A 461,373-nucleotide genomic window follows, 5' to 3' on the forward strand; every position below is an offset into this window, starting at 1 on the left:
TGACGTTGAAAAGTGATTTCATCGAGATCAAATTCATGACAAAGCACCCCTTCGCTGACACGGTCAGCCTGCTCAACAATCGCGCCACTTTGATCGCAGATAAAAGAACAACCAAAAAATGTAATGCTCACATCACGCGTTGTCGCACTCTCCATACCAATACGATTGGAAGCAATAATAGGGGTTTGATTAGCGGCGGCATGACCTTGCATCACTCGCGTCCAATGCGGTTGCGAATCCATTGTAGGTTGGCTTGGCTCGCTACCAATTGCCGTTGGATAGAAGAGGATTTCCGCTCCCTGCAAAGCCATGCAACGCGCTGTTTCAGGAAACCATTGGTCCCAACAAATACCAACGCCAATTTTTGCATAGCGTGTATTCCACACTTTAAAACCCGTATCACCAGGGCTAAAATAGTATTTTTCTAGGTAGCCATCACTGTCTGGAATATGTGTCTTACGATAAGTTCCCAATAAAGAACCATCCGCATCAATCATCGCCATGCTGTTAAAGCGCACATTGCCTGATTTTTCAAACCAGCTAAAAGGCAAAACCACTTGCAGTTCTTTGGCTAATTTAGTGAGTAATTGAAAAGCCGGATTTTCTTCTAAGGTGGTCGCTAATGCATGGTATTTTTCATTAATTTCAATGCAAAAATAGGGCGTTTCAAATAACTCTTGTAAAAGAATAATCTGCGCACCTTCACTGGCAGCTTGACGAACTAAACGCTCAGCTTTAACAAGATTTTCCTGCACATCCCATGAACAAGACATTTGTGTTGCAGCAACTTTCACTTTTCTCATTGTGTTTACATCCTCATATTTTTAAATTAACAGTAGATTTTTAATGGTGATACTTTATCCTCGCTTAAGTTATAATGAAAATGCGATATTTTGATTTTAATATGAAGGAAAGTAATAACCTATGGATATAGATATTAATCAACTGCGCTTGTTGGTTCTTTTAGATCATGAAAGAAACCTCTCTCGCACTGCACAGCGGCTTTTTATGAGTCAGTCTGCGGCAAGCCACATTCTTTCTAAATTACGTAATCGTTTTGATGATCCATTATTTATAAAAACCAAGGTAGGAATGGAACCAACCCCCTTTATCGCCAATTTATTACCGGGAATTAAAAAGGGATTAAACACCATTGAAATGGCGCTCGATAAGGCAAAGCCCTTTGAACCGAGCATCGCTGCGAAAACCTTCTATATTGGTGCGATTGATTACTTTGAATTTTATGGCTTACCTAAATTAGCAGCCAAAATAGAAAAAAAAGCGCCGAATGTACGTATCGGCATTGATATCTTGTCGGAAAATTTACAGCTAGAAAGGATTGAAGATGGGCGCATTGATATCTTACTTGCTGTTGATAATTTGCAGGAAATGCCACGTTATTATCATCGCTATCATTGGTTGTCAGACCATTATGTTGGCATAGTGGCAGAGAAAAACAGATTGCCTAGCAGCTTAACACTAAAGCAGTTTTTACGCACCTCACAGGTTCATCTACCGCTAATCAACAGTGGGGCAGATCTCATTGATCGCTGGCTACATAGCCAACATCAGTCCCGCCACATATCTATGATAGTGCAAAGTTATGCGGTTGGTGGCATGGTTATCGCCAAAAGTAATTATTTAATGTGCGTCCCTTATAATATAGCCAAACAGCTCGTGGAGATGCTGCCGTTAAGGATGGTTAATCTGCCAGCTGGCATCCCCGAATTATCTTTAAGCATGTTTACCCATCAACTTTATGATAGCCAAGATAGCGTACAATGGCTGATCAAGCAGATTCAATCCTGTACCTAAGAATGGCAATCAGTCATATCGCTCACCATTTTTGATCAAGGTCGTCTAGCTGTATTCTCGGCGCTCGAGCGGCATTAATCGCACAACAGAAAGCGAGTACTGCGGCGAGTAAAAATGCAGTTTGAAACGCATCAATAATATGCGTTTGCGGGCTAGCCAACAAAAACTTAATGTTGGCATTGCGGTCAAAGTTAGGAATTAATGCATAGATAAGAGCACCAAATAATGCCGTCCCCATCGATGCCCCCAATGAACGCGACAATGATGCCATTGCAGTAATACGTCCGAGATTCTCTTTACCGCCAACGGTTTGAATAAGCAGTTGTGTAGACGGCATGACAGTGCCTAATCCCAGACCGCAGCAAAGCCCTAATCCAGAGATGATGGTTGGCTGTGGAGGTAGCAAACCTAATAATAAAAACGCCACCGTGGTGATACTCATCCCCACCACAGGTATCCATTTCGGAACGCCCGTCTTAGCGATTATCTTACCGGTAATATACGATCCTGTTATTAACCCCGTGGTTAGTGGCAATAATAATAAACCTGAAGTCGATGCATTAGCACCAAAACCAAGCTGTAAATAGATTGGCAAAAAAAAGATTAATGCAAACAAACACGCAGCAAACAAAAACGTTGACGTTAACGGAATATAAACCTCCTTTTTAATCAATAAATGCAGCGGTAGAAATGAGTGCGCAGTTTTTTGTTGTTGCATCAACATCACTATCGCCAACAGGATAGCCATACCAATGTACATCGCACTCTCTAAGGAAAACCATGGGAATCTATACCCCCCCCGAAGTTAACCAAAAAATAAAGGTCGTCATAATGATGGGGAACAGGATTAACCCAACCCAATCTACTGACCGTTTAACTAATGAGGACGGGCTGGCCGCCAAAGCCAGTAAGCGATAGCCAGCAAAGATCGCCAGCGGGATATTGATCCAAAATAACCACTTCCATGAAAAGTACGTCACAACAACCCCTCCGATCACAGGCCCACCGATACTGGCAACGGCGAATAGAGAGGCAAAATAGCCTTGAAAGCGAGCACGTTGTCGAGGTGGTATCAGCTCACCAATCAATGCCTGCGATAAACTCATCAACCCCCCGCCACCTAAACCTTGTATCACTCGCCCAATAATCAACATCGGCATGGAATGCGCCAACGCAGAGGTCAACGAGCCAATAGAAAAGATCACTAACGCCACAATCAACATATTACGGCGATTATAACGGTCTCCCAACCACCCATAAATGGGAACGGACGCCGCCGTCGCAAGCAGATAACCAATCATGATCCAAGAGGCGGATTGGATCCCACCCAACTCCTTAGCAATGGCAGGTGTCGCCGTGGAAAGTAAGGTTTGGTCTATCGCTGCTAATAACATCGGTAAAAAGACAATTGAAAAAATACCCAAAAAGTGACTTTTTGAGACCATTTTTGAAGATGTTTGTGAAGAAGCGTTATTCATAAAAAGCAGCCACAAAGAGAACAGAGCCATATCATAAGTCTATTTGCAGTGATCTTCATATTATTATTACGAAACGGGCAAATTTAAGCCGTTATGATTAAATAAAGATGGATACTCTCTACACACAGTAGCAAATGGCGGGCTAAAGCCCGCACCCCATTTAATAATAGCCACAATGTGTCATGCATAGCGCTAATGTCGGGACTAAACTCTTACATAGGTGCGGTTCTGGTAACGCTTCAATAGGATATAAAAACTATGTGCAACGAGAGCGAAACCGCCCCCAATCGCCCAAGGCGTGATATAAAATGCAAATAAAAAAAGTGAACAAGCTAAAAGTATAAAGGGTTTAAATTCATAAATTGCTTCAGGTAGAAGCGTCCCGCGTCGATAAAAATTTGCTTTTGCAGGATGCCTATAATGAAATCGCATCATCCACACTAAAGCCCCTAATCCATAAAGAGCTATACCCGAGAAAAGCCCCAGTATGCTATCGATAGAGATGGCACTCACACCACCTATACTCAAATAGGCATAAGGAATAAGTTCATAAACTGGCTTCGACAACATTATTTCCCCTCCCGATTAGTTAAAAAACGCTTCAACTGAGAAATGAGTGATACCTCAAGTCATCGTATTGATAACAGTTATTATTTAATCTTTAATCAGTATAGGAAGAGTCACAGAGAATTAGCAAATATTAACTAAAAATATTTTCCTGAGAGGCTTAGCCAATACTGTACGGGCTTAGCCTCAGACACTAACTAGTATGTAAAATCAGATAGTTAACCTTACACCGTGCTAAATATCCTTAACTGCGCATTAATTTGTTCAACACGCGAGACCATTTCACCGCTGTAGTTCAATCCATCTGTAGACATTTTCGCCGATAAGCCAGCTAATTGTTCGGTATTATTAATATTTTTCTTTACTCCACTGACCACTTCCATTTGAAATTGGGACCGTTCACTAATCGTATTCGTTTGCACGGCAATTTTATCGAAAATATGGGTGATCTGTAACAGTAGTTGACTTGCTGCTTCCGCTTTTAAAACTGCGTTATCACTCGCTTTTTCTCCCTCACACATCAACTGATAACAGATTTTTGTATTTTTTTGAATACTGGCAATGATAGCTTGAATATCTTTAATGGAATGGGTCGTTTTAGTGGCTAACTGGCGCACTTCATCAGCAACAACGGCAAAGCCTCGCCCATGCTCTCCAGCCCTAGCGGCTTCAATCGCTGCATTTAAGGCCAACAAGTTAGTTTGCTCAGCAATAGATTGAATCACCTCGGTGACTTTGCCAATTTGCTTACTGCTAGTAAGTAAATGTGTCATATTGTCACTATTATCCTTCACCAATAGTGCCACATCCATAATAGCGGCGACCGTCTCTTTGACCGTTTGATTACAATCATGCGCCTTACCATTGGCATCGATCACAGCACCATTAGTAACCTGTAAGTCATCTAATGAAGCAAACTTGCTTCATTCAAACTATCGACACTGCTAATTGTCGATTGCAACTCTACCTGCTGGGCAAGTAACTGCGCTTCATTGCTACGATTAATAGCAACCAATTGCTGTGATTCCGTCGCTAAATGGGCGGAGTTTTCTTGTATACTTTCGATAATAACGGCAAAGGAGCGGATCATACGATCAAAACGCCTACCGATATCCCCAAATTCGTCTCCTTGCGGCATATCTAGCTGCAGTGATAAATTGTTACTCGATTCAATCTGCGTAATAATATTGAGCATCTTATCGAGGCGACGATTCACACCCCAAACGAGCCACCAGCCCAACATTAGAGCAACAAGAGCAACACTAATAGCAATAATACCAAGCCACTGTTTAATAGTGGCACTATATTGCTGAGCCTCTTGCAGTGTCTCATCTGCTATGATTTTCTGCTGCTTAATCAACGCTTTTAAGAGTGTTGTGATTGGCTCAATACCACTATAAAGCTCAAGATCGACAAAATCACTCATTGCATAACTCGATTGTGCTTCAATAAAACCTTGCAACTTGAGAATCGTATTTTGTGCCGATTCAAAAGCGCCCTGATTGCCTTCTATCAATATTTTTTCTTGCTCTGATAATTCACTACTTAAATATTGTTGCCAACTTATTTGCAATGTTTTTTGGGCACTTTTTATTTGCTCATCAGCTTCGCTCCAGAGCAACATTTGTGCACGCGTCTTATGCGCCAAATCGACAATATTGGTCGAGTAAAGCGTCACTATTTCGTTTAATTGAATAATAGGCAGTAAGCGTTTAGATATCACATCCTCTGTATTTTTAATCAATACATTAGAAGAGTGAAACATAATCGTGATAAAAAAAATCGTAATGAAAATGGGAATACAAGTTAGTAGGATTAATTTATGTTTAACTTTTAACTTCATTATTTTATTCACCTTAATCAAAAATGTACTTTAATAACCAACTGAATTATTTAAAGTAATTGTTTTTTATTAAGAAAAGATAAATAAATAATTAAATTTTCACGGAAATGAATAAATTCTTATACGAAAAGAATTAAGGGAATAACCCATAAAATGACATTAATCAAACCATGTTCAAATAGAGAAGCAAATTGATTGCGATACCAGCAATTGTCATAAAAACGTCACAAACAAACCTTATCTTAAACGCTTTACAGGGATATCACTTATCGATTTAACACTTTATTTACAATACCTTATAACCTTTAAAGGTTAGCTAAAGAGAGCCAAATAAAATGAGTAAAAATCTCGAATCTAACCTATTTAATGAAGACTAAATATGCAAAATTTAACGACGATTTCACTGGACTCTATCATTCAAAATAAAAATCTTAGCGTTGTTTTTCAACCCATTATTGAAAATGCGGAACGTAGTATTTTTGGATATGAGGCCTTAATACGGGGGCCGTTAGGAGGTACATTGCATTCACCAGTGGCGCTATTTGCAGAGGCCAAACAACAAGGCAGATTAGTCGAATTGGAGTTTTTATGTCGCGAGTTATCAATTCTGCAATTCAAAAAACTTGACCTCCCCGGGAAGCTATTTCTTAATGCGAGCCCAGAAACGCTCTTCCAACCTAACTTCAAATCAGGCCAAACATTAAAATTACTGGAAAAAATAGGCTTCCCGCCTTCCCGTGTCGTCATTGAATTAACTGAACACAGTCCCTTAGAGAATTATGAACTAGTTCGAGATGCATTAAAGCATTATAAGGAGATGGGCTTTGAAATTGCCATGGATGATTTAGGCTCGGGTTACTCTGGACTTCGTATGTGGTATGAGTTGCGCCCCGATTTTGTTAAAATTGATCGCCACTTTATGTGTGATATTGATAACGATAAAGTAAAACAGCAATTTGTACGCTCGATAAAAAATATTGCTCAAGAGCTAGATTGTAAGGTGATTGCCGAGGGTATTGAAACAGTCGATGAATTTCAATTTATAGAAAAAATTGGCTTACCATTTTGCCAAGGTTATTATTTTAGTCACCCAGAGCCGCTCCCCATCCAAAAGGTAGAGAACCATTTTTTCAGTGATAGGCGAGTCACCAAAAGAAGTAAAAACAGGCTTATTTCATCAAAAAAAGTCGGTGATTTATTGCAATATATCGATGCAATTAACGTTTCAACAAGTGTAGAAACGTGTGCGGATTTGTTTAAGCAAGCACCAGACTTAGATAGCATTCCAGTGCTTGATAATAATATACCGATTGGCTTAATTCGCCGTAACAGCCTAACAAATTTATTTTTTTCAAAATACGGGCGAGAATTATCAGGCAAAAACAAAATAACATCGCTCGTTGATCGGCATGTTCTGATATTAGAGAATAATTTACCGATTGAACAAGCCAGTATGTTAATTAGCGATCAAGTTAGAAGTAAAAAAGCACTGGAATTTATTATTGTAAGTAATGGAGAATACCAAGGCGTTGGCTCCATTATTGACCTTCTTAAGGAGATCACTAATCTACAAATCGATAATGCGCGCTATGCCAATCCACTCACTTTGTTACCTGGTAATGTCCCCATCAGTAAAAGATTAGATCTACGGATTAAAGAGCAAATACCCGTTGCGGTCTGTTACATCGATCTAGACCATTTCAAGCCATACAATGACTATTATGGTTATGAAAAAGGTGACCAAATAATCCTTGGCGTTGCAGATATTTTAAGAGAGGTTATTACTGATCGTGATGACTTTATTGGCCACATTGGTGGAGATGATTTTATTTTAATTCTATCCTCTGATTCTTGGCAAAAAAAATGCCAGAAAATACTCAACAAGTTCGCTAACTGGGTTCGCGATCGCTACCAACCAGAAGATCTACTAAAGGGCGGAATATTAGGTGAAGATCGCGAAGGTAATAAACAATTCCACCCGCTTTTGAGTTTATCCATAGGTTGCGTAAGTTTACCACCGCCCATTTGTAAAACGCATCACGATGTTGCCGTATTAACCACATACGCGAAATCAATGGCTAAAAAAATGAAAGGTAATTCTCTATTTGTCTACAACGACATAGCAACAGACAATCAACGACGAGATAAAGCGAGCTAGTTTTTTAAATATGGAACATTATTATTCAGTTGTTACTTTATCTGCATCTTGATTTTTATCTAGGTCTTCATCTTTCGGCAAAGGCTGCCCCGTATAGGCATGCAAAAATGCTTCACAAAGCAATTCGCTATTGGTTGCATGGCGCAGGTTGTTTACTTGACGACGCGTTCGCTCATCGGTCAGTATTTTCAAAACTTTGGTGGGAATTGAGACGGTTACCTTTTTAACTTGCTCACTTTTTTTACCGTGTTCAGCATAAGGGCTGATGTATTCACCGTTCCATTTTGTAGACATGTTTAAGACCCCATAGTTTTTATGGGGCATTTTAACGTGTGTTGTGATTTTTGGCAATCCGCACATCAAGATGGCTAGATGTCCGCCATGTGGTTCAACAGCAGAGAATGAGAAATTTTCCCCATTAATTTACCTGTAACTCAAGCAGGGTATGCCCCAAACCGATATCATCACTACGTTTCACCACAACAAATCCTGCGGCCTCAACTATCTCCAAGAAATCTTCACTGCGATAAAAGCGACTATTCCCATTAGCAAGACAGGTAAAATATAATGACGTTGCATTTAAGCTTAATGTTGCCGCTTCATATTTCTGAGCATCACAGAACAGCTCTAAAATATACAATTTAGCCTGTTTACTCATGGCATTACGTACTCGTTGTAAAATACTAAGTATCTCCATAGGAGAAAAACAATCTAGAAATTGACTCATCCACCAAATATCAGCGCCCGTTGGTAAAGCGAGGTGTTTATCGAGCATATTCATGGGGTAACCTTTTATGCGATCTGCAAAACCTTGTGCTTTTACGTTTTTCATCGCCATTTCAATCTGCTGTGGCAAATCAATAATCGTCATTTCGACATCACTATCATAATTAACGCATTGTAAAGACCATCTCCCGGTGTTGCCGCCAATATCAAAGATACGCTTAGGTTTATCTTTAAATATGGTTTGCAAAAGAATAGGGAAAGCTCTATCTGAGTAGAAATGGTCGAATTCAAACCAGCTTTTTTCGCTTTCCCAGGCAAAATGGATAAACCTTCATAAATGTTTGCCCAATTACCCAGCTCCTTTAAACCCGCAGGAACGCCCTTTTGTATCGATTCGGTTAAATGCATCATCGCGGCATAACAAACATCCGCCGTGAAATCTAAGTTAATACGCGTCATTTTGTCGTGTAATAGGAAATACCCTAGGTTAGCAATAACGTAATTGGGTTTCTCCCATGTAACGATATGGGCACTTAATGCCATTTCTAATAACACTTTTACGCCATATTCAGAAACATTCGTTTGCCGACTTATTTCTGTCGCACTTAACCCTTGTGACTGAGCGTTATCTAATACCGTTAAAATGCCGAGATCTCGTAACGTGCGAGCAGCATGAAAAACAATTGGGGAAAAGGCCAATTTTTGTGCTTCATTTTTTGCTTGTAATGCCGTTAATGGATCCTTAGAAAAATCAATCATGACGCCCCTATTATTTAATCTATTAATTTGTCTGTTATTTCGTTAATGAATCGTAATTCAACTGCTACGAGTAGGGTTATTGTATGTTTTTATTGGCAAAGTAACAGTATCAGCAGCAATTAATCTTTTTTTGATCATATCGCGAGTAGCAATGCATGATTGATGGTAGATTTACTACCTTGCTATGCTACAGCTTGTAACTCGTCATTAAAACAAAGAATAAGATTTATGGATGATATCGAATTTAATATAAAAGCTTGGCTCGCATTAGCTCCAGGAGTAAATAACAGGAAAGATTGGCAAACATGGCTAGATAAAAACAAACGCTGGCCAACGACAACCGAGAGCGTTGCAGATAATTTAATTCCGCCGATGATGCGTCGACGCATGAGTCGTTTAAGTAAAATAGCGGTACAAACTGCCCTACAACTCTCTCAAGAAGCGCAGATCGACTATATTGTTTTCTCTAGCCGCCATGCAGAACTCTCTCGGACAGTCGCTTTACTTGAAGATATCATTAAAGGCGAAGATGCTTCACCGATGGCTTTTTCGCAATCGGTACATAATACCGCGGCGGGTTTATTCACCATCGCTAGCCATTGCACCGCGCCTGTGACATCAATAACCGCGTCAGATAATAGCCTCACAAGTGCCATTATTGAGGCCTACTGTTACCTTGCGGAAAACCCACAACATACGGTCTTACTCGTTGATTTTGATGAAATGTTACCCGCGTTATATCAACAATATGAGACTCAGCAATACCCAAGCTATGCGTTCGCCATGTTGTTACAATCTGGGCGGGACGTTTCGATCAGTTATCAACAAAATCAACAAAATCAGCGAGAAGAATACCCACAGGCGTTTAATGTCATAGATTTTCTTTTAACAATGCGCAACATGGAAATTAAAAGTAATCATAAAAAATGGATTTGGACGAAACAATTGTGACACTCTACCAACGTATTAATAAATTATGGCGTATTTTCGCGACGGCTTTCTGTTTTAGCTTATTTGGTTTGGGCGGACTGACGCTTACCTTTATTATCTTTCCTCTATTAACCTTTTCCATCAAAGAAGTCAGTCAACGAGAGTTACAAGTACAAAAAATAATTCAGCGCGCATTTTCGCTTTTCTGTGACACCATGCGCTTTCTCGGTGCGCTTGATTACCGTATTGAAGGTGCTGAAAAGTTACAATTAGATAAAAATTGTTTGCTTATAGCGAATCACCCTAGCTTAATTGATTACGTACTGATCGCCTCCCGCCTAAAGCAATGCGACTGTTTAGTGAAAGCTGCAATTTGGCATAACCCCTTTATGAAAGGCGTAGTTAAATCAGCGGGATATATTCCCAACAACGGCGCACAAGAGTTAATCGAACATTGCGCTAAACGCTTAAATGATGGCAATGTGCTTTTAATTTTTCCTGAAGGAACACGCACCACGCCCGGTAAACATTCGGTTTTACAACGAGGGGCTGCACAAATTGCTATCAAAACAGCGACAGATATACGGATGATACATATTCATGTATCCCCCCCTTTTTTAACCAAAGAGACAAAATGGTATCAAGTTCCTGACATAAAGCCCTTTTTCCACGTGCAAGTAAAAGATAAACTAAGCATACAGCCTTTTATTGATAGTCACCTTCCTCCTTCGGTAGCGGTCAGAAATTTAAATAGGCACCTTAGCGATCTTTTTCCACCCGATCACACTTAAAAATCAGTAAGTAGGACTTAATGAACGAATTACATACGGAAATAAAACAACTCATCATTGATGCGCTATTTCTCGAAGATATCAGCGTGGCAGATATTGAAACCGATGCTGAGCTATTTGGCGGCGGCCTCGGCTTAGACTCAATTGATGCGCTTGAATTAGGGTTAGCCATTAAAAAGCGTTACAACGTCATCATTGATGCTGATGATCCTAACGTCCGCAACCATTTTGCATCGGTCGGTAATTTATCTAAATATATTTTTGAAAGTAAGGAATAACCATGCCTGAATTAAATCGTGAAGATATTTTTCAACAAATTCAAGGCGCACTGATTGAGCTTTTTGAAGTTGACGAAGCAGATATTCATCTTGAAACCAACCTTTATAGCGAGTTAGATCTCGATAGTTTAGATGCCGTTGATTTAGTCGTACATTTACAAAAACTAACGGGTAAAAAAATCAAACCGGAAGAGTTTAAAATGGTGCGTACCGTTGCAGATATCGTTGATGCAGTTGAAAATCTCTTAAAGAGCGCATAATGAAACTACTGACACTACTGTCAGTGCTGGTTTTATTGGCTTATCCCCTTGCTGTCTATTATGGTTTAAGCCACTGGGGGATCGGCGCCATTAGCGCCTTATTAGTCATGATGTTTGTTTTACGCATCATCGGGGGAAATCAAACCCGCCTGCGAGAGCTTAAATATATTACTTGGCTAAGTGGTTGTGCTGGCATTGCGCTATCTCTGCTCGCTTACCTCTTTAAAAATAGCAGTTGGTTTACCTATTATCCGATTATTGTCAATTTATTGATGCTGACTGTATTTATGGCAAGCCTATGGCAAAAAGAGACGCTTTGTGAACGTTTTGCGCGATTACAAGAACCACAATTACCTGACTATGCGATTTTATATACACGCCAAGTCACTAAAGTATGGTGCGTTTTTTTTATTATTAACGCGACCATCTCCCTCACCACTGGTTTTATGAGTATGGAGATTTGGACTTTATATAATGGCCTGATCAGTTATTTATTAGCGGGTACTCTATTTGCGTGTGAATATGTGATGCGCTTATATGTAAAAAGAAAGAATAATGAATTTTAGTCCTCTAGATAAGTTATTAATTGCCGATCGCAAGTTCAATCAACGGGTCGCTTTTTCTAATCAAAGCAATAAAAATTGGCATCACTTTATTACTGATATAGCGGATTTATCCGCTCACTTGCGCCAACAAACTGCGCTGAGATGGGCTATTTGTTGCCAAGATAGTTATCTATTTTCAGTTGCTTTTTTTGCTGCTGCCTACGCTGACAAACAATTAATATTACCAGGTAACCATCAACCCGAGATGCTTGCCCTATTAGCGCAACAATTTGATGGGTTACTAACGGATGAGGATTTACTAACAACAATAAAAAGTAAGCACTGTTTATTGCCTTTTGCGGCCGATAAAAAAGCAGAGCCGATTAAACAAATATTGGATATCAATAACGTCTCCCTGCTTTTATATACCTCTGGCTCAAACGGTTTCCCGAAGGCGATTCATAAGACGCTGGCCTTATTAGATACTGAAATTCACTCCTTACAAGAGGTTTGGGGGAAATTATTAACAGAAACAGAGATTGTCAGTAGCGTATCGCATCAACATATTTATGGTTTGCTATTTCGCATACTATGGCCTCTTTGTGCAGGTCGGGCGATAAATAGTGTCGATCTCATTTATCCTGAGCAGGTAATAAAGGCAGCGAAGACAAATCGCACCCTCATTGCGAGCCCTGCGTTGCTCAAACGGCTAAGCGATACCTGTGAAGGTGCTGGCTATCGCGCTATTTTCTCCTCTGGAGGCGCGCTTAATTACGAAACCGCCCGACATAATGAAGCCTGTTTAAAACAGTTGCCGATCGAAGTCTTTGGCAGCACCGAAACCGGTGGTATTGCCTATCGCCAACAGCAATCCGCGCAAACACCTTGGACTTTATTTTCCCCCTTACGCGCCCAATGTAATGAGCAAGGCTGTTTACTGATCAAATCGCCTTGGATAGATAATGCCGAATTTTACCAAACAAGCGACCAATGTGAATTACTCAACGAACGGCAATTTTTACTAAAAGGCCGCATCGACCGAATCGTTAAAATTGAAGAAAAACGGATCGCTTTAACGGAAGTAGAACTGCGTATTAATGAGCTACCTTGGATTGCCGAAAGCGCCGTTATTCTACTAAATTCACAGACGAGGTTATGTTTAGGCGCGGTCATCAAACTGACTGAGCAAGGTGTGCAAGCCCTGAAAAAGCAGGGTAAAGGACAATTTTGCCTATTACTTCGCCAACAACTACGGCTCTGGATTGAACCCATTGCTATTCCTCGATATTTTCGTATAGTGGATGAAATCCCGGTTAACAGACAGGGCAAACAGTTACATAATGAGTTGTCTGCATTATTTAATGATCACAGTAGAGAAACAGATGCCACTCAATAAAGCGCCCATCGTTGCACAAAAAATAGCAGATAATGAGCTGCAACTACTGCTATTTATGGAACCGTCATTAGCCTATTTTCAAGGGCATTTCCCTGACTTCCCGATTCTGCCGGGCGTGGCGCAAATTGACTGGGCGATTTATTATGGACAAACTTTATTAAATTGCCCCAACAAATTTGCCGGGATGGAAGTCATTAAATTTCAAGAGGCTATCTTACCAAATCAGACGGTATCATTGACTCTAAAGTGGCAGAGTGACAAGGGAATGCTCTATTTTAGTTTTAACAGTCACGGTGTTCAGCCAGTAAAAACACACTCATCGGGACGTATTAAATTGGTCAACGCGGCATGAACCATTTCGCCCCCTGTTTCATCATTCCCTGTTATAACCATGGACGAATGTTACCTGCTGTCGTCGCAACACTCTGTGAACGCTATAACCACCCTATTATTATTATTGATGACGGGAGTGATATACAGACCAAAAATGCACTATTGCCTTTGCTAGCCAATCATACCGTCATAACCCTCGCCACTAATCAAGGGAAAGGGGCCGCTGTCATTGCCGGCATTAAGCGGGCAGCACAACTTGGTTACAGCCATGCCATTCAAATTGATGCTGATGGCCAACATGATCTGGACGCTTTATCTGCACTATTAAGCGAAGCCGAAAAACACCCACAAGCGTTAATATCTGGGTGTCCCGTTTATGACCAATCCATTCCCAAAGCTCGCCTATATGGTCGTTACATTACCCATTTCTGGGTTTGGGTAGAAACCTTATCCTTTTCCATTAAAGACAGCATGTGTGGTTTCCGCGCTTACCCAATAGCCGCAACCATCGCACTCATTAATCACTGTCAATTGGGATTGCGCATGGACTTTGATACGGAGATCATGGTCAGACTATATTGGGCTGATTGCGATGTCCGTTTTATCAATACCAAGGTTATTTACCCTGAAGATGGTATTTCTCATTTTCATGCTTTTAAAGATAATGTGCAGATCAGTAAAATGCACAGCAAGTTGTTTTTTGCCATGTTAACGCGTATTCCTAAACTGTTAACACGCCATAAACGCCTCAACCAACAACGGCAGCAACACTGGTCGAAACAAAGTGAACGCGGCACTTATTATGGTATCAAACTGCTATTAGCGGCTTACTCCCTATTTGGTCGAAATGTTTTTAAAATGTTTTTAGCCCCCGTACTTTTTTATTATTCATTGACTGCCAAGGAAACTAAACACGCGTCATCGGCATTCTTGCAGCAAATAAAAATTGTCGCTAAGAAATCGCAACTCAACGTGCCGCAACATTTAACCTTTTATCGCCATATCAACTCCTTTGCCCTGACGATATTGGACAAACTCGCTGCGTGGAAGGGGGACTTTTGTCTCGATAACTTAACCATACACGGCAAGCAGCAGATCGACGCCATTATCGCATCGGGAAAAGGGGCTGTTATTTTAGGTTCGCATTTAGGTAATTTAGAGTTATGTCGAGCATTAAGTCAGCACCACCAGCAACTTAAAATCAATGCGCTCGTTTTTACCGCCAATGCCACACGCTTTAATACGGTGATGAAAGCCGTTAACCCTAAATCCGAGCTAAATATCATCCAAGTGGATAAACTAGGTCCAGAGACGGCCATTTTACTCGCACAAAAAATTGAAGCGGGCGAATGGGTGGTGATTGTCGGAGACCGAACATCAACTCGTGTTGAACATCGTGCTGTCTGGGCCGATTTTTTAGATAAACCCGCGCCCTTTCCACAGGGGCCCTTTATCTTAGCCGCGCTATTGAAAGCGCCCGTTTATCTCCTGTTTGCATTACGCAATGAAAGTAAAAAAGAGGCGCATTTTGACCTCTATTTTGAACATTTTAGCGACGCCATTGACCTCCCTAGAGGTAAACGAGAACAAGCCTTACAAAATGTGGTACAACGCTATGCCACACGATTACAATTTTATGCCATGAAAGCTCCGCTGCAATGGTACAACTTTTTTGATTTTTGGCACTTAAGTGGAAAGAGAGATGACAAATAAACAGCAAAGCATCACCTTTGGTGAAGGCCGTTTACGTATTGAAGATATTGTAGCTATCGCCAATGGTGCGGGTGCGGCAATGAGTAACAGCAGTGAATTCAATAGTAAGATAGACAAAGGTGTGGCATTTCTTGAATCATTATTGCGAGAAGAGGGGGTTATTTATGGTGTCACAACAGGTTATGGTGACTCCTGTACCATTGCCATTCCACCTGAGTTGGTTGATCAATTACCCCTACATCTGACCCGATTTCATGGTTGTGGTTTAGGTAATAATCTCACGGAGCAACAATCAAAAGCGGTACTAGCAACGCGCTTATGTTCCTTATCACAGGCTATGTCAGGGGTAACTCATGACCTACTTAAACAGATTGTTACCCTAATCAATCACGATATTTCTCCGCGTATCCCTGAAGAGGGTTCGGTGGGGGCAAGTGGCGATTTAACACCACTTTCATACTTAGCCGCAGTATTAATCGGTGAGCGTGACGTTATTTACCAAGGACAAATTCGCGCAACGGCAGAGGTCTTTGCGGAATTGGGCATAACACCGATCAAGCTAAAACCCAAAGAAGGATTAGCGTTAATGAACGGCACGGCGGTGATGACAGCATTAGCTTGTTTAGCCTTTAAGCGTGCAGAATACCTCGCTCAATTAGCGACCAAAATAACCGCCATGGTTTCCGTTGCCCTACACGGCAATGACTTTCATTTTGATGCGGCACTGTTCGCCGTCAAACCACATCCTGGTCAGCAACAGATAGCGGCTTGGTTGCGCGCGGATTTACAAGCAGAGCGCCCACCTCGCAATAGTGACCGTTTACAGGATCGTTACTCATTACGCTGCGCGCCTCATGTGATCGGTGTTTTACAGGATAGCTTACCTTTCTTTCGCAGCATGATTGAAAATGAATTAAACAGTGCCAATGACAACCCCATTATTGATGGTGACAATCAACGCGTATTACACGGTGGGCATTTTTACGGTGGCCATATCGCGATGGCAATGGATAGCTTAAAAACCGTTGTCGCAAACATTGCCGACCTGCTAGATAGGCAAATGGCTCAATTGATGGATTATAAATTTAATAATGGCCTACCATATAACCTAACCGGCGCAGAAGGGCCTCGAAAAGCAATTAATCATGGTTTTAAAGCAGTACAAATCGGCGTTTCCGCTTGGACCGCTGAAGCATTAAAACTGACTATGCCCGCGAGCGTTTTTTCACGTTCAACGGAATGCCATAATCAAGATAAAGTCAGCATGGGGACCATTGCTGCGCGCGATTGTTTACGCGTATTACAGCTTAGCGAACAAGTTACCGCAGCCTCATTGTTAGCCGCCACACAGGCGTTGGTATTACGCAAACGGCATAATGAATTAGATGAAAACCACTTTAGTGAAGGTTTACAAAGCATGATGAATGCGGTGTTATCTGAGTTTGTTCCCGTCGATGAAGATCGCCCGTTAGAGGCTGATTTGCGTAAATTTATGGCGCTGATTGAGGCACAACATTGGCAGCTTTACTAATGGAAATATAATGATAGAACGTAAGATTGATCTAACCGCAGAAGTTACTTTGGTAACCGCTTTTCAAGATGCCGATCCAATGGGGGTGATTTATCACGGTAACTATTTTCGCTTTTTTGAAGAAGCGCGACGGATTTTGATGGAAAAAATAAATTATTGCTATCACGATATGCAAGCATCAGGGTACGCTTGGCCGATCATAGATAGCTACGTAAAATACGTCAAAGCGATCCCCTTTCATCATCAAATTCGCATTACCGCGAGCTTAACGGAATGGGAGCACCACCTGCGTGTTGACTATGTTATCTATGATGCCATTAGCGGAGTACGAATGACCAAAGGTTATACTCGGCAGGTAGCGGTCGGACTCAAAAACGCAGAGATGTGCTTTGCATCACCGCAAGTATTCTTAGATAAACTGGAACCCTATTTTGTTAATTAAAAAATTCTGTTTAATTTGGTTACTGTTTGCAAGTTTTAGTGCTGTTATTCACGCCACCACTATCACGCAATTACAGGAAAAATTGAGTGCGCATCAAATCGTGCGAGGACAATATACACAAATCAAAAACATGCAGTTGTTTAAACAGCCTCTATTATCGAGTGGCGAATTTCTTATCGAACAACAACAGGGTCTACTCTGGTCACAAACAAAACCCTTTCTCATCACCTTAGCCTTGAATAAAGATAAATTAAGCCAACGCATTGCCGATCAACCTGCGCAAATAATGCAAGCATCGGATAACCCTATGGTGTTTTATTTTAGCCACCTTTTTTTATCCCTATTTAAAGGTGATACCGAGGGGTTAAGTGAGCAGTTTGTGATGGAATTACAGAGTAAAGGCGAGCGTTGGTCATTACTATTAACCCCAAAAAGTTCACCATTGGACAAAATCTTTCAACAGATAACTATTTCTGGTGCAACGTATATCGAAACACTGCAATTAAACGAATTACAGGGTGACAGTACGAAGATTAATTTTATAAATCAACACAGCTACCCACCCCATTTAAGCAAAGATGAACGTTCTTCTTTACAGTTCTAAGTTAGCCCTCTGTTGGCTAATTATTATTATCGGTAGCGCACTGTTATTGCTACAGCAGACACTTGGGCAAAATAAACTTCCCATAGAGACCAATATCCTCGCGCTGTTACCCGAAAATGAGCAAGATACTTTTGCGCAACAAGCCTTTCAACAGGTAGCGGATAAGTTAGGTAATCAACTCCTGTTTTTGATTGCGAGCAAAGATAAACAACAAGCTTTACAAGCCGCACCCTATTTTGAACAGCAATTAGCGTCACTGGGCCTCTTCGCCTCAGTTTCTGGCAAGATTAATGAGCAGGAACAACAAGCGTGGGCAGATTTATATTTCCCCTACCGAGCACAATTATTATCACCAACACAACAGTTGCGTTTATCAGCATCCCCGAATCAACAAACCGAGCGGGTAATCCAACAAATATACAACCCTTTTTCAGGTGTGACAGGGCAAGAGATCGCAAGCGATCCGTTTTTATTATTCCGTGAATATATGGCTGACAAAGGCGAGTCAATCAATAAATTCACCTTACAACAGGGCTACTTAAGCCGACAATGGCAGGACACTTTTTATATTATGGTGCATGCACAACTTGCAAATAGCCCATATAATTTAAAAACACAGGCACTGTTACCCAAACTGCTCGCCCTAGAGACCTCGCTACAAACACAATTTGATGTGCAACTGATACATACCGGAACACTGTTTTACGCATCCCACGGTACACAAAGCGCCATTAATGAAATTAACCTCATTGGTGTCGGCTCATTAATCGGGATCGTCATGCTTTTGCTGTTGCTATATCGCAGCCTATTACCATTAACGCTCGCCCTACTCTCTATCGGTTGCGGTTTGCTTGTTGCCTTTGTGGTAACCGTATTGGTGTTTAAAAAAGTACATCTGTTTAGCTTAATATTTGGTGCCAGTTTAATTGGCGTCTCCATCGATTATGCGTTTCACTTTTTAACAGAGCGTTTACTCAACAACAAAAATTGGCATTCACAACGGGCGTTAAAGGGTATTTTTAATGCTATAACATTAGGGTTAGTAACTAGTTTAATTGGTTATTTAGGGCTATTGGTTGCCCCTTTCCCTGGCCTACAACAACTCTCTTTATTCTCCGTGGTCGGGCTATTAGCCGCCTATTTGACCGTCATCTGCTGGTATCCATTATTAGCAAGATCTGCAAGTACAAGCAAAGCCCCTAACTTAAGCCCGCTAATGCGTTACTTAGCTTTATGGGATCGTCCAAAAATAAGGTTGTTAACCCCACTTGGGGTATTCGCTATCTCCTGTATTGCATTAACACAGGTACACTTTGATGACGATATTCGCCAGCTACAAACGCAACCTGAACATTTAAAAGCACAGGAACGGCTGATCAAAGAGATCACCGCGATGGGCCAAAATCAGCACATGCTACTGGTCAAAGCGGATACTCAGCAAGCGTTACTAATGCGTCTCGAAGAGGTACAAAAAGAGCTACAACAGTGGCAACAACAAGGTTTATTGAAAAACTATCAAACGATTAGCCAATTTCTTCCGTCAATATCCACACAACAATACAACTACCATTTAGTCGTTCAACTATACCAATCGCAGGCAGAAAATTTACGCGAAAAATTAGCCCTCACGGCGCCTATTACGACCATCGCACCTTTCCAACCATTAAGTTTTGATAGATATCTACAGTCACCCGTCTCTCAGGCTGTCTCTTTTCTATGGTTAGATGAAATTAACGGAATTAGCTCATCCATCATTTTAATCAATGAACTAGAGGATGTTGCTCAGCTAAAAAACTATAGCCAATCCTTTTCTGATTTAACTTATCTCAATAAAGTCGATGAAGTCTCTTCGATTTTTAAGGAGTATCGCCAACATATTAGTGAATTATTAGCCGCCGCCTACTTACTGATCACAATATTTTTGTTGTTACGCTACCCTATAGGGAAAACGGTATTGGTGATCACCCCCCATTCATTGCTGCTTGCGCCGGACTGGCGATAACAAGCATCATGGGCATACCGATCACTATTTTCAATCTATTAGCATTAATGCTGATTTTAGGTATCGGTATTGATTACACACTTTTTTTGCCGAACAAAAACGGCATAATCACAATGCAAATACGTTATTAGCCATCACACTTTCCGCTATCACCACTCTGTTATCCTTTGGTTTATTAGCGTTCAGTGAAACACAGGCAATACATGGTTTTGGGATCACCTTGCTAAGTGGTATTACGGTGGCTTGGTTATTGGCACCGTTAGCAATGCAAAGGAAAATTAATGCGCCTGATTAGCTCTCTATTAGCCATGTTCATACTTTCCGCCTGTTCAATGCAGCCATTACAGAACAGAGCGGATCCGCTACAAGTCGAGGTCGCAAAAAACACCTTTGTCACCTTACCTACTCCTGCACAGCTACAGCGAACGCTAGATATTAGTCAGTTAATTAGCGCGCAATGGGGAGAGCAACAACAACAACTGATGGTGCAGTTGCAAGTCGATTCACAACAGTTGGTATTAGCGGCTTTCTCAGCTTGGGGAGCACCACTATTGAGTGTTAAGTATACAGAGCAAAAAATAGAAACCTCTACTATACCGGGGCTCGCAGCGAATTTACCAAAACCTGAGCAAGTGTTGTTTAATGTGATGCTGTCAATTTGGCCAGCACAGGCTTGGCAAACACCTTTTGCAAATATCGGTTGGTCATTAATGGCAACAGAGAAACAACGTTTATTAATGGATGGCAATGGTGATTTGATTATGCAAATAGATTATCAAACAACCCCTCACCTGCAGGGATTGATCACCATCAAACACTTACAACTAAATTATATTATTAACATTGAAACGTATAATGGGCAGTAATGGATAAACAAAACACGATTTTTCCCGTGTATATTAATAGCTGGGCAATGAACTCCGCGCTAGGAAATACCTTAAATATAGCGAAGCAACGTTTAGCAGAGGGCTTCTCTGAAGATATGTGCCCTGGAACGCTTGGCTAAATGATGGTAAGTCGACCGTTGTCGGCAAAATCAAAAGCCCCCTACCTGAGATTAAAGGACAGTTTAATACACGCAACAATCAAATCGCATTATCCGCCTTGCTTACAATAGAAAAGGATGTACGTGCCGCGATCACTGAATATGGTAGCGATCGTGTTGCCATTATCATGGCCACCAGCACTTCAGGGATCAGTGATGGCGAACAGGCTTTAGCGATTAAAAATACAATGGGTGAGTTTCCTGACGATTACCATTATCGACAACAAGAGCTGGGTAATTTAGGTGAATTTATTGCTCAATACCTACAAGTGACGGGGGTTTACACCATTTCCACGGCTTGCTCTTCTAGTGGTCGGGTTTTTATTTCCGCCAAACGTTTATTAAAAGCAGGATTAGTCGATGCCGTATTGGTTGGGGGTGCAGATTCATTGTGCAAACTGACACTCAATGGTTTCCATGCCTTAGAGGCGTTATCTAGCTCACTCTGTAACCCTTTTAGTACCAATCGTAATGGTATAAATATTGGTGAAGGCGCTGCCTTTATGTTGCTCTCGACAAAACAAAGCAGTAATAACATCGCCTTATTAGGTGTCGGAGATAGCTCGGATGCACATCATATTTCAGCACCGCACCCGCAAGGACTCGGCGCAATAAGCGCAATGCAAAAAGCATTGCATGATGCACAATTAAACGCCCATGACATTGGCTATATCAATGCCCATGGTACAGCGACGCCACTTAATGATGCGATGGAATCGAAGGCAATCTATCGTTTATTCCAAGACGCCGTCCCCGTTAGTTCAACGAAACCTTTAACGGGCCACACGCTAGGTACAGCAAGCATTCTCGAAGCGAGTATCTGCTGCCTGCTGCTACAGGAAAAGCTAGATCTCCCCATACAAATTAACGATGGAATTTTTGATACAAACATGGCGCCGATTAAATTAGTCACGACAAAACAGCCGTTACAAAAAAAGGCTTTGTTAAGCAACTCCTTTGCCTTCGGTGGGAATAATGTATCGTTAATATTTGGATACTATCATGGCTAAATTTGCAGATATCAGTGTACTACTTCCGCATAAAATGCCGATGATCTTAATTGATAACGTCATCGATGTGACTGCGTTAACCATCCACTGCCAAGTAACCATTAATGAATTCGGACTGTTTTTTGATAAACAGCTTAACGCCACTCCAGCATGGGTGGGCATTGAATTTATGGCACAAACCGTAGCTGCTTGGTCGGGTTACCATGCGAATCAGCAAGGAGAGCCCTCCCCAATCGGTTTTTTATTAGGTAGTCGTCGTTATCATAGTGAATGCAGCGAGTTTAAGTTAGGGGAAACCTTAGATATTTATGCCGAACAATTACTGGAAAATGAAGGCATGGCTGCATTTGCCTGTCGCATTGAATGTAATAGCAGAGTATTAGCAAGCTGCCAGTTAAATGCCTTTGTTCCACCACAAGATAAGTTACAACTTAGCAGTAAGAAATAGGAAATATAAATGACAAAATCGGTGTTAGTGACTGGCGCAAGTAAAGGCATTGGCCGTGCGATCGCGACGCAACTAAGTAAAGATGGTTTCATCATTGTTATACATTATATGAGCGACCAAGCTGGTGCATTACAAACCCTCGCAACCATTAATGAAGCAGGTGGTAAAGGTCGAATTTTACAATTTGATATTCGCGATAGAGAACAATGCAGAGAGGTCTTAGAAGCTGATATTGAAGCCAATGGTGCCTATTATGGTGTTATTAGTAATGCAGGTATCACGAATGACACGGTATTTCCTGCCATGACGGGTGAAGAGTGGGATAGCGTGGTACACACTAACCTAGATGCTTTTTATAATGTCCTTCACCCTTGTATCATGCCCATGGTACAACTGCGTCAAGGTGGGCGCATTGTCACGCTGGCATCCGTTTCGGGTATCATAGGCAATCGAGGGCAAACTAACTATAGCGCAGCCAAAGCGGGTATTATTGGTGCAACAAAAGCATTAGCCTTAGAGGTTGCTAAACGTAAAATCACGGTAAACTGTGTTGCCCCAGGTTTAGTCGATACGGGAATGGTCACGGAGGAAGTTAAAGAACACGCCCTACCTCTGGTACCCTTACGCAGAATGGGGCAGCCTGAAGAGGTTGCAGGTCTGGTCAGTTATTTAATGTCTGACATTGCCGCATACGTGACTCGTCAAGTCATTTCGATTAATGGAGGTTTAGCGTGAGCAATGAGCGCAGAGTCGTGGTTACAGGTATGTCTGGTGTTACCGCATTGGGTAATGATTGGGAAACGGTATTAACAAGGCTAAAAGCCTGTGAAAATGCAACACAATATATGCCAAGCTATGAGCAATATGAAGGTTTAAACACCAAGTTAGCCGCGCCAATCGATGGCTTTGAATTACCAAAACATTACACCCGCAAAATGGTCCGTGGAATGGGCCGTGTTGCTAAATTAGCCACCTTAGCCTCGGAAAATGCATTAATACAAAGTGGGTTGCTAGGACATGAGGTACTAAGCAATGGGCAAACGGGAATAGCCTATGGCTCGTCGGCAGGCAGTACCGATGCAGTGAGGGCTTTTGGGGTGATGCTGACGGACAAAACGACCAGTGCGATTACCGCAACCACCTATGTACAAATGATGCCACATACCTGCGCGGTGAACGTTGGCCTGTTTTTTGGCTTAAAGGGTCGTATTATTCCGACTAGCAGCGCGTGCACTTCGGGCAGTCAAGCAATAGGTTACGCCTATGAAGCCATTAAGTATGGCAAACAAACCGTTATGCTCGCAGGTGGTGCAGAAGAGTTATGCCCAACGGAATCAGCCGTATTTGATACGTTGTTTGCCACTAGTCTAAAAAATGACAATCCCAAATCATCACCGAGCCCCTACGATAAAGATCGGGATGGCTTAGTGATTGGCGAAGGGGCTGGTACATTAATCTTAGAAGAGTATGAACATGCGCAAGCACGTGGTGCAAAAATATATGCGGAGTTAGTTGGTTTTGCGACTAATTGTGATGCGAAACATGTCACCCAACCCGAGCAAAGCACCATGCAAATCTGTATGCAAATGGCACTACAGGATGCGGCTATCAGTGCGGATAAAATTGGCTATATTTCTGCCCATGGCACGGCTACCGAACGGGGTGATATTGCAGAAAGCAATGCCACTGCAAATGTGCTCGGAAAAAACACACCAATTAGCTCATTAAAAAGTTATTTTGGTCATACGTTAGGAGCTTGTGGTGCGATTGAAGCGTGGATTGCGATTGAGATGATGAATACGGGTTGGTTTAATCCAACACTGAACCTAAACAATATTGATCCAGCCTGTGGGCAATTAGATTACATTACAGGTAGTGGTCGTGACATAGAGTGTGAATATATTATGAGTAATAACTTCGCCTTTGGTGGAATTAACACCTCCTTGATTTTTAAACGCTTTCAACACCCCCTCGGGCAATAATAAGCTGCTAGAAACATAAAAAACAGACACCGAAGCCGATCAATGTAAAAGGCTTCGGTTGATCAGCAATGCGTTATGCAGAGTAACGTTTATCACCGAACATCAGTTTATACATCAGCCAGATGCACAACAGCAATGTGATGGTAATCGATATAAAATTAGAACCAAGCTCCGGGTAGTGTGCAGCAATTAACGCTCTATAGGAGAATATCCCAATAAACAATGCCACCCAAGCTGGGCCAACATTGGCTTCATAATTTCCCTCTTTAATATATATTCCGTAAAATTTATTGACCGTAAAAAATAACGTCAAAAAAGGAAAGATAGAAAAGGAGACTTGTGACACAGTGAGTATCGAAAAACAGGCGCTAATAGAAAGACCAATTAAAAATGTGTAAATAAGCCATTTGTACGAAATGGTGGGGTGACTCATGAGCAGTTCCTTAATAATGACCATTTGATGTTAAGCTTCTAAAAATAACATGATACTGGTAATTTTTCCTGTTTTTATTTTCACAACTTGCAACAATATCGTAGCAATAATGTCCAGATTTGTTGTAAGTTTGTGTGACAAAATAATGTAACTTGTTAATATGAAGCACATTGTCTATTTATCGTGAAGGATCACCATGTCAAAACTCAAAGATATAAATATAGCAAGCTATGATTACGATGCAATTGTCATTGGCAGCGGTCCGGGCGGTGAAGGGGCAACGATGAAGCTGGCTAAGGCGGGCTTACGTGTTGCTGTCGTTGAAAAATATGAACGAATTGGTGGAGGCTGTACACATTGGGGCACCATTCCATCAAAGGCACTGCGCCACAGTGTTAGCCAACTCATTGAGCTGAAAAATAATATTCTTTTTGATGATAATTATTTTCAAAAAAAATCATTCACCTTTGCTGACGCACTACGCCACAGCGAACAAGTGATTAATAAACAAGTTTCCATGCGCAGTAATTTTTATAAGCGCAATGGCTGTGATATACATTTTGGCAGCGCCTCCTTCGTCGATAACCATACCTTAACCATTACAAAACATGATGGCTCATCGGAGCTAATCAGCGCAAAAAATATCATTATCGCAACGGGCTCTCGCCCCTACCGACCTGATGATATCGACTTTACCGCCAACAACATCTACGACAGCGATACCATCTTATCGCTAAATTATCAGCCTAAAAACATCGCCATTTATGGTGCGGGTGTGATCGGTTGTGAGTATGCCTCTATATTCAGAGGGCTCGGTGTCAAAACAGATCTCATTAATACCCGTGACAGGCTGTTATCTTTTTTAGATACCGAAATGTCGGACGCTATCTCCTACCACTTTAGAAATTCTGGCATCATTCTGCGCCACGATGAAGAGTATGAAAGTGTCACATCGACGCAAAATGGCGTGGTGATCAGCTTTAAGTCAGGTAAGAAAATGAAAGCAGATTGCCTACTTTTTGCTAATGGTAGAACGGGCAACACGGATAATATGAATTTACAGGAAATTGGTTTGCAGCCCGATGGACGGGGTCAACTAGCTATCAATGAGCATTACCAAACCAGCGTCGATAATATCTACGCCATTGGCGACGTAATCGGTTACCCCAGCCTTGCGAGTGCGGCCTATGATCAAGGGCGCATTGCTGCACGCGTTATTTTAACGCGCGCAGGGCAGAAAAAATTAATCAAAGATATTCCAACGGGGATCTATACCATTCCTGAAATGAGCTCCGTAGGCAAAACTGAACAGATGTTAACCCAGCAGAAAGTCCCCTATGAAGTTGGTCGCGCCCAGTTTAAGGATTTAGCACGCTCGCAAATACTCGGCTCAGATGTTGGTAGTTTGAAAATTCTTTTCCATCGTGAGACGAAAGAGATCTTAGGCATACACTGCTTTGGTGAACGAGCCGCGGAAATTATCCATATCGGGCAGGCAATCATGGAGCAACAGGGGGAAGCAAACACGATTGAATATTTTGTTAACACCACCTTTAACTATCCCACCATGGCTGAGGCTTATCGGGTAGCCGCACTCAATGGATTAAACCGTCTATTTTAATCCCTATCAGGGAGAGTGCTACTCTCCCTAACTTTCTTCCTGTAACTTTTTCAATGTTAACAACAGTGCGCTAATACTGCGTGCCTCTTGAAAATCATCGCGCATTAATAACTCTTCCACCTTATTTAATGGCCACTTTATCACTTCAAGCGGTTCAGGCTCATCGCCCGCTAATTTTTCAGGATAAAATCCGTTGCCATAAACAACGTCATCTCACTGCTAAAATAACTCGGTGCCATGGATACTTTTTTTAATTTGGTGAGAGAGCGAGTAGCGAAACCGACCTCTTCTTTTAATTCTCGATTAGCAGCAATTTCAGCCGTTTCACCTTGGTCAATCAACCCCTTGGGAAAACCAAGTTGGTATGAATGGGTGCCAGCAGCATATTCACGAATCAATAACAGTGTCTCTTTATCGAAAAAAGGGACAATTAACACCGCCCCTTGGTGCTGCCCTTGCATCCGTTCAAACTCACGTTGCACACCATTACTGAATTTTAGCTGTAGAGATTCAATTTTAAAAAATCGGCTGCTGGCCACCAATGTACATTTCAAAATTTCAGGTAATGACTGTTTCATGAAGCTTCCTTTATAATTCTCTACACAAATATCGGCAACTAAGGCATGAAGATATTCGCTGATTTGCATAAAATAACGTTTTACAGATAGATCATATGACGGTTAGTATTTTATTTCTATTACAGATGCTAATTGAAGTTATCTTTGGTAGCATCAATAAATTACGTTTTTAATGAGATAAAATCAAATGAGTGGCAAAATAATTCGTATCGCAACTCGCCATAGCCCATTGGCTATGTGGCAAGCTAACTTTGTCAAAGCGGAACTACAAAAATTCCATCCCGATTTAACGGTCGAACTGTTAGCGATGAAAACAAAAGGCGATAAAATTCTCGATACCCCTCTCGCCAAGGTTGGCGGTAAAGGGCTTTTTGTCAAAGAGTTAGAAGTTGCGATCTTAGAGGGGCGTGCCGATATCGCAGTCCATTCGATGAAAGATGTACCCGTTGATTTTCCCGAAGGTTTAGGGTTAACGGTGATCTGTAAACGAGAAGATCCTCGCGATGCCTTTGTCTCTAACAACTACACATGTTTAGAGGAACTCCCACAGGGTGCCATTGTCGGCACATCCAGTTTACGACGCCAATGCCAGTTACGTGCACAGCGTCCAGATCTGCAGATTAAAGATTTACGCGGCAATGTAAATACTCGTTTAGCGAAGCTTGATAACGGTGAGTACGATGCCATTATCTTAGCGGCAGCAGGGTTAATTCGTCTGCAAATGCAAGCGCGTATTGCCAGCGTTATTGAACCAGAGCAAAGTCTTCCCGCCGTTGGTCAGGGTGCCGTTGGTATCGAGTGCCGCCTTGATGACGCACAAACCATCGCACTGCTACAACCACTTGAAGACACGGTTACACGTTTACGTGTCTCTGCCGAGCGAGCCATGAATCTTGCGCTTCAAGGAGGATGCCAAGTCCCCATCGGTAGTTATGCCATTTTACAGGGTGAACAGCTATTTTTACGTGGGCTAGTGGGCAGTGTTGATGGCAAGGAGATTATCCGTAAAGAGATCACGGGCCACCAAGATGATGCTGAACAGTTAGGTCTAACATTGGCACAGCAATTACTCGATAGCGGCGCGAAACAGATATTAGCCGATGTTTATCAGCAAGAGATGTAATTCCCATGTCAACGCCACGCCTATTGGTGACTCGTTTGAACCGCATGCTACACGTTTAGCAAACATACTCAAAGAGCATGGCATCTTTGCCCATGCTCAACCCTTATTAACAATGGCTGAAAGCACTGCCGATATTGATACCGTGGTGGCTAATAATCATGACCTGATTATCGCCGTCAGTGGCAATGCCGTAGATTATACGGATCTAGCATTAGCAGGCAAACCTTGGCCAATCGCAACTTATTTAGCCGTCGGCAACGGCACAAAAACCAAGCTAGAACAGGCCTGCAAACAAAACGTCATCGTGCCAGTACAAGGGTTTGATAGTGAAGGTCTGTTGGCTCTGCCCTGCCTGCAAAATGTAACATACCAGAAGGTGCTAATTTTACGCGGTGTCGGTGGACGAGAGTTACTTGCGGAACGCTTAATGGAGCGCGGCGCGTTTGTTAACTACTTTGAATCATATCAACGTATTGCGTTGCAATTAGACGCATTATCTTTAGTTAAACAATGGCAACAGGAAAATCTTAACGGTGCTATTATTAGTAGCGTTGAACTATTACAACGGCTATATGATATTGTGCCGGAAGCGGCTCGGCCTTGGTTAAAAACACTAACCATTTATGCACCTAGCGAACGTATTTTAAAGTATGCTATGTCAATGGGTTGGAGCTCTCGGAAATTACTTCCTAGCTTAGTTGATGAAGATATTCTCGCTTACTTTACTCAAGATAACTAAATTTTCTTACTGCTTTTTTAGACATGAGGGTCATTATGACTGTTAATAAAGACAATATAACCGATGGCGAAGCTCAACAGCAAACGACAACCATTGCGACCGCAAACTCCGACATGGCAAGTGGGCCGACAAAAAATCGCCTCGCTTTAGCCCTTGCCGGAGGCGCGCTGTTTTTAATGCTTATAATGATCCTCGCAGCGGGCTATTTCTATCAACAAAATCAAACAACAGTCAAACAGCTGCAAATACAACAAAGTAAATTTAACGAACAGTTATCACAACAACAAAGCGAAGAAGAACAAGCGCTAAAGTCCATTCAAGCTAACTTTTCTACGAAAGTAGAAAATATACAGGCGCAATTACAACAAACCAAAAATGAAAATAAAATATATAAGAGCGATATTCAGGCACTACAACGCAGTTTGTCAGAAAAAAATGTACGTCATCCCAACGATTGGGTTTTAGCGGAAGTTGAATACCTCGTCTCTTTAGCCGGTAGAAAAATCTGGTTAGAGCATGATATTGCTACGGCAATCGCCTTGCTATTAGCGGCAGACCAACGTGTTGTAGAGATGAATGATGCCAGCTTGAGTGGTTTACGTGCGGCATTGCTTGAAGATATTAATACCTTAGAAGCTCTGCCTAAACGCGATTTAGATGGGCTGGTACTTACCTTATCAAATTTAGAGCGACGCATTAATAAATTAGTGATCACCTCCATCTCTCTGCCCGATGCAACCAATAATGAAGATACTGTGTTATCGACTGATATTAATGATTGGCAAGAAAACATTAGCAAGTCTTGGACGACCTTTGTGGAAAACTTTATTGTCGTTAATAAAAGAGACAGTAAAATAGAAGCGTTACTTTCACCACAGCAAAGTTGGTATTTACGCGAAAGTCTTCGTAACAACCTATCTAAAGCAGAGTTTTCTGTCTATCGAGAACAGCAAAATATTTACGATATTGCGCTTAACAATGCCAATAAATTATTGAAAAACTATTTTGATTTAACTGACCATGCGACCAATCAATTTTATAACGCGGTTCAAGAATTAACAGCCAATAAGATTGCCATCTCCTACCCTGACCAGTTAAAAAGCACTGCGCTGCTCGCTAACATCATCCAACAACGCGCTAAAAAATCATTAGCAAGCAGCCGTATTACTGAGGGGGGTTAATTATGTTACGTCTATTTATCCTCATTTTAGTTTTGCTTGGAGGCTTACTCATTGGCCCCGATCTCAGCGATAATAAGGGCTACATTCTTATTTCTATTGATTCCTATACAACCTATGAAACAACGCTAATTAATGCCGCCATGATGGCTATTATTTTCTATTTTTTACTATTGTTCGCAGAATGGATATTACGAAAAGTATTATCAATGAGCTCAATTACACGTGGTTGGTTGCTGAAAGGAAAACAATCAAAGCACAAAAAAATAGCTTATTGGGTATGCTCACGCTCTTTGAAGGCGATTCCCAAAAGGCGCAGAAACTATTAGCAGGATCAGCCGCGCATAGTGGTACCCCTGTCTTGACCTATATTGCCGCGGCGAAAGCTGCACAGCAGCAGAAAAAATATGATTTACGCGATGAGTATCTGCAACAAGCCAATGACGCAGAACAAACGAGCCAGCTCGCGGTAGGGCTCGTCTGGGCTAAATTACAAATAGAAGCGCAACAATTCCACCAAGCAGAAGAGACGCTGCAAGAGTTATCTCTTAAATACCCTAAAAATGGACGTATTCATGAACTCTATGCACAGCTCTACCCCGCACTGCATGAGTGGCAAAAATATATCGATTTAATCAACAACAAACGTAATGGTCTAACCTTTACTGATAGTGAATTTAGCGCAAGACAACTTGATGCTTACCAACAACTATTTAAACAGTTGGCAGCAGAAAATGCACAACAACTAAAAGAGTATTGGGATAACAATGCACCGCGCTGGATGCGTAAGGAATTGGACTATCAAAAGGCGGTCTTAGATGCTTTTCTTGAGGCAGGAGAAGATAAATTCGCCGAGCAATTCTTAATAATGAAACTCAATAAACAATTCTCATTACCACTACTTAGTTACTTAACAAAATTGGAAATTAATGATTATTACCCACTGATATTATTACTCGAGAAAAAACTTAAAAAAGAGCCGCACGCAGCTTTAATTCATAGCACCTTGGCAAGGTTAATGTTAAAAGAGAACAAAATTGGCGCAGCGATAGAACATTTAAAACAGAGTGTTGAGAGTGAGGCAAATATCGAGGAATTTGCGTTGCTAGCTAACTTACTAGAAGAGGATGGCCGTAATAGCGAAGCACAACAATATTATCGTCGTGGACTATCTATTGTCTTGTCATCTTAATGACATTTTTATATTATAAAATCCCATAAAAACAGGAGCTTAACTCCTGTTTTTTATATCACTTATGAGGTACAGAATATGACATCAATTCACCCATGTTTTCCTCTTCCGATTGAAAATAGCGCGGCAGAGCTACTACTCATGCCTTGCCCCGGAACAAAAGGAGTTCCATTACAGGAAACCCTAAAACAGTTAAAAACAAAAGAGAAGGTCGATGCGCTAATCACCTTAATGACCTCTGAAGAGCTATTAAAGAATCAATTGGTAGAGTTAGGCGGGTCGGTAAAAGAGCTAGGCATATCTTGGTTCCATCTGCCAATTACCGATGACCACGCACCTAGCGACGATTTTTTAACACTTTGGGAAACGGCAGGCCCGGCTATACACCGTTTACTAGAACAGGGTAAACGAGTTGCCATTCATTGCAAGGGCGGGACAGGGCGAACGGGACTCGTTGCTGCACAAATCCTAGTAGAGCGCGGCGAAAATTTGGAAAAAGTAATGACACGTATTAAAAAAAGACGACCGAACGCTTTTACACTCACTTGCCATCAAGACTATTTAAAATCGTTAGCCGAAAAATTACAATAAAATTTATTTGCAGGAAATTCACATATGACAATTAAAGTTGGTATCAATGGATTTGGCCGGATTGGCCGTTTAGTATTACGCGCCGCCTATGGATGGCCTGACGTTGAATTTATACAAATTAATGATTGTGCTGGCGATACCGCGACGCTTGCTCATCTGCTTGAATTTGACTCCATTCAAGGACGTTGGCACGAACAAGTAACCGTTGATCAAAACAATATATTAATTGGTGACCATAAAATAGCCTGTACACAGGAAAAACTTATCGCTGCCGTCGATTGGTCCGCCTGTGATGTTGTTATTGAAGCAACGGGTGTGCATCGTGATGCCGATCTTCTGCAAGTTTATTTAGACCAAGGTGTAAAACGTGTTGTTGTTTCTGCGCCAGTCAAAGCGGACTCTATTGCGAACATCGTTGTGGGTGTCAATGATGCGATTTATGATGCCAGTAAGCATCAAATTGTTACTGCGGCATCCTGCACAACCAATTGCCTTGCACCTGTTATTAAAGTGATTAATGAAAAACTTGGCATTGAACAGGTCTGTTTTACCACGATTCACGATTTAACCAATACGCAAACCATCTTAGATGCACCGCACAAAGATCTACGTCGAGCACGAGCCTGTGGAATGAGCCTCATTCCAACCACAACAGGTTCGGCGAAGGCCATTGTTGAAATTTTTCCAGAGCTTAAAGACCGTATTAATGGTCATGCCGTTCGCGTACCCTTAGCCAATGCCTCATTAACCGACATTGTTATCGACGTAAGCCGTGATACCGACGTCGCAGAGGTCAATGCTTTACTGAAAAGTGCAGCAGAGAATGAGCTGAAAGGTATCCTTGGTTATGAAGAAAAGCCATTAGTATCTATCGATTACCGTGGCGATCAACGATCAACTATCGTCGATGCCTTATCCACCATGGTAGTGGGTTCACGGATGGTGAAAATTTATGCTTGGTATGACAATGAAATGGGGTATGCAACGCGCACCGCTGAGTTAATGCGTATCGTTGGGTTGTCAGATAAATAATGCTAAATAAACTCTCTGTTGAATTAAAACAATACTTAATTATCACCACTAACTATTGGGCGTTTACCTTAACGGACGGCGCCCTGAGAATGTTGGTCGTTTTGTATTTTCATCAGTTGGGTTATAGCGCCTTAGAAGTCGCCTTTCTGTTTCTGTTTTACGAGTTTTTTGGTGTCGTCACCAACTTGTTAGGCGGATGGTTAGGCGCACGCTTAGGTTTAAATAAAACCATGAATATTGGCCTGTTAATGCAGGTCATTGCGCTGTTGATGCTCGCCCTACCCAATGATTGGTTAATCATTCCTTGGGTTATGTTAGCTCAAGCCCTCTCTGGTATTGCCAAAGACCTTAACAAAATGAGCGCCAAAAGTGCCATAAAACTTCTGGTTAAAGATGAACAACAGGGTACGCTTTATAAGTGGGTAGCCATTTTAACGGGCTCAAAAAACACTCTAAAAGGGGTGGGATTTTTTCTTGGTGGTTTATTACTGACTTTAGTTGGTTTTCAAAGTGCCATGCTATTAATGGCGGCCATGATCTTTATTGTCTATAGCGCAAGTATGCTGTTACTTAAAAAAGAGCTAGGCAAAGCAAGTCGAAAAATAAAATTCACCGAGCTATTTTCCAAAAGTCGTCCTATTAATATTCTCTCAGCGGCAAGGCTGTTTTTATTTGCCTCTCGTGATGTTTGGTTTGTTGTCGCACTACCTGTTTACCTGAGTGAGACGCTAGACTGGACACCGTGGAGTGTGGGTGGCTTAATGGCACTGTGGGTTATCATCTATGGCGGCATTCAATCAATTGCACCTTATTTTACTGGTAAACGTTCGGGCAAAGTCCCAGCGGGAAAAACAGCCGTTATCTGGGCAACTACACTAGCAATGACCCCACTATTAGTTATCGCCTCTTTACAAGGGGGTAGTGATTGGTTTATTGCCGGGCTATTTTTATTTGGTGCGTTATTTGCTATTAACTCATCATTACATAGTTATTTAATCGTCAGTTATGCGCAACGTGATGCCGTATCACTGGATATAGGCTTTTATTATATGGCTAATGCACTCGGACGATTAATTGGTACACTTCTCTCTGGGTGGGTCTTTGTTAGTTTTGGCTTATCAGCTTGTCTGCTGGTATCGGCACTTTTTATTGTCACTGCTGCCTTGATCTCTTTGTTACTACCGCAGCAGGCGCAGCCATCTTAATATTGCATAATGATGGTTAATGGGTATATATTGTGCGCCCGCAAATAATTCCTTTTATTGAGATTTTTTATGTTGTTGCTGATCAGCCTATTCGCACTATTTCTTGGCCCAATTACTTACCGCATATTACAGCGTCAATCGGGTTGGATAGACCTGGTTGATGCATTTATATTTGTGACCATCTCCGGTTTAGTCTTATTCCACATTCTTCCAGAGTTATTACACAGTGGTGGTTTAATTGTATTAGTATTAATGGCTTTGGGCATATTAGCACCGAGTTGGATAGAAAAATATTTTCATAAAGCCGCGCATCAAGCACATCAAACAACATTATTTCTGGGTATTTTAGGGCTAATATTGCACGCTAGCATTGATGGTTCAGTGCTTATTTTTGATCCGGATAATCACACCAGTTGGTTACTTGCCCTTGGAGTATTACTACATAGATTTCCCGTTGGCTTAACAATTTGGTGGTTATTACGCCCGCAATATGGCCGTGCACTGCCAATTTTCATTTTAACATGTATGTCCATTGCCACCTTGATTGGTGCCTATTATGCCGATTACTCTTTAGCACAACTAGACGGACAATGGCTAGCTTGGTTACAAGCTTTTGTCATGGGCTCGATTATGCATGTGGTCTTACATCGCCCCTATTTTCATGGGCATGGTCAAGAGACACCCCCATCCGAAAATAAATATGCAGCGGGAATTGGCAGCCTGATAGGTTTGTTAGTGTTAGGCTCCGTTTTATTACCACACTGGCTTGGCTATATTGAACATCATCACGACCATGGTGCTATTGCTACTACCGAAGCACATCATTACGACCATCAACATATCGAAGCAAGCAACGAAGCGCTGCATGATGATCACGACCATCAACATATCGCAACAAGCAACGAAGCGCTACATGATGATCACGACCATCAACATATCGCAACAAGCAACGAAGCGCTGCATGATGATCACGACCATCAACATATCGCAACAAGCAACGAAGCGCTGCATGATGATCACGACCATCAACATATCGCAACAAGCAACGAAGCGCTGCATGATGATCACGACCATCAACATATCGCAACAAGCAATGAAGCGTTGCATGATGATCATGACCATCAACATATCGCAGCAAGCAACGAAACGCTGCATGATGATCACGACCATCAACATATCGCAGTAAGCAACGAAACGCTGCATGATGATCAAGGCAACAAAATAGCAAATAGTGGTGATACCGATGAGCATCGTCAACATAATACAGCACTGACACTAATTAACTTCACCAATATCGCTATGCATAGTGCGCCAATGCTATTGTTGGCATATTTCCTCAGTGCCTTAATGCATTATTTTAAACCTAAGTTTTCGATATTACCGGTTCAAGACAGCCAAACATTCTTTGCTGACTCATTAAAGGGGGTTGCCTACGGTTTACCCCTGCCCATATGTTCTCCTAGTGCAACTAAAATGCACCAACACCTACTTTCCATGGGGGCTAATCAAACCTTTGCCACTGCCTTTTTAATTGCCGCCCCCATTGTAGGATTTGATGCGCTGTTAATTTCGTGGCCATTACTAGGCGAGCAGTTATTACTCTTACGCATCGTTTTAGCCGCACTCTTTGCATTGCTAATTGCATGGGTCATAGGCCGTCATTTTAAATTACAACACACTACATCGGCAGCAAACACGAACCAATGTGAGCACTCAAGCTCACGATTTGTAAATGCTGTGAAGCAAGGTTATCAACACCAGTTAGATCATACAGCCCCATGGGTTTTATTAGGCTGGATGCTGGCAGCAACCCTCTCTGCAGCCTCTGTTTGGGACTTTTTTGGACAAGCTCTTTGGTTACAAGTAATAGTAATGATTGCCGTTGCATTTCCCTTTGCACTCTGTGCCACGGGCATCACACCTGTCATTGCAATGCTATTATTGGCAGGCTTATCACCGGGAGCTGCCATCGCCTTCTTTTTAATTGCACCAACAATCAGTATTGAGCTATTAAAAATGATTCGCCAGCAACAGGGGGTTTTTGCTGCAATGAGTTTAGCGATGCTAATGGTGGGAGGAGCATTTATTATCGGCCTAGGAATCAATCAATATATTGATACGATTTCGTTATCCTGGCTGCAACAGCAGGGCAATTACAGTTGGTGGCAAATTATCAGTTTATGCATTATCTTAACACTCTACTTAAGCTCATTACTGCGCCGTGGAGCACGTAGCTTTATTGCCGAATTAGTTCCTAAAAGCTTTATGAAGATACGTCATAAACACCATTAATCGGCTTAACACTTTTCGAGAGTATTAGAAATGATAAAGCCCCAATATTGGGGCTTTATTTCATTATTTCAGAAGCTAAATTTATGCGTTGTTATTTTTACGACGCAAACCGAATCCGATTAATCCGATACCAAATATAGCTAATGCAGAGGGAGCAGGTACTGCGGCTGCAATACTCTCTTTTGACATCACATCCCAATTTTGGCCATCATTTGTAAATCTCACTGTACTTGGTCCATTACAGCAGCTTTCCGCCCAGTATATTTCCAATAAATGGCTACCAACTGAGATATCAATATCATGTGCTTTCATAACATCGCTATTAGCCCAGTCTGTACTCCACCATAAATCATCGCTTCTATTTGTTAGTAAAAGCCCATCAAGATATAACGCAGCACCATAGTGTGCATCTAATCCAGCTTCAACACCCCAAGTCCCAGTCGCACCTATAGTAAAATCAACTGAAAAATGATTAATGGTATTATTTCCAGTTTTATAAAGCTCAAATGCATCGATAGCGTTCGTTGTAACCGTTGAACTTTGGCTATTCCAAGAGCTAATGAAATCACTGCTATCAATCATAGCTGCATTATCAATCGTTCTTGTTGCAACAGTCATTAGTGACGCAGAAGCATTAGCTGAAATTACCATCGTGGTGGCGAATATTGCGGTAGAGAATACTTTAGAGATATTCATTTATCTTCCTTGAGTTAATTATTTTAAACGTAACGAAGCCTTAAATTGCAAATATCAAGCCAATAAATAAAAACACTTAAATATCAACACAATATAGGCGAACATTAGAATTCAAAAACCATTAGTGTAATTTTTTTCGACATACATGTTGTTTTTTCGGTATTTATTTTACACTTATAATCTATTCTTTATAAAAATCAACAAGCTCCTACGATAATCATTTATTGTTACCCGAAAAGAAAAGCGTGCATATCTTTAACCTTCAGCGTAATAACGTTTTAAAACCGCCATCGCTTCATTCAAAGCTTGCGCTGTTGCAACAGCACCTCCTTTATCGGGGTGATGCCTAGCTAAAAGCTGCCGATATCGTTTTTTAACCATCGCCAAATCACAGGGTTCATTTAACTCAAATAGTGCTAAAGCACTCTGCTTTTCACTATCATCGCTCATTTTCAACCAAAAACTAGCCAGTAAATTATCAACCTCTTCGCCGCTAGTATTATGCAAATTATTTATGTCTAGATAATATGCACGCAACGGATCTCTATTAACTAAACTGGTTGGCTGTTGTGCAATAACACTTTGCGGCAACCATTGAATGTTCAGTGCCTCAATAACAATATAACCTGCTTGTTCAGATCGCAACTGATCTGAAAGCTTATAAAGTGCATGAAATAAAAGAAAATGTTGCTGGAATAAAGCCAAGTTATCAAACGGTAGGTGTTGCTGCTGTTGAAGTTGTTGCTCCTGTAACAGCTTTAATAAATCATACTCTTTGATCCCTTCGGGGTGACTTTTAACAAGTTTTAGCAAAATGCTATTTTGATAATTTATCACTGATTATAGTCATCCCAAGCGCAGGTGGATTGATTAGCTCGCGTTTAATGGAAGAGTTACATCATCAACACTTTGTGAATACTTTAAAACGTTGATGATGATACCAATTCCGGTAAGTATGTGATCTAAATTTTGCGCAGGAAAAACAGCTTAATTCAAGGCGTAATTTGACGTAAATGGTTATTCCCTTTGCGAAAATTACAACGCAGCAGTAAGTTGTTTTAACCAGTAAAATAATTAGCTATTTATCGGAATTGGTATGAGAATATGGCTATTTAAACTGTTCGTGAAAAAAAGCCCATTGCGCTTTAAAAAATTGCGTCGGTTTTTGTTTGAATTGGCTACGAACAAATTGACTCATACGTCCTTCTGCATAGGCAAGTAGCATATTAGCTGCAATAGCCTCATCAACCCCTAACTTACCGCCATCAAGAATTGGTTTCTCTCTTAACACCTGTTTAATTTGCGATTCTAATTTGGAAAATAAATGCTCGATACGTGATTGTAATCGCTCATGTTCACCCAACAATGCATCACCCGTTAAGATACGCGTGATGCCCGGATTTTGTTCTGCGAAACCAAGCAAAAAATACAAGATATGTTCAATACGAATTAACGTTTGCTTTTGCTGATCTTTAATAAGGTTAATTTGTGTAAATATGGTCGTCTCAATAAAATCAATTAACCCTTCAAACATTCTCGCCTTACTCGGGAAATGACGATACAACGCCGCCTCAGAGACACCCACTTCAGCAGCAAGTTTTGCCGTAGTGATACGTTGCCCAGGCTTCCCCTCTAACATAATGGCTAACGCGCGTAAGATATCATCTTTACGGTTTACCTTTTTCTTTTCTGTTTTTGTCACCATTGTTAACAACATCCTTTGTTATTTAATTTGTCCCTGAGTGCCCAAAACCACCTTCCCCACGCGCACTACCATCAAAGCTATCAACCACTTCGAATGTTGCTTGTACCACAGGCAAGAAAACCAATTGCGCTAAACGTTCACCTGGCTGCAAAGTAAAAGCGGTTGCACTGCGATTCCAACAAGAAACCATTAATGGCCCCTGATAATCAGAATCAATAAGGCCGACTAAATTTCCTAATACGATACCGTGCTTATGACCTAAGCCTGAGCGAGGCAATATCGTTGCAGCTAACGTTGGATCTGCAATATGAATCGCGATGCCTGTTGGTATAAGCTGCGTTTCACCCGGAGCTATGCTTATTGGGCTATCAATACAAGCGCGTAAATCCATACCTGCCGAGCCTATTGTGGCATATTCAGGCAATGGAAACTCTTTACCAATACGGGGATCAAGAATTTTTAGTTCAATTTGTTTCATTATATTTCCTATTTTCTTAATCGTTATTCGTCGTAGAATATTGTTGATGAATAACTTCAAGCAATTGCTGGGCAACCTTTTTTTTATCAGCAAGTGTTATATCAAATCGCTGCTTGGCAGCAAACACCGTTAATGCATTTTTTTCACTATTAAAGCCTTGATCAGCTTTAGCTACATCATTAGCTGCAATCAAATCTAAATTTTTACGTTGCAGTTTATCGAGAGCATAAGCTTCTACATTTTCAGTTTCCGCAGCAAAACCGACACAAAATGGGCGATCTAAATGATTTGCGACATCGGCAATAATATCTGGGTTCTTCACTAAATGAAGCGTTAAATTCTCAACTCCAGATTGCTTTTTCATTTTTTCCTGGGCAATCACTTCGGGGCGATAATCGGCGACCGCAGCACAGGCAATAAAAATATCGCAATGGTCAAGAGTCTGCAAACTTGCAGCATGCATATCTAATGCACTTTTAATATCAATTCGATTAATATTAGCCGCACAGGTTAACGCGACGGGACCTGTAATAAGGGTAACATTTGCCCCCATTTTTTGCGCTACCTCTGCCAATGCAAAACCCATTTTTCCCGAACTATGGTTACTGATATAACGAACAGGATCCAACGCTTCTTGTGTCGGACCTGCTGTAATCGTAATATTTACATTTTTAAAAATAGCTTTTTGTGGTGCAAAAAAATCAACCACGAGATCAACTAATTGATGCGCTTCGAGCATTCGACCAGGACCAATATCACCACAGGCTTGTGGCCCTTCTCCCGGCCCCCAAATATGCATGCCGCGCTGAGCCAAAACAGCAATATTCTCCTGTGTAGCAGAGGCGAGATACATCTCCATATTCATCGCAGGAGAAACCGCTATCGGTGCAGGGCTTGCTAAACAAAGCGTGGTTAATAATTCATCGGCAAATCCTGCGCGTAAACGAGCAATAAGGTTCGCCGTTGCCGGAGCAAGTAAAATAAGATCTGCCCATTTCGCAAGCTCAATATGTCCCATACCCGATTGTGCATTAGGATCCAGTAGATCATCAGCCACGGCATGGCCAGAAACAGCTTGCATTGTGAGGGGGGTGATAAAAGATTTTGCAGATGTCGTCATAACCACGCGTACATCCGCACCAAACTCCGTTAATCGACGAGTTAGTTCAACACATTTATAAGCAGCAATGCCACCAGCAATACCTAATAAAATCTTTTTTCCCGCTAAGGGTGAAGAAACAGACATAACGACCACTCTAATCACTATCCCCTAGTTATTTAGGGGTAATTAAAAAGAGCAATAGGATACCACAAACTTTTCCTGCACGATGTGAAAATATCGACTAGATTTAATATCACCATTATGTAACAAAAAAGTCTTGCATGAGTAAATTAAAAGATTGGCCACAACAAGAAAGACCACGAGAAAAACTACTCGCACAGGGCACTGACGCGCTTTCTGATGCAGAATTGCTCGCTATTTTTCTAAGAACAGGCTGCAAAGGAACGGACGTGGTGACGCTTGCTCGCCACTTAATTAGTGAATTTGGCTCGCTACATGCCCTTTTTGGCGCATCGGAATCTCACTTCTGCGCTAAAAAGGGGCTAGGAAAAGCCAAATATGTGCAATTGCAAGCCGTATTAGAAATGTCTCGCCGTTACTTACAGGAGCCGCTACAAAATGGCCAGCCATTAACGAGTGCCGCACAAACCAAATCATTTTTACAAGCTAAGATGCACCATTTACCCTACGAAGTGTTTGCTGCGCTATTGCTCGATAGTCAACATCGCATTATCCGTTTCCATGAGTTTTTCTTTGGTTCCATTGATAGTGCAACGGTTCATACTCGTGTTATCGCACAAAAAGTATTAGCAGATAATGCCGCCGCCATTATTTTGGTACATAACCATCCATCGGGAGATCCAACAGCCAGTATTGCCGATAGAAAAATCACTGAAAAAATCATATCTGCAATGCAACTGATCGATGTGCGCGTTTTAGATCATTTCATTATTGGGTATAAAAAATGTACCTCTTTTGCTGAAAATGGATGGATTTAACGCTTAAATTCACACTTTTGTTGATCTTTCATACGTATTCATGTATAAAATGCGCCCTCGACGCCTTTGGCGACGGCTAAAAAGGTGTTCGACTATTTTGCTCGAGTAAAATTTATTATTTTGGAGAATTACGACATGTCTAGAGTATGTCAAGTTACAGGCAAGCGTCCAGCTGTTGGTAACAATGTATCACACGCAAAGAACCACACACGACGTCGTTTTTTACCTAACCTACAAACACACCGTTTTTGGGTTGAGAGTGAAAACCGTTTTGTTAAATTACGCCTAACCACTAAAGGTATGCGTATCATCGATAAAAAAGGTATTGATGCAGTATTAGCTGATATCCGTGCCAATGGTGAAAAAGTTTAAGGAGCTTTAAAATGCGTGATAAAATTCGTTTAAATTCAAGTGCTGGTACTGGCCATTTTTATACTACTGATAAAAATAAAAAGACGATGCCTGAAAAGTTTGAAATCAAAAAATTTGACCCTGTTGTACGTAAGCACGTTATGTACAAAGAAGGCAAAATCAAGTAATTTTGATTTTATCTAATAAAAACCCAGTTTATACTGGGTTTTTTTATGCCTGCTAAAAATGAAAAAGGATAAATAATATGCGTTTATCACGTAAAGGTTGGAACAATGTACTTATCTTTGCCGTTTTCACTATTATTTTTATCTTCAATTTTGGCCATAAATTAACCGCGAATAAAAAACCAGTCGCGTTATCCATCATCGACAAAAATCTTACCCTTGTCGAAATCAAAACCCCGGATTTTAGAGTAACCCGTGTCGGACGCAGTTGGCAGAGTCAGCCTAATTTAGGGTTATCGGCAAAGCAACTGGCAACATTAGTGAACAATTGGCAACAGTTAACGCTCAATCCACATGAGCCAATCCCCCTCGGCTCACACCCATACACCATCTTGATTTATAGTGCAGATAGAGAGGAACCTATTACGGTTAATCTGATCCAACAGGGTGATGATTACGTATTACAAACTGAGTCAAATCATGCGCTATTTTTAAATGCACAGCAGCTGCCTTTATTACTTGGTCGTTAACCCCGACAGCTAGCCTAAACAGAGTATTTATATGCCCGAATTACCAGAAGTTGAAACCAGCCGTCGAGGTATCAGCCCGCATCTTATTAATAAAGAGATAAAAGGGCTTACTCTGCGACATACACAGTTGCGCTGGAAGATCCCCGAAGACCTGTTAAGCCATATTAATAGAGAGCGGCTAATCAGCATTGACCGCCGAGCTAAGTATCTATTACTTAATTTTGCTACTGGTACTGTATTAATTCACCTAGGCATGTCAGGCAGTTTGCGAATTTGCCCTTTAAATAGCCACGCACAAAAACACGACCATGTTGATTTCATCTTTTCTGATTGCCTCTTACGCTACACCGATCCTCGTCGATTTGGAGCAATACTGTGGTTAGGTAAAACGCCACAAGACTCTCCACTACTTAATCAACTAGGTCCAGAGCCACTTGATGATGATTTCAATGCAAGCTACCTATATCGCAACGCAGAGAAGCGTAAACTGCCCGTTAAGCAATTTATTATGGATCAGAAGGTGGTAACGGGTGTAGGAAACATATACGCCTCAGAGGCGCTATTTAGAGCCGCTATTAATCCAGCTCGTAGTGCAGGTAATATATCGCAAAAACGCTATGCACTACTGGTCGAGGCAATTAAGGATATTTTACACAAAGCGATTCAACAGGGTGGAACAACCCTAAAAGATTTTGTCGGTGGGGATGGTAAGCCCGGCTATTTCCAGCAAACATTACAAGTTTATGGCAAAAGTGGAGAACAATGCCCACATTGTAAAACGCCACTTAAAAGCATTAAACTTGCGGCAAGAAATAGTGTTTATTGCCCTAAATGCCAGCGCTAAATCCACAAGCATTTAGCGATAGAAACCATTACATATTGGCTTCATTTGGCTGGGCAAGCCAACGTTTTGCTGCAACCATATTGTCAAACATTTGAATTTTGACACCCGCTTCCCGATATAGCTTCTCGAGTTGCTTAGAAATAAGCAAGGAACCAATCGGGTTAATCAGCACGATAGCAGAACGATCTAGCCCTTTGGTTTTTTTCCAAAGATTTACCTCCGTTAATTTTTGTGCTGCATCGGGCGTAAACAAACTTTCTTCGTGAAGAATAATAATCTGATCCCACACCCCGACGTTCACAGCCAGCCACTCGACAGAATTGCATAGATCAGCATGGTAATGGGTTATCAATTCAAGATTAAAGGGACCTTTGGCATCAATAATCAAAGTATTGCTATCAATATCAATGTTATATGTTCCGTGCTCTCTATATTTATCCATTTCAAGAGATACTCATATTATTTATACATTAGACCTCATAAACGTTAGCACAATTTAAGTAACATGCCCTGCTTCGCCGCAATTTCGATCGATATACTCCCCTCTTGTAACCGCCATTGCGCATCGCTTAGTTGATCCTCTAATACGCCAGACTCAATATCCAATTGCCACAGTGGCAGATCAATTAACAGCTCATGATCGCCATTATTAATTAAGCAGATATAACATTGTTTCTGGGTAAATCGAGCGAAAGCAAAGGAGCGCCCCTGAACATTTAACCAATGAAAGTTACCGGATTGCAACGCTGTTGCCGATTTTCTTATTGCAATAAGCTTCTGTACAAATAAAAATGTTTGTAGCTTGCCGTCAGACTCAACTCTATCCCATGGAAAACAACGCCTATTATCGGGATCTCGACCGCCCTGTAAGGCAACTTCAGTACCATAATAAATACAGGGGGTTCCCACATAGGCAAACAGCATCAACAAGGCTAAATGCAGTGTTTCGATATCCTCATTTAGCATCGTTAAAAAACGCATCGTGTCATGGCTATCGAGCTGGTTAAATTGAGAAAGTTGATTTAACCAGGGTATTTTCCCGCGCGCTTCATTGAGCCATTCAACTAACTCTTGAGCATCAATTTGACAAGGTTGATAAGCAATATCTTGTTGTGCAAAAAAAGCGCGAATAGGGTGAGCAAAGCCATAATAGTTCATTGCGCCATCTTCTTGATCGCCCTGTAACCATTGTGATGCTTCGCTAAAATGTTCTCCCAACACGTAACAATTTTGATTGACCGATTTAGCGGCGTTACGAAATTCACGAACATAGTGAGCATTATTAAATGCTCCCTCACCTTCCCCTAGCATGTGGATAACATCAAAGCGCCAAGCGTCAATATTATAGGGAGGACGTAACCAATGCTTAATAACCGCATCATCACCAGCATAGATATAATCACGAACATGAGGATTGGAGAAATTCAATTTAGGTAAGGTTGCGATACCATTCCAGCCAACGTACTGCGTTGTGTCACCTTCAAACTGATAATAGTCACGATAAGGCGATGCTGGATTTGCATAAGCCCCCTCCTCATGCGTAAGCGAATTGCGTTTGTACATATCAAACCAAGGATGATCAACAGAAGTATGGTTGAATACTGCATCTAGCATGATCTTCATATCACGCCCATGCAGATCCTCCACCATTGTAGCGAATAACTTATTTGTTCCTAAATGAGAGTCTACATTGAGGTAATCGACCGTGTCATACTTATGATTACTAGGCGCACTAAAAATGGGATTTAAATAGAGTGCAGTGACACCTAGCTCTTGGAGGTAATCCAGTTTGTTATAAATCCCCTGCAGATCGCCACCAAAAAACTCACAAGCACCGTTTTTGCCATGCTCAGAAACAGCATCGCCCCACGCTTTTTTTATCGTCGGGCGTAATCGCCACGTAAACAATATTCACCAGATTGTACGCTAATACTACTATCACCGATGGCAAAACGATCGGGAAAAATTTGATAAAAAACCTGCTCTTTAACCCATCCCGGGGGCTGATCTGTTCGATTATACTTAAAATGCCGTTCTCTACCCGATATACGCGATGTAATACCGCAGCCGTCTAACCACCATTGACGATTATTCTGTAACATTTTAAAAGCATAAAAAGTTGTTTCTTTATCCTTATTAATAGGCAACTTAGCTGACCAATATTGCAACTTTTTAGTGCACCGAACAGGTTTCATCGGAATCAGTTTTTCTTCATTATCAGGTTCACAACGGATAAATAACTGAGAGATATCGATATCATTTGCAACGGCAACGGTCACCTTCAATACGTCACCCGATTGTACTAACCAAGCACTGTCTTGACCATGATAAATAAAAGGTATGTTCATTAATAGAATTCTCTTTATGCTCAACTTATATCAATTAATTTAGCACTAAACAAAGAAAGTAAGGAAGTACTTTTACTCGATAGCAATGCGCAACTCACAACATAAACTCTCCGAAGTCACTCATAATAAGTAAAAGAGGAAAGTAGCACGATCATCTATATAGCCCATCATTGCGAGGCAAAGTTAATTGTTTTGATGCTTTAAAAGTGCTTCTTTAACACATTGCGGAGCAAGTTCATCAATATTACCGCCATGCTTATAGACTTCTTTGACAACGGTTGAAGAGATAAACCCCGTGTGACAATTGGCAGCCAAGAGGATAGTTTCTAATTGAGGGTTTAAGGTGCGGTTCACCTGTGAAAGTTGAATTTCATAATCGGCATCACTCGCTCCACGAATACCTCGGATTAAAGCCTCTGCATTATGCTCATTGGCAAATTCAGCAAGCAATCCAGAAAAGGGAATGACATCGATTCCCTTGATATCAGCGGTTGCCAGCGCGACTAACTCGCACCGTTCAGTTAAACTCAACAGCGGTTTTTTACTGGTATTGATAGCTACGGCAATGATCACTCGATCCGCTAAACGACTCGCTCGGCAAATAAGATCAAGGTGACCATTGGTTATAGGATCAAAGGAACCGGGAAAAATGACCGTTTTCACTGTTATTTTACCACCGCATCATTGATTGCTTTTAAATCATCACGCGCTGATTCAGCATTCCAATACAGGGTATACCAAGGCTCAGGGTGATCCGCGGAGCGTAAGCTTTGCTTCGGAAATTCAATGGATAAGTAGTTATCATCAAAGGAATAAACGGAAGCACCAATTTTAACATCGCTAGCAATCCAAAATATAATTAGGGCAACAAGCGGGTAAACAAATAATATCTTAAACATAAATAACCTATTAATTTAAATATAAAAAATATTAGCTAAAGCTAACCGTCTCTTTTGACTGCTTAAAAATAGCCGCAGATAAAAAACTCAAAAACTCTTCACCGCTGCGATCATCAATCCATTGACCATCAATATAGTTGTAATGATGGCCATTTTCTAATGTAGCTAACCAAACCTGATGCAATGGCTGCTGACGATTAATAATCAGCTTAGATCTATTTTCAAACTCCAGCGTTAATAGACCACCATTTTGGTCATAATCAATATCGGCACCAGACTCTTCGATCTTATCTTCAATTTTTCGGTAAAGCTGATCTGCAATTTCTTGAAATTCGCTATCATTCATATACTGCCCTTTGCTTTTATACAATGAAATGAGATTATACCTGTAAAGAAGTGAGATAATAATGGAAAATGTACAATTTGGCACCCTCAAATAGCTTGCCTACCGTACAATAAAAACAATAAACTAGGATAAGAGATGAAAAACGCTAAATTATTAATAATGATGTCTATTCTTTCTTTTTCAATCGCTGCCTGTGGAATGAAGGGGCCACTTTATCAAGCCCCTGCTAGTGACACAAAAGAAGCAGCAAAAGAAACACAATTACCACGACAAGAAAACACAGATATCGACAATGAAGCGAATAACAGCTAGAGATAAATCACACAAGCGATAGCATTAATAACGATGACATTTGCCTATCACGACGTTTAATAACATTTAGAATGACAAAGGAGTTGAAATTGGATCACTTTAATTATCAAGATGATGGTCGCCTTTTTGCTGAAGGAATTGCTGTTGAAGAAATTGTAAAAAAATCGGGCACACCGGTTTACGTCTATTCACGAGCCACCATTGAACGTCATTGGAATGCATTTAGTCAAGCGGCTGGTGATTATCCTCATCTTATCTGTTACGCGGTTAAAGCTAACTCGAATTTAGGCGTGCTAAACTTAATGGCACGTTTAGGTTCGGGATTTGACATTGTCTCGGTAGGTGAGTTATTACGCGTGATCCAAGCCGGTGGTGACCCCACTAAAGTTGTTTTTTCAGGTGTAGGTAAAACCGAAGTTGAAATAGCCACGGCATTACAAGCGAATATTCACTGTTTTAATATTGAATCGATTTCTGAACTGTATCGTATCAACGCCGTAGCCGAAAGTTTACAGAAGAAAGCCCCGATCTCAATTCGTATTAATCCCAACATTGATGCAGGCACACATCCCTACATATCAACGGGCCTTAAAGAGAACAAATTTGGCATTGATATCGAACAGGCTAGTACTGTCTATCATTTAGCTAATGAACTTGAGTTTATTGAGGTCAAAGGGGTCGATTGTCATATCGGTTCACAATTAACCGAGATAGAACCTTTTCTTGAAGCTTTAGATAAACTGCTTATTTTGATTGATGAATTAGCGGAACAAGGAATTACGATTGCACACCTTGATCTAGGCGGTGGCTTAGGCGTACCTTACGATAAAGAAACACCTCCCGAACCAAGTCAATACATGAAAGCCATTGTTGCGAAAATGGGCTCACGTAAATTGAAGCTTATTTTTGAACCCGGTCGTGCAATCATGGCAAATGCGGGGATGTTGATAACTAAAGTTGAATTCTTAAAAATCAATAGCCATAAAAGCTTTGCCATTGTCGATGCGGCGATGAATGACCTGATCCGTCCAGCATTATATAGCGCCTGGCAAAATATTATTCCACTGAATAACACCTTTGTAGATTCAGAATTACGCCCATCACGTCGCTATGATGTCGTTGGCCCAATTTGTGAAACGGGCGACTTTTTAGGTAAAGATCGTCAGCTAGCAATCGCCGAAGGTGATTATCTGGCGGTACGCAGTGCCGGAGCCTATGGTTCAACAATGAGCTCAAACTACAACTCTCGCTGCCGCCCAGCCGAAGTGATTATTGATGGGGAAAAAGCTTTTGTCGTACGTGAACGTGAAGAGCATCGAGATCTGTGGCGTGGTGAGCATGTATTACCCAAATAACCATTAACGTAGCCGTCTTTTATTTTACATGCTTTACATTTAACAACGAGAAATGATGAATATTCAATTTTCAAAAATGCACGGATTAGGCAATGACTTCATGGTCATTGATAACGTCACACAAAATGTTTTTATCTCAAAAGAGGCGATCAAGCGACTAGCTGATCGTCATTTTGGCATTGGTTTTGACCAATTATTAATGATTGAACCGCCCTACGATCCTGAAATGGACTTCCATTACCGCATCTTTAATGCTGACGGTAGTGAGGTAGAACAGTGCGGGAATGGGGCGCGATGCTTTGCGCGTTTTGTGAAAATGAAGGGGTTAACTCATAAGCGTGTGATCAATGTCAGTACGGCAAATGGTAAAATTCAACTCAAAATAGAGCAGGATGGCAATATTACCGTCGATATGGGCAAGCCCATTCTTGAGCCAGCTAAAATCCCCTTTATCGCTAAAAAAGAGGAGAAAACCTATATCTTACGCGTCGAAGACCATACGGTAATGTGCGGTGCAGTCTCTATGGGCAATCCACATTGTGTCGTGTTAGTCGATGATATCGATACGGCGCCCGTTGATACTTTAGGGCCATTACTAGAAAATCATGAACGTTTTCCAAATAGGGTAAATGTTGGCTTTTTAGAAATAAAGCGTCGAGATTATGCCCGTTTACGCGTTTGGGAACGCGGTGTGGGCGAAACAATGGCATGTGGAACGGGGGCTTGTGCGGCTGCGGTAATTGGGCAACTACAAAATAAACTCGATACCCATTGCACCATTTCCTTACCCGGTGGTGAACTACGCTTTTTTTGGCAACCAGGACAATCAGTGAGAATGACAGGCCCTGCTGAATTTGTTTATGATGGACAAATTAATATTTAAAGCGACTTTTAACGTGTTGCTTTGCAACACGTTTTATACCAATCGGATTAAGTGTGTAATCTAAATTTTGCGCAGGAAAAATTGATTAATTTGAGGCGTAAGTTGACACAAATGGTTGTTCCCTTTGCGAAACTTACAACAAAAAAGTAAGTTATTTTAACCAGTAAAATAGATCTGCTATTTATTCTGATTGGTATTATTTTACAAATTGTATTGAGCAAAGCTATGAGTCCTTTATATGTACAAATTGAAGAATATTTAAATCATCTCGCCAGTCAACGTGGACTCAGCCCAGTCACCATCCTCAACTATCGTCGAAATCTAGCTCAATTTATTGAATTATTAGAAAAAAAACAGATCACAAGTTGGCCAGAATTAGACAGTCAGCAAGTCCGCATGATGACCAAAGCGCTACACCAAACTGGTATCAAAGCGCGCTCTATTGCCACAAAATTATCTGCCCTACGCTCCTTTTTGCACTATTTAGTACAACAGAATCAATTAACTCACAATCCTGCGAAGGGCGTATCAGCCCCCAAATTAGATAAACCTTTACCAAAAAATATCTCGGTAGATGAGATGTTTCAACTGCTCGATATTGATGAACAGGATCCTCTCAGTGTTCGCGACCAATGTATGATGGAGTTAATGTATTCATCGGGGTTAAGGCTGAGTGAATTAGTTGGTATTAATCTCACGGATATTAAACTCGCAGCCAAAGAGGTCATGGTAACAGGTAAAGGCAGTAAACAACGCTTGTTACCGATTACAACAAGTGCCGCTAATGCGATTAAAGCGTGGTTGAAAATACGCCCTGAATTTTGCATTACAGGCGAGAAGGCGCTGTTCGTTTCCAAACAAAAAAAACGTATATCAACGCGCAGTGTGCAGGCCAGAATGGAAAAATGGGGATTGACACAAGCACTGCCAAGTCATATCAACCCACATAAACTGCGCCACTCATTTGCCACCCATATGCTAGAATCAAGTGGCAATCTTCGTGCTGTGCAAAGCCTATTAGGCCATGCCGATTTAGCCACTACACAAATATATACCCACCTCGATTTTCAGCACCTATCGCAGGTGTACGATCAAGCGCATCCACGTGCAAAGCGGAAAAAGTAGGAATTTAAAATATGAAATATTACCGCCCACTAAAACCTTTTAAAGCGATCAGCTTTGACCTTGATGACACCCTCTACGATAACCACCCGATCATAGAGCAAGCAGAAGAATCCTTTATCACCCATCTCAACCAATGCTATCCAGACCTTGAACTATTCACGCGGCACCAATGGTTGCTTTATAAAGATCAAATGGCCAATGAAAACCCACAATTACGCGATGATGTTTCACTATGGCGTTTACAAACATTGACGCGCGTGATGATTATCCATGGGATGCCGGAATATGAAGCGATTAAACAGTCCCAGATTGCTTTTGCACACTTTTTAACTCTGCGCAGTGATTTTGTGGTGCCCGAGGAAAGCATGCAACTGTTAGCTAACTTAGCACAACACTATCCGGTCGTCGCTATCACCAATGGTAATGTCGATGCACAAAAAATCGCATTAGAGGATAAATTTCAATTTATCCTAAAAGCTGGCGATGGCTTAAAAGCGAAGCCTCAGGGCGATCTCTTTGTCGAAGCGGCGAGACGTTTACAGATTGAGGTAAGCGATATTCTCCACGTCGGTGATCACCTCATTACCGATGTCTATGGTGCACAAAATAATGGGGCGCAAGCGGTTTGGTATAATCCCAATAAACAATCATTAAATGGCGCACTTTTGTTACCTACGGTTGAAATCAGCCATTTAGATCAGCTCTACAAGTTGCTATAATCACCCACTGATTAAATAAACAGGTTTATTGTGATGGATGTTTCTTACTTAATTGATGGCTTAAATGACCACCAGCGTGCAGCAGTTTCGGCTCCCGAGCAAAATATGCTCGTATTAGCAGGAGCAGGCAGTGGTAAAACACGAGTGCTAACCCATAGAATCGCGTGGTTAATGCAAGTCAATAATATCCCAACCTATGGTATTCTCGCAGTGACTTTTACCAATAAAGCCGCTAAAGAGATGCGCAGCCGTATTGCCGATATCTGCCCGATGCAAATAGGTTCTATGTGGATTGGTACTTTCCATGGAATAGCCCACCGTTTATTACGCTTACATTATCAGCAAGCCGATCTCCCTGAGCAGTTTCAAATCATTGATAGCGACGATCAACAAAAAATGGTCAAGCGCATTATTAAAAGCTTGAATCTTGATGAAAAATACTACCCAGCCAAAGAATTACAGTGGTATATCAACGATAAGAAAGATGAAGGTTTACGCGCAAGCCATATTGAAGCAGGATACAGCCTACAGGATAAACAACGCTTACAGGTTTATCGTGCCTATGAGCAAGCCTGTCAATTAGCAGGACTGGTTGATTTTGCAGAACTATTGTTACGCGCACACGAATTATTGCTCAATAACCCATCTCTGTTAGCGCATTATCAAACGCGTTTTCGCCATGTGTTAGTCGACGAATTTCAAGATACCAATAAACTGCAATATGCGTGGCTAAATTTACTCACAGACAGCGATAACTACTTAACTATCGTTGGCGATGATGACCAATCAATTTACGGTTGGCGTGGTGCAGATATTGAAAATATCCAACGTTTTTTAAAAGAAAAAAACAACCCTGTGACCGTACGCCTAGAGCAAAACTATCGCTCTACAGGGCACATTCTTAATGCGTCTAACGCATTGATTAAAAATAACAGCGACCGATTAGGCAAAGAACTCTGGACCAGTGGTGAGGAAGGGGCGGCGATTTCCATTTACAGCGCATTTAATGATTACGATGAAGTGCGTTACGTTACCTCACAACTGCAAAATTATAAGTCTGCAGGCAACAAATTAGCAGAATGCGCCATTTTATATCGCAGCAATGCGCAATCGCGACTCTTCGAAGAGCAGTTAATGGCACAACAAATACCCTACCATATTTATGGTGGGCAACGCTTCTTCGACCGCTTAGAGATCAAAGACAGCGTCGCTTATTTGCGCCTCATGAATAACCATCAAGATGATGCTGCGTTTGAGCGGATCATCAACAAACCCAAACGTAAAATCGGTAATACCACACTTGACAAAATTCGTCTTTGCGCCCGCGAGCAAGGCTATACCATGTGGCAAGCAAGCCTCTATTTAATTGAAAATAAACAATTGAGTGCGGGAGCTAAAAGATCATTACAGGGGTTTATTGAGTTAATTAATCGCTTTAAAAATGAAACCTCTGAATTGCCACTATTTCAAATCGTTGACCATATCACGCAACATTCTGGGTTATATGCCATGTTTGAAGAAGAAAAGGGTGAAAAATCTCGTAGCCGCATTGAAAACTTACAGGAGCTTGTTTCAGCCACCAAAGCCTTTGTCATCCCAGAAGAAGAGCAGGATATGGATGAGCTGACAGCATTTTTAGCCTACGCCGCTTTAGAATCTGGTGATAATCAAGCCGATGAATTTGAAGATGCCGTACAACTGATGACCATGCATGCAGCCAAGGGGCTCGAATTTCCACAGGTATTTATTGTCGGAGCCGAAGAAGGCATGTTCCCAGGACAACAATCCGCAGATGATCCAACACGCTTAGCAGAAGAACGCCGTCTGTGCTACGTTGGCATGACGCGCGCCATGAAAAAATTAACCATTTGCCATGCCGAAAGTCGCCGTTTATATGGCCAAGAAAAGTTCCATTCGCCTTCACGTTTCATCAACGAATTACCCGAACACGACATCGAGTATGTGCGCCTTAAGACACAGGTTAAACGGATGCAACCAGCTCCACTTGCCCGGCCAAGCTTTGCCACAGAGAGCCAAGATATACAAGGTTTTAGGCTAGGGCAACAGGTCAAACACCCCAAGTTTGGCGAAGGCACGATCACCGGGCAAGAAGGGAGTGGCGAAAATAGCCGTTTACAAGTCCATTTTATGGGCGTTGGCAGTAAATGGTTGATGACCGCCTACGCTCGCCTAGAGGCCGTTTAGCCTTTTAAAACAGTTAAGCCCTGTTGCGCAGTAAGTTGTGATCTTTAAGAATTAAACTAACCTTTAAAAAGGTTTGAGTTTTTAACGCGCAGCAATGTTCTAGTTAGGAGGGCTTACGATGCACTTTAAACTTATTAAAGAGTTTCTTACCTATGTAGAAGATTGCCATATCGCATTGGCAGAACTTTATCAACGACTTAGTCTTGAAAGCAAAAACGATAAAGTGAAATTATTACTCGAATTCATGTACTATAAAGAGCAGCTTTCCTATTTACAGTTGCATGAATATGCCCAACAAGCACCGAGCAGTTTATTAGAAACTTGGTTAGAAAATATTTTTGATCAAAGTATCCCCATGAAATGCCAACAGATGCAATTACAAGCGGATTTAGATATCGAAGATGTTCTGGCTCTTGCATTGAAACTTGATACACAACTCATTGAATTAATGCAAACGGTAGCCTATAACTCACCAACGCCCGAAGCTGAACTCGCTTTGGTCAGTCTAACGCATCAAGAGCAGGAAAATTTACACCGCGTTGTCATGGCTAGCAATGAATTTAATTATATGTAATTGCAATAACAGCCTATTGAATAAACCTTCTTACTTTTTATCACCTGATTTTACTTATCCCCCCCTAGTGTTCACCTCAGATAAACGGTAGAATCCTTGCCTATTTACTACTCTTTAGCCATTGGTGATTTATCTATGAAAGCACATATCCAGCAACTACTTGAACAAGCTGTTATTTCTTTACAAACAGAGCAAATAATTCCTGCCGATATTGCACTACGTATAAACATTGACCGCACAAAAGATAAATCACATGGCGATTTTGCAAATAACTTAGCCTTGATGTTAGCTAAACCGACGAAACAAAATCCTCGTGCATTAGCACAACTAATCATTGATAACATGCCTGCATCGGATTTAATCCTAAAAATGGAGATTGCAGGCCCTGGTTTCATTAACTTTTTCATTGCCCCTAACATCTTAGAAAAACAGATAGATGAAGCCTTCCTTGATGCGCGCTTAAATGTACCGAAAACGGATAAAGCACAAACGATTGTTATCGATTACTCTTCACCTAATCTTGCTAAAGAGATGCACGTCGGCCACTTACGTTCTTCAATTATCGGCGATGCCGTTGCGCGCACACTTGAGTTTCAAGGACATAATATTATTCGTCAAAATCACGTTGGCGACTGGGGAACACAATTTGGTATGTTGCTCGCCTACATGGAAGAGCTACGCGCTAAAAATGAACCCATTGAAAATAACCTATCTAACCTTGAACAGTTTTATCGTGCCGCAAAAGGCCGTTTCGATGAGTCAGAAGCCTTTGCGACACGTGCTCGTGATTTAGTCGTAGCATTACAAGGCGGTGATGAAGCTTGCCTAAAATTATGGACAGAATTTAATCAAATAAGTCTATCTCATTGCCAAGAAACCTATGACCGCTTAGGAGTAGGCCTTACCCTTGACGATGTACGTGGTGAAAGTGCCTATAATGATGACTTAGCCAATGTCGTCACCGATTTAGATACAAAGGGCTTATTAAAAGAGAGCCAAGGGGCTAAGTGTGTCTTTTTAGATAGTTTTAAAAATAAAGATGGTGAACCACTACCCGTTATTATCCAGAAAAAAGATGGCGGTTACCTCTATGCAACATCGGACTTGGCAGCAATGCGCTATCGCCAAAATGAATTACATGCGGATCGTATCCTCTATTTTGTTGATGCACGTCAGGGCTTGCATTTCCAACAGGTTTTTGAAGTTGCTCGTTTAGCTGGCTTTGTCAAACAAGAAACCGCACTTGAACATATGCCCTTCGGAACCGTGATGGGTGAAGATGGTAAGCCATTTAAAACACGCGCAGGTTCAACACCGAAGCTTGCGGATCTATTAACAGAAGCACAAGAGCGCGCTTACGATTTAGTAAAAGAAAAAAATCAAGATATGGATGAACAACAACTTCGTCATATCGCATCAATTGTTGGTATCTCTTCCGTTAAATATGCTGACCTTTCAAAAAGTCGCACCAGTGATTACACCTTTAGCTTTGATAGCATGCTGAGTTTTGAAGGCAATACAGCACCTTACTTACTTTATGCCTACACGCGCGTTATCAGTATTTTTAATAAAGCAGAAATTGAACTCGATAACATCACCAGCCCAGTTACTCTAAGCCAAGAGAAAGAGGTTGATTTAGCGAATAAATTAACCCAGTTCAATGAAATAGTTAACAATGTTGCTAAACAAGGCATGCCACACTTTTTATGTTCATACCTCTTTGAGCTAGCAGGCCTGTTTTCAAGTTTTTACGAAGCATGCCCGATTTTATCAGCAAGCAATGAAACCGAAAAACAGAGTCGCTTGAAGCTAGCAGCATTAACCGCTAAAACCCTGAAACAGGGATTGTCTCTACTGGGAATCAACACATTGGAACGTATGTAATGCCCCCTGTTAACCGACGAAAACCCAGTACTCGCGCGAAAACGGGACAACGTCCCCGCTCTAGCGCGGCCAGTAAAAAAAATAAATCTAATAACGGATTTCCATTATTAGCAATCTTACTTGCAACGCTATTAATGGCTTTTATCGGTTACTTTATCTTCGCTGTAGATAAACCAGACCCCGCCCCCGCGGTTAAAGCTCCGGTAACAAAAAAAGAAGAACTGTTACCGGAAAAACCACAACCTAAGTGGGAGTATGAAAAGGCGCTTAAAGAAAAAGAAATCGTCGTTGATCTGCCCGTTGCAAAAAAATCGACCAATAAATATCAAATGCAATGTGGCTCATTTCGTAAAAATGATGATGCACAAGCATTAAAAGCAAGCATTGCCTTCCAAGGTTTAAATAGCCAAGTAAAACTAACAGGCAGCTGGTACCGTGTTATTTTAGGCCCCTACGAACGCAAACGTCTAGCAGAAAAAGATCGTCACAAACTGCAACGCGCCAGAATCAACGGTTGCCAAATCTGGCTATGGCGATAAAACCTTAAAAGAGAAAACAATAAACGAATAAATTATTGTTTTCTCTTTTTACCCTTGAAAATATAATAACCCCCCTCATATATAAGAATTAGCAGCTATTAGATCCTGCTTGTTGCTCCTCTTTTTTCAGTTTTAAAGGTATTAATATGACTACTATTGTTTCAGTACGTCGCGGTAACCAAGTCGTGGTTGGCGGAGACGGTCAAGTTTCTCTCGGTAATACCGTCATGAAAGGCAATGCACGTAAAGTACATCGATTATATAACAACAAGGTAATTGCAGGTTTTGCTGGCGGCACGGCTGATGCGTTTACCCTTTTAGAGCGATTTGAAGCAAAATTGCAAGCACACCAAGGTAACTTAGAGCGTGCAGCCGTTGAACTGGCTAAAGATTGGCGCACCGACAGAATGCTACGTAAACTTGAAGCATTGTTAGCCGTTGCAGATGCAAAACATTCATACATTATTACCGGTAATGGGGATGTTGTTCGTCCTGAAAATGACTTGATCGCGATTGGTTCAGGTGGCAACTATGCTCAGTCTGCAGCTATCGCCTTATTAGAAAATACGGATTTAGATGCAAAAACAATTGTTGAAAAAGCATTAACTATTGCTGGTGACATTTGTGTCTTCACTAATACCTTCCAAACTATTGAATGCATTGAGTTTGATAACGATAATGCAACAAGTAACAAATAGGAATATATCGCCATGTCCAATATGACTCCTAAAGAGATTGCACACGAGCTTGATCGCCATATCATTGGTCAAAACAGAGCCAAACGCGCGGTCGCAATCGCCCTTCGTAATCGCTGGCGCCGTATGCAACTTGATGAAGAAATTCGCCAAGAAGTGACTCCTAAAAATATTTTAATGATCGGCCCTACTGGGGTCGGTAAAACAGAAATTGCACGACGTTTAGCAAAGTTAGCGAAAGCCCCCTTTATTAAAGTTGAAGCAACAAAATTTACTGAAGTCGGTTATGTCGGTAAAGAAGTAGAAAGTATTATCCGCGACCTAGTTGATGTATCCATCAAACTAACACGCGAAGAAGAAATGGAAAAAGTAACCCATCGAGCAGCAGACTTAGCCGAAGATCGCATTCTAGATATATTGATCCCTCCTGCAAAAACCGATAATGAGTGGGACAAGAGCAAAGTTGAAGATGGTGCTGCACGCCAATCGTTCCGTAAAAAGTTACGTGAAGGGCAACTTGATGAAAAAGAGATAGAGTTAGATGTTCCCGCACCACAAATAGGCGTGGAGATAATGGCACCTCCGGGCATGGAAGAGATGACCAATCAGCTACAAGGTCTATTCCAAAATATGTCAGGTAAAAGCGAAACTAAAAAACGCAAATTGAAAATAAAAGATGCGTTAAAAGTCTTAACAGAATCTGAAGCATCAAAATTAATCAATCAAGAAGATCTGAAAGAGAAAGCGATATTTGCCGCTGAAAATAACGGTATTATCTTCATTGATGAAATAGATAAAATATGCAAACGCGGGGACACTTCAGGTCCTGACGTCTCTAGAGAAGGGGTGCAACGCGACCTGCTACCTTTAATTGAAGGTTCAACCGTCAGTACTAAGCATGGCATGGTAAAAACCGATCATATGTTATTTATCGCATCGGGTGCTTTCCAAATTGCCAAACCTTCCGATCTGATTCCTGAACTACAGGGGCGATTACCTATTCGTGTTGAATTAGAAGCGTTAAAAGAGCAAGATCTTGCACGTATATTAACTGAACCTAAAGCATCGCTGAGTGAACAATACCAAGCATTATTGGCAACTGAAGGGGTAACCATCTCATTTACCCAATGTGGTATTGATAAAATTGCAAAATCAGCATGGCATGTCAATGAAACAACAGAAAATATAGGCGCACGTCGTTTACATACTCTCATGGAGCGCATTATGGACGAATTATCCTATGATGCCTCCGACAGAGGGGGTGAGTCAATTATCATCGATGCAAACTATGTTGCTAATGCGTTAGATGAACTAATCGAAAACGAAGATCTAAGTCGATTCATTCTCTAGCTCTACAATTAAACCTATCAAAGCCACTATTTTTATAGTGGCTTTTTCAATATATCAATAAGCGTTTTTGTCTGAAAATCCCTTAATAATGGTCATAAAAATAATTTTTATATCCAATAATATTGACCAAGACCTTATGTACTCTAAATCAAACTCAATGCGTTTTTTCATCTTATCTAGGGTATCGGTTTCTCCACGCCACCCATTAACTTGCGCCCACCCCGTAATCCCCGGCTTTACTTTATGGCGCAACATATAAAAGTCGACTAATTCACGGTAGGTTTCATTATGTACGACTGCATGTGGTCTAGGACCAACAATGGACATTTGCCCAAATAATACATTGATAAACTGCGGTAACTCATCGAGGGAAGTTCGCCTTAAAAAAGCCCCTAATTTTGTTACCCGAGCATCTCCCTTAGTAGCTTGTTTAACAGCAGTACCATTTTCGCTAACGGTCATTGATCTGAACTTTAAAACATCAATAGATTTCCCATCAAGCCCATAACGCTTTTGCTTGAAAAAAACAGGACCACGGGAGTCAAGCTTGATGAGCAAAGCAATCGCTAACATCGGCAACATAATGATCGGCAGGATAATTAAGGAGCCAATGATATCTTCAACCCGTTTTGCAACGGAAGATAAACCACTCATAGGAGACTCATAAACACTGATTGTTTGCACGTTGCCCATATAAGACAAACGAGAATTCAATAAATTGAAGGTAAAAAAATCGGAAACAATATGTACATCAACGGTCGTATCACCTAGATATCGCAAGATAGATTCAATACGATTTTGAGCGTTAAAAGGCAACGCAATATAAACTAAATCGAATTCACCATCCTTAGCTCTTTTTACCCCCGAATCGATACTCCCACCTAAAAAGTCAATGTATTTGGTAGATAATCGCTCAACTTCTCTATCATCAAAGAAAGCCGTTAGCGTGCAACCTATTTCCATTCGCTCAGTAAGCTCATCGGCCAAACGAATCCCCGAATCAGTCAACCCAATAATGGCCACTTTACGAAGATTAAAACCAAGACTACGGTATTTACATAAATATAAATGTAAAAAATAGCGCCAACCAATCAAACCAAATGAGGTTAAAACTAACCACAAACCAATAACCACTCGAGAAATATCGGTCCCCGTTTTAGTAAAAAACAAATATGTTGTCACCGCAAAAATAGCAAACAACCAACAAAGAAAAGTATTTAACGTTAAACGAGAATAAAAGCGAGTTTGACCTGAATGGTAAAGCTGATTATTTTCAGCCAGGAGAAGGTAAACAATAGAAGCGATTAATGAGACTAAAGAGTAGTGTTCGTTAAAATTCGAGTCATAACTATAAATAGAAAGCAGCAAAACGCATTGAATCACCACTAAATCGGCAAGTCTATATACAAAAGAATTCCTATTAATACTATCTCTTACGTAATCTTGCGTCATTATTACATCCTTGACTTGTTTTTCCCAAAATCAGATATTCCTTTTGAAAGGGGTTAATTAGATTAATTATAGTACGATTGTGAATGATTCAGAAGCAATATTAAGTCAAAGTGGGATAATACTCTCCGAAGTAAACACATTACCCACTAAAATAAAATGGTTAATTGAAACAAATAGATACGTGATAGACGCATGCCTTCCCTCATAAATAATGTCCCCCAATATGCGATTTAGAGCTTTACCCTATATTAATTTACGCTTCGAAGAAAGCGCTTTAACCGATCTAAAATTTTAATTCACATACTTAACTCAATGGTCAGTAATCCCCCTCTATTTTTGGCAAAAAACAAAAAAATGCCAGTCAGTTTCGAACTGGCTGGCATGATCCAAGTGAAATAATATTTCAATAACGCTTATTGTGGATTAAGACCTAATTTTTCTAGTACTAGCATAAAGTTATCACGGCGTTCTTTTATGTTATGAACCGCACCGCTCTCTGGACAAGTACTGTCAGGACAACCTCGGTTAACGATACCTGATACCGCATCAATAAATGCTGTTCCCGTCATGCCACCATCGACATACTTTTTAATTTCATTGTAGTAGTTCCAATCTTGGTATAAACCGCCTTCGTCATTGTAGGCTTGTACTGAGGTTACCCAGAAAAACAGACCCGCAATCCATTTGATTTCTCTATTCTCTTCAGAACTACAAATTAACCCTGGGTTTGAACAGAAGTCTAAGTCGGCATACAACGGACTCGCAGGTGGAGCTTCAACTGTCGTACCATCAATCGTTTTACCGATAGTCTCAGGATCGACATGTGAACGGCCCATGAAGTGATTCAGTGTACCGAAATTTTGACGACCAGTAGTTTGTATAACACCACGTCCCCACCAGCCACAACCTTCAACGGTCTCCTGGCTACTACCATCCCAAATGAACTTCCCAGCTTTTTGACCAATATAAACTTCACACTCGTTACGTTCCCATACTTGCTTTGAAGTATCAACAGCAGTCGGTACAGTATTACAGTGCCCACTGTTCGTCCAACGACCAACGTGACCATTAACCAATAGGCCTTGCTCTGCAAGTACAGAATTTGGAGCGGCAAAAATTGGCGCCGGTGCACCGTACCATTGGGCGTGAGTTTGCGCTGTTACTTCCATTTTATTATCACGAGGACAAGAATATGGATGGTCTTTACCGGTTACCGGATTCATTCCATAATCTGCATATTTTTGACCTAACTGACCACAACTTGCTGTCATCGGGTAGTCTGCTGGTGCGCCGTATTTAATTTCAGCCCAATTGTTTTCATCACAAGCATTGTAGCGAATCGTCTCTTGCATACTTTGCGCTAAGAAAGCTGCGATAGCGACCTTAGCGTACTTAGCATTTGTTTCATCATCTGCATTTTCATCGACTAACCAGAAAGTATTGCCAGCAACACCAATATTATGCATTGAATTTAAGCCATTTAAGAAATCCGCCCACTTATACACAGTCGATGGAATCCATTTTGATTGAGGGGTTTCGTATAGAAAGGCTTCATTATTCATCACCGTTTCAGCATTCTCTAAATCACGATTAAGTGATGGGATAACCGTTAATGGTCCTTCTAGAACATCATCACCAACATAATATAGTGGCACTTTAGCACCTTGGTAACGTTCAATTTTTGCCGTTAAATCAGCACTATCAGCGTCGAATAAAATGGCGAATATATTACTATGAGCCGCTTTACGAATTTTACTTTCTTCAGGGGTCGTCCCCATAAAATAAGCAGCAGCTTGAGCCGTTGGCAGGGTCGATAGTAATGCAGGAGCCTGTACAAAGTCTGTGACTTGTTTTACATACTCCAAAGCGTTGTGCCATTGATCGCTTGATAAGGGGGCAGATGAGCTTGACTTAGAAAAAGCAATAAAGTCAGCAGCATTACCTGATTCAGCTTTATACAGCTTGAATTTATCCAGTAAGTCTGCCGTTGCTTTAGATGCCGCATTCCATACCGCTCTTCTACCTGAATAAGTTTCGTAAGCAAAATCTCCAATGCTTAAAGACCAACCAAAAGTTGCTTCAGGAGCCATTGTAGACAACACTAAATTTTGCGCTTGAGCCCAGCCTTTAACATCATTGCTTAGTGCATTAATATCATCGATATCAATTCGACTACCCGTGTAATCAAGCGCTTCCGTTAACGCTTTTTTGACTGCAATAGTCCTTACCGCTTGGCCATCATTGATAAGTGCATCAAGCACATCACTTCTAATGATAATTGCTGAAGAACCAGCCTGTTTAGCGACCTCAATCAATGCAATAAAAGCATTCGTTAGTTTTGCGTAATCAGATAAATCGTCGGCGTTGATCGTATTAACATTCACCACAGTCGGCGCATCTAATGAGGGGCTAGCGACAACAAAATCACTCGGCCACCCCTTAACCTTCAAACTCACAGGATCCATTGGGTTTGGTAAAGAAAGTAGAGGTGCAGTACCCGGTTCGGTGCCATCACAATTTAAGTGATGTTGCCAAGAATCATCGCCACCTGGAATTGACTGTGTCCAATATTTAGCAGAATAAGCAATATTGTTATAAACCATGATATCACCTTGACCGGCATATCCATTTTGGGTCCAATCAGGGTAGACATTAAACTCGACACACAACTCATCAACAGGATCTACTGGGGGTACTTCTGGTTGTCCTGGCTCAAGTGGATACTCGGGATCGGCCGGAATAATGGGGGTACCAGTATTAGGCTCTTCAGGTGCAACAATTGGTGAACCAGGCTCACCAGGAACAACAACCGGTATACCAGGCTCAAGTGGATACTCGGGATCGGCCGGAATAATGGGGGTACCATTATTAGGCTCTTCCGGTGCAACAATTGGCGAGCCAGGCTCACCCGGAACAACAACTGGTATACCTGGCTCAAGTGGATATTCGGGATCAGCTGGAATAATGGGGTTGCCATTATTAGGCTCTTCAGGTGCAACAATTGGCGAACCAGGCTCACCCGGTGCAATGATTGGCGCCCCCTCGCTAGGGCACTCAGTTAAAGTCCAAAACCATGATGATGCACTTGGAGTTTCCCATACTCCGGGATTATTTTTAGCAATAAAACACTGATCTTTATAAGAAACTATAGCACCATTACTAACACGTGTCTCACCTGGAATAAATGCCACAAGATCACCTGGTACCGGCTCTGGGATCGGTTCTGCATTACCAATTAGTTTCCATGGAGAGTCCCACACGTTCGCATAATCATTTGTAGGGCTTTGTCCAGGATTAGCATACCACTTGGCTTCATACAATTTACCGTTAGCTGTTACCTGAGAACGGCCAGGATACGCCTTTGTAACGTCATAGAGTTCAGCAGCATACAAGTGACCAGTTAAGAGAATACCAGCTAGCGCAGCTGTTATTTTATTGATTTTGCGCATAAATTTCCTTTTACATTAATGCATTATATTTTTAGCTATTCCATTTTAATTTGAAATTGGAGAGATCTTAGCTACGTTTCTCCCGTCTACAAGAAAGCCTATCTGCAATGTGGATAGTAATAACAGCTTTGCCGCCTATGTATATTTCCAAATCATTTGGCATATTTAGATGCAAGGGTAGATTTCCGTAAATATCATCAGATATTTTTCACTCGTTGCCGAACACTGCAACGATGACAATACAGATGTAGATATAAAGCCCCCTTTAAATTTGCTTAAATTCTATCAAAAAATTGAAACATTCATTTTGTAAGTTTTTTCCTACTTTTATTGGCCTTTTGCAAATATAAACAATATTTTGTGCAATCCTATGAAGTGTTGCCTTAAAGAAATAAACACCGTAACATTTCCTTTTAGCAAAAGGATTAAAGCGCTTAACTTGACGGCATTCCTTTGCGAAACTTAAAATTTAATCAAACAGAGAACATTAACACGATGAATAACGATGCAGACACCATCACCAACCTCGACCAATTAAAAGCATTTTTAATCACTGTTGAAAACGGTGGTTTAGGTCTAAGCAATATAGGCGGAATAGCTATGGCAACCAGCAAAAAAGATGGACGCCGATTTGTCGCGGTGTTGGATGACAAGCACCAACTATTATTATCTAGATGGATCACAGAAGAGGTGTTTCAAACAGGCCAAGACTTAGTACGTAACGGCACCAAGACTACGAAACACTAAATAGTTATCCCATTTAACGATGGGATCTCAATTATGCGGTATTTTATGCGAATTGTTGCATACCCAGTCAAATTATCTATCACTTACATATCCTACAAGTCAAAAATTTTACAGCCTACTAAGATAGTTGACCCTCACACAATAATGAAGTTGGCTAGCACCCTGTCAAAGTTATGCAACGACTATTGAGTATATGACAATATTTATAATCCCCACGGCGTATTCAGCATAGAAACGTATTCCTGAAAAGATAATACCAACTCCGGTAAGTATGTGATCTAAATTTCGCGTAGGAAAAACAGCTTAATTCAAGGCGTAATTTGACGTAAATGGCTATTCCCTTTGCGAAAATTACAACGCAGCAGTAAGTTGTTTTAACCAGTAAAATAGATCAGCTATTTATCGGAATTGGTATAAATCGGCAAATAATAACAATGAAGAAACGAGGAGCTATTCACACAAACAATATATCGAAATAACATTACTAAATTTCGAATAGAAATGCGTGATGACAAAACACAAAATTCACAATAAATTAATTACAATAAACTTTCAGGGTGGTATTTAACCGACACAGACAGAGGGGTGGCACTCTCTTATTTTTAACTTCTCATTACAAAGGTAATTAATGATGCTTTTAAATAAAAAACTCCCAGCTTTACTTATATGTTCAACTCTCACAGGTAGTTTATTATTTGGCTGTAGTACCACCTCAGACAATGTAGATACTCTAATGAAAGGTGAGTTGCTACGTAATGGTCAATTTACTAATGGCTTCGATGGTTGGTGGGCTACAGGTGCAGAATTAAATGTAAAAGATACTGAAGGTTGTATCAACATTACCACCGCAGGTAGCAAACCTTGGGATGTGATTTTAGGCCAAGGAGGCTTTGGGCTAATAAAAGGAATGAGTTACACATTAGAATTTACCGCTCGCGCTAATGTAGATACTAAGTTCAATGCCGTAATTCAACATGAAGGCGCACCTTATACCAACTATTTTAGCAAAGAGATATCTGTAAGCAGTAAGTCAGCACCGTTTACTTTAACCTTCACTCATCAGGAAAGTAGTGACCCTAAAACAGATTTCCAACTACAATTCGGCGCTCAAAAAATAGCGAACGTCTGTGTTCGTAACCTATCTCTAAAAAGCAATTAATATCAATTAACCTACTTTGCTCCTATGCCACGCTTTGCCAGTGGCTTTTCTTGCTAAGTTGTAACACAACAAAGGATTATAAGACAAAATGGAAAAACAAGAAGCGATTGCTTTACTGCAATTAAAAGGCAAAGCGTTAACCGAAAAAAACATCAAACAAGCATACAATGCAATAGCTGAGCCTATTCAAATGGAGGCCATTAATGCATCAACAGCTGAGTTAGTTAAAAAGCATATGGCAACACTTGATAGCCTTAACCAAGCGCAAACAGCTTTATTAGATAGTATTGATGAGCCCAATACGTTAGATAATATAGCTGAACCTTCTCTCCATACGAATATCAATAGCATCAAAGAATCGATTGTTGCGAGACAAAGTAATACCCAAATACCGATAATAGATACTTCAAAGAAGGGCGTTCAACATCATACTTTTCATGAGCTCCCAAAAGAGAGCAAAGATAAATGTATACCTCAAGCGAATAGGCAAGCGGAAATTAATAACACTAACCGTAGCACAAACAAATTAGTACTTATCTTCCTCACCGCTATATTACTAGGTGGTGGAGCTATCGCCTATCAACAGGGTTGGTTAAACCATTTTATAGGAAACCTTAACTCAGTTGAGAAAGAGTTCTTTTTACAGCAACGAATGGAGGGGACACAATTATTAGAAGAGATCAATACTCAGGTTCAACGTTTAGATAAAGGGCAACGTGATTTATCTGCAGAGCTAGAAATTGCTGAGAGTGATCCTGTTAAGATAGACAACCTTGAAGCGTTACACTTCAGGCAGCAACTTATCCAAGAGTATCTTGCGGAAGGAGCCCTCCTATCAGAGTTAGCAGGGCAAACTACTCAAGCACAAAATATTTTGAATAATCAACAATCTAAACCTGAAGATAACTTACAAGCGCTGCAGTTACTTCATGATGCCAATCAAGCATACCAAAATATATGGCAGCAGTTTAATGCTAGTCAGCACTTATATACCATTCAGCAAGACGCGCTACAAGCACAAGCAAAACTAATGCGAGCCTTGGAAACCTATCAGCTAATTGCATCGAGTGAAATCGCGCAAGCTAACCTGTTGATGGATACCGCAAATGCAACCAAGCAAGCTTGGCAATATACCAAGGCGATAAAATACTATCAGGAAGCATCTACGACATTTATTGCATTACTTGCACACATAGCAAATTTACAAGAATCAAAAAAAGAGGCGTTTACAGCTAAAGATAAAGTAGATCAAATAGTTAAAGAACACAATTTAAAATCTCCAGATATACAACAAGCTTCTGATTTAATGGAAAAAGCAGAAAAAAGTAGCCGTGGAGGTTATATCGAAATTGCAATTTCGACGTACCAACAAGCTGAACAACATTGGTACAAAATATTCGGCGATTTAGCAAGACAAGTTGAAGCGATACAAAAGAATAAAGCTTCAAAAGAAGCTGAAATAGCATTAGAAGCTAAAATAGCAGCAGAAGCTAAAATGGCGTTAGAAGCTAAAATAGCAGCAGAAGCCCAAATAGCATTAGAAGCCAAAATAGCAGAAGAAGCCAAAATAGCAGCAGAAGCCAAACAAGTATTAGAAAAAACAAGAGCTGAAAAACAAGCGCAAATGCTAAATAAATATGTTGGCCCTTTAGTTTTAATAAAAGATGGTAAGTTTCAAATGGGCTCAAACGATGGTGAAAAGAGCGAAAGCCCCGTTCATAGTGTGAGTGTTAAGCCATTTAAGATGATGGCTCATGAAGTAACTTTCGAACAATGGCAGGCATGTGTAAACCAAGGCGCCTGTACTTATTTACCGTCAGATAAAGGCTGGGGAAAAGGTACCCGTCCAGTTATATCGGTCAGTTTCAATGATATTGTCGATGAATATATTCCTTGGTTGAATAAAGTAACAGGGATGGAGTTTAGTTTACCGAGTGAATCACAGTGGGAATATGCTGCACGTGCAGGTAGCACAACTCTATACAGTTGGGGAGATGAGATTGGAGACAACCTTACCAACTGTGACTCTTGTAGTCGTTTGAAGCATCAACGGACTGTACACGTACAGAGTTTTGATGCTAACCCATGGGGATTATATGATATGCATGGTAACGTGGCTGAATGGACACAAGATTGTTGGAATGAAAACTACAATGGGGCTTTGGATAACGATGCCGCGCGGTTAGATGGAAATTGTGATATGGCGGTGTTACGTGGTGGTTCTTGGAATTCGCCCCCAACTCAGTTGCGTTCAGCTAATCGTGAACATAGGGCAGTGAGTAATCGAGACTCTGGTAATGGTTTCCGTTTAGTTCAAAAGTAATATTTCTATTATTCAATTCTCACTAAACTGGACATTACAATTTTGAATGAAACTATACGCTATCGCAGTTAATGTTTTCAAAAGGCTCATGCTTACTTTGCTCTAGCCGGAGACACATATTCAGATCATATAGCTATATTACCAATTCCAGTAAATAGCTGAATCTATTTTACTAGTTACAACGCAAAGAATTAAGATTTCATTTGTTTAAACGAGTTAGAGAAAGAAACTAAGATAAAGGAATAGCTGATGTCACAATCTAATCAAACAGATAATCCAAGTGGTAAATATCAATCCGCTAATAACAAAGCCGTTGTTGACATCACTAAATATCAAAATCTAGAAGATAAAATAAGTTCAGAAAGAGCTGCATTTGACCAAGTAATGTCACAAATGAATATTGCTGATCGGCATACTTTTGAAGTGCAATATGAAAGAGCTTGGCAACAAGCAAGTGATAAAAGAGAACTACTTTCTCTACTCATTTGTGAAATAGACTTCTTCAAAGCATATTTCGATAAGTATGGCTATCAAGGTTCAGCTTTCATGCTGCTAGTTATTAGTCTTGCACTAAAAAATACTTGTGAGAAATTTGATTGTTACCTAGCCCACTATCAGGGTGGTGAGTTTGCCGTCATAATTAAAGGGGGCGATGTAGAAACAGCAGAGGAGGTTGCTGAAGCGCTAAGGCTTGCTGTCGAAGAATCTCATACAGAACATAAGTTCTCGGAAGTCAGCGATGTTGTGACACTTAGCATTGGTATCTCTAGTATTTATCCAACAACGATGGATACGTTGTTCCAAAAATCAACGCATGCATTGCAGAGTGCTAAAAAAACAGGACATAATCGTTTTTTTAGCAATGTTGAATTAAAGATTAAACAAAATGGCTTTGCAGATAACACTTCAGAGCTTAAAGATTCTCAAGAAAGCGGCTTTGAGCGTTCAATATCGCAAATACATATATATAATCGCCGCGAATTTAATCATTACTTTGTCAATGCTTGGCAAGAAAGCACAACAAACAAAGAATTATTATCAATGGTGATTGGAGAAGTTGACTTCTTTAATGACTATGAACAACACTATGGTCAGGAAAACAGCGAAGAAATTCTTTTGCTAGTTGCTTGTACATTAAAAAGTAAATGCGAAGAGTTTGGCTGTTTTATTGCACACCTTGAAGAGCAAAAGTTCGTTATATTAATTAAAGGGGGTAATGCTACAAAAGGTTTAAAAATAGCCAAAACACTTCATGAGTCTATTAAAGATCTTGCCATGGTGCATGCTTACTCTCCCATTCAAAATCGCTTAACAATGAGTTTCGGTTTGTCTAATATATTACCAACTGATGAAAACACAATGAAATCTTTGATGTTAAAAGTTGATAATGCCTTAAGAGATGCCAAATCTTCAGGATATGACCAAATTAAAGTCTGTTAAAGCTAATAGAACAGGTTTAAAGGTGGATGAGCCAACCCCATTCAGCTAACCTAAGCTGTAGTAGCTCAGACTTAATCGACCCTGTAAATAATTCTGTGTAACTGCAGTTTTTAAATGTAATCTTTAAGACGGTCTTCAAATGCTATCATAAAGCGATTTAAGGCCGTTTTCCAATTCCTAATTGGCATTGTCCATTTCTTTGATGCATCCATCACAGCAAGATAGACTACTTTTTTAGCGGAATCATCCGTTGGGAATACCTTGCGATTTTTAATGGCCTTTTGCTTCATCGGTCTAAGTGCTGTAATAACGTGAGGGGCTGTAATTGAAGTGATTGGCTGTTTGCCGATAATTGGGAAAATATGATTTATCAGGGTATTTAGCAAAACTTAAATTGGCTCGCTTTGGTGTGATTGGTCGATAATAATTAAACAGCCACAATTTTAAGTCTGTAGGCTTAATTCTTAACGCAACCCATTGCCATCATTGATGGTTGTATTCTTTCTTATGTGGTTTTGCTTTCTTGATTTGAGTATCTGTTAAGGGGGCAATTTTAATCGCCTTAGTAACATTTTGCCAGTGTTACCTAAAACGTAGGATTATGCAAGACGTTAAAAAAACACTACTGGACTACGCATTGCGTTAATAGCTTGTATTTACGTTGTTTTTAATTAGTTTATGGAGTTTAAAGACTTTAAAAACAGGGGGGATGGTGCTGATAGGCGGATTCGAACCGCCGACCTCACCCTTACCAAGGGTGTGCTCTACCAACTGAGCCATATCAGCAAAAGGGAATCTGATAATGACCTACTCTCACATGGGGAGGCCCCACACTACCATCGGCGCAGCTGCATTTCACTTCTGAGTTCGGAATGGGATCAGGTGGGACTACAGCGCTATTATTATCAGAAAAAATTTACTATAAAAGCCCCAATCACAGGATTGGGGCTTTTATAAGGAATTAGGCGCTTGGCGATGACCTACTCTCACATGGGGAGACCCCACACTACCATCGGCGCAGCTGCGTTTCACTTCTGAGTTCGGAATGGGATCAGGTGGGACCACAGCGCTATGTTCGCCAAGCTAAAAAGTTAATTAGAAAAGCTGTCTATTATTCTTTAATCTTGCAAGTTGTAAAATATATTGTCGCAAACGTACTTTTTCTTGGTTACATCAACACGTCTTAGGTGTTGTATGGTTAAGCCTCACGGGTAATTAGTACAAGTTAGCTCAATACGTTACCGCACTTACACACCTTGCCTATCAACGTTGTAGTCTCCAACGGCCCTTTAGGGGACTTAAAGTCCCAGTGAGAACTCATCTTGAGGCTCGCTTCCCGCTTAGATGCTTTCAGCGGTTATCGATTCCGAACGTAGCTACTGGGCAATGCCATTGGCATGACAACCCAAACACCAGCGGTTCGTCCACTCCGGTCCTCTCGTACTAGGAGCAGCTCCTCTCAATTCTCAAACGCCCACGGCAGATAGGGACCGAACTGTCTCACGACGTTCTAAACCCAGCTCGCGTACCACTTTAAATGGCGAACAGCCATACCCTTGGGACCGACTTCAGCCCCAGGATGTGATGAGCCGACATCGAGGTGCCAAACACCGCCGTCGATATGAACTCTTGGGCGGTATCAGCCTGTTATCCCCGGAGTACCTTTTATCCGTTGAGCGATGGCCCTTCCATTCAGAACCACCGGATCACTATGACCTACTTTCGTACCTGCTCGACGTGTCTGTCTCGCAGTTAAGCTGGCTTATACCATTGTACTAACCTCACGATGTCCGACCGTGATTAGCCAACCTTCGTACTCCTCCGTTACTCTTTGGGAGGAGACCGCCCCAGTCAAACTACCCACCAAACAATGTCCCAAACCCCGATTCAGGGGCCATGGTTAGAACTCAAAACATACAAGGGTGGTATTTCAAGGTCGGCTCCACGTCATCTGGCGACAACGCTTCATAGCCTCCCACCTATCCTACACATGTAGGCTCTAAGTTCACTGCTAAGCTGTAGTAAAGGTTCACGGGGTCTTTCCGTCTAGCCGCGGGTACACTGCATCTTCACAGCGATTTCAACTTCACTGAGTCTCGGGTGGAGACAGCATGGCCATCATTACGCCATTCGTGCAGGTCGGAACTTACCCGACAAGGAATTTCGCTACCTTAGGACCGTTATAGTTACGGCCGCCGTTTACCGGGGCTTCGATCAAGAGCTTCGACCTAAGTCTAACCCCATCAATTAACCTTCCGGCACCGGGCAGGCGTCACACCGTATACGTCATCTTGCGATTTAGCACAGTGCTGTGTTTTTAATAAACAGTTGCAGCCATCTGGTATCTTCGGCCGCCAATAGCTCCATCCGCAAGGGACTTCACCGTCAGCGGCGTACCTTCTCCCGAAGTTACGGTACCATTTTGCCTAGTTCCTTCACCCGAGTTCTCTCAAGCGCCTTGGTATTCTCTACCTGACCACCTGTGTCGGTTTGGGGTACAATCCTTATATTTCTGAAGCTTAGAGACTTTTCCTGGAAGCATGGCATCAATGACTTCATCACCTTAGTGACTCGACATCGTATCTCAGTGTTAAGAAAACCCGGATTTACCTAAGTCTTCCACCTACATACTTGAACCTGGACAACCATCGCCAGGCCCACCTAGCCTTCTCCGTCCTCCCATCGCAAAATATAAGGGTACGGGAATATTAACCCGTTTCCCATCGACTACGCCTTTCGGCCTCGCCTTAGGGGTCGACTCACCCTGCCCCGATTAACGTTGGACAGGAACCCTTGGTCTTCCGGCGGGGAGGTTTTTCACCCCCCTTATCGTTACTCATGTCAACATTCGCACTTCTGATACCTCCAGGATGCCTTACAGCTTTCCCTTCGACGGCTTACAGAACGCTCCTCTACCATGCCTATAAATAAGCATCCGCAGCTTCGGTGATATGTTTAGCCCCGTTAAATCTTCCGCGCAGGCCGACTCGACTAGTGAGCTATTACGCTTTCTTTAAAAGATGGCTGCTTCTAAGCCAACTTCCTAGCTGTCTAAGCCTTCCCACATCGTTTCCCACTTAACATATACTTTGGGACCTTAGCTGGCGGTCTGGGTTGTTTCCCTTTCCACGACGGACGTTAGCACCCGCCGTGTGTCTCCCGTGATTGCACTTGTTGGTATTCGGAGTTTGCATGGGGTTGGTAAGTCGGGATGACCCCCTAGCCCAAACAGTGCTCTACCCCCAACAGTGATACACGAGGCGCTACCTAAATAGCTTTCGAGGAGAACCAGCTATCTCTTGGTTTGATTGGCCTTTCACCCCCAGCCACAAGTCATCCCCTAATTTTTCAACATTAGTGGGTTCGGTCCTCCAGTTGATGTTACTCAACCTTCAACCTGCTCATGGCTAGATCACCAAGTTTCGGGTCTAATCCCAGCAACTATTCGCCCAGTTAAGACTCGGTTTCCCTACGGCTCCCCTATACGGTTAACCTTGCTACTGAAATTAAGTCGTTGACCCATTATACAAAAGGTACGCAGTCACCGAACTAAGTCGGCTCCTACTGCTTGTACGTACACGGTTTCAGGTTCTATTTCACTCCCCTCACAGGGGTTCTTTTCGCCTTTCCCTCACGGTACTGGTTCACTATCGGTCAATTAGGAGTATTTAGCCTTGGAGGATGGTCCCCCCATATTCAAACAGGATTTCTCGTGTCCCGTCTTACTCGTTTTCACTGTAAAGAAGTTGTCATATACGGGACTATCACCCTGTATCGTCGGACTTTCCAGACCATTCTACTAACTTCTAAACAGCTTAAGGGCTGTTCCAATTTCGCTCGCCGCTACTTTCGGAATCTCGGTTGATTTCTTTTCCTAAGGGTACTTAGATGTTTCAGTTCCCCTCGTTCGCTTCGTTAAGCTATGTATTCACTTAACGATGACACTAAGTGCCGGGTTGCCCCATTCGGAAATTCCAGGATATAACGCTTGTTATCAACTCCCCTGGACTTATCGCAGATTACCACGTCCTTCATCGCCTCTAATTGCCTAGGCATCCACCGTGCACGCTTATTCACTTAACCATACAACACCTAAAAAGTGTCACGCAGTGACGCGTTTTAGGTATTGTTCCCAACAAGAGATTGACGTCTTTTTGTCAATGTCTGAGTGGGCAACACCATTTGGCATCACTACTTAATACTGATTTTTGTTTTGTATGTCGTTTCCAAGACGCTTGCGATTTCTCATATTTTACAATACAAAAAACAACATTCGTTTTTCGTGCACCTATCAATCATATGATTGAGTAGATACGTACTGTTCACATTTCACTACGTGAAAAATGAACTTTTTATTTTTGCTTGATTACAATGATTAATAAATTAATCATTGAGAACAATTTCGTTTCGTTTAAACATATTGATATCTATATCGATACGTTCAAACAGAACTTTATCAGCTTTCCTAATTGTTAAAGAGCAAACTTTTTCGTAAAAAAAAGCTTAAGATAAATTATCTAACTTATCTTAAGCCTCTCCCTCTAAAAGAGGTTCATGTTGGTACACTTACTAATGTAAGTGGTGGAGCTAAGCGGGATTGAACCGCTGACCTCCTGCGTGCAAGGCAGGCGCTCTCCCAGCTGAGCTATAGCCCCAACATGGTTTGTATAAACAGATTGTTCACAATTTCAAGTAAACTTACAAGAAATTGGTGGGTCTGGGCAGATTTGAACTGCCGACCTCACCCTTATCAGGGGTGCGCTCTAACCAACTGAGCTACAGACCCAATAACGGCCTGTCATACGTCTTTATCATTCTAATCAAACAATCTGTGTGAACACTCATTATTGTGAATTTCTTTACGTAAGGAGGTGATCCAGCCCCAGGTTCCCCTAGGGCTACCTTGTTACGACTTCACCCCAGTCATGAACCACACCGTGGTCATCGCCATCCCGAAGGTTAAGCTAATGACTTCTGGTGCAGCCCACTCCCATGGTGTGACGGGCGGTGTGTACAAGGCCCGGGAACGTATTCACCGTGGCATTCTGATCCACGATTACTAGCGATTCCAACTTCACGGAGTCGAGTTGCAGACTCCGATCCGGACTACGACAAACTTTATGAGATTCGCATACCCTCGCAGGTTAGCAACCCTTTGTATTTGCCATTGTAGCACGTGTGTAGCCCATCCCGTAAGGGCCATGATGACTTGACGTCGTCCCCACCTTCCTCCGGTTTATCACCGGCAGTCTCCCTAGAGTTCCCGGCTTGACCCGCTGGCAAATAAGGATAGGGGTTGCGCTCGTTGCGGGACTTAACCCAACATTTCACAACACGAGCTGACGACAGCCATGCAGCACCTGTCTCAGAGCTCCCGAAGGCACTCATCAATCTCTTGGTGATTCTCTGGATGTCAAGGGATGGTAAGGTTCTTCGCGTTGCATCGAATTAAACCACATGCTCCACCGCTTGTGCGGGCCCCCGTCAATTCATTTGAGTTTTAACCTTGCGGCCGTACTCCCCAGGCGGTCTATTTAATGCGTTAGCTTTGAAACCCACGGCATATAGCCACAAACTTCTAATAGACATCGTTTACTGCGTGGACTACCGGGGTATCTAATCCCGTTTGCTCCCCACGCCTTCGCGCCTCAGTGTCAGTCTCTGTCCAGGTGGCCGCCTTCGCCACTGGTATTCCTTCAGATCTACGCATTTCACCGCTACACCTGAAATTCTACCACCCTCTACAAAACTCTAGTTAACCAGTTTCAAATGCAGTTCCAAGGTTGAGCCCTGGGCTTTCACATCTGACTTAATTAACCACCTACGCGCGCTTTACGCCCAGTAATTCCGATTAACGCTCGCACCCTCCGTATTACCGCGGCTGCTGGCACGGAGTTAGCCGGTGCTTCTTCTGCGAGTAACGTCACAGATACAGGGTATTAACCTGCACCCTTTCCTCCTCGCTGAAAGTGCTTTACAACCCGAAAGCCTTCTTCACACACGCGGCATGGCTGCATCAGGGTTTCCCCCATTGTGCAATATTCCCCACTGCTGCCTCCCGTAGGAGTCTGGACCGTGTCTCAGTTCCAGTGTGGCTGGTCATCCTCTAAGACCAGCTAGGGATCGTCGCCTTGGTAGGCCTTTACCCTACCAACTAGCTAATCCCACTTGGGCTCATCTTGTCGCGATAGCTTATAAATAGAGGCCACCTTTGGTCAAAAGACATTATGCGGTATTAGCAGTCGTTTCCAACTGTTGTCCCCCACAACAAGGTAAATTCCCAAGCATTACTCACCCGTCCGCCACTCGTCAGCAAAATAGCAAGCTATTCTCTGTTACCGTTCGACTTGCATGTGTTAAGCCTGCCGCCAGCGTTCAATCTGAGCCATGATCAAACTCTTCAATTTAAAGTTTAATTAGGTTATTTTCTACGATGTAGAATTTAACCAAGCTCAATATTACTGACTAAAACTAAAGAACTTACGTTCTTTTTGTTATTCTGAATTAACCACCAAATATAAATATTTGGCCTGTTAATCATTGAAAGATAAATCTTTCAATGTAAATGAATTAATTCGTGTGTCACTTCTATTGATGTTACCTAAACAAGTTAGGTGTAACTTTCTGCAAGCAGAAGCGTTACTTTTTGATTATTTGAAATCACATCAACAATAAGTGCCCACACAGATTGTTTGATTAAATTGTTAAAGAGCTAGCCTTGCGGCGAGGTGCGTATATTACGCGCCTTTCGAACAATGTCAACGTCTTATTTTACATTTCTTACGAAGCGATAAATGCGTTTCTTTTATTCTCAAACTGGTTGCTAACTTGCGTTACGCCCCGTGTCTGTGGATGCGCATTATAGGGATTCAGATCACATTGGCAAGCGTTTTTTCTATAAAAATCGGTTATTTTTGAAATTATTTTTTATACCTGACTCGCAAACAACTTACCCACAAAAACAACGATGTTATCCACAAAGTTATCCTTTAAAGTTGTTTTGCTATCGCAGCCAAATCATCGTAGATAGCTGTCGCAATACTTTTACCTTCTTCGGTAATCTCTTTACCTGTACGCACCAGATAATTGCTTTTTATACCCGCAGCTATGCCAGCTTGTAGATCAGAGACTTTATCACCCACTAAAATGGATTCATTAACATCTATATTAAGATCTTCAATCGCATTCAATATCATCCCCGGTTTTGGTTTGCGGCAATCACAATCGACTTTATATTCACCTAACCCTTTTTCTGCATGGTGAGGGCAATAATAGATGCCATCTAAATCAACACCTCTATCAGCTAATGACCAATCCATCCACTCTGTTAATGAATGAAACTGTTCTTCACTAAAATAGCCTCGTGCAATACCGGATTGGTTAGTGATGACAACGAGTAGATAACCTTTCTTTTGCAGATCTTTACAGGCATCTATTGCACCATCTATAAAATGAAAATCATCAACCTTTGACACATAGCCATTATCAACATTGAGAACACCATCGCGATCAAGAAAAATGGCCCGATTTCGATTTGCTATTGTCATAATGTTTCCTATCACTGTTACTAGATTAATTAAAGATGCTATTATGCCATTCAACTTTAATAACGACTAATATTAAGAAGCGATTATGTTACGATCCACCCTTTGCATCTGTGCTCTTATTTTCACTACTGCTTGCAGTAATTATGATTTTACATCCAACTTAGACAAAGAAAATTTCACGGACTATTTCAAACCATCTGAAGTAACCATTTATTCAAAAGAACAATTACCCAAATTAGATTACACCTTTATCGCGACTGTAGAAGGTAGCAGCTGCCAAGAAGAGGCGAATGACCGCCCCGCAGATATAAAAGAAGCAAGAACGAAAGCGCGTATTCAAGCTGCTGACCTCAATGCTAATGGGATTGTTATTCAAAGCTGTTTAAGTTTTGAAGCTGATGAAACCTGCTTATCAAATATCATCTGCTATGCTCAGGCGATTCATGTAAATTTGCCAGAAGAAACAAAATAACAATGCCCCATTTATTTCACCATATTGGCTTGATCCACTCACCTTATAAAGAGAAGTTCGCCGTACCTAGACAACCTGGTTTAGTTACTTGCGCAAAAGGCGAGCTGGAAATATTAGCACCGTATAATGATCTAAATGCCTTTAATGGGCTAGAAGCATTTAGCCACTTATGGCTGATTTTTGTTTTTCACAAAAATAATAACATAGCTAAAAGCAATGGTTGGAGCCCAACGGTACGCCCACCTAGATTAGGTGGAAATGAGCGTATGGGTGTTTTCGCAACTCGTTCACCATTCCGTCCGAATCCCATCGGTTTATCACAAGTTCGCTATCACGGCTTAAGGCAAGCAGACGGTAAAATTTTTCTACAACTGAGTGAAATTGATTTGGTAGACGGGACACCTATCATTGATATTAAACCTTATATTCCCTATGCCGACTCGAATCCAGCGGCATTAGCTGGTTTTGCTCAAGAGAAACCTGAAGGTATCATGGATGTGCATTTTTCTAGTTTAGCATTACAAAAAGTACAGCAGGTAAACACTCGCTATCCTGAATTACAGCAATTAATAAAGGAAGTGTTGCAACAGGATCCTCGTCCTGCTTACAAAAAGAAGAAAGTAGATGATAAAATATACGCGGTGAATTTATCAGACTTTAATATTTCCTGGCGTAACGATGACTCAACCGTCACCGTGTTAGATATAGAATCTATCGCTTAGCTAAAACATAACCCGTTACTCCGCCAACCAACGCGCCCATCGCATGACTTTCAAAGGAAACGCCTAACTCTCCAGGGAAAAGACCAAAAAATAAGCCACCATAAAATAGTAACGTGATCAGTGAAATTAAAATGTACGTTATTTGTCGACGTATAAAACCATAAACTACCAGGTATCCCCATAGCGCATAAATAACCCCACTCATACCGATATGAACACTATTACCTCGTGCAAAAAGCCAGACCAATAATCCTGTGGTAATAATAAAAAAGGGTAAAAGAACGAAATATCGTTTAATGCTATGTATGCCGATTAAAGTCGACAGCACAACAAAGGGCAGAAAGTTACTCGCTAAATGAGCAAAGTCCCCATGTAGAAATGGCGCAAAAAATATACCGATTAGATGAGGGCTAGAACGAGGCACAATGCCATAGCCATTTAAATTAAGCGCTAAAACATTATTTATAATTAAAAGAATTAAACAAATTAACATGATTGTAATGCTATATTTGGCGATAGTAAGGTAACGTTTCATAGTAAACTCTTGCAAAGTGACGGCTTAACGACAATAAAATAGCTGAAACTAGCCTGAATACTCAAATATATTTTATAAATAGAGTAACAAACCTTTAGTAGTAACTGATCCGCTGCTAAAATCCCCCCTATTTTGTACTGATGTGATCAATTAAGGATTTCTATGCGCACCTCCAACTATTTACTTTCAACTCAAAAAGAAGCACCAAGTGATGCTGTTATTGCAAGTCACCAACTAATGTTACGTGCAGGCATGATCCGTAAACTAGCATCAGGCCTATATACATGGCTACCAACGGGTTTACGTGTTTTACGTAAAGTTGAAAATATCGTCCGTGAAGAGATGGAAAGAGCTGGGGTAATTGAAGTATTAATGCCCGTCGTTCAGCCTGCCGATTTATGGCATGAAACAGGTCGTTGGGACAAATTTGGTGGGGAATTATTGCGTATCAAAGACCGTCATACACGTGATTTTGTTTTAGGCCCGACACATGAAGAAGTTATTACTGAGTTAGTACGCAAAGAAGTGAGTAGTTACAAACAGCTTCCTCTAAATCTATTCCAAATCCAAACTAAGTTCCGCGATGAGACGCGCCCTCGTTTTGGTGTCATGCGTGCGCGTGAATTTACCATGAAAGATGCTTACTCTTTCCATCTTGAACATGAGTGCTTAAAAAAACTTATCAAGATATGTTTAACGCCTATTGCCGTATCTTTGAGCGTCTCGGTCTAGAATACCGTCCTGTAATCGCCGATACTGGTAGTATTGGCGGCAGTGCCTCTCATGAATTTCATGTACTTGCACAAAGTGGTGAAGATGCAATCGTTTTCTCTAGCGAGAGTGATTACGCTGCGAATATTGAAAAAGCCGAAGCGCTTGCCCCTGACTTTGATCGTCCAGCTGCTAGCGCTGAAGTTCAAATCGTTGATACACCCAATACGCACACGATTGAAGAAGTTTGCACATTCTTAAATATTCCCGCAACACAAGTTATCAAAACATTATTAGTTGAAGGTGAAGTTGAAGAAGGAAAAGAAGTCCCCGTTATCGCACTCGTATTACGTGGCGACCACAACTTAAATGAAATTAAAGTTGAACATATTGCAGGAATAGCTAGCCCATTACGCTTTGCTAATGAACAACAGATTAAAGATGCAGCAAATTGCGATGCAGGATCTATCGGACCTAAAGGATTGTCGATCCGCATTATCGTTGATAGAGCAGCTGAAAAACTCGCTGACTTCGTCTGTGGTGCAAATACAACGGGCAAACACTTAACGGGTGTTAATTGGGATCGCGATATTAGCAATTATGAAGTCGCTGATCTACGCGATGTGGTTGAAGGCGATCCAAGCCCATGCGGTAAAGGAACGTTATCCATTGCTCGCGGTATTGAGGTAGGCCATATATTCCAACTAGGCGATACCTACGCAAAAGCAATGAACGCCAGCGTATTAAACCAGCAAGGTAAAAACCAAATAATGACCATGGGTTGTTATGGTATTGGTATTTCCCGTATCGTTGCTGCCGCAATTGAGCAAAACAATGATCAAAATGGCATTATATGGAATAACGCATTAGCTCCTTTTTCAGTGGTTATCGTACCGATGAACATGAAAAAATCACATCGTGTTGCTGAGCTCGCTGAAAAATACTATGCCGAACTACAACAGGCAGGCATTGAAGTATTATTCGATGATCGTAACGAGCGCCCTGGTATCATGTTTGCCGATGCCGAGTTGATCGGTATTCCACATACATTAGTGATTGGTGAGCGAAGCATTGATAAGGGTGTTATTGAATATAAAGATAGGCAATCAGGTGAAAAACATGAGATTGCTATTGATCAAGTCGTTACCTTTATTAAAGACAAACTCATGTAATTGTTCTATTTTTAATGACAATCAGTGCGATTTTTTGCACTAATTGTCATTAATCCCTCCCCTAAATAAGAGTGAATCTGGAAACAGCCAATGAAATTAAAACGATTAGTATTCATATTCACCTTATTACACTTACTATACAGCGCTATTTCACATGCCTCCCAAAACATGACAACTTTCAAATTCAGCAATGAAAATCAACTTAATAAAAATTTTAGTAACGACATAAATACCTTTTGGGACAAAAAAGCAGAGTCGCATTACTTTTATGGTGTCGATAATAAAAAGATACACACTGTTAGTATCAAATCAGCAAACAACAAAGTGATTGTCATTAGCCAAGGACGTAATGAAAGTGTCCTGAAATATAAAGAGGTTGCCTTTGATTTATACCAACAAGGCTATGATCTATTTTTAATCGACCATCGCGGACAAGGTTTTTCAGAAAGATTAGGCGGTGACCAATTCCGTGGTCATGTACAAAATTTCCAAGATTATGTCACCGACCTCAACCAATTTATTCACTCATTAGATCTACAAAAACATTATCAATACAGATATTTGCTCGCCCATTCAATGGGAGGGACAATCAGTGCGCTATACCTTGAACAATATCCTCACCCATTTCAAGCGGCGAGTTTATTTAGCCCAATGTTATCAATAAATATCGGCGGGATACCAAATAGCATTGCCAAAATACTCACCTATAGCAGCGCTGAAATTTGCAGCTGGTTTAACGATAAAGCCTGTTATATTTTTGCCGGGGGACCACATAAAATAAAAAGCTTTCAAGGTAATGACCTCACCTCCAGTGAAGTAAGATTCCGCGCCTCTCAAAACACCTTTTTACAAGCCCCAACCACACAACTTGGCTCGGCCACCATGCGTTGGGTCGCTGAAAGTATTAGCGCCAGCGAAGCAGCCGTTGCCAGCGCTAATAACATCAAGATTCCCGTATTAGTCATTCAAGCAGGAGATGACTCTGTTGTTAGCGCTTCAGGGCAAAATGATTTTTTTGCTAATATGAAAAATTGCAAGGATAAGCAACTAATGACCATTGATGGTGCACAACATGAAATATTATTAGAAAGCGACCCATATCGCTCTAATGCACTCAATGCAACACTGCAATTCTTTAGCAAATCACAACAAGGCGCACAAACATGTATAAAATAGCAATATCAGATCTTGATGGAACACTCCTCGGCCCAGATCACCGAATATCCGCACAAACCAATGCCACAATAAAACGTTGGCTCGATAGTGACCGTAAATTTGTTATTGCCACCGGGCGACACTATATCGAAGCAAATCACCTACAGGCATCAATCGACACACCGCTTTATTTGATCACCTGCAATGGTGCACGGGTACATAATCACAAAGGGGAGATCATCCATAAACAAAATTTAAACAGTGAGATTGCCGAAGAAATTTGTGCTCAAACATTCGCAGATGAAGTACAAATTAATCTTTTTACCGATCAAAACTGGTTTGCCAATTACCGTATTCCTGCACTGGATGAAATGGGTCTAGATGCAGGATTTGATTGTATCGCCACAGATCTTGCCAAACTTGATAAAGGTAATACTATCAAGATTTTTTCTGGGCTGAGCCCGAATTTTTACAACCCATTTATGAGCACCTTAACGCCCGTTACGGCAAACGTATTAATTTAACATTTTCATTAGCAAAATGTTTAGAAGTAATGCATGCAACAACCAACAAAGGGGAAGCCGTTAAAGCAGTATTAGCAGACAAAGGATTACGCGTTGATGATGCTGTTGCGTTTGGAGATGGAATGAATGACCTCGAAATGCTTGAAGTGGTGGGTAAGCCGGTACTGATGGGTAATGCACAAAAAGCGTTGCGAGACGCAATACCCAATGCCGAATTCACCCTCACTTCAAAAGAAGATGGCGTCGCATTTTATATGGATAAACTATTAGCAAAATACAATAATAACTAACCTTAATACCTTGTCTTTTTACTGACAAGGCCCCCCCTCCACCAGCATGACATCTCTCTTAAATAATATCCCCCATGTTGCCTCAAGATGCTTTATCAGACACAAATTAATAAGCAGATTTTACTTATCCATAGAGAAATAAATACAAGCGCTGTTATACTCTATTGAACACACATATAATTTACCGATTCAAATCACTGCACTAAGGTTTTTTATGCGCAATTCACACTTATTACTCAGCATTCCTGCACTGTTTATGGCTGCCTGTAGCTCACCACTTCCACCCAAAGAGGAAGTGCAAATAGCCCCTACCATTATCAAAGAAGATTTCGCACAAATTTTAGAGGCAAACTTTAGAGGAAAATTAGCATCAACTAATGGTGAGCTGATTTTTACCGAGTGTGATTCTAAGCAAACATTTTCCATTAGAGACAATGAACGGTTAATGGATACTTATAGGCAAGTTAGCAAGACAGACTTAGCGCCTGTATATATTGAATTTACAGGTGAAATCGTCTTTTCAAACCCTAAAACTGACGAATCAGAACCATTAATTCGCCTTGACCGCATCCATCATATGGCATTGGCAAAAAACTCCTTACAATGTGCTAAACCAGTAGATAACTTTAGATTTAAAGCAAAGGGTGATGATCCCTATTGGCGCATAAATATCAATAACCAAAACATATTTTTTGCGGTCAAAGCGAGCAATCAAGTCTATCAAGTACAATCTGGAAACTTCCGCACAACACAAATAAATCATATAAAAGCGCTCAGTGATAACGGCCAACGTCTTGATCTAACGATTCAAAAACCGGGGCACTGTTATGACCAAAAAAATGGTTCCTATTGGGGGTATATTGCCAAAGTCGATTCGGTTTGGGGAAAATATGACGGTTGTGGAGAGCCTGGTTGGACGACTATAGAAGAAAAATTTACCGGCTATTACCTCAATCAAGATGATACAAAAACAACGGATTTAACCATTAATGATAATTACAGCGTAGAATATAAAGAAAAAATAGGTTCCAACACGATTGTTAGTAACGGTTTTTGGAAAAGTAATTCACCAGATACCATCGTAGTAATGCTCACCAAGCAAGATGATAAAAACATTCGCAAAGAACTTATTTTTAATCGCAAGGGGTTAGCATTAACAACACAAAAAATAAATACAAATAATATTATCACCCCATTGCCAGCACCGGGCCTTGTGTTTGAAAAAATGAGCAGCGCTGTAGAGGCGCCCCAACAAGTCTATACCATTGAGCGAGAGTTTATAGCGCAACGCATCGCACCAAAGAGTGAAATCGACACAGAGGTACAACAAGCATTAATAAAATACTTTAAAGACCATCGCACCGATCCCAAAAACAGTAAATTCAGCTTGGTTAAATACGATTTAAATGGAGATGGCATGGATGAAGCCATTGTCCTATTAGATTGGTGCTCAAAAAGCGGCTGTGAAATGCTCATTTTTAACAATACAAAGAATGGCTATCAATTTTCGAGCCGCGTTTCACGTATTGAAACACCTATTGTGATCGCAAGAATGCAACATTATCGATGGCAAAGTCTGATGGTCGAAAAAAATGGGCTATGGCAAATTCTCGACTTTGATGGTATCAGCTACCCAACTGACGCACGCAAATTAAATAACCCAGGAGATAGAGCAACACAAGGCACCGATGTTATTTTATTTGCCAATGGCAAACCAACCGTTTGGTTCCCGATAAAAGAATAAGCAATATTGATGGGCTAGCAAAAGAGTGTGGTGTTTTGAAAAAGTATTTTCGCACCACATTGTGAGTACGGAATTACGCTATCTAGCAAGCAGTTAAGCAACGATACACCCCCACCGAGAACTGTCGAAATTCATTACACACCACACAGAAAACTCAACACAAAAAACTAAAACCTCAAAAGAAACAACACCTTGAAATAATGGCGTATTTTTTGCTTAAAGCGATTCACCAATAAAACCTTTATCAAGGATGACCGATATTTATGAAAAAAATTATATTTTTATCTACATGTATATTTGCCAGTGCAGCAAATGCTGTCTTAATTACAAACTCCTCCAACTCAGCATTATCTGGTGCGACTGTAATCGACTTTGAATCACAGACTATAGGCTCATCTTCTAGCTATTCGATTGGTGATGTTACATTTTCAAATGCAGGAACAGGTACCTTACAGATTACAGATTATAGCGATGGAGGTGTTTTTGGTACTTCTGGTCTTGAACTTTCAACGAAATCTGTACAAGGATCATTCAATGTTAATTTCTCTACTCCAGTTTCAGCTTTTGGTATGAGATGGGGCGCTGCCGACGGGTATTGGAATATGAATATTTTTGATTATTCAAACGACTTACTCACAAGTATGTTTATTCCAGCACAAACTTCGCCCTACGTTGGTTTTATCGGTGCTGATATAACTAATATTTCTCGTGTAGAGTTTATGGGGCAGTATTCCGATTGGGTCAAAATTGATGACTTTAGCTATGTCACCCAAAGCAGTGTGCCCGAGCCAGCCTCAATCGCTTTACTTGGCTTATCTTTAGCTGGGTTAGGCTTTACTCGCAGAAAAAAGAAAGTCTAACAAACAAGAATAGGTGTCGTACTGTCGACACCTTATTCAGGTGTTGAATAAGCAACACGACAAGACAAGATAGCTAAAACCTTTTATGAGCAAACTACAAATTGCCCTGCAACAGTCTTTCTAAAAAGGCTTTCAGAAAAATAAGGTTTGCGGGTTCTCGATGGCTCTGTTTGGGATCATCCTGGGATGCTTCAGGTTCACTATAACCATTTATTATTACGACAAAAAGCTTATCGCCCTGCGCGGTCTGTATCACGCCGAGTATATTAGTCACCCCCTTCATCGACCCCGTTTTGGCTATCACCTTTTCGCGTAAAAGCTTACCATTAACCGCGCGATTATATTTTAATGTGCCATCTACCCCAGCAATGGAAAGTGTCGGTAATAAATGTAAACGTTGTTCATTGTGATAAATATAACTGAGCAGCGACATAAACAACTCTGCGCTCATTAAATTATGGCGAGAAAGACCAGAACCATCAGCGATATAACCATTCTTTAAATCAATATTTTCAGCTAACAAGATGGCTTTCACCGCTGCCGCACCATTACTAAAGTTACCCGCACGATTAAAGTAATTGGCCCCTAATGTTTTAAATAAACTGTCGGCTATTAAATTATCAGACTCCTTCATCATCTCTTTTAATAGCTCATTCAATAGTGGGGAGTGATGAACAACCAGTAACTCCGTGGTATCAATTGGATTTTTCGCGTCATCAAGGTGAATATCCCCCATTAACTTAATACCCACTTTTTGTAACTCTGATTGAATTATTTTTCGCGCATAATCAAAGGGGTCATTCACTGAAAGTGACAACGGCAATGGCGAGTTGCGACTCTGCAAACATCCCCACAAATGGTAGCTATTGCCACTTTTTCGGGTGATATTTAAATCGCAAAAAGTCTCCTTGCGCTGCGCTTCGCTAACGACATCAACATCACTACTAATTGTAATCGGCTCATAGTTGGGAATAAATAATTTTGCCTTATGGCCGATTTTTGTCGTTAAACTTAAATTACCCAATACACAATTTTTATTAACAATAATAGCGCTTGTTGGCGAGGTATAGCAGACGCCTAAATCATTCCAAGCTTGCCCATTACTCCATTGATAACCATCAAATTGTGATTGATTAATAAAAAAATCCCCCGCTATTTCCCTGATTCCTTGTTTTTTCAACTCCCGTAACATGCGACTAATATCACTGCGTAGCAACGTCGGATCGCCAACAAAACGCAAGGTTAGACTTCCCTGATAACGACCGTTTTTTATTTTTGCACGCGCTCCTTCAATGCTTGTCTGATAACGAAACTGCTCACCCAAATAGAGTTTAGCGGCGGTTGCGGTTAATAATTTTTGCATGCTCGCAGGCGTACGTAAAACCCTTGCCTGCCACTCACTTTCCACTTGTTTTTTCTCTGGATCGATGATCAAATAAGAGAGCTGTGCACCATTGGGCAACAACTCATGTAAATCCTCCCATTGCGAAGCCAATGAAGAGATCGGTATAAAAAATAGAAACAGAAAAAGCAGATGTGTAGGCATAAAATGATATCCAAAAATAAATCAAGAATAAACTATGCTCATTTTCTGTTTTGAAAACAAGATTAGCAATCACGAATCTATTTAAATTTGCAGAATTGATCCTAGAGCAATGCTATAATTTACCCCACGTCGCCGCTTAACTATGAGCTAATAACAATGAACAACCCTCTCTATAAAAAAAACATAATCTCCATTGCAGACCTTTCTCGTGAAGAATTAGAACTCATTTTACAAACAGCACACTCATTAAAGCTGACTCCACAACCTGAGCTATTAAAAAATAAAGTTGTTGCTAGCTGCTTCTTTGAGGCTTCAACACGTACTCGTTTATCCTTTGAAACCGCGGTACAGCGTTTAGGTGGCAGTGTTATTGGTTTTGATAGTGGAGGCAACACCTCTCTAGCACAAAAAGGAGAAACCTTAGCGGACTCCGTCACCGTCATCTCTTCCTACGCCGATGCCTTTTTTATGCGACACCCACAGGAAGGAGCTGCACGTTTAGCGTCTGAGTTTTCTGCTATTCCAGTTATTAATGGGGGGGATGGCTCAAATCAGCATCCGACACAAACTTTATTAGATCTGTTCACTATTTATGAAACACAAATCGCCTAGATAATCTCAATATCGCCTTTGTTGGCGATTTAAAATATGGGCGAACGGTGCACTCTCTCACCCAGGCATTAAGCCTATTTAATTGTAATTTTTATTTTATCTCTCCCGATGCATTGGCGATGCCAGACTACTTGCTTGAAGAGCTAGACACGCTAGGTATCAACTACTCATTGCACAGCAGTATAGAAGAGGTGATTGATTCTCTTGATATTTTATATATGACTCGCGTTCAAAAGGAGCGTTTTGATGAAACGGAATATCAGCATATTAAGTCTGCATTTTTATTAAATGCACAAATGCTCGAAAATGTACGTGAAAACCTAAAGGTGTTGCATCCACTCCCACGTATTGATGAAATTGATATAAACGTTGATAAAACACCCTATGCCTATTATTTTCAACAAGCAGAAAATGGTGTGTATGCTCGACAAGCGCTACTGGCTTTATTACTAACCCAACAATTTCAGCTACAAGGTTAATAGCAAATGACTTCTAAAAAATTACAGGTTGAAGCAATTCAGAATGGCTCGGTGATTGACCATATTCCAATACAACAAGCCGTTAAAATTCTCAATTTTTTCAAGTTGACACAAACCAATGAAAAAATAACAATCGGCCTTAACTTGCCAACACATAGCGGTAAAGGAAAAGATCTCATTAAGGTTGAAAATACCTTTATCAGCGATGAGCAAGCTAACCAATTAGCGCTGTTTGCCCCTAATGCAACCATTAATCAGATTAAAGATTTCAAAGTTGTGAATAAGTTTAAAGTACAACTTCCAGACTCTTTTATAGGCGTTCTTTCTTGCCCTAATACGAATTGCATTAGCCACAAAGAGGTAAACACCCGCTTCTATGTTAAAAAAATAGATAATTTAGCGCTAAAATGCCATTACTGTGAAAAAACATTTAATTCATCACTCTTCCATGAATTAGATTAGATAACCAATAGCACTCTCTAGCATAATGATACTTCGGGCATCTCAGTACATTGTGGGTTACTGATTTTGCCTCTTAAAGTAACGTGGATATAATAGACACTTGATTTTTATCATCCAATCTTGAATCTAACGGTTTTGTTAGCAAAACTAGATTGTAAATGAATACGTTACGTTTATACTTAATATAACTTTTGTAATCATAGGCGGTTCAAATATGCACTATAATACCTCTCTTCTTTGTGATGTTTATGCTGATACAGTGGATGTCGTAGAACCACTGCTAACCAATTTCGGTGGGCGAAACTCATTTGCTGGTGAAGTGGTCACAGTTAAATGCTTTGAATCTGTTGGCCTTATCTATAAAACGCTGGCGCAAAATGGTGCTGGGAAAGTATTATTAATTGATGGCGGTGGTTCATTACGCCGCGCTTTGGTTAATGCCGATATTGCTGAACTTGCCGTTGAAAACAACTGGGAAGGTATTGTTGTCAATGGGTGTGTGCGTGAAGTTGATTTTCTTGAAGAGTTAGAAATCGGCATTCAAGCAATTACGGCGATCCCCGTTGGCGGAACAGATAACGAAATAGGTGAAGTCAATGTACCAGTCAATTTTGCTGGCGTGAGGCTTTCTTACCTGAAGATATTCTTTATGCCGATAGCACTGGGATTATCATCTCTCCCGAACCGTTAGACCTTGATGAAATCGATGAGATGGATATTGAGCCATTATAAAAAATAAGAGCTAGGTTAACAATTAACCTAGCTCTTATCCCCATGCTCTTGAGGATGCAAAATCAGCAAGAAAAAGCATGGATATATTTTTTCGTTACAACTCTCAGCAGATATGTTGGAGTTAAAGCGTTTCTTCTGCCTGTTCTATTTTTCCTACTAAAGCACTTAGGCGTGATTGCCATTGTTGGTGCTCTTCAATTAACTGGGCATTCTCTGCTTGCAGCTGATTCTGTTTTTCTAATAAAGAGTGTTTATCTTCTTTTAGCTCTTCAACTTCCATCTGCAGCAATGAAATAGTATCAACTGCATTTTGAATTTTACTTTCTAATTTTTCTAATAGTTCTAATGTCATTAACTCGCCCTTTAAAGAATAAGTTTATACTATGTCGCATAGCCTGTTAGTGAGTAGTAACCATCAATTTTGATACGTTTTTTGACTCATCGCTTATGCTATGCAATAAAACGAAATAGTATTGATTACAAGGAAATGAGGATAAGCATTCCCGTTAGCTTATTCAACCTTTGTTTTGCTTTATTGTTCAATAATCGTTAAATAATACCAATATCAATAAATAGCCTAACTATATTACTGGTTAAAAGGATAGAAAAATGAAAAAAAATATAAGAATGGGGCAATATCGCCACTATAAAGGCAATTTATATTCAGTGGAAGGTCTTGCCACGCACAGTGAAACCGAAGAGGCAATGGTCATATACCGCCCTCTTTACGGTGAACAATTATTATGGGTTAGGCCACTAAGCATGTTCATTGAAGAGATCGACGTTGATGGTAAAAAGCAACCTCGATTTAAGTTTGTATCCCAATGATACTTCAAGATACAAACTCAGCAAAAAAGTATGCAGGGGTGCGAGGCATAACATTGCACTCTAGTTATCCTACTTAGAGAGATCCTGCTCCATCGATAGCGATGGCATATCGCATAGCGGTTTACCAACCACCTTTGCTGGCACGCCAGCAACGGTTGTATGAGCAGGAACAGCTTCTAACACCACGCTGCCTGCCCCTATTTTAGCACCGACACCGATTTCGATATTACCCAACACTTTTGCACCGGCACCAATCATCACCCCTTGGCGAATTTTAGGGTGGCGATCGCCCGTTTCTTTACCCGTCCCCCCCAATGTCACACCTTGTAATAATGATACGTTATCTTCAATAACGGCTGTTTCACCTACCACAACGCCCGTTGCGTGATCGAACATGATGCCTTTACCAATGGTCGAAGCCGGATGCACATCTACCCCAAATAATTCGGAACTGCGATTTTGTAAATAATGAGCCAAGGGAATACGTTTTTCTTTCCATAGCCAGTTGGCAATACGGTAAACTTGAATAGCATGAAACCCCTTTAAGTATAATAAGGGTGTGGAATAATCAACAACCGCGGGATCGCGCTCCTGTACCGCAATAATATCGGCCATAGCAGCCTCAAGAATCGAGGGATCTTTACTAAATGCCTCCTCAATCACCTCCCAACCAAAATGGCAGGCATGGTGTGATTATCTAAACGATTAGCTAATTGATAACTCAGTGCAGATTTTAAATCTTTATGATTTAAGATAGTTGAATAGAAAAAACTCGCTAAAATAGGCTCATCCTTCGAATAATGCCACGCCTCATCACGAATTTTATCCCATAATTTCTGCTGTATCGCTTCCATTACACATCTTCCTTACTGTCATCAATTAATTCCGTTTCAAAAATCAATTTGTTGTTTTTCTTTTCAATCGGCACCACGGAAAGAGGATCTAAGTGAATTAAAATATCGGAGCCTGGAAACAATTCCTCTAAGACATCCTCTAATTTATCCGCTTTAGCATGGGCTGCAAGTAACGTTTGCTTATCATCAAGCTCTAAATGTAGTTGGATAAATTTGGTATTACCCGATTGACGAGTACGTAAATCATGAACACCATGGACGCCATCAATATGATAAGCTGCTTTGATTATTTGTTCCTCTTCGGATTTAGGTAATTGCTTATCCATCAAGCCATTAACCGATTGCATGCCAATTTCCCAAGCACCATGGAAAATATACAAACTGACAACAATAGCAAAAACACCATCAGCCCAGTGCCAACCAAATCCAGCTAAAATAAGCGCCAACAGTACCGCACTATTTAATGCAATATCGGTGCGATAATGTAATGAATCAGCTCTAATTGCCATACTGCCCGTTCTTTTGACAACATAACTTTGAAAAGAAACCAATAGTAACGTAACAACAACTGAAAATATCATCACCCCAATACCGATATTGGATGCGTTAATTGTTTGCCCATTAATTAATGCAGAGATACTATTAAACATTAAAAAGACAGAGGAGCCTGCAATAAAGGCTGCTTGCGCTAATCCGGCGAGGTTTTCTGCTTTACCGTGACCGAAACGATGTTGGTCATCGGCAGGTTGCAGTGCAATTCTTATCGCTAACAGGTTAATAATTGACGTAGTGACATCCATTAGCGAGTCCGTCAAGGCTGCTAAAATACTACTAGAACCGGTCATAAACCAAGCAACTAACTTTACGATAATCAATATAGAAGCAGCTACAACAGCTGCTCGACCTGCTAAGTTAACTAAGCGTCCATATTCTTCTTTACTAATGTTGGTTTGCAAAAAAACACCTACAAATAAGTTAATTTTAAGAGGATGTTATTATAACTTGTTTGCCCATTTTAACCAAATACGATGGGAACCAATCCCCTTTGTTATCAATAGTAAATAGCATTACATCCCCATGCTACCTGAAGAGGTTTTGTCATGCGCGAGCTCGAATACCAGAGCAAGACGTAACATGAGGTTATTCTATTCATTTTTCGAATTGACAATACAGGGCTGGTATCTGACTTGGCGCGCCGTAGGACAAGGAGATATTTGAGGGGCACCACCAGACCTGTACCATCACAACAGGTCTGACATGCGTTTTGTCTAATAATTATTCGTCAGCCATATTTCCTTTTTTACCATTTTGTCCTTTACCTTTACCTTGCATATCATTGTTTTTACCTTGCTTACACTTTTTACCTTTATGGCTATGTTTGCCTTTTTTATTGGCTAATAGTTTATCCATTTTTGTTTGTTGCTGCGGTGTTAATAGATGATAAACATCAAACATCATTTCCATACGCTGCATTTTTCTCGCCTTTTTCGCAGCATCTTTCGAATCAATTAAAGCTTCTGCTTGTGCAGCATCAAACTTAGGAGCTTTCATAATACTCATTTGAGCATCATGAAAAGCGCCCTTTTGTTGCTGCTTATCGCTTTTATGCTTTTGCATGATGGTTTTAACATCCGCTTTTTGCGCATCCGTTAAATCAAGTTTTGCAAGCATTGACTGCATAGGCATTGCATCACAAGCACCACCTCGACCTTCTTGTTTAGCAAAAGCAGTAGAGAATGTAAGCGGTAGAACAATGGTTGCAACTAACATGTTTTTTAATAACGCATTCATAATAAAAATCCTTTATAATGTAAGTGACTAAATATTTATTGTTTGGTTCGGAATTAAGTATAAGGCAATACGAGCAAAGCAACGTATGGTCGAGGTAATGTTGTGTAAAGAAGTGTAAATTACAGTGCTATTAATAAAATATAGTGTTTAATTATCCACATCAAAAAAACATACATTACGCTACGCTTAACAACATACTCTTTAACTACGAATGGATTTGAATTAGAGATGATTATTATTTTACATTAGTCTCCCCGTAAGTTACTGATAACTTATGCTGAGACTTTATTAAAGGTTACAGCATGAAAAATATACTCTTAATTGATGACGATAAAGAACTTGTTTCTTTACTTGCCGAATTTCTATCCTTAGAAAATTTTAACATTGATATAGCCCACGACGGTGAAAGTGGGTTAGAGAAAGCGCTTAGTGGTATTTACGATTTAATTCTTCTCGATGTTATGATGCCACGAATGAATGGCTTTGAAATGCTAAAGTTATTGCGCCAAAAAAGTGAAATGCCCGTACTGATGCTGACGGCAAAGGGCGATGAAATAGACAAAGTGCTCGGTTTAGAAATGGGTGCCGATGATTACCTTGCTAAACCATTTAGCGAACGCGAATTGCTTGCTCGTATCCGAGCAATCATCCGCAGAACACAGCATAAAAACCCGCAAATACAGAGTAAAATAAGCCATTTAGATATTGATCTTTACCCTACTCAGCAACAGGCTATTTGTCAGAATTTTACCGTGGAACTGACGGGTACTGAGCTATTGTTACTCGAAAAATTTCTTCAGCATCCAGGTAAGCTTTTTTCTAAAGAAGAACTCAGCGAAGAAGTGCTAGGTAAAAAGTTACAACCTTTTGACCGAAGTATCGATATGCATTTGAGTAATTTACGCCGTAAACTACCCTCTCGCTTAGATGGTCAAACACGCGTGAAAAACTTCCGTGGAAGAGGGTATATGTGGTTAGAAGGTGGTGATTCGTTAAAGGAAGCTAGCTAGATACCGATAGGATGGCTTATTTTTTTAGGTGGGCCAGTAATACCAAATCATATAATTAAAAGAATTAATGGTTTAACTTATTCGGTATCGACTAAGTATTCAATTAGGCAAAAGGGATTAAACAGTGCGATGGAATTCATTTAACTCATTATTTACCAAAATATTTGTTGGTTTTTGGTTATTAATTCTATTGTTAGCAACCGTTCTCGTTTTACTCCCTAAGCTTGATGGTCGACAACTGCAAGATTTAAGCAGTAGTGATTTAGCGCTTTTACAGCGTCAACAACAACATATTCAGGCATTTCTGGCAAAGCGACCGCTTCAACAAATAAATGTTTTTTTTAAAATGCCTCCCCATAATCGCTTTAAAAAAATTTACGTCACAGACTCATCGGGTCAACTGCTGAACAACCATGCCCCAAAAAATGTTCGCCAATTTATTCTTGATAGCTCATCCATTGATACCCCAAAAAAGAGAATATTCAAGCACAACACTTTCTTTGGACCAATCTTAATTCAACACAAACAGCAAGATTTTCTTTTCTACTTTTCTCATCCAAATGATAAAGAGTCTTTACAATTCGTTGAATGGTTGATTGATAATCCACTATTGCTTTTACTGACCGCGCTACTTATCAGCACCCCCTTATGTGCTTATTTGTCTTGGCATGTAACACAACCATTGAGACAATTACAAAATGTAGCCAATAAAGTCGCACTCGGTGATATTAAAACTGATTTCCCAATCATTAAAAACAGCGACGAAATCAACCAACTAGCCAAGTCAATGCAAAAAATGTTGTTATCTGTCCAAGATATGCTTAACAACCAACAGCGATTATTAAGTGATATCTCACATGAATTACGATCCCCTCTGACGCGTCTCAATCTTGCATTAGCCATTAGTAGAAAACATCTTGGTGATAGTAAAGAGCTACAACGTATATCGATAGAAGCTGAACGAATAGAGTTAATGATCGCTGAAATGCTTAATTTGTCACGCATGCAATTAAATCCACACATTAAAGAAGAAGTGGCCTTCAATGAGCTTTTAGAAGAAATCTTTTTAGATGCACAATTTGAAGCAAAGGAAAATGGAAAAATATTTATATCACCTGAAATAGAAGAAATATATATTAACATCTACCCCGAGTTAGCTTATCGGGCGATAGAAAATGTAATTAGAAATGCCATAAAATATGCAAAAATTAACATTGTTGTCGAAATCACGGTGACAACAACCTATATTCTACTTTCCATTAAAAATGATGGTCCATTAATTCCTGAAAATGCATTACAGGATATTTTCCGTCCTTTTTATCGCCTAAATGATGCGCGAGACCGAGAATCTGGAGGGGTTGGATTAGGATTAAGCATTACTGAAAATGCGATGTCGATGCATGGCGGGAAAATATGGGCAGAAAATATTGATAAACAGGTCTGTATGCATTTACAATTCCCACGTTTTCCTTAACCCAACATAAGATGAGAGCCCATGATTGAAGTTGCACTGTTTGAACCTGAGATTCCACAAAATACGGGCGCGATTATCCGCTTATGTGCCAATACTGGCTGCGTTTTGCATTTAATTGAACCCTTGGGGTTTGATTTAGATGAGAAAAAAGTGCGCAGAGCTGGTCTTGATTATCATGAATTAATCCACGTTTACCGCCACAAAAACTATCAAGCCTTCTTAGAAGTTGTTGCAGGTAAGCGAATTTTTGCTTGTACAACAAAAACAACCACATTTCATAGTAATGCAAAATTTCAAGATAATGATGTTTTACTCTTTGGGCCAGAAACGCGAGGCTTGCCGAGTGAAATTCTAGATAGTTTAACAACAGAACAAAAACTACGTATTCCGATGCGCGCAGAAAGTCGCTCGATGAATTTATCAAATGCTGTTTCTGTGTTTGTTTACGAAGCATGGCGACAACTTGATTTTTCCGGAGCTGTATAACCCGCTTTAATCAAAAGGCTGCTTCGGCAGCCTTAAGAAGCAACTTGCAGCAACTCCACCAACAACTGCACTGTTTTCTCTCCTCTAAACTCATTAACATCTAATCGATAAGCACAATACACTTTTTTTATCATCGCATTAGGCCAAACATCTAAATCAACATTAAAAGCAATGGCATCAATAGCGTGACCATCAAGCTCTAACACCATTTTCAAGTGCTTACCTGCTACTAGGCGTTGTTGTTGTAATTTAAAATGGCCATCGAATAATGGTGCTGGAAAGCCTTGCCCCCAAGGGCCTGCATCACGAAGTTCAATCGCTTGTTGTAAATTAAATTGCGCAGCACTTAATTGACCATCAGAAAGTAATACATTATTTAAGAGATCGGCGTCAATATGATCTTCAATAACCTTGTTGATGGTTTGTGAAAACAAGGTGAAATCAGCTTCCTGATCGATAACCCAGCCGCCATCGCATGCCCGCCAAACTTTAACAACAGATTCGGAATCGCTTTATCAACGAGATCAAGCATATCGCGAATATGCACGCCCGGAATAGAACGAGCAGATGCTTTAATTTCTCCTTCCCCCGCTTTAGCAAAAGCAAAGGTTGGTCGGTAATAACGCTCCTTAATACGTGATGCAACTAACCCTATCACCCCCTGATGCCAGTCAGCTTCAAAGAGGCAAATAGCAAAAGGAATATTATTCTCATTGACAGTTAAATGCGCTAATGTTTTTAATGCTTCATCCTGCATACCCTGCTCGATCTCTCGACGGGACTGGTTAAGGGCATCAACTTCATTGGCAAGCATATTCGCTTGCTCACCGCGATGACACAGTAACAACTCAACGCCATGGCTCATTTCATCTAAGCGTCCAGCGGCATTTAGGCGAGGTCCCAAGGAAAAACCAAGGTCACTAGCAACTAATTGCCCTTGATTACGTTTTGCCACACCAATCAACGCACTAATTCCAACTCGACATACGCCAGCTCGAATACGCGCTAATCCCTGTTGCACCAATATTCGGTTATTCGCATCAAGTTTAACCACATCCGCCACCGTCCCTAAGGCAACAATATCTAATAACGATGCTAGGTTAGGCGGCTTTTTGTCGGCAAAATAGTGCTTATTCGATAGGTAAGCGCGTAGTCCAAGCATCACATAAAATGCAACGCCCACACCGGCTAAATGTTTACTTGGGAAATCACATCCCGCTTGGTTAGGATTGACGATAGCATCGGCATTGGGTATTTGCTCGCCAGGTAGATGGTGATCCGTTACCAATACCCGTAAACCTTTTTCTTTAGCATAGGCGACACCAGATGCTGGCTATACCATTATCCACCGTCATCAACAATTGCGCGCCTTTAGCAATGGCTAAATCGACAATATCAGGGCTTAGCCCATAACCATAATCGAAGCGATTCGGAATAAGATAATCAACATTGCTAAAACCTAATTCTCTTAAAGCCAATATCGATAGTGCAGTGCTCGTTGCACCATCGGCATCAAAATCACCAACGACGATGATGCGCTGTGATTCAATCAACGCTTGATAAAGCAGCTGACAGGCAGATTCCATCCCCTTGAGTTGTGTATAAGGCAGTAAACGTTTAGTACTTGTATCAAGCTCATTGTCGAAAAGAATACCACGGCTAGCATAGATTTTTTTCAGTAATGGGGAGCAATTAAGGGTAAGAAGAGGGGATTCCACTAAGGTACGATTTTTGATTGTAATAGCAGGCATATTATCTCATTATCTTGCATGGCGTATTTATCAGAGGAGCATCTTATTGTTCTACCTATTTACCGATAAGAAGCTGCATTGAGGGATAATGCAGCTTCTACTATATGGCGTTATTTTTGCTCAAGCAGTTGAATTAAGCAATCTGCAGGCACATAACCAGGTTGCATTGATCCATCTTCTAAAATTAATGCAGGAGTGCCATTAATACCAAAAGATAAGCCTAAATCATATTGCTCTTTGACGGTATTAGCACAGGTTTTAGAATCAATATTACGACGTTTTTTAGCGCTATCCATGGCCGCTTTAGGATCATCGGCACACCAAATAGAAACCATCGTATTATAGGCAGAGGAGTTCACTCCACCTCGTGGAAACGCTAAATAACGAACCGTAATGCCTAACTTGTTATAATCGGCCATCTCCGCGTGAAGTTTTTGACAATAACCACAACTTGTATCGGTAAATACCGTAATAACGTGCTTCTCTTCTGCTGCCTTATAGACAATCATATCTTTCTCAAAAGCCTTAAGTTGCGCTTTACGCAATTCAATTAAGCTTTTCTCTGAAATATTTTCCATCTTATTATCTAGGTCATAAATATTACCGTGCAGTAAATATTGTCCATTTTTACTGACGTAAAAAATACCTTGATTGGTCGTTACTTCATATAAGCCTTCAACAACAGCAGGTTTTACTGAATTTACTTGCATCTGTAATGAACGCATTTTAGTGCCAATAGTATCAACTATCGCCTTATCGACTACCGGATCAGCAAAAGAAATACTACTAAAAACAACCAGCGCCATTGTGCTAACAATACGTTTTTTAAATAGGCTCGATAACATGAAAAATCCTTAATATAAAATGAGTAAACTGAGTATGCCTAATTATACCTTTTTTGTGAACGTTAGATTGCGTAATTTACATAGAGGTAATCATTTTGACTGCATACTCAAGATCTAGGATGGTGCTCTTGATGTAGGGCTTTTAAACGATCCTGGGCAACATGCGTATAAATCTGAGTCGTAGAAAGATCACTATGCCCCAACAACATTTGCACAACGCGTAGATCTGCGCCGTAATTTAGCAGGTGCGTTGCAAAAGCATGACGTAAAACATGGGGCGACAGCGCCTCTTTATCAATTCCACACACTTGCGCATAATATTTTACACGATGCCAAAAAGTTTGCCTAACCATCATGTTACCTCTTCGACTGGGAAATAAAACATCACTACTTTGCCCGTTTAATAATTCAGCACGCACCTCCTCTATATACCTTTCAAGCCAATATAATGCTTCTTCGCCAAAGGGTACCAAACGCGTTTTACCTCCCTTCCCGGTTATACGAAGTACACCTTGTTGTAAATTGATCTCCTCCATGGTCAATTCAACCAATTCTGAAACTCGCACCCCTGTAGCGTAAAGCAGCTCTAACATTGCCTTGTCCCTAAACTGAACAGCATCACTTAAATCTGGCGCTGATAAAAGTCCATCGACTTCAGATTCAGACAATGATTTGGGCAGTGGTTTTATTGTCTTCGGGCTTTGTAATTTTGCACTGGGGTCATCGTCACGTATTTTCTCTCGACATAAATATTGATAATAACGACGTATCGCACTCATTAATCTCGCAGTTGAGCTATTTTGGTAATCTATTTCACTGTGTAAACGAAAACTGAAATAATCATTCAAGTCAAGCGAACTCGCTTCTGCCAAATGGCAATGTCGAGTCTCTAAAAAAACATCAACAAGCTGTAAATCATGGCGATAAGCTTCAAGTGTATTTTTTGATAACCCCCTTTCTAGCCATAAAGCATCTAAAAATTGGTCAATACTAACTAGTTCCATTAAACTCTCCTAACTCTTTATTGAACTAAGGCTACTATATGAAAATCGGTTTATTTTATGGCTCTAGCACTTGCTACACCGAAATTGCAGCAGAAAAAATACAGGCCTGTATCGGCGCAGATATCGTCGACCTATTTAACATAAAAACAGAGTCACTTAGCAAGACAAATGATTACGATATTCTTATTTTAGGCATATCGACATGGGATTACGGTGAATTGCAAGAGGATTGGGGAACACTTTGGCAAGAACTTGACGACTTACATCTTAACAATAAAATTATTGCGCTTTTTGGCTTAGGTGACCAACAGGGATACGGTGAATGGTTTATTGATGCGGTAGGATTATTACACCAAGCATTGCAACCACACTCACCTCAATTTATCGGCTATTGGCCAACACAAGGTTATCAATTTAGCGCCTCCAAAGCACTCAGCGAAAATCCTAATTTTTTCGTCGGACTGGCACTAGATGAAGATTCTCAATATGAACTAAGTGATCAACGCATTGAAACATGGTGCTTACAAATATTACAAGAGATAGAGCAAATACTATAAATAAGCCCTTAATAAAAGTAATGAATTGTAAACGTACCCAATAATTGTATAAATTGTGACGATGGCGATTAAAGAACACTCAAAACAGCCAACCAAGCCGCAAAAAACACGACGTAGATCACACTTCACGCACGGATTTTTAGTTATTTAATTTCTGTATCGTTACTATTCTGATCCAGATCAATCTGCTTTTTAACTCTTTAGTTAAGCTACGCCACTTATTTAATAGTACTAATGAATGACCTATATATTCATTAGTACTATATAATTTTTTTCTTTTTAACTCAGCTCATTAAAGCAAGGGAGTACAAGGTACCATGTCGGACGAAAATAAAAACGCGAGTTATCGCGAGCTACATAAACCAGCTAGCGAGTTTGCAACTCGTTCTGACTATCTGGATCATGAGCTACAAATAATGCAACCTCGTCGTTATGCATTAAACTTACCGGGACGCGATTTCCGCTTTGAATGGGAAGATCTAGTACCTGCGATTGCCGGTACCATTGGTATTATCGCGATGTACTCAGCTGTAATGTCGGCATGGGCTGCTGGCCTATCTGAAAAATGGGGCGTTAATCTAGGCACTGAATTTGCGATTGAAGTAGCTCGAGTTGAGATGCTTATCCCTGCATTGCTATTTTGTGTGTTTGCATCAGGCTTTATCAACCCTCGCGCAAACTTAGCGGGTAACCACGGCCCAATGATCCCATTAATTGGTAGTATCGCTTTAGCAGGAGCTCATCCGTTAGCTCTGGCTATTTTATTAGGTATTTTTGGTCTACTACTAAGTTACTTCAAAGGTGGCTCAAAGTTAGTTAACTTAACCAGTGACGGTGTCGCAGGGGGGTTATTGGTCTTCCTTGGTTTTGGTGGTACTTTCTCAATGATTACAGATATGCAATCATGGGGTAAAGGGCTTGAATCTGTTGAACACGGAATTGCAGCTGGTAGCATGGGTTATCTCGGGTTAGTCGTACTAGCTGTAACCGTTGTGCTATATGCATTCCTAGCCAAAATCAATAAAAGATGGTTAGCGATTCCTGCCTGTGCAATTACAGGACTTGTTGTTGCTCTTCTTTTTGGAGCTGGTTTTGACATCACTTTCCAAACTGAAATGGGATTACCTAATTTGAACCCGGTTTATTGGTGGGGATCAACGGATCAAGGTTGGATGCTAGGTCTACCAAATCTACAACATTTCATCGCCTCATTACCATTTGCTATATTAGCAGTTGCGATGTGGTCACCAGACTTCTTAGGTCACCGAATTTTCCAAGAGTTAAACTATCCAAAAGGGACTGATAAAGTACTAATGGATGTTGATGATACAATGACCATGTGTTCTATTCGTCAAATGGTAGGTACAGCTGTGGGTGGTGGTAACATTACATCGAGCTGGGGAACTTATATGATTCCAGCAGCGATTGCAAAACGCCCCATCCCAGGTGGTTCTATCATCCTTGGTTCGTTGGTTATTATTATTGCTATCTTAGGTTTCCCAATGGATGTGGCTGTATGGCCTCCAGTAATGAAAATCGCATTATTAGTAGGTGTATTTTTACCCCTATTAGAAGCAGGCATGCAAATGATCAAAAATACTAAAGACTCTCAGTCTGCTGGTATTTGTATTTTTGCCGCAGCGGTTACCAACCCAGTATTAGCATGGGCACTAACGATGCTCTTGGATAACAATGGGTTAATCGGCGATAAAGAACGTGCTCAAAGACTACCTGTTTTAGATAAATTAATTATCCCAGGTACTGTATTTGTAATCTGTCTAGTCGCAATGCTTGCAGTAGGTATGCTTGAAGGTAAATATGGTATTCCAGCTCTGCTTTAAGCATTATAATTAAAATAGAGACACAAAAAAGGCGGCAATCTGTAAGATTGCCGCCTTTTTATTATGTAATTCCAAATTATTTAATAAAATAAATTGCTATTACTCGTTGATGTCAATTTTCAAATCGCTTGCAATATTTTGCAAAGCCCCAACAAGCTGCGCTTTATCTAATTCATCTGGTATCACAATTGCGAATTGGCTGGTAAATAAAACACCACTTAATAAGCCTAATCGATGACACTCCATGTGCTCAACTTTAACACCATAGTCACTTAACGTTTTAGAAATATCATGAACCAAACCATAGCGATCATTGGCATCAATAGTTAATTTAACATGCTTTGCAGGCTCATGAATTTCAGGACTTAACACTGTCGCGGTGGCTGTAATACCAAGCGATCTAAAATGTTCTGCCAATTTTTCTACATTATCAGTATCAATTTCAACCTTGATCAATCCAGCAAAATAGTCATCAATATGACTTATTTTACTATTTAGCCATTTACCATTTAAAGCGTGTGTTTTTTCCGATAAGACTTTTACTAAATCAACGTAATTAGACCCGTTGATAGTCATCATTACTTGTACATTCATAATTGACTCCATATTTTAATAATGTTGTTAAAATAAGTATAATCCATTGTAAACAAAACAAACTTATATTTTGAGGTAATTTATTGTAAATAAAAGAAAGTTATACTCTGAGTGTAGAACTAAAAAAGTGAAAAAGAAAAACGACATAGCATAGCGGCCACAAGACAATCCATATAAGCCATTCCTCCCTGTAACAACACCTAATACAAATGAAACAATCATCGTTTTTAGAAAATAAATAACGAAAAACCATGTTTAATATAATGATAATAGATTAAAAATAGCCCAAAAAAGGATTTCACCTCCATTTTATGTAATTAAATTACAGATCACATTAAACATTGATTTAGATCAATTTTGTTCTATAGTCCATTTGTTAAACTCAAAAAATTAAAGTAAGTCGGGAAAAAACTTATATATGTGGGCAGAGAATAAAATTGATGAGTTACTTCCTCATCAAATAACGGAAAAGGCTGATAATATAGCCTATACCAAAGCGACAAAAGCTTTTTTATCTGCATTTTATCTCGCCGTTACAGCCGGTATGTTTATTGGCTTAGCGTTTGTTTTTTATGTTACAGTAACAACTGGAACAGAAAGTCTTCCATGGGGCATTAGAAACCTAATTGGTGGTTTAGCATTTAGCCTTGGGCTATTATTAGTCGTTGTTGTCGGCGGTGAACTTTTCACGAGCAGTACCCTTACCCTGATAGCAAAAGCGAGCCACAGAATTACAACTGCACAAATGCTTAAAAATTGGGCTAACGTTTACTTCGGTAACTTCGTTGGTGCCACTTTTCTTGTGTTCCTTATCTTTTTTTCTGGACTCTATAATGCGGACCACGGACAGTGGGGATTAAACGTATTAACCATTGCAGAACATAAATTACATCATTCATATGTTGAGGCAATTTCACTCGGCATATTATGTAATGTGATGGTATGCCTCGCTATTTGGATGGCTTTTGGCGCACGTTCGGTAACAGATAAAATGTTTGCAGTTTTACTGCCAGTTGCTATGTTTGTATCCTCGGGGTTTGAGCACTGTATTGCCAACATGTTTATGGTGCCAATGGGGATTCTTATTCAACATTATGCTCCACCTGAATTTTGGCTTTCTATCGGTCGCGATGCCAGTGAGTTTGCAGACCTTACAATTGCTAAATTTGTAATACACAATTTAATTCCTGTCACCATAGGTAACATTGTTGGTGGCGGTGTGATCGTTGGCTTGATGCATTGGATGATCTATCTTCGTCCAGTCAAAAAAATCAAATAATTTTTTAATTTCTAACTACAAGGTAAATCGTTATGACTAAATTAAACGAAGACTTTACATCTGCCTGGGATGGCTTTGCTGGTGATACATGGAAAACCGAAGTTAATGTTCGTGACTTTATCCAACAAAACTATACGCCATTTGATGGTGATGAAAGCTTTTTAGCGGGTGCAACCGAAGCAACTAATGTGCTTTGGGAAAAAGTAATGGAAGGCATCAAGCTAGAAAATGCGACTCACGCACCAGTTGATTTCGATACAGATGTTGTTTCGACTATCACTGCACACGATGCAGGTTATATCAACAAAGACCTAGAAACGATTGTAGGCCTACAAACTGAAAAACCATTGAAACGTGCGATTATCCCTAATGGTGGTATTCGTATGATTGATGGTTCTTGTAAAGTTTACGGTAAAGAATTAGATGCAGGTATTCGTAAAACTTATTCTGAATACCGCAAAACACACAACCAAGGTGTATTCGATGTTTACACAGGTGACATTCTTAAATGTCGTAAATCAGGTGTATTAACAGGTTTACCAGATGCGTATGGCCGTGGTCGTATCATTGGTGATTACCGTCGTGTTGCTCTATACGGTATCGATTTCTTAATGGCTGAAAAAGCGAAACAGCATAAGAGCCTAGAAGCAGAATTAGTGGCAGGTACGTCATTAGAAGACACCATGAAATTGCGTGAAGAGATCTTCGAGCAATACCGTGCTCTAGCTCAAATGAAAGAAATGGCTGCTAAATATGGCTCTGATATATCAGGCCCAGCAACAAACGCAAAAGAAGCTATTCAGTGGACTTATTTTGGTTACCTAGCGGCAATCAAATCTCAGAATGGTGCAGCGATGTCATTTGGTCGTACTGCAACATTCTTAGATATCTTCATCGAAAAAGATTTACAAGCTGGTAAATTAACTGAAGAAGGCGCACAAGAGCTTATTGACCACTTAGTAATGAAGCTACGTATGGTTCGCTTCCTTCGCACACCAGAATATGATGATCTATTCTCTGGTGACCCTATCTGGGCAACTGAGTCTATCGGTGGTATGGGTGTTGACGGTCGTACACTAGTTACTAAAAACTGTTTCCGTTTCTTACACACGCAATACACAATGGGCCCATCTCCAGAGCCTAACATCACTGTTTTATGGTCTGAAAGCTTACCTACAAACTTCAAAAAATACTGTGCAAAAGTATCTATCGATACTTCTTCTATCCAGTACGAAAATGATGACTTAATGCGTACTGACTTTGGTAACGATGATTACGCTATCGCATGTTGTGTGTCACCAATGATTGTTGGTAAACAGATGCAATTCTTTGGTGCTCGTGCCAACCTTGCTAAAACATTGCTATACGCAATCAATGGCGGCGTAGATGAGAAATCTAAAGCACAAGTTGGGCCAAAAACACTACCTGCTATCACAGGTGAAGTTCTTAACTATGACGAAGTTTATTCTAACTTAGATCACTTCATGGATTGGTTAGCAGAGCAATATGTCACTGCGTTAAACTGTATCCATTACATGCACGATAAATACAGCTATGAAGCAGCGCTAATGGCGCTTCATGACCGCGATGTTTCTCGTACAATGGCATGTGGTATTGCGGGACTTTCAATTGCTGCGGATTCTTTAGCTGCAATTAAATATGCAACCGTTAAACCGATTCGTGATGAAGATGGTGTTGCTATCGATTTCGAAATTGAAGGTGATTACCCTAAATTTGGTAATAACGACCCACGTGTTGATGATATCGCTTGTGAGCTTGTTGAAAGCTTCATGAAAAAAATCAAATCACGCCCTATGTACCGCAATGCACGTGCAACACAATCAATTCTTACTATTACATCTAACGTTGTATACGGTAAGAAAACAGGTAATACACCTGATGGTCGTCGCGCTGGAATGCCTTTTGCTCCAGGTGCAAACCCTATGCATGGTCGTGATGAAAAAGGTGCTGTTGCATCATTAACATCTGTATCTAAACTACCGTTTGCCTACGCTCAAGATGGTATCTCATATACCTTCTCTATCGTACCAAACGCTTTGGGTAAAACAGACGATTCACAAAAAGCTAACTTAGCAGGTCTAATGGACGGTTACTTTAAGCACACTCCTAACATTGAGGGTGGTCAACACTTAAACGTAAACGTTATGAACCGTGAAATGTTATTAGATGCTATGGAAAATCCTGATAAATACCCTCAGTTGACTATCCGTGTATCTGGCTACGCTGTACGTTTTAACTCTTTAACTAAAGAGCAACAAAACGATGTAATCAGCCGTACATTCACAGCTACGCTATAAAAATAAAATTATTAAGGTAAACTTTTATGTTTGCCTGTTATAATTACAGAGGTTTCATCTTCACGGATGAAACCTCTCTTTTTATCTGCGAATAGCTAATTATTTTTTATTTCTTGGTAAGAGATAAAAAATAATTAGCTTTTAAGGGGTTATTATTAATGTCGGTAATTGGACGAGTTCATTCTATTGAAACCTGTGGCACTGTTGATGGGCCAGGAATACGCTTTATTATATTTTTACAGGGCTGTTTAATGCGCTGTAAATATTGTCATAATCGCGATACTTGGGATCTCGAGGGTGGCAAAGAGATGACCGTTGATGAGCTAATGGCTGAATTATTACAATATCGCCATTTTATGAACGCATCGGGCGGAGGCATAACTATTTCTGGCGGGGAAGCAATGCTACAGCCCGAATTTGTCCGCGCTATGTTTGAAGCTTGCCGTTTAGAAGGAATACATACCTGTTTAGACACCAATGGTTTTGTTCGTCGTATCGATGAGACAACAAAAAGTGTTCTCAATGTCGCAGATCTAGTTCTACTCGATATTAAGCAAATGGATAATAAAAAGCATATTGATTTAACTCATGTGAGTAATAAATACACGCTAGAGTTTGCACAATATCTTAGTGATAATAATCAAGCGGTTTATTTACGCTATGTTATTGTCCCCGGCATCACTGATTGTGTTGAAGATGCACACCAACTCGGTAAATTTATTCAGCCGATGAAAAATATAGAGAAAATAGAACTACTTCCTTACCATGAATTGGGTAAGCATAAATGGACTGCAATGGGTGAAATTTATCCTCTTGATGGCGTTCACCCACCATCTAAAGAGACGATGGAAGAAATTAAAAGCATTCTTTTACAGTATCACCCCTCTGTTATTTATTAATAAAAAATGAAAGGCTTAATCGCCTTTCATTTGTTTTTGAGCCCTTTATGAGTAATTTTATTTGCCCCCTTTGCCAAACACCATTACAGCAAAAGCATCACGGTCAAGTTTGCATTAACAACCATCATTTTGACATGGCTAAAGAGGGGTATATTAACCTACTCCCAATCAATGCCAAAAAATCTAAAAATCCGGGTGATAATAAAGAGATGATGTCTGCTCGGCGAGCTTTCTTAAATACAGATAGCTACCTCCCCCTAGCCGAAAAAGTCGCTTTATTAGCCCAACATTATTTACAGGGTCGAGAACAGGCGCAATTGCTTGACCTTGGTTGCGGTGAAGGCTATTACACAAATATATTACAAAAAACGATGCCTAGCACACATGTGATTAATGCCTTGGATATTTCTAAAATAGCAATTCGTTATGCAGCGAAACGTTATAAGGGAATTAATTTTTGCGTGGCGAGTGCCTATGATGTGCCATTACCCGATAATAGTATAGATGCCCTGTTCCGTATCTATGCACCTTCACTGGAAAGTGAATTATTACGCATAATTAAACCACTTGGCTATTTAATAACAGTCACCCCTGCACCACGTCATTTATTTCAACTTAGAGAAAAAATATATGAACAGGTCAACAGTCATCCTCAAGAGAACAAATCGCCATTAGGGTTTAACAAAATAGAACAGATCAATATCCATTATCTTTTGTCAATTGAACAACCCGATACCTTGCAGAATTTAATTAATATGACGCCCTTTGCATGGAAATTTAATGATAAAAGCATGGCAGCTCTCTTAGCTGAAAAACAGTGGCAAATAGAGTGCGATTTTAATATTGAAATTTATCAAAAAATATAATTTGAGGTTAAATTAGTTCATTCTGCTGCAAAAAATTATCCCCACCCAACTTAAATGCTTTACTTAATAGTAAAGCTAAATCCATATAACGTGGCTGATGCCCAGAAGTACTCTCGGTATGTCTACGCCCCTGTAATTTACTCTGGATCTCGGCATACCACGAAAGCAACTGTGGTGGTAAGAATAGTTGTGACCGTTTGCCTAACCAATATAAACCTTGTATCGGCAACCCTAAAATGAAGAAAAGATAAGTCATCAACATTGGCCAATTAAAAAAGTTAGGGTAGATAACAGCTAACAATAGAGCTAATACCAGAAAAGCGGGCATAATTGCCATAGATAGTCGAGTATAATAAGCTACTTTACTGTCAATGAATAAACAATTAAGCACCCTTTGTTTTGGCCAATTTTGTAAATAATTATCGCCTTGTCTAACTATATCAAAAAACAATTCAAAAATTCTCCCGGTTCATGAAAAAATACCAGTAAAAGCCACACCAATACATTTAACCTATTGTAATACAAAAATTGATTTATGTTAATTTATAAGTAAATTGCGGTTTTTTTATTATTTGTATGAGCGTAGACTGCACTATACATTATGTGAGATAAATCACCTCGTTTCAGCTTAGTTTTACGGTGGTTAATGCATTGTTAACGTTTTCAGCATAGCAATTAATTGCTGACCTTTGATTTTTACATTACATTTACTGGAAATTTTCATGATTAATAAACTTGTACTTGTTCTTAACTGCGGTAGTTCATCCCTTAAATTTGCTGTAATAAATGCCGGAAATGGTGATGAAATCATCAGCGGCATTGCAGAATGCTTTTATCTCCCAGATGCACGCATCAAATGGAAAATTGATGGTAAAAAAGAAGCCGCTAGTCTGTCAGCAAATAGCGCTCATTCAGCAGCAATATCTTATATTGTTGAAGAAATCATTAACAAAGAAGCGGGACTCGCAGAAAAATTTGTCGCCATTGGACACCGAATCGTTCATGGTGGAGAGAAGTTTACCCAATCAGTGATCATTGATGATTGTGTTCTTGAAGGTATCGAAAAATGTGCCTCTCTTGCTCCATTACATAATCCTGCGCATATTTTAGGTATCAAAGCAGCACAGCGTGCTTTTCCAACGCTTCCACAGGTGGCTGTTTTTGACACCGCTTTTCACCAAACAATGCCTAATAAAGCCTTTATGTATGCCCTACCTTATAACCTCTATAAAGAAAAAGGTATCCGTCGTTATGGGATGCATGGTACAAGCCATTTATTTGTCAGCCAAGAAGCCGCAAAACTACTTAACAAACCAATTAACGAACTTAACGTAATTTCAGCTCATTTAGGTAATGGCGCGTCAGTTACCGCAATCAAAAATGGTAAAAGTGTAGACACAAGCATGGGAATGACACCCCTTGAAGGATTAGTAATGGGGACGCGCTGTGGTGATATTGATCCAAGCATTATTGAACATTTAGTCACCCGCGAAGGATATAGCTTAACTGGTGTTATGGATATGCTTCAAAAACAGAGTGGCTTATTAGGTATTTCAGGTTTATCAAGCGATTTTAGAGATATAACAGAGCACAGTGAAGAAGGCCACTCTGGCGCCATTCTAGCCTTAGAGATGTTTTGTTACCGATTAGCAAAATACATTGCTTCATTTGCAGTCCCGTTAGGTCGTATTGATGCTATTATATTCACCGGTGGCATTGGTGAAAATGCATCGATCGTACGTACAAAAGTGCTAGAACAACTTGCTATTTTCGGTTACCAAATTGATACTGAAAAAAATAAAGAAACAATCTTAGGCAAACAAGGAATTATTACACAAGAAGGCTCTCCTCTTGTGCTAGTTATCCCAACCAATGAAGAGTGGGTGATTGCACAAGATTCAGCTAGACTTGTCTCTATTTAACTATTTTTAATAATAAACAGGGCCGCCCCTGCTTAATAATTAACTTATCGACTAAGGATTTATCATGTCTCGTACAATAATGCTCATTCCCATTGGCTCAGGTGTTGGTGTCACATCTGTAAGTCTTGGAATGGTTCGCGCTATGGAGCGCCAAGGCGTTGCCGTTAATTTTTATAAACCTATTGCTCAGCCTCGACCTGGAGACAGTGGACCAGAACGTTCGACTGCAACATTACGCAATGGTTCATCAATCAACCCTCCAGAGCCTTTTGCCATTAAATATGCTGAAAACTTGATTTCATCAGGGCGAACATCTGAATTGTTAGAAAATATCGTTGAACGTTTTCGCCAAGGCACAAAAGAGAGTGACGTTACTATCGTAGAAGGGTTAGTACCTACGGATAAACATCAATTCGCTAATGAAATAAACTATAGCATTGCCAAAGCATTAAGTGCTGATATGGTCTTTGTAACTCACCCGAGTAATGACACATCGCAACAACTTAAAGAACGCATGGAAATTGCAATATCCTCTTTTGGCGGCAAAAAAAATAAGCGTATCGCTGGGTGTATCATTAATAAAGTTGGTGCTCCCGTTGATGAAAATGAAAAAATGCGCCCCGATCTAACTGAAATGTTTGATATTCCTGATAGTGTTGCTAATAACAACCTAGAAGTTCTACAAATGTTCAGCAAAAGTCCATTGCCTATTCTGGGCTGCATTCCTTGGAGTGCTGAACTTATCGCACCACGAGTAAAAGATCTTGCCACACACCTTGAAGCAAAAGTACTCAACAAAGGTGATATTGAAAATCGCCGTTTGCACAATGTTATCTTTTGTGCACGTTCTATTCCCAATATGGTTGAGCATTTCAAAGCAGGTTCAATGCTAGTGACCTCGGGCGACCGAAGCGATGTGATCATTGCTGCTTGTTTAGCTGTAATGAACGGCATGAAAATTGGTTGTTTATTGTTGACGGGAGATTATCATCCAGAAGAAGAGGTGCTTAAACTCTGTAAGCAAGCAATGCTATCTGGCTTACCTATATTATTAATAAAAAGTAATACATGGCAAACCGCGCAACGCCTTCAAAACTTTAATATGGAAATTCCCATTGATGATATGGAACGTATTGAAAAAGTACAAGAATATATCGCTAGCCATATCGATAAGCACTGGCTCAATACACTAACAAAAGATTCATCATTGGCACGTCGTTTATCACCACCAGCCTTCCGTTACCACTTAACGGAGCTTGCTCGTCGAGCAAACCAACGCATCGTATTACCTGAAGGTGAAGAACCTCGTACAATTCAAGCGGCGCTTATCTGTGCTCAACGCGGTATTGCAAAACCTGTTTTATTAGGTGATCCAGAAGAGATTCAGCGCGTAGCAACACAGCAAGGTATCGTTTTAACCGATGAAGTAGAAATCATCAATCCTGTTCATGTAATTGAACGTTATATCGCACCAATGGTCGAACTACGTAAATCTAAAGGCTTGACAGAAGTGGTTGCACGTGAACAATTGCAAGATACTGTTGTCCTTGGCACTATGATGTTAGCTGAGAATGAAGTAGCAGGCTTGGTTTCTGGTGCGATTCACACGACTGCCAACACCATTCGCCCACCACTACAGCTAATAAAAACAGCGCCAGGTGCAAGCATCGTTTCTTCTATCTTCTTTATGTTACTACCAGACCAAGTATTGGTTTATGGTGATTGTGCTATTAACCCAGATCCTACCGCTGAACAACTTGCTGATATTGCCATTCAATCTGCCGATTCTGCCATTGCTTTTGGTATTGACCCTAAAGTTGCAATGATAAGCTACTCAACAGGCACCTCTGGGGCAGGTAGCGATGTTGACAAAGTACGTGAAGCAACAAAAATTGCACAACAACGTCGCCCAGACCTACTTATTGATGGCCCACTACAATACGATGCAGCGGTCATGGAAAATGTAGCGAAAAGCAAAGCACCGAACTCTAAGGTGGCAGGACAAGCAACTGTATTTATATTCCCTGACTTAAATACGGGTAATACAACATACAAAGCTGTACAGCGAAGCGCAGACTTAATCAGTATTGGTCCAATGCTACAGGGGATGCGCAAGCCAGTAAACGATCTGTCGCGTGGCGCATTAGTCGACGATATTGTTTATACTATTGCATTAACCGCTATCCAAGCGACACAAGCTCAAGAAAAAAATGGGTTACAAGAAAAGCCTGTTAAAAAATAGAAAACTTTATAAATAAAAAAGCCGCTCATTCATGTTACTACATAAATGAGCGGCTTTTTTATTGAAGTGAAACTACGTTTCACTCTTGTTATTGATTTTTGCAATTAGAATAAGCAATTACTGCAATTGATAAATTTAGGATGTAAATTATAAAGGTGATTTAGAGATAGCCTTGTTGAATCGAAACAATCTCTATGCATCACAAATATTAACGCTGTTTTGGTTATCCCCCTTATTTTCCAATCTAGACTTTAAGTTTTTTATCTTGCCCAACCAAAGCATGTTCTATTTCTTCAAGACTTTTATTCTTGGTTTCGGGCAACAGTGGCCATAAGAGTATTAGCCCTATTAACCCAAACATTGAATAAATTAAGAAAGTATTAGCTGCACCAAAAGTAGCAAGCTGCCATGGGAAAAATTGCTGAATCAAATAGCTAGCAATACTCGTAACCAACGCGAAAAGAGGGATCGCCACACTTCGTACCGAGTTAGGAAATATCTCTGAGAATAAAACCCACATAATAGGACCAATTGATATATGAAACGCCGCTATAAAAGCCAGAATACCAATAAGTACCAAAATAGGGTTAACATTGATAGATGCTTCAATAATATGCCCTTCATTTAAACGCAAAGCATTAGCATCATAATTATTCGCTAACATTGCTTTAAAACTAACATCTGTATCGAAGTGCTTACCTAGTTGCGCAGTAAGTGGAGCGGTATCAATCACATTTTCAAGTTTTTCAATGGTTTGTTCGTTAACACTATAGGTAGCATTATTAAAGCCGTACCAACAGGTTGCATGGCTTATTACAACAACCGATAGACCTAATATCAACAATGGTTTACGCCCCACTTTATCGATAAAAAATATGGCGAGCACAGTAAATACAACGCTAGTTACGCCAATGTAGATTGCTTGCTGAAATGATGCATTAACACCAAAGCCAATTTGTTCAAATACTGTTGGGGCATAAAACAAAATAGCATTCATGCCAGTTACACCCTGCACTACCGCCATAATAAAACCGATGGCAAATACCGTTTTCATTGGTGAAGAAAATAGTAATTTTAATTGCTGGGTAATGTTTTCTGTTTCTTTGTGTTCATTTAGGTTCTGCTGGATTTCAGATTGTACTTGAGCGGCCTGCTGTTCAGGTAATATTTTATTGAGCACGACTAGTGCTTCTTCATGTTTACCTTTCATTGATAGCCAGCGTGGAGATTCAGGTACTCTAATTAATAGTAAAACCCAAGCTACAGCAGGAATAAGCTCTGAAGCGAGCATGGTACGCCAGATATTACTCGAAGAAAATAACAGTGAACTTTCGTTCACATGTATGACTAAGTAATAGTTAATAAAATATGCGGCTAACAAACCTATTACAATATTGAATTGGTTAGCCGAAACTAATCTGCCTCGCTGTTTAGCGGGCGCTATTTCACCAATATACATAGATGCCAAGGATAAAGAACTAAAGGCTAATCCTCCAATAAATCTAGCACTCACTAGCATCATGAAGCTTGTCGCCAAAGCCGATATTAGAGCGGAAAATAAATACAATATAGCAACAATAATGAGTGTTTTCTTTCGCCCTAAAGCATCTGCTGCTTTACCAGCAAAAAGTAAAGCTATAACCGCACCAAGGCTAGGTGCACTCACAACAACACCAATTTCAATATTACTAAGAGAAAACTCAGCGGCGATGTAACGCACCGTACCAGAAATAATAGCGGCATCCAAGCCAAAGACAAAACCTCCAATTGCAACGATTAACGCATACTTATAAGCGTTATATGTTTTTATATTCATTTTTTATCCTCAAGGGGTGATATCAAATGTTATTTAAACACTTTTGGACAACCAATTTAGTGAGATAGATCGTAATTGGTTGATCTTCAGTAAAAATTGGTTAGCAAAAAATAATCATTAAAGGATAAAAGTTAGAAACAATGGAAAATAAATTGAGATTGATTAATAGGGAGAGAGATGAAAAGTAAATGGAGTTATAGCAATTGAAATTCTATTTTACTGGTAAAAATATCTTCGTTTCTCGTAGCAAGTTTCACAGGAGAGCACGATAGACATCACCTTAATTATCTAATTGAGCGCTTTCCTCCATCAATTTAAATGAACCTTAATTAATTTGATGTAAATTAAGAGTTAAAAAAGCAAGAGTAGACTATAGATGGCCCATTACCCCATATGTTTGTTGAGCAAGGAATGATTAATTAACACTATTCAATTTATACGCAAGGAGGAGAGTTCCATCATGCTGTTTATCTGCAATTTTTTAAATATTCTATATTTATATGTGCTGACCGTTTTTTGATCAATATTAAGTTTATTAGCGACCATCTTGTTATTTAAACCGCTCATTAACGCATTTAAAACTTCAAGTTCTCGTTTTGATAGGCTATCGAATGCAGAGGATCTTTTTTTTCATGGTCTACGCCGATAGCCGCTTGTCCACTTAAATAAAAAACACGCTCGACAAGTGCATTTAAATCCATACTTTTATCAATAAACCCGGCTGCCCCAATACCACTTGCAAGCTGCTGGTATATTGGATTTTTTATACCGGACATCATTATCACGTTACCACAAAAACCTTTACTTCTTAATAAGGTAACTAAGTCAAATCCATCTTCATTGTTTAGATTAATATCAGCAATGACAAGATTACAAGCATTGTCTCTTACGTAATCCAGTGCCATTCTTGATTCTAAAACGTAATTTACCGTCGAAAAGCGTGGATCTTGGCTAAGATTAAATTTTAATGATGCACCGACTATAGGCTGATCATCGATGATCAAACAATCAATTAAATTCGAATCAGAAATTATCGATGATGCACTAATTGTTTCTTTTAATTGATTAATAGGCATCGGTCTACCCGTATAATAGCCTTGGCATGCTACGGCGCCCATATTGCGGATATAATTCCACGACTCTTCATCTTCAACCCCCTCAACAATCGATATCATCCCTAACGCTTTTGCTGCATTAATAGCCAATTTAACAATGGCTGCGTGTTGATAGTTATGCTTAATATCATGACTAAAAACTTTACTTATTTTTAAAATATCAAAAGGAATTTGAGTTATTTTTTGTAAAGATGAAGAGCCAACACCAAAATCTTTAATGGCCAATGAAATACCTAGCAATTTTAACCGAGCAATATTCACGAATGCATTAATATCAACTTCATAAATATCTGTTTCAACTAACTCGAGAGTGAGGTTTTGGTAATTAAACCCCTCATCGCAACAAATTTTTTTAACTTCTTGGTAAATATCGACCCACTGTAAATCTTTTTGGTTAAGATTAACTGACAATTTAATTTGCGGCTCAATACCTTTTATCGCTCGAATTGACTTAATTAACACAGCTTTAAATAAGACGTTATAAGTCTCTTTTGCATGAATGAGTGGTAAAAATTGTTCGGCATCAAGCACACCTAAAAAAGGGTGCTCCCACCGAGCAAAGGCCTCAACACCAATGATAGCATTGCTTTTAAAGTCGACTTGAGATTGGTAATAATTAAAAATTTCACCATTTTCAATGGCTGCAAATATCTCAGTTTCAGTAAAGTAATGTTCGCTTATCACCCTATGATTGATGGCGCCACAATGGTTAACTCTCGCCGCGAATATCTGCTTAATATCGCCAGAGACTAATGATTTTTTTAAACGAGAAACAGAAGGAAAATGTAATGCATCTGCAGTAGTTTGAGTTAATTTCACAATATTACTCGCACAATCACTGACAATAACGACATGGGGCAGGCAATGGTTATCAGCCAGTTGACTTAATAGATAAACAATATCGCCACCTGGCAACTCGATATCAGAAAAAATATAATCAAAACGCTGTTTTTTGCATAATGACAGCGCGCTATGACAATCAAATGCTTGTAACACATTATCCATAACATCAGTGACACACTCATTCAGCATCAACTTAAGCGACATTGAAAAACGATGATCGCCTTGTACAATAAGTATATTCATCCCGTTATTATAATCCGTTCATCATTAACCAACGCTCTGCTTGCTTAATAGCTAATTGAAGCTCTTGCTGCAAAAATTTTATCAGCATGGATAGTTTGTCTGGCGCATTTAGATATTTTCCAATTTCATCAACTACCGCTAGAATATCATTGAGTTGCAACATTAAAGCTGCACCTTTTATACGGTGGGTGATACGGCCAACATTTGCATCATTTTCATCATTTGCATTTAATGATTGAATATTAGAATTAAATTCAACAATAAGTATGTTTAATAAATAGATTCGATTACTACTAGGAATGTTTTCTATCCAAGATTGCGACTTACCAACGGCATCACTACCAGATCCGTTTGCAGCTCTATTATTTTGCATTAACTAACCATTCTTACTTTTTCTCTACGAGCATCGTTACATTGAACAATAAAACGAGGGATACGCTACCGGTATTAACAACAAGGCCAAGTCGGCATGTTACAAAACGATTAAAATCGTTTTTAAACCATGATCTTCATTGATATTGGTAAACTCTGAAGGTGGCGCTATTTTAGTGATGATTTTCGCATTGGGAAGCTCAGCTTCAATAATTTCTAATAAAAAATTGACACCTAAGTCAGGAGAATTTAAACATAACAACGCTTTCCCGCCTTCACTTAATAACTCTGGTAAACGACGAATGATTTTAGGATAATCATTTTTAATGTTAACACTACCTTTTTGTAATGAAGGTGGATCAACAATAATCAAATCAAACGGCCCATAACGCCTCACCTTTCCCCATGATTTAAACAAATCATGCCCTAAATATTTTACACGACTTAAATCATGGCCATTCAAGCGATGATTATCACGCCCCACCGCTAATGCTGCTTTGCTCATATCTAAATTAACGACCTCTTGCGCGCCACCAGCGATCGCGACATTAGAAAAAGCACAGGTATAAGAAAATAGGTTTAATACGCGTTTATTGCGACTGTTAGCTTGCACCCACTGACGACCATTTTTCATATCTAAAAAAATACCGTAATTTTGTTTGCTACCTAAATTTATTTTATATTTAAGACTATCTTCGGTAGCAATAAAATCGGTCAGAGCTTCTCCATAAAGCACCTCTGTTGGTGCAAAATCCCGACAGCGATACTGTACTTGAATACTTTTAACCACAAACCCCAGTTCCGTCATTTTAACTAATAATTGTTGACTAAGTTCATCTATCCAGCTCGTCTCAACCTCTTTATATAAAATAATTAAAACAACAGGCGATAACCAGTCGATATTAACATGGGTATAATCTGGAAAACGAAAACCACGCCCATGCAACAAACGCTGCAGTTCTGATTCTGGCAACTCAGCCACTTTGCACCAATTAATATGGTTTAATATGTTCATAGTTAACTATCTTCTTTATTCACTTGTAACGCTTTGACTTCTTCATCGGAGCTTAACAAGATGGCAAACCACCTTCCCTCACTACTATTCAACAAAGCTATTTTTAAAATCATGGTTAATGGAACAGAGAGTAACATTCCCACCATGCCTAATAACCACCCCCAGAAAATTAATGATAAAAAAACCACGAGTGTGGATAAACCTAAGCTTCGCCCCATAAATTTTGGCTCAACAATGTTCCCCATAATCATATTAACACTGACAAACAATCCAATGACAATCGCGGCTGAACCAAAACCAAGTTGTAAAAAGGTTAATATTACAGCAGGGACTGCGGCGATAATAGAGCCGATGTTAGGAATGTAATTAAGTAAAAAAGCAAGAACCGCCCATAAAACAAAAAAATCAACCCCTAGCAGCCATAATGAAAAACCTATAATTGCCCCTGTTAACAGACTAATGACCGTCTTTATGGCCATGTATTGATTAACCATATCGATAAAATGATCCAAACGTCTCGTTGTAAGGGCAGAGTCATCAAAGGCAATGTGCAGCTTTGTTGTAAAGCTTTTTCCCTCTGTAAGCATAAATATCACAGTCAGCAACAATAAGAATGCATTTCCTAGCACACTACTGAAACCACTTAGCGTTGTGGTCACCAGCGTCATGACTTTAGCCGGATCAAAATAATTGCGCACCTCACTCATCGACAAGGAAATATTGTATTTTCCCATCCAATTAATTAACCAAGTAAGCTCTCCTGACAATTGCGCTTCATATTGAGGAATTGCTTGACGAAACTCATTAACAGAAGCGCCGACAATGCCACCCAATAATATAAATGAAAAAAAGATCGCCAAAATAATTAAACTAATCGCAATACCATGTGGAATTTTTTTATTGGTTAAAAAGGTGACGGCTGGATTACAAATAATGGCCACAAATAACGATAGTAAGAATGGCACGACAATCGGAGCCGCTACTTTTATTCCAGCTAAAGAGATAACAAAAGTTGAAAAAAACAAAAGGCTACGAGTAAGTGCGGAAATATTGGGCATAAATAACTCTCATTTGTATAACAATTTTTAAGCTTATTACTGCTCATGTTAATCTGCAAAGAGTTTCGTATAGAACAAAGCTAATTATTAAGTAAAATCACTTTTTTATGTTAAAAAAATTTGCCTCCATACTGTAATAAAATTACAATACGCACAATGTAAAAAAAAAAGCAGGCGAATATCTACTAAATTTTGATAATGATATCGCAATTTTTTCTATGCTATTGTATTACCAAAAAAAAGAATCGTTATTTATCTTTCTTTTTTGTAAGTTACTTACATATAATCTCAATCAATACAGAATAAATACTTATTTTTATAATCAATATCAAAGTTTTTTACTAATATTAGTTGGTCATTGCAAAACGCGTTTTATTAAAACACTTTTAAATTTATAAACCTTTGGAGAAATATATGACGGTAAGTAACGTTGCTGAATTAGATGCTATGGTTGCTCGTGTAAAAGCGGCACAACAAGAATATGCAACTTTTTCACAAGAGCAAGTAGATAAAATATTCCGCGCAGCTTCTTTGGCGGCTTCTACAGCTCGCATCGAACTAGCAAAAATGGCAGCAGAAGAGTCTGGCATGGGTATAATGGAAGATAAAGTAATTAAAAACCACTTTGCTTCAGAATTTATCTACAACAAATATAAAGACGAATTGACTTGTGGTGTTATTGCTCGCAATGAAGAAGGCGGCACGATAACAATCGCAGAACCTGTAGGTATCGTTTGTGCTATCGTACCAACAACAAACCCAACTTCTACAGCAATTTTTAAAGCGCTTATCTGTTTAAAAACACGTAATGGCTGTATCTTTTCTCCACACCCACGCGCTAAAAATGCAACTAACTATGCAGCTAAATTAGTATTAGATGCAGCGATTAAAGCGGGTGCTCCAAAAGATATTATTGGTTGGATTGATGTACCATCTGTTGATCTTTCTAACAAGCTAATGAAACATGACGACATCAACCTTATCCTAGCGACTGGTGGTCCAGGTATGGTTAAAGCTGCATACTCTTCAGGTAAGCCAGCTATCGGTGTTGGTGCTGGTAACACACCAGTAGTAATCGATGAAACTGCAGATATTAAACGTGCTGTTTCTTCAATCTTAATGTCTAAAACTTTCGATAACGGTGTAATCTGTGCTTCTGAGCAAGCGGCAATCGTTGTTGAATCTGTTTACGATGCAGTTAAAGCGCGCTTCATGAAATATGGCGCAGCTGTACTAAGCAACGCAGACGCAGACAAAGTACGTAAAGTACTAATGATCGATGGTGCGTTAAACGCAAAAATTGTTGGTCAACCAGCATACAAAATTGCTGCACTAGCAGGCGTTAAAGTACCAACATCAACTAAAATCTTAATTGGTGAAGGTCTTGAAGCTTCATGGGATGACGAGTTTGCACATGAAAAACTTTCTCCAACTTTAGGTCTATTCAAAGCGAAAAACTACGAAGATGCAGTGCGTCAAGCTGGTATCGTGTTAGATATAGGTGGTGTTGGTCATACTTCAGTACTTTATACAGACCAAGATGCAAACAAAGATCGTATTGCTTACTTTGGCGATAAAATGAAAACCGCGCGTATTCTTATCAATACTCCATCTTCACACGGTGGTATCGGTGACCTTTACAACTTCGAACTAGCACCATCTCTAACATTAGGTTGTGGTTCATGGGGCGGTAACGCGATTTCTGAAAACGTAGGTCCAAAACACCTTATCAATAAGAAAACTGTTGCATTGAGAGCTGAAAATATGTTGTGGCATAAACTACCAAAATCAATCTACTTCCGTCGTGGCTGTCTACCTGTTGCAATGACAGACCTTGAAGGCAAAAAACGTGCTCTAATCGTGACAGACCGTTTCCTATTCAACAATGGTTATATTGATGACCTACGTGCTATCTTAAAAGATAAAGGCATGGAAGTTGAAGTATTCCACGAAGTAGAAGCGGATCCAACATTAAGTGTTGTTAAAGCAGGTGCTGCTGCATGTGCTAGCTACCAACCAGATGTTATTTTAGCTGTTGGTGGTGGTTCACCGATGGATGCTGCAAAAATCATGTGGGTTATGTATGAACACCCAGAAACAGATTTTGAAGATCTATCTATGCGCTTTATGGATATCCGTAAACGTATTTACAAATTCCCTAAAATGGGTGCAAAAGCTGAACTAGTATGTATCACTACAACATCTGGTACAGGTTCTGAAGTAACACCGTTTGCGGTTGTAACTGATGACGCTACTGGTCAAAAATACCCATTAGCAGATTACGAATTAACTCCAAACATGGCGGTTGTTGATGCTAACCTTGTAATGGATATGCCTAAATCACTATGTGCATTTGGTGGTTACGATGCAGTGACTCACGCAATGGAAGCTTATGTTTCTGTATTAGCAAATGAATATTCTGACGGTCATGCGTTACAAGCTCTTAAATTACTTAAAGAATACCTACCAAGCTCTTACGCTAACGGTAAAAAAGATCCGATTGCTCGTGAAAAAGTTCACAATGCAGCAACAATCGCAGGTATGTCTTTTGCTAATGCATTCTTGGGTGTATGTCACTCAATGGCGCATAAACTAGGTGCTGAATTCCATATTCCACACGGTTTAGCAAACGCATTATTAATTGCAAACACAGTTCGTTACAATGCAACTAATAACCCAACTAAACAAACTGCATTCTCTCAATACGACCGTCCTAAAGCACGCGCTCGTTATGCTGAAGTTGCTGCACATTTAGGTTTCACTAAAGGTAACACTGAAGATAAACTTAATGCGCTATTAAACTGGTTAGAAGAGTTAAAAGTGGCTCTTGATATTCCACTTTCAATTCAAGCAGCTGGCGTTAATGAAGCTGACTTCTTAGCAAAAGTTGACGAATTAGCACTACATGCATTTGATGACCAATGTACTGGTGCAAATCCACGTTACCCATTAGTTTCTGAGCTAAAAGAAGTGTTAATTGCTTCTTACTACGGTCGTGCTTATGTAGACGTGGTTGACGCTCCAGAAGTTGAAGTTAAAGAAGAAAAGAAAGCTAAATAATCTTTATTTCTTAACTTAATATCGAATAAAGCCTGCTTAATAGCAGGCTTTTTTTTACCGTAAAATTAGATTTTCACTATTATTTTCTCATTTTTCAAACAAACAACACGACAGCACTTAATAACAGATCCTATAAAGGGGGGGGGAGTATGGAAGCTTTTTGGTCTGGTTTATTGTTAGGCTTATCCTTGATATTGGCAATTGGTGCACAAAACGCCTTCGTATTAAAGCAGGGATTGCAAAAAAAACATGTTTTTTGGGTCTGTTTGATTTGTGCTTTTTCGGATGCAATACTAATTTATTTGGGGATATTTGGATTAAGCAACATGATTAATCAGCTACCGTTATTGGAGAGTATTGCACGTTACGCTGGCTTTGCTTTTTTAGCTGTTTATGGGGTACAAAGTTTATTTTCTGCATGGACAAAAGAACATACCTTACAAGCAGCAGCAGAGATACAAAGTTCGCCATGGAAAACATGCCTTACATGCTTAGCCTTTACTTGGTTAAACCCTCATGTTTACTTAGATACGGTTTTTTTATTAGGTACTATATCTAGCCAATATGAAGGGCATAAATCCTATTTTGCAGCAGGTGCTATTTCAGCCTCTTTTGTATTCTTTTTTAGTTTAGGTTATGGAGCTAGAGTACTAACGCCATTCTTTTCTAAAGCAAGCTCATGGAAGATATTAGAAACAGTTGTCGGCATTATTATGTTAACGATTGCCTTCAATTTACTTTTTTAAAAGAGCTATTTTAGCTAAACGTTAGTTTTATAATAAAGGACTAAAAAGATACAGTGTGCCTTCTAATAATTTTTTAAAGTAACTACGCTTTTTCCACTCTAATAATGAGATTTGCTTCGAAGCCAACAGATATTGCTTTTGTAACGTTAACAACTCACTAGAAAAATCCCCATCATCGATTAACATTGTCATTTCAAAATTAAGCCAAAAACTACGCCTGTCTAAGTTAACAGTCCCTAATAAAGCTATTTTTTCATCGATAACAATACTTTTCGTATGCAGCAAGCCACCATAAAACTTATAAACTTGTGCTCCTGCAGTTAACAATTCATCAAAAAAAGCACGAGAAGCATACTTCACCATAAATGAGTCATTTTTAGCTGGAATAATAATTTTAACATCAACACCACGTAACGCAGCGACCTGCAAAGCCGCTAATAAGCTTTCATCGGGGACAAAATATGGCGTAGTAAGAACAAGGCTGTGCTTAGCCTCATAGATAGCGGTCAGAAAAACCTGATGGATACTCGCCTCGCCAAATTCAGGGCCCGATGGAATGAGTTGTGATTTTTGTTTACCTACTGAGGGAAATCGCCCCTTTTCAGACAAGGGTAAAGGGATTTTGTTATCCGTTTCTAAGAACCAGTCCCAAACAAAAAGCCCTTGCATTAATTGTACGATAGGACCTTCACAACGTACCATGATATCAACCCACTCACCAAAACCTTGCTTCGTTTTAAAAAAAACGGGATCGACTAAGTTCATACTGCCTGTATATGCAACATGATCATCAATACAAACAAGTTTACGGTGCATCCTTAAATCCTGTCGTTGAAATAGCAAACGAAACCAACCAACCGGTAAGGCTTCAACCACTTCGACGCCAGCTTTACGTAATTTTTTCGGCATTTTACTATTAAAAAAATCATGGCTACCTACCGAATCAAGCAATAACTTACACTTAACCCCTCGCTGAGCTGCATTCATTAAAGCCTCTAAGAGCGGATCAATTAATCCGCCCTCTTTACATAAATAAAAAAGAAGATAGCAGGTTGACTGTGACCTGTTTATTTCTTCAGTTATTTCAATCAAGATTTTTTTCGTTGTAGGCAACAGAATATGATTATTACCCTTTAACATAGGCATGCCAGTATAGGATTCAACAAAAGCTTGCATTGATCTGGCTAGGTATGAGGCATCGTTTAAGCTTTGCCTATTACTGGTGGGTTCATTACGTAGCCAATCTTTAAACTGTGTACCAATTTGCTGACGACGTTCCTCTCTTTTTTTACCTAGGTGTAACTCACCTAAAATAAAATAACTAATCATGCCAAATAATGGTAATACGAAGATTAAAAACAACCAGGCCAAAGTGATCCCACTGGCTCTGCGTTTGAGAATAATGCGCAAGGTAGTTAATATTAATAATGAAAAATAAAGAAAGGCATATAGCGCCACATATAAGCTGTTATCTTGCCAATTTAAAGTCCAAGATAAATTATCCATTATGTACGGCCTTCAAAATATAAGATTTGAGAAACACTATTTACGTTTATTACAGCGCAAATAGAATGTTGCTTCATTTGCCTTCATAGGTTTAACTTGCAAGTTACCTTGTACTGTATCGATTAATGGCTCAGATGAAAAACAGGCTTGCTGCACATCATCAAGCCCCTCACTAACCAAATCAATCCCAAGACAATGAGATAGTGTCATAATAGACTTAATCATCGCTTCTGCAACGATTCCTCCGGGCATCGTTTTTGTGTAATCCTTGGATATTTTTAATTTTTCAATCTGCAGCTTTTCAATGAGTGGTATTAGCGAAATATCAGCACCGAAATTATCCACCGTTAGTGCAAAACCTAACTTACTAATATTAATTAAATTTTCATGCACAACATAGTTGTCACTATTAAATATTTTTTCGTTTATCTCAAATTCTAGGCAACGACTAGTACATTTGCTTTCCTTTAAAATAACTTGTAAATCAGAGATAAAAGAGATCTGCTCTAATTGAATTCGTGACAAGTTAATAGTGATACGCCCAAAATTAATATTTTGTTTTTGCCAAATAACCGCCTGGTCAGCAGCTGTTCTTATCATTTTCAAGCCGATAGGTACTAACATTCCCCGTTCTTCAGCAAGCATTAAAAAACGCTCAGGAAGCAACACGCCGTGTTTAGGGTGATTCCAACGTAATAAACTTTCTAAAGCAACGACCTGACGTTTATTAAGGTCATATTGTGGCTGGTAATAGAGTTCAAACTGATCAAGAAGTAACCCCTGTTGTAATTCTCCTTCAAAGTCGAGTTGCTGCTTAGAATATTTCGTTAGGGTTTCTGTATAGAAATGATAAGCATGGGTTCTATCTTTTCTTCCTCTTAACATCGCTTTTTCTGCACTAATTAAAAGTGCATCCGCATCATATCCATCATCAGGATAAATACTAATCCCTATCATGGCAGACAAACTAACCTCAACATTATCAATTAGATATGGCGATTTAAAACATTCAGCAATTTCATGGGCAAGGAAAGCAACATCTTGTTCATTCTCTAACTCATCAACAATAACGACCAATTCATCTCCCCATAATCGTGCCAAAGTGTATTTTTCACCCACGCAAAGCTTTAACCGTTTGGCACTCTCTTTTAAAATAGAATCTCCTTCATTATGACCATACTGTTCATTAATTATCTTAACGCTAGTTATCTTAATAAGCATAACTGCAACCGCGGATTCATTATAGTTAGCACGAGCAATAACATCCTCAATGCGCCTAAATAAAGCAATACGGTTCAGTAACCCCGTGAGAGGATCATGTTTAGATAAGTACTTAATTTTTTCTTCTGCAGATTTGTTTTGAGTTAAATCAGTAAAGGAGTAGACATGGTTTACCATGTTTTCTTGCTCATGCCTTACTACATGAACCTCAAGCCATGCATAATAAATATTTCCATTTTTGGTTTGGTAAGTAATATCGCCCAACCAACACCTTTGCGTTTTTAAGGCTTGCGCTATTTCGGCATAAAACGTTTTATTGTGTAAATGAGACGAGAGCAGGTGAATATGCTGCGATAGTAATTCATTTCTAGCGTATCCAGAAATACGCATGGAACTTTGATTGGCAGATAATATTATTCCATTCGCATCTGTTACAAAAATACTATCATTACTATTTTCAAATACTACATTTGCAATTTTTAGTTGTTTTTCCAATAGATGATGCGCAGTTATATCTCGACCAATACCAATTAACCCTTGAACATGACCGAATTTATCAAGTAACGGTTCTTTTTTCATGGCGATGAAGTGGCGCACTCCATCATTATAAGTAAGATACTCTTCGCCATGGTAAATCTCTTTAGTAGACATAACATGGCGATCTTGTTTAACACACATTAAAGCCTGCTCGATAGCAAAAAGTTGCTCATCGGTTTTTCCAATGATAGCTTCCTCTGAAGCCCCAACAAATTTCTCAAATTGTTTATTGCAGCCTAAAAAGCGACTTTGTAAATCTTTAAAGAATATTAAGTCATTGGATGAATCGGCGCTTGCGCGCAGCATGATCTGTTCTTGCTCTAATAATTTCTTAGTTTTAATATTGTCAGAAATATCAAAAACGATGCCTATTTGTACTTCTCCATCACCAACAACCTCTTTACGAAAACAGACATTAAGCGGCTTACCGGAAGTATCATCAAATGTATATTCGTAAAAATGTACACCTCTTTCTGTAAATATTTTTTTATCTATTTCTTCAACATGATGCAGTAAATTTTTAGGAAGAATATCGCCTGCTTTTTTACCAATGACCTGTTTTGCTGTAAGCCCCAACAGGTTGGCATAAGATTGATTGCAAGCTAAATAATCTCCTTCCCTGCTTTTTAAATATATAGGAATAGTTAATGCGTCTAAGGTGATTTTTATTTCATCTGTTAATACCCTATCTATGAAGGGTAAAGTTACACCATGGCTAGCGCTATCTATTCTATTTAGGTAAATACAATTTAATCGAGGAAAAGAATCCGCTATATGGAGACGCAACTTATTATCTATATTTAATTCACAAATAAAGTGAGTGTAAATATTTGAGGAGAGTGTGCTATAGATATCCGCGACATTAGTTAAATGGTCAATATCCAAAAAGCCACTATTACTGAGGCTAAACATTGTTTTAGCTAGTTCGATATTATGCCCAACATAGAGCACCATTTTCACATTATCAGACACAATTATTTTCCATTTCAATAGTTAAAACTACCGAGTAAAATCAATCAAGAAGAATAACATGAGACAAAAAAAAGGGGATCTTATATCCCCCTTTTTTGCTAGCTATATCAACCTATCTGCTTACGCACATTTCTAAACATGCGCATCCAAGGACTATCTTCACGCCACTCGTCAGGATGCCATGAGTTAGCAACCGTTCTAAATACACGTTCTGGATGAGGCATCATAATAGTAACTCGCCCGTCCTTAGAAGTTAACCCCGTTATACCATTAGGTGAACCATTGGGATTGGCTGGATATTGCTCCGTTTGTTTACCGTAATTATCGATAAAACGCAGTGCAATATTACCACTCGCTTCAATGGCAGCTAAATGGTTTGCATCTTTCACCTCGACACGACCTTCACCATGTGAAACCGCAATTGGCATATAAGAGCCGGCCATATCATTTAAAAACAATGAGTTGTTTTTCTGTACTTCCACTAAACTAAATCGCGCCTCAAAACGCTCTGAATTATTGCGCACAAAACGAGGCCATAAATCAGCACCTGGAATCAACTCGTTTAAATTAGATAACATCTGACAACCATTACAAACACCTAAAGCAAAGCTATTTTGACGCTCAAAAAATGTTTGGAATTGATCGCGAGCTTGTGGGTTAAATAGTATTGATTTAGCCCAACCTTCACCCGCGCCTAATACGTCACCGTAAGAAAAACCGCCACAAGCAACGAGGCCTGCAAAATCAGATAATTGCACCTCACCAGATAAGATATCACTCATATGAACATCAACGGCAGAGAAGCCAGCACGATTAAAGGCAGCAGCCATCTCTTGTTGTGAATTAACGCCCTGTTCACGTAAAATTGCCATACGCGGCAAAACGCCAGTTGCAATATAAGGAGCGGCAACATCTTCATTAATATCAAAGGTTAAATTTACACTTAAACCGGGGTCTTGATCGTCACATTTGAGTTCAAACTCTTGTTGAGCACAACTTGGATTATCTCGTAACGCTTGCATTTTCAACGTGGTCTCAGCCCAAATAGCACGGAACTCACTACGAGATGCAACCAAAACATCATCACCGTCACGGGTAAATATAATTTGATCTGTGTCATTTAGTGAGCCGATAACTAAAGAGTTAGATGCTAACCCATGCCCTGCAAGTACGTTTAATACTGCTTCTTTATCTTCCGCACGCACTTGAATAACAGCGCCGAGCTCTTCGTTATATAGCGAAGCAAAATCATCAGTACCTAACTGGTCTAATTTAACCGACACACCACAATGCCCCGCAAAAGCCATTTCAGAGATAGTAGTAAATAAACCACCATCACTACGGTCATGATAAGCGAGTAATTTTTTATCCGCGACTAAGGTTTGCATCGCATTAAAGAAACCTTGCAATTGAGCAGGATTATCAACATCAGGTGTAACATCTCCCAATTGCTTGTAAACTTGTGCTAAAGAAGATCCCCCTAAACGGTTTTTACCACAACCTAAGTCTACAAGAATTAAATCAGTATCACCTTGATCACTACGCAATTGAGGCGTTACCGTGTTGCGAACATCTCTAACAGCCCCAAACGCGGTAATAATAAGTGAAAGAGGGGAAATAACCTCTTTATCTTGACCTTCTTGCTGCCACTTCGTTTTCATGGACATGGAATCTTTTCCAACAGGAATAGTAAGATCCAATTCAGGACATAACTCTTCCCCAACTGCTTTTACAGCTGCATATAAACCAGCATCTTCACCTGGATGACCTGCTGCAGACATCCAGTTAGCAGAGAGTTTAATACGTTTGAAATCGCCAATATCAGAACAGGCGATGTTAGTGATAGATTCACCCACAGCAAGACGTGCAGATGCCGCAAAATTAAGTAACGCGACAGGAGTGCGCTCACCTAATGACATTGACTCACCAAAGTAGGTGTCATAACTAGCGGCTGTAACAGCACAGTTTGCAACTGGTATTTGCCAAGGACCAACCATTTGATCACGAGCAACAAGTCCGGTAACCGTTCTATCCCCAATAGTAATTAGGAATGTTTTTTCAGCAATAGAAGGTAACCGTAGTAAACGCTCCGCGGCATCTTTAATACTTGCCCCTGAAAGGTCTAATGCTTTACCTTGAGCGGTTTGTGATTTCACATCACGATGCATTTTCGGCGCTTTACCTAATAGCACTTCCAAAGGCATATCAATGGGTTTATTATCGAACTGAGGATCATTAAGTGTTAAATGTTTCTCTTCTGTCGCTTCACCAATCACGGCATACATTGCACGTTCACGCTTACAGATTGCTTCAAATACCGCTAAATTTTCAGGTTTGACCGCTAAAACATAACGCTCTTGAGACTCATTACACCAAATTTCATGTGGTGCCATACTTTGCTCATCATTTGGAATGGCACGAAGATCAAAAATACCACCGCGACCACCATCATTAACCAATTCAGGCATTGCGTTAGAAAGACCACCAGCACCAACATCATGAATGAATTGGATTGGGTTATCATCACCCATCTGCCAACAACGATCGATAACTTCCTGACAACGACGTTCCATTTCTGGATTCTCACGTTGTACAGAAGCAAAGTCTAAATCTTCTGAAGAAGCACCTGAATCCATAGAAGAAGCTGCCCCCCCCCCTAAACCGATGTTCATTGCTGGGCCGCCGAGTACAATTAACTTAGCGCCGACCGGAATATCTTTTTTCTCTACATGGCTACGGCGAATATTACCTAATCCACCAGCAAGCATAATAGGTTTATGGTAACCACGAATTTCTAACCCATTATGGCTATCGACTTGCTCTTCGTAAGTTCGGAAATAACCAAGAATATTAGGGCGGCCAAATTCATTATTAAATGCAGCACCACCTAATGGCGCTTCAAGCATAATATCCAAAGCAGAAACAATACGATCGGGTTTACCGAAATCAGTTTCCCAAGGCTGCTCAAAGGTAGGAATACGCAAATTACTTACGCTAAAACCAACCAAACCTGCTTTCGGTTTTGAACCAATTCCCGTTGCACCTTCATCACGAATTTCACCACCAGATCCCGTTGCAGAACCGGGGAATGGAGAAATAGCTGTCGGGTGATTATGTGTTTCCACTTTCATCAGAATATCGATATATTCATGATGGTAACCATATTCACGCTCATCAACACTTGGGAAAAAGCGTCCCGCCTTTTCGCCCATCATAACAGCAGCATTATCTTTGTAAGCAGACAAAACAAATTCACCCATTTTTTCATGGGTATTGCGGATCATTTTAAATAATGATTTAGGCTGCTTAACACCGTCAATCGTCCAATCAGCATTAAAAATTTTGTGACGGCAATGTTCTGAGTTTGCTTGAGCAAACATCATTAATTCGATATCGTTAGGGTTACGACCTAACTTAATAAAATTATCAACCAAATAATCAATTTCATCTTCAGCGAGTGCCAAACCTAAATTAACGTTGGCTATTTCTAGGGCGCTACGCCCATTACCGATAATATCAACGCTACTCATCTGGGCAGGTTCACCGTGAGCAAAAAGTTTTTGTGCATCATCTAGTGAACTAAAAACGACCTCCATCATACGATCATATAGCAAACTTGTCAGAGTGTTATATTGCTCAGCAGAAAGAGAGCAGCTTGTTTCCACATAGTAAGCAATACCACGTTCTAAACGTTTTACTTTAGTTAATCCGCAGTTATGCGCGATGTCGGTTGCTTTTGAAGACCATGGTGAAATGGTACCTGGACGGGGCGTAACAAAGAGTAACGTACCAACTGGATCATGCTCAGCGATTTGTGGTCCGTACTTTAATAGTTTTTGTAATACAACTAACTCTTGGTCATTTAAAGCATCTGCTAACTCTGCAACATGCATATACTCAGCGTATATTTGTGTTACAGGTAAGTTTAATGCCTCACAGTTTTTTAATAACTGATTAACACGAAATGTCGATAAGGCTGGAGCCCCTCGCAAAATTTCCATAAATTATTTCTCTCGTTGGATAAATAAATGAACTTGGGTTACGCCAATCACATAAAAAAAGATATGCCTAATATTCGCAGAGCTATTCCTAAGCAAAACGAACATGAAGTATTTAGCTAATTGATATAATTGGTATTGGGTCGCTATTATAAGCAAAAAGCATTTTTTATTAAATAAAAACCCTCTATAGTCGGGATAATTTAATATAAAACTGAAATATAATCATTTTTTATAGTTTATTCCTTGTATTTTATATGGTCATTACTATGTGTTTAACAAAATTATCAACAGCCAAAAAATACTTAGCAATTAGCGCCTTATTGTTAATGCTATGTGCTTGTAATCCATTATCACCAAAGACTAGTTTACAAAAAGTACAAGCACGCGGCGATATTATAATGGGCACGATGAATGGCTCATTAACCTATAGTTTTGATGGTCAAAACCACAGTGGCTTTGATTATGAATTAGCCAAACAGTTTGCTGAATATCTAAATGTTAGGTTAACAATAAAAGAATACGATACGCTTAATGAGCTGTTTAATGCCTTAGATAATAATAAAATAGATTTTATTGGCTCAAGCTTAACCCTTACCCCTAAACGAGCAAAAAAATACAGGAGTTCTCCGCCCTATTATTATGTTTCTCAAAAACTTGTTTATCGTAATGGCAGTTATCGCCCTCGAGAAGTTGCCGATATAAATGCCCCTGTCGGCGTACTCAAAGATAGCAGTCACGAAGAGACATTAAAGGCACTCATTAAAAAAGGGTATGAGTTACAAATTAATATTTTTGAACATGAAGATCAAGAGACTCTATTAAGGGAAATAGCCAACAAAAAAATCCCCTTTGCCATTGTGGATAGCTATACCTTAGCTCAAAAACAACGTTTCTATCCCGTTCTGACGGAAGCATTTACTATTGCAAAAAAGCAGCCCGTTGCTTGGCTAATTAATCGTAATCAAGATGATACTATTTACTCTGCGATGATTGAGTTTATGGGAAATAAATATAGCGATCAAACCATCGCTAGACTGGAAGAAAAATATTTTGGTCACATCGAAAATTTTGACTTTGTTGATATGCGAACCTTCATTAAACGGATAAAAACAACCCTACCCAAATATGAAGATTTATTTAAAAAATATGCAACATCAGAAGTTGATTGGTTATTACTTGCCGCAGTTAGCTATCAAGAATCACACTGGGATCCAAAGTCAATTTCGCCAACGGGAGTTCGTGGTTTAATGATGCTAACACTGGATACTGCTAACTATGTCGGCATTGATAATAGACTTAATCCAGAACAGAGCATTAAAGGAGGTGCTAAATATTTATCACAACAAATAAATCGTTTGCCAGATAGTATTCCTGAAGATGAAAAAGTGTGGTTTGCTTTAGCTAGTTATAATATTGGCTATGGGCATTTAATGGATGCAAGACGTATTACAAGTATAAAAAAACAGAATCCAAATTCCTGGACTGACGTAAAAGAAAACCTTCCTCTATTACATCAAAAGAAATGGTATACACAAACCCGCTATGGTTATGCTCGTGGTAAAGAAGCACAAAGCTATGTTGATAATATTCGTCAATATCAAAAAACGATAACATGGTATATGGCAGATAAAGAGAAAAAACGCATACAAGCTGAAGCATTAAAAACTGCCCAAGAGCAAGAATTAGCAGAGAAAAAAGCAATTGAAGATGCACAACAAAAAAACTTCGCAGAACAACAAAATTGGCAAACACCATTAAACAAGAAGCAAATATTACTGTATGCCAAACAAGTTAATGAAGAGAGTCAAAAAACCTTACAACAAACTAAAGAAAATAGATTAGCTACCGAGCAAGCATTACAGCTCGCAGAGCAAAATACAGTAACACAACAAGAATATTTAAAAGCGGCACAACAAAAGTTACAGGAAATAAAAAATGCAATACAGCAGACGAATGAAAAAGCATTAGCAGAACAAACAGCTTTACAAGAAGCACAAGAAAAAGCCCTAGCTGATGAACAAAAATTACAATTAGCTAAACAAGAGCTTGAAAACAAACAGCAGCAATTAATAGAAGTAATTGATATCGCTATTGCAGAACAACAACAGCTAAAACAGGCGCAAGAAGCGGCATTAGCTGAAGAATTAAAAGCACAACAGGCGCAACAAGAAACAGCGGCCGAATTAGAAAAAATCCAACAAATGCAGTATGAAGAAAGTGTTAAAACCAATAATAATGATCAGGATATATGATTAGAGTTTAGAAGCAGCCTGTTAATCGCCATTAACTTGCTGTTTCTTTAGTGCTTTTTTTTCTTTTCTGCGGCGCTTAAAAAAAGCACTAAGTTTAGCACCGCAAGCATCAGCAAAAACCCCAGAGGTCACATCAATCTGATGATTTAATTGGTTGTTTTGTACTAAATTAAAAACGGTGCCAGCTGCGCCTGTTTTATAATCCCCAGCACCATAAACAAGACGTTTAATGCGAGCATGAACAAGTGCACCCGCACACATAGGACAAGGTTCTAACGTCACATATAGAGTACAATCAATAAGTCGGTAATTTTCTAGTTTTTTTCCTGCTGCACGTAACGTTAATATCTCAGCATGCGCACAGGCATCGTGTTCATTAATGGATAAATTCCACCCCTCTGCAATGATTGAATTATCTTTAACCAATACAGCCCCGACTGGAATTTCATCAACAAGTTCCGCTTTATCAGCTAAAGATAAAGCATATTGCATCCATTGTTCATCAATAACACGTTGATTATCTTCTTCTGGCTTGGTTTGCTTTAACATTATAAAACCAGTGAATAATATAAATGCGTTAAACTATCGCCATAGACAAGATAAACCCAACCAGCTATGGCAAGGTAAGGACCAAAGGGCATTGGGCGGCTTTGTTTGTCTTTAGAGGCAACAATAGCAGCAATTCCAATCACCGCACGGCACAGGAGGATAATAAAATAATCAATGGCAACGCCTGCCATCCAAACCAAGCCCCCAATGCAGCTAACAATTTAAAATCACCATAACCCATTCCTTCTTTACCGGTTAATAGTTTAAACACCCAATATATAGACCATAAACTTAAATAACCAAAGGCAGCACCAAGTACCGCATCGCTTAAGCTAGCAAAGGTGCCATTTATATTGATTAACAGGGCAAACCATAATAATGGCAGTGTTAATTGATCTGGCAATAACATGGTATCAAAATCAATAAAGGTTAATGCAATCAAGACCCAAGTAAATAACAGAGCAAAAAGTAATGGCCAACCAAAAGGGATCACATAGGCAACACAAAGAGATAAAATGCCCGTTAACAACTCAATACTTGGGTATCTTTTGCTTATTTTACAGGCACAATGTTTACAACGCCCCTTTTGCCACAACCAACTTAATAAAGGAATATTCTCTGCCGAGCCAATTAAATGGTCACATTGTGGACAACGGGAACGAGGAACAACTAAATTAAATGTTTCAGCTTCGACTTTTAAATTGGCATCAGGAAAAAATTCAGCACAATCTCTTTTCCACTCTCTTTCCATCATCACAGGTAAGCGATAAATCACTACATTCAAAAATGAACCAACTAAGACCCCTAGTATGGTGACAAAAGCGTATAGCAGACTCGGCTGTTGCTGCATTAAATTAAGTAATTCTGACATGTTAATTCCTAGCGGGTAAAAAATAATAAATCAAACAACAACGGGAGGACATATCTCATCATCAGAAAAAAAGTAAGCTATTTCACGAGCAGCTGAGGTTGGACTATCAAATCCATGTACAGCATTAAAGCGAGTAGACTCAGCATAATCTGCACGAATAGTGCCTGGTTCTGCCTCTTCTGGATTAGTTTTACCAATCAAGTCTCGATATGCTGTAATGGCATTTTCAGCCTGTAAAACTTGCACCAAAATAGGTCCGGATGTCATAAATTCAACTAAAGGGGCAAAAAACTCCTTTCCTTTATGTTCTGCATAAAATCCTTCTGCTTGCTCTTTGGTCATATGTATCATTTTAACAGCGACAAGTGTTAAATCTGCTTTTTCAAAACGAGATAAAATAATACCAACAAGTTTCTTGCTAACAGCATCGGGTTTAATAATGGATAGGGTTCTTTCTAATGGCATAATACAAACTTAAAATAATGAATTGAACCTATAATATAACCACATCACAGCAACCCATCAATAAGAATATAAACAGATGAAATCTAATATCACATTAAAAAAAACTGCCAAACCTTATCTATGGATTGTTATATTCGTTATATCTCTTATTATGATTTTTAAATTATTACCAAAACCTGCCAGTAGCTTAACTATTTTTAATAATAATAGCGAAATTGAGGCAAGTCAGTGTCCCACATTAACTCCTATTGAATCGAATAAGAAAGCATCTGAATATAAGTTAAAATCCCCCTTTACACTGCTCAACTGGAATATATATAAACAACAGAAATATCAATGGCAGCAAGCATTACAGGAATTAACAATTAAGGCTGACTTTATAACACTACAAGAAGCCAAATCATCACCAACATTACAACAATTCAGCAAAGAGATGAGAATGTTTACTTTGCATAATGCTGCATTTACTTACGGTGGAGAAAGTTTTGGGGTTAATACGCTAAGTAAATACCCAACGACAAGCATCTGTGGCAGTCTCGCAACAGAGCCTTGGATTAAAATACCTAAATCAGGGATAGCCTCCGTTTATCCCATAAATCAAGACTCAGGCTCTCTTTTACTAATCAACTTACATGCTGTTAATTTTACAATCGGTATTTCCAACTTAAAAGAGCAGTTAAAACCATATATTCTAATCATCAAACAACATCAAGGACCAATTATATTTAGTGGTGATTTCAATACATGGAATGATCAACGGTTAACACTTGTTACAAATATATTTGTTGAATTAGGCTTCAAAGAGGTTCTTTTTAGTGAGGATAATCGCAGTACGGTTTTTGGTTATCCTTTAGATCATATCTACTTTCGTGGTTTAAAGGTCATTAATGAAGAGGTTATTAATAGCAATGCATCTGATCACAACCCTATGCGAGTTACTTTTGCTTTTGAATAATAATATAATTTAATCAGGGGAATAAAATTACTGTTTAGATTGGAGCGGTACACGAGACTCGAACTCGTGACCCCGACCTTGGCAAGGTCGTGCTCTACCAACTGAGCTAGTACCGCATCACTACTTTAAGCATTTTACTAATAAATTTGGAGCGGTACACGAGACTCGAACTCGTGACCCCGACCTTGGCAAGGTCGTGCTCTACCAACTGAGCTAGTACCGCATCACTGCTTTAAGCATTTTACTAGTAAATTTGGAGCGGTACACGAGACTCGAACTCGTGACCCCGACCTTGGCAAGGTCGTGCTCTACCAACTGAGCTAGTACCGCATCACATTTACTATCATAAGATATTTACGGGTTGTTGATAACACCTGTTTCTTATGAGCTGCGAATTATAGATATGGAATAAATGAATGCAAGCTTTTTTTACTAAAAGGGCATTCACCATAACACAACCGAACAAATTTTAAGCATATTTATCTTCGTATAAATAATTACATTAATAACTAAAAAAATATTTTTGATAGTGCTGCAGTTCTGAAATGGATTCTTTAATATCTTGTAATGCTAAATGTGTCCCGGTTTTCTTATGTTTAGCCACCATTTCAGGTGCCCAACGACGACCTAACTCTTTAATGGTACTCACATCTATATTGCGATAATGAAAATAAGCTTCTAACTTAGGCATATACGCAACTAAAAAACGACAATCTTGGCCAATACTATTTCCACACAAAGGTGAAGCCCCTTCAGGAACCCACTCTTTTAGAAATGCTAAGGTTGCCTGTTCTGCTTGCTCACAGCTAATTTTGCTTGCCTTAACTCTATCTGTTAACCCCGATTTACCATGATGTTCGGTACACCATTCATCCATTGCATCAAGTACTTGGTCACTTTGATGAATAACTATTTGCGGGCCTTCAGCAAGAATATTTAAATTACTATCAGTGACAATGGTCGCTATTTCGATTACTTTATCTGTCTCAGGATTTAATCCGGTCATTTCCAGATCAATCCATACTAAGTTATCTTTATTCATGCTTATTGTGATCCTTTTCTCTACAAGAGAGCCCTTTTACTTATTTATATGAAAATATAGTATGATATAGCATTAATACAATTAACGATAGTTAAGGGAAACTGTGGCCAAAAAAAAACGACTTAGTCATAATCAAGTCCGCCGAGTACAAAGTAATCAAAATAAACGTTTGAAAAAAGATATCGTTGAACAATGGGATGATTCTCAATTAGGCCCGCAATTACAGGGTGTCGTTATCAGTCGTTTTGGTCAACATGCAGATATTGAAGATGAAAAAGGTAATATTGAACGTTGTAATTTACGCAGAGGTGTAAAATCATTGGTCACTGGTGATCGTGTAGTTTGGCGTGCTGGTAATGAAAGCTTTCATGGTATTAGTGGTGTCGTTGAAGCGGTTCACCCTCGTAAAACTGTTTTAACACGTCCAGATTATTACGATGGCATCAAACCCATTGCCGCTAATATAGACCATATTATTATTGTTAGCTCTGTCGCTCCTGAGTTTTCTCGTAATATTATCGATCGCTATCTCGTTGCCTGTGAAGATATAGGCATCACCCCTATTATCGTTTTAAACAAAAGCGACCTACTCGATCCCGAATCAGCAAAAATAATTGATAAAGAACTGCAAAGTTATCGTGATATAGGCTATCGCGTTATTTATAGTTCAATGCTGGGAGATGGCCTTAGTGAATTAAAAGGAGCAATGAAAGATAAAGTTAATATTTTTGTCGGTCAATCGGGCGTTGGTAAAACATCGTTACTTAATATGCTACTACCAGAAGTGCAAGCATTAACCGGTGAAATATCTGAAAATTCAGGTTTAGGTAAGCATACAACGACTACCGCTCGTTTATATCATTTTGCTGATGGTGGCGATCTAATCGACAGCCCGGGCATTCGAGAATTTTCTTTATGGCACCTCGAACCCGAACGTATTACATCCGGATTTATTGAATTTAGAGAGTACATTGGGACATGTCGCTTTAGAGACTGTAAACATAAAACAGATCCCGGCTGCGCATTGGTTAATGCTGTCGCAGAAGGTAAAATTAATGACGCGCGTTATCAAAGCTTTATACGAATTTTAGAGACTATGGATGATGCTAAAAATGCACGCCATAGAGATCCAAATACCCATCAATAACAAGGCGAGTTAAGCCTAATTTAGTTAGTACATAAAAGAGAATATTATGATTGATCAGCTCAAAATTATTGGCCAATATTTTTTACCAAAACACCTATTATCACGTTTAGTCGGTTTGCTCGCAGCAGCTAAAGCTGGACAGTTAACCACTTTTTTAATAAAGCAATTTATCAAAAAATTTAACATAGATATGAGTGAAGCAAAATACCCCGATCCAGAGTCTTATAAAACCTTTAACGATTTTTTTACCCGCGAATTACGCGAAGGTGTTCGTACCATTAGCGAAGGGGATAATAACTTAATACTCCCTGTTGATGGCTGCGTTAGCCAATTAGGGGATATTAAACTCGGGCGTATATTTCAAGCAAAAGGACATGATTTTAGCTTACGCGAATTATTAGGTGGAAAAGATGAAGTAGCAAAGCCCTTTGATGATGGGTTGTTTTCTACTATTTACTTAGCACCAAAAGACTACCACCGTATTCACATGCCTATTGCTGGTAAATTAGAGCAAATGATTTTTATTCCCGGTGACCTTTTTTCCGTTAATCCTCTTACGGCTGAAAATGTACCTAATTTATTTGCGCGTAATGAACGAGCCGTCGCTATATTTTCAACGGCAATAGGTCCAATGGCCATGGTATTAGTTGGAGCAACCATAGTCGCAAGTATTGAAACCGTTTGGGCAGGAACCTTAAAGTCCAATAGAAAAAAAGAAATTCAATATTGGGATTATCAAGACCAAAACATTCAACTTGATAAGGGTGCTGAATTAGGCCGCTTTAAACTTGGCAGTACCATCGTTGCACTCTTCCCTAAAAATAGTATCTCTTTTGCAGAAGAATTACAGGCCGGTTCAGTCACAAGACTCGGTAACATATTTGCCACTGTAAATGAATCTAAGTAGGTTTTTGCAAATATGACAGACTTGACAGCTGCGCAATATTTAAAAAAAATATTATTAGCCCCCGTTTATGAGGCTGCTATTGAAACGCCTTTGCAACCACTTAAAAAGTTATCTCTCCGTTTTAATAATCAAATATTATTAAAACGTGAGGATTTACAACCAGTACACTCTTTTAAATTGCGCGGAGCCTACAATAAATTAGCTAGTTTGACGGAACAACAAAAGCAATGCGGCGTTATCGCCGCTTCAGCGGGCAACCATGCGCAAGGTGTTGCCCTCTCAGCACAAAAAATGGGACTAAAAGCAACCATTGTAATGCCGAGTACGACACCAGATATCAAAGTTAATTCGGTACGTGCATTAGGGGCAACGGCTGTTTTATTTGGAGATAGTTTTGATGCAGCTAGCGACCATTGTAAAATGCTCGCTAAATTACATAATTATACCCTAATTCATCCCTTTGATGATCCAGATGTTATTGCCGGGCAGGGGACAATAGCGAAAGAGCTACTACAGCAAAATGCCCATTTAGATTATATTTTTGTTCCTGTTGGGGGCGGTGGGCTCGTTGCAGGTATTGCCGTTTATATCAAACAACTATTACCCGATATAAAAATTATTGCCGTTGAACCTGAAGATGCCGCCTGTTTAAAAGTCGCACTAGATCATGGCGGCCCCATCACCCTGAGTCGAGTTGGACTATTCGCAGATGGCGTGGCTGTAAAAACAATTGGCAGTGAAACATTTCGCCTATGCGAGCAATATGTAGATCAAGTGATTACCGTCAATAGTGATGAAATATGTGCCGCTGTAAAAGATATTTTTGAAGATACTCGCGCTATTTCCGAACCCGCAGGCGCTTTATCACTAGCCGGATTAAAAAAATACAGTCAAGTGCATGGCTTAAAAGATCAACGACTAAGTGCAATTTTAAGTGGTGCAAATGTTAATTTTCATGGTTTACGATATGTCTCTGAACGCTGTGAATTAGGCGAACAAAAAGAGAGTATTCTTGCGGTCACCATTCCTGAAAAAAAAGGCGCATTTTTAGCTTTTTGTAATGAACTTGATGGGCGTGCTATTACAGAATTTAACTATCGTTTTAATTCTCGCAAAGAAGCAAATATTTTTGTCGGCATAAGAACACCTTCCGGAAATGATGAGTTGACCATATTGATAAAAAATCTAGCTAATTCTGGATATTCAGTTGCTGATTTAAGTCATGATGAAATGGCTAAACTACATGTTCGCTATATGGTCGGTGGCGCGCCAATTAGTGATTTAAAAGAACGTTTATATAGCTTTGAATTCCCTGAACATCCTAATGCGTTAGTAAAATTCCTTAATATGCTAGGCACTCATGCCAATATCACACTCTTTCATTATCGCAATCATGGTGCTGCCTACGGGCAAGTATTAGCGGGTTTTGAGCTGGACGAAGGGGTTAATACATTTAAAAAACATTTAGATGCACTGGGTTACAATTATAAAGACGAAACGAACAACCAGGCATATCGCTACTTTTTATCACAGCAAGATGTCATTTGAGGTCGAGTTTGATATTTTTTCCTTATAAATTAAAGAATATTTTATTTAGAGTGACCCGACAATTAACTTGGCCGGTTATGCTGCAATTAGTATTAGCACAAGCGGCAATCACATATTTTTTGTTATATATGGCAAAAGAACAGGATTTAATATCCCCTCCATTGCAATTTTTTTATTACAACATGGTCACCATATCGACCGTTGGTTACGGAGATTTTAGTCCGATCACCCCGCTAGGGAAATTTATTGTCTCTGCCTTTCAAATTCCATCAGGGCTAATAATATTTGCAACTTTTATCGGTAAAGTGACTGAGTTATTTATCAATATAGCGAGATCAAACATGAATGGTAATAATGATTTTTATCACCTGAATGAACATATCCTATTATTATCCTGGGATAGCCACTCCACGGAACAAGTTGTTGAACTTATTCTCGGTGATAAAAAAAGAATAAAGCGGCCTATTTTGCTTTGTGTGACCGATGATATGAGTAATCCGTTTCCAGATAGGGATGACATCTTATTTGCTAAACTACGGACTTTTTCTGATAAAACAGAGCTCAATAGAATTGCAATAAGTAAGGCAAAAAAAATTATTATAGATGGTAAAAGCGATGATGAAACATTATCTATCGCGCTTAGCGTTTCACCATATATCAATAAAGAGGTAAATATAACAGCCCATTTTTTTGATAAAAACAAAGCCGAGTTGCTCAAACTACATTGCCCAAATATAGAATGTAGTATCGACAATAGCGCACAAATAATGGTAAGAAGTATGCAAGATCCAGGCTCGAGTAGAGTTGCAGAGCAGCTACTTTCAACATTACAAGGGGCAACCCTGTTTAGCTTCCAAGTACCTAACATTAGAGAATCTATTACTTTTGGGGAACTATTTAATCAATTTAAAAATAAATATGAGATGATACTGATAGCTACAAGTCCATTTAAAAATGGTGATAATCTTGACCTAAATCCTGATAAAAACACCCTTATAAAGAGTGGCAGTTATTTATTTTACATTGCCAATGAGAGAATCAATCAAGAGCAAATTGACTGGGATTAATGTATTTCATATATAAAAGGGGTTATTTGATTACAAATAACCCCTATTCTATTTACTGTTAATCTTCGACTCTAACACCCCATACATCATGCTCATCAGCGTGAATGATTTGCACCCAAATTTGATCTCCTGGCTGTACATTAAATTCATCAGTTAAATAAACTTTACCATCAACTTCAGGAGCATCCATATAGGAGCGACCAACCGCACCTTCACTATTAACTTCATCAATTAAAACCAAATATTCTTGGCCGATACGAGCTTGTAATTTCTGCGCACTAATATCTGCTTGTAGCGCCATAAAACGTTGTAAACGATCTTCCATTACGTCATCAGGCACATGATCAGGTAACTCGTTGGCTGTAGCACCTTCAACGGGAGAATATTTAAAGCAGCCAACACGATCCAATTGAGCTTCTTCTAAGAATGCTAACAATTCCTCGAATTCTTCTTCAGTTTCGCCAGGAAAACCTACGATAAAAGTAGAACGAATCACTAGCTCAGGACAAATTGCACGCCACTTAGCAATACGCTCGAGGACGCGATCAGAGCTACCAGGACGCTTCATCAATTTCAAAATACGTTTATTTGCATGCTGAAAAGGAATGTCTAGGTAAGGCAAAATTCTACCGTCAGCCATTAATGGTATAATGTCATCAACATGTGGGTAAGGGTAAACATAGTGCAAACGGATCCAAACCCCCTGTTTTGCTAATTCCTCGCACAGCTGTTGCATAGCAGTTTTAACAGGTACACCATCCCAAAAAGCCGTTTTATGTTTAACATCTACACCATAAGCAGATGTGTCTTGAGAAATAACTAAAACTTCCTTAACGCCCGCTTTAACTAAACGTTGCGCTTCACCTAACACATCACCAACAGGTCGAGATTCTAAGTCACCACGCATCGATGGGATAATACAGAAAGTACAACGATGGTTACATCCCTCAGATATTTTTAAGTAGGCATAGTGTTTAGGTGTCAACTTCACCCCCTGAGGTGGTACCAAATCAATAAAGGGGTTATGCGAGGGTTTAGCTAAATGTTTATGAACTTGCGTTAACACTTCATCATAGGCATGTGGTCCCGTTACGGCTAAAACATTTGGATGAAGCTCTATAATTTCATCTTTTTTAGCCCCTAAACAGCCCGTAACCAACACTTTACCATTTTCCGCTAACGCTTCACCAATAGTATCTAAAGACTCTTGTACAGCGCTGTCAATAAAACCACAGGTATTAACAATAACCATATCTGCATCAGCATAAGTAGGCACAACATCATAACCTTCAATACGCAATTGTGTAAGAATGCGTTCGGAATCTACCAAGTTTTTCGGGCAACCAAGACTAACAAAGCCGATACGTGACCCTGAAGATGGCGTCATCACACTCTGTTCTTTAAGTATCTTCGCAGGAGTTGCCAAAGTAGTCGTTTGTTGGGATCGAACTGTTCAACGCTCATATGTGCCTTTATTTTTTATGCTGTTAAGTATATTAATTGTACGCATTATATAGAAAAGTTTAATAGGGGGGAAATATCAATATTGCTATATTACTTAAATGAAAAAAGCCCACCCTACTATGCAGAATGGGGTTTATTGTAATTATGCGCTTGGCGATGGAAAGGGCTCGCAGCGCTCACCCGCTCGTGACACATCGCTGTCGCGATACTCGCCCTACTCTCGAGCAGGTCATCCTCGTCAGTACCCTAAAAAGAAAAAATCCCTGCTGACATCGTCAACAGGGATTTTTCGTTTATTAGGCGCTTGGCGATGACCTACTCTCACATGGGGAGACCCCACACTACCATCGGCGCAGCTGCGTTTCACTTCTGAGTTCGGAATGGGATCAGGTGGGACCACAGCGCTATGTTCGCCAAGCTAAAAAGTTAATTAGAAAAGCTGTCTATTATTCTTTAATCTTGCAAGTTGTAAAATATGTTGTCGCAAACGTACTTTTTCTTGGTTACATCAACACGTCTTAGGTGTTGTATGGTTAAGCCTCACGGGTAATTAGTACAAGTTAGCTCAATACGTTACCGCACTTACACACCTTGCCTATCAACGTTGTAGTCTCCAACGGCCCTTCAGGGGACTTAAAGTCCCAGTGAGAACTCATCTTGAGGCTCGCTTCCCGCTTAGATGCTTTCAGCGGTTATCGATTCCGAACGTAGCTACTGGGCAATGCCATTGGCATGACAACCCAAACACCAGCGGTTCGTCCACTCCGGTCCTCTCGTACTAGGAGCAGCTCCTCTCAATTCTCAAACGCCCACGGCAGATAGGGACCGAACTGTCTCACGACGTTCTAAACCCAGCTCGCGTACCACTTTAAATGGCGAACAGCCATACCCTTGGGACCGACTTCAGCCCCAGGATGTGATGAGCCGACATCGAGGTGCCAAACACCGCCGTCGATATGAACTCTTGGGCGGTATCAGCCTGTTATCCCCGGAGTACCTTTTATCCGTTGAGCGATGGCCCTTCCATTCAGAACCACCGGATCACTATGACCTACTTTCGTACCTGCTCGACGTGTCTGTCTCGCAGTTAAGCTGGCTTATACCATTGTACTAACCTCACGATGTCCGACCGTGATTAGCCAACCTTCGTACTCCTCCGTTACTCTTTGGGAGGAGACCGCCCCAGTCAAACTACCCACCAAACAATGTCCCAAACCCCGATTCAGGGGCCATGGTTAGAACTCAAAACATACAAGGGTGGTATTTCAAGGTCGGCTCCACGTCATCTGGCGACAACGCTTCATAGCCTCCCACCTATCCTACACATGTAGGCTCTAAGTTCACTGCTAAGCTGTAGTAAAGGTTCACGGGGTCTTTCCGTCTAGCCGCGGGTACACTGCATCTTCACAGCGATTTCAACTTCACTGAGTCTCGGGTGGAGACAGCATGGCCATCATTACGCCATTCGTGCAGGTCGGAACTTACCCGACAAGGAATTTCGCTACCTTAGGACCGTTATAGTTACGGCCGCCGTTTACCGGGGCTTCGATCAAGAGCTTCGACCTAAGTCTAACCCCATCAATTAACCTTCCGGCACCGGGCAGGCGTCACACCGTATACGTCATCTTGCGATTTAGCACAGTGCTGTGTTTTTAATAAACAGTTGCAGCCATCTGGTATCTTCGGCCGCCAATAGCTCCATCCGCAAGGGACTTCACCGTCAGCGGCGTACCTTCTCCCGAAGTTACGGTACCATTTTGCCTAGTTCCTTCACCCGAGTTCTCTCAAGCGCCTTGGTATTCTCTACCTGACCACCTGTGTCGGTTTGGGGTACAATCCTTATATTTCTGAAGCTTAGAGACTTTTCCTGGAAGCATGGCATCAATGACTTCATCACCTTAGTGACTCGACATCGTATCTCAGTGTTAAGAAAACCCGGATTTACCTAAGTCTTCCACCTACATACTTAAACCTGGACAACCATCGCCAGGCCCACCTAGCCTTCTCCGTCCTCCCATCGCAAAATATAAGGGTACGGGAATATTAACCCGTTTCCCATCGACTACGCCTTTCGGCCTCGCCTTAGGGGTCGACTCACCCTGCCCCGATTAACGTTGGACAGGAACCCTTGGTCTTCCGGCGGGGAGGTTTTTCACCCCCCTTATCGTTACTCATGTCAACATTCGCACTTCTGATACCTCCAGGATGCCTTACAGCTTTCCCTTCGACGGCTTACAGAACGCTCCTCTACCATGCCTATAAATAAGCATCCGCAGCTTCGGTGATATGTTTAGCCCCGTTAAATCTTCCGCGCAGGCCGACTCGACTAGTGAGCTATTACGCTTTCTTTAAAAGATGGCTGCTTCTAAGCCAACTTCCTAGCTGTCTAAGCCTTCCCACATCGTTTCCCACTTAACATATACTTTGGGACCTTAGCTGGCGGTCTGGGTTGTTTCCCTTTCCACGACGGACGTTAGCACCCGCCGTGTGTCTCCCGTGATTGCACTTGTTGGTATTCGGAGTTTGCATGGGGTTGGTAAGTCGGGATGACCCCCTAGCCCAAACAGTGCTCTACCCCCAACAGTGATACACGAGGCGCTACCTAAATAGCTTTCGAGGAGAACCAGCTATCTCTTGGTTTGATTGGCCTTTCACCCCCAGCCACAAGTCATCCCCTAATTTTTCAACATTAGTGGGTTCGGTCCTCCAGTTGATGTTACTCAACCTTCAACCTGCTCATGGCTAAATCACCAAGTTTCGGGTCTAATCCCAGCAACTATTCGCCCAGTTAAGACTCGGTTTCCCTACGGCTCCCCTATACGGTTAACCTTGCTACTGAAATTAAGTCGTTGACCCATTATACAAAAGGTACGCAGTCACCGAACTAAGTCGGCTCCTACTGCTTGTACGTACACGGTTTCAGGTTCTATTTCACTCCCCTCACAGGGGTTCTTTTCGCCTTTCCCTCACGGTACTGGTTCACTATCGGTCAATTAGGAGTATTTAGCCTTGGAGGATGGTCCCCCCATATTCAAACAGGATTTCTCGTGTCCCGTCTTACTCGTTTTCACTGCAAAGAAGTTGTCATATACGGGACTATCACCCTGTATCGTCGGACTTTCCAGACCATTCTACTAACTTCTAAACAGCTTAAGGGCTGTTCCAATTTCGCTCGCCGCTACTTTCGGAATCTCGGTTGATTTCTTTTCCTAAGGGTACTTAGATGTTTCAGTTCCCCTCGTTCGCTTCGTTAAGCTATGTATTCACTTAACGATGACACTAAGTGCCGGGTTGCCCCATTCGGAAATTCCAGGATATAACGCTTGTTATCAACTCCCCTGGACTTATCGCAGATTACCACGTCCTTCATCGCCTCTAATTGCCTAGGCATCCACCGTGCACGCTTATTCACTTAACCATACAACACCTAAAAAGTGTCACGCAGTGACGCGTTTTAGGTATTGTTCCCAACAAGAGATTGACGTCTTTTTGTCAATGTCTGAGTGGGCAACACCATTTGGCATCACTACTTAATACTGATTTTTGTTTTGTATGTCGTTTCCAAGACGCTTGCGATTTCTCATATTTTACAATACAAAAAACAACATTCGTTTTTCGTGCACCTATCAATCATATGATTGAGTAGATACGTACTGTTCACATTTCACTACGTGAAAAATGAACTTTTTATTTTTGCTTGATTACAATGATTAATAAATTAATCATTGAGAACAATTTCGTTTCGTTTAAACATATTGATATCTATATCGATACGTTCAAACAGAACTTTATCAGCTTTCCTAATTGTTAAAGAGCAAACTTTTTCGTAAAAAAAAGCTTAAGATAAATTATCTAACTTATCTTAAGCCTCTCCCTTAAAAGAGGTTCATGTTGGTACACTTACTAATGTAAGTGGTGGAAAGCGGGAATGAACCGCTGACCTCCTGCGTGCAAGGCAGGCGCTCTCCCAGCTGAGCTATAGCCCCAACATGGTTTGTATAAACAGATTGTTCACAATTTCAAGTAAACTTACAAGAAATTGGTGGGTCTGGGCAGATTTGAACTGTTACCTCACCCTTATCAGGGGTGCGCTCTAACCAACTGAGCTACAGACCCAATAACGGCCTGTCATACGTCTTTATCATTCTAATCAAACAATCTGTGTGAACACTCATTATTGTGAATTTCTTTACGTAAGGAGGTGATCCAGCCCCAGGTTCCCCTAGGGCTACCTTGTTACGACTTCACCCCAGTCATGAACCACACCGTGGTCATCGCCATCCCGAAGGTTAAGCTAATGACTTCTGGTGCAGCCCACTCCCATGGTGTGACGGGCGGTGTGTACAAGGCCCGGGAACGTATTCACCGTGGCATTCTGATCCACGATTACTAGCGATTCCAACTTCACGGAGTCGAGTTGCAGACTCCGATCCGGACTACGACAAACTTTATGAGATTCGCATACCCTCGCAGGTTAGCAACCCTTTGTATTTGCCATTGTAGCACGTGTGTAGCCCATCCCGTAAGGGCCATGATGACTTGACGTCGTCCCCACCTTCCTCCGGTTTATCACCGGCAGTCTCCCTAGAGTTCCCGGCATGACCCGCTGGCAAATAAGGATAGGGGTTGCGCTCGTTGCGGGACTTAACCCAACATTTCACAACACGAGCTGACGACAGCCATGCAGCACCTGTCTCAGAGCTCCCGAAGGCACTCATCAATCTCTTGGTGATTCTCTGGATGTCAAGGGATGGTAAGGTTCTTCGCGTTGCATCGAATTAAACCACATGCTCCACCGCTTGTGCGGGCCCCCGTCAATTCATTTGAGTTTTAACCTTGCGGCCGTACTCCCCAGGCGGTCTATTTAATGCGTTAGCTTTGAAACCCACGGCATATAGCCACAAACTTCTAATAGACATCGTTTACTGCGTGGACTACCGGGGTATCTAATCCCGTTTGCTCCCCACGCCTTCGCGCCTCAGTGTCAGTCTCTGTCCAGGTGGCCGCCTTCGCCACTGGTATTCCTTCAGATCTCTACGCATTTCACCGCTACACCTGAAATTCTACCACCCTCTACAAAACTCTAGTTAACCAGTTTCAAATGCAGTTCCAAGGTTGAGCCCTGGGCTTTCACATCTGACTTAATTAACCACCTACGCGCGCTTTACGCCCAGTAATTCCGATTAACGCTCGCACCCTCCGTATTACCGCGGCTGCTGGCACGGAGTTAGCCGCTTCTTCTGCGAGTAACGTCACAGATACAGGGTATTAGCCTGCACCCTTTCCTCCTCGCTGAAAGTGCTTTACAACCCGAAAGCCTTCTTCACACACGCGGCATGGCTGCATCAGGGTTTCCCCCATTGTGCAATATTCCCCACTGCTGCCTCCCGTAGGAGTCTGGACCGTGTCTCAGTTCCAGTGTGGCTGGTCATCCTCTAAGACCAGCTAGGGATCGTCGCCTTGGTAGGCCTTTACCCTACCAACTAGCTAATCCCACTTGGGCTCATCTTGTCGCGATAGCTTATAAATAGAGGCCACCTTTGGTCAAAAGACATTATGCGGTATTAGCAGTCGTTTCCAACTGTTGTCCCCCACAACAAGGTAAATTCCCAAGCATTACTCACCCGTCCGCCACTCGTCAGCAAAATAGCAAGCTATTCTCTGTTACCGTTCGACTTGCATGTGTTAAGCCTGCCGCCAGCGTTCAATCTGAGCCATGATCAAACTCTTCAATTTAAAGTTTAATTTGTATCTTTCGATACGACTCAATATTACTGACTAAAACTAAAGAACTTACGTTCTTTTTGTTATTCTGAATTAACCACCAAATATAAATATTTGGCCTGTTAATCATTGAAAGATAAATCTTTCAATGTAAATGAATTAATTCGTGTGTCACTTCTATTGATGTTACCTAAACAAGTTAGGTGTAACTTTCTGCAAGCAGAAGCGTTACTTTTTGATTATTTGAAATCACATCAACAATAAGTGCCCACACAGATTGTTTGATTAAATTGTTAAAGAGCGCGCCTTGCGGCGAGGTGCGTATATTACGCGCCTTTCGAACAATGTCAACGTCTTATTTTACATTTCTTACGAAGCGATAAATGCGTTTCTTTTATTCTCAAACCAGCGGCTAACTTGCGTTACGCCCCGTGTCTGTGGATGCGCATTATAGGGATTAGATCACATTGGCAAGCGTTTATTAAAAGATTATTCAAAACAAACAATCGTTTGTAGAATTACTAATCAAAATGCTGGTTTGTTCGCCATTTTTATTCATCCATAGCTCTTGTTTGCTAATTTTGTCGATTTGTTTTATCTATATCCATACGACATCATTATGCAAACTCTGCAATAAAAGCATATTGAGGTAATATGGGGATAGTTTACATCACAAATATTAATGGACATATATAATGAAGAATATACAAATTTTGGTTGGTAGTACTTTAGGTGGTACTGAATATGTTGCAGAAGCAACTCAACCACTACTTGAAGAAGCAGGCTTTGATAGTGAAATTCAGTTTGATCCAGATTTAAATACCCTATCTTTATCTGAAGATGAAGTTTGGTTAATTTGCTTATCTACCCATGGTGCAGGAGACTATCCCGAAAACTTCAAGGCATTTGTAGAACAACTACAAAGTGTCAATTCTGCATTAACAGACGTATGCTACGGTATTATCGGTGTTGGTGATTCTAATTATGATACTTTTTGTGAAGCCGCAAAAAACTTAGATTATATACTTGAAGAAATGGGCGCAACGCGTATAGGCGATCGTCTAGAAATTGATGTTGTTACACACCCTATTCCAGAAGATCGCGCAGTTGAATGGATCCCAAGTTGGATTGAAGATCTTAATTATTCACAATTATGATCATATTTAACTTACCCACAGGTAGCTGTGCATAGTTCATTTATAACTTATGAATTATTCTTGTTTAATTTATGCATAAATATGTGGACTATTTTAAGTGTGTATAAAGACCATTTTTATCCCTGATATAGACTCAGAAAGATCTCTTTTTACACACATTTAAAGATCCACTGTAAGATCCTGATCTTTATAATTTAAACGACTTTTTACACAGAAATTCATTTACTTAATAAGTGTAATAATAAAGATCTTTAAAGATCTATATATACTACTAATACTATTGTTTTGATCTTATCTGTTTTCCTTTAGTCGATAAAAGAGTAAAATCCTGTTTAGCTTTTTAACTAATCTGTTTTGGAAAATAAATGAATTACCACGAATATTTTGATGTCATTGTTGTAGGCGGTGGTCATGCCGGTACAGAAGCAGCTTCTGCTGCCGCTCGTATGGGTATGAACACGTTATTATTAACCCACAATATTGAAACATTAGGTCAAATGTCATGTAATCCTGCTATTGGTGGTATTGGCAAAGGTCATTTAGTTAAAGAAATTGATGCTTTAGGTGGTTTAATGGCTACGGCTGCAGATCTTGGCGGCATTCAGTTTAGAACGCTTAATTCAAGTAAAGGACCTGCAGTTCAGCTACCCGTGCTCAAGCCGATCGACTTCTATACAAAGCGGCTATAAGGGAAAAACTTGAAAACCAAGAAAACTTAAAAATATTCCAACAAGAAGTGGAAGATCTAACTGTTGAAAATGATCGCGTAACAGGGGTGATCACTAAAATGGGGGTGATTTTTTCTGCTAAAACGGTTGTTTTAACTGTTGGTACATTTTTAAATGGTTTAATTCATATAGGGCAAAAAAATTATAGCGGTGGTAGAGCTGGAGATCCTGCTTCAATCGGTCTTGCTCAACGCTTAAAATCATTACCTTTACGTATGGGAAGATTAAAAACGGGTACGCCAGCACGTATTGATGCTCGTAGTATTGATTTCTCAGTATTAGAAACACAGCATGGGGACGACATTACTCCGGTATTTTCTTTTTTAGGTAATCGCGCCCAACATCCAAGACAAATACCTTGCTATATAACCCATACCAATGAAAAAACGCATGATATTATTCGTAAAAATATACATCGTAGTGCTATGTACTCTGGTGTAATAGAAGGCATTGGACCTCGTTATTGTCCCTCTATCGAAGATAAAATAAGTCGTTTTTCGGATAAAAATTCACATCAAATCTTTGTTGAACCAGAAGGGTTAACCACCCATGAAATATACCCTAATGGTATATCAACAAGTTTACCCTTTGATGTGCAAATTGAATTTATCCGTTCAATGAAAGGTTTTGAAAATGCGTTTGTAACTCGTCCTGGTTATGCGATTGAATATGATTATTTTGATCCTCGTGATCTTAAATCAACATTAGAAAACAAATATATTGCAGGTTTATTTTTTGCTGGGCAAATCAACGGCACAACGGGTTATGAAGAAGCTGGCGCTCAAGGTTTATTAGCCGGTATGAATGCAGGTTTATTCGTACAAGAAAAAGAAGGATGGTGTCCACGTAGAGATCAAGCTTATTTAGGTGTATTAGTTGACGATCTTTCTACATTAGGTACAAAAGAACCGTATCGCATGTTTACGAGTCGTGCTGAATACCGTTTATTATTACGTGAAGATAATGCCGATGCCCGTTTAACAGAAAAAGGTCGTGAAATTGGATTGGTTGATGATATCCGTTGGCAAGCTTTTAGTGAAAAACAAGAAGCAATAGAAATTGAGTTACAACGTTTAAGAAATCAGTGGATTAACCCTACATCTAGTAATGCCAATGAAATTAATGCACTGCTGAAAACACCAATGCAGCGTGAAAGTACTTTGGAAGCGATGATTCGCCGACCAGAAGTTAGTTATGAAGGTTTGATGTCTATTGAAGGATTAGGCCCTGCTATCGAAAATCCACAGGCTGCAGAGCAAGTTGAAATTAAAATAAAATATCAGGGATACATCGATCGTCAATTAGAAGAGATTGAAAAACTCAAACGTCATGAAAATACATTATTACCACAGGATTTAGATTATTCAGCAATAAAAGGGTTATCTAATGAAGTCCTGACCAAGTTAATGGATATTAAACCTGAAAATATAGGTCAAGCATCTCGTATTTCTGGTATAACACCTGCAGCCATTTCTATTTTACTTATTTATCTGAAAAAAAATGGTTTAAGACAGAAGGCGATATAAAATGAATTTGCTCGATGAATTACAGCTGATGCTTGAAAAAACCTCTTTGCAAGTAACTGAAATACAAAAAGATAAGTTAATAAAACTTGTTGAGTTACTTAGTAAATGGAATAAGGCTTACAATCTCACTTCTGTTCGAGATCCTAAGCAAATGCTTGTTAAGCATATTATGGATAGTATCGTCGTTTCACCATATATCCAAGGTAAACGATTAATTGATGTTGGTACAGGCCCTGGTTTGCCTGGTTTACCTTTAGCAATATTAAATCCAGATAAAGAATTTGTATTATTAGATAGCTTAGGAAAACGGATTCGTTTTATCCGTCAAGCAATACTTGAACTTGGATTAAAAAATGTTACAACGGTACAAAGTCGAGTTGAAGAATATCAACCAGAAGAAAAATTTGATGTAGTATTGAGTCGTGCATTTGCTTCTCTACACGATATGCTTTTTTGGTGTAAACATTTACCCAATGAAAAAGGTCACTTTTTAGCTTTAAAAGGACAATTTCCAGAGATTGAAATTGCACAATTAAACGAGTCATTTGAATTTATAGAGTCAATTTCCTTACAAGTACCAAATCTTGAAGGTGAACGTTGCTTAGTAAAAATAAAAGGCATCTAATTTTAGTCTTAATTATTAACATATATAGAGTATATTTTTGTGGGCAAAATAATTGCAATAGCAAACCAAAAAGGTGGTGTGGGGAAAACAACAACCTGTGTGAATCTTGCGGCTTCTATGGCGGCAACGAAACGCAAAGTATTGGTGATTGATTTATATCCACAAGGAAATGCGACAATGGGGAGCGGTATTGATAAATATGAAGTTGCCCATAGTGCTTATGATTTATTGATTGATCAATTACCTCTTGATCAAGTCATTGAAAGTAACACATCTGGTGGTTATGACTTGGTTGCTTCTAATAGTGATGTCACTGCTGCAGAAGTTAAATTAATGGAGTTTTTTGCTCGAGAAACGCGTTTACGCACTGCCTTGGAAAAATATAAAAATAAATATGATTATATTTTTATAGATTGTCCGCCATCATTAAATATGCTTACCGTTAATGCCATGACAGCTTCTGATTCTGTTTTAGTTCCTATGCAATGTGAATATTTTGCACTAGAAGGTTTAACAGCTCTTATTGATACAATCAGCAAATTGGCCTCTGTTGTGAACTCAGAGCTTAAAATAGAAGGCATTCTACGTACAATGTATGATCCTCGTAATCGTTTATCATCGGATGTATCGGATCAATTAAAAAAACATTTTGGCGATAAAGTTTATCGAACCATTATTCCACGTAATATTCGTCTTGCTGAAGCGCCAAGTTTTGGTACGCCAGTGATGTATTATGATAAATCATCGAATGGTGCTCGTGCATATTTAGCACTAGCCGGTGAAATATTAAGACGAGAAGAGCAATTTGCAAACCAAAATGTAGAAACAGCCTAAATAGGAATGAACATGTTGGCGAAAAAACGAGGTCTAGGAAAAGGACTCGACTCATTATTAAGTAGTAGTACGGTTAACCGTAATAAACAGGTTTCTCATGATTTTAATGCAGAGAAAACACAGCAGCTTGTCGATGATGTAAAAGGTAGCTTAATTGATATAGAGGTTAATTTTTTACAGCCTGGGAAGTATCAACCTCGTCGAGATATGTCTAGCGAAGCATTAGATGAGTTGGCTAATTCTATTCGTGCTCAAGGCATCATACAACCATTGGTAATTAGGGAAACCGGTCATCAAAAATATGAGATAATTGCTGGTGAGCGCCGTTGGCGAGCTGCAAAATTAGTTGGCTTAGAATATGTCCCTTGCTTAATTAAAAATGTAGAAGATAACGCAGCGATAGCCATTGCACTTATTGAAAATATTCAGCGTGAAAATCTTAATGCGATGGAAGAAGCTATTGCATTAAAGCGACTTCTTGAGGAGTTTGAGCTTACCCATAATGAGGTTGCAAAAGCAGTCGGTAAATCATGAATAACGGTCAGTAACTTGTTACGTTTAAATAATTTGGATGAAAACGTAAAAGTATTACTCGAACACGGTGATATTGAAATGGGGCATGCACGAGCATTACTTAGCTGCAATCATGATTTACAGTCGGATTTCTATCTAAGATTGTCGTTGCTAAATCACTTAATGTGCGTGAAACAGAACGCTTAGTTAAAAATTCATTAACCCCAAAAATAATTAAAAACGCCCCTCCTCCTTGCGAAAAAACAGAGCAAATTATTGAAAAATTTCAAAAAATATTTGGTTTAAATGTAACTGCTAAAATAGGAGCTAAGGGAGCTGGAAAATTAGTGATAGATTATTCATCTGTCCATGATTTAGATATATTAATAAATAATATTGAAATAAAAAAGAGTAATAATTGATGTTATTCTGTGACAAAGAGTCTATTTTGTAATGATTTTATTTAAAATGTTAAATGTAGCAGGTTGCTTGTTATATTTGCAGGCTCTCTCAATATTGCATTGAACAATTTTGTCGGTATACTTTGATTTATGTCATTAAAACAATCACTAATTGCTTTTATTGATATATTTTAAGTGGTAAAAGGGAATCATAATGGTTGCTAAAATCGTAAAGAAAAATCAGCGAGCTGGTTTTCGTTTACTTGCTTTTCAATTATTAATTATGCTTTTTTTAGCATTGATTTTAACAGTGTTTTCTTCAGTTAAATCTGGTTATTCAGCATTAGCTGGGGGAATAACTTTTACACTTCCTAATATTATTTTTGTTTTAATGGCTTTTGCACATGCAGGGGCGAGCAAAACAAAGCTAATTATTAGGGGGTTTTATGGCGGAGAGGCTATTAAAATCGTATTAACTGTTATTTTATTTAGTATTTTTTTGGGTTATTTTAAGCTGTCTTTATTAGCTTTTTATAGCGCTTTTTTTTGCTTATTAATATCACAGTGGTTCGCGCCTTTCTTTTTTCACAATAATAACGGGATGAAAAATGACAGCTAAAGATGAAGTATTAACTTCTTCAGCGTATATCCAACATCACCTGACCAATGCACAAATGTGTACTGTTGATGGTGGCATAGCATTTAATCATGCGTGTGCGGATGCTGGTTTTTGGACTTGGCATATTGACTCACTCCTGTTTTCAGTTGGCTTAGGTGTTCTGTTCTTGTTTATTTTTTACAAGGTTGGACAAAAAGCAACAACTGGTGTCCCTGGCAAATTTCAATGTTTTGTAGAACTACTCGTTGAATTTGTTAATAACTCGGTAAAAGACTCTTTTCATGGTCGTAGCCCGGTTATTGCACCATTAGCTCTGACTATTTTCGTCTGGATTTTCCTGATGAACTTAATGGATCTAATCCCTGTTGACTTTGTACCTGAAGCCGCCAAGCAGTTGCTAGGTGTTCCTTATCTTAAAATAGTACCAACAACCGATTTAAATACCACTTTTGGCCTTTCGCTAAGTGTATTTGCATTGATGGTTTACTATACAATTAAGATCAAAGGCGCTGGTGGGTTTGTAAAAGAGCTAACCTTGCAACCTTTTAATCATTGGGCATTTATTCCTGTTAATTTAGTACTGGAAACAATCTCTTTGATAGCGAAGCCAATTTCATTGTCACTTCGTTTGTTTGGTAACCTGTACGCAGGTGAGTTGATCTTTATTCTGATTGCATTAATGCCTTGGTGGACGCAAGCAGCACTCTCAGTGCCATGGGCGATATTCCACATTTTGGTTATTGTGCTACAGGCCTTTATTTTTATGATGCTGACAATTGTATACCTCAGCATGGCGCATGAAGATCACTAATATTAACGACTTAATTTTATATAATTTTTAAATATTCTTGGAGAAAAAAATGGAAACTATTATCAGCTCTACGGCTATTGCTGTTGCACTTATGATTGGTCTAGCGGCATTTGGTACAGCGGTAGGTTTTGCTCTATTAGGTGGTAAATTCTTAGAAGCAACTGCACGCCAGCCAGAGCTTGGTCCTGCATTACAAACTAAAATGTTTATCGTAGCTGGTCTATTAGATGCTATCTCTATGATCGCAGTTGGTGTTGCATTATTCTTTGTATTTGCAAACCCATTCCTAGCTCAACTACCAGCTTAGTAACGGATCCTCTAATTTACATAATTATTAAGGAGCTGTTATGAATATAAACGCAACCCTTTTAGGCCAAGCTATTGCATTTGCATTTTTTGTTTGGTTCTGTATGAAGTTTGTGTGGCCTCCATTAATTGCGGCAATCGAAGCTCGCCAAAAGTTAATTTCGGATGGCTTAACGCAGGCTGAACGTGCAGCTAAAAATCTTGAATTAGCAAAAGTTAAAGCATCGGAAAGTTTAAAAGAGGCTAAATCGCAAGCAGTTGTTATTATTGAACAAGCTAACAAGCGACGTACGCAAATTGTTGAAGAAGCTAAAGCTGAAGGTGAAATCGAGCGTCAAAAAATTATTACGCAAGGTCAAGCCGAAGTAGAAGCTGAACGTAATCGTGCTCGTGAAGAGTTACGCCAACAAGTTTCTACTCTTGCTATTGCAGGTGCAGAGAAAATTATTAAGCGTACTATTGATAAAGAAGCGAACAGCGACATTATTGATAAATTGGTTGCTAAACTATAAGGAATGAGCTTATGTCTGAATTGACTACTGTAGCTCGTCCTTATGCAAGAGCTGCTTTTGAATTTGCTGTTGAAAATAACACAATTGATGCTTGGACTGACATGTTGTCATTTGCTGCTGAAGTTGTAAAAAATCCAGTTATAGCTGAATTTGTAAAAAGTGATAAAGCGGTACAAGAGCTAGCCAATTTATTTCTTAATGTTTGTGGCGATCAACTCGATGAGAATGGTCAAAACTTGATTAAGGTAATGGCTGAAAATGGACGTTTGAGTGTTTTGCCTCGCGTAGCACAACTCTATGCTGAATTAGAAAATGAGTATAAAAAAGAGGTCGATGTATTAGTCGTCTCTGCATATGCTTTAACTAAAAAGCAAAAAGATGAGTTGAGTGAATCGTTAGAAAAACGTCTCGCACGAAAAGTAAACCTAAATTGTAGTATTGATAAATCGCTTATTGCCGGCATGGTAATTACAGCGGGAGACTTAGTCATTGATAGCTCAGCGAGCAGTCAATTAAGTCGATTATCTAAAACTTTACAATCTTAATGGGAAATTAGCATGCAACTGAATTCCACAGAAATTAGCGATATTATCAAGCAACGAATTTCTAAATTTGAAGCGGTAAGTGAAGCTCGTAATGAAGGAACAATTGTTTCCGTAAGCGATGGTATTATTCGTATTAACGGCCTTGCTGACTGTATGCAAGGTGAGATGATTGAATTACCAAATGGTAGTTTTGCTATGGCACTAAACCTTGAGCGAGACTCAGTCGGTGCGGTAGTAATGGGGCCTTATTTAGATCTTAAAGAAGGGCAAAAAGTTAAATCAACGGGTCGTATTCTAGAAGTACCAGTTGGTAAAGGTTTATTAGGTCGTGTTGTAAACACCTTAGGTGAGCCTATTGATGGAAAAGGACCGATTATAAATGACGGTTTTTCTCCAGTAGAGGTTATTGCACCGGGTGTTATCGACCGTAAATCAGTTGACCAAGCGGTACAAACTGGTTGGAAAGCGATTGATTCAATGGTTCCAATTGGTCGTGGTCAACGTGAATTAATTATCGGTGACCGCCAGGTAGGTAAAACAGCTATTGCGATTGATGCTATTATCAATCAAAAATCAGTTGGCCTATATTCAATATATGTTGCTATCGGCCAAAAAGCGTCAACAATTGCAAACGTAGTACGTAAACTTGAAGAGCATGGCGCGCTTGAAAATACCATCGTTGTTGTTGCATCTGCTTCTGAAGCTGCTGCTCTGCAATATTTAGCGCCTTACTCTGGCTGTTCAATGGGTGAGTATTTCCGTGACCGTGGTGAAGACGCACTGATTGTATATGATGACCTTTCTAAACAAGCTGTTGCTTATCGCCAAATTTCATTACTGCTAAAACGTCCACCGGGTCGTGAAGCTTACCCTGGTGATGTTTTTTATCTACATTCACGCCTACTAGAGCGAGCTTCTCGTGTTAGTGAGCATTATGTTGAAAAATTCACTAAAGGTGCTGTGAAAGGTAAAACAGGTTCTTTAACTGCATTACCTATCATTGAAACGCAAGCAGGTGACGTATCGGCATTCGTACCAACGAACGTTATATCTATTACCGATGGTCAAATATTCTTAACGACAGAGTTATTTAATAATGGTACTCGTCCAGCGGTTGATCCAGGTATATCTGTATCGCGTGTTGGTGGTGCTGCACAGTGTAAAGTTATTAAAAAACTAGCTGGTGGTATCCGTACCGCACTTGCTCAATATCGTGAGTTAGCGGCTTTTGCTCAGTTTGCTTCTGATTTAGATGATGCTACGCGTAAGCAGCTTGACCACGGTAAGAAAGTAACAGAGTTGATGAAGCAGAAGCAATATTCTCCAATGTCAATTATGGAGCAAGCATTATCACTATTTGCAGCAGAGAAAGGTTATCTTATTGATGTTGAAGTTGAAAAAATATTAGACTTTGAAGCATCCCTTCTTTCTTACGCTAAAAATGAGCATGCTGATTTCTATGCCCAAATTAATGAAACTGGTGATTATAGCAACGAAATTGAAGAGAAATTCAAGGCTATCTTGGAGTCTTTCAAAGCGACGCAAACCTGGTAATTAGTTTAACTACTTAGGTAGTTAACTAATCATTAATTAGGAGTAGGAAATGGCAGGCGATAAAGAAATTAGAAATAAGATCGCGAGTATTAAAAACACTCAAAAGATCACTGGTGCCATGCAAATGGTCGCAGCATCAAAAATGCGACGCGCACAGGAGCGAATGGCTAGTTCGCTTTCATATGCGAATACTATGCGCAAAGTGATCGGTCATATCGCACTTGGTAAATTGGAATATCACCACCCTTATCTTGAAGAAAGAGAAATTAAGCGTGTTGGTTATATTGTCATTTCAAGTGATCGTGGTTTATGTGGTGGTTTAAATATTAATTTATTTAAACCAGTTATTGCACAAATGCAGCAATATTCTGAAACTGGAGTAGAAGTTGATTTAGTTGCTATAGGCTCTAAAGCAGCCTCATTTTTCAATAACTTAGGCGCAAATGTTGTTGCTCAAGTTTCTAATTTGAGTGATCAACCTGCAGTTAGTGATTTAATCGGTTCGGTTAAAGTTATGCTAGATGCCTACGATCAAAATAAACTCGATCGCTTATATATAGTGAACAATAAATTCATTAATACCATGGTACAAGAACCATCAGTAAATCAATTATTACCTTTACCAAAAGCGGAAGGTGATAAAGAGGTGGCTAATGATCTCTGGGATTATATATACGAAGGTGAAGCTAAGGATATTTTAGATTCATTGTTAATTCGTTATGTTGAATCCCAGGTGTATCAAGGCGTTGTCGAGAACTTAGCTTGTGAACAAGTTGCTCGTATGGTTGCGATGAAAGCTGCAACGGATAACGCTAGTGACATCATTGATGAATTACAACTTGTTGCCAATAAAGCACGTCAATCCGCAATTACTCAGGAAATTTCTGAGATTTGTGCTGGTGCTGCTGCGGTATAAGCAAATTAACATACTTAAGATTTTAGAGGATCAGAGATGAGTACAGGTAAAATCGTTCAGATTATCGGTGCTGTTGTGGATGTAGAATTTCCACAAGATGCTGTACCGAATATATACAGCGCATTGATCGTGACTGCAAAGAATCTAACCATGGAAGTACAACAGCAAATTGGTGGCGGTGTTGTTCGCTGTATCGCCATGGGTGCTTCAGATGGTTTAAGTCGTGGTTTAGAAGTAACAGATACAAAAGAAGCAATTTCAGTACCTGTAGGTTTGGCTACATTAGGCCGTATCGTGAATGTATTGGGTGAGCCTATCGATGAATGTGGGCCTATTGCTTCGGAAGAAAAATATGCTATTCACCGAGAGCCACCTTCATATGAAGAACAATCTAGTGCAACAACATTACTAGAAACCGGTGTTAAAGTTATCGACCTTGTTTGCCCATTTGCAAAAGGTGGTAAAATAGGTCTATTTGGTGGTGCGGGTGTTGGTAAAACCGTCAATATGATGGAGCTTATCAATAATATTGCATTGAAACATTCAGGTTTATCAGTATTTGCAGGTGTGGGTGAGCGTACTCGTGAAGGTAATGATTTTTACTTTGAGATGCAAGAAGCTGGCGTTGTAAATATAGAAAAACCAGAGTTATCAAAAGTAGCGATGGTTTACGGTCAAATGAATGAGCCACCAGGTAACCGTTTACGCGTTGCGTTAACAGGTTTAACTATGGCTGAACGTTTCCGTGATGAAGGTAAAGACGTATTATTATTTATCGATAATATATACCGTTACACGCTAGCAGGAACAGAAGTATCTGCACTATTAGGCCGTATGCCTTCAGCCGTTGGTTACCAACCAACTCTAGCTGAAGAGATGGGGGTTCTACAAGAGCGTATTACTTCAACTAAAACGGGTTCTATTACGTCTATCCAAGCGGTATACGTACCTGCGGATGATTTAACAGATCCATCACCAGCAACTACTTTTGCTCACTTAGATGCAACGGTTGTATTGTCACGTAACATCGCATCGCTGGGTCTTTACCCTGCAATCGATCCTCTTGACTCAACTTCACGTCAACTTGATCCCTTAGTAGTTGGTCCAGAGCACTATAATGTTGCTCGTGGTGTACAAGGCATTTTACAACGTTATAAAGAGCTCAAAGATATTATTGCTATTTTGGGTATGGATGAGTTATCAGAAGAAGATAAACTCGTTGTTGCTCGAGCTCGTAAGATTGAGAAATTCCTTACTCAACCTTATCATGTTGCTGAAGTCTTTACTGGTCAGCCTGGCATATATGTATCACTTAAAGATACATTAGCTGGCTTTAAAGGGTTAATTGCTGGTGATTTCGATGATATTCCTGAACAGGCTTTTCTATATGTAGGAACTATTGACGAAGCGGTTGAAAAAGCAAAAGGCTTGTAATAACCGGAGGTTACTATGACTACTAAGGCTATGACCACACATTTAGATGTAGTAAGCGCTGAAAAATCTATTTTTTCAGGGCGAGTTTCACATGTACAAGTGTCTGGTCAGGAAGGTGAATTAGGCATCATGCCTGGTCACACACCTCTGTTAACACCAATTAAACCAGGAATGGTGCAATTGGTAAAACAACACGGTGAAGAAGAAGTTATTTATATATCAGGCGGCTTTATTGAAGTTCAACCTGGTGGTGTAACTGTATTGGCTGATACAGCTATTCGTGGCGTCGATTTAGATAAAGCGAAGGCTGAAGAAGCTAAACGTTCTGCAGAACAGCAGATTGCTCATCCTTCTAAGGATATTGACTACGCGCTTGTAACAGCACAGTTAGCACAAGCAGTAGCACAATTGCGAGCAATTAAGTTAACACGCAAGAAGTAAATTAACTTTATACAAAAAAGGCGATCATTGGATCGCCTTTTTTATTTTAATTACTGTTTTTTTGTATAGCTAACCAATATATTAACTCTTCTTTTCCTGTTTTAGATAAACCATAAACACCTCTTTGTATTTTATCAAACCAACCATAATAGTTTTGATATAAGATACTGTTAGCTTGCTTTTCAATGATATTTTTATGGATTTCAGCGCCTGTTGCTTGGTGATATTCATTTAGGTATTGAGCAACCCTGATAGTGCGTTGTCTATAAGCCGTTAATCCCCCTTTTTTCCGAGTCGCGCCTCCTTCTTGGGTATCGCCTATGCGTGTCGAAAATTCCTTTAGTAACGCTTTCTGTTTGGGTTTGTTTTTTCTTGGTTGATAATCCTTTGGATTGCAAACAACTTCTACATAACTCTGTGATTTTTGAATATCAACAATAATCAACCCGATACCTAACCGTGCTATTAATTTTTTAACTTGTTTGCTTTTTTTCTTATAAATTGGGATGTTTTTAGGTATTGCAATATAGACATCATCACTAAGTGTAAAACGTTCTACTGCTTGCATTAATAGGGTAATATTAAGCTTTAATTTTAACTCTATAATTAAAATTTGCTCATCTCCGCCACTATTTTTTACAGCAACAATATCGCAATCTTTAATTTCGCCTTTTACTCTATAGTCGCGAGTTTCAAGGAACTGTTTTATTGGTAAATAGAGATCGGTTTCTTGTCTTGGAATCGTCATATATATGATACTTATTAGCTAAATGATAACTGTTTTATAAAATGAATGGTTGTTTATCATCAAGGCAAATATTCTATTATGTCTATGCCAAAAAAACTGTTCTTGGTATTGTTTTTGTCGGCCTAGTATATAATCCGTACCAAATTAATGGACCTTGATACGTTCACTTGTTGATTAACATTGCTATCATTAGCATCTAATAGGTATAATAACCACCATTTATCTATCAACTCAAAGCCGAAATCATGCAAAAATTCGATACTAAAACATTTCAAGGGCTGATTCTTGCGTTGCAAGATTTTTGGGCTCGTAATGGTTGTGCTATTGTCCAGCCTCTCGACATGGAAGTAGGAGCGGGTACCTTTCACCCTCAAACTTTCTTACGTTCAATAGGCCCTGAGCCGATGAGCAGTGCCTATGTACAACCGTGTCGTCGTCCAACTGATGGTCGTTATGGTGAAAACCCTAATAGACTACAGCATTATTACCAATTTCAAGTCGTATTAAAGCCATCTCCAAAAAATATTCAAGAACTTTATTTGCAGTCACTTGAGGAGATAGGCATAGATACTTCTATCCATGATATTCGTTTTGTGGAAGATAATTGGGAATCACCAACATTAGGTGCTTGGGGACTTGGTTGGGAAATATGGCTAAATGGTATGGAAGTCACTCAATTTACTTATTTCCAACAAGTTGGTGGCCTTGAATGTGCACCAGTTACTGGTGAAATAACCTATGGCCTTGAGCGTCTTGCTATGTATATTCAAGGGGTTGATAGCATTTATGATTTACTCTGGACTGATGGCCCATTAGGACGCGTAACCTATGGTGATATATTCCATCAAAATGAGGTAGAGCAATCTACCTATAATTTTGAACATGCAGATGTAGAAGCGTTATTCGCACAGTTTGATCAATGTGAACAAGACAGCCAAAAATTAATTGCAGCGGGTTTACCTTTGCCGGTTATGAGCAAGTAATGAAAGCTTCACATGCCTTTAACTTATTAGATGCTCGTCACGCAATATCTGTGACGGACGTCAACGTTATATTTTACGTGTACGTACTTTATCGAAAGCAGTTGCTGAAGCTTATTATAGCGCCCGTGAAGCGTTAGGTTTCCCACTTTGTAAAGCACAAGACAAATAGAGGCGAGTCACATGTCACAAGAAAATTTATTAATTGAACTAGGTACGGAAGAGTTACCTCCTAAGTCTTTACGTAAGCTTGCCGAAGCATTTGCAAATAATTTCCAAGCTGAATTAGAAAAATCCGAACTCGCTTTTGAAAATGTTCGGTGGTTAGCTTCTCCTCGTCGATTAGCGCTTATTGTAAAAGGGTTAGCTTCTACTCAACCTGATAAGGTTATTGATAAACGTGGTCCAGCTGTTAATGTTGCTTTTAATGAAGCGGGTGAAGCAAGTCAGGCTGCATTGGGCTGGGCTCGTTCTAATGGCATAACAATTGAAGAGGCTGACCGTTTAGTCACAGATAAAGGCGAGTGGTTGTTATTCAAATCGGAAGTGAAGGGCTTACCTGTTGAGCAACTTATTCCAAGTATTGCGGCATCTGCATTATCTAAATTACCGATACCTAAACCGATGCGCTGGGGCTCTGCTAGTACTCAATTTATTCGTCCAATTCACACTGTCTGTATGCTGTTTGGTAGCCAATTAATAGCAGGTGAATTATTAGGGATAGAATCTGCGCGTATTATCCGCGGTCATCGTTTTTTAGGTGAAGCTGAACTTACGCTTGATCACGCTAATAATTATGAAAAAATATTAGATGATAGCGGTAAAGTTATTGTCGATTATGAACGCCGTAAAGCCATCATTCGCGATCAAGTCGAAGCGGTTGCTGCCCATGAAAATGGTATCGCAGCGATAGATGAAGACCTCCTTGAAGAAGTGACATCATTAGTTGAATGGCCAGTTACCTTGGTTGGCTCTTTTGAGGAAAAATTCTTAGCGGTTCCTTCAGAAGCACTGATTTATACAATGAAAGATAACCAGAAATATTTTCCTGTTTTAGATAAGTCTGGAAATTTATTACCGCGTTTTATTTTCGTTTCAAATATTGTTAGTCGTGACCCTTCTCAAGTCATTAGTGGTAATGAAAAAGTTGTTCGTCCCCGTTTAGCTGATGCTGAATTCTTCTTTGAAACCGATAAAAAGAAATCATTAGCGAGTCGTTTAGAGTCCTTATCAAGCGTCTTATTCCAACAACAATTAGGCACTTTAAAAGAAAAATCAGAACGTATCGCTAACATCGCTGAAGATATTGCCGTGCAAATAAAAGCGGACACTAAACATGCGCAACGCGCGGGGTTATTATCTAAAACCGATTTAATGACTGAAATGGTGATGGAATTCCCCGATGTCCAAGGCGTGATGGGAATGTATTATGCCCGACATGATTGTGAAGACGATGAAGTTGCTATTGCTTTAAATGAACAATATTTACCACGTTTTTCTGGTGATGAATTACCAACCTCTTTAGTTGCTTGCGCAGTATCTTTGGCTGATAAGCTCGATACGCTAGTAGGTATATTCGGCATTGGCCAAGCACCTAAGGGTGATAAAGACCCATTTGCACTTCGTCGCGCAGCTATCGGATTATTACGTATCATTACGGATAAAAATTTAGATTTGGATATGGTTGAATTGGTTGAAATTGCCAAAGCACAATATGGCTCAAAACTCACAAACAATAATGTTTCTAATGATGTTGTTGATTTCTTATTTGCACGCCTCCCTTCTATTTATCAAGCAAGTGGTTATTCACTTGAGTTGATTCAATCAGTATTGGATCGTCGTCCGACTAAGCCTGTTGATTTTGAAAAACGTATTCAAGCAGTTGCTAAATTCCAAGAGCTACCTGAAGCATCTCCTATCGCAGCCGCCAATAAACGTATTGGTAATATTTTAGCGAAAGTGACTGGTGTTATCAGTAGTGATATTGATAAGTCTTTGCTTGAAGCTGATGCAGAAAAAGCGTTGTACGCGATTTTAACCGCCCTAGAAAGCAAATTAAGCCCTCTTTTTGCATCAGGAGACTACGAGTCAGCATTGTTTGAACTTGCATCTCTACAAGCGCCTGTAGACCTGTTCTTCGACAATGTCATGGTGATGGATGAAAATGAGTCAGTTAAACAAAATCGTTTAGCGCTATTAGCCCGTTTACGTCAATTATTTTTAAATGTAGCTGATGTCTCTGTTTTATAGAGATGATTAACTAACAATATTATTTGTATTGCTAATTTCAAAGCTCAGTAATTACTGAGCTTTTTTGTTTCACGTGAAACATATAAATTTATAGAGGAAAAAATGCCCTATTCTATTTTTGGAAATAAATTTACTCGTCATTCTGGTATTACAGAATTAATGGATGATCTTAACCAAGGTGTTCAAGGTGGTGATGACTTGTTAATGTTGGGAGGAGGAAACCCAGCCACTATTCCTGAAATAGAAATAACAATACAAGGTCTATTACAAAAATTACTTGATCAAGGTAAGTTGTTAAAAACACTGGCAAATTATGATGGACCACAGGGGAAAAATAGTTTTATTGATGCCCTCGTTGAACTTTTCAATGAGCTGTATGATTGGGGCTTAACCGCAGACAATATTATGTTGACGAATGGGAGTCAAAGTGCATTTTTCTACCTGTTTAATTTATTAGCTGGTGATTTTAAAGCAGGAAAAAAACGTAAAATTTTATTTCCACTTGCACCAGAATATATAGGCTATGCAGATGCCTGTGTCAGTGAAGATGTTTTTGTTGCTGTTAAACCGAAAATATCAGAACTTGAAAATAGACACTTTAAATACCATGTTGATTTTGATGCATTAAAAATTGACGATGATATCGCTGCCATTTGTGTTTCTCGCCCCACTAATCCAACGGGAACGTTTTAACGGATGATGAAATTGAAAAATTAGATAAATTAGCGCATGAAAATAATATTCCCCTGATTATTGATAATGCCTATGGTGTGCCATTTCCTAATATGATTTTTGCGGATGTAACCCCTTTTTGGAATGAAAACACAATCATTTGTTTGAGTTTATCTAAATTTGGTTTACCTGGTGCTCGTTGTGGTATTGTTATCGCAAACCCTAAAATAGTTAAGGCAATGTCTAACTTGTCGGGAATAATGGCTTTATCACCCGGTTCTATTGGGCCTGAGATTGCATTGCCATTAGTTAAAAGCAGAGATATTTTAAAATTAAGTGATCAGGTCATTAAACCCTTTTATCAAAATAAATCGCAACGCGCCATACAACTATTACAAGATAAAATTAAAAGCCCTAATTTTAGAATCCATGAAGCAGAAGGTGCACTCTTCTTGTGGTTATGGTTTAAAGATTTGCCAATCAGCTCTGATTCATTATATAAAATACTCAAAAAGAAAGGCGTCATCGTTGTCTCTGGTCATTATTTTTTTCCTGGTTTATCTCAACAATGGCCGCATACGAATGAATGTATTCGTTTAAACTATGCACAATCTGAAACGGTATTAGTGCGAGCTATTGATATTATTGCTGATACAATTAATGCTTTGTATGAAACTGGGAGCGTTTAATCTGTTCCACGTGAAACAAATTAAATGATATTAATGAATAAATCACTCCTATTAGAAGCGTTAAAAAACACATTCCCCGTATTGTGTGGTTATATTCCGATGGGCATGGCATTTGGTATACTCTTTAATGAACTTGGCTTTCATTGGATATATGCCACATTGATGGCGACTATTATTTACGCTGGTGCAGCACAATTTATTGCTGTTGGTTTGTTAGCAAATCATGCTAATTTGATTGAAGTCGCTATTGCTACATTGCTTTTAAATTCCCGCCATATGTTTTATGGTATCACACTACTTAATAAATTTAAGACCAGTTGGCTACGAAAAATGTATCTAATTTTTGGACTTACCGATGAGACCTATTCTTTGTTAACGGGTACGCGTCCTGTGGAAGAACAAGGGAAAACTAATTTATACCTATTAATTACGTTTCTGAATCATAGTTATTGGATAATCGGTTGTACTTTTGGTGCTATTATCGGCGCGAATATCAATGTAAATACTTCCGGATTAGAGTTTACCCTTCCTGCATTATTTATGGTATTAGTGATCGAGCAATATAAATCGATTCGAGAGCCATGGCCATTTTTGATGGCTGCAGTTATCGCATTTATATCAATCTGGCTTTTTAGCCGCGATAATATGTTACTAATGTCTATTTTAGTTTCCATTATAGCCTTGCTAATTTCACAGCGAAAACAAATCGCAAATGATGAGATCGAGCAGAGGAACCTATAAATGCAAGATAGCTATTACCTTTTATTATTTGTTAGCGTTATGGCTATTGTTACTTTTATTACCCGTGCATTACCGTTTGTTGTACTTTATAAAGTAAGTGAACACCCTGTATTGATTTATTTAGGGCGTTACTTACCACCGGTTGTGATGGTTTTATTATTGATTTATTGTTTTCGCGATCTACGTTTTAATGAATTTACAGATGGTCCAGCAGAAATATTAGCACTACTTTTAGTTATCACTCTGCATTTATGGCGTGGTAATGCTCTGTTTAGCATTATGGGAGGTACTGCTCTTTATATGTATATCTGTCAGAATTCAATACTATTTAGTTAACAAAATCAGTTCGAATAAAATGAAAAAATCAGTTTAGTTTCACGTGGAACATGTGGTGTTAAATTGTTATTTTAGATAGTCGGTTCTTTGTTAGGGTATTATTACTAAATAGTTAGTAGCGGCAACAGCTTTCTATATTTTCATAGCATTCAATTATGCATATTTCCTAAAAGATAATAAAAAAGCCAGCTTGAGAAGCTGGCTTTTTATTAGTATAAACTTACTTTAAAGTTATTAAATATCTAAATTTTCTACACGTAGTGCATTTTCTTCGATAAATTGACGACGCGGCTCTACATTATCACCCATTAGAGTCGAGAATAGTTGATCTGCACCCACAGCATCTTCTATTGTCACTTGTAACATATGGCGTGTATTTGGATCCATCGTTGTATCACATAGCTGGTCTGGATTCATTTCACCTAGTCCTTTATATCGTTGGATGTATAAACCACGCTTAGACTCATTCATGAGCCAGTTAACAGCATCAATAAAATTACTAACTTCTTTTGTACGCTCGCCACGCTTGATATAAGCGCCCTCTTCAAGAACATCTGTTATTTCATTCCCGATAGAGACTAAAGAGCTATAACCGTCTGAGCCAAAATATTCTTCATCAAAGGTAAATTTAGTATCTACACCATGTTTACGTACAGTGATGATCACTTTATTTGTTAATTCATCTTCAGAAAGAACAACATCAGCACTATAAATAGTCCCTTGTAAATCTTCACTATTTAACGTTTCAATTAAGTCATTAGCCCAATTAGTTGTATGGGTCTTATCGGAAAGATTATCTACCGTTAATTCTGGTTTATAGATAAGTTTATCTAGAATTTGTACCGGGAAACGACGTTTTAAACGTTCAATCGTATCTTGTACCGCACGGTAACGTTGTATTAAACCTTCAAGTGCGATCCCTGATATTCCTGGTGCTTCAGCATTTACGTGTAAAGAAGAGTTTTCCATTGCTAATGTGGTTAAATATTTTTGTAACTCAAATTCATCTTTAACGTAAGTTTCTTGCTTACCTCTTTTGACTTTATAGAGAGGCGGTTGTGCAATATAGATATAACCATGTTCGATAAGTTCTGGCATTTGACGATAAAAGAAAGTCAGTAGCAATGTACGAATATGCGAACCATCAACATCGGCATCGGTCATAATTATTATGCGATGGTAACGTGTTTTTTCTGGATTATATTCGTCACGGCCAATTCCACAACCTAGCGCAGTAATTAGCGTTGCAACTTCCTGTGAAGATAGCATCTTATCAAAGCGCGCTTTTTCTACATTTAGAATTTTACCTTTAAGCGGTAAAATAGCTTGGTTTTTACGATTTCTTCCCTGCTTAGCGCTGCCGCCAGCAGAATCCCCTTCCACTATGTATAGTTCAGAAAGCGCTGGATCTTTTCCTGACAATCTGCTAGTTTACCTGGTAAACCAGCTAAATCGAGAGCACCTTTACGACGTGTCATATCACGCGCTTTACGAGCGGCTTCTCGTGCTCTAGCTGCATCAATAATTTTAGCTGTAATTATTTTTGCTTCAGCAGGATTTTCTAGTAAGAATTCTTGTAATTTCTCACTCATTGTACTTTCAACTATCGGACGTACTTCCGATGAAACTAAGCGATCTTTCGTTTGTGATGAGAATTTTGGGTCGGGCACTTTAACAGATATTACTGCTGTTAGGCCTTCGCGTGAGTCACCGCCTTCCGTTGATGTTTTGTTTTTGTTGTTTTTTACTTTAGCAAACTCATTTTCCATGTAATTATTTAGAGTACGAGTTAAGCCTCCACGGAAACCTGTTAAATGAGAACCACCATCACGCTGGGGAATATTATTAGTAAAGCAGTAGATGTTTTCTTGGAAACCATCATTCCACTGCATTGCTACTTCAACGCTTATATTGTCTTCACCTTCAACGGCAAAGTGAAATATTTTTTGGTGAACAGGGGTTTTATTTTTATTTAAAAATTCGATGAAAGATTTAATACCACCTTCGTAACAAAAGTGATCCGATTTATCTTCTTCGCGTTTATCAATTAATTTAATTGAAACTCCCGAGTTTAAAAAAGAGAGTTCGCGCAATTTTTTAGCTAGAATATCATAGTGAAAAAGAACATCTGAAAAAGTCTCTTTACTTGGCCAAAAACGAATTTCAGTCCCCGTTTGTTCAGAGTCACCAATGATGGCCAATGGTGCTTCTGGTACGCCATTGTTATATGTTTGTTGATGTATTTTGCCACTTCGTTTTACTGTCAAACGTAGTTTGCTAGAAAGTGCGTTTACAACAGAGACACCAACACCATGTAAACCACCCGATACTTTATAAGAATTATCGTCAAACTTACCGCCAGCATGCAATACCGTCATGATCACTTCGGCTGCAGAAACCCCCTCTTCTTTATGGATATCTACTGGTATTCCACGACCATTATCACGCACAGAAACACTGCCGTCAGTATGGATAGTTGTAATGATGTCACTACAATGGCCAGCTAACGCTTCATCTATAGAGTTATCCAGTATTTCAAATACCATGTGGTGTAAACCAGTACCATCATCAGTATCGCCAATATACATACCAGGACGCTTTCGTACCGCATCTAACCCTTTTAGTACTTTTATATTTGACGAATCATAACTATTTTCAGCCATAATACTTTCACCTATTTTACTGTAATCTTGCCATGTTCCACGTGAAACATGGTGCGTTGATGTCCAAACAAAGTCTCAATGTTATCTTTTTCTATAACAGAAACAAAGAGTTGAGCATCGGAATTGCTAATGTGTTTTGCTAATATAGATTGTTTGGCCTAATTTAACTCAGAACTAAAATCATCGATTAAAAAAACACACTGTTTATTATTCATTGAGTTTAAAAATAATCCTTGTGCAAGGCGCAAGGCGTAAACAAATAGTTTTAGCTGCCCTCTTGATAAAACATCACTAACGGGTAGCTTATTTATTTTAAATCTTAAATCAGCCTTTTGCGGACCAGCTGTTGTATAGCCAAGCTGTTTGTCGCGCATAAAATTATCTGCTAAATAATTTTGCAGTGACTTATTGTTTTTATCCCACCCACAAAAGAATTGGCTGCTAATAGTAAAGTCAGGCAAAAAGTCTTTAAGGGTTGTTTCCACTAGTGGCATCAACAGATTAAAATAAGCTTCTCTCTGTACTGTCAGCAGCTCACTTAAATGACAAAGCTCATTATCCCATACTTGTAGCTCTTTGTAAGTCTTACATTGCTTTAAAGCGGCATTACGCTGCTTTAATAGTCGCTTTATGCGAGCCCAGTTATGGTAAAAGTGCTGATCATGATAAAAAACGCCCCAGTCTAAGTAAGCTCGTCTATTTTTGGGACTTCCCGATAACAAAGTATGACTTTCTGGTGTGATTAATTGTATGGGTAAATATTGCGTTAACATGGCTAAATTCTTAGCATATATACCATTTATTTTAACGATACTATCGCCATTATGTGATTTTTTTAGCCCTATCGGGGTTAATATATTTTGTTGCTGATTAATTTCACCATATAGGGTAAATTCAGTGGACTCATAATTAATAACACGGTTATTAAGATGAGTGCGAAAAGAACGCCCAAGGCCAAGAAAGTAGATTGCTTCAAGTAGTGATGTTTTACCACTACCATTAGCACCAACAATAATATTAATTTTGTGATTAAAAGTCAGGTTAGCTGAGTGAATATTACGAAACTGATTTATTATCAATTTGTCTAAAGGCATTAACCAAGACTCTTAATTAGTAAATAATATAGGATATTAATAGACTATAAACGCATTGGCATTAGAACATAGAGAGAGTCTTCACTATCAATAGATTCAATTAATGCGCTATGATCAGATGAGCTAAAAGTTATTTTTACCTGATCACTTTTAATTGTATTTAAAACATCCAATACATAACTTACATTAAAGCCAATTTCTAGTTCTGCAGAGTGGTAATTCACATCAATATACTCTTCAGCTTCTTCGCGCTCTGGATTATTTGCGGTTATCTGTAAAAGATTTTCTGAGAGTGTTAAGCGCACGCCTCTAAACTTTTCATTGGACAAAATAGCAGCGCGTGAAAAAGCTTGTTTAAGTGTTTCTCTGCTCGAAATTAACTCTTTATCACCGTTGCGTGGAATAACGCGACGATAATCAGGAAAGCGACCATCTACTAATTTAGTCGTAAAAATAAAGCCATCAATAATTGCACGTAGGTTATTGTGACCAATTTGAATGGTCACATTTGCTTGTTCATCATCCAGCAGCTTAACTAATTCAATCACCCCTTTTCTAGGTACTATTACCGATTGCTCACTAATGGCTTCAGAGAGTGAAATTGAACACGAGGCGAGTCGATGTCCATCCGTTGCAACACTACGTAAAGCTTGACCAGAAGCCTCAAAATACATGCCATTTAGGTAATAACGAACATCTTGGCTAGCCATGGCAAATTGGGTTAGTTCTATCAGTTTTTTAAATTCCGCCTGTGCAACGGTAAACTCTAGCAAACTTTGCCATGATTCTATATTTGGAAAATCGGCTGCAGGTAATGATGATAGTAAGTAACGACTACGTCCAGAGCGTATGGTTACTTTGTTTTCTTTTACTTCAAACGTTATTTCACAAGGGCCTGATAATCCTCTGCAAATATCTAACAATTTACGTGCAGGGACAGTTATTTCACCTTCTTTAGATGGGTGCTCTAGGGGGATTTGTGTAATTAGCTCTACTTCAAGGTCAGTACCCGTAAGACTTAATATATTGTCTTTTACAACAATAAGTATATTACCCATTATAGGTAAAGCCGGACGCCCTCCTGCAACTGAACTAACGACTAACTGTAATGGGCGGAGAAATGCGTCTCTAGAAATGGTAAACAGCATAATATAAATAACCTTGTAGCAATTACATTGAAAGTGTACGGATCAGGATTTTATAATCTTCTTGAATATCATTATTTTCACGGCGTAATTCAGCTACCTTACGACAAGCATGTAAAACCGTAGTGTGATCACGTCCACCAAATGCTTCGCCAATTTCAGGCAAGCTATGTTGGGTTAATTCTTTAGCTAAAGCCATCGCTATTTGTCTAGGACGAGCAACGGTTCGAGTGCGTCTTTTTGATGACATATCTGAGGTTTTTATGCGGTAATGTTCTGCGACGACCTTTTGAATATTATCAATAGTTGTCTGTTTGGTGTGTACCGCTAACATATCACGCAGCGCATCCTGTACTAAAGATATCGTAATATCTTGTCCTGTAAATTGTGCTTTTGCTGAAATATTTGCAATCGCCCCTTCTAATACGCGAACATCGGTAATGGTTAGACGTTTGGCAATAAAGAAAGCAACATCATCGGGTAATTTTAAGCCGCGCTCTTCTGCTTTAGTTATTAATATCGCAACACGGGTTTCTAATTCCGGTGGATCGATGGGGATAGATAATCCCCAACCAAAACGAGTACGCAGTCGTTCATCAATGCCTTCAATCTCTTTTGGAAAACGGTCACTGGTTAATATAACTTGCTGATGTGCATCGAGCATCGAATTGAAAGTTTGAAATAGTACTTCTTGAGAACGATCTTTACCGGCAAAAAAATGAATATCATCAATTAATAGTGCATCAAGTGATGCGTAGTATTCTTTGAACTGTTCGATAGTATTGTTGCGGATTGCATTGATCATATCCTGCACAAAACGTTCTGAGCGAATATAGACCACTTTGCTTTCTGGATTTTCTGCCAGAATCGCATTACCTACAGCATGTAAAAGATGGGTTTTCCCTAATCCTGGATGGGCATATAAGAACAGAGGATTGTAAACATCACCGGGATTTTCTGCTATTTGCTTTGTTGTTGCGAGGGCAAAGTTATTCGATTTACCCTCAACAAAATTTTCAAAAGTATATTTTTTAATTAAATTACTTTTGTGCGCGACACTGTTCGCTTTACTTTCACCTTCCCACGGCTGGTTGTCATTATTGACAACGGCGCTACTTTTTTGTGGTTCATCTGCATTTGCTGTACCGACCAGTAAGCGAATTTTAATTGTTTGCTTTGGATTTTCTTGATGAGCAAGTTGTTGAACTTTGCTTTCAATAATATCCATGTATTTATTACGTACCCATTCACTTGTGTATTTGTTGGGAGAGTAGAGAGAAAGCGTTGAATCTTTGAAATTTGCTTGTAACGGTCGCAACCAAGTACTGAAGTCACCCATTGACAGTTCGTCTTTTAATTGTGCTAAGCACTCTTGCCAAATTTCGAGGGACATCGTTCACTCCAGTAATTTATTTTCGGGCGCATAATTCTACCGATAAGATCGCTTTTTCGCCACAAGATCTAGTAATAAATAAATAAAAAAGATCCTTGTATTTATACTCGTTAGGTGCAACTAAATTCAATTTAGCAATATTAAGCCTAGATGAGAGAAGGATATAGGTATTAAGTCGTTCATGATCCCAGGCACAATAAATAAAATAAGCAAAGATCATTGATAGATCCTTGCTTATTAATCACGCTTCTATATAATCCCCACACCCTGACTTTTGAGTCTGGATCACAGTTTAAATTAATCGATATTAAGCTAACGCTTTTATGGAAAACGATTTAATCTGCTTGAAAGAAGCATCTCTGATTGACTTTTGGTCAATCAATACATAGAATTCGCTCTCTTTTTAATCGGCTAACTCTTTTTCTTTATTATTTATGATTTGCTCATTGAGCGATTTACCAATAATAAGCTAAAAATAGTGGCTACTGTACAGTACTTAACTAATAAGTGGAAAAGAGCATGAAACGTACTTTTCAACCTAGCAACATTAAGCGTAAGCGTTCACACGGCTTCAGAACTCGTATGGCGACTAAAAATGGTCGTAACGTACTAGCTCGTCGTCGTGCTAAAGGCCGCGCAAGCTTAAGCGCATAATCTACCAGACGTGGTAAATTATTCGTTTTCTCGGGAGTTACGTCTGTTAACTCCCGATGATTTTCAACCTGTATTTAAAAATGCTATCCCAGCAGTTTCACCGCACCTCACTCTTCTTGCCCGAAAAAATACATTAGATCACCCTCGTATAGGAATGGCTATTCCTAAAAAGCATATTAAACGTGCTGTAGGCCGTAATCGTATTCGTCGCATTATAAGAGAACAATTCCGTCATCAACAACAGCAACTGCCTGCAATTGATATTGTGGTTATTGCTAAAGCGGGTATTGCTGATTTATCAAATCAAGAAATTAATAAAATTTTGGATAAATTATGGCGAAAATTAGTACAGCGTTGCAGTGGATAATTATTAAATTTATTCGATTTTATCAAATAGCAATCAGTCCGATGATTGGGCCCCGTTGCCGTTTTACGCCAAGTTGCTCTCATTATGCGATCGAAGCGATAAAATTGCATGGAATAATAAAAGGATGTTGGCTAGCTGCTTCGCGTCTTATAAAATGTCAGCCTTTAAGTGAAGGTGGTTACGATCCTGTGCCTACTTGTTGTGTTAATAAAAATAAACCTAAATAAAAGAGATTAATAAACGTTATGGAATCCCAACGCAATTTACTTTTACTCGCTTTGCTATTCGTGAGCTTTTTGCTTTATCAGGCATGGGAAATTGAAAAGAACCCACCTGTTGCACAAACTCAAACAGTAGAACAGGCAAATAATAACGCCTCTTCAGTGCCATCAAGTAATAATTTTAGCGCAGATGTTCCAGCATCGGCTCAATTATCAACTGATAGCGAAGTGCCTAGCGAAGATATGAGCAGCCAAACGGTCGTTATCGAAAATGATACGTTACGTTTAGATATCTCTCTACGTGGGGGGGATATTACCTCTGCAGATTTGTTAGATTATAATGCACAACTTCATTCGATTGAGCCGTTTCGTTTACTTGAAGATAGCAATGATTTCACCTACATTGCACAAAGTGGGTTGATTGGGCAAGGTCCCGATGCAAGCAAAAAAGGGCGACCAGTTTATCGAGCTGAAAAGCCTCAAGCTACCCTTGCTGATGGTGCGGATAGCGTATCGACAGCATTAAGCTTTGTCGATGAAAATGGTAACAAGTTTACTAAAATATTCACGCTAAAACGTGGCGAATATGTGGTTAATGTTACCTACAAAATAGAAAACAATACTGCTGAGCCATTAAATGTTCAATTATATGGACAATTAAAAGAGAGCCTTCACGATTCAGGTACCAATTTAATGATGCCTGTGTACCGAGGTGGCGCTTATTCGACAGCAGAAACACGTTATAAAAAATATAGTTTTGATGACATGAAAGACGTCGCGCTTAGTCAAACTACACAAGGTGGTTGGGTTGGCATGTTACAACACTATTTTGTAGCGGCTTGGATCCCCTCTCCGACAGATAGCAACCAACTATACAGTGCCATTATTCAGAATAAAGATGCAGCAATCGGTTTTAAAGCGCCACTGAAAACGATTGATGCAAATAGTGTTGCTGAGATTAAAGCAAACCTATGGGTTGGTCCAAAATTACAAAAAGAGATGGCTAAAACAGCAGAAAATCTTGATTTAAGTGTTGATTATGGTTGGTTATGGTTTATTGCCCAACCGTTATTTAAACTGCTACTTTTCTTCCAAAGCATTGTTGGTAACTGGGGTATTGCCATTATATTAATTACCTTTACGGTAAAAGGCGCACTTTATCCACTAACTAAAGCGCAATATACTTCAATGGCTAAAATGCGTCTTTTACAACCAAAGATTCAAGCCTTACGTGATCGCTATGGAGAAGACCGCCAGAAAGTATCTAAAGCGATGATGGAACTTTATAAGGAAGAGAAGGTTAACCCGCTTGGTGGTTGTTTCCCTATCCTATTACAGATGCCTATTTTCATCGCGTTATACTGGTCATTAATGGAGTCTGTAGAGCTTCGTCATGCACCATTTATGTTGTGGATTCAGGATTTATCAGTACAAGACCCATACTATGTATTACCTATTTTAATGGGAGTTAGTATGTTCTTTATCCAGAAAATGTCACCGAACAGCGTGCAAGATCCTATGCAGCAGAAGATTATGAGATATATGCCTCTGGTATTTACCTTCTTCTTCCTTTGGTTCCCAGCAGGTTTGGTACTTTACTGGTTAGTGAGCAATATTGTCACCTTGATTCAACAAACAATTATCTATCGCAGCTTTGAGAAAAAAGGGCTTAACGAGAAGAAATAGCTTTGTTAATGAGCTAAGGCTAAAATAAAAGGCGACTATTAGAGTCGCCTTTTTTATCTTTATTTTTTGAGGAAAAATCATGATCCAAAATAGTGATACTATTGTTGCTCAAGCGACCGCACCCGGTCGAGGAGGCGTTGGCATTATTCGTATTTCAGGGCCTGATGTCGAAGTGGTTGCTGAAGCTATTTTGGGCAAAATCCCCCGCATTCGATATGCAGAGTATCTTCCTTTTAAAAATCAAAATAATGAGGTTTTGGATGAAGGGATTGCTTTGTTGTTTAAAGCGCCTAACTCATTTACTGGCGAAGATGTTTTAGAGTTACAGGGGCATGGTGGTCCAGTTGTGATGGATATGCTAATCAAGGCTATTTTAACCATCGAAAACATTCGCAGTGCCAAGCCTGGAGAGTTTTCCGAACGAGCCTTCATGAACGATAAGCTCGATTTAGCGCAAGCTGAAGCTATTGCTGACCTGATTGAAGCCACTTCTGAGCAGGCTGCTAAAAGCGCCCTACACTCTCTACAGGGAGAGTTTTCCGAAAAAATTCATCACTTAGTAGAAAGCCTGATTCATCTGCGTATTTATGTTGAAGCCTCCATTGATTTCCCTGAGGAAGAGGTTGATTTTTTAAGCGATGGTAAAATTGCTGCAGATTTACAACAAATAATGGCGAATTTAGATGCTGTACAAGCGCAAGCGAAACAAGGAGCCATTTTACGCGAAGGGATGAAAGTGGTTATTGCTGGGCGACCTAACGCAGGTAAATCAAGCTTACTGAATAATCTAGTGGGCAAAGAGAGCGCAATCGTAACAGATATAGCGGGTACGACTCGTGATGTGATGCGTGAACATATTCATATCGATGGTATGCCATTGCATATTATTGATACGGCAGGTTTGCGTGAAGGTGTGGATGAAGTTGAAAAAATTGGTATTGAACGCGCATGGGATGAGATAAAGAGTGCTGATAGAGTCTTATTTATGCTTGATGCAACGACCACCGATGCCGAAGATCCCCATGAAATATGGCCTGATTTTATTGATAAACTGCCTAAAAATATCGGCTTAACCGTTGTTCGTAATAAAGCCGATTTAACTGGTGAGAGCTTATCTGTAACAGAACATCAGCATCATCCTGTTTATCGAATATCAGCGAAAACCGGCCTTGGCGTTACAGAGCTAAAGGAGCATCTTAAAGAGATTATGGGTTATCAAAGTAATACCGAAGGTGGTTTTATGGCAAGACGCCGTCATTTAGAAGCGATTGATAATGCACAATCCCACTTGCTTGAAGGCAAAGTTCAACTAGAAGAGTATAAAGCCGGTGAGTTATTAGCTGAAGAGCTGCGTTTAGCGCAACAATATTTGAGTGAAATAACCGGCGAATTTACCTCTGATGACTTACTCGGGCGCATCTTTTCAAGCTTTTGTATCGGCAAATAACCACTCTACTTATTGTTATTAGTGCCACTGCTTGTGGTTAAAACTGTATGCATCGTATATTGGCACTTTTTTTCGGATTTTGTATCTTGAAATAGCATGGGTATGGCTGTGAGATATCGACTATAGGCCAATGCGGATATCGTGCTTTTTAACAAGAGATTTAAGATAGAAAGTGGCGAGAAAAAACAATTAACAAATTGAAAATAAAAGGATATTTTGTTTTTATTTGTTTGTTGTCACGAATGATTGTTATTTTTTCCAATTATTTTATTGGAAAAAGGCATATTATTTATTCCGAAGCAGAGATAAAGTTTACGGGATGTAAATAAGTTATCTCAATGCTAAGGATAGTAACAGGATGTTATAACGGATAAATAGGGATTATTTATCTAATCAGGAAGATATAAGGATCAACTACAGGATGTAGTTAGGGAGCACCTTCTAGGATTGAAGGTTGATAATAACTGGATTGTTATTATTAGTCAGGATGACAAAGGACACCTCCTTGGATTGGAGATGTAGGGTAAACAGGATTGTTTATCGCATGGATGTATACGGATATCGGCCAAAGGATGGGAAGTGGACGCCTAGATGGGCATAGTCAAAAGGATGTAATGCAAGGAGCATCTACTATCAAGGATTAGATAGGGAGACTAAACTAGGGCAGCTTAGGCTGCCCTTCCTCTTTTTATAAAATAAAAATTTTCACTTTATTATTCATTATACCCATCTTATCTGAGCATGTTTGCCAGCTGCTTACTCGGTACAAATAGCCGAAATTTTTGCTTTTTAAAATCAATTATTTATTCGTTATAAATTTCGTGAAGCGAATAGACCTTTGCATTTCTAATTTTCTCTGTGCCATTTTTTAATCCCCTTTATTCGTGTAAGAGATTGACCATTGCTATTTGCAGATATAGTAAGAATAAAAGAGGTTTAAATGCTAATAAAAACACGAGAATAAAAATAACATATTGATTTTTAATGTTTTTTGTTTTTATTTATTCTTTTAATAGAAATAATCTTATTTTCATTGCAGATACCCTTGCATAATAACGTATTATTTATCCCGCAGCAGAGATAAGGTTTACAGGATGTAAATAATTCATCTCTACAGCAAGGATAATAACGGGATGTTATTCATGATAAATAGGGATTATTTGTCTAGTCAGGAAGACGTAATGGATCAGCTACAGGATGTAGTTAGGGAACACCTTCTAAGGATTGAAGGTCAATAATAACGGGATTGTTGTTATTGAGTCAGGATGACAAAAAAGGATACCTCCTAGGATTGGAGTATAGAAGACAAACAGGATTGTTTGTCTGGTCAGGAAGACGCAATGGAGCTGCTACAGGATGTAGTTAGGGAACACCTTCTAAGGATTGAAGGTCGATAATAACGGGATTGTTATTATTGAGTCAGGATGACAAAAAAGGATAGCTCCTAGGATTGGAGATAGATGACAAACAGGATTGTTTGTCTGGTCAGGAATAGACAAAGGATCAGCTACAGGATGTAGTTAGGGACCCCCTTCTTGGATTGAAGGTCGATAATAACGGGATTGTTATTGTTGAGTCAGGATGACAAAAAAGGATGTCTCCTAGGATTGGGAGAGGGATGCCTAGTTTGGCGCAATTAAATGGATGTTCTGCAAGGAGCACTTACTATCAAGGATTTGATGGCAAGATTAAATTAGGGCAGCTTAGGCTGCCCTTCCTCTTTTTATAACTCTGCATTTTCTCTATTTTATTCCCATTAATTGACTTCCACCAATCACAGCTAGTTATCCTTGTAAGAGATCGATTATTGCTATTTACAGATATCCATACTATTTTAATCTATGTATTTGATACCATAAAATTAAGTTATTGAATAATAAACTTTTTTTGAAGTATATTATTATTTGTTTACATTGTTAATTGGGCGCGAGAAACCTTTAATATTCATTTTGCAGCAAAGATTAGGCTTACAGGATGTAAACAATTCATCGCTACAGCAATAATAATCACAGGATGTTATTAAGGATAAATAAAGGTTTATTTATCTAGTCAGGAACACCCTCTTGGTTGAAAGATCTGATCACAAAGAGGGTGATAAATTCAATTTTTATCCCGAGTAGATGTGATTAAAACCTGTACAATACACCGACGGAAAACAGATCAACGTCTTCATCGATATCATACCACTCCCACTCACCGACAATACTGAACTGGTCAGTGAACATGTATTCAGCGCCGAGGCCATACAAAAGGTCGCTGCCATCGTCGTCAATACCAGAAGCAGCATCGCCTCCATCTGCATCCCACATGATCATGCCGAACTTGCCGAACAGGGCAAACTGCTCGCTGAGCGGCAGCGTGCCCTTCGCTGCGACTGTCCACCCGTCTATTTCGGCGCTGACTTTCGAACCGTCTATGTAACCATCGATCTCACCAAAATCCACCCTGGAGGCCTCAAAGGCGAGGTACGAATTCACCCCCCAACCGCCGAAGATCTTCCAGCCGATGTCCTCGTCATCGCAACTGGTGAGACCGCTGCACGCATCGATGGTAGATTGCCCGATGCTCGCACCTGCATAGAAGCCATTCTCTGCGAGGGCATTACCCGTTATGCCCAAAGTCAACAATATTGCGCTTATAAGTTTCGATTGTTTCATTACCTTTTCCTTATGGTGTATAGAAAGCATAAATTTTATCCCCAAGTACATTTGTCCTTACCTGGCCAGTTGCAATACCAATCGGAATAAATAGCTGATATATTTTACTGGTTAAAATAACTTACTTTTTTGTTGTAAGTTTCGCAAAGGGAACAACCATTTGCGTCAACTTACGCCTCAAATTAAGCCATTTTTCCTGCGCAAAATTTAGATCACATACTTAATCCGATTGGTATAACATGCCCATTACTTTGTAAAATTGTTTTCCTATAAATGCTTGTCTCATTAGTAATTAGTGATTAATTGTAATAGGGCACTTTTAATAGCTTAGTCGCGATTTTTTACGATTCAAATAAGTTTTAAAGCGAACAGGCAAGTCGTTAAAATACAATTTCGTACTATTGTGAATATAAACAACGACATTATCGTTTATTTTAATCAGCAATATTGATCAGATATTTATGTGGATTGGTATAATCACGATTGAGGTTAAATATAATCGATATTGACTAGTTTATCCTTGTAAGAGATTGACCATTGTTGTTTGCAGATATCTACACAAATTGCAGTCGTATATGAGATTAAAAAAAGCAAAAAAACAGTTAAAACCTTGAATTTTAAGTTAATTTGTTTTTTGTGTTCATTTCCATGTTGATTATTGTTATTTGTTTCTTCCTATTTTATTAAATAAAGCTTTATTATTCCTTCCGCAGTAGAGACAAGGTTTACAGGATGTAAATAATTCATCACTACCGCAAGGACAATAACAGGATGTTATTAAAGATAAATAAGGATTATTTATCTAATCAGGAAGATTTAAAGGATTGGCTACAGGATGTAGTTAAGGAACACCTTCTAAGGATTGAAGGTTCGATAATAACGGGATAGTTATTATTGAGTCAGGATGACAAAATGGACAACTCCTAGGATTGGAGATGAATGATAGACAGGATTGTTTATCTAAATGGATGTAAAGGGATGAGCCCAAAGGATTGGGGAGTGGATGCCTAGATGGGCAATAGTCAATGGATGCGTCGCTTGGAGCACGGTCTATCACGGAATAGATAGAATGGCTAAATTGGGCAGCTTAGGCTGCCCACCTCTTTTGTCATATATATCTGTAAAATTTACCCGCCTAATTGTGCTTTTAAACTCTCTTCTAATTTTTCATATTTAAACTTAAATCCAGCTTCGATTAATTTTTTAGGTACGACATTGGTGCTTGAAAGTAGTAATTCTTTGCCCATTTCTGCAAACAGTAATCGAACCATAAAGCTAGGTAGTGGGAAACAGTTGGGACGTTTTAATTGTTTTGCTAGCAGATGACTAAATATACTATTGCTAATCGGGTTTGGTGAAACAAAATTAACGGGTCCGTTTAGTGATTCATTATCTATTGTGAATGATATCGCCCTAACCATGTCATGAATATCAATCCAGCTCATTATTTGTTGGCCATTGCCTATTTTCCCACCTAATCCAAATTTAAATACAGGCAGCATTTTCGCTAATGCCCCACCATCTTTACTTATCACTAAACCTGTGCGTAAATTAATGAGACGTGTACCGACACGCTTAATCGCATTGCTACTTTCCTCCCATTGTTGTGCTAATTGGCTAACAAAGTCACCACCCACTGGACTCTCTTCATCTAGCTCTTGCTCTCCTCTGTTGCCATAAAAGCCTATTGCAGAGGCATTAATCCATAACTTAGGGGCAGGTGAACTAATCATGAAATGTTTGACAAGTTTCTCGGTGGTTATAATTCTGCTATCTAATAGTTGTTGTTTTCTTTTTTCTGACCAACGCCCATTGGCAATATTCTCACCCGCTAAGTTAATCACGATATCGGGATGGTTAAATTCATTTAAGCAAAAAGTATCACTTTCTCTATCCCAGTATGGGTGTTTGTTCTGAGCGTGTCGCATCAAACGTCCGACGTTAATCCCCTGCGCTTGTAAAAACGGGACTAAGGCTGAACCAATTAAACCAGATGATCCAGCGATAAGTATTTTCTTGGTAGACATATATCACCTATAAAAAAAAATTAGTTTAGGTAGACATCGGGTGTTAAAACAATCCCTTTGTGTTCTAGCTAAATTAGAGCATAGCACTTTGCCTTGAACTCCATAAAATTAGTTATACCAATCAGAATAAATAGCTGATCTATTTTACGGGTTAAAATGACTTACTTTTTTGTTGTAAGTTTCGCAAAGGGAACAACCATTTGCGTTAACTTACACCTCAACTTACGCCTCAAATTAAGCGATTATTTCTGCGCAAAATTTAGATCACATACTTAATTCGATTGGTATTACACAGCATGCTGTGAAACTTGAATTTTGCAACATTAACATTTTTTACGCTTTCATTATCACTAATGAGTTTATATATATGTAAACGATACAAGGGATGATAACGATCACTGTTGAGAGTCATTTATGCGGTAATTGGTATTATAAATCTAGTGTTATTGAGGGGAGGGTGTCTGCTGGGCGAGCACAGCAAAGTAAAACTTGCCCCTCTTCTGGTATATAGCCGAGTGTTTTTGTATAGCTCACTTTACCTTTTTCGATATGACAACGACAAGCCCCGCAGTTACCGGTTCGGCAACTATACATCGGTTTTATCCCTTGTTTTTCAGCAAATTCTAAAAGTGAGCCTTCTTCGGGTGTCCAGATAGCGGTTATATTGCTGCTAGAGAAGTGAATTTCAGACTTTTTTGCTATTGGTAAAGTGGGGGTATTATTCTCTTCTATTGAGCCTTCTCCAAAAAACTCATAAAAAATGTTGGATTTATTGACGCCTGTGATCCTTAAGCCTGTATAAAGAGAACGCATAAATGACTCTGAACCACATAGGTAAAAATCAAACAGGTCAAATGGCAGAATTCTTTTTAGTAGCTCGATGTTTATTCGGCCAGTAGTCGAGTCATTACCAGCTGCTGCATCAGTGCTTTTGGGTTGAGAATACACGCTATGAATATGCAACCAGTGATGCTGTTTAGTGAGTGTTGTTAATTCATTAGTAAAAGCATGAGTTTCAGGGTTTTTAGTGCCGTGTATAAACCAGACGCTGCGTGGTGTAGCTCCATTTTTAATATCGCGAATGAGCCCTTGTAGCATGGCTATCATTGGCGTAATGCCGACACCCATTGAGAGTAAGACGATAGGATTATCATTGGCGTTTAGGGTAAACTTCCCTGCAGGTTGACCAGCATAAATTATGTCTCCCGTATTGAGCTGATCGTGCAATATCCTTGAAACTAGTCCGTTTGATTCACGTTTAACAGAAATTCTATAGGTGTCATTAGCTGGGGCTCTTGATAAAGTATAACTGCGAAAAATGGGGGCGTTAGCGTCATTTGGTTTAATACTAATGGGTAAGAATTGACCTGGTTGATATGCTTTTAATACAGAGTTATCAACGGGAGTGAGGTAAAAGGAGGTTATGTCGAGGCTTTCTTTTATTTTTTGCGTAATTATAAATGCTTTTTGATCGAGGCATACATCTCGGTTTTCTTGCCAGATACCGGTGTGAAATAAAGATGGAGACAATTCTTTTAACACACCCTGTATTGGCAAAAAGTTGTCAAGGTAAATACTATTGCGAATTTTGACTGAAACAATCCGCTCAGCACCTTCAAATTCGATTGCCGCACTTTCATCCCAAATGATTGTGGCTTCACCGGTAAGGAATACAGTTTCACCAGTTGAATAGTTAGGAATAAATAGGCCAACGCGGCCATCGGATTCTATATTACCCAGTGTGTTAAAGAAGCGATTCCCGCTAAAATCAGGAAAGTATAGTGTGTCGCCCTCTACTTTTATAAAACCAGGTTTGCCCCCACGATGGGACGCGTCGATGCCATCTCTTTTATCGGTTGAAAAAAAACGAGTGCGCGAGGCAATAAAAAACGTATCGGCAGATTCAAGCAATGCAAGGGAAGTGGGGGATAGTGTTTTTTCAAGTGTTAGGGTAGAGATATTTAAATGCCGTAAATGGCTTTTAGTCCAACTTAATTCTCGCTTTTGAATGTATTGAGGGCAGTTACCAAAGCTTTGTTCTACTACAATTGAAAAGCCCGTTGGGTTAATGTTTTTAATTACCCCATTCATGCGGTTACGGCGGCGAGTATGCGAGTCTATACCCACAAGGCCTATTTTCTGATTGTTTGTAAAATTAAGTTTAAAAAGATCCGTAAGCGCAGGGAGTGTTGCTATATTAAGTGTTTTTTTATCTGGTGATTGGATAAAACCAGGTTTATCGAATAATGGCATAGCCCATGGATAACCATCATGATCTACGAGTCCAATGATCACCATCGGTAAGTTAGTAAAAAACTCTCTGTGTTGATCTGGCATAGCTGCACGTATAAAACCCTCACTAGATCGAGAAACCATTTCGGCAATGCCCAGCTTCTCTTGGATTGCAATTTCAGCGTCGTGAAACTGAGATTTTTTTGTGCTAGGCATAGTTGGCTCCATTTTTTATACGGGTATCTTGAGTAAGTTTATGCTTTTGGAAGCGCTGAGCGAGCCATGGCGACAAAACGTGGATGCGCTTCAACACGTTCAAGCCATGCTTGAATTGCATGGTAGGGAGCCAGTGAGACGCCCCCCTCTGGGACGTGTGAAATATAGCTGTAACACGCAACATCAGCCAAAGTGATCGCTTCACCAGCTAGATAATTGCGAGTTTTCAATATAGCTTCAATTACTGAAAAAAGTCCCCCCGTAATTTCTTTGGCTTTGTTGTAATCTAAATCCGCTGCGAAGACTTTAACTAAACGAACAGCACAAGGCCCGTAAGCTATTTCACCGGCTGCTACAGACAACCAGCGCTGTACTTCCGCTGCTTTAATCGGCTCTTCTGGATACCATTCATAACCCTCATTATATTTTTTATATAAGTAAATCATTATTGCATTTGAATCAGATAGTGTGACACCGTTGTCATCAATAGCGGGTACTTGTCCAAAAGGGCTTATTTTTAAATACTCGGGTGTTTTGTGTGCACCGTTAGCCATATCTAGATCAATCGTTTCGTATGGAATATCCAACAGTGCTAGCATTAATTCTGCGCGGTGACAGTGACCGGAAATAGGGTTACGATACAATTTTATTGGGCTACTATTTGTAGGGAATTTTATGTTCATAATATTAACCTCTCGCTAAGTTATTAAAATATAATGTTTTCTAAAGTTCAGTGGTTATAATCCCAAGTCGCTTAGGCTTTGGTGGTTATTAGGTCGATGTTCGGTTTCCCAGTGAAGTAAGCGTTCACTGTTTGCGATAGGGTGTTCATTAATGCTGGCGATGCGACGGTGCATTAAGCCATCCTCTGCAAATTCCCAGTTTTCATTGCCATACGCTCTAAACCATTGTCCGGAATCATCATGGAATTCATAAGCAAATCGCACGGCAATACGATTTTCAGTAAATGCCCAAAGTTCTTTTATTAAGCGGTAATCAAGTTCTCGAGTCCATTTTCGGGTTAGCAAAGCCTCTATTTCTTCACGTCCCTGAATAAATTCGGCGCGATTACGCCAAAGACAATCTTCGGTATAGGCTAATGCGACCTTTTTAGGATCACGGCTATTCCAGCCATCTTCTGCTAATCGAATTTTCTGAGTGGCAGTTTCTAGGTTAAAAGGTGGAATTGGTGGTCTTGACATTGTGTATTCCTCTTTTTTCAATGTTTGGGTGGTAATGCATGGTCATTGATATACGAGATATAAATATTTACTATTTCGTAATTCTACATAGGAATTTTAGTTTGTTATCAAAGAGAAATAATTACATAAAATAGGAAAACACTATTTCATTTTATGGAATAAAAATAAGAGTGTTATTTGGGATAGCAAAATATTCCGATATCTTTTCAGGGGCACGGACAAAATAAAATTATGTTCGATAGTTTTTCGATTCATGCGCAGTAGCGGCTTACTTAGCGGTGCGATAGGAGTATATTAGGCAACAATTAGCTTGCATTTATTTTGCTATTAGAAGAGTTAGTCACTGTAATCAATGGCTTTTAATATTCTATTTTCCTAAAAAAGGATAAAGACTATGTCCATGTTACTTCAACATACAAAGTTAGGAGGGCATCTTGAGGTAACATGGGTATATATTATGCGTTATCTAATGCGCTAATTGCTGCTAAAGGTTCTGCTCGATGGGTGTAGTCTGCATTTATATCAGCAAATACGACTTTACCCGTTTTTTCGATAACGTAAGTTGCCGCGAGTGGTAGTTCAAACACACCATTGCCGTTGTGTGCTTCCAGATCAATACCAAAACTTTTGTAAATTGGTCTTAGTGATTCAGGTAAAGTAAATACCAAATCCAGTGTTTTAGCAAAAGCCGATTTAGGATCGGATAATACGGAAAATTTCAGTGAGTTTTTTTCTATTGTTGTAAGTGATGCATCGGGTAGTTCAGGGGTAATGGCCAATAGATTGGCTCCTCGTGCTTTTATTTCATCCAATATTTGTTGGTATGCTCGTAGCTCTAAGTTGCAGTAGGGGCACCAGCCACCTCGATAAAAGGTTAGCACTACAGCCCCTTGAGATAATTTATCAGACAAACTTACCGCATTACCGAGTTGATCTGTTAGTGTGAAGTTAGGAAATTGATCGCCAACTTTTGGGGCGTATTGTGCTACTGATGAAGCCTTCAATTTTTCTGTTTCTGCTAACATAATATGCAGCTTTTCAGTCGGAATATTTTTAGCATATGCTGTGCGTATTTCGTTTAGTTGTTTTTCCAAGCTCATAGTAACTCCTTAGTGGTATCAAGTTATTAATGTTTTTGAACGATCATTCAAAATACTAATGGCTTGAAATGCATGAGTCAATAGTTAATTTTGAATAGTTGTTCAAAATAGTATTAAATAGCACTAAATTACTCAGAGGTTTAACGTAATGGCGAATAAAAAATTTGATGCAGATATTGTACTAGAACAGGCTCTAGCTACTTTTTGGCGATATGGTTTTTATGGCACGACTATACCTCAATTGGTTAAAGCGACGACTCTGCGTCCAGGGAGCCTTTATCGTGAGTTTGGAAATAAAGAGGCTCTGTATAAGCGAGCTTTGAGTCGATATACCGAAAAGACGATTGATAATATCAACCAAGTTATCAGTGAAAGTAGTGATGTACTTGAGGGGGTGTTGAAAATTTTAAAGGGGTTGCAAACGAGTGCTAACTCTGACTCCTATTGCGGATGTTTTTTAATTAAAAGCCAACTTGAATTATCAGCGCACAATCCGAAAGTTTCTGCTTATGTATCAACTGAGTTAGCGCGCATAGAAGAAAATTATAAGTGTCAGCTGATGCATTTTTTCACTTCAGCGCAAAGTAAGCTGTATGCCAAGCAATTGATGATCGTAATCTTTGGATTAAGGGTTGATGGCTATCAAAAAAATCAATTGGAAAATAGTGAGGAGTTATTGCTGGGATTATTACCTTGGCTGGGTAATGAATATCAATGCTATTAATACCAACTCCTATAATTATCTATCCATTAATATTTGTTAATTAGCATAAATAGTTACTCCACTTGATACCTTGCTATTATCCATTTTTTCTCTGCCTAAATAGATAATATAATTACAGGTTTTCCTATAAGTTGCGTGGGGGATAAGGTTGTATTTTATGGCCTTTAGTATGGTCATCATAATGCGATTATTAAGTATTTCATATTTTTAAACGGATAAGGGTTGTGAAGTAAATGGATAAATTACAATCAATAAAGGTCTTTATAGAAGTCGCTAAATGCCAGAGTTTTTCTGAGGCGGCATTAACTTTAAATATGTCTGCGCCCGCAGTAACAAGGGCGGTAGCTGCCTTGGAAGATAGGTTACGTGTTAAGCTTCTGAATCGCACCACAAGACTTGTTAGGTTAACCGCGCCAGGTCTGCGTTTTTTACATGATGCAGAAAATATATTAGAATCCCTTAATGAGGCAGAGTGTGCTGCATCTGGCGTTTACTCAAAACCAGCGGGAACATTAACGGTTACTGCACCGGTGTTGTTTGGCCAAAAATATATAATGCCAATAATACAAGAGTACTTGGATACTTACCCCGATGTACGAGTAAAGGCCGTTTTTTTTGACCGTGTTACCAGTTTATTAGAAGAGGAGTTGGATGTTGCAATCCGCATTGGTTATCTAAAAGATTCAAGTCTTTATGCTACACAAGTGGGGCAGGTAAGGAGAGTTGTTTGTGCATCGCCTAGATATTTTATACATAAAGGTGTTCCCATGCACCCAAGTGATCTTGCTGACCATGATATTATTTATCCAGAGACTTATGAAAGCAGGCCAGAGTGGAAATTTCAACATCAAGGTGTGATCGAGACGGTTAAGTTAGAGCCTCGTCTATCTTGCAATCAAAATGCGGCTGCATTAAAGGCTGCGTTAGATGGTTATGGTATAACTCGGTTAATGTCTTATCAAGTTGCACAAGAGCTGGCAAACGGCACTTTACAAGATGTACTAACAAGCTATGAAGGTGAGCCTCTTCCCGTAAGCATTTTACACATAGAAGGTCGTCGAACGAATGCAAAGATAAGAACTTTCATTGATTTAGCTGCTGCGCGTTTGAAAAAGTCGTTAATATTTTAAACTTACCCACTTTAAATAGGTCGCTTTCATATACTGAATATAAAAATTTTATTTGTAGAATGCGGGTATGGTAACCATCACTGTGATAAAATTTACAATTAAAACAATGAGGTAATGCCTGTATGCTACTTATGATTGATAATTACGATTCATTTACATATAACTTGGTGCAATACTTTGGTGAATTACAACAAGAAGTTATTGTTAAAAGAAATGATCAAATTAGTATCCAAGAAATTGCCGATTTAAACCCCGACCACATTGTCATCTCCCCGGGCCCTTGCACCCCTAATGAAGCGGGTATTTCTTTGCCTGTTATAGAACGTTTTGCTGGGAAAATTCCTTTACTAGGCGTCTGTTTAGGGCATCAAAGTATTGCTCAAGTGTTTGGTGCGCAAGTCGTGCGTGCGCAGAAGGTTATGCATGGTAAAAATTCATTAATTAACCACGATGGAAAGGGGGTCTTTACTGGATTAAGTTCACCCTTAAATATAACGCGTTATCATAGTTTAATTGTTGAACCTAGTACCTTACCAAGCTGTTTTGATGTTTCAGCGCATGTTATTGGTAGCAATGAAATAATGGCTATTCGTCATAAATATTTAGCTCTTGAGGGGGTGCAATTTCACCCTGAAAGCATCATGTCTGAACAAGGTTTACAGTTACTGAATAATTTTATTAAACAGGGTATTGGTTTCAAAAAATAAGTGCGTATATTATACGCCTATAAACAGTTGATTATTTATCTTTCATCCCTATACAGTTAAAAGGCTCCATTATGTCAAACACAGAAACCACTCGTGCACTTTTCGATCAAGTAATGGTGCCCAATTATGCGCCTTTGAATATGATCCCTGTACGAGGTGAAGGCTCTCGAGTTTGGGATCAAGAGGATAAAGAATACTTAGATTTAACCAGCGGTATCGCGGTAAATGCGCTCGGACATGCTCACCCTGAATTGGTTAGTGCATTAACTGAACAAGCGAAAAAAATATGGCATGTGAGTAATATTTATACCAATGAACCTGCATTATCATTGGCACAAAATTTAGTCGAAAATACCTTTGCTGAAAAAGTGTTTTTCGCAAATTCAGGCGCAGAAGCGAATGAGGCTGCATTAAAACTGGCACGTCGCTTTGCTTGTGATAACTATTGCGCGGATAAAACAGAAATTATTGCTTTCTATCAAGGCTTTCATGGGCGAACTTTTTTCACCGTCACTGTTGGTGGACAAGCCAGTTATTCCGACGGTTTTGGCCCCAAACCAGCTGATATAACACATTTACAATATAATGATTTAGCAGCTTTAGAAAAGGCTATTTCAGATAAAACCTGTGCGGTTATTTTAGAACCCTTACAAGGGGAAGGTGGGGTTTTACCCATCGACAAGAAATTTGCGCAAGGGGTACGTGATTTATGCGATAAATACCATGCCTTAATGATTTTTGATGAAGTGCAGACGGGGATGGGGCGTACGGGTGAGTTATTTGCCTATATGGGCTTGGGGGTAACGCCAGATATATTAACCTCGGCAAAATCATTAGGTTCAGGCTTTCCTATCTCTGCAATGTTGACCTTAACGAAGTATGCGCAGAGCTTAACACCGGGTACTCATGGCACCACCTTTGGTGGTAACCCATTGGCCTGTGCGGTAGCAAACAAAGCCTTTGAATTAATTAATACGCCACAAATGTTACAAGGCGTAAAAGAGAAAGGGGTGTTAATACGCCAACTATTAGCTGAAATTAATGATGAATTTTCCGTTTTTCAGGAAATTCGTGGTGCGGGATTATTAATAGGTGCGGTATTGAATGAATCCTATCAAGGGCGTGCTAAGGAATTTTTAACCGTGAGTGCCGAAAATGGGTTGTTGGTGCTGATTGCGGGTGCGAATGTGATCCGTTTTGCTCCTGCATTGAATATAAGTAATGATGAAATTAAAGAAGCGCTGCTTAAATTCAAGCAAGCGGTAAAAGCGGTTGTTGTAAATAAATAAAAAAAGCAATGTTACAGCATAGGCTTTATACTCTTAGGGTAGAGTAAGAAAAGAATAATTCACCCCTTTAATAATGCTAAAATAACTCTTATTAAAGACTGGTGGTGATAATAAATAAGTGCAGGTCATTAGCGCCTGACTTAAATACAGTATTATGAATTGGGAGCTCAAAAATGAGACGCGAATTAGCAATTGAATTTTCTCGAGTAACAGAGGCAGCAGCCTTAGCGGCTTATAAATGGTTAGGAAGAGGCGATAAAAATACAGCAGATGGCGCAGCGGTAGAAGCTATGCGTTTAATATTCAATCAAATTGATATTGATGGTGAAATCGTTATTGGTGAAGGTGAGATAGATGAAGCGCCAATGCTTTATATTGGCGAACATGTTGGAACGGGTAAAGGGGATGCTGTTGATATAGCAGTAGATCCTATTGAAGGCACTCGTATGACGGCGATGGGACAATCGAATGCCTTAGCTGTATTAGCTGTTGGTGAAAAGGGTAGCTTTTTACGTGCTCCCGATATGTATATGGAAAAACTCATTGTTGGGCCAAATGCAAAAGAAGCGATTAACTTGGAGTTATCTTTAGAGCAAAATTTAAAATCAATCGCATTTGCTTTGGGTAAATCGCTAACTGAGTTAACCGTTGCTACCTTAGCAAAACCTCGCCATGATCGTATTATTAAAGATATGCAAGGATTAGGTGTACGCGTATTTGCTATTCCCGATGGCGATGTCGCTATCTCTGTTTTAGCCTGTATGCCAGATAATCAGGTTGATGTATTGTATTGTATTGGTGGCGCTCCTGAAGGCGTTATTTCTGCTGCGGTAGTGCGTGCCTTAGATGGTAATATGCAAGCGCGTTTAATCCCAAGACCGATGGTTAAGGGGCCTACAGAAGAAAATATTCGTATTGGTAAAGAAGAGGTTGAGCGCTGCAAAGCAGTGGGTATTGAAGTTAATAAGGTATTGAAATTAGAAGATTTAGTTAAAAATGATAATGTTATCTTTTCGGCAACGGGGATCACTAAAGGCGATTTAGTTGAGGGAGTTGAAAAAATGGGTCGTTTAGCGACGACTGAGACACTATTAGTTCGCGGTAAATCTCGAACCGTTCGCCGTATTCGCTCAACCCATTATTTAGACCGTAAAGATCCTAAATTAAAAGAGATAATTCTTTAAGCTAATGGCACATGATCAAAAAAGGCACTTTTAAGTGCCTTTTTTATTTACGTAGTTTGACGCTTTCAACTTGATGATCGGCTCCTTTGGTGAGTATCAAGTTCGCTCTATCACGTGTTGGACGAATGTTTTTATCAAGATTAATACCATTGATTTCATCCCATATTTTGCTCGCAATCCCTATCGCTTCTTGTTCCGACATTTGTGAATAACTATGGAAATAAGCTTTTGGGTCGGTAAAAGCACCTTCTCTTAACTTTAAGAACCGCTGGATATACCATTGTTTAAGTAGATTGCTGTCAGCATCAACAAAAATTGAAAAATCGACAAAGTCAGAGACAAAAACGCGATGTGAATGTTCGGGGTAGTTAATTGCACTTTGTAATACGTTTAACCCCTCTAAAATAACAATATCGGGTTTTTCAATACAGACCTTTTTATTGGGTAATATATCGTAACTCAAATGTGAGTAAATCGGGGCTGTAATTGAATCCTGACCAGACTTTATTGCTGCAACAAATTCAATCAAGGCCTTAATGTCAAAGCTTTCTGGGAAGCCTTTTTTATGCATAATATTACGTGTAACGAGATACTTATTCGGACGTAAAAAGCCATCTGTGGTGACTAATGCTACTTTGGGGTGTTCAGGCCAACGTGATAATAGTGCTTGTAATATACGTGCCGTTGTACTTTTCCCAACCGCAACACTCCCCGCTATACCGATAATATAAGGAACACTATCATAGCCAGCATTTAAAAATTTATCGCGCACCGTATGACGATATTGTTGCGCTTCGACATAAAGATTGAGTAAACGAGAAAGGGGCAGGTAAATATCGATGACTTCTTGCATCGATAAGGATTCATTAATCCCTTGTAACTGTAATATTTCTTCCGCTGAGAGGGGGAGCTCGACGTTATCGCGTAAGTTTGCCCATTGTGAACGTTGAAAATGCAGATAGGCACTGTGATTGTCGAGTTGGTCTAGCGACTTAGCTGAGCTCATTCGTCGATTTCTCTGCTTCTTGTTCTATGTAAATTGAATCTGCATTGCCTTTCGGATCATCACTGTAAATATGATATTGGCTCGCAGGTTTTATCAATTGTTCGAAAAGATTGACTAATGCTTCTTGGGATTCTTCTATATTGGCTTGATTTACTAACCGAGTGAAGGCTGCATCAAAGTCACTTTCCACCCAACAGGTATAATCATAGAGTTCTAAATAAGCTTCCTGTAGAAGGTAAACGCCTTCAATAAGGACAATTTCAATATCAGTAAAATCATACTCAACGGTGCGAGGATGGTTCACATCGTCAAGCGTTACAGATGTTGTTACGCTAGAGAATAGCTTTAATGGCAAAATCAGTTGTTCAATCATCTCATCATAACGATAGGCGTTGAGATAATATTCTTCTGGGCTGTTCATTACATTAAAACGTATGTTTTCAGCGGCTTCCCAATCATCACCATGGACGATGGCAACATTAATACCTTCAAGGCGCAGAGCTTGTGCTATTTTTTCTGTTAATGCGCGCTTGCCGCCGCCTTCAATACCACTAATCGCGATAATTTGCGCTTTGCTTGAGGCTTTTTTGTTGTGTAGATCGCGTAAAACAGATTTTATTTGTGCTGCGTTATTAAACACGGTTTTCAAGGGGCAGACTCCTTATGTAATAGGCTGCCATTATGCCACAAAACTAAGGTTGTACAAAAAGGCCACCACTGTGGCCTAGGGGATAAACAACATTAATCTGTTTTTTTAGTTAAGAAGCTAACTAAAGCAATAAATTCCTCATTGCTTCTAACAGAACCAGTATTGACTTTGTATTTACCATTAACAATAACGGTTGGTACGCCTCGGATTTGAAACTCTTCCGTATTGCGTTTCATTTGTGATGCGAGTCCACTAACCGGGAAGCTTGCTAATGCCGCTTTTGCTTCTTCTTTAGAAACACCCGCTTTTTCAAAGGCACTTAGTACATCATTTTCGCCATTGATCGCTTTACGTTGCGTATGAAGTTGATCAAAGAATATTTCTGCTACTTTATCTTCGACCTGAAGCATTTCTGCGGCTGCATAGGCACGAGTTAGTAGTGGCCCCATCTCTTTACCAAGGAAATCAACATGGTTCTTTTTAACTTCGACGTTAGCGGGCAAATCTTTTTTAAGCATCGTTATTAATGGTTCAAATTGAAAACAGTGTGGGCAATAAAAAGAGAAAAATTCCATCACTTCAGGCTTTTCTGTCGTCGTTTGTTTAATGACTTCGTAGTGAGTGCCTTCTTTGAACTCCGCTGCCTGTGCTGTCAGCGGTAGTAAAATTAAAGCGAGAAAAAATGCAAAAATATGTTTCATTATTTATTCCTTTAGTAATTATCTGGATACGATATACATTATATTCACTTATTATACCAATCGGATTAAGTATGTGATCTAAATTTTGCGCAGGAAAAATGGCTTAATTTGAGGCGTAAGTTGACGCAAATGGTTGTTCCATTTGCGAAACTTACAACAAAAAAGTAAGTTATTTTAACCAGTAAAATAGATCAGCTATTTATTCTGATTGGTATTAATAGTCAGGCTGCAGAGAAAGAGGCTCCTGTGCAAGCAATGAAATTTGTTGTTGTAGTGATTGTAACAACTCTTTCCAATATTGTTCAGTTATAAACCATGGAAAACTAACTGGAAAGGCTGGGTCTGTCCAGCGTTTATTGATCCAACACAGATAATTTATAATACGCATACCGCGTAAGGATTCGATCAACCGCAGCTCTTTAGGATCAAAATCGAACTCTTCTTGGTAACCTTCTAGCAGCATTGATAGCTGTAATTGCTGCTCTTGTCTATCGCCATGTAATAACATCCAGATATCTTGAATAGCTGGGCCCATTTTACAATCATCAAAATCGACCAAATAAGGTTGCTCATTGTTCATTAGAATATTACTGGGGTGGCAATCCCCGTGTAATCGAATCTGCTTAGCTTGATAGCTTGATAGGGATGTTTTGATTCGCTCTGCGAGTAAATCTAATGCAGTGAATAAAGGTTGCCGTAAATATTTCGGGATCAGCTCACTCGTTCGCAATTCAAGTAACGGGGTTGATACCATGTTTTCTATAGTAAGAGTCTGGCGATAGATAAAATCCTTTTGCGCACCGATACGATGGACTTTTCCTAATGTGCGGCCAACCTCATAGAGCTGATCAATATTTTCAATATCCAGACTCCGTGCCGATAGGCTTTTGAATAGCGCAAAATAGTAGTGCTTAAATTGAAAGACTGTTTGTTGGTTAATGGCCACTGGTGCTGCAATATTACACCCTTGTTGCTGTAGTTCCTGACAAAATTGATGTTCTTCGAGCAACTGTTGGTCAGACCAACGCTGTGGTCGATAGAATTTTACTACATAACGAATCTTATTCTCATCGGTAAATAAAGAGACCCTATTTTCGTAGGAGTTGAGTGCGACTAACCCCGTTTCGGGGTAAATGCCGATACTCGCTAACGCATCAAGTTGTATTTCTGGTGTTAAAGATTGATAACTAAATAGCTTGCTTGTCATGGCTAACCTTAAGAAAAGGTGCACTAATGGCACCTTGAATTGAGTCGATCTGTTATGTTAACGGAGCCCCAAAAAGAATGGGCTATCCTGTTGAATTGTTTCGCCACTATCACTGGTTAATATGAGACTAACCATCAATTTTTTCGCTTTTATACCATAGGGATCAACGGCAATGGCTATTGGTTGGGTGAGGATTTCACCCGATTGTATATGAATTTCCGTTGGCCCGAGCAATTTAGCATTTTCTAACCCTGAAAAAGTTAAGCGGTAGGTTTGTGCTTGCATGGTTTTATTGACGATTTTCAGGGTATAGGTGTTTTCGATTAATCCTTCGCTATTTTCTCGAGATAGTGCCGTTCTATCTCGTACAACTTCTAGCTCAAAACTACTTAAGTTAGCAATATTGATGATGAAGACAGCAATCATAATAAGTAAAACAGAGCCGTAGGCTATAATTTTAGGCCGTAATACATGCTCTTTTTTACCCTCAAGAATTTGCTCAGAAGTATAGGAGATTAAACCGCGTGGATAACCCATTTTATCCATGGTTTGATCGCAGGCATCGACGCAAGCACCACAGTTAATGCATTCGTACTGAAGCCCTTCGCGAATATCAATGCCTGTTGGGCATACTTGCACACAAAGGTCGCAATCGACACAATCACCAAGCCCTAGTGCTTGCGGGTTGTCTTTACGGCGGCGCGGGCCTCGTTGCTCACCACGTTTGCTATCGTAGCCAACGATGTAGGTGTTTTTATCAAACATTGCCGATTGAAAACGGGCGTAAGGGCACATATGTGTGCACACAATTGATCGCATCCACCCGGCATTAACATAGGTGATCAAGGTAAAAAATAGGATAGTACCGACGGTTGCTGCACTCGCGTTAAGGGTAAAGAAATCATAGTAAAGTGTATTTACAGGCAGAAAGTAGGAAGCAAATGCAAGCGCGGTGAATAGTGAGACGATAATCCATCCGGTGTGCTTTGCTGTTTTACGCCATATTTTATTAAAATCCCAAGGCGTTTGATCTAAACGCTTACGTTTATTGGCAGATCCTTCAAAGCGTTCTTCAAACCAAATAAAAATAAAGGTCCAAACGGTCTGTGGACAGGTATAGCCACACCAAACGCGGCCTAAATAGGTAGTAAAAAAGAACAGCGCAAAGGCGGCGATAATAAAAATCCAAGCGAGAATGGTTAAATCCTGTGGAAAAAGCGTTAAGCCAAAAATATGAAACTGCTGTTTAGTTACATCGAGTAAAACGGCTTGATTACCATTCCAACGCATAATGGGTAATGCGAGAAAGAGTAGTATTAATCCCCAACCAGTATAACGACGTAGGCGTTGAAAAAATCCATAAGTGGCGCGAACATAAATGCGTTTACTCGGATTAAAGCGATCCACACTGGTTGTTTGCGAACTTTTGATTTCTTTAATTTTAATAGGTTGTGTCATTTATCATTACCTATAATGAATTTTAATTATAAAAAGAGAATTCACTAAACATTATTGCATTGCAACTTAATTAATTAAAAGTTGTGAATATTATGCATGTTACAGTCTTAGTAGATGGTGATCCCATGCAGATGGCTCTCTATTAATATTGCGCTTTTATTTTGATAACTTTTTTTACTCATTGTGTTTAAGTTTGTGCTACACCAATCTGTTAATACTGGGAAGGTGGCTGGATTTTCTAAATTATCGAAGAATGTAGAAAAATCACTGTTGGGTAGTATGTTCTGTGCAACGAAAAGTGCTCTAGGTTGAGTTATTTCATCAGCAATTCGATTACGGACTCCCCAAGCAATCAGATAATCAGCACAAGTTAAGTTAGCTCCTTCGGGTTTTACAACAAAGGCACTATCCATATCTATGTCGAATATTTTTTTCAACATGGTTGCTTGAAATAACATCGCGACATCTTCTGCTTTAGTAGAATAAGCATAAAGATGATTTGCCCCTTCTTGCTGCATTAATTCGCCGAGATACTCAGCACTATCCTGCTGCTGTTGTTCGTTGGGCTTATTACCTCTATACATAATTTTTGCGTGGGCGTTAAGTTCTTCATTTTGTAGAGGATAGGCATTAGCTAATAATATGTTTACTCGTTGAGAAGCAAGGTTATTAATTACTGTATTAGTGGTTTGCTTAATATCAATGTAAGGGAGTAAATTTTGTGGCATGTAATCATTAGCATGCGCTAATTCATGAAATAGTAAACTGGCCATCGGAAAGATGATATCGTCAATTGTGCGCTCACTTGGGCTGTCTAAAGGAATGGTCGTGTAGGCGTATTGATTGTCTTTGATGAAGCGATGAAAAAAATAATAGGATAAGTTTTCACCGTAGTTACTGCGATAATCTCCTTGTTGTGAAATGGTCTTTTTTTCTTCATTACTTAGCCATAAATCATAGGGGTCGATATAGATTGCTGCGCTACCAGTCCAATAAAAAGAAGGACGGATATTGTCTGCTATGACAATCGCGGTGACGGAACCCAATAAGGTGATTATTTCTGGTGGTAATTGTGTCAATAAAGTTTCAAATCGCGCCCCCATCCAATCGTGGGATACAACTACGCGTGACATAATATCGTTAATAGTTGGAGTGGGATAACTCAGCGCAATAAATGGAAGTTCAGCAATGGTGCAGGTACGTGAATAGTTCACACAGGAAGCGGGATCGACTTGTTCGTCAGGCAGCGGTTGTTGATAAGTATAAATATGGTCTAAATTATCGGCATTGTTATTAGGCTTTGATGAACTATTACAGCTTACTAATAATGTGCTGATAGCGAGGTAATAAAAGGGCCGCGCCAGCGTTAACAAATCCATGAGTATTCCTTTATATTACAAGCCATTAACTTTAAATTTATAATTGCACGATCGGTACTGATAGTTGCAATATAAAAATATTATAGGTTAAGATAATGGCATTATTACGCTAATAATCGTCCTTTTATAGGAGCCCTCTTGCCTTTAATAGTGCGGTTTGAAAATCGTCTTCACAATCTTTCGCGATACCTGGGATCATTTCATCTTTAGCTGTTTGATCCATTTTCAAATGATATATGATCACCTCATCCGTTAATTCCGTTAATGGCTTATCAAATCCAGATTGTTTGGATATTAAGGCTAATATCTCTAGTAGGCTTAATTCTTTGTTTTTTAACCAGTATGGTTTTAATAATTCTAATATTTCATTAATTCTATGGTTATCCATTATTGCATCCTCAACGATCTTTAGTTTGATAAATTATGACGTAATTCATTTAATACTTGTTTGGCGCCAGGTTTTATTGCTCGCCACATTGCAAAACTTTCTGCCGCCTGACCGACTAACATACCGAGCCCATCAATCACTAACCGAGCACCATTCTGTTTTGCCCAATTATTAAAAGGGGTTAATTGTGCGCTATACATCATATCGTAAAAAACAGTTTCTGGGCGGACTAAATTCGCTGATATAGGGACAATTTGTCCCTGTAAACTGGCTGATGTTGAATTGATTATTAAGTCAAAATCACCACTTAATTCACTAAATTCACTGGCTGTAATATTGCCGAAGGAGGTGAATATTTGTGACAACAGTTGTGCTTTAGAAAGGGTGCGATTGGCTATGACTAATTGCTGTGGTTGTTCAGCTAATAAAGGGCCACAAACACCACGAGCCGCACCACCTGCACCGAGTAATAAAATACGTGCGCCTTTTAGGGGGACATGGTTATTCTTAAGGTCTAAGACCAATCCAGCGCCATCGGTATTATCCCCAATAATAATACCGTCATCGGTCAATTTTAGAGTATTAACGGCACCCGCTAAAGTTGCGCGAGGGGTCAGTTGTTGTGCGTAAGCGAACGCTTGCTCTTTAAATGGTGCAGTTATATTACAGCCCTTGCCATTGCTAGAGAAAAAATTATCTAAGGTTGTTTTAAAATTATCAAGTGCAGGCTCAATCGCATTGTATTGCATTTGTTGTGCGGTTTGATGTGCAAAAAGAGTGTGTATAAAGGGCGATTTACTTTGTTGATCGGGTTGCCAAAAACAGCGTATTGATCCATGAAAACTCCAACGTTGAAACAACTTATATATAGAAGTAATTTATCATTTATATGTGCTTAGGGGAAATATCGATTGTTAACTGGTTTTTAACGAAATTGTTTACCCGTTAATGCATCAAATATTTTTGATGGTGAGGATAACCCTGAGACTGGCGCATCAATTACAGCAGAAAGAAGTGGCGCATTACTAAACATCAATTTGACCTGTTCACTATCAATACAAGGCTCACATCCTGATAAGTTCGCGCTGGTGGATATTATAGGTTTGCTGAATTGTAAGCACAAATCTTGTACGACAGGGTGTGCACTCACTCGCACTGCAACACTATCAAAATCACCTGTTATTAGCTTAGAAAGCGATTTTTGTGCAGGGACGACCCAAGTTACAGGGCCTGGCCAACTCGCTTTGATCTGTTGTAGTTGTTGTTCGTTTAATGCGGAAAAATCTGCATATTTAGTAAGTTGGTCGATGTTTGCTGCGATTAATATCAACCCCTTATGTGCTGGTCGATCCTTTAAAGTGAGTATTTTTTCAATTGCAGCATCACTATCAGGATCGCAACCGAGCCCAAAGACAGCTTCCGTCGGATAAGCAATAATGCCCTCTGTTTTTAAAACATGGAGGGCATTAGATAATTGAAGATCTATCATTATTAGTGAAGGCTTACATTTCTGCTAGTTTAAGTTGCAATGCGGCATCTTTAGCGATAACTGCTTTGGCATTTTCTGCACGATCTTCTTTAACGCGTAGTGCTAATTCATCATCAGCAACAGCAAGAATCTGTGCCGCAAGGTATGCTGCATTTTTAGCACCAGCACTACCAATAGCGACGGTAGCAACAGGCACACCCGCTGGCATCATCACTGTTGAAAGCAAGGCATCGTGACCTTGTAGAGGGCCGCAATCTACTGGTACGCCTATAATAGGGCGGGTAGTGATGCCTGCCACTGCACCGGCTAAGTGAGCTGCAAGTCCTGCTGCACAGATAAACACTTTACAACCACGCGCTTCAGCATCCGTAACGTAAGCATGGGTCGCCGCTGGGGTACGGTGGGCTGAAGTAACTTTGACTTCATAACCAATAGAGAATGATTTTAGGATGTTAATTGTATTTTGCATAACAGGCAGATCTGAATCAGATCCCATTAAAATAGCAACAAATGGTTTAGACATATGTATTCCTTACAAAGTATTTAAGCAAATTGATTGCGTATCGACAAGAGAGGTAATTATATAGGCTTACTGCGGTAACCACACCCTTTTTTTGGACATATTATGCGGAACGTACTGGCCGTTTTGCGCTCAACGAGTATTGGCCAGTGGCAATCAGGACAGAACTCATTAACGGGTTTGTCATTTAGCGCATATTTGCAAGCAGGATAATTATCACAGGCGTAAAAGGTTTTTCCATAACGTGAATGACGTTGGATTAAATGACCTTTTTTACATGAAGGACAGGTAACATTGTTTTCTGTTTCTGCTTTTTCATTACTTTCTGATAATTGTGTTGTATATAAGCACTCAGGGTAAGAGCTACAGCCGATAAATAGGCCATAGCGCCCTTGTTTTAGGACTAACTCTTGATTGCACAAGGGGCAGCGTGTGCCACTAAGCACTTTTTTTATCTCACTCTTTTCGTGCAATGGGCGTAGATATGAACATTTCGGATAGCTTGAACAGCCAAAAAATGGGCCTTGTTTTCCATTACGAATTTGCAATGGCTCGCCACATTGCGGGCACTTTTCTGCAATATGTTGGTGGTGAGTTGGCAAGACGCTTGGATTATCACTCATTTAATGGATTAATCCATCTTCAAAATCAATGAGCATTGATTCAAGTTGCAAAAAAGCATCTTCATTATTGGGGTCATTATATAACACCATTAAGGTTAACCATTTTAGGTCATCCAGTTGTAATGTGTTGATATCTAATGACATGGCACAATCTATAACAACTTCACGCGTATGTGTATTTAATATATCTGCTTGCTCAAGGTAAGAGATGTAGCCCTGAACCTCATGTGATAATTTCTGCTGTTCAATAGCACTATAGACTCGATGCGATGTCTCTTTGGCTAGTTGAGTTTTACTTTGTGGATTTTTTTCATGTAAATGGGTGAGGTTGTCTAACCAAGCTAAAGCTTTAACGATGTCATTTTTTTGAAAGCCTTCTTCCAATAATTCATCGGTGATCTCTTGGGCGTTGATCTCAATGCTTTGATCAATTTGTATATAACTTTCAAAAAGATAAACTATAATTTCAAACATAATTCGCCTTAAAATTTAATAATTCTATATTATTTCAGCTTTGTAACTTGATGTAGCCTTCTGCTGTAACGGTAATACTACCAGTTATCTCAAGTTCTATTAACTGATTTTGTAAGCTAATTATATCTAATCCACTTCGATGCATGATTTGTTCGAGTGGCGTGATATGGAAATCAATATGTTTTAATAATGGATGTGCTGCTTTCTGAGATGTCGTGGAGGAGTTGGAAGAAGAGGGGATCAGCGTTAAACATTCTTTGTATTCATTACAGATATCTTCACAATTAATCACTAATTTTGCCCCCTGCTGAATTAGGTGATGGCAACCAGACGCTTCTGGATTGTCTATTGAACCCGGTAGAGCATAAACATCTCTATTTTGTTCTAGCGCATAACGAGCGGTAATAAGCGATCCGCTACGCAGCGAAGCTTCAATGACAAATGTGCCAAGGCTTAATCCTGAGATGATTCGGTTACGCCGTGGAAAATTACTTGGAAAAGCGGCGGCCGTTGGCCAAAATTCCGAAACAAGTAATCCTTTATCAATGATTTCTTTGGCAAGTTTTATATGTCGTTTGGGATAAATGTTATCTAATCCCGTTCCCAATACTGCAATGGTTTTACCCTGTTGACTCAATGCACCTTGGTGTGCAAAACCATCGACGCCGAGTGCCAACCCACTGGTTATTGTAAAGCCGCAACGGCTTAAATCTGCACCAAATTGGTAAGCTTTTTGTTGCCCATAGGGGGTGCATTTACGACTGCCAACCAGTGCGATTTGTGGTTCTTTTAGGAGTGTAATATCGCCTTGTAAATAGAGTAATAATGGGGGATTGTTAATCTCTTTTAATTGCTCAGGATAGTCATTGCTATTAAGGCTGATAATGTGTCTATCTGAGTTGTTGCTTAGCCAGTGTAAACTCTCATCAATGCGTTTCATGTCTGGATTTAATAAGGCGTTGATCTCTGTATCTTGTAGTTTATAGCTCTGTAATGTCGCGCGATTAAGTTGTAATAGTTCACCGATGGAGTGTCGTGAAAGTAATTTTAAGAGGGTGCGTTTAGGGAGGCCTGGTACTGCATCTAAAATCAGCCAGCGTGTTATTTCTTGTTCATTATCTAAGGTATTATCGGTTTTATGAAATAAGTCGATGGCCATCTCCACAGTTTAAGCAAATGAGCCAGTCATTAACTGGCTCATGGTTAAATTAAAACTCTAGCCCTTGTATTTTATATTTTGCGCCCATGATGTCAGTACTGCGCATGATTAAAGCAATACTCACTTTTTCATATACTTTAAACACCATCAGTTCGCCAACGCGTTCAGCAGGGATAACCAAATCTGGTGCACCCATTTGCCCAAAGGCGTTAGCGTCTTCTTGATACTCAATCGCTTTTTTATCGACTAAAACATTGGGCCCGGATTGCAAAATAGAGAACATCGAGCCAATTTTTATATTTTCTCGCTTGCCTTTATTAATGACGACAACATCCCATTTGCCAATGGCACTTGAATTATTAAGAGCAGCAAGTATTTGCCCTTTCAGTGTCATTGGAACAGGCTTAGGTTGAAAGTAAGCAGGTAAGCTATCATGCTCTGGAATGGGTAAAATAAGATCCCCTTGGCGAGCTTCACGAGAGCTTTTTAAGAAATCCAGTGGCGTCATTTCGTTCGTGGAGGTTACATTTGGATTTTTAGATGACTGAGAAAGCCCAATGTAATTGAGTTCTGTCCCTAGAAATTCCTCGGTTTCAGGGTCGATATAATCCTCACCCATACGGTACACACCGTATAGTTTATATTTGTCATACTGACCCTGTGCATAGAAAACATCACCTTCAAAAAAACGTGGCGTGGCAATGGCATCGCCGAGTAAACGAGGAGCTGATTTTATTAAATCAGGATTTATCACATGATCTCTTGATAAAAATGCAGAGATAGAGGCAAGAGGTATGGTTGGAATTGCGGCTCTTTTCTCTTCTATGCGAGTAGTCGGTGATAATTTTTTCAATTGTTTACGTGTGATTTGTGGTTCACCATTTACCCAAATGAGTGTTAACACATCACCCGGATAGATTAAATGAGGGTTATCTATTTGGTTATTGGCTTGCCATAATCGCGGCCATAACCAGGGGGAATTTAAAAAATGTGCGGAGATATCCCATAATGTGTCACCCTTTTCAACGGTGTAAGTTTCTGGGTGTCCTTCCTTTAGCGTTAACACGTCAGCGAAAGCTGACATCGAAAACACAGCACCTATTAAGAGTGAGCTAATTAGCTTTAATTTCATAACAATCCCTGTTTGGTAATTAATAAAACTGTTTTTTGCCTTAGGAAATGACTAGAATTACTATTAATAAATATAAATTTAAACATTAACCTATAGAGCATTATAATATCATGGCTTTACTAGACGTATTACATTTTCCTGATAAACGATTAAGAACTGTGGCAAAAGCTGTAGCTCAGATCACACCTGAGCATAAAAAAATAGCTACAGATATGCTTGAAACGATGTATGAAGAGAACGGAGTCGGTCTTGCGGCCACACAAGTTAACATACATCAATGCATTGTTGTTATTGACGTTTCTGAAACACGTGACACACCAATGGTGTTAATCAACCCGATTATTATTGATAAATCCGGTGAAGAAGGTTCACAGGAAGGGTGCCTTTCTGTTCCTGATATCAACGCAGAAGTTAAACGAGCTGAGTTTGTGACGGTTGAGTACTTAAATCTTGACGGCGAAATGCAAACATTACAAGCCGATGGTCTATTAGCTATTTGTATTCAACATGAGCTGGATCACCTTAGCGGTAAATTGTTTATTGATTATCTGTCGCCCTTTAAGCAAAAGCGAATCAAAACAAAACTTGAAAAGTTAAAACATCAAAATGAAAAATTTGCATAAATTTTAACACCTCAATTTATTATATCGATAAGGTTAACCGTGGATAAATTAAAGATCGTTTTTGCTGGCACGCCTGATTTTGCTGCAAAGCATTTGCATGCATTACTACTTGAGTCAGAGTTTGATGTTGTTGCGGTTTATACGCAACCAGATCGTCCTGCTGGGCGAGGTAAAAAATTAACCGCCAGTGCAGTCAAAGAGCTTGCTGTGGCGAACAATATTACCGTCTATCAACCTGATAATTTTAAAGAGGCTGCAAGCGTTGAACAACTACGCGCTTTAAATGCGGATATCATGGTCGTCGTTGCTTATGGTCTGATTCTGCCAAAGGTTGTTTTAGAAACGCCGCGTTTAGGCTGCCTTAATGTGCATGGTTCATTGCTGCCTCGCTGGCGTGGCGCAGCACCTATACAGCGTGCGATTTGGGCTGGTGATGCTGAAACGGGCGTCACTATCATGCAGATGAATGAGGGGCTCGATACGGGGGATATGCTCAGTAAAGTGAGTTGCACTATCGGTGCGGTTGAAACGAGTGCGTCTCTTTATGAGAAGCTCGCTGAACAGGCGCCTTTACTCTTAGTTGATACGATCAAGCAATTAGTTCAGGGGCAGCTAACAGCACAAGTGCAAGATGAGCAGTTTGCCAACTATGCAAAAAAATTATCTAAGGATGAAGCGCTAATCGATTGGTCCTGTGATGGTGCTTTTATTGAACGCTCTATTCGTGCCTTTAATCCTTGGCCAATGAGTTATTTTATGCTTTCAGGGCAAGCCATTAAAGTGCATCGAGCGAGTTGCATTAATCAGCTTAGTGATAAGGCTGTTGGGACAATCATTGCTGCTGATAAAAAGGGTATCCAAGTTGTGACGGGGAAGGGAGTCTTGAACCTAGAGGTTATTCAGCTTGCTGGTAAAAAAGCGATGCCAGTACAAGATATTTTAAATTCTCGCCGTGAGTTATTTGCGTTGGGTACGAATTTACATCAACAGCAGGATTAAGTTAAATGAATATTAGAGCGCTTGCTGCCAAAGTGTTAAACCAAGTCGTTGAACAGGGCGTCTCATTATCTCAAGCATTACCTGCCGTGCAACAGGATCTCTCTGCTAAGGATAAAGCCCTGCTGCAAATGATCTGTTATGGGGTTTTGCGCACTTTACCTCGACTAGACTTCTTCTGTCGTTCATTAATGAATAAGAGCTTAAAAGGTAAGCAGCGTCCACTGCATTTTTTGATTCTCGTTGGTCTTTATCAGCTCCTTTATACACGCATTCCAAGCCATGCAGCGGTTGGTGAAACGGTTAATGGTGCTAAAGCACTAAAACAACCCGCATTAAAAGGGGTGGTAAATGGTGTTTTACGCAGTTTTTTACGCGAACAAGCTGATTTAATTGCCAAAGCAGATCAACAAGAAGCACTCATTTATTGTCATCCAAGTTGGTTGGTGAAGCGGTTGCAAAATGCTTATGGCAATGAAGTTGCCGCCGACATAATGAATAATAACAATCAGCAAGCGCCGATGTGGTTACGTGTTAATGGTCGCCACCATACGCGAGAAGCGTACCAAATATTATTGAATGAGGCTGAATTAGAAAACAGTCCTGCCGAGGATGCGGAAAATAACAATGCATTACGTTTAATTAAAGCGACCGACGTATATAAGCTTCCTGGATTTGAAAATGGTTGGGTCTCTGTACAAGATGGTGCTGCACAATTGGCGGCACACTATTTGGATGCTCAAGCGGGAGATTTGATCCTCGATGCCTGCGCCGCACCAGGTGGTAAAACGGTACATATGCTAGAATTGCAAGCTGGTATTAAACAAATGGTTGCCGTTGATGCCGATGAAAAACGTTTATTAAGGGTAGATGAAAACCTACAACGTCTTAATTTATCTGCAACGGTTATTCATGGTGATGCCTCGCAACCCGATAATTGGTGGAAAGGTGAGTTATTTGATCGCATTCTTTGTGATGCTCCCTGTAGTGCAACAGGGGTGATTCGTCGCCATCCAGATATTCGTTGGCTACGTCGAGATAGTGATATCGCTGAATTGGTTTCATTACAAAGGCAAATATTACATGCGCTGTGGGAAAAATTGAAACCGGGTGGTATTTTACTTTATGCAACCTGCTCTATTTTACCCGATGAAAATGCGTTACAAATTAAAGAATTTTTAGAAAGTCGCAGTGATGCAACAGCAATTGCGCTTTCGCAGCAATATAATAACGGACAAACTGAGCGTCAATTATTGCCAAATGAAGCAGGTATGGATGGCTTTTATTATGCTAAATTACAAAAATCGTTATAACGATTAGTTGTACAATCACATAGGAATAGTGGTGATAGATGAAAATTATTATTTTAGGTGCAGGTCAAGTCGGTGCATCACTGGCAGAAAATCTCGTTGGTGAAAATAACGATATAACCGTGATTGATGAATCGTCCGAACGCTTACAGGATTTACAGGATCGTTTTGATCTTCGCGTCGTGCAAGGTAGTGCATCTAGCCCCACTATTTTAAGTGAAGCTGGTGCCGATGATGCAGATATGTTAATTGCGGTCACCAATTCCGATGAAGTTAATATGGTTGCTTGTCAAATAGCGTTTACGCTCTTTAATGTACCTAAAAAAATAGCCCGCATTCGCTCACAGAGTGTTGTCATGCACGAAAAGGAGCTGTTTAATAGCGATGCTTTTCCGATTGACCATATTATCGCCCCAGAAAAGTTAGTAAGTGACTACATTATGCAGTTGATTGAGCATCCTGGCGCATTGCAGGTTGCTAATTTTGCCGATGGTAAAGTCGGGTTGGTGGCTATTAAAGCGTACTATGGTGGATCTTTGGTGGGTAATGCAATATCCACCCTGAAAGAGCACATGCCCAATATAGAGGCGCGAGTTGCTGCCATTTTCAGACGTGGAACTGCAATTAGACCACAGGGGACGACGATCATTGAGGCTGATGACGAGGTGTTCTTTATCACCGCTAGCCAGCATATTCGTGCCATCATGAGTGAAATGCAAAAGTTAGAGCAGCCCTATAAACGTATTATGATTATGGGTGGTGGTTATATTGGCGAAAGATTGGCTATACGCCTTGAAAAAGAAAACTCAGTTAAGTTAATTGAGAAAAATTTAAAACGTGCAGAATACCTATCTGAAACACTCTCTAATACGATCGTTTTTTGTGGCGATTCTTCAGACCAAGAGTTACTCGCCGAAGAGCATATTGAGCAGATCGACCTTTTCATTAGTGTTTCTAATGACGATGAGGCTAATATTATGTCTGCAATGTTGGCAAAACGTATGGGGGCACGAAAAGCAATGGTATTAATTCAGCGTGCTGCCTATGTTGAATTAGTACAAGGTGGTGTGCTTGATATTGCAATATCGCCACAGCAAGCAACTCTTTCTGCACTATTAACTCATGTCAGAAAAGCGGATTTAAAACATGTTTACTCTTTAAAAGAGGGGCAGGCTGAGGCGATTGAGATTGTTGCCCGAGGAGATAACATGACATCTAAAGTAGTTGGTAAAGCGCTGTCACAACTTAAACTACCACGGGGAACGACGATTGGTGCCATTGTTAGAGATAATAACGTTCTGATTGCACATAACAAAACCATAGTCGAAAGCGATGATCATGTAATCCTTTTTTTAGCTAATAAAAAATACATTAGTGACATCGAAAAACTATTCCAACCTAGTCCGTTTTTCCTCTAAATAGGGCCTAATAAGATGGTATTTCGACCACTCTTTTTCATCACTGGTTTAGTGTTATCTAAAATGGCTTTTTTCATGTATTTTCCGATGATTTTGGCTTTTTATTACGGCAGCCTTGGTGGGATGGAATTCTTAATGGCAATTGTACTAACCCACTTTGCCTCTTTCCTATTCCTCTATGTGGGTAAAGAGAAAGAAAGTTCTCGTTTAGGTGTGCGAGAGATGTTTTTGTTAACCACAAGTGTTTGGGTCTTAGCGAGTCTATTTGCCGCATTACCCTTTGTTTTTATTGAGCATATTAGCTATAGCGATGCTTTTTCGAAACCATGTCGGGCATAACAACAACGGGGAGTACTGTATTACATGACTTAGATACTATGCATCATAGTGTCTTATTGTGGCGCTCGATACTACAATGGCTTGGTGGTGTCGGCTTTATTGTCATGGGGGTGGCCATTTTACCCTTTCTGAATGTTGGTGGTATGCGCCTTTTCCAAACCGAATCCTCCGATTGGTCCGATAAAAGTTCGGCTAAAACACGCACGGTTGCGTTAGATATTCTGGTTGTTTACCTGATTTTAACCGTGTTATGTATTCTAGGCTATTATTTTGCTGGCATGAGTGGTTTTGAGGCGGTTAATCATGCCATGACAACGATCTCAACGGGGGGGTATTCTACATCCGATAGTTCAATGGGGCATTTTTCTATTCTCGCTCAATGGAATGCGATTATTTTTATGTTCTTGGGTGGCTTGCCTTTTCTGCTTTTTGTTCGTGCCGTTAAAAACAGTAACGTATTTAATCTTTTTCATGATGCGCAAGTCGTGGGTTTTTTAAAGCTTATTATTTTTTCCTCTGTTAGTTTGACCATTTACCTTGTTTACACGGGGCAATTTTTCGGTGAAGAGGCACTTCGATTAAGTCTATTTAATGTTGTCTCTGTACTTACTACAACTGGGTTTGGTTTGGATGATTTCCTTACTTGGGGGGATTTCAGTGTGATGATTTTCTTTGCCTTATTATTTTGTGGAGCCTGTTCAGGATCAACAACGGGAGGGATTAAGATATTTCGTTTTCAAATTGCCTTAACACTATTTAAACGTCAGCTTATGTTATTAATGCACCCGCATGCAATTCTTCCACAGAAATACAATAATCGCCCAGTTAGTGATGATATTTTACGCTCCTTAATTGCTTTTGTTTTGGCATATTTAGGAACGATTATCATTGCAGCACTGTTATTAACATTGCTAGGTTCATCGGCAATGGAAGCAATAAGTGCATCGATCACCGCTGTTTCTAATGTTGGTCCGGGGCTAACCGCTGAAATTGGCCCGTCGGGTAACTTTGCTCATTTTTCTGATTTAGCTAAATGGATATTATCGCTTTGTATGTTACTTGGACGGTTAGAAATATTAACCGTAGCGGTATTGTTTACAACTCATTTTTGGCATCGTTAATACTCACTACACGTTGCGCCCTTTCAACTAGCCTTTCTGGTAAAGGCTGTTTGATTGGTACCCCCATATCTCTAAGCGCCTCTGTTTGTGAGATGACATTTCCACGCCCTTCACTTAACTGCTTTAGGGCGTGGTCATAGCTGCTTTGTGCTTTACCCAATTGCGCACCTAAATCCAACATGTTTTGACTAAATAGGCGCAATTTGTCATAGAGTTTGCCCGCTTGATTTGCAATTAAGCGACCATTTTTCTCTTGTTGATCAAAACGCCATAGGTTTTCAATGGTGCGTAAAGCGATCATTAAATTAGTTGGGCTTGCCAGTAATATATTATTATCTAAGGCTAATTTAACTAATTCTGGGTCGTGCTCAATGGCGCTAATAAAAGCGGGTTCAACGGCAACAAAAAGTAGTACATAGTCTAGGCTGTTGGTCGATATTAACTTTTGATAATCTTTTTTACCTAAGCCTTTGATATGCTGGCGCATAGAGATAATATGTGCCTGTAATGCTTGTTTTTGTTGATCGCTATTTTCGGCATTAAAGAAGCGCTCGTAGGCGACCAAGGAGACTTTAGAGTCAATAATAATAGTTCTATCGCCAGGCAAATTGACGATAACATCGGGCTGTAGGCGTTGTCCATGCTCATTTTTAAGGCTGACTTGGGTGTGATATTCATGTCCTTCCCTTAGCCCTGATGATTGTAAAATCCGCTGCAAAACCACTTCCCCCCAATTACCCTGCTGTTTATTATCCCCCTTTAAGGCATTGGTTAGGTTGATCGTTTCCTGTTGCATTTTTTCATTTAAAGTTGCTAGTTTAGAAACCTCATTTTGTAACTGATAGCGTTCTTTGCTTTCTGACAAATAACAATCGCTAACCTGTTTTTTAAACTCATCTAATTGTGTTTTAAAGGGATTTAATAACTGATTGAGGCTCTCTTGATTGATGGCTTTAAACTGTGCAGATTTATCATTAAAAATACGCTGTGACAGGAGTTCAAATTGTTGACTTAACTTTTCTTCACTAAATTGATGGTCGCGCAGTCTTTGCTCGCCACTTTGTAGGCGAATTTCCGTTTCTCTTAATCTTGTGGTGAGTTTATTGGTTTGCAATTGTAGTGAATCAATAAAAAGCTGCTTCTCTTGTAGCTGTTCTGTTTGTTGCTGGTTAAGTTCACTTTGAAATTGTAACGCTTGATTGCTTAATTCTAATTTAACATTAAGTGCGTTATTGGCTTTTTTTAAAGATGAAATAAACCACAGTAAGCAAAGCAGTGAGCAGCCAAGGGTGATCGATAGGATAATAACAACGGAATCTGCAGAAAAATTTAGCATTATGAGTACTCAAAACGTTGCAGGTAGTTAATGATCTTTTTATTGCTGATTTTCCAAAATAAAAGGTAGATAAGATAAATCGCAAAAACTAACCATTTATGTTTGTTTTGCCCTTGATCAAGTTGCTCAAAGCTAAATGGGCCAAAGTAAGTATTCATTACATAAACATACAATAAGATGATAATTGGAATAATGAACACCGATGATAGCTTCCAAAGTAGCAGTAGTAATTGACCTAGACGAGCTCGTAGCATGAGAGGTTCCTAGTGAGCGAACAGATAAAAAATAATCACGATAACTTTAAACAGTTACAACTAAGAAGTGAATATTTAATTATTACAAATCTGCTCTGTTCGTAAATTTTTAATTTATTTCGCTAAGTGAAACAATTAACTTACACTTTGTTGCTGTTTTGTTTTGTTGTGCTATATTTGTGTTTTGATCGAAACTTAAGTGAAACTTAATGGTTAAGCGCAACAGTAAACAACGGCGTCATATTATTCTCCGCTTATTGGCCGAGCAGGGGGAAGTGAGCGTTGAACATTTGGCATCCCATTTCGCCACCTCTGAAGTGACTATTCGTAAAGACCTCTCTGCATTAGAAAAAAATGGTTTACTACTGCGCCGTTATGGCGGTGCTATAACCGTACCTGAAGAGCTAATACAATCAACCATGGAGCATTCATCTCCAAATAAGCAAAGAATGGCGCAAGCTGCTGCCAACCTGATTCGAGACAATAACCGTATCATTATCGATAGTGGTAGTACAACGTCCGCGCTCATTGAAAAATTGAATGACAAACGCGGTTTGTTGGTGATGACTAACTCATTGTCCTTAGCCAATGCGATTCATGAGCTTGAGCATGAACCGACATTACTCATGACCGGTGGAATTGGGATCCCCACTCCGAATCCTTTCAAGGGCAAGTCGCGGAGCAGGTGTTACGCTTATATGATTTTGATCAGTTATTTATCGGTGCCGATGGGATTGACCTTGCGCGTGGCACAACAACCTTTAATGAATTGACTGGATTGAGCAAGGTGATGGCAGAGGTTTCTCGCGAGGTTATTGTGATGGTTGAGGCCGATAAATTTGGTCGTCGCATTCCTAATTTAGAGCTTCCTTGGCAACAAATTTCAATACTAATTAGCGATGATAGATTACCTGCATCGGATTTACAAAAAATAACAGAGCAAGGGGTGCAGGTGATACTGACCCCTTATAGTAATTAATTAAACTCTAAAGGCAATATTATGTGTGGAATAGTGGGCGCGGTAGCGCAAAGGGATGTAGCGGATATTTTACTTGAAGGATTAAAACGTCTTGAATACCGAGGTTATGATTCAGCGGGATTGGCTATCATTTCTGAAACAGGGGAATTACAACGTTTACGTCGTGTAGGTAAGGTGAAATCATTGGCTGATGCAGTGGCCGATCACCCTGTTTCTGGTGGGACGGGGATAGCACATACCCGTTGGGCAACGCACGGTGAACCAAATGAAGCTAATGCGCATCCACATACCTCTAATGACAGAATTGCAGTTGTGCATAATGGTATCATTGAAAACCACGCAACATTACGTGACCAGTTACAACAGCAGGGTTACCAATTTACCTCCGATACCGATACCGAAGTAATTACTCACCTCGTTCATCTACACCTACAAACTGAGTCGTCACTACTCAAAGCGGTGCAAAAAACCGTCAAACAGTTGGAAGGAGCCTATGGCACCGTAGTGATCGATAAAAATGATCCGCAACGTATAATCGTTGCTCGCTCTGGCAGCCCATTAGTCGTTGGTTATGGGCTTGGCGAGCACTTTGTTGCCTCCGATCAATTGGCATTGCTACCTGTAACTCGTCGTTTTTCCTTTTTAGAAGAGGGAGATGTTGCTGAAATTACCCGTAAAAGCGTCAATATCTATGATTTAGATGGAAATAGTGTTGAAAGAGAGGTAACAGAGTCAGCCGTTAGCCATGATGCGGGTGACAAAGGGCAGTATAAACATTACATGCTTAAAGAGATTTATGAGCAACCCGTCGCGCTACAACGTACTATTGAAGGGCGAATTAGCAATGGGAAAGTCGTTGATAATACCTTTGGTGAAGGGGCTGAAAAGTTACTCAAAGATGTTAAGCATGTACAAATTATCGCCTGTGGTACAAGTTATCATTCAGCTATGACTGCGCGTTACTGGTTTGAAGCTATTGCCGGCGTTTCCTGTAATGTTGAAATTGCCTCCGAATTTCGTTATCGCAAATCGATGGTCATGCCTAACAGCCTGTTGGTTACGATTTCCCAATCGGGTGAAACGGCTGATACCTTAGCGGCATTGCGTCTTGCTAAAGAAATTGGTTATATGACTAGTTTAACCATTTGTAACGTTCCCGGTTCATCGCTGGTACGCGAATCGGATATGGCTTATATGATGAAAGCGGGTGCGGAGATTGGCGTGGCATCAACCAAGGCATTTACCGTACAACTGGCTGGATTAATGATGTTAGTCGCAGCAATCGGTCGCCATAATGCGTTAACTGTACAAGGGGAAGCGGATATCGTCGCTGCGCTACAAAGCTTACCCGCAAAAATCGAGCAGGCATTAGGGATGGATAAAGCGATTCAGGAATTGGCCGAAGATTTTGCCGATAAACACCATAGCCTATTTTTAGGGCGTGGCGATCAATACCCAATCGCGATGGAAGGAGCGCTTAAACTTAAAGAGATCTCCTATATTCACGCCGAAGCCTATGCCGCTGGTGAATTAAAACATGGTCCTTTGGCATTGGTGGATGCTGATATGCCAGTTATCGTCGTTGCGCCAAATAATGAGCTCGTTGAAAAATTAAAATCAAATGTCGAAGAGGTACGTGCCCGTGGCGGTTTGATGTATGTTTTTGCCGATAAAAATGCCCATTTTAAAAGCGATAAAACAATGAAGGTATTAGAAGTACCAACCTGTGATCCTTTACTGGCACCGATCATCTACACCATTCCCTTACAACTGTTGAGTTATTATGTGGCACTCATAAAAGGTACGGATGTTGACCAACCAAGAAATTTAGCCAAAAGCGTGACAGTGGAATAATTATTTATCGCTTTTACTATACAATTGTAGGTCGACAATAAAGTTTGGTCACTTGAAACCTTCGATGAGATTTAATCTATCGAAGGTTTTTTTATGTCTGATATAAATACCTATTTCATAATATTCTAAAAGTAGTTGATTTGATGTAGAGTTATTTGTGATGCGTTTGTTGTTATTGAAATTATTAAAGAGCAAAGTCATACATTAACAATGACTTAGGTTTGAGGTGGTGGTAAAATACCAGGTTAAAACAACAAAAAAAAATCACAAGTTGGTTTCGGAGAAGCGTTATGGGATAGCGCCAATAAGTTACGTGGCAGTGTTGAATCCTCGGAATACAAGCACATTGTCTTATGCCTTATTTTCCTTAAATTTATCGTTACCATCTTGCAGGGAAGAAACAAAATGACTATTGGAAAGCACGGGTTTATTTTGCGGTTAGTTGTAGTTTATTAATTAAATATGGATTTAAACCCATAGGAAAAACAGTAGATGAAAAGTGGCTTGTTTCAATCAACAAAGGTACAAGATTAATTGATTATAATTTTGACGAAGGCTAGCAATATTTTGTGCTTGCAAATGGTAAAATCTGGTATGTCGATGAATTTCTAGAGCCCCCAGAAAAATATTTAAGTGGTGTTGATCCTGAAATAGATAATTTTGGATATATATCTGTACTAGAAATGTGGCTACATTTTAAAGACTTTATGAAAATAGGTGACGAAAACTCATTTAATAAAGCACAAGTGGCATTTAAAAATAAATTAAAAGAACTCGTATAATGAGATGTAAAAATCGAAAGTTATACATCATAAAGTAATTTGAAAAAGGAAAGGTTTAGAACGACATGAATCGCACATCAGAGCCTACTCAGGCAAAATCCCAATTGGAATTAATTCAGCAGTGGCGCAGTACTTTAGAATGTTTAAAAGGTGATGTCGGTTTTCCTGCATGTATGGCTAATGTGACAGGTGAAGAAAAAAGCAAACTTGATTCTGTTATAGAAGCCTTTAGTTATTTAGAGCAAAAAAATACTTTGTTAGATGAAAATGAAGACTTTTTATTCTCAGAATCTGGGTTTATTAAGTACAAGGCTCTGCATATGCTTGTGTTTGATTATTTATCCAAGTTAACAAAGACGACAAACTCAGATGAAAAATCGACGTTTTACTTTGTTTCTAGGAAAAAACATATCGCACAGCAAAAAAGGAGTAGTAATGGGACTCATTCTTTAATTCACTTTTTGCTTACCCTTGTTGCTCTCTTTATATTAGGTAGTGCTAGTTTGATGATGGTGGTGAAAACACAAAATAATTTGATTGTTATTCTGATTTTATTTTGGTTGTGTTTTTTGCACTTTAAAACGGCTCTTAGGCTAGTAAAACCATTTAAAAAATCACCAATTAGTCCATTCAAGTTCCGAGTTAGTCTCTTAGGAATACACTCGTTAAATACACTATTGAAAGTGAGTTTGTTATGTCTTGTACCCATTGCTTTAACAGCTAATTTTAAACCCTATTGGGTTGATGATGTGATTATTATCAGCTTGTCTATTCTATGTTTATTTCATTATAAGGCGAATAATCTTGTTGATGAAACCCCTATCACTTCAGCAGCAAAAGAGTCAGCTAATGTTTAAATGGGTTTCGATATTAATAAGTATTTTATTTAGTGCAAGCACGGTTGCATCTATAAATTTAAATCTTGCTTGTAAAGAAAAGAAAGAGCAGCAAATGTCTCTATTAACAGAAATGTCTACCTCTGTCAGTGAGGCTCACTTAGCAGGACAATGTACAGGATATTGGTCTTTTGAAATAGTTCCTATAAAAGAATCATGTTCAGAATTTGTAGAACAAAAAAATGCACTTTTACCCGCTTTCAGCACATCTGTTTCAGAAGCGCATTATGCAGGTATTTGTGTTGGGGTTATTTATCGAATTGCACAGAACTGTGGCACCCATGTGCGTCAGAATGAATATTTAAGAATTGCTGAAAATGCGAGTTCTTTAGAGGCAATTAGAGAGAGACTTTCTTGTTATGGCGGGTAAAAACACAAGTATTGCCGCCATTGCCTGCGAAGCATTAGGTATTCAAAGAAATCTTTTACCAGAGCGTTTAAGAGGTCGTCTGAATTATTACGTTAAAGATAAAAAGCTTAAAGCTAAATTGCTTGATCAGAAAGATGCCAATTCAGAATCTGTTGATTATGTGCCTAAACCTATTAAGCCGGGCAATCATACTTTTATCCGTAATCTTGTTATTTTAGATACTTTATTTGAAGATAAAAAATTAGTGATTAACTGGTTGAGTGGCGAAGCAATGGAGGCCGCTAGTTTTGACCAATTTGCCAATGAGTGGAGGGCAAAGAAAATATTATTTCAGGCGCTTGATAAACGTGTGACTGATTTGCGCGCTTTTTTATTAAGTGGTGAAAAAGATTGGTCGCAGGATGAAATCCCTTATCCTTTTAATGAAGGCAAATATAGTTCGATGGAGATGATTGCTGCTTCAATTGAATTTGATGAAAACTCAAGCGCATACGATTTAGCGTTAAAAGCGGTTATTCAAGGTCAGTTTGGTGTGCTTGGTAAGCTAATAGAAAACAATCCTCAGGCTTTTATTAGCGAACATGGTGAATGGTTGGTACAGCTTTATCATAGTAAAGAAGCTGAATATGAAGAGTACAGCCAATTACTTAATAAGTATTAAATAACTGCTTATTTTCCCTTTTTTGTGAATTTCACAGTTTGATACTTGCTCCTGAAGTCACCGCACAGTGCGGTGATATAAGGATAAAGAAAAATGAATAAATTTATTGTTTTTGAAGGTCTTGATGCTTGTGGAAAAACAACGCTGAGCTCACTTTATGCAAAACAGAGAAATTCCGTTGTTTATTCCGCAGTGGTGGAAGAATCACAGGAACTGAGAAAAGTTATTGACTGTTATCAGTCAAAGGAAAGCGCTTTGTTATTTTTTTTGTTGAATAACTTTTTAAAGAGTCATGAGGTCTCTGGTGCTTTACAGTCGGGGGATGTCATACTAGACAGATACATATTTTCAACCTTGGCATACCAGAGCATTATGCTTGGAGAAAATACAGTTAGGAGCCTCTTTGATACCCTTAATATTGCTGAAAGACTTATTCTTCCTGACGTCATCGTTTTTGTTAAGGCTGATGCGGAAACGATAAAGAGCAGGATAAAAGCCAGAGTTGGTAATGGCCAATGGTACGGTGATGAAATAACACAAAATAACTGTGTAGAGAGTCCCTACAAAAAGATTTTTAAGTGGTTTGATATTCCCATTGTAGAGATTGATACATCAGAAAAGCATGGTCGCTCGATAGCTGAAAATTATCAGCTGATGCAAGAAAAGATTGATCGTGTTCTTTCTGCTGGAAAAAATTAATACAAAATAGGAAACGTTTTTGGTTATCCGATCCAAATGGTTATAAAGCCCATTATCAGTTCTCTGGTAATGGGCTTTTATGTCACTGAAAGATGATAAGCATGATAAACCTGCACAACTAATCCCAATTGAGTTAGATGTAGAAGACCGCTATGAAGAGTATAAATAACTGCAAAATAAATATTGAATAATTTTTATTTTCTCTTTTTTGTGAATTTAACAGTTTGATACTTGCTCCTGAAGTCACCGCATAGTGTGGTGATATTAGGAGTACAATATGTATCATTTAATTCTTTTTTCGTTACTCAATACGACTGATCAACTTTCCCCATCTGACACTGTTATTAAAACAGACCTTCTTGCACTTGTACTAGGAGGTTCTCATGAGTAATTCATTTGACGAATTAGTAATTAATTATCACGTTACAGAGATCTGTAATTATTCATGTAAGTTTTGTTATGCAAAGTGGGATCGTCCAAACGAAATTCATACTCAAGGTTACAACGCCGAATTGATGCTAGAAAAGCTTGCTCGCTATTTTTTCAATGAAGCTGGTAATAAAGTTAAATCGGTCTTTCCTTATAAAAGTGTTCGCATTAATTTTGCAGGTGGTGAGCCACTAATCCTTAAAAACCGTTTTTCACAACTCATTATAAAAGCTAAGGAGCTTGGTTTTAACTTATCGCTTATAACTAATGGGCATTATCTAACCAAAGAGTTTGTCGATAATTATGGTGCTTTATTCTCGATGATTGGTATTAGTTTTGATAGTCAATCTGCTGATGTGAGGAAAAATATTGGAAGAATAGATTGTAAGGGTAATTCATTTGATGAAGTTGATTTAATTAATACCGTTGAACGCCTTCGCAAGATCAATCCATCTATTTCGATAAAGGTAAATACGGTTGTTAATAGTTTAAATTATCAAGAGTCATTTGTAGGGTTAATTACACAGTTGCAGCCTGATAAATGGAAGGTCTTTCAGGTTCTTCCTGTATTAAATAATCATCTGCTAGTGACTGATAAACAGTTTACTGAGTTTGGTGAACATCATGCTCAATTAGAGGGTGTGATGGTCATTGAGGATAACGATGCGATGACTAATTCATATTTAATGATCAATCCCCAAGGTCGATTTTATCAGAATAGTTCAACACAAGTAGGTTATCAATATGGCGAATTGATTCTGGATGTTAGCGTTGATCAAGCATTAAGTGTCTGCGAGATTAATTGGGAAACATTCACTAGTCGTTATCAGAAGCCTTCTACTGATAACGCAATTAAGCTTATTAGTAACAATGAATATATATTCAAACAAAACGAACAGTTAGCCTCTTTAAGTCAAGGAGAATAGCATGAATACCACTTCTGATGACAAACAATTTGTGGCTCTGAATCGACACTATTTTACTAGGCACTTTCTAGCCTTTCTTGATAGCGCTTTTCATAGTCTACTGGCGACAATAAATTATTGGAACCATGTTTGCGTTTGTTGTTATAAAAAATTTCAATATAATCGAATATTTCGCTTCGCGCATCTTCCCTTGTAGAGTATATTTTCTTCTTAATACGCTCTCGTTTTAATAATTGAAAAAAGCTTAAGCCCAAACCTCATCGGAGATAAGCAAGCACAGGATAAATTTAAAAGCGTTATACCAGCTAAGATGATTAAAAAAGTAAATAGAGGGCGTTCAAATTTTTGTGTATGGGTAATGCATTAGGTATCCTGCATGAGGTCTAAGCGCCCTTCAAAAAAGCGACTATTACATTATAAAAAATGAGAATAAAAATGAATAAATTTATTGTTTTTGAAGGACTGGATGCCTGCGGAAAAACAACGTTAAGCTCACTTTATGCAAAAGATAGAAGCTCAGTTGTTCATTCTGCTGTAGTGAAAGAAGCAAAGGCATTACGAAAGGTCATTGACTCCTACCAGTCAAAGGAGAGCGCTTTACTGTTTTTTTTGTTGAACAACTTATTAAAGAGTCATGAAGTCTCGGGTGCATTAGAATCTGGAGATGTGGTACTGGACAGGTATATCTTTTCAACCTTGGCATACCAGACAATTATACTTGAAGAAGATATAGTCAAGCAGATCTTTGATACGCTTAAAATTACCCAAAATATTCTTCTTCCTGAAGTAATTGTCTTTGTTAAGGCTGATGCTGAAACTATAAACAGTAGGATAGAGACCAGAGGAGGCACACTTCAGTGGTACGGCGATGCTATAACGCAAAATAATTGTGTAGAAACAGCCTACAAAAAAATATTTCAGTGGTTTGATATTCCCATTGTAGAGATTGACACATCAGAAAAACATGGTCGGTCTGTGGAAGAAAATTATCAGCTAATGAAAGACCAGATTGATCTCGTTCTCTCTGGAGGGAGTAATTAAAACTAGGTTCAGTTCAGTATTTATAATGGGCATGCTTAAACATTATTGTTGTGGCTTTAGAATTCAGACATACAGATCATGGCCCATATTAGCTCCTTGTTAATAAGTTATTAGATGTTAGGCGTCAACTAGCTTGGCCGTTATGGTCTTGGGCGGGGATTTGCTGCTTACATTTGTAAGCAGGCTAAGTGCCTTTACTCTGCTACTCTTAACTCTGAGCTTGTATCACTATAAATCGATTTAATCTTATCAATGCATTCAAAAAAGGCGCTGACTAATTGTGGGTCAAACATTGTGCCGCTGCCTTTGCCAATAAAGTCTATCGCATCCTCTAATGGCCAACCCTGTTTATAGGGCCTTGTGGTGGTTAGGGCATCAAACACATCGGCAATGGAAACAATTCGAGCTGATAAGGGAATTTCCTCGCCTGCTAACTTATAGGGGTAACCAGTGCCATCCCAACGCTCATGGTGGCTTAATGCAATTTCATGTGCCATTACCAACAAGGGAGAATCATCTCCACTTAAAATTTCACCGCCAAAAATAGGGTGTTGCTCTATGACTAAGCGCTCATCGGGAGTGAGTCGCCCTGGTTTTAGTAGCACGGCATCAGGCACGCCGATTTTACCTATATCATGCATGGGGGCTGCATCCACTAATAATTTGCACCATGGTTTAGTCATGCCGATATGTTCAGCTAATGTTTTGCTGTAGTGGCTGACGCGTACCAAATGAAAACTTGTTTCGTTATCGCGAAATTCTGCGGCTTTGCCAAGTCGATAGATAAGGTTGCAACGACTTTGCTCTAGCTCCTGCGTGCGTTTTTTCACCATTTCTTCGAGGTGGCGTTCGCGATTTGCCAATTTAAGTTGGGTTTCAACGCGTAATTTAAGGACGATTGGACTAATAGGTTTGGAGATATAATCCACTGCACCGAGTGTAAAACCTTTCGTTTCATCTACTGTTTCTGTTTTGGCAGTGACAAACATAATTGGAATGTTTGAGGTTATGGTGTTCATTTTGAGCTGTTTGCAGGTTTCAAAGCCATCCATTTCTGGCATCATCACATCAAGTAAAATCAAATCCGGTAGGGGGTGCTTCTCGGCAAGTTGCAGTGCTCTTTTACCTGATGTCGCGGCACGAATGGTATAATCTTTTGATAATGTATTATGGATAAGTTGGATGTTTTCAGGGACATCATCAACGACCAAAATAGTTATGTTCTGTTGCTTTGATTCCATTTTCTTGCCTTGGGGATATATTAAGTAAAAAACCCTCTGTAATATGTTAATACAAAGTAAAGTGAGTTAGATAAATAATTGCAAATTGTTGATGCAAAGTAAATGGACATGAAGTGTTATAATAACGGATTACTTCTCATTATTCCATATCCATCCCTTAAGGGTAGTCGATATCTCTTTTAAATGTCATTGTGGGCCAAAAGTGAAAGAAACAATTCAAAATAATAACCTTAAGATAAAAAATCTGTTTTCTGGCTGTTTTATTGCCGCAAAGAGACTCTTTTTGTTAGTTGTCATCTGTTTTTGCGTCATAAAACCAACTTTTGCAGACCATGCCGATGTAAAAAACATAAGCCAGATTCAACCTTTTAGCCAATATTTAAAGCGTCCTAAAGTAACCATGATTTTAGATACAAAGCGCAGCTATTGGCAGCAAGTTGCTAAGTTTTCCAATATTGCAGCGGAGGACCTAAATATTGAATTGAATATCGTTTATGGTGATGGAACGGTTAATACCCTGCTTGATTTAGGTAAGCAAGCGATTAAAGAGCAAGTTCAAGGGCTTATTTTTGTGCCTATTTTAGGCCAAGGGGATGAGTTGCTCGATGCGGCTAATCAGCATGATATTCCTGTGATCACCTTACAATCAGACTTTAGGCAATCATCAACTTTATTAAGGGGGCTTTTCTCGAATTGGATAGGGCGTGTTCATGGCGACGACTTCGTGACGGGCAGAAAAATTATTCAGCAATTGTTACCTCCGAGCAATATTGAGGATGATGAAACGCTGCTGATTATTGCCGGGTTGGAGAGTAGTGAGGAGGTGCAGAAGCGTATAAAGGGGATTGAAAAATATGTTAAAGAGCGTAATCCCAACACACAGCTCACTGTTGCTTATACTGATTGGAGTGCCGAGCAAGCCTTAGCTGCTTATCAAAATGCAGGGCCACAACAAAGCGTTATTGTGATGAATGCGGAAATGGCTTTAGCCGTTGCGGAGGCGGCAAAAAACGACCCAAGTGATGTAAAGCCTAAAATTGCGGCGATGAATTGGTTGCCTGGGATTGCTGATGCAATACAGGATAAAAGTATATATGCCGCCGTTGCAAATACCGAGTTTTATGGTGCCTTCGCCGTGGTGCTCATGTTTGATTATTTTCATGGTAAGGAAGCACAGCTACAAAACTTTGATTTTTCTATTTCGCCTTTGCTTGTGGCACAAAATAGTTATATGGAATATCAAAAGCTATTAAGTTTTGATGATTTGCGGCCTGATTTTTTTCAGGTTTCACGGGCTTTAAATGATGATTTACTGGTGGCTGATTTTCGCGTTGAAAGCTTACTCCCTAACTCTCAAACGCAGTTATTTATAGCGACCTTATCACCACAGGAAAAAGCGTTTATTTTAAATCACCGTCTTATTCGGGTGGGGGTCGACCCAAAGGGGGGGCCATTAGATTTTATTGATGGTAACTCACATCATCAAGGGGTAATGGCCGATCTTATCAGAGAGGTTGTCCCCATCTTGCCGCTTAAATTTATCTTTGAAAATAAAGGATCCTGGAAAAATGCGCGGCAGGGGGTATTAAATGGACAGTTAGAGATGCTCTCTATTGTTGCCAATCACCCCTTGCGTCAAGAGGATATGTTACTGACTAATGAGTTATATCGAGTACCTCCGGCTATTATTACCCTCGATAGTACATACGGGATAGATAGCCTTAGCGATTTAAGCGGTAAACGGGTGAGTGTGGTTGATGGCAATATTACTCAATTGCAGCTGTTGGAGGATTATCCTGATATTCAATTGGTGCCATTTAAAAGTGTCGAGCTAGCCTTGCAGGCCGTGGTCGATAAAAAAACCACAGCGGCATTTGTGATTGCTCCCTCGGCAACGCCATTTCTTAACGCGGTTAAGTTTAATAATTTGCAAATTGTTGCCTTTTCCGATTATCGTTTTGGTCTCTCCATTGGAGTCCGTAATGACTTGCCCGAGCTTCAGAGTATATTAAATAAAGCTTTTTTAACGCTTCCTGAGAATAGAATTAAAGAAATTGAAAGTCGCTGGATACGTGACCAATACACTGTTGGTTTTAATAAACAGCAGGTGTGGGAGTGGGTGCAGCAGGCTGCATTTTCGGTTGTATTGATTCTTGTTTTTTTTAGTATATGGGCAAGTCGCTTAAAGCAAGAGGTTTCTCACCGAAAATTGACCGAAGCGCAATTAATAGCCAGTGCCAAAAAGTTCCAAGTGTTGTTTGAATCGGCGATTGAGCCTTGCGTTATATTGGATGAAAAAGAGAATATTTTTCAAATAAACTCATCATTTGCTGAGTTGTTCGGGCTAACAGAAGTTAAGGCGATAGAAGGGAAAAGTCTTGCAGCTATTCACGCTGGCAACCCTAAGGTAAATGATATACATGAGCAATTTGCTCATGCCTTTAAGTTTGGCAGCTGTGCATTTGAAGTTGAAATGACAATATTAAATGGTGCGACTATTCCGATAGAAGTGCGTTTAAAGAAAATAGAGCTGGATGGGGAATTCTATATTCTCGCTTCTTTTCAAGATTTGAGCGAGCGGCGTCTGGTTAGTCAATTAATAGAAAGTGAGCGAGATACCTTAAAGCAAGTGTTGGGTAATAGCCCCGTTGGGGTGTGGATGTGTCGCGATAAAACATGCCTGTATGTTAATCGCACTATGCTGAAAATGACAGGATTAAGGGTGGGTAATTCTTTATTAGATATTTTTGCTAATCACGAAGACTATATGAAAAATATCCATAGTATTGATTCTACATCAACGGATGTTGTCTTCGAAACGATCATATTAGATGTCGATGGTAATAAACGTAATATGCTGATCACCACTTATCATGCTCAATATGATAATGGGTATGCTAATCTCTGCTGGGCGCAGGACATTACCGAAAGTAAGCAAGCTCAATTAGAGCTCGCTACCGCTAAAGAGGGGGCTGAAGCAGCGAATGAAGCTAAGTCAAACTTCTTAGCCAATATGTCCCATGAAATACGCACCCCGATGAATGCGATTTTGGGTATGTCTTACTTGGCTCTACAAACAGACCTTTCTAGTAAGCAGCGTGATTATGTCTCGAAAGTGCATCAAGCCGCTTCTTCGTTGCTCGGTATCGTTAATGATATTTTAGATTTTTCAAAAATTGAAGCACATAAATTAGATATTGATAATATTGACTTCGACTTGTCCGATTTATTGAGTAATCTGCTCAATGTTTTAAGCCATAAACTCGATGAAAAGCAGATTGAATTTATTATCAATTTATCCAAAGATACGCCGCGTTATTTACACGGTGATCCACTTCGCTTAAATCAAATTTTGATTAATTTTTGTAATAATGCCATTAAATTTTCACCAAATAATAGCGATGTATTGTTGAGTTGCACCGTCAATAGCATAGGAAAAAATGCCGAACTGACTTTTTGCGTGGAAGATTTCGGAATTGGTATCTCGGAAAATCAGCAACGTCGATTATTCCGCTCCTTTGAGCAAGGAGATGCTTCGACATCTCGTAAGTTTGGTGGTACTGGGCTAGGGTTGGCTATCAGTAAGCGGTTGGCGGAGTTATTAGGGGGAGAAGTTTGGTGTGAAAGTGAATTAGGTCAAGGTAGCCGTTTTTATGTCAAGGTTCGCCTTGCCGTTGTTTCACATTTTGAATCAGAGGTTATATTTCAAGCGCTCGCGCAGCAGACGCTTATTTTAGCAGGCCTACCAGCGCGGGTAAGTTATATGCTGGCATCCTATGCGAAAATGGTCAATATGGATGCGATTGCATGTGACCATGAAAATTTAAAGGCAACCCTTGCGCAGGCAACTGATCGCGCTGTTGTTATGTGTGAAATTAGCGCTGTTAATGAATCGTTACTACAGACTTTATCCTTATACCCGGAGACCAAACTACTGACCATTGGGCGTGTTAGTGAAGAGGAACTCGTCGATGATATTATTGCGCGTTATCCACAGACTCGTTTTCAAAGTAAACCTTTAACTCCGGTTGCCGTTGGCAACACGTTAATTGCCCTGTTAACTGATGACTCCGCTTTGACCAAACCCAAGGAGGACCATTCATTAGGCGCACTGAAAAAGAAGCTTGCAGGTGCGAATGTCTTACTGGTTGAGGACAATTTACTTAACCAACAGTTGGCAAAAGAGTACCTTGAACAAGCGAATATAAACGTCACCATCGCCAATAACGGGCAGGAGGCGGTAAATCTAACGACACAACATCACTACGATTGCGTGTTAATGGACGGGCAAATGCCGGTGATGGATGGTTATCAGGCGACAAAAAAAATCCGCGAGCGCTACTCGGCAGATCAATTACCCATTATCGCGATGACAGCTAATGCACTGAATGAAGATGTTGATCGCGCACTCAATTGTGGGATGAACAGCCAAATAAACAAACCGGTGCATATAAAAAATCTCTATCTTGAAATGGCGAAGTGGATCACAGTAACCGAAGTTAAGCCTTTGTTGCTGTTGGATAGCAAAGAAAATCGGTCATCGGAGGCGTTGACGTTACCGAAGATTGCGGGACTTAATTGTGAACATTTAAAAATGATGGTTAATGATGACATCCCTTTTGCGATCAAATTACTGGAGTTATTTGTCAGCTCTACGCGAAAATTATCTGCAGAAATTGAAGAGAGTATTCAGCAACGAGATGTAACTTGGCTGCTACGTTCTTTACATACATTAAAAGGTATCTCTGCAAATATCGGTGCAGAGCAGCTTAGTAAGATTGCTTTACGGCATGAAAATGAGTTAAAAGCACAACAGGAAATTGATTTTAGCGACTGCTCTGAAAAGCTATTAAATCTACAATTAGAGCTGAATCAGCTAGTTGATGGCCTTGCACTATGGTTGTCAAGTAGACAGCAGCACGTTCAGCTAATAGAGATGGATGATCTGCAACTGAGACAATTACTTAATGACCTTCAACAGAGTTTAGAAGAAAGCAGTACAGACGCTTTAGATTGGACCGAACAATTATCACAGGTGCCACAGTTACAATCGTATCGAAAAACATTAAATCAATTAAAAAAAGATGTAGAACAGTTTAATTTTGATCAAGCGTTGAATAAATTAAGTGAGTTACGCACGAAAATGAATAGTTAATTCCCTAAAGAAAGCCGCTACTATCGCTAGCGGCATTTCTATAGGGCATTAAATTATAGCCAACGTTTTTTCTTGAAAAATATCACCAAGCCTAATGCGATGATTGCCATTATGCCAAGTAGGTAGAAATAGCCATATTGCGCTTTTAGTTCTGGCATATACGAAAAATTCATTCCGTATATACCTGCCAAAAAACTTAACGGTACGAAGATAGCAGTGATCACCGTTAATGCCTGCATAGTCTCATTGAGTTGATGCGATGTTATTGATATATAAGCATTAATGATGTCACCGCAGATGTCATAATACATCTGAGACAAACTCAGGAGGCGCTGTAACCGTTCTTGCATATCGGTGAGATAATGAGATTCAGCCTTACCGATGATCGTCGTGCCATCTCCGATCAGCGATTTAAGCTCAGAACCAATATTAAGGTGGTAGTTAAAGGTGCGTTTTAGCTTAGTTAAACGCGAGCTATATAGAGTGAGTTTCTGCATCATTTGGTCTGAACCCTGAATTTGAAAGGCATCTTCAATCGCTTCTAAGGTATCTTCAAATTGTAATAACGCTTCAATATAGGCACCACTACTGTAATGAAAAATGCGTAAAGCGAGGGTCATCGGACTCGTTTTTAATAGTTTCTCCCCTTCGTTATTAAAAAGATTATTGATTGTCTCTGATTTTTTATCATGGCGTGTAATTAAAATTCGTTTTCCAACAAATAGGCCTATCGGTAATAATTCAAATTCAAGCTGCGACTTGGTGGAAAATATCTCTCGATAAATCATAAAAATATAGTTATCGAATAATTCAATTTTTGGAGGGTGGCGGTTATCCCTGACTGCATCTTCTATCGCTAATGGATGGCAACCGAGTTGCTCTAATATCAGGTGTTCTTGATCGCTATCGTGTTCATTAATATCAAGCCAGAGCAAGCCATTATCATCTTTTTGCCATTCTTTGATGAGCTCACTTCCACCGTATTTGGCATCTAAATTTTTGGCGATAAATATACATTGAATCATAACGTTAACCTTTGCCCATAGCAGTAATGAGGGTGATAGTGTTAAATCGTAAATATATACCCATGTTACCTCAAGATGCCAGACAAAGTATCTTGAGGTAACTTGGATATAAAGTGTTTAGACTAACGATTAATAATAATTAAGCAAGGTGATCATGGTTTGATTTGCGAGCTGCGCCCTGCCGGGCAAGGAAGTTGCCCTTAGCATTTCGGCGGGCTTTCCAAAATAGCTTATGCGCTGTAACTAAGAGAGTAATCTGCAACGAGTTGTTGAATGTCTGGCAGGCAACTACCGCAACCCGTCCCCGCTCCTGTGCAGTCGCTGATGGCTTGCACTGTTTTTAATTGTTTGTCTTTAATTGCCGACTTAATCGTATTTTCCCCCACCTGTTTACAGGCGCAGATAATTTTTCCTGCGGCTAATTTTCCTTTAACAACACCGGATACGAACGATAGCTCAACGTCGTGATCTGCGCGAATATCTAGTAAATTTTGCATCCACTCTAACGGCTGATTTTGCAAATTGTTGGACGCGATATAGGCACCGAGAATTTGTTTGTTATGTATATGAGCATAGCGATAAAGGGGAGTGTTATGGTCATCTGAGCGGCTATAATTTAAGGTTTTTCCACTTTTTTTGGCTAATAAATTATGTAATTTTACGCACAGTTGTTGTGCCGGTAGTTGTGCAGCAATACGGTATAAGTAACCGTTACTGACCTTTTGTTTAATCCAATAAGCAAAGGCATCGACATTTAACGGTTCGTCGCTTAACAGTAAGGCTTCACTCTGATATGGCCATTTTTGAATAGCAACAGGGGTTGTTTTAAATTCTGGTTGTCCCGAATAGCTATCTTTGTGGGCTGGTATTAAGGCGCAGACACTACTTAGTTTTGCGTTACTTTGATTCCAATGTATCGGCATGAACAATTGTTGTGGTTGTATTCGAGTGGATATTACTACGCGTGCTAAGGCCTTACCATAGTGATTACTTAGCATGGCGATATCACCATTGTTGAGTTGCTGTTGTTGTGCATCAGAAGGATGGATATTGACAAATGGTTCTGCAATATGTGCACTCAAACGACTCGATAAACCTGTTCGTGTCATGGTATGCCATTGGTCACGGATACGTCCACTATTGAGTAGGAAGGGGTGGTTGTTATCGCAAACCCCCTTGGGTTTTTGATGTGTCACCGCGATAAATTGCGCTTTTTTGGAGGGAGTAAAAAAAACATTATCACTAAACATGCGTTGGTGAATGATTCTTTTTTTGCAACTTGGTGACGGGCCACTGTTGTGGTGTCAGTTGGCTATATCCTTGCGCATCTAAGTGTGTTAAACCGATTAGGTTTAGGTCTCTATTTTTACCATTTTCATTACCAAGGGTCGTCATGCGTGCATATTCATTAAATATCTCTCCTTCATGAAGGTAGCTAAAATGTCGAGAAAATCCCATCCGTTTGGCGACTTCACTAATGATCCACCAATCAGGCTTACCTTCCCCTGGTGTTGGTAAAAGGCGTCGCTGCCTTGAAATACGACGTTCGGAATTGGTCACCGTACCTGATTTTTCACTCCATCCCTGGGCGGGAAGTAATACGCTGGCATATTTGCTGGTGGCCGTCTCTTTAATGCAATCGGAGACAACAACGAGTGGGCATTTTTGTAATGCGGCAATAATTTTATTGCTATTGGGTAGACTCACCACGGGATTGGTTGCCATGATCCACACCGCTTTAATCTTGCCATCATACATGGCATCGAAAAGATCAATGGCCTGTAACCCAGGGGCTTTTGCTACTGTATTGCTTTGCCAAAAGTCACTAATTAAACGATGCTCTTCTGGGTTGTTGAACTCCATGTGTGCAGCCAGTGTATTCGCTAATCCACCCACTTCACGTCCGCCCATTGCATTAGGTTGCCCCGTCACTGAAAATGGTCCCATGCCTGCTTTACCAATGCGGCCAGTTGCTAAGTGGCAGTTTAAAATGCTATTGACCTTATCACTGCCCTGTGAAGATTGGTTAACTCCTTGAGAATAGATGGTGATGACCTTTTCGGTATTTGCAAATTGCTTATAGAAGCGGGTTAGTAATGTTTTGGAAATCGTTAATCTATCAAGAAAGTCACGTTCATCTTGGCAATCTTGTTGTGCATTTTTTAGGGCGTCTTGAAAGCCTTCGCAGTAGCTATCAATGTAATTTGGGTTGATTTTTTGCTCGGCGACTAAATGACAAAGCAGACCATTAAATAAAGCGACATCGCTGCCTGGTTGTATTGCGAGATGTAGGTCTGCAATTGCACTGCTATCCGTTTTACGGGGGTCAATAACGACAATAAATAGCTCAGGTCGTAGCTTTTTTGCTGCTTTTAAGCGTTGAAATAGAACAGGATGACACCAAGCTAAATTTGAACCGGTGATCACGACCATATCGGCATGATCAAGGTCTTCGTAGCATATTGGGACGGTATCACTTCCAAAAGCGCGTTTATGTCCAACGACGGAAGATGACATGCACAGGCGCGAGTTTGTATCTATATTGGCGCTACCAATAAATCCTTTCATTAATTTATTAGCGACATAATAATCTTCTGTTAAGAGTTGTCCTGAAACATAAAAGGCTACAGCATCAGGGCCGTGCTCGGCAATGATATCGGAAAATTGTTGTGCGACATGATCTAGCGCAGTTGACCAATTTGTCTCTTGACCCTCTAGGCTTGGGTGTAATAAGCGTCCTTCATGACTAACCGTTTCACCTAGTGCCAATCCTTTTGAGCATAGTTTTCCATAATTAGCAGGGTGTGCAATATCTCCACGTATATCTACTCCACCCTGTGCATTACTTTTTGCTTCGATACCACAGCCAACACCACAATATGCGCAGGTTGTTTTTGTCCAGCTGTTATTTTCCATGGCCATAGAATCCCTATCTATTGATATAAATTAAATGATATAGAGCAAAGAGCAGACCAAGTCGTCTTTTTTTTATCTATTCGCCTACCTAAAACTTATTTCTTCTTTATTATCAATAACTAAAAACCCTAAAATGAACTGTCTTTAAATGGACATGTTGTTAATTAAATGTAAATGAATTGTTTTCGCTATATCTTGGTGCAGCCTCCATTTTAAAAACACCATGATTGAACATTGTCTCAGTTAAAGGGATGTGTTGAGCAATTTTAAAACTTTTGTTAGTTATGTAATTAATTGAATAATATATCTTTGTTTGTTTTTTTAGGTTTTTTTTTTAGGTTGGCACTTAGCTTGCTGTTAATGAATAAATGGATGTTAATTATTTGTTAAATAACAAGGGGCGGTGATGAGCAGTTTAAATGATAGTAATGATGTTATTCCATTGTCACCAAGTAAAAGAGTTAGCTCGCTTAAACTTACTCAGAAAGCGCAGTGGGGCACCGTTTCATTAGTGGGTGCAGGTCCTGGTGATCCTGATTTACTGACCATCAAAGCATTGCGAGTAATTGAAAGGGCTGATGTGATTGTATATGACAATCTCGTTAGCGATTAAATACGGGCGCTTTTTCCATCTGCGACAGAAAAATTATATGTGGGAAAAAAGAAAGGTCAGCACAGTTTTACACAAATACAAATTAATCAACTGCTAATCGATAAAGCACAGCAAGGTTTGAATATTTGTCGTTTGAAGGGAGGAGATGCCTTTGTTTTTGGTCGTGGCGGTGAAGAGATGTTGCAATTGAAAGCAATGGATATAGCCGTTGACCTCGTACCTGGTATTACCGCTGCTGCAGGTTGTAGCAGTTATGCCGGCATTCCGCTTACTCATCGTGGGCTTGCTCAAGGGTGTACTTTTATCACAGCGCATGCGGAAAAAGAGTTGGCAGTACAATGGTCTGCTCTAACAGGCTTACAGCATACATTAGTTTTTTATATGGGCTTAAGTAAGGCTGCTCTTATTGAATGTGAACTATTAAAAGCGGGGATGCCGAGCAGTACACCTGTTGCCTTTATAGAAAATGGTTGCTGCCCTGAGCAGCGTGTTATTACCAGCACCTTAGATCAATTAGCAAGCTTAGTTAGTCTGCATCAAATTCAATCCCCTGCACTTATTGTGGTTGGCAAAGTTGTCGCTCTTGCAGAACAGTTGCAGTGGGTTGGTCAGCAAAGCAGTATCGATAGCGTAATAAATCAATTATCAGCTTAATAAAGAACAAGACAAAGGAAATGACGATTATGAGTAAAGCAAAAATTGTAGTGGTAGGAAACGGAATGGTTGGCCACAAATTTATTGATTCAATTATCACTGACGCGAGCGCAGACTATGAAGTGATCACTTTTTCTGAAGAGTCGCGGCTAGCTTACGATCGCGTGCAACTCAGTTATTTTTTTTCGGGTAAAAGTGCCGCTGACTTAGCGTTAACTGACGCTAATTATTATCATGAAAACGGCATTAACTTTGTTCTTAATGATAAAGTCGTTGAGTTAGATTTCGCCAATAAAGAGGTCATTACAGCAAGCGGTCGGGTTGAAGGTTATGACAAGTTAGTGGTCGCGACAGGCTCATATCCCTTTGTTCCTCCTATTCCTGGTAATGACCAAGAACATTGCCACGTGTATCGTACCATCGATGATTTAGAAGCGATTTTACGTTCAGGTAAAAGTAGTAAAGTAGGCGTGGTGGTTGGCGGTGGATTATTGGGTCTTGAAGCGGGTAATGCCTTGGTGAATTTGGGATTAGAAACTCATATTGTGGAATTTGCGCCACGCTTAATGGCCGTGCAACTAGATGAAGGTGGCGGAGCTTTATTGCGTCGCAAGATAGAAGATTTAGGGGTGCAAGTACACACCGAAAAAGCGACAACGGAGATTGTCGCTGGTGATACCTGCCGTTATCGCATGAACTTTGCTGATGGTAGCTTTTTAGAGACAGATACTATTATATTCTCGGCAGGTATTCGCCCTCAGGATGAATTGGCGCGTTCAGCCGGTCTTGAAATTGGTGAGCGTGGCGGCATTGTGATTGATAATAATTGCCAAACTAGTGTGCAAGATGTTTACGCCATTGGTGAATGTGCACTGTGGAATAATTTTATTTTTGGCTTGGTTGCACCGGGTTACCAGATGGCCAAAGTGGCGGCAGCACATATAAAAGGAGATAGCGAACAACAGTTTAACGGTGCAGATATGAGTACCAAGCTAAAATTACTGGGCGTGGATGTGGCAAGTATTGGTGAAGTACACGGTAAAACGGTCGGCGCTCAGTCATACACTTACAATGATGAAATTGAGCAGATCTATAAGCGCTTAATTGTTTCTGCCGATGGTAAAAAAATTGTTGGTGCGGTATTAGTCGGTGATGTTGATGCCTATGGTTCATTATTGCAGTTAAAGCTTAATAATATGGATTTACCTGAGAATCCAGCGGTATTGATTTTACCAAGTGCAGGCGAAGGTCAGTCCGCAGGTTTAGGTGTTGATGCATTACCCGATAGTGCCGTTATCTGCTCCTGTTTTGATGTCACTAAAGCTTCCATTAAAGAGGCGGTGGCTGCAGGATGCACCTCTATGTCGGCATTGAAAGAGTCAACCAAAGCCTCTACGGGATGTGGAGGCTGTTCAGCACTCGCTAAACAGGTGTTGGATTCAGAGCTGGCGCTGTTAGGTTTTGAAGTTAAAAATGATATTTGTGAACATTTTGCTTATTCACGCCAAGAGCTGGTGGATATTATTCGCATTAAGAAAATCAAAACCTTTGATCAGGTACTGGAAACCTGTGGAAAAGGGCTCGGTTGCGAGGTCTGTAAACCTGCCGTGGGATCTATTTTGGCCTCCTATTGGAATGATTATGTTCTCAAAGATGAGTTAATTGAGTTGCAAGATACCAATGATATTTATCTTGGTAATATGCAAAAAGATGGGACTTATTCCGTTGTGCCTCGTGTGGCCGGTGGTGAAATCACCCCCGAAAAATTAATTGTGCTTGGTGAAGTCGCGAAAGAGTTCGATCTTTATACCAAATTAACGGGCGGGCAACGAATCGACCTATTTGGTGCGCAATTACATGAATTACCTCTTATCTGGAGAAAGCTGATCGATGCTGGATTTGAAACTGGGCACGCTTACGGTAAGTCATTGCGTACCGTTAAATCTTGTATTGGCAGTACTTGGTGTCGTTTTGGCGTGGGCGATAGTGTTGGCTTCGCGATTAAATTAGAAAATCGCTACAAAGGCGTGCGTTCCCCTCATAAAATTAAGTTTGGTGTCTCTGGCTGTACCCGTGAATGTGCCGAAGCACAAAGCAAAGACGTCGGCATTATCGCAACGGATAAAGGTTGGAATATGTATGTTTGTGGTAATGGTGGGATGCGTCCACGTCATGCAGACCTGCTGGCCTCCGATCTCAGTGAAGATGAATTACAGCGATATACAGACCGTTTCTTAATGTTTTATATTCGTACGGCAGATCGTCTACAACGTACCTCGGTGTGGTTAGAAAATATGGAGGGGGGGATAGATTATCTTAAGGAGGTGATTATTAATGACAAGCTTAATATTGCCGATGAGCTTGAAACTGAAATGGCTAATAACATCAAGAACTATCAGTGTGAGTGGAAAACGACCATTGAAGATGCTGAAAAAGTGAAACGTTTCAAACATTTCGTTAATAGTAGTGATGTTGATAATCGACTTTCATATATCAAGGAGCGCGCACAACGTTTCCCTGCACCGCGTGCACAGGCAGAAGAGATTAACATTGTCGAACTAACACAATAGGAGCAAGGTATCATGCAAACACAATTACATAATCAATGGACAACCATTTGTAAAAAAGAGGATTTAACTGCCAATGCGGGTATTTGTGCGCAGTTTAATGATGAGCAAGTCGCTATCTTTTTCGATAAACGTAATAACGCCCTTTATGCGTTAGCTAACTTTGACCCATTTGGTCAGGCAAATGTTATCTCTCGGGGTATTATTGGCTCAACAGAAGATATTGTTTATGTTGCTTCTCCCCTCTATAAACAACGATTTAACCTTCAGACTGGTGAATGTTTAGAGTCACCAGTACACGCATTAAAAATATATCCTATTAGATTTGAAAATGATGAGGTGCAATTAAAAAGAGCCAGTTAGTAAGAAAATCAAGTTGGCGTGTCTGTTTTATCTATTTGAGCTCCCAAGTGGGAGCTTTTATTTTTATTTTGTTAGACTGGTATAAATCATAGTTGAAAAGGTCTAACAATGAATTATCTTGCCCATTTACATATAGCTGACCATACGAACAGCAGTTTACTGGGCAATTTTTTAGGGGATTTTGTAAAAGGTTCACCAGAGGGTAAATATAGCGTTCCGGTTGTACAAGGCATTCGTTTACATCGCTTTGTTGATAGTTTCACGGATCAGCACGCAATCGTTAAGTCATTAAAACAATATTTTCCAACTGAGTTGCGTCGTTTCGCGCCAATCACCTTGGATATGTTTTGGGATCATTGTTTGGCAAAAAATTGGCCTGTTTACCATCAAAGTGCTTTAATGGATTTTTGTCAGCAGGCTGAAAGGCAAATCGCAATAGAAATGCAGCAGGAGAATTATTCGTTACCCGAACGATTTTTAAGCACATCTGAGGCAATGTGGCAAGGAAGGTGGTTAGAGCATTATGCCGATATCGATAACATCATTTTTAGTTTGCAGCGCATTGCCCGTCGGGGGAAAAGGATGGCACCTTTAGCATCAACGGGGGATACACTGCTCAATCACTATGACATTTTTGCTGAGCAGTTTTTGCAACTGTATCCTGAATTATTGCAGCAAGCCCAAATACTCAGTTAAAAAAGCTCTTCATGTTTCGATGTTGCAGTGCCTTTTGTGCCGCCCTGTTTAAATAGTTCCTCTTCACTATTACGCGACTTATCGACATAATTTTTCGGAACGGTTCCATTTTTGAAATATTCAAAGCGTGTAGTGTAATCCGTTGCATAGGATAATAAACCGCTACTAAGGTCAATACGTGCCGTTGATATACCCTTAGGAATCGGTGCTGTAAATACCGGGGTTGATGATGCCGTCTCCTGCATGAATTCAATCCATGCGGGAAGTGCTGTTCTTGCACCAAATTCCCCTCCATAAATCTGTTCTTTATCTAAATTGTTATTATAGGATGCTTTACCTAGGTCGCGACTGAAATTATCAAACCCAACCCAAGAGGTTGCCACTGTTTTACCAACGAACCCGGAAAACCAAGCATCTTTAGAATCATTTGTTGTCCCAGTTTTTCCACCGATATCTCGACGTTGTAAAGCTTGGGCTGCGCGCCATCCTGTGCCATTCCAACCAGTTTTATGCTGCCAACTACCCCCCCCAAAAACCGCGCTATTCAATAATTCGCGAGTTAAAAAAGCAGTCTCTTCACTAATCACGGAAGGGGCTATTTGCGCCTCACTGATATAGGCAATTTCGCAGGTTTTGCTGATATCTCCCTTTTCTGCGAGTACTTTAGTTAGATACTCTGGAGAGCGTTGTTTTTCATATAGTTCGTTACACTCTTGGCAGACTGTATGTGGTGCGGCTTGATATAAGACATTACCGTAACCATCTTCTATCCGTTCAATAATATAGGGATCAACCTTATATCCACCATTAGCGATAATCGCATAGCCAGTGGCTAGCTCTAATGGGCTAATTGATGCAGAACCTAATGCTAGCGTTAGGTTTCGGGGTAGTTCTTCACCGTTAAAGCCAAATTTTTCGAGTTGATTGATGATTGTTGGTAAGCCGAGGTCTTCAACTAAACGTACAGAGACCACATTTTTAGATTGACCTAACGCACGACGTAAACGAATTGGACCCTCATAGACTTCGGGGGAGTTTCTTGGGCGCCATGCGCTGCTACCTGTCCATTGATTAATCGGCGCATCGTTAACCAGAGTAGCTAATGTATAACCATTATCTAAGGCTGCTGAATATATAAATGGTTTAATATTCGAACCGACCTGACGTTTTGCTTGTGTTGCACGATTAAATTTACTCTGCACAAAACTAAAACCACCCACTAATGAGGTAATTGCCCCATTCATTGGGTTAAGTGACACAAAGGCTGCACTTGCATCAGGGTATTGTGCTAGCTCTAAGCCTTGCGCGCTTTGACGGACCCAAATCTGTTCACCAACGGCAACGATATCCGATGCTTTTTGTGGTGCCTTTCCTTGCGCGGTATCGCTGATATAACGCCTCGCCCATTTTAATCCATGCCAATTTATAGATGATGTTTCCGCACCTTTGTCTTTGCTTAAGACTTTTACATCATTATCGCCTACTTCAATAACAACGGCGGGTTGCAAACCGCTAAAGTCAGGCTCTGATTTTAGTTTTGCTATAATTTTTTCATGCGGCCAAGGTGTTGCTGTGGCGTCCCATAGGACATTCACCGCACCGCGGTAACCGTGGCGTTTATCGTAATCGAGCAGGTTATTTATCAAGGCGTTATTTGCCGCTTCTTGGGATGTTTTATCGATTGTCGTGTAAACATTTAAGCCATTGTTGTAACTCTGCTCTGCACCATACATCTCGATAAGTTTATTGTGCGCCATCTCGGCCACGTAATGTGCCGATAAGGTGATTTCAGCGCCGTGAAGCTTTCCGGTTATTGGGCTATTGACTGCTTCATTATATTCGAATTGAGTGATATATGATTCTTCTAACATCCGTTTTAATACGATATTACGGCGTTGGCGGGCATTTTCTGGTGAATAAATGGGATTTAAACGCGATGGTGCTTTGGGTAATCCTGCTAACACCGCCATTTCCGGTAATGTTAACTCTGCGACGTTTTTTCCGTAATAGACTTGTGCTGCTGCACCCACACCATAGGAACGGTGACCTAATGAAATTTTATTGAGGTAGAGCATTAAAATTTCGTCTTTAGTTAATATTTGTTCAATTTGGATTGCAATAAAAATTTCTTTAATTTTACGGATAAAGGTTTTTTCTCGTGTCAAAAAGAAATTTCGTGCTACTTGTTGAGTGATTGTGCTAGCGCCTTGTTTTGCTGAACCACTTGTAGCATAAACGATGGCTGCTCTTAATATTCCGATCGGATCAATGCCAAAATGTTGATAATAGCGATTATCTTCAGTGGCGAGAAATGCATTAATTAATTGCGCTGGTACTTCATCACGGGTCAGTGGGATGCGGCGCTTTTCACCAAATTGAGAAAGCAGCTCACCATCAATGCTAAACACTTTCATCGGAACTTGTAATTGAATATCTTGAATGGTAGCGACATCAGGTAAATCTGCTTTAACCATATAATAAATGGTCGTAATCGTACCAATAGCAGCTAGGATGCTAAAAATAATAAGCCAGAGAAGTCGTTTAACCCATCTATTCATTTTTATTTACCTTGAAAATGTTACAAAATGTTTTCATATTAGTTAGTTTTTTGGGATTAGTTGCACAGTATATAGTGATATTGTGCGAGTTACAGCGTAAATATCACTTTACATTATTGAACTTGCTGATTTTAGATATATTATGGGCAATGGTAGATATCAAATATGTATAATCAAATAATATGGCAAGGATGTTATGTTTGAAGCAATGAAAAGGGTAAAGTCAAATGCACTAATAGGCATCGATTTTGGATCCAACTCCATCAAAGCGATTGCGTTGTCTAAAGTGGGGGGGACATTTCAAGTTGATGCTGTCGCAGAAGCGCCGCTTGCTAAAGGGTTAATTGTTGATAATCGCTTTGAAGATTTAACTAAAATTACGCAAATTATTGATCAACTGCGTAAAAACTTCCCCAGTTCATATAAAAATGCAGCGATTGCTGTCACGGGTACTGATGTAATTACAAAAGTGGTTACGATGAATGCGAACATGAACGAACTCGAGTTAGAAACTCAGGTAGAGCTTGAAGCTGAAAATAGTATTCCCTTTCCTATTGATGAAGTCTTTTTAGATTTTGAGGTGTTATCGGAAAATGTCGATAATAGCGAATTTAATGATGTTTTATTAAGTGCCGCTCGTAAAGAAACGGTTTTATCTCAAGTTGATTGTGTTGAAGCGGCTCATTTAACTGTAAAAGTTGTCGATGTGGCCAGCCATGCTCTAGCTCGTGCCTGTGAGCTTTTATTTTCTCGTGATGATCATGACAAAGGAATTGCTATTGTTGATATCGGTGCAGCACAGATGACGCTTAATATAATGCATAAAGGCCGAATGGTGTTCTCTCGTTCTAAAAATCACGGTGGGGCCATTTGCACACAAATGATGATGGAACATTATGGTTATAAATTTGAAGAAGCTGAAAAAATAAAAGTTAGCCATGAATGGAATGCGGACTGTGAACTCGATATTGTCGCCCCTTTTATTAACATGACTATCAATCATTTACGTTATGATTTGCGTATGTTTACCAATGCCCCCAATAATATTCAATTAGAAAAAGTGATATTAACGGGAGGTTGTCAGTTACTGCCTGAGTTAGTGACGCAACTTGCTGAGCAGCTTGAGTTAAATGTTGAAGTGGCAAATCCTTTCCTTGGTTTTGAATATAAAAACGCCGCAGATAAAGCTTTGCTTAGAGACGTTGGTGTTAAATATATGACAGCGTTAGGGCTAGCTTTAAGGGGGGTGCAATAATGTCAAATATTAACCTGCTGCCATGGCGTGCAGAATATAAAAAGAAAAAGAAAAAAGATTTTTTTGGTGTGTTAGTGCTTTTTGCTATTGTTGTGTTAGGAATTTCTTATAGCGGAAAAATGTATGTTGATACATTGATATCAGCCCAACAGCAGCGCAACACTTTTCTACAAAATGAAACGCTTATTTTAGATCGCCGCATTGCTGAAGTCCGCAAAATAAAGGCAGAAAAAGCAGAGCTTGAGCGTCGTATAAATCTAATAAAAGAGTTAGAGAAAAAACGTAATTACACGATTCAGTTATTAAATATGCTGGTGGATGTCGTTCCTGGCGGTATCTATCTTGATCGTGTTAATTTTGTTAATGAGCAAGTTGATGTTATTGGGATGAGTGAATCAAATAATCGTCTTGCTAAAATGATGCGTAATATTGATAGTTCTGGCTGGCTTGGGGACTCCTACCTGAGCTCAATTGTTGCAGGTCCTACTAAACCGATAAAACTGAGCAAATTCGTAATGAAATTTAGTGTCGTTCCTGAAACGAAAGGGGAGCAAAAATGAATTTAAATGAATTAGAGCTTGAAAATGTCGGTAGTTGGCCTGCTCTTTATCGAGCGGTATTTATTGGGATTGTTTGTGTCCTGCTTAGTGGTGCCTTTTTTTACTATGTCATTACTCCACAGTTAGAGCAGCTTGAAAGAGTCAAACAAGAAGAGATCACACTTAAAGATCAATTTAAAACCAAGGCCGCATTATCTGCTAACTTGGAAGCGTATCGTGAGCAAATGAAAGAGATTAAAGTGATTTTTGAGGGATTATTACAAAAACTACCCAGTACCTCTGAAATAGCCAGTCTACTCGATGATATTACTTTCATTGGGTCTAATAATGGCTTGCAGTTTAGAAGTATTAATTGGGGGGTCGTTAAGGATGAAGAGCTCTCAGTAGAGGTGCCTATTAGTATACGGGTTGTTGGAAGTTATAAGGCAATAGGTAATTTTGCCGCCGACATCGCAGCATTACCACGTATTGTTATTTTGGATGACGCGAAATTAGCAAAGGAGAAGGGTGATGAGTTACTAATGCTAACCGTTGTTGCCAAAACCTACCGTTATAAGGAGGTTAAAAAATGAGATTGTTGATCGTTTTATTAATCCCCGTTGCTTTATTCGGTTGTGTCGAAGCAAATGTTGAAGATTTAAATGATTTTGTGGTCAAGACTAAAGCACAAATTTACCCTATTAATGATAAAGTGCCTGCGTTAGAAAAAATTGATGCAGTACCTTTTACTCAAAATGAAGGGCGTAACCCTTTTTCTGAGCCAAAACCAGAAGTGGTTGCACCTGTACAAGATGCACCTAAAAGTTGTCCTCAGCCAAACTTTGAGCGTAAAAAACAGCCTCTTGAGATGTATTCTCTTGATAATATTTATATGCGCGGTACATTGTTGTTTGATGATGAGCTGTGGGCGCTTATACAGATTTCTAGTGGCGAATTATATAGGGTAAAACCAGGTAATTATATTGGTTTAAATCACGGGAAAATATTAAAAATAACAAAAGAGATGGTAGAAATACTGGAATTGGCTTCAGATAAAGATGGATGTTGGCAAGAGCGTATAACTCAAATAACGCTAAAGTCTGAATAATATTAAAGCAGGGATGGAATAAACTTCATGAAAATTATAAAGCTAAAGCAACTGGTAAGTTATTTGTACGTACTGGGGGTAATGTTTTCATCAGCGGTGTTAGCCGAATCACAGCTTCTCAAATTAAATGTTAATCCACTCGTGGATAGTAAGTCTGAATTAACATTTGAATTTAGTGAAGCGGTCGGCGAATACAGTGATAAGCTTCATTATCGCCCCAATAAACTGGTTATAGACCTTGATAATGCTAGTTCAGTATTAGAACTCAACCCGATGACTATTAATGCAAATGGTGTAGAGACTGTAGAAACTGAGCGTACTTCGGATGGTTTGCGTATAACCCTTGCTTTGAAAACATTGATGCCATATCGAATTGTGCGTGAAGATAAACTACTTTTTGTACGTTTCGGTGAAATTACCCCGGAAGCGGCGGAGGTCGATCCAACGGAAGTTGCATTGGCAGCTGCGTTAAAGCAGGATGGTAACGAAACAATGTCTGTCGCTGCTGCGTTAAACAATGATAAGGCACCTAGCACACAAACTCCGCCACCTAAAGGCTATGTTAATAGTGTCAAATCGATTGACTTTAAACGTGGCTCAGAAGGTCAGGGAAAACTGCTTGTTTACTTAGATAACTCAAGTGTTGCTGTTGATATTCGCCGTCGTGATCAACAGTTAATTGCAGAGTTTCAAAGTACATTTATCCCCGATGACTTTTTATACATCATGGATGTTTTTGACTTTGCAACGGTTGTTGAAAAAGTTGAAACCTTTAAAGAAGATGGTAAAGCTCGTTTTGTCTTCAATATAAGCGATGAATATAACTACCGTTATGATCAACTTGATACCTTGTTTATGATTGAAGTATCAGAAAAACCGAAGGATCAAAAAACCAGTGTTTATCAAGGGAAAGCTATTTCGTTAAATTTCCAAGATATTCCTGTCCGTACTGTATTGCAATTAATCGCTGATTTTAATGCTTTCAATTTGGTTATTACCGACTCTGTGAGTGGCAATATTACCTTGCGTTTAGATGATGTGCCATGGGAGCAAGCTCTGGATATTATCCTTAAAGTAAAAGGGCTTGGTAAACGCATGGATGGCAATGTATTAATGATTGCACCTGCGGCAGAATTGGCAGCAAAAGAGCGTGAACAATTACAAACTGAAAAAGAGGTTGCAGAGTTGGCACCACTTTACAGTGAGTTCATTCAAATTAATTATGCTAAAGCATCAGATATTGCGACTTTGTTATCAACGGGTACTACGAGCTTATTATCTGAACGCGGTTCAGTTAGTACCGATGTTAGAACGAATACCTTGTTATTAAAAGATACTGCTGCTGTTATTGATGCCGTTAAAGAGATGGTTGAAATTCTCGATATCCCTGTGCGTCAAGTTGTGATTGAAGCACGTATGGTTACCGTAAATGAAAGTGTTGGTGAAGAGCTGGGTATTCGCTGGGGTGTTACAGGTGTAGGTGGTGATACTGGAACATCGGGTACCATCGAGGGTGTAACAGATGCCAATAATGGTACGGTGCCAAGCATTGAAGATCGACTAAATGTTAATTTACCCGTCGCTGGTGCTGCAGGTACAATTGCTTTCCAAGTTGCTAAATTGGCAAATGGTGAGATATTGGATTTAGAATTATCAGCATTGGAGAAAGAGAACAAGGCTGAAATCATAGCTAGCCCGCGTATTACAACGGCAAATCAACAAACAGCTTATATCGAACAGGGTACGGAGATCCCCTATACTGAATCGGCTTCTTCAGGTGCAACTTCGGTCAGCTTTAAAAAAGCGGTATTGAGCTTGCAGGTAACGCCGCAAATTACACCCGATGATAAAGTTATTTTAGACTTGGTTATTACGCAAGACTCGAAGGGTGAAGTTATTCCAACAGGGTTAGGTCAAGCTGTTTCGATTAATACGCAAGAAATTGGTACGCAGGTACTCGTTGAAAATGGTGAAACACTGGTTCTGGGTGGTATTTATCAACAACGTATAACTAATTCTGTATCTAAAGTACCGGTATTAGGGGATATTCCTTACTTAGGTTATTTATTTAGAACAACCGTTGAAGAGAATGCCAAATCAGAGTTATTAATCTTTGTAACCCCGCGCATTGTGATGCAAACGAAGTACTAGTTTGCACAATTCAATAGCGTAATAGCGATAAGCCTGAATAATATTCAGGCTTATTTGTTTCTGGGCTTGCAATAAGTTATTAACAATTGCGATAATGTAGCGCACATTTATTTATAAAGGTTTTCCTGTAATTAATCACTTGAGTAATAATTTAACATGGCTGAACAACGTAATATTTTCTTAATCGGTCCAATGGGTGCAGGTAAAAGCACGATTGGTCGCCATTTAGCACAAATGCTCCACCTTAATTTTCATGACTCAGATGCTGAGATAGAGAAAAAGACTGGTGCGGATATCGCATGGGTTTTTGATGTTGAAGGCGAACAAGGTTTCCGTACTCGTGAGCACGACATGATTGACCAATTAACACAAAAACATGGCATTGTTTTAGCGACGGGAGGGGGGGCTGTTATTGACCCTGAGAACCGAACTCATTTATCTGCTCGAGGTATCGTTGTCTATTTAAAGACCAGCGTTAATAAACAACTGGCTCGAACCCTAAAAGATAAACGTCGTCCACTATTGCAGTCTGGCGACCCTCGTGCAGTACTTGAGGAGTTAGCGGAAAAGCGTAACGCTTTATACGATGAAATTGCTGATTACACTATTGAGACGGATGATCAAAGTGCTAAAGTTGTGGCAAGTCAAATTGCGGTATTATTGGATTTTTAATGGATAAATTAATCGTTGAGTTAGGTGACCGTAGCTATCCCATTTCAATTGGTGAAGAGTTACTTAGTCAAGCTGCGCTTTTTAGCGGTGCGATCGCCGGTAAAAATGTCATGATTGTTACTAATGATGTTGTTGCCCCCCTCTATTTGCAAGCATGTAAAGAGACCTTATGTGAATATAAAGTTGATGAGGTTATTTTACCGGATGGTGAAAAATATAAAACGCTAGCGACATTTGAGACTATTTTAGCGGCATTGCTAGCAAAAAAACATGCACGAGATACGACCATCGTAGCGTTAGGTGGCGGTGTTATTGGCGATATGGCAGGCTTTGCTGCGGCCTGTTATCAACGAGGAATTGCGTTTATACAGGTGCCGACGACATTACTTTCTCAAGTAGACTCTTCAGTCGGTGGAAAACGGCGGTTAATCATGCACTCGGTAAGAATATGATTGGTGCTTTTTACCAGCCTCAGGCCGTTATAATTGATATTAATTGTCTTAAAACATTACCAGCCCGCGAATTTGCCGCTGGAATGGCTGAAGTGATTAAATACGGTATTATTTATGATAATGGCTTTTTTACTTGGTTAGAGAATAACGTTGATAAGATAAAGTCTCTACAAGCATCGGCAATAACTTACATGATAAAACGTTGTTGCGAGATTAAAGCTGAAGTTGTTTCATTAGATGAAAAAGAGAGTGGTATTCGTGCGTTGCTGAATTTGGGGCACACCTTTGGGCATGCGATTGAAGCTGAACAGGGTTATGGTAATTGGCTACACGGTGAAGCTGTCGCTGTCGGTATGGTGTTAGCAGCGCAAACGTCGTTACATTTATCGCTTCTTAAGCAACCACAAGTAGAAAAAATAATGGCTTTAATTGAACGCTTCGATTTGCCCGTTGTATCACCTCAGGATATGGGCTACGACCAATATGCGGAGCATATGCAATTAGATAAGAAAGTATTAAATGGCAAGTTACGTTTAGTTTTGCCGACCGCAATTGGTCATTGTGAATTATTTGATAATGTTAGCGAAGCAACATTGCGTCGCGTTATTGAACAGTAATTCATATGGTTGAAAGAGTGTTAATAGCGCTTCCATCCCAGTTGCAGTTGATTCATTGGCTGCAGCATCTCATTTATCTCTCCTCTTCACTTATTTTTATTGCAGGAAGAAATGGCTCGGGTAAAACGGCATTGATGGAGCAACTTTCCAATCAATTGCCTTCTAATGTTCAAGAAGCGTTTATTAACCTTAATGAGACAGTGCCAGATGAGCAGATTCGTCAACAAATTATAACCCAGTTATTCGAACATCCCTTATTTGATGCAAATGACACTTTATTCACCACTTTTGTGCAGTTGCAAGAAAAATTTAATGTCGATATTCCTCAGGTTATTATCATCGACAACAGCGACTATTTATCCAATCAGTTACTCTCAGAATTAGCCCAGTTAATGACCTTAAAAACGCAGGTGAGTGAGAGTGAAATTAACGTTTTGTTGCTAGGTAATGATGAAATTATCAACAAGCAACTTGCATATATTAGCGACTCAATGCCGAAGCACGATCCTAATTGCACTTGCTTGGAATTTAAAATTGAGCCGTTAAATGGTGAAGAAACAAGCGCACTTTTAGACCATATGTTTAGTCAAAATGGCTATCAATCAGAGGTTCAGCATCAAGATGCGCTTAGTCAAAAATTGAATGGTTGTGCGGGTAACCCTAAAAAAATAATCGTATTAGCAGAAGAAATTATTGCAGGTAAATTAGAAAATACCGAAGTCTCTAAATTTCGAGCCCGTCTACCGGCATTTTTATTTATGTGTTTGCTATTATTGATTGTGATTGTCATTGCAATTCAGCTTAAGGATAAGTTTTTTGAGGAACCACAAAGCGAACAAGTAACTGAGACGCTTTTAGTGCCACAACCATTTGCTATAGAAGAGATTGCAGCGACTAATTTAGTGGCGGATAGTCAAATTTCTCAGGGTGAGCCTACATTTGCAGGTGAAGCATTGGCAGGAAACTGGAAAGATCAACACCATGATCAGATTGCTGAGAATAAATTAATGGTTGGTATCAGTGATGATAGTGTTACGCGTGTTGTTATTTCTGAACAGGAAATCGCTAATAGCATAGGCGGTAGTGAGCTCGCTATTGTTGAGCTTGAAATGCAAGTTTCTCCTTCTGAAACTGAGTTAAAAGAGCAATTTGAATCACCTAGTGGTGCTCTGCAAACAACGCCTTTAGCGGTGCTAATAGAAGATGAGAAAATAGAGGTGATAGAAGAGCCTGACGCTAGCTTTGATAAAGTCTCCGATGCAGAGGGGCTAACTCAGGTTGAAGTGCTGGTCAAGGAAGTCCAAGAAAGTGTACGTAAGAACAGTGCCGATCCTATTTTTACAGCAAGGGAAAAGTTATTAGCAATCAATCCTGACCACTATACCCTACAACTATTGGCGATGGACTCTAAGGATTCATTGCAACGATTTATTCGTGTGCATAATTTACCGCAAAAGAATGTTTTTGTATATCAAACCAAACATAATAATAAACCCCGTTATATGGTAATTTTTGGCGATTATGCGACGCGCAAATTAGCCCAGCAAGGCGCTAAAAAGTTGCCGGGTTCACTAGCTAAAATGGATGGATGGATTAAAAAATACAGGTTAGTTCATCAGGATTTACAACAAAATAATGATTAAAAAAAATAGAGCATTCCTGAAATGGGCAGGTGGTAAATACACTCTTACTGAACAAATTAATCAACGTTTACCGAAGGGGCGGAGATTAATTGAGCCCTTTGTTGGTGCTGGTTCAGTGTTTTTAAATAGTGACTTTGATGAATACCTACTCAATGATATTAACCCTGATTTAATTGAGATGTATAAAATTATTAAGCGCAAACCGAAGCAGTTTGTGATTGATGCGAAACATTATTTTCAAGATAAATTTAATAATGAAACTGTTTATTATCAACTGCGCAATGAGTTCAATTGTAGTAGTGATAGTTATCAGCGTTCATTACTTTTTCTTTATATGAATCGCCATGGTTATAATGGGCTTTGTCGTTATAATCAAAGTGGTGGTTTTAATGTCCCCTTTGGGCGTTATAAAAAGCCCTATTTCCCTGAAAAAGAGATCCTTTTTTTTGCTAAAAAAGCAAAAAAAGCGACCTTTACCTGTAAGCCATATCACAAGCTATTCCAGTATTTACGCGATGATGATGTGCTCTACTGCGATCCACCCTATGTGCCATTGAGTAAAAGTGCATCATTTACCTGTTATGCAAGTGATGGCTTTAATTTAGATGATCAAGCAAATTTAGCTAAGTTAGCCAGAGAATCGAAGTGCAGCGTCTTGCTGAGTAACCACGATACAACGTTAACACAAGAGCTTTATCGTGATGCGATATGCGATAAGGTGCAAGTGGCGCGAACCATCAGCAGTAAGTCATCAACACGTCTGCCTGTTGGTGAGCTTTTTGCTCTGTTTGCAGGTTGTAAAACCTCACAATAGATGCAATAAAAAATGGTCTGTTGCGCTTTGCTTCGGTAGAATAAGCGCTCAATTTAACACTGGAAGCTGACCATGACCGACTATTTAATTGCCCCTTCAATCCTTTCTGCTGATTTTGCCCGTTTAGGTGAAGACGTTGAAAAAGTGCTTAACGATGGTGCCGATGTAGTACATTTTGATGTAATGGATAACCATTATGTACCCAACCTAACGATTGGGCCGATGGTCTGTAAAGCACTGCGTGACTATGGCATCACTGCGCCGATTGATGTCCATTTAATGGTCAAACCTGTCGATACGATGATTGTTGAGTTTGCTAAAGCGGGGGCATCCATTATTACTTTTCATCCAGAAGCCTCCGACCATGTGGATCGCTCTCTACAATTAATTAAAGATCATGGTTGTAAAGCGGGATTAGTTTTAAATCCGGCAACCTCTTTAGAGGTGTTAACCCATGTCATGGATAAGTTAGATGTTATTTTATTAATGTCTGTTAATCCCGGATTTGGTGGGCAATCCTTTATTCCTCATACCTTAGAAAAGTTACGTCAAGTGCGTGCGTTAATTACAGCCAGTGGTCGAGATATTCGCTTACAGGTTGATGGGGGAGTGAAAGTTGATAACATCAAAGAGATTGCTGAAGCGGGGGCAGATATGTTTGTTGCAGGCTCGGCCATTTTTAATGAACCTGATTATAAAGCTGTGATTGATCAGATGCGTGCAGAATTAGCAGCTGTTCAAGGGTAGACGCCATGGCAAAAATAGCGAATATTAAACTCATCTGTTTTGATTTAGATGGCACGCTGGTCAATAGCGTGCCTGATTTGCGTTTAGCACTTAATGCAATGATGGATGATTTACAGCTTCCCCATTGCCATGATCAAGATATTAGAAACTGGGTGGGCAATGGTATTCCTAAAATGGTTGAACGCGCATTAATTCATGTCGGTAAAAATGATATTGATAGCGCTTTTTTTGACCATGCAGTCAGTTTATTTGAAAAGTATTATGCGCAGTTTATAAATAGCGCTTCTGGATTATACGATGGGGTTGCGCAAACCTTATGCGACTTAAAAAGTCGTGGCTATCAAATCGCTTTGATCACCAATAAAGGAGAAAAATTTTTACCACCTTTACTGAGTCACTTTGCGATATTGGATTACTTTGATTTGCTATTGGGGGGCGATAGCCTTAGTAAAAATAAACCTGATCCAATGCAAGTTGATTTTGCCCGTGAGAAATTACAAGCTACAAAACAACAAACCGTGATGGTCGGTGACTCGCGTAACGATATTCTGGCGGGACAAAATGCAGATGTGCAGACAATCGCATTAACATATGGGTATAACTATGGTGAACCCGTTGACCGATTGAATCCCGATTATATTATTGATCAATTTAATGAATTATTAGATCTGCTCTAAGCAGTGCAAGGAAAGAAGATGACTAAACCAATTGTACTAAGTGGCTGCCAACCCTCTGGCGCATTAACTATAGGTAATTACATGGGGGCGCTGCGTCAATGGGTAGCGATGCAAGAGAGCCATGATTGCCTTTTCTGTTTGGTTGATCTTCATGCGATTACAGTACGTCAAGATCCCTCTGCTCTGCGCCGTGCAATTTATGATGGTTTAGCGATGTATCAAGCGGTTGGTATTGATGCCAATAAAAGCACCATGTTCATTCAATCACAAGTGCCTGAGCATGCCGAGCTAGCATGGATTTTAAATTGTCATACACAAATGGGTGAATTAAATCGTATGACTCAATTTAAAGATAAATCGCAAAAAAACGTGACTAATATTAATGCCGGGTTATTTAGCTATCCCGTATTGATGGCAGCAGATATTTTGCTTTATAACCCGATTAGTATTCCCGTTGGTAGCGATCAAAAACAGCATTTAGAATTAGCCCGCGATATCGCGATCCGTTTTAATAACGCCTATGGTGATACCTTTGTGGTGCCAGAGCCAGCGATTCCAAAGTTTGGTGCGCGCATTATGAGTTTGCAAGAACCGACCAAGAAAATGTCTAAATCCGATGATAATGTGAAAAACATTATCCAATTATTAGAAGATCCAAAGCAGATAGCGAAAAAAATAAAAAGTGCGGCAACCGATTCTGATGAACAAGCACGCATCTACTTTGACACAGAAGAAAAAGCTGGTGTATCGAATTTATTAACCCTATTGTCATGCTCTACGGGTAAATCGATTGAACAGCTTGTTCCTGAATATGAAGATAAAATGTATGGTCACCTTAAAAAGGATACCGCAGAGGCGGTTGTTGAGTTATTAACTCCGATACAAGCGCGTTTTAAAGAGTTAAGAGCCGATGAACAAGCGCTACAGTCAATTGCTCGGATTGGGGCTGAAAAAGCACGTGAGCGTGCCGCAGAGACGTTAGCTAAGGTATATGACCGGGTTGGTTTCTTACCAAAATAAAATAGAAAATCTTTATCTGAAAAAGCAAAAAGCCTAACATTGAACTCGTTAGGCTTTTTGCTTTGTGGGCTAGGCTTCTTTACTTATAGCCATTGTTAAAGAAATTGCTATAAACCTAGCCCCTTACCCGCATCTTTTTTATTAATTAGTTCGATCATATAGCCATCGGGATCTTTGACAAAGGCAATGACGGTTGTGCCGCCTTTAACCGGGCCCCGGTTGCGGGTAACTTGCCCGCCCATTGCTTTGATTTTTTCGCAGGTTGCATAGATATCATCGCTTTCTATGGCAATGTGTCCATAGGCATTGCCCAGGTCATACTCTGTTGTGCCCCAGTTATAGGTTAACTCAAGTACCGTGTTATCAGTTTCATCGCCATAACCTAAAAAGGCGAGGGTGTATTTGTATTCATTGTTTTCAGATTGACGTAGTAATTTCATTTCTAAAATAGTGGTATAAAAGTCGATCGACTTTTGTAAATCACCGACACGTAACATGGTGTGTAATAAACGCATAATGACCTCATAGATTGTTGAAAAAAAGGATATAAAAAAACCACCTATCGGTGGTTTTGTAAATCGTCACAGATATTGTTAGATCATTACAGACCTTTGGTTAAGAATGCAACCGCTGAGGCCATTTCTTGATCGCTACAATTAGCACATGTGCCCCTTGGTGGCATGGCATTTAAGCCATTTATTGCATGTTTTAGTAATGTCTCTTGACCCTGTGCTATACGTGGACTCCATGCTTTTGCATCGCCTGTAATTGGGGCGCCTGCCGCTCCTGTGGCATGACAGGCGACACAATAGGTATTATAGATTTTTTCGCCGGAGCGCGGTTCTGCTGGCTCACTTGACGCTGTACTTTGTTCAGCTGTTGCTATATCACCCTGTAAATAAACATCGCCGACAGGTGCTATTCGCGCGGCTATTTCACCTTCAGATTGATTTTGTGCCAAACTTGAGAGGCTAACCAAGCTAATTGCTACAGTTAGTAGTAATGGGATGCGTCTAATTAGCTGCACAGTAAACTCCAGATTAATGTATATGTTGTAAAAATGTTAATTATAACGAGCTTACCAATAACAACCAATGTCTTTATCCACATTATTGCCTCCAGTTCACTATTTTTTTCTCTTTACCCTGTAATAAGCGTTTTATATTTCCACTATGGCGCAGAATAATTAATATTGAGAGCATGATAACCGGGATGGTGTATTCTGGTTTTATTTGCGAAACGAAAATCGGTGCTGCAATGACGGTGATGATAGCAGCTAATGAAGCATATCCTGTCACGGCAACAGATAGTAACCAAGTTAATAGTACTAAACCTGTCATATCCATACCTAAAGGTAACAAAGTACCAAGGCCGGTGGCCACCGCTTTACCCCCTTTAAATTGGAAGAAAGGAGGGAAAATGTGTCCGAGGCAAGCTGCGATGCCAATAAAGCCTATTAGTACAGGGGGGTAACCTAAAAAATAAGCAAGATAAACGGGGATGCAGCCCTTTATTAGGTCGAATAACAGCACACTAATTGCAGCTTGCGGATGGTGTAGTCGCAACATGTTGGTTGCACCTGGATTTTTTGACCCCTGTGAGCGAGGGTCGGCCCAGCCTTTAAGGCGGCAAAGTAATATTGCGCCGTTCAATCCACCTAAGAGGTAGGAGCAAAACATAAAAAATGCGGTTGTCAGGATAATCATTTGTATTTATTTCTTCTTGATCAGGTAAAATACTTAGTATCCAATACTAATTAGTGACTAATAGTACGTGGATTTTTTGATCAGCGATAGCATTTTAAAGGGTGTAAATGGATATTATTTTTATTAAACAGTTAGAGGTTATTACAACAATCGGTGTGTATGACTGGAAAAAGAGGTTCAGCAAAAGCTCTATTTTGATCTCGAAATGGCTTTTGATAATAAACCCGCCGCGGCTAGTGATGATATTAATTTAGCCCTTAATTATTTTAGTGTTTCCGAAAAGGTCAATCAGTTTGCACAAATTCACCGATTTGAATTATTAGAAACCATGGCCGAACGTGTGGCAGCACTTATCATGGCCGATTTTTCCGTGCCTTGGATTAAGTTGACTCTGCATAAACCCGGCGCTTTGCCAAAAGCACAAAGTTTAGGTGTACAAATCGAGCGTGGTATACGTTAGTGGCTGAGGTTTTTGTTGGTATTGGTTCAAGTATTAATCGAAGTGAAAATGTTCAGTTAGGCGTTGCTGCGTTACAGGCTTTATTTTCAGATGTACAGATATCTCCGGTCTATGAAAGTGAAGCCGTCGGATTTAGCGGTGCTAATTTTTATAACTTAGTCGCAAAATTTACCACTAACCTAGCTATCGTAGATGTTATAAAGCAGTTAAAAAAGATTGAATTAGCAAATGGTCGCCCTGAGTTTGCGATTAAATTTGCACCAAGAACAATAGATTTAGATTTGCTTTTATATGATCAAGAAATAGCGCCGGAATTTGATTTGCCTCGCGCAGAAATTACAAAAAATGCCTTTGTATTAAAGCCATTAGCAGATTTGGCTCCACGTCTAACAGACCCTCTCTCAGGTGAAACATACCAAAATTTATGGGCTAAGTACCCTAAAGAAAAACAAAACTTATGGAAGATTGAAGCTGGGCTTTAACTTCATTTTTTAATTTATATGGACTATCAATACTATGTCGTTACTTGAAATTGTTGTGTTGGCTTTGATTCAGGGATTAACTGAATTTTTACCTATTTCTAGCTCTGCACATCTTATCTTGCCATCACAACTGTTAGGTTGGCAAGATTAAGGGTTAGCTTTTGATTTGATCTTAAATATAGGTACCTTAGCCGCTGTTTTTATCTACTTCCGCAGTGAAGTGGTGAACATGAGTCGCGCTTGGGTTGGTTCATTGCGTGGGCAACCCAAAACCGCAGATAGTCGCCTTGCTTGGTGGATTATTTATGCCACTATTCCTGCTGCATTGGTTGGCTTTTTCGGTAAATCCTTGGTAGAAACATACCTACGCAGTGGCTATGTGATTGCTATAACGACCATCGTTTTTGGCCTGTTGCTATGGTGGGCGGACTCCCATGCTAAGCAACTTAAAGACGAGTATCAAACCGGGCTAAAGGGGGCGATTATATTTGGTCTCGCTCAAACGCTTGCTTTAATCCCGGGTACTTCTCGTTCCGGTATTACGATTACGGCGGGATTAATGCTGGGGTTAACGCGCAATGGGGCAGCCCGTTTTTCATTCTTAATGTCAATTCCCATTATCTCTATGGCTTCAGGCTATGACTTACTAAAATTTATATTATCCGATGAATATGTAGATTGGGGGGCGTTATTTTTAGGCGCCGGTATCTCTTTTATGAGTGCTATTTTATGTATTCATGCCTTTCTTATACTGCTCAATAAAGTTGGCATGCTGCCCTTTGTTATTTATCGTTTGTTACTTGGTGTGGCACTTTTTTATGTGTTATCTATGGGCTAGATATTACTCGCCTTTGTAAGAGCAGGAAGCAGGCTGATGCCATTCCTGCCGAGGCGAAAATCATACACATCACCATTATTTGGTATCTTGCAGCGATGAAAGGTGAGATACCCGATAAAATTTGCCCGGTCATCATGCCTGGTAATGACACCACTCCCACGGCAAAAAGCGCATTTACATTGGGGATAATCGACGCTTGAAAGGCCATTTTCCGTGCCTTTAAATAATCATTATCGCGTTCAAATTCAGCATAAAAGCGTTCACCGCAGAGGCTGACACTGTTCATACAGTTCGCAAAAATCATTCCGCCGAGTGGGATAATCGTTTGCGCATGATACCAAGGTTGTACCTCTAACACGCCCTGTGTGATAAGCCATAGGGTGAAACTACCCGGTAATGCAATCGATATGATGGTTGATTTTAATAGTGGTAAGCGGCGATCTTTAATGTTGCTTAATGCAATCCAACTAGAAAAAAAGACCATCATGAGTAGAATCGAAACAATCATTAAACTGTTGTTATCTGCAAAAATATAATTGAGCACATAGCCAATTAAAAGTAGCTGAACGAGCATCCGTACTAGTGCATGTATCGCTCGGCGGATATCTAATGACCATTTAAAGAGAATAAATAACACTACCGCCACGGGAATAAATGCAAAGGCAAGATTGCTCAGTGAAATAGTCTGTATTGGCTGTGTAATCATAGTGATTCGCTATGTTGTTGCTTATACTCGCTAACTGCATCAATGCGTGCTTGTCGCAATGCATTTTTGATTTCGCCACCACTTATACCCTGTTGAATGATCGCTTGCACATCGACTTTTGCTGCAACTAAAAAAGCTTGCCAAATATAGTCTGCACTTGGATAGGGTTTATCTTCGAATCCTGTTCTGCCCTTAGAGTCGGCTACGCAGCACTGTAGCATTTGTTGAAAACGATCAGCTTTACGCCACGCATCGCATTGATCCATTAGCTTGACTAAAGTTGCTGAGCGAAGCTCAAAAGCGCTATGTACTAGCGTGTGGTGTTCACTCACTAATAGCGCTAAATCACGACACTCATTGGGAACTTTTAGGCGTAAACAGAGTGCTTTTATCGTTTTCAGGCCTAGAGTGCCATGCCCTTTGTGACTCGGCCAAAGTGCTTTTGGAGTTAATGCCTTGCCAAGATCATGAACCAGGCAAGCAAAGCGAAATGGGAGGGAGTCAGATAGTTTGGCTGCTTGTTCAACGACCATTAAGGTGTGGATTCCGGTATCTATTTCAGGATGCCAACGTTTAGGGCCGGGAATACCAAATAGGCGGTCTATTTCAGGAAACAAAATTGCTAGCGCACCGCATTCACGCAGAACGTGAAAATAAATATGTGGGCTATCTGTTTGCAAAGCTTGTGCTGTCTCTAACCATACCCGTTCTGCGGTTAAGTGGCTTAATTCACCACTTTCACTGAGCTGTTGCATCAATATTAATGTTTCTTGAGCAATGCCAAAACCCAGTTTGTGAAAGCGAGCTGCAAAACGGGCAACGCGTAACACGCGCAGGGGATCTTCAGAAAATGCGGGAGATATATGGCGTAAGAGTTTATTTTTTATATCCTCGCGGCCATGGTAGGGGTCAATATATTGGCCTTGTTCAGAGAGTGCAATCGCATTAATGGTTAAATCGCGGCGTAATAAATCCTCTTCTAAGGTGACATCTTTACCCGCATAGCATTCAAATCCATTGTAACCACTTGCTACTTTGCGTTCGCGACGTGCTAAGGCGTACTCTTCTTTGCTCTTGGGGTCTAAAAAAACGGGAAAATCTTTACCTACCTGCTGATATCCTAACTGTAAAAGTTGTTCAGGGGTGCTGCCAACGACGACATAGTCACGATCTTTGATTTTAAGTTGTAATAGTTGATTCTAACGGCTCCACCGACTAAATATACCTGCATTGTTTTTCCTCTTTACCTTTTATTTAGTTATTATACGCTCTACTACTAAAAATGGTTAATCTCCGTAGGGCAAGAAAAATAGCACCAATCTGCTTTGTTATAAAATATCGATGTAGAATCACTATACTTCTATTTTATGGCTCGCATCTCGGTACTCTTTTTCTTGCTGACTTTGCGTATATAAGCTTAATTATATTGTTTGGATTGTCTCATGTATCAAGATTTTTTTTCTTTAAACAAACAGCCTTTCTCTATCTCTCCAGATCCTGATTTCATTTTTTTAAGTGAACGTCATAAAGAGGCATTGGCGCATTTAACCTACGGGTTACAGGATAACGGTGGTTTTGTTTTACTAACGGGGGAAGTGGGGACGGGGAAAACCACGGTATGTCGAGCATTACTGCAGGATATTTCTGAAGAGACCGATATTGCCTATATTTTAAATCCTGCCTTATCGGAAATTGAACTCCTAGCGACCATTTGTGATGAATTTAAGATTGCCTATGAACTAAATCTAAAATCGTTATTTGATGCCATCAAAGCCTGGATGATGGATAATTTACGTGCAGGCCGCAGTGCCATTGTCTTAATTGATGAAGCGCAACATTTAAGTTTTTCATCCTTAGAGCAGCTACGCTTATTGACCAATATCGAGTCGAATAATAAAAAACCATTACAGGTAATTTTAATTGGACAAACTGAATTACAACAAAAATTAAAACAGACTGAATTTCGTCAATTAGCACAGAGGATAACGGCTCGTTACCACTTATTGCCACTGAATCGCCTAGAAAGTGAATATTATATTCAGCATCGTTTACATGTAGCAGGCGCACGCTCTCCTCTTTTTGATCGCAATACCATCGCTTTAATTTTTAAAATAAGCCAAGGTATCCCACGTATCATTAATTTATTATGTGATAGAAGTTTACTCTGTGCTTATAGTGAGCATGCCGCTAAGGTAACACCGAAAATGGTACGCCTTGCCGCTCATGAGATTGGGGTTGATGGGCGTCATAAATCATCATCGTTCCTATCGCAATGGGGGCGGTTTGCATTATTAACAATATTTGTCGTCATTATAATGATTCAGGGGGCCAAGCTTTATAGTGATAACCTATTTGTAGAAACTAAAAAAGTGACAATCGAGCCACTATTAGCCACTCAAGCAATTCAAGTTATAGAGGTAAGTGAGCCGCCTGCGCAAAAAACAAGCGAAGCAAAGGAGGACAGGCATGTTGCAGAGGACGGAAACTGGTTTGATAATTATCCAACACTGGACTTAACAGACAATGAATTCGCCGATGCATTAGTGACACTCTATGCTCTGTGGGGGTATCAAACCGAAGCGCAAACGGTAAATTGTGAGCTCGGGGGAAGTATCCTATTAAGCTGTTTTAGTGAATATATGTCCCTTGAACAGGTTAAACAAGCCAATTACCCAGCGATTATTAAATTAGAAAATGAAGATCAATATGCTTACGTTGTCCTCTATAAAGTTAACGACAATTACCAACTATTAATTGCAGATCAAGTCATTAACGTTTCTGCCTCTTGGTTAAGTAAATATTGGCAAGGCGAGGTGACATTGCTTTGGCAAGCGCCCTTTATACTAGAAAGTGCCTTACAGTTTGGGCAAAAAAACGCGAAGGTTGCTTGGTTGTCCTCCCAGTTAAATAGCATTGCGGGATTACCCACCCAGAATAAAGATCGCTTTGATTTATCATTGTTACAACAAGTTGTTGATTTTCAGAGGGAGCAGGGTCTCGAAGATGACGGTATCGTCGGCTCGAACACTGATGGCATTAATGCGATTAAATCATCCCGATTTACCTAATTTAGTAGAAGAGCGAAATTAATGTCCACTATTTCACGAGCATTACAAAAGAGCAGAGCACATCAACTACCCTATGGTACTGAATTATATAATAAAGATAATAGGCATACGAAATTAAAAAGAGCGCTTGTTGTCTCCCTACTCGTTGTACTTTGTTTACTCATCACGGTCCTTTTTTTATTAATTAAGCCACGGGATGCAAGAGTTGATGCTATACAAATTAGCCCTGAAATAGTTATTGAAAAAACAGAATCTCAGCCAGAAGTAGCAAAGAGTGTGCCGCCAAAAGATCGCAATCGAGTCGAAAAAATTACCTTTTCAGTGAAGCCGTTACCGGTAATAAAGAAAGAGCCGGAGGTGAAAGTGGTTACGGCACCATTACTGCCAGCGGTGACAGCGCCAGTCGCAGCAGCAGAGAAGGGAAGTGATCTGTTAGCTGATGATACAACACAAGAAATTGATTATGGAGATACCCCTTCAGATTTGCAGAAGCGCTTTCAAACAGCGCTGCTTATGGTCGATGAGTTGGGTAAAGTCGAGTCCAGTAACACTCCGCCTATTAATAATGATGGTAGAGATATTCACCAAATGGATAGCGAATTGCAAAGGAAAATACCACCTTTACAGTACGATTCTCATATGTATTCATCAAAGCAGCAAGATCGCTGGGTGCGTATTAATGGGGAAGATTTAAAAGAGGGGCAATTTAGCCATTCAACCAATATAGAGGTTGTGGAGATCCAACCCAATCGTACTATCTTTCGTTTTGGGCCGCGTAGTTTTAGCCTTGAATCTTTAGAAAACTGGGATGGTTTTTGAACATAGGGTTGATCTATTTTAGCGTGACCGCTGTGTTACGCTAAACAGCAGATTGTTCGATTTAAATAATACATCGCCATGTGTAAACTCATCATGCGCCATATTTTTCCTCAACAAGCTATGACCATAATATTTCAGAGCTATACTGAAAATGGTTGAATTTAACAGTTGTATCTTTTTATTTAAACAGGGGGAGTTTATGAGTAATACCGTGGTTATTTATTATTCTGGATATGGTCATACACGTCGAGTTGCAGAATATGTCGCTAAAGGTGCACAAGCACATTGCATTGAAGTTGATGCGACGGGGGAAATTACAGAGAGTGATTGGGATACTCTGAGTGATGCTGATGCCATCATCTTTGGGGCGCCTACCTATATGGGGTCGGTGCCTTGGCAATTTAAAAAATTTGCCGATAGTACATCGAAAGTATGGTTTACTCAGGGGTGGAAGGACAAAGTATTTGGTGGATTTACCAATAGTGCGAGCTTGAATGGTGATAAGCAAATTAGCTTAATTTACTTACAAACGCTCGCTTCTCAACATGGTGGTATTTGGGTGAGTTTAGGGTTGCTTCCAAGCAACAAACTAGCATCAACACGTAATGATATCAATGCGATGGGAGGATCTGCGGGGGTGTTAGTACAATCGCCATCAGACGCTGCTGAAGATGCGATACCAGAAGGCGATTTAGAGACGGCTCGTTTGTATGGTGAGCGAGTTGCAAAGGTCGCTGTAATGCTTAAAGGCAAGTAGTCTGGTGAATTCGGGTGTTTGATAAGTAATACCAATTCCGGTAAGTATGTGATTTAGATTTTGCGCAGGAAAAACAGCTTAATTCAAGGCGTAATTTGACGTAAATGGTTATTCCCTTTGCGAAAATTACAACGCAGCAGTAAGTTGTTTTAACCAGTAAAATAGATCAGCTATTTATCGGAATTGGTATAATTATTATATTACGGCAGGCGCTGTTAATTAGACAACGCCTGACGCCATTATTACCAATTATTGTTGCGTTTTTTACGACGAGGTAAAAACGGAATAATTAAGCCGATTAATAAGCCGAAAAAGAGTACGCTGCCACCATACATCATCCACTCCATCTTAATGCGCTCATCTTTAGTGTCTTGTAGTAAATCAAGTTCTAAGTTACGCGCTTTTAACTCATCGATAGTTTGTAAGAGAGTTTGTTTCTCATCCATTAAGTTAGCAATTAATTCCTCTTTTTCGTTAAGAGATTGCACCGTATTTTGCATTTCTTGCTCATTTTCTTGCGCGATATTGGCTAATTTCTGCTGCGCTTGTTGTAGCTCAAGTTGCACTTTAGGCAATAAAACCTTTGCTGGTTGTGTTTCTTGTAACTCTCGATTTTGTACCCAAGAGGTCTTGCCATTTGCCTTTTTTATCTGCATAAATTTGGTTTTTTCATCATACTGCAGCGTTTCAACGGGGGTGCCAACATTAAGCGTGCCAATAATGCGATATTGTAAACTAGGGCCTGAGTGCTCGTAGATAGAAACATCGTCACTAACATAGCGGGTTGCCGCAAATAGGTTCATGGATAGGGAGAGCGGGAGTATTACAGTGAGATATTTAAATATTTTCAAGGCGGTACCTATTAGCTAAATGAGCAGAAACCTTATTCTAAAAGTAATTGTGTCCGAGGAGAAGCCTTAGATGTAAAAAAGAGAGCGAATGCTCTCTTTTATTTTTATGTAACGTGATTTTTAGTTAAAAATCGCTTTTCTCATCTCGCCGAGTTAGGTGATTTTTAGTTAAAAATCGCCTGTATCATATAGAAGAATACAATAGATAAAGCCGCCCCAATAGGTAGGGTAACAATCCATGAGATAACGATATTACGTACGACACCTAGATTAAGTGCAGCAATACCACGAGCCATACCTACGCCTAATACCGCTCCAACCAAGGTTTGCGTGGTGGAAATTGGTAGTCCTGTACCAGAGGCAATAACAACGGTTGATGCAGCAGCAAGCTCAGCAGCAAAACCACGGCTTGGTGTAAGGTGGGTGATACCTTGACCAATGGTTGCCATTACGCGTTTACCGAAGATTGCTAAGCCTAACACGATACCGATACCGCCTAATGGTAGGATCCATGGTGCTAAGACAGCCTTACCCACGATTATGCCATCCTGTTGAACAATGCTTGCTACTGCCGCTAGAGGACCTATTGCATTGGCCACGTCATTAGAACCATGTGCAAATGCCATTGCACAGGCTGTTACTATCATTAATACAGCAAAGATTTTTTCAACATTTGCAAAGTGCATGTCTTTATCTGCATTGGGATCTATTTTTACACGATTAACAAAGTATTTTCCGATCACAGCCACTGCGCATCCCATGCCTAATGCCAGTAGGAAGCCTTGGCCATTTGAAAGGTGTAAGCCAACATGCTTAAGTCCTTTCATGATAGTAACTAATGAAAGGATGAACCCTGCTAAAAACATATAAAGCGGTACATAACGTTTAGCATTTTTAATAGGATCACTGGTATCAAAGATCAATCGTTGTGAGCTCATAAAAATAAAGTAGGCAATAAGCCCAGATATTAAAGGGGTAATAATCCAGCTACCGACAATACCTGTTACTTTACTCCAAGTCACACTATCAACACCTACACCAACGGCTGAGAAGCCGATGATAGCACCGATGATAGAATGTGTTGTTGAGACAGGCCAACCAAAGTAAGAGGCGATAACTAGCCATAAGCCAGGCCGCTAATAAGGCTGCGATCATACCAAAGACTAATAGTTCAGGGCTGTCGGTATAGAAGCCTGCATCAATGATACCATTACGGATCGTTGATGTTACTTCTCCTCCCGCCAAATAGGCGCCAGCAAATTCAAAAATCATTGCAATAATGATTGCTTGTTTAATAGTTAATGCTTTTGAACCAACAGAAGTTCCCATTGCATTAGCGACATCATTGGCGCCAATGCCCCAGGCCATCAAAAAACCAACAACTGCTGCAAATATAACCAGTATGCTGCCGTAAGACGATATAATTTCCATGGTGAATCCTTAAATTTTCTAGCGAATCAGGATAAGTTCAAGTTGTGTGCCAATTAATTCTGAATGATCTGCTAGTTGTCCTACCCATTCTAGAATTTGATAAAGAAACATAATATCAACGGCATTGTGGTGCTGCTCTACGACTAATAACCCTTTACGAAGTTTTATTTGTAAGGTATCAGTATCATCTTCAATTGCTGCTAGCTCAGAGATCATTTTTGTTACTACATCAACTTCGCGTCCTCTGAAACCTGTTTCCAGCAATTCATCGAGTTCATTGATGGCTTTATTGGCTTGTAGGACGGCATCGATACAGCGTTGTACATAGGCGATAAAGTCTACTTTTATTTCAGCCGGCAATTGTAATTGACGACCAACGACTCGGCCTGCAATATCTTTTGCTGTATTGGCTATTTTATCTTGGCGATTAACAAGCTCAATAAAATCAGCACGCGAGATAGGCATAAATAAGCCCTTCGGTAGTGTTAAACGTAACTCACGTTTTAGCACATCTGCTTCTTTTTCCAACTTGGAAATTTCTTTTCTAATTTTTTCAGCTTCAACCCAATCTTGTTGATGGCTGGCTTTAAAGAAAGGAATTAGCAACTGGCTACATTCTGCTACTTTATCGATATGCAGCTGAATAGGCTTGATTGGAGATTTTGCAAATACCCCAAATATAGAGTTAACTGGCATAATTGATCCTATTTTTAAGTTTGACGATCATTTTTATAAATACATAGCATAGTAAATATCCGGCGCATGTTAACGTTCTTTTCCATACAATTGAACTTGAATTTTGTATAATTGCTAATTTTTTACGATATTATTACTATATTCAGTATCCCGCATCTTCGATTAAAAGGTAATTTGGTAAATATTATGGAAACAGAAATAGAGATAAAATTTCTTTTTAGTGCTGATTTTGAACAGGAATTGTTTAATACCATCAAATCACAGCAGGTTATCTCCACAAAAGAGCAGCTTTTGCATAATGTTTATTTTGATACAAGTGATCGTTCTTTGAGAAAGATGGATATGGGGTTGCGTGTACGGAGTTGTGATAATCGCTCAGTACAAACTATCAAAACCTCTGGGCGTGTTATTGGCGGGCTACATCAACGGCCAGAATATAATGAGCCAATTGAAGGTGGACGCCCTGAATTGGCGCGCTTTAATAGTAAGATATGGCCAGATGAGTGCGACATTAAAGCACTTGAAAATGAGTTGGTGCCTATTTTCAGCACGGACTTTACACGACAAACATGGTTACTCGAGATGAGTGAAGCGACCTTAATCGAAGTGGCCTATGATCGTGGTTTTATCGAAGCGAAACAAGATAAAAAAGATATTTGTGAAATAGAACTTGAACTTATCAAGGGCGATGAAAAACAACTATTTATACTCGCAGAGCAAATTGCACTATTGCCACAGGTACGTTTAAGTAACGTTAGCAAGGCGCAGCGTGGCTATATGCTTGGTGATCAAACGGAATTTGTTGTAAAACCGTTGCTTGAGTCTCCGCTTTTACCATCAATGTCTATCGCACAAGCGTTGATGACGAACATACAACATGGCCTACGACACATCCAATACCATGAAAATTGCTACTTAGAATCATACCAAGATGCGGCATTAAATGAATTGGTCGTGGGGATTAAATTTGTGCATCAAAATTTATCTTTATTCAAAGACCATTCGCCAATGCTTTTAAAAGCGCCATGGATTGAAGGATTACATTGGCTAGCGCGTTCATTCTCTTGGCTAGAACTCCACTCTGACAATCAAAATTTATTAAATAATAAAGGATACTATTTACGTAAAATAACCAAGTATAAAAAATTACTTAAGCAGATAGAGCAGCAGGATAACAGCTTGCCAAGTCAAGAGAGTATTTGTGCACTGTTGCACTCTTCTCGTTACTGCCAGTTTGTTTTATCGCTCACCCAATGGCTTATACAGCTCGAGAAAAATACCTTTGCGAGCGAAAAAAGCCACGAAATAAAGGAGTTTGCCTGTCAGCGGTTAAGTGAAGTATGGCAATCATTTCGAGAAGTTTTGCAGAATCATGGAGATAACCAATTGCTTGCCTATCAAGGCTTGCTTGAAGGTAATCTATTAATGGGATTAAGTGTCGCTAATTTGTTTTCTCACGATGACTATTTTAATTTTTATGCGCCGTGGTTAGATATTAAACAAGGGTTAAAAGAGTTATCCATGATTAAAATTGTCGATGATTTTGCCGAGATAGAAACAGATAAAGCACGTCAGCTAGACTATTTTAGGTGGATAAAACGCAAGCAAGAGTCATTATCCCACGCGCTTGAGCAATCAAAACAACAAGCCTTATTAAAAGAGAGTTTTTGGAATGAAAAACTGAGTGATTAAAATAATTAGTATCTTTATTTTATCAATACAGAGAAAGCTTTCATTTTTAGATCACAGTTTGTTATTAATTATCTGTGTATAGCAGTAGCTGAGTCGTTATACTCGATGGTTACTGTTAGCCTATTTATTACTTCAGGTGCAAAGTTAGCAAGAAAAAGAGTGCTGAAATGCTAGGCATAAAATAGAAGTATAGATAATTGAACTCCCCCTACTTAACTAACGCCAGGCAACATAGCTTGAGATAAGATGGGGATCTCCTATGGTCTTAATGGTGAAAATATCCGGTCCCTCTTATAATATAGGTAGCTACATGTCGCGATTAAAATGCAATAAATTCGATGAAAAATTAGTTAGTTTATCAATGAATAAAAAATGGGCGTTTATCGCTGGCATAGGCCTTTTGTTATTTCTTGCTAAGCTAGTTATCGTCAACCTTTTTTCATCTGATATCGCATCAGCGCAAAGTAATCAATACTATTTATTTGCAGACTTCATCTCTGTCGCACTTTTTTTGGCTTTCATCTATTGGTTTATGTTAGCCACGAAAAAAAACATACTGTCTGTCAGGGATGGTCTTGAGCAAGCTTTTGTGCAGGGTGATGTTGTTGAATATTGCGCATCGACCAGAAAAGACGAGTTAGGGCTGTTGCTTAATGTGGTTGGAGACAAAGCGGGCAATATGCAGAAACACGCGCACTCACAAAAGAAAAGCACCCAAGAATTGATCGCGATTACGGAAAGTTTGTCGACTTGTATGGAAATTATTACCGATTCAATGGACGAGGAATTTGCTCAAATTGCGCAGTTGGCAACCGCCATGAATGAAATGACCGCGACAGTCACTGAAGTGGCGAATAATACCGATAGCGCATCCTCATCGACAGCAGAGGCTTCCGAAGTGGCCCAAGAGGGAAGCCAGTTTGTTGATGCGACAATTGCGACGATCAATTCCTTATCAAATAATATTGGTGCATCAGCGGATGCCGTTAACAATGTTGAGCTAAAAGTCGATGGCATTGGTAGTGTCGTAGACACTATCCGCAGTATTTCTGAGCAAACTAATTTACTTGCTTTAAATGCGGCAATCGAGGCTGCTCGCGCAGGGGAAGCTGGACGTGGTTTTGCCGTTGTTGCCGATGAAGTGAGAAATCTGGCAAAACGTACTCAAGATGCAACGGTGCAAATTCAAGGGATGATCGAACAGCTACAAAATAGTGCTCAAGATGCCGTTGGGCTGATGGGTAAAAGTGTTCATGAAGCGGATGTCGGTGTTGATCAAGTGACTAAAGCGGGTCAGAAATTGGCCGGGATTGTTGAAAAAATTGCCCATATTTCTGATATGAATTATCAAATATCATCGGCAGCAGCTGAACAAACCGTCGTTGCGGGCGATATCAATAAAAATCTAGATGAAGTTAAAGAGATTGTTGAAGGCTCTGTGACTGTGCTAAAAGAGGTCTCTGAATTAGCGGAGATGATCGGTAAAAATATCGTTGATTTAAATGCTAACCAGTAGATAGTTAATTTATTATTCCCGTCACCAAGCATGATAAAACTTGAGTGGTGACGGTTTTTTCAATTAACCTTTATGTAAATTGCTGCTTAAGGCAAATTGTGTTAATTCATCAATAACATGTTTTTTTATTTCTAATTGTTGATCGGCTGCAATGTTATAACGTTCGCCAAGCTGTTGATAATCTTCATTACTCAGGCTAACGGTTAAACGTGGGCGTTTAGGCTTTGTATGAGTCGGCAAATCTAACAAGTAACGTATCTGTTCCGATGGGCTAATGCCTTTATCAAGCGCACTGCGTCGTATGCTGTATTGGAGCTTTGCATCCATATCAAAGGCTATCTGTACCGCTTTAACTACTTTTGCAGATTGTTGCCACTTTTTCGGTAATTCTTTTTTATTCATTGAATTACTCTCCTTTTATCCATAATTCAGCAATGTCATTTGCTGGCCTTAAAAACGATAGATAAACATCGGTATCGCCATTTTCAAAGATATATATCTCGACCATGCGTTTCCCATGTGCGCCTTCTAATGAATAGTACTCAAATTCGCGCCCATGCTCCTCTTCGTTATGCTGAGGTGGTTTTTGACCGCGGTAATCTTTTCTATGCTTGTAGCCAGTGATCATAAAGTTTTGTTGGATATAGTTATCTGCAACCATATCGGCATAGTGATGATCATTTGTTAGTGGCATCAGGTTGACATTGCCAGGCTCTTCAAATATCTCAGCAAAGGTTTCGAGATCGAATAAGTTTTGGACTTCGTCACGGGTGAGTAATAAGCTTACTTTTATTAATTTTTGCGGATTATCAGGAAAAGCTGACATAGACCAACTCTTCAGCACTGCCTTGCGCTATTATCTGTGCATAATGATCATATTTAAACTCGATGGTATGACAGTCGATAACTTGAAATTGTTGTTTGCGCATTATTTGTGGGAGTGCGAAGCTGTCACCAAAGGTAAATATATCATGGGTTTGCAGTTCATTCGGGACTGTTAACGTGCGTGTTGGTAGCGGCTGTTTTTTGGCGAATAAAGATTTAAAAAAACTCATTATTATTCCCTATTTATAAAAAATGAAAACACGGTAGAAAAGTAATTCTACCGTGTTTTTGTTATGCAACTATCATTTTTTATTTCGCTTTTAGGCGATTTAGAATCGATTGTGCATTCGATTGTTGTGCACCGATACCGGCTTCTTTTAATTTATTTTGTAGTGATGTATCGGTGTTTTCACTAGCAAGTTGCTCTGCCGCTTTTAATTTATCATCATAAAGCGCTTGTTTTTCTTTAATGCGCTCTAAGGAATCCTTTGCACTGAGCAGTTTCGAGTTGCTCGCTGTAAAGTTATCGGTAATGGCTGATGTTGCTTTTTGAACGCTCTCAGTGGTTTTAACCATGCTCAGTTGGCGTTTATAATCCGCTAGTTGGCGCTCACTTTTTCTAATTAACTCTTTTAATCTATCTGCATTTTTAAGATAACTTTCATTGGCCTGATGCTGTTCAGCGACACGATTTTCGAGTTCGGCAATTTTTTCGGCTACTTCAATGGCTAACGCTTCATTGCCTTTATTAAGTGCTTGTACTGCATAGCCTTCATGCTCTTTAACGCTTGCTTCTAACTGAGTTAGTTCACGTGCTGCTTGCATCTGTTTAGCCATTACTTCAGTTAAATCACGTTTAGCAATGGTGATATGTTTTTCAGAATCACGGATCTCTTGTTCAAAAATACGTGTTGAGTTGGCATCAATAATTGCTTCGCCCGCTTCACGTGCTCCACCACGTACGGCGGTGATGATTTTTTTAAATATACTCATAATAAACTCCAATATTAAACTAAGTAATTACCCATTTCGGCAATGACTTCAAGGCTGTTATCACTTAACGTGATTATCTCTAACTCAATATCTTCTATGCTTGAGTTTATTGATAGGGCACCAAATACCACATATTTATCTTCGACCTTGGCAAATGCTGAAAGTGGCATAGGAATGTTCATTTCTAACATCGTTTCCATCATTTCGGCCTTAAGGCCTTGCTTGACCTCTTCTTCGCCCCATAGGTAAGCGATGCAGAGGATCTGGTTATCACTGATGGAGATAAAAATTGGGATCTCTTCACGACCTACGATTTCAACTTGTAGTACATCAATTTCACCATTTATCGGTGTGCAATCAAAACAGAAACCTGTTTCAGTATTACCTTCTAGTTGATTCAAGTAGGTAGCTATTTTGTGAATATTCATAATACTCCTTAATTGCAATAGACATTTAATGTCATCGTCTTAGTTAATTTAGTTGTCTTGTCATTATATGTCAAGGTTTATTGTGTTTATTTTTTATCCATATTTTACTATTCGTAATATTGTAGATAAGGCTCTACTATTCAAGCAATAAATTCCAATTTTAGATGACCATTTTTCGTACAACTGATAAATTATTTCTTTTATCTTAATAATCAATAGGTAACTCTATATGTCTTTGTTAAATGATCATGCTTTACGACAGTTTGAAAACCTCCAACAACAGGTTGATTTATCATTTATCACGGCATCACAAAAGAGTGAATTAATAGCTGTATTGGGTTTAAGTGATTTTATTAGTGATGCTTTATGTAAGCAGCCCTTGCTAATCTCATCGCTATTTTCTAGTGATATATTGCAATCATCTCAGCGTACTCAAATAATCCTTCAGGATCTACAGCAACAGTTATTAAGCGTTACCGATGAAATGGAATTACATCGTGTATTACGTCTATTTCGCCGTAAACATATGCTTATTATTGCTTGGCGAGAGTTGCTTGGTAAAGCGAGTTTAGAGGAAAGTTTTGAGCATCTATCGTTTTTGGCTGATCAATTGATTCTGCAAACGATGCAGTGGTTATACGTAAAGCAGTGTAATGAGTTGGGCACACCGAAGAGTAAAGCGGGTGTTTCTCAACCGTTATATATTTTCGCAATGGGTAAATTAGGCGGCCAGGAGTTAAATTTTTCTTCCGATATAGACCTGATTTTTGCTTATCCTGAGCGTGGTCAAACAGAGGGGGGGCGTCGACATATTGATAACCAAACCTTCTTTATCAAATTATCACAGCGCATTATTGCCGCTTTGCATCAAATTACCGTGGATGGCTTTGTCTATCGCGTTGATATGCGTTTACGTCCGTTTGGTGACTCTGGCCCGATAGTGAGCCACTTTGCTGCACTTGAAGATTATTACCAAAGCCATGGACGTGAATGGGAGCGTTATGCAATGGTTAAAGCTCGTATTTTGGGGGAGTCTGGGCATTATAAAGATGAGTTAGAAGCGATGCTGAAACCTTTTGTTTATCGCCGATATATCGATTTTAGTGCGATTGAATCTCTGCGTAAAATGAAAGCGATGATTAGCGCAGAAGTTCGGCGCAAAGGGTTAAAGGATAATATTAAGTTAGGCATGGGGGGGATCCGAGAGGTAGAGTTTGTTGCACAGGCTTTTCAGCTAATCCGAGGTGGAAGAGTGCTGCAATTACAGTGCAAAGGGTTACAGCAAACGCTAATTACTTTATCTGCAATTGGTGAGCTGCCTAAACAGAGGGCGCAAAATTTATTAGTGTCATACCAATTTTTACGACGTGTGGAAAATATATTACAGCAGATTGCGGATAAGCAGACGCAAACATTGCCCGATAATGCGTTGGATAAATTACGCTTAATGTCGGTGTTAGGCTTTGCTAGTTGGGATGATTTTAAGCTGCATTTGCAACGTATGATGGACAATGTTCACGAGGAGTTCAATTGGATCATTGGTGACAACGAAAAGAAAGAGAGCGATGACCATGGCGCTGCGCTGTGGGATCTTACTTTTAGCTTACAAGATACCCTTAATTTATTACAAGAAAAAGGGTTGCAAGCCCCATTACTTGGTGATTATGCACTGCAATTGATGAGCTTTAAAGAGGAGATACATAAGCGACCAATTGGCACTCGCGGTCAAGAAACCTTAGAGAAACTGCTGCCTAAAATAGTGGACAAAGTGGCCACATTTGCCGACCCCGTTGCGTTAATTGAGCGTCTGCGTGTACTACTTTTGCAAATCATGCGTCGTACAGCCTATTTGGAGCTCTTAAATGAGAATGAAGGGGCGTTGAATCAATTACTTAAATTATGCAGTGCCAGCCCGCTTTTGAGTGAGCAGTTGGCACGTTACCCTATCTTATTAGATGAGTTATTAGATCCTGCTGAGCTTTATAACCCAACACCGCTGACTGATTATAAACGTGATTTACAGCAATTTATGCTACGTATTCCTGAGGAGGATATGGAGCAACAGATGGAGGCGCTGCGTCAGTTTAAACAGATCCAGCTACTGTATATCACCGCTGCTGATATAGTCGGTGCCATTGAATTACCTCAAGTTAGCGACCATCTTACCTATTTAAGCGAGGCCTTGTTAGATCATGTCGTCCGCTTAGCGTGGACGCAGTTGGTGGAAAAATATGGTCTACCAAGTAATGTGCAAGGGTCTCAGAGAAGGGGATTTGCCGTTATCGGCTATGGCAAGATGGGCGGATATGAATTGGGGTATGGCTCTGATTTAGATCTGATTTTTTTACATGAAAATAATATTGCAGGCCACACAATGGGGCCACGTTGTATTGATAACCAACTATTTTATTTACGTTTCGGACAGCGCATTATTCATTTATTCAGCACCCGTACTAACTCGGGTATTTTATATGAAATAGATATGCGCTTACGCCCGTCAGGTGAATCTGGGCCATTAGTGGTCAGCATCGATGCTTACAAAAAATATTTAGAAAATGATGCTTGGACATGGGAGCATCAAGCGTTAGTTCGCTCACGGGCTGTTTTTGGTGATGACGATATTGTGCAAGAGTTTAAGCTGATCCGAGAAGCGATATTAATATTGCCGCGGCAAAGTCAACAGTTGGCAAATGATATCACTGAGATGCGTGATAAAATGCGTAATCACTTACATCGCGCAAAGCAAGGGGAGTTTGATCTTAAACAGTCCCTTGGCGGGATGGTCGATATTGAATTTATTGCCCAATATTTAGTGTTGGTTAATGCCTACGCCCATCCGCAAGCCCTCTGTCAGTGGTCTGATAACTTACGAATTTTCGCTAGCTGTAAAGCGCTTGGGTTATTAAGCGCCGCAGATGAAAAGGCATTGATCACAGCCTACTGTGACATCCGTGATAGTGCTCATCGACTGACACTGAATAAACAAAGTCGTATCGTTAGTGATACGCTGTTTAAAGAGGATAGGCAGGCGGTTCAGCGAATCTGGAATAATTTATTTGATTAATATATCCATGTCACCTCAATATGCTTTGTCAGGCGCTAGCTTGGATACCAGAGCAAGGCGTAACATGAGGTAATTGTTATTCACTTTTTGAGTGTTACAAAGCAGGGCTGGTTTTCGAGCTAGCGCCCCGTAGGGCAAGAAAAATAGCACCTATCTGCTTTGTTATAAAATATCGATGTAGAATCACTATACTTCTATTTTATGCCTCGCATCTCGGTGCTCTTTTTCTTGCTGACTTTGCATCTTGAAGTATCATGGGTATAAAGAGGGTTCACCCTCTGGACGCGTTTTAAAACGGCGATGCATCCACATATATTGTTCATCGGCTTCACCAATCATCATCTCTATTTGTTGATTGGTTGTTTTGGCATCGGCCTGTAAATCTTTGCTTGGAAAGTTTTCAAGTGCAGGATAAAAAACCAACTCATAGCCAGCGACTTTCCGGTAAACGTCTTAAAAAAGCAGGAATAACACAGCTGTTTTTTACCCGAGCAAGGGTGCTTGTTCCGGCAACCGTGTTAGCGTTTTCTACGTTAAAAAAGGGTGCAAAAACACTGCTTTTATGGCGACCATAATCATGGTCTGGGGCATACCAGAGAGATTCACCTTCTTTAAGTATGCGTATCATTCCTTTTAAATCCTTGCGATCTACCATGCCTTTTTGATTGCGCATTCTCCCCCAATGAAAATAGTAATCTAAAACGGGGTTTGAGTGCTTACGATATACGGCAAAGGTAGGATTGGTTAGCCCTAAGCCACGCCCACCCATCTCTAAGGTTAAAAAATGTGCACCTAAAAATATAATGCCTTTGCCATTTTGTTTGGCTTGTTGTAGATGTTCTAGTCCGCGTACTTTGAGGATGCTGCGGATACGCCAGCTTGGCCAAAACCATGCCATTGCCATTTCAAATAGCGCAATGCCTGCATTTTCAAAGTTATGCATCACTTTCTGTTCAACTTCTAAGGTGGAAAAATCAGGAAAGCATAATTCGATGTTGCGATGGGCAATTCGGCGTCGGCTCTTGGCAATATAATAGCCACAACGACCCAGTAGCTTGCCCATCAGTAGTAAGAGAGAAAAAGGCAGTAACGAGCTTAAAAATAGTGCCAAAATACCCATCCAAGTTAACCAGTAACGAGGGTGGCAGTAGCGTATTTTTAGTTTATTTGCATTCATAATCACTTTATCTTTTCTATAAGAGTCAAATATTCTAACTAATTATAACTTAAATGCCTATTTTCTTTACTATGGTTCTTGCGTCGTGATGACCGTTTGCTGTGCAATTTGTTGTAACTGCTGATACGATATTTTCAAACCGCTCTGTTCTGGCATCGGAAAATAATATAGCGGGCGTTTGTAACGGCTTAATTTAGGCGTTAAATAATCGTTTAATTGTTGATGTGACGGAAGCCTTTGTGCAGCGATGAAGGCGACTGGTTGTTGTCCGAAACTGGGATGTTCAAGGCTTACGACATGGGCCTGATTGATAGCGGGATGCTCAATTAACAGACGTTCAATTTCTTCGGGTTGGATATTTTCACCCGCGCAGATAAATTGGCGATCTTTGCGCCCGACTATTTGTAATAAACCATTATCTAATCTCCCTAAGTCTTTTGTTGCAAACCAACTTTCTGCTGCGATCAGAGGGGCATCGACGGCGTTGTTAAAATAGCCCATAAAGCGTGTTTTGCCACGTAGATAAATTTCACCTTCGACAATTTTTATCTGCGCATATTTAAGTATTTGTAACTCACTTGTATTGGTTGATGTTGCCACTTGCGAGCTCATCTCGGTTAAGCCATAGCTTAAGTGGTAGCAAAAACCGCGTTCAGCAGTTTGCTGTAGTAAGGCCTGTGAAAAAGCGCTACCACCGAGTAGCAAATGTTTAATCGCTAACGCTTGGTGTTGAAATTGGTCATGTTGTAATAGCTCATATAACTGTTTCGCGACCAGAGAAAGGTGAGTTATTTGCTTTTCTTTTAATAAATTAACCGATAATTTTTGCGTGTCGATTAAAAGGGTTGCACCCGCCATAATGGTGCGTATAACGGTGGCATACCCACTAATATGAAATAATGGTAAGGAGAGTAAATTGATATCGCCACGATTTAGCGATATCCGCTCCTGTGAGGCGATGGCACTATAAAAGTGATTACTAAAGCAGTGCATGGCCGCTTTAGGTGTTCCGCTACTACCGGAAGTAAAGATAATATTAACAGCTTTGCTGGCATCTAGCAGGTAGGGGAAAGGCCGCTTACTGGTTCGCATCGACGGCTGAAATCTAAAGGCAAACTAGGATAACCAAGTGCAGAGTCGGTTTGTTGATGCCAGATAAATTCGCTAGCTAATAGATTGATGCGCGTCTCTATCTCCTGTCTGCTGAAGTGTGGGTTAATTGGGCTGAAAATAATGGCATGACGCAGGCAAGTGAGTTGTAATAAGAGTAACTGCAGCGAGTTGGTCGCGATACAAATTAAGCGATCTCCCGAGGTTAACCCTAGTTTGAATAACTGTTCTGATAAGTCGCAGATTTGTTGATCAAGTTGTGCGAATGTTAACTGCTGCTTGTCGCTAGTAATCGCTATCGCATCCGGCTGCATTATCGCTTGCATACGCACGGGACAATCGTTCATCGACTGGTCCATAGACACTCCAATGTTTCTATATCTGTCACTATTTGATTGCTCTTGGTTAACTGCTGCGCTTGAAAATATTTTAATGTATCTAGACCAAGGTTGATATCGACTCCCCGATAACGGTCGGCAAGGTGCGTTATTTGGCTCAAACCAAGCACCGACTCAAAGCTTGAGCTGAAGCTTACTTGTAAATGATGTTGTTTGGCAATCGCGATAAAATAGTCAATTCTCTGCCGTGTGCCAATTAACATCGGTTTTAACACGAACGCCTTAATCGCCGGGTGGTGTTGATAGACAAAATCTTTATCTTGTAAACTTTCATCAAGTGCTAAGAAAAACCGATGGCGCTGCGCGAGTCTAATATTATGTAGGTGCGAGGCCGTAGGCTCTTCAATATAATCTAATTGTTCAATCTCTATTTGACTAAAAAAATCATCGGCTTGTTGAAAATCCCATGCCTGATTGGCATCGCAACGTATTTTTAAATGACGATTTAAACGGGCTAATTGATTAAAGAGTTGTACCTCGTCGCTAACCCTGTGGCGAGCGACCTTAAGTTTGATAAGGTTGGGTTTCTGTAATGCTAAATAGTGTTCGATCACTTGATCCGCACTACCCTGTATAAGCGGGATGCTCTCTGTGCAAGAGGCGACCCTTGAAAAAGGGGTGTAATTCAACGCATTTTCTAAGCCGAATTGCACACTGGGGTAACCATTTTGTAATTTATTTAAAGGGTGAGTTGCAGTGCTTAAATGCGCGATTATCTGATCCCTTGCCTCTACTAAGGTTTCCCTGCTAAAGCCTGCTAAAGGGGCTATTTCACCCAATCCGTAGCGCCCTTGTTCATCCTGCAGTTGCAGGATGAGACCACTTCGGTAGGTTAGCAGTTGCCCTTTAAAGTTAAGGGGGACTTTAAAGGGGAGTTGGTAAATAAATAGCTTCGCTTGGGCTATATGGTTCATAGAGATGGTTGGCTACTCTCGGTAATGCAGGGCAACGCGTGAGGTTAATTTAGTGATTAACTCATAGGCAATGGTACCAATATGTTGAGCCACCTCCGTTGCGGGTAAACCCTCTCCCCATAGTGTCACTTGATCGCCGACCTTATCCTTACAGGCTTGGCCTAAATCGACCGTCAGCATATCCATGGAGACGCGTCCGACAATCGGTACAATCCGGCCATTAATCAATACAGGAGTGCCTGCTGGTGCCATGCGTGGATAACCATCCCCATAGCCGATTGCAATAACGGCAATTGTGGTATCTTCTGCTGCCGTCCAATTTGCACCATAACCAACATGATCACCGGCCTTTAATTGTTTGAGCGCAATCACCCGTGATTTTAATGTCATGACGGGTTTTAATTGCTCTGTCTGTGCTGACTCTTCGGCAAAGGGAGAAACGCCATATAAAGCAATGCCGGGGCGAATAACCTCTGCATGGGCTTTTGGCCACGCCAGAATCGCAGCAGAATTTGCTAGTGATCGTAGGCCACCATTGCCTTCGATAAGTGTATTAGTTTGCCTATTAAAAAGGTCAATTTGTAGTTTGGTCATGGCATTATCTAGCTCATCGGAACAGCTAAAATGGGTCATGAGATTAATCGGTTTTTGCACATTGGGGCTGTTTTTTAACTGCTCATAGGCAAGGCTGAAAGCGTCCTTTGTGAAGCCTAATCTGTGCATTCCCGTATCGAGCTTTAACCAAGCGTGTATTGGTTTGTGTAAATTAGCTTTTAAGAGCGCTTGCACCTGTTCTGGCGAGTGGATGACGGTTTCTAAATTATGTTCGACAATCACCTCTAGATCATCATCTTCAAAAAAGCCTTCAAGCAATAAAATGGGTTTATCAATTCCAGCGTTACGCAATCTGATCGCCTCATTAAGGCGTGCAACACCAAAGGCATACACACCCGTTAAGGCTTGCGCTATTTTTACCATTCCATGACCATAGGCATCTGCTTTTATCACCGCCAGTATTTGGCTTTGCGGTGCTTTTTGCTGTAATACCTGTAAATTTGACCGTAAGGCCACAAGGTCAATGACTGCGTAGGTGCTATCCATTAATTTGCTCTATCTAAAAATGCTAATTGGTTATTCGTCATCATGGTAACTGGCTCCAGTATAATCATCAAAGCGCGAATAACGCCCTTGGAAGGTTAAACGCACTTTACCAATCGGTCCATTACGCTGTTTACCGATAATAATTTCAGCAATCCCTTTATCGTTACTGTCCTCGTGATAAACCTCATCGCGGTAGATGAACATAATTAAATCGGCGTCTTGCTCAATCGCCCCTGATTCACGTAAATCAGAGTTGATGGGGCGTTTATCGGCACGTTGTTCTAGACCACGGTTGAGCTGTGAAAGGGCGATAACGGGGCAGCGTAGCTCTTTTGCCAAGGCCTTTAGTGAGCGAGAAATTTCGGATATTTCTAATGTTCGGTTTTCACTTAATGAAGGAACGCGCATTAATTGTAGGTAATCGACCATGATCATACTGATGCCACCGTTATCCCGTGCAACGCGTCGCGCACGTGAACGTAATTCAGTTGGCGTTAGACCAGAACTATCATCGATAAACATTTTACCTTGGTTGAGCAGTATCGACATGGTCGATGAAAGCGATGCCCAATCATTTTCATCAAGTTGACCAGTACGAATTTTACCTTGGTCAATTCGACCTAAGGATGCCAACATACGATTCATGATTTGATCGGCGGGCATCTCTAAGGAAAAGATAAGTGTCGCTTTATCGGCATTGAGTGCAGAGTGCTCAGCTAAATTCATAGCAAAGGTTGTTTTACCCATAGATGGACGCGCCGCGACAATGATCAGATCGCCCGGTTGGAAACCTGTGGTCATTTTATCAAGGTCACTATAACCCGATGATAAACCAGTAATACCATCGCGAGGGTTTTTGCAGAGATCATCAATTTTAGCGACCGTTGCCTTTAAAATATCTTTTATGGCTTGCGGGCCTTCGCTTTTATCACTGCGCGCTTCGGCGATTTGAAAAATTTTTGTTTCCGCAAAGTCGAGTAGTTCGGAGCTATCTCGCCCCTCTGTTTCATAACCCGCTTCGGCAATCTCATTAGCGACACCAATTAACTCTCGAACGACGGCTCTTTCTCGGACAATGTCAGAGTAGTTATTGATATTGGCCGCACTGGGCGTGTTTTGTAATAGCTCGGCAAGATAGGCGATACCACCAACACCCTCTAACTCCTGTTTATTGTCAAGGTGCTCGGAAAGGGTTACTAAATCAACGGGAATATCTTCACTACTGAGTTTTTCAATAGTGGCAAAGATTTGGCGGTGAGCTCGATGATAAAAATCGCGCTCAACGACACGCTCTGCGACATCATTCCATGCTTCATTGTTAAGCAATAATCCACCGATAATTGCCTGCTCTGCTTCAAAGGAGTGCGGAACGCTTTTTATGGAGGAGGTGGTTTTATTTTTATTAGCGAAATCGCGTGGTTTATCTGCCATGGTTAGATCCTAGGTTTTTCAACAATATCTATAAAAAGAGGATTTCAATCCAAATGTAGGCACATAAAAAAAGTGCAATAAAGACCGTCGCGGAGGCCATATCTTTGGCTCGCCCAGACAGTTCATGGTGGTCAGTGCCAATTCGGTCAACGACAGCTTCTATGGCTGAATTGAAAATTTCAAAAATGACAATGATAACCACACTGGTGATCATCAACAGGCGTTCCATCTGTGTTACGTCCAAATAACAGGCAAGGGGAATTAAAATAGCGGCTAATAGTAACTCTTGGCGAAATGCAGCCTCATGTTTAAAGGCACTTTTTAACCCTTTTATTGAGTAGCCACTCGCTAGAATAATGCGTTTTAGCCCAGTATTTTTATGTTTCAAAATGGTAACCTGTTGATCATGTTATAAGGGCTGTTACTTTAGCAAAAGGTAGCACTAAGGTCACTTGTTGATTTACTCATGATGAAAGCAAATATTGTTGTGCTATCGGTTGGTTTCGCTTCTACTGATTAACGCATCTCAAACAACTCTTCATGAAAATGGTGAAGATCATAATTTAAGGTTTTTAGATCACATTTGAGTGCGTGGGAGAATTTAGTGGGCCCACAAAACCAAATTTTGTATTGAGTAATATTGCCCAACTCTTTATTTAATTGGGTAACAGTTAAAAATGGATCAAGTCTATTATTAATAACCTTTAGTGTGACGTTGGCTTGTGTCGCCTGTGCTTGCAGTGTGTGTAAAAAGTCGTTATCAGGTGTTTCAGTACAATAATAGAGTACCACTTTTTGATAGCTACTAATCTTTCCTCTCTCTTGTAAAATAGCCTTGAAAGCGGCGATACCAATGCCGCCTGCTATCCATAATTGCGGGCCAGCTTCTGCAAAATTAAAACAGCCGTAGGGGCCTTCGACCTTAACTTGTTGACCAACACTGACATGCTCTTTAAGTTTACTGGTGAAATCTCCCAATTCTTTAATTAAAAAAGAAAGTTTTCCCTGTTGATGGTCTGCCGATGCAATCGTAAAAGGGTGCGCCTCCTCACCGGGGAATTGAATAAATGCAAATTGTCCGCTTTTATGGCCATGCCAGTTGGGCGTCTGTAGTGTTAAATCCAGCACTTTATTGATGGCGTTATAAGTAGCGCTAACAATGGTGGCTGAATGTTGCTTACTTTTGCCTATTTGACCGAATAAACTCCAGAGAGCGGCGCATGACCCTAGAGTGATAAATGTCAATGCAATATAGGTGATAGGATAGGGCCAATAGGCATGTTTTATGAGGATCGCTGAATGAAAGGCAATCGCGAGAAAACAGATCGATATCAGACGGTGAGTTATTTTAAAGTTTTTGTATTTGATGGCGCTGAGTAGCGAGATTGCCACTAATATAACAAAGCCGTAGAAGCTATATTCACCGATTGATTCTGCAATCCCCCTAAGTGGTTTGATCAGGGAATATAAAGATTGCTCATTAAAAGGCCCATTGCCTTTTTCTGGCCGCGCTAATAGTTGCCATTGTACTAAATATTTGGGAATAATAGCTAATAACCAGTGCACGATGGCCATAGTGACTGAGGCTATACCAAGGTGTTTATGTAAGCGAAAAGATTTATCTAAACCATGGGTTTGACGTTCAATAAATCTTAAACGCATTGCTAGTAGCATAGCGATGCTCATTAAGGTGACAGAAATGAGCCCTGTGATTTGTATTAGTGCGCTGCGCAGTTGAAAGAAATTGTGATAGGGCAAGAAATCTGTTTCAGCTTGTAGCCAGAAACAAGTTAGAAAAATTAATAACAATACAAGAAAATAATAAAGCTTACGCATGTTCAATGTCCATTGTGGGTTTATATTAATTATAGCGCTGCAAACCACGCGTAGTGTCAAGCTATGTAAATATTGAGTAAAGATGCGTATCGGTTTGAGGTGGTCAACTATTCGCACATTGACTACATTATTGACCACTTTAATTACAACACCTTGTTACGCGGCTATGCTAAAGTGATGACAAATAATCGTTTTCTTAATTGTTAAGGTTAGGTTGTGTTTGCCAAAGGTTCATTTATTTCTCGTTTCATCAATAAATATTGGGTAACTAATCAGTATGTGCCGCTGCGGGTGGTCGATGAGTTGAAGTTGGATCTCAAGCGCCCCATTATTTATGTGCTCGCGCAGAATTGTGCCAATGATCTCTTGCGGCTACAGGCGAGTTGTTTACAAGCCGGGTTAGCAGACCCTTATCAATCTATTGATGTTAATGGGGAACGTATCAGTGCAATTGTCTTTATCGATGATTGGTATCTCTTTTCATCGCGCGCTGGACAGGCTAAAAATAGTGCGCAAGATGCTCCCTATTTAAGACAATATGAACAGCTATTAAGGCTTCATCAACAGGATCCTGACTTAGATATTCAATTAGTGCCAATCACGCTCTATTGGGGGCGGCATCCCGGTAAGCAGAACAAAAAATCTTGGCTAAATTCAGTCGATAAAGCGCACCTTGGTGCGTTGCATAAATCGCTAATTGTTTTAAAAAATGGCAAAGATCATTTCATACGTTTTAATCCGCCCATCTCAATGGCGGCACTTTGTCAGCGAGAAAAGTCTGCGCCACATTTTGCTGATAAATTAGCTAGAGTGGCAATGCGTTATTTTGCTCAGCAAAAACGCACCAGTGTCGGGCCGCGGTTAGCAAATCGGGATGCCATGATAAACGCTATTTTAGAGAATAAAAATATGCGCCGCGTGATCCAGCAAACCGCTCTGCTTGAGCAATGCAGTGAAGCGAAAGTGGCAGCGCAATGTCGACTCTATTTAAAGGAGATAAGTGCGCATTTTTCCTATACTTGGTTGCGCCTATTTAGAGGAATATTGAGTACATTCTGGAACCATATTTACCATGGTATTGAGGTGCATCATGCGCAAAATGTGCGCGATGCTTGCCAAAGTGGTGCTGAGATAATCTATATGCCATGCCATCGTAGCCATATGGATTATCTCCTGCTTTCATATATTTTATTCGAGCAGGGGCTAGTACCTCCCCATGTAGCGGCAGGAGTGAATCTTAACTTTTTTCCTGCGGGGGCTATTTTTAGGCGTTCTGGTGCCTTTTTTATACGTCGCTCCTTTAAAGGTCAGCCTCTTTATGGAGAGGTCTTTAAATCCTATTTTGCGATGTTATTTAAACAGGGCTATCCCATCGAGTTTTTTACCGAGGGGGGACGTAGCCGTACTGGGCGTTTATTGCCTGCAAAAAAGGGACTGTTAGCGATTGCTTTGCAAACCTATGTTAATCAACCAAAACGCAATGTCTGTATCGTTCCTGTGTATATCGGATATGATCATATCATGGAAGTGAATACTTACAATAAAGAGCTTTTAGGGGCGCGAAAACGGACAGAGAGTCTATTGCAAATAATAAAAAGCATCAAAAATCTAAGCAACTTTGGGCGCGTTTTTGTTAATTTCGGAGAACCAATAAACCTTAAACAATGTTTAGATGAAAGCGTCCCAAATTGGCAACGTTCAGGCTTAACGACAGCGCAATTGACGGGACAAGTTGCTCATGTTGCGGATCGGGTGATGGTTGCGATCAATGCTGCGGCAGCGGTTAATGGTCTGCCATTATGTGCACTACTTTTGCTTGCCAATAAAACGTTATCAGTGCCCAAGGCGGTATTTCTTCACTATATTAGTGTGCATCAGCATTTGTTAATGCTGTTTAAAAAAGAGAACAAGCAAATCACCCATGTAATGGGAAGTGCCAACCATATCTATCAACAAGCGTTAGCCCTAGGTAAATTTAGCGAACAGGGGGGCTGGTTACTTGTTCACGCTCAGAAGCGGCAATGTTGAGTTATTATCGTAATAATATAGTGCACCTCTTTGCGCTCTCTAGTTTGTTGTGCCACTGTATTATTTTTTTGCAAAAACAGGGAAAGTGGATCAACGCGATGACGATAGCTGATGCGGGTAAAAACGTGATTCATCTTTTGCAGAATGAGTATTTTTTAGATAAGCGGCAACCTTGGAGTGAAATAGTAGAGAAGGGGCTAATTCAACTGCAAGGCATTGGCGTTGTCGCCTTAAAGGGAGATGATTATCAAATTGAAGATGATAAATTGCTGCGCTTACTAGCCAATCACTTGCAAGAGACCTTTTTACGTTATCAACAATGTTTACGGCAGCTGTTATCCTTATCGTCAAACTGGCAGAAGGTTGATGCTGATGATGTCGCTTTATCTTGCCAAGAAAGGTTACAGGGCATCAGTTTTGAGCCCTTTGATAAAAAATCGGTCGCACCATTTTTACAGACCTTACAAAAATGTTACCCTAAATTTATTAATCAACAGCAAGCGCAGGCGTTAATGGATTTTTTTAGCGCGAATGCAGGTGATGGGCAGTCTACTAATTGGCATCATTATGGTCTAGTAAAATGATGCAACGCTGTTATCTATTATTTTAACCAACAAGATAGTTATGCGGATTAGTATCTATTTACTGTGATAAAATAACGCGATTCATGAATAACAGGGAGTAATAACTATGTTGATGACGGGGCAAGAATTAGTCGCATCTTTACAAGGAAAAGTGCACGAAATTTCCGTAGATAAGCTGAACATCATTATCCAAGATGATCCGCAAACATTATTGATAGATATACGTGAAAAGCATGAAACGGATGTAGGTTATGCCCGTGATGCTATCTTAATACCCCGTGGCGTGTTAGAGATGCAACTTAATAACAACGCGATTATCAACGAACGAATCGCCTCGCTTACATTAACTGCTCTGCAGCCTATTTATTTAATTTGTCGCTCTGGCGCACGCTCAGTATTGGCCGCTCATTCACTACAGCAGATGGGGTTTAGCGATGTTTATTCGGTTGCTGGTGGTTTTTTGGCGTGGCAAGCGGCTAAGTACCCATGTGCAGTAGACAGCCAATAAATTGAGATGATGACCCCCTATAATATTTTAAAATGTGATTTGTCTTTTCAAGAGGAGATCAAGAAAAGCCGTTTTATTACCTATTTAGCTGCTGCTCAAGGGAAACAACAGGCGCTTGAATATCTGCAATCGATAAAAGAGCAACATAGAGAGGCGCGTCATCACTGTTGGGCTTATATTGGCGCGTCTCCTCAAAATAGCACGATCATGGGCTGTAGTGATGATGGTGAGCCCAAGGGCACAGCCGGTAAACCGATGTTGGCGGTTTTGCAGGGGTATAATGTCGGCGAAATCGTTGCAGTGGTGGTCCGTTATTCTGGGGGCATAAAGCTAGGGACGGGCGGTTTAGTGCGAGCCTACTCTAATGGCTTGCAACAATTAGGGATGCAGCTAGAGACAATTGAAAAGCGTTTTTATCAGCAATATCAAGTAGAGTGTGATTATGCTCAAATGGCAACTATTGAGAGTTTGCTAACCGCGGGTAGCGCTCGCATTGTTGAGATTAACTATTTACAATCGGTAAAGGCGATTATTGAAATTGATATACAATATGAGCAACAATTCATAGAGCAGTTGATTGCATTAACACAAGGAAAAGTTATGCCAGTAAAAATTATATCACCGCCAAATGCTATGAGAGAGTAGAGTGGCTTTTCGTTCTATTATTCGTATTGTCGGCATGTTGATTGCCCTGTTTAGTTTAACGATGTTACCACCTGTATTTGTCGCTTCATTATATGATGGCAAGGGTGGCGGTGATTTTCTTGCTGCATTTATTGTTACGCTATTGATTGGTCTTTTGTTATGGGCTCCCAATAGAGGTTGGAAAAAAGAGCTAAAAGTACGAGAAGGCTTTGTTATTGTTGTGCTTTTTTGGGCTACGCTAGGCAGTGTTGGGGCGATTCCATTTTTAATGAGTTCGAGCATTGATATGAACATGGCCGCCGCCTTTTTTGAGTCCTTTTCAGGCTTAACAACGACCGGGGCGACGGTTATTGAAAATCTTGATGGGTTGCCTAAATCGATTATTTTTTATCGACAAATGCTGCAATGGTTTGGAGGCATGGGGATCATTGTCTTGGCTGTTGCCGTGTTACCGATGCTTGGCATTGGTGGTATGCAGCTATATCGTGCAGAAACACCGGGACCTGTTAAAGACTCAAAGATGACCCCGCGCATTGCTGAAACGGCGAAAGCGCTTTGGTATGTTTACCTCTGCTTAACGGTTGCTTGTATGTTGGCATTCTGGTTAGCGGGGATGAGTTTGTTTGATGCGTTGGGGCATAGTTTTTCAACGGTTTCTATTGGCGGTTTTTCTACCCATGATGCTAGCATTGGCTACTTCGATAGCCATTTAATTAATTTTATTACGGTGATCTTTTTACTTATTTCAGGCATTAACTACGCGTTACATTTTACCGCTTTCTCTGCTAAAAAATTCTCGCTCGATATCTACAGAGAGGATCCTGAAGTCCGCGCCTTTATCTTTATTCAAGTGCTCTTAACCACCATCTGTTTTACGATGTTAATGAATCATCATGTCTATGATTCCATTGAAACTGCCTTTTCACAGGCGCTATTTCAGGCCGTTTCTATCTCGACAACGGCGGGATTTACGACGACCTCTTTTGCTGATTGGCCTCTGTTTTTACCGGTGTTACTGGTTATTTCTAGCTTTATTGGTGGTTGTGCGGGGTCAACGGGCGGGGGGTTGAAAGTTATACGCGTATTATTACTTAATTTGCAGGGACTGCGTGAATTAAAACGATTAGTACACCCCAAAGCGGTCTACAAAATAAAAATTGGTGATAAGGCGTTGCCAGATCGCGTCGTGGAAGCTGTCTGGGGGTTCTTCTCAACCTATGCATTGGTTTTTATTGTGTGTATGCTAGCCCTGCTCATGACTGGAATGGATGAACTAAGTTCTTTTTCTGCAACGGCTGCGATGCTGAATAATTTAGGGCCGGGGCTGGGGGTAGTCGCTCTTCATTTTAATGAAGTAGCTGACTCTTCTAAATGGATCATGATTTTAGCAATGCTCTTTGGGCGTTTAGAGATATTCACTTTGCTAGTCTTATTTACGCCCGTTTTTTGGAAAAATTAACAATGACGATGAAAACCCTTGTTTTATACTCATCGGTGGATGGGCAAACATTAAAAATAGTAAATCATATCAATACCTTGGTTGATGATGAATTTGTAATCATCAATATCGATAATAACCCCGAAATTGATTTTAGTCAGTATCATAAAGTGCTCATTGGTGCATCTATTCGTTATGGTAATTTGCGTAAAAATATAATCGATTTTGTTAACCAACATAAAGCACAATTAGATTTATTACCCAATGCCTTTTTTTTAGTCTGTTTAACGGCGCGTAAGCCTGAAAAAGCGACGCCTGCTAATAATACCTATATGATTAAATTCACCCAGCAGTCCCATTGGCAACCGCGTTTGAAGGGCGTTTTTGCAGGGGCGTTGCTCTATTCCCGTTATAATTGGTGGCAAACCCTGCTGATTCAATTGATTATGAAAATGACAGGTGGCAGCACCGATAAGCGCCAAGATATCGAATTAACTGACTGGGCAAAAGTAAAGGCGTTTAGTAAAGACTTTTCTGCTTTATAATCTGTTTTATACGCTATTTAATATGCACCTTACAAGCTTCATCGGCTCACTGTTTAGCATGTAGGTTTTTGCATTTTGTTGGCTAACGGGTATACAATACGCGCCCTTTAATGCTTCTTAACTAGGCTGAGTGATAGTGCAAATGCAAGCAGAGCCCACCATCTCGCAAATTTTATTTGATGTTTTTGGTTACAGTCAGTTTCGTGAAGGGCAGCAGGCGGTTATTGAACATCTCTGCAATGGTCAGGACGCCTTGGTGGTGATGCCTACGGGGGGGGTAAAAGTCTCTGTTTTCAAATACCCGCATTGGCACGAGAGGGTATCTGTTTTGTTATCTCGCCACTTATTTCATTAATGAAAGATCAAGTTGACACGCTGCGCGCCTGTGGGGTTACTGCTGCTTACCTAAACTCTAGCCTATCCTATAGCGAGCAAAATCAAATCATTAATGATATGCATCGTGGTCTGTTAAAGCTTGTTTATATCGCCCCTGAGCGCTTACTCCGTGCCGATTTTATGCAACGATTAGAGAACTTGCCGATTAATCTTTTTGCCATTGATGAGGCGCATTGTATCTCGCAATGGGGGCATGATTTTCGTCCTGAGTACGCTTTACTTGGTGAACTCAAGCAACGCTTTCCAACCATCCCTTTAGTCGCCTTAACGGCAACCGCAGACCATGCCACACAACGAGATATTTTGGCGCGCTTGCAATTGCATGATCCACTTGTCGCCATTCATAGCTTTGACCGTCCGAATATTGAGTACCTGTTAATTGAAAAGTATCGCCCCTTGGTACAGCTGTTTAACTACCTTGCAGAGCATAAAGATGAAAGCGGTATTATTTATTGTACCAGTCGCCGTAGAACCGAGGAGTTGACGCAAAAACTGCGTGAAAAAGGGTTTGTTGCTCGCTGTTATCATGCCGGGTTGGCGCTCGAGGAGCGGCAAAGTGTGCAGGAACAATTTATTAAAGATGGGGTGGATATTGTTGTTGCTACAGTCGCATTTGGGATGGGGATAGATAAACCCGATGTACGTTTTGTGGTGCACTATGAAATCCCCAAGAATATCGAATCCTATTATCAAGAGACTGGGCGAGCAGGAAGAGATGGTTTACCTGCGCAAGCGATGTTGTTCTACGATCCCGCCGATCCAGCACGGATCCGCAGTATGTTGGAAAAAAATGATAATGAGACGCAACTACGTGTTGAATTGCATAAACTCAACACCATGGTTGCCTTCGCAGAAGCGCAAACCTGCCGTCGTCAGGTGTTGCTTAATTATTTTGGTGAATATAGCCATAAGGCCTGTGGCAACTGTGATATCTGTTTAGATCCTCCAAAGAGTTATGATGCCACCGAAGATGCCCAAAAGGTGCTTTCCTGCGTCTACCGTACAGGGCAGCAGTTTGGTATGGGCTATATCGTCGAAGTCTTAAAGGGGGCGCAAACGGCGCGCGTGAAAAGTTTAGGTCATGATAAGTTATCCACCTTTGCCATCGGCAAAGAGCAGTCCGCCGAATATTGGTTAAGTGTGTTACGTCAACTTATCCATTGCGGTTTATTAATGCAAAATTTAACGCGTGGTTCCGCATTGCAATTGACCGCCGCTGCTCGACCTGTTTTAAGGTCAGAAGAAGCGCTATTTTTAGCGGTGCCGCGTTTGCAAATGGTTAAAGCTAAAAAGCGACGCAGTGCAATGTCAAATGTTGCAGACAACCGACTCTTTGCTCGTTTGCGGCAGTTGCGTAAACAGATAGCGGATCGCGAAGACCTGCCTCCCTATATTATTTTTAGTGACGTCTCATTGGCTGAGATGAGTGAAAACTTGCCAGTTAACGACCGAGAGTTTTTAAATATTAGTGGCGTTGGGCATATCAAATTAAAAAAATATGGTCGTGAATTTATGCAATTAATTAAAGAGTATTGTAGCGACTTATAATTTATAACTTATACTTGTTATTGATTAACAGGACTATTTCGAACAATAACGGCTATTTTACTTATACCAATTCCGGTAAGTATGTGATCTATATTTTGCGCAGGAAAAACAGCTTAATTCAAGGCGTAATTTGACGTAAATGGTTATTCCCTTTGCGAAAATTACAACGCAGCAGTAAGTTGTTTTAACCAGTAAAATAGATCAGCTATTTATCGAAATTGGTATTACCTGCTCATTTTTATATTTTCACTCACTTCTGCTATTTTTTATTCGCAGAAGGCGTTGTTTTTAAGGATGCAGATGTTACTCGATCAAATTGAAGTAGTTGGATTTCGTGGAATAAATCGTTTATCAATCAATGTTAAAGAGTTGAGTGCCTTTGTCGGTGAAAATAGCTGGGGTAAATCGAGCCTATTTGATGCCTTATCATTGATTTTTTGTGGTACGCGTAAGAGCTATAAATTTGTCCATTCAGACTTTCATCAATCGCCCGATCCCGATATCACCAGTAGTAAGCATATTCAGCTTGTTTTTGCCTTTAAAGAGCAGTGGCAAGGTGAAGCTCAATTACGCCAATATAGATCAATCAATGAACTCTGGAGCCCATCATCTCACGGTCTAAAATATATTTATATGCAAGTCGATGGTGAGCGTTCAGAGGTTGGAAATATTAAAACCTATCGTTATTTTTTAGATAATAACGGCCAGAAAAAAGTTTTTACAAAGGAGAAGTTAGCAGAATTAGTAAGCGAGTTTACCTCTTTTGTGCCGGTATTACGGATGGGCGGCGAGTTTTGCAAAATAGAAGAGGAAGAAGCACTTGAGATTAGCGGAAAGCGTGCATATTGTGAAGCGCGAATCAAGCGTATATTTAAACGTTTAACGGGTTCATCCCAGCAGCTATCTAAGGATGAAATAGCGCGTGGTTATGAAGCGTTAAACTATCTTTTTGACCACTATTTATTTAAGCGTTATGGTAATTTTCATACGCAAATGATAGAGACGGAACATGAAGTGCCTAGCCAGCGTCCTTTCTCATTTCAAGCGTTGACCCATTTTAACGAGCTGTTAAAGACGGGCAACAAAAATGATCGCGCCATGTTACTGCTACTTTTTGGTGAATTTCTTGAAGTGCGTGGCGAGCATTTGCTGCGTCGAGGGGCTAGTCCCATTTTGTTATTGGAGGAACCTGAGAATAGCTTACATCCGGTTAATTTAGCGATTACTTGGCGTTTTTTCTCGCTTTTACCAATGCAGAAATTAATCTCTACTAATTCCAGTCAATTACTCTCCTTTGTGCCATTGAGTCGTATCCAGCGGTTAGTACGTCATCCTGATTTAATACAAAGTTATTCACTGACAGTGGATCATTTTTCTATTAACGATTTACGGCGCATCGCCTTTCATGTGCGCATGAATCACCCACAAAGCCTTTTTGCTCGGGCATGGCTATTAGTGGAAGGAGAGACCGAGACTTGGCTTTTAACCGAACTAGCGCACTCTTGTGGCTATCAGTTAGTGGTCGAGGGGGTGCAAATGATTGAGTTTGCTCAATGTGGATTGACCCCTTTAATTAAGCTAGCTCAAGAGTTGCATATTGAGTGGCATGTGTTAACGGACGGTGATGCAGCTGGGCAAAAATATGCGGCACGAGTTCAAGAAATGCTTTTAGGTAAAGAGTTTTTATCAAATCGTTTATCTGTTGTGCCTGCTTTGGATATTGAACATCTGTTTTTTGAAAATGGTTTTGCCGATGTATACCTTGAAGCGGCTAATTACAGTGAAAAAGAGTTAGCCAAGTTGTCGGCAGCGAAAATCATTGAGAAGGCGGTGCACAAGTATTCAAAACCGGGGTTGGGGTTGGCGATTGCCAGTGCCGTTGAGCAACGGGGAGTCGATTCGATTCCTCCCCTCTTAAAGCGGCTATTTGCTCGTTTGGCCGGGTTAGCCCGATCGCAGTCTGGCTAAGATCACTTAGCTATAAGTTTATAGGTTAGTTGATGCGCTTGCCCGATAAACGTTAAGCTATCATCTTTAAGCTGCACTTCTGACCAATCTGTAAATACCGTTGTCACTTGTTGTTCAACCGTATTTTGTAAATCTAGACAGATTTTTCTGGTGCTGCCCATTGCCACTATTTTTGCCGTCTTTTCCTGTAGTTCGAATGTACCAAAAAAATTATTACAGGCTAAATTTCCCGTCGCTTTGCCATTTTTGGCAATGTTTAGGGTGCTAGTAATTGATTTATCTACAGCTTGCTTATCAATACTAACCAATTGCCATGTCTGTTGCATTCAGCGAGGCTAACCACTTTATCCGTTGGCGCGCTACAGGCGGCTAAAAACAGGGTAAATAGTGAGATAATCAGTCGTTTCTTCATTTATTGCTCCTCTTTTGTGGCTCTTTTTTGTGTTATACGTCTGACGCTTTTCACATTAGTTAATTTTTTGATTTGTCTCATCACGCGTGATAAATGAATGCGGTTAAGAACGCTTAAGGTTAAATTAATGGTATAGAAGTGATTCGGTAACTCTAGTGTTTGTATATCGAGGACATTGGCATTGTTTTTAGCAATAACATTAAACAGCTTGGCAAGTCCCGCTTTATGGTTAACCATGACAACCCTAAGGTCGGTTGAATACTCATATTGATTAATAAAGTTCATATCCCATTCAACGGAGATATATTTATCTAATTCATTTTTAAAACCACTGACATTATGGCACTGCTTAAGGTGAACCACTAAGCCTTTTCCATGGCTAGTATGCGCGACGATCGCATCGCCCGGTAGAGGTTTGCAGCAGTTTGCATAGGATACCATCATATTTTCAGTACCTAAAATTGCACTTTGTCGACTCACTTGTTTGAATTCAGATTCAGTGAGTTGATCGATATTACCACGCAATCTTCTTGCAATAACAATACTGAGTAACTGACCGCTGCCTATCTTGTGTAATAATGAGTCAAAATCTTCTAGATGGTGATCAGCCATTACTTTATCGATATTTTCTTGGCTTATATCCGTTAAGTTGGTTTTGTTTAATGCTTGTTTTAATAAACGGCGCCCCTCTGGGATGGTAAAGGATTTTGGCTGCTGTTTTAGGTATTGGCGAATACTATTACGTGCCTTATGGGTGGCAACAAAATTTAGCCAATTGGCGCTAGGGTTAGGCTGTTTACCGGTGATTATTTGGATGGTTTGACCGCTTTCTAATTTATCACTTAATAGCACAAACTCTTTATCCACCTTTGCGCTGACACAGCGATGTCCAATTTTGGTGTGTAAAGCATAGGCAAAATCGACAGGGGTTGCCTGCGCGGGTAGAACAATAATTTCTCCCTGTGGTGTTAATACATGGATTTCGTTTTTGCCTAGTTCTTGCTTAATGTTCTCTAACAATACTAACGGATTACTGGTTGTATCTTCTTGCTCTGTAATGCCTTGTAGCCAATTGCGGGTTTGTAATTGCGCTGTGATGTTGGAGTTGCCTTTACCCTCTTTATAACTCCAATGCGCAGCTATTCCTTGCTTGGCCACCTCGTCCATATCTTCTGTGCGAATTTGAATTTCAATATTAACACCATGATGGGTGACTAATGTCGTGTGTAAGGACTGGTAACTATTGGATTTAGGAATTGCGATGTAATCTTTAAAAAACTCTAACTTAGGTTGATAAAGGTGGTGCATTTGCCCTAATACGCGGTAACAAGTGTCCAGATCTTTTACAATAATACGAAAGGCGTAAACGTCCATTACATCGTGAAACTGACACCCTTTTTTATGCATTTTTTGATATAAGCTAAAGAGATGTTTCTCTCGCCCAATGACATTTGCTTGAATAGACATATTGGTTAATGTCGTCGATATTTCATCGCAAATACTCTGGATAAAATCCTTACGATTGCCTCGAGCTTGACTAATCGCCTTTTCTAAAACGCGATAACGAGCGGGATGTTGTGCTTTAAAGGCAAGCTTTTCCAATTCGTTTTTAAGGTGGTGGAGGCCGAGTCTATCCGCGATTGGGGTAAATATTTCAAAGGTTTCGCGGGCAATGCGTTGGCGTTTATCAAGACGTAAGGAGTCTAGCGTACGCATATTATGGACGCGATCCGCTATTTTTATCAGCATCACTCGGAAATCTTTAGACATCGCGATTAACATTTTGCGGATATTTTCGGCCTGTGCTTGCTCTCTATTTTCGAAGTTAACTTTATCAAGTTTGGTAACTCCTTCGACTAATTCTGCAACGCTCGGATTAAAGGCTTCGGAGAGCTCCTGATGAATGACGTCGGTATCTTCGAGCACATCATGCAGCAATGCTGCCGCAATGGCTTCGTGATCCAGTTTCATTGATGCAAGAATTTCTGCCACTGCGACCGGGTGAGTGATATAGGGTTCACCACTGGCGCGGGTAACACCTTCGTGCGCGTTGTCCGCAAACTCGTAGGCTCGTTCAATAAACCGACACTGCTCGGGAGACAGATAAGATTGAATGATGTCATTAAGAGTTTGAAAAATCGACATTTGCTACCTTTATTAACGGCTGTTATAGAGAAACAGAATAGCTCTAATAGTAAAGCCAGTTTGTTTGCTTGGGAAGTCTAAATATCGACTTAATTTGTTTATTCTGCCCATTTTTTTAATTGCGCGATTTCAGCCGCCCAAATATCAGGATTCGTTGTCTCTAAAACCATGGGGATATTATTAAAACGCACATCTTGCATAATGTATTTAAAACAGGGCCACCCTATTTCACCCGCCCCCAATGGCGCATGGCGGTCCACACGACTAGCGAGGGGAACTTTACTGTCGTTGATATGCATGGCACTTAAAAATTCAAAACCGACACAATCTGAAAATGCTTTAAAGGTTTCTTCACAGGCTTCGATGGTGCGGAGATCATAACCAGAAACAAAAGTATGACAGGTGTCGAGGCAGGTGCCGACACGTGATTTATCATCAACATGTTCAATGATAGTGGCAAGCTGTTCAAAACAGAAACCGAGATTAGTGCCCTGTCCGGCAGTATTTTCAATCACGGCTTTAACCGATGTCGTTTGTTGCAGGGCCCAATTAATCGATTCTGCCACACGTAGTAGGCAATCATGGCTGTCGATTTTATTAAGGTGGCTACCGGGATGAAAGTTGAGCATGGATAAACCGAGTTGTTGGCAGCGCTGTAATTCGTCTAAAAATGCGAGACGTGATTTTTGCAGTGGCTCAGCTTCTGGGTGTCCTAAATTAATAAGGTAGGAGTCATGGGGTAATATCTGGTCGCTACTGTAATTATAACGGCTGCATGCTGCTTTGAACTTACGAATTGTTTCCTCATCAAGCGGCTTAGCATTCCATTGACGTTGATTTTTGGTAAATAGTGCGAAGGCGGTTGCGCCTAAATTATGGGCATTTTTAGGGGCATTAAATACGCCACCAGCAGCGCTGACATGCGCCCCAATATATTTCATAGTTCATTTCCGATAGTAAATTATTGTTATTGAGCGGTTATTTTAGAAGATGAACGGGTGATTGTACAGTTAGGCGGTAAACGCAAAGCAACGTTAATCATCTTGCTTTGCGTATATTTAATTTGGCGGATTTATATTTATTTTTTTACAGCACCGTTGATACTGATAGTTGTTCCATCGACTATCGCTTGGCGTAAAAGCGGTCTGTCGATTGTGTCGATCAGCGCATCATTTTCTTCATCGTTTTTAAGGCTAACATCGGTTTGATCAACCATTCGTTCTGAGAGGATATTTTTATCCGTTGCTGTTTCCGGGCGTTGGTATTCGCCTTGTTTTTTACTTTCATTTTGCCTAGTCACTTCCTCTTTTTTAACGGCTAGAGGTGCGGCGGTTGTTTTTTCACTTGCTGAAATAGTGGCACTGATCGGTAATAGCGTCACTTCGTTTATCTCTGCTTGATAGGCCGGCTTGCTCTCTGAAAAATGGGTGATGCCATCTTTGTCTGTCCAAGTATAAATTTCTGCAGAGATAGCTGATGTCGTAAAAAATGAAACGGTTAATAATGTTAAAAGAGCGCGCATAGGGTAGACTCATAAAAATTAAGTGGTTGACATTGTATTTATTTTGTTCGCAATAACAATATAATTTTTTTAAAAAGGAGGCCAAAATCATGTCTTGTAGTGGCTGTAATAACCATTTCTTTAAAGAAAAGTTAGGCCGTTGTCGCAGTTGTATGCTACTTAATTTTGTGTTGTTGCTAAGTAGCGCGATAGGTTGGTATTTTTGCTATCAATCATCCCCATCGCAAGTGACAACTATTGCCCTATTATTTGCACTGATAGGCAGTGGAGTCTTAATGGTTTTACATCTTAGCGCCTATTTATATTATCAATTAATGGGGCAAGATTAAGGTTTGTAGATAGCGCCTAAAATAGCATTTTTATAGGCGCCAGTGACCTCTTTTAAGGCAATAGGAATTTCATACAAACGTTGTTCTGCAAGCCATGCAAAGGCAACTGCTTCAACAAACATTGGATCAATATTCAATATTTGTGTATCGAGAACGGTGTGGTCGGGTAGCAGCGCTTGTAAACGCTGCATTAATAACGGGTTAAGTGCACCGCCACCACAGACGTAAACCGCACAGGGACTGGTTTGTAATTTTATTTGTTCAGTAATCGTTATTGCACTGAATTCGAGTAATGTGCGTTGCACATCGTGAGGAGTGAAATAATGGGGTGTTAATGCATGCAGTTGCTGCTGCAACCAAGAGAGATTAAATTTTTCTCGCCCGGTGCTTTTGGGGGCAGCTTGGGCGAAATAGGGATCGCTTAATAATGGTGCTAGCAGTGCCGGGGCAACTTTTCCCTGTTGGGCAAATTTAGCATCTTTATCAAAGTGTTTATCATGATGTAGATTGATCCACGCATCCATCAACATATTGCCCGGGCCAGTATCATAGCCGAGTACCTTTGTATCTGAATGCAGTATGCTGATATTGGCAATCCCCCCAATGTTTAGAATGACGCGATTACAGCCCTGTTTGGCAAATAGTGCTTGATGAAAAGCGGGTACTAGTGGTGCACCTTGTCCACCATAGGCCATGTCCATGCGTCTAAAGTCTGCAACGCAGGTGATGCCCGTTCGTGCAGCAATGAGATTCGCGTCTCCAATTTGTTGGCTAAAGGGGAGTGGGCCTTGTGGACTGTGAAAAATAGTTTGCCCATGGCTACCTATTGCGCAGATTTGCTCTGCACGGATATGGCTATCTTTGAGTAATTGATTAACAGCCGTGGCACAGGCGATAGCAAATTGATGATCCACTTCGCCGAGGGTTTGTAAATCTACTTTTTTATCTTGGCAAATTTGTAACAATTGCAAACGCAGCGACGGCGGTAAATCAATGCAACAGGCGGCTATCTGCTTAAAGCCACAACGGTCGCGTTGTGCGATCACCACGTCAATACCATCTAAACTAGTGCCGGACATCAAACCGATGTAGTATTGACCAAGCGCTGATTCGGGCAAGCTTTGCATTGGCTTAAATGACTCTGGAAAACTGTTGTTGACGTGCTTTATTACGCAGGTAGATATCAAAGCACATACAAATATTGCGAATGAGCAAACGCCCCTTAGGTTCAACGGTAATTTCCTGTGCTGACACTGAAACCAGTTGATCATCAATAAAACACTGCAATAACTTAATATCTTCAGCAAAATAGTGCGCAAAATCTAACGCGAAGCTTTTCTCAATCGCAGAGATATCTAACTTAAAATTACAAATCAGCTTTTTGATCACTTCTCGGCGAATTAAATCATCTTGATTGAGGCTAACACCACGCCACTGTGCATGTCCTAATTCGTTAACTTGCTGATAATAATCGGCTAATTTTTTTTGATTCTGTGAATAGGTATGACCAATTTGGCTGATGGCCGAAACCCCCATGCCCAGTAAATCGGTATCCTCTTGCGTGGTATAACCTTGGAAATTTCGGTGTAAAACCCCTTGTTGCTGGGCAATGGCTAACTCGTCATTAGGTTTAGCAAAATGATCCATGCCAATGAATTGATAGCCTGATTGGGTTAAAAATTCAATGGTGTGTTGCAACATAGCTAATTTCTCAGCGGGCTTGGGCATATCATCTTCATTAATTTTACGCTGAGCGGCAAAAAGGGATGGCATATGTGCATAATTGAAAATGGATAAGCGAGCAGGATCGAGCTCGACCACTTTTTCTAGTGTATGGGCAAAACTTGCTTTATTTTGCAAGGGTAAACCATAGATCATATCGAGATTGGTTGATTGAAATCCCTGCGCTTTTGCGCGTGCTAATAGCTTGACGATAAAGGCTTCATCTTGTTCTCGGTTGACTGCCTTTTGTACTGCTTTGTTAAAATCTTGAATACCTAAGCTAAGGCGATTAAAGCCTTCATTGGCAAGGTGATCGATGGTCGTCAATTCAATTTCGCGTGGGTCGACCTCAATGCTTAATTCAGCATTATCACTAAAATTAAAGTTATCACGTAGTAACGTCATTAAACGGCTAATTTGTGCCGGTAGTAAAAACGTCGGTGTGCCGCCACCCCAATGCAGTTGTGTCACGGTGCGTTTGTAAAATGTTGCGCTTGATTTTTTATCTCAATTTCAAGGTGATCTAAGTATTTATCTGCTTTCTCTTGATGACGAGTGATCACTTTATTGCACCCACAAAAATAACAAATCTTGTGGCAGAATGGAATGTGAATATAGATGGAAAGAGGGCGCTTCGGGTAGCTCTGAGTCGCCTCAAGCATCTGTGAATAAGTAAAGCGCTCATCGAACTCAAGTGCCGTTGGATAGGAGGTATAACGAGGGCCGCTGTAGTTATACTTTTCGATGATAGCCTGATCCCAGAGAAGCTTTTCCATTATAATTTCCCGCTCTTATATTATTATTGTTTGTTAAACAGAAAAGGTCTTTAACTGTATTGCCTCTGCAACGATCGATTCTTCTAACTCATTTTCAAACACGTTGCGCTGCCTATCTAACATTTTCAGTTTTTTCCCGACTATTTTTTTACGTGCATCATGTGTTGGCATATCTTTAACTTTATTAAAAAGGGTCGATAAAGCGGGATATTCTTTTTCTATATCTATTTTATTATCAATATCTAATGTTTCTAGCAATACGGTTAAACGGATCGCGGCTTCTGAGAGATTACATTGCTTTTGTGTTGTGGCATGGGCAATCAGGCGGATGCTTTCACAAATATTAGCATTACGCTGCTGTCTTTTTAATTGCCTCTGTATCTGTTGCTGCTGTATCGCCTGTTGTTGGATCGCTTTTAATGTTTGTATTCTACGAGTGAGTACTCCTATATAAAAGGCCAAAGAGATAATGATAACAACGGCAATAATGGCCAATATAATCTTAAAATCCATCACTTACTCGTATTTATTTAAATTCATCTAATGCAGAGCTTGCATCTTCAAACTGTTGTAACAGATCTTCTTCGCCATCATCATCGAGCCAGCCGAGTTGCTGCATTAATTGTTGGTGACGTTGCGTTTGCTTATTAACCCACGATTGATCTACCTGTGATAGTGTTTCGCCATTATCAAGTTGTTCAAGCAAGTCGTTAAGGCGATCATCATTTTCAATTAATGCCAGTTCTTTCTCTGGTGATAGTTTCACGGGAGCTGCTGCTTTGACGACTTTTACCTGTGGTTTAAGAACCGGTTTAATCTGTTGTTCGGGTTGTTTTTCTTCGATAAGCAGAGGGACTGCTTTTTGGCTGCCAATACGTTTATCATTTGCCGCTTGTCTAGCATTTTGCTGTTGCGTCTGTTTAGACTGCACCGCATTACGCGCGCCTGCCTTGTTACCTTTTAATTTCTCTTTGCGTTTACGCTCACGAGACTCTTTTGCCTGTGATGACGTTTCTTTGCGCTTGGGAGCTAATTTACTTTCTGAATTACCTGCATTGCGATTTTTTTTAGTACGAGACATGGTTGTTTACCTTCTATAAGAGCATGCTTATATATTGGGGGTTAATTAGCGCAGAATAGCAAATCTTAGATTTTTTAAAAAGCACAGATAAATGGCGTTTCTTAATTTGAAACGCCATGATTAATTTTGATAGCCTAATGTAGTGCCGATATGTACTTAGAAAGTAATTCAATATCGTTATCGGTGAGCTTAGCTGCAATATCACTCATCATTCCGTTCTGGTCATTATTACGTGCTTTGCTGCGGAAGCTTTCTAATTGTGCTTTTAAATAAGCAGGATATTGGCCTGATATTTTTGGAAATTTTGCCAGTGCAAGACCATTGCCGCGAGGCCCGTGACAGGCACTGCATGAAGGGATTCCGCGTTGTGGGTCACCGCCCATATAGAGATTGCGTCCGGGTTCAGCCAATTCTGCCGTGACGGTTTCAGGGGTCATGGTTTGCGTTTCAAAATAGGCTGAAATATCTTGCATATCTTGTTCTGATAATGGTGTAGACATTCCCATCATGATCGCGTTATTACGAATCCCCGTTTTGAATTCTTGCAGTTGTTTTGTTAAATAATCAGCATGTTGTCCTGCTAATTTAGGGTACATATCGGTCGGACTATTTCCATCTGTGCCATGACACGCAGCACAAGTCGCTGACTTAGTTTTACCCTCTTCAATATTTCCCTGTGCTTGTGTTGCGCCAGAGAAAGAAATTGTAATCATCAATGCCATTAATAATTTATTCATAACTATCCATTTTGTTCTTAATGTATGTACAATGTGGCTAAAATAAAACTTCTCTAGTTTACACAAATTTAATAAATTAACAATTTTGCTACACGGTAAAGCGAGGCATATCTTGGAATTTCCAAAAATACATTTTCAAAAAGCGCATTTTCTTATTAGTGCACCAGATATTCGTCATTTAGACAAGCATCTGCCAACGGAGAGCGGCATTGAAATTGCTTTTGCTGGACGGTCTAATGCCGGCAAATCTAGCGCACTAAATCGTTTAACGAGACAAAAAAACTTAGCGCGTACCAGTAAAACGCCTGGACGGACACAGTTAATCAATGTTTTTGAAGTTGATCCGGGTCAGCGCTTGGTTGATCTACCCGGTTATGGATTTGCAAAAGTTCCTCTGCAGATGAAGCTAAAATGGCAACGTTCATTAGGGGAGTACTTACAACAGCGCGAATCTTTAAAAGGGCTTGTTGTTTTGATGGATATTCGCCATCCCTTTAAAGATTTAGACCAGCAGCTTATTTACTGGGCTATTGATGCCGATATTCCGGTTTTAGTGTTATTGACCAAAGCAGATAAGTTAAAGCAGGGCGCGCGCAAGACAACGCTATTAAAGATGCGTGAAGAGGCATTGCGTTTTGAAGGTGAGGTGCAAGTTGAACTGTTTTCTTCATTAAGCGGTTTGGGTGTGGATACGTTGGAGAAAAAAATTGCTTCCTGGTACGCGGTAGACGCGTTGCAATCGCAAGTTCAGCAAGAGAGTGAAGAAAATAGTGCTCAGTAAAATTAATTGAGCACTATTGGTATTATACCCATGCATCATGGGTATATCTGTTGCTAAGCTTTTTGGGCTTGATAGGGAACATCTATTATAAAATGAGCACCTTCTGTTTCTGGAATATAGTGGATATCACCCTTTAACAATTGTTTAACAATATTGTAGACAATATGAGTACCTAGTCCACTTCCTCCCGCTCCACGTTTGGATGTCACAAAGGGCTCAAATATGCGATTTGCAATATCCTTTGGAATACCTTTTCCTGTATCTCGGTAATCAATCGTTAATAGATCATCGTGCTGTGTTACATCGATAAAAATTTCGCGTTTGCCATCCCAATCATCAAAGCCATGAATTAACGAATTAAGGATCAGATTAGAATAAATTTGCATGAAACTACCGGAAAAGCTGTAGATGGATAGCTCTTCAGGGCAATTCACATTAACCTGACAGCGACCTTGTTTTAGTTTGTGTTTTAATGAAGTCACCACTTGATGAATATTTTCATTTACTTTAAAGGAATAACAGGCTTCACTTGATTGGTCCACTGCTACCTGTTTAAAGCTGCGAACTAATTCTGCAGCACGGTTAAGATTGCTGTTTAGCAGGCGACCTGACTCTGATAAACGGTCGATAAAGTTATCTAAAAAGGATCGAGATAATGTATTGTTGTCGAGTTTTTGTTTTAAATCGTTGATTTCATCAAGTAGGAATGAAGCCGCTGTTACGCTGATCCCAATCGGCGTATTTATTTCGTGGGCAACGCCTGCAACTAAGCCACCTAAAGAGGCCATTTTTTCTGATTCAACTAATGTAAGCTGAGTATTTTTAAGCTGCTCTAAGGCTTTGTTAATCTGTTTGTTGCTTTCAGTGAGCGCTGCAGTACGAATATTTACTTTTTCTTCTAGCTTGTCATTTAGCTGTTTAATTTCTAGTTCTATTTTTTTCTGTGCGGTAATGTCATGCCCAAAACCAATTAAATATTTGATACTCATCCCCTCATAAAAGGCAGAAAAGGTCCACAGCAGTGTATTTGTCTCGCCCGTTTGATCATGCATGGGAATTTCAATGCTGTTAATGGTTTCATTGCGTTGTAGTTTTTTCAGGAGACTGTTTTTTTGTTCGTTCGTGGTAAATATATCTAGCCATCTCTTACCTATTAACTCCTCTTGGCTATAGCCTGTGATAATAACTGCAGCTGGATTGATGGTGGAAATTTTAAATTCTTGATCTAGACAGCAAATAATGGTGCTCGATGAGTTGATGACGGTGGCTGAAAAATCGCGTTCCTGCTGTAGTTCCTCAATGGCTACTTTTTTATCGGTAAACTCAGAAACAATGCGATTTTGCATTTTATTGAGTAAGAAGACTAATTCATCTAATTCATCGGAGGATTTCTGATGTTCGCCCATCGAGTTGTAATTCATTTTGATGAGTAGTGAGGTGAATATTACGTGTATAGAGTGCGATTTTATTAATGTGACGGATCACCATGTAATAGATAATTAATAAAATACAGATTGAAACGAGCATCGTTTTGATGGTTTGGGTGACTAATATGAGTACCGATTTGGCAATTAAGCGGTCATAAACTTTATTTAATGAAGCCGCTATAAATAAACGGCCTATTGTTTCATTTTGATAAACGAGGTCAAATGTATTTTGGATATCAAATTTATTTTTCTTTTCACCGAGCTCAATTAACGGGATTGCACTCTGACCAAGTACTTCATGCACACTAACATATTGCATATCAGAAAGTTGCATGATCCCTTCAAGTTGAATTTGAATTTGTTCTTCATCAAGGTTCCATAAACTGGCCGCAATTGGTTGTAAAAAGCTGGATTCTATCTGCGCAATACTCTCTTCTATCTTATTGACATCTTGTTTAAAATCCCATGTCAATTGTACCAAGGTGATAATAATGGCAAGGCTACTACTGCAAAGTAAGATATAAGCAAGCAGGCGAACAGATAAACTCCTTTTTATTTTTAACTGTTCGAAAATGAGAGGGAAATTATTTTTTTTCATTGTTATCCACAAAGAACCAAGTTAAACGACATAATAATCGTTAGTTTGCCATAGTGAATAGATTCTCACTAGACTTGCGTTGTTTAAATGTACTTTAATAATAAAAACATTGTAAAAAACTGTCCTTTAAATTTATTAAAGCGATCTCATCATACCTATTTGCATAATATTATGGTCATCGCTTGTTGAGGAAAAATAATAGAGAGCAAGGCGCATGATTGAGTAATAGCTGGCTATTACGATTGAATGCAACGCTGTTTTCTATTATTTTAACTAACAAGATAGATCAGATACTTATGTCGATTGGTATCAATTATCCATAGAGTTTTTATTTTACAGATATTGTTAAACTTTTTGCTGTTATGATTCTATTCTGTGATTTGGGTATAACATGTAACGGTTGTTTTTTTATCTTATCGCCCATATATCAGACATTAATCAACTTTTTAAATTAGAGAAGACTATGACTCAAGCAGAAATATCATCCATGACTAGAACATCTGATTTACCGCTATTCACACAAATTAACGTAGAGGAGATAGTCCCTGCGCTGCAAAAGGCAATTGCCGACAATAAAGCATTAATAGAAGAGAAATTGCGCACACTTACTCACTATACGTGGGATAACTTTGTCAATGTGCTTGATGAGGCAGATGATAATTTATCAAAATTCTGGTCACCTATTTCACATATGAATGCCGTAGTAAGCAATGATGCATTACGTAAACAACACGATGCATGTCTCCCTTTGTTTGCTGAATATGGCACCTATGTTGGCCAGCATCAAGGGTTGTATCAAGCGTACTTAAGTATTGCTAATAGCGACGAATTTATTCAATTAAAAACTGAACAGCAAAAAGTCATTAAGGATGCGCTGCGTGATTTTAAATTGGCAGGTATTGCACTCAGTGATGATAAAAAACAGCGTTATGGTGAGATTAAGCAGCAGTTGGCGCAGTTACAGTCACAATTTAGTAACAACGTAATGGATGCGACCTTAGCTTGGAGCAAATTAATTACCGATGTAGATATGTTAGCTGGATTGCCCGAAAGCGCATTAGCAGCCGCACAGCAAGCTGCACAGGAAAAAGGCAAAGAGGGTTATTTGCTGACTCTGGAATTCCCAAGCTACTTACCTGTTATGACCTATGCAAAAAATCGCGAGTTACGTGCAGAGGTATACCAAGCATTTTCTACGCGCGCATCGGATCAAGGTCCGAATGCTGGTGAGTTTGATAACAGCGATATTATTGAACAGTTATTGGCATTGCGTCATGAGCTTGCGTTGTTATTGGATTTTGCTGATTACGGTGAGTATAGCCTAGCGACAAAAATGGCTGAAAATCCAGAGCAGGTTATTGACTTCTTAACTCAGTTAGCTGAAAAATCATATCCTCAAGCACTCAATGAACGCGATCAAGTCTTGGCTTTTGCAAAGCAAATGGATGGCATTGAAGAGTTACAGGCATGGGACCTAAGTTATTACTCTGAGCTGTTAAAGCAGCATAAATATTCAATTTCAGATGAAGTTTTACGACCTTATTTTCCTGAAAACAGGGTGCTTGAAGGTCTTTTTGAGGTGGTCAAACGTTTATTCGGTTTAACGATTAAAGAGCGCATTGATGTAGACATTTGGCATAAAGATGTGCGCTTTTTTGATATCTATGATCAACAACAGGTGCACCTTGGTAGTTTTTATTTAGATCTCTACGCTCGTGAATTTAAACGTGGTGGCGCTTGGATGAATGATTGCCGGGTGCGCCGTCGTTTAGTTAATGGCGAGCTACAGCTACCCGTTGCTTACTTAACCTGTAATTTTAATAAACCCGTTGGTGGTAAAGAGGCGCTATTTACACATAACGAAGTGATCACGCTATTTCATGAATTTGGTCATGGTTTACATCACATGCTCAGTAAAATTGAATCTGCGGGCGTATCTGGTATCAACGGCGTGCCTTGGGATGCGGTTGAATTACCTAGTCAGTTTTTAGAAAATTGGTGTTGGCAACCACAGGCTTTAGCCTTTATTTCAGGTCACGTTGAAACGGGTGAAACGCTTCCTAAAGCACTGCTTGAGAAGATGTTGGCCAGTAAAAATTACAACAGCGCATTGATGATGTTACGTCAATTGGAATTCTCGCTCTTTGATTTTGTGTTACACCATCAATATATCCCAGAAAAAGGGGGGCAAATAGAGCAAGTTTTAGCCAATGTTCGTGAAAAAATAGCGGTGATCATTCCGCCTAAGTTTAACCGTTTTCAGCATAGCTTTAGCCATATTTTTGCCGGTGGTTATGCTGCAGGATATTATAGTTATAAATGGGCTGAAGTATTATCTGCCGATGCGTTTTCACGTTTTGAAGAGTTAGGTATTTTTAATGAACAAACCGGACAGGGGTTCATGCAAGCTATTCTTGAAAAAGGAGGAAGTGAAGAGCCGATGGTATTATTCAAGCACTTTATGGGGCGTGAACCGAATATAGACGCATTGCTGCGTCACTCGGGAATAGAATAAACAGGGGTAAAGGCTTGATGGTTTAATCGATCAAGCCGCTCTACTTTTTATACCAATTCCGGTAAGTATGTGATTTAGATTTTGCGCAGGAAAAACAGCTTAATTCAAGGCGTAATTTGATGTAAATGGTTATTCCCTTTGCGAAAATTACAACGCAGCAGTAAGTTGTTTTAACCAGTAAAATAGATCAGCTATTTATCAGAATTGGTATTACCACTCAATACCGGGCTGTGCTTTTACACCCGCCTTAAATGCGTGTTTTTCATTTAAGATTAAACTGTAAGTATCGACTGCGGCGATTAATTCTGGTGTTGGTCCACGGCCAGTTAAAATGACATTCATTTTTTCAGGGCGATTTTTTAATGCCAATAGCGTTGGTTCAATATCGAGATAGCGATATTTAAACATATAAGTAATTTCATCGAGAATAACCAGTTGATATTGCGGATCAGCTAATAGCTGCTCCGCCTTTTGCCATGCTCTTTTGGCACTGGCAATATCCTGTTGTTGGTTTTGTGTCTCCCAGGTAAAGCCATCACCCATGGCGTACCAATCCACATTTTTCTGTTGGCTGAAAAAAAGCTCTTCACCCGTTGACATTGCACCCTTTAAAAATTGTACCACGGCCACTTTATGACCATGACCAAGAGAGCGTGCTAACATGCCAAAGGCCGAGCTGCTTTTGCCTTTACCTGGCCCAGCCAGTAAAATAGTGACGCCTCGCTCTTCGTTGGCTGCCGCAATTTTCTGATCCTGTTTCTCTTTTACCGCTTGCATCTTTTTAAGATATTTATCATCACTCATTTATAACTACACCTTTTTATAATAAAAAGCCTACTTAACATAGCCATGAACTAATGGCGATGTTAAGTAGGCTGATGAATTCGGAAAGGATTAACTATTTGCTGGTTTGCTACGCATTAAAATAGTGTAGCCGATAAGGCCTGAAATAATAGAGGCGATTAGTACTGCAACCTTGGCAATAATTTGTGATTCAGGATCAGAAAAGGCAAGGTCGGTAATAAATAGCGACATAGTAAAGCCCATCCCCGCTAGGAATCCGGCACCAATAACATGTGTCCAGGTTACGCCTTTAGGCAGTTGTCCCCAATTGAGTATCGTCAATAATTTAGTAAATATCAGTATACCTAAAGGCTTACCAACGATTAAACCTGCTGCGATACCGAGCACAATTGGATTTGATAACTGATCGAGCATGCTGCTATCGATGATAACACCTGCATTACCTAAGGCAAAAAATGGCACGATAATTAATGTTGATAATGGATGTAGGGCTTCCTCTTTAAGTTGTAAAGGATTCGCGGCTTGAAAACTTAATAACTTGATTTTTTTAAGGGATTGGATCGCATGTTTAGATAAGGTGTCATCTTTATGATGGCGCTCAGTTTCTAAATCTTGTAATAACTTTTTAGTTTGCGAGAGATAGCTATCCATCGATATTTCTCGGCGAGAAGGTATAGTGAATGCGACGGCCACGCCTGCCACTGTTGCATGAACACCTGAGGCTAAAAAGCTTATCCATACAATCGACAAACCGATTGTGTAGTAGAAAATAGGGCTACGTACACCAATACGATTTGCGATCCCTAAAATAATGATCCCGACTAAACCGACGAGTAATTCGTTAACGAATATTTGCTCGGTGTAAAAGGCGGCAATCACTAACACCGCCATTAAATCATCCCCGATAGCAAGGGCAGATAAAAACAGCTTTAAAGTTAATGGGACACGACTACCAACGATCGCTAATACACCCAGTGCAAAAGCAATATCGGTTGCCATTGGTACACCCCAACCATTAGCAGAAGGGAGACCTGCGTTGAAAAAGTAGTAGATGCCTGCAGGAAGAAGTACGCCGCCCACTGCTGCAAATAAAGGTAGCGCTGCTTTTTGAAAGCTAGAAAGCTCACCATCTAATAATTCTCGTTTGATCTCTAAGCCAATAAAAAAGAAGAAAATGGCCATTAAAAATTCATTGGCAATTTTATGCAGATTGATCGCGTGTACTTTATCACTGAAACCCGTTGATACTTCCCATAGGGTGTTGTGCCAAAAGTGATGATAATTCTGTGGTGCTATATTCGCCCAAAAAAGAGCGATAGAGGCCGCGATAACTAATAATACACCGCCAGTTATTGGACTATGTAACCAGTGCCATTTATGTGAACTCATTGATGCTCCTAAAAATAAAAAATGTTCTTTCTATGTAAAATAATAGATAGAAAAACAAAATCGTGAACTGCTTCTCATTTATAATCTACAAGGTTTTTTCTTAAAAAAGAAGCAAAATCGTGACATTTTAAGTCGTTATATTATTTTGCCTTGTAAAGTATTATAGTTATGTAATGCATTTTGGTGTTTTATACTCTTGCAATTTTGAGATGCAAAGTCAGCAAGAAAAGCGTGTCAGTGTGCTAGGCATAACGTTAAAGTATAGATATGTTATAGCAATAGAGATTGAACTGGGTATATTTGTTGTTTTTTTGAGCTCATCATTTGGAAATGCTATGAAAAAGTTAATATTGGGTATTGCTGCCATTTTTTTATTGCTTCTCACGGGCATCTACTGGGTCGGCGTTGTCGCGGAAAGAGAAACCGTGAAAATGTTTGCGTTGAAGCAGCAACCGGGCAGCGAAAGTAAGTTAATTCGTTACCATCGAGGTTTTTTTACGGCAACCTCTGAAAGTGAAGTGAAAATGGTCCTTGATGATGGTCAAGATATTGTATTTCATATTTTCAGCAGTATTCAGCACTACCCCTATAAGGCGTTGATAAAAAACAAGCTAGTGGTTAAAGATGAACTGTTAAATAATAAAGTGGTTAGTTACTTTGGTCGTGAAGATTGGTTGGTGTCAGAGGATGAAATTGACCTTTTTGGACAGTTAAGTGGTCGCTTAATGGTCCCTTCTGGACGTTTTGAGAGTACCTCCGAGCTGTTTTTAAGCCAACCATTACAGCTTGATTATCAGTTTAACCTAGACGATTATTCGGGCACGGTTGATGTGATATTAGAGGGGCTGGAGTCGCGCGGTCAAGATACAGGTGTTACGTTCAGTGAAGTTAAATTCCATTCTAATTTCAACCTATTAGAGAAAGATGATGAATATGAATACCTTGTGGAAATCGCTAAGATGACTGCTAAACAGGCGCATCGAGTGATTCGTGTTGAAGAGATTAAATGGCAAGGAAAGAGTTATCTGAGTGACAAGGGTGAAAATATAAATAGCGACAATGAATTGTCTATGGGACGCTATCAAATAGGGCAAGATAATTCACATTTATTTACCGATAGCCGTATAAAAATAAATGTAAAAGGTTTATCTGCTGCTGCCTTTGAGCGCTTAACTCATGACCGAGTCAGTGAGCAGGACATTGCGCGAACCCTTTCTGATCTATTTGCCTATGGGGTGCAGTTAACAATCGCAGACTTATCCTCGCAGACCCCGTGGGGAGCGATTGATGGTGGTTTAGATCTAACCTTGCAAGAGGGGGCTGTATTAACGGAAGTGCTAGGTAATCCCTTTATGCTATTAGATTATGTTACGGGATCTATAAATCTACAATTACCCGAAAAGATCTTGCAACAGAGTGACTTAAAGCCACTGCTACGAGCAGCTTTACAGGCAGGTTTCTTGCGAGAAGAGGGGCAATCACTGCATTTTCAGACGCAGTTGCAGCTAGGTGAATTAACCGTTAATGGCCATAATATTCCCCTCTAGCAGTTATTGGCCGCCATTAGGCGGCTAATGGCTTTAGCGTAAAAAAGGGTTCAACGCCTTCTCTTTTCCTATCGTTGTTGTTGGACCATGCCCTGGATAAACAATGGTTTCTGATGGCAGTGTGAGTAACTTTTCTTTGATGCCCGTAATCAGTTGGAATTGATTGCCACGTGGGAAATCAAAACGTCCAATACCGCCGTTAAAGAGGATATCACCAACAATGATCTGTCCACTTTGTTGATCTAATAGGGCGATATGACCGGGTGTATGTCCGGGTATGTGCAGGACTTTTAATTTGATATTACCGACTTCGACGAGGTCATTCTCTGCTAGCCATTGGTCGGGAGTGAAGCTAGCCGTATTGGGAAAACCGAAGCGCTGACTTTGTGCTTCTAATTGATCCAACCAGAAGGCATCTTCCTTTTGTGGGCCAATAACTGGAATATTAAGCGATTTAGCAACCGCTTGTGTGCCACCAACATGGTCTAAATGACCATGAGTTAAGATGACTTTGGTTACGGTCACGCCCTGTGCGGCTACAATATCCAAAATATGTTGTTGATCGCCTCCTGGGTCAACAATGGCAGCTTGCTTTGTCTCTTCACAAATCACCAAACTACAGTTTTGTTCATAGGGGGTAACGGGGATCACAATGATTTTCATAATTTATCACTCTAAATAGCACAAGCTTCTAAACTTGCTCTGTTTGTAAACGTTGTTTTTTATCTTCGACAGCTTTCGCTAAATGAATATGATTCATCACATGCACCATGGCTTTCGCTGATGATTCAATAATATCCGTCGATAAACCGATACCATGGAATTTCTGCCCATTATAAGTTGCCACAATATCCACTTGCCCAAGCGCATCTTCACCATCACCCTTTGAGCTGATGTGGTAATCTAACATGTGAATATCTAAATCAGAAATGCGCATCAAACACTGGTAAGCCGCATCGATTGGGCCATTGCCCGTCGCCGCTTCGATAACTTGTTTTTGATCGCCAATGGTCATTTTTACGGTGGCTGTCGCCGTTGCATCACTGCCAGATAAGACGCTAATATGGTTTAATTTGTAATATTCAGGCTCAATATTTACCTTACTGAAAAAGAGTAACGCTTCCAAGTCGTAGTCAAATACTTGTCCTTTTTTATCGGCAAGCGCTAAAAAGCTATTATATAGCTCTTCTAAATCATAATCGCTATCTCGATATCCAAGTGCCTGCATGCGATGTTGAATGACATGACGCCCAGAGCGTGAAGTTAAATTTAATTTATTGGTTAGCAAGCCAACACTCTCTGGGGTGATGATCTCATAGGTGTTTTGAGATTTTAGGACGCCATCTTGATGGATACCTGAAGAGTGTGCAAAGGCATTCGCCCCTACAATCGCTTTATTCGCTTGAATCGGCATATTACATAATTGGCTGACTAATTGGCTGGTACGTGAAATTTCAATGGGTTTAATATTGGTCGTTAAACCGAGTTTACTTTTACGTGTTGCTAAAATCATTGCCACTTCTTCAAGTGAACAGTTACCTGCACGTTCGCCAATGCCATTCATTGTACATTCAATTTGTCGAGCGCCTTTTTCTACGGCGGTAATCGAGTTGGCAACGGAGAGACCTAAATCATCGTGACAATGGACCGAGATAACTGCTTTATCAATGTTTGGTACGCGATTAAATAAGGTTTCAATGATCCCGCCAAACTCACTAGGAATAGTGTAGCCAACGGTATCGGGAATATTCACTGTCTTTGCGCCAGCATTGATTGCCGCTTCCACCATGCGGCATAAATTATCAATCGGTGTACGCCCTGCATCTTCACAGGAAAACTCAACATCATCGGTAAATTTTCGTGCATACTTTACTGCATTCACGGCCATCTCTAGGACATCATCAAAGGACCGTTTTAATTTGCTCTCTACGTGTATCGTTGAGGTAGAAATAAAAGTATGAATACGGAATGCTTCAGCGACGCTTAATGCTTGTGCGGCTGCATCGATATCCTTAGTAAGTGCGCGTGATAATGCACAAACGCGACTATTTTTGATCTCTTTGGCAATGGTTTGTACCGATTTAAAATCACCAGGTGAAGAGATCGGGAAACCGACTTCCATAATATCTACACCTAAACGTTCGAGAGCAAATGCAATTTGTAGTTTTTCTTTTACGGTAAGGCTCGCGCTTAATGCTTGTTCGCCATCGCGCAACGTCGTGTCAAAAATAAGAACTTGATTGGACATAGGAAATCTCTCTTGTTTAGCTGTAAAATTTATACGTAGGTATAAAAAAACCCGCGCAAGGCACGGGTTTTGGAGTTCTAATTGATCTTATTCAGACTCCCGCCACCCGCATGCATTGAGCATCAGCAGTATCGTTGGCAGGCGTAAAAATATCGTTTTCATCAATTAATCTCAAAATATTTATTTGTGCTTAAATTAATACCGTTTTTTAACAAATGCGTCAAGCAATAGTTGCCTTTATTGCTAGGTGGTTACATTGTTCATACAAATTGATAACATGGTAGCTAGGCATCTTACTCGTCAGTTTATTGAGTAAGGTTGCGAGTATTAATTGTTGCTAATTGAAAAGAGGGATTAATGAAGGATTATAAAAAGCCACAGCCTGAAGCGTTACGCGAGCAGTTAACGGAATTGCAATTTTCGGTTACTCAAGAAGAGGGCACAGAGCCACCATTTCGCAATAGTTACTGGGACCATCATGGAAAAGGAATTTATGTCGATATTGTTTCTGGCGAGCCATTATTTAGCTCCCTTGATAAATTCGATGCCCATTGTGGTTGGCCGAGTTTTAGTCAGCCATTGCCAAAAACGCATTTAATTGAAAAAGTCGACAATAAACTATTTTCTACCCGCACAGAAGTGCGTAGTTTGCATGCAGATTCTCATTTAGGGCATGTTTTTAATGATGGCCCCGCGCCGACAGGATTACGTTACTGTATTAACTCAGCCGCTTTACGTTTTATACCATTCGCTGAAATGGAGGAGCAAGGGTATCAAGATCTATTAGTTATTTTTGACCAATAATTGCAACCTGTTTTTCTTATTATAGATGGCAAACTTATCACGAACTTGCTGTGGCAATCTCTCTTTGGTTACAAGAGTAAAACCAAGCTTATTGTAAAAAGGGGTGAGATGGGTGTATGAAAAACAGTAAATGGGCTGCGTTTGTAATGCTAATACGAGCTTAAGTAATTGTGTTGCATAGCCTTGTCTTTGATAATCGTGATGACAAACTACGCCGGTTAATAATAAATAGCTATCAATCGGCACGACCTTGGCACTACAAATAATCTCTTTAAATTGTAAAACAAACACAGACTCATTGTTGCTGGCGACCCCTTTTTTATAAAATTGTTTATAAAAAAGGTTAACCCAAGGGTATTTAATTTTATCCACAATAACAAACTGTAATTCGCTTCTATCCACAGAAACTCCTTTATTTTTTGTTTCATCATATGAATCAGGTAAACTATTGCTATCAAAAATATAGGGCATCATTATGATTGAACGCAATACCTCTCTGAAGGCTTTTAACACCTTCGCTGTTGAAGCGCAAACGCAGACGCTATTTCATTTTTACAATAGTGGACAGGTCAATGAGTTATTATCGCTTGTTAAAGCAGCACAACAAAGCAACCAACCCATTTTAATTTTAGGCGCGGGTAGTAATATTTTGTTCTGTGATGATTTTGACGGTTTAGTCATTAAAGTCGAATTAAAAGGTATTGCGATTCGTGAATCTGAAGATGCCTATTACTTACAAGTCGCAGCCGGTGAAAATTGGCATCAATTAGTGAGTAACTGCATTGAGCAGGGGATCGATGGACTGGAAAATTTAGCGCTCATTCCCGGCGTGGTCGGTGCGGCACCCGTACAAAATATTGGTGCCTATGGCGTGGAGTTTAAAGATTTTTGTGAGTCTGTTGAATACCTTGATTTGGATTCTGGTGAGTTTATCACATTGTCAGCAGCGCAATGTCTATTTGCTTATCGTGATAGCATCTTTAAAAGCGCGGCAATGCACAATGCGTTGATCACCCAAGTCACGATGAAATTAAACAAAGCGTGGTATGCACATAGCCGTTATGGCGTTTTAAACGATTTAGATGCCAATACTCCAGTGACTGCAAAGCAGATTTTTCAGTCAGTTTGCGATGCGCGCAATCAAAAATTACCCGATCCTGAGTTACTAGGTAATGCTGGCAGTTTCTTTAAAAACCCCGTCGTCACTCAACAGCAAGCCAACCATTTACTCAGTATATATCCCGCCATGCCCCATTATCCACAAGCAAACGGAGAAGTGAAACTCGCTGCAGGGTGGTTGATTGAACAGGCCGGTTTGAAAGGAACGCAGGTAGGAGGGGCTGCCGTTCATCAGTTACAAGCATTAGTGCTTATTAATAAAGATAACGCATCGGCGCAGGATGTTATCCAGCTGGCGGAGTTGGTACGTGCAAAGGTTGAAGACTTATTCAATGTTAGTTTACAGCATGAGGTGCGTTTTATTGGTAAGCGGGGCGAGACAAATCTACAGCAGGTACTCAATCATGTCTGAGCTTAACGAGCAAGGTAATGCACTGCTAAAATTATTGGCCGATGGCGAGTTTCATTCTGGAGAAAAAATCGGTGCGTTATTGGGTGTTTCCCGCACATCCGTAAATAACTATATCAAGGCGCTACAAGAGATTGGCTTAGATATTTATAAAGTTACAGGAAAGGGCTATCGTAGTGCCGTGGCGATTGAATTGTTAGATGAGCAAAAAATCAAGCAGCTTAGCAATACGAATCATGTGCATGTCGAGCAGATTTTAGACTCGACGAATCAATGGCTGTTAGATCGTATTGACAAGATCGACAATGGACAAACGTGCATCAGTGAATATCAACTTGCCGGACGAGGCCGACGTGGACGCACTTGGGTATCTCCCTTTGCATCGCATCTCTATTTCTCTCTATATTGGCGCTTTGATGCCGGAATCGAAAAAATTTCGGGTCTCAGTTTGCTGGTGGGCATTGCAACCGTTAATGCCTTAGAGAAAATGGGTATACATGGCGTTAGTTTGAAATGGCCCAATGATCTCTATTATCAAGGCAAAAAATTAGCAGGCATCCTAATTGAGCTAAAGGCACAGGCTACCGCTGCTTGCCACTGTGTAATTGGGATTGGCATTAACGTGCGTATGCCTCCAGAGCAAGCCAAGCTGATTGATCAACCTTGGATCGATTTAACCAGCATAAGTGCGCAAGCAATCGATAGAGATCAGTTGAGTGCTACCCTGATCAATGAATTACAGCAGCTATTGAGTGATTATGAGCAAAGCGGCTTAACGCCCTATATTAAACGTTGGTTTGAGTTAGATTGTTTTTTAAACAAAAGTGTCAATTTACTTATTGGTGAACAGGTAAAAACGGGAATTTGTCGAGGAATTAACCCGAGTGGTGCCTTATTGTTAGAGCATAATGGAGAAATTGAACCTTTCATTGGTGGTGAAATATCATTACGTTTAGCGGATTAGGTGTCACTAAAGCCATCAAGCAAACAAAAAAACAGCAACTTGTTTTGTTTTTGAGCAATCAAACAATAAATTGCTTTTTTTCTTAATAAACACTTGCAAGGTGAAATCAATTTCTCTATTATTCGCACCACTTAGACGGCGCCGACTTAGCTCAGTCGGTAGAGCAACTGACTTGTAATCAGTAGGTCACCAGTTCGATTCCGGTAGTCGGCACCATTTAAGTCTAGGAGGGGTTCCCGAGTGGCCAAAGGGAGCAGATTGTAAATCTGCCGCGAAAGCTTCGATGGTTCGAATCCGTCCCCCTCCACCATATTTTCTCTCACTTGCCACAGTGAGTTTAGTAACTAACAATGCCGATGCATTGTTTTTTGCTATAAGATGCATCTTACGCGGGCATCGTATAATGGCTATTACCTCAGCCTTCCAAGCTGATGATGCGGGTTCGATTCCCGCTGCCCGCTCCAAGTTTTATTTGAAGATGGAACTTCCGATGTTCTCTATGTACCTAAAAACTCAGAAGATTTTACCAGCCGCGTGTTTGCTAAATACAATGTTCGTCAATATAATGATGTTTTTGCAATAGATAACTGGCGAAGCGAATTTGCAGGGCCGATGTTTAATGAACTTGATACGGTAGGATTGTATCAAGGGAAAGGTGCAGGCACCCCTAAACTTGGGGTTGGAGTTGATCTTATAGGGGATGCTAAGGGGATTGATTTAAGTCGATGGCAACAACAGGAGTTAGCTGTTGAAGGAACAATAAATACCTTTAGCCGTACGACTAGATATTCTGATGGTTCTACATTGCCATCGCAATGTATTTCCTATGATCTAAAAATAAACAACGTTGGCTCACCTACAACAGGCGAAAATGTGCGTATTAATTACAATTTTGGTCAGATGAAGTTGGGAATGCCTTCCCCGATTGAGTTAGTTATGCCCTGGAAATTTTAATGTTTAAAAAATTAATTACTTTTGTCTTTTGTTTGTTTTTACTCCCTGTTGCTATTGGGAGTGAAAGTGATGTGATAAAGCATATTGATAATCTTCTGAATGATTATCAAAAGAGAGATTGTGAGGGTTACTATGGCGAATGGTATGCACCAGATTATGCTGACTGTCAAAATCTTTATTTTGCGTTTAAAAACAGCATTGGAGTTTCGACAATACAGTGGGATTCACAGCAAAAAGCTAAATTGCTTGAGCGTCTGTGGCATTCTAATTCCGCTTTATTAGCAGAAAATAGATTATTTAGAACAAGGCTGGCAGCATCCATCGCTAAACTCCCTGAAGAGCAGAGGGGCTATCTTACAAATGAAGAGCTTGAAAAGTTGGCGTTTAAGCAACTTATGAATACACCAACCTATATTAGATACGATTCTATTTATATTTTGGGTGATTTGGGTAAAAGAAGCTATTTAGATGTTCTGATACGTCTAGCAATTGAAAACCAAGATGGCGCTGGTTCTGTAGCCGTTACATCAATCAATCGTATTATTCCTGATAGAAGAGAATTACGGCCGATCTTGTGGGATATTCGTGGTCAGACAAAAGATATAAAATTTTCAAAATGGCTTGATAAGTATATGAGCAAAAGAGGAGGCTGGCAAATGAAAGAGGCTGGACATCCATAAACTTTGACTTGTTTAAAAGCGAGCTCTACCTTTTAGTTATGCATGCATTTTGCATTGCTAGGAGGTAGTTATGACCCAGTCTCGCCAATCGCAAATTTCCCTTATCGACACCCCTTATTATCACTGTATTTCCCGCTGTGTTCGCCGTGCATTTTTGTGCGGTGAAGATAAATTTACTGGGCAGAGTTTCAGTCACCGTCGGCTGAAAAAGGATGGACATCCATAAACTTTGACTTGTTTAAAAGCGTGCTCTACCTTTTAGTTATGCATCGATTTTGCATTGCTAGGAGGTAGTTATGACCCAGTCGCGCCAATCGCAAATTTCCCTTATCGACACCCCTTATTATCACTGTATTTCCCGTTGCGTTCGCCGCGCGTTTTTGTGTGGTGAAGATAAACTTACCGGGCAGAGTTTCAGTCACCGCCGGCAATGGCTGGCGGAACGTATGCATTTTTTGACGGACGTGTTTAATATCAATATTTGCGCCTATGCGATTATGTCCAATCATTATCATTTAGTTTTACATGCCGATATTGATGAGAATCAAGCTCTTAGCGATGATGAAGTGTGCCTGCGCTGGTGTCAGCTATACCGAGCGCCACTATTGGTCGATAGGTGGATAAAACAGCAATTGAAGACACAGGCAGAAAAAGACGTTGCTTTGCAGATAATTAATAACTGGCGTATGCGATTAGTTGATATCTCTTGGTTTATGCGTTGCTTGAATGAGTTTATAGCGCGTAAAGCCAATAAAGAGGATAAATGTAAAGGTAGATTCTGGGAAGGACGTTTTAAATCACAAGCCCTATTAGATGAAGAAGCTTTGCTCGCGTGTATGGCTTATGTGGATTTAAATCCAGTGCGTGCCAAAATGGCTGATAGCGTGGAAGCGTCAGAATACACATCAGGTTATGAGCGTATTCATGGTGTTGCCAGTAATGGAGGCGTGAATGAAAATAATGTTGATAAAAAGCCGCTTTTCGGTTTTGTCGGTGATGAGCATCAGGCAAGCCCCAAAGGAATACCTTATTCCCTGATTGATTATCTTGAACTGCTAGACTGGACGGGGCGAATTCTCCGCGCAGATAAGCGTGGTGCTATTTATGCACAGCATCCGAGATTACTTAATATTCTTGGGCTGGAAGATGCTGCTTGGCTTGAGCTTGCCAGTGGTTTCGGTAAAAATTATCAGGGGGCAGTAGGCTCATTAGACGAGTTGGCCTTATTTGCTGACCATACTGGCAAATGTTGGATAGCCAAAAAAAATGCACTGCGCCGATGTTTGCATTAACAGCTCTGCTTTAATCAAGTAAGCACTTCAAAATCTACCTCATTAGCTGCAGCTAAGAGGATAACCTTCCTAAAATTTACCAAGTCCATCATCAATACGAACTATTCAGTAATTATGTCGCTATATACCGTTTTTTAATGATTGAGTCTTGGGGCACAGTTTGTGGTTTTGCTCTTTCCTTCTCTTGTTGAGTGATTTGGATGTTTACTAGTTGCTTACACCGTACGCTGTGAGATATTAACATTTTGATATTAAAGGGTTTTGTACTTCCGCCATTCCTGGCTGAGGTTAAGTAAAAACAATTTCTATGCTATTCATGTGTTTAAATCAATAAGTTTAACTATAAATCAGCCCCTATTGACTTTGTGTTACACGTCTCGCAAACAAAAATAAATGGTAGAAAAATAGTCCTACAAACAAAAATTAAAAATCAAAATATCTTTTTTTCAATAAGATAGGCGTGTAAAATCTTTGGATTTTATAATGTTCATTTGTTGTCTGGGGCTAGGCCCCCTTTCTCTGTTTACAATACTTTTCAATTTAAAAATCAAGGATGATGTATGACTGCATTAATTGTTAATGAAGGCTTAGGTTTGTTCAACCCCTCTTATGTTGGCGGGCAAGCAAGCATTGGCCAAGGCGATATAAAAAATTATGTTAATGCAGCGACAGGTAACTTGGTTCTTAATGACCGTGATGAAATATTGGTCGGGCGTGGCGTCGATATTGTTGCTGAGCAAACCTACAACAGTCTAGGTGAGTGGAACGATAGCGACCAAAATGGCTGGCGTTTCGGTTTTGAGCGCACGGTTAAATTAGTCGGCTCACTTAATAGCAGCGGAAGCAGTATTATCCGTACGCTTGGAGATGGTCATGAAGTGACCTATGCCTATATCGGCAGCGGTCAATATGAAAGCCGTAATGGTGAAGGCAATTTTGACCGCATCTGGAAATCGGGCGCGAATTATATCTGGAAAAATCAAAGCTCTGGCGCATCCGATACATACAATAGTGCTGGTTATCTCATTTTTCGGCGGATAAAGACGGCAACACCCGTAGTTACAGTTATAGCGGAATCAAGCTCACTGAAATCAAATTTGGCAATAACGAAAAGATGTTGTTTGATTACCATAGCAGTGGTTATGGTAGTGGTAAATTAGCAAGTTTAAAAACCTATGCCAATGGCGTGACCTCAACTGAGGTTTATTATAATTACGATAGTAGTCATCGTTTGTATCAGGTTAAAAGTGATTTAAGCTCAGATGATAACAGCATTAGTGATGGGCACGTTTACACCTCAACGTATCTTTATGATGGTGCCAGCCTCCGAGTGCGCGAAATTAGCCAAAGTGATGGTAGTAAAGTCAGTTTTACTTACCTGTATCATGATGGCAAATACAAGGTCCACACTGTTACCGATGGCACCGGGCATAAGCAGACTTACAGCTATGGCAGCAGTTACACCAGTGTCAGTGATGATTTGGGTAACAGTTGGCGTTATGATTTTGATAGTGAAAAACGGCTAGTAAAAACGACCAGTCCCAATGCAGACGGGCAAGTGATGGTCACGCAGTTTCAGTATGATGCGAATGACAACATTATTAAATCCATTGATGCAAATGGTAAGACCACCAGTTTCACTTACGATGGAGTGGGTAATAAAACCAGCCAAATCGATCCGCTTGGCCATAAAACCGAGTGGCGCTATGTGGGTAAAAAGCTTGTCAGTGAAACGCATTATATTAATGCGAGCACTCCTGCTACTAACCGTTTCGTCTATGATGGAGTCGGGCATTTACGTTTTACTATTAGCGCCGAAGGGCGGGTCAGCGAGCAACGTTATAACAGTGTTGGTCAGCGTGTAGCTGCAATAACTTATAACGGCGGCCAATATCCGGCAGGTAGCTTAGCGGTGACTACGCAGTTGAGGCTGTAGAATTTCTCCAAAAAGACCGTTTTTACGTTGTTTTTCATTTAATGAAAATTGTATAAAAAATGTACTTGCATGCGCTGATCGGCTGTGATCTAATAGTTATTATTCGCTCAGAGTGAAACGTCATGGCTAATTACAAACCAGACCTATCTTGTCAAAGTAAATTCATCCCGATTGACTTTGCACAGCAAATTCTCCCCGGTACATTTGAGTACGCACTTTCCCATATCGTTGATAAGCACCTTGATTTAAGCACCTTTGATGATTGGTACAATAATGACAATGGCGGTGCAGCTGCTTATCCACCTTCTGTTATGCTAAAAATCATCTTGTTCGGTTACTCTCGTGGCCTTGTTAGTAGTCGCCGTATCGCAGACGCGTGTGAGCGTAATATCACCTTCATGAGTTTATCGGGTGATGTACAGCCACATTACACGTCAATCGCCAACTTTATCTCCAAAATGAAAGATAAAATCGAGCCGCTTTTTACCCAAGTCTTAATGATATGCGATAAAGAAGGGTTGATAGGTCGTCACATGTTTGCGATTGATGGTTGCAAGATAAGCAGCAATGCGAGTAAAGAGTGGAGTGGTACATTTGCAGAGCTTGAACGCAAACAACGCAAGTTGCAACGTGCTAGCCAACGCATTATTGCAAGACATCAGGCACAAGACGGTCTTAATGAAGATGAACGCCAACATGACCTAAAACAGAAACAAAAATTAGATGAAAGTGCCAATAAAATTAGTGCGTTCCTTGCGAGTAATAAAGAGAAAATAGGTAGTCGAAATAAACCAGTAAAAAGCAATATCACCGACCCAGATAGCGCCAAGATGACCACCAGTAAAGGGACGATTCAAGGTTATAACGGTATTGCTATCAATGATGATAAACACCAAATCATAGTGCAAGCGCAGGCATGGGGCTCGGTAGGTGAGCAGCAGACATTGAAGCCCGCGGTTAAGCAGTTGCAAGAACAACTTACGAAGCTAGGTACACCCGATACCTTTAAAGATGCCAAGTTCAGTGCTGACAGTGGTTTCCACAGTGAAGTGAACCTTGAGTTCATGGCCACGACAGGGTTAGATACTTATATAGCAGATACCGCATTTAGAAGCCGCAATCCTTTATTCCAAACCAGTCAAACCTATCAAACAGAACAAGAAAAACGGCGATTAAAACGCAGTAAAGGCAGAGCGCGACTATTTACTAGTCACGATTTTTACTTTGATGAAACGGTCTCAAGTTGCCGCTGCCCAGCAGGTAATGAAATGTGGTTAAGTGTTAAAAATGTTGAAACGGCAGGTCGGCAATACGTTCGTTTCTCAGGTTATTTAAAGGATTGCCGGGCCTGCGTACTACAAAAGCAATGCATGCGCAACGCGCCGACTAAACAAGGCAGACAAGTCCAGTTTGAAATCAATAAAAGCACCAAACCTATATCTTATAGCGATAAAATGCGGGTGAAAATAGACAGTAGCCCCGGACGGCGACAATACAGTAAACGGTTAGGTGCAATAGAGCCGGTATTTGGCAATATTACGGTCAATAAAGGGATGAATAAATTCACGCTGCGCGGGCAAGAGAAAGTGAATGCGCAATGGCAGATGTACTGTTTAGTGCATAATATTGAGAAGTTAAAAAACAGCCTGCATTAACCCAAGGGCGATGCCTTAACATCGAATACCCCCGCCTAATTAAGCCAATTCAGCGATATATCACTCAATTTAATCAGTCAGTTATTAAAAACAGAATATTTAATTGAATATCAATAAATTATGAATTATTGTGTTTTTTATTTAAAATAATCAGGCTGAAAATGAGAAATTCTACAGCCTCGTTATCTGAAGGTCAGCTTAATAGTTGGGTTGCCAGCCAAAATAAAATCCTGACCAGTCGCAGCGATTATGAATATGATGGTCGTGACCAATTAGTAAAGAGCAAAAATTTCAGTGCAGTCAATAGCAGTGGTGTCGGCATCATCAACAGCGCAATGGAAGAGAGTCGTTTTGCTTATGATGAGCATGGTAAGCTGCGTCAATCTATTACCGTCAAAGGCAACGCAACTTATATAACCAGTTATGCTTATGATGGCATGGGGCGTTTGCTTGCAACCACCAATCCTAAAACACAGGCCGTTTTTAGCAGTTATGCAGGCAATAAAATCACCACCACCTCTGCCGAAGGTAAGGTTAGTATACAAACCTTTGATGCTGCAGGTAAGTTAAGCAGCAGCACTGTGACAGGCGCTGGTAGCACTGCTACCAGTAAGTATGTATATGACAGCGCGGGGCGATTAAGTATGACTGAAAATGCGCTAGGGCAACGCAGTTATACATTTTATGATGCCGCGGGTCGGGTGAGTGGCAGTGTCGACGGCACAGGTGCGGTCACCGAAAACATATACAGTAAAACAGGGCAGTTAACGAAAACGCTTGCTTATGCGAATTTGGTCAATACATCGGGTTGGTTTAATGGCAGCGTGGTGGTTAAAGCCTCACTCGCACAAATTCGCCCTGCGCTGCATGGTAACGACAGAACAACACAATTTAATTATGATGATAGCGGTCGTTTGACCAGCTCTGTTGATGCATTGGGCATAGCTGCAATGACCAATTATGACGATGCATCACGGGTTACCGCACAAACTCAAGCCGGGGTAATTACGTGTTTCTTCTATGATAAAGATGGTTTGAAAACGGGTGTATTAGACGGTGAAAACAACCTAACTAAATTCACCTATAACGCCCAAGGGCAGTTGGTTGAGACCATTCGTTACTATAACAAAGGTGATACCAGCGGCACAGCAACGGCTAATACAAAAGACCAGCATAGCTACAACTACTATGATGGTGCTGGGCACTTGGTGGCAACGGTTGACCCAGAGGGTTATTTAACGGAATTTGTATTTGATAATAACAATAATAAAAAACGAGAAATCAATTATAAAACCCCAGCAACGGGTATCAATAGCGGTACCACGCTAACAACTTTACGCACCAAAGGGGCTGTTGTTGTCTCTTACTCTGAACATTATTACAACAACCTTGGTCAGTTAGAAAAAACCATTAACGGCGAGGGCGTCAGTACAACTTATAGTTACAATAAAGATGGTCACCTCACTCAAGAAGTCAGTGGCTTAGTCGGCAGTGACACTAGCCACAGCCATACCATTAACTATGCGGTCAATCAATTAGGGCAAGTCACTCAAGTTTCGGGTGATACCAGCACAGCGAACTATACCTATGACTTGCTGGGCAGAAAATATTCCGATTCATTAAATCATATTACCTCTCAAAGCTATGATGCAGTGGGACGTGCAACAACCAGCGCCAATACGTTATATCAAACCATGAGCAATAATTACGATGCTTTTGGTAATGTCACCAGTGTTGTTGACGGCGCTCGTGTGGTGAATTTTTTAGCCGATAAAAATGGGCAAACACGTTATACACTCGATGCACTGGGTTATATTACAGAATTTAAATATGATGCAGCGGGGCATAAAACAGATGCAATCACCTATGCGCGCCAATTCCCCGTAGACAGTTTTACTTCAATTAGCAGTGTGAGTAGTTGGTTGGGCGCGGTACGGGCAGAAGACCGCCATACCCAATACGTATATAATAAAATTGGCCAGCTAACCAGCACCACGGATGCTGAAGGTAAAATAGAAATCTATGCTTACGATGCGTTAGGTAATAAAACCAGTTTCACAGACAAACGCGGTAATGTTTGGCAATACAGTTACGATAAAAATAGGCGCTTGCTGGAAGAAATAAGTCCTCAGGTAGGCGCTTATGTTGACTCTTTGGGATCACCCAGTAGTAATGGTAGCTACAAAACAGGCTCTGTGGTCACTAAATTTGCTTATAACCATCAGGGCGCGGTGACGGCGCGCACAGAGCTATTTAGAGATACCGCTAACGCCGAGCATGACGTCTTAACGACCTACTTTAGCTACGATATTATGGGGCGTCAGGTAAAAACTACCTTGCCAGGTTATTATCATGCTTCTACCGGGCTGGTAAACGGCAGCTCAGCAGGCGGCACTCAAACCACCAGTCAAACTATTTATAATGCCAGAGGGCAAGCGGTTGTCGGTATCGATGAGGCCGGTAATTCTAGCCATAAAGTTTATAATAAACAGGGGCAGTTGCGCTTCGAACTCGATAGCGAACGTTATGTAACTGAATATCAGTATGATGCCAAGGGCAATCAGATAAAAACGACCCGTTATAACAATCGCTTTAATATCAGTGGGTATGAAAACACAGAGCTGAGCGAAGCCGTTGTTATCAGCCGCTTAAGTAAAAATAGTAGTTTAGATCGCAGTATTACTAAAACTTATGATGAACTTGGGCGGGTCAGCAGCGTTAAACAAGATGCCATTAGCATATTTGACCCAATTCATTGGCGGTGGGATAGCCTAAGCCCTGAAACTCAATATGAATACAATCGGTTTGGCGAGGTGATAAAAGAGCATGTTAAAATCAATAGCCTTGATTGGGCTGATACCTACCACTTTTATAATAGTAATGGCCAAAAAACAGCAACGGTGGATGCAGGGCTGTATTTAACCACCTTTGCTTATAACAGCTTTGGCCTGCTTGAGACGCAAACTGAATATGCAGGAACAGTGAGCAGTATATCAACCTCAAGCTACGGCTCCCCCGCAGCAGGCAGTGCCACTATTGGTTATAATCGTATCACTACTTTTAGCTATGATGAGCTGGGCCGCAAAATATCAGAAAACCATTCCGGTCGTGTAACTCGCTTTGAATATGATGCCAAAGGTAATATTACCGCAACTGTGAATGCGGCAGGAGGTCGTGAAGAGAGTGAGTTTGATGGGTTAGATAGAGTGACGCGCGCATCTGGCGTCAGCCATCAAGTATTTAATGGCGGCGATCTATTTAACGGAGCTGCTAAGTATGATCGACAAGTCACCGACTTTAGTTATGACAGTCATGGTAATTTGAAAAAACAAAGCAATGTCTCGCTGAGTGGCCGAGAGGGTAACGTGGTTACGGATAATTATTATGATTATCGTAGTCGTAAAATTGGCATACGCAATGCGAATGGCAGTTTAGTCGAGATGGCATATAACCAAAAAGGGCAGGTGACTAAAGAGTCACGTCAAATATATAGTGGCTATAACTACTGGTCAAGTCTCTCTTTAACCAGCACTAAAACCTACACTTATGACAAAGTGGGGCAATTAGTATTATCAACCCACAATGGTCAAAGTGGTTATAGTGATGACAAGTACGAACGCGCTGCTTACAATGCCTTTGGTGAGGTGACAGAAAAAGGCAGTTATAACAGCAGTGCAAATACCGGCTGGCAGTTCACCTACAGTTATGATAAAGCAGGTAATCTAACTCGTGCTAAAGGTGCGGACAGTGTTTACACCTCCAACTATTACGATCTGCATGGTAGCCTTACTTATTCTAACAAAGGCGGACGTCAAACCTTTAATTACATGGATAAACTTGGGCATATTACTCGCCAGCAGCAGCCCAGGATAAACGGCGCCGTTCCCAATATCTACCAAACAAGCGATCGCTGGGGTAATGTTATTACCAGTAAAGATGCGCGTGGTTACTCGACTTATATGCGTTTTGACAAGTTTGATAAAATGACCCGTCAACAGTTGCCATCCACCACGGTGATGCGCAGTAATGGCTCGACTTACAGCCTTGCGCCAATCACCACTTATCAATACGACAGCTTAGGTAATTTAACAAACATAAGCGATGCTGGCGGTCACACGCAACAATGGTCTTACGACAGTGCAGGGTTAATGCAATGGTCTAAAGATCAAATAAATCGTTATACCTATTACCGTTATGATGCTTTTGGACAGCAAATAGGTAAAAAAGATGCCCTTGGGCGTGTTACTAAAACGACGTTTGATAATTTAGGACAAGTAACGCGACAGGGGTATATTAACAGCGCGGGCAGTTACAGCTGGGGCAGTAAATCCTATCAATATAATGCGTTGGGACAACGCATAGCCGATATCACCCTAAGTGGTACCAGTACAGCCGAAGCGGCAGGTTATGCGCTTTATAGCCAATATGATGCGCGAGGCAATGTTATCCGCACTCGCGACTTGGCTGGACGGGAAACCAGCAGTCATTATGATCATCAAGACAGAAAAATCTATAGTTATCGCGCTCACACGGGGGCGGTTGCTCAAATCTGGAGTTACGATGCTTACCACCTGAAAACCCACTCAGATATGGCGGGCGTGGTAACCAGCTACAGTTACAATGGCCTTGGGCAACTGAGCAATGAGAGTAAAGGTGGTATCAATAACAGTTACAGCTACTGGGAAAATGGCTGGTTAAGAAAAATCACCACCACAGGTATAGACAGTGGCTTTACCCAGTTAGCCACTGATATGGCCAGCTGGCAGTTTGCTAAGCTGGGCTCAACGCATCGCATAAGCAGTGCTTTTAGTGTCTCCAATCTGAGTCGTACTGAAAGCACTGAATATTATTATGATCTTAACGGTAATCGTAGCCAAGAGATAAGCAGCAGCGAACGCAGTTTCTCTATGAGTGCCGCAAAGGAGGTATATGTTACCTCGCAATATGGCTCCTCTTCTTGGCAATCTGATGGCGTTTTTCAGTCTGGGCTGAGTTACCATTATGCGCGAACGGTTAATAATAGTTACGATGCTCAGGGGCGTTTAACTCAGGTTACCTCTCCTCAAAGTATCTTTACACCCAAAGCATTGCTTGTGGCAGCGTCGGTAGCTTATGGCAGCTCTGTTCCGGAGCAATCTGTCAATGAAACATCTGGTTTAAAATCATTGGCTTATCATTATGATGAGCTGGGTAATCGTCGCCATATTAAGTCTGAAGTGTATAAGCTGGGCTCCAGCGGCATCGTTGAAACGAAAGATTTGTATTACACCTATGATTCGGCTAATCGCATGTTAATCAGCCAGGGGCGATTATATAATGGCACAATAGATATCGCTCAAGAAGGCGCGCATCAGATTTTGTATGATAATGCCTACTGGCGCATTCAAGATAGTTGGAAGGATGGTGACAAGTACCGCCATGAAACCTACAGTTATCAATATGATTCAGCGCGTGTGTTGGTGACTAAAGCAGTAGAAAATAGCAGTGAAACGAGTTTCAGCGGTTTGGCTGATCTCAGCAGCCGAGCTTATGATAGCCTTGGCAATTTAACCAGTGAAACACGTTATAACGACTATAACGATAAAAATAAGGGGGCGCGTGGGAGTTACCTTTCTAGCATGACCAATAGTTATGTTGGCTCTGAGCTTAGAAGTCAAACTAATTATGCGCGCAAAGATAATTTCACCACAACCAGCAGCACGTATGGTGGCACCTCCGTCACTTATAGTGGTTACTCTCAAGTCAAACAGGCGGCATTAAACTACACCTATGACAGTGCTGGGTTACAAAAAGGTAATACATTAACCGCTTATAAAGACACTGGCGCCACGTTGTACACAGATACTTATAGCATGGTGTACCAGTTAGGCAACAGTGCCCAGTTACTGGAAAACAATGTGAGCACGGCGCGAGATGGTTGGCGCTCGAGTAGTATTAAACAATATTATGATGCGCGTGGCAACTGCTTTATGTGCGCGGCAGTAATAAAGGTGCAAAAGGTCACGACCGTTATATTGTTAATAACCGGGAAGGGCAAATATTATCCCGCCGAGACGGGGCTAAAATCCAAGATTATTATTACGCCAATGGCAATATGCTGGGAGAGACGGGCGACCTATCAGATACCAATTTTGATGCGAATTATAACAGTGTTGCCGATATGCAATCATCTGCGAGTACCTACACGGTACAAGGTGGAGACAGTTTAAAAAGTATCGCTCAACGTCTATGGGGCGATGCGAGTCTTTGGTATATGCTGGCAGACGCCAACGGCATAAGTGATGACGGTGCGTTAGCGGCAGGGCGCACATTAACCGTGCCGACAGTAAACAGCAATGTGCATAACAACGCCAGCACCTTTAAACCCTATAATGCCGCTGCGATTATAGGCGATACCACGCCCGAGGCGATAGCGCCGCCGTCCCCTTCTGGATGTGGTATGGTTGGTATGATCATAATGATTGTGGTGGCTATTGTGGTCACTATTTATACTGCGGGAGCGGCAACTGGCCTTGTAGCGACTGCGCTTAATAGTGCAGGTGTTGCCACCGGTGCGTCAACGGTTGGTGGTGCTGTGGCTGGCGCTATTGGTGGTGCTGTTGGTGGCGCTGCCGGCTCAATTGCCAGTCAGGCGGTGGGCAATATAACCGGTAATGTCGATGGTTTTGACTGGAAGCAGGTTGCACAAGGGGCTGCATTAGGGGCTGTCGCAGGAGGCATTAATGGTGGTCTCAATGGTGTTGATGCAAATGGAATTATGCAGCCAAAGACTAATCCTGATATAGGAACTATAGCCTTGAAGAGTGTGGGACGTACTGCGGGTAACTATCTGGTCAATAAGGCGATGAATAATGAGTCATTTAGCTGGCGTTCAATGGCAGCTGGAGTTGCGGGAGGGATGGCTAGTGAGAGTGGCTTGACCAATGTGAGTAATAGCAATATTTTCGTTAACAGTATCGCAGGCAGTACGGCCAGCATGTTAATTCGTCAGGGCTTTGGTGTGCAGGGGGAGTTTAACGCAGAGATGTTTGTGGCCGATGCGTTTGCCAATGCCTTGGGGAGTACCATGGCGGCGGGGATGAAATCTCGGGTGCAGGGGGGGGGAGTAAGAATACCGCTGAGAAGAGCGCTGCAATAATCCAGAAAGAAGTTGGCCAATTAAAGGGTGAATATTTAGAGGTTTATAATCAGGCGATAGCAGCAAATGATTATGGGAAATCAGTCAGTCAAGCACAGGCGCTTGAATTAACATATATGGTAGATGTGAGGAAAAAGGTGGATATTATAACTACCCAACTTGATGAATTTTCTGATGTAACCAGTTCTGAATACGCTGCACTGCTTGCCGAACGTAATCTAGGAGTTGCCGCGCTGGTGGCAACTGATGTGTATTTTGATAAATCAATTAATCTATTACTACCTGCAAGTATTAAAGCATTAACCACTGATAGCCAACTTAACCTATTTGGCATAAAATCTAACCAGTTAAATACGAGTTCAGGTTACTATGCACGCGTCTATTCGGACGACTTTGCAAAGTCGCCTATTCTCGTTAATCGTGGCACTGAAATGGGATCTATCAGGGATTGGGCAACAAATGTCGGACAAGCAATGGGTTTTGAGGTTGATCAATATCAGGAAGCAATAGCGGTAGCGAAAACAATTTCTGGCACAACTGAAGGGGAAAATGTTAGATTTGTTGGTCATTCTTTAGGCGGTGGCTTGGCTTCAGCACAATCCATGGTAACTGGTCATTCTGCAATTACCTTTAATTCAGCAGGACTCAACCTGAAAACAGTTCAAGATTATGGGGTTAAATCGTTTGATAATGCATCAACACAGATTGAGTCATATGCATTAAATGGGGAAGTATTAACTTGGGTACAAGAATCAAGCTGGTTATCAGGTGTTGCACCAGATGCTATCGGGCACCGAAATCCTTTGTCGGTGCAGAATTTTAGTCATCAATCATCGCCATCAATGATCGATAAGCATGGCATGACTTATTTTGCTCAGGCCATGGGCTTTTAACTAAAAGTAATTATAGTGAGAGAAAATATGTTAAAGGAGTTAGTTAAGTTAAGTATGGCAAGGGGGTTTTTACTTTTGTCGTTGCTACTTATTTCAGGGTGTAAAGATATGGAAATTAAAGGTAAGACATACCAGCAAAGTTATACTGATCAACAAGTTGTGGCTTTGATAAAAGCGGCTTGCAGTGGCAATATAAAGAAGCTAGAGCAGTTAGTTAGCGCCGGTGCTGATGTTAATGCTATGGGTGAGCATGGATCAACACCTTTAATATGGGTAATGTTGGCTAAAAATTATCAGGGCGTTGAAGCTCTTCTTAAATTGGGTGCTAATCCGAATCAACGCTTTGACCAAGGTTATACCCCGATGTGGTTTGCTGCCGGCGGTGATGATATTAAGCTATTGAAATTGCTATTACAGTACGGAGGGGATGTTGATATATGGGCGGAAGGTAAAAGTCCGCTAGTCTTAGCCGCTCTGCAAGATCGCACTGCTCATTATGAATTACTCATAGAATATGGCGCTGATATCAATAGTGCTGATATAGTTGGGAATACATTGGCAACTTGGTATGAAGCGTTGGCTTATTATGAGAAACTGTTGGGGCTACTAGAAAGTGGTTATCATTATGATCTTGATTATCTTGCACGTCGAGTCGCCAATAGTCAGGTGTCTGAAACAGCGCCACAATGGCAATGGCGTAAAAAAGTGATCGGCAAGTTAAAACAGATGGGAGTAAGCTATCCGCCAGTCCTCTATACAGGACCTGAGCTTACTTATATGCGCTTAAAACCCAGTGAAAGAGTGCGTCTTGAACAGGCTGAAAGAGACGGTAAGTTACCGTCAACATCTAGAGGTCAAAAGAGGCTTGATGATGATCGTGAACTGGAAAAACAAGCCAACTATCAGGCTAAGCTTGAATATGATAAATTATTTGGGCAGCTTGAAAAAGGCTATTGTGAGAACACTGTTGAATTTGCTCTTTGGGTAGAAGATAACCCTGTGCCAATAAATACCCCGCAATGGCAATGGAGAAATAAAGTCATAGAAAAATTAAAAATAATGCGAGTGTATTACCCTCCTCGTAGAGCTAAAAAAATGCGTTTAACTGAAAAATATAGGGCAACATTAGAGCGCTTAGAAGCCGGAGGGAAACTGATGCCAGGATCAAATGCAGCTCAATTTTTAGCTAGAGATAGAGCATTACAAAGTACCGTAAAGTAGAAAAATAATGGGGCAGATCTTGCCTTTTAATAATAAAAGGCTGGACATCCATAAACTTTGACTTGTTTAAAAGCGTGCTTTACCTTTTAGTTATGCATCGATTTTGCATTGATAGGAGGTAGTTATGACTTAGTCTCGCCAATCGCAAATTTCTCTTATCGACACCCCTTATTATCACTGTATTTCCCGTGTGTTCGCCGCGCGTTTTTGTGCGGTGAAGATAAATTTACCGGGCAGAGTTTCAGTCACCGTCGGCAATGGCTGGCGGAGCGTATGCATTTTTTGGCGGACGTGTTTAATATCAACATCTGCGCTTATGCCATTATGTCCAATCATTATCATTTGGTTTTGTATGCCGATATCGATGAGAATCAAGCTCTTAGCGATGATGAAGTGTGCCTGCGCTGGTGTCAACTATACCGAGCGCCACTATTGGTCGATAAGAGAAAAGGCTAACATCAGACAAAGAATCGTTAACAACTCATACCGCTTTTATTTAGTGCATAAATCTGGCATCGTTCTTCATAGGTCAGTTGTTTATATGTTTTCATTGTTGCATCTCTTGCCGGAGCAAAAACGCTTAGCATATATTCAGCAGACCACTTTGTCTACCAATTCAAGTTATGCACTTATTATTTGAACCTAAGTAATAAAAGAAAGCCTTTAATAGCACAGAATGATACGTTGTAATAAGTAAATTTTAGAATCAGTTTGTATTAATTCACGATCAATAAACTGTAATAGACGCATTGGCCATTCTATTGCAGTCTTATCGGATTTAGTGTGTTGTTTGATAAGCAGAAAGAAACAATTGATTTGTAGAGTTATCGTCCTCTTCTTCTTGGACATTTTCCTCAGCTAAATTAACGTTTTTTTCCTTTGGTTGTTGGAAGGGAAACATATTGATCTTTCCGATTGAGTTTAATACATTTTTCATGTCATTATTAAGTGCTGTATTGTCTTTATTTAACTCAATGCCTTCCGCTAACAGTGATTTAGCTTTTTCTTCTTGATTATTGACGAGGTGAATTAAGGCTTGGGAAAAAATATAAATATAATCATTTTCTCCTTCTTGTTGAATCGTTTTCCATGACTCTTGTGCGTTGTCGTATTCTTCTGTTGCCATATATAACAGCCCTAATTGAAAATTAGCCGCAGTTAAAGTAGTACCTAATTCGATGGTCTTTTCCATATACTTTATAGCTTCTGAAAAAAGCCCGACTTGGGCGTATTCAGCGCCAAGAAGGAACAATCCTTGTTCGTGATTCTGGTACGTTTTCAATTAGCTGCTTTAGGTAACCAATCGCTGTATCGTGACGCTCATTTTTATTGGCATCCAGCGCAAAATGAAATAATTCATCATTAGATAAATTTTGCATTAGCAATTCTCCATAAATAATATTTAAAATATACAGCACGATCTCATTGTTTTTATAAAAATTCAAGTTTTGCTTTCTATTTTCAGCAATTCTCGGCAATTTGGAACTTGCTAAAGGGGCGAAGTTATTTCTCAGCATTTTTACTTTCGTTAGTATTTTCTGGTACTTCGCATTGTGCGATAATCTGTTGATGAAAAATTCCAAGTATTTATTATTTTGGTTAAAAAATTTAGGAGTTTATTTGCCAACTTACACACTTTAAGCAAAGTCATCGTTTATGCATTCTTATTTAACATCATAATTCCCATCATGTGAATTAAAAAACTAAGGGCATTTGATGAGTATTTTCTTATTACTTTTCCGCTAGAGGATTTTTTTACTGGGGAAGTGCTCAATGTATTAAACTTTTCTAGTTTTTCAGCATGGCTTTCTCTATGGATTGCTTTAATTGACGCTTCATCTGGATGAATAAGCTCTAAGCGTACATGTCCTCTGCCTGGTGAACCTGTAGATTTCGCTCTCGCCCCCTTTCTCGTTCGAATATTTTTATAAGCGAGCTCCCACTCGTTAACTAATGAGCCTTCTTCGATAGTGTAAGTGATCACGCGCCAATTACTTTTGGGGATGATATTTTCAAATGCTTTTAAAAAGTATTCCAAGTCTTCTGGCCAATTGAAATTGATGCCTGATTGATTCATGCATTGGTTTTGTAATGCATGCTTTATCATATTGGTAATGTGCTCTTTATTTTCAGGAAATTCCGTGCGCATTTGGGTTGTTATCTTATCGAGAAAAGCGAGTTCTTTACTGCTTGGCGGCTTACCTTGAAGTAATGATGAAGGTCTTGAATGGCGAGGAGCAGGGTTACTTCTTTTGGTAATGAATGTTTGAATATAACTAGCGTTGTCTATCCAGTGATTAATCGTTTTAATGTTGATATTAAATTCAATTGCCGGTAACTCTGCAGCATAACCCTGTTCTATTTTCTTTAGAATATCGTAACAAAGCATGATACTTATTCGCTTTTTTTGAGCTTCTTTATGCTGTTTATCTTTAAATTCTGTTGCACCAAGCAACTGAGGCTCTAATCTATTTATCTTTAATTTTTTATTCAACTCCTCATGGCAGTGCGCTATTTGCACTGAATTTGAGTGTGTGGCTTGTAATTCGGAGAAATGACGGCGATTTGTTAAGCCAAAAGCTCGATTCTCTTGTGGGGTGATGCTATGCGTTGTTTTAGATAGTTTGTAGGCGACAATCCAATCAGAAAAATGAAAGTAATTACTAAAGCAGGTAACTGGTGTCGCGTGGCCATCAAAACGTGCAATGCCATAGTACTTGTTACGTAATGATTGGCCACAAATGAGTTGTGTGATTGCTTCGCTTTGTTCTTTTGAATAAGGTACTGCATTAGGCAGTAGGGCGTAGGCATCATCGATTTCGACCATTAGCTGTATCCGGCTAATGCAGCTATGTCTTAGGTGATGAAACACAAAAATATCTAGCTGTGAGAGATGGCGTAAGATGCCTGAAATTGTGCTTGAAACATAGAGCTCAGAAAAGGGCGTGTAAATGTCACTGCCTAATGTAAATGCAAGGTTGTTATCTGCCATTGATAATATTCGCTTGCGACTGATATACTCTCGAATGAGTTCATTTTCATTTTTGGTGAGTAATGGATACAGTGGTACTTTTCTTAAAGAGGCGGGTTTCTTATTGTTGCCAATTTTATTAGTGCGGATTTGCATCCAGCCAATCTCTGATTTTTCAATTTGATTGAGTGTTAATTTTCTTATTTCACCAATGCGCAGGTTGCAACGGAAGCTGATAATGGCAATACATTTTAATATGTCTTTATTGTCATCACTTAAATCGGTTAAGTTATTTATTTCCTCTAAGGTTGCACTGAAGAGCGCTTCATCTACAAAGCCTGCACGAGTGTGATTAGGTTGTTCTGCATTACTATTGATAGGTTCAAGTAAAGCTGGAAAGCCAAATTGTGATACGCAAAATGAATGTAAGTCGCTAATACGCTTTATTAGGCTTTGTTTAATTTTTTCAGTCGGTGCTTTTTCAATCAACTCTCTATATATTTCAGCTATCTGACTGTGCGACATATCTCGAATATTTTCACCTTCAAAAGCAAACAGCCATCGACGCGTTAATAATGAATGGTAGTTAGCAATTGTTTTTGGTTTACATGTTGTGGCTAGTTTATGAATAAACCAATGCAGTAGTGCTTTGGGAGCAGTTGGTAGAGGTAGCTGCGCAATGTTTAATAATGCTTTTTCGAGTGCTTTTTCCGAACGTTTTTGTTTTGGCTCTGCTTTCTTTAATGCTGCTTTTAATCGATGAAACAGATTCGCTATTTGGACTTGAATGGTTACCGATAGAAGTTGGGCTGTTAGTAGATATACCATTGGCATCTATTTTGTTTGCATTTGGTTCAAATCTACCCTGAGCAACTAAAGTGGTATTGATTCTAGCTAGATTGCTCGATGGTAAAGAGTAGGATTTGGTTCGCCCAGATATATATTCAGAAAGTGCCTGATTAATGTTAACACCCTCAGTTCGCTCCACAATATAGGTCGCTACTCTGCTTAGTTTTTTTAATGAGTCAGGGAAATATTCTAGTTCCTTATCCATGCCCAATATAATTTGGTTATACAGGGCTAAGTGAGATGTAGGGGACTTCCAATTTAACTTGTCCAATGATTGCCACTGCTTGATCAGTCCTAGTGTGAAAGGGGATAAATAGCACTGGCTTTGCGTTGAACTATTCCCTTCCTCATCGTACACATTTGTATTAAACCCAGAGGCTTTATAGCTTAATGTGATTAAAGGTAAGCCACCCGCTTTAACGATGGTTAAAGGCGATGTAAGTCGTTTTGAGAAGGCAATAATCAGCGGGTAACTGCAATGGCCAGAATGGCACATGAAGGAAAGTAATAGTGCTTGAAAATGCTGTTCAATGGACCTTTTTGCTGGTGGTTGTTTAATAAAATCGTCATACCAGCCACGGTATTCCTGTTCAAATGCCCAAGCAGTGTGTAACCAGTTTATATTTTTAGTTTGTTTCTCTGGCTTAGCGGTAAATAAGTAAGCAGGGGCACTCACTTGCCAGTTATGTTTTTTGCGATAATTTTCAACGGTATTAACTGCGCGATTAAACGCTAATTTAAAGTCGCGAGATTCTCCAAATGTGTCACGTAGCCTTTCTTCCATTTTATCCCACTGTGGCAGAAACTCGGGTTGTTGAAGCGGACGCTCGACAGGTAGGAAATCATTCACGACTTTGCTTGCTCTTTCTAATACGCATCGTATCTCATCGTTTCTGTTTTTCCGTCTTGCCTTCGCGCCAATCTCATTAGACATACGCAACCTCCTTTACGCCGATTCTATTCAGTAAGTTCTCAATAAAGATTGATATCCCTCTTAAATCTTTAATGCCAATGCTACTGAATTGTGAGAAAGCCGTTTGGCTAATGCCTGTATGCCCCATCCAAGCATCCATTAGGTCAGGCGCTACTTTATGTTTATGTAAAAGTGTTCTCAATTGGTGGCGATGCCAATTAGGAGGGAGTGGAAAATAATCAAATTGTAAAATAATGGTGCTTGGTGTTGATTCATCAAATAGGTTATCAGGATCTTGAGTATTGCGATAAAAAAAGAGGTGTTCTCGACTATTTAATATTTTTTGATAACGCTTACTTAATTGAGGATCTATATTTTTAAAATAACGCGCAGCCTGTGACACAAACTCTAAGTATTGTTTAATTATTTTTAATGTAATAGGGGGGATAATAACAACGCGGCCAGATCCGATCGCTAATGAATCTTTATCTGAAATGTAATACTCACCTGAAAAAAGGTTTAAATCAGACTTTTTACCTAACCATCCCGTTACTGGTCGATAACCAGAAGATAGCCCTAAAACCATCTGCGAATATGATGTGATCAAATCATGGTGATCTTCTGTAAACCAATAGCTCTTGTTTGCTGCGCTTTTATTAAGACGTTCAATTAACTTATTCATTAAACTAGAAAGGATCTCATCAGATACATATAAAGCAGAGCCGATCTGTTTATTGTCGATCGCACCTTGCTTTTTGGTTTTTTTTTTCACGGAAATATAGGGGCGTGAAATTGAAATAGTTGGTGCTATGTTATAAATATAACGGACAAAATTATCAAAGGTATCGATCAGGTCTTCAATATTAATATGTGTATATGAAAGGGCTGGTAATTTTTGTACATCAGGATCAGATATTAGCTGTGTTAATACAGGATCAATGCCTACCTGTTTATGAAAATGGCTTAAAAACCCACTGATTTTATTTAACGTTAAATGTGTATGGTGTTGCTTATTAATTGTTGATAAAGCACCGGAAAGATCTTCTTTCGTTACTCTTCGTAAAAGCGTTGCATTTTTTAATGAAGAAGGAAAGGTAATATCAAAGTGTTGGCTGACATGGGGTAAATAAAGCGCGACTTCAGGGCGTTGTTTTTGAGATGGAATTACATGTTTTCTAGTGAGGGAGCTGTTCCCGTTTTTAATACTAAATTTGGTGTTAATAATTTGCGGTAGAGCATTCCCTAAAAATAGCATCAATATTAAGCAGTTAACGACTGGTTTTTGCTCTTCAGCTGCAGAGTAATAATGGGTTTCACAATAAGCTAATAATTGCTGTATCTCAAATTCAGTTGCTTGGTTTATGCTACAGGAAGCGGAAATTTTATTTTGGATGATATGGTCTGAAATAGCTTTTGCTTGTAACGCTTGAGCACCATAATGAGAGAGTGTGTGCTCAGAGGAAGCTTCCTTTATCGTTACAACAACAAACTCTTTAGTATTACCAATATTTTCTTCTTGTTGGTATTTCTCGGTCGCTTTTTTTTGGCTTGCAAGTACTTTAACCTCGATGTTATTTTCATCTTCCAATTCAGCATCTTCATAAATTGTTTCAACCATCGCGTGTTTACTCGTAAACTCTCGAGTACCACCGCTCTTTTCTATGCCTTGCTTACCTTCGGCGCAATTACTTAAGGGAGTATGATAGTGTGCTAATTGAGCATCGATTGCTTTAGTGAGCTTTTTCGATAAGTCACTGTTAGGTAAATCTTCTCGTGCAGTTTCAAAGTCACTAATTAGGCTTTGTAGATAGCGATTGCCGACTTTATTAAGCCTAGGCAAGTATGGAGTAAGGTTTTCTCTTTTCCCTTCTGCGTATAGCCTTATCTCATCGCAAGCTCTTTTAATTAAACCTTGAGTGCTTCCCATAAAAATCAATTTAATAGCGACAGAAAGCATCAATGCTTTGTATTGATCAAATTGCTCTAGGTTGTATGATTTTCTGATAGGCTCAGAAGCTAGCATTGCCGGTAAATAATACGTACCTAAATGATCTTTGCAGCGAATCAATAACGTTTTTTTTGTGCAGGGCGTACACTGTGAATATTCTCTTAGTTTTTCTTGTAGTAGGATATCTTCATCAAAACTTACCTTTAAAGTAGGAGAAAGAAGCTGAGTCAGTCGTTTTACTTCTTGTGAAATACAAGAGAGGGCATCTTTTTCGAATGAAGCAGGAAATAGCGTCATAAAGAATATTTCAATATTCTCTTTTTCAAATCTTGCTTTAACGTCATCTTCTGTCATTGATAATCCTCATTCATGTGATATCTTTTCAATTAGAAGTGCTAATATTGTTGAAAATCTAATTTAGGTGAAAAAATGATTAAGCGTAAAAAAGAAAATCTAGATTTATCGTGCCGTTGCTAGCTCTACTGCAATTGAAACGGGTGAGTCTATTCCTGAACTCGAGAAAAAGTTGAAAAATAAAGAAAGTAAATTTAATTGGCTGACTTTGGCGTAAGTACATCACCTATTAACCTTTCCATGTGTTGATAATCACCTGCAACACCCGCTTGAATCGCTTTAAAATAAAACGCTTTATGCTCGTCCCAAAGGTTGTAATTCAAAAGCGAAAAGCCTGCCTTATCTGCAATAACATCCAGTAATAATCGTGCAATCCTATCGTTACCTTCCCTAAAAGGATGGATCAAAATAAACTCTACATGCACCTTTGCTAAAAAATGAATAAGAGATTCTTCGCTTATATTAGGTAAGTCATCGAACTTATTGAGTAGTGATTTTTCAAAGTTATCTAAAAGACTAGGGATTTGTCTCGCAGCCGAAAAATCAAAGCTTCCTTTTCTCATATTTACAGACCTTGCGGTACCTGCCCATTCATAGATATTACCTAACCATTTTCGGTGCCATTCGCTAATGTCTGCGACCGTTAATGAACTTAATGCGGGGTTTGAGCCATCGAATAAATACTGATATAGCTGAACAAGCAGAAGACTTTCAGCTTCATTGATCTCGGCTTCAGAAATGATTCCTTATGAACGATTTATCGGTCTGATTGGTTAATTCGTTTAAATGTTAGGCTTTGCTTAAAAGTAGCTCTGCTCTCATTTCATTTAAAATATCATCTTTGTTAATTTTTTTATCTACTTCCTTTTCTTCTCTAATTGCAGTTCTCTGATTAGCAATCGTGCCACGACATATTGATGCTAGTTCTGCCAGTTTTGGCTCAGATAAATGACTTGAGCCATAAAGTGTTTTTATGAAATCTTTTGGCATTTTTTCGTTAGTTGTATTCATAAAATGGCCGAGTGATTTCATATCAATTGATGAGTGAATTTTTTCCGCGACACCAGACCAAGCCATTTCAGAAATGTCATTTTTAGATAATTCAGGTGAATAAATGAGTATGTTGATGGAAGAAAAATTAGTTTTTGTTAAGTCAAAAGCTGCATGTTCGAAACCTGAAATTATTTGAATAGAGCTGTGATTTTCAATTGCATGTAGGGTCATCGACTTAGTAAAAAACTCAGTCGATGAGGTGGGGAGCTTTTCAATGTTGAATAATTTTTCCATGGAAATAAAAAATTCAAATGCAGTTTTTGCTCTTTCATGAATATCAAAAGTTAGATTTTTCTTCTTGTTTGCACCTAGAATTTTGACCATATAGCACCGCTTAAATTGCCATTTCAGTATAAATACTATACAATCTATTGTGACCAAAAACAAAGAAAGTGCCGTAATAATAGGTGTTTTGTGATGTTAAACGGTGTTAATTATTTTTTTAAATTTATATTTAACTATATGTTTTAAATGAAGTTGTTGTTTTAATAGGCATTTTCAGATTAAAAACAAAAACTAGGGGGTAAGCCTTCCAAGCTGATGATGCGGGTTCGATTCCCGCTGCCCGCTCCAAGTTTTATCTTCATAAAATCAACCTCTTACGGTTGATTTTTTTGTTTCTGGCATCCAGTAAAAATAAATTTGTGGCAGATTTGTGGCCAACTTGTGGCACACACTGCTTATTACATTTTTATTGTTAGTTTTCCACGGTATTGTCAACTTAACAACCTCCAAGCCAATTGTGCGATAATCTGTTGATGCATAATTCTAATATCTACGCAGGTTATCGTTATCCTGCACAAATAATCAGCCATGCTGTTTGGCTTTATCATCGATTTACGCTGAGCTTTCGTGATATTGAATAATTACTAGCAGCGAGAGGTATCATCGTCAGTTATGAAACGATTCGGCAGTGGTGTAAAAAATACGGCAATATCTACTGTAACCAGATCAAAAAGAACCGTTGATCAAGATGGTGACGAGATAGATCTTTGGGTTCAGAAACGAAAGAATATGGCGGCTGCGATGCGCTTCTTTAAACGATTATTAAAAGGGCAGGGATGTACGCCGTTAAAGATTGTGACGGATAAATTAGCAAGTTATTCTGCTGCAAAAAAGAATTAATACCAAGCGTAGAGCACTCAACTGTTCAGTATGCAAATAATGGTTGCGAGCTCTCTCATCAGCCCACTCGGCAACAAGAAAGACAGATGCGACGCTTCAAATCACAGGGTCAAGCTCAACTGTTTTTAAGTTGTCATGGTGTGGTCAATAACCTGTTTCGTTTTGGTCGTCATTTAATGCAAGCAAAACATTATCGAGCATTCCGAGAGCGCTCCTTTTCAGAATGGATGCAGGTGAGTTGTGTCCAAAAATCAGATTAAAGCTAATTTTAGAGTCTTTAATCGTCCTGTTCATATAAGTTGACAATACCGTCATAAAGAATATTTTAATATTCTCTTTTTCAAATCTTGCTTTAACGTCATCTTCTGTCATTGATAATCCTAACTCAAGTGGTTCGCTGTAACTTCTTATACAGTCATGTTTACAGAGGTAATTACTTGTGCTGATATATTGATTAAACGTGCCACTTTGACACTTTTGTTTGTAAGAAGTCTGTAATTGTAATATACTTTTGATGTGCCACTTTAACACAACCTGGAGATTATTATGGCTACTGCACTACCTCGTATTACTGCTCGTGTAGACGTTGATACGCAAGAGCTACTTTCACAAGCTGCAGCTATTGCTGGCATGTCTAGCATTAACTCATTTGTACTTAGTGCTGCTTTAGAAAAAGCAAACACAATTATGGAACGTGAAAGATCCCTTAAATTAAGTCAGAAAGATACAACGGCATTAATGAATGCCTTAGATAAACCTGCAAAATCAAATGATAAACTACAACAAGCAGCCTTACGCTACATGGACAAAAAACAATAATGAACACTGTCCAATTAGAAAAAGCTAAGCACGATCGGAATCGCTTTGATTGTGGTATAACTGCACTAAACAATTACCTAAAAATAATGGCAAGTCAACAAGCTAAAAAAGACAATACTCGTACTTTTGTACTTGAGGATGAACGCTGTCCTGAACATATTATTGGTTATTATACATTAACGATGACGCCTATTGATGCTGATGGCTTGCCAGCAAAATTACAAAAGAAACATTACAATGTTACGTCTGGTGGCTTAATCGCTAGATTAGCTGTTGACCAAAGATACAAGGGTAAAGGTTTTGGAGAGTGGCTTTTAATTGATGCGCTTAGAAAATTATTAGCAGCCAGTGAAACGGTCGCATTTCCAGTTGTGATTGTTGATGCGAAAGATGGTGCGGGGCATTTCTATGAAAAATATGGCTTCACGCCCTTTAAAGATGCAAATAATAAACTGTTTATAACAATTGCTGATATAAGAGTCAGTATCTAGCTTGGTTAGCGGTAATTAAACCGTAATGCCAATTAGTTAGCCTTGTTACTATACCTTCAGTCTGAAATACTATGTTGTTGAAAATTTAATTTGGGTAAAAATGACAAAGCGTAAAAAAGAAAATACCGATTTAAAAAATCAAATTTATCGTACCGTTGCTAGATTCTACAGCAATTGAAACTGGTGAATCGATTTGTGAACTAGAGAAGAAATTGAAAAATAACGATAGTAAATTTAACTGGCTAACTTTGGCGTAAGTACATATCTATTATCGGTTTCACCTGTTGATAATTGCACTCAGTTCTGAATATTATCAAAGCAATTCCAGCCTCATCTCACTTAAAATATCATCTTTGCTAATGCTTTCATTAGCTTCATTCTCTCCTCTAATTGCAGTTCTCTGGTTAGCAATAGTACCACGACATATCGATGCTAATTCTGCTAATTTAGGCTCAGACAAATGGCCTGATCCATAAAGTATTTTCATGAGAATCTGTTGGTATATTTTTATTGCTTTGATTCATAAAATGGCCGAGTGATTTCATGTCAATTGACGAGTGAATTTTTTCAATGACCCCAGACTAAGCCATTTCTGTAATGTCAGATTCAGATAATTCAGGTGAATAGATGAGGGTGTTAATAGAAGAAAAATCAGCTTTTGTTAAATCGAAAGCGATGTGTTCGAAGCCTGAAATTATTTGAATAGATTTGTTATTTTCGATTGCATGTAGGGTCATCGACTTAGCAAAAAAATCAACAGATGAGGTCGGGAGCTTTTCAATGTTGAATAATTTTTCAACTGAAATACAAAATTCAAATGCAATTTTTGCACTTTCATGAATCTCAAAAGTTAGATTTTTCTTCTTGTTTGCACTCAAAATTTTGACCATATAACACCACTCAAATTGCCATTTTAGTATAAATACTATACGATTGGTTGTGGCCAAAAACAAAGAAAATGCCGTGATAATAGGTGTTTTGTGATCTTAAATGGTGTTAAATATTTTTAGTTAAACTGTCTTTAATTGCATGTTTTAAAAGAAGTTATTATTTTAGTTGGTATTTTTAAGTTAAAAACAAAAACTAGGGGGTAAGCCTTCCAAGCTGATGAGGTGACCAAACGGTGACCATCTGCTGCCCAAACTGATTTTTTAGTACTAGCTAGGTTAATAATCCCTTAGCGTCTTCAAACTGTTTCTTCAGACTCACCTTCTAAATCTTTCTTTGGAAGTTCGTAAAGATCGCCAACTTCAATTTTTAAATACTCACATAAAGTTTCAACAACATTTAATTCAACTCTTGTCTCTGTTTCATTAAATATTCTTCTGATGGTGCCCGGTGTGCACGACCATCCCCTAGTACAGCAGATTGATAACGAAATTGCACATCGCGAAGCGCGTTTATCTGAGTTGCAAGTACAAAAAATATCGCTGACTAAGGCGCTATTAAAGTCCACCTATGAAGTTGCTGATACTCTTTGTAGGAGGCTGCATATTCAAAAGAGGGAAAGGGTGTAGTGGTACATTGATTTTGGCGACTTAAGTAGAGGTGATATTATTCATCTGGCGATTAAAATGGGCAGAACAACGCACTCCAGCGGCTCACTAGGACTTTGAGGTTGCTAATTTTTGTATTAACCTTGTTAATTTAAGTTAACGTATCAAATTCAGTTACATTAATCTTATTAATTTAGGGTAATGTGTCAATTTTGGTTACATTAATTGATTAAATTTCTGTTAATGAGTAAAGTTATATACATTATCAATTAAAGTTAGTGACTAACTAATGGTGACAGCATGAAGCAAGATGAACTAACAATCCAAGCTTTCTTGGATAGAGAATGGGTTGATATTGCGAAACTTTCGTTTAGAAATACAAATGGTGTTCTATTTAAGGGGACACAGCTTGAGTATGATTTTGATCACACCATTCTGAATCCGAATAGTGATGATCACCGTGCGGTTTCTATTAATCACCCAGTGATAATGATGGAAAAGTACATTGATGCTAATGGCTTGCTTACATTTATAGATGACATTATACCTAGTGGATCAAGCCGTGACTTTTTGGTTCGTCATTTAGGTATTTTAGACCACTCGATTGATGCACAGCATTTTATACTTCTTAGCACTAGCACTAATGCCCCTATTGGTAACTTAAGGATCAAGGAGTCTTTATTGCATAACTCAGGTGGTGATGAAGAATCAGTTGGCCAGCATTTTACTATTGAGCATGTGATAGATAAGTCAGTTGATTTTTTAGAGTATGCTCAAGAAAGGGGGGCCGCCTGTGGTGGTGCCACTGGCGCTGGAGGTGCTGCACCTAAGTTGCTTGTGCGTTTAAACGATGCGAATCAGGTATGGATTGATAACCTTCAATTAAACAACTCTACAGATATTCATTACTTGGTAAAGTTCCCTAGAGGGAAAGCGAACATTGATAGCGATATTTTAAGGGCTGAATACCATTTCTACCATGAGCTACATGCCATGGGCTTTGATACTATCCCTATTGCAGATATGAGGCTTGAAGAAGGGGAAAACGTACCTTCTTTATGGCTACCTCGTTTTGATATAGAGATGGATAGTAACGGAGTGGCTAAACGCTATGGCATGGAGTCTCTTTACTCAATGCTTAAGCAGCGTTCTGGAGCTTACGTTGATCATAATCATGCTATTGATGATGTGATTCGTAAGATTAAAGGGAGTGACCTGCTTCTTCAGAATCCAGACTTTCATTTTGATGCTTCCGCGTTTGTGGCAGAGTGGGTAAAGCGGGACTTACTAAACATTGTGTTTGGCAATAGTGATAACCATGGGCGTAACACTTCTTTCTTGAGGGATGAAAATGGTATTAGGTTCGCACCTATATATGATTTTGCGCCTATGAAAGCTGATCCCGAGGGAATTACACGGGTAACGAAGTGGGCTTCTCCTATGGAAAAGGGGGGGGAATATGATTTTGGGGCTATCACTAAGTCTTTGGAGGTTTATGTTGAACCGGCAGAGTTAATGGCGGAATTACAAAATACTGCTAAAGATTTACTTACTCTTAAGGCTCGTCTTGCTGTTCGTGGAGTGCCACTAGCTATTTTAAATCATTCTAATATTGGCTTTGACTATATTGAAGATAAATTGAAAAGATGGGGGCTGTTATGAGAAGCAAACATACAATGATGTTGGTTAATCAAGTGACTGAAAGAGAGCAAGCTGTGAAAAAGTTGCCTAGTGATTCGGGCAAGCGGAACATAAAGGTGAGTTCGACTGGTAAGCAGGTGGAGATAGACACGAGTCGCGATTATGATCCCCTGCTTGCTCCTACCAAGCGTAGGGTGGCTAAAAAGGTCGTAGCAGGTAGAGTAACTCATAAGGATGTGCTTAAGCTCATCACTCGGGCAATTATGGGAAGCTTGTTGCTAGGAGAAATTACTTATGGTGATGCTTTAAGGCAGTTGCGTTTAGAGGTGCTTAATATGAAGCAACAAGATTATGCAAATATGGTAAGCGTATCTCGTAAGACGATTTCTGATATAGAGAATGGTAGCAAAATGCCAAGTGCAGATGTTATCAATAAGGTATTTAAGCCTTTTGGTCTTGAGCTTAGCTTGGTTCCTAAGAGTAAGAGTGTTTTGCGCGATATATTGAGTGGCGATGGTGATTCATTCTAACCAGAATGCAGGTGAAGTGTACTAGCTCAGACTTAATCTGACAGTTACCCGTTTTGTAATACTGCTTATATCTTCTCTAGTTGTGTTTTCAATAGCGTCATAACTCATCCCAAGGAAGTACTAATACTAATCCTCTAGCAGCATTTTCTTACTAATTCAGTCACTAGTGTTTACTGGTTTTAGCGTGTAAAGTTTGATTTACCTGTTAAGGCGTGTAATACTTTGTTTACTTGTTATAGCGTGTAAGGTGTAATATGAAAATATCCACAACAAAACAACTCAGTGCATATTTAAAGGATGTTCGTTTAGATAATGAATTATCTCAAGCAGATATCGCTAAAAAAGTAGGGATTCGCCAAGACACTGTTTCAAACTTTGAGTTAAGGTCTGGAACGACCAAGATGGATACCTTTTTTAAACTACTTTCTGCGCTTGAGTTAGATTTTGAAATTACACCTCGTAATGGCAAAAATAGCGATGATGAATCAGGCTGGAAAGAGGAGTGGTAATGGCTGTTTTAGATGTTTACCTCAATGGTTATCTTGTTGGTGAGTTTAAAAAGTCTAGTAACGGTGCTCACTCTTTTCGTTACTCAGCAGGTTGGTTAGCATTGAGTGGAAGCCGACCGGTTTCATTATCAATGCCGCTCGCTAAGTCTGAATATCGTGGCGATGTTGTGTATAACTACTTTGATAATTTATTGCCTGACAACTCAGAGGTCAGACAGCGTATTGTTGCGCGTTATCAAGCTGGCTCTTCTCTACCCTTTGATTTGTTATCCATGATCGGTAGAGACTGCATAGGTGCGCTGCAGCTATTACCAAAAGGGGAAGTCCCTTTAAACGTTAAAAATATAGAATATAGAGCGCTAGATCATGAAGAGTTAAATAAAATAATAATGGGATATCGTGCCGATATACCACTTGGTATGATTGCAGAGCTGCAAGATTTCCGCATATCCATTGCGGGAGCACAAGAAAAAACAGCGCTATTGAATATCGATCAAACTTGGTGCTTACCCTTAAATTCCACACCTACTTCTCACATTATCAAACTGCCTATTGGGCAGATTCAAAGTCACTCTTATTCACTAGATATGTCTGATAGCGTAGAGAACGAATTCTTATGTATGCAATTACTACAAGCTTACGGCTTATCTGCTGCTGGCTGTGAAATATTAACATTAGAGGAGATGAATGTACTTTCTGTTGAACGTTTTGATCGCCAATATTCAAGTGATAAAAAATGGTTAATGAGAAGGCCTCAAGAAGATTACTGCCAAGTATTTAATGTACCTTCAGCCTTGAAGTATGAAAACCAAGGTGGCCCTGGCATTGAGCAAATCATGAGTCATCTATTAGGCTCAAAGAATGCAGCAAAAGATAGATGCGACTTTATGAAGGCACAAGTGCTGTTTTGGCTGATGGGCGCTTCAGATGGTCACGCTAAAAACTTTTCAATTTACATATTACCAGATGGACAATTTCAATTAACACCGTTTTATGATGTGTTGTCTGTTTTCCCTGTCGTGAATAAAAAAGGGCTAAATATTCGTCAGGTAAAACTGGCGATGGGCTTGAAAGCGACGAAAGGTAAAAAGTATCATATTAATAAAATTTACCCTCGACATTTTATTGAAACAGCAAAGCAAGTTGGATTTGAAACGGTTAAAATGGAGGGAATACTCAGTGATATTAAAGCGAGTACAGAGCAAATAATTATTGAAACTCAAGCTAGCTTGCCAGTCAATTTTCCAAAAAAAATATCAGAAAGTATATTTTCAGGAATGTTAAAACAGCTTAAAAAATTATAAATCAAGCTTCAAATATTGAGTTTTTCCAACAGCAAAGCTCAGTGACCACTGCTTAAGTTGTTTTTTAGTGGCTTGTGCAGAGGGGCTTGCATCAAGTCCTGAGGTGAATGGTGAAATCAGCTTTAAACAGGTACGTTTTCGTTATCAAAGTGATGCTCCAGAAGTCATCAGTAATTTAAGTTTTGATATAAAGTCAGGTGAATTTATTGGCATAACAGGTAGCTCTGGCTCGGGTAAAAGCACCGTCACTAAACTGCTACAACGTTTATACAGCCCCTCCTCGGGCGAGGTCTATGTCGATGGATTAGATTTGGCGATAGCCGATCCCGTGGAACTGCGCCGCAACATGAGCATTGTACTGCAGGAGAGCCATCTTTTTTCCGGCACGGTAAGTGACAATATTCGCCAGTGCCTGCCGCAGGCCAGCGATGAGCAGGTTATGAATGCTGCAAAACTGGCAGGGGCAGATCAGTTTATCGAGCAGCTACCGCAAGGTTATAACACGCAAATTGGGGAGCGTGGCGGCAGTCTGTCGGGCGGCCAAAAACAGCGTTTAACCTTGGCTAGAGCATTACCAACCCGAAAATACTGGTCTTAGATGAAGCCACCAGTGCGCTGGATTACGAATCGGAAGCTTCGATTATCAGCCGTTTACCGGAGATAACCAAAGGACGTACCGTGATAAGCATTGCCCATCGATTAAATACCATCAGACACTGCGACCGTATTTTTGTGATCGAAAGCGGACAGATAAGCGAGTCGGGATGTCATCAGGATTTGCTCGAACGTCAAGAAAAGTACGCAAGATTATGGGCGAGTCAGGTTGGCTAGGTTTTATGTATAAAAATAATGCTAGATTTTAAAAAGAAGAGGAAAAGCAAATGAAAAAAATACTACTGTTGGTAGCCTTAATAGCCGTTGGATATTATATCTATAGCGATTATTTATCGCCACCCGATAAAGATACAACGCTATCCGAGAAAGATTTAAGGGCAAAAAAGCTGTTTGATAAACTGTCTTCAACACCTGTTTCAGCTCAAGAGGTAAAACCTGTTTTTAAGGATTCCATGATTAGTAATTGCAAACTCAATGGTGCTAATACAGAGAATGGTTTCGGAACCACTGCTGAATGTATCAATAATTTCGAAACGCTGGCAAGTGACCGTTGTTTTGGTCAACTTGCTGATTTTGAAGGTAAAGTTTACGCTTCAAAACGTGCTCTAATGGCTGACTTTCTAGTGTTCAATAGCTGTGCATCGGCTATAGTCAGGGACGCCGCATTGTAATTTAGGTTGTTTTTTGATCTATTAACGCGCTTTACGATGAAATCTTGAACGGGCGAAAGAGGCGGGACAAATAAGCGAGTCGGCTAGTCACCAAGCCTTGCTTGAGTAGTAACAGAAATAGGCAGGATGATGGTTGAGCCTGCCTTGTCACTTTATGTATAACTAATGGAATAAAAAATGAAAAAAATACTACTTTGGATCGCTTTAATAGCCGTCGGATATTATATCTATAGCGATTTTTTATCGCCACCTGATAAAAACACAACGCGATCTGGTCAAGATTTAAGGATAAAAATGCTGTTTGAGAAAGTGTCTTCAACACCTGTGTCAGCCCAAGAGGCAAGACCGGTTTTTAAGGGGGCAATGATTGATATTTGCGAAAGAATGGCTCGTATTAATGAAAATGTTTACGGAACGGCTGTTGAATGTACTCATAATTTCGAAAGACTGGCAAGTGAGCAGTGCTTCGAGCAACTCACTGATTTTGATGGTAAAATTTACAATTCACTCAGCGTGCTAATAACTGACATTGAAACATACCAAGCATGTGCATCTGATATCATCTATCTCGAAAAATTGTGATTTAATCGCTTCTTAGCCTATCACTGCGTTTTATGATGACGGGCAAATAAGCAAGTCCGGTTGTCAGTGGAGTTTACTTGAACTACAACGGAGATAGGCAGGATGACGGAAGAGCCAGCTTTGCCACTTTATATAACTAATGGAATAAAAAATGAAAAAAATACTACTGTTAGCCGCTTTAATAGCCGCTGGATATTATATATATGATGAACATTTTTCGCTCTCCGAAAAAAATCTAACGCTAACCGATAAACAATTAGCGGTAAAAAAGTTATTCGATAAAGTGGCTTTAACGCCCGTTTCAGATCAAGAGGCAAAAGCTGTTTTTAAGGGGAACGTTATTGATATTTGTGAAGAAAATGGTGGAGATACTTTCGGAATAACAGATGAATGTATCAATAATTTTGAAAGACTTGCAAGTAAGCAGTGTTTTAGGCAGTTGGTTGATTTTGAAGGTAAAATTTACAATTCAAAACGCGAATTACATGTTGACTTGCTAACATTCGAGATGTGTGCTCTGGATATAATCCGGGAGGCCAACTTCGACAACACTATCGGGGACATCCACACTATCGGGGACATATATGGATGCTCCCCATCTGTCAAATAAATTGAGTTAGATAATACAATTTAAGTACTCTGTTTCGTTGCAAACTGCTGGTCATTATAAGTTAAACGGTTATCGACATATATCCGGCTTCTTTCATGACCATCCGTGGCCGAGCCTTAATGAGATTCAAATGCGCTAATGTCCTTTGCACCCAAGTGGCCTATTACGGCCGATGTCCACGAGCAGGTTTTCATTAGCGCGAAACCAGTTTAATTCACAATGTGCATAGCACCGTTTGCGGTGAGTCCTTCTTGGTTAAACTTGTTTTAACATCTTTTTAAATCGTATAACTTGGTAACTTAAAATCTTGCTCTTTGGCAATCACGGCCCATGTCATTCGAGCTAGTTTATTTGCGACAGCTACAATAACTTTACACGTCGGTTTAGTTTCCATAAATGACTGTATCCACAAGTTAAAACTGTCATTATGTTTGTGGCACCAATTCATTAACGCTCTTGCTCCATGAATAAATAGAGTCCGTAGTTGTCGATTCCCGCGTTTGGTAATGCCGCTCATATAGCTATTGTCGCCACTAGCGTGTTGCCTCGGCGTCACACCTATCCAAGCTGCGAATTGACGCCCATTTTTAAATTGTTTTCCATTGCCTATGGCTGCGATAGTGCCTGCTGCGATAATAGGACCAATGCCAGGAACTTGCTGCGCACGTTTATAATGTGGGTTATCAGCGAGCAGAGCTTGCAGCTGTATTTCAATTTCATTAACAGCGAGATCTTTACCTTTTACTTCGTGATGTAGCTGTTGTAGAAACTGTCTTGATATGACTGTTAAGGGCTGCGTAGCATCTTCGAGGATTTCAGGTAACTCTGCCCGTAGCTTGACGATGTTCTTACCGATTATGATCCCATAGTCTGCAAGAAAGCCTCTTATTTGATTGCAGATAGCAGTACGTTGTTTGACGTGTCTTTCTCGTATCCGCTGCAAGCATTGCATATCTTGTTGCTCAAGTGACTTAGGTTTAACAAACTTTATGTTAGGTCGGAAGCTTGCTTCTGCGATTGCTAAAGCATCGTTTGCATCATTCTTATTGCCTTGCACAAAAGGCTTTACTTTAATGGCAGGGATCAAGTTAACGGTATGACCTAACTTAGCGATTTCTCTGCCCCAAAAGTTAGCTGAATAGTAGGCCTCCATAACAACGTGTGTTGCTTTATATTGTCGTAAAACATCAAGTAATAGATCTCGTTTCACTTTTTTATTGGAGATAACCTTGTGCGCTTGGTTAAGTGCGCAAACTTGAAATACGTTCTTTGCTAAATCGATGCTAATTACACTAGTATTCATATTGGACGCTCCTTTTGCTTTAGTTAGACGCTTTAAGCATGGCACATTGCGATGCCGATACTTGGAGCGTCCATCTCAGCATCCATATCTTTTCATTTATAAAAATATAATAGCCATTCTTTTTAAAAATAATCTTAATCAGCGCTTTGCTGTAATTAAATAGTTAAATTCCCGCACTTGAGACTCAATCCAATATGTTTAAACAAGTTTTATTAAAATCAACGCACAGAGCCTCCTTAACGAAGCGCTAATAGTTAATAAAAAAAACAAATGATTGGGAGTTAATGCAGCATACAACTCAGTTTGTTTTGCCCAGATACCCAACATCGGCCTGTGTGTTCGGCAAATAGTGCCAGTTCTTCGAGTGAGCCCACTGCACCATGGTAACCTTTACCAAAACTCACGGCTAAGGCTAACCATGTGTCACTCTCTAAGCCAAGGCTGCTTAATAAGCTTGGCAGTTCGCTCGAAATCACGCCGCGCTTATCCTCTCGAATCGCTCGTCCAGTCCAATCAACAAGCTCTAAATAATCGAGTAAGGCATAGGGAATACCTTCGTGGGGCGCATCACATTCTGCCGCTAAAAAACCAAATAAGGGTTTACTGTTATCATGGTGATGCAAGGCTTCATCGTGACTACATTTACTGTGGATACGCTCAAATATGGACGTAAACTCCGATGTTTCCACACTTACTGACATTTTTGCTCGCACGGGGTTTAAATCAACATAAGCCATACAAGTTAATAGTGCTTTTTCATCAAGCAATGCTTGCGACTTAAAGCGCCCTTCCCAAAAGCGTCCTTTACAGTTATCTTCGGCGTTCGCTTTGCGGGCAATAAATTCATTTAATGCGCGCATGAACCAAGAGATATCAAGCAAGCGATGACGCCATTTGCTGATTATCTCAAGCGCCACCTCTATTTGACCTGCGCAAGTCAGTTCCCCTTTACGCCATCGCGAAACTATTTCTGAGCCAGAATAAAGTTGATACCAACGTCGGCAAACTTCTTCATCGCTACAGGCGCTAATCTCGGCTTCATTAGCATGTAAAACAAGGTGATAGTGATTAGACATAATCGAATAAGCGCAAACATCAATGGCAAAGATATCACTTAATTGCCGAATGCGATCGACCATCCATTGCCGGCGATGTGAATAGTTTTTACCGCTGTAATTATCTTCGCCACACAAAAATGCACGGCGAACACATCGAGAAATGCAATGATAATAAGGTGTGTCCACAAGAGAAATTAACGAAGCACGTGATTGTGTCATACCAAACCCCACAACTGTAAACAAAAACACTGTTTATATAGTAGGTGCAGTATTCTGTTTAGTCAAAAAGGTGTGGGTGTCCTACACTATCCTACACTATCACTACACTATCATGCTTTTCTCAACAGCAAGAGAAAAGTAAGCAAAAGAGGTGTCGTCCAGAGACGTTGTATTTCGTATAACGGGGTCAAAATGTTGACTGACCCCATTTCACTGAACACCATTTTAATGTGCAATGGCGACATCGAGCTTTAAAGTGCTTGGATGAGTTTAGCGATTTCAGGCCAGTTGCCTTGGTCAATCAGGGGCGTTGGTACCATCCAAGTTCCTCCACAGGCTACAACCGCATCTAGCGCTAAGTAATCCTCTACATTAGCGACTGTAATGCCTCCCGTTGGCATAAATTGCACCGGATAAACGGCTGCTAACGATTTTAGCATCGCAATTCCACCCGAAGGTTCAGCGGGGAAAAACTTAACCGTTTTTAAGCCGAACTCCATCGCTTGTTCAACCAAACTCGGGTTGTTAATGCCCGGCACAATGGCGACCCCAATCTGCTGGCAATATTTTACCGTATTAGGATTTAATCCTGGGCTAACAATAAAATCAGCACCCGCTTCAACCGCTTGATCAACTTGCTCTTTGTTAAGCACTGTGCCCGCGCCAATTAAAAGCTCAGGATAAGCTGCCCGCATTAAGCGAATTGACTCTGCTGCCGCTTCTGTTCTGAATGTCACTTCAGCACAAGGTAAACCATTTTCGACTAAGACTTTCGCTAAAGGCACGGCATGCGCTGCATCTTTAATGGCAATGACTGGTACGATACGAATCGTTTGTAATTTTTGTTCAAGTGTTTGCATATTAAAACCTTAAATAATGTAACTAAGTACAGCAACAATAATGAATGCGATACCACCAAGCAGTGTTTCCATCACAGTCCACGTTTTTAATGTGGTTTTCTCATCCATATCCATCAAACGAGATACTAACCAAAATCCTGAATCATTAAAGTGTGATAGTACCGTTGCGCCAGAAGCGATCGCGATAACAATGAAACAAAGATCTAATTCACTTAGTCCAATAGTTGAAGCAACCATTGGGGCAATTAGTGCAGCTGTTGTTGTGAGTGCAACCGTTGCTGAGCCTTGCGCAACACGTAAGCATGTTGAAATAAGGAAGGCGGCGAGAATAAGTGGCATGCCAGTATCGGATAATGCACCTGATAACGCTTCGCCAATACCGCTTGCACGTAATACGCCACCAAACATGCCCCCCGCACCCGTTACTAAGATAACGGCACAAATTGGCGCTAATGATTGAGTACATAGTGACTCTAATTTGGCCATGCCGTACTCTTTCGCAAATACCGCAAGACAAACTAATAGTGTGATAAGGAGCGCTACGGGGGTTTTACCTAGCATGCGCAGGAAATCCACGACCGGTGAAGCACCGTCAATAACACCAGAAACCGCTAATGTATTTAACCCTGTATCTAAAGAGATTAAGATGATAGGTAGGATTAGAATCGCTAATACAGTTGAGAATGTTGGTAGTTTTTTCTCATTAATAATTGCTTCTTCGCCAAAAAAGGCTTTTGAAAGAGGGATATCGAATTTTTTACCTGCATAGAGACCAAATAGGTACGCGCCGAAGTACCAAGTCGGGATCGCGACTAAAAGACCGACAAACAATAGTAAACCAATGTTCGCACCTAATAATTCAGCTGCTGCAACTGGGCCCGGATGCGGGGAACAAAGGCATGCATGACCGCAAAGGCACCTGCAGAAGGAAGTGCGTACTTTAATACTGAGCCACCAAACCGTTTTGCCACACTAAAAATAATCGGCATCATGACAATTAGACCCGCATCAAAAAAGATCGGAAAACCAAACAGTAGAGAAGCGACACCCAATGCAAGTGGCGCTTTTTTCTCACCAAATCGACCAATTAGGGTATCAGCCAGTACTTTGGCACCACCAGTGATTTCAAGGATCTTACCAATCATTGATCCTAATCCGACCAATAGGGCTACCGAAGCTAATGTGCCTCCGAATCCGCCCATCATTGTCGGTACCACTTGAGATGATGATACGCCCGTGGCAATCGCAGTGCCTAAGCTTACTAATGTCAGTGAGATAAACGCATGTACTTTTAATTTGATTATCAGGACTAGCAGTGAAAGAACGGCTAATCCTGCTATTGTTAATAGGAATATTGGGTCTGCTTGTTGAGCTATCTGTTCCATGTTTATACCTTATTTAAGATTAATTTTCATGATGAATATTTTGTGAGAAACTTCACAAACCGCTAAGTTACGGGTAACATGTTACCCGTAACTCTTGTAAGGTAAACACATATTTTTGGTTTCGTTTAAAAATGCGATCTACTTCAAAGTAGAGCTGGGAGAGAAAAATGGCAGGTAAAAGTATTGTTGTAATGGGAGTATGTGGCTCAGGTAAAAGCACGATTGGTGATAAAGTATCAAAGTTAATGGGGTACAAGTTTATCGATGGTGATGATTTACACCCTAAGGCAAACATTATTAAAATGGCGGGTGGAGAAGCACTGAATGATGATGACAGAGCACCATGGTTAGAGCGCATTCGTGATGCAGCGTTTAGTTTAGAGAGTAAAAATGAAACGGGTATTATTGTTTGCTCGGCACTGAAAAAAAGCTATAGAGATAAAATTCGCAATGGCAACCAACACGTTCATTTTCTCTACCTAGAAGCATCGATTGAATTGATCATGCAGAGAATGCGTGCGCGTAAAGGTCACTTTATGCAAGAAAGTATGGTGAATGGCCAATTTGCTACTTTAGAGCGTCCCGAAAATGAACCTAATGTCGCAGTCGTTGATATTGATGGTACGCGAGAACAAGTGATTGAGCGTGCAATAAGCGCATTAACCCAATTAAATATTATTAAGGAAGTAGCATGACACATTCTGTAATTCTCGCTGTGACTGAGCGAATTATACGTCGTAGTGAAGCTTCACGTAGTGCATTTTTAGCAAAAACAGAGCAACAAGCTGCTATCGGAAAATCGCGCGCATCACTGTCCTGTGGCAACTTAGCACACGCGGTGGCAGCATCTTGTCAAAGTGAAAAAAATCAGATCCTCGATTTTACGCGTTCAAACCTTGCCATTATTACCGCATATAACGATATGCTTAGCGCGCACCAGCCTTATAAAACTTACCCAGATCAAATTAAGCTGGCGCTTTCAGAGCTTGGCCATACCGCGCAAATAGCGGGCGGTGTACCGGCAATGTGTGACGGTGTCACACAAGGTCAAGCAGGAATGGATATGTCGCTTTTTTCACGTGATTTAATCGCGCAAGCAACCGCTTTTTCATTAAGCCATAATCTATTTGATGGTACGTTATTGTTAGGCATTTGTGACAAAATTGCACCAGGGCAGTTGATGGGGGCATTGACATTTGCTCATTTACCGACCGCTTTTATCCCAGCAGGTCCAATGGCAACGGGTATTTCGAATGAAGAAAAAGTCGATGTAAGGCAAAAATATGCGGCTGGGAATGTGGGTAAAGATGCGTTATTAGAGATGGAGTGTGGTGCCTACCACTCACCGGGGACTTGTACTTTTTTTGGTACGGCCAATACCAACCAATTAGTTTTTGAAGCGATGGGCTTAATGTTACCCGGTTCGGCATTTGTGCATCCGCAATCCGATTTGCGTAGAGCGTTAACTGACGATGCAGCCAAAAAAATAGCAGCAATGAGTTATGGCTCATCTTGTTACCGCCCGCTAAGCGAAGTTGTGACCGAGAAAAGCTTGGTCAACGGTGTTATCGCCTTGTTAGCATCGGGCGGTAGCTCAAACCATACCATTCATATGGTGGCGGTTGCGCGCGCTGCAGGGATCATTTTAACATGGCAAGATATGAGTGATTTATCTGATGTTATTCCGCTGTTATTAAAGCTTTACCCCAATGGCCCTGCCGATGTGAATGAGTTTCAGCGTTTAGGTGGTGTGCCTGCCTTAATGAAACGCTTGCATGCCAGTGGTCTTTTGCATATCGATGTCACGCCAACGTTTGGTTGTTTTGAAGATCAGTTATTGTCACCTAACTTAGTGGATGGAAAGTTGGCTTGGCAAGCGCTTGGAGAGTCTGTCAATACGCAAGTATTAGCGGCAAATGATAGTTACTTCCAAAAAACCGGAGGCACAAAAATGCTCACTGGTAATATTGGTAGATGTGTCGTGAAAGTGTCTGCCGTTGCGGAGCAGTTTCATATCATTGAGGCGCCCGCGAAGGTTTTCCATTGTCAGCATGAGGTTGAAAAAGCTTATCAGGTAGGGTTACTCAATAAACATTGTGTCGTGGTGGTCGCCTTTAATGGCCCGGCCGCCAACGGCATGCCTGAGTTACATAAATTAATGCCTATCTTAGGTAATTTGCAAAAGGCTGGCTATAACGTTGCATTAGTCACTGATGGTCGATTATCAGGGGCGTCTGGGAAAATTCCTGCGGCTATCCACTTATCACCAGAAGCCCTGCATGGCGGCGCCATTGGGTTGATCTGTGATGGCGATATTATCCGCTTAGATTGTACGACGGGTACGTTGGATAACCTCAGTGATGTCACAGGGCGAACACCGCCAACACCGGATACTGAAGCCGCACAGCAAACATGGGGGCGTGATATGTTTAAAAACATGCGCAGCTGTGTATCAAGTGCAGAGTTAGGTGCGAGTTTTATCGTCTAGTTTGTTATATCAATGCGTCAAAGGCTTTGCCCAAGGCGCATTGAAAATCCAACATCCACCACTTTTTGTTGGATATCTTCACCGCGCAGCGCTTGTAATAATAACCTCGCGCTTGTTTCGCCAATCTGCTCGATGGGGATTTCAATACTGTTTAATTGCGGGGTTAATGCCATGCCGATATTAAGTGCGTTGTACCCAACAACCCCTAATTGTTTTGGGATCTGGATGCCTTTCTTTTGCGCCGCCATGATTGTACCAATCGCAATATCATCATTGGTGCACAGTACTCCATCAATATTAGGGTTTTGCCGTAACGCCATATCAAGTAACTCTCCGCCTAATGTAAATGAAGAGTGCGCTTGAGTTAAAATGTGTATGCTTTTCATGCCTTGCTCAATCAGCGCGCGATCGTAACCCGACATGCGTAATTGTGTGCGCGAATCTAAGCGAGCACCAAAGTAAGCGATGTTTGATTTGCCTGATTCGAGTAACGCCTTTGTAGCAAAATATCCCGCTGCTTCATGGTCGACACCAACCACCATATCTATCGGTTGTTTGGGTAGCTCCATCGCTTCGACAACGGGCACTCCAGCAGTTTTAATCATCTGTAATGTGCGTTTTGTATGCTTTGTCTCGGTGAGTATTAAGCCGTCTACTTGATAGGAAAGTAACGAAGCGACTTTGGCTTCCTCTTCGAGCTCATCGTAACCAAAATGAGCAATTAATGTTTCATAACCATTCGCTCTGCAGACACTTTCAATGCCTTGAATAAAACTAGCAAATACTTGGTTTGATAAAGAAGGAATAAGAATTCCGATCGCTTTGCTAGATGACTTAGAGAGCATCGCTGGTGCTCTATTGGCAATGTAGCCAACTTCTTCCATCACCACCATTATTTTTTCTCTGGTTTTTAACGCAACAGAGTTAGGATCACGCAAGTACCTAGAAACGGTCATTTTAGTAATGCCCACTTTATCTGCAATATCTTGCAGAGTAGGCCTGTTTTTTTGTTGTTTCTGCATTGGCTATCCCGATGATGTGGCATAAGTTTAAAATGTTACAGTAACATTATCATGCTACTGAAAAAGAATCGAGAAGCAATATAGCAGGAGTGTTTAACAATAGAGGGGCAATGTTGATTTACCTGCTTAGTTGTTGTGTTTGTTGGCAATAAAAATGTTCTTCATCGTGGTGACCATTTTGCTTTAGTCGTTTCTTAAATTATCAGTGAATGACGTTTATGACTGGAAAATACTTTTCTAATAAAATATTATCCGGCGCAGAGCAAAACCGAACATGGAGTGTGGTTTATTTACAAATTATTTTCATTGAATATTGAGAATAATGGGTGTGAACTATCACATCAGCCCACTCGGCAACAAGAAAGACAGATGCGACGCTTCAAATCACAGGGTCAAGCTCAACTGTTTTTAAGTTGTCATGGTGTGGTCAATAACCTATTTCGTTTTGGCCGTCATTTAATGCAAGCAAAACATTATCGAGCATTCCGCGCTCGCTCATTTTCTGAATGGGTGCAGGTTAGTTGTGTCCAAAATTTAGAATAAGGCTGATTTAATGGCCTTAAATCGTCTCGGTCACATAAGTTGACAATAGCCCTTTAATCGCCCTTCGTACATAAGTTGACAATATCATCCAAGTAGATAAGTTGATGGTAACCAATTTGGTAAAATTATTAACCAAATCAGCCTAAGGGTTGCTTAAATATTATAAGAAACATATGCTATGAGTATCTTAGGCTCTGCTCAGAAAGGAATAATAATGAAAAGAATACTCTCTATGGTTTTAATAATATTAGTGGCTGGATGTAGTAATACTAGCGCGTTCATCGACTACGGTGATGAGGATACACAAAAGATACAAGATACAGATGCCTCGATTGGCTATGAAGCACTCAAGAATGCTCCTATATGCTGCACGTCATTGAGTGAACTTAATTATACTACAATCTCTACTCCTGGTGCGTTTGATTATATTATTACGGACAAAAATGACGCGTTTAATTTTACTACGGGTAAATCATTCGTCCAAGGTATTACGCTCCCTGCAGCAGAAGGGACAATTAAAATTAGTGTATCTGCTCCTATGGTATCAAGTGTTTTTGTTCCAACAATAGTCATATTAGATGAGCAATATAAACCACTAAGATTGTACGGAGAAGAAAGTATTCACTACGAAAGTGGGTCTGTGTTAAGGATTGATAGGTTCTTTGCCAATATTGAAATCCCGCCTATATTTAATAATGGTCGCCATGCAAAACATTTAGTTATCCTGACCACCGAAAAAGCAATGAAGGAAACGACAAAGCTTGTCCCACCTGAACCGACATCGACAAAAATTGATCGCGAAGCGTTAATGATCAAAGCGAATATGCTCGAACCATTTCGACATACTGCAACAGGTGTTGTTAGACTTACCTTTGATTACACACCATATACAGCCAGCTCGATGAAAAAGACAATAGCAAAAGAGCTCAATGACAGCCACAAAGCTCAAGCAATCGTTACCACAAATGAAATGGAAAACATTAAACCGAAAGCAACTGCTATTAAAGAACCAGTGGCCACATCTCAGGTCAGTAATAACTCGATTCAACCAGAAAGTGAAAATATGTATATTCTTTTAATTGAAAAATCGGTAAAAGAAGAGGACTACAAAAAAGCACTGCGGTTTGTTGAAGAAGCAGAAAAAGCAGGTTCAACGAAAGCGCGTGATGCAATGTTTGAAGCGATGAAAAATACCAATAAATAACCATAGGAAAATATAATTTTCAGGATCCCAATGACATGAAATTTATAAAGTTGTTGGGATAATCTTATCTTTTCATTTTAGATGCTTCTACACACCACACCAGTACAACCTGAAATAATAATGGTTTTAAGTTGTATATCACAAAATGATAGTCATTTATTTTTGTAAAATAGATCTTGATCACATCTTTTGAAAGTTTTATAATTGCTTTGCTGTTAAAGAACAGAGCTTATAACAACTTTAAAAGGAGATTTACTATGTTATATTCAATTAAACGTTTATTTACTCGTACTGAAGATTATGCTGGTCGAGATATCGATAAAGTGATTGCTAGTTTAGCGGTTAATTCAGGTACACCAGCGCATGTTTGGTCATATCTTAAAGAGCAAGCTGTTTATGAGAACACAGTAAACGGATTACGCGTATACCCACATGAAGTTGGTAAATATGCAGCTTAATGAGGTGCATAATAGCACTGTGCTGTATAAAAGTAGGAATATGCTGCTCAGTAGATAATTGCCTTAACGCATTCTACTAAGAGCAGCTCACTTTATTTATAAAAAATAAAGTAATCATAATTTAAAACAAGTTAGATAATATAATTTAACCTGTTTATTATTAAATTAAAAATTCTCGAAAATCCCCTATATAAAATTTTCTACATCACCTCACGACATCTGGTATTTATGTTTACTCAGCGTCGATTCTTTTTTAAGGTTATCAAAAGATAATTATAGATTAAGGTAACGATTCATTGCCATTTTAAGATTATCTGATTTACTACCAAAAATAGCGTGGATGCTGTGATCTTGGGCATATACAACGCCAACTGCGCCTAGTTTTTTTAATTGCAATTCATCTATCACTTTTACATTATTAACTTTTACTCTGAGTCGAGTAAGGCAAGCATCAAGTTCTTGAATATTGTTTTTTCCTCCAAAAGCTGTGACGAGATCCTTTGCAAGATCAACATTCGTATCAATCCAATTTGTCATATCTTGGCGATACTTATCGGAATTAATGCCAAATATTGCTTGGGCAACACGGTCAATGATAATAACCCCTTTTGCACCCAGTGCTTTTAACTGAGCTTTATCAACACTTGTTGTGTCTTTCACTGTAACTCTTAGGCGAGTTAAGCATGCATCAAGCTGTTCATGTTTTGTTTGCCACCAAAGGAGGCGACGAGTGCGTTGGCCATTTCGGCGTTTGAAAGGTTGCTTGTCATAAAATATTTCCTTATATGTATTTAAATAGAGGTTATTGTTCTATGTTTATAACGCTCTGATTGTTGATGTTGTACTTAATAATTTAATTGCAGGATAAATATTAACAAACCTAAACTCTGTAGACCAGTTTGTGGTTTAAATCATAGATTGGAAATTCAAAGTGGTCAATAGGTTGATGACTTCTGTTTGATATTTGTTTGGAACAAGTTATGTAAGGTAAGTTAGCCTAAAAGCGTGTGGGGTTTTCTGCGCAGAACTTAGAGCACATAGTTATTGCAATCGCTATTATATAAACAAGCCGATTACATCAGTAATCGGCTTGTGTTAAACGATAAAAACTGTCTAATTATTAACGTTTTATGATGGTGATGTCACCAGGTGCCCAACCAATACCTCTCTCCTGATGCTCTCCATTTTCAGTATTAAATTCAAAGAATAGAAAGTGGAAGTTACCATCTGGTAGATTGGCAGTAGGGGTTACATTTGCATCAGACAAGTCAAACTCAACTTCAATTGTACCTGATTGTGTACCTGCAGCTATTAAGCCTATGTCGGTTGCAGGAATGTAATCTTTTGCTAGCCCCCAGCTAGAGGTCATTTCACGAAGTCTATAACTGATACCACTGTCATTCACCAGGTCACCTAACCAGCGTTATAGTTAAAGGTTACAACCATCTTCGTATCTGTATAGTGAGTGGTCATGTATTTGCTATTATCATCAAATACACCACTTTTCTCTTCACGAACCATTACCTTTAAGCTCACTACTTTTTCTACTATTGCTTGTCCTGGTTCAGATCCATTCGCTGTTGCTGTAATCGTCACATCACCCGCGGCGACACCCGTTACTTCGCCATTATCACGCACTGTTGCAACGCTAGTATCACTACTGCTCCAAGTAACTGACATATCATCAGCATCGGTGTCAAAAACTGTTGTTGTCAGCTCTGCTGCCAACTGGATAGACTCGCTTTTGTATAGTGGTTGATCTGATCCTGTAACAGCAATAGCCGATACGTAAATCGGATCATCAGAGACAGTCACTTCAAAAGAGGCCGTTGCAGCGGCGTTCAAGTGATGTAATTGTAATTGTCGCTGTACCGGTTTTTGTAGCGCTTGATGTAATAAGCCCCTCTGCATCTACCGAAGCAATGGTAACATCTGATGATGTATAGCTAACCGAATTAATCGCATTAAACGGAGTAAAGATGGGTTCAATTTGATAAGTTGAATCGGTATTAATACGTTTGCTTGTGCGCGATAATGTAATCGCTTCGGGTGTTGGGCTTACAGTATCTTGGCTGTTAGATTTATAAAGTGTGTCCGCAGCAATATCATTAAAGGTGACGGTTTCGCCATTACGCCATGTGATTTTAACGCTTTTTATCGCTGTTTCATCACCTAAACCAAAGTGCATAATGTTAAGCATACTTTGTGAGAACACTTCACCAGCAGAAGCGACACGTTTTACATACTCTTTGCCATTTTCAGTGGTTACAATTACCTCTGCTCCATATGAGTCAATACCTTTAAGTGGGCTGTATTTAACATCGATTAAGAGATAATGACCTGCGTTTTCAATTTGATTTTGGTAGAGGTACCATTTTCCTAACTCATCTGAGCCGTTTAACATATCTACCTTGCCATCGAGATCAAAGTCAAAGGCTTGTCCCATGTCACCATGGCCTTTATCTTCAGGATCGCGCGCACCATGCTGTGTCACCGCTTGGAAGCTTCCTTTACCTGTATTAAGTAATAATACGTCTGAAACACGCTCTTTTAGGTATCCGTAGCGATAAACAAACAGGTCATTGAAACCATTATTATTAAAGTCGCCAGAGGTTACCCCCCACGCGTTGCCACCTAGTGGAATATTCCACTCTTCGGTTGCATCAACAAAACCTTCCTCTGTATTGAGTAATAATATATCTCGACGGTTGTGGTTATTTGGTTCCCAATCGTAATCAAGTGTTGCGACATTATCTAGTTTAAAGGCGATATTCCAGAATAGGTCGCCATCACGTACTGTTTCAGCAGTCCATTTTCCATCTTTAAAGCCGATATATAAACCATTTTCAGTGCGCTCTTCAGGCCATCCTTCTGCATCACCTGTTTGGCTAATGACCACTGAATCAGGTGCATCTCGCATCTCATCAGGGTATTGGTTCTCTTGGAAACCAGTCGCTTTAATGGGAGTGCGAACTTTGTTTTTACCTAGGAAAATTGGGAAAGTACCGTTATAAGTACTACGGTAAACCATATCCATTTCAGAAAATTTAATATCACCTTCACTGGTAAAATTGATTAACGTTGTCCCTTTTTCTGCTTTGTCACGGAAATCGACAGACTGAGTTAATGGATTATAGTCGATAGATTTATTCGACAGCTGGTAGAGCGGCAGGCCGCGGGCTAAATAGAGGTCTGGACGACCATCATTATCAACATCAACGCTGGCTGCGCCAAAGGTATTACTACCGTTTAATACTGAATCCGGTAGTAGTTCTGCACTTACATTTGTAAAAGTAAAATCGCCATTACCTTTCCATAAACTGATAGGGGAGTAGCTAGATACTAATAAGATATCTTCTTTACCATCGCGGTTATAATCAAGCATCAGTACGCGTTCTGCATCAATCTCTTCTAAGCCCGAAACACGCACAGCGGTAAAGGTCTGGTCACCATTATTACGGTAAAATAGTTGTTGAGGTGAAGTTGAATTTGGTGTTTTAGCATTGACTAATAACAGATCTAAATGGCCATCGTTATCAAAGTCAGCCCAACGAGGCGCACGACCACGGGCAGGGGTTAATATGCCTGTTTCTTTAGAAACATTAGTGAAGGTACCATCGCCATTATTTTTTAATAATTCATAGGAACTATCACTGGTACCGTTTGCGCCACCTACCGATTGCATAAGGTCTAAATCACCATCATTATCGTAATCACCCCATGCAGAGCCATGTAGATCGGGTACAGTGCCTTCTCCATAGATAGGATTCATATCGGAAAGGTCACCATCGTTATTGGTCACCACTATTGTAGAGACGAAGTTGTGGTTGTTTAGTGCAAAATCATAATCGCCATCGTTATCGAAATCGGCGACAGCGGGGCCACTATATTTATAGGTTACTGCGGTTGTCATACCGCGCTCTTCGGCGATATCTTTGAACATTGGGATATTAGCATCGACAGCCGTAAATTCGATTTTCTTAACTTCAATATCGCCATCACGTGCCACAAATTTTACCACACGGCTAAGGCCATTATCTGCCGTTTTTGCTGCGCTTGCTTCTGGCAGGTTTAGTAACATGTTGATGGTGTTCTCACCCTTTTGCGGGATATTGACATTATCTAGCACTATCTGATCATCTATAAATACACTTAGGTGAGCATATTCAGTTAATGCGTTAATCGTCAGTGTTAGTTGCTGTGTGCCCTCTTCGGTAAAAGTTTGTAGGGCTTCGAAAGGTTCATAGATACTTACTTTAAACTGAGCTGGGAGTGGCGTTAAGTCACTTGGTGGTGTGTTAGGTGTATCGGAACTAGAGGAATTACAGCCTGCGACTAACGCGACTGAAAGCGATAAAGCCAGATATTTTAATTTGAATTTAGAAAGATGGTTCATCATCAATATAATCCTTTACATATTAGCGTGCAGAAATGAGCTCGAGCGATATCGTTTGCTAAAGCATCACAATTAGGTGGTAGATTAAACAATTCGCCTAACTTTTATTCAATCGTGGTTATCCAATTTGGTGAGTTTGATTGCAATTGGTTTTCCAAAACTGTGATGGCGTTATCTTTTGGTTGTTCAATTTTATTTTTGGTATGGGGTGCTTGAAAAGTAATGAATTTATTTAGCTTAAATATAAATGCATTGTTTACTTAGGGGCTCTATACTATTTAGTGTTGAGACCGTTGTTTCTATATTGAAATGTTGTGTCAGTTTTGATGTGGAATAACGCATGAATAGCTAAAATAGATACTTAAAGAGGGGGAGATAAACCAGGCTGAAAAATTCAACCTGGTTGATACTGTTTAGTCAATATAATCTATTGAGTGAACTACAATAGTTTGCTCTGAAATTGGACCAACCGAATAGAGTGTAAATTCTGCGATCGTATTGAGTGATAAATCGCTACCTCCACGGTAACCTTCAAGGCCTTTTTTAGCGCCATCAAATAGGTAATTAACCGTTGATACACCTGGTGGCAGATAGATAGGAAGATCTAGTTGATGCTTCGCAGCGCCCATTATTCCTATGTTGTCGGAAACTTTCAACTCAATACGTGCTTCTTCTGTGCCTTTGTTTTCTAACTCAAGCACTAACCCTTTTTTATGGCTCCAGTCATAGTTTCCACTGACAGGATGAAACTTGATACTTGGCCATTTTGAGTTAGCTTCTGACTGCGATACTCTATCAAAGATGATTTCTAATGAGTCGTCTACAACTTTATAACTTGTATATAACTTTGCAGTTTTAGCAAGGAATTCGCCTTCAGTAACGTTGATCTGCACTGATTCAACATTTTCTTCTGCCATTCTGTCGGTTTCAATTATATTGCTATTGTCTGAACTGGTATTTGCACAACCAACCATCATTCCTGCTGTCATTAGGGCAATGGTAAGTTTTTTTTTCATCATTGACATGGTTTATCTCCTTTAAAATTTCCAACAACACGTTGGATAACCAATTTTGATAAGTATACATACCAATATATATATTTTTTGTGATCAGTTTATAATTGTGTGTTATTTGATGAGTTTCAATCACATTATTGAGATGATATTAGCTACTTTACGTTGTCTTTAAGTTGTTTTTTTTGGTTTTTACTTCACTTTTCTTTGCAAATCATTTCAAAAATGTATAAGAATTACACCAGTTTGTGTGAGTGTTTAACCTATTTTTGGTGGGGGGGGGAGTAATTGATAGCGAACTAGTGCTTCATACTATTATTAGGTGTTTAAGTTGAAAATTAAAAAGCCGCGCTCGATTCGAACACGGCTAGTATTGCTTGTTAGTGACTCGCTATTGAGCTTAACTATTTGGGTTTATAAACTCGGATCCAATCAACTAACATTGTTGTTTTACCCGATTCATTAGCAAGTTGTTGATCTGTAGGATCTGCTTCCCACCAACTTTGTAGCTCCATGTTAATAATAATATCAGCGGGTTTGTAAAAACCTTTACCTGATTGATAGCTGTAGGGATCGATAACCGATAGCGTTGATTTAGCACTGGCTGCTTTTAATGTTGCAAAGCTAAAGTCTTCATCGCTCACAGCATACTCTTCAGTAACTTGGTAGCCTTTGTCAATAATTATGTGGCCATTATCAGCTGCTGGGTAAGTATAGTGCCACTGATCGTTGATTTTACTAGCGAAGGCATTTTTGTAAAGTACACGCACTAACTCGCCATCAATGTAATATTCAAAGTGAAAAGGGCTTATCCAGTATGTACCCACTTGGATATACTGTCTATCACCACTATTCCAGCCAAAATCACCCCAGCTGGCAAATCCATGAATATCACTTTTCCACCAACTGTTGATATCGCGTGGTTGGTAATCAGTAAAGGGCTTTCGAATAAATGAATGATGGCTTAAATGAATCAATTCAGAGAAATAATCATTACCATTTTCTGCACCAGGGTAAGCTTCTATAATATCGATTTCTTGCGTATCATCTGGACTTAATAACCATACTGCTGCCGCTAATGATACATCAGGTAAGCTTACACTTGCTTCGACATAAGCTGGGTAGACAACCTGTCTTGCGGAGCTAATAACACCTGCATCAACTCCTGGTTTATCTTGCTTACCACTGCTTGCGCTTCGTGATACTTTAAAAGCTAGATTTCCATCCTTAACTGAAACGTGATCATGTTTCCAATAGGTCGAACCTGGGCCATCCCAATCGGCATGGTAAAAGTTATACCATTTATCATTTTCGCCAAAATAGGTTTTTTCAGTTCTAGGCGAAAAGTCATAGGTAAAGTCATCAGACATTGCTGTTACTTCAACCCAGTTTTTACCTTCACCAATCGCTGCAGGAACGGGTAATTGTTGGACGTCACTAGGGTCATAACTTAATGCTTTATAACCATTGCGTGCGATATCAGTAATCGGTGTATTAGGTTCCTCTACCGGTGGAGGCTGAGGAGCTGGGGTTTCGGTAGAGCTAGAGCCACAACCTGTTAAACCAATTGCCAGCAAAGGAAATAAAATTATTTTATTCATGATTTTTTCTCTTTTAATTAACTGCATAATAAAAGAGAGTGCCGATTTGACACTCTCTTTTATCTTATTTTCGTGAGCGTTTGAAGAATAAAAAAGCTCCCATTAGCATGATACCAAAAGTACCGAAAGCCCCACCTGTACGGATAGTTGGTTCAGTTGGATCAACTGGGTCAACTGGATCAACTGGATCAACTGGATCAACTGGATCAGTCGGATCGTCACCTACAGCAACCATGTTATCGATTTGGAATGAAGCTGCTAATGTTGCCCATGGCATTCCGTAAAATTGGATATATTGAATTTTACTAAGATTTACATCTGTACAAGTTGTTAAATCTAAGGTCATAGTATCCATTTTAGCAACGGCAAAACCATATTGCTCTAAATTACAAACTGCTGCATTTACATCTTCAAGTCGCAAAGCAAAATCAATTGCTGCACCAGATGTGTTGTAAACATCAAACTTAATTTCGTTATATTTACTTAAATCAAAGCTTGTTCCACCTAATCCACTAAATCCTACTTTTTGGTAGTCAGTACTATTAGCTGCATTGAACTCAATATCCCAAACCTGACCATCTGCCGAAGTAAATCCTGCATTTGCAGCAGTAAGATCATATGCAGCCCCATTATTTACATAAGCAACCTCATCAACAGGTTCAGCAATTGTTCCTTCAAATGTATTAATTACAGTGGTTGCAGCCATTGCTGATGTAGATAACATTGCTAGCGATATTGCTGAGGTTAATAATGTTTTTTTCATTTGTATATCCTTATATATGCATTGTTGATATGCCGCCTAACAGCTAGACGACATTTGTTTTTACTATTTAGAAAATCGATTTTGGTATAAACCTTTATTGAATGCTTTTGCCGCTTCAATTAGTTTTGTATAGGGTTGGTCAGCAATGGTGACAAAACCTACGTTGTAGTTTTCGCCATCCCACGCTCGGCCAGTTGCGGGTGAATCTAAGTATTGGAACCAATGTGCACCAACAAAGTAAGGGTTATCCACTACACTTTGCATGTACTTGGTATACATCTCAGCACGTTTGCTTGGTTTGAAGCACTTACAATACCACCATGGAAAAGACCGGTATCTGTCGAACCAAAGTGGAACTCACCAATCACGCTTGGTTTATCAATTTTTGCTAACCACTTTTTAAAGTGCGCTTTTTTAGGATTGTTGAGGTCGTTTGCATAGAGGTTATAACTCATCACATCGACGTATTTTGCCGCCCCTGCTGCAATCTCTGGCGTTACACCCCAGTCTGCAAAGCGAGCCCCTAAATACATATGATTAGGTAAAACACGATTTAACTCAGCGTCAACAGTTGAAAAATATTTCTCTGATAATAGTGTTAACATTGCAGAGTAATCATTTTTCATACCTTTGTTTAACTTTTCGCGATGATCAAACGAAGTATCAAACTCCTTCCATGAACTAACGTTGGTATTCCATGCATTGTTCAATGCTTTGATTGTTGTATATTTACCTTTTAGATAGCTTGAAAATGCCGCTTTTGCAGGGCTCTCTTTTACATTATAAGATAGGGCATTAATGATTAAACCAAAGTGGTTGGCTTCATTAAGTACGTTACCCCAGCTGATCTCATTGTCGACAAAGATACCTACTAACCACGGGTCGTTTTTATCAAGTTGTTTAGCAAGTCCTTCTGCCATATCGCGCGCACTTACTTTAAACTCAGGGTCGAATGGATCATGAATCGGTCCCCAGTAGTCGTTACCGGTACTAATTCGCGCATGCTTGCCGTTGATCCAACCGTGTGCTTCATAAGCAACTTTTGTTGTGCCATAAAAGGCAGGATCAATCCAGTTTCCTAGCGTTGTAAAGCCCCATTCTTGCATACGATCTAGCGTTACTTCGCGCCATATTTTCATCGCTTTTTCTTTGTTGGTATCATATTTACGCATTAGATTTGCACGATAAAAACTGAATACTTCACCTTTTTGTACCGCTCCTGAATGGACATAGCCAGCATAGTCATAGCTTTCTGCTAGAGGATCTGAATATTCAGGTAACCATTCAAACATTGAACGACGTAGTTCAGATTTCAACTCAGCGCCTTCGCGTTTTTCAGGATTAGTAAAATCAATACCAGTTATTGTAACCGTGTCATCCATACGGATGTTATCAAGACCAGTCATAAAGAATAAGCAGCCTTCAGGATCAACTAAATTCCATTGACCATCGGTTTTTTCTGTACGGAAGTGACCGGTTGCCTTTAAGCGAGGCCCATCAGCCCAACCTCCAAATTTACATCTGCCTTGCATTGGCTGCGATTTACCAATATTGGCGAGCTCTTCTTGACCTTGTGTACGTAACTCTTCAACTGACTTGATTTTTTCGTTCCAATCATCACCTCTAAATTGACCAAATTTATCCACAAGGCCTTCATAACGGCTTGTATCTGCATCAATATTTGTAATTAAACGAATAGAATCGACTATAATTTCAGCGTCTTTTGTTGGGTTTTGAAGATAGAGCTGAATCGAAACAATGTTTGATAGATCTAATGATTTTTCACCCCAACCGTAACTAATTGCTTGTGCATTGTATGATTTTTTTGGCGGTTCACTACGCATGCCTGAAACAATTTTTCCGTCTAATTGACTAAGTGGCATGTAGTAGGTTGCTTTCTCATGTGGTTGTAGTGTCATATAGCTAGAGATACTATCTTTAACACCATCTGCTGTGCCGCCCCAGTTTTTGTTCTCAGCTTGATCCACGCGTAGAAACATTTGTACTGCATCATCGGTTGGATTTTCAATTTCAAAGGCTAGGCTAAAGTTATCTACGACAGACCAGTCCCAAGGTTCTTGTGCTTTGAAGGTAACATTAGGGTAGTCATCAGTAGCCGTGAATTTTATGTGTAATCCCTGACCTTCTTGTGTTTTTACTTTATTGATATTTGTAGCAACACTTCGTTCTGTGTCTACGAAACTGAGTTCACCATCATCAAATTCAGTGATCATTTGTAGCGTTGGAATAGAGCCCGCTTCAATTACTTTTTCTTCAGCAGAGATAAAGTCACCAGTCGCATCGATAAGTTCGAAATTATCAAGGATCACTGTTTGAGCGTCTATTGGCCCTTGTACAAAGACTTGCAGTTCAGCAAGTTTACGTAAGTTGAGGTTTTGCCCATCCCAGTAACCAGGTAGGTTGCGTTTACCACCGTTGAATAGCATTTCTACTGTTCTTGTTTCACCCGCAGGAATCTGTGTCGCATAGTTTAGTTGATTTGTTGCAGCACCCATTTGACCAACGTTATCGACTAATTTGAAAATGATATAAGCTTCTGTATCTGTTGGATTTGTGACATCAACTTTAAAACTGCCTTTGTTGTTCCAATTCCAAGGTTCACCTTGTGGGAAAAATTTTGCATTTGGCCAGTATTTAAATTTATTCGCTTCAGACACCGCTTCAAAATTAATTTGAACCGCATTTTTGCCTGCTGTTACCCCCGATTTAGAGACCAATTCCGCACTAGCATGTGATGTTTGAGCATTTGACAAAAAGGATGCTGTTTCAAAGTCTGGCAGTGAAGTTGCAGTATTGCTTGACGCATCTATTGCCGTATTTTTGGTGTCTGTTGATTGACAACCAACTACACCAAGTAAAATTGCTGGTATAACCAACGAAAGTTTATTTTTAATCATGATTTATCTTCTTAATTGTTACAGCATGTACGTTAATGAAATTGAAGAAACCTATTAACGTTAGCTTTTTGCTAAAACACTTTGCCACTCATTTAATAAGCGCCTTGAAGTTGAGGAAAAAGCCCGATAAAAGTGTTTATAGGGCTTTAAGGTTTTAACTAAGGGTAAGTCACTATTATTTTAGGATTTACCATAGCGTAACTCTTACCACCAAGCTTCAAATTGAGCGCCATAGGTTACGGCATCGTGTTTACCCATTTTCACATCGCCATCTAATCCCCAGCGGTCATAAACTTTAGTTTCGACATCTTGTTTTGCATAGGTTACAAAGAAGTGAATAACAGGACGATCCCAGAAGCCACCACCTATGTGTAAGTCTTGACTAAGTGTAACTTTATGGCCTTTGTTTTTCCCATCATCACCGGAGTTTACAGCAGTAAAATCAATCATTTCATAGCCAAGTTCAAGCTGTGTAGAAGTGCGTGTATTCCAGTTATAAGTATTTCGAACTACAAATGTATCCCAATCAGAATCGATTACTTTCATACCTGATTCATCGCGAGATTGTTGGTCGTATCTTGCTGATTCATGTTGCCAAATATATGAAACACTGAAAGCTTGGTTGAATGCATGGTAACCTTGCCAGAAACCACCGATTTGATACTCTGGTAAAGGCTCCCAACTACGTGTCATTGAACCTGATGCGTTATTTGAATAACGAATGAATAATTCGTTATAAGAGCCCCAATCTCCTAAGCGGAATTTTACAGCACCTTGATAAGCATCACGCTTATTTTTCTGTTTGTTTTCACTATCTGGACCTGATGGAGTACCAAAGTTTGCATATAGATTCATTGATAAGTCATCAAGTAGTTTGATGTCTGATAATGAAGAACTAAATGCCATTAACTCACCAGCACCATCTGCAGGCGCTTCAGCATAAAGGTTGCGTGTAACACCAAAATGAAATTTAGCAAAACCGAAATCGACGTTTTCAATACCAAAACCAGAACCATCATTAGACATTGATTGTGAATCTGTTAAAAAGGTTTCTACACGGTTGAAGTAACGCTTACCAGCCCAGACCGTTGCACTAGGGTTTGAAGGAATAAGGCCTGAACCTTGTGTATAAAGCTCATCCAGATCAAGGTCTGTTCCATACACAACATTGGCTTTTATGCCCCAATCCATATCATTTGTTGTTTCCCAACCATGAGCGATATGCATCTCTAACCAGTTTGCTTCATTACCAAGGCGGCCACCTGATGAGTTAGTGTAGGTATTGCCTGGTAAACGGAAGATATTCATACCATTATTCGCCCAGTCATAACCCGATTTATTTAAGATATCATCACTCGTAGTAGCCATGCCTCCTTTTGCGTAACCATGGTAACTAAAGCCTTTGTCAATTGCTTGAGCCGAAAAGGCAAGCATTATTCCGGAAAACAATGCTGAGTATTTTAAAAGGTTGTTTTTCATTTTTCGTCCTTAGATAAATGATGAAGTAAAGTTATAAATAATCGATTTCCTAAAATAGGTGTTTATTTATGGGGGTATTTTAAGGAATGGACAACCAATTTACAGTGATAGGTTTAACACTTTGGTTATATTATTAACCCTTATTATTTGTAGGTATATATTGGCTTTTGTTGTTCTTGTGCAATAAAGCATTGTTTATCAGTTGTTTAGGGCGTTTTGTTGGGTTTTTATACTTTTGTTTGTTAAGTGTTAATATTCATAATTGTGCTATGAATCACGAATTGGTAAATGATTGTTGTTTGTTGGTAGTTTGCCACTCTCTTGTTGGTAGTTGAATGGATGGTTATTTTTCCTTCGTTTTCTGTAAGTTGTTGAAGTTGAGCTTGTTTTTATGTTGCCCTATGTCCTTGTAATTGGTTGAACTGTTTGCATTTAAAGAGTGTGAGTATATTTACCCACACTCTTTATTGATAATATGTTATTTATAACGGCGAGGGTACATCTCATTATGTAGGCGTTTTGCTGCTGCTACCATAGGTTTATAGGGTACATCTGCAATAGAAACAAAGCCAACATTATAGTTTTCCCCATCGTAAGAACGGCCTGTTATAGGAGAGTCAATGTATTGAAACCAGTGAGCACCGACAAAGTAGGGGTTATCGATGACAGTATGCATATAATCTTCATACATTTTACTACGCTCTACTTGGTTGTCTGCACTCACTAACCCTGGATGATATAAGCCAGTATCTTTAGAGCCAATATGGAACTCGCCAATAATGCTGGGCATATCGACCTCTTCTAAAAAGGTCCACTGCTGTGGATGTAAGCCCTCTTTGTAGTAGTTGTAACTAATCACATCACAATGTTTTGCAGCGGCTCTCACCACATCGGGGGTCATACCCCAATCTGCAAATCGTGCACCTAAATAGAGGTGGTTTGGTAGCTGTGCTTTTAATGACTCGTTAACCACTTTGAAATACTCTGCAGCGTAGATCTCTAATAGCATGCCGTAATCTTCTAATTGTGCTTCGTTATGGGCTAATCCTGAGACCCCTTTTTCTATCACTTGCCAGCTTGAAAATGCCGTTGACCAACTACTATTTAATTGCTCAATGGTGTGGTATTTCTCTTTCAGCTGTTGTGTAAATACCGTTTTAGTTGGTGAAGTTTCATCATCAAGGCTTAAGGTGTGAATGGCAATACCGTGCTGGCCTTCGATAGTGCCCATGCGCCCCCACGATTTTTCATTATCGATGAATATCCCCACACACCAAGGAGAATCTTGGATCTCCTCCTTAATTTGAGCAACGGTCACTTCAGCGCGCTCTCTAAATAATGGGTCAAAGGGATCAGGCAGTGGCGACCAAAAATCATCGCCACTACTGACGGTTTTAAAGTTACCAATTATCCAACCATTAGCAAAAAAGGCGACTTTTTCATTGCGGTAAAACTCAGGTGCAGCCCAGTTGCCCAAAGAGGTAAAGCCCCAGTTGATCATACGGTCAATGGTGACGTCACGCCATTTTTGCAGGTAATTTTCAGTGCCATATTTGCGCTCTAAATTGGCGGAGTAGAAGCTGAAGGTTTCGCCGTGGTCTAGTGCGCCATCAAAAAGTTCACGCATATAACCATAATGTTGACCTAATGGCTCATCGTATTTAGGCAACCAATTAAAACAGTCACGGCGCACTGCACTGCCTACAAATGCCGTTTCTTTAGCTGCATCAGAAGCAGTGATTTTTTCAATCGAATCTTCAGGTGTTAAATCATCCGGATGACGTTGTTCGATAAGCGCTTGATCATAATCGATGCCGGTAATGGTGTATGCGTTCGCAAGGCGAATAACATCAATACCGGTTGCAAAGTAAGGGTAGCCCTCTGGGTCGATCAACGACCATTGGCCATCAAATTTTTCTGTTCTAAAATAGCCTGTTGCTGTAAATTTTTTCGCACCGGTATAACCACCAAAGCGTGAGCGGTTAGTGAGCGCTCCCTCTTTTAGCTCTGCTAACTCCTCGTTCATGAAGCGAGTTAATTGTGCTTCATCGTGTACTTTTTCAGGATATTCAAACTGTGCATTTTGACCAAACTCATCGATGATATTGGTGAGAAACTCAGGGTTAACATCAGGGCTTAGCATTAAGCGAAATTGGCTGAAAATAAGGTCATGATCAATCAACGTTCCGTGGATACTCAGTTCAATAGACGCAATTGCTGTCAGGTCAATATTCATTGACCCCCACATCCAGGTTGCATATTCAAAGGGGCTAGACCATGGTGCAGGGTTGGAACGAAAACCTGAATAATAGTTAGTGCGGCCTGTTAAATATTCACCTTTTAATTCAACAAGGTAAGTATTTTTTGTTGACCCTTTTATATTAATACTACGGCTATGCATGGTGCCATTTTTATCGAATATATTGATAAACACCTGTGTAGAGCGTGCTCCGAGATTGTTTGCATCGAAGGCAAAACAGAAGTTTGTTAATTGGCTCCAGTTCCATAAAATATCGTTTTGAGGCTTTAAAAAAACAGAGGTTTTAAAGTTTTCTTTACTTTGAGTATGTATTTTTAAACCATACTGCTGCTCATCATGTTGAGAAACAATCGGCGTGATTTCTGCATCTACATTTGAAAATGAAAATTCGTTGGGCAGTTTTGCATCGTTAAAATCAAACAGAGTGACTGACGTGTCAAACTCTGATCTTTTGATTGCATCTTGGGTTGAGATTACCATTATTTATTTACCTATGATTAATTGTCTTATCCTTTATTGATTCTAGACCAATTGAGTGTGGGTGTTAACCAATTTTAAAGGCTAATATATGATCTGACTCGCATCATGACGGATTAATCACCCTGTAATGCTGTTAACATTTTTATCCATATTTTTGAAATTGTTATCACTTTGCCATTGGCATAGTTTGTAATAAAAATAATGTTGGAAAATTCACTATTTTAACCCTGAAATAAAGGAATAATTTTTTGTTTTGTGTGCTGACAATAACTCACCTATTGCGCTCTATTAACAATGGGGTAGACTGGCATTATGAAAACAGTTTACGTTTATTAAAAATTATAAATGGTGGTTGATGCATGGATAAAGTAAATACTAAAAGACGTTATTACGATATTGGTTTACAAATTGAAGGGTTGCTCTATTCTGGTGTTTTTCAAGCTGGCGAGCGACTGCCATCAGAGCGCGAATTAAGTGAAAGATTTGAGACTAGTCGTGCAACCATTCGAGAAGCAATTATTATGCTTGAATTGAAAGGGCTCGTTGTTGTGCGTCAGGGGGCAGGAATTTATTTTATTGATTCGCCAGATAAAATCACTAACCGTTCTTTTATTCCCCATAGTGACATTGGCCCCTTTGAATTGTTGCAAGCGCGACAAATCATTGAAAGTAATATAGCTGCGTTTGCGGCAAGCCAGATTAAAATTAATGAACTGCGTGAATTAAAGAGAGTACTCGACGCTCAAATTAATGAACTCGATGGTGACAGCGAAAAATTTGAAGAGTTAGACCGTCAGTTTCATAGTTTGATTGCTGAATCAACACAAAACAGAATGTTGATTAATCAAGCTAATGAGATGTGGAAATCGGTTAGAACTAACAATCCTCTTTGGCGTGAACTTAATAATCAGTTTCTCCATAATATTGAATTAAAAAAGATGTGGCTCAATGATCATAAGCGTATTCTTTTAGCATTACAAAAAAGATCTTCTGAAGAAGTACGTCAAGCGGTATGGCAACATATAGAAAATAGTAAACAACAGTTAATGAAAATAGCAGGTAGTGATGTAGAGAATGTAGATTTAGAGGATTACTTCTTTAGCTTAGATCTTGACATTGAAATGTGATACTAATCTGGAGAGATATTAGGTCCATTTTTTGCTATTAGATAGCCACGTTGCATCCAATCGCAATTATTCAATCACAGCTATAAAAGTAAGTGAATACTTGCTTTTATAGCTAAAGGTTAGCCTATTTTAAGCACGGCACCCGATGAGGTTTTATATTTCCCGCCACGAAGTGCACAGAAAAGATATTCTGGTTTACCATCACGCATCAGCAATTGTGGACGTTCAAAGCGTCCTTCATGATAAACCGGTTAGTTGTTCATCGAAATAGTGGTGAGAGTTCATAAATGATATCGTCGGTTCAGACCAATATATTCCATCTTGTGATTCAAAATAGAGCCCATATTGGTGATTCCAAACACCCATGTCGCGCATAATCATTTTGAATTTTCCATCTTCTGACCAAACATAAGCATCTTCACTTTGTGCATAGCCTCCTTGTGCGCGTAAATCAATGATAGGCTGCTCTCTTTTAATCCAAGGACCCGCTAAACTATTTGCAACAGCTAATCCATATTGTCTATTTGAGCGTTTCCAATCTCCCTCCTGGAGGTCTTTTTCCCAATCGCTAATTGACCAACTCTTATAATAGAGCCATAACTCCCCATTAGGGTGTTGCAGTAAAGCGGGGTTAGATGTACATATTGAATCCCATGCATTACAATCTGGGTTCGTTTCAATAATAGGGGTGTCACAGCGCTTCCATGGGCCATAAAGTGAATCTGAGGTTGCCATACCAATACGCTTACTGTAAACGCTGCCCTCAGTGGTGCCGATATAAAACAGTGCATATTTATCACCAATTTTATGAATGGTTGGGTTATGGCAAGTCATTGAATCCCACCAGTCACCGCCTCGCCCTGTAAGTGCGATATCTACGGTTTCATAAGGACCTTCGGGTTTGTCGGCAATAGCATGTGCTATTTCACAACAGGAAAGCCAACCAAGGTGGGTTGCTTCATTTTTCCAGCGTGAATAAAAAAGATGAACTTTGCCATCAGGGCCATATATCGGAGAGCATCCCCATACATTATTATCTTTATCTTCTAAAATACGGCCAACACCTGTGAGTTGATAACAAAATTCAGAAATAATTGCAGGTTTATTTTCAGTGATCGATAACATTATCTTCTCCTGATCAGAGTGATTAAAAAGGTTGTGGGATTACTGTTGTGTGGTTGTGAATAGCGCAGTGGTATTGTATTGAAAATGCCTCTCACATAGAGAGGCATTGAATAGAGGGGATTATTTAACAGCGCCTGCTGTCATACCATTAACAATCTGTTTCGACAATGCGAAGAATAGTATTAGTAACGGTAACGATGCAAGTACCGCTGCTGGGAATAACTGTGTCGGATCAACCGAGTAAGTTCCTAACAGTCTTAATACAGCTGGCATAATTGTTAGTTTAGTCTCAGTGGTGATGTAGATAAGTGGGTTAATAACATCATTCCAACAAGATAAAGTCACAAATATTGCAAGGGTACCCGTGATTGGTTTAAGCATTGGGAAAATGATAAACCAGTATGTTTGTAGGAAACTAGCACCGTCAAGGCGTGCCGCTTCTTCTAACTCAACCGGAATCGCTTTGATAAAGCTGGTATAGAAGAAAACACCTAATGGTAAGTTACCTACACTATAAACAATAATTAGACCAATAGTTGAATCAAGTAGCCCTAAATCACGCATAAATAGGTAAAGTGGTGTTAGTGCTGCAAAGGGTGGAATAATCATACCTAACATAAAAAATATGTAAGCAAAGTTTGATATTTTGCCACGTAGTCGTGCTAACGGGTACGCCGCTAGTGAAGACAAAATAGCAACCACAACAATGGTCGATACGGTAATAACGATGGTATTAAAAACAGCACCAAAGTAGTTCATTTCGCCAATGACGTTAACGTAGTTTTCCCACTGTAGAGTATTAGGCAGACCAAGCGGGTCCATCATAATCTCTTTACGTGTACGGAAAGACATGAAGAGCATGTATAAAACGGGTGATACGATAACAAATGTAAAAAGACCCATTAATGCAGTTAAACCACCGATTTTTAAGCGACGCGTTGTAAATAGGTCTTTTATTTTTTGACCAGTGTCTGTGCTAGATGTAGCTGGGTTAGTGATTGTAGTGTTCATTAGATACGATCCTCTCTTGCACGTAGGTAACTGTTTTGAACTAATGTGATGATGCCAACGAAGCCGATCATAACAACTGAAAGGGCGGCAGCCATACCATATTTAAAGTCTTGGAAAATTAAGTGGAAAATTTGTAATCCTAGCGTCATTGTTGCGTAATCAGGACCACCGGCTGTCATGATAAACGGGAATTCGAATGATTTAAGTGTACCAATCGTTGCGAGTGTTAAGTTAACCGTGATTGCTGGAGCCAGTAAAGGGATATCGATGTGCCAGAACGATTTCACCGCAGATACACCATCTAGCTTTGCTGCATCTTTAATTTCTGAAGAGATACCTGCATAACCCGCTAAAAATATTGCAGTAGAGTAACCAACAAACATCCAAACATGTACTGCTGCAACTGAAAAGATTGCAATTGAAGAATCACCAAGCCAGACCTGTTGTAGGTTGTCCATACCTAAAGCAACAAGGGCTTCATTTAGGCCACCGCCTATTGGGGCGTATAAATATTGCCATATATAACCCGCAATAACTAAAGAGAGCATTGATGGCACAAGAAGAGCTGTTCGTAAAAAATTACGGACAACGGGTAAGCTGTTCAAAATGGCAGCGAAAACAAGCCCTATACCATTTTGGAAAACAACGACTACTACGCCATAAACTAATGTGTTTTTAAGGACTTGAATATAACGTTGGTCTTGGAAAATCTCTTTATAATTTTCGAAGCCTATCCATTTAGCTTCACCAACCCCTGCATACTCTGTCATCGAGAGAGAGAAGCCATTCATAACTGGGTATATCATGAAGATAACATACATTAATAGCGCTGGAATTAGCAGATAGAGTCTTTTATCAATTTTCACAACCATTTACCTTTTTAATAATAATAACTAAGTTAAAGGCAGCTAAGCGTGCTTAGCTGCCGACAGATTTAGCGTTTAGCTATATCTTTTTTCACTATCTCATCCCAACGTTTTAAGATTACATTGTAATCTTGTTTCGGGTCCAACATGAACGATACGATATCATTTACCATGTCTCGTGTTAAATCTACAGGTAAAGCGCCAACAGGGAAGGTGACATAATGTAATCCATCACGAGCTTTAAGGTAATCACCCGCTACAGATTCAGGTAAACCAGAAGTACCACCTGCAAGTGACGTTAGGCCTGTATCTGCTTCTAAGAATACTTTAAGATTTTGATTGTGAGTCCAGAAATCAATCCATTTTTTAGCTGCATCAACATCTTTAGCAGCTGTTGGAATTGCCCAACCTGGACCAATGTAATCTAATGTAACGCCCGATGAGCCTGTTGCCGATGGGAATGGGTGAACAGAAAAATTCTCTGGTAAAGAGTCGTTCATAAATGGAGTTATATTCCATAGACCTTGTGGTAACATCGCAACTCGACCTGATTGGAATGTCGTTAGACCAACAGACCATGGATCCGTACCAGCAGAGATTTTAGGATCAAAACATTTTGCGTCAATCAATTTACGGAATGATTCAAATGCCGCTTTCATTGCTGCGTCATCTGCAAATTTGATATCACCGTTGTTGAATTTAGCTAGGCGATCTTGGCTTGGCACGTCACCATCAGCAAGACCCATTGCTAAGAAAAAGATATATGGAGTCCAACCGCCATTGTTCGCTGGTAGTACCAAAGGTTGAATGCCTTTAGCATTTAACGTATCACAAGCAGCTGTGAAGTCAGCAATCGTTTCTGGATAAGCTTTTATACCAGCTTTAGCGAACAGGTCATCATTTACATATACACCCATTCCTGATATTTGCAGCATTGCATAATAAGTTTTATCATCAAGACCTAAGTAAGGGCGTAAATCAGGTTGGATGCGTGATACAAAAGATTGGTCACCAATATCCATCAGCTGGCCATTACCACCCCAGTGAGTGATGAAATCTTGGTCAACCATGATCACATCTGGAGGAGTTCCTGCTTGGAAGCGTGCAGGGATACTTGTTACCATATCATTACGTGACATATAGTTTAATTTAACTTTGATATCTGGGTTTTCTTGTTCGAATTTTTTAATGAGTACTGGGAAGTTAGCAACTTCAGTACCGGCTCCTTTCCAACTTGCCACCTCAAGTTCTACTTTTGCAGCAAATGCAGAAGTGGAGAGTGCTAAAGCAGTGAACATAGCTAATTTATTGAGTTTCATTTTTACCATCCTTTATTAACCCAGAACCAAATAGTGGCGCTGGAAGTTTTTGGTTGTTGTGAGTGTCACTATAAAAATTGGCTTACCAAATTTTTGCTAAGGTTAACAACTTTCCGCGAAAGAGAATGTGATTGGGCTCAAATTAAGTGACTCGACGTATTAAAAGTGAATGAAATAAACTTAAATTATGAATTAAATCACATTCCTTACTCAAACAGTTAAAATTCATTTACCAATAATGATTTTTTGAGGTAGTTTGGTTGATAAATAGGTTCCCTCAAATATTAAGGCTAAATGAAATGGCAGATATAACACTCAGAGACGTAAAGAAGAGATTTGGAAAAGTTCAGACTATCCATGGAGTTGATTTAGATATCAAACACGGTGAATTTGTTGTTTTTGTTGGTCCTTCTGGTTGTGGTAAGTCTACTTTACTACGTTTGATTGCAGGCTTAGAAACAATTTCTGATGGTGAAATTTATATTGGCGACAAGCTAGTTAATAATGTTGAGCCATCGGAGCGTGGTGTCTCTATGGTATTCCAATCCTACGCGTTATACCCTCATATGACGGTAGAAGAGAATATGGGATTTGGTTTACGCATGAATGGTATGTCAAAAGCCGAAGTTAAAAAACAGGTTCAGCTTGCTGCTAAGACGTTACAACTTGAAGCTTTGTTAGATCGTCGCCCTAAAGAGTTGTCTGGTGGCCAGAGGCAACGTGTTGCAATCGGACGTTCAATCGTAAGAAAACCAAGCGCTTTCTTATTCGATGAGCCACTTTCTAACCTTGATGCTGAGCTGCGTGTTGAGATGCGTCTACAAATCGCACGTTTGCACCACGAAATCGATACAACAATGGTTTATGTAACACATGATCAAGTAGAAGCGATGACGCTTGCTGATAAAATTGTGGTACTACGAGATGGTAGAATTGAGCAATATGGCTCGCCACTTGAGTTATACAATAAACCCGTTAATACCTTTGTTGCTGGCTTTATTGGTTCACCACGAATGAACTTTATTGATGTTGATGTTGTTACAAAGAGGGGGAAACGTTAACAGTTAAACTAGGGGATGATCAGATTATCCCGATTACTATCAAAAACCTTGAAAACATTACTCTCGGCGAAAAAGTGAAAATTGGTATTCGTCCTGAGCATATTTATATGGACGGTGAAGGTGAAATTACTATTAAATTCCAAAGTGAGGTTGTTGAACGTTTAGGTAACAGCACTTATCTGTTCGGTCAGTTTGCAAAACAATCTGGATTTGTTGTACATCACCCCGGTGATAAAGAGGTCGTTGAATTTGAAGAGATTGAATTGACCTTAAGTGTTAACGATTTTTATGTATTTAGTGAAGATGGTTTATGTATTAGCAATGGTTAATTTATTAGCGGTTGCTTAACCTCTTTTTATCTACCACTAAAAACCTCGCAATCGCGAGGTTTTTTTATGCAACCTATTTTTGTTCGTGTTTTATATCGACTACATCAATTAATGCAATCGGTAAGTAACTATTCAACCACATTAAATTTAATGCTGTTTTAACCAGTAAAATAGAATAACTATTTATTGTAATCATAACCATTAATACTAATTTGCATAAGTATCTGATCTCGCTATTACTCAATCATGCGCCTTGCACTGCATCCTTTTTCTTCAACAAGCCTGACCACAGTATTATGCGGAATGGTATTTAAGTATGGATGTATTAATATATCAATCAACATAGGTCAATTAATCGCCTAAATTGGTATGGGTGTCTTTTGAATTTAATTTCCTCTTAAATCGTGATTAACGCCTCTAATAATTAGTGGCTTTTGTTATTTACCGCTGTCCACTGCTCTTTCACCCCTTTTTATTTTGTTTTTTTGACCTATTTTTTATGTTTGTATTTTATTTAAGATCAACAAAATAGCTGTTTCAGCGCTTCATAACGCAAAAACATCAATTTTGGTCGGCAATTAACCCCTTTTTACGGTATATTGGTTGATGATTGGTAATAGAGGTATTTATGGGAAATTTAAGTTCAAAAAGACGTTACTTTGAGATTGGCACACAGATAGAAGAGCTGCTCTACTCTGGTGTCTTCAAAGTGGGGCAGAGGTTGCAATCCGAGCGAGAACTGAGTGAAAGGTTTGATACTAGCCGTGCAACAATTCGAGAAGCGATTATTATGTTGGAGCTGAAGGGACTGGTTTCGGTTAAACAGGGCTCGGGCATTTTCTTCAAAGAAAACATTCAGTCGAGTATACCGAGATTAGGCTCGCTTGAAAATGATATTGGACCATTTGAATTATTACAAGCAAGGCAGATAGTTGAAAGTAATATTGCCTCTTTTGCTGCGACTCAAATTAAACCAACTGAGCTTAGAGAATTGAAGGAGGTATTGACCTTACAACAAAATGAGATTAATGGTGATAGCAAAAAGTTTGAAAAATTAGATCAAAAATTTCACCAGTTAATATCAGAATCGACTCAGAATCGAGTGCTTATTCAACAAGCCGCAGAAATGTGGAAAAATGTACGGGTAACAAATCCTTTGTGGTTACAGCTTAATACAAAGTATCTGCATGAAGAGAAGTTGCAAGCACAATGGATTAATGATCATAAAAGAATATTAGTTGCCTTACAAAGGCGCTCTCCTGAAGATGCGAAACAAGCGGTATGGCAGCATATAGAAAATAGTAGGCAAGAGCTGATGAAAATAGCCAGTGCCTATGATGAAGATGTGGATTTAGATGATCTGTTTTTTGCTTCAGATATTTAGTGATGAAAAATCGAGTAATATATAGTGGATTTTTTACTACATATGGTTTTTATTTGATGCTTATCACATAGTAATTGGTTTAATGTTTGCTACAATGCGGTAAACCAATTGCCGTTTGATAGATTTAAATGGTTTATAAACTTAAATTAACAGCGATTATGATGGAGTAAAAATGAAACGTTATCAGATGTATGTCGATGGAAAGTGGATCGATGCTAAAAATGGAAAAATTGACACAGTAATAAGCCCGTCTACTGAAGAGGTTGTTGCTGAAATTCAAGACGGTGATGCTTTAGATGCTGATCATGTATTGAGCGTGGCTAAACGTGCTCAATCTGAGTGGAAACGAACGACTGCTCGCTACCGTGCGGAGTTAATGCGTAAATTTGCACAAGAGATCCGTAACAACAGAGAACGCTTAGCTGAGTTACTCGTTACAGAGCAAGGTAAACTACTCCGAGTTGCACTTGGTGAGGTGGACGTTGCGGCATCATTTATTGAGTATGCATGTGATTGGGCGCGGCAAATGGATGGTGATATTGTTCAATCTGATAATGAAGATGAGCATATCTGGATTCAAAAAATTCCACGTGGTGTTGTTGTTGCAATTACAGCATGGAATTTCCCATTTGCGTTAGCGGGTCGTAAAATTGGACCTGCGCTGGTAGCGGGTAATACGATTGTTGTAAAACCAACTTCTGAAACACCTTTAGCAACACTTGAACTTGGTTATATCGCTGAAAAAGTAGGTATCCCTGCAGGTGTTTTAAACATTGTAACAGGTGGTGGTGCTAGTTTAGGTGGTGCATTAACAGGTCATAAATACACGAATATGGTGACAATGACGGGTTCAACACCTGTTGGTCAACAAATCATTAAATCAACAGCGAATAACATGGCTCACGTACAGCTTGAGTTAGGTGGTAAAGCACCGTTTATTGTTATGGAAGATGCGGATTTAGAGCAAGCTGCTGCGGCTGCATTACATTCTCGTTTTGATAACTGTGGTCAAGTTTGTACTTGTAATGAGCGCATGTATGTACACGCTTCTGTCTATGACCAGTTCATGGAAATCTTCATGGCTAAAGTGAAGGCGCTTAAAGTGGGTAACCCAATGGATGCTGAGTCTGATATGGGCCCGAAAGTGAACAAACGTGAACTTGAACATATGGTCGAGTTAGTTGAACAAGCTAAAAAAGAGGGCGCTACAGTTCTATTTGGCGGTAACCGCATCACTGGTGGTGAGTTTGATAAAGGTTTCTGGTTTGAACCAACTATCTTAACAGATGTAACGCAAGATATGACAATTGTTCATGAGGAAGCGTTTGGTCCAATTTTGCCTGTTGTTAAGTTTGCGACATTTGAAGAAGTGATTGGGTATGCTAATGATAGTGAGTATGGCCTAGCGACAATGATCTGCACGAAAAACATGAAATATGTTTACCGTTTAACGCATGAGCTTGAAAGTGGCGAAATCTATGTAAATAGAGGCCATGGAGAGCAGCACCAAGGCTTCCACAACGGTTATAAACTAAGTGGTACGGGTGGTGAAGATGGTAAATACGGTTTTGAACAGTATTTAGAGAAGAAAACATTCTACGTTAACTACGCATAATAGACTTTCTATTTAAGTAAAAAAACCGAGATTATTCTCGGTTTTTTTGTTTTATGCCATTCCACATAATATTGTATCAGGGCTTGTTGAGGAAAAATGATGGAGAGCAAGGCGCATGATTGAGTAATAGTAGGCTATTGCGATTGAATGCAACGCAGCTTTCTATTATTTTTAACCAACAAGAAATCAGATACTTATGCGGATTGGTATTACCATAGTATTGCGATTGAATATAGCGCGCTATTTCAAATTACTACCTTCTATTCTTACTCCATACTGCCAGCCAGTCTTTTAATCAAACAGTGGCTTACGCAGAGGAAACTTTTTCAGCGGAGGAGATAATATCAAGCGAGCTATCCCCTTTTTAAGGGATGGCTCGCTTGTTGTGTCCAATAAACTTAAAGTGAGGTGGAAAGGGAGATAGTTTGGCTATATTGCCCTGACATAGAGTTTTGAGTGTCCTCAAGTGAAACTGTTAATTCTCCCTTTTGTCCAGGTAAAACCTTGACAATAGCGAGAGCTCTCCCCTCCTTTGTTTGGATCCAATGATTGCCATGTGCAGCACTGTTTTTAATTGAACCATTATCGGCACCAACCCAGGTGATATCGCCACTTAGTTGGAAAGTTAATCTCTGCTGTTGATGTTTTATCGGCACACCATTAAAGTCCATGAGCTGTATTACAAGTTGCTTGTATTGCTCATTGTTCGCTGATTCATCTTTAACTGATATATCACTGATCGCACCTGAAGTGGTGAGTGATTGTGTGGCTCTTATTTTATCTTGATCATAACCTATCAGCTCAATTTTCCCTTCTACGAATGGAACCACCCAGCGGAAAGTACGATCTTTTTGTTCAGTTAATAAACGTGAGCCATAACTTTGTCCATTAATAAATAGCGTTAACGTTTCACAATTGCTGACCGCTTCAATAAGAATTAATTCATCCTTTTGATAGTTCCAATGCTGATTTGACTCTGGCCATACCCATAATTTTTGCTCCCATGCGTCTGGATCGCTCTCCTGCGCATGATAGGTTTTAATATCAAAATCGATCTCGCGCTCTTTTGCTGGGATGGTGGTCATATGAACTATCGGCTCATCTGACCAAAGTGATTGGAACAGATAAAATGAAGATTTTTCAAATCCAGCCGCATCAAGTAACCCACTATCCGTTGTTCTTGTTGGCCACTGCCCATGTGTTTCACCCATGTAATTAACGCCAGTCCATAAAAATAATCCGCTGACAAATGGGCGTTCACTGACCGCTTTCCATTCATGCCATTGCGATAAATTTTCATTACCAATAATGGGCAGATTCGGATAGTGTTGGTGTGCATAATCATAAATAACTCGTCGGTAGCTAAAACCAATAACGTCTAATGCATCTGCATATCCCGACAGATAACTTGTTGAGGGCAAGATACAGTTCGCGGTAACAGGGCGTGTTGTATCTAGCTCCTTAACCCATTTAGCTAGTTTTTGCGCGGTTTTACCAATGTTGTACTGATGTTCAGGTAACGTGTCCAGCAGGTTTTTAATTTTCTTGGGGGAGTGAGGTGGCTGGCTCCAGAAGTAGTTACCATCCCAGCTGACATCAAAGAATCCTGTTGCTTCAACGTTACGTGGGTAGGTCCACTCAATCTCATTACCGATACTCCACATAAAGATAGAGGGGTGGTTAATATGGCTTTTTAGTGTGTTTTTGAGATCTTTCTCGGCGTCTGTTTGAAAATGCTCAGTATAGCCACGACTGATGAAATCATCGTGTTGGTCATTCATATTTAAACGCTTATCTTTAGGGAAATCCCATTCATCAAAAAATTCATCTTGTACTAATACACCAAGCCTATCACATAAATTTAATAAGCGTTTAGAGGCTGGATTATGTGCGATACGTACAGCGTTTACACCACAAGCTTTAAGTTTATTGAGGCGTCGCACCCAAACTTCATCGGGCACTGCTGCCCCAACCAAGCCACCATCATGGTGGAGGCAGACCCCTTTTATTGGTGTCAGTTGATCATTAATACTAAAGCCATTGTCTTTGCAAAAAGCTATTTTTCTAACCCCAAAAGTATCTGTTACACAGTCGACAACTTGATTATCAACGATGACCTTTGCGTTAAGCTGATACAGATGCGGTGTGTCAGGGTGCCATTTTTTAGCTTCATTGATTGTATGCTCTATTGTGACTTGTGCTTTATTTCCACTGAGCGTTGTGTTGTAAATATTTTCTTGTATTAATGCACCAGAGTCGACAGAAGAGATAGTTGTTGCTACCTGAGCAGCTGTTTCTTGATTGCAAGGTAAACCGGTCAGTGATAAGTCTACTGTTACCTCCGCTGTATTATCTTCATTCAGCTGAGTGGTGATCACGCTCCCCCAAATAGGCACATGAATCTGGTTGGTGATATGTAGGTGGACATCACGGTAGATACCTGAACCGGTATACCAACGCGAGTCAACATAACGGCGACGGTCAACCTCTATTGTTAGGGTATTCTCTGCACTTAAAAAAGGGGTAATATCAAGCACAAAGGGGGCATAACCATTCGCCTGAAAATGTATTTTTTGGTCGTTGAGATAAATGGTTGCATTGTTGTATATGCCATCGAACTCAAGGTACGCGTGTTGATTATCTGCTGATAGAGGATTTGTAAACTCTTTTTTATAAGTCCCCATTCCACCAGGAAGGTATCCTGTCGCGCCATCCCATTGCTCAGAAAACTGCTCTAAAATACTCCAGTCATGCGGTAGGGTGACAGTGTGCCAGTCAGAACGCTGTTCATCTCGCGCTAACTGAAATTGCCAGTTTTTATTAAATAGTGTTGTTATTCTTGGGGAGATAGGCGTATTCATTATATAACCTTTTAAAGCTGAGTTGTGTTAGTAATAGAATGTATTCGCTAAAAATAATAGCCCCAAGCAAACATTTGTCGGGGCTATACCAGCAGGGTAGTGTGGTTTATTTAATTACTATTTTGGAAAGTGCCTGAACTAAGAATCTGACGTTTTATGGTGTATAGACAAATATAGTTCCAGTTCCATGAAGGGTCATATTTATGACAAACACCCCAGTTTAACCCTGGATTTGCAAAACTTCCTTCATCTGCCTCTCTAAAAATACCGAGTGCTTCTGGCGCACCTTTTATGTGCGACATGATTTCAAAGTTTATGCCATCTTTTGCCCATTGGATTGTATTTTTTTCAGGTCCATCGGTAGTAATTAATGAAGCGATACCCCCATTTTGGTGCCATACAGCAACTTCATGTCCTGAATTAGAGATAGGGTTATATTCTGATTTTATATATGGTCCATGGATATTATCAGCGATTGCCACACCATGTTTTATTTCACGGCCGCCCATGTTCATCTCTTCACCCATTGTTTCTCCCTTGTAATAAAGGAAAAACTGGTTATTAAAAAACATTAAGCAAGGATCGTGTACTTTATGGCTATCAAAGCTACCCTTTGATTTTACGTGGAAACGATTATCTTCATCCCCGTCCCATTGACCATCTCTTGCTGGGCTCAGAATAGGCTCTGGTGATTTTTCCCATGGGCCAAATGGCGAATCAGACCATGCCATTGCAATCTCTTCATACTGACGATTGGTGTAAGGAGATTTTACCGTTTGATAAACCAGGTAAAACTTACCTTCATGCTCTAACACCTCGGGGGTAAATACTGCGCGGTCATCGTAACTACCTGCTTCACCTGCTTGCACGGCAGGGCCTTGCTCTTTCCATGTTATTTTATCTTCAGAGGTTGCATGCCAAACTTCCGTTTTATCCCATGGAAAGACTTTATCCTCTATATTACCGGTAAAGCCTTTTGTTTCACCCTCTCCTTTTGTGTACCAGCAGTGATATAAGCCATCAACTTTGATAACAGCAGTCGGATCGCGACGAATAACGCCCTCTTGATAAGCAAAGTCACCTTTAAGCTCAACTACATCAAACTCTACCATCCAATCTGGGCCACGGTTATCGTAACCTCGCTCTATTGCACGTAAGCTTGCAAGACTGAGCTTTTTTTCTGTTGTCATGCTTTTCTCCAATATAAAAATTGACATTAGGAGGAAAGGTAAACCAATATTGCCTTTAAGGCAATTGAAGAGTGCATTTTTACAGAAAGAAGTTGTGCAGATAGTGATTTGTCGCACAAATAAATATTGTCACATGAACGAAATAACACTAGTCGTTGCTCTTATGTTGCTGATTTGTAACTGTTTGTGTGATTTTTCTGTTTTTTGTTGAGTATTTATCATTTTCCGCTATTGAATCTATTGGTTGTAATTGGTTTTCCTGTTAGCATTGAAAGTACTGCTTCGCGCCTATTTTGGTAAACCAGATGGTGTTTGCTGTGTTGTCACCATTAAATATAATGTTTAATGTGATGTGCTAAGGGTAAGGTTTTTTATAATTGAAATTAAGGATGTAATTATATGTTATTTGGTAATGTTCAAAAGCTAAGCATGCTTAGCTATGCAAGCAATGAATTGGTCGCTTTGATTAAAGAGGCGCTGGCGCTAGTTGAAGGTAAAAGTGATGGTAAATACCCACTATCTGCGGCAAACGCCTTTGTGATCGTTGCCCATGGTGAAACTGAGTTACGTGAACAACGTCGCTCTGAAATCCATAAGGCTTATATTGATGTGCAGGTGGTTTTACAGGGGAGTGAAGCGATTGGTTACTCTTATTCACTTGACGAAAACAGCGCTGCATTAACCTCCTTAGAGAATGATGTAACATTTTTTGATGATGTCGAAAATGAACAATTTGTTAATCTATATGCGGGTGATTTTGCTATATTTTATCCAAATCAGCTGCATAGACCGCTCTGCGCTATTGATAAACCTGAGAAAGTAAAGAAAGCAATCATTAAAATTCCTAAAGTGCTATTCGATTGATTTTCAGTGCCTAATTGAGTGTTATAATCTACTTTATTACACTCAATTGTTGCCCCTTTTTAGTTAATAATAGTTTGCTTATCCTCGCTTATTTCTCATCATAATGACTGTTGTCCCTACCAATGTTATAAATTGCTATCAAGATCACTTTATTTTTCTTATTATCTATCTTGCTGTTTTTAAAGTGTTTATTTTGCTGTTTTCTCTATTTATTAGTCTAGATAACAAAATGAACGTTAAATTTTCTGTATTGATCACTAAATTTTTCGTATTGGTATGTAGAATTGCCTGAATACGTCAACCTGTTGTTATTTTTGGTTGACTTTTTTTGTGATTAAAAGGAGACACCTGTGTATTTAAAAAAGAATGCAATCGTACTTGCTATGATATCTGCCACCTTAATTGTCGGCTGTTCTATTAATACTGATAATGGGAAGGAACCATCGAATGCAGCCCAAACTGCTGAGACGGATATGACCAGTGCAGCCGTTGATATTGTTTTATCTGAAGCGGCTTTTTTAGCAAAAACGGAGAATACTCATACTTCCTATGAAGTTGTAGGAGAAGCACTCAAAATTACATTTGATGAGATCACCGAAGCGGAGAAAAATTCAAAGTGGCCTAATATGAAGTTCCGCCCTGTTGCTGGTAGCTATGATTGGAATACTAAAGGTGGGTTAAAGCTAAAATTAGAAAACCCTGGTAATGAGCAGGTTCGCATCGAGATGAAAGTAGTTGATGCAATTGGTTCAATGGGAGCGGCGACGCATCAGTTGGATCTTCCTATCTATATTGATGCTGGAAAAACAAAAACTGTTGATTTCTTGTTCAATGGGTTAGAGATGAATATCGAAGGCTACCGTGGTGGTAGTGAGCTTGATTTAAAAAATATTGTTGAATTTCAGTTTTATTCTGTAGGGCCAACGGGCAAGCAAGAGGTGATTGTTCACGCTATCGATTATATTGACAGAACGGGTGATTTTGTTGTTTCTGAGGCAAGAACAGATGTTGTAAAAGAAACCTCCATTGCAACCGTATTGAGTTTAACCGATTTTGAAAATTCAGCAGATGATCTGGTTGAATTATCCCTTGGTACAACTGTTACAGAGGTAACGGATGGTGGTGATCATGCGGTTCAAGTTGCATACGGTATTGAAGAATCCTACCCAACGATCAAGTTTTCTCCTGGTGTTGGCAAAGTATGGGATTGGTCAAAATATGGGGATGTCGCTTTTGCATTTGATGCTAAAAATATAGGCGATAAAGGTGCGCAAGTATTTTTACGTGTAGATGATGATGCTGATGAAAAATTAGGTGGCAAGGCGACGGGTGTTGTGCACAGTCGTACCGGTTATGTGCAACTACCTCCTAACTCTTCAGATACCTACTATTTCACCTTGAAAGATGTTGCTGAAGCGATGAACTCAGGTATGCGTGGTGAGCCACCTAAGAAAGAGTTTAGTGCTACACAGGTGGTATTTGGTTGGGGTGAAAGCGGCCTTGATATCTCTAATATCAGTAGTATACAGCTGTATATGATGAACCCGCAAAATGAAGCAACTATTGTTTATGATAATCTACGCTTGATTCCTAATTTAAGTAATGACACTGCACGTTATGTAGGGTTAATTGATCAATTTGGTCAGTATATTGATGAAACATGGCCTACAAAAGTAACCTCAGAAGCACAGTTAGTAGAGCAGGGTAAAACGGCTCTCAAACTGATTGATTCTGCGAAACCGCTCAGTGACCGTTCACGCTTTGGTGGTTGGGCTAAAGGTCCGAAATTAAAGGGAACAGGCTATTTCCGCACTGAAAAAGTTGGCGATAAATGGTCAATCGTTGATCCCGAGGGTTACCTCTATTTTGCGACAGGTCTTGATAATATCCGTATGGATGATCTGTACACAACAACGGGGATGGGGCTAGCCAGTATTGCTGAAGTTTCAACGGATAACTTACGCCCGAGTGAAGTTTCAGATCAACCTTATAACGAAAATACCGAGCCGCGTACTGAGCTTTCTCCATTACGTCATGGTATGTTTACATGGTTGCCTGATTATGATGCTCCACTAGCGCAAAATTATAATTACACTGAGATGATTCATACTGGGCCACTTGATCATGGTGAAATATTTAGTTTCTATGGCGCTAATTTAATGCGTAAATATGAGACAGATGATCGTGCTAAAGCATTGGATATTTGGCAGGACAGTACCCTTGCTCGTATGACTGATTGGGGCTTTACATCATTAGGTAACTGGTCGGATCCAAGTTTTTACGGTAATGGTAAAATTCCTTACACTGCACATGGTTGGATTATTGGTAACCATAAGCGTATTGATACTGGTAATGATTATTGGGGACCAATGCATGATCCCTTTGATGCAAACTTCCGCCAGTCTGTCGCAACAATGGCTAAGAAAGTATCAGGAGAGGTGAAAAATGACCCATTCTGTATCGGTTACTTTGTTGATAATGAGCTGAGCTGGGGTAACACCGTCTTTGATGCAAACCATTTTGCTTTAGCTTTGTCTGGCTTGCGTGGATCGGCTGCTGATAGTCCAACTAAAGCTGCATTTGATAAATTCTTAAAAGGTAAATATGGCTCTATCGCTAAGCTAAATAGTGCTTGGGGAACCGATATTGCTTCTTGGGAAACATTTGCTAAGGGCTTTAACTACCAAGGAGAGTTCACTGAAAACGTTAAAGCGGATTTAAGTGATCTGCTGTACCTATTTGCTGATCAATACTTCAAAGTTGTAAGTATTGAGATGGAAAAAGTGATGCCGAATCATATGAACCTTGGTTCACGATTCTCAGATTGGGGTATTACGCCTGAAGCGGCAAAAGCGGCGGCAAAATATGTTGATGTGATGAGCTACAACTTATATGCAACGGATCTTGAGTCAAAAGGGGATTGGAGTCGTTTACCTGAATTAGATAAGCCAAGTATCATCGGTGAATTCCACTTTGGTTCACTTGATTCTGGTATGTTCCATCCAGGTTTGTTAAGTGTGGATAGCCAAGCAGATCGTGGTAAAGCTTACGCTAAATATATGCAGAGTATTATTGATAACCCATACTTCGTTGGTGCGCATTGGTTCCAATATGTTGATTCGCCAGTAACAGGGCGTGCTTGGGATGGGGAAAACTACAATGTCGGTTTTGTCAGCATTACAGATACGCCTTATTTGCCACTCATTAATGCAGCGAAAGAGGTTAATGTCTCGCTTTATGAAAGACGTTACGGTGATGTAAAATAGTCTAATGATAAGTTGACAACTGCTTTTATATAAAGGCATAAACGTCATATGAAGCACTACACGCGAAAGCGTTTAGTGCTTTTTTTGTAGGTAAATAAAAGCGACAAGAATTTTCTTATGCGCAATGGTATTACATAGACTCTAATAATATTCATTAAAAAGTGTGTCCCCTCTCTATTTTATGCAATAACAACGATTTACTTTAAGTTACATAGGAATAAAATATTCATATAAGAATGTGTTATTTCTATATGAATCTATTTTGATGTTTAAGTGAGGGTGGTATGACAAGAAAAACAGTTGATCTAAGTGGTTGCCGTTGGCAGATGGAGCGCATGCGCCCAGGCCAAGGTGAAAAAGAGGGGTTACACCTACTGCCAGCCGAGTACCAAGGTACTCACTTTAGCTGGAACTTCGGCAGCGTGCCGGGTGATGTCTACACAGATTTACACCGCGCGAACGAAATTGCGGATCCCCTGTTTGGTCGTAATATGCACCGTGCTAAATGGGCGGCAGAATATGAGTTCTGGTACTGTCACCGTTTTGAAGTACCTGCAGAGATGAAAGGCAAAAAAATTCGCCTTATCTTTGAAGGTGTTGATTACAGCTGTGACGTTTGGTTAAACGGCACGCATTTAGGGCGTCATGAAGGGATGTTCTCAGCGTTTGAATTTGATATTACTGACATTGCGAGCTGGGCAGACTGGCGCGGTGGCTCCAACATGTTGATGGTGAAATTAGATCCGCCACCTAAAAACTACCGTAACTGTGGCGGTACAAAAGTTAATTTCTCTGGTGATTACTTCTCAGGTCTTGTGCCATTTGGTATTTGGCGTCCAGTGCGCATCGAAGCAACAGAGCAGGTTCGCATCGATAGCATTCGCACCGATGTAACGGTTGAGCGTTTACAAAACCAAGATAATGCACAAGTTGCATTAACGGTAGATATGGTAAGCCATAGCGATAGCACACAAAAAGTTACACTGGCTGGTGTTTTACAGGGTAAAAACCGTGCAACAGCCGCTGTGCACTTTGAAGTGGAAGTTAACGTGCCAGCAGGTGAGAGCCAAATTAGCACCACTATCAATGTTGAAGATGCTGCACTTTGGTGGCCGTGGGATATGGGCGCACAAAATCTCTATACCCTTGACCTTGAAGTAAAACAGGGTGATGCCATTTTAGATAACATGCAGGAGGTGATCGGCCTTCGTGAAGTCACAATGGACTTCAACCCAGGTTATGATAATGAATTCCCATGGACATTTATCATCAATGGCAACAAGCACTTCTTCGTTCTGCTTGTTGGGGTGGCCAACCTTCATTCTTCTACGGTCGTAACAGCCTGAAAAAATATGAAGATCGCCTCGCAATGGTTAAAGAAGCCAACATCAATAACCTGCGTATCTTCGGCTGGCATCCACCAGAAGTCCCTGATTTCTACCGTATCTGTGATGAATTAGGTATCACCGTTTGGACTAACTTCACACTGGCAACACAGGCTTACCCGAAAGAGCAAGCCTTTGTAGATGGGGTGTTACATGAATGTGTGGCAACCGTCAAAGAGCGTCGCAATCACCCATCACAAATTTTCTGGATGGGCGGTGAAGAGGTATTCTTCTCAGGTGCGCATGAAGAGAGTGGTAACAAACAACTCATGCAAGTGATCGGTGAAACCTTAAAAGGTTACACCAATATCCCTTACGGTTTAGCCTCACCACTGAGCTCAGAATCAGCGCAGAACATGGGCTTTGGCCCGAATGAATCGATGCATGCCAATGAGCATTACTACCAAGGTGGTAAAGAGTACATGGAAGAGTACTACCCCTCTCTTGATTGTGCCATTATCCCTGAATTAACCGCCGCTTCTGCGCCAAACATTGAAAGTCTGAAAAAATTCATCCCGGCAGATGAGTTATGGCCAATGGGGCCAAGTTGGGCATATCACTGGGCTGATATCGACATGTTAATCAACCTGAACTACGAAGTATTCGGTGATTACAAAATGGACTCATTAGAAGAGTTTGTAGAAGCGACACAAATCGCACAGGGGACGGTTATCCAATTTGCACTTGAAACTTACCGTCGTCGCAAACCGAAAATGAGTGGTGTTGCTATCTGTCACTTTATTACTCATGTGCCAGACATCAAATGGGGTGTGGTTGATTACTACGGTAAGAAGAAAACATCCTTTGATTGGTTAAAACGTACTTACCAACCACTACTACCAAGCTTACATTTCGACAAACGTCGTTGGGATGCAGGTAGCGAGTTCAAAGGTGGTATTTGGATAGTCAATGATTACCAATACGAATACAGCAACCTAACACTGGAGTGGAAAGTCTTATACGAAGGTCAAGAAACCGGTGTTGCAGGTAGCAAACAGGTTGATGTTGCATTAGATAGTTCAGAGCAATTTGCAGAGATTAGCTGGACACTGCCTAACAATGCCTTTGGTAGCTTTGAAGTAGAGTTAGTGATTAAAGATGAAGACGGCAACGTATTATCTGAAAACGCTTATGAACTACTGGTTGGCAATCAACAAGCAGCAAAAGCACAAAGCCTTGCTTACTTAGCTGAAGCGCAAGCTCGTTTAGATAAATACGGACACAGTGTTTATCGTTATTTTCCTGAAATGTGGGAAGAGCTAGAGGAATAACAGTAGCACCCACGTGGCAAAAGTTAATTATCTTTACTACGTGGGTAGAACATCTCCTTGATTTTTTAATCAACACTACAAAATAGATATTCATGCGTATAAATATACGTAATTGCTCTCTTCCCTAATGAAAATGACATGCTGGATATTTAATAAATAACCATGACACAGAATCTGGAATGCCTCTGTTTTATATGTCGAACTCTTGTGCGTATTCATTCAATTTATCACCGCTTGCTTTTAATTTTACACAAGCCTGCGTCGATGCTTCTGAATGACGAAAAAGCGCCTCTGTATCATCTTTAATCTTATGGATTCTTTCATTAATTTCAGCGGCTACCACTGTCTGTTCTTCGGCCGCTGTAGCGATTTGTTGCGACATAGCAGTAATATTATCAAGTTCTTCACGCAAGCATTCAACACCTTTTGCACTGTTTACGACTTCTTTTACAGCTGCAGTACCTTGCTCTTTTAAAGCTATCATATTTGTAGCTGCTGCTTTAGAGCCTGCTTGTAATGTTTCTATTTGTTGACGGATCTGCTGTGTTGACTCTTGTGTTTTGCTCGCAAGAGTGCGGACTTCATCTGCGACAACTGCAAAACCTCGTCCTTGCTCTCCTGCTCGTGCGGCTTCAATCGCTGCATTAAGTGCCAATAAATTAGTTTGTTCAGCAATGCTCTGAATCACGGAAAGTACATTGCTAATTTCTGCTGTTTCATCGTTGAGTTGATATACTTGTGTTTCTGTATTTGATAACTCTTGCAATAAATTTTCCATCATATCTTTAGTCAGGCTTGCTTTTTCTGCACTATCGATGGAGCTTTTATGTGCTCTTCCTACAACCTCAGCTGTATTTTGAGACAATGCTGCTACCTCTTGAATAGTTGCCGCCATTTCATTAATTGCGACCGAAATTGTATCTGTAGATTGGTTTTGGCTGTGAGCTAGTTTTTGGTTTTGCTCGGTAGAGTAGGAAACATCAGTGGATTGTTTTGCAATATTTTTAACTTCATCCTGCACATTATCAATAGCTTGGCTAAAACTTTGCATTAATGAATTAAATGCTAAGGCAACATGTGTTAATTCATCATTACCTTCACTTGGTAACTTATGCGTTAAGTTTTTACTGATTGATACCTCTTTTAGGGTGTTGACCAGAGCTTTGAGAGGGGGAATGATAGATTTTATAATAATAAAGGATATCAGTGCGATGATAATTATCGTTGTTATTAATATAATAAGGTTAAGCAATACTTTATCAGAAGCGGCTTTTAAGGAGGTTGTCACTTCACTTTTAATTTTATCTTCAATCAAAACGATCACTTTATGCAACTCAGACATGTTTTGAGTTGTTAAATCAAACCAGCGTTCTGGGGTCATATTGTAGGCCGTTCCGCCCATACCCATCATTTCTCGGCGCATAGCATCAAGTTTTTTGTTGATGTCTGATTGTAAATAACCATTCCAGTAAGCGTCTGATATTTTTTCAGGTGCATAGGCTGATATACGTAGCTGCATATCTTCAATTTGACGGAAAATAGCCACATTGTTTCCCATTGAACTGTAATCTAAATTTTCGCGGGAAAACCCATCAAGACCATTGCCTCGTTCGCTTGAAAAACGATTATTAAGAGTGATAAAAGCGGAGTAAGTACCTGTTAATATACTTAATTTCTGATTTCCTGCGGATATTTTAACTACCGCATCAATGGTTTCAATTAATCCGGTATTCATATAGCCATAACGCCATAGAACATGCATATTATCAGCATCAAAAAGTTCTAATTTATCGGCATGGGAACGAGCAGATTTGAGGTATGAGAAGTAGTCATTAAAGGCATCAAATTTATTTTGTATACCCAATTCTGCTAATGCCTCCTTATTAGCAGCTTGATAGTGTTGATAGTTAGTAAGGACCTTATCTAATGTAGCACGTTGAGCAATTAACTGAGACTGAAAGCCTTTGCCTGTACTTCCTACTGGTGTACCACTAATGAAGCCTTGTGTTAAATCACGTTCAGTTTGCAGCTCCTGAAGTACTTTTCCAGCCTCTTGAGCTAAGAGCATTGCACTTGCAACTTTTTCTAATTTTGCCTGCTCATTTAATGAATCTAATAAAAATTTAACAGAGTAACTGCCTGCAACAATTGTTGGTAACAGCGCTAATATTATAATTCGAGTCGATATTTTTAATTTTGTTAACATAATTTACACCACATAAATAGAGTTAATATATTTTCTTATTGCAGGGGCTAATTTATTCCATCAATATGGTTCTGTATGCTATAGCATTTGGTTAAATAGTAAATTAAATTGGTTGATGAGTTTGATGTTGGCCACGTTATTTAACAATACATTCATTTATCAATTTTTCAGTTAAGTAATAAACGGTTTTATAATGACTTTAGATATGTATTAAATATCCGTCTGTAGTGGTTATTTGTCCAAGGATTTGTAGTCGCATAGTGGGGCTATTACTAACTCGAGAGAAAAACTAATCTTCGGTCGTTCAAACATATATCCATGTGACCTCCAGTTGCTTTGCCTATTGTTAACGGCATCTCATCTTTTATTGCTGGCCTTACAGCATAAGTTGCATGGGTATACTCTCTACATTATGTACCTATTTTTTTGAGCTTATAGCAATTCAATAAATAGCTGCTCTATCTATTAGTTTAACCAACAAGATAGAGGAGATACTTATTCGGATTGGTATATATTTATTTAACATTGCAGTTGCTCAGATATTTTGTTGGCAATAGTTTGTGCATGAGTGATTAATGCCTGTGATGGGGCGTCCCCATTTGAGTTTAATGTTGAAACTGTTAACGAAGCGACAACTAATCCATTCGGTTTTCCGATCAACACTGCAAAATTATTAATGCCTTCCGATAATTCGTTTTGCGCTGAGTCAATACCCGTTACTCGAACACTATCAATGAGCGCTAGAAATTCTGCTTTTTCCTCTTTGTTCATCTGATTAAATTTGTCATCTCGCTCTAAAATCATCCCTTGCACATCAGGATTACTATTTGCTAGTAATATACGACCTGAGACGGTTTCACTGGCAGGGAACAACGTACCTTCTGCAATACTAATGGAAACAGGGCCATGGCTGCGAGCATGCAAAATGACCATTGCTTGGCTTTGGTAAAGCATGCTTAGATGGCAGGAGTGACCTGTTGAAAAAGCAAAGTCTTCCATATGTGGTAAAGCACATTTTGCCACTTTGTGTAGCGGCGATATTCTGCGTGATAGGTTATAGATTTTTAATGATGCACTATATTTACCTGACAGTTCATCCCGAATAAGATACCCGCGCGCTTCTAGTCCAACTAACACTCGATAAATTTCATTCGCGCTACGGGATAATGCAGTCGCAATTTCAGTTTGTGATTTTGGCTGCTCTTGAGTGACGATATATTCAAGAATATCTAACCCCTTATCAAGCGCAGGCACTGCATATTTGCTTGCCGATTGTGTTTTTTTATCCATCACTACTTAGTTCGTTTTAAATTGTTTTTGCATATTAGCAGGTTGGCATTAAAACCCAAAATTAATCACTTTTGTTTAAAGCCGCGATATTTAAGCTACCAATAATCCCATTCCGCATAATATTGTGATCAGGGCTTGTTGAGGAAAAATGCTGGAGAGCAAGGCGCATAATTGAGTAATAGCAGGCTATTGCGATTGAATGCAACGCAGCCATCTATTATTTTAACCACCAAGATAGATCAGATACTTATGCGGATTGGTATAAGAGAGGATTTTTTAGGTTTTTCAATATTCCAAAAAAAATCCTTAACACCAAATAGTGTTAAGGATTTTTGGAGAAGCTCTTTTTATCTTGTTAACGCAAGATAAATCGTTGCTTAAACCTCATATTGCGCTATTTTCTGCCAATCGAATTCTACGCCAACACCAGGCTCGTCAGAAGCGACTGCACGATAGTTTTCTACTACTAATGGGCGCTTAGTATATTCGTCGATAGGGAAGCTATGTACCTCTAACCAACCTGTATCAAAAGCAGATACTAGGCTTACATGCAACTCTTGCATCCCATGCGTACAAACGGGAATTTCATTTTCAGTAATTAAATTAGCTGCTTGTAACCAACCTGTAATACCGCCACAGTTTGATGCATCCGGTTGTGCAAAGCCTAGTTTAGCTTGATCCATGGCATAACCAAATTCGTGAATGGTATGCAGGTTTTCACCCATCGCTAATGGAATAGAGGTGTTGTCAGCAATTTTTGCAAAACCTTTATAATCATCTGGTAGTGTTGGCTCTTCAAACCAAGTGATATCGTACTGCTCAACCGCTTTTGATAGCGAGATTGCTTGGTCAACTGTTAGTGAGTAGTTGGCATCGATCATAAAAGTAATATCTGGGCCAATTAGCTCTCTAACCGCTTTGATGCGATCAATATCTTCTTGCGCATTTTCACGGCCAATTTTAATTTTAACCGCGTTAAATCCAGCATCTAAATAGCCTTGGATATTTTTAAGTAGTTTCTCTAATGGGAATAAGAGGTCAATACCACCACAATAAGCTTTACAGGTATTGTTTTTACCTCCGGCCATTTTCCATAGTGGTAAACCTTCGCGCTTACCTTTTAAGTCCCACAATGCAATATCAACGCTCGACATCGCAAAGCTTGAGATACCGCCACGTCCAACATAATGAATATGCCACTCCATGAAATCGTAGATCTGAGCTATTTGAGTTGCATCTTTACCGATAAGGGCGGGTTGAATATCATGTTCAAGCATCGCTTTGATAGCATAACCACCTTTACCACCCGTGTAAGTATAACCTGTGCCTTGTGATCCATCTTCGAGCGTGATGGTTGTTGTGATCAGTTCAAAATGGTCGTGATCACCATGTTTTGCATCGGATAAAATCTCTTTTAATGGAATTTTGAATAGCTGCGTTTTTATCGTTTTGATTGCTGTATTCATCTGTCTAGCTACCTATTTTAAGTCAGTTACAATTTCGTTAATAAGGCGGCCAATCTCTTCCCAATTTCCGCTTTTAACAAGTGCAGGATCAACCATCCAAGAACCGCCACAAGCAAGTACTGCTGGCAGTGCTAAATAATCTTTAATATTTTTTGGGTTAATACCACCCGTAGGCATCACTTTAATTTGCCCGTAGGGAGCAAGTAGTGATTTTAGCATGGGTAGGCCACCAGATGCTTCTGCTGGGAAAAACTTAACGGTATCTAAGCCAAGTTCAATCGCTCGTTCAACTTGTGATGGGTTATTAACTCCAGGAATAATGGCAATATTATGTTTTTTACAAGCAGCCACAGTATTTGGGTTAAGGCCTGGTGAAACGATAAAGTCAGACCCTGCTTCTTTTGCTGCAATAACTTGCGCTTCATTTAAAACTGTACCTGCACCGATTAAGATATCAGGGTATTGCTTACGTAATAAGCGAATAGCTTCAACAGCTGCATCAGAGCGGAATGTGATCTCAGCTACAGGTAGACCGTTTTTAACTAACTGTTCACCAAGTGGAAGAATCAATTGTGCATCATCAACAGCGATCACTGGAATCACTTTAAGTGATTGTAATGCTTCATTTAACTGGTTCATTATTTTTATATCCTATTTAGAAGTGGGTTCGTTAATTCTTTCTTGTACCTGTTGTAGAGTCGGTAGCGGTGCTACTGCGCCATAACCTGTAATGGTAATCGAAGCGGTTGCATTAGCATGCTTTAAGCACTCTTGTAAACTTAAACCATTTACGTAATGAGTACAAAATGAGCCTGCGAAAGAATCGCCTGCTGCTGTTGCATCAACAGGTGTTACTTTATGTGGTGCAATGCTAAAACGCTGTGTTGCATCAGCAACGGTTGCGCCTTCAGAGCCTCGTTTAAGTACCACTATTTTTGCACCTAACGCTAGGTAGTGATCTATAATTTCATCTGCATCTTCTAAGCCCGTTAATAGTTGTGCTTCATCTAAGCTTGGGAAGCAGATATCAACCATTGATGCCGTTTGACTAATGATCCCTTTCGCTCTTTCAAGCGACCACAGTTTTAATCGTAAATTAGTATCATATGAAACCAATGTGCCATTTGCTTTTGCAATTTTGATCGCTTCAAAAACAGCATCGCAACTTGATGCGCTTATTGCCTGAGTGATTGCGGTAACATGCAGTAACTTCGCTTTTTTGATTGCTTCAATTGGGAGTTGGTTGTCTGTAATAAGACTAGCCGCTGAGCCTTTACGTAAAAAAGAGAAGTGGTGCCCATCACTGTTATGAGTAATGAAATAAACACCAGTATGTGCATTTGGATTGCTAACTACATTGGAAATATTAACTTTTTCTTCTTTCCATAGGTCGATAAAACGTTGTCCAAATTCATCACAACCTAGATGAGTGAGCATACCCACATCTGCACCTTGGCGTGCTGCTGCAATAGCAAAATTAGATGCATCTCCACCAAACCCACTCAAGAAGTCGGCTCCCGTATCGCTGACCTCTTTAATTTGACTGAATTCGTACATTGGTTCACCAAAGCTTAGGATTTGGCAAACGTCACTTTCATTTTCAACAGTTTCTTTTATGCTCATAACGCTCTATCACCTTATAATAACGACTTGATATAGTATGTGTAACTTATTTTAGATCTATCTATTAGAGATAGTATGTGGCTAATGTTATTTGGTCAACCAAAACGCGCAATGAATGTAGAGCAGTGTCACAAAATAGAGTTTGCTTTAAGCTAGGTTGTTTGCGGGTTTGCCCCCTTAGGAGCCTTTGTTTTATTGACATTTAGTTGCTTTACTATTTTTTTTTTAATATTTTTTCTTTTAATTGGTTATCCATTTGCCATTGATTGGTTGGTGTTCTTTGTTTACAATTACCTAAAGTGTTAATGAGTTGCTGTGTAATACAGCTGGTACATACTGTTCACAATGATTATTGGTTAATTAATCAAGGTAGGTAAATATGAATTATCCGGATATGAGATCCGCTGTTTATTCTTCTCAAACATCATATGTTCGAGAAAATTTAAAGTCTGACATTGTGCACATTGGGTTTGGTGCATTTCATCGTGGGCATCAAGCTGTTTACAATGATTTAACGAACGATATATCAGATACTCAATGGGGTATCTGTGAAATTAATATGTTTGGTCCTGCGGATCTTATTGATGATTTAAAAGCCCAAAATAACCTATTTAGTGTTGTCGAAAAATCTGCAACAGAAACTCATACGCGTTTAGTAAGAACCGTTTCAGAAGCGATTCATACGCCCGTTGACGGTATTAATGCTGCGATAGAAAAAATGTGTGAAGCGCAAGTGAAAATCGTTTCTTTGACTATCACAGAGAAGGGCTATTGTGTTGATCCTCAAGCGGGTACTTTAGACTTTACGAATTCACTTATCGTACATGATTTAGAAAACAGTAATGCGCCTCAATCTGCTATTGGTTTGATTACTGAAGCTTTACGTATCCGTAAGGAGCAAGGTTTAGCGCCATTTAGTGTCCTCTCTTGCGATAATATTCCTGAAAACGGTCATTTAACTAAAAATGCAGTATTAGCGTTTGCATCAGCGGTTGATAAATCACTGGGTGCATGGATTGAGGAAAACGTTAGTTTTCCTAGTACCATGGTGGATCGTATCGTACCTGCTATGACGCCAGACCAATTCGAAGTTATTCAAAAAGAAACAAATTATCTCGATCCTTGTGGTGTTGTGACTGAAGATTTCCGTCAATGGGTTATCGAAGATAATTTTGTTGCAGGTCGCCCAGATTGGGACAAAGCTGGTGCAATGTTTGTTGCTGATGTATTGCCCTATGAAGAGATGAAACTGCGTATGTTAAATGGTAGTCACTCATTCTTAGCTTATAACGGCAGCCTTGCTGGTTATGAGTTCATCTATCAATGTATGGAAGATGAAGCTCTAAAAGCTACAACACTGCGCCTGATGCTAGAAGAGCAAGCAAAATCGTTGAGCCCTAGCTTAAATGTTGACCTGCCTGAGTATGCCAACTTATTAATTGCCCGTTTTAGTAATACCAATATTAAACATAAAACTGGACAAATCGCGATGGACGGTTCTCAAAAACTGCCTCAGCGTGCTGTTGATCCGTTTATTGAACTACAAAAACGTCAGATCAAATCTGCATGTTTACCTGTATTAGTCGCGGGTTGGATGCATTACGTCATTAAGCTAATCCAGAAGGGTGAAACACTAGTTGATCCTATGGCTGAGACGTTTATAGAGATCGTTGTAGCTGATACTGACTTACAAACTAAATGCAATGCACTTTTTGCTATTGAAAAAATCTTTGGCAAGCATGCAAAAAATTCACTGTTTGCTGAGCAGGTAACAACAGCATTCAATGCCATAACAGAGCAAGGAATTGAATCAGTGATCAATTCTTTAGCAACCAAATAGAAGGCTTACTTAATATGAAAACACTTATTTGTCATGAACCGAACTCGATTGAATACATTGAACGTGAAATGCCTTCAATTGAAGCAAACGAAGTACTTTTAAAAACCCGTGCCGTAGGTATTTGTGGAACAGATATTCACGCTTATGCAGGTCGTCAACCATTCTTTTCATACCCTCGCGTACTAGGTCATGAAATTGCAGGTGAAGTGGTTGAGTTAGGTAGCGCAGTTACCTCAATTACTAAGGGCAAACGTTATTCAGTTATTCCTTGTATCCCATGTGGTAAATGTAGTGCATGTAAAGATGGCAAAACAAACTGCTGTGAGAATGTTTCTCTATATGGTGTACACCAAGATGGTGGTTTTTCTGAATACTTAGCGGTACTAGAAGATAACTTAGTTTTGTTACCGGAGTCAGTTTCTGATTCTCAAGGAGCATTAGTTGAATGTTTTGCTATCAGTGCACATGCCGTGCGTCGTGCTGAAATTAAATCTACGAATAACGTGCTTGTTGTTGGTTCTGGTCCAATTGGCTTAGCTGCTGCTGCGATTGCTAAAGCGGAAGGGGCGACGGTTGCGGTTGCTGATGTAACTGATTCTCGTCGTGAACATGTTGAAAAAGCACTTGGTATTCCTGCTTTAAACCCGTTAGAAGATTCTTATGTTGCTGATCTTCGTGCTGCATTTGGCGGTGAGTTACCGTGTGTTGTAATGGATGCAACGGGTAATAAAGGTTCAATGAGCCGTGCTGTTGAATTGATTCGTCATGGTGGTAAATTGGTATTCATCGGTTTATACATTGGTGATTTGGTTATTGATGATCCGACATTCCATAAGAAAGAGACCACTCTATTAAGTAGCCGCAATGCAACGCGCCAAGATTTTGAACGTGTTATTGAATTGATGGCTTCTGGTGATATAAGTGAAGCGATCATGAAAAATAAAGACTATGACTTTGACACCTTTGGTCTCACTTACAAAGAAGATGTTGTCGAAAACCTTTCGCTGGTAAAAGGCGTTATCAACTTTAATTCTTAAGGATAAATTCATGTCGACTCAATTAGTAAAAGAAGAAAAACTACGCGAACTTTCGTTAGCTAAACTATTGGCTGCTGGACTTGATGAAGCAACCGCTGCTGAAGTTGTTGATGTATTAGTTCACGCTGATTTAACAGGTGTGCATTCTCATGGGGTTATGCGTGTAGAGCATTACTGTCATCGTCTTGCGATGGGCGGATTAAATAAAGAAGCTAAATTTTCAATCGAACAAATATCACCTTCTGTTGCTGTACTTGATTCAGATGATGGTATGGGGCATTCAGGTCTTATTGCTGCAACCAAACACGGCATTAAAATGGCTGCTGAGACAGGTTTAGGCTTTGTGAGTGTTAAAAACACTTCGCACTGTGGTGCGTTATCTTACTTTATGGAGCAAGCTACAAGTGAAGGTATGATTGCGATAGCAATGACGCAGACAGATACTTGTGTTGCACCATATGGTGGCGCTGAACGCTTTTTAGGGACTAATCCAATTGCATTTGGTTTCCCAGTTAAAGATTCTCACCCGATGATTGTCGATATGGCAACAAGTGCCACTGCATTTGGTAAATTACTTCATGCTAAAGAAACTGGGCAACAAATTGGAGAAGGCCTTGCGATTGATAAAGATGGCAATGGCACAACGGATCCACACAAAGTTGAGAACTTATTAACGTTCGGTGGCCATAAAGGATCAGGCCTCGCACTCTCTATTGATGCGTTAACAGGCGGATTGATGGGGGCTAACATGAGTAACCATATTAACCGTATGTATGGTGATTATGAGAAAATGCGTAAATTAGCAAGTCTTGTTATTGTTATCAGCCCTGAAAAATTAGGTAACCCACTATTCTCTTTTGCAATTGGTGCAATGATCAATGAATTACGTGCGGTAAAACCTGTTCCTGGTGTAGATAAAGTGATGGCGCCAAATGATCCACAAGTAGCGTATAAAGCTAAATGCTTGGTCGAAGGTATCCCTGTTGCTGATGGTGTTTACGAGTATTTAATGAGTTAATGTTTCATCCTGTTTTTTGATAAAAAGCCCACTTTTAATGTAAATTAAAGTGGGCTTTTTGGCTTTATTTAAGGCGTAAATTTTAGATTATGAGATGTATGAATGATTAATTGGTTAACCTATGTGGTATTGTTGTGGTTAAATTTAATGGTATTGGTTGGACTTTTTATTGTATTTAAGTCACTAAATATAGGTAAGGATATTTTTGAATGAATGTATTACAGCAGCTGTCTTTTAAAGCTAAAATAATTTCAGTTATGATTATTCTGTTGCTCAGTTCAACAGCCGTTTCTTTTTTAAGTGCCCGCTATTTTATCGGTCAGGAGCTCGTTAATACCGATTTGAAACAGATTGAGTCACAAATTTTCCTCATCTCTAACCGCGTTGAAAGTGAACTTGCGTCTAATATAAAACTTGCTGATAGCATTCCACTAAACCTCGCAAATTTAGCACAAGTATTAGATATCAGTGGGTTTTATAGCGTAAGTAAAGTGGTATATGGTTCGGTTTTTACACCTGATCGTAACGTTGATTATATCGCAGGAGAGCCTCCTACTTTTGTTCAGTACACTGACGAAACACAGCAAAAATATTTAACACTTGCTAATAAAATTGAAGGAAGTAAAACTTATATTAGTGATGTCTATTACGAACAACAAAAGCCACTTATCTCGATTGCGAAAGCGTCAATAGACAGTACCGGTGGTGTTGATATTTTTATTGTTGATTTAACCTCTTTGATTGATGGCTTTAAACAGATTGAAACGGAAGGTAGTTTTTTAGAGTTGGTTGATAATTTAAACCAAGTTATCTATAGCAATAAAGAGGCAACTGATGTTATTAAGTTCGGTAGAGAGGTTGATATAGCGGGTAAAAAATGGCAAATAATTGGTTATATTGATAATAGCTATATCGAAAACCATACCGCGTCACTTAATAATAAAATTAGCATAGTAACACTTGGTTTTGGTTTATTTATCATGTGTTTGGGTTTGTTGATTATAATGTTTACCTACAGACCTATTGTCGCTCTGCGTGAATTAATTGAAGATCTTGGGCAAGGGGATGCGGACCTAACGATGCGCCTTAATAGTAAAACCAATGACGATATTGGCAGAATATCAAAGGGAGTAAATAATTTTGTTGCACGCTTACAATCTATGATGCTAGAGGTGCGTGATTCAAGTCTGAAATCCACTCAGGAGATTGATGAACTTCAAGCACAAACAACGGCGAATAAAGCGTTAACAAATAGCCATAATAAAGAGATAGAATTAGCTGTCACTGCAATCACAGAGATGAGTACGACCGCAAGTACCGTTGCTGCAAATGCAGATAATGCAGTTAAACAAACAGGCACAGCACTTAATGCGACAAAAAACAGCAAACAGATTGTGGAAGAGGCGGTCAATAGCGTTGATGACTTGACTTCCGAGTTTGATAAAATGGCCGAGTCCATTAATGTGATGGTGACAGATGTTGACCAAATAGGCATCGTGCTTAACGTTATCGGTGCTATTGCAGAGCAAACCAACCTATTAGCATTAAATGCAGCGATTGAAGCGGCTCGTGCCGGTGAGCAAGGGCGAGGTTTCGCTGTTGTTGCGGATGAAGTTAGGGCGCTGGCTGCGCGGACGCAAAAAAGCACTGCTGAGATCACTGCGATGTTAAATCAGTTACAAAGTGGCAGTAGTAAAGTCGTTAATGCATTAGATGAAACACGTGCAAGATGCCTTAATACTTCATCTAATACTAACAAAATTCATGAGTCTTTGGATGTTGTCATTCAATCGGTTGCTACTATCTCTGAGCTTAACGAGCAGATATCACAATCGGCAAATGAGCAACGTGAAGTAAGTGGGGAAATTGATCAGAATATGTCTGTTATGCAGGATATGGTTTTACGCTTAGATAATGATAGTGAGTCAGCGGTTGGTAAGATGAGACACCTATCTGAAACTAATGACGCATTAGGTAAACTCGTTAACCAATTTAAATTACAATAATAGTTTTATTAACTAGAGATCTGGTTAATGAAGCATCAAATTATTACTTTTCACAGCGCCTGAGGTTCACTGCCCACAGGCAGTTCAGATATGCTGATATAGGTTGGTGGAATGGCACATCTTTGTGTCTCATCCTGTTCAGCATCCTTGCCTCTCGCTCGTGGTGATTGCTGTTGTAAGACGCGTCCAAATTGATACGAGAGGGGTATGGCTCACAGTAATTTTGCTACCTGTTAGTGCTTCTACAATAACTGTATTACCATCAGCCCGTTGGTATTTTTAGGACTTGGGCAACGAAATGGATATCTCTAAAATTAATTATCGTATAATTGAACGATTCTATTTTTCTATGGCGGTCATTTCTGCCGTGTTAATTATGTGGCAGTACTGGGGAATGAACCACAGGGTCAATATCTATCCAAGTCCTGCCGCTAAAATAGCGACAGGAGGCGACCATATAAATGGTGGACGGTCAGAAAGTGCTATATTAGTCGCTGAAAATATCATAAAGCAGCATTGTCAAATAACGCCTTCTAATACTTTTGCATTTTGTAGTTTAGATATTTCCATTGGAGCTGATCCTAACCATGGTATTGATCTTAGCCAGTTTGACCATTTGTCGCTTTTGATTGACCATCAATCTAGTGAGCAAGATACCTTGTTAATTTACTTAGAAAATAGCGAGTTTAATGGAAACGATTCGACTATTTCTCGTATAAAGAGCAACATGCAGGTTATTTTACCTTCGTCATCTAAGCAGCTTTATAACTTACCTTTGCAGAGCTTTTTTGTTCCATCGTGGTGGATTCTACAAAATAAAGTCACCGGGGTGGATGCCCAAAGCAATTTACGTAATGTGACAGGATTCAGAATAACAACGGGTGATAGCACGCTAAGTCGTAGTATTGATATTACGTTATACAAAGCGCAATTTGTCGGTAAATGGATTAGTAGTTACACCTTGTATTTGGGCTTGCTGATCTGTTGGATAACCATGATTTTTATTCATGCCACTTATCGGCTTTACCAATTAAATAAAAATTTAACTTTAAAGCGGCTGCAGACTAAAGAGTTGACGCAGATTAATAAATTATTACGTATCGAAAAAAATAAATTTGAAACGTTATCGAAAACAGATCTGTTAACGGGGATCGCTAATCGAGCCGGTACGCGTGACCTTTTACAAAAATTGCAAAATTCATCGGAGGATAATTGTTCGTTAATCCTATTTGACATTGACCATTTTAAACAAATAAATGATAACTATGGTCATAAAGTTGGTGATGACGTTTTACGTAATTTAGCGCAGTTAATTAAAAACACGATTAGAGAAAGCGACCATTTTGCGCGCTGGGGTGGTGAAGAGTTTTTGATTTTATGCCCTAATACAACAATTCATAATGCCGTTGCTATTGCCAACCATTTATGTAAAAAGGTGAGTGAGGCGAACCTGATTAAAGAACAACCCGTTACTTGTAGTTTTGGTGTTGCTGAATCTCAACTGAAACAATCGCATAGTATTATTGCCCTGTTTGAATCGGCTGATTTGGCTATGTATAAAGCCAAAGAGAGTGGACGTAATCGGGTTGTAATGCAGCATGAGATTTAAGCTAGTTTAAGGAAAGGTTGCGATACTTTTTTGCTTAGCTTAATTGTTACCATTAGGCGTTTATTTTTAGTTATACCAACTCCGGTAAGTATGTGATCCAAATTTTGCGTAGGAAAAACAGCTTAATTCAAGGCGTAATTTGACGTAAATGGTTATTCCCTTTGCGAAAATTACAACGCAGCAGTAAGTTGTTTTAACCAGTAAAATAGATCAGCTATTTATCGGAATTGGTATTAGCAACTCTGTTTACGTTAATAAGTGTGCTTCAATTTTTATTTCATTCTATCTTCAATAGGTAAAGTCAGTAAAAAACGTGCCGAGATACTAGGCATAAAATAGAATTAGCGTATGCTACATCGATATGTTATCCCCCCCCCCGAAAAGAGGCTGACAATTACCTCCGGTTACGCTTTAGTCTGGTCTGTGAGTGAGCAGCTGACAAAGCATCTGGAGATATAATGCGCTCGCTTTTAGGGGAAAAATAGGGCAAATCTGTTTTCTGCCGTATTTTATTGATCTTAGTGAAGTATTCAAAGAAGCACTTGAACGTTATAACAGGGTAAAAAAAATGAGTGATATATTAAGTATTGGTTTACTGATCATTGCCGGCGCGCTGTTTGCCATGTCTGAGATCGCAATATCAGCATCCAGAAAAATTAAACTAAGGGTGATGGCTGAAGAGGGTAATCTTAAAGCGTTAGAGGTGATTAAACTGCAGCAGCAGCCGGGTAATTTTTTTGCCATGATTCAAATTGCCTTGAATGCGACCTCTATTCTTGGTGGTATTGTCGGTGAGCAGGCATTGACGCCATATACCCGCGAATTGATTAGTTTTTTTTATGACGGTGCCTTACTCGATAAAATTAGTTTTTTGCTTTCATTTCTCTGCCTGACATCTTTGTTTATTCTATTTGCTGACCTGCTGCCGAAACGGTTAGCGATTATTATGCCGGAAACCGTGGCGTTGCGGGTTATATCAATCATGCATTGGATCACTTTTTTATTAATGCCGGCGGTCTTTCTCTTTAATGGTTTAACTAATATTATTTTACGTATTTTTAATGTACCAACGGAGCGTAGTGAGCTCGTCACGACTGAAGATATTGTTGCGATGATGGATGCGGGCGCAGAGGATGGTAGTCTGCAAAAGCAGGAGTACCAATTGATTGGTAATGTGTTTGATTTAGAGTCACGGACTATCGCTAGCGCGATGACGCCGCGAGACCAAATTATTTATTTTGATTTGGATGATAGTAGTAGTGATATTAGCCAAAAAATTATTGACCATCCACATAATGACTTTTTGGTTTGTGATGGCAGTTTGGATAAAATTCAGGGGAGCATTGAGTCTAAAGAGATATTACGTTTGGTGCTAAAGGGGGAGTTGGCGCAGATTAATCCAACCCAAGTTGATAAGGATCTATTTTACCTACCTGAAACATTGACGCTTTCTGAAGCGCTCAATGCATTTAAAATTGCAACGCAGCCCTTTGCAGTGATCGTTAATGAGTATGCGACAGTGGTTGGCATTGTGACGGTCAAAGACTTGTTGAGCAGCTTTATGGGGGAATTGATCACTCCTCAGGATGAAGAGCAGATTGTGCAAAGGGATGCTGATTCTTGGCTTATTGAGGGACTAACGCCAATTAACGATGTCATGCGCAGTTTGGATATTGAGGATTTTCCTGATCGTAATCAATACGAAACCATTGCCGGTTTTATGATTTATCAGCTAAAACGGTTACCCAAACGAACCGATAATTTTATTTATCAGGGCTATAAGTTTGAAGTGTTAGACCTTGAGGGGGTGCGTGTGGAGCAGGTTTTGGTGACGCGATTGGGATGATTTTGTGGGTTTACATCATCGCTGGCGACGTTGTAACCCATGATACTTCAAGATGCAAAGTCAGCAAGAAAAAGCATACCGAGATGTGAGGCATAAAATAGAAGTATAGTGATTCTACATAGATATTTTATAACAAAGCAGATTGGTGCTATTTTCCTTGCCCTACTGGGTACTACCTCGAAAACCAGTGCAGCGTTGTAACATTCAAAAAGTGAATAACAATTACCTCATGTTACGCCTTGCTCTGCTTCATCTTTCCTTAATAAGCGATGACCATAATATTCTCTGTAATGATATTAGTTTCATCGCTATCCGCTCGCTGCCTATTACTTTCTCATATTCACCCAGCTCGTTTTACTAGGCAATTTCACATTCGTACAACGTTATACAGTTCCGCTGTTCTGCTTCAGTTACGCATTAATAGTAAAGCGAACTAATATCAGTTATGTATATTTAATTTATATACCGATCTCACTGCGGTATGAATTTCAATTTATGAGAGGAAGTTTAAATATGGCTGAAAAGAGCACAAACAGCGCTGGTAAATGTCCAGTGATGCACGGTGGTGCAACTGAGAGTAGTATGTCAAATATGGCGTGGTGGCCAAAAGCTTTAAACCTCGATATTTTGCATCAACATGACCGTAAAACGAATCCAATGGAGGCCGATTTTAATTATCAGGAAGCGGTTAAAAGGCTTGATGTTGCTGCCCTGAAGTGGGATATGCTTGCCTTAATGACCGATACTCAAGCGTGGTGGCCTGCAGACTGGGGACACTACGGTGGTTTAATGATTCGTATGTCTTGGCATGCTGCGGGTACCTATCGTACCGCCGATGGGCGAGGTGGTGCTAGCACGGGTAACCAACGTTTTGCGCCGCTCAACTCTTGGCCGGATAATGTCAATCTTGATAAGGCGCGCCGCTTGCTTTGGCCGATTAAGAGAAAGTATGGTAACAAACTTAGCTGGGCAGATCTGATTGCCTATGCGGGCACGATTGCCTATGAGTCTATGGGGCTAAAAACCTTTGGTTTTGGCTTTGGACGCGAGGATATTTGGCATCCTGAGAAAGATATTTATTGGGGTTCGGAAAAACAATGGTTAGCACCAAGCGGCAGTGAAGGGAGTCGTTATTCTGGAGAGCGGGATCTCGAAAATCCCTTAGCGGCGGTAATGATGGGGTTGATTTATGTTAATCCGGAAGGGGTTGATGGTCATCCTGATCCGTTAAAAACAGCGCATGATGTACGCGTTACTTTTCAACGTATGGCGATGAATGATGAAGAGACCGTAGCCTTGACCGCTGGTGGGCATACTGTCGGTAAATGCCACGGCAATGGTGATGCCGCTCAATTAGGTGGTGCACCGGAAGGTGCTGATATTGCAGAGCAGGGGTTAGGTTGGAATAATAAAACGAAACGGGGCGTGGGGCGGGATACGATATCGAGTGGTTTAGAGGGGGCATGGACGACGCATCCAACGCAGTGGGATAATGGTTACTTCTCGTTGTTACTTAACTATGAATGGCAACTGCAAAAAAGTCCCGCTGGGGCATGGCAGTGGGAACCTATCGATATAAAAGAAGAAGATAAGACGGTCGATGTTGAAGATCCTGCAATTCGTCATAATCCGATCATGACTGATGCTGATATGGCAATGAAGATGGATCCAGCTTATCGTAAAATAGCGGAGCGTTTTTATAACGATCCCGACTATTTTTCGCAAACTTTTGCTCACGCATGGTTCAAATTAACCCATCGCGATATGGGGCCAAAAAACTGTTATATCGGGCCCGATGTGCCAGCGGAAGATTTACTATGGCAAGATCCCATTCCTCAGGGAGTATGTAATTATGATCTTCAAGTCGCCAAAGATAAAATTGTCGCCAGTGGTTTAAGTATTGCTGAACTTGTCGCGACGGCTTGGGATAGCGCGAGAACATTCCGCGGTTCTGATAGACGGGGCGGTGCTAATGGTGCGCGTATTCGTCTGGCTCCCCAAAAAGATTGGCTAGGTAATGAACCAGAGCGTTTGTCTAAGGTGCTTGCTGTTTGTGAGGGAATAGCTAGTGATGTCGGTGCGAGTGTCGCAGATATTATTGTCTTAGCTGGTAATGTTGCTATAGAGCAGGCGGCCAAAGCGGCAGGTTTTACGATTAGCGTGCCATTTTCACCGGGACGTGGTGATGCTTCACAGGATATGACCGATGCGGTCTCTTTCGCCGATTTAGAACCTATTCATGATGGTTATCGCAATTGGCTTAAGCAGGATTACTCCGTGAGTGCTGAAGAGTTACTACTTGATCGAACCCAATTGATGGGATTAACTGCGCCTGAAATGACAGTGTTGATTAGTGGTTTGCGTGTTCTTGGGGCTAACTATGGTGGTAGCCAACATGGTGTGTTAACTGATCGAGTTGGCGTCCTGAGCAATGACTTTTTAGTGAATTTAACGGATATGCGCTATAGCTGGAAGCCCGTTGCAAATAACCTTTATGAAATCTGTGAACGTGATACGGGAAAAGTAAAGTGGACGGCGACACGTGTTGATCTTGTTTTTGGCTCAAATTCGATACTGCGTGCCTATGCTGAATGTTATGCGCAGGATGATAACCAAGAAAAATTTGCCAGGGATTTTATTAAGGCATGGGTCAAAGTGATGAATGCCGATCGCTTCGATTTACTGTAGTTTTATGCTTTATATTCATGTTACCTCAAGTCTGGTGCGAGCTCGTATACCAGAGCTGAGTTGATTGTTATTTACTTTTGAGTCTTATAACGCCAAGTCGGCACTCTCCCATAGTGCAGAGCATCGTAGTCTGGGAGTTTGTCGAGATAGGCTGCGCGAAATATCTAATTAATTGACCAGCATCAGCAATTAGCGATTAATTCATTGAATATCGAGCAAGCGTAAATTAATCTGCACATTAGGCGCACAATATTTTAATACTCAAGGTAGAGATAAGTATCATGGATTCATTTAATTGGGGGCAATATTTTGAAACTGGGTTAGATGAGGTTGATGAACAGCATCATCACCTTGTTAATTTAATTAATCAGTTTGGCCGGCTGCTATCTGAAAACCAAGTTCATATTGATGATGTTGATCGCCTATACCATCAGTTATCAGATTACGCGGTATATCATTTTCACAAAGAAGAAAAGTTAATGGCTGAAATTCATGTTGATCCTCGTCACTTGAGTAGTCATATTGATGTCCATAGAGGCTTTCTTGAGGAAGTATCTTCAATTTATTCCAGTATATCTATCGATGACCTTGATCAAGCAAAATCTTTTTTTAAATTTCTGACTCATTGGCTCGTCTACCATATCCTTGGTAAGGATCAGGATATGGCTAAACAGATCCATGCCATTAAATCAGGAGTGACTCCTCTGGCTGCATACGATTCATTACAGCAAGAAAAAAATAGATCCATGGAACCTTTGATGGAGGCGCTTGATGGCTTGCTTGATCTTGTCTCCATGCGTAACAAACAGCTTAAAAAATTGAATGCGTCTCTGGAAGAAAAAGTAGCATTACGTACCGAAGAGCTTTATAAGGCAAACCAATACCTTGAAGAAATGTCCTTAACCGATGTGTTAACTGGATTACCTAATCGCCGTCACGCGATGCGTTTTCTTGCGAGTTGTTGGAATAAATCATTAGCAAATAACTCCCCCTTAATCTGTATTATGATCGATGCAGATCACTTCAAAGAGGTTAATGATAGCTATGGGCATGATGCTGGCGATTTAGTGTTGAAAGAGCTGGCTAAAACGTTGCGTGATACTTTTCGAACTGATGATCTTGTCTGTCGTCTCGGTGGGGATGAATTTTTAATTATCTGTCCCAATACCGATAAAGAAAGTGGTATGCATATTGCGGAGTTAGCCCGTAAAGCGATTGCTAAGCTTTGCGTTGTAACAGGCGGCAAACCTTGGCATGGCAGCATGAGCGTTGGGGTTGCTTGTCGAACGCCCGATATGCTGCAATATGAAGATCTTATCAAGGTCGCTGATAAAGGCGTATATGCAGCTAAAAAGGCCGGGAAAAATTGCGTGAGATCGACAGGATAAAAACGCTGTTATCATGCATGATGCACTGTTTATCTGTTTTAGCGCGCCTCAATAAGCGTCATATTCATAGCCCATAGCTGTACTTTTCTAACCCAATAAATCATGAAAATAAGAAAACCTTCCCTAGCCGTAACTTTTTACGAAAGTAGGATTACAGCAAATTTTCTCGTTACTGAAGTCAATACATCGCTGCGTTGCATTCAATCGTAATAGCCGGCTATTACTCAATCCTGCACCTTACTCTCCCTTATTTTTTCTCTACAAGCTATGACTACCAATATTATCTGGATTGATATAATTAAGGGGTTGATTTATTTAGCTATTGAGGAATGCATTATCGCATCAATAAATACATGAAAATTTTATCACTACAGTATTGTGTAAACGTTTACAGTTATGTATAGTCATATCTTGGTAGCCGTGCTGTTAGTAGAGCAGCAAAGTGCTTATTTCGGATAAAACAAGGTGATAGAGTTATGAAAGTATTAGTGACAGGTGGTATGGGATATATCGGTAGTCATACTTGTGTACAGATGATCTTAGCTGGCATTGAGCCCATTATTGTCGATAACTTATGCAATGCTAAGTTAGCCGTATTAGATCGTATCGAGGAGTTAACAGGCGTCAAGCCTGCTTTTTATCAAGGGGACATCCGCGATGAAGCATTCTTGACAGATATTTTTTCGCAGCATCAAATCCAGTCTGTGATCCATTTTGCGGGTCTTAAAGCGGTGGGTGAATCGATGGTAATGCCGCTTTCCTATTACGACAATAATGTCAATGGTTCGTTGGTGTTAGCGCGAGCAATGGCCAAGGCTGGTGTAAAAAGCTTAGTATTTAGTTCCTCTGCCACTGTTTATGGTGACCCTGAAGTAGTACCTATTACAGAAAGCTCGCCAACAGGTGCGACAACAAATCCATACGGCCGCAGTAAATATATCGTTGAACAATGTTTATCTGATTTGCTTGTTGCTGAACCCGATTGGAGCATTACATTATTGCGTTACTTTAATCCGGTTGGTGCGCATCCATCAGGCACTATGGGAGAAGATCCACAAGGTATCCCTAATAACTTAATGCCTTTTATTGCTCAAGTGGCGGTTGGTCGTCGTGAATCATTAGCTGTTTTTGGTAATGATTATAACACGCCCGATGGGACTGGCGTACGTGATTATATTCACGTGATGGATTTAGCCGATGGTCATATTGCAGCGTTACAAAAAGTGGGACAAAAAGCAGGATTACATATTTACAATTTAGGTACGGGCAAAGGAAGTAGCGTGCTTGAGATGGTGAATGCCTTTGCAAATGCGTCGGGTAATCCTGTTCCTTATAAAATTTGTCCACGCCGAAGCGGTGATATTGCACAGTGTTGGGCAAGTACCGATAAAGCTGAAAAGGATCTTGGTTGGAAAGCGAGCCGAACTATTGACGATATGAGTGCTGATACTTGGCGTTGGCAGTCGCGAAATCCGCAGGGTTATCCCGATCCTCAATAATATTTTAACATTATGATGAATAAAGCCCATTGTATATGGGCTTGCAAATAGAAGAGAATACTATGTCTGAAGTTACGTTTAACCCGATTGATCATCCACACCGCCGTTATAACCCGTTAACGGGGCAATGGATTTTAGTTTCACCGCATCGTGCGAAGCGCCCTTGGAGTGGTCAAGACGAGACTCCCTCGACAGAAGAGTTACCGAGTTATGACGCTGAATGTTTTTTGTGTCCAACCAATACGCGTATCTCTGGTGATAAAAATCCTGGTTATGCAGGTACTTATGTTTTTACCAATGATTTCGGTGCATTAATGCCGGACTCGCCAGACGCCCCCATGTCGAGCAATCCACTATTTAAAACACAAGGTGTTCGTGGTTTAAGTCGTGTTATCTGTTTTTCACCAGATCACAGTAAAACACTGCCAGAGTTACCGTTGGATAAGATCCGTGGCGTGATTGATACTTGGAATGATCAAATTGAAGAGCTTGGCAAAACCTATGTATGGGTACAAGCCTTTGAAAACAAAGGTGCAACAATGGGGTGCTCACAGCCTCATCCGCATGGTCAAATTTGGGCAAATAGCTTTTTACCTAATGAAATTGAACGTAAAGAGCAGCTTCTTAAAGCTTATTATGAACAACACGGTTCAAATTTGCTGCTTGATTACGTACAGGCTGAATTAAAAGATGGAGAGCGTACGGTTGTTGAAACCGAACATTGGCTTGCAGTTGTTCCTTACTGGGCCGCTTGGCCGTTTGAAACCATATTATTACCGAAAACGCATATTCGTCGTATGAGTGAGTTGACCCAAGATTAGCGTGATGATTTAGCGCTAGCAATTAAAAAACTCACGAGTCGTTACGATAATTTATTTAACTGTTCATTTCCTTATTCCATGGGATGGCATTATGCACCATTTTTTGAACAGGGGACTGATATTGACCACTGGCAATTACATGCTATTTTCTATCCGCCATTGTTGCGTTCTGCCTCTGTACGTAAATTTATGGTGGGGTATGAAATGCTTGCTGAATCTCAACGAGATCTTACGGCAGAGCAAGCTGCACAAAAATTACGTGATGTAAGCGATATTCACTATAAAGAACAATAACGAGGAACGACACCATGTCAACGAATGAATTGAAGTTACGAGCTGCAAAGGCATTTAAAGATGTATGTGGTTATCAGGCAACAACCTTTGTACAGGCGCCTGGTCGCGTTAACTTGATCGGTGAACATACGGATTATAACGATGGTTTTGTGATGCCTTGTGCGATTAATTACCAAGCGGTTGTTGCTTGTGCTAAACGTTCTGACGGTATTGTCCGTTTGATCTCTGTCGATTATGACAATGTGCAGGATTCATTTTCTCTGAATGAGCCGATTAAGCCGACCAATGATAAACTCTGGGCTAATTATATGCGCGGTGTGGTCCATTTCTTAAAAGAAAAGGGCTATGTTGTCGGCGGTGCGGATATCGCGATCACAGGTAATGTTCCACTTGGCTCTGGTCTTAGTTCATCCGCTGCACTTGAAGTGGTAACTGGGCAAGCAATGAAGGCATTGTATGATTTAGAGGTTGCGCAATCAGAGTTGGCACTTATTGGTCAAGCCTCTGAACATAACTTTGCAGGATGTAACTGCGGTATTATGGATCAGATGATCTCCGCTTGTGGTGAGAAGAACCATGCTCTTCTTCTTGATTGCCGCAGCTTAGAGACAAAAGCTGTGAGTATTCCAGATAATATCAGCATTATGATCATTAATTCTAATGTGACCCATAGCTTAGTGGATGGAGCATATAATGCATTGCGTAAACAATGTGAAGAAGCTGCTCACATTCTTGGTAAGGCTGCTTTACGTGATGCGACCTTGGCTGAATTAGATGCCTCGACTATTGAAAAAGGTTCTGATGTTTATAAACGTGCGCATCATGTTATTTCTGAAATTGATCGTACAGTTGCTTGTGCCGATGCTTTAATCGCAGGGGATTTGCATAAAGTGGGTGAATATATGTACGCATCACACGCTTCTATGCGAGATGACTTTGAAATTACGGTACCAGAAATTGACTATATTGTAGAAGTATTAGCTGATTTTCTCGGCTCTAAAGGTGGTGTTCGCATGACTGGGGGGGGCTTTGGTGGCTGCTGTGTTGCGTTAATGCCTTCTGATATGGTTGCTCAGGCAAAAGCGCTCATTGAAGCTAAATATGAAGCAAAAACAGGTATTAAAGAATCGATTTATATCTGCACGCCACAAGATGGTGCGGGTAATATCTAATAAATAATAAGGTTAGATTATTGTGATGGAAAATTCTCTTATTCAAACGATGACTCAAGAGGTCGCCTTTGATGGGCTTCCGGCTAAATTGGTGACGTTGCAAAATAAAAACGGCATGTCCGTTACATTTATGGATATCGGTGCAACGTGGTTAAGTTGCACTCTTCCTATTGATAATGAACGCCGAGAGGTTTTGCTAGGGCTTGCGACAATGTCTGATTTTAAAAAGCATTCTTCTTATCTGGGGAGTACTATCGGTCGTTACGCTAACCGCATCGCCAAAGGGATGTTTGATATTGATGGTTTGCATTATCAGGTTGCTATTAATCAAGCCGGAAATACGCTTCATGGGGGCCGAGATGGTTTTGATAAACGTCGTTGGAATATTACACATCAAGATGCCAGCACAGTCGGTTTTTCGCTTGTTTCTGCGGATGGTGATCAGGGGTTTCCTGGCAATTTACAGGTGTCAGTTTGTTATCAGTTAAGCGATGAAAATACATTGTTAATTAGTTATCAAGCGACAACGGATAAAGCAACGCCAATTAATCTAACTAATCATGCTTATTTTAATCTATTAGGCGCTGAATCTGGATTAGATTGTAAAAGCCATATTCTTTCTATTAATGCAGATAACTATTTACCGACAGATGGAGACGGGATACCACTTGGCCATCCCGTATCTGTACAGGCGAATAGTTTTGATTTTCGTCAAGCAAAAGCAATTGCTTCGGACTTTTTAAAGGGCGAACAGCAATCGTTAGCGAAAGGTTATGATCACTCCTTTTTACTGAATCAAGATAGTCAGAATGGAGCGTGTGCTGCAACACTTTGTAGTCCAGATAAACGTATTACATTAAAAGTGTTTACTAATAAACCTGCTATACAATTATACACAGGTAATTGGCTAGCTGGAACGCCAAACCGCAGTGGTGGTGAATATATGGATTATGCGGGTATCGCGTTAGAAACTCAGTTCTTACCCGATGCGCCTAACCATCTTGAGTGGGCGCAGCCTAGTCCGCTTTTGGCGCCAGGAGAAACCTATCGTTATCAAACCGCTTATCAGTTTACTCTGTTAGAATGATAATCTCTCATGTATTACAATGAATAAATTAAGCCGAATATTATCCTATTCGGCTTTTTTATGGGTATCGATGCATTACTCAGCTATTACGCTATCATGCGCCTTGCTCTTCCTCATTTGTCCTCAACAAGCTATGACCACAATATTATGCCTAATGGTATTGGCTCCTTACTTTCCGCTTGTTGTTGTTTCTGTTGTCATCTAATATGAAGCATTGTTTATAAATGTAGCGAGGAGGTTGTCATAAAACTGTTTTACAGTTTCGTTAAAATAACGTAATTTTTTCTAAAATGCTGCGTATCATTCGTAGCGCTCAGTCACGTTAAGGATATTTATGACTGCACTTATTTTTGCTGCCATCGTTTTGGTCTCCGTTGTTGCCCAGTGGCTTGCTTGGTCACTGAAAGTTCCCGCTATTTTGTTTCTTCTCCTCACCGGTTTACTCTTAGGGCCGGGTGTGGGGCTATTAAACCCCGATGCATTGCTCGGCGATCTATTATTTCCAGTGATTTCACTCTCCGTTGCCGTTATTCTCTTTGAAGGCGCATTAACATTACATTTCAAAGAGTTAAAAGGGCTAGGTAAGATTGTTCGTAATCTCTGTTCGGTCGGGATGCTGGTGACCTTTGTGATAATTGGTGCTGCTTGCTACTGGCTACTTGATATAGATTGGCGTGTTTCTGCGGTGATCGGTGCCGTATTGGTAGTGACAGGGCCGACGGTAATTGCGCCGATATTAAACACCATGAAACCCGTTAAAGAGATTGACTCTATTTTACGCTGGGAGGGGATTGTTATTGATCCGATTGGTGCTTTATTTGCTGTTCTGGTTTTTGGCGCGGTAACGTCAACAAGCCAAGGTGATGCGGTACTTTCTACTTTACTTGCGCTGTTGCAAATGTTGTCTGCGGGCTTATTAATGGGGATTTTCGCGGGTTGGTTTACGACGCTCATTATCCGTCGTGAATGGCTACCCTATGAGTTGCATAAATTTGCTATTTTAGCCTTAGTCTTAATGACCCATTCGATTGCTAATGTTGCCAGCCATGAATCTGGGTTACTTGCGGTAACTATCTATGGCATGTGGCTTGCCAACCAGAAGGATCTTGATTTAACCTCTATTTTAGAGTTTAAAGAAGATCTCTCGCAAATATTAATTTCCAGTTTATTTATCTTACTGGCCGCTAGGTTAGAGTGGGATAGTGTGTTGTTACTTGGCCCGATGGTCTTCGCATTTTTGGCTGTTATCCTGTTTATTGCGCGCCCGTTATGTATTTTCTCATCAACATTGGGCAGTAAGATTTCCTATCGTTCAAAAATTTTATTATCCTGGATCGCACCAAGGGGGATTGTGGCTGCGGCGGTGGGATCTGTCTTTGCCTTAAGTCTTACCGAAGCCGGCGTTGAAGATGCAGAAAAAATTGTGCCGCTTATTTTTACTGTAATCATTGTGACGGTGATATTACAGAGCGTAACGGCGACACCTTTAGCACAGTGGTTGGGCTTAAGAAAACCCGTTCCATCAACGGTTTTATTTATCGGGGCTAATCATGTTGCCAGAGGCATTGCGGTTGGGCTGAAAGATTTGGGTGTCTCTGTACTGATGTCTGATCCTGCTTGGGAAAATTGTCATCTAGCGCGTATGGCAGGGCTTCCTTGTTACTACGGTAATCCACAATCTGAGCATGCAGAGCGTTTTGTGCCGCTTGCTGATCTCAATATGGTGCTGGGCCTTTCACCTAATCGCCATGATAACGCCCTCGCTGTTCAGCATTTTGCTCATCTACTCGATGAAAAGAAGGTTTTTTCGCTACATTCAGGTGAACATCATAGTAAGCGCAATAAAGTCAGTTCGACCTTTCGTTCAAGGCAAGTTTTGTTTCGCCGCGATGTGACGTTTACCAAGTTGAGTAGTTTGTTGACTAAAGCAGGTAAAGTTAAAGCGACTAAATTGGGTGATTCTTTTCTTTGGCAAGATTATTTGCAAGCCAATAAAAGTGCGGTACCACTCTTTGTTATTAGCGTATCAGGTAAGCTTAAGCCATTTGAAATAGGGGATGAGTATCAACCAATTGCAGGGGAAACGATTGTTGCCGTTCACCCGGTGGCGAACGTCTAGTTGTGCAGCCCTTTTATTAACGGTAATAAAAGGGCTGTGAAGGGATCACTTCAAATAGTTAGTTAAGTAGCGTTTTTGCAGTGTTAACGATATTTTCAGTGGTAAAGCCGAATAACTTGAATAGTTCATCGGCTGGCGCTGACTCTCCGAAGCTATTCATGCCAATAATGCGTCCAGAAAGCCCGACATATTTATACCAGTAATCTGCGATTCCTGCTTCAACCGCGATACGCGCAGTGACCGCTGCTGGTAAGACGGATTCTTGGTAAGAGGCATCTTGCTTATCAAAGAGATCGGTCGATGGCATCGATACCACGCGTACTTGATAACCAGCACGAGTGAGTTCGTGATAGGCATCGACGACGATACCCATTTCAGAACCCGTTGCGATAAGAATTAATTGTGCTGTGCCAGTGCAATCTTTTAATACATAGCCACCTTTAGCAATGTTAGCAACTTGGCTTGTTGTGCGTTCTTGCTGAGCTAAATTCTGACGAGAGAAAATTAATGCTGTTGGCGCATTTTTACGTTCAATTGCCAGTTTCCAAGCGACCGCTGATTCTACTTGGTCACATGGTCGCCAAGTGCTCATATTAGGGGTTAAGCGCAATGAGGCTATTTGTTCAACGGGTTGATGTGTCGGACCATCTTCACCAAGGCCAATTGAATCATGGGTATACACTTGAATGTTTTGAATTTTCATTAGTGCCGCCATACGCATTGCATTGCGCGCATATTCCATAAACATTAAGAAGGTTGCACCATAGGCAACAAAGCCACCGTGTAAGGCAATACCATTCATAATGGCAGTCATGCCAAATTCACGAACACCATAGTGTATGTAGTTACCGGAAAAATATTCTCTTGTTAAGGATTTAGAGCCTGACCACATGGTTAAATTTGAAGGTGCAAGGTCGGCAGATCCACCCATAAATTCTGGTAACATAACACCAAAGGCTTCAAGTGCATTTTGCGATGCTTTACGTGATGCAATATTTGCTGGCGTTGCTTGAAGATCCGCTATAATAGCCGTTGACTTCTCTTCCCAGTTTGCAGGAAGCTCGCCATTTACACGGCGTTTAAATTCTGCCGCTAGCTCTGGATACTGTGCTTGATAGGCGGCAAATTTCTCATCCCATGCTGTTTCTTTTGTTTTGCCAGCTTCTTTAGCATCCCATTTTGAGTATATATCCGCAGGGATTTCAAAGGGGCCATGTTGCCAATCTAATTTTTGACGTGTTGCTGCAATCTCTTCGGCACCTAATGGCGCGCCGTGACAGTCGTGCGTACCTGCTTTGTTTGGCGAACCAAAACCGATAATCGTTTTCGTACAGATAAGTGTGGGCTTACCCGTTTCTGCTTTCGCTGCTTCAATTGCCGCGTTAATGGCGTCTGCATCATGGCCATCTACCGCAGGAATAACATGCCAACCATAGGCGGCAAAACGTGCTGGCGTATCGTCTGAAAACCAACCTTCAACTTCACCATCAATGGATATTCCATTGTCATCCCAAAATGCAATGAGTTTACCAAGACCAAGTGTACCAGCGAGTGAACAGACTTCGTGAGAGATCCCCTCCATCATGCATCCATCACCCATAAATACGTAGGTGTTATGGTCAACGATGCTATGACCATCTTTGTTAAACTGTTCAGCAAGTGCACGTTCAGCCATTGCCATACCAACTGCATTGGCAATACCTTGACCAAGCGGTCCCGTTGTTGTTTCAATACCGGGAGCGTAACCATATTCAGGGTGACCCGGTGTTTTAGAGTGTAGTTGGCGGAAGTTTTTTAACTCATTGATTGGTAAATCATAACCAGTTAGGTGCAAGAGTGAATAGAGCAGCATTGAACCATGACCATTTGATAGTATGAAGCGGTCACGGTCTGCCCAGTTTGGATTATTCGGGTTATGATTAAGATGGTCTCGCCACAGTACTTCAGCGATATCAGCCATCCCCATTGGTGCACCAGGGTGACCTGAATTAGCTTTTTGTACTGCATCCATACTTAACGCGCGGATTGCGTTGGCTAGAATTTTTCGTTGCATATTGGTACCTATTTAAATTTTTTATAGAGCAAAAAAAGCGACTGAGGAGCCGCTTTATTATTGGAAGGGTTATATGAGATTAGCGATCATCGCTTCAAGTTTATCCTGATCAAGGGCAAAGTTGCGGATCCCGTCAGCGAGTTTTTCAACGGCCATCGGATCTTGATTGTGCTGCCACAAGAACTCTGCGTGAGTCATTTTTTTAGGACGATCTTTAAGTTCTACATTGGCGGTTAATTTTTCAGCAACGTCACCCTCGCTATCTTGCGATTCTTGTAATAATTGCGGGCTGATTGTTAGGCGGTCACAACCTGCTAATTCGAGGATCTCACCGACATTTCGGAAGCTTGCACCCATCACAACGGTTTTATAGCCATGTTCTTTGTAGTAGTTGTAGATATTAGAAACAGAGATAACGCCAGGATCTTCTGATGGCGCAAAGTCGTGACCTTGTTTGGCTTTGTACCAGTCCATAATGCGACCAACGAAGGGAGAGATAAGGAAAACACCGGCTTCGGCACATGCACGTGCTTGAGCAAAGGAGAACAACAGTGTTAGGTTACAGTTAATGCCTTCTTTTTCGAGGATCTCGGCAGCAAGAATACCTTCCCACGTCGAGGCAAGCTTAATTAAAATACGGTCATTTTGGATGCCTGCATCGTTATACATTTTAACTAACTGACGTGCTTTGATTACGCTGTTTTCTGTGTCATAGGATAAACGTGCATCGACTTCGGTAGAGATGCGTCCAGGGACTATTTTAAGTATTTCTTTACCAATATTAACCGCGAGCATATCGCAGGTATCAGTTACCTGTTGTGCTTTATCGTTGCTTTTAGATTTTGCATAGGCAATAGAGGAGTCGATAAGATATTTATAATCTTCTAATTGTGCCGCTTTTAAAATTAAAGATGGATTGGTTGTTGCGTCTTCTGGCTGGTACTTCGCAATTGCTTCAACGTCACCGGTATCCGCGACGACGGTAGTCAATCTACGAAGTTGTTCTAATTTATTGCTCATTTTTATTCCACCTTAATTTTTTGCTTGTACGACAGCTAATAGAATTTACAACAACCATAATGACTCACGTTGATAATGAACAAATGATTGCGCGTGTAACATTTGTTATAATAGTATTGTTTTTTTCCGTAAAAAGTCAATGAAGAAAATTATTTTTGTGATCTGTCTCTTTTTTTGTTGGTTGTTGTGATAATAGTGTGGGGTTGCGTTCGGAGAAATGCATAGAAGTTAGGCTTAAGGTATGCTTTTGAGCAGCTAGTTGATTCACGCTCTCTGCTAGTGAGGGAGCAATCCCCCATCTCTTGCGGATATTGGAAGGTGCTGTATGGTTAGGGGTTAATCTTCCATATTCAAAAGGGTCATTGCACAGCTCACGCTGGTCGCTAATATATCGATACTACCGGTGCGTAGTGCTCCCGCGATGGCTAAAGCCTTGCGTTCTTCACTTGCGATAGCGATGACATTTGGGATGCGTCGTAAGTCCTCTGTCCCTAAGCCAATCACTCGATTTCGTAGACGTGTATTAGCACTCTGACCATCTCTTTTAAAGAAGTCGAAACCACCAATATCACCAATAATTCCTTCGTTGATACGGGCTTCTGCAAACTCCTGTTGGGTAAACCACCCTAGCTTTATCATGTGGCTATTTTCATTCATGTCACCCACACCAACCAAGGCATAATCGGCATTTTTTGCCTGTTGTAATGTTTCAGAGATAGTATTATGAGTAAGGAAAACAGAGCGAGTATTGGCGTCATCGACATAGCCTGGGGCATATAATGTTTCGCTGGTACCGCCAAATTTTTTCGCCAGTTGGCGACAGATATGGTCGGCATTAATACTATCGCCGCTACGATGAGTGCCACCAATCGCACAAACAAATCGTGCATTGCGTTGTGTTACAAGTCCTACGTGGTCTGCAACGGCGGCGACATTTTGCCCTTGGCCAACGGCGACGGTGCTATTGTCTTTGAGATTGTTCGCCAGAAAGTTAGAGACGAGTACGGCAACCTGTTTACGCTGTTCTTGGTTGCTTGTTTGATCTAGGGCGATGAGGACACGTTTTAGTTTATATTTATCCATTAGGCGTTGCTCGAGTTGCGCGCTATAGATGGGGTGATAACGGACATTAATTTCAACAATTCCCTCTTCACGGGCTTTACGTAGCAGCCGGCCAATTTTAATTCGAGAGATGGAAAATTTTTTGGATATTTCTTCCTGAGTTGCGCCTTCTTGATAATAAAGCACCGCTATTTCGGTTAACATTTCATGATCATCAAGAGTAGGTGTTGCTGAAGAGAGATTTACTTGAGACATATTGATTACTCATTAGTTAATTAAATGGCTGTTCAAATGATAATTACGTGTTCATATGTTTACATAATTTACTGAAGTTTGCCAATAAAATAGCTCTGTGCAGCGAGGCAGTAACTTGTTATTTATTCTAACATGCATTATTGCTGTTTATCTTGCCATGCTTTGGCTTTATTAATTAATGGAATGATACTTGAGCCTTGTACTAAAATTGAGAACAGTACAGCAGAGTAGGTCATTACTAATATTATTTCGCGTACATCTATATTTTTTTCTGGGATAACGATAATCCCACTTGGGATGACCATCGCCATGGCTAGCGCTAAGCCTCCCCGTAATCCTCCCCAGGTTAAAATAGCGACGGAATAAGGGTTGTATTGTCGGAAAAGTTGGAATCCTAAATAGGGCAACATAATACTTAAGTAACGTGCACTTAATGTAAGTGGAATTGCAATCAGCATTAATATCCAATCTTCTTGATGAAAGGAGTATTCAAGCATACTAAGGCCAATGAGTAGAAAAAGAATGCCATTTAAAAATTCATCAACAAGCTCCCAGAAATGATCTAACAGTTGTCTACTCTCTTTAGAAAAGCGGTGATGCGTGTCCAGTTACCAATGATGATGCCTGCAACAACCATGGCTAATGGCCCAGATACCCCGATCATCCGGCAAAAACATAGCCAGCTGTAGGTATACCGATAGTTAATAGTAACTCCATGGAGTGATCATTTGTTGCGCTGATTAAATAGTGGAACAATAAACCTAGGGCACAGCCATAGATAATGCCGCCGATTGCTTCATGTAAGAATAATTCTCCCACACTGAGGAAAGTTGGTTCTGTACCTGAAAAGGCAATGCTATAGAGGGTGACGAAAATGACTAAGCCAAATCCATCATTAAATAATGATTCACCTTCAATTTGAGTTGAAATACGTTTCGGTGCCTTTAATTTTTTGACAATCGCTAATACAGCAATGGGGTCGGTTGGAGATATTAATGCGCCAAATAGTAGGCAATAGATGAGAGCAAATTGTAAACCAAGCAGATATTGGCAGATATAATAAAGCGCATATCCGATAAAGAAGGTTGAAAATAACGTAGCACCTAAAGCCAGTACCGAAATTTCCCATTTTTGATCCTTAAGGCTGCTGAGATTAATCCCTAATCCTCCAGCAAATAATAAAAACCCCAAAATACCGTCTAATAGAAAACTATTGAAATCAATTTTTAATAATTGCTCAGATGCAATGACTTTCAGGGAGGTAAAACCGTTATTGCCAGCAATGATGATCACAAGAGATAAAATCAATGCGCCAGCTGTAATCGCAATGGTATTTTGCAATTTGCCTATTTTGCTGTTTATAAAGGTAATTATCATTGCCGTCGCAGCAAGAAAGCAGATCGTTGCATAGCTTGTCATGTTAAATCTCATCGATGATATTGTGCATGGAATATAAAACGAAATGTTGTTTAATACTATAAATTTGATGATTTTGCTGAGGGGGCTATGACCAGAGTAACAATCTTAAGCTTGCGGGCGCATTTATTTAAATATTTTTTCAAGGAAAACACAAAAAAATTTGAGTAGGCATGATTTTTTTACGTCTTTGATATAAGATGTTTGCCAAGGGATTTATTGGATAAATTGATCTGTGTTTGACCTACACTATTATCAACGAGATTAATTTAAGATTCTTTAAGAAATCATACTCGTAAACTGGCAATGCTAGGCATTACTGAAGTGAACATTGTAATTGAATTTCTTGATGGTATCTGTGATTGGTAGCACCTTCTGGTGATCTACTTTAATTATTTAGTAGTTATAAAGGATATTAAAGAAATGAAAATGAAATTCATTGCTATTGCTGTTGCTAGCGCCATTCCAGCCTATTCTGCTTCAGCGGCAACCGTGTTTGAAAATGACGATACTACCTTAAACATTGGTGGACGAATCGAAGTCAGAGGAAATATTTCTGACGCGAATAAAGATGACGAGAATAAAGACAATGGTGGTAACTCTAATTCTTTTGATGATAAGTCTCGTGCACGATTATCGGTAGATGGTAAAAAAACAATTTCTAATGATGTGGCTTTTGTTGGTAAATATGAATTTGAACTGACGGAAAAAGATGACAACTCTAAAGACGATACCGAAATCAATACGCGTCATTTATATACTGGTGTAGAGTCGAGCCTAGGTAATCTTTACTATGGCCATCAAAACAATGCTCTAACATATCTAACCGATTGGACCGATATGGCAGAAGTGTATAGTGGTTATGTTAATGAATATACCGTTGCTAGTGCTGACCGAGCAAAGAATGTATTGCGTTACACCATCGCCACAGATTCAGGTCTGACTTTCCAAGTAAGTGGTAATTTTAATTCGGAATCTGAATACGATGCTAATCGTAGTGATGGTTATAGTACGGTACTAGCTTATAGTCTTCCAATGGGTGTTGAGCTAGGTATCGGTTATGCGTCTAGCGATGAAACTTACGGTAATGGTACTGATAAAGATACTTCAGATGCTTATATCTTAGCTGCTAGATATACGAATGAGAATGGGATATCGGCTGCTACAATGTATCAAGCTGGTAGTATTTCAAAATTAGGTATTAAAGATTCAGACTATAATGCCGTTGAGACATATCTAGGATATTCATTCGGTGACAACGCAATAAATTTAACTTATAACTACTTTTCTGCCGATGATATTGATGAGCTAGATATTCAATTTGTAGCCGCTGAATATGCGCGCTATTTCGGTAATGTTGCTTTGTATGGCAGTTACAAATATAACTTACTGGACAATGGTGATGGTGGTTATGGTGACAATGATAAAGACGAGCTTATGCTAGGTATGCGTTACGCATTCTAATTGTTGCTCATCGCTTAATTCGATGATAATCCCTCATCAACTCAGCGTTGATGAGGGGTGTTTAATAAGCACTAAATATTGCTATTATTTATTAATATCAACAATGACACGACCACGGACTTTACCTGAAATCAGGTCTCCTGCTACTTCAATCGCTTCACTCAAACTAATTTCATTAGAAATATCATCAAAGACTGTTGGCTCTAAAATATCAGCCAGACGTTGCCATGCTTCTAAGCGGTCTGCGGTTGGGCGCATGACACTATCAATACCTGCAAGAGTTACACCACGTAAAATAAAGGGAGCAACGCTTGAGGGGAAATCCATACCCTGTGCTAAACCACAAGCTGTAACTGTGCCACCATACTGCGTACTCGCGCAAACATTCGCTAAGGTATGACTACCAACCGTATCTACAGCACCAGCCCAACGTTCTCTCGCTAATGGACGACCTGGCTCTGATAATGTTGCGCGATCAATGATTTCAGCTGCACCCAATTTTGTTAGGTATGCGGCTTGATCAACACGACCCGTTGATGCAACCACTTTATAGCCCAATTTTGCTAAGATCGCGATGGCGAAACTACCAACGCCACCGTTAGCACCAGTCACTAAGATTTCCCCTTTATCCGGTGTCACGCCATTTTTTTCTAGAGCGATCACACACAGCATTGCCGTATAGCCTGCCGTGCCAATGGACATGGCTTGGCGAGGAGAGAAGGCTTTAGGTAGAGGGATTAACCATTCGCTTTTTAAACGTGCTTTTTCGGCCAAGCCACCACAGTGTGTTTCACCGACCCCATAACCATTAAGTAACACGCTGTCACCCACTTTAAATTTATCGCTATCACTTTGTTCAACAGTACCGACCAGATCAATGCCAGGGATCATTGGGAAGGTACGTACTACAGGACCCTTTCCTGTGATTGCTAATGCATCTTTGTAATTGAGCGTGCTATATGAAACCTTAACGGTAACATCACCAGCTGGCAGTACACTATCATCAATCTCTTTAACGGTAGCTCGGTAACCTTGCTCATCTTTTTCGATTAAAATACCTTGAAACATGTTTTTTCCTTATTTAGACCAGTCGTCTATTAATGGTTGAAAAAAATAATGGGGTAAAAATTATTTGGGTAAACCTGCGATAAAATTATTAAAATAAATATCTAGCGGCTTACTGTTTTCTACTAATCTTGCTCTGCTGACTGCGCCTTCCCAGCCAATCCAGAAATATTCCGCTAATTGGTCGCAATCTGCGTTGGTTGAAATATCGCCACACTTTTTGGCTTCTTTTAAACAGGTTGCCACACGCTGTTGCCAAGAGATAAATATATTAATTAAGATCGGCCTAAAGCTTTCTGGCAGTAAATCAACCTCTTGCCCTAGATTGCCGACTAAACATCCTCGCTTAAATTGATAACGACTCATGCCAATTTTAGCGCCTTCAACATAGTTATTAATGCGTGTTAATGGCGGGTAGGATTCATCTAATAAGCATGCATCTAGCTTCTTGATAAAATAGCTAGCATAGCTTTCTAGTACCGCTAAGCCAAATGCCTCTTTGCTGCTAAAATAGTGGTAAAAAGAGCCCTTTGGAACACCAACCTTTTTAAGGATAGCTTCAATTCCCGAGGAGGCAAAGCCACTTTCGGTTAATTGTTGCAGACCACTGCGAATTAATTCACTCTTGGTGTCGAGATTATCACGGGAAACTCTAGGGGGTCTTCCACGTCTTGTTTTAGTTGTTGATAAATTCATTTGTTAATAATAGACCGATCGTCTATTAAATTGCAAATGTTTTCTAAAAATAGTTTAGAGATAGGTAAGTTGCCCCTTAAAAATAGTGTTATATGCCGATGCTACTTCAAGATGCAAAGTCAGTAAGAAAAGAGTATCGAAATTGGGGGCATAAAATTGAAGTATAGTTTTTCTACATATAGAGTTTACTTTAATACAGGTTGGTGATCTTCTCTTTGCCCTAGCGGACGCTAATCGAAAACTAGTCCTGTGTTGTAACAGTCGAAAAGCGAATAACAATTACCGCTTGTTTTTTCTTGAAGTATAGGGGTGGACAGCTTTAATTTTGTTTGTTAGGTTAGGTTTTTTAAATTATTAGTGAAATGATTGTTATGAAAAGTATCTACAGATTGGTTTTTATCGCTAGTTTAAGCCTTGTTGGTTGCCAACAAAAAGAGAGCGACACTCAAGCGATTGCGTCACATAATGCGGCCGCCGAAATTCCCGATACACATTCAGCACGAACCTCGCTAGATTGGAACGGGATATACAAAGGAAATGTACCCTGTGATGACTGTGAGGGTATCGAGTTATTTGTGGAGTTAAAGCAGGACGGTACTTATATGTTGAGTAAAAGCTATCTCGGAAAAATGAGTGCCGCTGTTATGCAAGAAGGCCCCATTGTTTGGGATGGTAATATTATTGCCGTTGACGATTTACTCTTTCTTGTCGGAGAAAACCAATTATTTCTAGTTGATCAGCAAGGTACACGTATTGTTGATCAAGCTGGTTCCGCTTACTCTTTACATAAAGAGATTGAGTGACTTCTATGATAATGCCGGTGAGTTCGGCATTGTTCATGATATTTTATAGCTTTACATTTTCTGCTCACTTTCTAGTAGCGGTAGTAATATTTCAAAAACATTCCCATCTGTTGCATTGTAAGGCTGTAATTTGAAACTCCCTTGATGGCGTTTAACGATATCATCGGCAATTGACATACCTAAACCGGCTCCATCACCTTTACCGCTATCGCCCCTAAAGAATTTTTCAAATATCTTATCACGTATTACATCTGCTATTTGTTTACCGTTATCCATGATCAATATCTGTAAGCTTTTGCCATTTGCGATTGTGGCATCCGTGTGCATTTTTATTGTGATATCGCTTTTATCACCCGAATAGCGAATGGCATTGTCGATTAAATTGGTAAAAAGGATGGATAACAAAGTCGCGTTTCCATAGACAGTACAATGTTCAATCGGGAGTAAGGAGATATTTTGTTGGCGCTTAAGCGCAACAGGTGCTAAGTGGGCGATAACATCACGCAAAATGCTAGTTACATTAATTGGCGTACTTTGTAGATTTTGTTGAGACTCTATACGAGAGTACATGAGTAGCTGCTGAATGAGTCGATCTGTGCGGTTAATACCGCTAATAATATTGTTTAAATCGCTGCGTTGTTCACTGATATTATTACTATTAAGCGCATTTTCTGCATTTAAGCGCAAGATAGCGAGTGGGGTTTTTAATTCATGGGCGGCAGTACGAGTGAAGCGCTTTTCGCGTTCCCATGCTTTACTTAATTGCTCTAGTAAATAATTAAGTTGCTCCACTAAAGGGGTGAGTTCAACGCTGGAGTGCTGCATCATGATTGGCTCTAAATTATTGATATTCCTTAGGCTAACGGCTTCTTGTAATTGTGTTATTGGTTGTAAAAATTTATTCACTAGCAGTAATGTTGTCAGGGATAAAATAACAATCAATAACAGTTGCGGTAAGCTTGTCGATAGGGCTATTTCCATGATTGCTTCATTGCGTATAGACTGTTTCTCAGCAACTAACATATAAAGTTGGTGCTTATCATTGGGGATTTTTAGTAGAAAAGATCGCCATATTTGCTCGTGAAAGGTGAAATGATTAAATCCCATATTATCAAGGTCTGTTAATGCTTCATCAGGGGCTGTTGGGGATTTAAAAACAACCTTGTTATCTTGATAAAACTGAAAAATGAGGTTTTCTTCGTATATGTGTCCAAAATTTGTTTTTGGTGCTTTATGGTCTACCACATTTTGAATCCCTTTAAACCAATAGGCATATAGGTTTTCACCTTGTTCTGCAGGCATTGCTAGTATGTTGGGGATGGCTAATGCGAGCACTTTTGCTGATTCACCAAGGCGCGCATCATAGACTTCTGTTACTTCATCTTTGCTTTGTTGGACGATGAATGCCCATGAAATTAAAACCAAGAGGGTCGTTATGCTTATGCTACTAACGATTAAGCGTTTTTTTATCGAGATTAATTGACTGTTATTATTTTTCAATGAAATACCCAACGCCTCTAATATTTTTAATGATGCTATTATCTATTTTTTTGCGTAAATTATGAATATGTACTTCGATAGCATTGTCACTGGCTAGTTCATCCCAGCCGTGTAATGCTTGTTGTAGGTGTTCTTTGCTTAATACTCGCCCTGCCTTGGTGACAAGGGTGGCGAGTAGTTTAAATTCATTATTAGTCAGCTTTATCTCTTTACCGAGATAGTTCACGCGGTTGTTGGCCAGTGAAATGGTTAATCCCGCTATTTCAATGGTCGATTCCGTATTACCTGATATGCGCCGAATCAACATCCGTAAGCGGGCTAGTAACTCTTCCAGTGCAAAGGGTTTGGTTAGGTAATCATCTGCGCCACCATCTAGTCCTTTTACACGATCATCTATCTCATCCCTTGCTGTTAAAATCAATACTGGTAATGTATGACCCGCCTTACGGATTTTGTGTAATAGATCTAAGCCATCGCAATCGGGTAGGGTTAAATCGAGAATGATAGCCATGACATTTTCTGTGTTAAGGATAGCTTCAACACCATTACCTAATTGTAACCAATCGACGGTATACCCATGTCGACTTAGTGAGGTGACCATAGACTCACCAAGTAGATGGTCATCTTCAACTAAGAGAAGTCGCATTAATTTAGCTCCTTAAGTTTGTTGTTAATTTCTTGCATACGGCCTTTGTCTGCGATTGCTCGATTAGGTCGAGGCTCTGCTTGTTGTGCTTGTTTAAAGTATTTGATTGCTTCTGCTTTTCTACCATCTTCCTTTAAAAAATCAGCATAAAAATAGTTTGGATCAATACCCAGTGGATTAATTATTAATGCTTTTTTAAGCATTTTTTCTGCTTTCTCATCATCGCCAAAGCCAATCGGCCAACCCGGTACTTGATAGTATAGCGAACCTAAACTGGTATAGGCGGAGCCATGCAGTACATAGGGATCGCTTTCTATCACTTCTTCTAAAAGTTGCTTGGCTTTTTTGACTAAGGATAATGCACCTAAGCCGCCCTTAACACCAGCGAGTGAACTATTGTTGATGGCTAACCAGACTTTTAGTTCGTTACTGTTAGGCGCTGCTTTCAACGCCTCTTCATTGGCCATTATATTCTTTTCTAGGCAGCTAGTTTTGAGATCTTCGCCGCTTATTTGATATTGGCAATTTGCCCATTCTTGTTGAATGTTAAGCAGTATCTCTTCTGCTGTTTGCGCATGGCTTATATTACTTGCCAATATGAGGGTTAAGCCAAGCAATGCATTCATTCTCTTTACTGTTTTCATTATTATCACTCCCGTTGTTAATGTGCCTTAGCAAGGCTTTCACTAATAATCTTTTTTTGTTTGTAAATAGATGCGGAAACTAAGTTTGGAAAGAGTTGATTGATGCGTACAAATAATTTTTCTGGCCAACCAATCCAAGCTACTTTTGTTTCGTTTTGCAGTGTTTGTAATACCTCTAGGGCAACTCGTTCAGGGGTATCGACGCTATTGCCTAATGCCTGATTGAGATCCCTGACGCGTTGATCATTTAACGCCGTGTTGGTGGCGCGAGGGGCAATAAATAGCATCTGTTGACCACTCCCCTGTAATTCGCGTTGCATTGCTTCTGTGAAACGGTGGAGTGCTGCTTTGGTTGCGCAGTAAGTAGCGTAACCGGGATAACCGATAGCGGCGAAGGTCGAACCGATATTTACGATGATACCGTTATCAGGCAACCAAGTAAGTGCATACTTACTTAGTGATATTGGTGCACTGATATTGATGGCTATCTCTTGCTCGATTGATTCGATGGTACGTTGAGCAAGGTAATCGAAGGTATTACAGCCAGCATTATTAATCACAATATCGATATGAATTCCCTCATCAATATATGAGAGGCATTCCTTGTTAACGGTTTTTAGACCTTCGCTACAGCTAATATCGGCTTCAATTGATAGATAGTTACTTGTTGCTGGTAACTGCTCGATTAATTGATCTAGCTTGTTTTGTTGGCGCCCGACTAAAATGAGGTGACAGCCAGCCGAGACCAAACTAAGGCAAAGCGCATGACCAATGCCACCCGTTGCCCCCGTTATTAAGACGCGTTTATCCTTAAGCTTCATGACAAACCTCAACAACTGTTATTGTCTCGCTACTGGTTGGAAGGGCTGCGAGCATCTGACTGTAAAGTTTGAATACCATGTTAGCGCCATCAATAATCGCTTGTTGATCCGCTTTGTCGCTAATTTTATTGACTAAGGAAGCGAAGAGTTTGATGTGTTCTTGGTCTAAGGTGCTGTGTGATGTGAGATAGCTCATCGCTGCATCGGGGAGATTAAGTTTTTGTTGTACTAATTCAGCAATTTTTCCTCCAACATTGACGCTGGTGCCTTCTAATACCCAGACCATACCTAAAAATGCGAGAGGATTTTTACGGTCAATCTGATGGTAAAGGTATGCCACCATTAACTCAATACCACTCCCTACTTTGCCCGTTCCTTGATTATTTCGCACCAGTTTGGCATCGAAACCGCAGGCGTTGATATCATTTAAAATCCACTCATGATGGCCTTTTTCCTCTTCAATATATTGTGCCAAGGCGCTACGCAACCACTCGTAGTTTTCACTTAAACGAGAGCCACATGCCATTAATAGTGGCACGGTATGTTTTACATGGTGGTAAGCCTGCGTTAAAAAGGCATAGTAGCTTTGCAAGGATATTTCACCACGCTGACAGGCTGCAAAAATCGGCTGTTGGTACATTTTTTGTTGTTCTATTGCCGTGGCTTCTTGTAATTGAGTGAAGAAGTCACTTGTTGGTTGCATATTGTTTTGCATGGCTTTTTCCTTAATTGATATAAGTTTTACCGAGTTTGGTCGCGCGATGGAATGGTCTATCATCGGCGTAAACAGGTTGCTGAAGTTGTTGCGCATAGGGCGACCATTGGCGGTCAATAGTTGTGGATATTGCGTAAACGGTGCGCTCATCACCAAGGTCGCTATTTGTGCATAATCAGGTAGTGAGTTGTTGAGCTTTTTAATTGCCGCTATCGTGCTTTGTTGCTCGCTATGTTGTGCTGCAACAATCGCAGTTAAGCTCTCCTGTGCATCACCGATGATGACAATTTGTTGTAATTCAGAGTGATTATGTGCCTCTGACTCAATCCACTCTGGTGAAATGTTGCGTCCGTAACTGGTGATTAATAAATTACTTTTTCTTCCCGTAATATGTAAATAGTTGTCTTTGTCGAGGTAGCCGATATCGCCTGTGTGAATGCTATTTTTCGTTGCTTGTTCTCCTAGATAGCCCAACATAGTCGCTTCGCTCACGATTATTTCACCATCAGCGGCAACGCTGACATTGCAATGCGCTAGCGGTTGACCACAACTTCCTAGCTTATTATGGGCATGTGAGTTTAAGCTGACCACCGAACCACATTCGGATAATCCATAACCTTCATAGGCAGGAATTCCCAACGCCAATGCTTTTTGCATTATCGCTTCTGATACATGTGCGCCGCCGACGGCTACAAATTTGAGTGTGCTAATAAGTTGTGGTTGCTGCATAGCAATTTGAATCAATACCTGCAATAAAGCAGGCGTTAAGACTAAGCTATGCGGTTTTTCACGTTGCAGTATTTGACAAAAAACGGTTACATCAAATTTGCTAGAGCCTTGCAATCCTACTTTTTCTCCACTGTAGATGACGCTACAGACACCCATCTGTAAAGGCACGTAAATACCGGTAATATTTTCAAGTAGGGTTGATAGAGGTAAGAGAACTAGATGAGACAAGGGTTTATCGTCATTATTGATAGTAGAAATTAATGACTGAGTTACTTTTTGTAGGTGTGATTGGCTCAAACAGACGCCTTTAGGGGAGCCCGTCGATCCAGAGGTAAAGGTGATTTTATTGGTTTCTGCAAATAATGGGGCGAAGCTACCTTGCTTCGTTACCTTGTAACCATTGAGATAGGAGAAATTGATGGCTTTCTCACCAGCAATGTGTGGCCAATCGCCAATCAGTGTATCTATATTTGCTGAATTTAAAATATGGTCAACTTGTTGTTCACTGAAAAACATCGGGATAGGAATAACGGTGATATTCGCTAACAATGCCGCTAAATCGATGATAGCCCAATCGATGCTATTCTCTGCGCGTAACGCAATACATTGACAATCATTACTGATTAATTTCTGCTCTGTTAGTTTTATCTCTTGCCACAGTTGTGAGTAAGTTAATTGCACTGTTTCGAGGCTGCGTGTGGAACTGCCGCGTAACGCAATGTTATTGGGCGTGTTGTGTGCAAAAAAGGCGATGTTTTTTAACAGGATATTCATGATGTTTTTACTCGTGATTGACGTTGGCAAAGCTGCTCGTAGCGAGCAATTAGTTGAGTCAAACCTACTTTTAAATTACCGGCTGATACACGTGGATGTGTATGGTAATAAGTTCCCCAAGTCGTTTCTGTATTAGCTATTTTTGTTTGGTCGGCCATCGATAGCACGGTGGGGGTTAACCCTAAGTGCACCATCATCGCGTATAGGGGATATTTGTCGCGGTAAAAATGCACCACTCGAAACCTTGCTCGGTAAGATGCTTAGCCATTAACAGGAAGTGCAGGGGAGATATACCTTTAGAGAAGCTCGCCAATTGACCAAATTCAATGAGATTTGAACGTGCTATCACTTGTGCAAATTGTTTCGCCATAATTTGCTCGGCGGGTTGTGCTAAGTATTGTTCAAGAAATAGCGGCTCATCGCTCGCAATACGGTAGCCGCAAACTGAAAGCAATTCTCCATTTTCCGAGTAGATTGCTAAAAATGTCGGCATAAATTCAGTGATCTTTGCCGTAAATGCAAGTTCGTAGCGACAGGCGACATAGCGCTCAACCTCCTGACGTAAGGGGTGAGAGCAATCAATCACTTTTAATGTAACGGGCTGTGTGAGTTTCATTTTCTTACCCTCTTTTGGATATCTAAATTAACTTTAGAGGGCAAGACTTAAGATAAACTTAAGATAAGTAAAAAATAATGATTATTTTAAAGCGATTAGCTGCGGCGCCCAGGGTGAGTTGTAAGTGGAAGTCTTAGAAGCTATTTTTGCCATTGCTTTTATAGGGAGATAAAAATAATTTGCCATCTTCAAGTGCGCCAATGTCATAAAATTGCGGCAAATTGAAGTTAATCTGTTCATCTAAATCATTACTAGGATTATTGGATGCATAGAAGCGATTTACATTTTGCACTAAATCATCTTTGCTGCCAGAAAAATGATGGAAGGTCTCTATCTCATTATCTGCATTGGCAATATAGACATTGAATCCACCATGATAATTTTCGAAGAAAAATTGGATAAGCCCATCACTAATATGAGATTCGATAATTTCAGCAGTCTCAGTAAAGTGGGTGTTTTTTAGGTTAATGGCGCTGGTGGATAATTTTTTATTGGATATGTGGCTATAAATATCCACGGTGCTTTCTAGGTGTTGTAGCGTGACCCCTGTGCGCTCGAAGTAAAATGCAAATTTTCGTCCGCGGGTCCATAATGTTTGTACTGAACGTTGTGCTATTGAGTCTAAACGTAATTGTATATATTCATTGAGTTTTTTATAAAATGCTTGGCTAATTTGTTGAGTAAAATAACGACTATAACAAAAAATATCGATTTGCTCAGGGGGGCGAGCCTCTTGATGCATCTTACCTAAAATAGTCGTCAGAGCATCTACGACAGCGAATTCATTGTCAAAGTGCAGGCTACGCACTTCATTCCAAGAGTTGCGATAAATAAGATCAATGCTGCCGATCAAGCACTCTTTATGTTCTCCACATGAAAATACATCGTCAATTTGATTCAGTACGCTCTCTTGGGTATCTTGCCAGTGCCGAGTTGGATCTTTTTCGACATTTAAAAAGATAGTAAGGTGTTTTATTTCACAAGGTCGGCTGAGGGCTTGATTACTTGCTTTGGGAACATAAATAGGGAAAATAGAATGCAGATCCTGAATAAACTGATTCAGTTTTTGCTCTACAAGATCGGAGCCTTGATTATATAGATGTAATCTGGTTTCTTCATCATATAAGCCATTCATATGGCACCAAGAGATTAATTTCGATATATATTTGGCGTGCATTAATTTGGGCGTTTGCATTAACGCATTATTTTCAATAGGGCAATTGTATAGGTACCAACCCGCCGGATTTGTTCTGTTTTCTGGAACTTGAATAAAACTAAGATCTGGTTCAAAAAGGTCGGGTGAAATATTGGGATTAATTAGATCCACTTTCCCTGGTAATGTTTCATGAGCTGCGTAGAGTTTGCGCGATAAAATACCCAGGTCTTCTGCGCTAATCGATTCTGATATATTGTTGTCTCTCGCAAAGCTTAGTAATTTCCGGTAACTCCCCATCAGTGTTTCTAATAAGACATCTTTTGCTTTACTAACCTCTGAGACCTTCCAGTTTTTACGATTGTCCAAATAGGCTATCTCTTGATCATTCCAGCCCCATTGCTTAACAAATTTGCTAACAATTGAGCGTCGCCAAGCATTGTTATCGTGTATCTCTTTCTTGGATAAGTTTTCTTCCGTTTTGAGGTAAAAACAGGCTCTTACGACTTCAAGCCGCTTGCTGTCATTAATACTCATTAAATAGGAAGTAACTTTATTGAGCATTAAGCAATAGGGATCTAGGTTTTCATCGTAATAAGTTTGTTCTTGGAAGGTTTTTTTGTAAGACATCGCAATCAGTTCAGTATTCGGATACTCCCAAGAATATGCTTCCATCAAAATTGTTTTTAGTACGGCTTTATAAGGATTATCGATGCCTTTATATAATTGCCAAAGTGTGGCACCAAAATACTCTTCTGCGGGAATGCGATGGAATCCGCCTAAGTCTAACCAGTCTTGTGGATTTAACTCGCCACTTTCATATAAGCTTTTTACATACTGATCGTAATTTTGCTCGTGTTCAAAGGGAATTTGTCGCCACAGTATTCTTTTTCCTGCTATATGTAATGCGGTACGGTAGAACTCATCAAGCAGCAACATATGCTGCGATGAACCACATGCATCGTAGGTCATATTGGCATCATTATCGACGCGAAATTTATTATCAGGTATTAAAAAAAAGTTTAACTCAACATTAAAGTTATTTGCCCAGTGGGTGATATTCCATGCTTTTTCATTTAATAATTTTATTCGTTCAGGTTCAAGCTGATGTGGATAGCAAATCCAAATATCGAAGTCACTTTCAGAGCTTTGTCCGACAGATGACGTACTACCCATCGCATATAAACCAATGAGGTCGTTAATATTAGAAGTTTTAACGGGTAATTCTACTTCTAGGAAATTCGCTAAAATATCCCTATGTTTATCTGTTATTTCATATAAGTGTATTCCAGTTGGAACATCTCCATCAATATAACCGGGTAATGTCGGATGATTAAAATGAAATAATAGTGGGAAAGTTTGAAAAACATTGATCTCTTCTTCATTCATTAATACTTGTGCTGATTGTATCCGTAAGCGATTAAATTGATCGGCTTTTTGACATAATCTTTTAATTTCGTGATTCAATAGGGAACCTTTTGCATACAGATAAATATAACAAACGGAAAAAGAGCATTGATTGTAGCACTGTTAGTGAGATGGGGAAACATGCACAAATTTATTTATATTCGTCATATCCCCCCACGTTGGTTGTTATAAGTAATGCAAATATTTTACTCTTCAGCTAATTGGTAGGGAAGGGGGGCGCAATATAAAGTTGAGCCTTCAATTTCTTGAACTTGATATATATCATCGTCGTTATAATCGTTTGGCAAAACCGCAAGTACTTCGATATGCCCATCTCCATATTGACATCCAGATATAATGGTGCCGATACGCTTCCAATTGTTATTGACTAATACTTGGACATTATCTCCGACTTCAGGTGCTTTGCTAGCACGACCAGTGAGGATAAATAGGGCGCGTTTGTTGATTCCACGATATTTTGCTCGAGCGATCGTCTCTTGCCCAATGTAGCAACCTTTACTAAAGCTTATGCCGTTAAGCGCTTGTAGATTAAGCATCTGCGGAATAAACAAGCCTGATGTTTTTTCTTCTATGAAAGCAACACCAGATGCAATATTCATGGCATTCCATAAACTATCATCAAAAACCGCGGCTTGTTCCTTAAGATCGCTAATTAGCTCTTCGGCCTGTTGATTTTTTAAAATAGCGAGGTAACGTAGCGATGGATAGGGCTGTTTAACTAAAATGCCATTTTCTGTGAGTCGGCTTTCATCGTGTGTTGCCGCAACACCTAATTGTTTGGCAATATATTCTGCAGATTTTCGTCCAGCCAGACCGATTGCTTGATATTCAGTTTCTTTGCTTATTTCAACTTTAGAAAATGTGCCATATTTTTGCAGTTCTGGTAGTTGTGTGGCTGTCACTGAGCTTGGTTGGGTAAGCAAAATGCGATCTTCTAATACAAGGATCCGAAGAATACTCCACACTTTTCCCTGTGGATTACATTGAGCAGCGAGTGTTTGTTGTCCCGGTTTTAGGTTAGCTATATCGCAAGTCAGTTGCCCTTGTAGAAAGGTCACGCGGTCTTCACCTGATACTCGGATTAAATCCCAATGTTCAAGTGGGCATAAAACTAAATCGGGTAGTTGGCTAATATTGTTCAGTTGACTAAGTGTTAGCATTTAGGGCCTCTTTCATACAGTTTCTATGCAGTTATATTCTATTACAATGGTATAGTTCACAAGCTCTTTTGTCAGTAGTTGCTGTTAATAAATTATTGTTGTTATGATGTGGATGTGGTTATTTTAATGGGGAAGTAAAAAAGATGACAGAAGTGGTTAATAAATCGCGCTTATTATGGGCGTGTCGGCGTGGGATGTTGGAGCTAGATGTGTTATTTATGCCATTTGTCACTGACACTTTTGATTGCTTATCTGATAACGATAAACTGACTCTACAGCGCTTACTTTCATGTGAGGATCCTGAGCTATTTGCTTGGTTTATGGGGCACAAAATCTGTCCCGACCTAGAATTATCTAAGATGATTAATGCCATATTACAACGCGATAAAATATAGCATCATCGTTGAACGTTCAATTTATGCCGCACTTGTTACCACTGGTGCATATTGTGTGTTAATTATATCGTTCTTGACTCTATTTGATTTCAATTGGTTCGCTTCCTCCCCCTTTTTCGTTTTGCTAGTTGCTATCGCCGTTTATGGAGGAAAAAAAAGCTACGAACAATGTTATCAGCTTAAATTCAGCGATGCGGGTGATGTTGAATTGTTATTGGCCAGTGGGGAAGTTATGCGTGCTAAGGTCACTGCGAGTTCTTTTTATAACAGCTTTTTTTTATCCTTGCATTTACAAAGTAAAGAGCCAATGGCTGGTGGACAGTGTGCAGCGCTGAAGAAAAAGGCGCGACGTGTTGTTATTTATAGGGATGCGGTTAGCACAAAGGAGTATCGCCAACTCGCCCGCTTACTTCACTTCGGGCGATAAAGGCTCATGTTAAGCGTTCTTTAGACAAAAAGAGCAAGGATAAATCTGTTAGTTAAATGCAATATTAAAAGCGTTTTGTAACAAGCTAACTTTATTGGGTTCTATTGGCATCTTTTTATTTACTAAAGATAAATCGAATTGATAAGTCCGAGTGCTAGGTTGAATTATTCTAATTTCCCCCGCGTTCAATTCTTGTTGGATATAACTTTGTGGCATGTAGCCTAAATATTGACCAGAAATTATCATCGTCTTACGCATATCAAATTGATAAGCCTTAGCATTAAGATTCAGTTTTTTTAACTGCTCGCGTCCATTTGCTTCAATGTCTATACCTGGGTGAATACTGGAAGCGGTCGCTAAATCTTCTGACGTAATGTGCGTGTCTACTTTATTAAAAAAAGGATGTTTTTTACCACAACAAAGGTAAATCGGTTCGCTTGTCAGTGGGGTATAACTCAACCCATCAACTTTTTGATAGTCAGGAAATATGCCTATATGAGCTTTATCTTTGAGTAATAATTTTTCAATATTAGAAATAGAGTCTCCATCTAAAGTAATATGGAGATTAGGGGCTTTCTCATGTACGATTTCAATTGTACGAGCCAATTTATGTTGTTTATTTTTGTCCAGTTGATCTGCGCATAAAATCACAATTTCACCACTTAACTCCTTGCCTAATGTACCAACTATTAATGAAAAATCATTCAAGGAATCAAATAAGTTGATAACTGCTCGATAGACTAGTTGTCCTTCTTGAGTCAATGAAAAACCACCACGTCCACGCATACAAAGTTTAAGTTTCATGCGCGTTTCAAGATTAGACATATGCACACTGATGGTTGAACGTGTAATACCAAGCGTTTTTTCAGCGGCAGAAAAGCCCCCGTGTTCTACAACAGACATAAAAATGCGTAATAAGCGTAAATCGTACTCAGTCACTGGCTTAGGAATAATAGAATGGAGATGCATAATGCCTCTAATGTTTTATTTACTTAAACCTTAAGGTTGATAGTTTTATATTTAACCTGTTTTAAATTTAGTATTCAATAGGTAACTATTAAATCGGAGAAGTTACTTATGCTGAATCATCAAGACTTAGGTTTACAAGATAAACAATTAATTAAAAATTTTTCTTATATTAACGGCAGTTGGCACAGTAGTGAGTCTCAAATAGAGGTGACTAATCCCGCTAATGGGAAAGTGATTGCGAGAGTGGCTAATGCAGGGGTTGTGGAAACTGAATTAGCCATAAAATCAGCTAATGACGCTTACAAAATGTGGTCAACTAAATCAGCAAATGAACGTGCTAAATTAATGAAAAATTGGTTTGATTTAATGATGCAACATCAAGAAGATTTAGGACGGATTTTAACGCTAGAACAAGGTAAACCATTTGCGGAAGCAAAAGGTGAAATAGCCTATGGCGCTGCATTCATTGAATGGTTTGCTGAGGAAGGCAAACGAGTTTATGGTGATACTATTCCTGGTCCTGCTCACGATAAACGTATTATTGTTATAAAACAGCCCATTGGTGTTGTTGCTGCTATCACTCCGTGGAACTTTCCGAATGCAATGATTTCTCGTAAAGCGGCCGCAGCATTGGCGGCGGGTTGTACTTTTGTGGTTCGTCCAGCAACACAAACACCACTTTCTGCATTAGCGATGGCTGAACTAGCCGAACGTGCGGGCATTCCAGGAGGTGTTTTTAACGTCGTTGTTGGAGACGATGCAAGAGGGATGGGTGAAGTATTAACACAACACCCATATGTCAATAAATTCACTTTTACCGGGTCAACGGCTGTAGGTAAGTCATTAATTAGGCAATGCGCATCGTCAGTAAAAAAGGTATCGATGGAGCTAGGTGGTAATGCACCCTTTATTGTCTTTAACGATGCAGATGTTGAAGCCGCAGTACAAGGCGCAGTAATGTCTAAATATCGTAATGCGGGTCAAACTTGTGTTTGTACGAATCGTATTTTTGTACAAAGCAAAGTGGTTGAAGAATTCACTGCAAAATTTGTAGCTGCAGTATCTGCGTTAACTGTAGGTGATGGTTTAGTTGAAGGGATAAATATCGGCCCTATGATCTCTAGTGATGCCGTTATTAATGTTCATAAGCTAGTGGAGGAGTCTATCTCAGCGGGAGCAAATTTGGTTTTAGGTGGTAAAAAACATAAATATGGGGATAACTTCTATCAACCCACTATTTTAACTAATGTCACCAATGATATGCCCATTGCCAGTAATGAAATTTTTGGCCCCGTTTCTCCCATTATTGCTTTTGAAGATGAAGATGAAGTGATCGCAATGGCCAACGACACTGAGTATGGGTTAGCTGCTTACTTTTATGCGCGCGATATTGGTTTAATTTGGCGTGTTGCTGAAGCTCTTGAGTTTGGCATGGTTGGAATTAATGAAGCAGCCATCTCCAATGCTGCCGCTCCCTTTGGAGGTGTAAAGCAATCTGGGAATGGTCGCGAAGGGTCAAAATATGGCTTAGACGATTACTTAGAAATTAAATATTTATGTCTGGGTGGTTTAGATAAATAAACGTTATTTATAGAAAAATTTTGACAATTAAAATAATAAGATTAGGTGAATAAAATGAACAATGCAGAATTACAGAAAAGAAAAGGAGAGGTAATTGCACGTGGTCAAGGTAATGTTTATCCCGTGTATGTTGAACGAGCTAAAAACGCTGAAATTTGGGATGTTGAAGGTAATCGTTACATTGACTTTGCTACCGGTATTGCGGTCTGTAATACGGGGCATAGCCATCCTAAAGTGATTGAATCGGTAAAGGCACAAATTGATAAATTTAGCCATACCTGCATGACCGTAAATCCATATGAGGTCGCTGTCCAATTGGCTGAAAAGTTGGTTGAAATTGCCCCTGGAGAATCAGAAAAGAAAGCTATTTTTCTAACAAGTGGTGCGGAAGCGGTAGAGAATTGTGTGAAAATAGCACGAGCTCATACTGGCCGTCGAGGTGTCATTGCATTTAACGGTGGTTTTCATGGCCGTACTAATTTAACCATGGCATTAACTGGAAAAATGACTCCCTATAAGTATTTGTTCGGCCCATTCCCTGCTGATATCTATCATGCACCTTTTCCAATCGAGTCTCATGGTATCTCTGTTAATGATTCATTGAAAGCGATCAACAACTTATTTAAAGTCGATATTTCTCCTACGGATGTTGCCGCTATTATCGTTGAACCTGTACAGGGGGAGGGCGGTTTTTATTTTGCCCCTACAGAGTTCTTAGTGGCTTTACGCAATCTTTGTGATGAGCATGGTATTGTTTTAATCGCAGATGAAATTCAAACTGGTTTTGGTCGTACAGGTAAAATGTTCAATATGGAGTATTCTAATGTTGAACCTGATTTAATGACGATGGCAAAAGGGATTGCAGGTGGCTTTCCAATTTCCGCAGTTGTAGGAAAAAGTAAAATTATGGATGCACCGTTACCAGGCGGATTAGGAGGCACTTATGGTGGCTCTCCCGTTGCCTGTGCAGCTGCTTTAGCTGTGTTAGAAGTGATTAAAGATGAAAATTTAATTCAAAGAGCAAATGAAATTGGTGCAATTTTTAATGAAAAATTAACCATTTTAAAAAATCAACATCCACAACTTATTTCAGATGTCAGAAATAAAGGAGCAATGATTGCGATTGAGTTAATAACTGATGGTGATATCGAACAACCAAATAGTACATTAACACAAGCAATTATCGCTAATGCAGCTGAGTATGGCTTGGTGCTATTAGCCTGCGGGTTTTACGGTAATGTGATCCGCTTTTTGCCTGCTTTGACCGCAAGCAATGAAATTATTGAGGAAGGAGTAGAGCAATTTACACAATTATTTAAATCGCTATGTTAATAGAACACTTTAATTACCTTTGATAGAAAATAAACAGAGAAACCTATTATGTTTTGCTCGGTTGCTCTATTTTATATTTTTGAATAGTGCATTTATACCCATGTTACGTCAAGGTGCAAAGCATCTTGAAGTAACATGGACATAACATTGCCTTTGATTGGGTCTGTAAATAGTAATATCTGCATCTTAAATTATTTTTTTGATGGCGTTAATCTCAGAAAGTAACCACTCAATCGATGGCTGATGGTCATATAGTTTGTGGGTGATAATATTTAATACTAGTGGAGGAATTTCATCTGGTAATTCTATGATTTTAAGTGGGATCATAGAGATAAGTAACTGCGCAACTCTTATTGGTACCGGAAATAATAATCCTGTTCGAGCGCTGATCATACCGCCAATTGCGTAACTTTGTGTGACCATGTGGATGTTACGGTATAGTTTTTGATCGTGTAGCCAATTATCAATGACATCGGAGCCATTTAATGTTATTGGCAAGTGAATTTGGCTTTCACTGGCAAATTGTATAGTGGTTAATTTATCTGGAATATCGCGCCAGGTGGCGACAACTGCAACATATTGATCGCGCAGCCACTCCTGACTGCTAAAGTTTTTGGATGCGTGCGGCAGGTTATCGACTCCGACATGAAAATCTAACGCGCCACCCTCCATCTGTTCCATTTTTACATTCTCAGAATTGATATCTATTGAAAGCCTTATATTAGGTGCTTGCTCTATAAATTTTTCAGCAAGTACCGGCATGGCGACGAATTCAAAATAATCACAAGCACCAATATAAAAAGTATGGGGATCAGTTAAGGGGTTAAAGGAAGACTGCATCTCAGATGCGCGTTTTATACTGGAAACACCCTGTCTGAGAACCGGTAACATATTTTTCGCGAATGGGGTGGGCTCCATTCCTCGGCTAGTACGAACGAAAGAGTTGATCGTTAAATCGTTGCCGTAACTTAGCCAGATTATGGCTTGCAGCCGATTGGCTGACATAAAGTTTTTCTGCTGCTCTTGAGATATTTCGTTCATCATCCAATGCAATCAGTATACGCAATTGATTTAAATCTAAGTTCATTTCATCACCCTATTGTTATGAATTTTATTCATACTTTTGGGTGTTAATATACTTTAAAGCATAATTAAAAATCAATAATTTAAATAACAGTTATTGTTGGCTGAGTAAATCCATAAGTCACTTGTGTTGACACCAACAGCGCACCTTAAATCAGTGTTGCAAAAAGCGAGTTGCCATGGTGTTTGGCGCGTTTTTCTATCTGTTTTTATTCTATCTATTGAGGTCATCCATTGTTGATGCTCATCTATACAGAAAATCTCTCCCACTAAACTTTAGCATTTACTTAAGTAAGGTTAATTAATTTTACATTTAAGAATATAAATGACGCGCCATAATGAGCTTAGATATTAATTGGGTGCCATTATTAGGGATTATTTATGAATCAGCAGCAGGGTTATCATGGCTTGACTCAGGCACAGTTAGACGCGCATTGGATGGCGTTTACAGGAAATCGTCAATTTAAAAAAGACCCTCGTATCATTAGCGCAGCGCAAGGTAATTATTACACGGATGTTGCTGGGCGTAAGATATTTGATGGATTATCTGGATTGTGGTGCAGTGGCATTGGGCATGGTCATCCTGCGATAGTTGAAGCGGTTAGCCAGCAGATAAAGAGTTTAGATTATACGCCTGCCTTTCAATTTGGGCATATAAAATCCTTTCAATTAGCGGAAAAAATCGTCGATTTTATGCCACAGGGGTTAAATCGGGTATTTTATACTGGCTCTGGATCGGAGTCCGTAGAGACTTCTCTTAAAATGGCTCGCGCTTATTGGCGTAAAAAAGGTTGTGCGAGTAAAACCAAGTTGATTGGTCGTGGTCTTGGTTACCATGGAGTTAATTTCGGCGGTATTTCGGTTGGTGGTATCGGTGCAAATAAGTCTCTCTTTGGCTCGGCGTTGGATGCCGCTCATTTACGTCATACGATGTTGCCAGAGAACATTTATTGTAAAGGTCAGCCTGCTCTAGGAGCAGATCTTGCTGATGAATTATTGCAGCTCATTGCTCTGCATGATGCGTCTAATATCGCTGCGCTTATTGTTGAGCCGATGTCTGGTTCTGCGGGTGTTATTCCTCCTCCTATCGGTTATTTAAATCGTCTTCGAGAAATTTGCGATCAACATAATATCTTACTCATTTTTGATGAGGTGATCTGTGCATTTGGTCGAATGGGGGCTAAAACAGGCGCAGAGGCTTTTAGTGTTGTACCTGACATCATGTGTATTGCTAAACAGATAACCAATGGCGCTATCCCAATGGGAGCTGTGATCGCTAAGCAAGAAATTTACGATACCTTTATGGAGCAAGGTGGCCCTGACTATTTGATTGAGTTTCCACATGGTTATACCTATTCAGCTCACCCTGTTGCGTGTGCTGCTGGATTAGCGGCTTTAGATGTACTAGAGAAAGAAAAGCTGATTGAGCGTGTTAAAGGGCTGAGTCACTATTTTGAAAATGCAGTACACAGCTTAAAAGGGTGTAAGTACGTCAGTGATATTAGAAATTATGGATTTGCCGCGGCCTTTACCATTGAGTCTTTTCCTGGAGAGCCTGCACTACGACCTTACCAAATCGCGATGAAAATGTGGGAAAAAGGGTTTTATGTGCGCTATGGAGGGGCAACCATTCAACTTGGTTTGCCGTTTACCAGTGAACCGCAGGAGATTGATTCATTAATTAATGCGCTCGGAGAAACATTTAACGAAATAGGGTAATACGTATTTGTAAGGAAAATAGGTGCTTGCTTCGTGAACCAATAAAATAGCAAAGCGGCAGCAACAATATTTATAGATCAATACAAACAGGGTAAACCTGTGTGCTGGAGAGTTATATGAGTAAAGTAGTAGGTCACTTGATTGGTGGGAAAATAGTTAATGATAATCAGCGTAGCCAAGATGTATTTGATCCCGCACTTGGAAAAGCTGTTAGTAAAGTCGGATTGGCATCTAAAAAAACCGTTGAGCAAGCGATTGCTGCCGCTGAGCAAGTATTTCCTGAATGGCGAAATACAGCTGCTCACAAACGTGCGCAAATCATGTTTCGCTTTAAAGCGCTATTGGAAGAAAATGCTGAAAAAATTTGCCAGTTGATTGGTCGAGAACATGGCAAAATTTCGCATGATGCAGCTGGTGAATTACAACGCGGCATTGAAAATGTTGAGTTTGCATGTGCTGCACCTCAGTTATTGAAAGGTGAGCACAGTAAAAATGTGGGAGCAAACATTGATACTTGGAGCGAGTTTCAAGCGCTAGGGGTGGTGGCAGGAATTACTCCGTTTAATTTCCCCGCAATGGTGCCGATGTGGATGTTTCCACTCGCGATTGTATGTGGTAACTGCTTTATTTTGAAACCATCAGAGCGAGCTCCAAGTGCAACGCTTTTTATTGCACAACTCTTAGAGGAAGCAGGCTTACCCGCTGGCGTTATGAATGTGGTTAATGGGGACAAAGAGGCGGTTGATGTTCTATTAACGGATGAGCGCATCAAAGCGGTCAGTTTTGTTGGTTCGACACCGATTGCAGAACAGATTTATAGCAAAGCAAGCGCTAATGGAAAGCGCTGCCAGGCCTTAGGTGGCGCTAAAAATCACGCTATTGTGATGCCGGATGCTGATATGGACAATGCGGTGAGTCAATTATTGGGTGCCGCATTTGGTTCATCGGGGGAGCGCTGCATGGCATTGTCGGTAGTCGTTGTCGTGGGAGATCAAGCGGGTGATACATTAATCGAAAAAATGCGCAGCGCAATGCAAGGTCTGAGTGTAGGGGCGTGCGATAAAGTAACGAATAATTTTGGGCCTCTGATCAGTAAAGAGCACCAACAAAAAGTGATTGGTTATATTGATAGCGCAGAAAAACAAGGGGCCAAAATTGTGGTTGATGGGCGTACGATGGTGGTACCTGGTTATGAAGAAGGGTATTTTGTTGGGGCGACTTTGATTGATGAGGTCAATGCTGAGATGGATAGCTATCAAGCCGAAATTTTTGGTCCTGTTCTACAGGTGGTACGCGTACAGACAATGCAAGAAGCGATGCAGTTAATTGATGATCATGAATATGGTAATGGCACCTGTATTTTCACCCGCGATGGTGAAGCTGCGCGTTACTTTTCTGACAATATTCAAGTGGGTATGGTTGGCATCAATGTGCCTTTGCCTGTCCCAGTTGCTTATCACAGCTTTGGTGGCTGGAAGCGTTCACTATTTGGTGATTTGCATGCTTATGGCCCGGACGGCGTGCGTTTCTATACCAAACGTAAGACGGTTACGCAACGTTGGCCATCGAGTGGTGTGCGAGAAAATGCGAGTTTTGCATTCCCAAGCTAATCCTATGGTGACGTTGCTATAAAATAGGCAAAGAGGGGGATATGCTTGAGAGTCTCTTTATTGCAGCAAATGCTCTTTGCTGCTGGGTATCTCGTGGCTATGTTTTGGCTTTCTATGTACTTGCATCGGAGCAATCTTCGTGGCTTAGCAATTAACTCTGATTAATCGCAATAGATACAGATAGGTTTGTTCCAAGTCAAACAGAAAAATGGAGTAATAGTGCGCTAGTCTCTCTGTTTATGTTTGTTGTTGGTTATCTTACTCTACAGTTATGAATAAAATTCATAGAATAATGAGAATAATCAATTTCAAAAAATAGAGCAAAATCGGTAAGTTGACTAACAGAAGTTGACATATCAATTAAGTGAGCAGAGCGGCTATGCAATCAAAAAGTGAATCGCGATATTACTAAAGTAATTGATATGAAAAGGTAGGGATATGAATGTGGATAATAGACACTATATAAATGGAGCATGGCAGCTTCCCGCTTCTACAAAGCGTTTTTCTGTTATTAATCCTGCGACAGAAGCGGTGATTAAAGAGGTCAACGCCGGAAATAAAAAAGATATTGATACTGCAGTACAAGCAGCAAGATTTGCATTTGACAATGGCCCCTGGCCGCAATTAACAGGTGCCGAGCGCGCTGTTTATCTGCGTAGAATTGCAAAAATTATTACTCGTCGTTGTGCTGAATTGAGTGCGCTTGAAGTACTCGATAATGGTAAGCCTTATCCAGAAGCGCAGTGGGATATCGAAGATACCGCCAGTACTTTTTCCTATTATGCCTCGCTGGCTGAAGAGTTAGATAACAATAGTGAGCAGGATATTGCCTTACCAGACTCGCGTTTTAATTGTAGTGCCATTAAACAACCTCTGGGAGTAGTTGGGGCGATTATTCCTTGGAATTTCCCGATGTTGATGGCTGCTTGGAAGGTCGCACCAGCGCTTGCAGCTGGATGCACAATGGTCTTAAAACCCTCAGAGGTTACGCCGTTAACCGCATTAGCATTAGCTGAAATAGCTGATGAAGCAGAGTTACCTGCAGGAGTGTTAAATATCGTCACTGGGTTAGGAAGTGAAGCTGGAAAAGCACTCGCTGAACATCCCTGTGTTGATAAATTAGCCTTTACAGGATCCGTGCCTACCGGTTCTCAAATCATGGCCACTGCTGCACGTGATATCAAGAATATTAGTCTTGAGTTGGGGGGAAAATCACCATTTGTTATTTTCGAAGATAGCGATATAGAAAAAGCGATTGAATGGATCATGTTTGGTATTTTCTGGAATCAAGGTCAGGTTTGTTCTGCTACCTCACGCGTATTAGTCGCACAAGCGATATACCCGAAGTTATTAAGTCGCTTAGTGGAGGAATCACAAAAAATCACCATCGGAGCCGGTGATAAAGAGGGGGTGTTACTCGGGCCTTTGGTTAATCAACAGCAGTATCAAAAAGTGTTACAGGCGATTGCTAAAGGGGTCGAAGAAGGCGCAACCATAGCCGCTGGCGGTGGTCGCCCAGATGGATTAGACAAAGGTTATTACTTACAACCCACAGTGCTGACAGATATGTCAGAAGATAGTTGGATATGGCGAGAAGAGATATTTGGCCCCGTGGTTTGTGTCAAACCCTTTGCCAGTGAAAGTGAAGCGCTAGCGATGGCGAATAACTCACGATTTGGCCTTGCTGCTGCAGTGATGTCCAAAGATAAACAGCGCTGTGAGCGTGTTGCAAAGGCATTTAGGGCTGGCATTGTGTGGATTAATTGCTCGCAACCTACTTTTGTCGAAGCGCCTTGGGGTGGGGTTAAATCGTCCGGGATTGGTCGAGAGTTAGGTCTATGGGGACTCAATAACTACCTTGAAGTAAAGCAGATCACAAGCTTTGCTAGCGATCAAGCTTGGGCATGGTATATCAAATAACTTTAAATTAAGAGGATTTATGCAAGCACATATAGAAGCATTGAAAGATTCAAAACATTGTCCACTTTGGCTTGATCACGAAGATCTTCCCGCTACACTGCCTGCGTTACAAAAAGATGAACATTGTGAGTTACTGATTGTCGGTGGTGGTTTTACAGGCCTTTGGGCTGCATTACAATTAAAAGAGCGTAATCCTGATAGCGATATTATTTTAATTGAGAAAACATTTATTGGTGATGGCGCTTCTGGACGGAATGGTGGTTTCATTAGTGAAGATTTAGCACATGGTGCTGAAAATATGGTTCAGCGTTTTCCTGTTGAAGCTGAAAAATTGGCTGAACTAGGCCATCAAAATGTAAAAGAGTTTCTCAACACGCTAGAGCGTTATGGTATCGATGCGCGATATGAAAAGGTTGGTGAACTGAAGTTGCTACCGATGCTAAGTATGTTGAATATTTACGTCAAGTTTATGAAAAAAATAAAGCAGCAGGCAACGATGTTGTTTGGTTTGATAAAGAGGCGATGCAAGCGGAAGTTCATTCTCCAACCTATTTAGCAGGCCTATGGTATAAAGAAGGCTATGATGGCGTACTAGATCCTGCTCGTTTATGTTGGGGGTTAAAACGTGTACTTGTTGAGTTGGGTGTTCGTATTTACGAACAAACATCATTAGAAAATTTTAAACAATTACATGATAAAAGCATGCAAAGTGAGTGCCCCGGGGGCACCATTTGCAGTGATAAAATATTTTTTGCAACAAATGGCTACCACTCTCCGGTTGCTAAAATTAGGCGTAAAGTGCTTCCTGTTTGGGACTATCAACTCGCGACGGAGCCATTAACAGATGAACAGTTGGCATCCATCGGTTGGAATAAGTTTCGTCATGCTCTTTATGATAATTTTAATATGTTTCACTATTACCGTTTAACTCAGGATAACCGAATTACTTGGGGCGGTGGCGGTGCTGTTCGTTATTATTTTAATAGTAATACTGACCAGAGCTGCGCAGATATACCCGCTCGTTTTGAACAGTTGTCTAAGGAGTTTTTTGAAACATTTCCTCAACTATCGGGCATCAAGTTTACCCATCGTTGGAGTGGGATTATTGCAACAACAACACGTTTATGCGTCGCCCCAAACGTTGGCTATAACGGTCGGGTTTCATGGGCGGTAGGTTATACAGGGTTAGGAGTGGGGGCCGCCAGATTCGGTGCTCGAGTGGGACTTGAGTTATTAGGGTATTATCCTAGTGATGTATTAAAAATGGGGTTTGTTAAAAAATTCGTCATTCCTTGGCCATTTGAACCGCTACGCTGGATTGGTTATAAAATTACTCATCGTGCGTTAGTAAAATCTGATGCAAATGGTGGCAAGCGTGGCTTATGGTTAAAAATGTTAGATTTAATGGGGCTTGGTTTTGCCTGCTAGCGATGAACATTATTGCGTTATGCTAAATATTGCTACCATGAATAGAAGGGCGTATGGGTAATAAAAAACATTTTCTACCCAGCCAACTTGGTGATTCGCATATTCGTCTTTTACGTATATTTAAAGTGGTTATTGAATCAGGTGGGTTTTCCGCAGCAGAGGTACAACTCAATATTACAACCTCTGCGATTAGTTTAGCTATCACTGAGTTAGAGTCTCTTTTAAATATGCGCCTATGTAATCGTGGACGCTCTGGGTTCTCTGTCACAGATCATGGTAAATCGGTTTATGCTGCTACTTTACAATTGTTGGGTAGCTTAGAGACATTTAAGTCTCAAATTAATGCGATTAACACCGAGCTAATTGGGGATCTTAATATTGGCATTACTGATAACTTGGTAACCAACCCTCAGATGCGAGTGACCCGCGCTATTAGTTCCCTCAAGCATCATGCGCCCGGCGTATTTTTTAACATTCGTATGATGCCTCCTAATGATATTGAATTGGCTATTTTAGATGGTCAACTTCATATTGGTGTGGTGCCTGATTTACGCCCGTTATCAGGATTATCTTACCTACCGTTATATGATGAAAAATCATTACTTTATTGCAGTGTAGAACATCCTTTATTCCATCAAAATTTAAATATAATCTGTGATGCAGAGATTGCTAAATACGATGCCGTGTTAGCCAACTATGTTCAATCGAGTGACATTATTAAGCAACAAAAAAAATTAAATATTGCAGCTACATCAACCGATAGAGAAGGGATTGCTTTTCTTATTTTAACGGGACGCTTCATCGGTTTTTTACCGACACATTTTGCGAACGTTGGGTAGATAAAGATTTATTACGTCCTATTGATCCCTATCGAAGGCGTTTTGTTACCAAGTTTTCAGCGATAACACGTAAAGGTGCGCGAACCAATTTAATACTTGAAGCATATATAGAAGAGCTTAGTAAAATGTGTATGCCACATGGTGATGCTGATTGAACTAGTTGCTTATACTCAAAATAGATCCAAACCTAACCAGCTATAAAAATTACCGAATAGAGTGTTAGAAGCCTTTACTCTTCTTTTAGATAAGAAAATATTTAATTGCAGTCGTTCACCTCTTTCAGTTTTTTTCTTGTCATTAAACCACAAATAATGCAGTTCACTATGCATATTAATTGATGAGTTTATTTACTTAAATTCTATTATTTTATTTTTAATATATTGCTCCAAAGTGGTCTGAGTAAGTGCTGGAAAGCTATCTGTTAGCAAGAGTATTACGTTTTAGTAAGAGAGATTGACGAAGTCCGATATCTGAGAATATAGGGCTAGTTTTTATCTGAATTCATTCTCTTTTTGCCAGGTTATGAATTTAATTCATAGAGTAATGATAATAATCAATTTCAAAAGAGAAGATAAAATCGGTAAGTTAATTACAAGAGGTTGAAAGGACTATTAGTTAGTCCATAGAAACTAAGTCGCTATTACATTTAGCATGGTGATTATATGACCTAAATTATAGTTGAATAAACTGAATTCTATAACAAGTTATATATTTTACATTGACGTAACATATTATTAGACAAGGAGTTAACATGAAATTTATTAAAAAAAATGCAGCGATGGCTATATTGACTAGTGGGCTCTTAATGAGTGCGACAAGCTCTGCTGAAGAAGTATTACACATGTATAATTGGTCTGATTATATCGCTGAAGATACCTTAGCAAATTTCCAAAAAGAGACCGGTATTCGTGTTATTTATGATGTATTTGATAGTAATGAACTATTAGAATCAAAGCTTTTATCCGGTCGTTCCGGCTATGACCTCGTTGTTCCTTCGCAGAGCTTTTTAGCTAAGCAGATTCAAGCGGGTGTTTTTATGAAGTTAGATCGCAGCAAATTAACCAATTATGGTAATTTGGATGCGCAATTAATGAAGCAATTACAAGCTTCTGATCCTGGTAATGAACATGCTGTCCCTTATTTATGGGGAACCAACGGTATTGGTTATAACATTGATAAAGTAAAAGCGGTACTAGGTGAAGATGCGCCCGTCGATTCATTAGATCTTATTTTTAATCCAAAATATGCAGAAAAACTATCACAATGCGGTTTGGCTGTCTTAGATACCCCCGATGAAATGATCCCTCAAGCGCTTCTTTACTTAGGCTTAAATCCGTTAAGTAAATCTCCTGCCGATTATAAAAAAGCAGGTGAGTTATTCGCTAAGATTCGCCCATATATTACCTATTTTCACTCGTCTAGATACATTACTGACTTAGCTAATGGTGATATTTGTGTCGCTTATGGTTTCTCGGGTGATGTTTTCCAAGCTGCCGCTCGTGCAGAAGAGGCTGGTAATGGCGTTCACGTGACCTATTCTATCCCCAAAGAAGGGGCTAACTTGTGGTTTGATATGTTAGCGATTCCTGCCGATGCAACGAACAAAGAAAATGCGCTGACTTTTATTAACTATTTATTACGTCCAGAGGTTATCGCTGGAATAACAAACTATGTTGCATATGCCAATGCCAATACTGCATCGCAAAAAATAGTTGATAAAGAGATCATTGAAAATCCTGCTATTTATCCTTCACAAGAGACTTTGAATAGCCTTTATATACAAGATGTTCGCCCTCTTAAAGCACAACGCGCATTAACACGCGAGTGGACTAAGATAGTTTCGGGTAAGTAAGTCAAAAAATAGAGGCAATATAGTTATTTGCCTCTTATTTGCATAACGTAAGATTTAGATGCCGGCTAAAAGTTTGCTAAAGGAGAAGGCATATGTACCCCAATATTGAAATGGAAAAACCTCAGAGAGTACACGAGGTGGAGAAAACTAAAAATGTTACTCCGGAAATATTGTTAGAGATTAAACAGGTCAGCAAAAAATTTGATGATGTCAGAGCCGTAGATGATGTGTCATTAACTATTAACAAAGGTGAAATTTTTGCCTTATTAGGTGGTTCTGGCTCTGGTAAATCGACGTTGTTACGAATGTTAGCTGGTTTTGAAAAGCCGACAGAGGGGCGCATTTTTCTTGATGGAGTTGATATTACCGATATTGAACCATACAAACGTCCTATTAATATGATGTTTCAATCTTATGCTTTATTCCCACACATGACCGTAGAACAGAATATTGATTTTGGTTTAAAGCAGGACAACATCGGCAAAGCTGAGCGTAAAGAAATTGTCGATGAAATGTTGAAGCTTGTCCATATGCAAGCGTATGCGAAACGTAAACCAGGACAGCTTTCTGGAGGGCAACGACAACGTGTTGCTTTAGCTCGTTCCTTAGCTAAAAAACCCAAATTATTGCTACTAGATGAGCCGATGGGGGCATTAGATAAGCAGCTTCGTACACAAATGCAATTAGAGGTCGTAGAAATTCTTGAGCGTGTAGGGGTAACTTGTGTGATGGTGACGCATGACCAAGAGGAAGCGATGACTATGTCGGATCGAATCGCGATTATGAAAAATGGTCGTATCATTCAAACGGGATCGCCAACAGATATTTATGAAAGCCCTAAGAGCCGAGATATAGCAGAGTTTATAGGCACAGTAAATTTATTTGAGTCACAAATCGTTGCCGATGAGGTCGACCATGTGATTGTTCAAGCTGAGAATATAAGTCAGCCATTTTATATCGGGCAAGGGGTAACCACGAGGGCTAAAGATAAGCGTGTTTGGTTGGCCATTCGCCCAGAAAAAATGGTTATTAGGCGAGAAAAACCGACCGCTAAATATAATTGGGTAGTAGGTGTTGTCGATGATATTGCTTATTTAGGGGGAATATCTATTTACTACATTAAGATTGAAAGTGGACAAATAGTGCAGTGTATTTTTACCAATCGTCAGCGTCGATTTGAGCCGCCTACATGGAATGATAGTTTATATATAAGCTGGGAGCCCACTGCGGGTGTGGTATTAACATCATGAAATATATTACTGGTTATCTCAAAGGGAAGTATATGACCATTGGCATTCCCTATATGTGGTTACTCTTATTCTTTGCAATCCCTTTTACCATAGTCTTGAAAATTAGTTTTTCTAGTGCAGCCATTGCGATTCCGCCTTACGAACCGATCTATTCCTATGTCGATGAAACTTTTCAAATTTTATTGAACTTGGGAAATTATCTGCTGTTGCTCGATGACGCAATGTATTACCAGTCTTATTTAAATTCTTTACAAATGGCCTTTTTTTCGACTTTAGGTTGTATTTTAATCGGTTATCCGATGGCCTATGCCATTGCTAGAGCGCCGGCTTCGAATCAAGGCGTGTTATTGTTATTAGTTATGTTACCGTCATGGACATCCTTTTTAATTCGTGTCTATGCCTGGATGGGGTTGCTGAGTAACAATGGCATCATCAATAATTTCTTAATGTGGTTAGGCATCATTTCTGAACCCATTGCGATGCTGAATACTAATTTTGCTGTGTATGTCGGTATTATTTATACCTATCTCCCTTTTATGGTTTTGCCTCTTTATTCAACGTTAGTTAAGCTTGATATGAGTCTGTTAGAAGCCGCTGCTGATTTAGGTTCACGTAATATTAATAGCTTTTGGAAAATAACCTTACCGCTTTCAAAATCTGGTGTTATTGCTGGCTCAATGTTGGTATTTATTCCCGTTGTTGGCGAGTTTGTTATTCCTGAATTGTTAGGGGGGCCAGATACATTGATGATAGGTAAGGTGTTATGGAAAGAGTTCTTTAACAATAGAGATTGGCCTGTTGCATCTGCTTTAGCGATTGTCATGCTAGCCATATTAGCGATACCAATAATTTTATTTAATCGTTATCAAGCACGTGAAATGGAGAAGTGAATATGAAAAAGTTATCCTTTTCTAATGCAATGCTATGGCTTGGCATGGCATTCCTTTATCTACCGATGTTAATAATGATCATTTACTCTTTTAATGGCTCAAAGTTAGTCACCGTGTGGGGGGGATTCTCTGTTAAATGGTATGGCGAGTTAGTAAAAGATCAGCAACTCCTTGATGCCGTTTTTACCAGTTTGCAAATTGCTTTTTTTAGTGCCTTCACTGCGGTTTTTCTAGGTACATTAGCTGCATTTGTTATGGCTCGTTTTAAGCAATCATTTGCAAAGTTAACTCTATCTAATATGATAACGGCCCCATTAGTTATGCCTGAAGTGGTCACGGGTTTATCACTTATGTTGCTATTTGTAGCTATGTTTGATTTGTTGGGCTGGCCCGCAGAACAGGCGTGATAACTATTTGGATTGCGCATTCCACGTTTTGTGCTGCCTATGTAACAGTTGTTGTATCGGCACGATTACAGGAATTAGATCGCTCAATTGAAGAGGCTGCTTTAGATTTAGGTGCGACACCTTTGGTGACCTTTATCTTTATTACTTTACCGATGATTCTTCCTTCATTAATTACTGGCTGGTTTCTTTCTTTTAGTCTTTCTCTTGATGATTTAGTTATCGCTAGCTTTGTTTCGGGACCAGGCTCCACCACATTACCTATGACGGTTTTTTCCTCGGTACGTATGGGTGTTTCACCTAAAATAAATGCCTTAGCTGGTATTATGATAATGATCGTATCATTGCTTGCTTTATTATTCTGGTATTTAAGTCGTCGCAAAGAGAAGCTCGATAGGATGCAAGTGAACATGGTTTAACTCATCGATATAATGCTTTGCTTAAAAAAGAGATCTATAGATCTCTTTTTTATTGAATAAGTAAACGGAAAACAGCCTATAAAATTGCTGATGCATATGAGTTTTTTAGTTAGTAAATTCTGCTTTTATTATGCAACGGCAGATAGGTTAATTTAGTTGTAATATCGCGCCATATGTCTACAACACCAATTGATTGTTTGCAAGGGACTATTTCTGACTGCTTCCGTTTCACGGAAGCGCTCGTTCGGCTCACACAACAATATGTAAATGCAGTGTCCTATCCTCTATCTACTCTATTTTATTTCATTAGATCAAATACTTAATCCTAATAGCATTCGATTTAGTGTTATTAGTCTTGGTAATTGATTTAAATTCATCTTTGTAGCCTTTTATGAATTCAGCTCATGTATTCATGACTATAATCCATTTCAAAACATAGTATAAAACAGATAACGTTAAAGGACTTTAAAATTGAGGGGGTAATAAATGGATCATTCGAAAAGAGATATCAATGAAGCTTCATTAGAAGCAAATAAGATGGTGAGCCTAATCACCAAAAATGAACAGGATATTAATCAAGAAGAGCGTATTTGGATAGCGCAAAGTACCTATGAAAATTTTGAGAATCATATCAATAAGGGATTTCTTGAATATCGTAAGTCTGTGACTGAAACAGAGGGGATTGCATTAACAGATTGGACAGGACAAGGCTCTATCCTAAAAGATGTTCTCGGTCGAGAATTTATCGATATGCTAGGCGGTTATGGTCTTTACTCTCCAGGTATTAAACATCCTAAAATTGTTGCAGCAGCTAAAGCTCAGCTTGAACGTAGTCCTCAATATAGCCAAGAAATGCTAGATCCATTGCGTGCTCATTTAGCTAAGGTTATTGCCAAATTGACACCTGGAGATATTCAATACGGTTTTTTTGCTAACTCAGGTACAGAAGCTGTTGATGGTGCGATGAAGCTCGCTAAAATGTATACCGGAAAAAAAGGCTTCATTTCTACTTTGAAAGCTTTTCATGGTAAGTCTTTGGGTGCATTGTCTCTTTTAGGAAAAGCGGTATACAGAGAGCCCCTTGGGCGACTTCTTGATGGTGTTAGACATGTTCCATTTGGTGATGCAGATGCTGTCGAAGCACAGCTAAAAGCTGCAGAAGAGGTAGGAGATGGGATTGCTGCGGTTATTGCAGAGCCAATCCAGGGTGAAGCTGGAGCAATTGTTCCTCCTGATGACTATTGGCCAAAATTACGTCAGATCTGTGATAAATATGATGTGTTGCTTATTGCCGATGAAGTACAGACTGGTTTTGGGCGTACAGGTAAAATTTTTGGTGTCGATCATTGGGATGTGACGCCAGATATCATGTGCTTTGGTAAAGCGCTTGGTGGCGGTGTGATTGCCATGTCAGGATTTTTCGCCAGTGCAAAACTATGGAAAGTATTAGAGCCAAATCCATTTATGCATACGACAACGACAGGTGGTAACCCGATTGCCTGTGCTGCTGCGCTTGCCCAAATATCTGTATTACTTGAAGAAGATTTAGCCGGTCAAGCTGCTGAAAAAGGTACATATATCAAGCAGAAACTGGCAAAAATACAAGAATTGTATCCTGAAGTATTAACTGATGTAACAGGCAGAGGTTTGTTGTTAGGTATGGTTTTTGCCAACGATGAAGTTGGTTTTGAAGTGGTTTCAGGTCTGTTCAAGCGTGGAATTTTAATTGCTGGAACGCTGAATAACTCAAGAGTCGTACGTATTGAACCCGCATTAAATGTACCATATCCATTGATAGATAAATTCTTGGTTGAATTGGAAGACGTTATCAAATCTCTTTGATATGCCGAGCAAAATAGATAGCACGATATTATCTAGCGTTATTGAAATAGATAGAAATGGTACTGGCAATAAGATGAGTCTTTATGAGGAATAGATGATGAAATATAAATTATGGATCAACGGTAAGGCTTGTGATGCCGTTAATGGCGAAATATTAGCAGTAGAAAATCCAGCAACGGGTGAAATTATTGATTCAGTACCAGATGCGGGTAAAGAGGATGTTGATTTAGCTGTTGCTGCTGCAAAAAGCGCTTTTGATGATGGTCGATGGTCTAAAAAAACACCTGCAGAGCGGTCTGCTGTTTTATCTAAAATGGCAGATATCATTGAAGCGCGCAGTGATGAAATCGCACGCATAGAATCAGAAGATACAGGTAAGCCCTTTGACTTTGTTAGCTTGGGTGGAGATATTCCTTTTGCCGTTGATAACTTGCGTTTTTTTGCCGCCGCAGCACGTGATATTAAAGGCTCCGCGAGCGGTGAATATGCACAAGGATATACCTCTATTTTACGTAACGAACCGTGGTGTTACGGTTGGTATTGCTCCTTGGAATTACCCATTGTTAATGGCGATATGGAAAATTGGTCCAGCGTTAGCTGCGGGTTGTACTTCGATTATAAAGCCTGCTCCGATTACACCTCGTACTACGCTATTACTCGGTGAGATTGCAAAAGAAGCGGGTTTACCTGATGGCGTATTGAATATTTTAAGTGGTGGTGCTACACCGGGGGAAGCGTTAACTGCGCATCCAGACGTACAGATGGTCAGTCTTACCGGCTCTAGTCGCACAGGTAAAGCGATCATGAAATCTGCTGCTGATACTTTAAAACGAGTCCACTTAGAGCTTGGTGGCAAGGCTCCATTAATTATTTTTGATGATGCAGATATTGATCTTGCGGCTGAAAAAGCTGTTTTTGGTGGCTTTTTAAATTCCGGGCAGGATTGTACTGCTGCAACACGAATATTGATTCATGAGTCTGTTTACGATCAAGCTGTTGCTACATTAGTCAAAGCAACAGAGGCCCTTAAAGTTGGCGATCCTTTTGATCAAGAAACGGTGATAGGTTCGATGATTTCAAAAATACAGCAACAAACGGTGGCAGGGTTTGTTGACCGTGCTCGAGCAGCTGGCGCTAAGATACTTACTGGCGGTAAGGTGCTTGATAAATCAGGTTATTATTACCCACCTACACTTATTGCTAATGTTGAACAAGACTCGGAAGTTGTTCAAGAAGAGATCTTTGGTCCTGTATTAACAATCCAATCTTTCGCTAATGATGAAGAAGCGCTTAAAATGGCAAATGACGTTAAATATGGTTTGGCTTCATCTGTTTTTACTAAAAATTTAAGCAGAGCGATGCGTTTTTCTCGTGATCTTACGTTTGGTACTGTGTGGATAAATGATCATTTACCATTAACCTCGGAAACCCCACATGGTGGTTTTAAACAGTCTGGTTTTGGTAAAGATCTTTCTGCAGAGGCTATTTCTGATTACTTAGTCACAAAACACGTTATGGTCGCACTATAATAGCAACCCGCATAAATATCTACTCTATCTTGTGGCATTTAATTGTAATAGCCGGCAATTATACCAATCGGAGTAAATAGCTGATTTATTTTGCTGGTTAAAATAACTTACTTTTTTGTTGTAAGTTTCGTAAAACGAGCAACCATTTACGAAACTTACGTCTCAAATTAAGCCATTTTTCCTGCGCAAAATTTAGATCACATACTTAATCCGATTGTTATTACGATTGAATGCACCTTGCTCTCCCTCATTTTTCCTCAACAAGCCCTGACCATAATGTTATGTGGATCGGTATAACATAAATATTGTGAATAAGTATTGACTACATATTTATAAATTTATCAGGTGTTATGGTGCCGATAGCATCTTAGAAGTAATGCGCTAGTAGCTTGTCTTTAAAAACCTTTTATTAAATATATTCTACGGTGTTACTGATTGGTTATTGTAAAAAAACTTCAATGAAATCAGTTGTCATTTCAATAGGGGATTTGTAAAAAAAACACCTAACGGGTTGTTAAATTTGGTAATAATTTCGCATCAACAAAATCAACTTGCGTTAGGTGTATAAGCATATTGAATTATTTATTCGGCGTTAGAATGGTTGGCTTTGGTCTGTGCAATTGTTCTGGATAATCTAAATTGTAATGTAAACCTCGGCTTTCTTTACGTTGTATCGCACTCTTGATGATGATCTCAGCCACCTGAACAAGATTCCTCAATTCAAGTAGGCTATTGCCTACTTTAAAATTACTGTAATAATCATCAATTTCTTGTTGTAATAATTGCACTCGATGTAATGCTCGTTGTAAACGCTTATCTGTACGGACTATGCCAACATAATCCCACATAAATAAACGTAATTCATGCCAGTTATGCTGAATAACAACCTCTTCATCGGAGTTTGTTACTTGGCTATCATCCCAATCAGGAATGTCGGCAAATTTTCTCTCTTTATAAAAAGGTAAGTGGTTGATAATATCTTTAGCACAAGCGTGGGCATAAACCACACATTCTAGTAGGGAGTTAGATGCTAAACGATTCGCGCCGTGCAATCCGGTATAGCTCACTTCTCCGATAGCGTAAAGTCCATCAATATCGGTC

379 protein-coding genes, 10 tRNA genes, 7 rRNA genes and 35 pseudogenes (2 of these 431 only partly in view) are annotated in these 461,373 nt (G+C 39.9%); 237 read left to right on the forward strand and 194 right to left on the reverse strand.

The window, feature by feature from the left end; genetic code table 11:
* Positions 1–803, reverse strand: the 5' portion of a protein-coding gene (gene aguB / locus AB1A03_RS01135; protein ID WP_354622757.1) for an N-carbamoylputrescine amidase. 73 nt of this gene lie to the left of the window's left edge; the window shows 803 of its 876 coding nt (coding positions 1–803); the start codon lies at positions 801–803; its stop codon lies off the left edge, out of view.
* 121 nt (positions 804–924) lie between these two features.
* Here aguB and AB1A03_RS01140 point away from each other — a divergent pair, with 121 nt between their 5' ends.
* Positions 925–1,815 carry a LysR family transcriptional regulator gene (locus AB1A03_RS01140; protein ID WP_354622758.1) on the forward strand — a complete coding sequence of 297 codons (891 nt, stop codon included), beginning with the start codon at positions 925–927 and terminating at the stop codon, positions 1,813–1,815.
* 22 nt (positions 1,816–1,837) lie between these two features.
* On the opposite strand, the gene AB1A03_RS01145 is transcribed toward AB1A03_RS01140, so the two are convergent.
* The 5 genes from AB1A03_RS01145 to AB1A03_RS01165 all read right to left on the reverse strand — a co-directional run bounded on the left by AB1A03_RS01145 (position 1,838) and on the right by AB1A03_RS01165 (position 5,703).
* Entirely contained in the window at positions 1,838–2,575 is a 738-nt protein-coding gene (locus AB1A03_RS01145) for an MFS transporter (RefSeq protein WP_354622759.1), read from the reverse strand.
* 28 nt (positions 2,576–2,603) lie between these two features.
* The gene (locus tag AB1A03_RS01150) at positions 2,604–3,293 is read right to left on the reverse strand and encodes an MFS transporter (RefSeq protein ID WP_354622760.1); all 690 of its coding nucleotides are present in this window, start codon (positions 3,291–3,293) and stop codon (positions 2,604–2,606) included.
* Between the two features lie 204 nt (positions 3,294–3,497).
* Entirely contained in the window at positions 3,498–3,863 is a 366-nt protein-coding gene (locus AB1A03_RS01155; protein WP_354622761.1) for a hypothetical protein, read from the reverse strand.
* A 221-nt stretch (positions 3,864–4,084) separates the two neighbouring features.
* Positions 4,085–4,738 (reverse strand): methyl-accepting chemotaxis protein, encoded by a 654-nt coding sequence (locus AB1A03_RS01160; protein WP_354622762.1) that lies wholly within the window; start codon positions 4,736–4,738, stop codon positions 4,085–4,087.
* Positions 4,739–4,764: 26 nt separating this feature from the next.
* A complete protein-coding gene (locus tag AB1A03_RS01165; RefSeq protein ID WP_354622763.1) occupies positions 4,765–5,703 on the reverse strand; it encodes an MCP four helix bundle domain-containing protein in 939 nt (312 codons plus the stop codon).
* Between the two features lie 379 nt (positions 5,704–6,082).
* Here AB1A03_RS01165 and AB1A03_RS01170 point away from each other — a divergent pair, with 379 nt between their 5' ends.
* Positions 6,083–7,861 (forward strand): GGDEF domain-containing protein, encoded by a 1,779-nt coding sequence (locus AB1A03_RS01170; RefSeq protein ID WP_354622764.1) that lies wholly within the window; start codon positions 6,083–6,085, stop codon positions 7,859–7,861.
* Positions 7,862–7,882: 21 nt separating this feature from the next.
* On the opposite strand, the gene metJ is transcribed toward AB1A03_RS01170, so the two are convergent.
* The 3 genes from metJ to AB1A03_RS01185 form a co-directional block, all read right to left on the reverse strand.
* On the reverse strand, positions 7,883–8,155 hold the full coding sequence (gene metJ / locus AB1A03_RS01175) for a met regulon transcriptional regulator MetJ (RefSeq protein ID WP_354622765.1): 273 nt from the start codon (positions 8,153–8,155) through the stop codon (positions 7,883–7,885).
* A 124-nt stretch (positions 8,156–8,279) separates the two neighbouring features.
* Entirely contained in the window at positions 8,280–8,834 is a 555-nt protein-coding gene (locus AB1A03_RS01180) for a methyltransferase (RefSeq protein ID WP_354622766.1), read from the reverse strand.
* Positions 8,729–9,346, reverse strand: coding sequence for a hypothetical protein (locus AB1A03_RS01185; protein ID WP_354622767.1), 618 nt, complete (start codon positions 9,344–9,346; stop codon positions 8,729–8,731). The genes AB1A03_RS01180 and AB1A03_RS01185 overlap by 106 nt, the downstream gene beginning before the upstream one ends.
* A gap of 228 nt (positions 9,347–9,574) precedes the next feature.
* Between AB1A03_RS01185 and AB1A03_RS01190 the strand changes: the two genes are divergently transcribed.
* The 18 genes from AB1A03_RS01190 to AB1A03_RS01275 all read left to right on the forward strand — a co-directional run bounded on the left by AB1A03_RS01190 (position 9,575) and on the right by AB1A03_RS01275 (position 24,656).
* The gene (locus AB1A03_RS01190; protein WP_354622768.1) at positions 9,575–10,297 is read left to right on the forward strand and encodes a beta-ketoacyl synthase chain length factor; all 723 of its coding nucleotides are present in this window, start codon (positions 9,575–9,577) and stop codon (positions 10,295–10,297) included.
* Positions 10,279–11,067: a lysophospholipid acyltransferase family protein gene (locus AB1A03_RS01195; RefSeq protein WP_354622769.1), complete on the forward strand. Its 789-nt coding sequence runs from the start codon at positions 10,279–10,281 to the stop codon at positions 11,065–11,067. Before AB1A03_RS01190 ends, AB1A03_RS01195 begins: the two co-directional genes overlap by 19 nt.
* Before the next feature lie 20 nt (positions 11,068–11,087).
* Positions 11,088–11,345, forward strand: a complete 258-nt coding sequence (locus AB1A03_RS01200) for a phosphopantetheine-binding protein (protein ID WP_354622770.1) — start codon at positions 11,088–11,090, stop codon at positions 11,343–11,345.
* 2 nt (positions 11,346–11,347) lie between these two features.
* Positions 11,348–11,605: an acyl carrier protein gene (locus tag AB1A03_RS01205; RefSeq protein WP_354622771.1), complete on the forward strand. Its 258-nt coding sequence runs from the start codon at positions 11,348–11,350 to the stop codon at positions 11,603–11,605.
* Positions 11,605–12,171: a COG4648 family protein gene (locus AB1A03_RS01210; RefSeq protein ID WP_354622772.1), complete on the forward strand. Its 567-nt coding sequence runs from the start codon at positions 11,605–11,607 to the stop codon at positions 12,169–12,171. The genes AB1A03_RS01205 and AB1A03_RS01210 overlap by 1 nt, the downstream gene beginning before the upstream one ends.
* Positions 12,161–13,546 (forward strand): AMP-binding protein, encoded by a 1,386-nt coding sequence (locus AB1A03_RS01215; RefSeq protein WP_354622773.1) that lies wholly within the window; start codon positions 12,161–12,163, stop codon positions 13,544–13,546. The genes AB1A03_RS01210 and AB1A03_RS01215 overlap by 11 nt, the downstream gene beginning before the upstream one ends.
* Positions 13,533–13,898 carry an ApeI family dehydratase gene (locus AB1A03_RS01220; protein ID WP_354622774.1) on the forward strand — a complete coding sequence of 122 codons (366 nt, stop codon included), beginning with the start codon at positions 13,533–13,535 and terminating at the stop codon, positions 13,896–13,898. The genes AB1A03_RS01215 and AB1A03_RS01220 overlap by 14 nt, the downstream gene beginning before the upstream one ends.
* Complete coding sequence (locus tag AB1A03_RS01225; protein WP_354622775.1) at positions 13,895–15,592, forward strand: glycosyltransferase family 2 protein; 1,698 nt, start codon at positions 13,895–13,897, stop codon at positions 15,590–15,592. Before AB1A03_RS01220 ends, AB1A03_RS01225 begins: the two co-directional genes overlap by 4 nt.
* A complete protein-coding gene (locus AB1A03_RS01230) occupies positions 15,582–17,123 on the forward strand; it encodes an HAL/PAL/TAL family ammonia-lyase (protein WP_354622776.1) in 1,542 nt (513 codons plus the stop codon). Before AB1A03_RS01225 ends, AB1A03_RS01230 begins: the two co-directional genes overlap by 11 nt.
* Before the next feature lie 10 nt (positions 17,124–17,133).
* Positions 17,134–17,565 (forward strand): acyl-CoA thioesterase, encoded by a 432-nt coding sequence (locus AB1A03_RS01235; protein WP_354622777.1) that lies wholly within the window; start codon positions 17,134–17,136, stop codon positions 17,563–17,565.
* The gene (locus AB1A03_RS01240) at positions 17,555–18,169 is read left to right on the forward strand and encodes an outer membrane lipoprotein carrier protein LolA (RefSeq protein ID WP_354622778.1); all 615 of its coding nucleotides are present in this window, start codon (positions 17,555–17,557) and stop codon (positions 18,167–18,169) included. The genes AB1A03_RS01235 and AB1A03_RS01240 overlap by 11 nt, the downstream gene beginning before the upstream one ends.
* Positions 18,144–20,171 (forward strand): MMPL family transporter, encoded by a 2,028-nt coding sequence (locus AB1A03_RS01245; protein WP_354622779.1) that lies wholly within the window; start codon positions 18,144–18,146, stop codon positions 20,169–20,171. Before AB1A03_RS01240 ends, AB1A03_RS01245 begins: the two co-directional genes overlap by 26 nt.
* Before the next feature lie 281 nt (positions 20,172–20,452).
* Positions 20,453–21,037 carry a DUF3261 domain-containing protein gene (locus AB1A03_RS01250; protein ID WP_354622780.1) on the forward strand — a complete coding sequence of 195 codons (585 nt, stop codon included), beginning with the start codon at positions 20,453–20,455 and terminating at the stop codon, positions 21,035–21,037.
* Entirely contained in the window at positions 21,037–21,177 is a 141-nt protein-coding gene (locus AB1A03_RS01255) for a hypothetical protein (RefSeq protein ID WP_354622781.1), read from the forward strand. Before AB1A03_RS01250 ends, AB1A03_RS01255 begins: the two co-directional genes overlap by 1 nt.
* Entirely contained in the window at positions 21,156–22,226 is a 1,071-nt protein-coding gene (locus AB1A03_RS01260; RefSeq protein WP_354622782.1) for a beta-ketoacyl-[acyl-carrier-protein] synthase family protein, read from the forward strand. Before AB1A03_RS01255 ends, AB1A03_RS01260 begins: the two co-directional genes overlap by 22 nt.
* Positions 22,219–22,674 carry a hotdog family protein gene (locus AB1A03_RS01265; protein WP_354622783.1) on the forward strand — a complete coding sequence of 152 codons (456 nt, stop codon included), beginning with the start codon at positions 22,219–22,221 and terminating at the stop codon, positions 22,672–22,674. Before AB1A03_RS01260 ends, AB1A03_RS01265 begins: the two co-directional genes overlap by 8 nt.
* Before the next feature lie 9 nt (positions 22,675–22,683).
* Positions 22,684–23,409, forward strand: coding sequence for a 3-ketoacyl-ACP reductase FabG2 (locus AB1A03_RS01270; RefSeq protein ID WP_354622784.1), 726 nt, complete (start codon positions 22,684–22,686; stop codon positions 23,407–23,409).
* Positions 23,406–24,656, forward strand: coding sequence for a beta-ketoacyl-ACP synthase (locus AB1A03_RS01275; RefSeq protein ID WP_354622785.1), 1,251 nt, complete (start codon positions 23,406–23,408; stop codon positions 24,654–24,656). Before AB1A03_RS01270 ends, AB1A03_RS01275 begins: the two co-directional genes overlap by 4 nt.
* A gap of 73 nt (positions 24,657–24,729) precedes the next feature.
* On the opposite strand, the gene AB1A03_RS01280 is transcribed toward AB1A03_RS01275, so the two are convergent.
* Positions 24,730–25,089 (reverse strand): DUF1422 family protein, encoded by a 360-nt coding sequence (locus tag AB1A03_RS01280; RefSeq protein WP_354622786.1) that lies wholly within the window; start codon positions 25,087–25,089, stop codon positions 24,730–24,732.
* 196 nt (positions 25,090–25,285) lie between these two features.
* Here AB1A03_RS01280 and sthA point away from each other — a divergent pair, with 196 nt between their 5' ends.
* Entirely contained in the window at positions 25,286–26,710 is a 1,425-nt protein-coding gene (gene sthA, locus AB1A03_RS01285) for a Si-specific NAD(P)(+) transhydrogenase (RefSeq protein ID WP_354622787.1), read from the forward strand.
* A 27-nt stretch (positions 26,711–26,737) separates the two neighbouring features.
* Here the strand turns inward: sthA and nudE are convergent.
* A pseudogene (gene nudE / locus AB1A03_RS01290) lies at positions 26,738–27,288 on the reverse strand (ADP compounds hydrolase NudE).
* Positions 27,289–27,475: 187 nt separating this feature from the next.
* Here nudE and hemC point away from each other — a divergent pair.
* From hemC to AB1A03_RS01330, 8 genes and pseudogenes are all read left to right on the forward strand, one after another.
* Positions 27,476–28,411 carry a hydroxymethylbilane synthase gene (gene hemC / locus AB1A03_RS01295; RefSeq protein WP_354622788.1) on the forward strand — a complete coding sequence of 312 codons (936 nt, stop codon included), beginning with the start codon at positions 27,476–27,478 and terminating at the stop codon, positions 28,409–28,411.
* The gene (locus tag AB1A03_RS01300) at positions 28,389–29,150 is read left to right on the forward strand and encodes a uroporphyrinogen-III synthase (protein ID WP_354622789.1); all 762 of its coding nucleotides are present in this window, start codon (positions 28,389–28,391) and stop codon (positions 29,148–29,150) included. Before hemC ends, AB1A03_RS01300 begins: the two co-directional genes overlap by 23 nt.
* A 35-nt stretch (positions 29,151–29,185) precedes the next feature.
* Positions 29,186–30,331 carry a uroporphyrinogen-III C-methyltransferase gene (locus AB1A03_RS01305; protein WP_354622790.1) on the forward strand — a complete coding sequence of 382 codons (1,146 nt, stop codon included), beginning with the start codon at positions 29,186–29,188 and terminating at the stop codon, positions 30,329–30,331.
* Between the two features lie 2 nt (positions 30,332–30,333).
* Positions 30,334–31,520 (forward strand): annotated as a pseudogene (locus AB1A03_RS01310) (heme biosynthesis HemY N-terminal domain-containing protein).
* A gap of 78 nt (positions 31,521–31,598) precedes the next feature.
* Positions 31,599–32,111, forward strand: a complete 513-nt coding sequence (locus tag AB1A03_RS01315; protein WP_354622791.1) for a phosphatase domain-containing putative toxin — start codon at positions 31,599–31,601, stop codon at positions 32,109–32,111.
* Between the two features lie 24 nt (positions 32,112–32,135).
* The gene (locus tag AB1A03_RS01320) at positions 32,136–33,143 is read left to right on the forward strand and encodes an ArsJ-associated glyceraldehyde-3-phosphate dehydrogenase (protein WP_354622792.1); all 1,008 of its coding nucleotides are present in this window, start codon (positions 32,136–32,138) and stop codon (positions 33,141–33,143) included.
* Complete coding sequence (gene arsJ / locus AB1A03_RS01325) at positions 33,143–34,348, forward strand: organoarsenical effux MFS transporter ArsJ (protein WP_354622793.1); 1,206 nt, start codon at positions 33,143–33,145, stop codon at positions 34,346–34,348. The genes AB1A03_RS01320 and arsJ overlap by 1 nt, the downstream gene beginning before the upstream one ends.
* A 69-nt stretch (positions 34,349–34,417) precedes the next feature.
* Positions 34,418–36,640 carry a permease gene (locus tag AB1A03_RS01330; RefSeq protein WP_354622794.1) on the forward strand — a complete coding sequence of 741 codons (2,223 nt, stop codon included), beginning with the start codon at positions 34,418–34,420 and terminating at the stop codon, positions 36,638–36,640.
* Positions 36,641–36,721: 81 nt separating this feature from the next.
* Here the strand turns inward: AB1A03_RS01330 and AB1A03_RS01335 are convergent, their stop codons facing one another.
* The 5 genes from AB1A03_RS01335 to coaBC all read right to left on the reverse strand — a co-directional run bounded on the left by AB1A03_RS01335 (position 36,722) and on the right by coaBC (position 40,765).
* Positions 36,722–37,336, reverse strand: coding sequence for a CCXG family PEP-CTERM protein (locus AB1A03_RS01335; protein ID WP_354622795.1), 615 nt, complete (start codon positions 37,334–37,336; stop codon positions 36,722–36,724).
* 255 nt (positions 37,337–37,591) lie between these two features.
* Positions 37,592–38,173, reverse strand: coding sequence for a DNA-J related domain-containing protein (locus AB1A03_RS01340; protein ID WP_354622796.1), 582 nt, complete (start codon positions 38,171–38,173; stop codon positions 37,592–37,594).
* 271 nt (positions 38,174–38,444) lie between these two features.
* Positions 38,445–39,041 (reverse strand): nucleoid occlusion factor SlmA, encoded by a 597-nt coding sequence (gene slmA / locus AB1A03_RS01345; protein WP_354622797.1) that lies wholly within the window; start codon positions 39,039–39,041, stop codon positions 38,445–38,447.
* A 22-nt stretch (positions 39,042–39,063) separates the two neighbouring features.
* Positions 39,064–39,522 (reverse strand): dUTP diphosphatase, encoded by a 459-nt coding sequence (gene dut, locus AB1A03_RS01350; RefSeq protein WP_354623463.1) that lies wholly within the window; start codon positions 39,520–39,522, stop codon positions 39,064–39,066.
* Between the two features lie 13 nt (positions 39,523–39,535).
* Positions 39,536–40,765, reverse strand: a complete 1,230-nt coding sequence (gene coaBC / locus AB1A03_RS01355) for a bifunctional phosphopantothenoylcysteine decarboxylase/phosphopantothenate--cysteine ligase CoaBC (protein ID WP_354622798.1) — start codon at positions 40,763–40,765, stop codon at positions 39,536–39,538.
* Positions 40,766–40,902: 137 nt separating this feature from the next.
* On the opposite strand from coaBC, the gene radC reads away from it, so the two are divergent.
* The 5 genes from radC to mutM all read left to right on the forward strand — a co-directional run bounded on the left by radC (position 40,903) and on the right by mutM (position 43,490).
* Positions 40,903–41,580: a RadC family protein gene (gene radC, locus AB1A03_RS01360; protein ID WP_354622799.1), complete on the forward strand. Its 678-nt coding sequence runs from the start codon at positions 40,903–40,905 to the stop codon at positions 41,578–41,580.
* Between the two features lie 135 nt (positions 41,581–41,715).
* Positions 41,716–41,952 (forward strand): 50S ribosomal protein L28, encoded by a 237-nt coding sequence (gene rpmB / locus AB1A03_RS01365; protein WP_354622800.1) that lies wholly within the window; start codon positions 41,716–41,718, stop codon positions 41,950–41,952.
* Between the two features lie 11 nt (positions 41,953–41,963).
* Complete coding sequence (gene rpmG / locus AB1A03_RS01370) at positions 41,964–42,119, forward strand: 50S ribosomal protein L33 (protein ID WP_011768487.1); 156 nt, start codon at positions 41,964–41,966, stop codon at positions 42,117–42,119.
* 77 nt (positions 42,120–42,196) lie between these two features.
* Complete coding sequence (locus AB1A03_RS01375; RefSeq protein WP_354622801.1) at positions 42,197–42,646, forward strand: hypothetical protein; 450 nt, start codon at positions 42,197–42,199, stop codon at positions 42,644–42,646.
* A gap of 31 nt (positions 42,647–42,677) precedes the next feature.
* A complete protein-coding gene (mutM, locus tag AB1A03_RS01380; protein WP_354622802.1) occupies positions 42,678–43,490 on the forward strand; it encodes a bifunctional DNA-formamidopyrimidine glycosylase/DNA-(apurinic or apyrimidinic site) lyase in 813 nt (270 codons plus the stop codon).
* 28 nt (positions 43,491–43,518) lie between these two features.
* Here mutM and AB1A03_RS01385 read toward each other — a convergent pair whose 3' ends face one another.
* The 6 genes from AB1A03_RS01385 to cyaY form a co-directional block, all read right to left on the reverse strand.
* Positions 43,519–43,932, reverse strand: a complete 414-nt coding sequence (locus AB1A03_RS01385) for a hypothetical protein (RefSeq protein ID WP_354622803.1) — start codon at positions 43,930–43,932, stop codon at positions 43,519–43,521.
* 44 nt (positions 43,933–43,976) lie between these two features.
* Entirely contained in the window at positions 43,977–45,398 is a 1,422-nt protein-coding gene (gene malZ / locus AB1A03_RS01390; protein ID WP_354622804.1) for a maltodextrin glucosidase, read from the reverse strand.
* Positions 45,368–45,838, reverse strand: a complete 471-nt coding sequence (locus AB1A03_RS01395; RefSeq protein WP_354622805.1) for a hypothetical protein — start codon at positions 45,836–45,838, stop codon at positions 45,368–45,370. The genes malZ and AB1A03_RS01395 overlap by 31 nt, the downstream gene beginning before the upstream one ends.
* 183 nt (positions 45,839–46,021) lie before the next feature.
* Positions 46,022–46,501 (reverse strand): pantetheine-phosphate adenylyltransferase, encoded by a 480-nt coding sequence (gene coaD / locus AB1A03_RS01400; RefSeq protein WP_354622806.1) that lies wholly within the window; start codon positions 46,499–46,501, stop codon positions 46,022–46,024.
* Positions 46,502–46,503: 2 nt separating this feature from the next.
* Positions 46,504–46,737 (reverse strand): hypothetical protein, encoded by a 234-nt coding sequence (locus tag AB1A03_RS01405; RefSeq protein ID WP_354622807.1) that lies wholly within the window; start codon positions 46,735–46,737, stop codon positions 46,504–46,506.
* 31 nt (positions 46,738–46,768) lie between these two features.
* A complete protein-coding gene (gene cyaY / locus AB1A03_RS01410; RefSeq protein ID WP_354622808.1) occupies positions 46,769–47,083 on the reverse strand; it encodes an iron donor protein CyaY in 315 nt (104 codons plus the stop codon).
* Positions 47,084–47,218: 135 nt separating this feature from the next.
* Between cyaY and lptM the strand changes: the two genes are divergently transcribed.
* The 11 genes from lptM to hslU all read left to right on the forward strand — a co-directional run bounded on the left by lptM (position 47,219) and on the right by hslU (position 58,724).
* A complete protein-coding gene (gene lptM, locus AB1A03_RS01415; protein ID WP_354622809.1) occupies positions 47,219–47,395 on the forward strand; it encodes an LPS translocon maturation chaperone LptM in 177 nt (58 codons plus the stop codon).
* An 89-nt stretch (positions 47,396–47,484) separates the two neighbouring features.
* Entirely contained in the window at positions 47,485–48,750 is a 1,266-nt protein-coding gene (gene lysA, locus AB1A03_RS01420; RefSeq protein ID WP_354622810.1) for a diaminopimelate decarboxylase, read from the forward strand.
* A gap of 55 nt (positions 48,751–48,805) precedes the next feature.
* Positions 48,806–49,633 carry a diaminopimelate epimerase gene (gene dapF, locus AB1A03_RS01425; protein WP_354622811.1) on the forward strand — a complete coding sequence of 276 codons (828 nt, stop codon included), beginning with the start codon at positions 48,806–48,808 and terminating at the stop codon, positions 49,631–49,633.
* Positions 49,634–49,858: 225 nt separating this feature from the next.
* Positions 49,859–50,758, forward strand: a complete 900-nt coding sequence (gene xerC, locus AB1A03_RS01430) for a tyrosine recombinase XerC (protein ID WP_354622812.1) — start codon at positions 49,859–49,861, stop codon at positions 50,756–50,758.
* Positions 50,759–50,769: 11 nt separating this feature from the next.
* Positions 50,770–51,477 (forward strand): HAD-IA family hydrolase, encoded by a 708-nt coding sequence (locus tag AB1A03_RS01435; RefSeq protein ID WP_354622813.1) that lies wholly within the window; start codon positions 50,770–50,772, stop codon positions 51,475–51,477.
* Positions 51,478–51,510: 33 nt separating this feature from the next.
* A complete protein-coding gene (gene uvrD / locus AB1A03_RS01440; RefSeq protein ID WP_354622814.1) occupies positions 51,511–53,682 on the forward strand; it encodes a DNA helicase II in 2,172 nt (723 codons plus the stop codon).
* Between the two features lie 118 nt (positions 53,683–53,800).
* On the forward strand, positions 53,801–54,256 hold the full coding sequence (locus tag AB1A03_RS01445) for a hypothetical protein (protein ID WP_354622815.1): 456 nt from the start codon (positions 53,801–53,803) through the stop codon (positions 54,254–54,256).
* Between the two features lie 135 nt (positions 54,257–54,391).
* Positions 54,392–56,140, forward strand: a complete 1,749-nt coding sequence (gene argS / locus AB1A03_RS01450) for an arginine--tRNA ligase (protein WP_354622816.1) — start codon at positions 54,392–54,394, stop codon at positions 56,138–56,140.
* Positions 56,140–56,679, forward strand: coding sequence for an SPOR domain-containing protein (locus tag AB1A03_RS01455; RefSeq protein WP_354622817.1), 540 nt, complete (start codon positions 56,140–56,142; stop codon positions 56,677–56,679). The genes argS and AB1A03_RS01455 overlap by 1 nt, the downstream gene beginning before the upstream one ends.
* 146 nt (positions 56,680–56,825) lie before the next feature.
* Entirely contained in the window at positions 56,826–57,377 is a 552-nt protein-coding gene (gene hslV, locus AB1A03_RS01460; RefSeq protein WP_354622818.1) for an ATP-dependent protease subunit HslV, read from the forward strand.
* 12 nt (positions 57,378–57,389) lie between these two features.
* Positions 57,390–58,724, forward strand: coding sequence for an ATP-dependent protease ATPase subunit HslU (gene hslU, locus AB1A03_RS01465; RefSeq protein ID WP_354622819.1), 1,335 nt, complete (start codon positions 57,390–57,392; stop codon positions 58,722–58,724).
* A gap of 54 nt (positions 58,725–58,778) precedes the next feature.
* On the opposite strand, the gene AB1A03_RS01470 is transcribed toward hslU, so the two are convergent.
* Both AB1A03_RS01470 and AB1A03_RS01475 read right to left on the reverse strand, forming a co-directional pair.
* Positions 58,779–60,176, reverse strand: coding sequence for an undecaprenyl-phosphate glucose phosphotransferase (locus AB1A03_RS01470; protein WP_354622820.1), 1,398 nt, complete (start codon positions 60,174–60,176; stop codon positions 58,779–58,781).
* 413 nt (positions 60,177–60,589) lie between these two features.
* A complete protein-coding gene (locus AB1A03_RS01475; RefSeq protein ID WP_354622821.1) occupies positions 60,590–63,625 on the reverse strand; it encodes a cellulose-binding domain-containing protein in 3,036 nt (1,011 codons plus the stop codon).
* A gap of 495 nt (positions 63,626–64,120) precedes the next feature.
* Here AB1A03_RS01475 and AB1A03_RS01480 point away from each other — a divergent pair, with 495 nt between their 5' ends.
* From AB1A03_RS01480 to AB1A03_RS01495, 4 genes are all read left to right on the forward strand, one after another.
* Entirely contained in the window at positions 64,121–64,372 is a 252-nt protein-coding gene (locus tag AB1A03_RS01480) for a hypothetical protein (RefSeq protein WP_354622822.1), read from the forward strand.
* Positions 64,373–65,000: 628 nt separating this feature from the next.
* On the forward strand, positions 65,001–65,531 hold the full coding sequence (locus AB1A03_RS01485; RefSeq protein WP_354622823.1) for a carbohydrate binding domain-containing protein: 531 nt from the start codon (positions 65,001–65,003) through the stop codon (positions 65,529–65,531).
* A gap of 88 nt (positions 65,532–65,619) precedes the next feature.
* Positions 65,620–67,854, forward strand: a complete 2,235-nt coding sequence (locus AB1A03_RS01490) for a formylglycine-generating enzyme family protein (protein ID WP_354622824.1) — start codon at positions 65,620–65,622, stop codon at positions 67,852–67,854.
* Between the two features lie 249 nt (positions 67,855–68,103).
* The gene (locus AB1A03_RS01495; protein ID WP_354622825.1) at positions 68,104–69,294 is read left to right on the forward strand and encodes a diguanylate cyclase domain-containing protein; all 1,191 of its coding nucleotides are present in this window, start codon (positions 68,104–68,106) and stop codon (positions 69,292–69,294) included.
* A gap of 110 nt (positions 69,295–69,404) precedes the next feature.
* Here the strand turns inward: AB1A03_RS01495 and AB1A03_RS01500 are convergent.
* From AB1A03_RS01500 to gmhB, 9 genes and pseudogenes are all read right to left on the reverse strand, one after another.
* Positions 69,405–69,677: pseudogene (locus AB1A03_RS01500) on the reverse strand (phage integrase central domain-containing protein); the annotation flags it as partial.
* Positions 69,678–70,004: 327 nt separating this feature from the next.
* Positions 70,005–70,080, reverse strand: a tRNA-Thr gene (locus AB1A03_RS01505).
* An 8-nt stretch (positions 70,081–70,088) separates the two neighbouring features.
* Positions 70,089–70,204, reverse strand: a 5S ribosomal RNA gene (gene rrf, locus AB1A03_RS01510).
* Positions 70,205–70,261: 57 nt separating this feature from the next.
* A 5S ribosomal RNA gene (gene rrf / locus AB1A03_RS01515) occupies positions 70,262–70,377 on the reverse strand.
* A 111-nt stretch (positions 70,378–70,488) separates the two neighbouring features.
* A 23S ribosomal RNA gene (locus AB1A03_RS01520) occupies positions 70,489–73,377 on the reverse strand.
* Between the two features lie 496 nt (positions 73,378–73,873).
* Positions 73,874–73,949, reverse strand: a tRNA-Ala gene (locus AB1A03_RS01525).
* Positions 73,950–74,003: 54 nt separating this feature from the next.
* Positions 74,004–74,080: transfer RNA gene (locus tag AB1A03_RS01530), tRNA-Ile, on the reverse strand.
* 78 nt (positions 74,081–74,158) lie between these two features.
* Positions 74,159–75,701, reverse strand: a 16S ribosomal RNA gene (locus tag AB1A03_RS01535).
* The 16S, 23S and 5S rRNA genes sit together here with 3 tRNA genes alongside, the layout of an rRNA operon.
* 582 nt (positions 75,702–76,283) lie before the next feature.
* On the reverse strand, positions 76,284–76,841 hold the full coding sequence (gmhB, locus tag AB1A03_RS01540) for a D-glycero-beta-D-manno-heptose 1,7-bisphosphate 7-phosphatase (protein WP_354622826.1): 558 nt from the start codon (positions 76,839–76,841) through the stop codon (positions 76,284–76,286).
* Positions 76,842–76,926: 85 nt separating this feature from the next.
* On the opposite strand from gmhB, the gene rcsF reads away from it, so the two are divergent.
* Both rcsF and tsaA read left to right on the forward strand, forming a co-directional pair.
* Positions 76,927–77,313, forward strand: coding sequence for an Rcs stress response system protein RcsF (rcsF, locus tag AB1A03_RS01545; protein WP_354622827.1), 387 nt, complete (start codon positions 76,927–76,929; stop codon positions 77,311–77,313).
* Positions 77,314–77,315: 2 nt separating this feature from the next.
* On the forward strand, positions 77,316–78,035 hold the full coding sequence (gene tsaA, locus AB1A03_RS01550) for a tRNA (N6-threonylcarbamoyladenosine(37)-N6)-methyltransferase TrmO (protein ID WP_354622828.1): 720 nt from the start codon (positions 77,316–77,318) through the stop codon (positions 78,033–78,035).
* On the opposite strand, the gene AB1A03_RS01555 is transcribed toward tsaA, so the two are convergent.
* The gene (locus AB1A03_RS01555) at positions 78,025–78,570 is read right to left on the reverse strand and encodes a rhomboid family intramembrane serine protease (protein WP_354622829.1); all 546 of its coding nucleotides are present in this window, start codon (positions 78,568–78,570) and stop codon (positions 78,025–78,027) included. The two genes, tsaA and AB1A03_RS01555, sit on opposite strands and share 11 nt — an antisense overlap.
* A gap of 162 nt (positions 78,571–78,732) precedes the next feature.
* Between AB1A03_RS01555 and AB1A03_RS01560 the strand changes: the two are divergent.
* From AB1A03_RS01560 to AB1A03_RS01580, 6 genes and pseudogenes are all read left to right on the forward strand, one after another.
* A pseudogene (locus AB1A03_RS01560) lies at positions 78,733–80,453 on the forward strand (proline--tRNA ligase).
* A gap of 90 nt (positions 80,454–80,543) precedes the next feature.
* Positions 80,544–81,629, forward strand: a complete 1,086-nt coding sequence (locus AB1A03_RS01565) for an alpha/beta fold hydrolase (RefSeq protein WP_354622830.1) — start codon at positions 80,544–80,546, stop codon at positions 81,627–81,629.
* A complete protein-coding gene (locus tag AB1A03_RS17275) occupies positions 81,617–82,132 on the forward strand; it encodes an HAD-IIB family hydrolase (RefSeq protein WP_502945898.1) in 516 nt (171 codons plus the stop codon). The genes AB1A03_RS01565 and AB1A03_RS17275 overlap by 13 nt, the downstream gene beginning before the upstream one ends.
* Entirely contained in the window at positions 82,123–82,422 is a 300-nt protein-coding gene (locus AB1A03_RS17280) for an HAD family hydrolase (RefSeq protein ID WP_502945917.1), read from the forward strand. The genes AB1A03_RS17275 and AB1A03_RS17280 overlap by 10 nt, the downstream gene beginning before the upstream one ends.
* A gap of 214 nt (positions 82,423–82,636) precedes the next feature.
* The gene (locus tag AB1A03_RS01575; RefSeq protein WP_354622831.1) at positions 82,637–84,166 is read left to right on the forward strand and encodes a COG3650 family protein; all 1,530 of its coding nucleotides are present in this window, start codon (positions 82,637–82,639) and stop codon (positions 84,164–84,166) included.
* Between the two features lie 263 nt (positions 84,167–84,429).
* A complete protein-coding gene (locus tag AB1A03_RS01580; RefSeq protein WP_354622832.1) occupies positions 84,430–85,026 on the forward strand; it encodes a PEP-CTERM sorting domain-containing protein in 597 nt (198 codons plus the stop codon).
* A gap of 94 nt (positions 85,027–85,120) precedes the next feature.
* Here the strand turns inward: AB1A03_RS01580 and dacB are convergent, their stop codons facing one another.
* A complete protein-coding gene (gene dacB / locus AB1A03_RS01585) occupies positions 85,121–86,572 on the reverse strand; it encodes a D-alanyl-D-alanine carboxypeptidase/D-alanyl-D-alanine endopeptidase (RefSeq protein ID WP_354622833.1) in 1,452 nt (483 codons plus the stop codon).
* Between the two features lie 156 nt (positions 86,573–86,728).
* On the opposite strand from dacB, the pseudogene pyrB reads away from it, so the two are divergent.
* The 3 genes and pseudogenes from pyrB to rraA all read left to right on the forward strand — a co-directional run bounded on the left by pyrB (position 86,729) and on the right by rraA (position 88,857).
* Positions 86,729–87,663 (forward strand): annotated as a pseudogene (gene pyrB / locus AB1A03_RS01590) (aspartate carbamoyltransferase).
* Between the two features lie 6 nt (positions 87,664–87,669).
* The gene (gene pyrI, locus AB1A03_RS01595; protein ID WP_354622834.1) at positions 87,670–88,125 is read left to right on the forward strand and encodes an aspartate carbamoyltransferase regulatory subunit; all 456 of its coding nucleotides are present in this window, start codon (positions 87,670–87,672) and stop codon (positions 88,123–88,125) included.
* A gap of 214 nt (positions 88,126–88,339) precedes the next feature.
* A pseudogene (rraA, locus tag AB1A03_RS01600) lies at positions 88,340–88,857 on the forward strand (ribonuclease E activity regulator RraA).
* A gap of 121 nt (positions 88,858–88,978) precedes the next feature.
* Here the strand turns inward: rraA and AB1A03_RS01605 are convergent.
* Entirely contained in the window at positions 88,979–89,209 is a 231-nt protein-coding gene (locus AB1A03_RS01605) for a cell division protein ZapB (protein WP_354622835.1), read from the reverse strand.
* A gap of 257 nt (positions 89,210–89,466) precedes the next feature.
* Here AB1A03_RS01605 and AB1A03_RS01610 point away from each other — a divergent pair, with 257 nt between their 5' ends.
* The gene (locus AB1A03_RS01610; RefSeq protein WP_354622836.1) at positions 89,467–89,685 is read left to right on the forward strand and encodes a DUF1653 domain-containing protein; all 219 of its coding nucleotides are present in this window, start codon (positions 89,467–89,469) and stop codon (positions 89,683–89,685) included.
* A gap of 69 nt (positions 89,686–89,754) precedes the next feature.
* Here AB1A03_RS01610 and cysE read toward each other — a convergent pair.
* The 3 genes and pseudogenes from cysE to AB1A03_RS01625 all read right to left on the reverse strand — a co-directional run bounded on the left by cysE (position 89,755) and on the right by AB1A03_RS01625 (position 92,330).
* Positions 89,755–90,539, reverse strand: a pseudogene (gene cysE, locus AB1A03_RS01615) (serine O-acetyltransferase).
* On the reverse strand, positions 90,539–91,495 hold the full coding sequence (locus AB1A03_RS01620) for a cation diffusion facilitator family transporter (RefSeq protein ID WP_354622837.1): 957 nt from the start codon (positions 91,493–91,495) through the stop codon (positions 90,539–90,541). The pseudogene cysE and the gene AB1A03_RS01620 overlap by 1 nt, the downstream one beginning before the upstream one ends.
* Before the next feature lie 319 nt (positions 91,496–91,814).
* Positions 91,815–92,330, reverse strand: a complete 516-nt coding sequence (locus AB1A03_RS01625) for a Spy/CpxP family protein refolding chaperone (RefSeq protein ID WP_354622839.1) — start codon at positions 92,328–92,330, stop codon at positions 91,815–91,817.
* Positions 92,331–92,632: 302 nt separating this feature from the next.
* Here AB1A03_RS01625 and AB1A03_RS01630 point away from each other — a divergent pair, with 302 nt between their 5' ends.
* The 3 genes from AB1A03_RS01630 (at position 92,633) to trmL (ending at position 95,300) form a co-directional block, all read left to right on the forward strand.
* Positions 92,633–93,340, forward strand: a complete 708-nt coding sequence (locus tag AB1A03_RS01630; RefSeq protein ID WP_354622840.1) for a response regulator — start codon at positions 92,633–92,635, stop codon at positions 93,338–93,340.
* Between the two features lie 124 nt (positions 93,341–93,464).
* On the forward strand, positions 93,465–94,814 hold the full coding sequence (locus AB1A03_RS01635; RefSeq protein ID WP_354622841.1) for an ATP-binding protein: 1,350 nt from the start codon (positions 93,465–93,467) through the stop codon (positions 94,812–94,814).
* Between the two features lie 21 nt (positions 94,815–94,835).
* Positions 94,836–95,300, forward strand: coding sequence for a tRNA (uridine(34)/cytosine(34)/5-carboxymethylaminomethyluridine(34)-2'-O)-methyltransferase TrmL (gene trmL, locus AB1A03_RS01640; protein ID WP_354622842.1), 465 nt, complete (start codon positions 94,836–94,838; stop codon positions 95,298–95,300).
* A gap of 32 nt (positions 95,301–95,332) precedes the next feature.
* Here trmL and recJ read toward each other — a convergent pair.
* The 3 genes and pseudogenes from recJ to xerD form a co-directional block, all read right to left on the reverse strand.
* Positions 95,333–97,051, reverse strand: a pseudogene (recJ, locus tag AB1A03_RS01645) (single-stranded-DNA-specific exonuclease RecJ).
* Between the two features lie 110 nt (positions 97,052–97,161).
* Complete coding sequence (dsbC, locus tag AB1A03_RS01650; protein WP_354622843.1) at positions 97,162–97,896, reverse strand: bifunctional protein-disulfide isomerase/oxidoreductase DsbC; 735 nt, start codon at positions 97,894–97,896, stop codon at positions 97,162–97,164.
* A 107-nt stretch (positions 97,897–98,003) separates the two neighbouring features.
* Entirely contained in the window at positions 98,004–98,900 is an 897-nt protein-coding gene (xerD, locus tag AB1A03_RS01655) for a site-specific tyrosine recombinase XerD (RefSeq protein WP_354622844.1), read from the reverse strand.
* 38 nt (positions 98,901–98,938) lie between these two features.
* Between xerD and fldB the strand changes: the two genes are divergently transcribed.
* Together fldB and AB1A03_RS01665 are read left to right on the forward strand one after the other, a co-directional pair.
* Positions 98,939–99,457 (forward strand): flavodoxin FldB, encoded by a 519-nt coding sequence (gene fldB / locus AB1A03_RS01660; RefSeq protein WP_354622845.1) that lies wholly within the window; start codon positions 98,939–98,941, stop codon positions 99,455–99,457.
* Positions 99,458–99,774: 317 nt separating this feature from the next.
* Positions 99,775–101,298, forward strand: coding sequence for a DUF3360 family protein (locus AB1A03_RS01665; RefSeq protein ID WP_354622847.1), 1,524 nt, complete (start codon positions 99,775–99,777; stop codon positions 101,296–101,298).
* A gap of 99 nt (positions 101,299–101,397) precedes the next feature.
* On the opposite strand, the gene AB1A03_RS01670 is transcribed toward AB1A03_RS01665, so the two are convergent.
* Positions 101,398–101,892 carry a glycine cleavage system transcriptional repressor gene (locus AB1A03_RS01670; protein WP_354622848.1) on the reverse strand — a complete coding sequence of 165 codons (495 nt, stop codon included), beginning with the start codon at positions 101,890–101,892 and terminating at the stop codon, positions 101,398–101,400.
* A 418-nt stretch (positions 101,893–102,310) separates the two neighbouring features.
* Here AB1A03_RS01670 and focA point away from each other — a divergent pair, with 418 nt between their 5' ends.
* The 4 genes from focA to rlmA all read left to right on the forward strand — a co-directional run bounded on the left by focA (position 102,311) and on the right by rlmA (position 107,254).
* A complete protein-coding gene (gene focA, locus AB1A03_RS01675; RefSeq protein ID WP_354622849.1) occupies positions 102,311–103,171 on the forward strand; it encodes a formate transporter FocA in 861 nt (286 codons plus the stop codon).
* 32 nt (positions 103,172–103,203) lie between these two features.
* Positions 103,204–105,489: a formate C-acetyltransferase gene (pflB, locus tag AB1A03_RS01680; protein ID WP_354622850.1), complete on the forward strand. Its 2,286-nt coding sequence runs from the start codon at positions 103,204–103,206 to the stop codon at positions 105,487–105,489.
* Between the two features lie 158 nt (positions 105,490–105,647).
* The gene (gene pflA / locus AB1A03_RS01685; RefSeq protein WP_354622852.1) at positions 105,648–106,388 is read left to right on the forward strand and encodes a pyruvate formate lyase 1-activating protein; all 741 of its coding nucleotides are present in this window, start codon (positions 105,648–105,650) and stop codon (positions 106,386–106,388) included.
* A gap of 47 nt (positions 106,389–106,435) precedes the next feature.
* Complete coding sequence (gene rlmA, locus AB1A03_RS01690; protein ID WP_354622853.1) at positions 106,436–107,254, forward strand: 23S rRNA (guanine(745)-N(1))-methyltransferase; 819 nt, start codon at positions 106,436–106,438, stop codon at positions 107,252–107,254.
* A gap of 7 nt (positions 107,255–107,261) precedes the next feature.
* Here the strand turns inward: rlmA and yfbV are convergent, their stop codons facing one another.
* Positions 107,262–107,705: a terminus macrodomain insulation protein YfbV gene (gene yfbV, locus AB1A03_RS01695; protein ID WP_354622854.1), complete on the reverse strand. Its 444-nt coding sequence runs from the start codon at positions 107,703–107,705 to the stop codon at positions 107,262–107,264.
* A 271-nt stretch (positions 107,706–107,976) separates the two neighbouring features.
* Here yfbV and AB1A03_RS01700 point away from each other — a divergent pair, with 271 nt between their 5' ends.
* Together AB1A03_RS01700 and pta are read left to right on the forward strand one after the other, a co-directional pair.
* Positions 107,977–109,176, forward strand: coding sequence for an acetate kinase (locus AB1A03_RS01700; protein ID WP_354622855.1), 1,200 nt, complete (start codon positions 107,977–107,979; stop codon positions 109,174–109,176).
* Positions 109,177–109,240: 64 nt separating this feature from the next.
* Complete coding sequence (gene pta / locus AB1A03_RS01705; protein ID WP_354622856.1) at positions 109,241–111,418, forward strand: phosphate acetyltransferase; 2,178 nt, start codon at positions 109,241–109,243, stop codon at positions 111,416–111,418.
* A 244-nt stretch (positions 111,419–111,662) separates the two neighbouring features.
* On the opposite strand, the gene AB1A03_RS01710 is transcribed toward pta, so the two are convergent.
* From AB1A03_RS01710 to AB1A03_RS01735, 6 genes are all read right to left on the reverse strand, one after another.
* Positions 111,663–113,234 (reverse strand): sugar porter family MFS transporter, encoded by a 1,572-nt coding sequence (locus tag AB1A03_RS01710; RefSeq protein WP_354622857.1) that lies wholly within the window; start codon positions 113,232–113,234, stop codon positions 111,663–111,665.
* Positions 113,235–113,663: 429 nt separating this feature from the next.
* Positions 113,664–113,801 (reverse strand): LuxR C-terminal-related transcriptional regulator, encoded by a 138-nt coding sequence (locus tag AB1A03_RS01715; protein ID WP_354622858.1) that lies wholly within the window; start codon positions 113,799–113,801, stop codon positions 113,664–113,666.
* An 8-nt stretch (positions 113,802–113,809) separates the two neighbouring features.
* Positions 113,810–115,435, reverse strand: coding sequence for an EAL domain-containing protein (locus tag AB1A03_RS01720; protein WP_354622859.1), 1,626 nt, complete (start codon positions 115,433–115,435; stop codon positions 113,810–113,812).
* 7 nt (positions 115,436–115,442) lie between these two features.
* On the reverse strand, positions 115,443–115,808 hold the full coding sequence (locus AB1A03_RS01725; protein ID WP_354622861.1) for a hypothetical protein: 366 nt from the start codon (positions 115,806–115,808) through the stop codon (positions 115,443–115,445).
* A 99-nt stretch (positions 115,809–115,907) separates the two neighbouring features.
* Entirely contained in the window at positions 115,908–116,822 is a 915-nt protein-coding gene (locus AB1A03_RS01730; RefSeq protein ID WP_354622862.1) for a class I SAM-dependent methyltransferase, read from the reverse strand.
* A 2-nt stretch (positions 116,823–116,824) separates the two neighbouring features.
* Positions 116,825–117,880 (reverse strand): AI-2E family transporter, encoded by a 1,056-nt coding sequence (locus AB1A03_RS01735; RefSeq protein ID WP_354622863.1) that lies wholly within the window; start codon positions 117,878–117,880, stop codon positions 116,825–116,827.
* Positions 117,881–118,294: 414 nt separating this feature from the next.
* Here AB1A03_RS01735 and adhE point away from each other — a divergent pair, with 414 nt between their 5' ends.
* Both adhE and AB1A03_RS01745 read left to right on the forward strand, forming a co-directional pair.
* Positions 118,295–120,940, forward strand: a complete 2,646-nt coding sequence (adhE, locus tag AB1A03_RS01740) for a bifunctional acetaldehyde-CoA/alcohol dehydrogenase (RefSeq protein ID WP_354622864.1) — start codon at positions 118,295–118,297, stop codon at positions 120,938–120,940.
* A 149-nt stretch (positions 120,941–121,089) separates the two neighbouring features.
* Complete coding sequence (locus AB1A03_RS01745; protein ID WP_354622865.1) at positions 121,090–121,686, forward strand: LysE/ArgO family amino acid transporter; 597 nt, start codon at positions 121,090–121,092, stop codon at positions 121,684–121,686.
* A 27-nt stretch (positions 121,687–121,713) separates the two neighbouring features.
* On the opposite strand, the gene cls is transcribed toward AB1A03_RS01745, so the two are convergent.
* From cls to purL, 3 genes are all read right to left on the reverse strand, one after another.
* Positions 121,714–123,192, reverse strand: coding sequence for a cardiolipin synthase (gene cls / locus AB1A03_RS01750; RefSeq protein WP_354622866.1), 1,479 nt, complete (start codon positions 123,190–123,192; stop codon positions 121,714–121,716).
* A 36-nt stretch (positions 123,193–123,228) separates the two neighbouring features.
* A complete protein-coding gene (locus AB1A03_RS01755; RefSeq protein WP_354622867.1) occupies positions 123,229–125,922 on the reverse strand; it encodes a sensor domain-containing protein in 2,694 nt (897 codons plus the stop codon).
* 107 nt (positions 125,923–126,029) lie between these two features.
* On the reverse strand, positions 126,030–129,923 hold the full coding sequence (purL, locus tag AB1A03_RS01760) for a phosphoribosylformylglycinamidine synthase (protein ID WP_354622868.1): 3,894 nt from the start codon (positions 129,921–129,923) through the stop codon (positions 126,030–126,032).
* Positions 129,924–130,189: 266 nt separating this feature from the next.
* On the opposite strand from purL, the gene mltF reads away from it, so the two are divergent.
* Entirely contained in the window at positions 130,190–132,175 is a 1,986-nt protein-coding gene (gene mltF, locus AB1A03_RS01765) for a membrane-bound lytic murein transglycosylase MltF (protein WP_354622869.1), read from the forward strand.
* 21 nt (positions 132,176–132,196) lie between these two features.
* On the opposite strand, the gene tadA is transcribed toward mltF, so the two are convergent.
* The 3 genes and pseudogenes from tadA to ndk all read right to left on the reverse strand — a co-directional run bounded on the left by tadA (position 132,197) and on the right by ndk (position 134,060).
* The gene (tadA, locus tag AB1A03_RS01770; RefSeq protein ID WP_354622870.1) at positions 132,197–132,724 is read right to left on the reverse strand and encodes a tRNA adenosine(34) deaminase TadA; all 528 of its coding nucleotides are present in this window, start codon (positions 132,722–132,724) and stop codon (positions 132,197–132,199) included.
* Positions 132,724–133,595: pseudogene (locus AB1A03_RS01775) on the reverse strand (prepilin peptidase). The gene tadA and the pseudogene AB1A03_RS01775 overlap by 1 nt, the downstream one beginning before the upstream one ends.
* Before the next feature lie 30 nt (positions 133,596–133,625).
* On the reverse strand, positions 133,626–134,060 hold the full coding sequence (ndk, locus tag AB1A03_RS01780) for a nucleoside-diphosphate kinase (RefSeq protein ID WP_354622872.1): 435 nt from the start codon (positions 134,058–134,060) through the stop codon (positions 133,626–133,628).
* 76 nt (positions 134,061–134,136) lie between these two features.
* Between ndk and AB1A03_RS01785 the strand changes: the two genes are divergently transcribed.
* Positions 134,137–135,015 carry an endonuclease/exonuclease/phosphatase family protein gene (locus tag AB1A03_RS01785; protein ID WP_354622873.1) on the forward strand — a complete coding sequence of 293 codons (879 nt, stop codon included), beginning with the start codon at positions 134,137–134,139 and terminating at the stop codon, positions 135,013–135,015.
* A gap of 40 nt (positions 135,016–135,055) precedes the next feature.
* On the opposite strand, the gene AB1A03_RS01790 is transcribed toward AB1A03_RS01785, so the two are convergent.
* From AB1A03_RS01790 to orn, 4 genes are all read right to left on the reverse strand, one after another.
* Positions 135,056–135,131, reverse strand: a tRNA-Gly gene (locus tag AB1A03_RS01790).
* A gap of 31 nt (positions 135,132–135,162) precedes the next feature.
* Positions 135,163–135,238 (reverse strand) — tRNA-Gly (locus AB1A03_RS01795).
* Positions 135,239–135,269: 31 nt separating this feature from the next.
* Positions 135,270–135,345: transfer RNA gene (locus tag AB1A03_RS01800), tRNA-Gly, on the reverse strand.
* Between the two features lie 172 nt (positions 135,346–135,517).
* Positions 135,518–136,057: an oligoribonuclease gene (orn, locus tag AB1A03_RS01805; RefSeq protein ID WP_354622875.1), complete on the reverse strand. Its 540-nt coding sequence runs from the start codon at positions 136,055–136,057 to the stop codon at positions 135,518–135,520.
* 103 nt (positions 136,058–136,160) lie between these two features.
* Between orn and rsgA the strand changes: the two genes are divergently transcribed.
* The 4 genes from rsgA (at position 136,161) to AB1A03_RS01825 (ending at position 140,726) form a co-directional block, all read left to right on the forward strand.
* Positions 136,161–137,204 (forward strand): small ribosomal subunit biogenesis GTPase RsgA, encoded by a 1,044-nt coding sequence (gene rsgA / locus AB1A03_RS01810; RefSeq protein WP_354622876.1) that lies wholly within the window; start codon positions 136,161–136,163, stop codon positions 137,202–137,204.
* A 46-nt stretch (positions 137,205–137,250) separates the two neighbouring features.
* Positions 137,251–138,111, forward strand: a complete 861-nt coding sequence (gene asd, locus AB1A03_RS01815) for an archaetidylserine decarboxylase (RefSeq protein WP_354622877.1) — start codon at positions 137,251–137,253, stop codon at positions 138,109–138,111.
* Positions 138,112–138,123: 12 nt separating this feature from the next.
* The gene (gene ilvA, locus AB1A03_RS01820) at positions 138,124–139,659 is read left to right on the forward strand and encodes a threonine ammonia-lyase, biosynthetic (protein WP_354622878.1); all 1,536 of its coding nucleotides are present in this window, start codon (positions 138,124–138,126) and stop codon (positions 139,657–139,659) included.
* A gap of 77 nt (positions 139,660–139,736) precedes the next feature.
* On the forward strand, positions 139,737–140,726 hold the full coding sequence (locus AB1A03_RS01825; RefSeq protein WP_354622879.1) for a potassium channel family protein: 990 nt from the start codon (positions 139,737–139,739) through the stop codon (positions 140,724–140,726).
* A gap of 58 nt (positions 140,727–140,784) precedes the next feature.
* On the opposite strand, the gene rimO is transcribed toward AB1A03_RS01825, so the two are convergent.
* The 5 genes from rimO to AB1A03_RS01850 all read right to left on the reverse strand — a co-directional run bounded on the left by rimO (position 140,785) and on the right by AB1A03_RS01850 (position 147,926).
* Positions 140,785–142,113: a 30S ribosomal protein S12 methylthiotransferase RimO gene (gene rimO, locus AB1A03_RS01830; protein WP_502945918.1), complete on the reverse strand. Its 1,329-nt coding sequence runs from the start codon at positions 142,111–142,113 to the stop codon at positions 140,785–140,787.
* A 379-nt stretch (positions 142,114–142,492) separates the two neighbouring features.
* Positions 142,493–142,608 (reverse strand): 5S ribosomal RNA (gene rrf, locus AB1A03_RS01835).
* Between the two features lie 111 nt (positions 142,609–142,719).
* Positions 142,720–145,608 (reverse strand): 23S ribosomal RNA (locus AB1A03_RS01840).
* Between the two features lie 622 nt (positions 145,609–146,230).
* Positions 146,231–146,306 (reverse strand) — tRNA-Ile (locus AB1A03_RS01845).
* 78 nt (positions 146,307–146,384) lie between these two features.
* A 16S ribosomal RNA gene (locus tag AB1A03_RS01850) occupies positions 146,385–147,926 on the reverse strand.
* 683 nt (positions 147,927–148,609) lie between these two features.
* Here AB1A03_RS01850 and mioC point away from each other — a divergent pair.
* The 14 genes and pseudogenes from mioC to AB1A03_RS01920 all read left to right on the forward strand — a co-directional run bounded on the left by mioC (position 148,610) and on the right by AB1A03_RS01920 (position 160,836).
* Positions 148,610–149,071: an FMN-binding protein MioC gene (mioC, locus tag AB1A03_RS01855; RefSeq protein ID WP_354622880.1), complete on the forward strand. Its 462-nt coding sequence runs from the start codon at positions 148,610–148,612 to the stop codon at positions 149,069–149,071.
* 365 nt (positions 149,072–149,436) lie between these two features.
* Positions 149,437–151,325 (forward strand): annotated as a pseudogene (gene mnmG / locus AB1A03_RS01860) (tRNA uridine-5-carboxymethylaminomethyl(34) synthesis enzyme MnmG).
* A 1-nt stretch (position 151,326) separates the two neighbouring features.
* The gene (rsmG, locus tag AB1A03_RS01865) at positions 151,327–151,950 is read left to right on the forward strand and encodes a 16S rRNA (guanine(527)-N(7))-methyltransferase RsmG (RefSeq protein ID WP_354622881.1); all 624 of its coding nucleotides are present in this window, start codon (positions 151,327–151,329) and stop codon (positions 151,948–151,950) included.
* Between the two features lie 39 nt (positions 151,951–151,989).
* Complete coding sequence (locus tag AB1A03_RS01870) at positions 151,990–152,784, forward strand: ParA family protein (protein WP_354622882.1); 795 nt, start codon at positions 151,990–151,992, stop codon at positions 152,782–152,784.
* Positions 152,785–152,796: 12 nt separating this feature from the next.
* A pseudogene (locus AB1A03_RS01875) lies at positions 152,797–153,719 on the forward strand (ParB/RepB/Spo0J family partition protein).
* Between the two features lie 193 nt (positions 153,720–153,912).
* Complete coding sequence (locus AB1A03_RS01880) at positions 153,913–154,317, forward strand: ATP synthase subunit I (RefSeq protein WP_354622883.1); 405 nt, start codon at positions 153,913–153,915, stop codon at positions 154,315–154,317.
* Complete coding sequence (atpB, locus tag AB1A03_RS01885; protein WP_354622884.1) at positions 154,307–155,128, forward strand: F0F1 ATP synthase subunit A; 822 nt, start codon at positions 154,307–154,309, stop codon at positions 155,126–155,128. The genes AB1A03_RS01880 and atpB overlap by 11 nt, the downstream gene beginning before the upstream one ends.
* Before the next feature lie 49 nt (positions 155,129–155,177).
* Positions 155,178–155,435 carry a F0F1 ATP synthase subunit C gene (gene atpE, locus AB1A03_RS01890; protein ID WP_354622885.1) on the forward strand — a complete coding sequence of 86 codons (258 nt, stop codon included), beginning with the start codon at positions 155,178–155,180 and terminating at the stop codon, positions 155,433–155,435.
* Positions 155,436–155,475: 40 nt separating this feature from the next.
* A complete protein-coding gene (atpF, locus tag AB1A03_RS01895; protein WP_354622887.1) occupies positions 155,476–155,946 on the forward strand; it encodes a F0F1 ATP synthase subunit B in 471 nt (156 codons plus the stop codon).
* 11 nt (positions 155,947–155,957) lie between these two features.
* Positions 155,958–156,491 carry a F0F1 ATP synthase subunit delta gene (atpH, locus tag AB1A03_RS01900; RefSeq protein ID WP_354622888.1) on the forward strand — a complete coding sequence of 178 codons (534 nt, stop codon included), beginning with the start codon at positions 155,958–155,960 and terminating at the stop codon, positions 156,489–156,491.
* Positions 156,492–156,503: 12 nt separating this feature from the next.
* A complete protein-coding gene (atpA, locus tag AB1A03_RS01905) occupies positions 156,504–158,045 on the forward strand; it encodes a F0F1 ATP synthase subunit alpha (RefSeq protein ID WP_354622889.1) in 1,542 nt (513 codons plus the stop codon).
* A gap of 49 nt (positions 158,046–158,094) precedes the next feature.
* On the forward strand, positions 158,095–158,961 hold the full coding sequence (gene atpG / locus AB1A03_RS01910) for a F0F1 ATP synthase subunit gamma (RefSeq protein WP_354622890.1): 867 nt from the start codon (positions 158,095–158,097) through the stop codon (positions 158,959–158,961).
* A gap of 36 nt (positions 158,962–158,997) precedes the next feature.
* Positions 158,998–160,395 (forward strand): F0F1 ATP synthase subunit beta, encoded by a 1,398-nt coding sequence (atpD, locus tag AB1A03_RS01915; protein WP_354622891.1) that lies wholly within the window; start codon positions 158,998–159,000, stop codon positions 160,393–160,395.
* Positions 160,396–160,410: 15 nt separating this feature from the next.
* On the forward strand, positions 160,411–160,836 hold the full coding sequence (locus AB1A03_RS01920; protein WP_354622892.1) for a F0F1 ATP synthase subunit epsilon: 426 nt from the start codon (positions 160,411–160,413) through the stop codon (positions 160,834–160,836).
* A 46-nt stretch (positions 160,837–160,882) separates the two neighbouring features.
* Here the strand turns inward: AB1A03_RS01920 and AB1A03_RS01925 are convergent, their stop codons facing one another.
* On the reverse strand, positions 160,883–161,584 hold the full coding sequence (locus AB1A03_RS01925) for a DUF2161 family putative PD-(D/E)XK-type phosphodiesterase (RefSeq protein ID WP_354622893.1): 702 nt from the start codon (positions 161,582–161,584) through the stop codon (positions 160,883–160,885).
* Positions 161,585–161,829: 245 nt separating this feature from the next.
* On the opposite strand from AB1A03_RS01925, the pseudogene glyQ reads away from it, so the two are divergent.
* The 5 genes and pseudogenes from glyQ (at position 161,830) to AB1A03_RS01950 (ending at position 167,252) form a co-directional block, all read left to right on the forward strand.
* A pseudogene (gene glyQ, locus AB1A03_RS01930) lies at positions 161,830–162,704 on the forward strand (glycine--tRNA ligase subunit alpha).
* A 43-nt stretch (positions 162,705–162,747) separates the two neighbouring features.
* A complete protein-coding gene (gene glyS / locus AB1A03_RS01935) occupies positions 162,748–164,814 on the forward strand; it encodes a glycine--tRNA ligase subunit beta (RefSeq protein WP_354622894.1) in 2,067 nt (688 codons plus the stop codon).
* 102 nt (positions 164,815–164,916) lie between these two features.
* Positions 164,917–166,175 (forward strand): annotated as a pseudogene (locus AB1A03_RS01940) (valine--pyruvate transaminase).
* Between the two features lie 33 nt (positions 166,176–166,208).
* Positions 166,209–166,916 (forward strand): AzlC family ABC transporter permease, encoded by a 708-nt coding sequence (locus AB1A03_RS01945; protein WP_354622895.1) that lies wholly within the window; start codon positions 166,209–166,211, stop codon positions 166,914–166,916.
* Positions 166,917–167,252: a branched-chain amino acid transporter permease gene (locus tag AB1A03_RS01950; protein WP_354622896.1), complete on the forward strand. Its 336-nt coding sequence runs from the start codon at positions 166,917–166,919 to the stop codon at positions 167,250–167,252.
* Between the two features lie 234 nt (positions 167,253–167,486).
* Here the strand turns inward: AB1A03_RS01950 and gyrB are convergent.
* The 4 genes and pseudogenes from gyrB to dnaA all read right to left on the reverse strand — a co-directional run bounded on the left by gyrB (position 167,487) and on the right by dnaA (position 173,547).
* Positions 167,487–169,915, reverse strand: a pseudogene (gene gyrB, locus AB1A03_RS01955) (DNA topoisomerase (ATP-hydrolyzing) subunit B).
* 158 nt (positions 169,916–170,073) lie between these two features.
* Positions 170,074–171,009, reverse strand: a complete 936-nt coding sequence (gene recF, locus AB1A03_RS01960; RefSeq protein ID WP_354622897.1) for a DNA replication/repair protein RecF — start codon at positions 171,007–171,009, stop codon at positions 170,074–170,076.
* A gap of 44 nt (positions 171,010–171,053) precedes the next feature.
* A complete protein-coding gene (gene dnaN / locus AB1A03_RS01965) occupies positions 171,054–172,157 on the reverse strand; it encodes a DNA polymerase III subunit beta (RefSeq protein WP_354622898.1) in 1,104 nt (367 codons plus the stop codon).
* 22 nt (positions 172,158–172,179) lie between these two features.
* The gene (dnaA, locus tag AB1A03_RS01970; protein ID WP_354622899.1) at positions 172,180–173,547 is read right to left on the reverse strand and encodes a chromosomal replication initiator protein DnaA; all 1,368 of its coding nucleotides are present in this window, start codon (positions 173,545–173,547) and stop codon (positions 172,180–172,182) included.
* A 519-nt stretch (positions 173,548–174,066) separates the two neighbouring features.
* Between dnaA and rpmH the strand changes: the two genes are divergently transcribed.
* From rpmH to mnmE, 5 genes are all read left to right on the forward strand, one after another.
* Positions 174,067–174,201, forward strand: a complete 135-nt coding sequence (gene rpmH / locus AB1A03_RS01975) for a 50S ribosomal protein L34 (protein ID WP_015466401.1) — start codon at positions 174,067–174,069, stop codon at positions 174,199–174,201.
* 10 nt (positions 174,202–174,211) lie between these two features.
* Positions 174,212–174,568 carry a ribonuclease P protein component gene (gene rnpA, locus AB1A03_RS01980; RefSeq protein WP_354622900.1) on the forward strand — a complete coding sequence of 119 codons (357 nt, stop codon included), beginning with the start codon at positions 174,212–174,214 and terminating at the stop codon, positions 174,566–174,568.
* A complete protein-coding gene (gene yidD / locus AB1A03_RS01985; RefSeq protein ID WP_354622902.1) occupies positions 174,535–174,795 on the forward strand; it encodes a membrane protein insertion efficiency factor YidD in 261 nt (86 codons plus the stop codon). The genes rnpA and yidD overlap by 34 nt, the downstream gene beginning before the upstream one ends.
* A gap of 18 nt (positions 174,796–174,813) precedes the next feature.
* Positions 174,814–176,475 carry a membrane protein insertase YidC gene (yidC, locus tag AB1A03_RS01990; protein WP_354622903.1) on the forward strand — a complete coding sequence of 554 codons (1,662 nt, stop codon included), beginning with the start codon at positions 174,814–174,816 and terminating at the stop codon, positions 176,473–176,475.
* 79 nt (positions 176,476–176,554) lie between these two features.
* Positions 176,555–177,922, forward strand: a complete 1,368-nt coding sequence (gene mnmE, locus AB1A03_RS01995) for a tRNA uridine-5-carboxymethylaminomethyl(34) synthesis GTPase MnmE (protein ID WP_354622904.1) — start codon at positions 176,555–176,557, stop codon at positions 177,920–177,922.
* A gap of 2,126 nt (positions 177,923–180,048) precedes the next feature.
* On the opposite strand, the gene AB1A03_RS02000 is transcribed toward mnmE, so the two are convergent.
* The 6 genes from AB1A03_RS02000 to AB1A03_RS02025 all read right to left on the reverse strand — a co-directional run bounded on the left by AB1A03_RS02000 (position 180,049) and on the right by AB1A03_RS02025 (position 187,356).
* On the reverse strand, positions 180,049–180,579 hold the full coding sequence (locus AB1A03_RS02000; RefSeq protein WP_354622906.1) for an outer membrane beta-barrel protein: 531 nt from the start codon (positions 180,577–180,579) through the stop codon (positions 180,049–180,051).
* Positions 180,580–181,706: 1,127 nt separating this feature from the next.
* Complete coding sequence (locus AB1A03_RS02005; protein WP_354622907.1) at positions 181,707–182,606, reverse strand: TIGR01777 family oxidoreductase; 900 nt, start codon at positions 182,604–182,606, stop codon at positions 181,707–181,709.
* A 429-nt stretch (positions 182,607–183,035) separates the two neighbouring features.
* A complete protein-coding gene (locus AB1A03_RS02010; RefSeq protein ID WP_354622908.1) occupies positions 183,036–185,054 on the reverse strand; it encodes a 2Fe-2S iron-sulfur cluster-binding protein in 2,019 nt (672 codons plus the stop codon).
* 38 nt (positions 185,055–185,092) lie between these two features.
* The gene (locus AB1A03_RS02015; RefSeq protein WP_354622909.1) at positions 185,093–185,737 is read right to left on the reverse strand and encodes a glutathione S-transferase family protein; all 645 of its coding nucleotides are present in this window, start codon (positions 185,735–185,737) and stop codon (positions 185,093–185,095) included.
* Positions 185,738–185,791: 54 nt separating this feature from the next.
* Positions 185,792–186,256 carry a nuclear transport factor 2 family protein gene (locus AB1A03_RS02020; protein WP_354622910.1) on the reverse strand — a complete coding sequence of 155 codons (465 nt, stop codon included), beginning with the start codon at positions 186,254–186,256 and terminating at the stop codon, positions 185,792–185,794.
* 455 nt (positions 186,257–186,711) lie between these two features.
* Complete coding sequence (locus AB1A03_RS02025) at positions 186,712–187,356, reverse strand: peroxiredoxin-like family protein (RefSeq protein WP_354622912.1); 645 nt, start codon at positions 187,354–187,356, stop codon at positions 186,712–186,714.
* A gap of 148 nt (positions 187,357–187,504) precedes the next feature.
* On the opposite strand from AB1A03_RS02025, the gene AB1A03_RS02030 reads away from it, so the two are divergent.
* The 5 genes from AB1A03_RS02030 to glpX all read left to right on the forward strand — a co-directional run bounded on the left by AB1A03_RS02030 (position 187,505) and on the right by glpX (position 192,390).
* Complete coding sequence (locus AB1A03_RS02030; protein WP_354622913.1) at positions 187,505–188,080, forward strand: TetR/AcrR family transcriptional regulator; 576 nt, start codon at positions 187,505–187,507, stop codon at positions 188,078–188,080.
* Between the two features lie 233 nt (positions 188,081–188,313).
* Positions 188,314–189,210: a LysR family transcriptional regulator gene (locus AB1A03_RS02035; protein WP_354622915.1), complete on the forward strand. Its 897-nt coding sequence runs from the start codon at positions 188,314–188,316 to the stop codon at positions 189,208–189,210.
* 122 nt (positions 189,211–189,332) lie between these two features.
* Positions 189,333–189,917 (forward strand): anthranilate synthase component II, encoded by a 585-nt coding sequence (locus tag AB1A03_RS02040; protein WP_354622916.1) that lies wholly within the window; start codon positions 189,333–189,335, stop codon positions 189,915–189,917.
* A 71-nt stretch (positions 189,918–189,988) separates the two neighbouring features.
* Complete coding sequence (locus AB1A03_RS02045; protein ID WP_354622917.1) at positions 189,989–191,206, forward strand: aspartate aminotransferase family protein; 1,218 nt, start codon at positions 189,989–189,991, stop codon at positions 191,204–191,206.
* A gap of 173 nt (positions 191,207–191,379) precedes the next feature.
* Complete coding sequence (glpX, locus tag AB1A03_RS02050; RefSeq protein WP_354622918.1) at positions 191,380–192,390, forward strand: class II fructose-bisphosphatase; 1,011 nt, start codon at positions 191,380–191,382, stop codon at positions 192,388–192,390.
* Between the two features lie 43 nt (positions 192,391–192,433).
* Here the strand turns inward: glpX and coaA are convergent, their stop codons facing one another.
* The 14 genes and pseudogenes from coaA to AB1A03_RS02120 form a co-directional block, all read right to left on the reverse strand.
* The gene (gene coaA, locus AB1A03_RS02055) at positions 192,434–193,396 is read right to left on the reverse strand and encodes a type I pantothenate kinase (protein WP_354622919.1); all 963 of its coding nucleotides are present in this window, start codon (positions 193,394–193,396) and stop codon (positions 192,434–192,436) included.
* Positions 193,383–194,036 carry a uridine kinase family protein gene (locus AB1A03_RS02060; protein ID WP_354623464.1) on the reverse strand — a complete coding sequence of 218 codons (654 nt, stop codon included), beginning with the start codon at positions 194,034–194,036 and terminating at the stop codon, positions 193,383–193,385. The genes coaA and AB1A03_RS02060 overlap by 14 nt, the downstream gene beginning before the upstream one ends.
* 101 nt (positions 194,037–194,137) lie before the next feature.
* Positions 194,138–194,746 carry a thiol:disulfide interchange protein DsbA/DsbL gene (locus AB1A03_RS02065; RefSeq protein ID WP_354622920.1) on the reverse strand — a complete coding sequence of 203 codons (609 nt, stop codon included), beginning with the start codon at positions 194,744–194,746 and terminating at the stop codon, positions 194,138–194,140.
* Positions 194,747–194,960: 214 nt separating this feature from the next.
* Positions 194,961–195,953 carry a serine/threonine protein kinase gene (locus AB1A03_RS02070; RefSeq protein ID WP_354622921.1) on the reverse strand — a complete coding sequence of 331 codons (993 nt, stop codon included), beginning with the start codon at positions 195,951–195,953 and terminating at the stop codon, positions 194,961–194,963.
* Between the two features lie 57 nt (positions 195,954–196,010).
* Complete coding sequence (gene ccoG, locus AB1A03_RS02075; protein ID WP_354622922.1) at positions 196,011–197,411, reverse strand: cytochrome c oxidase accessory protein CcoG; 1,401 nt, start codon at positions 197,409–197,411, stop codon at positions 196,011–196,013.
* Positions 197,412–197,518: 107 nt separating this feature from the next.
* The gene (locus AB1A03_RS02080) at positions 197,519–198,790 is read right to left on the reverse strand and encodes a hypothetical protein (RefSeq protein WP_354622923.1); all 1,272 of its coding nucleotides are present in this window, start codon (positions 198,788–198,790) and stop codon (positions 197,519–197,521) included.
* Between the two features lie 124 nt (positions 198,791–198,914).
* Positions 198,915–199,178, reverse strand: a complete 264-nt coding sequence (locus AB1A03_RS02085; RefSeq protein WP_354622924.1) for a YihD family protein — start codon at positions 199,176–199,178, stop codon at positions 198,915–198,917.
* A 20-nt stretch (positions 199,179–199,198) separates the two neighbouring features.
* Positions 199,199–200,016, reverse strand: a pseudogene (aroE, locus tag AB1A03_RS02090) (shikimate dehydrogenase).
* Between the two features lie 87 nt (positions 200,017–200,103).
* Complete coding sequence (gene tsaC / locus AB1A03_RS02095) at positions 200,104–200,667, reverse strand: L-threonylcarbamoyladenylate synthase type 1 TsaC (RefSeq protein ID WP_354622925.1); 564 nt, start codon at positions 200,665–200,667, stop codon at positions 200,104–200,106.
* Positions 200,668–200,680: 13 nt separating this feature from the next.
* Positions 200,681–201,190, reverse strand: coding sequence for a 5-(carboxyamino)imidazole ribonucleotide mutase (gene purE, locus AB1A03_RS02100; protein WP_354622926.1), 510 nt, complete (start codon positions 201,188–201,190; stop codon positions 200,681–200,683).
* Between the two features lie 56 nt (positions 201,191–201,246).
* A complete protein-coding gene (locus AB1A03_RS02105; protein WP_354622927.1) occupies positions 201,247–201,810 on the reverse strand; it encodes a DNA topoisomerase family protein in 564 nt (187 codons plus the stop codon).
* Positions 201,811–202,284: a Smg family protein gene (locus AB1A03_RS02110; protein ID WP_354622928.1), complete on the reverse strand. Its 474-nt coding sequence runs from the start codon at positions 202,282–202,284 to the stop codon at positions 201,811–201,813.
* Positions 202,285–202,318: 34 nt separating this feature from the next.
* Positions 202,319–203,443, reverse strand: coding sequence for a DNA-processing protein DprA (dprA, locus tag AB1A03_RS02115; protein WP_354622929.1), 1,125 nt, complete (start codon positions 203,441–203,443; stop codon positions 202,319–202,321).
* A gap of 49 nt (positions 203,444–203,492) precedes the next feature.
* A complete protein-coding gene (locus AB1A03_RS02120) occupies positions 203,493–204,575 on the reverse strand; it encodes a LysM peptidoglycan-binding domain-containing protein (protein WP_354622930.1) in 1,083 nt (360 codons plus the stop codon).
* Between the two features lie 110 nt (positions 204,576–204,685).
* Here AB1A03_RS02120 and def point away from each other — a divergent pair, with 110 nt between their 5' ends.
* The 5 genes and pseudogenes from def (at position 204,686) to AB1A03_RS02145 (ending at position 210,382) form a co-directional block, all read left to right on the forward strand.
* Positions 204,686–205,198, forward strand: coding sequence for a peptide deformylase (gene def, locus AB1A03_RS02125; RefSeq protein ID WP_354622931.1), 513 nt, complete (start codon positions 204,686–204,688; stop codon positions 205,196–205,198).
* A 39-nt stretch (positions 205,199–205,237) separates the two neighbouring features.
* Positions 205,238–206,197 carry a methionyl-tRNA formyltransferase gene (fmt, locus tag AB1A03_RS02130; protein WP_354622932.1) on the forward strand — a complete coding sequence of 320 codons (960 nt, stop codon included), beginning with the start codon at positions 205,238–205,240 and terminating at the stop codon, positions 206,195–206,197.
* A gap of 5 nt (positions 206,198–206,202) precedes the next feature.
* A complete protein-coding gene (gene rsmB / locus AB1A03_RS02135) occupies positions 206,203–207,507 on the forward strand; it encodes a 16S rRNA (cytosine(967)-C(5))-methyltransferase RsmB (RefSeq protein ID WP_354622933.1) in 1,305 nt (434 codons plus the stop codon).
* 38 nt (positions 207,508–207,545) lie between these two features.
* The gene (gene trkA, locus AB1A03_RS02140) at positions 207,546–208,922 is read left to right on the forward strand and encodes a Trk system potassium transporter TrkA (RefSeq protein ID WP_354622934.1); all 1,377 of its coding nucleotides are present in this window, start codon (positions 207,546–207,548) and stop codon (positions 208,920–208,922) included.
* 15 nt (positions 208,923–208,937) lie between these two features.
* A pseudogene (locus tag AB1A03_RS02145) lies at positions 208,938–210,382 on the forward strand (TrkH family potassium uptake protein).
* Here AB1A03_RS02145 and rmuC read toward each other — a convergent pair.
* Positions 210,357–211,718, reverse strand: a complete 1,362-nt coding sequence (gene rmuC, locus AB1A03_RS02150; protein ID WP_354622935.1) for a DNA recombination protein RmuC — start codon at positions 211,716–211,718, stop codon at positions 210,357–210,359. The pseudogene AB1A03_RS02145 and the gene rmuC sit on opposite strands and share 26 nt — an antisense overlap.
* Complete coding sequence (locus tag AB1A03_RS02155; RefSeq protein WP_354622936.1) at positions 211,718–211,972, reverse strand: hypothetical protein; 255 nt, start codon at positions 211,970–211,972, stop codon at positions 211,718–211,720. Before AB1A03_RS02155 ends, rmuC begins: the two co-directional genes overlap by 1 nt.
* Positions 211,973–212,181: 209 nt before the next feature.
* On the opposite strand from AB1A03_RS02155, the pseudogene AB1A03_RS02160 reads away from it, so the two are divergent.
* The 9 genes and pseudogenes from AB1A03_RS02160 (at position 212,182) to AB1A03_RS02200 (ending at position 219,568) form a co-directional block, all read left to right on the forward strand.
* Positions 212,182–212,951 (forward strand): annotated as a pseudogene (locus AB1A03_RS02160) (DeoR/GlpR family DNA-binding transcription regulator).
* Positions 212,952–212,972: 21 nt separating this feature from the next.
* Positions 212,973–214,805, forward strand: a complete 1,833-nt coding sequence (glmS, locus tag AB1A03_RS02165; RefSeq protein WP_354622937.1) for a glutamine--fructose-6-phosphate transaminase (isomerizing) — start codon at positions 212,973–212,975, stop codon at positions 214,803–214,805.
* A gap of 297 nt (positions 214,806–215,102) precedes the next feature.
* Positions 215,103–215,261 (forward strand): annotated as a pseudogene (locus AB1A03_RS02170) (type I restriction-modification system subunit M N-terminal domain-containing protein); the annotation flags it as partial.
* A 113-nt stretch (positions 215,262–215,374) separates the two neighbouring features.
* Entirely contained in the window at positions 215,375–215,587 is a 213-nt protein-coding gene (locus AB1A03_RS02175; protein WP_354622938.1) for a hypothetical protein, read from the forward strand.
* A 104-nt stretch (positions 215,588–215,691) separates the two neighbouring features.
* Positions 215,692–216,444, forward strand: coding sequence for a hypothetical protein (locus AB1A03_RS02180; protein ID WP_354622939.1), 753 nt, complete (start codon positions 215,692–215,694; stop codon positions 216,442–216,444).
* Positions 216,437–216,853, forward strand: coding sequence for a hypothetical protein (locus tag AB1A03_RS02185; RefSeq protein ID WP_354622940.1), 417 nt, complete (start codon positions 216,437–216,439; stop codon positions 216,851–216,853). The genes AB1A03_RS02180 and AB1A03_RS02185 overlap by 8 nt, the downstream gene beginning before the upstream one ends.
* Positions 216,843–217,514, forward strand: coding sequence for a hypothetical protein (locus tag AB1A03_RS02190; RefSeq protein WP_354622941.1), 672 nt, complete (start codon positions 216,843–216,845; stop codon positions 217,512–217,514). The genes AB1A03_RS02185 and AB1A03_RS02190 overlap by 11 nt, the downstream gene beginning before the upstream one ends.
* A gap of 93 nt (positions 217,515–217,607) precedes the next feature.
* Positions 217,608–218,213: a dTMP kinase gene (locus tag AB1A03_RS02195; protein ID WP_354622942.1), complete on the forward strand. Its 606-nt coding sequence runs from the start codon at positions 217,608–217,610 to the stop codon at positions 218,211–218,213.
* Positions 218,214–218,596: 383 nt separating this feature from the next.
* A complete protein-coding gene (locus AB1A03_RS02200) occupies positions 218,597–219,568 on the forward strand; it encodes a viperin family antiviral radical SAM protein (RefSeq protein ID WP_354622943.1) in 972 nt (323 codons plus the stop codon).
* Positions 219,569–219,624: 56 nt separating this feature from the next.
* On the opposite strand, the pseudogene AB1A03_RS02205 reads toward AB1A03_RS02200, so the two are convergent.
* A pseudogene (locus AB1A03_RS02205) lies at positions 219,625–219,813 on the reverse strand (IS3 family transposase); the annotation flags it as partial.
* A gap of 190 nt (positions 219,814–220,003) precedes the next feature.
* Between AB1A03_RS02205 and AB1A03_RS02210 the strand changes: the two are divergent.
* Positions 220,004–220,609 (forward strand): dTMP kinase, encoded by a 606-nt coding sequence (locus AB1A03_RS02210; protein WP_354622944.1) that lies wholly within the window; start codon positions 220,004–220,006, stop codon positions 220,607–220,609.
* Between the two features lie 194 nt (positions 220,610–220,803).
* On the opposite strand, the gene AB1A03_RS02215 is transcribed toward AB1A03_RS02210, so the two are convergent.
* A complete protein-coding gene (locus AB1A03_RS02215) occupies positions 220,804–221,850 on the reverse strand; it encodes an HD domain-containing phosphohydrolase (protein ID WP_354622945.1) in 1,047 nt (348 codons plus the stop codon).
* A 202-nt stretch (positions 221,851–222,052) separates the two neighbouring features.
* On the opposite strand from AB1A03_RS02215, the gene AB1A03_RS02220 reads away from it, so the two are divergent.
* Positions 222,053–227,005, forward strand: a complete 4,953-nt coding sequence (locus AB1A03_RS02220; RefSeq protein WP_354622946.1) for a response regulator — start codon at positions 222,053–222,055, stop codon at positions 227,003–227,005.
* 53 nt (positions 227,006–227,058) lie between these two features.
* Here the strand turns inward: AB1A03_RS02220 and AB1A03_RS02225 are convergent, their stop codons facing one another.
* The 3 genes from AB1A03_RS02225 to AB1A03_RS02235 all read right to left on the reverse strand — a co-directional run bounded on the left by AB1A03_RS02225 (position 227,059) and on the right by AB1A03_RS02235 (position 230,946).
* Positions 227,059–228,030: a magnesium transporter CorA family protein gene (locus tag AB1A03_RS02225; RefSeq protein ID WP_354622947.1), complete on the reverse strand. Its 972-nt coding sequence runs from the start codon at positions 228,028–228,030 to the stop codon at positions 227,059–227,061.
* A gap of 230 nt (positions 228,031–228,260) precedes the next feature.
* Complete coding sequence (locus tag AB1A03_RS02230; RefSeq protein WP_354622948.1) at positions 228,261–229,280, reverse strand: molybdopterin dinucleotide binding domain-containing protein; 1,020 nt, start codon at positions 229,278–229,280, stop codon at positions 228,261–228,263.
* Positions 229,273–230,946: a molybdopterin-dependent oxidoreductase gene (locus AB1A03_RS02235; RefSeq protein ID WP_354622949.1), complete on the reverse strand. Its 1,674-nt coding sequence runs from the start codon at positions 230,944–230,946 to the stop codon at positions 229,273–229,275. The genes AB1A03_RS02230 and AB1A03_RS02235 overlap by 8 nt, the downstream gene beginning before the upstream one ends.
* 406 nt (positions 230,947–231,352) lie before the next feature.
* On the opposite strand from AB1A03_RS02235, the pseudogene cobA reads away from it, so the two are divergent.
* From cobA to AB1A03_RS02255, 4 genes and pseudogenes are all read left to right on the forward strand, one after another.
* A pseudogene (cobA, locus tag AB1A03_RS02240) lies at positions 231,353–232,213 on the forward strand (uroporphyrinogen-III C-methyltransferase).
* Between the two features lie 29 nt (positions 232,214–232,242).
* Complete coding sequence (gene nirB, locus AB1A03_RS02245; RefSeq protein WP_354622950.1) at positions 232,243–234,783, forward strand: nitrite reductase large subunit NirB; 2,541 nt, start codon at positions 232,243–232,245, stop codon at positions 234,781–234,783.
* A gap of 12 nt (positions 234,784–234,795) precedes the next feature.
* On the forward strand, positions 234,796–235,143 hold the full coding sequence (gene nirD, locus AB1A03_RS02250; protein ID WP_354622951.1) for a nitrite reductase small subunit NirD: 348 nt from the start codon (positions 234,796–234,798) through the stop codon (positions 235,141–235,143).
* 108 nt (positions 235,144–235,251) lie between these two features.
* On the forward strand, positions 235,252–235,839 hold the full coding sequence (locus AB1A03_RS02255) for an acyl carrier protein phosphodiesterase (RefSeq protein ID WP_354622952.1): 588 nt from the start codon (positions 235,252–235,254) through the stop codon (positions 235,837–235,839).
* Here AB1A03_RS02255 and AB1A03_RS02260 read toward each other — a convergent pair.
* The gene (locus AB1A03_RS02260) at positions 235,836–238,397 is read right to left on the reverse strand and encodes a penicillin-binding protein 1A (RefSeq protein ID WP_354622953.1); all 2,562 of its coding nucleotides are present in this window, start codon (positions 238,395–238,397) and stop codon (positions 235,836–235,838) included. The two genes, AB1A03_RS02255 and AB1A03_RS02260, sit on opposite strands and share 4 nt — an antisense overlap.
* Positions 238,398–238,593: 196 nt before the next feature.
* Here AB1A03_RS02260 and pilM point away from each other — a divergent pair, with 196 nt between their 5' ends.
* From pilM to trpS, 12 genes and pseudogenes are all read left to right on the forward strand, one after another.
* Positions 238,594–239,652: a type IV pilus assembly protein PilM gene (gene pilM, locus AB1A03_RS02265; protein ID WP_354622954.1), complete on the forward strand. Its 1,059-nt coding sequence runs from the start codon at positions 238,594–238,596 to the stop codon at positions 239,650–239,652.
* Positions 239,652–240,212: a PilN domain-containing protein gene (locus AB1A03_RS02270; RefSeq protein ID WP_354622955.1), complete on the forward strand. Its 561-nt coding sequence runs from the start codon at positions 239,652–239,654 to the stop codon at positions 240,210–240,212. Before pilM ends, AB1A03_RS02270 begins: the two co-directional genes overlap by 1 nt.
* The gene (locus AB1A03_RS02275) at positions 240,209–240,784 is read left to right on the forward strand and encodes a type IV pilus inner membrane component PilO (RefSeq protein WP_354622956.1); all 576 of its coding nucleotides are present in this window, start codon (positions 240,209–240,211) and stop codon (positions 240,782–240,784) included. Before AB1A03_RS02270 ends, AB1A03_RS02275 begins: the two co-directional genes overlap by 4 nt.
* Complete coding sequence (locus AB1A03_RS02280) at positions 240,781–241,299, forward strand: pilus assembly protein PilP (protein WP_354622957.1); 519 nt, start codon at positions 240,781–240,783, stop codon at positions 241,297–241,299. Before AB1A03_RS02275 ends, AB1A03_RS02280 begins: the two co-directional genes overlap by 4 nt.
* A 27-nt stretch (positions 241,300–241,326) precedes the next feature.
* Positions 241,327–243,450, forward strand: a complete 2,124-nt coding sequence (locus AB1A03_RS02285; protein ID WP_354622958.1) for a type IV pilus secretin PilQ — start codon at positions 241,327–241,329, stop codon at positions 243,448–243,450.
* A 156-nt stretch (positions 243,451–243,606) separates the two neighbouring features.
* The gene (gene aroK / locus AB1A03_RS02290; RefSeq protein WP_354622959.1) at positions 243,607–244,122 is read left to right on the forward strand and encodes a shikimate kinase AroK; all 516 of its coding nucleotides are present in this window, start codon (positions 243,607–243,609) and stop codon (positions 244,120–244,122) included.
* Positions 244,122–245,191 (forward strand): annotated as a pseudogene (gene aroB, locus AB1A03_RS02295) (3-dehydroquinate synthase). Before aroK ends, aroB begins: the two are co-directional and overlap by 1 nt.
* 17 nt (positions 245,192–245,208) lie before the next feature.
* Positions 245,209–246,834, forward strand: coding sequence for an AAA family ATPase (locus AB1A03_RS02300; protein ID WP_354622960.1), 1,626 nt, complete (start codon positions 245,209–245,211; stop codon positions 246,832–246,834).
* A complete protein-coding gene (locus tag AB1A03_RS02305; protein WP_354622961.1) occupies positions 246,827–247,648 on the forward strand; it encodes a Dam family site-specific DNA-(adenine-N6)-methyltransferase in 822 nt (273 codons plus the stop codon). The genes AB1A03_RS02300 and AB1A03_RS02305 overlap by 8 nt, the downstream gene beginning before the upstream one ends.
* A gap of 72 nt (positions 247,649–247,720) precedes the next feature.
* A complete protein-coding gene (rpe, locus tag AB1A03_RS02310) occupies positions 247,721–248,395 on the forward strand; it encodes a ribulose-phosphate 3-epimerase (protein ID WP_354622962.1) in 675 nt (224 codons plus the stop codon).
* 5 nt (positions 248,396–248,400) lie between these two features.
* Positions 248,401–249,072, forward strand: coding sequence for a phosphoglycolate phosphatase (locus AB1A03_RS02315; protein WP_354622963.1), 672 nt, complete (start codon positions 248,401–248,403; stop codon positions 249,070–249,072).
* 18 nt (positions 249,073–249,090) lie between these two features.
* Positions 249,091–250,092 (forward strand): tryptophan--tRNA ligase, encoded by a 1,002-nt coding sequence (gene trpS / locus AB1A03_RS02320; RefSeq protein ID WP_354622964.1) that lies wholly within the window; start codon positions 249,091–249,093, stop codon positions 250,090–250,092.
* Positions 250,093–250,199: 107 nt separating this feature from the next.
* Here the strand turns inward: trpS and gloA are convergent, their stop codons facing one another.
* The 3 genes from gloA to plsY form a co-directional block, all read right to left on the reverse strand.
* The gene (gene gloA, locus AB1A03_RS02325; RefSeq protein ID WP_354622965.1) at positions 250,200–250,607 is read right to left on the reverse strand and encodes a lactoylglutathione lyase; all 408 of its coding nucleotides are present in this window, start codon (positions 250,605–250,607) and stop codon (positions 250,200–250,202) included.
* A gap of 86 nt (positions 250,608–250,693) precedes the next feature.
* Positions 250,694–251,119, reverse strand: coding sequence for a c-type cytochrome (locus AB1A03_RS02330; protein WP_354622966.1), 426 nt, complete (start codon positions 251,117–251,119; stop codon positions 250,694–250,696).
* An 82-nt stretch (positions 251,120–251,201) separates the two neighbouring features.
* Entirely contained in the window at positions 251,202–251,798 is a 597-nt protein-coding gene (gene plsY / locus AB1A03_RS02335; RefSeq protein ID WP_354622967.1) for a glycerol-3-phosphate 1-O-acyltransferase PlsY, read from the reverse strand.
* A gap of 205 nt (positions 251,799–252,003) precedes the next feature.
* Between plsY and AB1A03_RS02340 the strand changes: the two genes are divergently transcribed.
* From AB1A03_RS02340 to AB1A03_RS02350, 3 genes and pseudogenes are all read left to right on the forward strand, one after another.
* Positions 252,004–252,258, forward strand: a complete 255-nt coding sequence (locus AB1A03_RS02340; protein WP_502945901.1) for a dihydroneopterin aldolase — start codon at positions 252,004–252,006, stop codon at positions 252,256–252,258.
* Positions 252,258–252,740: a 2-amino-4-hydroxy-6-hydroxymethyldihydropteridine diphosphokinase gene (gene folK / locus AB1A03_RS02345; protein WP_354622968.1), complete on the forward strand. Its 483-nt coding sequence runs from the start codon at positions 252,258–252,260 to the stop codon at positions 252,738–252,740. Before AB1A03_RS02340 ends, folK begins: the two co-directional genes overlap by 1 nt.
* Positions 252,741–252,774: 34 nt before the next feature.
* A pseudogene (locus AB1A03_RS02350) lies at positions 252,775–253,578 on the forward strand (undecaprenyl-diphosphate phosphatase).
* Here AB1A03_RS02350 and AB1A03_RS02355 read toward each other — a convergent pair.
* Positions 253,568–254,284, reverse strand: a complete 717-nt coding sequence (locus AB1A03_RS02355) for an ABC transporter permease (RefSeq protein ID WP_354622969.1) — start codon at positions 254,282–254,284, stop codon at positions 253,568–253,570. The pseudogene AB1A03_RS02350 and the gene AB1A03_RS02355 sit on opposite strands and share 11 nt — an antisense overlap.
* Positions 254,281–255,515 (reverse strand): annotated as a pseudogene (locus tag AB1A03_RS02360) (multifunctional CCA addition/repair protein). The gene AB1A03_RS02355 and the pseudogene AB1A03_RS02360 overlap by 4 nt, the downstream one beginning before the upstream one ends.
* Before the next feature lie 211 nt (positions 255,516–255,726).
* Between AB1A03_RS02360 and AB1A03_RS02365 the strand changes: the two are divergent.
* The 3 genes from AB1A03_RS02365 to AB1A03_RS02375 all read left to right on the forward strand — a co-directional run bounded on the left by AB1A03_RS02365 (position 255,727) and on the right by AB1A03_RS02375 (position 258,928).
* Entirely contained in the window at positions 255,727–257,352 is a 1,626-nt protein-coding gene (locus AB1A03_RS02365; protein WP_354622970.1) for an AAA family ATPase, read from the forward strand.
* Positions 257,353–257,373: 21 nt separating this feature from the next.
* Complete coding sequence (locus tag AB1A03_RS02370) at positions 257,374–258,171, forward strand: general secretion pathway protein GspB (protein WP_354622971.1); 798 nt, start codon at positions 257,374–257,376, stop codon at positions 258,169–258,171.
* A gap of 199 nt (positions 258,172–258,370) precedes the next feature.
* A complete protein-coding gene (locus tag AB1A03_RS02375; RefSeq protein ID WP_354622972.1) occupies positions 258,371–258,928 on the forward strand; it encodes a flavodoxin family protein in 558 nt (185 codons plus the stop codon).
* 242 nt (positions 258,929–259,170) lie between these two features.
* Here the strand turns inward: AB1A03_RS02375 and AB1A03_RS02380 are convergent, their stop codons facing one another.
* The 3 genes and pseudogenes from AB1A03_RS02380 to AB1A03_RS02390 form a co-directional block, all read right to left on the reverse strand.
* On the reverse strand, positions 259,171–259,779 hold the full coding sequence (locus AB1A03_RS02380) for a TIGR04211 family SH3 domain-containing protein (protein WP_354622973.1): 609 nt from the start codon (positions 259,777–259,779) through the stop codon (positions 259,171–259,173).
* Between the two features lie 164 nt (positions 259,780–259,943).
* Positions 259,944–261,210 (reverse strand): annotated as a pseudogene (locus AB1A03_RS02385) (inorganic phosphate transporter).
* A gap of 18 nt (positions 261,211–261,228) precedes the next feature.
* The gene (locus AB1A03_RS02390) at positions 261,229–261,906 is read right to left on the reverse strand and encodes a TIGR00153 family protein (protein ID WP_354622975.1); all 678 of its coding nucleotides are present in this window, start codon (positions 261,904–261,906) and stop codon (positions 261,229–261,231) included.
* 186 nt (positions 261,907–262,092) lie between these two features.
* On the opposite strand from AB1A03_RS02390, the gene AB1A03_RS02395 reads away from it, so the two are divergent.
* Entirely contained in the window at positions 262,093–263,598 is a 1,506-nt protein-coding gene (locus tag AB1A03_RS02395; RefSeq protein ID WP_354622976.1) for a CYTH domain-containing protein, read from the forward strand.
* A 310-nt stretch (positions 263,599–263,908) separates the two neighbouring features.
* Positions 263,909–265,114, forward strand: coding sequence for a methyl-accepting chemotaxis protein (locus AB1A03_RS02400; RefSeq protein WP_354622977.1), 1,206 nt, complete (start codon positions 263,909–263,911; stop codon positions 265,112–265,114).
* Positions 265,115–265,177: 63 nt separating this feature from the next.
* On the opposite strand, the gene AB1A03_RS02405 is transcribed toward AB1A03_RS02400, so the two are convergent.
* The 5 genes from AB1A03_RS02405 to AB1A03_RS02425 all read right to left on the reverse strand — a co-directional run bounded on the left by AB1A03_RS02405 (position 265,178) and on the right by AB1A03_RS02425 (position 267,360).
* Entirely contained in the window at positions 265,178–265,516 is a 339-nt protein-coding gene (locus tag AB1A03_RS02405; RefSeq protein WP_354622979.1) for a hypothetical protein, read from the reverse strand.
* Positions 265,517–265,520: 4 nt separating this feature from the next.
* Positions 265,521–265,940, reverse strand: coding sequence for a hypothetical protein (locus AB1A03_RS02410; protein ID WP_354622980.1), 420 nt, complete (start codon positions 265,938–265,940; stop codon positions 265,521–265,523).
* On the reverse strand, positions 265,924–266,169 hold the full coding sequence (locus AB1A03_RS02415) for a hypothetical protein (RefSeq protein WP_354622981.1): 246 nt from the start codon (positions 266,167–266,169) through the stop codon (positions 265,924–265,926). Before AB1A03_RS02415 ends, AB1A03_RS02410 begins: the two co-directional genes overlap by 17 nt.
* A gap of 79 nt (positions 266,170–266,248) precedes the next feature.
* Positions 266,249–266,932 carry a PspA/IM30 family protein gene (locus tag AB1A03_RS02420; RefSeq protein ID WP_354622982.1) on the reverse strand — a complete coding sequence of 228 codons (684 nt, stop codon included), beginning with the start codon at positions 266,930–266,932 and terminating at the stop codon, positions 266,249–266,251.
* A 14-nt stretch (positions 266,933–266,946) separates the two neighbouring features.
* Positions 266,947–267,360 (reverse strand): YjfI family protein, encoded by a 414-nt coding sequence (locus tag AB1A03_RS02425; protein ID WP_354622983.1) that lies wholly within the window; start codon positions 267,358–267,360, stop codon positions 266,947–266,949.
* A gap of 229 nt (positions 267,361–267,589) precedes the next feature.
* Between AB1A03_RS02425 and glnE the strand changes: the two genes are divergently transcribed.
* Entirely contained in the window at positions 267,590–270,424 is a 2,835-nt protein-coding gene (gene glnE / locus AB1A03_RS02430; protein ID WP_354622984.1) for a bifunctional [glutamate--ammonia ligase]-adenylyl-L-tyrosine phosphorylase/[glutamate--ammonia-ligase] adenylyltransferase, read from the forward strand.
* A gap of 252 nt (positions 270,425–270,676) precedes the next feature.
* Here glnE and AB1A03_RS02435 read toward each other — a convergent pair whose 3' ends face one another.
* The 9 genes from AB1A03_RS02435 to AB1A03_RS02475 all read right to left on the reverse strand — a co-directional run bounded on the left by AB1A03_RS02435 (position 270,677) and on the right by AB1A03_RS02475 (position 278,391).
* Positions 270,677–270,847: an LpxL/LpxP family acyltransferase gene (locus tag AB1A03_RS02435; protein ID WP_354622985.1), complete on the reverse strand. Its 171-nt coding sequence runs from the start codon at positions 270,845–270,847 to the stop codon at positions 270,677–270,679.
* A gap of 1 nt (position 270,848) precedes the next feature.
* A complete protein-coding gene (gene lpxL, locus AB1A03_RS02440; RefSeq protein WP_354622986.1) occupies positions 270,849–271,601 on the reverse strand; it encodes an LpxL/LpxP family Kdo(2)-lipid IV(A) lauroyl/palmitoleoyl acyltransferase in 753 nt (250 codons plus the stop codon).
* Between the two features lie 69 nt (positions 271,602–271,670).
* A complete protein-coding gene (locus tag AB1A03_RS02445; protein WP_354622987.1) occupies positions 271,671–272,693 on the reverse strand; it encodes an AMP-binding protein in 1,023 nt (340 codons plus the stop codon).
* Positions 272,657–273,070, reverse strand: coding sequence for an AMP-binding protein (locus AB1A03_RS02450; RefSeq protein ID WP_354622989.1), 414 nt, complete (start codon positions 273,068–273,070; stop codon positions 272,657–272,659). Before AB1A03_RS02450 ends, AB1A03_RS02445 begins: the two co-directional genes overlap by 37 nt.
* Positions 273,055–274,023 (reverse strand): o-succinylbenzoate synthase, encoded by a 969-nt coding sequence (gene menC / locus AB1A03_RS02455; protein ID WP_354622990.1) that lies wholly within the window; start codon positions 274,021–274,023, stop codon positions 273,055–273,057. The genes AB1A03_RS02450 and menC overlap by 16 nt, the downstream gene beginning before the upstream one ends.
* Before the next feature lie 12 nt (positions 274,024–274,035).
* A complete protein-coding gene (alr, locus tag AB1A03_RS02460) occupies positions 274,036–275,124 on the reverse strand; it encodes an alanine racemase (protein WP_354622991.1) in 1,089 nt (362 codons plus the stop codon).
* Positions 275,125–275,154: 30 nt separating this feature from the next.
* Positions 275,155–276,555 (reverse strand): replicative DNA helicase, encoded by a 1,401-nt coding sequence (gene dnaB, locus AB1A03_RS02465; RefSeq protein WP_354622993.1) that lies wholly within the window; start codon positions 276,553–276,555, stop codon positions 275,155–275,157.
* Between the two features lie 28 nt (positions 276,556–276,583).
* The gene (locus AB1A03_RS02470) at positions 276,584–276,946 is read right to left on the reverse strand and encodes a diacylglycerol kinase (protein ID WP_502945919.1); all 363 of its coding nucleotides are present in this window, start codon (positions 276,944–276,946) and stop codon (positions 276,584–276,586) included.
* Between the two features lie 125 nt (positions 276,947–277,071).
* Positions 277,072–278,391 (reverse strand): ferredoxin reductase family protein, encoded by a 1,320-nt coding sequence (locus tag AB1A03_RS02475; protein ID WP_354622995.1) that lies wholly within the window; start codon positions 278,389–278,391, stop codon positions 277,072–277,074.
* A 216-nt stretch (positions 278,392–278,607) separates the two neighbouring features.
* Here AB1A03_RS02475 and plsB point away from each other — a divergent pair, with 216 nt between their 5' ends.
* The 8 genes and pseudogenes from plsB (at position 278,608) to AB1A03_RS02515 (ending at position 288,051) form a co-directional block, all read left to right on the forward strand.
* The gene (gene plsB, locus AB1A03_RS02480) at positions 278,608–280,419 is read left to right on the forward strand and encodes a glycerol-3-phosphate 1-O-acyltransferase PlsB (RefSeq protein WP_354622996.1); all 1,812 of its coding nucleotides are present in this window, start codon (positions 278,608–278,610) and stop codon (positions 280,417–280,419) included.
* Positions 280,413–281,003 carry a hypothetical protein gene (locus AB1A03_RS02485; RefSeq protein WP_354622997.1) on the forward strand — a complete coding sequence of 197 codons (591 nt, stop codon included), beginning with the start codon at positions 280,413–280,415 and terminating at the stop codon, positions 281,001–281,003. Before plsB ends, AB1A03_RS02485 begins: the two co-directional genes overlap by 7 nt.
* A gap of 106 nt (positions 281,004–281,109) precedes the next feature.
* On the forward strand, positions 281,110–281,511 hold the full coding sequence (locus AB1A03_RS02490) for a rhodanese-like domain-containing protein (protein WP_354622998.1): 402 nt from the start codon (positions 281,110–281,112) through the stop codon (positions 281,509–281,511).
* Positions 281,512–281,517: 6 nt separating this feature from the next.
* A complete protein-coding gene (locus AB1A03_RS02495; RefSeq protein ID WP_354622999.1) occupies positions 281,518–282,156 on the forward strand; it encodes a YigZ family protein in 639 nt (212 codons plus the stop codon).
* Between the two features lies 1 nt (position 282,157).
* Complete coding sequence (locus AB1A03_RS02500; RefSeq protein ID WP_354623001.1) at positions 282,158–283,615, forward strand: TrkH family potassium uptake protein; 1,458 nt, start codon at positions 282,158–282,160, stop codon at positions 283,613–283,615.
* 2 nt (positions 283,616–283,617) lie between these two features.
* A complete protein-coding gene (gene hemG / locus AB1A03_RS02505) occupies positions 283,618–284,139 on the forward strand; it encodes a menaquinone-dependent protoporphyrinogen IX dehydrogenase (protein WP_354623002.1) in 522 nt (173 codons plus the stop codon).
* A gap of 142 nt (positions 284,140–284,281) precedes the next feature.
* Positions 284,282–286,083, forward strand: a pseudogene (gene recQ / locus AB1A03_RS02510) (DNA helicase RecQ).
* Positions 286,084–286,383: 300 nt separating this feature from the next.
* Entirely contained in the window at positions 286,384–288,051 is a 1,668-nt protein-coding gene (locus AB1A03_RS02515; RefSeq protein WP_354623003.1) for a DUF2813 domain-containing protein, read from the forward strand.
* A 2-nt stretch (positions 288,052–288,053) separates the two neighbouring features.
* Here the strand turns inward: AB1A03_RS02515 and AB1A03_RS02520 are convergent, their stop codons facing one another.
* From AB1A03_RS02520 to AB1A03_RS02540, 5 genes are all read right to left on the reverse strand, one after another.
* Entirely contained in the window at positions 288,054–288,377 is a 324-nt protein-coding gene (locus tag AB1A03_RS02520; protein WP_354623004.1) for an META domain-containing protein, read from the reverse strand.
* Complete coding sequence (locus AB1A03_RS02525; RefSeq protein WP_354623005.1) at positions 288,332–288,463, reverse strand: hypothetical protein; 132 nt, start codon at positions 288,461–288,463, stop codon at positions 288,332–288,334. The genes AB1A03_RS02520 and AB1A03_RS02525 overlap by 46 nt, the downstream gene beginning before the upstream one ends.
* Positions 288,464–290,608, reverse strand: coding sequence for a RelA/SpoT family protein (locus AB1A03_RS02530; RefSeq protein ID WP_354623006.1), 2,145 nt, complete (start codon positions 290,606–290,608; stop codon positions 288,464–288,466).
* A 98-nt stretch (positions 290,609–290,706) separates the two neighbouring features.
* Positions 290,707–291,549, reverse strand: a complete 843-nt coding sequence (gene nfo, locus AB1A03_RS02535) for a deoxyribonuclease IV (protein WP_354623007.1) — start codon at positions 291,547–291,549, stop codon at positions 290,707–290,709.
* A gap of 137 nt (positions 291,550–291,686) precedes the next feature.
* Positions 291,687–292,130, reverse strand: coding sequence for a DUF4124 domain-containing protein (locus AB1A03_RS02540; protein ID WP_354623008.1), 444 nt, complete (start codon positions 292,128–292,130; stop codon positions 291,687–291,689).
* 89 nt (positions 292,131–292,219) lie between these two features.
* Between AB1A03_RS02540 and AB1A03_RS02545 the strand changes: the two genes are divergently transcribed.
* Positions 292,220–292,459 (forward strand): DUF3624 domain-containing protein, encoded by a 240-nt coding sequence (locus AB1A03_RS02545; RefSeq protein ID WP_354623009.1) that lies wholly within the window; start codon positions 292,220–292,222, stop codon positions 292,457–292,459.
* On the opposite strand, the gene AB1A03_RS02550 is transcribed toward AB1A03_RS02545, so the two are convergent.
* The 5 genes and pseudogenes from AB1A03_RS02550 to AB1A03_RS02570 form a co-directional block, all read right to left on the reverse strand.
* Positions 292,456–293,586 (reverse strand): anhydro-N-acetylmuramic acid kinase, encoded by a 1,131-nt coding sequence (locus AB1A03_RS02550; protein WP_354623010.1) that lies wholly within the window; start codon positions 293,584–293,586, stop codon positions 292,456–292,458. The two genes, AB1A03_RS02545 and AB1A03_RS02550, sit on opposite strands and share 4 nt — an antisense overlap.
* Positions 293,587–293,590: 4 nt before the next feature.
* Positions 293,591–294,930: pseudogene (gene hemN / locus AB1A03_RS02555) on the reverse strand (oxygen-independent coproporphyrinogen III oxidase).
* A 60-nt stretch (positions 294,931–294,990) separates the two neighbouring features.
* Positions 294,991–295,470 (reverse strand): DUF2489 domain-containing protein, encoded by a 480-nt coding sequence (locus AB1A03_RS02560; RefSeq protein ID WP_354623011.1) that lies wholly within the window; start codon positions 295,468–295,470, stop codon positions 294,991–294,993.
* 13 nt (positions 295,471–295,483) lie between these two features.
* Positions 295,484–296,038, reverse strand: coding sequence for a Der GTPase-activating protein YihI (yihI, locus tag AB1A03_RS02565; protein ID WP_354623012.1), 555 nt, complete (start codon positions 296,036–296,038; stop codon positions 295,484–295,486).
* 134 nt (positions 296,039–296,172) lie between these two features.
* Positions 296,173–296,775, reverse strand: coding sequence for a c-type cytochrome (locus tag AB1A03_RS02570; RefSeq protein WP_354623013.1), 603 nt, complete (start codon positions 296,773–296,775; stop codon positions 296,173–296,175).
* 112 nt (positions 296,776–296,887) lie between these two features.
* Here AB1A03_RS02570 and yihA point away from each other — a divergent pair, with 112 nt between their 5' ends.
* Positions 296,888–297,556: a ribosome biogenesis GTP-binding protein YihA/YsxC gene (gene yihA, locus AB1A03_RS02575; RefSeq protein WP_354623015.1), complete on the forward strand. Its 669-nt coding sequence runs from the start codon at positions 296,888–296,890 to the stop codon at positions 297,554–297,556.
* Between the two features lie 53 nt (positions 297,557–297,609).
* Here yihA and AB1A03_RS02580 read toward each other — a convergent pair whose 3' ends face one another.
* Together AB1A03_RS02580 and AB1A03_RS02585 are read right to left on the reverse strand one after the other, a co-directional pair.
* Complete coding sequence (locus tag AB1A03_RS02580) at positions 297,610–298,962, reverse strand: PAS domain-containing sensor histidine kinase (RefSeq protein WP_354623016.1); 1,353 nt, start codon at positions 298,960–298,962, stop codon at positions 297,610–297,612.
* Complete coding sequence (locus tag AB1A03_RS02585) at positions 298,934–299,581, reverse strand: hypothetical protein (RefSeq protein ID WP_354623017.1); 648 nt, start codon at positions 299,579–299,581, stop codon at positions 298,934–298,936. Before AB1A03_RS02585 ends, AB1A03_RS02580 begins: the two co-directional genes overlap by 29 nt.
* A gap of 463 nt (positions 299,582–300,044) precedes the next feature.
* Here AB1A03_RS02585 and prlC point away from each other — a divergent pair, with 463 nt between their 5' ends.
* Entirely contained in the window at positions 300,045–302,096 is a 2,052-nt protein-coding gene (gene prlC, locus AB1A03_RS02590) for an oligopeptidase A (RefSeq protein WP_354623018.1), read from the forward strand.
* 210 nt (positions 302,097–302,306) lie between these two features.
* Here prlC and cobO read toward each other — a convergent pair whose 3' ends face one another.
* Complete coding sequence (gene cobO, locus AB1A03_RS02595) at positions 302,307–302,900, reverse strand: cob(I)yrinic acid a,c-diamide adenosyltransferase (RefSeq protein ID WP_354623019.1); 594 nt, start codon at positions 302,898–302,900, stop codon at positions 302,307–302,309.
* Positions 302,901–302,990: 90 nt separating this feature from the next.
* Complete coding sequence (nhaA, locus tag AB1A03_RS02600) at positions 302,991–304,289, reverse strand: Na+/H+ antiporter NhaA (protein ID WP_354623020.1); 1,299 nt, start codon at positions 304,287–304,289, stop codon at positions 302,991–302,993.
* 335 nt (positions 304,290–304,624) lie between these two features.
* Here nhaA and AB1A03_RS02605 point away from each other — a divergent pair, with 335 nt between their 5' ends.
* The gene (locus AB1A03_RS02605) at positions 304,625–305,836 is read left to right on the forward strand and encodes a DUF945 family protein (protein WP_354623021.1); all 1,212 of its coding nucleotides are present in this window, start codon (positions 304,625–304,627) and stop codon (positions 305,834–305,836) included.
* A gap of 33 nt (positions 305,837–305,869) precedes the next feature.
* Here AB1A03_RS02605 and AB1A03_RS02610 read toward each other — a convergent pair whose 3' ends face one another.
* Entirely contained in the window at positions 305,870–306,499 is a 630-nt protein-coding gene (locus AB1A03_RS02610) for an MBL fold metallo-hydrolase (protein ID WP_354623022.1), read from the reverse strand.
* A 28-nt stretch (positions 306,500–306,527) separates the two neighbouring features.
* A complete protein-coding gene (leuA, locus tag AB1A03_RS02615) occupies positions 306,528–308,084 on the reverse strand; it encodes a 2-isopropylmalate synthase (RefSeq protein WP_354623024.1) in 1,557 nt (518 codons plus the stop codon).
* A 357-nt stretch (positions 308,085–308,441) separates the two neighbouring features.
* Between leuA and msrB the strand changes: the two genes are divergently transcribed.
* Positions 308,442–308,888 carry a peptide-methionine (R)-S-oxide reductase MsrB gene (gene msrB, locus AB1A03_RS02620; RefSeq protein WP_502945902.1) on the forward strand — a complete coding sequence of 149 codons (447 nt, stop codon included), beginning with the start codon at positions 308,442–308,444 and terminating at the stop codon, positions 308,886–308,888.
* Here the strand turns inward: msrB and AB1A03_RS02625 are convergent.
* Positions 308,868–309,290 carry a GNAT family N-acetyltransferase gene (locus AB1A03_RS02625; protein ID WP_354623025.1) on the reverse strand — a complete coding sequence of 141 codons (423 nt, stop codon included), beginning with the start codon at positions 309,288–309,290 and terminating at the stop codon, positions 308,868–308,870. The two genes, msrB and AB1A03_RS02625, sit on opposite strands and share 21 nt — an antisense overlap.
* Before the next feature lie 73 nt (positions 309,291–309,363).
* On the opposite strand from AB1A03_RS02625, the gene murB reads away from it, so the two are divergent.
* The 16 genes from murB (at position 309,364) to AB1A03_RS02705 (ending at position 327,149) form a co-directional block, all read left to right on the forward strand.
* Positions 309,364–310,419, forward strand: a complete 1,056-nt coding sequence (gene murB / locus AB1A03_RS02630; RefSeq protein WP_354623026.1) for a UDP-N-acetylmuramate dehydrogenase — start codon at positions 309,364–309,366, stop codon at positions 310,417–310,419.
* Positions 310,412–311,380 (forward strand): bifunctional biotin--[acetyl-CoA-carboxylase] ligase/biotin operon repressor BirA, encoded by a 969-nt coding sequence (gene birA, locus AB1A03_RS02635; protein ID WP_354623027.1) that lies wholly within the window; start codon positions 310,412–310,414, stop codon positions 311,378–311,380. The genes murB and birA overlap by 8 nt, the downstream gene beginning before the upstream one ends.
* Before the next feature lie 140 nt (positions 311,381–311,520).
* Positions 311,521–311,596 (forward strand) — tRNA-Thr (locus AB1A03_RS02640).
* Between the two features lie 10 nt (positions 311,597–311,606).
* Positions 311,607–311,690 (forward strand) — tRNA-Tyr (locus tag AB1A03_RS02645).
* A gap of 79 nt (positions 311,691–311,769) precedes the next feature.
* Positions 311,770–311,844 (forward strand) — tRNA-Gly (locus AB1A03_RS02650).
* Between the two features lie 70 nt (positions 311,845–311,914).
* On the forward strand, positions 311,915–312,334 hold the full coding sequence (locus tag AB1A03_RS02655; protein ID WP_354623028.1) for a hypothetical protein: 420 nt from the start codon (positions 311,915–311,917) through the stop codon (positions 312,332–312,334).
* Positions 312,334–313,014, forward strand: a complete 681-nt coding sequence (locus tag AB1A03_RS02660) for a hypothetical protein (RefSeq protein WP_354623029.1) — start codon at positions 312,334–312,336, stop codon at positions 313,012–313,014. Before AB1A03_RS02655 ends, AB1A03_RS02660 begins: the two co-directional genes overlap by 1 nt.
* A gap of 70 nt (positions 313,015–313,084) precedes the next feature.
* On the forward strand, positions 313,085–313,240 hold the full coding sequence (locus AB1A03_RS02665) for a hypothetical protein (protein WP_502945903.1): 156 nt from the start codon (positions 313,085–313,087) through the stop codon (positions 313,238–313,240).
* Positions 313,241–313,310: 70 nt separating this feature from the next.
* Positions 313,311–314,306 (forward strand): transposase, encoded by a 996-nt coding sequence (locus AB1A03_RS02670; RefSeq protein ID WP_354623031.1) that lies wholly within the window; start codon positions 313,311–313,313, stop codon positions 314,304–314,306.
* 560 nt (positions 314,307–314,866) lie between these two features.
* Positions 314,867–315,466 carry a DUF6531 domain-containing protein gene (locus tag AB1A03_RS02675; protein WP_354623032.1) on the forward strand — a complete coding sequence of 200 codons (600 nt, stop codon included), beginning with the start codon at positions 314,867–314,869 and terminating at the stop codon, positions 315,464–315,466.
* Positions 315,421–316,242 (forward strand): hypothetical protein, encoded by an 822-nt coding sequence (locus AB1A03_RS02680; RefSeq protein ID WP_354623033.1) that lies wholly within the window; start codon positions 315,421–315,423, stop codon positions 316,240–316,242. The genes AB1A03_RS02675 and AB1A03_RS02680 overlap by 46 nt, the downstream gene beginning before the upstream one ends.
* Before the next feature lie 122 nt (positions 316,243–316,364).
* Entirely contained in the window at positions 316,365–317,897 is a 1,533-nt protein-coding gene (locus AB1A03_RS02685) for a transposase (RefSeq protein WP_354623034.1), read from the forward strand.
* A 161-nt stretch (positions 317,898–318,058) separates the two neighbouring features.
* Positions 318,059–324,106, forward strand: a complete 6,048-nt coding sequence (locus AB1A03_RS02690; protein ID WP_354623035.1) for a hypothetical protein — start codon at positions 318,059–318,061, stop codon at positions 324,104–324,106.
* Positions 324,058–325,035 (forward strand): LysM peptidoglycan-binding domain-containing protein, encoded by a 978-nt coding sequence (locus AB1A03_RS02695; RefSeq protein ID WP_354623036.1) that lies wholly within the window; start codon positions 324,058–324,060, stop codon positions 325,033–325,035. Before AB1A03_RS02690 ends, AB1A03_RS02695 begins: the two co-directional genes overlap by 49 nt.
* Positions 325,036–325,172: 137 nt before the next feature.
* Complete coding sequence (locus tag AB1A03_RS02700; RefSeq protein WP_354623037.1) at positions 325,173–325,928, forward strand: Tle-like phospholipase domain-containing protein; 756 nt, start codon at positions 325,173–325,175, stop codon at positions 325,926–325,928.
* 27 nt (positions 325,929–325,955) lie between these two features.
* Complete coding sequence (locus tag AB1A03_RS02705; RefSeq protein WP_354623038.1) at positions 325,956–327,149, forward strand: ankyrin repeat domain-containing protein; 1,194 nt, start codon at positions 325,956–325,958, stop codon at positions 327,147–327,149.
* A gap of 174 nt (positions 327,150–327,323) precedes the next feature.
* Here AB1A03_RS02705 and AB1A03_RS17285 read toward each other — a convergent pair whose 3' ends face one another.
* The 8 genes from AB1A03_RS17285 to AB1A03_RS02745 all read right to left on the reverse strand — a co-directional run bounded on the left by AB1A03_RS17285 (position 327,324) and on the right by AB1A03_RS02745 (position 335,561).
* Entirely contained in the window at positions 327,324–327,563 is a 240-nt protein-coding gene (locus tag AB1A03_RS17285; protein WP_502945906.1) for a hypothetical protein, read from the reverse strand.
* Positions 327,564–327,927: 364 nt separating this feature from the next.
* Positions 327,928–328,341: a tetratricopeptide repeat protein gene (locus tag AB1A03_RS02715; RefSeq protein WP_354623039.1), complete on the reverse strand. Its 414-nt coding sequence runs from the start codon at positions 328,339–328,341 to the stop codon at positions 327,928–327,930.
* A gap of 40 nt (positions 328,342–328,381) precedes the next feature.
* Positions 328,382–328,528 carry a hypothetical protein gene (locus AB1A03_RS02720; protein ID WP_354623040.1) on the reverse strand — a complete coding sequence of 49 codons (147 nt, stop codon included), beginning with the start codon at positions 328,526–328,528 and terminating at the stop codon, positions 328,382–328,384.
* Positions 328,529–328,803: 275 nt separating this feature from the next.
* Entirely contained in the window at positions 328,804–330,645 is a 1,842-nt protein-coding gene (locus AB1A03_RS02725; RefSeq protein WP_354623465.1) for a site-specific integrase, read from the reverse strand.
* Between the two features lie 97 nt (positions 330,646–330,742).
* A complete protein-coding gene (locus AB1A03_RS02730; protein WP_354623041.1) occupies positions 330,743–331,903 on the reverse strand; it encodes a hypothetical protein in 1,161 nt (386 codons plus the stop codon).
* Entirely contained in the window at positions 331,896–334,184 is a 2,289-nt protein-coding gene (locus tag AB1A03_RS02735) for a hypothetical protein (protein ID WP_354623042.1), read from the reverse strand. Before AB1A03_RS02735 ends, AB1A03_RS02730 begins: the two co-directional genes overlap by 8 nt.
* A gap of 194 nt (positions 334,185–334,378) precedes the next feature.
* Positions 334,379–334,927: a Fic/DOC family protein gene (locus tag AB1A03_RS02740; RefSeq protein WP_354623466.1), complete on the reverse strand. Its 549-nt coding sequence runs from the start codon at positions 334,925–334,927 to the stop codon at positions 334,379–334,381.
* A 46-nt stretch (positions 334,928–334,973) separates the two neighbouring features.
* Positions 334,974–335,561, reverse strand: coding sequence for a hypothetical protein (locus tag AB1A03_RS02745; RefSeq protein ID WP_354623043.1), 588 nt, complete (start codon positions 335,559–335,561; stop codon positions 334,974–334,976).
* 434 nt (positions 335,562–335,995) lie between these two features.
* Here AB1A03_RS02745 and AB1A03_RS17290 point away from each other — a divergent pair.
* The 3 genes and pseudogenes from AB1A03_RS17290 to AB1A03_RS17300 all read left to right on the forward strand — a co-directional run.
* Positions 335,996–336,100 (forward strand): annotated as a pseudogene (locus AB1A03_RS17290) (IS6 family transposase); the annotation flags it as partial.
* A 34-nt stretch (positions 336,101–336,134) separates the two neighbouring features.
* Positions 336,135–336,362 (forward strand): DDE-type integrase/transposase/recombinase, encoded by a 228-nt coding sequence (locus AB1A03_RS17295; protein ID WP_502945907.1) that lies wholly within the window; start codon positions 336,135–336,137, stop codon positions 336,360–336,362.
* A pseudogene (locus tag AB1A03_RS17300) lies at positions 336,362–336,463 on the forward strand (IS6 family transposase); the annotation flags it as partial. The gene AB1A03_RS17295 and the pseudogene AB1A03_RS17300, both read left to right, overlap by 1 nt.
* Before the next feature lie 43 nt (positions 336,464–336,506).
* On the opposite strand, the gene AB1A03_RS02755 reads toward AB1A03_RS17300, so the two are convergent.
* Positions 336,507–336,734 (reverse strand): hypothetical protein, encoded by a 228-nt coding sequence (locus AB1A03_RS02755; RefSeq protein ID WP_354623487.1) that lies wholly within the window; start codon positions 336,732–336,734, stop codon positions 336,507–336,509.
* Between the two features lie 174 nt (positions 336,735–336,908).
* On the opposite strand from AB1A03_RS02755, the gene AB1A03_RS02760 reads away from it, so the two are divergent.
* On the forward strand, positions 336,909–337,181 hold the full coding sequence (locus AB1A03_RS02760; RefSeq protein ID WP_354623044.1) for a type II toxin-antitoxin system TacA family antitoxin: 273 nt from the start codon (positions 336,909–336,911) through the stop codon (positions 337,179–337,181).
* Positions 337,178–337,672, forward strand: coding sequence for a GNAT family N-acetyltransferase (locus AB1A03_RS02765; protein WP_354623467.1), 495 nt, complete (start codon positions 337,178–337,180; stop codon positions 337,670–337,672). The genes AB1A03_RS02760 and AB1A03_RS02765 overlap by 4 nt, the downstream gene beginning before the upstream one ends.
* 581 nt (positions 337,673–338,253) lie before the next feature.
* On the opposite strand, the gene AB1A03_RS02770 is transcribed toward AB1A03_RS02765, so the two are convergent.
* Positions 338,254–338,562: a hypothetical protein gene (locus AB1A03_RS02770; RefSeq protein WP_354623045.1), complete on the reverse strand. Its 309-nt coding sequence runs from the start codon at positions 338,560–338,562 to the stop codon at positions 338,254–338,256.
* A 296-nt stretch (positions 338,563–338,858) separates the two neighbouring features.
* On the reverse strand, positions 338,859–339,098 hold the full coding sequence (locus AB1A03_RS02775; RefSeq protein WP_354623468.1) for a helix-turn-helix domain-containing protein: 240 nt from the start codon (positions 339,096–339,098) through the stop codon (positions 338,859–338,861).
* Here AB1A03_RS02775 and AB1A03_RS02780 point away from each other — a divergent pair.
* The 9 genes from AB1A03_RS02780 (at position 339,013) to AB1A03_RS02820 (ending at position 345,630) form a co-directional block, all read left to right on the forward strand.
* A complete protein-coding gene (locus AB1A03_RS02780) occupies positions 339,013–339,189 on the forward strand; it encodes a hypothetical protein (RefSeq protein ID WP_354623488.1) in 177 nt (58 codons plus the stop codon). The two genes, AB1A03_RS02775 and AB1A03_RS02780, sit on opposite strands and share 86 nt — an antisense overlap.
* A 279-nt stretch (positions 339,190–339,468) precedes the next feature.
* Complete coding sequence (locus AB1A03_RS02785; RefSeq protein WP_354623046.1) at positions 339,469–340,830, forward strand: type II toxin-antitoxin system HipA family toxin; 1,362 nt, start codon at positions 339,469–339,471, stop codon at positions 340,828–340,830.
* Positions 340,827–341,339: a helix-turn-helix transcriptional regulator gene (locus tag AB1A03_RS02790; protein ID WP_354623047.1), complete on the forward strand. Its 513-nt coding sequence runs from the start codon at positions 340,827–340,829 to the stop codon at positions 341,337–341,339. The genes AB1A03_RS02785 and AB1A03_RS02790 overlap by 4 nt, the downstream gene beginning before the upstream one ends.
* Before the next feature lie 254 nt (positions 341,340–341,593).
* Complete coding sequence (locus tag AB1A03_RS02795) at positions 341,594–341,848, forward strand: helix-turn-helix domain-containing protein (RefSeq protein WP_354623048.1); 255 nt, start codon at positions 341,594–341,596, stop codon at positions 341,846–341,848.
* Positions 341,848–343,152, forward strand: a complete 1,305-nt coding sequence (locus AB1A03_RS02800) for a type II toxin-antitoxin system HipA family toxin (RefSeq protein ID WP_354623049.1) — start codon at positions 341,848–341,850, stop codon at positions 343,150–343,152. The genes AB1A03_RS02795 and AB1A03_RS02800 overlap by 1 nt, the downstream gene beginning before the upstream one ends.
* Positions 343,153–343,219: 67 nt before the next feature.
* Positions 343,220–343,750, forward strand: coding sequence for an ATP-binding cassette domain-containing protein (locus AB1A03_RS02805; RefSeq protein ID WP_354623050.1), 531 nt, complete (start codon positions 343,220–343,222; stop codon positions 343,748–343,750).
* 283 nt (positions 343,751–344,033) lie between these two features.
* Complete coding sequence (locus AB1A03_RS02810; protein WP_354623051.1) at positions 344,034–344,438, forward strand: hypothetical protein; 405 nt, start codon at positions 344,034–344,036, stop codon at positions 344,436–344,438.
* 177 nt (positions 344,439–344,615) lie between these two features.
* On the forward strand, positions 344,616–345,020 hold the full coding sequence (locus AB1A03_RS02815; protein ID WP_354623053.1) for a hypothetical protein: 405 nt from the start codon (positions 344,616–344,618) through the stop codon (positions 345,018–345,020).
* A 151-nt stretch (positions 345,021–345,171) separates the two neighbouring features.
* On the forward strand, positions 345,172–345,630 hold the full coding sequence (locus AB1A03_RS02820) for a hypothetical protein (RefSeq protein WP_354623055.1): 459 nt from the start codon (positions 345,172–345,174) through the stop codon (positions 345,628–345,630).
* 277 nt (positions 345,631–345,907) lie between these two features.
* On the opposite strand, the gene AB1A03_RS02825 is transcribed toward AB1A03_RS02820, so the two are convergent.
* The 4 genes and pseudogenes from AB1A03_RS02825 to AB1A03_RS02840 all read right to left on the reverse strand — a co-directional run bounded on the left by AB1A03_RS02825 (position 345,908) and on the right by AB1A03_RS02840 (position 350,455).
* Positions 345,908–346,933 carry an IS110 family RNA-guided transposase gene (locus tag AB1A03_RS02825; protein WP_354623056.1) on the reverse strand — a complete coding sequence of 342 codons (1,026 nt, stop codon included), beginning with the start codon at positions 346,931–346,933 and terminating at the stop codon, positions 345,908–345,910.
* A 281-nt stretch (positions 346,934–347,214) separates the two neighbouring features.
* Positions 347,215–348,210 (reverse strand): hypothetical protein, encoded by a 996-nt coding sequence (locus AB1A03_RS02830; RefSeq protein WP_354623057.1) that lies wholly within the window; start codon positions 348,208–348,210, stop codon positions 347,215–347,217.
* Between the two features lie 251 nt (positions 348,211–348,461).
* Positions 348,462–349,070, reverse strand: coding sequence for a bifunctional 4-hydroxy-2-oxoglutarate aldolase/2-dehydro-3-deoxy-phosphogluconate aldolase (locus AB1A03_RS02835; RefSeq protein ID WP_354623058.1), 609 nt, complete (start codon positions 349,068–349,070; stop codon positions 348,462–348,464).
* Between the two features lie 9 nt (positions 349,071–349,079).
* Positions 349,080–350,455 (reverse strand): annotated as a pseudogene (locus tag AB1A03_RS02840) (GntP family permease).
* A gap of 167 nt (positions 350,456–350,622) precedes the next feature.
* On the opposite strand from AB1A03_RS02840, the gene AB1A03_RS02845 reads away from it, so the two are divergent.
* Positions 350,623–351,150, forward strand: a complete 528-nt coding sequence (locus AB1A03_RS02845; protein WP_354623059.1) for a gluconokinase — start codon at positions 350,623–350,625, stop codon at positions 351,148–351,150.
* Positions 351,147–352,943, forward strand: a complete 1,797-nt coding sequence (edd, locus tag AB1A03_RS02850; RefSeq protein ID WP_354623060.1) for a phosphogluconate dehydratase — start codon at positions 351,147–351,149, stop codon at positions 352,941–352,943. Before AB1A03_RS02845 ends, edd begins: the two co-directional genes overlap by 4 nt.
* A 17-nt stretch (positions 352,944–352,960) precedes the next feature.
* On the opposite strand, the gene AB1A03_RS02855 is transcribed toward edd, so the two are convergent.
* Complete coding sequence (locus tag AB1A03_RS02855; protein ID WP_354623061.1) at positions 352,961–353,965, reverse strand: LacI family DNA-binding transcriptional regulator; 1,005 nt, start codon at positions 353,963–353,965, stop codon at positions 352,961–352,963.
* 315 nt (positions 353,966–354,280) lie between these two features.
* Between AB1A03_RS02855 and AB1A03_RS02860 the strand changes: the two are divergent.
* The 3 genes and pseudogenes from AB1A03_RS02860 to AB1A03_RS02870 form a co-directional block, all read left to right on the forward strand.
* Positions 354,281–354,508 (forward strand): annotated as a pseudogene (locus AB1A03_RS02860) (IS6 family transposase); the annotation flags it as partial.
* Positions 354,509–354,722: 214 nt separating this feature from the next.
* Complete coding sequence (locus AB1A03_RS02865) at positions 354,723–355,712, forward strand: MalM family protein (protein WP_354623064.1); 990 nt, start codon at positions 354,723–354,725, stop codon at positions 355,710–355,712.
* Between the two features lie 257 nt (positions 355,713–355,969).
* Complete coding sequence (locus tag AB1A03_RS02870) at positions 355,970–356,170, forward strand: hypothetical protein (RefSeq protein ID WP_354623065.1); 201 nt, start codon at positions 355,970–355,972, stop codon at positions 356,168–356,170.
* Positions 356,171–356,443: 273 nt separating this feature from the next.
* On the opposite strand, the gene AB1A03_RS02875 is transcribed toward AB1A03_RS02870, so the two are convergent.
* The 11 genes from AB1A03_RS02875 to AB1A03_RS02925 form a co-directional block, all read right to left on the reverse strand.
* Positions 356,444–356,830 carry a PTS transporter subunit EIIB gene (locus AB1A03_RS02875; protein ID WP_354623066.1) on the reverse strand — a complete coding sequence of 129 codons (387 nt, stop codon included), beginning with the start codon at positions 356,828–356,830 and terminating at the stop codon, positions 356,444–356,446.
* A gap of 460 nt (positions 356,831–357,290) precedes the next feature.
* Positions 357,291–357,575, reverse strand: coding sequence for a hypothetical protein (locus AB1A03_RS02880; RefSeq protein ID WP_354623067.1), 285 nt, complete (start codon positions 357,573–357,575; stop codon positions 357,291–357,293).
* A gap of 8 nt (positions 357,576–357,583) precedes the next feature.
* A complete protein-coding gene (locus AB1A03_RS02885; RefSeq protein WP_354623069.1) occupies positions 357,584–358,015 on the reverse strand; it encodes an Ig-like domain-containing protein in 432 nt (143 codons plus the stop codon).
* Entirely contained in the window at positions 357,987–360,569 is a 2,583-nt protein-coding gene (locus tag AB1A03_RS02890) for an FG-GAP-like repeat-containing protein (protein WP_354623070.1), read from the reverse strand. Before AB1A03_RS02890 ends, AB1A03_RS02885 begins: the two co-directional genes overlap by 29 nt.
* 410 nt (positions 360,570–360,979) lie before the next feature.
* Positions 360,980–361,591: a hypothetical protein gene (locus tag AB1A03_RS02895; RefSeq protein ID WP_354623072.1), complete on the reverse strand. Its 612-nt coding sequence runs from the start codon at positions 361,589–361,591 to the stop codon at positions 360,980–360,982.
* Between the two features lie 392 nt (positions 361,592–361,983).
* Positions 361,984–363,180, reverse strand: coding sequence for a LamG domain-containing protein (locus AB1A03_RS02900; protein WP_354623073.1), 1,197 nt, complete (start codon positions 363,178–363,180; stop codon positions 361,984–361,986).
* 64 nt (positions 363,181–363,244) lie between these two features.
* Positions 363,245–363,943 carry a hypothetical protein gene (locus AB1A03_RS02905; RefSeq protein ID WP_354623074.1) on the reverse strand — a complete coding sequence of 233 codons (699 nt, stop codon included), beginning with the start codon at positions 363,941–363,943 and terminating at the stop codon, positions 363,245–363,247.
* A 63-nt stretch (positions 363,944–364,006) separates the two neighbouring features.
* Positions 364,007–364,195, reverse strand: coding sequence for a hypothetical protein (locus AB1A03_RS02910; protein ID WP_354623075.1), 189 nt, complete (start codon positions 364,193–364,195; stop codon positions 364,007–364,009).
* The gene (locus tag AB1A03_RS02915; protein WP_354623076.1) at positions 364,195–366,861 is read right to left on the reverse strand and encodes a beta-galactosidase; all 2,667 of its coding nucleotides are present in this window, start codon (positions 366,859–366,861) and stop codon (positions 364,195–364,197) included. The genes AB1A03_RS02910 and AB1A03_RS02915 overlap by 1 nt, the downstream gene beginning before the upstream one ends.
* Positions 366,862–367,065: 204 nt before the next feature.
* Positions 367,066–368,340, reverse strand: coding sequence for a carbohydrate porin (locus tag AB1A03_RS02920; RefSeq protein WP_354623077.1), 1,275 nt, complete (start codon positions 368,338–368,340; stop codon positions 367,066–367,068).
* Between the two features lie 478 nt (positions 368,341–368,818).
* Complete coding sequence (locus AB1A03_RS02925; RefSeq protein ID WP_354623078.1) at positions 368,819–371,080, reverse strand: beta-galactosidase; 2,262 nt, start codon at positions 371,078–371,080, stop codon at positions 368,819–368,821.
* 359 nt (positions 371,081–371,439) lie between these two features.
* On the opposite strand from AB1A03_RS02925, the gene AB1A03_RS02930 reads away from it, so the two are divergent.
* A complete protein-coding gene (locus AB1A03_RS02930; RefSeq protein ID WP_354623079.1) occupies positions 371,440–372,207 on the forward strand; it encodes an FCD domain-containing protein in 768 nt (255 codons plus the stop codon).
* Positions 372,208–372,444: 237 nt separating this feature from the next.
* Here the strand turns inward: AB1A03_RS02930 and AB1A03_RS02935 are convergent, their stop codons facing one another.
* From AB1A03_RS02935 to AB1A03_RS02950, 4 genes are all read right to left on the reverse strand, one after another.
* On the reverse strand, positions 372,445–373,332 hold the full coding sequence (locus AB1A03_RS02935; RefSeq protein WP_354623080.1) for a glycoside hydrolase family protein: 888 nt from the start codon (positions 373,330–373,332) through the stop codon (positions 372,445–372,447).
* A gap of 120 nt (positions 373,333–373,452) precedes the next feature.
* Positions 373,453–374,343: a carbohydrate ABC transporter permease gene (locus AB1A03_RS02940; protein WP_354623081.1), complete on the reverse strand. Its 891-nt coding sequence runs from the start codon at positions 374,341–374,343 to the stop codon at positions 373,453–373,455.
* The gene (locus AB1A03_RS02945) at positions 374,343–375,209 is read right to left on the reverse strand and encodes a carbohydrate ABC transporter permease (RefSeq protein WP_354623082.1); all 867 of its coding nucleotides are present in this window, start codon (positions 375,207–375,209) and stop codon (positions 374,343–374,345) included. The genes AB1A03_RS02940 and AB1A03_RS02945 overlap by 1 nt, the downstream gene beginning before the upstream one ends.
* Before the next feature lie 68 nt (positions 375,210–375,277).
* Positions 375,278–376,528: an ABC transporter substrate-binding protein gene (locus tag AB1A03_RS02950; protein WP_354623083.1), complete on the reverse strand. Its 1,251-nt coding sequence runs from the start codon at positions 376,526–376,528 to the stop codon at positions 375,278–375,280.
* Positions 376,529–376,827: 299 nt separating this feature from the next.
* Between AB1A03_RS02950 and AB1A03_RS02955 the strand changes: the two genes are divergently transcribed.
* From AB1A03_RS02955 to aldA, 4 genes are all read left to right on the forward strand, one after another.
* Positions 376,828–377,589 carry an ABC transporter ATP-binding protein gene (locus AB1A03_RS02955; protein ID WP_354623084.1) on the forward strand — a complete coding sequence of 254 codons (762 nt, stop codon included), beginning with the start codon at positions 376,828–376,830 and terminating at the stop codon, positions 377,587–377,589.
* A gap of 74 nt (positions 377,590–377,663) precedes the next feature.
* Entirely contained in the window at positions 377,664–377,918 is a 255-nt protein-coding gene (locus tag AB1A03_RS02960; RefSeq protein ID WP_354623085.1) for a TOBE domain-containing protein, read from the forward strand.
* A gap of 628 nt (positions 377,919–378,546) precedes the next feature.
* Positions 378,547–379,302: an FCD domain-containing protein gene (locus tag AB1A03_RS02965; RefSeq protein WP_354623087.1), complete on the forward strand. Its 756-nt coding sequence runs from the start codon at positions 378,547–378,549 to the stop codon at positions 379,300–379,302.
* 172 nt (positions 379,303–379,474) lie between these two features.
* Positions 379,475–380,917: an aldehyde dehydrogenase gene (gene aldA / locus AB1A03_RS02970; protein WP_354623089.1), complete on the forward strand. Its 1,443-nt coding sequence runs from the start codon at positions 379,475–379,477 to the stop codon at positions 380,915–380,917.
* Positions 380,918–381,315: 398 nt separating this feature from the next.
* Here the strand turns inward: aldA and AB1A03_RS02975 are convergent, their stop codons facing one another.
* The gene (locus AB1A03_RS02975) at positions 381,316–383,778 is read right to left on the reverse strand and encodes a glycoside hydrolase family 2 TIM barrel-domain containing protein (RefSeq protein WP_354623090.1); all 2,463 of its coding nucleotides are present in this window, start codon (positions 383,776–383,778) and stop codon (positions 381,316–381,318) included.
* A gap of 110 nt (positions 383,779–383,888) precedes the next feature.
* Positions 383,889–384,968: a glycoside hydrolase family 117 protein gene (locus tag AB1A03_RS02980; RefSeq protein WP_354623091.1), complete on the reverse strand. Its 1,080-nt coding sequence runs from the start codon at positions 384,966–384,968 to the stop codon at positions 383,889–383,891.
* Between the two features lie 399 nt (positions 384,969–385,367).
* On the opposite strand from AB1A03_RS02980, the gene AB1A03_RS02985 reads away from it, so the two are divergent.
* From AB1A03_RS02985 to AB1A03_RS03000, 4 genes are all read left to right on the forward strand, one after another.
* The gene (locus AB1A03_RS02985; RefSeq protein WP_354623092.1) at positions 385,368–385,832 is read left to right on the forward strand and encodes a NanQ anomerase/TabA/YiaL family protein; all 465 of its coding nucleotides are present in this window, start codon (positions 385,368–385,370) and stop codon (positions 385,830–385,832) included.
* Between the two features lie 350 nt (positions 385,833–386,182).
* Positions 386,183–389,098, forward strand: coding sequence for a beta-galactosidase (locus AB1A03_RS02990; RefSeq protein WP_354623094.1), 2,916 nt, complete (start codon positions 386,183–386,185; stop codon positions 389,096–389,098).
* A gap of 284 nt (positions 389,099–389,382) precedes the next feature.
* Entirely contained in the window at positions 389,383–390,444 is a 1,062-nt protein-coding gene (locus tag AB1A03_RS02995) for a glycosyl hydrolase 2 galactose-binding domain-containing protein (protein ID WP_354623095.1), read from the forward strand.
* On the forward strand, positions 390,354–391,754 hold the full coding sequence (locus AB1A03_RS03000; protein WP_354623096.1) for a glycoside hydrolase family 2 TIM barrel-domain containing protein: 1,401 nt from the start codon (positions 390,354–390,356) through the stop codon (positions 391,752–391,754). The genes AB1A03_RS02995 and AB1A03_RS03000 overlap by 91 nt, the downstream gene beginning before the upstream one ends.
* Before the next feature lie 190 nt (positions 391,755–391,944).
* Here AB1A03_RS03000 and AB1A03_RS03005 read toward each other — a convergent pair whose 3' ends face one another.
* From AB1A03_RS03005 to AB1A03_RS03025, 5 genes are all read right to left on the reverse strand, one after another.
* Complete coding sequence (locus AB1A03_RS03005; protein ID WP_354623097.1) at positions 391,945–393,960, reverse strand: methyl-accepting chemotaxis protein; 2,016 nt, start codon at positions 393,958–393,960, stop codon at positions 391,945–391,947.
* A gap of 519 nt (positions 393,961–394,479) precedes the next feature.
* Entirely contained in the window at positions 394,480–395,250 is a 771-nt protein-coding gene (locus AB1A03_RS03010; RefSeq protein WP_354623098.1) for an IclR family transcriptional regulator, read from the reverse strand.
* 377 nt (positions 395,251–395,627) lie between these two features.
* The gene (locus AB1A03_RS03015; protein WP_354623100.1) at positions 395,628–396,716 is read right to left on the reverse strand and encodes a 3,6-anhydro-alpha-L-galactonate cycloisomerase; all 1,089 of its coding nucleotides are present in this window, start codon (positions 396,714–396,716) and stop codon (positions 395,628–395,630) included.
* 12 nt (positions 396,717–396,728) lie between these two features.
* Positions 396,729–397,355: a bifunctional 4-hydroxy-2-oxoglutarate aldolase/2-dehydro-3-deoxy-phosphogluconate aldolase gene (locus AB1A03_RS03020; protein WP_354623101.1), complete on the reverse strand. Its 627-nt coding sequence runs from the start codon at positions 397,353–397,355 to the stop codon at positions 396,729–396,731.
* 12 nt (positions 397,356–397,367) lie between these two features.
* A complete protein-coding gene (locus AB1A03_RS03025; RefSeq protein WP_354623102.1) occupies positions 397,368–398,339 on the reverse strand; it encodes a sugar kinase in 972 nt (323 codons plus the stop codon).
* 379 nt (positions 398,340–398,718) lie between these two features.
* Between AB1A03_RS03025 and AB1A03_RS03030 the strand changes: the two genes are divergently transcribed.
* From AB1A03_RS03030 to AB1A03_RS03090, 13 genes and pseudogenes are all read left to right on the forward strand, one after another.
* Positions 398,719–400,179, forward strand: coding sequence for a mannitol dehydrogenase family protein (locus AB1A03_RS03030; protein WP_354623103.1), 1,461 nt, complete (start codon positions 398,719–398,721; stop codon positions 400,177–400,179).
* 14 nt (positions 400,180–400,193) lie between these two features.
* The gene (locus AB1A03_RS03035) at positions 400,194–401,216 is read left to right on the forward strand and encodes a zinc-binding alcohol dehydrogenase family protein (protein WP_354623104.1); all 1,023 of its coding nucleotides are present in this window, start codon (positions 400,194–400,196) and stop codon (positions 401,214–401,216) included.
* Between the two features lie 10 nt (positions 401,217–401,226).
* A complete protein-coding gene (locus AB1A03_RS03040) occupies positions 401,227–402,234 on the forward strand; it encodes an Ldh family oxidoreductase (RefSeq protein WP_354623105.1) in 1,008 nt (335 codons plus the stop codon).
* 209 nt (positions 402,235–402,443) lie between these two features.
* Positions 402,444–404,240: a methyl-accepting chemotaxis protein gene (locus AB1A03_RS03045; protein ID WP_354623106.1), complete on the forward strand. Its 1,797-nt coding sequence runs from the start codon at positions 402,444–402,446 to the stop codon at positions 404,238–404,240.
* A 298-nt stretch (positions 404,241–404,538) separates the two neighbouring features.
* Positions 404,539–405,849 carry a GGDEF domain-containing protein gene (locus AB1A03_RS03050; RefSeq protein ID WP_354623107.1) on the forward strand — a complete coding sequence of 437 codons (1,311 nt, stop codon included), beginning with the start codon at positions 404,539–404,541 and terminating at the stop codon, positions 405,847–405,849.
* Between the two features lie 568 nt (positions 405,850–406,417).
* Positions 406,418–407,695: a polyamine export protein PaeA gene (paeA, locus tag AB1A03_RS03055; protein ID WP_354623108.1), complete on the forward strand. Its 1,278-nt coding sequence runs from the start codon at positions 406,418–406,420 to the stop codon at positions 407,693–407,695.
* A 513-nt stretch (positions 407,696–408,208) separates the two neighbouring features.
* A complete protein-coding gene (gene katG / locus AB1A03_RS03060) occupies positions 408,209–410,383 on the forward strand; it encodes a catalase/peroxidase HPI (protein WP_354623110.1) in 2,175 nt (724 codons plus the stop codon).
* Positions 410,384–410,664: 281 nt separating this feature from the next.
* Positions 410,665–411,771 (forward strand): GGDEF domain-containing protein, encoded by a 1,107-nt coding sequence (locus AB1A03_RS03065; RefSeq protein WP_354623111.1) that lies wholly within the window; start codon positions 410,665–410,667, stop codon positions 411,769–411,771.
* Between the two features lie 476 nt (positions 411,772–412,247).
* Complete coding sequence (galE, locus tag AB1A03_RS03070; RefSeq protein WP_354623112.1) at positions 412,248–413,270, forward strand: UDP-glucose 4-epimerase GalE; 1,023 nt, start codon at positions 412,248–412,250, stop codon at positions 413,268–413,270.
* A gap of 62 nt (positions 413,271–413,332) precedes the next feature.
* Positions 413,333–414,385 (forward strand): annotated as a pseudogene (locus tag AB1A03_RS03075) (UDP-glucose--hexose-1-phosphate uridylyltransferase).
* Positions 414,386–414,399: 14 nt separating this feature from the next.
* Positions 414,400–415,557 carry a galactokinase gene (galK, locus tag AB1A03_RS03080; protein ID WP_354623114.1) on the forward strand — a complete coding sequence of 386 codons (1,158 nt, stop codon included), beginning with the start codon at positions 414,400–414,402 and terminating at the stop codon, positions 415,555–415,557.
* Positions 415,558–415,582: 25 nt separating this feature from the next.
* Positions 415,583–416,644: a galactose-1-epimerase gene (galM, locus tag AB1A03_RS03085; RefSeq protein WP_354623469.1), complete on the forward strand. Its 1,062-nt coding sequence runs from the start codon at positions 415,583–415,585 to the stop codon at positions 416,642–416,644.
* A 334-nt stretch (positions 416,645–416,978) separates the two neighbouring features.
* Positions 416,979–418,763, forward strand: coding sequence for a cation:proton antiporter (locus AB1A03_RS03090; protein ID WP_354623115.1), 1,785 nt, complete (start codon positions 416,979–416,981; stop codon positions 418,761–418,763).
* Positions 418,764–418,821: 58 nt separating this feature from the next.
* On the opposite strand, the gene tkt is transcribed toward AB1A03_RS03090, so the two are convergent.
* The 4 genes and pseudogenes from tkt to AB1A03_RS03110 form a co-directional block, all read right to left on the reverse strand.
* A complete protein-coding gene (tkt, locus tag AB1A03_RS03095; RefSeq protein WP_354623116.1) occupies positions 418,822–420,816 on the reverse strand; it encodes a transketolase in 1,995 nt (664 codons plus the stop codon).
* Between the two features lie 69 nt (positions 420,817–420,885).
* The gene (gene tal, locus AB1A03_RS03100; protein WP_354623117.1) at positions 420,886–421,836 is read right to left on the reverse strand and encodes a transaldolase; all 951 of its coding nucleotides are present in this window, start codon (positions 421,834–421,836) and stop codon (positions 420,886–420,888) included.
* 336 nt (positions 421,837–422,172) lie between these two features.
* Positions 422,173–423,153 carry a sugar-binding transcriptional regulator gene (locus AB1A03_RS03105; protein WP_354623118.1) on the reverse strand — a complete coding sequence of 327 codons (981 nt, stop codon included), beginning with the start codon at positions 423,151–423,153 and terminating at the stop codon, positions 422,173–422,175.
* 137 nt (positions 423,154–423,290) lie between these two features.
* Positions 423,291–424,572 (reverse strand): annotated as a pseudogene (locus tag AB1A03_RS03110) (cation:proton antiporter).
* A gap of 420 nt (positions 424,573–424,992) precedes the next feature.
* Here AB1A03_RS03110 and AB1A03_RS03115 point away from each other — a divergent pair.
* Complete coding sequence (locus AB1A03_RS03115; RefSeq protein ID WP_354623119.1) at positions 424,993–426,033, forward strand: porin; 1,041 nt, start codon at positions 424,993–424,995, stop codon at positions 426,031–426,033.
* 84 nt (positions 426,034–426,117) lie between these two features.
* On the opposite strand, the gene acuI is transcribed toward AB1A03_RS03115, so the two are convergent.
* Both acuI and acuR read right to left on the reverse strand, forming a co-directional pair.
* Complete coding sequence (gene acuI / locus AB1A03_RS03120; protein ID WP_354623120.1) at positions 426,118–427,101, reverse strand: acrylyl-CoA reductase (NADPH); 984 nt, start codon at positions 427,099–427,101, stop codon at positions 426,118–426,120.
* A 60-nt stretch (positions 427,102–427,161) separates the two neighbouring features.
* Complete coding sequence (gene acuR / locus AB1A03_RS03125; RefSeq protein ID WP_354623121.1) at positions 427,162–427,794, reverse strand: acrylate utilization transcriptional regulator AcuR; 633 nt, start codon at positions 427,792–427,794, stop codon at positions 427,162–427,164.
* A 371-nt stretch (positions 427,795–428,165) separates the two neighbouring features.
* Between acuR and AB1A03_RS03130 the strand changes: the two genes are divergently transcribed.
* Positions 428,166–428,597, forward strand: a complete 432-nt coding sequence (locus AB1A03_RS03130; RefSeq protein ID WP_354623122.1) for a copper resistance protein NlpE — start codon at positions 428,166–428,168, stop codon at positions 428,595–428,597.
* Positions 428,598–428,648: 51 nt separating this feature from the next.
* On the opposite strand, the gene AB1A03_RS03135 is transcribed toward AB1A03_RS03130, so the two are convergent.
* From AB1A03_RS03135 to ygfZ, 9 genes are all read right to left on the reverse strand, one after another.
* Complete coding sequence (locus AB1A03_RS03135) at positions 428,649–430,097, reverse strand: ATP-binding protein (protein ID WP_354623123.1); 1,449 nt, start codon at positions 430,095–430,097, stop codon at positions 428,649–428,651.
* A complete protein-coding gene (locus tag AB1A03_RS03140; RefSeq protein WP_354623124.1) occupies positions 430,087–430,743 on the reverse strand; it encodes a response regulator in 657 nt (218 codons plus the stop codon). Before AB1A03_RS03140 ends, AB1A03_RS03135 begins: the two co-directional genes overlap by 11 nt.
* On the reverse strand, positions 430,743–431,387 hold the full coding sequence (locus AB1A03_RS03145) for a tetratricopeptide repeat protein (RefSeq protein WP_354623125.1): 645 nt from the start codon (positions 431,385–431,387) through the stop codon (positions 430,743–430,745). The genes AB1A03_RS03140 and AB1A03_RS03145 overlap by 1 nt, the downstream gene beginning before the upstream one ends.
* A gap of 17 nt (positions 431,388–431,404) precedes the next feature.
* Complete coding sequence (locus tag AB1A03_RS03150; RefSeq protein WP_354623126.1) at positions 431,405–432,208, reverse strand: SDR family oxidoreductase; 804 nt, start codon at positions 432,206–432,208, stop codon at positions 431,405–431,407.
* Positions 432,198–434,426 carry an AMP-binding protein gene (locus AB1A03_RS03155; RefSeq protein ID WP_354623127.1) on the reverse strand — a complete coding sequence of 743 codons (2,229 nt, stop codon included), beginning with the start codon at positions 434,424–434,426 and terminating at the stop codon, positions 432,198–432,200. The genes AB1A03_RS03150 and AB1A03_RS03155 overlap by 11 nt, the downstream gene beginning before the upstream one ends.
* Positions 434,423–434,584: a thermostable hemolysin gene (locus tag AB1A03_RS03160; RefSeq protein WP_354623128.1), complete on the reverse strand. Its 162-nt coding sequence runs from the start codon at positions 434,582–434,584 to the stop codon at positions 434,423–434,425. The genes AB1A03_RS03155 and AB1A03_RS03160 overlap by 4 nt, the downstream gene beginning before the upstream one ends.
* Positions 434,585–434,619: 35 nt before the next feature.
* Positions 434,620–435,042 (reverse strand): thermostable hemolysin, encoded by a 423-nt coding sequence (locus AB1A03_RS03165; RefSeq protein WP_354623129.1) that lies wholly within the window; start codon positions 435,040–435,042, stop codon positions 434,620–434,622.
* 133 nt (positions 435,043–435,175) lie between these two features.
* Entirely contained in the window at positions 435,176–437,662 is a 2,487-nt protein-coding gene (locus AB1A03_RS03170) for a class I adenylate cyclase (protein WP_354623130.1), read from the reverse strand.
* A gap of 146 nt (positions 437,663–437,808) precedes the next feature.
* On the reverse strand, positions 437,809–438,783 hold the full coding sequence (ygfZ, locus tag AB1A03_RS03175; RefSeq protein WP_354623131.1) for a tRNA-modifying protein YgfZ: 975 nt from the start codon (positions 438,781–438,783) through the stop codon (positions 437,809–437,811).
* Between the two features lie 143 nt (positions 438,784–438,926).
* Here ygfZ and AB1A03_RS03180 point away from each other — a divergent pair, with 143 nt between their 5' ends.
* Both AB1A03_RS03180 and AB1A03_RS03185 read left to right on the forward strand, forming a co-directional pair.
* A complete protein-coding gene (locus AB1A03_RS03180; protein ID WP_354623132.1) occupies positions 438,927–439,178 on the forward strand; it encodes an FAD assembly factor SdhE in 252 nt (83 codons plus the stop codon).
* Entirely contained in the window at positions 439,150–439,605 is a 456-nt protein-coding gene (locus AB1A03_RS03185) for a protein YgfX (protein ID WP_354623134.1), read from the forward strand. The genes AB1A03_RS03180 and AB1A03_RS03185 overlap by 29 nt, the downstream gene beginning before the upstream one ends.
* 48 nt (positions 439,606–439,653) lie before the next feature.
* Here the strand turns inward: AB1A03_RS03185 and AB1A03_RS03190 are convergent, their stop codons facing one another.
* Complete coding sequence (locus AB1A03_RS03190) at positions 439,654–440,574, reverse strand: LysR family transcriptional regulator (protein WP_354623135.1); 921 nt, start codon at positions 440,572–440,574, stop codon at positions 439,654–439,656.
* 108 nt (positions 440,575–440,682) lie between these two features.
* Here AB1A03_RS03190 and AB1A03_RS03195 point away from each other — a divergent pair, with 108 nt between their 5' ends.
* Positions 440,683–442,155 (forward strand): NAD-dependent succinate-semialdehyde dehydrogenase, encoded by a 1,473-nt coding sequence (locus AB1A03_RS03195; RefSeq protein ID WP_354623136.1) that lies wholly within the window; start codon positions 440,683–440,685, stop codon positions 442,153–442,155.
* A gap of 54 nt (positions 442,156–442,209) precedes the next feature.
* On the forward strand, positions 442,210–443,487 hold the full coding sequence (gene gabT, locus AB1A03_RS03200) for a 4-aminobutyrate--2-oxoglutarate transaminase (RefSeq protein WP_354623137.1): 1,278 nt from the start codon (positions 442,210–442,212) through the stop codon (positions 443,485–443,487).
* A 186-nt stretch (positions 443,488–443,673) separates the two neighbouring features.
* On the opposite strand, the gene AB1A03_RS03205 is transcribed toward gabT, so the two are convergent.
* Positions 443,674–444,405 carry a LysR substrate-binding domain-containing protein gene (locus tag AB1A03_RS03205; protein ID WP_354623138.1) on the reverse strand — a complete coding sequence of 244 codons (732 nt, stop codon included), beginning with the start codon at positions 444,403–444,405 and terminating at the stop codon, positions 443,674–443,676.
* A gap of 7 nt (positions 444,406–444,412) precedes the next feature.
* Positions 444,413–444,574 carry a helix-turn-helix domain-containing protein gene (locus AB1A03_RS03210; protein WP_354623139.1) on the reverse strand — a complete coding sequence of 54 codons (162 nt, stop codon included), beginning with the start codon at positions 444,572–444,574 and terminating at the stop codon, positions 444,413–444,415.
* A 377-nt stretch (positions 444,575–444,951) separates the two neighbouring features.
* Here AB1A03_RS03210 and aptA point away from each other — a divergent pair, with 377 nt between their 5' ends.
* The 11 genes and pseudogenes from aptA (at position 444,952) to AB1A03_RS03265 (ending at position 460,272) form a co-directional block, all read left to right on the forward strand.
* Positions 444,952–446,289, forward strand: a complete 1,338-nt coding sequence (gene aptA, locus AB1A03_RS03215; protein ID WP_354623140.1) for an omega-aminotransferase AptA — start codon at positions 444,952–444,954, stop codon at positions 446,287–446,289.
* 116 nt (positions 446,290–446,405) lie between these two features.
* A complete protein-coding gene (locus tag AB1A03_RS03220; RefSeq protein WP_354623141.1) occupies positions 446,406–447,899 on the forward strand; it encodes a CoA-acylating methylmalonate-semialdehyde dehydrogenase in 1,494 nt (497 codons plus the stop codon).
* Positions 447,900–448,337: 438 nt separating this feature from the next.
* A complete protein-coding gene (locus AB1A03_RS03225) occupies positions 448,338–449,819 on the forward strand; it encodes an aldehyde dehydrogenase family protein (RefSeq protein WP_354623142.1) in 1,482 nt (493 codons plus the stop codon).
* Between the two features lie 19 nt (positions 449,820–449,838).
* Positions 449,839–451,247, forward strand: a pseudogene (locus AB1A03_RS03230) (NAD(P)/FAD-dependent oxidoreductase).
* A gap of 53 nt (positions 451,248–451,300) precedes the next feature.
* Positions 451,301–452,086: a LysR family transcriptional regulator gene (locus tag AB1A03_RS03235; protein ID WP_354623143.1), complete on the forward strand. Its 786-nt coding sequence runs from the start codon at positions 451,301–451,303 to the stop codon at positions 452,084–452,086.
* Between the two features lie 751 nt (positions 452,087–452,837).
* Positions 452,838–453,938: a polyamine ABC transporter substrate-binding protein gene (locus AB1A03_RS03240; protein ID WP_354623144.1), complete on the forward strand. Its 1,101-nt coding sequence runs from the start codon at positions 452,838–452,840 to the stop codon at positions 453,936–453,938.
* 110 nt (positions 453,939–454,048) lie between these two features.
* The gene (locus AB1A03_RS03245) at positions 454,049–455,188 is read left to right on the forward strand and encodes an ABC transporter ATP-binding protein (protein WP_354623470.1); all 1,140 of its coding nucleotides are present in this window, start codon (positions 454,049–454,051) and stop codon (positions 455,186–455,188) included.
* Positions 455,185–456,078 carry an ABC transporter permease subunit gene (locus AB1A03_RS03250; RefSeq protein ID WP_354623145.1) on the forward strand — a complete coding sequence of 298 codons (894 nt, stop codon included), beginning with the start codon at positions 455,185–455,187 and terminating at the stop codon, positions 456,076–456,078. The genes AB1A03_RS03245 and AB1A03_RS03250 overlap by 4 nt, the downstream gene beginning before the upstream one ends.
* A 2-nt stretch (positions 456,079–456,080) precedes the next feature.
* Positions 456,081–456,901 (forward strand): annotated as a pseudogene (locus AB1A03_RS03255) (ABC transporter permease subunit).
* Positions 456,902–457,387: 486 nt separating this feature from the next.
* Positions 457,388–458,743 (forward strand): putrescine aminotransferase, encoded by a 1,356-nt coding sequence (locus tag AB1A03_RS03260; protein ID WP_354623146.1) that lies wholly within the window; start codon positions 457,388–457,390, stop codon positions 458,741–458,743.
* A 97-nt stretch (positions 458,744–458,840) separates the two neighbouring features.
* A pseudogene (locus AB1A03_RS03265) lies at positions 458,841–460,272 on the forward strand (aminobutyraldehyde dehydrogenase).
* 578 nt (positions 460,273–460,850) lie between these two features.
* Here the strand turns inward: AB1A03_RS03265 and nadB are convergent.
* Positions 460,851–461,373, reverse strand: partial view of an L-aspartate oxidase gene (gene nadB, locus AB1A03_RS03270; RefSeq protein ID WP_354623147.1) — the 3' end only. The gene runs 1,103 nt beyond the window's last position; only the last 523 of its 1,626 coding nucleotides appear in the window; the start codon falls outside the window, past its right edge; its stop codon occupies positions 460,851–460,853.

This window comes from Psychromonas sp. MME2 (assembly GCF_040566515.1).
Lineage (GTDB): Bacteria > Pseudomonadota > Gammaproteobacteria > Enterobacterales > Psychromonadaceae > Psychromonas.

Bases quoted from the DNA above. Each gene is read 5' to 3' on its own strand.
- AB1A03_RS01140 (WP_354622758.1), top strand. From the start codon at position 925: ATGGATATAGATATTAATCAACTGCGCTTGTTGGTTCTTTTAGATCAT.
- AB1A03_RS01145 (WP_354622759.1), bottom strand. From the start codon at position 2,575: ATGTACATTGGTATGGCTATCCTGTTGGCGATAGTGATGTTGATGCAA.
- AB1A03_RS01150 (WP_354622760.1), bottom strand. From the start codon at position 3,293: ATGAATAACGCTTCTTCACAAACATCTTCAAAAATGGTCTCAAAAAGT.
- AB1A03_RS01155 (WP_354622761.1), bottom strand. From the start codon at position 3,863: ATGTTGTCGAAGCCAGTTTATGAACTTATTCCTTATGCCTATTTGAGT.
- AB1A03_RS01165 (WP_354622763.1), bottom strand. From the start codon at position 5,703: ATGAAGTTAAAAGTTAAACATAAATTAATCCTACTAACTTGTATTCCC.
- AB1A03_RS01170 (WP_354622764.1), top strand. From the start codon at position 6,083: ATGCAAAATTTAACGACGATTTCACTGGACTCTATCATTCAAAATAAA.
- metJ (WP_354622765.1), bottom strand. From the start codon at position 8,155: ATGTCTACAAAATGGAACGGTGAATACATCAGCCCTTATGCTGAACAC.
- AB1A03_RS01185 (WP_354622767.1), bottom strand. From the start codon at position 9,346: ATGATTGATTTTTCTAAGGATCCATTAACGGCATTACAAGCAAAAAAT.
- AB1A03_RS01190 (WP_354622768.1), top strand. From the start codon at position 9,575: ATGGATGATATCGAATTTAATATAAAAGCTTGGCTCGCATTAGCTCCA.
- AB1A03_RS01200 (WP_354622770.1), top strand. From the start codon at position 11,088: ATGAACGAATTACATACGGAAATAAAACAACTCATCATTGATGCGCTA.
- AB1A03_RS01205 (WP_354622771.1), top strand. From the start codon at position 11,348: ATGCCTGAATTAAATCGTGAAGATATTTTTCAACAAATTCAAGGCGCA.
- AB1A03_RS01210 (WP_354622772.1), top strand. From the start codon at position 11,605: ATGAAACTACTGACACTACTGTCAGTGCTGGTTTTATTGGCTTATCCC.
- AB1A03_RS01215 (WP_354622773.1), top strand. From the start codon at position 12,161: ATGAATTTTAGTCCTCTAGATAAGTTATTAATTGCCGATCGCAAGTTC.
- AB1A03_RS01220 (WP_354622774.1), top strand. From the start codon at position 13,533: ATGCCACTCAATAAAGCGCCCATCGTTGCACAAAAAATAGCAGATAAT.
- AB1A03_RS01225 (WP_354622775.1), top strand. From the start codon at position 13,895: ATGAACCATTTCGCCCCCTGTTTCATCATTCCCTGTTATAACCATGGA.
- AB1A03_RS01230 (WP_354622776.1), top strand. From the start codon at position 15,582: ATGACAAATAAACAGCAAAGCATCACCTTTGGTGAAGGCCGTTTACGT.
- AB1A03_RS01235 (WP_354622777.1), top strand. From the start codon at position 17,134: ATGATAGAACGTAAGATTGATCTAACCGCAGAAGTTACTTTGGTAACC.
- AB1A03_RS01245 (WP_354622779.1), top strand. From the start codon at position 18,144: ATGAACGTTCTTCTTTACAGTTCTAAGTTAGCCCTCTGTTGGCTAATT.
- AB1A03_RS01250 (WP_354622780.1), top strand. From the start codon at position 20,453: ATGCGCCTGATTAGCTCTCTATTAGCCATGTTCATACTTTCCGCCTGT.
- AB1A03_RS01255 (WP_354622781.1), top strand. From the start codon at position 21,037: ATGGATAAACAAAACACGATTTTTCCCGTGTATATTAATAGCTGGGCA.
- AB1A03_RS01265 (WP_354622783.1), top strand. From the start codon at position 22,219: ATGGCTAAATTTGCAGATATCAGTGTACTACTTCCGCATAAAATGCCG.
- AB1A03_RS01270 (WP_354622784.1), top strand. From the start codon at position 22,684: ATGACAAAATCGGTGTTAGTGACTGGCGCAAGTAAAGGCATTGGCCGT.
- AB1A03_RS01280 (WP_354622786.1), bottom strand. From the start codon at position 25,089: ATGAGTCACCCCACCATTTCGTACAAATGGCTTATTTACACATTTTTA.
- sthA (WP_354622787.1), top strand. From the start codon at position 25,286: ATGTCAAAACTCAAAGATATAAATATAGCAAGCTATGATTACGATGCA.
- hemC (WP_354622788.1), top strand. From the start codon at position 27,476: ATGAGTGGCAAAATAATTCGTATCGCAACTCGCCATAGCCCATTGGCT.
- AB1A03_RS01300 (WP_354622789.1), top strand. From the start codon at position 28,389: ATGTTTATCAGCAAGAGATGTAATTCCCATGTCAACGCCACGCCTATT.
- AB1A03_RS01305 (WP_354622790.1), top strand. From the start codon at position 29,186: ATGACTGTTAATAAAGACAATATAACCGATGGCGAAGCTCAACAGCAA.
- AB1A03_RS01315 (WP_354622791.1), top strand. From the start codon at position 31,599: ATGACATCAATTCACCCATGTTTTCCTCTTCCGATTGAAAATAGCGCG.
- AB1A03_RS01320 (WP_354622792.1), top strand. From the start codon at position 32,136: ATGACAATTAAAGTTGGTATCAATGGATTTGGCCGGATTGGCCGTTTA.
- arsJ (WP_354622793.1), top strand. From the start codon at position 33,143: ATGCTAAATAAACTCTCTGTTGAATTAAAACAATACTTAATTATCACC.
- AB1A03_RS01330 (WP_354622794.1), top strand. From the start codon at position 34,418: ATGTTGTTGCTGATCAGCCTATTCGCACTATTTCTTGGCCCAATTACT.
- AB1A03_RS01335 (WP_354622795.1), bottom strand. From the start codon at position 37,336: ATGAATATCTCTAAAGTATTCTCTACCGCAATATTCGCCACCACGATG.
- slmA (WP_354622797.1), bottom strand. From the start codon at position 39,041: ATGGTGACAAAAACAGAAAAGAAAAAGGTAAACCGTAAAGATGATATC.
- coaBC (WP_354622798.1), bottom strand. From the start codon at position 40,765: ATGTCTGTTTCTTCACCCTTAGCGGGAAAAAAGATTTTATTAGGTATT.
- radC (WP_354622799.1), top strand. From the start codon at position 40,903: ATGAGTAAATTAAAAGATTGGCCACAACAAGAAAGACCACGAGAAAAA.
- rpmB (WP_354622800.1), top strand. From the start codon at position 41,716: ATGTCTAGAGTATGTCAAGTTACAGGCAAGCGTCCAGCTGTTGGTAAC.
- rpmG (WP_011768487.1), top strand. From the start codon at position 41,964: ATGCGTGATAAAATTCGTTTAAATTCAAGTGCTGGTACTGGCCATTTT.
- AB1A03_RS01375 (WP_354622801.1), top strand. From the start codon at position 42,197: ATGCGTTTATCACGTAAAGGTTGGAACAATGTACTTATCTTTGCCGTT.
- mutM (WP_354622802.1), top strand. From the start codon at position 42,678: ATGCCCGAATTACCAGAAGTTGAAACCAGCCGTCGAGGTATCAGCCCG.
- AB1A03_RS01385 (WP_354622803.1), bottom strand. From the start codon at position 43,932: ATGGATAAATATAGAGAGCACGGAACATATAACATTGATATTGATAGC.
- AB1A03_RS01395 (WP_354622805.1), bottom strand. From the start codon at position 45,838: ATGAACATACCTTTTATTTATCATGGTCAAGACAGTGCTTGGTTAGTA.
- AB1A03_RS01405 (WP_354622807.1), bottom strand. From the start codon at position 46,737: ATGTTTAAGATATTATTTGTTTACCCGCTTGTTGCCCTAATTATATTT.
- cyaY (WP_354622808.1), bottom strand. From the start codon at position 47,083: ATGAATGATAGCGAATTTCAAGAAATTGCAGATCAGCTTTACCGAAAA.
- lptM (WP_354622809.1), top strand. From the start codon at position 47,219: ATGAAAAACGCTAAATTATTAATAATGATGTCTATTCTTTCTTTTTCA.
- dapF (WP_354622811.1), top strand. From the start codon at position 48,806: ATGAATATTCAATTTTCAAAAATGCACGGATTAGGCAATGACTTCATG.
- xerC (WP_354622812.1), top strand. From the start codon at position 49,859: ATGAGTCCTTTATATGTACAAATTGAAGAATATTTAAATCATCTCGCC.
- AB1A03_RS01435 (WP_354622813.1), top strand. From the start codon at position 50,770: ATGAAATATTACCGCCCACTAAAACCTTTTAAAGCGATCAGCTTTGAC.
- uvrD (WP_354622814.1), top strand. From the start codon at position 51,511: ATGGATGTTTCTTACTTAATTGATGGCTTAAATGACCACCAGCGTGCA.
- AB1A03_RS01445 (WP_354622815.1), top strand. From the start codon at position 53,801: ATGCACTTTAAACTTATTAAAGAGTTTCTTACCTATGTAGAAGATTGC.
- argS (WP_354622816.1), top strand. From the start codon at position 54,392: ATGAAAGCACATATCCAGCAACTACTTGAACAAGCTGTTATTTCTTTA.
- AB1A03_RS01455 (WP_354622817.1), top strand. From the start codon at position 56,140: ATGCCCCCTGTTAACCGACGAAAACCCAGTACTCGCGCGAAAACGGGA.
- hslV (WP_354622818.1), top strand. From the start codon at position 56,826: ATGACTACTATTGTTTCAGTACGTCGCGGTAACCAAGTCGTGGTTGGC.
- hslU (WP_354622819.1), top strand. From the start codon at position 57,390: ATGTCCAATATGACTCCTAAAGAGATTGCACACGAGCTTGATCGCCAT.
- AB1A03_RS01470 (WP_354622820.1), bottom strand. From the start codon at position 60,176: ATGACGCAAGATTACGTAAGAGATAGTATTAATAGGAATTCTTTTGTA.
- AB1A03_RS01475 (WP_354622821.1), bottom strand. From the start codon at position 63,625: ATGCGCAAAATCAATAAAATAACAGCTGCGCTAGCTGGTATTCTCTTA.
- AB1A03_RS01480 (WP_354622822.1), top strand. From the start codon at position 64,121: ATGAATAACGATGCAGACACCATCACCAACCTCGACCAATTAAAAGCA.
- AB1A03_RS01485 (WP_354622823.1), top strand. From the start codon at position 65,001: ATGATGCTTTTAAATAAAAAACTCCCAGCTTTACTTATATGTTCAACT.
- AB1A03_RS01490 (WP_354622824.1), top strand. From the start codon at position 65,620: ATGGAAAAACAAGAAGCGATTGCTTTACTGCAATTAAAAGGCAAAGCG.
- AB1A03_RS01495 (WP_354622825.1), top strand. From the start codon at position 68,104: ATGTCACAATCTAATCAAACAGATAATCCAAGTGGTAAATATCAATCC.
- gmhB (WP_354622826.1), bottom strand. From the start codon at position 76,841: ATGACAATAGCAAATCGAAATCGGGCCATTTTTCTTGATCGCGATGGT.
- rcsF (WP_354622827.1), top strand. From the start codon at position 76,927: ATGTTACGATCCACCCTTTGCATCTGTGCTCTTATTTTCACTACTGCT.
- tsaA (WP_354622828.1), top strand. From the start codon at position 77,316: ATGCCCCATTTATTTCACCATATTGGCTTGATCCACTCACCTTATAAA.
- AB1A03_RS01555 (WP_354622829.1), bottom strand. From the start codon at position 78,570: ATGAAACGTTACCTTACTATCGCCAAATATAGCATTACAATCATGTTA.
- AB1A03_RS01565 (WP_354622830.1), top strand. From the start codon at position 80,544: ATGAAATTAAAACGATTAGTATTCATATTCACCTTATTACACTTACTA.
- AB1A03_RS17275 (WP_502945898.1), top strand. From the start codon at position 81,617: ATGTATAAAATAGCAATATCAGATCTTGATGGAACACTCCTCGGCCCA.
- AB1A03_RS01575 (WP_354622831.1), top strand. From the start codon at position 82,637: ATGCGCAATTCACACTTATTACTCAGCATTCCTGCACTGTTTATGGCT.
- AB1A03_RS01580 (WP_354622832.1), top strand. From the start codon at position 84,430: ATGAAAAAAATTATATTTTTATCTACATGTATATTTGCCAGTGCAGCA.
- dacB (WP_354622833.1), bottom strand. From the start codon at position 86,572: ATGCCTACACATCTGCTTTTTCTGTTTCTATTTTTTATACCGATCTCT.
- pyrI (WP_354622834.1), top strand. From the start codon at position 87,670: ATGACTTCTAAAAAATTACAGGTTGAAGCAATTCAGAATGGCTCGGTG.
- AB1A03_RS01605 (WP_354622835.1), bottom strand. From the start codon at position 89,209: ATGACATTAGAACTATTAGAAAAATTAGAAAGTAAAATTCAAAATGCA.
- AB1A03_RS01610 (WP_354622836.1), top strand. From the start codon at position 89,467: ATGAAAAAAAATATAAGAATGGGGCAATATCGCCACTATAAAGGCAAT.
- AB1A03_RS01625 (WP_354622839.1), bottom strand. From the start codon at position 92,330: ATGAATGCGTTATTAAAAAACATGTTAGTTGCAACCATTGTTCTACCG.
- AB1A03_RS01630 (WP_354622840.1), top strand. From the start codon at position 92,633: ATGAAAAATATACTCTTAATTGATGACGATAAAGAACTTGTTTCTTTA.
- trmL (WP_354622842.1), top strand. From the start codon at position 94,836: ATGATTGAAGTTGCACTGTTTGAACCTGAGATTCCACAAAATACGGGC.
- dsbC (WP_354622843.1), bottom strand. From the start codon at position 97,896: ATGTTATCGAGCCTATTTAAAAAACGTATTGTTAGCACAATGGCGCTG.
- xerD (WP_354622844.1), bottom strand. From the start codon at position 98,900: ATGGAACTAGTTAGTATTGACCAATTTTTAGATGCTTTATGGCTAGAA.
- fldB (WP_354622845.1), top strand. From the start codon at position 98,939: ATGAAAATCGGTTTATTTTATGGCTCTAGCACTTGCTACACCGAAATT.
- AB1A03_RS01665 (WP_354622847.1), top strand. From the start codon at position 99,775: ATGTCGGACGAAAATAAAAACGCGAGTTATCGCGAGCTACATAAACCA.
- AB1A03_RS01670 (WP_354622848.1), bottom strand. From the start codon at position 101,892: ATGAATGTACAAGTAATGATGACTATCAACGGGTCTAATTACGTTGAT.
- focA (WP_354622849.1), top strand. From the start codon at position 102,311: ATGTGGGCAGAGAATAAAATTGATGAGTTACTTCCTCATCAAATAACG.
- pflB (WP_354622850.1), top strand. From the start codon at position 103,204: ATGACTAAATTAAACGAAGACTTTACATCTGCCTGGGATGGCTTTGCT.
- pflA (WP_354622852.1), top strand. From the start codon at position 105,648: ATGTCGGTAATTGGACGAGTTCATTCTATTGAAACCTGTGGCACTGTT.
- rlmA (WP_354622853.1), top strand. From the start codon at position 106,436: ATGAGTAATTTTATTTGCCCCCTTTGCCAAACACCATTACAGCAAAAG.
- AB1A03_RS01700 (WP_354622855.1), top strand. From the start codon at position 107,977: ATGATTAATAAACTTGTACTTGTTCTTAACTGCGGTAGTTCATCCCTT.
- pta (WP_354622856.1), top strand. From the start codon at position 109,241: ATGTCTCGTACAATAATGCTCATTCCCATTGGCTCAGGTGTTGGTGTC.
- AB1A03_RS01710 (WP_354622857.1), bottom strand. From the start codon at position 113,234: ATGAATATAAAAACATATAACGCTTATAAGTATGCGTTAATCGTTGCA.
- AB1A03_RS01715 (WP_354622858.1), bottom strand. From the start codon at position 113,801: ATGAGCGGTTTAAATAACAAGATGGTCGCTAATAAACTTAATATTGAT.
- AB1A03_RS01720 (WP_354622859.1), bottom strand. From the start codon at position 115,435: ATGAATATACTTATTGTACAAGGCGATCATCGTTTTTCAATGTCGCTT.
- AB1A03_RS01725 (WP_354622861.1), bottom strand. From the start codon at position 115,808: ATGCAAAATAATAGAGCTGCAAACGGATCTGGTAGTGATGCCGTTGGT.
- AB1A03_RS01730 (WP_354622862.1), bottom strand. From the start codon at position 116,822: ATGAACATATTAAACCATATTAATTGGTGCAAAGTGGCTGAGTTGCCA.
- AB1A03_RS01735 (WP_354622863.1), bottom strand. From the start codon at position 117,880: ATGCCCAATATTTCCGCACTTACTCGTAGCCTTTTGTTTTTTTCAACT.
- adhE (WP_354622864.1), top strand. From the start codon at position 118,295: ATGACGGTAAGTAACGTTGCTGAATTAGATGCTATGGTTGCTCGTGTA.
- AB1A03_RS01745 (WP_354622865.1), top strand. From the start codon at position 121,090: ATGGAAGCTTTTTGGTCTGGTTTATTGTTAGGCTTATCCTTGATATTG.
- cls (WP_354622866.1), bottom strand. From the start codon at position 123,192: ATGGATAATTTATCTTGGACTTTAAATTGGCAAGATAACAGCTTATAT.
- purL (WP_354622868.1), bottom strand. From the start codon at position 129,923: ATGGAAATTTTGCGAGGGGCTCCAGCCTTATCGACATTTCGTGTTAAT.
- mltF (WP_354622869.1), top strand. From the start codon at position 130,190: ATGTGTTTAACAAAATTATCAACAGCCAAAAAATACTTAGCAATTAGC.
- tadA (WP_354622870.1), bottom strand. From the start codon at position 132,724: ATGTTAAAGCAAACCAAGCCAGAAGAAGATAATCAACGTGTTATTGAT.
- ndk (WP_354622872.1), bottom strand. From the start codon at position 134,060: ATGCCATTAGAAAGAACCCTATCCATTATTAAACCCGATGCTGTTAGC.
- AB1A03_RS01785 (WP_354622873.1), top strand. From the start codon at position 134,137: ATGAAATCTAATATCACATTAAAAAAAACTGCCAAACCTTATCTATGG.
- orn (WP_354622875.1), bottom strand. From the start codon at position 136,057: ATGAATAAAGATAACTTAGTATGGATTGATCTGGAAATGACCGGATTA.
- asd (WP_354622877.1), top strand. From the start codon at position 137,251: ATGATTGATCAGCTCAAAATTATTGGCCAATATTTTTTACCAAAACAC.
- ilvA (WP_354622878.1), top strand. From the start codon at position 138,124: ATGACAGACTTGACAGCTGCGCAATATTTAAAAAAAATATTATTAGCC.
- AB1A03_RS01825 (WP_354622879.1), top strand. From the start codon at position 139,737: ATGCTGCAATTAGTATTAGCACAAGCGGCAATCACATATTTTTTGTTA.
- rimO (WP_502945918.1), bottom strand. From the start codon at position 142,113: ATGACGCCATCTTCAGGGTCACGTATCGGCTTTGTTAGTCTTGGTTGC.
- mioC (WP_354622880.1), top strand. From the start codon at position 148,610: ATGAAGAATATACAAATTTTGGTTGGTAGTACTTTAGGTGGTACTGAA.
- rsmG (WP_354622881.1), top strand. From the start codon at position 151,327: ATGAATTTGCTCGATGAATTACAGCTGATGCTTGAAAAAACCTCTTTG.
- AB1A03_RS01880 (WP_354622883.1), top strand. From the start codon at position 153,913: ATGGTTGCTAAAATCGTAAAGAAAAATCAGCGAGCTGGTTTTCGTTTA.
- atpB (WP_354622884.1), top strand. From the start codon at position 154,307: ATGACAGCTAAAGATGAAGTATTAACTTCTTCAGCGTATATCCAACAT.
- atpE (WP_354622885.1), top strand. From the start codon at position 155,178: ATGGAAACTATTATCAGCTCTACGGCTATTGCTGTTGCACTTATGATT.
- atpF (WP_354622887.1), top strand. From the start codon at position 155,476: ATGAATATAAACGCAACCCTTTTAGGCCAAGCTATTGCATTTGCATTT.
- atpH (WP_354622888.1), top strand. From the start codon at position 155,958: ATGTCTGAATTGACTACTGTAGCTCGTCCTTATGCAAGAGCTGCTTTT.
- atpA (WP_354622889.1), top strand. From the start codon at position 156,504: ATGCAACTGAATTCCACAGAAATTAGCGATATTATCAAGCAACGAATT.
- atpG (WP_354622890.1), top strand. From the start codon at position 158,095: ATGGCAGGCGATAAAGAAATTAGAAATAAGATCGCGAGTATTAAAAAC.
- atpD (WP_354622891.1), top strand. From the start codon at position 158,998: ATGAGTACAGGTAAAATCGTTCAGATTATCGGTGCTGTTGTGGATGTA.
- AB1A03_RS01920 (WP_354622892.1), top strand. From the start codon at position 160,411: ATGACTACTAAGGCTATGACCACACATTTAGATGTAGTAAGCGCTGAA.
- AB1A03_RS01925 (WP_354622893.1), bottom strand. From the start codon at position 161,584: ATGACGATTCCAAGACAAGAAACCGATCTCTATTTACCAATAAAACAG.
- glyS (WP_354622894.1), top strand. From the start codon at position 162,748: ATGTCACAAGAAAATTTATTAATTGAACTAGGTACGGAAGAGTTACCT.
- AB1A03_RS01945 (WP_354622895.1), top strand. From the start codon at position 166,209: ATGAATAAATCACTCCTATTAGAAGCGTTAAAAAACACATTCCCCGTA.
- AB1A03_RS01950 (WP_354622896.1), top strand. From the start codon at position 166,917: ATGCAAGATAGCTATTACCTTTTATTATTTGTTAGCGTTATGGCTATT.
- recF (WP_354622897.1), bottom strand. From the start codon at position 171,009: ATGCCTTTAGACAAATTGATAATAAATCAGTTTCGTAATATTCACTCA.
- dnaN (WP_354622898.1), bottom strand. From the start codon at position 172,157: ATGCTGTTTACCATTTCTAGAGACGCATTTCTCCGCCCATTACAGTTA.
- dnaA (WP_354622899.1), bottom strand. From the start codon at position 173,547: ATGTCCCTCGAAATTTGGCAAGAGTGCTTAGCACAATTAAAAGACGAA.
- rpmH (WP_015466401.1), top strand. From the start codon at position 174,067: ATGAAACGTACTTTTCAACCTAGCAACATTAAGCGTAAGCGTTCACAC.
- yidD (WP_354622902.1), top strand. From the start codon at position 174,535: ATGGCGAAAATTAGTACAGCGTTGCAGTGGATAATTATTAAATTTATT.
- yidC (WP_354622903.1), top strand. From the start codon at position 174,814: ATGGAATCCCAACGCAATTTACTTTTACTCGCTTTGCTATTCGTGAGC.
- mnmE (WP_354622904.1), top strand. From the start codon at position 176,555: ATGATCCAAAATAGTGATACTATTGTTGCTCAAGCGACCGCACCCGGT.
- AB1A03_RS02000 (WP_354622906.1), bottom strand. From the start codon at position 180,579: ATGAAACAATCGAAACTTATAAGCGCAATATTGTTGACTTTGGGCATA.
- AB1A03_RS02005 (WP_354622907.1), bottom strand. From the start codon at position 182,606: ATGTCTACCAAGAAAATACTTATCGCTGGATCATCTGGTTTAATTGGT.
- AB1A03_RS02010 (WP_354622908.1), bottom strand. From the start codon at position 185,054: ATGCCTAGCACAAAAAAATCTCAGTTTCACGACGCTGAAATTGCAATC.
- AB1A03_RS02015 (WP_354622909.1), bottom strand. From the start codon at position 185,737: ATGAACATAAAATTCCCTACAAATAGTAGCCCAATAAAATTGTATCGT.
- AB1A03_RS02020 (WP_354622910.1), bottom strand. From the start codon at position 186,256: ATGTCAAGACCACCAATTCCACCTTTTAACCTAGAAACTGCCACTCAG.
- AB1A03_RS02025 (WP_354622912.1), bottom strand. From the start codon at position 187,356: ATGAGCTTGGAAAAACAACTAAACGAAATACGCACAGCATATGCTAAA.
- AB1A03_RS02030 (WP_354622913.1), top strand. From the start codon at position 187,505: ATGGCGAATAAAAAATTTGATGCAGATATTGTACTAGAACAGGCTCTA.
- AB1A03_RS02035 (WP_354622915.1), top strand. From the start codon at position 188,314: ATGGATAAATTACAATCAATAAAGGTCTTTATAGAAGTCGCTAAATGC.
- AB1A03_RS02040 (WP_354622916.1), top strand. From the start codon at position 189,333: ATGCTACTTATGATTGATAATTACGATTCATTTACATATAACTTGGTG.
- AB1A03_RS02045 (WP_354622917.1), top strand. From the start codon at position 189,989: ATGTCAAACACAGAAACCACTCGTGCACTTTTCGATCAAGTAATGGTG.
- glpX (WP_354622918.1), top strand. From the start codon at position 191,380: ATGAGACGCGAATTAGCAATTGAATTTTCTCGAGTAACAGAGGCAGCA.
- coaA (WP_354622919.1), bottom strand. From the start codon at position 193,396: ATGAGCTCAGCTAAGTCGCTAGACCAACTCGACAATCACAGTGCCTAT.
- AB1A03_RS02065 (WP_354622920.1), bottom strand. From the start codon at position 194,746: ATGAAACATATTTTTGCATTTTTTCTCGCTTTAATTTTACTACCGCTG.
- AB1A03_RS02070 (WP_354622921.1), bottom strand. From the start codon at position 195,953: ATGACAAGCAAGCTATTTAGTTATCAATCTTTAACACCAGAAATACAA.
- ccoG (WP_354622922.1), bottom strand. From the start codon at position 197,411: ATGACACAACCTATTAAAATTAAAGAAATCAAAAGTTCGCAAACAACC.
- AB1A03_RS02080 (WP_354622923.1), bottom strand. From the start codon at position 198,790: ATGGATTTGTTAACGCTGGCGCGGCCCTTTTATTACCTCGCTATCAGC.
- AB1A03_RS02085 (WP_354622924.1), bottom strand. From the start codon at position 199,178: ATGGATAACCATAGAATTAATGAAATATTAGAATTATTAAAACCATAC.
- tsaC (WP_354622925.1), bottom strand. From the start codon at position 200,667: ATGATAGATCTTCAATTATCTAATGCCCTCCATGTTTTAAAAACAGAG.
- purE (WP_354622926.1), bottom strand. From the start codon at position 201,190: ATGTCTAAACCATTTGTTGCTATTTTAATGGGATCTGATTCAGATCTG.
- AB1A03_RS02105 (WP_354622927.1), bottom strand. From the start codon at position 201,810: ATGAGTGATAATCCAAGCGTCTTGCCAACTCACCACCAACATATTGCA.
- AB1A03_RS02110 (WP_354622928.1), bottom strand. From the start codon at position 202,284: ATGTTTGAAATTATAGTTTATCTTTTTGAAAGTTATATACAAATTGAT.
- dprA (WP_354622929.1), bottom strand. From the start codon at position 203,443: ATGGCCATCGACTTATTTCATAAAACCGATAATACCTTAGATAATGAA.
- AB1A03_RS02120 (WP_354622930.1), bottom strand. From the start codon at position 204,575: ATGAAATTAAAGCTAATTAGCTCACTCTTAATAGGTGCTGTGTTTTCG.
- def (WP_354622931.1), top strand. From the start codon at position 204,686: ATGGCTTTACTAGACGTATTACATTTTCCTGATAAACGATTAAGAACT.
- rsmB (WP_354622933.1), top strand. From the start codon at position 206,203: ATGAATATTAGAGCGCTTGCTGCCAAAGTGTTAAACCAAGTCGTTGAA.
- trkA (WP_354622934.1), top strand. From the start codon at position 207,546: ATGAAAATTATTATTTTAGGTGCAGGTCAAGTCGGTGCATCACTGGCA.
- rmuC (WP_354622935.1), bottom strand. From the start codon at position 211,718: ATGCTAAATTTTTCTGCAGATTCCGTTGTTATTATCCTATCGATCACC.
- AB1A03_RS02155 (WP_354622936.1), bottom strand. From the start codon at position 211,972: ATGCTACGAGCTCGTCTAGGTCAATTACTACTGCTACTTTGGAAGCTA.
- glmS (WP_354622937.1), top strand. From the start codon at position 212,973: ATGTGTGGAATAGTGGGCGCGGTAGCGCAAAGGGATGTAGCGGATATT.
- AB1A03_RS02185 (WP_354622940.1), top strand. From the start codon at position 216,437: ATGTTTAAATGGGTTTCGATATTAATAAGTATTTTATTTAGTGCAAGC.
- AB1A03_RS02190 (WP_354622941.1), top strand. From the start codon at position 216,843: ATGGCGGGTAAAAACACAAGTATTGCCGCCATTGCCTGCGAAGCATTA.
- AB1A03_RS02195 (WP_354622942.1), top strand. From the start codon at position 217,608: ATGAATAAATTTATTGTTTTTGAAGGTCTTGATGCTTGTGGAAAAACA.
- AB1A03_RS02200 (WP_354622943.1), top strand. From the start codon at position 218,597: ATGAGTAATTCATTTGACGAATTAGTAATTAATTATCACGTTACAGAG.
- AB1A03_RS02210 (WP_354622944.1), top strand. From the start codon at position 220,004: ATGAATAAATTTATTGTTTTTGAAGGACTGGATGCCTGCGGAAAAACA.
- AB1A03_RS02215 (WP_354622945.1), bottom strand. From the start codon at position 221,850: ATGGAATCAAAGCAACAGAACATAACTATTTTGGTCGTTGATGATGTC.
- AB1A03_RS02225 (WP_354622947.1), bottom strand. From the start codon at position 228,030: ATGATTCAATGTATATTTATCGCCAAAAATTTAGATGCCAAATACGGT.
- AB1A03_RS02230 (WP_354622948.1), bottom strand. From the start codon at position 229,280: ATGTTTAGTGATAATGTTTTTTTTACTCCCTCCAAAAAAGCGCAATTT.
- AB1A03_RS02235 (WP_354622949.1), bottom strand. From the start codon at position 230,946: ATGGAAAATAACAGCTGGACAAAAACAACCTGCGCATATTGTGGTGTT.
- nirB (WP_354622950.1), top strand. From the start codon at position 232,243: ATGAGTAAAGCAAAAATTGTAGTGGTAGGAAACGGAATGGTTGGCCAC.
- nirD (WP_354622951.1), top strand. From the start codon at position 234,796: ATGCAAACACAATTACATAATCAATGGACAACCATTTGTAAAAAAGAG.
- AB1A03_RS02255 (WP_354622952.1), top strand. From the start codon at position 235,252: ATGAATTATCTTGCCCATTTACATATAGCTGACCATACGAACAGCAGT.
- AB1A03_RS02260 (WP_354622953.1), bottom strand. From the start codon at position 238,397: ATGAATAGATGGGTTAAACGACTTCTCTGGCTTATTATTTTTAGCATC.
- pilM (WP_354622954.1), top strand. From the start codon at position 238,594: ATGTTTGAAGCAATGAAAAGGGTAAAGTCAAATGCACTAATAGGCATC.
- AB1A03_RS02270 (WP_354622955.1), top strand. From the start codon at position 239,652: ATGTCAAATATTAACCTGCTGCCATGGCGTGCAGAATATAAAAAGAAA.
- AB1A03_RS02275 (WP_354622956.1), top strand. From the start codon at position 240,209: ATGAATTTAAATGAATTAGAGCTTGAAAATGTCGGTAGTTGGCCTGCT.
- AB1A03_RS02280 (WP_354622957.1), top strand. From the start codon at position 240,781: ATGAGATTGTTGATCGTTTTATTAATCCCCGTTGCTTTATTCGGTTGT.
- AB1A03_RS02285 (WP_354622958.1), top strand. From the start codon at position 241,327: ATGAAAATTATAAAGCTAAAGCAACTGGTAAGTTATTTGTACGTACTG.
- aroK (WP_354622959.1), top strand. From the start codon at position 243,607: ATGGCTGAACAACGTAATATTTTCTTAATCGGTCCAATGGGTGCAGGT.
- AB1A03_RS02305 (WP_354622961.1), top strand. From the start codon at position 246,827: ATGATTAAAAAAAATAGAGCATTCCTGAAATGGGCAGGTGGTAAATAC.
- rpe (WP_354622962.1), top strand. From the start codon at position 247,721: ATGACCGACTATTTAATTGCCCCTTCAATCCTTTCTGCTGATTTTGCC.
- AB1A03_RS02315 (WP_354622963.1), top strand. From the start codon at position 248,401: ATGGCAAAAATAGCGAATATTAAACTCATCTGTTTTGATTTAGATGGC.
- trpS (WP_354622964.1), top strand. From the start codon at position 249,091: ATGACTAAACCAATTGTACTAAGTGGCTGCCAACCCTCTGGCGCATTA.
- gloA (WP_354622965.1), bottom strand. From the start codon at position 250,607: ATGCGTTTATTACACACCATGTTACGTGTCGGTGATTTACAAAAGTCG.
- plsY (WP_354622967.1), bottom strand. From the start codon at position 251,798: ATGATTATCCTGACAACCGCATTTTTTATGTTTTGCTCCTACCTCTTA.
- AB1A03_RS02340 (WP_502945901.1), top strand. From the start codon at position 252,004: ATGGCTTTTGATAATAAACCCGCCGCGGCTAGTGATGATATTAATTTA.
- AB1A03_RS02355 (WP_354622969.1), bottom strand. From the start codon at position 254,284: ATGATTACACAGCCAATACAGACTATTTCACTGAGCAATCTTGCCTTT.
- AB1A03_RS02365 (WP_354622970.1), top strand. From the start codon at position 255,727: ATGTATCAAGATTTTTTTTCTTTAAACAAACAGCCTTTCTCTATCTCT.
- AB1A03_RS02370 (WP_354622971.1), top strand. From the start codon at position 257,374: ATGTCCACTATTTCACGAGCATTACAAAAGAGCAGAGCACATCAACTA.
- AB1A03_RS02375 (WP_354622972.1), top strand. From the start codon at position 258,371: ATGAGTAATACCGTGGTTATTTATTATTCTGGATATGGTCATACACGT.
- AB1A03_RS02390 (WP_354622975.1), bottom strand. From the start codon at position 261,906: ATGCCAGTTAACTCTATATTTGGGGTATTTGCAAAATCTCCAATCAAG.
- AB1A03_RS02395 (WP_354622976.1), top strand. From the start codon at position 262,093: ATGGAAACAGAAATAGAGATAAAATTTCTTTTTAGTGCTGATTTTGAA.
- AB1A03_RS02400 (WP_354622977.1), top strand. From the start codon at position 263,909: ATGTCGCGATTAAAATGCAATAAATTCGATGAAAAATTAGTTAGTTTA.
- AB1A03_RS02405 (WP_354622979.1), bottom strand. From the start codon at position 265,516: ATGAATAAAAAAGAATTACCGAAAAAGTGGCAACAATCTGCAAAAGTA.
- AB1A03_RS02410 (WP_354622980.1), bottom strand. From the start codon at position 265,940: ATGTCAGCTTTTCCTGATAATCCGCAAAAATTAATAAAAGTAAGCTTA.
- AB1A03_RS02415 (WP_354622981.1), bottom strand. From the start codon at position 266,169: ATGAGTTTTTTTAAATCTTTATTCGCCAAAAAACAGCCGCTACCAACA.
- AB1A03_RS02420 (WP_354622982.1), bottom strand. From the start codon at position 266,932: ATGAGTATATTTAAAAAAATCATCACCGCCGTACGTGGTGGAGCACGT.
- AB1A03_RS02425 (WP_354622983.1), bottom strand. From the start codon at position 267,360: ATGAATATTCACAAAATAGCTACCTACTTGAATCAACTAGAAGGTAAT.
- glnE (WP_354622984.1), top strand. From the start codon at position 267,590: ATGTCTTTGTTAAATGATCATGCTTTACGACAGTTTGAAAACCTCCAA.
- lpxL (WP_354622986.1), bottom strand. From the start codon at position 271,601: ATGAATGCAAATAAACTAAAAATACGCTACTGCCACCCTCGTTACTGG.
- AB1A03_RS02445 (WP_354622987.1), bottom strand. From the start codon at position 272,693: ATGCGAACCAGTAAGCGGCCTTTCCCCTACCTGCTAGATGCCAGCAAA.
- AB1A03_RS02450 (WP_354622989.1), bottom strand. From the start codon at position 273,070: ATGGACCAGTCGATGAACGATTGTCCCGTGCGTATGCAAGCGATAATG.
- menC (WP_354622990.1), bottom strand. From the start codon at position 274,023: ATGAACCATATAGCCCAAGCGAAGCTATTTATTTACCAACTCCCCTTT.
- alr (WP_354622991.1), bottom strand. From the start codon at position 275,124: ATGGATAGCACCTACGCAGTCATTGACCTTGTGGCCTTACGGTCAAAT.
- dnaB (WP_354622993.1), bottom strand. From the start codon at position 276,555: ATGGCAGATAAACCACGCGATTTCGCTAATAAAAATAAAACCACCTCC.
- AB1A03_RS02475 (WP_354622995.1), bottom strand. From the start codon at position 278,391: ATGCGTAAGCTTTATTATTTTCTTGTATTGTTATTAATTTTTCTAACT.
- AB1A03_RS02485 (WP_354622997.1), top strand. From the start codon at position 280,413: ATGTTGAGTTATTATCGTAATAATATAGTGCACCTCTTTGCGCTCTCT.
- AB1A03_RS02490 (WP_354622998.1), top strand. From the start codon at position 281,110: ATGTTGATGACGGGGCAAGAATTAGTCGCATCTTTACAAGGAAAAGTG.
- AB1A03_RS02495 (WP_354622999.1), top strand. From the start codon at position 281,518: ATGATGACCCCCTATAATATTTTAAAATGTGATTTGTCTTTTCAAGAG.
- hemG (WP_354623002.1), top strand. From the start codon at position 283,618: ATGACGATGAAAACCCTTGTTTTATACTCATCGGTGGATGGGCAAACA.
- AB1A03_RS02515 (WP_354623003.1), top strand. From the start codon at position 286,384: ATGTTACTCGATCAAATTGAAGTAGTTGGATTTCGTGGAATAAATCGT.
- AB1A03_RS02520 (WP_354623004.1), bottom strand. From the start codon at position 288,377: ATGCAACAGACATGGCAATTGGTTAGTATTGATAAGCAAGCTGTAGAT.
- AB1A03_RS02525 (WP_354623005.1), bottom strand. From the start codon at position 288,463: ATGAAGAAACGACTGATTATCTCACTATTTACCCTGTTTTTAGCCGCC.
- AB1A03_RS02530 (WP_354623006.1), bottom strand. From the start codon at position 290,608: ATGTCGATTTTTCAAACTCTTAATGACATCATTCAATCTTATCTGTCT.
- nfo (WP_354623007.1), bottom strand. From the start codon at position 291,549: ATGAAATATATTGGGGCGCATGTCAGCGCTGCTGGTGGCGTATTTAAT.
- AB1A03_RS02540 (WP_354623008.1), bottom strand. From the start codon at position 292,130: ATGCGCGCTCTTTTAACATTATTAACCGTTTCATTTTTTACGACATCA.
- AB1A03_RS02545 (WP_354623009.1), top strand. From the start codon at position 292,220: ATGTCTTGTAGTGGCTGTAATAACCATTTCTTTAAAGAAAAGTTAGGC.
- AB1A03_RS02550 (WP_354623010.1), bottom strand. From the start codon at position 293,586: ATGCAAAGCTTGCCCGAATCAGCGCTTGGTCAATACTACATCGGTTTG.
- AB1A03_RS02560 (WP_354623011.1), bottom strand. From the start codon at position 295,470: ATGGATTTTAAGATTATATTGGCCATTATTGCCGTTGTTATCATTATC.
- yihI (WP_354623012.1), bottom strand. From the start codon at position 296,038: ATGTCTCGTACTAAAAAAAATCGCAATGCAGGTAATTCAGAAAGTAAA.
- AB1A03_RS02570 (WP_354623013.1), bottom strand. From the start codon at position 296,775: ATGAATAAATTATTAATGGCATTGATGATTACAATTTCTTTCTCTGGC.
- AB1A03_RS02580 (WP_354623016.1), bottom strand. From the start codon at position 298,962: ATGGGCGAACATCAGAAATCCTCCGATGAATTAGATGAATTAGTCTTC.
- AB1A03_RS02585 (WP_354623017.1), bottom strand. From the start codon at position 299,581: ATGAAAAAAAATAATTTCCCTCTCATTTTCGAACAGTTAAAAATAAAA.
- prlC (WP_354623018.1), top strand. From the start codon at position 300,045: ATGACTCAAGCAGAAATATCATCCATGACTAGAACATCTGATTTACCG.
- cobO (WP_354623019.1), bottom strand. From the start codon at position 302,900: ATGAGTGATGATAAATATCTTAAAAAGATGCAAGCGGTAAAAGAGAAA.
- nhaA (WP_354623020.1), bottom strand. From the start codon at position 304,289: ATGAGTTCACATAAATGGCACTGGTTACATAGTCCAATAACTGGCGGT.
- AB1A03_RS02605 (WP_354623021.1), top strand. From the start codon at position 304,625: ATGAAAAAGTTAATATTGGGTATTGCTGCCATTTTTTTATTGCTTCTC.
- AB1A03_RS02610 (WP_354623022.1), bottom strand. From the start codon at position 306,499: ATGAAAATCATTGTGATCCCCGTTACCCCCTATGAACAAAACTGTAGT.
- leuA (WP_354623024.1), bottom strand. From the start codon at position 308,084: ATGTCCAATCAAGTTCTTATTTTTGACACGACGTTGCGCGATGGCGAA.
- msrB (WP_502945902.1), top strand. From the start codon at position 308,442: ATGAAGGATTATAAAAAGCCACAGCCTGAAGCGTTACGCGAGCAGTTA.
- murB (WP_354623026.1), top strand. From the start codon at position 309,364: ATGATTGAACGCAATACCTCTCTGAAGGCTTTTAACACCTTCGCTGTT.
- birA (WP_354623027.1), top strand. From the start codon at position 310,412: ATGTCTGAGCTTAACGAGCAAGGTAATGCACTGCTAAAATTATTGGCC.
- AB1A03_RS02660 (WP_354623029.1), top strand. From the start codon at position 312,334: ATGTTTAAAAAATTAATTACTTTTGTCTTTTGTTTGTTTTTACTCCCT.
- AB1A03_RS02665 (WP_502945903.1), top strand. From the start codon at position 313,085: ATGACCCAGTCTCGCCAATCGCAAATTTCCCTTATCGACACCCCTTAT.
- AB1A03_RS02670 (WP_354623031.1), top strand. From the start codon at position 313,311: ATGACCCAGTCGCGCCAATCGCAAATTTCCCTTATCGACACCCCTTAT.
- AB1A03_RS02675 (WP_354623032.1), top strand. From the start codon at position 314,867: ATGACTGCATTAATTGTTAATGAAGGCTTAGGTTTGTTCAACCCCTCT.
- AB1A03_RS02680 (WP_354623033.1), top strand. From the start codon at position 315,421: ATGTTGTTTGATTACCATAGCAGTGGTTATGGTAGTGGTAAATTAGCA.
- AB1A03_RS02685 (WP_354623034.1), top strand. From the start codon at position 316,365: ATGGCTAATTACAAACCAGACCTATCTTGTCAAAGTAAATTCATCCCG.
- AB1A03_RS02690 (WP_354623035.1), top strand. From the start codon at position 318,059: ATGAGAAATTCTACAGCCTCGTTATCTGAAGGTCAGCTTAATAGTTGG.
- AB1A03_RS02695 (WP_354623036.1), top strand. From the start codon at position 324,058: ATGCAATCATCTGCGAGTACCTACACGGTACAAGGTGGAGACAGTTTA.
- AB1A03_RS02705 (WP_354623038.1), top strand. From the start codon at position 325,956: ATGTTAAAGGAGTTAGTTAAGTTAAGTATGGCAAGGGGGTTTTTACTT.
- AB1A03_RS02715 (WP_354623039.1), bottom strand. From the start codon at position 328,341: ATGGAAAAGACCATCGAATTAGGTACTACTTTAACTGCGGCTAATTTT.
- AB1A03_RS02720 (WP_354623040.1), bottom strand. From the start codon at position 328,528: ATGCAAAATTTATCTAATGATGAATTATTTCATTTTGCGCTGGATGCC.
- AB1A03_RS02725 (WP_354623465.1), bottom strand. From the start codon at position 330,645: ATGTCGCACAGTCAGATAGCTGAAATATATAGAGAGTTGATTGAAAAA.
- AB1A03_RS02730 (WP_354623041.1), bottom strand. From the start codon at position 331,903: ATGTCTAATGAGATTGGCGCGAAGGCAAGACGGAAAAACAGAAACGAT.
- AB1A03_RS02735 (WP_354623042.1), bottom strand. From the start codon at position 334,184: ATGACAGAAGATGACGTTAAAGCAAGATTTGAAAAAGAGAATATTGAA.
- AB1A03_RS02745 (WP_354623043.1), bottom strand. From the start codon at position 335,561: ATGGTCAAAATTCTAGGTGCAAACAAGAAGAAAAATCTAACTTTTGAT.
- AB1A03_RS17295 (WP_502945907.1), top strand. From the start codon at position 336,135: ATGAAACGATTCGGCAGTGGTGTAAAAAATACGGCAATATCTACTGTA.
- AB1A03_RS02755 (WP_354623487.1), bottom strand. From the start codon at position 336,734: ATGACAGAAGATGACGTTAAAGCAAGATTTGAAAAAGAGAATATTAAA.
- AB1A03_RS02760 (WP_354623044.1), top strand. From the start codon at position 336,909: ATGGCTACTGCACTACCTCGTATTACTGCTCGTGTAGACGTTGATACG.
- AB1A03_RS02770 (WP_354623045.1), bottom strand. From the start codon at position 338,562: ATGGTCAAAATTTTGAGTGCAAACAAGAAGAAAAATCTAACTTTTGAG.
- AB1A03_RS02785 (WP_354623046.1), top strand. From the start codon at position 339,469: ATGAAGCAAGATGAACTAACAATCCAAGCTTTCTTGGATAGAGAATGG.
- AB1A03_RS02790 (WP_354623047.1), top strand. From the start codon at position 340,827: ATGAGAAGCAAACATACAATGATGTTGGTTAATCAAGTGACTGAAAGA.
- AB1A03_RS02795 (WP_354623048.1), top strand. From the start codon at position 341,594: ATGAAAATATCCACAACAAAACAACTCAGTGCATATTTAAAGGATGTT.
- AB1A03_RS02800 (WP_354623049.1), top strand. From the start codon at position 341,848: ATGGCTGTTTTAGATGTTTACCTCAATGGTTATCTTGTTGGTGAGTTT.
- AB1A03_RS02810 (WP_354623051.1), top strand. From the start codon at position 344,034: ATGAAAAAAATACTACTGTTGGTAGCCTTAATAGCCGTTGGATATTAT.
- AB1A03_RS02815 (WP_354623053.1), top strand. From the start codon at position 344,616: ATGAAAAAAATACTACTTTGGATCGCTTTAATAGCCGTCGGATATTAT.
- AB1A03_RS02820 (WP_354623055.1), top strand. From the start codon at position 345,172: ATGAAAAAAATACTACTGTTAGCCGCTTTAATAGCCGCTGGATATTAT.
- AB1A03_RS02825 (WP_354623056.1), bottom strand. From the start codon at position 346,933: ATGAATACTAGTGTAATTAGCATCGATTTAGCAAAGAACGTATTTCAA.
- AB1A03_RS02830 (WP_354623057.1), bottom strand. From the start codon at position 348,210: ATGACACAATCACGTGCTTCGTTAATTTCTCTTGTGGACACACCTTAT.
- AB1A03_RS02835 (WP_354623058.1), bottom strand. From the start codon at position 349,070: ATGCAAACACTTGAACAAAAATTACAAACGATTCGTATCGTACCAGTC.
- AB1A03_RS02845 (WP_354623059.1), top strand. From the start codon at position 350,623: ATGGCAGGTAAAAGTATTGTTGTAATGGGAGTATGTGGCTCAGGTAAA.
- edd (WP_354623060.1), top strand. From the start codon at position 351,147: ATGACACATTCTGTAATTCTCGCTGTGACTGAGCGAATTATACGTCGT.
- AB1A03_RS02855 (WP_354623061.1), bottom strand. From the start codon at position 353,965: ATGCAGAAACAACAAAAAAACAGGCCTACTCTGCAAGATATTGCAGAT.
- AB1A03_RS02865 (WP_354623064.1), top strand. From the start codon at position 354,723: ATGAAAAGAATACTCTCTATGGTTTTAATAATATTAGTGGCTGGATGT.
- AB1A03_RS02870 (WP_354623065.1), top strand. From the start codon at position 355,970: ATGTTATATTCAATTAAACGTTTATTTACTCGTACTGAAGATTATGCT.
- AB1A03_RS02890 (WP_354623070.1), bottom strand. From the start codon at position 360,569: ATGATGAACCATCTTTCTAAATTCAAATTAAAATATCTGGCTTTATCG.
- AB1A03_RS02895 (WP_354623072.1), bottom strand. From the start codon at position 361,591: ATGTCAATGATGAAAAAAAAACTTACCATTGCCCTAATGACAGCAGGA.
- AB1A03_RS02900 (WP_354623073.1), bottom strand. From the start codon at position 363,180: ATGAATAAAATAATTTTATTTCCTTTGCTGGCAATTGGTTTAACAGGT.
- AB1A03_RS02905 (WP_354623074.1), bottom strand. From the start codon at position 363,943: ATGAAAAAAACATTATTAACCTCAGCAATATCGCTAGCAATGTTATCT.
- AB1A03_RS02915 (WP_354623076.1), bottom strand. From the start codon at position 366,861: ATGATTAAAAATAAACTTTCGTTGGTTATACCAGCAATTTTACTTGGT.
- AB1A03_RS02920 (WP_354623077.1), bottom strand. From the start codon at position 368,340: ATGAAAAACAACCTTTTAAAATACTCAGCATTGTTTTCCGGAATAATG.
- AB1A03_RS02925 (WP_354623078.1), bottom strand. From the start codon at position 371,080: ATGGTAATCTCAACCCAAGATGCAATCAAAAGATCAGAGTTTGACACG.
- AB1A03_RS02930 (WP_354623079.1), top strand. From the start codon at position 371,440: ATGGATAAAGTAAATACTAAAAGACGTTATTACGATATTGGTTTACAA.
- AB1A03_RS02935 (WP_354623080.1), bottom strand. From the start codon at position 373,332: ATGTTATCGATCACTGAAAATAAACCTGCAATTATTTCTGAATTTTGT.
- AB1A03_RS02940 (WP_354623081.1), bottom strand. From the start codon at position 374,343: ATGAACACTACAATCACTAACCCAGCTACATCTAGCACAGACACTGGT.
- AB1A03_RS02950 (WP_354623083.1), bottom strand. From the start codon at position 376,528: ATGAAACTCAATAAATTAGCTATGTTCACTGCTTTAGCACTCTCCACT.
- AB1A03_RS02955 (WP_354623084.1), top strand. From the start codon at position 376,828: ATGGCAGATATAACACTCAGAGACGTAAAGAAGAGATTTGGAAAAGTT.
- AB1A03_RS02965 (WP_354623087.1), top strand. From the start codon at position 378,547: ATGGGAAATTTAAGTTCAAAAAGACGTTACTTTGAGATTGGCACACAG.
- aldA (WP_354623089.1), top strand. From the start codon at position 379,475: ATGAAACGTTATCAGATGTATGTCGATGGAAAGTGGATCGATGCTAAA.
- AB1A03_RS02975 (WP_354623090.1), bottom strand. From the start codon at position 383,778: ATGAATACGCCTATCTCCCCAAGAATAACAACACTATTTAATAAAAAC.
- AB1A03_RS02980 (WP_354623091.1), bottom strand. From the start codon at position 384,968: ATGACAACAGAAAAAAAGCTCAGTCTTGCAAGCTTACGTGCAATAGAG.
- AB1A03_RS02985 (WP_354623092.1), top strand. From the start codon at position 385,368: ATGTTATTTGGTAATGTTCAAAAGCTAAGCATGCTTAGCTATGCAAGC.
- AB1A03_RS02995 (WP_354623095.1), top strand. From the start codon at position 389,383: ATGACAAGAAAAACAGTTGATCTAAGTGGTTGCCGTTGGCAGATGGAG.
- AB1A03_RS03000 (WP_354623096.1), top strand. From the start codon at position 390,354: ATGGACATTTATCATCAATGGCAACAAGCACTTCTTCGTTCTGCTTGT.
- AB1A03_RS03005 (WP_354623097.1), bottom strand. From the start codon at position 393,960: ATGTTAACAAAATTAAAAATATCGACTCGAATTATAATATTAGCGCTG.
- AB1A03_RS03010 (WP_354623098.1), bottom strand. From the start codon at position 395,250: ATGGATAAAAAAACACAATCGGCAAGCAAATATGCAGTGCCTGCGCTT.
- AB1A03_RS03015 (WP_354623100.1), bottom strand. From the start codon at position 396,716: ATGAATACAGCAATCAAAACGATAAAAACGCAGCTATTCAAAATTCCA.
- AB1A03_RS03020 (WP_354623101.1), bottom strand. From the start codon at position 397,355: ATGAACCAGTTAAATGAAGCATTACAATCACTTAAAGTGATTCCAGTG.
- AB1A03_RS03025 (WP_354623102.1), bottom strand. From the start codon at position 398,339: ATGAGCATAAAAGAAACTGTTGAAAATGAAAGTGACGTTTGCCAAATC.
- AB1A03_RS03030 (WP_354623103.1), top strand. From the start codon at position 398,719: ATGAATTATCCGGATATGAGATCCGCTGTTTATTCTTCTCAAACATCA.
- AB1A03_RS03035 (WP_354623104.1), top strand. From the start codon at position 400,194: ATGAAAACACTTATTTGTCATGAACCGAACTCGATTGAATACATTGAA.
- AB1A03_RS03040 (WP_354623105.1), top strand. From the start codon at position 401,227: ATGTCGACTCAATTAGTAAAAGAAGAAAAACTACGCGAACTTTCGTTA.
- AB1A03_RS03045 (WP_354623106.1), top strand. From the start codon at position 402,444: ATGAATGTATTACAGCAGCTGTCTTTTAAAGCTAAAATAATTTCAGTT.
- AB1A03_RS03050 (WP_354623107.1), top strand. From the start codon at position 404,539: ATGGATATCTCTAAAATTAATTATCGTATAATTGAACGATTCTATTTT.
- paeA (WP_354623108.1), top strand. From the start codon at position 406,418: ATGAGTGATATATTAAGTATTGGTTTACTGATCATTGCCGGCGCGCTG.
- katG (WP_354623110.1), top strand. From the start codon at position 408,209: ATGGCTGAAAAGAGCACAAACAGCGCTGGTAAATGTCCAGTGATGCAC.
- AB1A03_RS03065 (WP_354623111.1), top strand. From the start codon at position 410,665: ATGGATTCATTTAATTGGGGGCAATATTTTGAAACTGGGTTAGATGAG.
- galE (WP_354623112.1), top strand. From the start codon at position 412,248: ATGAAAGTATTAGTGACAGGTGGTATGGGATATATCGGTAGTCATACT.
- galK (WP_354623114.1), top strand. From the start codon at position 414,400: ATGTCAACGAATGAATTGAAGTTACGAGCTGCAAAGGCATTTAAAGAT.
- galM (WP_354623469.1), top strand. From the start codon at position 415,583: ATGGAAAATTCTCTTATTCAAACGATGACTCAAGAGGTCGCCTTTGAT.
- AB1A03_RS03090 (WP_354623115.1), top strand. From the start codon at position 416,979: ATGACTGCACTTATTTTTGCTGCCATCGTTTTGGTCTCCGTTGTTGCC.
- tkt (WP_354623116.1), bottom strand. From the start codon at position 420,816: ATGCAACGAAAAATTCTAGCCAACGCAATCCGCGCGTTAAGTATGGAT.
- tal (WP_354623117.1), bottom strand. From the start codon at position 421,836: ATGAGCAATAAATTAGAACAACTTCGTAGATTGACTACCGTCGTCGCG.
- AB1A03_RS03105 (WP_354623118.1), bottom strand. From the start codon at position 423,153: ATGTCTCAAGTAAATCTCTCTTCAGCAACACCTACTCTTGATGATCAT.
- AB1A03_RS03115 (WP_354623119.1), top strand. From the start codon at position 424,993: ATGAAAATGAAATTCATTGCTATTGCTGTTGCTAGCGCCATTCCAGCC.
- acuI (WP_354623120.1), bottom strand. From the start codon at position 427,101: ATGTTTCAAGGTATTTTAATCGAAAAAGATGAGCAAGGTTACCGAGCT.
- acuR (WP_354623121.1), bottom strand. From the start codon at position 427,794: ATGAATTTATCAACAACTAAAACAAGACGTGGAAGACCCCCTAGAGTT.
- AB1A03_RS03130 (WP_354623122.1), top strand. From the start codon at position 428,166: ATGAAAAGTATCTACAGATTGGTTTTTATCGCTAGTTTAAGCCTTGTT.
- AB1A03_RS03140 (WP_354623124.1), bottom strand. From the start codon at position 430,743: ATGCGACTTCTCTTAGTTGAAGATGACCATCTACTTGGTGAGTCTATG.
- AB1A03_RS03145 (WP_354623125.1), bottom strand. From the start codon at position 431,387: ATGAAAACAGTAAAGAGAATGAATGCATTGCTTGGCTTAACCCTCATA.
- AB1A03_RS03150 (WP_354623126.1), bottom strand. From the start codon at position 432,208: ATGAAGCTTAAGGATAAACGCGTCTTAATAACGGGGGCAACGGGTGGC.
- AB1A03_RS03155 (WP_354623127.1), bottom strand. From the start codon at position 434,426: ATGAATATCCTGTTAAAAAACATCGCCTTTTTTGCACACAACACGCCC.
- AB1A03_RS03160 (WP_354623128.1), bottom strand. From the start codon at position 434,584: ATGGCCGACCAAACAAAAATAGCTAATACAGAAACGACTTGGGGAACT.
- AB1A03_RS03165 (WP_354623129.1), bottom strand. From the start codon at position 435,042: ATGAAACTCACACAGCCCGTTACATTAAAAGTGATTGATTGCTCTCAC.
- ygfZ (WP_354623131.1), bottom strand. From the start codon at position 438,783: ATGCTAACACTTAGTCAACTGAACAATATTAGCCAACTACCCGATTTA.
- AB1A03_RS03180 (WP_354623132.1), top strand. From the start codon at position 438,927: ATGACAGAAGTGGTTAATAAATCGCGCTTATTATGGGCGTGTCGGCGT.
- AB1A03_RS03185 (WP_354623134.1), top strand. From the start codon at position 439,150: ATGCCATATTACAACGCGATAAAATATAGCATCATCGTTGAACGTTCA.
- AB1A03_RS03190 (WP_354623135.1), bottom strand. From the start codon at position 440,574: ATGCATCTCCATTCTATTATTCCTAAGCCAGTGACTGAGTACGATTTA.
- AB1A03_RS03195 (WP_354623136.1), top strand. From the start codon at position 440,683: ATGCTGAATCATCAAGACTTAGGTTTACAAGATAAACAATTAATTAAA.
- gabT (WP_354623137.1), top strand. From the start codon at position 442,210: ATGAACAATGCAGAATTACAGAAAAGAAAAGGAGAGGTAATTGCACGT.
- AB1A03_RS03205 (WP_354623138.1), bottom strand. From the start codon at position 444,405: ATGGAGCCCACCCCATTCGCGAAAAATATGTTACCGGTTCTCAGACAG.
- AB1A03_RS03210 (WP_354623139.1), bottom strand. From the start codon at position 444,574: ATGAACTTAGATTTAAATCAATTGCGTATACTGATTGCATTGGATGAT.
- aptA (WP_354623140.1), top strand. From the start codon at position 444,952: ATGAATCAGCAGCAGGGTTATCATGGCTTGACTCAGGCACAGTTAGAC.
- AB1A03_RS03220 (WP_354623141.1), top strand. From the start codon at position 446,406: ATGAGTAAAGTAGTAGGTCACTTGATTGGTGGGAAAATAGTTAATGAT.
- AB1A03_RS03225 (WP_354623142.1), top strand. From the start codon at position 448,338: ATGAATGTGGATAATAGACACTATATAAATGGAGCATGGCAGCTTCCC.
- AB1A03_RS03235 (WP_354623143.1), top strand. From the start codon at position 451,301: ATGGGTAATAAAAAACATTTTCTACCCAGCCAACTTGGTGATTCGCAT.
- AB1A03_RS03240 (WP_354623144.1), top strand. From the start codon at position 452,838: ATGAAATTTATTAAAAAAAATGCAGCGATGGCTATATTGACTAGTGGG.
- AB1A03_RS03245 (WP_354623470.1), top strand. From the start codon at position 454,049: ATGGAAAAACCTCAGAGAGTACACGAGGTGGAGAAAACTAAAAATGTT.
- AB1A03_RS03250 (WP_354623145.1), top strand. From the start codon at position 455,185: ATGAAATATATTACTGGTTATCTCAAAGGGAAGTATATGACCATTGGC.
- AB1A03_RS03260 (WP_354623146.1), top strand. From the start codon at position 457,388: ATGGATCATTCGAAAAGAGATATCAATGAAGCTTCATTAGAAGCAAAT.